426 protein-coding genes, 3 tRNA genes, 3 pseudogenes and 2 riboswitches (2 of these 434 only partly in view) are annotated in these 461373 nt (G+C 62.7%); of the genes and pseudogenes, 253 read left to right on the plus strand and 179 right to left on the minus strand.

What is annotated here, in order from left to right:
• On the plus strand, positions 1–280 hold the end of the coding sequence (locus AB0O87_RS06730; protein ID WP_363513135.1) for a hydroxyacid dehydrogenase. The gene continues 779 nt to the left of window position 1, outside the view; only the last 280 of its 1059 coding nucleotides appear in the window; the start codon falls outside the window, past its left edge; its stop codon occupies positions 278–280.
• 11 nt (positions 281–291) lie between these two features.
• Here AB0O87_RS06730 and AB0O87_RS06735 read toward each other — a convergent pair whose 3' ends face one another.
• The 4 genes from AB0O87_RS06735 to AB0O87_RS06750 form a co-directional block, all read right to left on the minus strand.
• A complete protein-coding gene (locus tag AB0O87_RS06735) occupies positions 292–1314 on the minus strand; it encodes a LacI family DNA-binding transcriptional regulator (protein ID WP_363513138.1) in 1023 nt (340 codons plus the stop codon).
• A 178-nt stretch (positions 1315–1492) separates the two neighbouring features.
• On the minus strand, positions 1493–2095 hold the full coding sequence (locus AB0O87_RS06740; RefSeq protein ID WP_363513141.1) for a GNAT family N-acetyltransferase: 603 nt from the start codon (positions 2093–2095) through the stop codon (positions 1493–1495).
• Between the two features lie 25 nt (positions 2096–2120).
• Entirely contained in the window at positions 2121–2570 is a 450-nt protein-coding gene (locus AB0O87_RS06745) for an ImmA/IrrE family metallo-endopeptidase (protein WP_363513144.1), read from the minus strand.
• Between the two features lie 43 nt (positions 2571–2613).
• Complete coding sequence (locus AB0O87_RS06750; RefSeq protein WP_363513147.1) at positions 2614–2997, minus strand: helix-turn-helix transcriptional regulator; 384 nt, start codon at positions 2995–2997, stop codon at positions 2614–2616.
• A 97-nt stretch (positions 2998–3094) separates the two neighbouring features.
• On the opposite strand from AB0O87_RS06750, the gene AB0O87_RS06755 reads away from it, so the two are divergent.
• Positions 3095–3313: a helix-turn-helix transcriptional regulator gene (locus AB0O87_RS06755; RefSeq protein WP_363513149.1), complete on the plus strand. Its 219-nt coding sequence runs from the start codon at positions 3095–3097 to the stop codon at positions 3311–3313.
• A 44-nt stretch (positions 3314–3357) separates the two neighbouring features.
• Positions 3358–4287 (plus strand): aldo/keto reductase, encoded by a 930-nt coding sequence (locus AB0O87_RS06760; RefSeq protein ID WP_363513152.1) that lies wholly within the window; start codon positions 3358–3360, stop codon positions 4285–4287.
• 17 nt (positions 4288–4304) lie between these two features.
• Here the strand turns inward: AB0O87_RS06760 and AB0O87_RS06765 are convergent, their stop codons facing one another.
• From AB0O87_RS06765 to AB0O87_RS06775, 3 genes are read right to left on the minus strand one after another with little or no spacing between them, the layout of a single operon-like run.
• Positions 4305–5273 carry a DUF1731 domain-containing protein gene (locus AB0O87_RS06765; RefSeq protein WP_363513155.1) on the minus strand — a complete coding sequence of 323 codons (969 nt, stop codon included), beginning with the start codon at positions 5271–5273 and terminating at the stop codon, positions 4305–4307.
• Complete coding sequence (locus AB0O87_RS06770; RefSeq protein ID WP_363513158.1) at positions 5270–5902, minus strand: DUF4166 domain-containing protein; 633 nt, start codon at positions 5900–5902, stop codon at positions 5270–5272. Before AB0O87_RS06770 ends, AB0O87_RS06765 begins: the two co-directional genes overlap by 4 nt.
• A 40-nt stretch (positions 5903–5942) precedes the next feature.
• Complete coding sequence (locus tag AB0O87_RS06775) at positions 5943–6560, minus strand: helix-turn-helix domain-containing protein (RefSeq protein ID WP_363513161.1); 618 nt, start codon at positions 6558–6560, stop codon at positions 5943–5945.
• Between the two features lie 108 nt (positions 6561–6668).
• On the opposite strand from AB0O87_RS06775, the gene AB0O87_RS06780 reads away from it, so the two are divergent.
• Positions 6669–7475: a sugar phosphate isomerase/epimerase gene (locus tag AB0O87_RS06780; protein ID WP_363513164.1), complete on the plus strand. Its 807-nt coding sequence runs from the start codon at positions 6669–6671 to the stop codon at positions 7473–7475.
• Positions 7475–8587 carry a Gfo/Idh/MocA family oxidoreductase gene (locus tag AB0O87_RS06785; RefSeq protein ID WP_363513167.1) on the plus strand — a complete coding sequence of 371 codons (1113 nt, stop codon included), beginning with the start codon at positions 7475–7477 and terminating at the stop codon, positions 8585–8587. The genes AB0O87_RS06780 and AB0O87_RS06785 overlap by 1 nt, the downstream gene beginning before the upstream one ends.
• Positions 8588–8617: 30 nt before the next feature.
• On the opposite strand, the gene AB0O87_RS06790 is transcribed toward AB0O87_RS06785, so the two are convergent.
• The 4 genes from AB0O87_RS06790 to hrpA are packed head-to-tail and all read right to left on the minus strand — an operon-like array spanning position 8618 to position 15764.
• Positions 8618–9577 carry an NYN domain-containing protein gene (locus tag AB0O87_RS06790; protein WP_363513169.1) on the minus strand — a complete coding sequence of 320 codons (960 nt, stop codon included), beginning with the start codon at positions 9575–9577 and terminating at the stop codon, positions 8618–8620.
• The gene (locus AB0O87_RS06795) at positions 9570–10565 is read right to left on the minus strand and encodes a Gfo/Idh/MocA family oxidoreductase (RefSeq protein WP_363513172.1); all 996 of its coding nucleotides are present in this window, start codon (positions 10563–10565) and stop codon (positions 9570–9572) included. Before AB0O87_RS06795 ends, AB0O87_RS06790 begins: the two co-directional genes overlap by 8 nt.
• Positions 10566–10619: 54 nt before the next feature.
• Positions 10620–11564, minus strand: coding sequence for an NADP-dependent oxidoreductase (locus AB0O87_RS06800; protein ID WP_363513174.1), 945 nt, complete (start codon positions 11562–11564; stop codon positions 10620–10622).
• Between the two features lie 39 nt (positions 11565–11603).
• A complete protein-coding gene (hrpA, locus tag AB0O87_RS06805; RefSeq protein ID WP_363513177.1) occupies positions 11604–15764 on the minus strand; it encodes an ATP-dependent RNA helicase HrpA in 4161 nt (1386 codons plus the stop codon).
• A gap of 41 nt (positions 15765–15805) precedes the next feature.
• Between hrpA and AB0O87_RS06810 the strand changes: the two genes are divergently transcribed.
• Both AB0O87_RS06810 and AB0O87_RS06815 read left to right on the plus strand, forming a co-directional pair.
• Positions 15806–16870, plus strand: coding sequence for a heparan-alpha-glucosaminide N-acetyltransferase domain-containing protein (locus AB0O87_RS06810; RefSeq protein ID WP_363513180.1), 1065 nt, complete (start codon positions 15806–15808; stop codon positions 16868–16870).
• Positions 16871–17088: 218 nt separating this feature from the next.
• Positions 17089–19449 (plus strand): LamG-like jellyroll fold domain-containing protein, encoded by a 2361-nt coding sequence (locus AB0O87_RS06815; RefSeq protein WP_363513183.1) that lies wholly within the window; start codon positions 17089–17091, stop codon positions 19447–19449.
• Between the two features lie 24 nt (positions 19450–19473).
• Here AB0O87_RS06815 and AB0O87_RS06820 read toward each other — a convergent pair whose 3' ends face one another.
• On the minus strand, positions 19474–20259 hold the full coding sequence (locus tag AB0O87_RS06820) for an SDR family oxidoreductase (RefSeq protein WP_363513186.1): 786 nt from the start codon (positions 20257–20259) through the stop codon (positions 19474–19476).
• A gap of 116 nt (positions 20260–20375) precedes the next feature.
• Between AB0O87_RS06820 and AB0O87_RS06825 the strand changes: the two genes are divergently transcribed.
• The 5 genes from AB0O87_RS06825 to AB0O87_RS06845 all read left to right on the plus strand — a co-directional run bounded on the left by AB0O87_RS06825 (position 20376) and on the right by AB0O87_RS06845 (position 25906).
• Positions 20376–20963 carry a TetR family transcriptional regulator gene (locus tag AB0O87_RS06825; RefSeq protein ID WP_363513189.1) on the plus strand — a complete coding sequence of 196 codons (588 nt, stop codon included), beginning with the start codon at positions 20376–20378 and terminating at the stop codon, positions 20961–20963.
• Positions 20964–21016: 53 nt separating this feature from the next.
• Complete coding sequence (locus tag AB0O87_RS06830) at positions 21017–21853, plus strand: aldo/keto reductase (RefSeq protein ID WP_363513192.1); 837 nt, start codon at positions 21017–21019, stop codon at positions 21851–21853.
• 78 nt (positions 21854–21931) lie between these two features.
• Complete coding sequence (gene msuE / locus AB0O87_RS06835; protein WP_363513195.1) at positions 21932–22501, plus strand: FMN reductase; 570 nt, start codon at positions 21932–21934, stop codon at positions 22499–22501.
• A gap of 30 nt (positions 22502–22531) precedes the next feature.
• Entirely contained in the window at positions 22532–24334 is a 1803-nt protein-coding gene (locus AB0O87_RS06840; RefSeq protein ID WP_363513198.1) for a DUF255 domain-containing protein, read from the plus strand.
• A gap of 168 nt (positions 24335–24502) precedes the next feature.
• Positions 24503–25906 (plus strand): amino acid permease, encoded by a 1404-nt coding sequence (locus tag AB0O87_RS06845; RefSeq protein WP_363513201.1) that lies wholly within the window; start codon positions 24503–24505, stop codon positions 25904–25906.
• 4 nt (positions 25907–25910) lie between these two features.
• On the opposite strand, the gene AB0O87_RS06850 is transcribed toward AB0O87_RS06845, so the two are convergent.
• Complete coding sequence (locus AB0O87_RS06850) at positions 25911–27464, minus strand: phospholipid carrier-dependent glycosyltransferase (RefSeq protein ID WP_363513204.1); 1554 nt, start codon at positions 27462–27464, stop codon at positions 25911–25913.
• Positions 27465–27526: 62 nt separating this feature from the next.
• Between AB0O87_RS06850 and rsmI the strand changes: the two genes are divergently transcribed.
• The 11 genes from rsmI (at position 27527) to AB0O87_RS06905 (ending at position 40782) form a co-directional block, all read left to right on the plus strand.
• Entirely contained in the window at positions 27527–28354 is an 828-nt protein-coding gene (rsmI, locus tag AB0O87_RS06855; RefSeq protein ID WP_363513207.1) for a 16S rRNA (cytidine(1402)-2'-O)-methyltransferase, read from the plus strand.
• Positions 28351–29913 (plus strand): molybdopterin-dependent oxidoreductase, encoded by a 1563-nt coding sequence (locus AB0O87_RS06860; RefSeq protein ID WP_363513210.1) that lies wholly within the window; start codon positions 28351–28353, stop codon positions 29911–29913. Before rsmI ends, AB0O87_RS06860 begins: the two co-directional genes overlap by 4 nt.
• A gap of 50 nt (positions 29914–29963) precedes the next feature.
• Complete coding sequence (metG, locus tag AB0O87_RS06865; RefSeq protein ID WP_363513213.1) at positions 29964–31541, plus strand: methionine--tRNA ligase; 1578 nt, start codon at positions 29964–29966, stop codon at positions 31539–31541.
• Positions 31542–31544: 3 nt separating this feature from the next.
• Complete coding sequence (locus AB0O87_RS06870) at positions 31545–32516, plus strand: TatD family hydrolase (RefSeq protein ID WP_363513216.1); 972 nt, start codon at positions 31545–31547, stop codon at positions 32514–32516.
• 43 nt (positions 32517–32559) lie between these two features.
• A complete protein-coding gene (gene rsmA, locus AB0O87_RS06875) occupies positions 32560–33408 on the plus strand; it encodes a 16S rRNA (adenine(1518)-N(6)/adenine(1519)-N(6))-dimethyltransferase RsmA (RefSeq protein ID WP_363513219.1) in 849 nt (282 codons plus the stop codon).
• 9 nt (positions 33409–33417) lie between these two features.
• Positions 33418–34485 (plus strand): L-glyceraldehyde 3-phosphate reductase, encoded by a 1068-nt coding sequence (gene mgrA, locus AB0O87_RS06880; protein WP_363513222.1) that lies wholly within the window; start codon positions 33418–33420, stop codon positions 34483–34485.
• 7 nt (positions 34486–34492) lie between these two features.
• A complete protein-coding gene (locus AB0O87_RS06885; protein ID WP_363513225.1) occupies positions 34493–35425 on the plus strand; it encodes a 4-(cytidine 5'-diphospho)-2-C-methyl-D-erythritol kinase in 933 nt (310 codons plus the stop codon).
• Between the two features lie 122 nt (positions 35426–35547).
• Complete coding sequence (locus AB0O87_RS06890) at positions 35548–36561, plus strand: LacI family DNA-binding transcriptional regulator (protein WP_363513228.1); 1014 nt, start codon at positions 35548–35550, stop codon at positions 36559–36561.
• 155 nt (positions 36562–36716) lie between these two features.
• Positions 36717–38237 carry a multiple monosaccharide ABC transporter ATP-binding protein gene (gene mmsA / locus AB0O87_RS06895; RefSeq protein ID WP_363516117.1) on the plus strand — a complete coding sequence of 507 codons (1521 nt, stop codon included), beginning with the start codon at positions 36717–36719 and terminating at the stop codon, positions 38235–38237.
• Positions 38234–39607 (plus strand): multiple monosaccharide ABC transporter permease, encoded by a 1374-nt coding sequence (gene mmsB / locus AB0O87_RS06900; RefSeq protein ID WP_363513231.1) that lies wholly within the window; start codon positions 38234–38236, stop codon positions 39605–39607. The genes mmsA and mmsB overlap by 4 nt, the downstream gene beginning before the upstream one ends.
• Positions 39608–39666: 59 nt before the next feature.
• Positions 39667–40782 carry a sugar-binding protein gene (locus tag AB0O87_RS06905; protein WP_363513234.1) on the plus strand — a complete coding sequence of 372 codons (1116 nt, stop codon included), beginning with the start codon at positions 39667–39669 and terminating at the stop codon, positions 40780–40782.
• A gap of 147 nt (positions 40783–40929) precedes the next feature.
• On the opposite strand, the gene AB0O87_RS06910 is transcribed toward AB0O87_RS06905, so the two are convergent.
• Positions 40930–42291 (minus strand): DUF222 domain-containing protein, encoded by a 1362-nt coding sequence (locus tag AB0O87_RS06910; protein ID WP_363513237.1) that lies wholly within the window; start codon positions 42289–42291, stop codon positions 40930–40932.
• Positions 42292–42441: 150 nt separating this feature from the next.
• Between AB0O87_RS06910 and AB0O87_RS06915 the strand changes: the two genes are divergently transcribed.
• Entirely contained in the window at positions 42442–43110 is a 669-nt protein-coding gene (locus tag AB0O87_RS06915; RefSeq protein WP_363516120.1) for an alpha/beta hydrolase family protein, read from the plus strand.
• Positions 43111–43128: 18 nt separating this feature from the next.
• Here AB0O87_RS06915 and AB0O87_RS06920 read toward each other — a convergent pair whose 3' ends face one another.
• A complete protein-coding gene (locus AB0O87_RS06920; protein WP_363513240.1) occupies positions 43129–44004 on the minus strand; it encodes a MurR/RpiR family transcriptional regulator in 876 nt (291 codons plus the stop codon).
• A 78-nt stretch (positions 44005–44082) separates the two neighbouring features.
• Here AB0O87_RS06920 and AB0O87_RS06925 point away from each other — a divergent pair, with 78 nt between their 5' ends.
• The gene (locus AB0O87_RS06925; protein WP_363513243.1) at positions 44083–44988 is read left to right on the plus strand and encodes a BadF/BadG/BcrA/BcrD ATPase family protein; all 906 of its coding nucleotides are present in this window, start codon (positions 44083–44085) and stop codon (positions 44986–44988) included.
• Complete coding sequence (murQ, locus tag AB0O87_RS06930) at positions 44978–45913, plus strand: N-acetylmuramic acid 6-phosphate etherase (protein ID WP_363513245.1); 936 nt, start codon at positions 44978–44980, stop codon at positions 45911–45913. Before AB0O87_RS06925 ends, murQ begins: the two co-directional genes overlap by 11 nt.
• A gap of 27 nt (positions 45914–45940) precedes the next feature.
• On the opposite strand, the gene AB0O87_RS06935 is transcribed toward murQ, so the two are convergent.
• Together AB0O87_RS06935 and AB0O87_RS06940 are read right to left on the minus strand one after the other, a co-directional pair.
• Positions 45941–46264, minus strand: coding sequence for an SMR family transporter (locus AB0O87_RS06935; RefSeq protein ID WP_363513248.1), 324 nt, complete (start codon positions 46262–46264; stop codon positions 45941–45943).
• Positions 46261–46635 (minus strand): multidrug efflux SMR transporter, encoded by a 375-nt coding sequence (locus tag AB0O87_RS06940; protein ID WP_363513251.1) that lies wholly within the window; start codon positions 46633–46635, stop codon positions 46261–46263. The genes AB0O87_RS06935 and AB0O87_RS06940 overlap by 4 nt, the downstream gene beginning before the upstream one ends.
• A gap of 88 nt (positions 46636–46723) precedes the next feature.
• On the opposite strand from AB0O87_RS06940, the gene AB0O87_RS06945 reads away from it, so the two are divergent.
• On the plus strand, positions 46724–48172 hold the full coding sequence (locus tag AB0O87_RS06945) for a glyceraldehyde-3-phosphate dehydrogenase (protein WP_363513254.1): 1449 nt from the start codon (positions 46724–46726) through the stop codon (positions 48170–48172).
• A 3-nt stretch (positions 48173–48175) separates the two neighbouring features.
• Here the strand turns inward: AB0O87_RS06945 and AB0O87_RS06950 are convergent, their stop codons facing one another.
• Positions 48176–49618, minus strand: coding sequence for a helix-turn-helix domain-containing protein (locus AB0O87_RS06950; RefSeq protein WP_363513257.1), 1443 nt, complete (start codon positions 49616–49618; stop codon positions 48176–48178).
• 110 nt (positions 49619–49728) lie between these two features.
• On the opposite strand from AB0O87_RS06950, the gene AB0O87_RS06955 reads away from it, so the two are divergent.
• A complete protein-coding gene (locus AB0O87_RS06955) occupies positions 49729–51591 on the plus strand; it encodes a phosphoenolpyruvate carboxykinase (GTP) (protein WP_363513259.1) in 1863 nt (620 codons plus the stop codon).
• Positions 51592–51756: 165 nt separating this feature from the next.
• On the opposite strand, the gene AB0O87_RS06960 is transcribed toward AB0O87_RS06955, so the two are convergent.
• Complete coding sequence (locus tag AB0O87_RS06960; RefSeq protein ID WP_363513262.1) at positions 51757–53706, minus strand: ABC transporter ATP-binding protein; 1950 nt, start codon at positions 53704–53706, stop codon at positions 51757–51759.
• 156 nt (positions 53707–53862) lie between these two features.
• Between AB0O87_RS06960 and AB0O87_RS06965 the strand changes: the two genes are divergently transcribed.
• Genes AB0O87_RS06965 through AB0O87_RS06990 form a run of 6 tightly spaced genes read left to right on the plus strand, consistent with a single transcriptional unit; the run spans position 53863 to position 65645 of the window.
• Positions 53863–54279 carry a hypothetical protein gene (locus AB0O87_RS06965; RefSeq protein ID WP_363513265.1) on the plus strand — a complete coding sequence of 139 codons (417 nt, stop codon included), beginning with the start codon at positions 53863–53865 and terminating at the stop codon, positions 54277–54279.
• Positions 54280–54287: 8 nt separating this feature from the next.
• The gene (locus AB0O87_RS06970; RefSeq protein ID WP_363513267.1) at positions 54288–57020 is read left to right on the plus strand and encodes a hypothetical protein; all 2733 of its coding nucleotides are present in this window, start codon (positions 54288–54290) and stop codon (positions 57018–57020) included.
• Between the two features lie 42 nt (positions 57021–57062).
• A complete protein-coding gene (locus AB0O87_RS06975) occupies positions 57063–60476 on the plus strand; it encodes a tubulin-like doman-containing protein (protein ID WP_363513270.1) in 3414 nt (1137 codons plus the stop codon).
• A gap of 2 nt (positions 60477–60478) precedes the next feature.
• Positions 60479–63700, plus strand: a complete 3222-nt coding sequence (locus tag AB0O87_RS06980) for a hypothetical protein (RefSeq protein ID WP_363513273.1) — start codon at positions 60479–60481, stop codon at positions 63698–63700.
• A gap of 39 nt (positions 63701–63739) precedes the next feature.
• Positions 63740–64597: an HNH endonuclease family protein gene (locus tag AB0O87_RS06985; RefSeq protein ID WP_363513276.1), complete on the plus strand. Its 858-nt coding sequence runs from the start codon at positions 63740–63742 to the stop codon at positions 64595–64597.
• Positions 64598–64613: 16 nt separating this feature from the next.
• Positions 64614–65645 (plus strand): LD-carboxypeptidase, encoded by a 1032-nt coding sequence (locus AB0O87_RS06990; RefSeq protein ID WP_363513279.1) that lies wholly within the window; start codon positions 64614–64616, stop codon positions 65643–65645.
• Here AB0O87_RS06990 and AB0O87_RS06995 read toward each other — a convergent pair.
• The 8 genes from AB0O87_RS06995 to AB0O87_RS07030 all read right to left on the minus strand — a co-directional run bounded on the left by AB0O87_RS06995 (position 65629) and on the right by AB0O87_RS07030 (position 72816).
• Complete coding sequence (locus AB0O87_RS06995) at positions 65629–67089, minus strand: MFS transporter (protein ID WP_363513282.1); 1461 nt, start codon at positions 67087–67089, stop codon at positions 65629–65631. The two genes, AB0O87_RS06990 and AB0O87_RS06995, sit on opposite strands and share 17 nt — an antisense overlap.
• A gap of 109 nt (positions 67090–67198) precedes the next feature.
• Positions 67199–67561: a Fe-S protein gene (locus tag AB0O87_RS07000; protein WP_363513285.1), complete on the minus strand. Its 363-nt coding sequence runs from the start codon at positions 67559–67561 to the stop codon at positions 67199–67201.
• A gap of 68 nt (positions 67562–67629) precedes the next feature.
• Entirely contained in the window at positions 67630–68103 is a 474-nt protein-coding gene (gene ribH / locus AB0O87_RS07005) for a 6,7-dimethyl-8-ribityllumazine synthase (protein ID WP_363513287.1), read from the minus strand.
• Complete coding sequence (gene ribA, locus AB0O87_RS07010) at positions 68100–69368, minus strand: GTP cyclohydrolase II (RefSeq protein WP_363513290.1); 1269 nt, start codon at positions 69366–69368, stop codon at positions 68100–68102. Before ribA ends, ribH begins: the two co-directional genes overlap by 4 nt.
• Positions 69365–70048, minus strand: a complete 684-nt coding sequence (locus tag AB0O87_RS07015; RefSeq protein WP_363513293.1) for a riboflavin synthase — start codon at positions 70046–70048, stop codon at positions 69365–69367. Before AB0O87_RS07015 ends, ribA begins: the two co-directional genes overlap by 4 nt.
• A complete protein-coding gene (ribD, locus tag AB0O87_RS07020) occupies positions 70048–71091 on the minus strand; it encodes a bifunctional diaminohydroxyphosphoribosylaminopyrimidine deaminase/5-amino-6-(5-phosphoribosylamino)uracil reductase RibD (RefSeq protein ID WP_363513296.1) in 1044 nt (347 codons plus the stop codon). The genes AB0O87_RS07015 and ribD overlap by 1 nt, the downstream gene beginning before the upstream one ends.
• A 62-nt stretch (positions 71092–71153) precedes the next feature.
• A riboswitch (FMN riboswitch) is annotated at positions 71154–71298 on the minus strand.
• Between the two features lie 76 nt (positions 71299–71374).
• Positions 71375–72238: a DNA-formamidopyrimidine glycosylase family protein gene (locus AB0O87_RS07025; RefSeq protein WP_363513299.1), complete on the minus strand. Its 864-nt coding sequence runs from the start codon at positions 72236–72238 to the stop codon at positions 71375–71377.
• Positions 72239–72252: 14 nt separating this feature from the next.
• The gene (locus AB0O87_RS07030) at positions 72253–72816 is read right to left on the minus strand and encodes a GNAT family protein (protein WP_363513302.1); all 564 of its coding nucleotides are present in this window, start codon (positions 72814–72816) and stop codon (positions 72253–72255) included.
• 79 nt (positions 72817–72895) lie between these two features.
• On the opposite strand from AB0O87_RS07030, the gene mfd reads away from it, so the two are divergent.
• Positions 72896–76474 carry a transcription-repair coupling factor gene (gene mfd, locus AB0O87_RS07035; RefSeq protein ID WP_363513305.1) on the plus strand — a complete coding sequence of 1193 codons (3579 nt, stop codon included), beginning with the start codon at positions 72896–72898 and terminating at the stop codon, positions 76472–76474.
• Between the two features lie 50 nt (positions 76475–76524).
• On the opposite strand, the gene gdhA is transcribed toward mfd, so the two are convergent.
• On the minus strand, positions 76525–77895 hold the full coding sequence (gdhA, locus tag AB0O87_RS07040; protein ID WP_363513308.1) for an NADP-specific glutamate dehydrogenase: 1371 nt from the start codon (positions 77893–77895) through the stop codon (positions 76525–76527).
• Between the two features lie 131 nt (positions 77896–78026).
• Positions 78027–80720, minus strand: a complete 2694-nt coding sequence (locus AB0O87_RS07045; protein WP_363513311.1) for a phosphoenolpyruvate carboxylase — start codon at positions 80718–80720, stop codon at positions 78027–78029.
• 105 nt (positions 80721–80825) lie between these two features.
• Here AB0O87_RS07045 and nhaA (AB0O87_RS07050) point away from each other — a divergent pair, with 105 nt between their 5' ends.
• The 4 genes from nhaA (AB0O87_RS07050) (at position 80826) to AB0O87_RS07065 (ending at position 85002) form a co-directional block, all read left to right on the plus strand.
• Positions 80826–81995, plus strand: coding sequence for a Na+/H+ antiporter NhaA (gene nhaA / locus AB0O87_RS07050; protein ID WP_363513314.1), 1170 nt, complete (start codon positions 80826–80828; stop codon positions 81993–81995).
• Positions 81996–82000: 5 nt separating this feature from the next.
• Complete coding sequence (locus AB0O87_RS07055) at positions 82001–82654, plus strand: MazG family protein (protein WP_363513317.1); 654 nt, start codon at positions 82001–82003, stop codon at positions 82652–82654.
• A gap of 72 nt (positions 82655–82726) precedes the next feature.
• Positions 82727–83977, plus strand: a complete 1251-nt coding sequence (locus AB0O87_RS07060; protein WP_363516123.1) for an ATP phosphoribosyltransferase regulatory subunit — start codon at positions 82727–82729, stop codon at positions 83975–83977.
• Positions 83978–84150: 173 nt separating this feature from the next.
• Positions 84151–85002 (plus strand): SGNH/GDSL hydrolase family protein, encoded by an 852-nt coding sequence (locus tag AB0O87_RS07065; RefSeq protein WP_363513319.1) that lies wholly within the window; start codon positions 84151–84153, stop codon positions 85000–85002.
• Here AB0O87_RS07065 and AB0O87_RS07070 read toward each other — a convergent pair.
• Positions 84928–86157 carry an APC family permease gene (locus AB0O87_RS07070; RefSeq protein WP_363513322.1) on the minus strand — a complete coding sequence of 410 codons (1230 nt, stop codon included), beginning with the start codon at positions 86155–86157 and terminating at the stop codon, positions 84928–84930. The two genes, AB0O87_RS07065 and AB0O87_RS07070, sit on opposite strands and share 75 nt — an antisense overlap.
• 45 nt (positions 86158–86202) lie before the next feature.
• A complete protein-coding gene (locus AB0O87_RS07075; RefSeq protein ID WP_363513325.1) occupies positions 86203–86640 on the minus strand; it encodes a DUF4442 domain-containing protein in 438 nt (145 codons plus the stop codon).
• A gap of 106 nt (positions 86641–86746) precedes the next feature.
• Here AB0O87_RS07075 and AB0O87_RS07080 point away from each other — a divergent pair, with 106 nt between their 5' ends.
• From AB0O87_RS07080 to AB0O87_RS07120, 9 genes are all read left to right on the plus strand, one after another.
• Positions 86747–87796 carry a DUF1648 domain-containing protein gene (locus AB0O87_RS07080; protein WP_363513328.1) on the plus strand — a complete coding sequence of 350 codons (1050 nt, stop codon included), beginning with the start codon at positions 86747–86749 and terminating at the stop codon, positions 87794–87796.
• 4 nt (positions 87797–87800) lie between these two features.
• Complete coding sequence (locus AB0O87_RS07085; protein ID WP_363513331.1) at positions 87801–88757, plus strand: type II CAAX endopeptidase family protein; 957 nt, start codon at positions 87801–87803, stop codon at positions 88755–88757.
• Positions 88758–88788: 31 nt separating this feature from the next.
• Positions 88789–89448: an O-methyltransferase gene (locus tag AB0O87_RS07090; protein ID WP_363513334.1), complete on the plus strand. Its 660-nt coding sequence runs from the start codon at positions 88789–88791 to the stop codon at positions 89446–89448.
• Positions 89449–89548: 100 nt separating this feature from the next.
• On the plus strand, positions 89549–90829 hold the full coding sequence (eno, locus tag AB0O87_RS07095) for a phosphopyruvate hydratase (protein ID WP_363513337.1): 1281 nt from the start codon (positions 89549–89551) through the stop codon (positions 90827–90829).
• Positions 90830–90908: 79 nt separating this feature from the next.
• Positions 90909–91442 (plus strand): septum formation initiator family protein, encoded by a 534-nt coding sequence (locus tag AB0O87_RS07100; RefSeq protein ID WP_363513340.1) that lies wholly within the window; start codon positions 90909–90911, stop codon positions 91440–91442.
• Between the two features lie 46 nt (positions 91443–91488).
• Positions 91489–92025, plus strand: coding sequence for a DUF501 domain-containing protein (locus AB0O87_RS07105; RefSeq protein WP_363513343.1), 537 nt, complete (start codon positions 91489–91491; stop codon positions 92023–92025).
• A gap of 2 nt (positions 92026–92027) precedes the next feature.
• Entirely contained in the window at positions 92028–93335 is a 1308-nt protein-coding gene (locus tag AB0O87_RS07110) for a S8 family serine peptidase (RefSeq protein ID WP_363513346.1), read from the plus strand.
• Positions 93336–93360: 25 nt separating this feature from the next.
• A complete protein-coding gene (locus tag AB0O87_RS07115; protein ID WP_363516126.1) occupies positions 93361–94824 on the plus strand; it encodes an FAD-dependent oxidoreductase in 1464 nt (487 codons plus the stop codon).
• A gap of 194 nt (positions 94825–95018) precedes the next feature.
• Positions 95019–95699, plus strand: a complete 681-nt coding sequence (locus AB0O87_RS07120) for a DedA family protein (protein WP_363513349.1) — start codon at positions 95019–95021, stop codon at positions 95697–95699.
• 5 nt (positions 95700–95704) lie between these two features.
• Here the strand turns inward: AB0O87_RS07120 and AB0O87_RS07125 are convergent.
• A tRNA-Leu gene (locus AB0O87_RS07125) sits at positions 95705–95777 on the minus strand.
• 88 nt (positions 95778–95865) lie between these two features.
• Here AB0O87_RS07125 and AB0O87_RS07130 point away from each other — a divergent pair.
• The 3 genes from AB0O87_RS07130 to AB0O87_RS07140 all read left to right on the plus strand — a co-directional run bounded on the left by AB0O87_RS07130 (position 95866) and on the right by AB0O87_RS07140 (position 99075).
• Entirely contained in the window at positions 95866–97113 is a 1248-nt protein-coding gene (locus AB0O87_RS07130) for an alanine racemase (RefSeq protein ID WP_363513352.1), read from the plus strand.
• On the plus strand, positions 97110–98423 hold the full coding sequence (locus AB0O87_RS07135) for a D-arabinono-1,4-lactone oxidase (RefSeq protein WP_363513355.1): 1314 nt from the start codon (positions 97110–97112) through the stop codon (positions 98421–98423). The genes AB0O87_RS07130 and AB0O87_RS07135 overlap by 4 nt, the downstream gene beginning before the upstream one ends.
• Before the next feature lie 85 nt (positions 98424–98508).
• A complete protein-coding gene (locus tag AB0O87_RS07140; protein ID WP_363513358.1) occupies positions 98509–99075 on the plus strand; it encodes a LemA family protein in 567 nt (188 codons plus the stop codon).
• Positions 99076–99134: 59 nt separating this feature from the next.
• On the opposite strand, the gene AB0O87_RS07145 is transcribed toward AB0O87_RS07140, so the two are convergent.
• Together AB0O87_RS07145 and AB0O87_RS07150 are read right to left on the minus strand one after the other, a co-directional pair.
• A complete protein-coding gene (locus AB0O87_RS07145) occupies positions 99135–100040 on the minus strand; it encodes a hypothetical protein (RefSeq protein WP_363513361.1) in 906 nt (301 codons plus the stop codon).
• On the minus strand, positions 100037–101311 hold the full coding sequence (locus tag AB0O87_RS07150; RefSeq protein WP_363513364.1) for a crosslink repair DNA glycosylase YcaQ family protein: 1275 nt from the start codon (positions 101309–101311) through the stop codon (positions 100037–100039). Before AB0O87_RS07150 ends, AB0O87_RS07145 begins: the two co-directional genes overlap by 4 nt.
• 86 nt (positions 101312–101397) lie before the next feature.
• Between AB0O87_RS07150 and AB0O87_RS07155 the strand changes: the two genes are divergently transcribed.
• Positions 101398–102591, plus strand: coding sequence for an AI-2E family transporter (locus AB0O87_RS07155; RefSeq protein WP_363513367.1), 1194 nt, complete (start codon positions 101398–101400; stop codon positions 102589–102591).
• On the plus strand, positions 102591–103820 hold the full coding sequence (gene ilvA / locus AB0O87_RS07160; protein ID WP_363513370.1) for a threonine ammonia-lyase: 1230 nt from the start codon (positions 102591–102593) through the stop codon (positions 103818–103820). The genes AB0O87_RS07155 and ilvA overlap by 1 nt, the downstream gene beginning before the upstream one ends.
• 71 nt (positions 103821–103891) lie before the next feature.
• Here ilvA and greA read toward each other — a convergent pair whose 3' ends face one another.
• Both greA and AB0O87_RS07170 read right to left on the minus strand, forming a co-directional pair.
• Positions 103892–104380, minus strand: a complete 489-nt coding sequence (greA, locus tag AB0O87_RS07165; protein WP_363513373.1) for a transcription elongation factor GreA — start codon at positions 104378–104380, stop codon at positions 103892–103894.
• 95 nt (positions 104381–104475) lie between these two features.
• Complete coding sequence (locus AB0O87_RS07170; RefSeq protein ID WP_363513376.1) at positions 104476–104862, minus strand: DUF4307 domain-containing protein; 387 nt, start codon at positions 104860–104862, stop codon at positions 104476–104478.
• A gap of 67 nt (positions 104863–104929) precedes the next feature.
• On the opposite strand from AB0O87_RS07170, the gene AB0O87_RS07175 reads away from it, so the two are divergent.
• Positions 104930–105235 carry a hypothetical protein gene (locus AB0O87_RS07175; protein ID WP_363513379.1) on the plus strand — a complete coding sequence of 102 codons (306 nt, stop codon included), beginning with the start codon at positions 104930–104932 and terminating at the stop codon, positions 105233–105235.
• A gap of 22 nt (positions 105236–105257) precedes the next feature.
• Here the strand turns inward: AB0O87_RS07175 and AB0O87_RS07180 are convergent, their stop codons facing one another.
• The gene (locus AB0O87_RS07180) at positions 105258–105989 is read right to left on the minus strand and encodes a hemolysin III family protein (protein ID WP_363513382.1); all 732 of its coding nucleotides are present in this window, start codon (positions 105987–105989) and stop codon (positions 105258–105260) included.
• 97 nt (positions 105990–106086) lie between these two features.
• Between AB0O87_RS07180 and AB0O87_RS07185 the strand changes: the two genes are divergently transcribed.
• The 3 genes from AB0O87_RS07185 (at position 106087) to AB0O87_RS07195 (ending at position 109481) form a co-directional block, all read left to right on the plus strand.
• Positions 106087–106866 (plus strand): isoprenyl transferase, encoded by a 780-nt coding sequence (locus tag AB0O87_RS07185; RefSeq protein ID WP_363516129.1) that lies wholly within the window; start codon positions 106087–106089, stop codon positions 106864–106866.
• Between the two features lie 289 nt (positions 106867–107155).
• On the plus strand, positions 107156–108442 hold the full coding sequence (locus AB0O87_RS07190; RefSeq protein WP_363516132.1) for a PhoH family protein: 1287 nt from the start codon (positions 107156–107158) through the stop codon (positions 108440–108442).
• A gap of 160 nt (positions 108443–108602) precedes the next feature.
• Positions 108603–109481 carry a DUF559 domain-containing protein gene (locus tag AB0O87_RS07195; protein ID WP_363516135.1) on the plus strand — a complete coding sequence of 293 codons (879 nt, stop codon included), beginning with the start codon at positions 108603–108605 and terminating at the stop codon, positions 109479–109481.
• A 177-nt stretch (positions 109482–109658) separates the two neighbouring features.
• Here AB0O87_RS07195 and AB0O87_RS07200 read toward each other — a convergent pair whose 3' ends face one another.
• Genes AB0O87_RS07200 through xseA form a run of 5 tightly spaced genes read right to left on the minus strand, consistent with a single transcriptional unit; the run spans position 109659 to position 113933 of the window.
• On the minus strand, positions 109659–111053 hold the full coding sequence (locus AB0O87_RS07200) for a class II fumarate hydratase (RefSeq protein WP_363513385.1): 1395 nt from the start codon (positions 111051–111053) through the stop codon (positions 109659–109661).
• Entirely contained in the window at positions 111050–111739 is a 690-nt protein-coding gene (locus tag AB0O87_RS07205) for a carbonic anhydrase (RefSeq protein WP_363513388.1), read from the minus strand. The genes AB0O87_RS07200 and AB0O87_RS07205 overlap by 4 nt, the downstream gene beginning before the upstream one ends.
• Positions 111736–112380, minus strand: coding sequence for a DUF4245 family protein (locus AB0O87_RS07210; protein WP_363513391.1), 645 nt, complete (start codon positions 112378–112380; stop codon positions 111736–111738). Before AB0O87_RS07210 ends, AB0O87_RS07205 begins: the two co-directional genes overlap by 4 nt.
• Positions 112377–112619, minus strand: coding sequence for an exodeoxyribonuclease VII small subunit (locus AB0O87_RS07215; RefSeq protein WP_363513394.1), 243 nt, complete (start codon positions 112617–112619; stop codon positions 112377–112379). The genes AB0O87_RS07210 and AB0O87_RS07215 overlap by 4 nt, the downstream gene beginning before the upstream one ends.
• Before the next feature lie 36 nt (positions 112620–112655).
• Positions 112656–113933 carry an exodeoxyribonuclease VII large subunit gene (gene xseA, locus AB0O87_RS07220; RefSeq protein WP_363513397.1) on the minus strand — a complete coding sequence of 426 codons (1278 nt, stop codon included), beginning with the start codon at positions 113931–113933 and terminating at the stop codon, positions 112656–112658.
• A gap of 66 nt (positions 113934–113999) precedes the next feature.
• On the opposite strand from xseA, the gene AB0O87_RS07225 reads away from it, so the two are divergent.
• The 4 genes from AB0O87_RS07225 (at position 114000) to AB0O87_RS07240 (ending at position 117942) form a co-directional block, all read left to right on the plus strand.
• Positions 114000–115079 carry a 4-hydroxy-3-methylbut-2-enyl diphosphate reductase gene (locus AB0O87_RS07225; protein ID WP_363513400.1) on the plus strand — a complete coding sequence of 360 codons (1080 nt, stop codon included), beginning with the start codon at positions 114000–114002 and terminating at the stop codon, positions 115077–115079.
• Between the two features lie 2 nt (positions 115080–115081).
• Positions 115082–115879 (plus strand): IclR family transcriptional regulator, encoded by a 798-nt coding sequence (locus AB0O87_RS07230; RefSeq protein ID WP_363513403.1) that lies wholly within the window; start codon positions 115082–115084, stop codon positions 115877–115879.
• Positions 115880–116124: 245 nt separating this feature from the next.
• Entirely contained in the window at positions 116125–116661 is a 537-nt protein-coding gene (locus tag AB0O87_RS07235) for a DUF6264 family protein (RefSeq protein WP_363513406.1), read from the plus strand.
• Positions 116662–116691: 30 nt separating this feature from the next.
• Positions 116692–117942, plus strand: a complete 1251-nt coding sequence (locus AB0O87_RS07240) for a hypothetical protein (protein WP_363513409.1) — start codon at positions 116692–116694, stop codon at positions 117940–117942.
• Positions 117943–118026: 84 nt separating this feature from the next.
• Here the strand turns inward: AB0O87_RS07240 and fbaA are convergent, their stop codons facing one another.
• Positions 118027–119055, minus strand: coding sequence for a class II fructose-bisphosphate aldolase (fbaA, locus tag AB0O87_RS07245; protein ID WP_363513412.1), 1029 nt, complete (start codon positions 119053–119055; stop codon positions 118027–118029).
• Between the two features lie 185 nt (positions 119056–119240).
• Between fbaA and glpX the strand changes: the two genes are divergently transcribed.
• Together glpX and AB0O87_RS07255 are read left to right on the plus strand one after the other, a co-directional pair.
• A complete protein-coding gene (gene glpX / locus AB0O87_RS07250; RefSeq protein ID WP_363513415.1) occupies positions 119241–120227 on the plus strand; it encodes a class II fructose-bisphosphatase in 987 nt (328 codons plus the stop codon).
• A gap of 179 nt (positions 120228–120406) precedes the next feature.
• On the plus strand, positions 120407–120694 hold the full coding sequence (locus tag AB0O87_RS07255) for a hypothetical protein (protein WP_363513418.1): 288 nt from the start codon (positions 120407–120409) through the stop codon (positions 120692–120694).
• A gap of 10 nt (positions 120695–120704) precedes the next feature.
• Here the strand turns inward: AB0O87_RS07255 and AB0O87_RS07260 are convergent, their stop codons facing one another.
• On the minus strand, positions 120705–121967 hold the full coding sequence (locus AB0O87_RS07260) for a DNA recombination protein RmuC (RefSeq protein WP_363513421.1): 1263 nt from the start codon (positions 121965–121967) through the stop codon (positions 120705–120707).
• Between the two features lie 63 nt (positions 121968–122030).
• On the minus strand, positions 122031–122648 hold the full coding sequence (locus AB0O87_RS07265; protein WP_363513424.1) for a 3'-5' exonuclease: 618 nt from the start codon (positions 122646–122648) through the stop codon (positions 122031–122033).
• A 119-nt stretch (positions 122649–122767) separates the two neighbouring features.
• On the opposite strand from AB0O87_RS07265, the gene ychF reads away from it, so the two are divergent.
• Positions 122768–123841 (plus strand): redox-regulated ATPase YchF, encoded by a 1074-nt coding sequence (gene ychF / locus AB0O87_RS07270; RefSeq protein WP_363513427.1) that lies wholly within the window; start codon positions 122768–122770, stop codon positions 123839–123841.
• Positions 123842–123873: 32 nt separating this feature from the next.
• Here ychF and AB0O87_RS07275 read toward each other — a convergent pair whose 3' ends face one another.
• The gene (locus AB0O87_RS07275; RefSeq protein ID WP_363513430.1) at positions 123874–124830 is read right to left on the minus strand and encodes a class II glutamine amidotransferase; all 957 of its coding nucleotides are present in this window, start codon (positions 124828–124830) and stop codon (positions 123874–123876) included.
• A gap of 285 nt (positions 124831–125115) precedes the next feature.
• Here AB0O87_RS07275 and AB0O87_RS07280 point away from each other — a divergent pair, with 285 nt between their 5' ends.
• Positions 125116–125970: a 3-hydroxyacyl-CoA dehydrogenase gene (locus AB0O87_RS07280; RefSeq protein ID WP_363513433.1), complete on the plus strand. Its 855-nt coding sequence runs from the start codon at positions 125116–125118 to the stop codon at positions 125968–125970.
• A 13-nt stretch (positions 125971–125983) separates the two neighbouring features.
• Here the strand turns inward: AB0O87_RS07280 and AB0O87_RS07285 are convergent, their stop codons facing one another.
• Together AB0O87_RS07285 and AB0O87_RS07290 are read right to left on the minus strand one after the other, a co-directional pair.
• Positions 125984–126418 (minus strand): GNAT family N-acetyltransferase, encoded by a 435-nt coding sequence (locus AB0O87_RS07285; RefSeq protein WP_363513436.1) that lies wholly within the window; start codon positions 126416–126418, stop codon positions 125984–125986.
• A 10-nt stretch (positions 126419–126428) separates the two neighbouring features.
• The gene (locus AB0O87_RS07290) at positions 126429–127220 is read right to left on the minus strand and encodes an alpha/beta hydrolase (RefSeq protein ID WP_363513439.1); all 792 of its coding nucleotides are present in this window, start codon (positions 127218–127220) and stop codon (positions 126429–126431) included.
• Positions 127221–127305: 85 nt separating this feature from the next.
• Between AB0O87_RS07290 and AB0O87_RS07295 the strand changes: the two genes are divergently transcribed.
• Positions 127306–129090: a GNAT family N-acetyltransferase gene (locus AB0O87_RS07295; RefSeq protein ID WP_363513442.1), complete on the plus strand. Its 1785-nt coding sequence runs from the start codon at positions 127306–127308 to the stop codon at positions 129088–129090.
• A 41-nt stretch (positions 129091–129131) separates the two neighbouring features.
• Complete coding sequence (locus AB0O87_RS07300) at positions 129132–129671, plus strand: hypothetical protein (protein WP_363513445.1); 540 nt, start codon at positions 129132–129134, stop codon at positions 129669–129671.
• A gap of 14 nt (positions 129672–129685) precedes the next feature.
• Here AB0O87_RS07300 and AB0O87_RS07305 read toward each other — a convergent pair whose 3' ends face one another.
• On the minus strand, positions 129686–130342 hold the full coding sequence (locus AB0O87_RS07305; RefSeq protein ID WP_363513448.1) for a peroxiredoxin-like family protein: 657 nt from the start codon (positions 130340–130342) through the stop codon (positions 129686–129688).
• A gap of 21 nt (positions 130343–130363) precedes the next feature.
• Complete coding sequence (locus tag AB0O87_RS07310; RefSeq protein ID WP_363513451.1) at positions 130364–130834, minus strand: hypothetical protein; 471 nt, start codon at positions 130832–130834, stop codon at positions 130364–130366.
• Positions 130835–130906: 72 nt separating this feature from the next.
• On the opposite strand from AB0O87_RS07310, the gene AB0O87_RS07315 reads away from it, so the two are divergent.
• Together AB0O87_RS07315 and AB0O87_RS07320 are read left to right on the plus strand one after the other, a co-directional pair.
• Positions 130907–132568 carry an ABC-F family ATP-binding cassette domain-containing protein gene (locus tag AB0O87_RS07315; RefSeq protein ID WP_363513454.1) on the plus strand — a complete coding sequence of 554 codons (1662 nt, stop codon included), beginning with the start codon at positions 130907–130909 and terminating at the stop codon, positions 132566–132568.
• A gap of 77 nt (positions 132569–132645) precedes the next feature.
• Positions 132646–133212, plus strand: coding sequence for an alpha/beta hydrolase (locus tag AB0O87_RS07320; protein ID WP_363513457.1), 567 nt, complete (start codon positions 132646–132648; stop codon positions 133210–133212).
• 4 nt (positions 133213–133216) lie between these two features.
• Here AB0O87_RS07320 and AB0O87_RS07325 read toward each other — a convergent pair whose 3' ends face one another.
• The 3 genes from AB0O87_RS07325 to AB0O87_RS07335 form a co-directional block, all read right to left on the minus strand.
• The gene (locus tag AB0O87_RS07325) at positions 133217–133561 is read right to left on the minus strand and encodes a LysR family transcriptional regulator (protein WP_363513460.1); all 345 of its coding nucleotides are present in this window, start codon (positions 133559–133561) and stop codon (positions 133217–133219) included.
• A 117-nt stretch (positions 133562–133678) separates the two neighbouring features.
• Positions 133679–133978 carry a Fe-S cluster assembly protein HesB gene (locus AB0O87_RS07330; protein ID WP_363513463.1) on the minus strand — a complete coding sequence of 100 codons (300 nt, stop codon included), beginning with the start codon at positions 133976–133978 and terminating at the stop codon, positions 133679–133681.
• A gap of 107 nt (positions 133979–134085) precedes the next feature.
• Positions 134086–134577, minus strand: coding sequence for a GNAT family N-acetyltransferase (locus AB0O87_RS07335; RefSeq protein WP_363513466.1), 492 nt, complete (start codon positions 134575–134577; stop codon positions 134086–134088).
• Between the two features lie 114 nt (positions 134578–134691).
• Here AB0O87_RS07335 and AB0O87_RS07340 point away from each other — a divergent pair, with 114 nt between their 5' ends.
• Positions 134692–135237, plus strand: a complete 546-nt coding sequence (locus AB0O87_RS07340) for a DNA starvation/stationary phase protection protein (protein ID WP_363513469.1) — start codon at positions 134692–134694, stop codon at positions 135235–135237.
• On the opposite strand, the gene AB0O87_RS07345 is transcribed toward AB0O87_RS07340, so the two are convergent.
• Positions 135238–135831: a 1-acyl-sn-glycerol-3-phosphate acyltransferase gene (locus tag AB0O87_RS07345; RefSeq protein WP_363513472.1), complete on the minus strand. Its 594-nt coding sequence runs from the start codon at positions 135829–135831 to the stop codon at positions 135238–135240.
• Positions 135832–135925: 94 nt separating this feature from the next.
• Between AB0O87_RS07345 and AB0O87_RS07350 the strand changes: the two genes are divergently transcribed.
• Positions 135926–136072, plus strand: a complete 147-nt coding sequence (locus AB0O87_RS07350) for a hypothetical protein (protein WP_363513475.1) — start codon at positions 135926–135928, stop codon at positions 136070–136072.
• Here AB0O87_RS07350 and AB0O87_RS07355 read toward each other — a convergent pair.
• Positions 136069–137546, minus strand: a pseudogene (locus AB0O87_RS07355) (MDR family MFS transporter). The gene AB0O87_RS07350 and the pseudogene AB0O87_RS07355 overlap by 4 nt on opposite strands.
• A gap of 161 nt (positions 137547–137707) precedes the next feature.
• Here AB0O87_RS07355 and AB0O87_RS07360 point away from each other — a divergent pair.
• Complete coding sequence (locus AB0O87_RS07360; protein WP_363516138.1) at positions 137708–139648, plus strand: ABC transporter ATP-binding protein; 1941 nt, start codon at positions 137708–137710, stop codon at positions 139646–139648.
• Here the strand turns inward: AB0O87_RS07360 and AB0O87_RS07365 are convergent.
• From AB0O87_RS07365 to AB0O87_RS07395, 7 genes are read right to left on the minus strand one after another with little or no spacing between them, the layout of a single operon-like run.
• A complete protein-coding gene (locus AB0O87_RS07365; RefSeq protein ID WP_363513478.1) occupies positions 139616–140389 on the minus strand; it encodes an SDR family oxidoreductase in 774 nt (257 codons plus the stop codon). The genes AB0O87_RS07360 and AB0O87_RS07365 overlap by 33 nt on opposite strands.
• Positions 140390–140413: 24 nt before the next feature.
• Positions 140414–141361, minus strand: coding sequence for a glycosyltransferase family 2 protein (locus AB0O87_RS07370; RefSeq protein ID WP_363513481.1), 948 nt, complete (start codon positions 141359–141361; stop codon positions 140414–140416).
• A 22-nt stretch (positions 141362–141383) separates the two neighbouring features.
• Entirely contained in the window at positions 141384–142520 is a 1137-nt protein-coding gene (locus tag AB0O87_RS07375; protein ID WP_363513484.1) for a cysteine desulfurase family protein, read from the minus strand.
• A 4-nt stretch (positions 142521–142524) separates the two neighbouring features.
• A complete protein-coding gene (gene nadC / locus AB0O87_RS07380) occupies positions 142525–143376 on the minus strand; it encodes a carboxylating nicotinate-nucleotide diphosphorylase (protein WP_363513487.1) in 852 nt (283 codons plus the stop codon).
• Positions 143376–144905: an L-aspartate oxidase gene (nadB, locus tag AB0O87_RS07385; protein ID WP_363513490.1), complete on the minus strand. Its 1530-nt coding sequence runs from the start codon at positions 144903–144905 to the stop codon at positions 143376–143378. The genes nadC and nadB overlap by 1 nt, the downstream gene beginning before the upstream one ends.
• Positions 144902–146248, minus strand: coding sequence for a quinolinate synthase NadA (nadA, locus tag AB0O87_RS07390; protein WP_363513493.1), 1347 nt, complete (start codon positions 146246–146248; stop codon positions 144902–144904). Before nadA ends, nadB begins: the two co-directional genes overlap by 4 nt.
• The gene (locus AB0O87_RS07395; protein ID WP_363513496.1) at positions 146245–146961 is read right to left on the minus strand and encodes an NUDIX domain-containing protein; all 717 of its coding nucleotides are present in this window, start codon (positions 146959–146961) and stop codon (positions 146245–146247) included. Before AB0O87_RS07395 ends, nadA begins: the two co-directional genes overlap by 4 nt.
• Positions 146962–147186: 225 nt before the next feature.
• Here AB0O87_RS07395 and AB0O87_RS07400 point away from each other — a divergent pair, with 225 nt between their 5' ends.
• The 13 genes from AB0O87_RS07400 to AB0O87_RS07460 all read left to right on the plus strand — a co-directional run bounded on the left by AB0O87_RS07400 (position 147187) and on the right by AB0O87_RS07460 (position 163648).
• Complete coding sequence (locus AB0O87_RS07400) at positions 147187–148878, plus strand: ABC transporter substrate-binding protein (RefSeq protein WP_363513499.1); 1692 nt, start codon at positions 147187–147189, stop codon at positions 148876–148878.
• Positions 148879–148918: 40 nt separating this feature from the next.
• Positions 148919–149914 carry an ABC transporter permease gene (locus tag AB0O87_RS07405; protein WP_363513502.1) on the plus strand — a complete coding sequence of 332 codons (996 nt, stop codon included), beginning with the start codon at positions 148919–148921 and terminating at the stop codon, positions 149912–149914.
• Complete coding sequence (locus AB0O87_RS07410) at positions 149907–150881, plus strand: ABC transporter permease (RefSeq protein WP_363513505.1); 975 nt, start codon at positions 149907–149909, stop codon at positions 150879–150881. The genes AB0O87_RS07405 and AB0O87_RS07410 overlap by 8 nt, the downstream gene beginning before the upstream one ends.
• On the plus strand, positions 150878–151729 hold the full coding sequence (locus tag AB0O87_RS07415) for an ABC transporter ATP-binding protein (RefSeq protein ID WP_363513508.1): 852 nt from the start codon (positions 150878–150880) through the stop codon (positions 151727–151729). Before AB0O87_RS07410 ends, AB0O87_RS07415 begins: the two co-directional genes overlap by 4 nt.
• A complete protein-coding gene (locus AB0O87_RS07420) occupies positions 151726–152601 on the plus strand; it encodes an ATP-binding cassette domain-containing protein (protein WP_363513511.1) in 876 nt (291 codons plus the stop codon). Before AB0O87_RS07415 ends, AB0O87_RS07420 begins: the two co-directional genes overlap by 4 nt.
• 206 nt (positions 152602–152807) lie before the next feature.
• Positions 152808–152902: riboswitch (glycine riboswitch) on the plus strand.
• Positions 152903–153056: 154 nt separating this feature from the next.
• On the plus strand, positions 153057–154241 hold the full coding sequence (locus tag AB0O87_RS07425; RefSeq protein ID WP_363513514.1) for a glycine cleavage system aminomethyltransferase GcvT: 1185 nt from the start codon (positions 153057–153059) through the stop codon (positions 154239–154241).
• Positions 154238–154717, plus strand: coding sequence for a glycine cleavage system protein GcvH (gene gcvH / locus AB0O87_RS07430; RefSeq protein WP_363513517.1), 480 nt, complete (start codon positions 154238–154240; stop codon positions 154715–154717). Before AB0O87_RS07425 ends, gcvH begins: the two co-directional genes overlap by 4 nt.
• Positions 154659–157643 carry an aminomethyl-transferring glycine dehydrogenase gene (gene gcvP / locus AB0O87_RS07435; protein ID WP_363513520.1) on the plus strand — a complete coding sequence of 995 codons (2985 nt, stop codon included), beginning with the start codon at positions 154659–154661 and terminating at the stop codon, positions 157641–157643. The genes gcvH and gcvP overlap by 59 nt, the downstream gene beginning before the upstream one ends.
• Positions 157644–157815: 172 nt before the next feature.
• Positions 157816–159444, plus strand: coding sequence for an ABC transporter substrate-binding protein (locus AB0O87_RS07440; protein WP_363513523.1), 1629 nt, complete (start codon positions 157816–157818; stop codon positions 159442–159444).
• A 98-nt stretch (positions 159445–159542) separates the two neighbouring features.
• Positions 159543–160469 (plus strand): ABC transporter permease, encoded by a 927-nt coding sequence (locus tag AB0O87_RS07445; protein ID WP_363513526.1) that lies wholly within the window; start codon positions 159543–159545, stop codon positions 160467–160469.
• Positions 160462–161406: an ABC transporter permease gene (locus tag AB0O87_RS07450; protein WP_363513529.1), complete on the plus strand. Its 945-nt coding sequence runs from the start codon at positions 160462–160464 to the stop codon at positions 161404–161406. Before AB0O87_RS07445 ends, AB0O87_RS07450 begins: the two co-directional genes overlap by 8 nt.
• Complete coding sequence (locus AB0O87_RS07455) at positions 161403–163076, plus strand: ABC transporter ATP-binding protein (protein WP_363513532.1); 1674 nt, start codon at positions 161403–161405, stop codon at positions 163074–163076. The genes AB0O87_RS07450 and AB0O87_RS07455 overlap by 4 nt, the downstream gene beginning before the upstream one ends.
• Positions 163077–163078: 2 nt before the next feature.
• The gene (locus tag AB0O87_RS07460; protein WP_363513535.1) at positions 163079–163648 is read left to right on the plus strand and encodes a PH domain-containing protein; all 570 of its coding nucleotides are present in this window, start codon (positions 163079–163081) and stop codon (positions 163646–163648) included.
• A gap of 13 nt (positions 163649–163661) precedes the next feature.
• On the opposite strand, the gene AB0O87_RS07465 is transcribed toward AB0O87_RS07460, so the two are convergent.
• Positions 163662–164501: a type II CAAX endopeptidase family protein gene (locus AB0O87_RS07465; RefSeq protein ID WP_363513538.1), complete on the minus strand. Its 840-nt coding sequence runs from the start codon at positions 164499–164501 to the stop codon at positions 163662–163664.
• Positions 164502–164570: 69 nt separating this feature from the next.
• Between AB0O87_RS07465 and typA the strand changes: the two genes are divergently transcribed.
• Both typA and AB0O87_RS07475 read left to right on the plus strand, forming a co-directional pair.
• Complete coding sequence (typA, locus tag AB0O87_RS07470; RefSeq protein ID WP_363513541.1) at positions 164571–166484, plus strand: translational GTPase TypA; 1914 nt, start codon at positions 164571–164573, stop codon at positions 166482–166484.
• Between the two features lie 193 nt (positions 166485–166677).
• Complete coding sequence (locus tag AB0O87_RS07475; RefSeq protein WP_363513544.1) at positions 166678–167577, plus strand: phospholipase; 900 nt, start codon at positions 166678–166680, stop codon at positions 167575–167577.
• 19 nt (positions 167578–167596) lie between these two features.
• Here AB0O87_RS07475 and AB0O87_RS07480 read toward each other — a convergent pair whose 3' ends face one another.
• Complete coding sequence (locus AB0O87_RS07480; RefSeq protein ID WP_363513547.1) at positions 167597–168145, minus strand: XRE family transcriptional regulator; 549 nt, start codon at positions 168143–168145, stop codon at positions 167597–167599.
• 104 nt (positions 168146–168249) lie between these two features.
• On the opposite strand from AB0O87_RS07480, the gene AB0O87_RS07485 reads away from it, so the two are divergent.
• From AB0O87_RS07485 to AB0O87_RS07515, 7 genes are all read left to right on the plus strand, one after another.
• A complete protein-coding gene (locus tag AB0O87_RS07485; protein ID WP_363513550.1) occupies positions 168250–168972 on the plus strand; it encodes an AzlC family ABC transporter permease in 723 nt (240 codons plus the stop codon).
• Entirely contained in the window at positions 168969–169283 is a 315-nt protein-coding gene (locus tag AB0O87_RS07490) for an AzlD domain-containing protein (protein ID WP_363513553.1), read from the plus strand. Before AB0O87_RS07485 ends, AB0O87_RS07490 begins: the two co-directional genes overlap by 4 nt.
• Positions 169284–169328: 45 nt before the next feature.
• The gene (locus tag AB0O87_RS07495; protein ID WP_363513556.1) at positions 169329–169739 is read left to right on the plus strand and encodes a histidinol dehydrogenase; all 411 of its coding nucleotides are present in this window, start codon (positions 169329–169331) and stop codon (positions 169737–169739) included.
• A gap of 9 nt (positions 169740–169748) precedes the next feature.
• Positions 169749–170069 (plus strand): ferredoxin, encoded by a 321-nt coding sequence (fdxA, locus tag AB0O87_RS07500; protein ID WP_363513559.1) that lies wholly within the window; start codon positions 169749–169751, stop codon positions 170067–170069.
• A gap of 8 nt (positions 170070–170077) precedes the next feature.
• On the plus strand, positions 170078–171190 hold the full coding sequence (gene dapC / locus AB0O87_RS07505) for a succinyldiaminopimelate transaminase (RefSeq protein ID WP_363513562.1): 1113 nt from the start codon (positions 170078–170080) through the stop codon (positions 171188–171190).
• Between the two features lie 140 nt (positions 171191–171330).
• Positions 171331–172674, plus strand: a complete 1344-nt coding sequence (locus tag AB0O87_RS07510; protein WP_363513565.1) for a citrate synthase — start codon at positions 171331–171333, stop codon at positions 172672–172674.
• Positions 172675–172763: 89 nt separating this feature from the next.
• On the plus strand, positions 172764–173300 hold the full coding sequence (locus AB0O87_RS07515) for a helix-turn-helix transcriptional regulator (protein ID WP_363513568.1): 537 nt from the start codon (positions 172764–172766) through the stop codon (positions 173298–173300).
• Here the strand turns inward: AB0O87_RS07515 and AB0O87_RS07520 are convergent.
• From AB0O87_RS07520 to dapD, 3 genes are all read right to left on the minus strand, one after another.
• Entirely contained in the window at positions 173259–173639 is a 381-nt protein-coding gene (locus AB0O87_RS07520; protein ID WP_363513571.1) for a nuclear transport factor 2 family protein, read from the minus strand. The two genes, AB0O87_RS07515 and AB0O87_RS07520, sit on opposite strands and share 42 nt — an antisense overlap.
• Positions 173640–173744: 105 nt before the next feature.
• Positions 173745–175133 carry a DEAD/DEAH box helicase gene (locus AB0O87_RS07525; protein ID WP_363513574.1) on the minus strand — a complete coding sequence of 463 codons (1389 nt, stop codon included), beginning with the start codon at positions 175131–175133 and terminating at the stop codon, positions 173745–173747.
• A gap of 274 nt (positions 175134–175407) precedes the next feature.
• Positions 175408–176355, minus strand: coding sequence for a 2,3,4,5-tetrahydropyridine-2,6-dicarboxylate N-succinyltransferase (dapD, locus tag AB0O87_RS07530; RefSeq protein ID WP_363513577.1), 948 nt, complete (start codon positions 176353–176355; stop codon positions 175408–175410).
• 65 nt (positions 176356–176420) lie between these two features.
• Here dapD and dapE point away from each other — a divergent pair, with 65 nt between their 5' ends.
• The 3 genes from dapE (at position 176421) to AB0O87_RS07545 (ending at position 178961) form a co-directional block, all read left to right on the plus strand.
• Positions 176421–177494 (plus strand): succinyl-diaminopimelate desuccinylase, encoded by a 1074-nt coding sequence (gene dapE, locus AB0O87_RS07535; RefSeq protein WP_363513580.1) that lies wholly within the window; start codon positions 176421–176423, stop codon positions 177492–177494.
• On the plus strand, positions 177476–178693 hold the full coding sequence (locus AB0O87_RS07540) for a hypothetical protein (RefSeq protein ID WP_363513583.1): 1218 nt from the start codon (positions 177476–177478) through the stop codon (positions 178691–178693). Before dapE ends, AB0O87_RS07540 begins: the two co-directional genes overlap by 19 nt.
• Before the next feature lie 94 nt (positions 178694–178787).
• Positions 178788–178961 (plus strand): DUF3117 domain-containing protein, encoded by a 174-nt coding sequence (locus tag AB0O87_RS07545; protein ID WP_363513586.1) that lies wholly within the window; start codon positions 178788–178790, stop codon positions 178959–178961.
• An 86-nt stretch (positions 178962–179047) separates the two neighbouring features.
• Here AB0O87_RS07545 and AB0O87_RS07550 read toward each other — a convergent pair whose 3' ends face one another.
• Positions 179048–179686, minus strand: coding sequence for a class I SAM-dependent methyltransferase (locus tag AB0O87_RS07550; RefSeq protein ID WP_363513589.1), 639 nt, complete (start codon positions 179684–179686; stop codon positions 179048–179050).
• An 89-nt stretch (positions 179687–179775) separates the two neighbouring features.
• On the opposite strand from AB0O87_RS07550, the gene AB0O87_RS07555 reads away from it, so the two are divergent.
• Positions 179776–180150 (plus strand): Sec-independent protein translocase TatB, encoded by a 375-nt coding sequence (locus tag AB0O87_RS07555; RefSeq protein ID WP_363513591.1) that lies wholly within the window; start codon positions 179776–179778, stop codon positions 180148–180150.
• Here the strand turns inward: AB0O87_RS07555 and AB0O87_RS07560 are convergent.
• The 4 genes from AB0O87_RS07560 to AB0O87_RS07575 are packed head-to-tail and all read right to left on the minus strand — an operon-like array spanning position 180143 to position 183570.
• Positions 180143–180652 (minus strand): YcxB family protein, encoded by a 510-nt coding sequence (locus AB0O87_RS07560; protein ID WP_363513594.1) that lies wholly within the window; start codon positions 180650–180652, stop codon positions 180143–180145. The genes AB0O87_RS07555 and AB0O87_RS07560 overlap by 8 nt on opposite strands.
• A gap of 22 nt (positions 180653–180674) precedes the next feature.
• Positions 180675–181796, minus strand: a complete 1122-nt coding sequence (locus AB0O87_RS07565) for an Mrp/NBP35 family ATP-binding protein (RefSeq protein ID WP_363513597.1) — start codon at positions 181794–181796, stop codon at positions 180675–180677.
• Positions 181793–182302 carry a DUF1003 domain-containing protein gene (locus tag AB0O87_RS07570; RefSeq protein ID WP_363513600.1) on the minus strand — a complete coding sequence of 170 codons (510 nt, stop codon included), beginning with the start codon at positions 182300–182302 and terminating at the stop codon, positions 181793–181795. The genes AB0O87_RS07565 and AB0O87_RS07570 overlap by 4 nt, the downstream gene beginning before the upstream one ends.
• On the minus strand, positions 182302–183570 hold the full coding sequence (locus AB0O87_RS07575) for a CBS domain-containing protein (RefSeq protein ID WP_363513603.1): 1269 nt from the start codon (positions 183568–183570) through the stop codon (positions 182302–182304). The genes AB0O87_RS07570 and AB0O87_RS07575 overlap by 1 nt, the downstream gene beginning before the upstream one ends.
• A gap of 86 nt (positions 183571–183656) precedes the next feature.
• On the opposite strand from AB0O87_RS07575, the gene AB0O87_RS07580 reads away from it, so the two are divergent.
• From AB0O87_RS07580 to AB0O87_RS07590, 3 genes are read left to right on the plus strand one after another with little or no spacing between them, the layout of a single operon-like run.
• On the plus strand, positions 183657–184334 hold the full coding sequence (locus AB0O87_RS07580) for a general stress protein (protein WP_363513606.1): 678 nt from the start codon (positions 183657–183659) through the stop codon (positions 184332–184334).
• Between the two features lie 24 nt (positions 184335–184358).
• Positions 184359–185030 (plus strand): alpha/beta family hydrolase, encoded by a 672-nt coding sequence (locus AB0O87_RS07585; RefSeq protein ID WP_363513609.1) that lies wholly within the window; start codon positions 184359–184361, stop codon positions 185028–185030.
• Between the two features lie 26 nt (positions 185031–185056).
• Positions 185057–185875 carry an alpha/beta hydrolase gene (locus AB0O87_RS07590; protein ID WP_363513612.1) on the plus strand — a complete coding sequence of 273 codons (819 nt, stop codon included), beginning with the start codon at positions 185057–185059 and terminating at the stop codon, positions 185873–185875.
• Between the two features lie 47 nt (positions 185876–185922).
• Here the strand turns inward: AB0O87_RS07590 and AB0O87_RS07595 are convergent, their stop codons facing one another.
• Together AB0O87_RS07595 and AB0O87_RS07600 are read right to left on the minus strand one after the other, a co-directional pair.
• The gene (locus tag AB0O87_RS07595; protein ID WP_363513615.1) at positions 185923–187344 is read right to left on the minus strand and encodes an aminopeptidase P family protein; all 1422 of its coding nucleotides are present in this window, start codon (positions 187342–187344) and stop codon (positions 185923–185925) included.
• Positions 187345–187381: 37 nt separating this feature from the next.
• Positions 187382–188404, minus strand: a complete 1023-nt coding sequence (locus tag AB0O87_RS07600) for an endonuclease/exonuclease/phosphatase family protein (protein ID WP_363513618.1) — start codon at positions 188402–188404, stop codon at positions 187382–187384.
• A gap of 66 nt (positions 188405–188470) precedes the next feature.
• Between AB0O87_RS07600 and AB0O87_RS07605 the strand changes: the two genes are divergently transcribed.
• Together AB0O87_RS07605 and AB0O87_RS07610 are read left to right on the plus strand one after the other, a co-directional pair.
• Positions 188471–189340 carry a PHP domain-containing protein gene (locus AB0O87_RS07605; protein WP_363513621.1) on the plus strand — a complete coding sequence of 290 codons (870 nt, stop codon included), beginning with the start codon at positions 188471–188473 and terminating at the stop codon, positions 189338–189340.
• Positions 189341–189402: 62 nt separating this feature from the next.
• Positions 189403–190266, plus strand: a complete 864-nt coding sequence (locus AB0O87_RS07610) for a DUF817 domain-containing protein (RefSeq protein ID WP_363513624.1) — start codon at positions 189403–189405, stop codon at positions 190264–190266.
• 58 nt (positions 190267–190324) lie between these two features.
• Here AB0O87_RS07610 and AB0O87_RS07615 read toward each other — a convergent pair whose 3' ends face one another.
• Positions 190325–191845, minus strand: coding sequence for a DEAD/DEAH box helicase (locus AB0O87_RS07615; protein ID WP_363513627.1), 1521 nt, complete (start codon positions 191843–191845; stop codon positions 190325–190327).
• A gap of 196 nt (positions 191846–192041) precedes the next feature.
• On the opposite strand from AB0O87_RS07615, the gene AB0O87_RS07620 reads away from it, so the two are divergent.
• Positions 192042–192755: a ferritin-like fold-containing protein gene (locus tag AB0O87_RS07620; protein WP_363513630.1), complete on the plus strand. Its 714-nt coding sequence runs from the start codon at positions 192042–192044 to the stop codon at positions 192753–192755.
• Between the two features lie 46 nt (positions 192756–192801).
• Here AB0O87_RS07620 and AB0O87_RS07625 read toward each other — a convergent pair whose 3' ends face one another.
• Positions 192802–193089, minus strand: coding sequence for a hypothetical protein (locus AB0O87_RS07625; protein WP_363513633.1), 288 nt, complete (start codon positions 193087–193089; stop codon positions 192802–192804).
• A 7-nt stretch (positions 193090–193096) separates the two neighbouring features.
• Positions 193097–193321 carry a DUF3107 domain-containing protein gene (locus AB0O87_RS07630; protein ID WP_363513636.1) on the minus strand — a complete coding sequence of 75 codons (225 nt, stop codon included), beginning with the start codon at positions 193319–193321 and terminating at the stop codon, positions 193097–193099.
• 148 nt (positions 193322–193469) lie between these two features.
• Between AB0O87_RS07630 and AB0O87_RS07635 the strand changes: the two genes are divergently transcribed.
• Complete coding sequence (locus AB0O87_RS07635) at positions 193470–196691, plus strand: ATP-dependent DNA helicase (RefSeq protein ID WP_363513639.1); 3222 nt, start codon at positions 193470–193472, stop codon at positions 196689–196691.
• A complete protein-coding gene (locus AB0O87_RS07640; RefSeq protein ID WP_363513642.1) occupies positions 196688–200200 on the plus strand; it encodes an ATP-dependent DNA helicase in 3513 nt (1170 codons plus the stop codon). Before AB0O87_RS07635 ends, AB0O87_RS07640 begins: the two co-directional genes overlap by 4 nt.
• Here AB0O87_RS07640 and AB0O87_RS07645 read toward each other — a convergent pair.
• On the minus strand, positions 200146–201441 hold the full coding sequence (locus tag AB0O87_RS07645) for a hypothetical protein (protein WP_363513645.1): 1296 nt from the start codon (positions 201439–201441) through the stop codon (positions 200146–200148). The genes AB0O87_RS07640 and AB0O87_RS07645 overlap by 55 nt on opposite strands.
• Before the next feature lie 63 nt (positions 201442–201504).
• Here AB0O87_RS07645 and nudC point away from each other — a divergent pair, with 63 nt between their 5' ends.
• Positions 201505–202386, plus strand: coding sequence for an NAD(+) diphosphatase (gene nudC, locus AB0O87_RS07650; protein ID WP_363513648.1), 882 nt, complete (start codon positions 201505–201507; stop codon positions 202384–202386).
• On the plus strand, positions 202383–204104 hold the full coding sequence (locus AB0O87_RS07655; protein ID WP_363513650.1) for an ATP-dependent helicase: 1722 nt from the start codon (positions 202383–202385) through the stop codon (positions 204102–204104). Before nudC ends, AB0O87_RS07655 begins: the two co-directional genes overlap by 4 nt.
• An 805-nt stretch (positions 204105–204909) precedes the next feature.
• Here the strand turns inward: AB0O87_RS07655 and AB0O87_RS07660 are convergent.
• Complete coding sequence (locus tag AB0O87_RS07660; RefSeq protein WP_363513653.1) at positions 204910–206325, minus strand: zinc-dependent metalloprotease; 1416 nt, start codon at positions 206323–206325, stop codon at positions 204910–204912.
• 118 nt (positions 206326–206443) lie between these two features.
• On the opposite strand from AB0O87_RS07660, the gene AB0O87_RS07665 reads away from it, so the two are divergent.
• The 3 genes from AB0O87_RS07665 (at position 206444) to AB0O87_RS07675 (ending at position 211909) form a co-directional block, all read left to right on the plus strand.
• Complete coding sequence (locus AB0O87_RS07665; protein WP_363513656.1) at positions 206444–207535, plus strand: S16 family serine protease; 1092 nt, start codon at positions 206444–206446, stop codon at positions 207533–207535.
• A gap of 72 nt (positions 207536–207607) precedes the next feature.
• Positions 207608–210514: a UPF0182 family protein gene (locus AB0O87_RS07670; RefSeq protein ID WP_363513659.1), complete on the plus strand. Its 2907-nt coding sequence runs from the start codon at positions 207608–207610 to the stop codon at positions 210512–210514.
• A gap of 84 nt (positions 210515–210598) precedes the next feature.
• Positions 210599–211909, plus strand: coding sequence for an FAD-dependent oxidoreductase (locus tag AB0O87_RS07675; protein ID WP_363513662.1), 1311 nt, complete (start codon positions 210599–210601; stop codon positions 211907–211909).
• Here AB0O87_RS07675 and AB0O87_RS07680 read toward each other — a convergent pair.
• Positions 211906–212259 carry a MerR family transcriptional regulator gene (locus AB0O87_RS07680; protein ID WP_363516141.1) on the minus strand — a complete coding sequence of 118 codons (354 nt, stop codon included), beginning with the start codon at positions 212257–212259 and terminating at the stop codon, positions 211906–211908. The genes AB0O87_RS07675 and AB0O87_RS07680 overlap by 4 nt on opposite strands.
• 186 nt (positions 212260–212445) lie before the next feature.
• Between AB0O87_RS07680 and AB0O87_RS07685 the strand changes: the two genes are divergently transcribed.
• The gene (locus AB0O87_RS07685; protein WP_363513665.1) at positions 212446–213969 is read left to right on the plus strand and encodes a SulP family inorganic anion transporter; all 1524 of its coding nucleotides are present in this window, start codon (positions 212446–212448) and stop codon (positions 213967–213969) included.
• Positions 213970–214025: 56 nt separating this feature from the next.
• Here AB0O87_RS07685 and nhaA (AB0O87_RS07690) read toward each other — a convergent pair whose 3' ends face one another.
• From nhaA (AB0O87_RS07690) to AB0O87_RS07700, 3 genes are all read right to left on the minus strand, one after another.
• Positions 214026–215303, minus strand: a complete 1278-nt coding sequence (gene nhaA, locus AB0O87_RS07690; RefSeq protein WP_363513668.1) for a Na+/H+ antiporter NhaA — start codon at positions 215301–215303, stop codon at positions 214026–214028.
• 67 nt (positions 215304–215370) lie between these two features.
• Positions 215371–215544 (minus strand): hypothetical protein, encoded by a 174-nt coding sequence (locus AB0O87_RS07695; protein ID WP_363513671.1) that lies wholly within the window; start codon positions 215542–215544, stop codon positions 215371–215373.
• 137 nt (positions 215545–215681) lie between these two features.
• Positions 215682–215755, minus strand: a tRNA-Met gene (locus AB0O87_RS07700).
• 95 nt (positions 215756–215850) lie between these two features.
• Here AB0O87_RS07700 and AB0O87_RS07705 point away from each other — a divergent pair.
• Positions 215851–216663 (plus strand): carbon-nitrogen hydrolase family protein, encoded by an 813-nt coding sequence (locus AB0O87_RS07705; protein WP_363513674.1) that lies wholly within the window; start codon positions 215851–215853, stop codon positions 216661–216663.
• Between the two features lie 3 nt (positions 216664–216666).
• On the opposite strand, the gene AB0O87_RS07710 is transcribed toward AB0O87_RS07705, so the two are convergent.
• Positions 216667–217869 carry an aminotransferase class I/II-fold pyridoxal phosphate-dependent enzyme gene (locus AB0O87_RS07710; RefSeq protein ID WP_363513677.1) on the minus strand — a complete coding sequence of 401 codons (1203 nt, stop codon included), beginning with the start codon at positions 217867–217869 and terminating at the stop codon, positions 216667–216669.
• A gap of 98 nt (positions 217870–217967) precedes the next feature.
• Between AB0O87_RS07710 and AB0O87_RS07715 the strand changes: the two genes are divergently transcribed.
• The 3 genes from AB0O87_RS07715 to AB0O87_RS07725 are packed head-to-tail and all read left to right on the plus strand — an operon-like array spanning position 217968 to position 222155.
• Positions 217968–219431, plus strand: a complete 1464-nt coding sequence (locus tag AB0O87_RS07715) for a trypsin-like peptidase domain-containing protein (protein ID WP_363513680.1) — start codon at positions 217968–217970, stop codon at positions 219429–219431.
• 46 nt (positions 219432–219477) lie between these two features.
• On the plus strand, positions 219478–220722 hold the full coding sequence (locus tag AB0O87_RS07720) for a CDP-glycerol glycerophosphotransferase family protein (RefSeq protein WP_363513683.1): 1245 nt from the start codon (positions 219478–219480) through the stop codon (positions 220720–220722).
• Entirely contained in the window at positions 220719–222155 is a 1437-nt protein-coding gene (locus AB0O87_RS07725) for a CDP-glycerol glycerophosphotransferase family protein (protein ID WP_363513685.1), read from the plus strand. Before AB0O87_RS07720 ends, AB0O87_RS07725 begins: the two co-directional genes overlap by 4 nt.
• Before the next feature lie 16 nt (positions 222156–222171).
• Here AB0O87_RS07725 and AB0O87_RS07730 read toward each other — a convergent pair whose 3' ends face one another.
• Entirely contained in the window at positions 222172–223197 is a 1026-nt protein-coding gene (locus AB0O87_RS07730) for a glycosyltransferase family 2 protein (RefSeq protein ID WP_363516144.1), read from the minus strand.
• A 172-nt stretch (positions 223198–223369) separates the two neighbouring features.
• Between AB0O87_RS07730 and AB0O87_RS07735 the strand changes: the two genes are divergently transcribed.
• The 6 genes from AB0O87_RS07735 (at position 223370) to AB0O87_RS07760 (ending at position 229246) form a co-directional block, all read left to right on the plus strand.
• Positions 223370–224653: a CDP-glycerol glycerophosphotransferase family protein gene (locus tag AB0O87_RS07735; protein ID WP_363513688.1), complete on the plus strand. Its 1284-nt coding sequence runs from the start codon at positions 223370–223372 to the stop codon at positions 224651–224653.
• Positions 224650–225423, plus strand: coding sequence for a biotin--[acetyl-CoA-carboxylase] ligase (locus AB0O87_RS07740; RefSeq protein WP_363513691.1), 774 nt, complete (start codon positions 224650–224652; stop codon positions 225421–225423). The genes AB0O87_RS07735 and AB0O87_RS07740 overlap by 4 nt, the downstream gene beginning before the upstream one ends.
• Before the next feature lie 86 nt (positions 225424–225509).
• Positions 225510–226013 carry a PH domain-containing protein gene (locus tag AB0O87_RS07745; RefSeq protein ID WP_363516147.1) on the plus strand — a complete coding sequence of 168 codons (504 nt, stop codon included), beginning with the start codon at positions 225510–225512 and terminating at the stop codon, positions 226011–226013.
• Between the two features lie 81 nt (positions 226014–226094).
• Positions 226095–227219 (plus strand): 5-(carboxyamino)imidazole ribonucleotide synthase, encoded by a 1125-nt coding sequence (locus AB0O87_RS07750; protein WP_363513694.1) that lies wholly within the window; start codon positions 226095–226097, stop codon positions 227217–227219.
• 114 nt (positions 227220–227333) lie between these two features.
• Entirely contained in the window at positions 227334–227801 is a 468-nt protein-coding gene (gene purE / locus AB0O87_RS07755; protein ID WP_363516150.1) for a 5-(carboxyamino)imidazole ribonucleotide mutase, read from the plus strand.
• Positions 227798–229246 (plus strand): LCP family protein, encoded by a 1449-nt coding sequence (locus tag AB0O87_RS07760; RefSeq protein ID WP_363513697.1) that lies wholly within the window; start codon positions 227798–227800, stop codon positions 229244–229246. Before purE ends, AB0O87_RS07760 begins: the two co-directional genes overlap by 4 nt.
• 108 nt (positions 229247–229354) lie before the next feature.
• Here the strand turns inward: AB0O87_RS07760 and AB0O87_RS07765 are convergent, their stop codons facing one another.
• Together AB0O87_RS07765 and AB0O87_RS07770 are read right to left on the minus strand one after the other, a co-directional pair.
• On the minus strand, positions 229355–229972 hold the full coding sequence (locus AB0O87_RS07765; protein ID WP_363513700.1) for an LPXTG cell wall anchor domain-containing protein: 618 nt from the start codon (positions 229970–229972) through the stop codon (positions 229355–229357).
• A 163-nt stretch (positions 229973–230135) separates the two neighbouring features.
• Positions 230136–231899: a DUF4012 domain-containing protein gene (locus tag AB0O87_RS07770; RefSeq protein ID WP_363513703.1), complete on the minus strand. Its 1764-nt coding sequence runs from the start codon at positions 231897–231899 to the stop codon at positions 230136–230138.
• 121 nt (positions 231900–232020) lie between these two features.
• Between AB0O87_RS07770 and AB0O87_RS07775 the strand changes: the two genes are divergently transcribed.
• The 11 genes from AB0O87_RS07775 (at position 232021) to AB0O87_RS07825 (ending at position 244452) form a co-directional block, all read left to right on the plus strand.
• Positions 232021–233094 (plus strand): glycosyltransferase, encoded by a 1074-nt coding sequence (locus tag AB0O87_RS07775; protein ID WP_363513705.1) that lies wholly within the window; start codon positions 232021–232023, stop codon positions 233092–233094.
• Between the two features lie 101 nt (positions 233095–233195).
• Positions 233196–235673 (plus strand): VCBS repeat-containing protein, encoded by a 2478-nt coding sequence (locus AB0O87_RS07780; RefSeq protein ID WP_363513708.1) that lies wholly within the window; start codon positions 233196–233198, stop codon positions 235671–235673.
• Between the two features lie 89 nt (positions 235674–235762).
• A complete protein-coding gene (locus AB0O87_RS07785) occupies positions 235763–236701 on the plus strand; it encodes an ABC transporter permease (RefSeq protein ID WP_363513711.1) in 939 nt (312 codons plus the stop codon).
• On the plus strand, positions 236698–237435 hold the full coding sequence (locus AB0O87_RS07790) for an ABC transporter ATP-binding protein (protein WP_363513714.1): 738 nt from the start codon (positions 236698–236700) through the stop codon (positions 237433–237435). The genes AB0O87_RS07785 and AB0O87_RS07790 overlap by 4 nt, the downstream gene beginning before the upstream one ends.
• Positions 237432–239372: a DUF6541 family protein gene (locus AB0O87_RS07795; RefSeq protein ID WP_363513717.1), complete on the plus strand. Its 1941-nt coding sequence runs from the start codon at positions 237432–237434 to the stop codon at positions 239370–239372. Before AB0O87_RS07790 ends, AB0O87_RS07795 begins: the two co-directional genes overlap by 4 nt.
• 28 nt (positions 239373–239400) lie before the next feature.
• The gene (locus AB0O87_RS07800) at positions 239401–240147 is read left to right on the plus strand and encodes a glycosyltransferase family 2 protein (protein WP_363513720.1); all 747 of its coding nucleotides are present in this window, start codon (positions 239401–239403) and stop codon (positions 240145–240147) included.
• Positions 240144–240536: a DUF2304 domain-containing protein gene (locus AB0O87_RS07805; RefSeq protein WP_363513723.1), complete on the plus strand. Its 393-nt coding sequence runs from the start codon at positions 240144–240146 to the stop codon at positions 240534–240536. Before AB0O87_RS07800 ends, AB0O87_RS07805 begins: the two co-directional genes overlap by 4 nt.
• Positions 240533–241768 carry a glycosyltransferase family 4 protein gene (locus tag AB0O87_RS07810; protein WP_363513726.1) on the plus strand — a complete coding sequence of 412 codons (1236 nt, stop codon included), beginning with the start codon at positions 240533–240535 and terminating at the stop codon, positions 241766–241768. Before AB0O87_RS07805 ends, AB0O87_RS07810 begins: the two co-directional genes overlap by 4 nt.
• Positions 241761–242372 (plus strand): acyltransferase, encoded by a 612-nt coding sequence (locus tag AB0O87_RS07815; protein ID WP_363513729.1) that lies wholly within the window; start codon positions 241761–241763, stop codon positions 242370–242372. Before AB0O87_RS07810 ends, AB0O87_RS07815 begins: the two co-directional genes overlap by 8 nt.
• On the plus strand, positions 242369–243466 hold the full coding sequence (locus AB0O87_RS07820; RefSeq protein ID WP_363513732.1) for a DegT/DnrJ/EryC1/StrS family aminotransferase: 1098 nt from the start codon (positions 242369–242371) through the stop codon (positions 243464–243466). The genes AB0O87_RS07815 and AB0O87_RS07820 overlap by 4 nt, the downstream gene beginning before the upstream one ends.
• Positions 243463–244452, plus strand: a complete 990-nt coding sequence (locus AB0O87_RS07825; protein WP_363513735.1) for a Gfo/Idh/MocA family oxidoreductase — start codon at positions 243463–243465, stop codon at positions 244450–244452. The genes AB0O87_RS07820 and AB0O87_RS07825 overlap by 4 nt, the downstream gene beginning before the upstream one ends.
• A gap of 40 nt (positions 244453–244492) precedes the next feature.
• Here the strand turns inward: AB0O87_RS07825 and AB0O87_RS07830 are convergent, their stop codons facing one another.
• Both AB0O87_RS07830 and AB0O87_RS07835 read right to left on the minus strand, forming a co-directional pair.
• Entirely contained in the window at positions 244493–245650 is a 1158-nt protein-coding gene (locus AB0O87_RS07830; RefSeq protein ID WP_363513738.1) for a glycosyltransferase, read from the minus strand.
• Positions 245647–247455, minus strand: a complete 1809-nt coding sequence (locus AB0O87_RS07835) for an ABC transporter ATP-binding protein (protein WP_363513741.1) — start codon at positions 247453–247455, stop codon at positions 245647–245649. The genes AB0O87_RS07830 and AB0O87_RS07835 overlap by 4 nt, the downstream gene beginning before the upstream one ends.
• Before the next feature lie 171 nt (positions 247456–247626).
• Here AB0O87_RS07835 and AB0O87_RS07840 point away from each other — a divergent pair, with 171 nt between their 5' ends.
• From AB0O87_RS07840 to AB0O87_RS07875, 8 genes are read left to right on the plus strand one after another with little or no spacing between them, the layout of a single operon-like run.
• Entirely contained in the window at positions 247627–248979 is a 1353-nt protein-coding gene (locus tag AB0O87_RS07840; protein WP_363513744.1) for a glycosyltransferase, read from the plus strand.
• Positions 248976–250139 (plus strand): hypothetical protein, encoded by a 1164-nt coding sequence (locus AB0O87_RS07845; protein ID WP_363513747.1) that lies wholly within the window; start codon positions 248976–248978, stop codon positions 250137–250139. Before AB0O87_RS07840 ends, AB0O87_RS07845 begins: the two co-directional genes overlap by 4 nt.
• Positions 250140–250150: 11 nt before the next feature.
• Positions 250151–251233, plus strand: coding sequence for a UDP-N-acetylglucosamine 2-epimerase (non-hydrolyzing) (gene wecB, locus AB0O87_RS07850; protein WP_363513750.1), 1083 nt, complete (start codon positions 250151–250153; stop codon positions 251231–251233).
• Positions 251230–253296, plus strand: a complete 2067-nt coding sequence (locus AB0O87_RS07855) for an acyltransferase family protein (RefSeq protein ID WP_363513753.1) — start codon at positions 251230–251232, stop codon at positions 253294–253296. The genes wecB and AB0O87_RS07855 overlap by 4 nt, the downstream gene beginning before the upstream one ends.
• Before the next feature lie 10 nt (positions 253297–253306).
• The gene (locus AB0O87_RS07860) at positions 253307–254602 is read left to right on the plus strand and encodes a nucleotide sugar dehydrogenase (protein ID WP_363513756.1); all 1296 of its coding nucleotides are present in this window, start codon (positions 253307–253309) and stop codon (positions 254600–254602) included.
• Complete coding sequence (gene glf / locus AB0O87_RS07865) at positions 254602–255738, plus strand: UDP-galactopyranose mutase (RefSeq protein ID WP_363513759.1); 1137 nt, start codon at positions 254602–254604, stop codon at positions 255736–255738. The genes AB0O87_RS07860 and glf overlap by 1 nt, the downstream gene beginning before the upstream one ends.
• A gap of 10 nt (positions 255739–255748) precedes the next feature.
• Positions 255749–256540 carry an ABC transporter permease gene (locus AB0O87_RS07870; RefSeq protein ID WP_363513762.1) on the plus strand — a complete coding sequence of 264 codons (792 nt, stop codon included), beginning with the start codon at positions 255749–255751 and terminating at the stop codon, positions 256538–256540.
• Positions 256540–257274: an ABC transporter ATP-binding protein gene (locus tag AB0O87_RS07875; RefSeq protein ID WP_363513765.1), complete on the plus strand. Its 735-nt coding sequence runs from the start codon at positions 256540–256542 to the stop codon at positions 257272–257274. Before AB0O87_RS07870 ends, AB0O87_RS07875 begins: the two co-directional genes overlap by 1 nt.
• A gap of 7 nt (positions 257275–257281) precedes the next feature.
• Here the strand turns inward: AB0O87_RS07875 and AB0O87_RS07880 are convergent, their stop codons facing one another.
• Genes AB0O87_RS07880 through AB0O87_RS07890 form a run of 3 tightly spaced genes read right to left on the minus strand, consistent with a single transcriptional unit; the run spans position 257282 to position 260735 of the window.
• Positions 257282–257863, minus strand: a complete 582-nt coding sequence (locus AB0O87_RS07880; RefSeq protein WP_363513768.1) for a hypothetical protein — start codon at positions 257861–257863, stop codon at positions 257282–257284.
• A gap of 2 nt (positions 257864–257865) precedes the next feature.
• Positions 257866–258828 carry a glycosyltransferase gene (locus AB0O87_RS07885; protein WP_363513771.1) on the minus strand — a complete coding sequence of 321 codons (963 nt, stop codon included), beginning with the start codon at positions 258826–258828 and terminating at the stop codon, positions 257866–257868.
• A complete protein-coding gene (locus AB0O87_RS07890; protein ID WP_363513774.1) occupies positions 258825–260735 on the minus strand; it encodes a glycosyltransferase in 1911 nt (636 codons plus the stop codon). The genes AB0O87_RS07885 and AB0O87_RS07890 overlap by 4 nt, the downstream gene beginning before the upstream one ends.
• A gap of 129 nt (positions 260736–260864) precedes the next feature.
• Here AB0O87_RS07890 and galE point away from each other — a divergent pair, with 129 nt between their 5' ends.
• Positions 260865–261872, plus strand: coding sequence for a UDP-glucose 4-epimerase GalE (gene galE, locus AB0O87_RS07895; protein ID WP_363513777.1), 1008 nt, complete (start codon positions 260865–260867; stop codon positions 261870–261872).
• 24 nt (positions 261873–261896) lie between these two features.
• Here the strand turns inward: galE and AB0O87_RS07900 are convergent, their stop codons facing one another.
• Positions 261897–263195, minus strand: coding sequence for an O-antigen ligase family protein (locus tag AB0O87_RS07900; protein ID WP_363513780.1), 1299 nt, complete (start codon positions 263193–263195; stop codon positions 261897–261899).
• Positions 263192–264607: an O-antigen ligase family protein gene (locus AB0O87_RS07905; RefSeq protein ID WP_363513783.1), complete on the minus strand. Its 1416-nt coding sequence runs from the start codon at positions 264605–264607 to the stop codon at positions 263192–263194. Before AB0O87_RS07905 ends, AB0O87_RS07900 begins: the two co-directional genes overlap by 4 nt.
• Positions 264608–264676: 69 nt before the next feature.
• Here AB0O87_RS07905 and manA point away from each other — a divergent pair, with 69 nt between their 5' ends.
• From manA to AB0O87_RS07925, 4 genes are all read left to right on the plus strand, one after another.
• Positions 264677–265807 carry a mannose-6-phosphate isomerase, class I gene (manA, locus tag AB0O87_RS07910; protein WP_363513786.1) on the plus strand — a complete coding sequence of 377 codons (1131 nt, stop codon included), beginning with the start codon at positions 264677–264679 and terminating at the stop codon, positions 265805–265807.
• 156 nt (positions 265808–265963) lie between these two features.
• On the plus strand, positions 265964–266284 hold the full coding sequence (locus AB0O87_RS07915; RefSeq protein ID WP_363513789.1) for a WhiB family transcriptional regulator: 321 nt from the start codon (positions 265964–265966) through the stop codon (positions 266282–266284).
• A gap of 102 nt (positions 266285–266386) precedes the next feature.
• Positions 266387–269428, plus strand: coding sequence for a glycosyltransferase (locus AB0O87_RS07920; RefSeq protein WP_363513792.1), 3042 nt, complete (start codon positions 266387–266389; stop codon positions 269426–269428).
• On the plus strand, positions 269425–270807 hold the full coding sequence (locus tag AB0O87_RS07925) for a DUF5719 family protein (RefSeq protein WP_363513795.1): 1383 nt from the start codon (positions 269425–269427) through the stop codon (positions 270805–270807). The genes AB0O87_RS07920 and AB0O87_RS07925 overlap by 4 nt, the downstream gene beginning before the upstream one ends.
• Positions 270808–270835: 28 nt before the next feature.
• Here the strand turns inward: AB0O87_RS07925 and AB0O87_RS07930 are convergent, their stop codons facing one another.
• Positions 270836–271261 (minus strand): hypothetical protein, encoded by a 426-nt coding sequence (locus tag AB0O87_RS07930; RefSeq protein WP_363513798.1) that lies wholly within the window; start codon positions 271259–271261, stop codon positions 270836–270838.
• Positions 271262–271339: 78 nt separating this feature from the next.
• Here AB0O87_RS07930 and AB0O87_RS07935 point away from each other — a divergent pair, with 78 nt between their 5' ends.
• The 4 genes from AB0O87_RS07935 (at position 271340) to AB0O87_RS07950 (ending at position 274531) form a co-directional block, all read left to right on the plus strand.
• Positions 271340–271546 (plus strand): DUF3499 family protein, encoded by a 207-nt coding sequence (locus AB0O87_RS07935; RefSeq protein ID WP_363513801.1) that lies wholly within the window; start codon positions 271340–271342, stop codon positions 271544–271546.
• Positions 271547–271644: 98 nt separating this feature from the next.
• Complete coding sequence (locus tag AB0O87_RS07940; protein WP_363513804.1) at positions 271645–272571, plus strand: efflux RND transporter periplasmic adaptor subunit; 927 nt, start codon at positions 271645–271647, stop codon at positions 272569–272571.
• Entirely contained in the window at positions 272568–273320 is a 753-nt protein-coding gene (locus AB0O87_RS07945; RefSeq protein WP_363513807.1) for an ABC transporter ATP-binding protein, read from the plus strand. Before AB0O87_RS07940 ends, AB0O87_RS07945 begins: the two co-directional genes overlap by 4 nt.
• Complete coding sequence (locus AB0O87_RS07950; RefSeq protein ID WP_363513810.1) at positions 273317–274531, plus strand: ABC transporter permease; 1215 nt, start codon at positions 273317–273319, stop codon at positions 274529–274531. Before AB0O87_RS07945 ends, AB0O87_RS07950 begins: the two co-directional genes overlap by 4 nt.
• A 3-nt stretch (positions 274532–274534) precedes the next feature.
• On the opposite strand, the gene AB0O87_RS07955 is transcribed toward AB0O87_RS07950, so the two are convergent.
• Positions 274535–275344, minus strand: coding sequence for an RDD family protein (locus AB0O87_RS07955; RefSeq protein ID WP_363513813.1), 810 nt, complete (start codon positions 275342–275344; stop codon positions 274535–274537).
• A 16-nt stretch (positions 275345–275360) separates the two neighbouring features.
• On the opposite strand from AB0O87_RS07955, the gene AB0O87_RS07960 reads away from it, so the two are divergent.
• Positions 275361–276353, plus strand: a complete 993-nt coding sequence (locus AB0O87_RS07960) for a stage II sporulation protein M (RefSeq protein WP_363516153.1) — start codon at positions 275361–275363, stop codon at positions 276351–276353.
• A 21-nt stretch (positions 276354–276374) separates the two neighbouring features.
• On the opposite strand, the gene AB0O87_RS07965 is transcribed toward AB0O87_RS07960, so the two are convergent.
• The 5 genes from AB0O87_RS07965 to AB0O87_RS07985 form a co-directional block, all read right to left on the minus strand.
• Positions 276375–277682 carry a DUF58 domain-containing protein gene (locus AB0O87_RS07965; protein WP_363513816.1) on the minus strand — a complete coding sequence of 436 codons (1308 nt, stop codon included), beginning with the start codon at positions 277680–277682 and terminating at the stop codon, positions 276375–276377.
• A complete protein-coding gene (locus tag AB0O87_RS07970) occupies positions 277683–278606 on the minus strand; it encodes a MoxR family ATPase (protein ID WP_363516156.1) in 924 nt (307 codons plus the stop codon).
• 100 nt (positions 278607–278706) lie between these two features.
• Positions 278707–279864 (minus strand): DUF4350 domain-containing protein, encoded by a 1158-nt coding sequence (locus AB0O87_RS07975; protein WP_363513819.1) that lies wholly within the window; start codon positions 279862–279864, stop codon positions 278707–278709.
• A gap of 14 nt (positions 279865–279878) precedes the next feature.
• Positions 279879–280493 (minus strand): DUF4129 domain-containing protein, encoded by a 615-nt coding sequence (locus AB0O87_RS07980; protein WP_363513822.1) that lies wholly within the window; start codon positions 280491–280493, stop codon positions 279879–279881.
• Between the two features lie 23 nt (positions 280494–280516).
• On the minus strand, positions 280517–281824 hold the full coding sequence (locus AB0O87_RS07985) for a hypothetical protein (RefSeq protein ID WP_363513825.1): 1308 nt from the start codon (positions 281822–281824) through the stop codon (positions 280517–280519).
• 95 nt (positions 281825–281919) lie between these two features.
• Between AB0O87_RS07985 and mtrA the strand changes: the two genes are divergently transcribed.
• The 5 genes from mtrA to raiA all read left to right on the plus strand — a co-directional run bounded on the left by mtrA (position 281920) and on the right by raiA (position 287528).
• Entirely contained in the window at positions 281920–282600 is a 681-nt protein-coding gene (gene mtrA, locus AB0O87_RS07990; protein ID WP_363513828.1) for an MtrAB system response regulator MtrA, read from the plus strand.
• 7 nt (positions 282601–282607) lie between these two features.
• A complete protein-coding gene (gene mtrB / locus AB0O87_RS07995; RefSeq protein ID WP_363513831.1) occupies positions 282608–284287 on the plus strand; it encodes an MtrAB system histidine kinase MtrB in 1680 nt (559 codons plus the stop codon).
• Positions 284284–286002: an LpqB family beta-propeller domain-containing protein gene (locus AB0O87_RS08000; RefSeq protein ID WP_363513834.1), complete on the plus strand. Its 1719-nt coding sequence runs from the start codon at positions 284284–284286 to the stop codon at positions 286000–286002. The genes mtrB and AB0O87_RS08000 overlap by 4 nt, the downstream gene beginning before the upstream one ends.
• Before the next feature lie 447 nt (positions 286003–286449).
• Complete coding sequence (locus AB0O87_RS08005) at positions 286450–286731, plus strand: phosphoribosyltransferase family protein (RefSeq protein WP_363513837.1); 282 nt, start codon at positions 286450–286452, stop codon at positions 286729–286731.
• 140 nt (positions 286732–286871) lie between these two features.
• A complete protein-coding gene (gene raiA, locus AB0O87_RS08010; protein ID WP_363513840.1) occupies positions 286872–287528 on the plus strand; it encodes a ribosome-associated translation inhibitor RaiA in 657 nt (218 codons plus the stop codon).
• Between the two features lie 88 nt (positions 287529–287616).
• On the opposite strand, the gene AB0O87_RS08015 is transcribed toward raiA, so the two are convergent.
• Together AB0O87_RS08015 and AB0O87_RS08020 are read right to left on the minus strand one after the other, a co-directional pair.
• A complete protein-coding gene (locus tag AB0O87_RS08015; protein ID WP_363513842.1) occupies positions 287617–288951 on the minus strand; it encodes a hypothetical protein in 1335 nt (444 codons plus the stop codon).
• 19 nt (positions 288952–288970) lie between these two features.
• Positions 288971–289597 (minus strand): PadR family transcriptional regulator, encoded by a 627-nt coding sequence (locus tag AB0O87_RS08020; protein WP_363513845.1) that lies wholly within the window; start codon positions 289595–289597, stop codon positions 288971–288973.
• Positions 289598–289784: 187 nt separating this feature from the next.
• On the opposite strand from AB0O87_RS08020, the gene secA reads away from it, so the two are divergent.
• A complete protein-coding gene (gene secA, locus AB0O87_RS08025; RefSeq protein WP_363513847.1) occupies positions 289785–292589 on the plus strand; it encodes a preprotein translocase subunit SecA in 2805 nt (934 codons plus the stop codon).
• 66 nt (positions 292590–292655) lie between these two features.
• Complete coding sequence (locus tag AB0O87_RS08030; protein ID WP_363513850.1) at positions 292656–293882, plus strand: pyridoxal phosphate-dependent aminotransferase; 1227 nt, start codon at positions 292656–292658, stop codon at positions 293880–293882.
• Here AB0O87_RS08030 and AB0O87_RS08035 read toward each other — a convergent pair.
• Together AB0O87_RS08035 and AB0O87_RS08040 are read right to left on the minus strand one after the other, a co-directional pair.
• On the minus strand, positions 293773–295050 hold the full coding sequence (locus AB0O87_RS08035; protein WP_363513853.1) for a P-loop NTPase: 1278 nt from the start codon (positions 295048–295050) through the stop codon (positions 293773–293775). The two genes, AB0O87_RS08030 and AB0O87_RS08035, sit on opposite strands and share 110 nt — an antisense overlap.
• Positions 295047–295667 carry an SAF domain-containing protein gene (locus AB0O87_RS08040; RefSeq protein ID WP_363513856.1) on the minus strand — a complete coding sequence of 207 codons (621 nt, stop codon included), beginning with the start codon at positions 295665–295667 and terminating at the stop codon, positions 295047–295049. The genes AB0O87_RS08035 and AB0O87_RS08040 overlap by 4 nt, the downstream gene beginning before the upstream one ends.
• Positions 295668–295764: 97 nt before the next feature.
• Here AB0O87_RS08040 and AB0O87_RS08045 point away from each other — a divergent pair, with 97 nt between their 5' ends.
• Positions 295765–296043 carry a helix-turn-helix domain-containing protein gene (locus tag AB0O87_RS08045; protein WP_363513859.1) on the plus strand — a complete coding sequence of 93 codons (279 nt, stop codon included), beginning with the start codon at positions 295765–295767 and terminating at the stop codon, positions 296041–296043.
• On the opposite strand, the gene AB0O87_RS08050 is transcribed toward AB0O87_RS08045, so the two are convergent.
• Positions 296031–296642 (minus strand): hypothetical protein, encoded by a 612-nt coding sequence (locus AB0O87_RS08050; RefSeq protein ID WP_363513862.1) that lies wholly within the window; start codon positions 296640–296642, stop codon positions 296031–296033. The genes AB0O87_RS08045 and AB0O87_RS08050 overlap by 13 nt on opposite strands.
• A gap of 130 nt (positions 296643–296772) precedes the next feature.
• Between AB0O87_RS08050 and AB0O87_RS08055 the strand changes: the two genes are divergently transcribed.
• Together AB0O87_RS08055 and AB0O87_RS08060 are read left to right on the plus strand one after the other, a co-directional pair.
• Positions 296773–297159, plus strand: a complete 387-nt coding sequence (locus tag AB0O87_RS08055) for an Rv3235 family protein (protein ID WP_363513865.1) — start codon at positions 296773–296775, stop codon at positions 297157–297159.
• Positions 297160–297183: 24 nt separating this feature from the next.
• Positions 297184–298668 (plus strand): histidine kinase N-terminal domain-containing protein, encoded by a 1485-nt coding sequence (locus tag AB0O87_RS08060; RefSeq protein ID WP_363513868.1) that lies wholly within the window; start codon positions 297184–297186, stop codon positions 298666–298668.
• 61 nt (positions 298669–298729) lie between these two features.
• On the opposite strand, the gene AB0O87_RS08065 is transcribed toward AB0O87_RS08060, so the two are convergent.
• Positions 298730–298978 (minus strand): WhiB family transcriptional regulator, encoded by a 249-nt coding sequence (locus AB0O87_RS08065; RefSeq protein ID WP_028503730.1) that lies wholly within the window; start codon positions 298976–298978, stop codon positions 298730–298732.
• Positions 298979–299133: 155 nt separating this feature from the next.
• Here AB0O87_RS08065 and AB0O87_RS08070 point away from each other — a divergent pair, with 155 nt between their 5' ends.
• The gene (locus tag AB0O87_RS08070) at positions 299134–299613 is read left to right on the plus strand and encodes a hypothetical protein (RefSeq protein WP_363513871.1); all 480 of its coding nucleotides are present in this window, start codon (positions 299134–299136) and stop codon (positions 299611–299613) included.
• A gap of 41 nt (positions 299614–299654) precedes the next feature.
• Here AB0O87_RS08070 and bcp read toward each other — a convergent pair whose 3' ends face one another.
• From bcp to aroA, 3 genes are read right to left on the minus strand one after another with little or no spacing between them, the layout of a single operon-like run.
• Positions 299655–300128 carry a thioredoxin-dependent thiol peroxidase gene (bcp, locus tag AB0O87_RS08075; RefSeq protein ID WP_363513874.1) on the minus strand — a complete coding sequence of 158 codons (474 nt, stop codon included), beginning with the start codon at positions 300126–300128 and terminating at the stop codon, positions 299655–299657.
• Positions 300129–300137: 9 nt separating this feature from the next.
• A complete protein-coding gene (gene rsgA / locus AB0O87_RS08080) occupies positions 300138–301205 on the minus strand; it encodes a ribosome small subunit-dependent GTPase A (protein WP_363513877.1) in 1068 nt (355 codons plus the stop codon).
• 5 nt (positions 301206–301210) lie between these two features.
• Entirely contained in the window at positions 301211–302527 is a 1317-nt protein-coding gene (gene aroA / locus AB0O87_RS08085; protein ID WP_363513879.1) for a 3-phosphoshikimate 1-carboxyvinyltransferase, read from the minus strand.
• Between the two features lie 127 nt (positions 302528–302654).
• Here aroA and AB0O87_RS08090 point away from each other — a divergent pair, with 127 nt between their 5' ends.
• Genes AB0O87_RS08090 through AB0O87_RS08100 form a run of 3 tightly spaced genes read left to right on the plus strand, consistent with a single transcriptional unit; the run spans position 302655 to position 304838 of the window.
• On the plus strand, positions 302655–303260 hold the full coding sequence (locus tag AB0O87_RS08090) for a sigma-70 family RNA polymerase sigma factor (protein ID WP_363516159.1): 606 nt from the start codon (positions 302655–302657) through the stop codon (positions 303258–303260).
• Positions 303257–303502: a zf-HC2 domain-containing protein gene (locus AB0O87_RS08095; RefSeq protein WP_363513882.1), complete on the plus strand. Its 246-nt coding sequence runs from the start codon at positions 303257–303259 to the stop codon at positions 303500–303502. The genes AB0O87_RS08090 and AB0O87_RS08095 overlap by 4 nt, the downstream gene beginning before the upstream one ends.
• Before the next feature lie 31 nt (positions 303503–303533).
• Positions 303534–304838, plus strand: coding sequence for a GNAT family N-acetyltransferase (locus AB0O87_RS08100; RefSeq protein WP_363513885.1), 1305 nt, complete (start codon positions 303534–303536; stop codon positions 304836–304838).
• Between the two features lie 87 nt (positions 304839–304925).
• Here the strand turns inward: AB0O87_RS08100 and AB0O87_RS08105 are convergent, their stop codons facing one another.
• Positions 304926–308603, minus strand: coding sequence for a multifunctional oxoglutarate decarboxylase/oxoglutarate dehydrogenase thiamine pyrophosphate-binding subunit/dihydrolipoyllysine-residue succinyltransferase subunit (locus AB0O87_RS08105; RefSeq protein WP_363513888.1), 3678 nt, complete (start codon positions 308601–308603; stop codon positions 304926–304928).
• Between the two features lie 159 nt (positions 308604–308762).
• Here AB0O87_RS08105 and AB0O87_RS08110 point away from each other — a divergent pair, with 159 nt between their 5' ends.
• The 3 genes from AB0O87_RS08110 to AB0O87_RS08120 all read left to right on the plus strand — a co-directional run bounded on the left by AB0O87_RS08110 (position 308763) and on the right by AB0O87_RS08120 (position 312710).
• Complete coding sequence (locus tag AB0O87_RS08110) at positions 308763–310217, plus strand: GuaB1 family IMP dehydrogenase-related protein (protein ID WP_363516162.1); 1455 nt, start codon at positions 308763–308765, stop codon at positions 310215–310217.
• A 112-nt stretch (positions 310218–310329) separates the two neighbouring features.
• Positions 310330–311652: a hemolysin family protein gene (locus AB0O87_RS08115; protein WP_363513891.1), complete on the plus strand. Its 1323-nt coding sequence runs from the start codon at positions 310330–310332 to the stop codon at positions 311650–311652.
• Complete coding sequence (locus AB0O87_RS08120) at positions 311649–312710, plus strand: hemolysin family protein (RefSeq protein ID WP_363513894.1); 1062 nt, start codon at positions 311649–311651, stop codon at positions 312708–312710. The genes AB0O87_RS08115 and AB0O87_RS08120 overlap by 4 nt, the downstream gene beginning before the upstream one ends.
• Positions 312711–312774: 64 nt before the next feature.
• Here the strand turns inward: AB0O87_RS08120 and AB0O87_RS08125 are convergent, their stop codons facing one another.
• Complete coding sequence (locus AB0O87_RS08125; RefSeq protein ID WP_363513897.1) at positions 312775–313842, minus strand: NADH:flavin oxidoreductase/NADH oxidase; 1068 nt, start codon at positions 313840–313842, stop codon at positions 312775–312777.
• A gap of 56 nt (positions 313843–313898) precedes the next feature.
• Between AB0O87_RS08125 and AB0O87_RS08130 the strand changes: the two genes are divergently transcribed.
• The 5 genes from AB0O87_RS08130 (at position 313899) to AB0O87_RS08150 (ending at position 318336) form a co-directional block, all read left to right on the plus strand.
• Positions 313899–314729 carry an NAD(P)H-hydrate dehydratase gene (locus AB0O87_RS08130; protein WP_363513900.1) on the plus strand — a complete coding sequence of 277 codons (831 nt, stop codon included), beginning with the start codon at positions 313899–313901 and terminating at the stop codon, positions 314727–314729.
• Positions 314730–314827: 98 nt separating this feature from the next.
• Positions 314828–315961, plus strand: a complete 1134-nt coding sequence (locus AB0O87_RS08135; protein WP_363513902.1) for a hypothetical protein — start codon at positions 314828–314830, stop codon at positions 315959–315961.
• A gap of 4 nt (positions 315962–315965) precedes the next feature.
• On the plus strand, positions 315966–316298 hold the full coding sequence (locus AB0O87_RS08140; RefSeq protein ID WP_363513905.1) for a thiamine-binding protein: 333 nt from the start codon (positions 315966–315968) through the stop codon (positions 316296–316298).
• A gap of 193 nt (positions 316299–316491) precedes the next feature.
• Positions 316492–317721, plus strand: a complete 1230-nt coding sequence (locus AB0O87_RS08145; RefSeq protein ID WP_363513907.1) for an MFS transporter — start codon at positions 316492–316494, stop codon at positions 317719–317721.
• Positions 317722–317730: 9 nt separating this feature from the next.
• Complete coding sequence (locus AB0O87_RS08150) at positions 317731–318336, plus strand: NUDIX hydrolase (protein ID WP_363513910.1); 606 nt, start codon at positions 317731–317733, stop codon at positions 318334–318336.
• Positions 318337–318340: 4 nt separating this feature from the next.
• Here AB0O87_RS08150 and AB0O87_RS08155 read toward each other — a convergent pair whose 3' ends face one another.
• From AB0O87_RS08155 to AB0O87_RS08165, 3 genes are all read right to left on the minus strand, one after another.
• Positions 318341–319546: a homoserine O-acetyltransferase gene (locus AB0O87_RS08155; protein WP_363513913.1), complete on the minus strand. Its 1206-nt coding sequence runs from the start codon at positions 319544–319546 to the stop codon at positions 318341–318343.
• 97 nt (positions 319547–319643) lie between these two features.
• On the minus strand, positions 319644–320966 hold the full coding sequence (locus tag AB0O87_RS08160; RefSeq protein ID WP_363513916.1) for a bifunctional o-acetylhomoserine/o-acetylserine sulfhydrylase: 1323 nt from the start codon (positions 320964–320966) through the stop codon (positions 319644–319646).
• Positions 320967–321100: 134 nt separating this feature from the next.
• Positions 321101–322009: a LysR substrate-binding domain-containing protein gene (locus AB0O87_RS08165; RefSeq protein WP_363513919.1), complete on the minus strand. Its 909-nt coding sequence runs from the start codon at positions 322007–322009 to the stop codon at positions 321101–321103.
• A 147-nt stretch (positions 322010–322156) separates the two neighbouring features.
• Between AB0O87_RS08165 and AB0O87_RS08170 the strand changes: the two genes are divergently transcribed.
• From AB0O87_RS08170 to AB0O87_RS08185, 4 genes are all read left to right on the plus strand, one after another.
• Complete coding sequence (locus tag AB0O87_RS08170; protein WP_363513922.1) at positions 322157–323326, plus strand: tyramine oxidase subunit B; 1170 nt, start codon at positions 322157–322159, stop codon at positions 323324–323326.
• A gap of 87 nt (positions 323327–323413) precedes the next feature.
• Positions 323414–324673: an ammonium transporter gene (locus tag AB0O87_RS08175; RefSeq protein WP_363513924.1), complete on the plus strand. Its 1260-nt coding sequence runs from the start codon at positions 323414–323416 to the stop codon at positions 324671–324673.
• The gene (locus AB0O87_RS08180) at positions 324670–325788 is read left to right on the plus strand and encodes an FAD-dependent oxidoreductase (RefSeq protein WP_363513927.1); all 1119 of its coding nucleotides are present in this window, start codon (positions 324670–324672) and stop codon (positions 325786–325788) included. Before AB0O87_RS08175 ends, AB0O87_RS08180 begins: the two co-directional genes overlap by 4 nt.
• A gap of 15 nt (positions 325789–325803) precedes the next feature.
• Positions 325804–327051: an allantoate amidohydrolase gene (locus AB0O87_RS08185; protein WP_363513930.1), complete on the plus strand. Its 1248-nt coding sequence runs from the start codon at positions 325804–325806 to the stop codon at positions 327049–327051.
• Between the two features lie 16 nt (positions 327052–327067).
• Here AB0O87_RS08185 and AB0O87_RS08190 read toward each other — a convergent pair whose 3' ends face one another.
• Positions 327068–327496 (minus strand): cytotoxic translational repressor of toxin-antitoxin stability system, encoded by a 429-nt coding sequence (locus AB0O87_RS08190; RefSeq protein WP_363513933.1) that lies wholly within the window; start codon positions 327494–327496, stop codon positions 327068–327070.
• On the minus strand, positions 327489–327914 hold the full coding sequence (locus AB0O87_RS08195) for a hypothetical protein (RefSeq protein ID WP_363513936.1): 426 nt from the start codon (positions 327912–327914) through the stop codon (positions 327489–327491). Before AB0O87_RS08195 ends, AB0O87_RS08190 begins: the two co-directional genes overlap by 8 nt.
• Before the next feature lie 186 nt (positions 327915–328100).
• Between AB0O87_RS08195 and AB0O87_RS08200 the strand changes: the two genes are divergently transcribed.
• Genes AB0O87_RS08200 through AB0O87_RS08210 form a run of 3 tightly spaced genes read left to right on the plus strand, consistent with a single transcriptional unit; the run spans position 328101 to position 330238 of the window.
• Entirely contained in the window at positions 328101–328883 is a 783-nt protein-coding gene (locus AB0O87_RS08200) for an SDR family oxidoreductase (RefSeq protein ID WP_363513939.1), read from the plus strand.
• Between the two features lie 19 nt (positions 328884–328902).
• Entirely contained in the window at positions 328903–329616 is a 714-nt protein-coding gene (locus AB0O87_RS08205; RefSeq protein WP_363513942.1) for a uracil-DNA glycosylase, read from the plus strand.
• A gap of 4 nt (positions 329617–329620) precedes the next feature.
• Positions 329621–330238 carry an N-acetyltransferase family protein gene (locus tag AB0O87_RS08210; protein ID WP_363513945.1) on the plus strand — a complete coding sequence of 206 codons (618 nt, stop codon included), beginning with the start codon at positions 329621–329623 and terminating at the stop codon, positions 330236–330238.
• Between the two features lie 57 nt (positions 330239–330295).
• On the opposite strand, the gene AB0O87_RS08215 is transcribed toward AB0O87_RS08210, so the two are convergent.
• Entirely contained in the window at positions 330296–330832 is a 537-nt protein-coding gene (locus tag AB0O87_RS08215; RefSeq protein ID WP_363513948.1) for an AAA family ATPase, read from the minus strand.
• A 195-nt stretch (positions 330833–331027) separates the two neighbouring features.
• Between AB0O87_RS08215 and AB0O87_RS08220 the strand changes: the two genes are divergently transcribed.
• From AB0O87_RS08220 to AB0O87_RS08245, 6 genes are all read left to right on the plus strand, one after another.
• Positions 331028–331285, plus strand: coding sequence for a hypothetical protein (locus AB0O87_RS08220; RefSeq protein ID WP_363513951.1), 258 nt, complete (start codon positions 331028–331030; stop codon positions 331283–331285).
• A gap of 1 nt (position 331286) precedes the next feature.
• Positions 331287–331961 carry a hypothetical protein gene (locus tag AB0O87_RS08225; RefSeq protein ID WP_363513954.1) on the plus strand — a complete coding sequence of 225 codons (675 nt, stop codon included), beginning with the start codon at positions 331287–331289 and terminating at the stop codon, positions 331959–331961.
• A 56-nt stretch (positions 331962–332017) separates the two neighbouring features.
• Positions 332018–332344 (plus strand): heavy metal-associated domain-containing protein, encoded by a 327-nt coding sequence (locus AB0O87_RS08230; RefSeq protein ID WP_363513956.1) that lies wholly within the window; start codon positions 332018–332020, stop codon positions 332342–332344.
• Positions 332345–332375: 31 nt separating this feature from the next.
• Positions 332376–334421, plus strand: coding sequence for a heavy metal translocating P-type ATPase (locus AB0O87_RS08235; protein ID WP_363513959.1), 2046 nt, complete (start codon positions 332376–332378; stop codon positions 334419–334421).
• Between the two features lie 2 nt (positions 334422–334423).
• Positions 334424–334864: a DUF6153 family protein gene (locus tag AB0O87_RS08240; protein WP_363516165.1), complete on the plus strand. Its 441-nt coding sequence runs from the start codon at positions 334424–334426 to the stop codon at positions 334862–334864.
• Between the two features lie 93 nt (positions 334865–334957).
• Positions 334958–335545, plus strand: a complete 588-nt coding sequence (locus tag AB0O87_RS08245) for a DUF305 domain-containing protein (RefSeq protein ID WP_363513962.1) — start codon at positions 334958–334960, stop codon at positions 335543–335545.
• 40 nt (positions 335546–335585) lie between these two features.
• Here AB0O87_RS08245 and AB0O87_RS08250 read toward each other — a convergent pair whose 3' ends face one another.
• Positions 335586–336482 carry a dihydrodipicolinate synthase family protein gene (locus AB0O87_RS08250; protein WP_363513964.1) on the minus strand — a complete coding sequence of 299 codons (897 nt, stop codon included), beginning with the start codon at positions 336480–336482 and terminating at the stop codon, positions 335586–335588.
• Between the two features lie 103 nt (positions 336483–336585).
• On the opposite strand from AB0O87_RS08250, the gene AB0O87_RS08255 reads away from it, so the two are divergent.
• Entirely contained in the window at positions 336586–337239 is a 654-nt protein-coding gene (locus tag AB0O87_RS08255; protein ID WP_363513967.1) for a uridine kinase, read from the plus strand.
• 6 nt (positions 337240–337245) lie between these two features.
• On the opposite strand, the gene AB0O87_RS08260 is transcribed toward AB0O87_RS08255, so the two are convergent.
• From AB0O87_RS08260 to AB0O87_RS08295, 8 genes are all read right to left on the minus strand, one after another.
• The gene (locus AB0O87_RS08260; RefSeq protein ID WP_363513970.1) at positions 337246–337590 is read right to left on the minus strand and encodes a hypothetical protein; all 345 of its coding nucleotides are present in this window, start codon (positions 337588–337590) and stop codon (positions 337246–337248) included.
• A gap of 3 nt (positions 337591–337593) precedes the next feature.
• Entirely contained in the window at positions 337594–338052 is a 459-nt protein-coding gene (locus AB0O87_RS08265; RefSeq protein ID WP_363513972.1) for a prevent-host-death protein, read from the minus strand.
• 94 nt (positions 338053–338146) lie between these two features.
• Positions 338147–338944 carry an ABC transporter ATP-binding protein gene (locus AB0O87_RS08270; RefSeq protein ID WP_363513975.1) on the minus strand — a complete coding sequence of 266 codons (798 nt, stop codon included), beginning with the start codon at positions 338942–338944 and terminating at the stop codon, positions 338147–338149.
• A complete protein-coding gene (locus tag AB0O87_RS08275) occupies positions 338941–339732 on the minus strand; it encodes an ABC transporter ATP-binding protein (RefSeq protein WP_363513978.1) in 792 nt (263 codons plus the stop codon). Before AB0O87_RS08275 ends, AB0O87_RS08270 begins: the two co-directional genes overlap by 4 nt.
• The gene (locus tag AB0O87_RS08280) at positions 339729–340598 is read right to left on the minus strand and encodes an ABC transporter permease (protein ID WP_363513981.1); all 870 of its coding nucleotides are present in this window, start codon (positions 340596–340598) and stop codon (positions 339729–339731) included. The genes AB0O87_RS08275 and AB0O87_RS08280 overlap by 4 nt, the downstream gene beginning before the upstream one ends.
• Positions 340595–341545 carry an ABC transporter permease gene (locus AB0O87_RS08285; RefSeq protein WP_363513984.1) on the minus strand — a complete coding sequence of 317 codons (951 nt, stop codon included), beginning with the start codon at positions 341543–341545 and terminating at the stop codon, positions 340595–340597. The genes AB0O87_RS08280 and AB0O87_RS08285 overlap by 4 nt, the downstream gene beginning before the upstream one ends.
• 17 nt (positions 341546–341562) lie before the next feature.
• A complete protein-coding gene (locus AB0O87_RS08290) occupies positions 341563–343083 on the minus strand; it encodes an ABC transporter substrate-binding protein (protein ID WP_363513987.1) in 1521 nt (506 codons plus the stop codon).
• Positions 343084–343185: 102 nt separating this feature from the next.
• Positions 343186–344100, minus strand: a complete 915-nt coding sequence (locus AB0O87_RS08295) for an alpha/beta hydrolase (RefSeq protein ID WP_363516168.1) — start codon at positions 344098–344100, stop codon at positions 343186–343188.
• A gap of 171 nt (positions 344101–344271) precedes the next feature.
• On the opposite strand from AB0O87_RS08295, the gene AB0O87_RS08300 reads away from it, so the two are divergent.
• Together AB0O87_RS08300 and AB0O87_RS08305 are read left to right on the plus strand one after the other, a co-directional pair.
• Complete coding sequence (locus tag AB0O87_RS08300; protein WP_363513990.1) at positions 344272–344748, plus strand: carboxymuconolactone decarboxylase family protein; 477 nt, start codon at positions 344272–344274, stop codon at positions 344746–344748.
• Complete coding sequence (locus AB0O87_RS08305; protein WP_363513993.1) at positions 344745–345467, plus strand: tyrosine-protein phosphatase; 723 nt, start codon at positions 344745–344747, stop codon at positions 345465–345467. Before AB0O87_RS08300 ends, AB0O87_RS08305 begins: the two co-directional genes overlap by 4 nt.
• Before the next feature lie 19 nt (positions 345468–345486).
• On the opposite strand, the gene AB0O87_RS08310 is transcribed toward AB0O87_RS08305, so the two are convergent.
• The 3 genes from AB0O87_RS08310 to AB0O87_RS08320 are packed head-to-tail and all read right to left on the minus strand — an operon-like array spanning position 345487 to position 347891.
• On the minus strand, positions 345487–346233 hold the full coding sequence (locus tag AB0O87_RS08310) for an ABC transporter permease (protein WP_363513996.1): 747 nt from the start codon (positions 346231–346233) through the stop codon (positions 345487–345489).
• Positions 346234–346236: 3 nt separating this feature from the next.
• Positions 346237–346989 (minus strand): ABC transporter permease, encoded by a 753-nt coding sequence (locus tag AB0O87_RS08315; RefSeq protein WP_363513998.1) that lies wholly within the window; start codon positions 346987–346989, stop codon positions 346237–346239.
• Positions 346986–347891, minus strand: a complete 906-nt coding sequence (locus AB0O87_RS08320) for an ABC transporter ATP-binding protein (RefSeq protein WP_363514000.1) — start codon at positions 347889–347891, stop codon at positions 346986–346988. Before AB0O87_RS08320 ends, AB0O87_RS08315 begins: the two co-directional genes overlap by 4 nt.
• Before the next feature lie 173 nt (positions 347892–348064).
• On the opposite strand from AB0O87_RS08320, the gene AB0O87_RS08325 reads away from it, so the two are divergent.
• Positions 348065–348535: an SIP domain-containing protein gene (locus AB0O87_RS08325; RefSeq protein ID WP_363514003.1), complete on the plus strand. Its 471-nt coding sequence runs from the start codon at positions 348065–348067 to the stop codon at positions 348533–348535.
• A gap of 4 nt (positions 348536–348539) precedes the next feature.
• Here AB0O87_RS08325 and AB0O87_RS08330 read toward each other — a convergent pair whose 3' ends face one another.
• The 4 genes from AB0O87_RS08330 to AB0O87_RS08345 form a co-directional block, all read right to left on the minus strand.
• On the minus strand, positions 348540–348983 hold the full coding sequence (locus AB0O87_RS08330; protein WP_363514006.1) for a Fe-S oxidoreductase: 444 nt from the start codon (positions 348981–348983) through the stop codon (positions 348540–348542).
• Complete coding sequence (locus AB0O87_RS08335; RefSeq protein WP_363514009.1) at positions 348980–349783, minus strand: arginase family protein; 804 nt, start codon at positions 349781–349783, stop codon at positions 348980–348982. The genes AB0O87_RS08330 and AB0O87_RS08335 overlap by 4 nt, the downstream gene beginning before the upstream one ends.
• Before the next feature lie 62 nt (positions 349784–349845).
• Positions 349846–350589, minus strand: coding sequence for a PspA/IM30 family protein (locus tag AB0O87_RS08340; RefSeq protein ID WP_363514012.1), 744 nt, complete (start codon positions 350587–350589; stop codon positions 349846–349848).
• A gap of 58 nt (positions 350590–350647) precedes the next feature.
• Positions 350648–352681, minus strand: a complete 2034-nt coding sequence (locus AB0O87_RS08345) for a TPM domain-containing protein (protein ID WP_363514015.1) — start codon at positions 352679–352681, stop codon at positions 350648–350650.
• 122 nt (positions 352682–352803) lie between these two features.
• On the opposite strand from AB0O87_RS08345, the gene AB0O87_RS08350 reads away from it, so the two are divergent.
• Genes AB0O87_RS08350 through AB0O87_RS08365 form a run of 4 tightly spaced genes read left to right on the plus strand, consistent with a single transcriptional unit; the run spans position 352804 to position 355729 of the window.
• Positions 352804–353643: a DUF3097 domain-containing protein gene (locus AB0O87_RS08350; protein ID WP_363514018.1), complete on the plus strand. Its 840-nt coding sequence runs from the start codon at positions 352804–352806 to the stop codon at positions 353641–353643.
• A gap of 56 nt (positions 353644–353699) precedes the next feature.
• Positions 353700–354425, plus strand: a complete 726-nt coding sequence (gene trmB, locus AB0O87_RS08355) for a tRNA (guanosine(46)-N7)-methyltransferase TrmB (RefSeq protein WP_363514021.1) — start codon at positions 353700–353702, stop codon at positions 354423–354425.
• Positions 354422–355282 carry a CPBP family intramembrane glutamic endopeptidase gene (locus tag AB0O87_RS08360; protein WP_363514024.1) on the plus strand — a complete coding sequence of 287 codons (861 nt, stop codon included), beginning with the start codon at positions 354422–354424 and terminating at the stop codon, positions 355280–355282. Before trmB ends, AB0O87_RS08360 begins: the two co-directional genes overlap by 4 nt.
• 54 nt (positions 355283–355336) lie before the next feature.
• Positions 355337–355729, plus strand: coding sequence for a DUF1304 domain-containing protein (locus AB0O87_RS08365; protein ID WP_363514027.1), 393 nt, complete (start codon positions 355337–355339; stop codon positions 355727–355729).
• A 63-nt stretch (positions 355730–355792) separates the two neighbouring features.
• Here the strand turns inward: AB0O87_RS08365 and AB0O87_RS08370 are convergent, their stop codons facing one another.
• The 6 genes from AB0O87_RS08370 to AB0O87_RS08395 form a co-directional block, all read right to left on the minus strand.
• Entirely contained in the window at positions 355793–356770 is a 978-nt protein-coding gene (locus tag AB0O87_RS08370) for a zinc-binding dehydrogenase (protein WP_363514030.1), read from the minus strand.
• Positions 356771–356793: 23 nt separating this feature from the next.
• Positions 356794–357231 (minus strand): MarR family transcriptional regulator, encoded by a 438-nt coding sequence (locus tag AB0O87_RS08375; RefSeq protein WP_363514033.1) that lies wholly within the window; start codon positions 357229–357231, stop codon positions 356794–356796.
• Positions 357232–357330: 99 nt separating this feature from the next.
• Entirely contained in the window at positions 357331–357717 is a 387-nt protein-coding gene (locus AB0O87_RS08380) for an SHOCT domain-containing protein (protein WP_363514035.1), read from the minus strand.
• Positions 357718–357820: 103 nt separating this feature from the next.
• Positions 357821–358492, minus strand: coding sequence for a GAP family protein (locus AB0O87_RS08385; protein ID WP_363514038.1), 672 nt, complete (start codon positions 358490–358492; stop codon positions 357821–357823).
• Between the two features lie 20 nt (positions 358493–358512).
• Complete coding sequence (locus tag AB0O87_RS08390; protein ID WP_363514041.1) at positions 358513–360162, minus strand: solute carrier family 23 protein; 1650 nt, start codon at positions 360160–360162, stop codon at positions 358513–358515.
• 42 nt (positions 360163–360204) lie between these two features.
• Entirely contained in the window at positions 360205–361350 is a 1146-nt protein-coding gene (locus tag AB0O87_RS08395; RefSeq protein WP_363514044.1) for an AI-2E family transporter, read from the minus strand.
• A gap of 104 nt (positions 361351–361454) precedes the next feature.
• On the opposite strand from AB0O87_RS08395, the gene AB0O87_RS08400 reads away from it, so the two are divergent.
• From AB0O87_RS08400 to AB0O87_RS08410, 3 genes are read left to right on the plus strand one after another with little or no spacing between them, the layout of a single operon-like run.
• On the plus strand, positions 361455–362084 hold the full coding sequence (locus tag AB0O87_RS08400) for a hypothetical protein (RefSeq protein WP_363514047.1): 630 nt from the start codon (positions 361455–361457) through the stop codon (positions 362082–362084).
• A gap of 53 nt (positions 362085–362137) precedes the next feature.
• Positions 362138–363202 (plus strand): DUF998 domain-containing protein, encoded by a 1065-nt coding sequence (locus tag AB0O87_RS08405; RefSeq protein ID WP_363514049.1) that lies wholly within the window; start codon positions 362138–362140, stop codon positions 363200–363202.
• Positions 363203–363257: 55 nt separating this feature from the next.
• Entirely contained in the window at positions 363258–365801 is a 2544-nt protein-coding gene (locus AB0O87_RS08410) for a LuxR C-terminal-related transcriptional regulator (protein WP_363514051.1), read from the plus strand.
• Here AB0O87_RS08410 and AB0O87_RS08415 read toward each other — a convergent pair.
• Positions 365747–366235, minus strand: a complete 489-nt coding sequence (locus AB0O87_RS08415) for a DUF6325 family protein (protein WP_363514054.1) — start codon at positions 366233–366235, stop codon at positions 365747–365749. The genes AB0O87_RS08410 and AB0O87_RS08415 overlap by 55 nt on opposite strands.
• Before the next feature lie 208 nt (positions 366236–366443).
• Between AB0O87_RS08415 and AB0O87_RS08420 the strand changes: the two genes are divergently transcribed.
• The 3 genes from AB0O87_RS08420 (at position 366444) to AB0O87_RS08430 (ending at position 368713) form a co-directional block, all read left to right on the plus strand.
• Positions 366444–366878, plus strand: a complete 435-nt coding sequence (locus tag AB0O87_RS08420; RefSeq protein ID WP_363514057.1) for a DUF6325 family protein — start codon at positions 366444–366446, stop codon at positions 366876–366878.
• 1 nt (position 366879) lies between these two features.
• Positions 366880–367245 carry an SHOCT domain-containing protein gene (locus AB0O87_RS08425; RefSeq protein WP_363514060.1) on the plus strand — a complete coding sequence of 122 codons (366 nt, stop codon included), beginning with the start codon at positions 366880–366882 and terminating at the stop codon, positions 367243–367245.
• 61 nt (positions 367246–367306) lie between these two features.
• Positions 367307–368713 (plus strand): hypothetical protein, encoded by a 1407-nt coding sequence (locus tag AB0O87_RS08430; protein ID WP_363514063.1) that lies wholly within the window; start codon positions 367307–367309, stop codon positions 368711–368713.
• A gap of 74 nt (positions 368714–368787) precedes the next feature.
• Here the strand turns inward: AB0O87_RS08430 and AB0O87_RS08435 are convergent, their stop codons facing one another.
• Complete coding sequence (locus AB0O87_RS08435) at positions 368788–369738, minus strand: HAD family hydrolase (RefSeq protein WP_363514066.1); 951 nt, start codon at positions 369736–369738, stop codon at positions 368788–368790.
• A gap of 141 nt (positions 369739–369879) precedes the next feature.
• Between AB0O87_RS08435 and AB0O87_RS08440 the strand changes: the two genes are divergently transcribed.
• On the plus strand, positions 369880–372114 hold the full coding sequence (locus AB0O87_RS08440; RefSeq protein ID WP_363514069.1) for a heavy metal translocating P-type ATPase: 2235 nt from the start codon (positions 369880–369882) through the stop codon (positions 372112–372114).
• 10 nt (positions 372115–372124) lie between these two features.
• On the opposite strand, the gene AB0O87_RS08445 is transcribed toward AB0O87_RS08440, so the two are convergent.
• The 9 genes from AB0O87_RS08445 to AB0O87_RS08485 all read right to left on the minus strand — a co-directional run bounded on the left by AB0O87_RS08445 (position 372125) and on the right by AB0O87_RS08485 (position 381998).
• On the minus strand, positions 372125–372823 hold the full coding sequence (locus tag AB0O87_RS08445; protein WP_363514072.1) for a TrkA family potassium uptake protein: 699 nt from the start codon (positions 372821–372823) through the stop codon (positions 372125–372127).
• Entirely contained in the window at positions 372816–374063 is a 1248-nt protein-coding gene (locus AB0O87_RS08450; RefSeq protein WP_363514075.1) for a potassium transporter TrkG, read from the minus strand. The genes AB0O87_RS08445 and AB0O87_RS08450 overlap by 8 nt, the downstream gene beginning before the upstream one ends.
• A 213-nt stretch (positions 374064–374276) precedes the next feature.
• Positions 374277–375074: an ABC transporter permease subunit gene (locus AB0O87_RS08455; protein ID WP_363514078.1), complete on the minus strand. Its 798-nt coding sequence runs from the start codon at positions 375072–375074 to the stop codon at positions 374277–374279.
• A complete protein-coding gene (locus tag AB0O87_RS08460; protein WP_363514081.1) occupies positions 375067–376005 on the minus strand; it encodes an ABC transporter ATP-binding protein in 939 nt (312 codons plus the stop codon). The genes AB0O87_RS08455 and AB0O87_RS08460 overlap by 8 nt, the downstream gene beginning before the upstream one ends.
• Positions 376002–376646 carry a TetR family transcriptional regulator gene (locus AB0O87_RS08465; protein WP_363514084.1) on the minus strand — a complete coding sequence of 215 codons (645 nt, stop codon included), beginning with the start codon at positions 376644–376646 and terminating at the stop codon, positions 376002–376004. Before AB0O87_RS08465 ends, AB0O87_RS08460 begins: the two co-directional genes overlap by 4 nt.
• A gap of 56 nt (positions 376647–376702) precedes the next feature.
• Positions 376703–379036 carry an arylsulfatase gene (locus AB0O87_RS08470; protein ID WP_363514087.1) on the minus strand — a complete coding sequence of 778 codons (2334 nt, stop codon included), beginning with the start codon at positions 379034–379036 and terminating at the stop codon, positions 376703–376705.
• Positions 379037–379042: 6 nt separating this feature from the next.
• The gene (locus tag AB0O87_RS08475) at positions 379043–380035 is read right to left on the minus strand and encodes a DUF389 domain-containing protein (RefSeq protein ID WP_363514090.1); all 993 of its coding nucleotides are present in this window, start codon (positions 380033–380035) and stop codon (positions 379043–379045) included.
• 101 nt (positions 380036–380136) lie between these two features.
• A complete protein-coding gene (locus AB0O87_RS08480) occupies positions 380137–381279 on the minus strand; it encodes a HAMP domain-containing sensor histidine kinase (protein ID WP_363514093.1) in 1143 nt (380 codons plus the stop codon).
• Positions 381279–381998, minus strand: a complete 720-nt coding sequence (locus AB0O87_RS08485) for a response regulator transcription factor (protein ID WP_363514096.1) — start codon at positions 381996–381998, stop codon at positions 381279–381281. Before AB0O87_RS08485 ends, AB0O87_RS08480 begins: the two co-directional genes overlap by 1 nt.
• A gap of 121 nt (positions 381999–382119) precedes the next feature.
• On the opposite strand from AB0O87_RS08485, the gene AB0O87_RS08490 reads away from it, so the two are divergent.
• From AB0O87_RS08490 to AB0O87_RS08500, 3 genes are read left to right on the plus strand one after another with little or no spacing between them, the layout of a single operon-like run.
• Entirely contained in the window at positions 382120–382782 is a 663-nt protein-coding gene (locus AB0O87_RS08490; protein WP_363514099.1) for a glycosyltransferase family 2 protein, read from the plus strand.
• Positions 382779–383450 carry a DUF2064 domain-containing protein gene (locus AB0O87_RS08495; protein WP_363514102.1) on the plus strand — a complete coding sequence of 224 codons (672 nt, stop codon included), beginning with the start codon at positions 382779–382781 and terminating at the stop codon, positions 383448–383450. The genes AB0O87_RS08490 and AB0O87_RS08495 overlap by 4 nt, the downstream gene beginning before the upstream one ends.
• Positions 383447–384115, plus strand: coding sequence for a class I SAM-dependent methyltransferase (locus tag AB0O87_RS08500; RefSeq protein WP_363514105.1), 669 nt, complete (start codon positions 383447–383449; stop codon positions 384113–384115). The genes AB0O87_RS08495 and AB0O87_RS08500 overlap by 4 nt, the downstream gene beginning before the upstream one ends.
• On the opposite strand, the gene AB0O87_RS08505 is transcribed toward AB0O87_RS08500, so the two are convergent.
• A complete protein-coding gene (locus tag AB0O87_RS08505; protein ID WP_363514108.1) occupies positions 384077–384343 on the minus strand; it encodes a hypothetical protein in 267 nt (88 codons plus the stop codon). The genes AB0O87_RS08500 and AB0O87_RS08505 overlap by 39 nt on opposite strands.
• Positions 384343–385566: a molybdopterin-dependent oxidoreductase gene (locus AB0O87_RS08510; RefSeq protein WP_363514111.1), complete on the minus strand. Its 1224-nt coding sequence runs from the start codon at positions 385564–385566 to the stop codon at positions 384343–384345. Before AB0O87_RS08510 ends, AB0O87_RS08505 begins: the two co-directional genes overlap by 1 nt.
• 129 nt (positions 385567–385695) lie before the next feature.
• Between AB0O87_RS08510 and AB0O87_RS08515 the strand changes: the two genes are divergently transcribed.
• The 3 genes from AB0O87_RS08515 to AB0O87_RS08525 are packed head-to-tail and all read left to right on the plus strand — an operon-like array spanning position 385696 to position 389029.
• Positions 385696–386568: an MTAP family purine nucleoside phosphorylase gene (locus AB0O87_RS08515; protein ID WP_363514114.1), complete on the plus strand. Its 873-nt coding sequence runs from the start codon at positions 385696–385698 to the stop codon at positions 386566–386568.
• Positions 386565–387623, plus strand: coding sequence for an SDR family NAD(P)-dependent oxidoreductase (locus AB0O87_RS08520; RefSeq protein ID WP_363514117.1), 1059 nt, complete (start codon positions 386565–386567; stop codon positions 387621–387623). The genes AB0O87_RS08515 and AB0O87_RS08520 overlap by 4 nt, the downstream gene beginning before the upstream one ends.
• Complete coding sequence (locus AB0O87_RS08525) at positions 387623–389029, plus strand: hypothetical protein (RefSeq protein ID WP_363514119.1); 1407 nt, start codon at positions 387623–387625, stop codon at positions 389027–389029. Before AB0O87_RS08520 ends, AB0O87_RS08525 begins: the two co-directional genes overlap by 1 nt.
• Before the next feature lie 9 nt (positions 389030–389038).
• Here AB0O87_RS08525 and moaA read toward each other — a convergent pair whose 3' ends face one another.
• The 5 genes from moaA to AB0O87_RS08550 all read right to left on the minus strand — a co-directional run bounded on the left by moaA (position 389039) and on the right by AB0O87_RS08550 (position 393267).
• Complete coding sequence (moaA, locus tag AB0O87_RS08530) at positions 389039–390124, minus strand: GTP 3',8-cyclase MoaA (protein ID WP_363514122.1); 1086 nt, start codon at positions 390122–390124, stop codon at positions 389039–389041.
• A gap of 99 nt (positions 390125–390223) precedes the next feature.
• Positions 390224–391309, minus strand: a complete 1086-nt coding sequence (locus AB0O87_RS08535; RefSeq protein WP_363514125.1) for an ABC transporter ATP-binding protein — start codon at positions 391307–391309, stop codon at positions 390224–390226.
• On the minus strand, positions 391306–392094 hold the full coding sequence (modB, locus tag AB0O87_RS08540; RefSeq protein ID WP_363514128.1) for a molybdate ABC transporter permease subunit: 789 nt from the start codon (positions 392092–392094) through the stop codon (positions 391306–391308). The genes AB0O87_RS08535 and modB overlap by 4 nt, the downstream gene beginning before the upstream one ends.
• Complete coding sequence (gene modA, locus AB0O87_RS08545; RefSeq protein WP_363514131.1) at positions 392091–392864, minus strand: molybdate ABC transporter substrate-binding protein; 774 nt, start codon at positions 392862–392864, stop codon at positions 392091–392093. The genes modB and modA overlap by 4 nt, the downstream gene beginning before the upstream one ends.
• Positions 392865–392874: 10 nt before the next feature.
• The gene (locus AB0O87_RS08550) at positions 392875–393267 is read right to left on the minus strand and encodes a TOBE domain-containing protein (RefSeq protein ID WP_363514134.1); all 393 of its coding nucleotides are present in this window, start codon (positions 393265–393267) and stop codon (positions 392875–392877) included.
• 85 nt (positions 393268–393352) lie between these two features.
• Between AB0O87_RS08550 and AB0O87_RS08555 the strand changes: the two genes are divergently transcribed.
• From AB0O87_RS08555 to AB0O87_RS08570, 4 genes are read left to right on the plus strand one after another with little or no spacing between them, the layout of a single operon-like run.
• Positions 393353–394126 carry a HesA/MoeB/ThiF family protein gene (locus tag AB0O87_RS08555; RefSeq protein WP_363514137.1) on the plus strand — a complete coding sequence of 258 codons (774 nt, stop codon included), beginning with the start codon at positions 393353–393355 and terminating at the stop codon, positions 394124–394126.
• Positions 394123–395370, plus strand: a complete 1248-nt coding sequence (glp, locus tag AB0O87_RS08560) for a gephyrin-like molybdotransferase Glp (RefSeq protein ID WP_363514140.1) — start codon at positions 394123–394125, stop codon at positions 395368–395370. The genes AB0O87_RS08555 and glp overlap by 4 nt, the downstream gene beginning before the upstream one ends.
• A complete protein-coding gene (gene moaC / locus AB0O87_RS08565) occupies positions 395367–395879 on the plus strand; it encodes a cyclic pyranopterin monophosphate synthase MoaC (RefSeq protein ID WP_363514143.1) in 513 nt (170 codons plus the stop codon). Before glp ends, moaC begins: the two co-directional genes overlap by 4 nt.
• Entirely contained in the window at positions 395876–396109 is a 234-nt protein-coding gene (locus AB0O87_RS08570; RefSeq protein ID WP_363514146.1) for a MoaD/ThiS family protein, read from the plus strand. The genes moaC and AB0O87_RS08570 overlap by 4 nt, the downstream gene beginning before the upstream one ends.
• A 17-nt stretch (positions 396110–396126) precedes the next feature.
• On the opposite strand, the gene AB0O87_RS08575 is transcribed toward AB0O87_RS08570, so the two are convergent.
• The 3 genes from AB0O87_RS08575 to AB0O87_RS08585 are packed head-to-tail and all read right to left on the minus strand — an operon-like array spanning position 396127 to position 398655.
• The gene (locus AB0O87_RS08575; RefSeq protein WP_363514149.1) at positions 396127–396558 is read right to left on the minus strand and encodes a molybdenum cofactor biosynthesis protein MoaE; all 432 of its coding nucleotides are present in this window, start codon (positions 396556–396558) and stop codon (positions 396127–396129) included.
• The gene (locus AB0O87_RS08580) at positions 396555–397043 is read right to left on the minus strand and encodes a MogA/MoaB family molybdenum cofactor biosynthesis protein (protein WP_363514152.1); all 489 of its coding nucleotides are present in this window, start codon (positions 397041–397043) and stop codon (positions 396555–396557) included. Before AB0O87_RS08580 ends, AB0O87_RS08575 begins: the two co-directional genes overlap by 4 nt.
• A gap of 46 nt (positions 397044–397089) precedes the next feature.
• A complete protein-coding gene (locus AB0O87_RS08585) occupies positions 397090–398655 on the minus strand; it encodes a molybdopterin-dependent oxidoreductase (protein WP_363514155.1) in 1566 nt (521 codons plus the stop codon).
• Between the two features lie 342 nt (positions 398656–398997).
• Here AB0O87_RS08585 and AB0O87_RS08590 point away from each other — a divergent pair.
• A pseudogene (locus AB0O87_RS08590) lies at positions 398998–399081 on the plus strand (hypothetical protein); the annotation flags it as partial.
• A 421-nt stretch (positions 399082–399502) separates the two neighbouring features.
• On the opposite strand, the gene AB0O87_RS08595 reads toward AB0O87_RS08590, so the two are convergent.
• Positions 399503–399575 (minus strand) — tRNA-Arg (locus AB0O87_RS08595).
• Positions 399576–399591: 16 nt separating this feature from the next.
• A complete protein-coding gene (locus AB0O87_RS08600; RefSeq protein WP_363514158.1) occupies positions 399592–400407 on the minus strand; it encodes an SGNH/GDSL hydrolase family protein in 816 nt (271 codons plus the stop codon).
• A 92-nt stretch (positions 400408–400499) separates the two neighbouring features.
• On the opposite strand from AB0O87_RS08600, the gene argS reads away from it, so the two are divergent.
• Complete coding sequence (argS, locus tag AB0O87_RS08605) at positions 400500–402164, plus strand: arginine--tRNA ligase (RefSeq protein ID WP_363514161.1); 1665 nt, start codon at positions 400500–400502, stop codon at positions 402162–402164.
• A 40-nt stretch (positions 402165–402204) separates the two neighbouring features.
• Entirely contained in the window at positions 402205–403056 is an 852-nt protein-coding gene (locus AB0O87_RS08610) for a DUF2993 domain-containing protein (RefSeq protein ID WP_363514164.1), read from the plus strand.
• 12 nt (positions 403057–403068) lie between these two features.
• Here AB0O87_RS08610 and AB0O87_RS08615 read toward each other — a convergent pair whose 3' ends face one another.
• Complete coding sequence (locus AB0O87_RS08615; RefSeq protein ID WP_363514166.1) at positions 403069–404112, minus strand: YihY/virulence factor BrkB family protein; 1044 nt, start codon at positions 404110–404112, stop codon at positions 403069–403071.
• Positions 404113–404259: 147 nt separating this feature from the next.
• Between AB0O87_RS08615 and lysA the strand changes: the two genes are divergently transcribed.
• The 5 genes from lysA (at position 404260) to prfA (ending at position 411326) form a co-directional block, all read left to right on the plus strand.
• The gene (gene lysA / locus AB0O87_RS08620) at positions 404260–405678 is read left to right on the plus strand and encodes a diaminopimelate decarboxylase (RefSeq protein ID WP_363514169.1); all 1419 of its coding nucleotides are present in this window, start codon (positions 404260–404262) and stop codon (positions 405676–405678) included.
• Positions 405679–405698: 20 nt separating this feature from the next.
• A complete protein-coding gene (locus AB0O87_RS08625; RefSeq protein ID WP_363514172.1) occupies positions 405699–407003 on the plus strand; it encodes a homoserine dehydrogenase in 1305 nt (434 codons plus the stop codon).
• A gap of 2 nt (positions 407004–407005) precedes the next feature.
• Positions 407006–407968, plus strand: a complete 963-nt coding sequence (thrB, locus tag AB0O87_RS08630; RefSeq protein ID WP_363514175.1) for a homoserine kinase — start codon at positions 407006–407008, stop codon at positions 407966–407968.
• A gap of 165 nt (positions 407969–408133) precedes the next feature.
• The gene (gene rho, locus AB0O87_RS08635; protein ID WP_363514177.1) at positions 408134–410233 is read left to right on the plus strand and encodes a transcription termination factor Rho; all 2100 of its coding nucleotides are present in this window, start codon (positions 408134–408136) and stop codon (positions 410231–410233) included.
• A 13-nt stretch (positions 410234–410246) separates the two neighbouring features.
• Entirely contained in the window at positions 410247–411326 is a 1080-nt protein-coding gene (gene prfA, locus AB0O87_RS08640; RefSeq protein ID WP_363514180.1) for a peptide chain release factor 1, read from the plus strand.
• 285 nt (positions 411327–411611) lie between these two features.
• Here prfA and AB0O87_RS08645 read toward each other — a convergent pair.
• The 5 genes and pseudogenes from AB0O87_RS08645 to AB0O87_RS08665 all read right to left on the minus strand — a co-directional run.
• Positions 411612–411758: pseudogene (locus tag AB0O87_RS08645) on the minus strand (hypothetical protein); the annotation flags it as partial.
• A 2-nt stretch (positions 411759–411760) separates the two neighbouring features.
• A complete protein-coding gene (gene epsC / locus AB0O87_RS08650; RefSeq protein ID WP_363514183.1) occupies positions 411761–412333 on the minus strand; it encodes a serine O-acetyltransferase EpsC in 573 nt (190 codons plus the stop codon).
• A gap of 8 nt (positions 412334–412341) precedes the next feature.
• Positions 412342–413280 carry a cysteine synthase A gene (gene cysK, locus AB0O87_RS08655; protein WP_363514186.1) on the minus strand — a complete coding sequence of 313 codons (939 nt, stop codon included), beginning with the start codon at positions 413278–413280 and terminating at the stop codon, positions 412342–412344.
• 77 nt (positions 413281–413357) lie between these two features.
• Positions 413358–413966, minus strand: coding sequence for a DUF305 domain-containing protein (locus tag AB0O87_RS08660; protein ID WP_363514189.1), 609 nt, complete (start codon positions 413964–413966; stop codon positions 413358–413360).
• Positions 413963–414901, minus strand: coding sequence for a YHYH protein (locus AB0O87_RS08665; RefSeq protein ID WP_363514192.1), 939 nt, complete (start codon positions 414899–414901; stop codon positions 413963–413965). The genes AB0O87_RS08660 and AB0O87_RS08665 overlap by 4 nt, the downstream gene beginning before the upstream one ends.
• 127 nt (positions 414902–415028) lie before the next feature.
• Between AB0O87_RS08665 and prmC the strand changes: the two genes are divergently transcribed.
• From prmC to AB0O87_RS08745, 16 genes are all read left to right on the plus strand, one after another.
• Positions 415029–415889 carry a peptide chain release factor N(5)-glutamine methyltransferase gene (prmC, locus tag AB0O87_RS08670; protein WP_363514195.1) on the plus strand — a complete coding sequence of 287 codons (861 nt, stop codon included), beginning with the start codon at positions 415029–415031 and terminating at the stop codon, positions 415887–415889.
• 52 nt (positions 415890–415941) lie between these two features.
• Positions 415942–416682, plus strand: coding sequence for an L-threonylcarbamoyladenylate synthase (locus AB0O87_RS08675; protein ID WP_363514198.1), 741 nt, complete (start codon positions 415942–415944; stop codon positions 416680–416682).
• Positions 416679–417833 (plus strand): MraY family glycosyltransferase, encoded by a 1155-nt coding sequence (locus AB0O87_RS08680; RefSeq protein ID WP_363514201.1) that lies wholly within the window; start codon positions 416679–416681, stop codon positions 417831–417833. Before AB0O87_RS08675 ends, AB0O87_RS08680 begins: the two co-directional genes overlap by 4 nt.
• Entirely contained in the window at positions 417830–418288 is a 459-nt protein-coding gene (locus AB0O87_RS08685; protein WP_363514204.1) for a hypothetical protein, read from the plus strand. Before AB0O87_RS08680 ends, AB0O87_RS08685 begins: the two co-directional genes overlap by 4 nt.
• 165 nt (positions 418289–418453) lie before the next feature.
• Complete coding sequence (gene atpB, locus AB0O87_RS08690) at positions 418454–419248, plus strand: F0F1 ATP synthase subunit A (RefSeq protein WP_363516171.1); 795 nt, start codon at positions 418454–418456, stop codon at positions 419246–419248.
• Between the two features lie 44 nt (positions 419249–419292).
• Entirely contained in the window at positions 419293–419532 is a 240-nt protein-coding gene (atpE, locus tag AB0O87_RS08695) for a F0F1 ATP synthase subunit C (protein ID WP_363514207.1), read from the plus strand.
• Between the two features lie 36 nt (positions 419533–419568).
• Positions 419569–420117 (plus strand): F0F1 ATP synthase subunit B, encoded by a 549-nt coding sequence (locus tag AB0O87_RS08700; RefSeq protein WP_363514210.1) that lies wholly within the window; start codon positions 419569–419571, stop codon positions 420115–420117.
• Positions 420117–420908, plus strand: a complete 792-nt coding sequence (locus tag AB0O87_RS08705) for a F0F1 ATP synthase subunit delta (RefSeq protein ID WP_363514212.1) — start codon at positions 420117–420119, stop codon at positions 420906–420908. Before AB0O87_RS08700 ends, AB0O87_RS08705 begins: the two co-directional genes overlap by 1 nt.
• 47 nt (positions 420909–420955) lie before the next feature.
• Positions 420956–422590 (plus strand): F0F1 ATP synthase subunit alpha, encoded by a 1635-nt coding sequence (gene atpA, locus AB0O87_RS08710; RefSeq protein ID WP_363514215.1) that lies wholly within the window; start codon positions 420956–420958, stop codon positions 422588–422590.
• 19 nt (positions 422591–422609) lie between these two features.
• Entirely contained in the window at positions 422610–423506 is an 897-nt protein-coding gene (locus AB0O87_RS08715) for a F0F1 ATP synthase subunit gamma (protein WP_363514218.1), read from the plus strand.
• A gap of 21 nt (positions 423507–423527) precedes the next feature.
• Positions 423528–424982 (plus strand): F0F1 ATP synthase subunit beta, encoded by a 1455-nt coding sequence (gene atpD / locus AB0O87_RS08720; RefSeq protein WP_363514221.1) that lies wholly within the window; start codon positions 423528–423530, stop codon positions 424980–424982.
• A gap of 2 nt (positions 424983–424984) precedes the next feature.
• The gene (locus tag AB0O87_RS08725) at positions 424985–425260 is read left to right on the plus strand and encodes a F0F1 ATP synthase subunit epsilon (RefSeq protein WP_363514224.1); all 276 of its coding nucleotides are present in this window, start codon (positions 424985–424987) and stop codon (positions 425258–425260) included.
• 96 nt (positions 425261–425356) lie between these two features.
• The gene (gene yaaA / locus AB0O87_RS08730; RefSeq protein WP_363514227.1) at positions 425357–426103 is read left to right on the plus strand and encodes a peroxide stress protein YaaA; all 747 of its coding nucleotides are present in this window, start codon (positions 425357–425359) and stop codon (positions 426101–426103) included.
• Between the two features lie 65 nt (positions 426104–426168).
• On the plus strand, positions 426169–426960 hold the full coding sequence (locus AB0O87_RS08735; RefSeq protein WP_363514230.1) for a large exoprotein: 792 nt from the start codon (positions 426169–426171) through the stop codon (positions 426958–426960).
• 259 nt (positions 426961–427219) lie between these two features.
• On the plus strand, positions 427220–428017 hold the full coding sequence (locus AB0O87_RS08740; RefSeq protein ID WP_363514233.1) for a protein phosphatase 2C domain-containing protein: 798 nt from the start codon (positions 427220–427222) through the stop codon (positions 428015–428017).
• Between the two features lie 58 nt (positions 428018–428075).
• Complete coding sequence (locus AB0O87_RS08745; protein WP_363514236.1) at positions 428076–430814, plus strand: FtsK/SpoIIIE domain-containing protein; 2739 nt, start codon at positions 428076–428078, stop codon at positions 430812–430814.
• A 28-nt stretch (positions 430815–430842) separates the two neighbouring features.
• On the opposite strand, the gene AB0O87_RS08750 is transcribed toward AB0O87_RS08745, so the two are convergent.
• Complete coding sequence (locus AB0O87_RS08750; protein ID WP_363514239.1) at positions 430843–431838, minus strand: asparaginase; 996 nt, start codon at positions 431836–431838, stop codon at positions 430843–430845.
• A gap of 65 nt (positions 431839–431903) precedes the next feature.
• Between AB0O87_RS08750 and AB0O87_RS08755 the strand changes: the two genes are divergently transcribed.
• Positions 431904–432398, plus strand: a complete 495-nt coding sequence (locus tag AB0O87_RS08755) for an OsmC family protein (RefSeq protein ID WP_363514241.1) — start codon at positions 431904–431906, stop codon at positions 432396–432398.
• An 18-nt stretch (positions 432399–432416) separates the two neighbouring features.
• On the opposite strand, the gene AB0O87_RS08760 is transcribed toward AB0O87_RS08755, so the two are convergent.
• Positions 432417–433196 carry a lysophospholipid acyltransferase family protein gene (locus AB0O87_RS08760; protein WP_363514244.1) on the minus strand — a complete coding sequence of 260 codons (780 nt, stop codon included), beginning with the start codon at positions 433194–433196 and terminating at the stop codon, positions 432417–432419.
• A gap of 123 nt (positions 433197–433319) precedes the next feature.
• On the opposite strand from AB0O87_RS08760, the gene AB0O87_RS08765 reads away from it, so the two are divergent.
• Together AB0O87_RS08765 and dxr are read left to right on the plus strand one after the other, a co-directional pair.
• Positions 433320–434273: an FKBP-type peptidyl-prolyl cis-trans isomerase gene (locus AB0O87_RS08765; RefSeq protein ID WP_363514247.1), complete on the plus strand. Its 954-nt coding sequence runs from the start codon at positions 433320–433322 to the stop codon at positions 434271–434273.
• Positions 434274–434310: 37 nt separating this feature from the next.
• Positions 434311–435393, plus strand: a complete 1083-nt coding sequence (dxr, locus tag AB0O87_RS08770; protein WP_363514250.1) for a 1-deoxy-D-xylulose-5-phosphate reductoisomerase — start codon at positions 434311–434313, stop codon at positions 435391–435393.
• A 7-nt stretch (positions 435394–435400) separates the two neighbouring features.
• Here dxr and AB0O87_RS08775 read toward each other — a convergent pair whose 3' ends face one another.
• The 3 genes from AB0O87_RS08775 to AB0O87_RS08785 all read right to left on the minus strand — a co-directional run bounded on the left by AB0O87_RS08775 (position 435401) and on the right by AB0O87_RS08785 (position 438473).
• Entirely contained in the window at positions 435401–437026 is a 1626-nt protein-coding gene (locus AB0O87_RS08775) for a UDP-N-acetylmuramoyl-L-alanyl-D-glutamate--2,6-diaminopimelate ligase (RefSeq protein WP_363514253.1), read from the minus strand.
• A gap of 89 nt (positions 437027–437115) precedes the next feature.
• The gene (locus tag AB0O87_RS08780; RefSeq protein ID WP_363514255.1) at positions 437116–437769 is read right to left on the minus strand and encodes a YcnI family protein; all 654 of its coding nucleotides are present in this window, start codon (positions 437767–437769) and stop codon (positions 437116–437118) included.
• 89 nt (positions 437770–437858) lie between these two features.
• Entirely contained in the window at positions 437859–438473 is a 615-nt protein-coding gene (locus AB0O87_RS08785) for a hypothetical protein (protein WP_363514258.1), read from the minus strand.
• 66 nt (positions 438474–438539) lie between these two features.
• On the opposite strand from AB0O87_RS08785, the gene AB0O87_RS08790 reads away from it, so the two are divergent.
• From AB0O87_RS08790 to AB0O87_RS08800, 3 genes are all read left to right on the plus strand, one after another.
• Positions 438540–439853, plus strand: coding sequence for a M50 family metallopeptidase (locus tag AB0O87_RS08790; RefSeq protein WP_363514261.1), 1314 nt, complete (start codon positions 438540–438542; stop codon positions 439851–439853).
• Between the two features lie 67 nt (positions 439854–439920).
• Positions 439921–440289, plus strand: a complete 369-nt coding sequence (locus tag AB0O87_RS08795; RefSeq protein ID WP_363514264.1) for a YciI family protein — start codon at positions 439921–439923, stop codon at positions 440287–440289.
• Between the two features lie 14 nt (positions 440290–440303).
• Complete coding sequence (locus AB0O87_RS08800; protein ID WP_363514267.1) at positions 440304–441518, plus strand: DUF6596 domain-containing protein; 1215 nt, start codon at positions 440304–440306, stop codon at positions 441516–441518.
• A gap of 28 nt (positions 441519–441546) precedes the next feature.
• Here AB0O87_RS08800 and AB0O87_RS08805 read toward each other — a convergent pair whose 3' ends face one another.
• Complete coding sequence (locus tag AB0O87_RS08805; RefSeq protein ID WP_363514270.1) at positions 441547–443430, minus strand: chorismate-binding protein; 1884 nt, start codon at positions 443428–443430, stop codon at positions 441547–441549.
• 219 nt (positions 443431–443649) lie between these two features.
• Here AB0O87_RS08805 and ispG point away from each other — a divergent pair, with 219 nt between their 5' ends.
• Genes ispG through AB0O87_RS08820 form a run of 3 tightly spaced genes read left to right on the plus strand, consistent with a single transcriptional unit; the run spans position 443650 to position 446018 of the window.
• Positions 443650–444798 (plus strand): flavodoxin-dependent (E)-4-hydroxy-3-methylbut-2-enyl-diphosphate synthase, encoded by a 1149-nt coding sequence (gene ispG / locus AB0O87_RS08810; RefSeq protein ID WP_363514273.1) that lies wholly within the window; start codon positions 443650–443652, stop codon positions 444796–444798.
• Positions 444799–444808: 10 nt separating this feature from the next.
• The gene (locus AB0O87_RS08815; protein ID WP_363514276.1) at positions 444809–445141 is read left to right on the plus strand and encodes a nuclear transport factor 2 family protein; all 333 of its coding nucleotides are present in this window, start codon (positions 444809–444811) and stop codon (positions 445139–445141) included.
• A 13-nt stretch (positions 445142–445154) separates the two neighbouring features.
• Positions 445155–446018, plus strand: coding sequence for a hypothetical protein (locus tag AB0O87_RS08820; protein WP_363514279.1), 864 nt, complete (start codon positions 445155–445157; stop codon positions 446016–446018).
• A 23-nt stretch (positions 446019–446041) separates the two neighbouring features.
• On the opposite strand, the gene AB0O87_RS08825 is transcribed toward AB0O87_RS08820, so the two are convergent.
• On the minus strand, positions 446042–447460 hold the full coding sequence (locus AB0O87_RS08825; protein ID WP_363514282.1) for an RNB domain-containing ribonuclease: 1419 nt from the start codon (positions 447458–447460) through the stop codon (positions 446042–446044).
• 73 nt (positions 447461–447533) lie between these two features.
• Here AB0O87_RS08825 and AB0O87_RS08830 point away from each other — a divergent pair, with 73 nt between their 5' ends.
• A complete protein-coding gene (locus AB0O87_RS08830; RefSeq protein WP_363514285.1) occupies positions 447534–448304 on the plus strand; it encodes an isocitrate lyase/phosphoenolpyruvate mutase family protein in 771 nt (256 codons plus the stop codon).
• 41 nt (positions 448305–448345) lie between these two features.
• Positions 448346–450106: a proline--tRNA ligase gene (locus AB0O87_RS08835; RefSeq protein ID WP_363514288.1), complete on the plus strand. Its 1761-nt coding sequence runs from the start codon at positions 448346–448348 to the stop codon at positions 450104–450106.
• A gap of 17 nt (positions 450107–450123) precedes the next feature.
• Here the strand turns inward: AB0O87_RS08835 and AB0O87_RS08840 are convergent, their stop codons facing one another.
• Complete coding sequence (locus AB0O87_RS08840; protein ID WP_363514291.1) at positions 450124–450627, minus strand: pyridoxamine 5'-phosphate oxidase family protein; 504 nt, start codon at positions 450625–450627, stop codon at positions 450124–450126.
• A gap of 118 nt (positions 450628–450745) precedes the next feature.
• Between AB0O87_RS08840 and AB0O87_RS08845 the strand changes: the two genes are divergently transcribed.
• Positions 450746–451786 (plus strand): TIGR00730 family Rossman fold protein, encoded by a 1041-nt coding sequence (locus AB0O87_RS08845; protein WP_363514294.1) that lies wholly within the window; start codon positions 450746–450748, stop codon positions 451784–451786.
• Here AB0O87_RS08845 and AB0O87_RS08850 read toward each other — a convergent pair.
• Positions 451755–453110 carry an FAD-dependent oxidoreductase gene (locus tag AB0O87_RS08850; protein WP_363514297.1) on the minus strand — a complete coding sequence of 452 codons (1356 nt, stop codon included), beginning with the start codon at positions 453108–453110 and terminating at the stop codon, positions 451755–451757. The genes AB0O87_RS08845 and AB0O87_RS08850 overlap by 32 nt on opposite strands.
• Positions 453111–453242: 132 nt before the next feature.
• Here AB0O87_RS08850 and nusA point away from each other — a divergent pair, with 132 nt between their 5' ends.
• From nusA to AB0O87_RS08875, 5 genes are all read left to right on the plus strand, one after another.
• Entirely contained in the window at positions 453243–454226 is a 984-nt protein-coding gene (gene nusA, locus AB0O87_RS08855; protein ID WP_363514300.1) for a transcription termination factor NusA, read from the plus strand.
• A gap of 62 nt (positions 454227–454288) precedes the next feature.
• A complete protein-coding gene (locus AB0O87_RS08860) occupies positions 454289–454543 on the plus strand; it encodes a YlxR family protein (protein ID WP_363514303.1) in 255 nt (84 codons plus the stop codon).
• Positions 454544–454637: 94 nt separating this feature from the next.
• Entirely contained in the window at positions 454638–457457 is a 2820-nt protein-coding gene (gene infB, locus AB0O87_RS08865) for a translation initiation factor IF-2 (protein ID WP_363514306.1), read from the plus strand.
• A 93-nt stretch (positions 457458–457550) separates the two neighbouring features.
• Entirely contained in the window at positions 457551–457973 is a 423-nt protein-coding gene (gene rbfA, locus AB0O87_RS08870) for a 30S ribosome-binding factor RbfA (protein ID WP_363514309.1), read from the plus strand.
• Positions 457974–458051: 78 nt separating this feature from the next.
• Positions 458052–460217, plus strand: coding sequence for a LuxR C-terminal-related transcriptional regulator (locus AB0O87_RS08875; protein ID WP_363514312.1), 2166 nt, complete (start codon positions 458052–458054; stop codon positions 460215–460217).
• Positions 460218–460224: 7 nt separating this feature from the next.
• Here AB0O87_RS08875 and AB0O87_RS08880 read toward each other — a convergent pair whose 3' ends face one another.
• Positions 460225–461121 carry an A/G-specific adenine glycosylase gene (locus tag AB0O87_RS08880; protein ID WP_363514315.1) on the minus strand — a complete coding sequence of 299 codons (897 nt, stop codon included), beginning with the start codon at positions 461119–461121 and terminating at the stop codon, positions 460225–460227.
• Positions 461122–461196: 75 nt separating this feature from the next.
• On the opposite strand from AB0O87_RS08880, the gene truB reads away from it, so the two are divergent.
• Positions 461197–461373 carry the start of a tRNA pseudouridine(55) synthase TruB gene (gene truB / locus AB0O87_RS08885; RefSeq protein WP_363514318.1) on the plus strand. 717 nt of this gene lie beyond the right edge of the window, so the window shows 177 of its 894 coding nt (coding positions 1–177); the start codon lies at positions 461197–461199; the stop codon falls past the right edge of the window.

Raw genomic sequence — 461373 nt, forward strand, 5'->3', positions numbered from 1 at the left:
GACGCTGTTGAACACGGCTCGTGGTGGCGTGGTTGATTTCGAAGCGCTGGAGCGGGAACTGGTGTCGGGGCGGATCGATGCGATCTTGGATGTCACGGATCCTTTCGAACCACTCCCGGCCGACTCGCCGCTGTGGGAGTGTGCGAACGTCATCATCACGCCGCATGTGGCAGGGTCGATGGGCACTGAGCTGCGCCGGATGGGCAAGCATGTGGCAGGCGAACTCACGCGGGCATTACACGGCGAGGAATTCTTGACGCCGGTAACAACCAGCATCTAGCGCTCAGGCTTTTAAGTGCGCGGGGGAGTACTTGCCCGCACGACCACGTGTCCGCTGACGACGCTCAACCGCGGTTCGTCTGGGCGTGCGGTCGTGGCGAGGGAGAGCGCTTCAGCGGCCACATCGTCCCACGGCAGGTGCACGGTGGTGAGGCTCGGGGTCACATCGCGGAGTGCTTTGATGTCGTCAAAGCCTGCGACGGCGATCTGTGAGCTCGGGATGCCGGCGTCTCTGAGAAAGGTCAGTGCTCCGAGCGCCATCGCATCGTTCACCGCGAAGATCGCGTCGATCTCGATGCCGCGTCTGACGAGGTCGCCGGTGGCGACGTACGCGGCGGAGCGCGTGAAATCACCCGTGATGATGCGGTCGGCGGGAACAGTGAGGTTGTGCTCGGCGAGGCCATCGAGAAAGCCGCGCGTGCGATCACGCTGGGTCATGCCGTTCGGGTAGCCGCCCAGGATCGCGAACTTCTTGTATCCGAGTTCGACCATCGCCTGCGCAAGTTCGTGCGCCCCCTGCGAGTTCGCGTAGGAGACTGTGTCAAAAGGAAGCCCGGCCTGCGTGATCAGGACGACGCGTCCGCCTTCGGCTTCGTAGCGCTGAAGCGCGCTCACAAGCGCAGGTGTGCCTCGGTCGCCGATTTGCCGTCCACCGATCGTCATGACTATCTCTGCGCGTTGACCGCGTGCCGCGTTTACTTCGCGGACAAGGTCGCTCGAATCCGTGCCAGCAACGATGAGGTTGAGCGGAAGCTGCTCTCGACGGGCTGCTTCTACGACGCCTGCCACCATCGGGTTGGCGTAATCGTCTGGCATCGTCTTCACCAGCAGGGTCACACCGCGCTGGCGGCCCCGAGCGACTGCCTGAGCGGCGACGTTTGCGGAGTATCCAAGTTCGTCAGCTGCGGCCAGCACGCGCGCGCGATTGGCTTCTTTCACCGAGCGGTCGCTTCCGTTCAGGGCGCGCGACGCGGTGGCCACGGACAGGCCTGCTCGGCGCGCGACATCACTAAGACGAGGGGATCGATTGTCCATGTGCTGCGCCTTTCTGCCCATGCGCCGACGAGCGCTGCATCAACACAATCTAATACCCTTTGCTGCAAACGCTTTCCGTTTTGGTGGCTGTCAGCCCATTGCCGTCCGAAAACCTTGTAATCCTGCGGTTACCCGCGGAAACCGCTTCCCTTATGGATCACCACTCGCGTGTGCGTGCTCAGTGGCGGCGAGACAGACGTTCTTCAAGCGTGCTTCGCACCGCTGGCCATTCCGGCTCGATGATCGAGTACTCCACACTGTCTCTCAACGCTCCGTTGCGGTACCGGGTCATCCCACGCAAGATGCCGTCTTGGGTGGCGCCGAGCCGCTCGATTGCGGCTTTCGACTGAGAGTTCACCGATCCGGTCGTAAACCCGACGCGGAAGACCCCGAGGGTCTCGAATGCATGCCGGAGTAGCAACAACTTCGACTCGGCGTTTGTGCCGGTACCGTGTGCGGACGGCCTGTTCCAGGTGTAGCCAATGTGGAGCCGCGGCACGTTGGGCACGAGGTCGTAGTACGAGGTCAGCCCGAGTGTGCGGCCTGCAGCATCGAATGCCGTGAACGGCAACATCGTTCCCGTTTCGATGAGGGCGAGGCGCCGTTCGACTTCGGCGGCAACGGCATCAGGCGCGGGGACCGAGGTGTACCAGGCACTTCTCCAGAGATCGCCTTCTTGCACGGCCTCGATGAGTCCTTCTGTGTGAGAGCGCTCCAGCGGACGCAGTTCGACGAGGTCACCCGTAAGAGTGAGAGGCGAGGGGGTAACGAGGAATGCCATGGTCGTATTCAAGCAGAGCCGCCCGTCATCCGGCCACGAGCAGTGTCTCCCGGAGCAGTCGCTGATAGGCGATGACGAGTTCGATCGTCACGTCCAGCTCGAAAGCCAAGCTCGCAAGGTGGGGGCCTCTCGTCTCTTCTGCGGCAGCGTACGCCGAGGGCGTCAGGAGCCGTGCGGCGGCCCACTCGTCTGCTTGGCGTTCTTGGATACGGCGAATCGCGGGCGTTGATGAGGGATCGTGTCCGAGCGCATCGTGTCCGAGCGCAACGTGTCCGAGTGCATCGTGTCCGAGCGCAACGTGGCCGAGCGTCGCGTGGCCGAGTTCATGAGCGAGGACGCTGCGCGTGGTGCGAGCGCTCATTCCGGGGTTGAGGCGAATCGTGCGCGTCGCCGGGTCGAACCCACCTCGCGTGCGGCCGGTGCGCTCAACGACGCGAAGCTGACACTCATCGGCGAGGCGGAGGAGGTGATGCACTGATCCCCCTCGCAATCTTCGTGCGCGCGCACGCTGTCTTGAGCTACTCGTAGAGGTCGTCGGTGTCGACGTCGTGCCTGACGGCAGATTCGAATGCGACCTCTGCGACAGCTTCGCGCTGGCCGCCGACATCGGGCGCTCGCCGGATGGGGGTGACGCGACCAACCGTTACTCCGTCGGCTTTCAGCCGTTCTTCGGCGCGTGCAACAAGCACTCTGGGTTCTACGTTCAATGCGGCGCACACCGAGTAGACGACCGGCACGGGGATGGCGCGCTTGCCCGTCACGTAGTTGTCCAAAGCGCTTCTTGCCACTCCGATACTCCGTGCCATGGCGGCGATGCTGCTTCGAGACGCAGCAATTTCTGCGCGCATTTGGCGACCGACAGCGTCGTTGAAATCCTCGGCAGGTGTCTTCACCCGGCTCACGATAGCAGCGCCTTGACACCAGAATGCCGCCATTCTGCACCAATTCCACCTCAAGAGTGTCCGTACGTGGCGTTACTGTAGGCGCATGGGGACAGAAATGGGTCAGATGTTAGCACTTGAGGTCGATGGCGCCCGTGTTCATGCGGGGGTGTCTTTCTTGCGACTATCCGAAGCCTCGGGTATCCCGCTCGATTCGTTGGGTGACCTGCTGGACGGGAGGGTCGACTTCACTCTTGTCGACCTCGCGAATGTTGCGACGGTCCTCGGAGTGCCTGTCACCCAACTTCTTCCCGCCGCCGTGGGGGAGGACTCCTGAAGTGTCGGTCGTCGGTGCTCGCTAGGCGGCAGTAGCGTGAAGGCATGAAGTCAGTGCCGTTTGGAAAAACTACTGCCCCCGCCGTGATCGCCGGCATGATGCGCATCGACGACAAGGACGATGCACACATTCGCTCCCTGTACGCGGCAGCGCGAGAGTCCGGCATCGACTTCTTTGACCACGCCGATATTTATGGCGGAAGCATGCACCATTGCGAGGCGCGCTTTGCGGATGCGCTGCGTCTCAGCTCTGCCGAACGCGATGAGATCGTCTTGCAGACGAAATGTGGCATCGTTCCGGCGCAGGGGATGTTCGATTTTTCATACGACCACATCATCGCCCAGGTCAATGGTTCTCTTGCGGCGCTACGGACCGATCGTCTTGACGTGCTTCTTCTTCATAGACCAGACATCCTCGTCGAGCCGGATGAAGTAGCCCGGGCTTTCGATGAGCTTGAGGCCGCTGGCAAGGTGAAGGCATTCGGCGTCTCGAACCACACGCCGCGACAGATTGATCTGCTCCGCTCTGCCGTCAAGCAGCCGCTCGTAGCCAACCAACTGCAGCTCTCGATGACGCATGCGCCGATTTTGGCGCAGCCGGCCGCGGCGAACATGGCTGGCCATGCAGAAAGCGTCGTTCGTGATGGAGGTGGCATCGTCGACTACTGCCGAATCAATGGGATCACGATCCAGGCGTGGTCTCCGTTCCAGGACGGCTACTCGGGGGGAGTTTTTCTCGGTAATCCGCAGTATGCCGACCTCAATTCTGTGATCGACCGTCTCGCGGCCACGCATAACGTCACAGCGACGGCGATCGCCACGGCCTGGATCACACGGCATCCCGCAGGCATGCAGGTGGTCCTTGGTACGACCACTCCTCAGCGCGTTCGCGATGCGGCAGACGGAGCAGGCATCGAACTCACACGGCCGGAGTGGTACGAGTTGTTCCGTGCAGCAGGGCACCTGCTGCCATAGCGAGCGGGCAGGGCCTTCTAAGCGGGAACAAGCCGATCGAAAGACTCCCGCACTGCCTCTTCGAGCATGGGGTGCTGAAAAGTGAAACCAGCGGCTGAGAGCTTCTCCGGGAGCACCCAGCGGCTCTTCAAGATCAGCTCAGTTTCGGTGCGGATGCCGATCGCTCCGAGCTCGAGCATCCAGCGAGGCATGGGGATGCTCATGCGTGCGCCCAGCACGTTTCGGACTGTTGCCATGAATTCTGCGTTGTCGACAGGATGGGGGGAGGCCGCGTTGACCGGCCCATCGATCCCGGGATTCTGTTCAAGAAACTCGATGATGCGCGCCACGTCTTCGATGTGAACCCAACTGAACCGTTGCTTGCCGTGTCGGGCGCCGGGAATGTGGCCGGTGCCCGCCGCTTTGCGGGAAGCGCTGATTGGCCAGCGCCCGTCATGCTGCGCGCCACCGAGGCCGAGCATCGCGAGACGTTTCAATGGTTCGAGAACACCGCCGTGTCCGAGCACGATGGCGCTGCGCAGCGCCACGCGACGGGTGGCGGGAAGATCATCGGCGTACAGCGCTTTCTCCCATGCCTTCGCGACTTCGACCGAGAAACCTTTTCCGATCTCGCCTGTCGCCTCTGTCATGGCGCGGTCTTCCGCGTGACGATAGATGGTCGCGGTGGAGGAGTTCACCCAGAGTGCAGGCGGCGCGGCTGCGCGTGCGATCGCGGTGCTCAATGACGCGGTGGTGTCGAGCCGGGATCGAAAGATCTCGGCTCGGTTTTCTGGTGTGTAGCGGCAGTTAACACTCTTGCCTGCGAGGCCGATCACGAGCGCCGCGCCGTCGACGGCGCGGTCGATTTCTACCTGGTCGCCCCAGCGGATGTCGGCACCGGAGCGCGAGATCGTCACGACCTCGCGTCCTTCCGCACGAAACCGTGCAAGCAGGAAACGCCCCATGAAGCCGGTGGATCCGCCGATGACAACTTTGCCAGCGCTCATTTGGTCTGTTCCTTCGCCTCGTGGTGAATCCGATAGGTGAAATCGCCTCGGTACTCGTATACCCGGCCGATGAGCGGAGCATCGATGGTGAGACTGATCGCCTGCCGGTTTGTGGCATCGTCAAAGCTCTCCGTGAGGCGTACAACAGGGGAGATCACACGGGGGATCCGAAGGCGCAGGCGCCAGAGCCGGATGCCGACCGTGTGGCTGGTAAGACGGAGCGCGCCGTGAGAGGTTGCGACATCAAAACTGGCGGCGATCAGGCTGGGTTCCCCGAGCTCGTCGACCACTCGACCGTGGGTGGTGAGCGCTACTGCATCGCGCATGACCCACTTGCCCCGCTTGAGCATGAAGGTGCGGATGCCCATCGTTCTGGAGCCGACGCTGCGATTCTCCACAGTGAACGGCACATCGTGTTCCCATCCGGCGGCGACGACTCCGCGACGTTCAAGGATGCGGAGGATCGGCCATAGCCATCGCCGCGGAGTTCCGACGCTGTGAAATACGCCATCACCGATGCCTACCGCGCCCTCCGGTACCGCCAAAAAATAAGCGCGTAGTCGCGGATGCAGATCATTAAGGCGCTCGCCGAGCGCCCTGGCGTACGGGGACTGCGATGCGGGCGTCATACCTTGAGCCTAATCCTGTGCCAGCCTGATTCTGCTCGGCTTAGGGGGCGGGGCGAAGCAAGCGGTCAAGCACAGCGAGCGCCTCATGTTGCGGTGCTGTTTCGTCGAGCAGCCATTGAGTTTGCAGTCCATCGGACGCCGCAATAACGAGTGCAGCAACGGCTTGCGGTGCCACGTCGTCTCGGATCTTTCCGCGCTCCTGCTGCTGCTGCACGGTGTCGGCGAGGGCGTCACGCAGGCGAGAGAAGCGATCGGTGGCGAACGCACGTGCGGAGGGGTGGCCTTCTTCCAGTGCCGCGGCAACGAGCGTCGAATACAGCTGCATGAGCCCAGGAATAGTCCGGTTGGTGCGGGCGGACTCGATCATGATCTCTACGGGCGTCGCGTCCGCCGCATGCGTCGTGGCATCGCGCCCTGGAGCATTGCTCTCTTCGTAGACCGCAACGAGCAACTCTTCTAGAGACCCGAAGTAGTGGGTGAGGGCCGCGTGAGTGACGCCCACTTCCCGAGCGATGGCTCGCAGGCTGGTGCGATCAGAGCCTCGTTCAGCGAAGACCTCGATCGCGCGGTCGAGAATCTCTTGGCGTCGAGCAATTCCCTTGGCATAGGCGCCGCGCTGGCGCGATGGTTCGGCATGCGCTGGTGTTTCGGTGGTCATGTTCGGAGTCTACCCAACGAAAACTTCCGGGCGGAGGTATTTGGTGGTAGCGTGCCTGCACGGGAGGTAATTCCCGCTACGTCGCTGATGACCAAAGGAGGACGACCGATGACGATTCGGACTTCCCTGCAGCTGTTCACCCTGAGAGAAGAGCTGGAGGCCGACCTCGAATCTTCCCTAGCAGCAGTCGCTGCGAGAGGATTCAACGCCGTAGAACCCTACGATTTTGTGCGTCGGGCAGAGCCGCTTTCTGCTGCACTTACTGCCGCGGGGCTGGTTGCTCCCTCCGGACACGCGTTCCTTGCGTCGGAGTCATTTGTGAACCCCGATGGCAGCGGCACGACGGTTCCGGTTCCCTCGCCAGCGGAGGTCTTTGCCGCCGCCAAAGTTCTCGGGATGCATACGGTCATCGACCCCTATACCGAGCCTGCTCGTTGGGAGTCCGTCGAGCAGATTAAAGAAACTGCGCGGCTCCTCAATGAGGCGGCAGAGATCGGCGCCACGGTCGGTGTGCGTGTGGGATACCACAACCACGCCCACGAACTGGAGGCGATGTTCGACGGCGTGACTGGTCTTGAGGTGTTGGCCGGGCTGCTCGATGAGCGCGTCGTTCTCGAGGTAGACCTGTACTGGGTTGCCCGTGGTGGTGTTGATCCCGTGGCACTGTTGCAGCGATTGGGAAGTCGAGTAGTTGCCGTGCATGCGAAAGACGGCACCCTCGACCCGGCGCTGGCTGGCGCATATCCTCCTGCCGATCAGGTACCAGCGGGGCAAGGATCAGTGCCGCTGCTGGAAGCGATCGCTGCCGCTCCCGCGTTGGAACTTGCGATCGTCGAGTTCGACCACTACGAAGGCGACCTGCTGGATGCTATTGAGCAGAGTCGCGTCTACCTCGATGAGAAGGTGGCCGGCTGATGGTGGGCGTCGGTCTTATCGGTGCCGGAAACATCAGTGACCAGTACTTGTCGAACCTCACCACCTACCCCGATGTGACGGTGATCGCGGTCGCCGACCTGATCGAAGAACGTGCGAAAAGCCAAGCCGAAAAGTACGGCGTTCCTCGTCATGGTGGCGTCAGCGCTGTGCTCGACGATCCGGATATCGACATTGTCGTGAACTTGACGATCCCGGCAATGCATGTGGAGGTTTCCGAAGCGATCATCGCGGCAGGAAAGCACGTCTGGACGGAGAAGCCCATCGGCGTGAGCCGGGAGGAGTCGCGCCGACTGCTCCAAAAAGCAGACGCGGCAGGGCTGCGGGTCGGCGTCGCACCAGACACTGTGCTCGGACCGGGTGTGCAGACAGCCAAGAGAGCGATCGCGCGCGGGGACATCGGCCGCCCGTTGTTCGCTCAGACCACCTTCCAATGGCAGGGGCCGGAGATCTTCCACCCGAACCCCGCGTTCCTGTATGCCAAGGGGGCGGGGCCGCTACTTGATATGGGGCCGTACTACGTCTCGGCACTGGTGCATGTGTTCGGGCCGGTGGCGTCGGTCGCGGCGCTCGGGCTGCAGGGAACACCCACCAGACGGGTGCAGGTGGGAGAGCTCGCAGGGCAGGAGTTCCCTGTGGAGATTCCTTCAACGCTGAGCGTGTTGATGGACTTCGAGCAGGGTGGTCAGGCGCAGAGCCTATACAGCACCGACTCACCTCTGCTGCGCCAGGGCATTGTCGAGATCACCGGCACTGAGGGCACCATCGTCATTCCGGACCCGAACACTTTCGGTGGACCGATTTCGATCACGCGCCCACTTTCGAGTCAGGCAGAGCCGCGCGTGCAAGAGGTCGTTGACGTCGCCCAGGAGGGCGTGCTCTCCGGCCGGGGGGTGGGGCTGCTAGACATGGCACGCTCGATAGCGGCAGGGCGGCCGCATGTGGCCACAGGCGAATTCGGTTTCCACGTGCTCGACACGCTGCTGTCGATTGAAGAAGCGGCAGAAGCACGCGACTTCGTTCGGGTTGAGAGCAGTCTCGAACAGGTCGGATCCATTGCGGCAGATTTCGACCCGTTCGAGTCCACCCTCTGAGCAACGGCGGACACCCCCCCCACGAGGGGCTTAGGCGGCTGGTTCGCGGAGGCGGACCAGCCGCTCGTGTCCTGTCTCTTCCAGTTCGGCAATCTCGTCGCGCGATTTCAAGAAGTCAGAGAACGAGCGGTAGCCGAGAGCTTTCTCGCTAAACGACGGATCCATCCGGCGCATATGCGTTTTCACCGCGGAGCTATGCAGCCACTCATCGGCATCTGCTTTGTCATGGCCGAGACGCAACGCACGCTGCAAGAGCTGCGTGGCTTCTCCCTGCTCATCGAGCTTGGCGGGAGCGGGCGCTGCGGCCTTCGACTTCGCGCGCCGTGAGGTCTTGGTTTTGGTGGTGTCAGCCGCCGCCTCAGGTGCCGCGTCTACCGTGGTGTCGGCCTTCGGCGCGGAGACCGCAGGAGCCGCCTTTGGCGGACGCACGACGCCGGGGAGTGAGTCGTACGAGTCGAACTCATCGCAGGCAGCAGCCAGCGACTTGGCCGTCGAGCCAGAGACTCCTACGCCGATGACGTACCGGCCCAAACGCTTGCAGCGCTGGGCCAACGGCACGTAGTCGCTGTCGCCGGCGACGATCACAACGTGGGTGAGATCGGGCAGTCGGAACATGTCTTCTACGGCATCTACTGCCAGGCGAATGTCTGCGCCGTTCTTCGCATACGCTGCGGCGGGAAACAACTGCACCAGGTCGATCGCTCGTGCCACGAGTTGCGAGCGGTACTCCGCATTCACCGGCGATGACCAGTCAGCGTATGCCCGCGTCAGCACCAAGGTGCCAAACGAGGCGGCGTAGTCGATAATCGCGCCGACCTCGATCATTGCCCGGCTCAGCCGCTCCGCAACCTCAGGGTCATTGGGGTTCTCGGTGATGCGTTGACGGTCTTTGCCGTAGGAGTTCCTGCCGTGCACACGGTCGTACCAAGAGATAACGATGTTGTCGAAGTCAAGGTAGACGGCGACGCGAACATCGGTGGTCTCAGCCATGCGCAGCAGCCTCGCGCGGGTAGATGACGCCGATCTGCGCGCGAATGTCGTCCAGAGTGCCCATGATGGCGACGCTCTCGGCGACCGGCAAAATGTCGCCCTCGAGAATGCCGTCGCGGACCAGGCGCTCAGCCGCGAGCGCCTGGTACTGCATACCGCGGCCCTCGACCTCCGGCACGTACTCTTCCTGCACGGTGCCGTCTGGCAACACGAGGCGGAACGTGGTCGGCATGTACCAGACACGGTCGATCTCGATGCGCGCAGTCGTACCGATGATGCTGGCGGCATTGGGGCCAGCGGCGCGGGAAGAAGAAAGGCTTGTCGATACCGCGCCGCTCTCGTGAGTCATGACGGTTGCGACTTCGGCGTCTGCCCCGGTCTCGATCAGTCGGCCGACCGCGTGGACGCTCGTGGGGGCGCCGAGGATGTCCCAGATAAACGAAATCGGGTAGATACCGAGGTCAAGCAGTGCACCGCCGCCGAGTTCGAGGGCATTGAGCCGGTGGGCGGGGTCTGCCGGAAGAAGTTGAGTGTGATCAGCGTTCACTGCGCGGATTTCGCCAAGGGCGCCCTCGGCGATGAGCTCGCGAATACGAATCATGTGCGGCAGGTAACGGGTCCACATCGCCTCCATCACCAGCAGACCGCGCTCGGCGGCGAGTGCTTGCAGGTCTTCCGCTTCGGCGCGGTTGAGGGTGAATGCTTTTTCGACGAGCACGTGCTTGCCGGCCTCCAACGCCAGCCGCGCGTTCTCGTGGTGCATCGGGTGCGGTGTCGACACGTAGATGATGTCGACCTCTGGGTCTGCCACCAAAGCCTCGTAAGAGGGGTGTGCGCGAGCGATGTCGAAACGTTTGGCGAATGCGTCAGCCGACTCCTGAGAGCGAGAGCCGACCGCCACGAGGTCAAGCCCTTCGGTGCGCAGATCGGACGCGAAAGCGCCGGCGATGCCGCCGGTCGCGAGAATACCCCAACGAAGACCAGTCATGCTTTCAGCGTAGGGGTTCTGCGGCTTCGGATGGACGAGTTTCCGTCGACTCTTTTAAGGAATCAGGGTGATCTTGCCTGACGCCGAGCTGGACTCCATCAACGTGTGCGCGTGCGCTGCTTCGGTGAGAGGGAGCTGGGGTCCGAGGTCGATCACAAAGTCGCCAGAGTCCAATAAAGCGATCGTCTGAGGCAGCGCCTCTGCCCGCCACGACACTTCTTCATCCGTGAGGGGGGTAGGGGATCCGCCGGAGAAAGCGCGAATGCCGAACGCCGCAGCATCAGGGCCGCGCACGATTGTAGCGATCCTGTCCCTGTCTGCGACAAGGGCAAGTGACGTCTCGATGGCCTCGTCTGTGCCTGCGCAATCCAGCGCTACGGTGATCGCAGATGGCGCGGCCTCGTTAAGGCGCTCGTGCAGCCCATCGCCGTATGCGACAGGGATTGCACCGAGTTCGCGCAGGTGTTCGTGCCGCGCGGGGCTTGCGGTCGCAATGACGGTGGCTCCCCACGCCACGGCGAATTGCACAGCGGCTTGTCCCACAGCGCCGGACCCGGCATGAACGAGCAACACATCACCATCGGTGACATGCAACGAGCGCAGGGCTTGATAGGCGGTGCCAGCGGGAATACCGATGGCGGCGCCTTCAGCCGCGGTCACGGAGTCCGGCAGCTTCGCCAGATTTTCGACCTTGACAACAAGGGCAGAGGCGTAGGTTCCTGGTGTGTCACGGATCGCCACGCGATCTCCCACCATAAAACCGTCGACGCCATCGCCCAGCGCCTCGATCACCCCCGCACCGTCGAAGCCCACGGCGCGTGGCTCGGTGATCGAAGCGGAGGGGCGCTTGCCGCCGCGCAACTTTGCGTCAATCGGGTTCGCGCCCGCCGCATGAATACGCACCACAACCTCACCCGGCGCAGGAACGGGATCGGGAATCTCGATCATGTGCAAGACGTCGGGGGAGCCGAACTCTGTGTAAACGATCGCGCGGGCCATGAGAGCAGGCTACCTGCGTCAGCGCCCATCGGCGCGGTTTCAACGGCCGGACAATACCTTCATGATGCGCTGCGGTGACACGGGCTGGGCGGTACCAAGCCGCTGGGCGAACACGCTGACGCGATACTCCTCCAAGAGCCAACGGGCCTCGACGAGCGCGGGCGCGGCGGCGACATCTAGGGGGATCGTGCCGCCTGCATCTTCATATGCCTTCGACATTCGCTCGAACTCTGTCATCCGAGCCCGGTCTTTGCCTGGTTCGCTGGCGAGAAGCTTCAGCCGGTCCAACATCGCTTCGAGGTAGCGCGGAAAGTGCGTCAGCCGGTCGGCACCGGCAGCCGAGATGAACCCTGAGTGCAAAAGGCCGCTGAGCTGGGTGCGGATGTCGTTGAGCGGGCCGAGCAACGCCAGCGAGTTTTGCGACTTGATGCCGCGCTCGACCTCGCGGGCCTTCGTGAGCGTGCGGGCAACCAGGGATACACATGCGAAGAGTTCGTCGACGAGCACCGCAGACACTGCGTCGCGTACCTTGGCAAACTCCGCTTCGCTGCGCACGATGCCCCGGCCCTCGCCTGCCTGATCGCCCGTCGCCGCATCGATGACGCGGCGTGCGACCGCGGCACGGCAGTCCTCGATCAGCGCAGCAGCTGATTGATACGGCGATGCTGCCAGTGCGAGTTTCTCTTGGCTGGTGAGGTGCTCTTGCACGTAGGACGAGGGTGAAGGGACGCTAAGGAGTACCAACCGCAGAACACCATCACGCGTTGCTGCTGCTGCCGCATCAGGGGTCGACTCGACCCGCACCGACACACTCTTGCCGTTGTCGACGATGGCGGGGTAGCCGCGCACGACGCCGCCGGCGACACGGGTGTCGAGCACGGCTGGCAGGTCTCCGATGGTCCATGTCGTCAGACCGGTCTGCTCGATGGAGGCAGCAGCGACACGTTCGGCGCCGCGAGTACCTTTTTGCGGGCCCGAGGTCGGGGGTGCAGCTATCGAGCGAGCGACGCTGCTGCGTGCCCTGTCAGAAAGCTGTGTTTGCAGTCGGCGCAGGTCACGGCCTGAGCCGACAACTCTGCCGCGTTCGTCTACGGCGCGAAAGTTCATCCGTAGATGAGGAGGAACCCGCTCGTCGTCGAAATCGGCGGCGGAAACAAGCTGATTCGCGAGCGGCTGGATACGCTTAGCGAGGGCTTCTTTCAACGTGCGCGGCGGCAGACCGCCGTGCGATTCTGGACCCTCTTCGCCGAGGTCGGCACCGAACTTGTCTGCCCAGTCTGCGGCGGGAACCACATGTCGACGGATCGCCTTGGGCAGAGCGCGCAGCAACCCAGTGACGAGTTCAGCACGGAGGCCTGGCACCTGCCAGTCGAACCCGCGATCTTCAATCTGTGCGAGCAGAGGCAGCGGCAACACAACGCTGACGCCATCGTCGTCTGCGCCAGGTTCGAACCGATAGGCGAGTCCGAGAACCTGATCGCCCTGCGTCCATCGCGCAGGGAACTCCTGCTGATCGGCGCGCTCTGCGTCATCGATCAGATCGTTCTCCCGCATCACAAGCAGCTTCGGCGTCGCCGACAGCGTCTCTCGCCACCAGCTTTCGAAGGAGCGCACGTCAAAAACATCCGCGGGGATCCGCTCGTCGTAGAAGCGGAATACCGCCTCGTCGCCCGCGAGAATGTCGCGCCGTCGCTCCCGCTCTTCAAGTTTTTCTAGGCGTCGGCGGAGCTCGGCGTTGCTGCGCCAGAACGCGCTGACGCGCTTATCGATGCGCGCGGGATCCCACTCACCTTCGACGAGGGCGTGGCGCACAAACAGCTCGCGCGAGGCGGCGCGGTCAATGCGTGCGAACTGCACCCTTCGGCGGGGAATGATCTCCAGTCCGAACAGCGTCACCTTTTCAAACGCGACGGCGGCGCCCGCATCTTTAGACCAGTGCGGTTCTGTGATCTGACGTTTAGCCAGGTCGCCAGCGAGCGGCTCGGCCCAGGCGGGGTCGATGGCGGCGACGGTGCGCGCGAAAGTGCGGGACGTCTCCACAATCTCGGCGGCGATCACCGCGCGAGGACTCTTCTTGCGGAGCCCAGAGCCGGGGAAAATGGAGAACCGGATTCCGCGCGCTCCGCGATACTCCGCGATACGTCGTTTCGCGTCTTTCGCGGGAGAGTGCGCCTTGCCAGCCGGAGCGCTGCGCTCGTCGAGGAGCCCGATCTGTGACAGCAACCCAGACAGGATCGCGCGGTGGATCGCATCCGGGTCGCTCGCGCCTGTTGCCTCGCCGCCGCGGTCGTTTGTCTTCACCAGGGTGCGCAGCTGGCGGTGCACATCGAACCATTCGCGCACTCGCACATAGTTCAAGTGTTCTGATCGGCAGAGGCGGCGGAACGCGCTCGAACCGAGCTCACGTTGCTGCTCGCGCAGATGGTTCCACAGGTTCAACAGGGTGATGAAGTCGCTGGTCGGATCGACGAAGCGCGCGTGCATGCGGTCGGCTTCTTCGCGGCGCTCCTCCGGCCGCTCCCTGACATCTTGGATCGTCATCCCCGACACGATGGCGAGGACGTCTCGGGTGACGCCGCCCTTCGACAGGTTCAGGGACCCCTTCGACGGGCTCAGGGGCCGATCCGGGCTCAGGGACCCCTTCGACAGGCTCAGGGACCCCTTCGACAGGCTCAGGGACCCCTTCGACAGGCTCAGGGACCCCTTCGACGGGCTCAGGGACCCCTTCGACGGGCTCAGGGACCGGTCCGGGCTCAGGGACGGGTCCGGGCTCAGGGACCGGTGCGGGGACTGGGTCCCTGAGCTTGTCGAAGGGCGCCCCGCCTCGATCAGCATGCGGGCGAAGCGCGGGTCGATCGGCATCCGGGCGATCTCGCGGCCGGTGCGGGTGAGGTGAGGGGAGCCGTCCCGCCGGGACGGTTCCACAGCACCCAGCTCGGTCAGCAGATCGAACGCGGCTTTCACGCCTCGCGAGTCTGGTGGGGTGAGGAAGGGGAACGCGGTGATGTCGCCGAAGCCGAGCGACAACATCTGCAGAATGACGGAGGCAAGCGAAGTGCGCAAAATCTCGGGCTCGGTGTACTCCGGCCGTGAGCTGTAGTCGTCTTCGGAGTACAGGCGGATGGCGATTCCGTCGCTGGTGCGCCCTGCGCGCCCTGAACGCTGGTTCGCTGATGCTTGGGAGATGGCTTCGATCGGCAACCGTTGCACCTTGGAGCGGTTGCTGTAGCGGGAGATACGCGCCGTGCCAGTGTCGACGACGTACTTAATGCCAGGCACCGTGAGACTTGTCTCGGCGACGTTGGTGGCGAGGATGACGCGACGGCGCACTCCGGCAACTTTGCTGCGTTCGAAAACGCGGTGCTGGTCGGCGGCAGAGAGTCGTCCAAACAGCGGTAGCACCTCTGTGGGGGAGCGATCGTTGGCGTAGGCACCGCGCACGGCGTCGGCCGCGTCTCTGATCTCCGCTTCGCCGGGGAGGAAGACGAGCACATCGCCTGGCGCTTCGCGGTCGAGTTCGCGAAGCGCGGCGACAATGGCCGACACTTCATCCTCAGGTTCGCCGGAATCCTTCGACTCCTCTTCGTCAGTATCAGCGACCAGCGGACGGTGACGAATTTCTACCGGATACGTGCGTCCTGAGACCTCGATGATCGGTGCCGGAGCACCTTCCGCGTCGGCGAAGTGTTTGGCGAAGCTCTCCGGATCGATGGTCGCGGAGGTAATAATCACTTTGAGGTCGCGGCGCTCCGGCAAGATGCGGGCCAGGTACCCGAGCAGAAAGTCGACGTTCAGAGAGCGCTCGTGCGCCTCGTCGATGATGATGGTGTCGTAGCGCGTGAGCAGCCGGTCGCGGTGGATCTCGTTGAGCAGAATGCCGTCTGTCATCAGGGCGATGCGCGTCTCTTCTGAGACTTTGTCGGTAAACCGCACCTTGTAGCCGACAAGAGTGCCGAGCTCGACCTGGAGCTCTTCTGCCACTCGCTCCGCAATGGTGCGTGCGGCGAGGCGGCGAGGTTGCGTGTGTGCAATGCGCTCGCGTCCGAGCTCGAGAGCGATCTTCGGTAGCTGCGTTGTCTTTCCTGATCCGGTCGCTCCGGCAACAATCACGACCTGGTGGTGGCGGATGGCTTCGGCGATCTCTTCCCTGGCGGCACTGACCGGCAGCTCAGGAGGGTAGATGATCGCGGGAGAAGACATAGCCCTTTATCGTATGACGGATACGTGCCTACGATCGTCTGGTGAGCAATGCTTTGTCGCCCGTCCGGTGGTTTCATGAGTTCGGTCGGCCGCCGCGCATCCTGGGGCTCGATGTTGCCAGAGCGCTGGCGATCCTCGGCATGGTGGGCGCACACATTGGTGAGACCGGCTCGGTGGTCTGGGGTGACCCCCGCACGTGGGCTGCGCTGGTGAACGGCCGCTCATCGATTCTGTTCGCCCTGCTCGCCGGAATCTCGATCGCTCTGATGACGGGGCGCAGTTCGATTCCTGCACGCGAGAGCATTCCCGACATCCGACTGCGTTTGGTTGGACGCGGTGCGGTGATCTTCGTCATTGGGCTCACGCTGGAGATGCTGAATACTCCCATTGCGGTGATTCTCACGCTGTATGGGCTGCTGTACGTGGCGGTGATCCCGTTCCTCCGCTGGACACCAGGCCGGCTCCTCGCGGGTGCCAGTGTGCTGGCGCTTTTCGGGCCTCCGCTACTCGCTCTTGTGAGCGAGGTCATGCGCGGGCCGACGGGATCCGGGATTGACTTCGTGCTCTACGGCTCCTATCCGATCACCGTCTGGATGGTGTTCATCCTCGCGGGTATGGCCATCGGGCGGATGCAGATACAGGACACTCGTAGCGCCTGGCTGATGCTCGGCGTCGGCGTCGTGGTGTCGATTGTGGGGTACGCGCTCGGAGGACTGGGTGCCCAAAGTGGTATGTCTGACGGCGCGGCCTCCGCCGTGTTCGCTGTCGCGCCGCATAGCGGTGGTACGGCGGAGATTCTCGGTTCGGGAGGGTTCGCTCTTGCGGTGATCGCTGTGTGCCTTCTGCTGAGTCGACCGCTGCGCTGGGCTGCATTGCCCCTTGGTGCACTTGGCTCCATGCCACTGACGGCATACAGTGCTCATGTTCTGTCGATCGTGTTGCTCGTGGGGCCGGGAGGGTTTCTGTCGAGCAACAGTTTTTGGGCGGCAACGACGCTCTTCCTGCTCGTCGCGTCGACCGCCTGGTCGATGTTCTTTGGTCGAGGACCGCTCGAACGCCTCGTAGGCAAGGGAGCCACGGCGATGGCGGCCATTCCGCGCCAGTGAAACTGTCAAGACCATCCTGAGCAAGGCCGTGTGTTAGCGTGAATCAGCAGCGCTGTCTGGCGTGTGCAACCGACTCGGATCTAGGGTCGGAACTGGGGGATTCGAACTGGGAGGGTCGCGCATCCGCGCCGCGGCGATACTGTCGCCGACTCGATCTTTTCGACTGCGCGGTTGAGTAGCGACTCCGCGCTCGGACGAGCATGGCCGGGGGAGTCACTGTGAAGAACACGAATTTTGGACGACGAGCGCGGGGGGCACTCGCATCAGCGCTGACTGCTGGCTTGCTGGTTGCCGGTTTGTCGGGGGCATCGGCCGGCGCAGCAGCGGAGGTTTCCGCATCGCCGCCACCGCTGTTGCAGCGGGATGAGAACGTCGTCACCGCCGATCCGATTCCGACGGTCCAGATCGACGACGGGTATGTGTGGGCGCAGACCACCATCGGAACAACGGTTTACGCCGTCGGGAAGTTCGACAATGCGCGGGAGCCGATGGCGGCGCCGAACACTTCTTTGACGGCGCGATCGAACGTGCTCGCGTACGACATCGTGTCGGGAGATTTGTTGCCATTCGCTCCAGAGGTCAATGGAGTCATCAAGGCTGTCGCCGCCTCGCCCGATGGATCGCGTATCTACATTGGCGGATCGTTCAACAGGGTCAACGGCGAGGACAGGTGGAACTTTGCAGCGCTCGACGCGGCCACTGGTGAGCTGATACCGCAGTTCGCGCCTGCGGTCGGCGGAACCGGAATCTACGCGATCGCCACAGCGGGCTCGACGATCTATTTGGGTGGCTTGTTTACCCAGGCCAACGGTGCCGCTCGAAACAATCTCGCGGCGTTGGACGACGCGCACGGTGCGTTGCAGACCTGGGCACCGCAGGCCAATCGCCAGGTCGATGCTCTGGTGATGGACCCTGCAGGGAGCAAAGTTGTCGTCGGCGGTCGGTTCTCCACCGTTGACGGAAGCGCGCTGCGCGGAGTCGCGGCGGTGAACAAGGCCACAGGTGCGGTGGACACCGACTGGGGCATCTCGAAGGTTGTCCAGAACAGCGGGAACAATAGCAATTCCGGCATCTTTGCGCTCGCAGCGGATGAGAATGCCGTATACGGAACCGGGTGGAGTTGGTCCCGCGGTGGGAATCTCGAGGGAACGTTCGCGGCGGAGCCGGACACGGGCGCGGTCCGGTGGATCGCTGATTGCCATGGCGACCACTACGGCGTCTACTCGACAGGCAAGGTCGTCTACACCACCAGTCACATGCACTCCTGCGACACGATGGGGTTGCAGCCGCAGCAGAACCCGGTCGTGTACAAGTACGCGGAGGCGTACACGGCAGATGCACGCGGCACTCTCGCGGCGAACACGTACTCCGGTTACACCAACTGGGAGGGAAACCCCGCGCCATCGGCGTACCAATGGTCTCCTGATTGGTCAGTCGGTAATCAGACAGGGCTAGGGCAGGCCGGGCTGTCGATCACCGGGGCCGGAGACATGATCTCGATCGGTGGGGAGTTTGCGGCTGTCAACGGCGGGCAATTTGAGGGGCTGGTGCGGTTCTCCACCAACCCGCCGGCTGGCGCGAAGAGCGGGCCGCGTCTTTCCGGGGAAAGCTGGACCCCCACGGTGGGCAACGCTTCGGTTCCGGGGAAGACGACGGTGTCGATCCAGACCAACTGGGATCGCGATGACCTAACGCTCACCTATGAGCTGTATCGCGAGGGAACGGTAGAACCTGTCGCGATCACGACAGCGGATGGCACATGGTGGAACCAGTCCACGATCACTCTCGAAGACACATCGGCGACGCCGGGTGAGTCGCCCAGCTACACGGTGGTGGCGAGAGACGCCGACGGTAACATCGCCACCAGCGCGAGCGTGCGCGCCATCTCCGCAGGAGGCACCGCTTCGGCGTATACGCGCACCGTGCTCGGCGACGGGCCTTCGCTGTACTACCCCTTGGGAGACATCTCCAAAGACTGGGCAGGTTCAAACGACCCAGTGAACGGGTGGGGAGCAACGGCTTCGTCGTCGGGGATCAAGGGGAGCGAAACCGGATCGACTTCCTTGAACGGATTTACGAGTGCCAGGGTGTCCTCGAACAACAGGGTCGCGGTATCGGAGGAATTTTCCACGGAGGTGTGGTTTAAGACGACGGCCTCAACGGGGGGATTGCTCATCGGCTCTGGGAGCGCCAAATCGGGAAGTTCTCCTACTCTCGATCGCGCCCTCTACATGACGAACAGCGGGGTCGTGAACTTCGGCGTGGCTGTTGGTCGCGCACGCCAGACGGTCGGATCAGGCAGGTCGCTGAATGACGGCAACTGGCATCAAGCAGTGGGGTCGCTGAGCGCGGAGGGGATGAAGCTGTACATCGACGGCGAACTCGTCGCCGCGGATGCGGGAGTCACCAAAGCCCAAGCGGGTCTCATGTACTGGCGTCTCGGTGGTGACCGTCTGACCGGCTGGCCGTCTGCTCCGTTTTCGAACTACTTCAGGGGTTCGTTGGATGAGGTGGCGGTGTACCCGTACGCCTTGAGTGAGGACCAGGTGCGGTCGCACTTCCAGGTCGGTGCTGGCTGAGCTTCTCTCCCCTCCTGCGCGTGCTTAGAAGTGAGTGCCCCCGTCGATGCGCACCTCGGTGCCAGTGATAAAGGCGCCGTCTTCGCTGGCAAGCATCGCTACGACTCCTGCGACAGCTTCTGGTCCGGCGAAACCTTGCCCAATTGCGGGCCCGAGCTTCATGAACAGGCTCATGTCGGCATCGGCGGGCAGGCCAGGACCGTTGCTTTGGTTGCTCTGGCCAGAGCCGTCGGTCATTCCGGAAGAGATCGATCCTGGCTGAACAGCCGTGAACCGGATGCCGCTCTTGGCGTACTCAGAAGCGAGTGCGTGGGTCATCGACTGCACGCCACCCTTGCTGGCTGCGTAGGCCGCCATGTAGGGGTGGGCGAAGTTGGCAGAAGTCGAACTGAAGTTCACGACGGCAGCCGAATTGCCTTCACTCAAAGAGGGAATCGCTTCGCGGATAACGAGGAATGTGCCGACGAGGTTGATGCGGATGACCTGCTCGAACTGCTCCAGCGACGTTTCGTGGGTGTGGCCCGAGCGCAGGATGCCTGCGGCGTTGACGACGACATCCAGTCCGCCCAGAGCGGCGACAGCCTCTGCGACCCCGGCGACGACAGACGCCTCGTCTGCAATGTTCATCGTCACGGTGCTCAGCCGCTCCGACAGCGCGCCTGCTTTGGCAACCGTGTCTTCGAGCCCGGCGACGCTGATGTCTGCTGCGACAACGTGGCCGCCTTCACTCAACATGCGTAGAACTGTCGCCTGGCCGATGCCAGAGCCTCCGCCGGTGACAAGTGCGCGGCGTCCTTCGTAGCGATTCATGTTCTTCCCTTCGTGGTGGGTCCAGTGGGTGTTCTAGGCAGACTATGCCTAGATGGCAGATTGTGCCAAGCGGCAAAGCTGAAGCCCAACGATCGTCGCTCCCGTACGCTGTGACGGTGGAAACCTCGACTCTCACCGAGCGCCGGAAGGCCGCGACGGAACGTGATATCGCGGCGGCCGCCGCTGCACTTTTTGCTGAGCAAAGCGTTGCTGGCGTGACGGCCGATCAGATTGCGGCGCGCGCTGGCGTCTCGGTGCGCACCTTCTATCGGTACTTCGCGCGCAAAGAAGATGCGATTACGCCGCTACTCACAATCGGGGCGCAACAGTGGCAGGATGCGTTCGTCGAGGTGGGGGAGCACTCGTTGCGAGAGCAGGTGCCTCGCATCATCGCTGCTCGCCTTGTCGAGAAGGACGACTCCTCGTTTGAGGCGATCCTGGGGGTTCTGCAGGGGCTGGAAGACGACGTTGCGCTACGCGACGTGTGGTTGCGCGTCAATGACGACTCAGAGCGGCGGTTGCGGGAGATTTTGCACGCAAGAGGGATGACGCCGTGGGAGGCGCGGCAGCTCGCCGCCATTGCCACGGATGCGATCAGGGTGGGGCTGGAGCAGTGGGCATCTGAGCCCGCGGGCCCCCGGCCGGCCGCCAGAGCGGTGGACGCGTTTCATGCGATGTCGCAGGGGCTTCGCGGTCTCGACTGACATCTTTCGTCTCGGTTGAGCCAACCTGTCATCACAGGTTCTATGCTGGGGCCATGAGCATTCCTGCACTTGAACTGAACGACGGCTATTCCATTCCTCAGCTCGGCTACGGCGTCTTCAAGGTGCCAGCGGCAGAGACGGAGCGCGCGGTGAGCGACGCTCTGGAGATCGGGTACCGGCACATCGACACCGCGGCGATCTACGGCAATGAAGAGGGCGTGGGGGCGGCGATCTCGGCCTCTGGCATTCCGCGCGACGAGTTGTTCATCACCACGAAGCTGTGGAACGACCGTCATCATGATGAGGAGCCCCGCGCTGCAATCGACGAGAGCCTCCAGAAGCTCGGTCTCGAAAAGGTTGACCTGTATCTCGTGCACTGGCCGACCCCGGCCAAAGACGACTATGTGCACGCATTCGCGAAACTTGTCGAGCTCCGCGAAGCTGGCCTGACGCGCAGCATCGGTGTCTCCAACTTCCTCGTTCCTCATCTCGAACGCGTGGTGACGGAGACCGGTGTCGTGCCGGCCGTCAACCAGATTGAGCTGCACCCCGCTTACCAGCAGCGCGACGTCGTTGCCTGGGGTGATGAGCACGGTGTTCGTACCGAGGCCTGGGGGCCGCTCGGCCAGGGCAAGTACGACCTGTTCGGCACTCCTGCTGTGGCAGATGCCGCCGCCGCTCACGGGGTCACCCCGGCGCAGGCGGTGCTGCGTTGGCACCTGCAGAAGAACATCATCGTGTTCCCGAAGTCGGTGCGAGCAGAGCGACTGCGCGAGAACCTCGATGTGTTCGGGTTTGAGCTGACCGATGCCGAGGTTGCTGCGATCGATGCGCTCGACCCGCTTGACGGCTCAGGCCGGGTGGGCTCCCACCCGAACGACGTCAACTAAGGCTCCGGCTTTTCGCTCAGATGACGCCCCGTGTCGCCGCGTGCGACACGGGGCTTTGTCGTGAGTAGCGTCGGAGGCATGACAGCTCCATTCCGCGTCGTTGCCGTGTCTGGATCCCTGCACGAGCCGAGCAAGACAACCGCGCTTGTGCGTGCGATCACCGCCGCTTTTGCTGAGCGGGCCGAGGTCGATGCGCAGGTCATCGAGTTGACGCGCATTGGCCCTGGCTTGGCGGGGTCCCTCCGTCGCGACCAGCTCTCGCCGGAAATCGAGGCAGATCTGCGCGCCATTGAGACTGCTGATCTTCTTATTGTGGGCAGCCCCGTGTACCGGGCGTCGTTCACAGGGCTGTTCAAGCACCTGTTCGACTTTGTTGGACAGTACGACCTGGTGGGAAAGCCGGTGCTTCTCGCGGCGACCGGCGGTGGTGAGAAGCATGCTCTGATCATCGAGCATCAGTTGCGCCCGCTGTTCTCTTTCTTTCAGGCGCTCACGCTTCCGCTCGGCGTCTACGCGAGCGACGCCGACTTTGCCGGATACGAGGTCGCCTCCGATGTGCTGCACGCGCGGATTGCGCTGGCGGCCGATCGTGCGCTGCCGCTGGTCGGCTACGCGGCATCACGGCCGGTGGAGCTTTTGGTCGGCTAGCACCCCTGTACACAGGCGTAGCGTGAGAGCATGACCAACCGGCTCGCCGACACACTCAGCCCCTACTTGCGCGCGCACGCCGATAACCCCGTCGACTGGTTTCCCTGGGGAGAAGCCGCGTTCGAAGAAGCGCAGCGCCGTGATGTTCCCCTGCTTATCTCGATCGGCTATTCCACCTGCCACTGGTGCCACGTGATGGCGAGAGAGTCGTTTGCTGACCCCGCCACTGCCGCCCTCATCAACGAGGGGTTTGTGGCCGTAAAGGTCGATCGCGAGGAGCACCCGCAGGTCGATGGGGCATACATGGCTGCTGCCTCTGCCTTTACGCAGAATCTTGGCTGGCCGCTCACCGTCTTTGCGACCCCGCGTGGGCGCACTTTCTATGCCGGTACCTATTGGCCTCCGGAGGCGAGAGCACCACTGCCCGCGTTTCGCGATGTACTCGCCGCCGTGAGAGAGGCTTGGAAGCTGCGTCGTGCACAGGCAGAAGAATCGGCAGACGCAGTGACCGCTGCGCTCGCCAGCGCTGCGGCAGCAACCTCCGCCGATGCGCCGGACGCCGCGGGACTAGCCAGGGCAGCACAGACGATCGCTCAGCGCGAGGACACACAGTTCGGCGGCTTCGGTGGAGCGCCAAAGTTCCCCGTCGCGACGACCTTGCAGTTTCTGCAGCACCCGCTCGTACGCGAGGTGGCGCCTGAAGAAGCGGCGGTGGCAGGGCGTGCGCTCGCCGCGATGGCAGGGTCAGACCTGCGCGATGAAGATGGCGGCTTCTTCCGCTACGCGACGCAGCGCGATTGGACGGTGCCGCACTACGAGCGGATGCTCATCGACAGCGCCCAACTGCTCGACGTCGCCCGTGATGCCGGTGACACGTCGACCGTGCGTGGCATCGCGTCTTTTCTGATTGGGGTGCTGCCCCGCGCAGCGGGCGGTTTTGGGGCAGCGCAAGACTCGGAATCAACAATCGAGGGGGAACGTAGCGAAGGCGGCTACTACCAGCGTCCTCTGGCGGAGCGCGCAGATCTTGAGCCTCCTGCCGTTGACGGCAAGGTGATTACGGGCTGGAACGGTCTGGCGATCGGGGCGCTTGCCCGCGCGGGGAGCGCCCTCGGTGAGCGCCGTTGGATAGCTGCCGCAGCGGAGGCAGCGAGCCATGTGCTTAGTACCAATCGAAACTCCGACGGAGCGCTGGTGCGCGCTTCCCTCGATGGCAGGGCCTCTGGTGCGGTGGCAACTGCTGGTGATCTTGCCCTCCTCGCCAACGGACTGTTCGCGTTGTCGCTCGCGACGGGAGAGGTGGAATGGGCGACGGTGGCGCGCGGCGTCCTCGATGATGCGATTGCCGGTAGTGGCGGAGACGACCCGATTCTCGCGGCGCAGGGCATCGCGACTTCCCCAGACCATACCGATGGTGACCTGCCCTCTGATGCGGCTGCCGTCGCTACTGCCGCACTCACTGCCTGGTGGATGGGAGCGGGCGATCGATATCGCGACGTGGCCGTCACGACCGTGCGTGCACTGGCTGAGAGGTCGCTCGCACAACCCTTCGCCCACGGCACGCTGTTGCGGGTGGCCGCAGGGCTCGTGCTGCCGCCCCGCCAGGTTGTCGCGGTGACGGCTTCGCCGGATACCGCACTTGCCAAGGCAGTCCGACATGTAGACGCGGAGGTTGTCGCCGTGGTCACGACCGAGCAGGCTGGCGCTTTCGCTGACGAGGGGTTCGAACTCTTCGAGGGGAAGCACGCACTCACGGAGCAGGTATACGACTGCCGTGGCTTTGTCTGCCAGCTCCCGACGGGAGATCCGGCAGCGGTGCTCACCGCACGCTGAGCGTCCTGCGCACAGACGACGCAGCATATCGCGTCATGACTGCCCGGCGCCTGGCATCCGTTTTAGTGTTGCGCGACCGTAGACGGCGCCGTCACAGCCGTTGCCGAATCACAGCAAGGACTCTCCGATTATGTTTTGCACCACTCGCGCCGGATGGGGGGTTGTCGCATGAGCGATGGCCGCGCAACCGAGCCGCCGGTAACCACGACGACGACTCAGGGACTGCAACCAGGGCTCACCCGCCGCCAGATCTCGATGATGGGGCTGGGCGGCGCGATCGGCGCTGGCCTGTTCGTCGGTTCTGGTCAGGCGATCAGCATCGCTGGACCCGCGGTGTTGGTGTCGTACCTGGTCGCAGGGGGCATCGTGGTGCTGGTGATGGCGATGCTGGCAGAGATGGTCGCCGCACGTCCGAGCTCTGGAGCCTTCAGCTCGTACGCACAGAAGGCGATGGGACGCAGCGCCGGGAGCGCTGTGGGGTGGCTCTATTGGATTCAGCTTGTCGTGGTGATCGCCGCCGAGGCCACAGGCGCTGGCGCGATCGTCGCGAACTGGACCCCGGGCATGCCCGGATGGGTATGGGTGCTGATCTTCGTTGTTGCTCTTACCGCAGTGAACCTGTTTGGGGTCAGTAACTATGGCCGGTTCGAGTTCTGGTTTGCGGCGATCAAGGTCGTCGCCATCATCGCCTTTCTCATCGTGGGGGTGTGTGCGATCCTCGGGCTCATCCCCGGGGTGGCGGCAACAGGTATTTCGAACCTCGTCGACAACGGTGGTTTTGCCCCCAACGGCATTACCGGTATCGCGGGTGCCCTGCTGATTGTGGTGTTCGCCTTCGGAGGTACAGAAGTCGTCGCCATTGCTGCAGCCGAATCTGATGACCCAGCGCGCAACATCCGGCGCATCGTCAAAGAAGTCCTGGTGCGCATTCTGGTCTTCTACGTTGGATCGATCTTTGTCATTGTTACGGTCCTCCCGTGGAACGATCCCGCCATCAAGGACGGCCCATTTTCGGCGGTCCTCGAGACGCTGAATGTGCCGGGTGTCGGTCTCGTGATGGATCTCATCGTGATCATTGCGCTCCTTTCGGCCATGAACGCAAACATCTACGGAGCTTCCCGCATGGCGTACTCACTGGGGGAGCGTGGTCTCGCGCCGCTCGCTGCAACGAGAGCGAGTGCGAAAGGGGTGCCGTTCGTTGCCGTGCTCGCCTCTGTCGCTTTTGGTTTTGTGACGGTGGGACTCAACTGGGCCTTTCCCGATGTGATCCTCCCGGCGTTGCTGAACGTCGTCGGCTCCACCCTGTTGGTGATCTGGACGGCGACGGCGGTCTCGCAGATCATTCTGCGGCGACGGGCAGACCGGGCTCACGAACAGATGCCGATGCGCATGTGGGGATTCCCCTGGCTGTCCTGGCTGTGTGTTGTGCTGCTTGTCGCCGTTTTCGCCCTCGCGATGACCGATCAAACGGCACGCACCCAGCTCTTGCTCACACTGGGGCTCACCGCGGCGCTCGTACTGATTGCACGCGCGACCAGAAGAACGGCGCGCCCAGGCATCGTGCGGGAGTAGCGCCTCAGACCCAGCCAGGCATCCAGTTGTGAATCATCCAGAAGTCGTACGGCACGCTCATGCCCATCCAGAGCGGCAAGAAGAACGCCGACACCAGCACCACGAAGACGAGGAACACCAAGACGGTGCGCTCGCCGGCGAGGCGTCGGGGGAGTGGATCTTGGCGCTTCCCCGCGATGATTCGCAGCGTCATCGCGAGTGCCAGCACGAGGAACGGCATCATCACGACGGTGTAGAACTGGAAGATTGTGCGGTCGGGAAAAAGCAACCACGGGAGGTAGGTGACCGCGAGCCCGACCAGCGGAATGCTCAGCTCAGCACCGATGGACTGCCGTGTGATCCATCCGCGCACCAGCCGGTACAGGAGGTATACGGCGGCAGCGACACCGCCGTACCAAATGAGCGGATTGGGAACGGCGGAGATCACCGCGATGCAGTTGTCGGCACCGCAGGCAGCAGGATCCGAATCGACCCACACTGCCGTCGGACGAAGAAGTAGGGGCCATTCCCACGCCGCGCTTGCGTAGGGGTGACCGCGGCTGAGCCCGACGTGGAAGCCGAGCATAGCTTCGTGATACTTCCACAGTGCGATGAGCGGGTTCGGGTCGCTTTGCCGGTCGTACCCTCCTGCCGTCACTAGCCAGCCGGTCCAGCTGATCAAGTACACCGCGAGCGCGGGGAACACCAACAAGACGAACGAGACGGGTCCCTGCCTGAATGCGGCAGACGAGGGCCACAGCACCACGCCAGCTCGGCGGCGGGCCAGTGCGTCTGTGACGACGACATACAACCCGAAACCAGCAAGAACATAGAGTCCTGACCACTTCACGGCTGAGGCTGCGCCCAGCGCCACCCCTGCGGCGATCAGCCACGGGCGGCGCCAGAGTACCGGTCCCCAGAAGGGGTCAGGTGCCTCGGGATCGCGACGCTCCAGGAGCGGAATCGTTCGTCGTCTGTCGAAGAGTATGAACAGCACCCCCAGCAAGACGAAGAAGGTCAGGATGCCGTCGAGCAGAGCGACTCGGCTCATCACGATGCTGAGACCGTCGATCGCCAGCAGGGTGCCAGCAACGGTGGCCACAACAAGAGAGCCGCTGAGATGCCGTGCGATTAGGTAGACAAGTAGCACCGATCCGGCCCCGAGGAGCGCCGTCGCCAAGCGCCAACCGCCGCTGTTATCCGGACCACCGATCGACATACCAAGGGCGATGAGCCATTTGCCCAGTGGTGGGTGCACAATGAACGACCCGACGTCAGAGAGCGGGAGGTTCTGGCCGGTGACGAAGGCAGCATTGGCATCCTCTCCCCAGGTGCCTTCGTAACCCAGAGTCCACAGTGACCAGGCATCTTTGACGTAATAGGTCTCATCGAAAGCGAGTTCGCGCGGGCGGGCGATATCGATCAGGCGCAACACAGCTGCCAGCGCGGTGACGACAAGCGGGGCGAGCCAACGAAGGGCTGGTCCCCACTCCTGATCACGGAGCACGCGATCGCGCAGGCGCCCGTAGCGCGTCAGGCGCTCCTCTGGTGAGGGAAGAAGGGGCGCTGGTTCGGTCACCGCTCCAGCCTAGACAACGCGTGCTCGGCATCGGTTGCGCCTTGCGCGCCTAAGCTGGGCGGGTGATCATTCTCGCCGCTACTCCGATCGGAAATCTCGGCGACGCATCGCGACGCCTCATCGAAGTGTTGCAAAACGCTGAGGTGGTTGTGGCAGAGGACACCCGCACCACGCAGCGACTCCTGAAGGCGCTGCAGATCGAGAACCGCCCCCGGTTGATCGCCCTGCACGACCACAACGAGAAGCAGAAGGCGGCGGAGCTGGCCGCGCTCGCCGCCGAAACCGACATTGTGGTGATGAGCGATGCGGGCATGCCCACCGTCAGTGACCCCGGCTACGGACTGGTCGCTGAAGCCGTGGCGCAGGGCGTGACGGTCACCGCCATTCCGGGGCCGAGCGCAGTGCTGATGGCGCTGGCCATCTCTGGCCTGCCGACAGATCGGTTCACCTTCGAGGGATTCCTGCCTCGCAAACCGGGTGAGCGGCGGTCCACCCTCCGCGCGCTCGCCGCCGAACCTCGCACGATGGTCTTCTTCGAGTCGCCCGCCCGGCTGACTGGCGCCCTCGCCGATATGGGAGCGGCATTCGGAGAGGATCGCCGTATCGCCGTGTGCCGTGAGCTCACCAAGTTCTATGAAGAGGTGCGGCGCGGCACCGCCGCTGAGCTGGTGGCTTGGGCAGAGGCTGGCGTGAAGGGCGAGATCGTCGTTGTGGTCGAGGGTGCGCCCCGTCGCGATGCTTCACCGGAAGATGCGCTGGCGCAGGTGCAGAAGCTTGTCGCCGACGGTATCCGGCTGAAAGACGCGGCCGGTGAGGTCGCAGGCCTCACCGGACTCTCCTCTCGTGACCTGTACCAGGCGGCACTGGCCGCACGCTCCGGCGGGGCATGACCGTGAGCAAAGCGGCAGTGACCCAGAATGCCAGCGCCACGCGGGGAGACCGCATCCGGTCGGCGGGAGCAGGCTTCGCGGCGACCCTCCTGGGAGCGGGGCTCGGCGAGCTCGTCGCAGCCCTCTTGCAGCCGAGTGCGAGCCCCTTCGCTGTCATCGGCGGTGGTCTGATCGACCTGGCCCCTAGCTGGGCGAAAGATACGGCGATCGCCCTGTTCGGCACTGGTGACAAGGCCGCGCTGCTTGTGGGCATCGCCCTGGTCCTTGCCGTTGTCTCCGGGGTTGCTGGAATGCTGGAGTGGCGGCGGGCGGGGCTCGGATCAGTGGTTCTTGCGGCGCTCGGCGTTGTGGCGGTCGTCGTTGCGATGACCCGCGCGGATGCCGGCACCTACGCCTGGGTTCCTGGCATTGTCGCCGGTGGTTTTGCCGCCGTCGCTGTGCGGGTGCTCGTACGTCTGCTTCGGCCTGTTCCTGACTTTTCTCCCACCGATGATGAGCGCCGTCGATTCTTGCTGTGGACGCTGGGCACAGCAGCCGCTGGAGCCGTGGCACTCGTGGTGAGCAACGTCGCTCGTGGCGCTTCGCAGTCGATCGAGGCCGTGCGAAATGCGTTGCGGCTCCCTGCAGCTGCGACACCCGCTGCTCCTGTCGCTGCCAGCGCCGAGCTAGGGGTACCGGGGCTTGCGCCAGTGGTTACTCCCAACATCGATTTCTACCGCATCGACACCGCGCTGGTCATCCCACGTATCGATCCAGCTGAATGGTCACTGCGCATCCACGGCATGGTTGAACGAGAAGTAGTGATCTCGTGGGATGAGCTGCTGGCACTCCCCATGCAAGAGGCTGATGTGACGCTGGCGTGCGTCTCCAACGAAGTGGGGGGCTCGCTGATCGGTAATGCGCGCTGGCTGGGATACCCGGTGCGTGAGTTGCTGAAGCGCGCGGGCGTCGATGCAGACGCAGACATGGTGCTCTCCACATCGGCAGACGGCTTCACTGCCTCCACTCCACTTGAGGCGCTCACCGACGACAGGGACTCGCTTTTCGCGGTCGGCATGAACGGCGAGCCGCTGCCGCTCGCGCATGGGTTCCCTGTGCGGATGGTTGTTCCAGGGCTGTACGGCTATGTGTCGGCGACAAAGTGGGTCACCGAACTAGAGGTCACGCGCTTCGACAAGGAGGCCGCGTACTGGACCACGCGCGGCTGGTCTGCGCGCGGACCCATCAAGCTGCAATCGCGCATCGATGTGCCACGGCGAGGACAAACGCTCTCGGCTGGTGACACGGTTATCGCCGGGATGGCGTGGCAACAGCAGGTAGGAATTGCGGGGGTGGAGGTGCGCATCGACGACGGTCAGTGGGTGGCTGCCGACCTCGCCACCGCCATCTCCGCCGACACCTGGGTGCAGTGGAGTGTGCCGTGGACAGCGGAACCAGGAACCCACACCATTGAGTGCCGCGCCCTGAGCGCCAACGGCGAGACGCAGACGTCTGAACCTGCGGCAGTAGCTCCAGATGGAGCTCAGGGATGGCACCGTGTTGAACTCTCTGTGACGTGAGCATGACGTGAGCGCGTAACCATCGGACCGACCCCGCTTAGAATTGCTCCATGCCCGCAGGCGACTCTTTCTACATCACCACGCCCATCTACTATCCGTCCGATGTGCCGCACATCGGTCACGGCTACACGACGGTGGCGGTCGACACGCTCGCCCGCTGGCACCGCCAGGCGGGGGACGACACCTGGATGCTCACGGGAACGGATGAGCACGGCCAGAAGATGCTCAGGGCTGCGGCGGCAAACAACGTCACTCCGCAGGAGTGGGTCGACAAGCTTGTCAGCGAGAGCTGGTTCCCGCTGCTGACGACGCTTGACGTCGCCAACGACGATTTCATTCGGACGACTCAGGAGCGCCACGAAACAAACGTGCAGGTGTTCTTCCAGCGGCTGTATGACCGCGGATACATCTATGCAGGCGAGTACGAAGCGCTTTACTGTGTGGGCTGTGAGGAGTTCAAGCCGGAGTCGGAGATCGTCGATGGCACCGGTCCCTTCGAGGGGCTGAAGGTCTGCGCGATCCACTCGAAGCCGCTGGAACTGTTGCAGGAGAAGAACTACTTCTTCAAGCTCAGCGAGTTCCAGGATCGCCTGCTCGAGCTCTACAAAACTCAGCCTGACTTCGTACGCCCGGATTCGGCGCGCAATGAGGTCGTGTCGTTTGTGAGCCAGGGGCTGAAAGACCTCTCGATCTCACGCTCGACGTTCGACTGGGGTATTCCGCTGCCGTGGGACGAATCGCACGTCATCTACGTGTGGGTCGATGCGTTGCTGAACTACGCCACCGCTGTCGGATACGGCTCGGATGAAGAGACGTTCGAGCGTCGCTGGCCCGCCTACCACGTGGTCGGAAAAGACATTCTGCGCTTCCACGCCGTCATTTGGCCTGCACTGCTCATGGCTGCAGGCCTCGAAGTACCCCAGGGCGTCTTCGCTCACGGGTGGCTGTTGGTCGGTGGCGAGAAGATGTCGAAGTCGAAGCTCACCGGTATCGCCCCGACAGAGATCACCGATGTGTTCGGCTCAGACGCATACCGCTTCTACTTTCTGTCCGCGATTGCATTCGGCCAAGACGGATCGTTCTCGTGGGAAGACCTCTCTGCGCGGTACCAGGCCGAGCTCGCAAACGGTTTTGGCAACCTCGCCTCTCGCACCACGGCGATGATCACGAAGTACTTCGATGGCACGGTTCCTCCTGCCGCCGAATACACACACAAAGACCTCGTGATTCAGAAGATCGTCGCTGACGCCGCATCGAAGGCAGATGCTGCCGTCACACAGTTCCGTCTGGATGAAGCAATTGCCGCGATCTGGACGATTGTTGACGCCCTGAACGGCTACATCACCGAGAACGAGCCGTGGGCGCTGGCGCGCGATGAAGACCAGCGCGCGCGTCTCGGTACTGTGCTGTACACGTGCGCTGAAGGTCTGCGCGCCCTCTCCGTGCTGCTCTCGCCGGTGATGCCGCAGTCCACAGAGAAGCTGTGGGTTGCTCTCGGTGCGGACGAAGCGCTCGGAAAACTCCAGGATCAGCCGATTCGTGACGCAGGCACCTGGGGTGTTCTTCCCGCAGGCACCGGTGTCAGCAGTCTTGCGCCGCTGTTCCCGCGGGTTGAATCCACGGCCTGACGCGTGGCAGAAACATACGTGCGGGAGCGCTCAGGCGACGGGCGCAAGGATCTGCGGTACCCGGCAGCGCCAGAGCCGCTGGCCGTGCCTGTCTACGACAACCACGCCCATCTTGAGATTGTTGATGGCCCTTCGACAGGCTCAGGGACCCCTTCGACAGGCTCAGGGGCCGAGGGTGGATCAGGGGCCGAGGGTGGCTCAGGGGCCGAGGGCAGCTCAGGGACCGGCTCGCTGACGCTTGTCGAGCAGCTCGACCGGGCTGAGGCGGTGGGGGTTGTCGGCGTCGTGCAAGCATCGGGCGACATCGAATCGTCGCGGTGGGCTGTCGAGGCGGCAGAGTCCGACCAGCGGGTCCTCGCAGCGGTTGCGATTCATCCCAACGATGCGCCGACCTATGCCGAGCAGGGCATGTTGGACGAAGCCATCGCGGTGATCGATGAACTCGCCGCGCACCCGCGCACCCGTGCGATCGGTGAAACGGGGCTCGACTTCTTTCGCACAGCGCCAGAGCGACAGGGACCGCAGTTCGAGTCTTTCGAGGCGCACATCGCGCTGGCCAAGAAGCATGGCATCGCGATGCAGATTCACGACCGCGAAGCGCACGATGCGGTGTTGGAGACGCTGAACCGGGTGGGAGCGCCTGATCGCACCGTGTTCCACTGTTTTTCTGGTGACGACGCGATGGCACGGCTCTGCGCACAGGAGGGTTTCTATCTGTCGTTCGCCGGCAATGTGACCTTCAAGAACGCGCAGAATCTGCGTGATGCACTGAAGGTAGCCCCTCTGGAGCGAATTTTGGTCGAGACCGATGCTCCCTTCCTCACTCCTGTGCCGCTCAGGGGGCGGCCGAACGCGCCGTACCTCGTGCCGCTCACTGTGCGCTTTATGGCGGCGGAGCTGGGCATCGACGTCGATGAGCTCTGCGGCCAGCTGGCCGAGAACACCCTGCGGGTCTACGGCTCGTTCGCCGACTGACCTCTGGCGGGAGCGAACGCCAGCGGTAGGGGAGAATGGACGAATGACAGTCACCCTGCTCGGCGCCACCGAGATCCGCCGCCTCGCCGCTGAGCTCGATGTCACTCCGACGAAGAAGCTCGGGCAGAACTTTGTCGTCGATGCGAACACCGTCCGTAAGATCGTGCAGGCCGCGAAGGTGCAGCCGCACGAACGCGTTGTGGAGGTCGGGCCAGGTCTCGGATCCCTCACCCTTGCGATTCTGGAAACGGGAGCGGCTGTCACTGCCGTCGAGATTGATCACCGTCTCGCGGCTCGACTGTCCCAGACAGTTACTGAGCACGGCGTCGATCCCGAGCGGCTGACGGTGGTGGATGCCGATGCGCTTCGCATTACCGAGCTACCGGGGGAGCCAACCGTGCTGGTGGCGAACTTGCCGTACAACGTCTCTGTGCCTGTTTTGCTGCATTTTCTCGAGAACTTTTCGTACCTCACGCGCGGCGTCGTGATGGTCCAGGCCGAGGTGGCAGAGCGACTGGCGGCCAAGCCAGGGTCGAAGATTTACGGCTCACCGAGTGTGAAGGCCGCCTGGTACGGGGAATGGAAGCTCTCGGGCAACGTCTCCCGCCAGGTGTTCTGGCCGGTGCCCAATGTCGACAGTCTGCTCGTCGGTTTCGATCGGTCAGAAGGAGAGCGCGGCACGGAGGAGGAGCGACGTCGCACCTTCAAGATTGTCGATGCCGCCTTCAACCAGCGTCGAAAGATGCTTCGTCAAGCTCTGTCTGGCATCTACGGCAGCTCGGCTGCCGCCTCTGAGGTGCTGATCGCTGCGGGGGTCGCGCCGACCGCTCGCGGCGAAGACCTCACCGTCGAGGATTACCAACGCATCGCCGCGCAGGGATCCACCGACTAATCTGGCACAGTGACCGATTCCCCCCGCTTTCGCCCAGATATCCCAGAGCTGCACCGTCCGTACTCCGCGGACGAGAGCCGTTATCAGCAGTTTGCCTACCGCCAGGTAGGGACTTCCGGGCTTTACCTGCCGCCGATTTCGCTGGGGCTGTGGTGGAACTTCGGCGACAACATTCCGCTCGATAACCAGCGCGCACTGTTGCGCCACGCGTTCGATCGCGGCATTACTCACTTCGACCTGGCGAACAATTACGGCCCGCCATACGGCTCGGCCGAGAAGAACTTCGGGCGCATTTTCGCCGAAGACTTCCGTCCGTACCGCGACGAGCTGATCATTTCGTCGAAGGCTGGGTGGGACATGTGGCCGGGGCCATATGGGGACTACGCCAGCCGCAAGTACATCCTTGCCAGCGCTGAGCAGTCGCTCACTCGTATGGGACTGGATTACGTCGACATTTTCTATTCGCACAGGGTCGACCCTGTGACGCCGATCGCCGAGACGATCAGCGCCCTCGACACGCTCGTGCGTCAGGGCAAGGCGCTCTATGTGGGCATTTCTTCCTACAGCGCCGAGCGCACGGCAGAGGCAGTGGCCGTGGCGAAAGAGCTTGGCACGCCGCTCATCATTCATCAGCCGGCCTATTCGATCCTCAATCGCTGGGTTGAAGACGGGCTCACGGAGACGCTTGAGCAGTCCGGTCTCGGCGCGATCGCTTTCACGCCGCTGGCACAGGGACTCCTCACCGACAAGTACCTCGGCGACGGCACAGCACAGCGTGCTCAGACCCGCGGATCTTTGCCAGAGGGGCGCCTCAGTGACGAAGCAGTACAGACTCTTCGCTCGCTGAACGAGGTCGCGCAGGGTCGTGGACAGTCCCTGGCGCAGCTGGCGTTGCAGTGGACCCTTCGAAACCCCGTCGTCGCCTCCGCGTTGATTGGAGCGTCTCGCCCCGAGCAGCTGGACGAGAACATCGCCGCCGTGAACGGCCCCGCTTTCTCAGCGGAAGAGCTCGCACGCATCGACGAGCTCGCTGGCGGGATCGACGTGAACCTGTGGGCAAAGTCTTCGGAGCTGTGACCAGATCATGAGCCAGGCCGCGTTCACTGACTCCGTACACGTGCGCGCCCCGGGGAAGATCAATCTCTTCCTGGGGGTGGGGGAGCGCCACGACGACGGCTACCACGCGCTGGCGACGGTTTTTCAAGCCGTCTCGCTCTACGAAGATGTGATCGCACGCCCCGCTGACGACTTCTCGGTCGAGGTTTTCGGCGTAGACGACATCGGCTCGGTGCCGCTGGATGACCGTAACCTCGCCATGCGGGCGGCCAAGCTACTGGCCGCTGCGGCGGACTACCCCGGCGGTGTTGCGCTGGAGATTCGCAAAAGCGTGCCGGTGGCCGGGGGAATGGGTGGGGGCTCTGCTGATGCTGCTGCCGCCCTCGTCGCGTGCGACGCACTCTGGGGCACCGGCTTTTCGCCGTCTCGTCTGCACGATCTCGCCGCGCGACTAGGGGCTGACGTCCCTTTCGTGCTGCACGGCGGCACGGCTGTCGGAACAGGCCGTGGCGATCAGCTCAGCCCGGCACTGGCCCGTGGTCGGTTCGACTGGGTGCTGGTGCCGAACGACCGGGGGCTCTCGACGCCTGTGGTCTACGGGCGCCTCGACGCTCTGCGTGACGAGGAGGGTGCGCTCGCCGATGAGCCTTCGCTGTCGCTCGACGTGCCGATTCCGGTTCTGCAAGCACTGAGGTCGGGGGATCCCGTACAGCTGGCCGCGGCTTTGGAGAATGATCTGCAGCCGGCGGCCATCTACGAGCGACCTGACCTCGCGGAGACCATCGCGCGAGGAGTCGCGGCCGGCGCGCTGCAGGGCATTGTTTCGGGGTCTGGCCCCACGGTGGCGCTGCTGTGTCCTGACCCTGAGGTCGCGCGAGACGTGCAGTACTCCCTTCGCGAGGTGGGGTACGACCCCTTGCATGTGCATGGTCCTGTGCCAGGCGCGCGCATCATCGGCTGAGTCTCGATCAGCCGCCGTCCGCCCGGCGCGCGTGCTCCGGAATGTGGACAGAGATGCGGGGCCATGCCTCGGCAGACATAATAAAGTGACGATGTGACCGTGCGCATGCGAGGAGGCAAGTGATGTCCAACGCCTCTGATCGCGCGCGGCTTCCGAGTATTCGAGACGTGGCACGGCTGGCCGGAGTCTCGCATCAAACGGTTTCTCGCGTGCTCAACGATCATCCGAGCATCCGCCCAGAGACGAAATCCAAAGTGCTCGATGCGATCTCGGTTCTGGACTACCGGCCCAACCTCGCAGCGCGCGCGCTGGTTACCAGCAGGTCGAACGTGCTCGGGATTCTGTCTGCCACTATCGGGGAGTTCGGGCCAACATCGTCCATCGCTGCGATCGAAGACGCGGCGCGCGAAGAGGGGTACTCGGTCTCGACGCTGAACCTCGGCGACACCACGCCGGAGGCGATCGGCAACGCAGTGCGCCAGCTTTCGCGCGAACAGGTCGATGGGATCGTGGTGCTGGCACCGCAGGTGCGGGTGTTCCATGTCTTGCGCGGCATGTCTGTGGAGATGCCGTTCGTCACCCTCCAAACTGCCTCGGGGTCTGACGGCGTCAGCCTGGCCGCTGACCAGGTCGCTGGCGCCAAGGCGGCGACGGCGCATCTCATCTCCCTCGGACACACCGACATTCTGCACCTCGCTGGGCCGCAAGACTGGATCGAAGCAGAGTCGCGGATGCGCGGATACCTTGATGGGCTTCGCGAAGCCGATCTGCCGACTTTTCCGCCGATTCGAGGGGACTGGTCTGCCGATTTCGGCTACTTTGCCGGCAAAGAACTGTCCCGCCGCCGCGACTTCACTGCGGTGTTCGCGGCAAACGATTTGATGGCCATCGGGTTGCTTCACGGATTCAGGGACTCCGGGCTGCGGGTGCCTCACGACGTCAGCGTCATCGGCTTCGACGACATTCCCGTCGCCGCTCACGTCGCGCCGACGCTCACGACTGTCCATCAAGACTTCCCCGAAATTGGGCGGCGTGCCGTGCGAATTCTGCTCGCACAGATCCGTGGGGAGCAGGTGCCGGAGTTCGGCCAGCTGCAGACGCTGTTGCGCCTGCGGGAATCTGCCGTGTCACGGTAGCGAAACGAAATCGCTCAGCGGACTTGACAGAGGGCCGTTGGACATATTTGATGTAAATCAATGTGAACGGTCACATCGAAGGTGACCGCACGTCTCGAGGAAGATCCGTGAGCACTACAGCAACGTTGCCTACTGTGTCAGGCCCCATTTTGGAGATGCGCAGCATCACCAAAGAATTCCCAGGGGTGAAGGCGCTCGCCGACGTCTCCATCACCGTTCGCAGTGGCGAGATTCACGCCATCTGTGGTGAGAATGGCGCGGGCAAGTCCACCCTCATGAAGGTGCTGTCTGGGGTGTACCCGTATGGCTCCTACGACGGCGACATTCTGCTCTACGGCGAGGAGCAGCGCTTCAAAGACATTGCGGCCAGCGAGCAAGCAGGCGTCGTCATCATCCACCAGGAACTGGCGCTGATCCCTGAGTTGTCGATCACCGAGAACATCTTCCTCGGCAACGAGATCTCCCACCTGGGGCGCATCGACTGGAAAGCGCAGAAGCAGCGCACCACTGAGCTTCTCGCTCGCGTCGGCCTGAATGAAGACCCCGACGCGCAGATCAAGACTCTCGGCGTCGGCAAGCAGCAGCTCATTGAGATCGCGAAGGCGCTCAATAAAGACGTGAAGCTTCTGATCCTCGACGAGCCGACAGCTGCGCTCAACGAGAATGACTCCCAGCACCTGCTTGACCTGATCCGCGGCCTGAAGAGCAAGGGCATCGCGTCGATCATGATCAGCCACAAGCTCAATGAGATCGAGCAGGTGGCCGACGAGATCACGATCATCCGCGATGGCCGCACGGTCGAGACGCTCGACATCTCCCGCGGCGAGATCAACGAGGACCGCATTATTCGCGGCATGGTCGGTCGCTCGCTCGAGAGCCGGTACCCGGACCGCGAGCCGGAGATCGGCGAGGTGTTCTTCGAGGTCAAGGACTGGTGGGTGCAGCACCCGACCGTTCCAGAGCGCATGGTCGTCAAGGGGTCGAACATCAACGTGCGTCGCGGCGAGGTCGTCGGCATCGCGGGGCTGATGGGCGCAGGTCGTACCGAGTTTGCGATGAGCATCTTCGGGCGCTCGTATGGCACGTTCCTCTCCGGCACCATGATCAAAGACGGCCAAGAGGTGAAGCTCTACGATGTGGCTTCCGCCATCAAGCATCGCCTCGCCTATGTGAGCGAGGACCGTAAAGTTCTCGGGCTCAACCTGCTCGACACGATCAAGCGTTCTGTGGTCGCTGCGAAGCTCTCCAAGATCTCCAAGCGAGGCGTGGTCGATTCCCGCGCTGAGTTCGCGGTCGCGGAGGAGTACCGCAAGGTGCTGCGAGTCAAAGCGCCTTCCGTAGAAGAGGGCGTGGGCAAGCTGTCTGGCGGCAACCAGCAAAAAGTGGTGCTGGCGAAGTGGATGTTCACCGACCCCGACCTGTTGATCCTCGATGAGCCGACCCGCGGCATCGATGTCGGAGCGAAATACGAGATCTACGCGATCATCAATCAGCTCGCGGCGCAGGGCAAGGGCGTCATCGTCATCTCCAGTGAGCTGCCAGAGCTTCTCGGAATCTCCGACCGCATCTACACAGTCTTCGAAGGTCGGGTCACCGACTGCATCCCGGCCGATCAGGCGACACCCGAGGCCCTCATGCGCAGCATGACCTCCGCGACTCAGAAAGCATCCGCATGACCACCGACACCACTTCCGCGAAGCGCGGCTTCCACTTCAAGGACATCACCAAGATGTTCGGCGGTGGAGGCACCTCGTCGCTGCGTCAGTTCGGCATTCTCGGCAGCCTGATCGTCATCATCGTGCTGTTCGAGATTCTGACACTGGTGCGCAACGGACCAAACGGCGCCACGTTGACCTCAGGAAACCTGATCAACGTCATCAACCAGTACTCCTTCATCCTGATCCTCGCGATCGGCATGGTGATGGTCATCATCATGGGTCACATTGACCTGTCTGTCGGTTCCGTCGCGGCATTCACAGGCATCATCGTCGCGAAGTCGATGACCGACTGGAACCTCCCTTGGCCGCTGGCGATTCTGCTCGGACTCGCCGTCGGCGCCGCCGTGGGTGCGTGGCAAGGCTTCTGGGTCGCCTACGTCGGGGTGCCGGCGTTTATCGTCACCCTTGCGGGCATGCTGTTCTTCCGAGGCGCGCAGCAGTTCATCGGTTCGGCGCAGACGATCCCGGTTCCCAAGGGGTTCCAGATCATCGGAACGGGCTACCTGCCCGAGGTGGCGCTGCCAGTGCCCTTCAACGTTCCCACCATGCTTCTTGCGCTCGTCGCCGTCGCCTGGCTGATCGTCTGGGAGATCCGTACACGCCGCGTGCAGCACAAGATGGGTTCAGAGACGGCGCCTGTGTGGGTGAGTGTCGTGAAGGTCGTGCTGCTGTCGATTGTTGTTATCGCCGCCGCATGGATGTTCGCCACCGGTCGCCCTGGCACCAGCTTCCCCGTGCCAGGACTCATCCTGCTTGCGCTTGTCATCATCTACTCCTTCATTACGAGCAACACCGTGTTCGGTCGTCACATCTACGCCGTTGGTGGCAACAGGCAGGCCGCTCGTCTGTCTGGTGTGAAGGATCGCTGGGTCGACTTCTTCGTCATGATGAACATGTCGATGCTCGCAGCGCTGGCTGGCATGATCTTCGTCGCTCGGTCGCAGGCCTCTGGACCGAACGATGGCACCGGCTGGGAGCTAGACGCGATCGCTTCGGTGTTCATCGGTGGCGCGGCTGTCTCCGGCGGTATCGGTACCGTGATCGGTTCGATCATCGGTGGTCTCGTGATGGCGTTCCTGAACAACGGTCTTGCGCTGCTTGGTCAGGGTGCCGACGTGGTCGCCATGATCAAGGGTCTCGTGTTGCTGTTCGCCGTCGGCATCGACGTCTGGAACAAGCAGCAGGGCAGGCCGTCGATCATCGCCTTCATGACCCGCCAGTTCGGTAGCAAGAAGGATCCGGCTACCGAAACGTTCGACCCGCAGGCGAACTACCCCACCAGCCAGAAATACGAAGCCCCCGCCGTCGACGAGACGCGCGGAAAGTAGGGGTCGAATCGCGTGCGCACGCGCGAAAAGACCTTCACACAACCAGAGAAAGAGATCACATGAAGAAGATTCTTCTGTCGGCGACAGCGCTTGTCGCCGCAGGTGCCTTCGCACTCACCGGCTGCTCCTCCGAGCGTGGCGGTGACACAGGATCAGGCGAGGAAGCCACAGCAGGTTTCGCCGCCGACGCCACCATCGGTGTCGCCCTCCCGGACAAGACGTCTGAGAACTGGGTGCTCGCCGGAAAGCTGTTCACCGAGGGTCTCGAAGAGGCCGGCTTCAAGGCTGACGTGCAGTATGCGCCGGCCACGAACACGGTTGCCGAGCAGCAGAACCAGATCCAGGCCATGGTCACCAACGGTGCCAAGGTCATCATCATCGGCGCGAAGGACGGCAAGCAGCTGGCCACGCAGGTGCAGGCGGCTCAGGATGCCGGCGCCTACGTGATCGCCTACGACCGTCTGATCGAGAACACCGAAGCTGTGGACTACTACGTCGCCTTCGACAACTTCAAGGTCGGCCAGCTCCAGGGGCAGGCTCTGCTGGATGGTCTTGCCGAGCGCGCAGACCACGACGCTCCGTACAACATCGAGTTGTTCTCCGGTTCGCCGGATGACGCGAACTCCGCTGTGTTCTTCGATGGCGCGATGGACGTGCTCCAGCCGAAGATCGACGACGGAACCCTGAACGTCGTTTCCGGTCAGACGGAGATCAACCAGACGGCGACTGAGGGCTGGTTGGCTGAGAACGCCCAGAACCGTATGGACACGCTGCTCACCGGCTCATACAGCGGTGACACCGTGATCGACGGCGTTCTTTCCCCGAACGACACCCTCGCTCGCGCCATCATCACCTCGGTGCAGCAGGCCGGCAAGCCGGTTCCGGTTGTCACCGGTCAGGACTCTGAGGTTGAGTCGGTGAAGTCGATCATGGAGGGCGTGCAGTACTCCACGATCAACAAGGACACCGCACTTCTCGTTGAGCAGTCCATCAAGATGGTCGGCCAGCTGCAGAAGGGCGAAGACGCTGACGTCAACGACACCGAGCAGTACGACAACGGTGTGAAGGTGGTTCCGGCCTACCTGCTTGACCCGATCATCGTCACGCAGGCGAACGCTGCCGAGTCGTACGCCAACGTCCCGAGCCTGCTCGAGATCGTGAACTCGTACAACTAAGCAGAGATTCTCTCTAAAGAGGTTTTCTCTAACGAGGTTCCCTCTAAGAGGTTCTTTGCAACAGAGCCGCTCAGACCTTCGGGTCTGGGCGGCTCTTTTGCATGTGCGGCTTTGTCGTATGTGCGGGGTTAGTAGGAAGCGGCGTTCTCAGAAGGGCGCGCTCTCGACGAAAACGACGGTGTTCTGTGCGGGTGGACGGTCGATGTAGACGCGACCGGTTGGGCTCGTCCACTCGAGAAGAGCGCCTTGTTGCTGTTCTACGTGCCAGGGGGAGTGATGCTTCAGCATGTGATGACGCCGACAGAACGCCGAGAGGTTTGTGTCTGATGTCGAGCCCCCGTGGGCTGCGGCGTGGTTGTGGTCGAGGTCGCATTTTCTCGACGCGATCCCGCACCCGGGAAACCGACACCGTTGGTCGCGTGCGCGCAGATGCCGCCGCAGATGTTCGCTCGGTCGATATCGGTCCACCGCAAGAAGGTTGCCGGAGATCGGGTGCGTGAGCACGCGATCCCAGCCGATCGCCTGGCCAGCGAGGGATCGAGCCGTCGCTGCATCAATGGGGGCCGTCCCGTCGAGCTCGGCTGGCGGTGCTGCGCTGCGGAGCGCGCGCTCGTGGGCGTTCAGGCGCGAGGGGGTGCCACGAGGGCGAGCAACCTGCGGGAGCACGTCGTCGCCGATGAGCGTCATGACCGGGACCGTAATCTCTACCTTCGCGTGGATCTCACTAAGCAACGCATCGGTGGTGTCGTGACCAACGGGGATGCCGGTGAGCGCGAGGTCGATCAGGAGGTCGGTGCGGAGTTGGTCGATGGTGCGCTCATCTGCACAGGCACCAGTACCAGCATCCCTTGCAGTCTTGACGTTCTCGCCGTGCACCGCATGTGCCATTTGGGAGAGCCGATCAAACATGCCGTGAACAAGGGCAACGGGGCCGTATGCAGACAAAATCGCCATACCGTCGTCGCACTCTTTTACCCAGATGCGACGGGTCTCGCGGGCATCGCGATGGCGTTCATCGATCGTGCGCTCTTGGAAGCGTTCTGCTGCCCGGCGCGCCAGCCGACGTAGCCGATTCGGTGACTCGGTCTCGGCAATCGCGATGATCTGTGCAGCGTATGCCTGGCGGTTGTCTGCATCGTCGAGGTGGGCGCCCGCGTCGACGATTACGCGGGAATGTGCGCTAGAGATGCGGCCATCTCCTTGCGCTTCCCACACCGTCGGAAAGCGTTCCACGAGCCAGGAGGCGTCTGCCATGCGGCGCTCGACAGTGCGATCACTCACATGCTGAGCTGCGCCGATCTCGGCCGCTATCGTGCGGATAGCCATGTCGCCGTGGTCTGGATGGGAGGCGGCCCGCGCGATATCGATCGCCAGGCGGCCTGCCATCGCCAACATGCCGTCGCGTGCTGCTTGCATACTGCTTAACGTTGACTCAGCCACCTCAAGAGACGCGACGAGATTGGCGAGCATCGCCATCTGCGAGTCTGTCGCGTCGAGGAGTGCGGTCATGGCTTCAGTCCACCACGGACCACCGACATTCGAACCTCGATTTGTGCGCCCGCCTGAACTCCGCATGGAACCACTGGGCACAGCCTGATTTACTGTTCGGGTGTTGCTCAATGCGGTCGATCTGGGGGAGGGGCCCGCGTCGCTGTTCTGCTGCATGGACTCATGGGGTCAGCGGAAAGCTGGTGGCGTCTGATGCCGCTCCTCACCCGTCGGGGCTACCGCGTGCTGGCGCTTGATCTTCCCGGCCATGGGCTATCTCCACGTGATCCTCAACTGACAGTTGAGCGCGCGGCGGCTGCGGTCGACGAGACCGTGCGGTTCCTTGCTCCTGGCCAACCGGTTTCTGCCATCGGGCATTCTTACGGAGCGACCGTTCTTGCGGCGGTGGCAGCGCGACTACAACCAGAACTCACCGTGTACGTGGATGCTTCGTTCTCGTTCGCGGGCGGTGATGACCGTAGGACACTTATCGCCGCATACGCACGAGATCGCGCTGCGCGGCTCTCCGCCCATGACCTGCGTCGAAGTCGACCGTTCTACTCGGCAGAAGACGCTGTGGTGGAGGCGCGGGCCGCGGAAAGATTCGACCCGTCGACTTCGGCGGCCCTCTCCTGTGGGCGCGATGAATCGTGGACGGCGGCGCCAGGTTCCATCATGATTCGAGCGGACCCTAGCATCTGGGTCGGCGACGATGATGCCCAACGGTTGGAGCAGAGTGGAGTGACTGTGCGCAGCATCCCTGGTGCGGCGCACACCGTCTGGTACAGCCATTTCTCGGAGTTCGTGACATCTCTTCCTGAAATGTTTGGTGAAGCCTGACCGGTCTTACGCACCCTGTCAGCCGCGCAGCGCGTGCGCAGCCTCTCGCGTGCGCTGCAGCGCGTCTACCGTCTCGGCATAGCGTCGCTTAGCGACACCGATGAAGAGACAGTCGACGAGCGTGAGCTGTGCAATCCTGCTCACCATCGCCCCCGCGCGGAAGGTCGACTCCCGCACCTCTGTGAACAGCGAGTGATCCGCCATGCGTGTGAGGGGGGAGTCCTTGGCCGAGGTGACTGCGATCGTTGCGGCGCCGCCGGCGCGCGCCGCCTCAAGAAAGCGCACCGTCTCCAGCGTTGCTCCTGAGTGCGAGAAGCCGATCGCGACGGTCGGCACAGTGTGCAGCACCGATACCGCGACAGCCTCGTGTGGATCGGTGGGCATATGGGCGTTGCGCCCCACTCGCAAGAGCTTGTGGGTGAGATCTTCGGCCACGAAGCGACTGGCACCCAACCCATAAAGGAGAACCCGGTCAGACCGGTCGATCGCGTCGATCGCTGTTTCCAGAGCATCAAAGTCCAGCTGTGTCACCGTTTCTTCGATGGCGAGAAGTTCGAGCGCGGCGATCTTCGATACGGCTTCGCGCAGAGAGTCTTTCTCAGAAATCTCTGACCCAAAGGCACCGCGCGCGGAGAACTGTGCAGACTCCTTGCCGAGCTCCGCAGCGAGCGCCATGCGAAGTGGGGCGTAGCCGCTGAAGCCGATCGCGCGACAGAACCTCACGACCGAGGCGACGGAGGTATGGCACTCTTCCGCGAGGTCGTTGATTGTCTTTTCGATGACGACGGACGGGTTTTCGCGCACAACGTGGGCGATGCGAGCGAGCGACGGCGGCAAAGTCGAAACGGCGGCCTCGATCGTCGATTGGATACTCATCGTTCCTCCGCCAGTCATATGTAAATCATTTTCATAGATTCTAGTTGGCATGTAGTCTCTTTTCACACCCCTTATTTTGGCTATCGAGGAGAACTGATGAGCGAGCGCCTGACTGTCTCTGTTGACCTCGGTAAGTCGCGGTGCCGGGTGCGTATCACCGGCAACGAGTCCAGTGCTGAGCGTGCGGGCACGGGGGCGCCAGGCCTTGCAGCCTCAGGGGGAGTGCAGGCGGCGGCCTCGGCGATCATGTCGTTGCTCGAAGTCGAAGACCTGCGGTCAGCGGGTGTCGAGGTTGTCAGCGTGGGGGCGGCTGGTGCGTGGCTCGCTCCGCAGGCGGGCCAAGAACTAGCGAATCATCTCGCTGGCGCTCTCGGATCCCGCGCTGTCGTCACCTCTGATGTTGTTACCGCCCACGCCGGAGCGCTCGACGGAGCACCAGGTGCGCTACTTATTGCCGGGACCGGCGCCGCGGCCCTCGGAATCGAGACGGGCGGTGCCCGCCTCATTGATGGGTGGGGGCCCGAGCTTGGCGACTTCGGTAGCGGCTCGTGGCTTGGACGAGAGGCACTGCGAGCCCTGCTGCGCACTGTCGAAAATGGCACGACCACGACGCTCACCGAGGCGCTTGCCGACGCCGTGGGGTCAGCCGCAGATGTGCAGGGCTGGCTCGCACAAGAGGGACCGTTGCCAAGGCGCCTCGCTACCCTCGCCCCGTTCGTGCTGAACGCTGCAGCTCTGGGCGACCGCGTCGCTCGCGACATCGCTCTCGAAGCGGTGCGCCTGCTCACGACCTCTGCCACCGCATCATCGCCGCAGACTCGCGAAGTCGCGCTGCACGGTGGGCTCACAGACCACGTCTGGTTCCGCGGAGAACTGATCTCCGCACTTCACACTGCCGGTCGAGACGTTGTGCCGTCGGCGGGTGATGCCCTCGACGGCGCGCTGCTGATCGCGCACCGTACCGACCTCCCTCACGAAAGGTTCGTGCATCGTGCCGGATGACAACTTGCGCCTCACCGAGATGCTCTCTGTGCTGGATCGCCTCGACACCGAAGCGTCGACGACAGAGCGAGGCGACCTCGATCTTCTGAGCACAGCGGAACTCGTGCGCCAGATGAACGCGCAGGACCACCGCGTGCCTGCGGCGGTCGGCGAGTGTGCAGAAGAGATCGCCGTCGTGGTCGATGGAATCGCCGAGCGCTTCCGGCACGGAGGTCGCCTGATTTACATCGGAGCAGGAACGGCAGGCCGTATCGGGGTGCTGGATGCCAGCGAGTGCCCTCCCACTTTCGGCACTGATCCGTCGATGGTGGTCGGTCTCATCGCGGGGGGAGAGACAGCAATCCGCTCGGCAGTAGAAAATGCCGAGGATGACCATGAAGCGGCGGAGGCTTCGCTGCGCGAGCTCCACCTCACGGCGCGCGACACAGTGGTGGGGATCTCTGCCTCTGGTCGCACGCCCTACGTGGTGGGCGGGTTGACCTACGCGCGCAGCATCGGCGCGTTCACGGCCGCCATCGCCTCAAATGCCCACTCCGAGATTGGCGCCGCGGCCGAGATCGCGATCGAAGTCATTACCGGGCCTGAATTCATCTCTGGATCCACTCGACTGAAATCGGGCACAGCCCAGAAGCTCGTCGTCAATATGCTGACGACCCTGTCGATGATCAAGCTCGGCAAGACGTACCACGGCGTGATGGTCGACCTGTTGGCAACCAACGAGAAGCTTCACGCACGTTCGATTCGCACAGTCTCCCAGCTCGCCGGAGTCGGAGTCGACGAAGCGGCAGAAGCACTGCGGGCGGCTGATGGCTCCGTCAAGCTCGCCCTGCTGATGCTCGCAACGAACGCTTCACCGGAGTCTGCAGCCACAGCACTAGATGCCGCTGACGGCATACTTCGCGTGGCCATCGCGACGCTTTCCTGAATTCGGGCTCATTCCTGAATCCCGGCGCTAGTGCGCCCCTCCGAACTCGATCAGTCCCACCCCGACGACGATGAGGGCCACGCCCACAGCCATGAGTGCGGAGAAGTGATCTTTGAAGATCACGCGACCGAGCACCGCGGTAAGGGCAACACCGGCAGCTGCCCAGATTCCATAGGCGACCCCCACCGGCATGCCCAGTGCGAGGATGGCTCCGAGAAGGGTGAATGCCGCGAGATAACCCACGACGATCATCGGAATCCAGCGGCGTCGGCGGAGCCCATCTGACGCGCGAAGACTCAATGTCGCCGTGACCTCGCTTGCAATCGCCAAGACGAGGAGGAGCCAGGTCATGAGATGACCTTCTTCGGGCGACGAGGGTGGGAGCCAAGTTCAACGAGAAGCACGCCGAGGACGATCACTCCCACGCCGATGATCTGCACCGCTCCCAGAAGCTCATCGAACAAAACGGTACCGAGGATCGCGGTGAGAACCACCCCAAGCGCCGACCAAATTCCGTACGCAACGCCCACTGGCATACCGCGATCCAGGACGACAGAAAGCAACCAGAGGGAGCCGGAGTAGCCGAGCACCACCGGGATCAGCCACAGCGGATGGGTGAATCCCTCGGCAGCGCGTAGCGAGAGCGTTGCTGCCACTTCCAGCCCGATGGCTACCAAAAGCGGTGGCCATGCCGATCGGCTCCCGAATTCGTGTTGTCCCACGACTTGTAGGCTAGACGCATCCCCCGACTTTCACCGGCAACTCGCGCGCCGGCGACCTCGGTGCGCGCTCACACATGCAAGGACGCAGATGAACGATTCCGCGGCACACCGCGATGACTGGACAGCGAGCGAAGAGTTGGCGGAGCGGATGATCCCGCTCATCGGTGCTCTTCGGCGTGAGCGTGACGTGGTCACCTCCCTGCACGGGCACCGACTTCTCGGGCTCTCTGCCACAGGACTTGTCGAAGTGCACGAGCGCGTCGCCCAGCTCGGACACGAGCGCCTCCCGATCGAACAAACCTTGGCTGTGCTGGAAGCAATCCGCGCCCTGGGGCCAGGAGCTTCCTCGCTGGATCTTGCCCGCCTGGTTGCAGAGCACGCCGAAAGCGGTAAGTCGCTCGAGACGTACCTGGCAGATGTGCTCGCGCCGGCCATGGGTGCTGTTGTGGCAGAGCCCACCGATGTCGTCCTCTATGGGTTCGGACGCATTGGTCGCCTGCTCGCTCGCATCCTCATTGCGCACACAGGCGGAGGAAGCGGGCTTCGGCTGCGTGCGATCGTCGTTCGGCGGGGCGCCGAGAACGACCTCGCCAAGCGTGCATCCCTGCTGCTGCGCGACTCGGTGCACGGCCGCTTCACTGGCTCTGTCACGGTTGACGAAGAAGCAGACCAGATCATCGCTAACGGCACCCGCATCCAGGTGATCTACTCTGATGACCCCGCCAGCATCGACTACACCGCGTATGGCATCGACCGCGCCATCGTCGTCGACAACACCGGTCGCTGGCGCGACGAGGAAGGCCTCTCGCAGCACCTGCAGTCCACGGGCGTCGCACGGGTGCTGCTTACGGCGCCGGGCAAGGGGCCGCTGAAGAACATCGTGCACGGCATCAATGATGAGACGATCGACGACGCCGACCGCATCCTGTCAGCGGCGTCGTGCACCACCAACGCCATCACGCCAGTGCTCGCAGCAATCGATGAGGCGTACGGCGTCGTCAAGGGGCACGTCGAGACCGTGCATTCGTTCACCAATGATCAAAACTTGATCGACAACTTCCACAAGGGAGACCGTCGGGGCCGCTCTGCAGTGCTCAACATGGTCATCACAGAGACGGGCGCCGCGAAAGCAGTCGCCAAGGCGCTCCCGCAGTTGGAGGGCAAGCTCACCGGTTCTTCCATCCGCGTTCCCACGCCTGATGTGTCACTCGCCGTCTTGCATCTGACCATCAAGAGGCCCGCAACGAAGGAACAGGTAAACGACTACCTGCGTCGGGTTTCGTTGCACTCCAAGCTCCGCCAGCAGATCGACTATGTGGAGAGCCCGGACGTTGTCTCCACAGATTTTGTCGGATCTCACCGTGCCGGCATCGTGGATGGACTGTCGACGATTGCCGACGAAGACACCCTCATCTTGTACGTCTGGTACGACAACGAGTTCGGGTACTCCTGTCAGGTGATCCGCGTGCTTGAAGTGATGGCTGGTTCACACCCCATCGTTCTTCCCGCTCGTCGAGTGGTGACGCTGCAGGGCTGAGCGTTACTCGTTCGCGTGCCGCCCGAGGAAGCTGTAGACCTCGTTGTCATCGACGCCGGGGAATGCGCCGCGGGGGAGCGGCGAGAACATGTGCGTGTGCACACGCGCGCTCGGCCAGGCGCGTGTGCTCCACCGCTCTGTCATCTCCGCAGATGGGCGACGGCAACACGACTCATCGGGGCAGTGCGACACGGCGCGGTCGTTGGTCTCACGCCCGCGCCACCAACGAGCGTCGTCGAACGGCACACCGACCGTGATCGAGAACTCTCCGTCGGTCGAAAGGCCTGTCTGCGTTGAGCACCAGAAGGTGCCGGATGGGGTGTCGGTGTATTGGTGATGTTCGTTGGTGCGGTTCTGCTGGGTGAAGGCAGCGCGAGCCTGGAACTTGCGGCATACCCGCTGGCCCTCCACCGCTCCGGTGACATCCATCGGTAGGGGCAGATCATCATTCTCGTAGACGCGAGTGATGGCGCCGGTGCCATCGACGCGCAAGAAGTGCAGTGACATACCAAAGTGCTGGGTGAGGAGATTAGTCATCCGCATGCCAGCCCCCTCATGCGTCACCCCGAACGCATCACGGAAATCTTCAACAGCGAGGTTGCGATCTTTCTTCGCCTGCTGCAGAAAAGTGACGGCGGCGGTTTCCGGCATCAGGCAGCAGGCAGCGAAGTAGTTGATCTCTAGGCGCTGTTGCAAAAAGTCGGCGTAATCGGTCGGTGGGGTATGCCCGAGGTAGCGGTGCGCCATGGCTTGCAACGCCATCGACCGCAGTCCGTGCCCTCCCGGGATGGAAGCTGGCGGCAGGTAGATGCGACCGTTCTCAAGATCGGTGACAGAGCGCGTGGAATGCGGCAGGTCATTGACGTAGATGAGATCGAATCCGAGCTTCTCGGCCATGATGCTCACCGTGCGGTGGGTGAGCGCTCCCTGCACGTGACCCGCTGCTTTGAGGTGCTTCTCTGCCACCTTTTCGATTTCGGGGAGGTAATTATGCTGCGCCCGCATGCGCAGCCGCAGCTCGGTGTTCGCGCGCCGGGCCTCTTCTGGCGTTGCAATGGCCTCGCGCTCTCGGCGCTCCAGTTCGCGGTGCAGTCCGAGAACCGACTCGATCGTCTCGTCGCTCATTCCTTTGGTCACTCGAACCGGTGCCACGCCCAGCTGGCGGAAGACAGGGCTCTCTTGCGCTCGTTCGAGTTCGATCTCTAGAGCAGCCCGGCGGTTGGGCGGCTCGCCAGAGATGAGGTCGGTGACCTCAGTGCTCGTGGCATGCGCAATTGCCTGCAAGAGCGACAGCTTGGGTTCGCGCTTGCCGTTTTCGATCAGGCTCAATTGCGACCCAGCGACACCCACGAGCGCGCCCAACTCGTCCAGAGTGAAGCCGCCGGCCAGCCGGTGGTGGCGAATGCGGTGGCCGAGAGTCGTGAGGTGAATTCCAGAGGACGGCATTGTTTGAGTCTAGCGAAAGAATCGCGTTTTTTATCCAACATATCGGCCGAAAGTTCTGCGGGATTCGGATGATGATGGATGTACGGCCCACACTTTTAAAGGAGCACCGCATGGCAATCGCCGAAGTCTTCACCCCTCGCACGTCTCCCGTCTCTGCGACGCGTACGTTCGGCGCGGCTCCCACCTATGAAACTCCCGCCATGTCGGAGTTGACCGCATGGGTTGAGCAGATTCGTGAGCTGACACAGCCGGAGTCCGTGCACTGGGTCGATGGTTCGCGTGCAGAGAATGACTGGCTGCTGCGCGGGCTGGTTGATGAAGGCAAACTCATCAAACTCAACCCCGAGTGGCGACCTGGCTCTTACCTTGCGCGCTCGCACCCCAGCGATGTCGCCCGCACGGAGGGGCGTACGTTCATCGCGTCGGAGCGTGAAGAAGACGCAGGTCCCACCAACAACTGGGCCGCACCGGCGGAGATGCACCAGAAGATGGACGAAATCTTCGAGGGATCTATGCGCGGTCGCACCATGTACGTGGTGCCTTTCTCGATGGGTCGCGTCGGTGGCCCGCTCTCGCACATCGGCGTGCAGATCACCGACAGCGCCTACGCGGTCGCTTCAATCGGCATCATGACCCGGATCGGCGATGCCGTCACACGGCAGATCGCTGAAGGCGCACCGTGGGTAAAGACGGTTCACAGCGTTGGGGCACCGCTCGCGGCGGGGGAGCCAGACGTGGAGTGGCCCTGCAACGACGACAAGTACATCGTGCACTTCCCCGAGACGTTGGAGGTGTACTCCTACGGTTCCGGCTACGGCGGCAACGCCATCCTGGCGAAGAAGTGCTTCGCTCTTCGCATCGCGTCTGTGATCGCGAGGGATGAGGGGTGGCTCGCCGAGCACATGTTGCTCATCCGAGTGATTGATCCTCAGGGCAAGGCGTACCACGTCGCCGCCGCTTTCCCCTCGGCCTGCGGCAAGACGAACCTCGCCATGCTGCGCCCCACTATTCCCGGCTGGAAGGTCGAGACGTTGGGCGACGACATCGCCTGGATTCGTCCAGGCGAAGACGGACGCATGTGGGCGATCAACCCAGAGGCAGGGTTTTTCGGCGTCGCTCCTGGCACGGGGGAGTCGACGAACGTCACGGCAGTCGAGACCCTCTGGGGCAACACCATCTTCACCAACGTGGCGCTTCGTCCCGACGGAGATGTCTGGTGGGAAGGCCTGACAGAAGAGGCACCAGCACACCTGATTGATTGGGAAGGCAACGACTGGACGCCAGATTCTGGTCGACCGGCGGCGCACCCCAACTCCCGTTTCACCGTATCTGCGGCGCAGTGCCCGCAGATCGCAGATGACTGGGAAGAGGCGGTGCCGCTGGATGTGATCCTGTTCGGCGGACGCCGTGCAAGCAACGTGCCGCTCGTGGTCGAAGCCACGGACTGGACCCACGGCGTCTTCCTCGGCTCCAACATCTCTTCTGAGCGCACGGCTGCTGCCGAGGGCACACTGGGTGAGTTGCGTCGCGACCCGTTCGCGATGCTGCCGTTCTGTGGGTACAACATGGCTGACTACTTCGGGCACTGGCTCAAGGTCGGTCGAGGTCTGCGCTTCGACAGGGCACCGCGCATCTTCCAGGTCAACTGGTTCCGCCGCGGCGCAGACGGACGGTTCCTGTGGCCAGGTTTCGGCGACAACTCTCGAGTCATCGACTGGGTCATCCGTCGTGTCGCTGGCGATGTGCCTGCCGTCGACAGCCCGATCGGACGCCTGCCACGAGTGGAAGACCTCAACCTGGATGGACTGAACATTCCAGAAGCCGACCTCGAAGAGCTCTTCTCCGTCGACCCAGAGGCATGGAAGACCGAGGCCGACCTCACCGAGAAGTTCTACGACACCTTCGGCGACAAGGTGCCGGTAGCCCTGCGCGCAGAGCTGTCATCTCTGCGCTACCGCCTCTCGAAGGCGTAGCACCCAGACCGGTGCCGGCTCGGGGGAGCCGGCACCTCCGGGCACCATGCCCCCAAACCCGCGAAGGCGGGACATCAGAGACAAACCCATGGCTGAGTGGTCTCCGACGTCCCGCCTTCGTGCTGCGTGTTTCGTGTTGCGTGTAAGTGGTCGCTGCTCGCCTGGTCAGGTGAGGAGCTGATGCCTCGCGAGATCGCGATACAACGGAGTCGATTCGATCAGTTCGGCGTGCGTGCCCTGGCCGACGACCATGCCATCTTGCATAACCACAATGAGGTCGCTGTCGACCACGGTAGAAAGCCGGTGGGCAATCACGATGAGCGTGCGATCAGTGGAGACGGCGTCAATAGCCTCGCGCATGCGCTGTTCATTGACACCGTCGAGCGACGAGGTGGACTCGTCGAGAAGCAGAATCGGGGCGTCGGTCAGCAGCGCACGGGCGATCGCTAGCCGCTGGCGCTCGCCGCCAGACAGCATCACGCCGTCTTCGCCCACAGGGGCGTGAATTCCGAGGGTGTTGCGCTCCAAGACATCGCCAAGATTCACGGCCCGCAGCACGCGCTCGCAGTCGGCATCGCTGGCATCCGGAGACGCGAGGCGCAGGTTCTCCGCGAGGGTTCCTGCAAGGGTGGGCGCATCCTGTTCCACGTAGCCGAAGTTGGCGCGCAACTCGGCGCGGGGGTAGGTGCGGGCGTCATGTCCGTGCAACCGGATGGAACCGCCTGTTGGGTCGTAGAAGCGCTCAATCAGAGACAGGATGGTGCTCTTTCCTGCACCACTCGGACCGACAAGTGCCACCCTCGCACCGCGCGGCACAGCGAACGATACGCCGCGAAGCACTTCGTGCTCCTGAGTGGCGGTGTGCTCTGGCGCGGTTGCAGGTTCTTCGTTTGTGGACTCCAGATGTGCATCTGCAAGCAGGTTTCGCGCTTCCTTCGCCGCGGCCTTTCGTGCCGCGACGACGTTGGCTGGATAGTGAAAGCGCACATCGCGGAACTCGAGCGCTGGCGCGTCCGTGCTGGAGTCTGCGGCGCTGGAGTCTGCGGTGCTGGACTCTGCGGATTGCGGATGCGTCTCGCGAAGAGTTGCAGCGATGCGCGCGTCGTCTTGCTCTTCCGTAGGGAGGTCAAGCACTTCCTGAATACGCCCGAGGGCACCCAGAGCCTGGTTCACAGAGGTGATCGCCCCGAAGGTGGTGGCGAGAGGCATCACGAGCAGGAAGAGGAACATGATGAACGCGATGAGCGAGGCGATGGTGATGGCGCCTGCGGCCACCCTAAACCCGCCAACACCAAGCACCACCAGCAGGGAGAGCTGCAGGGCGATACCGGAGACCGGAACGACGAGCGAGGAGATTTTGGCGATGCGCACGCCGATGCCGTAGGCCTCTGATGCGAGCTCAGAGACGGCGTTCGTCTCGCGCTCGGTTGCCCCAGAGGCGCGAATAGTGCGGATGGAACCGACGGCGCGCTCGACGCCAGAGGCGAGTTCGCCAACCTTCTCTTGCTGCGCCGTCGATGCGGTGCGAATGCGGCCACTCAGCGAGACCACGACCACCACAGAGACGCCGATCACGACAACAATCAGGAGCAACAAAATCGGGTCGATCACGAGCATCGCGATCAGAGCGCCGACGAAGAGGACGGCGCTCCCCACAGCATCGGCAAGACCCTGGGTGAGTACGGCGTACAACAGCGTGGTGTCAGTGCCCACGCGAGACACGAGGTCTCCGGTGCGCCGAGCATCGAACTCCGACGTCGGAAGGTGCAGGATGCGGGCGATCAGCTGGCGACGGCTGGAATAGACCACGGCCGTTCCTGTGCGCTGCAGCAGGTAGTGCTGGAAGCCGGAGATGATCGACGACAAGATGACGAACCCGACCAACAGCCAGACCAGCACGCCGATTCCTACGTCAGATTGAACGGCCTCGATCACCTGTCCGACCAACAGCGGTTGCACGAGCGAGGTCGCTGCGCCGACCACGCTGAGTACGGCCACCACGATGAGGGTGCGCTTGTGTTCGAACAAAAAGGGGAGGAGCTGGCGGAAAGTAGCGCGCGGGCCTTCTGGCTGCGCACCACGTCCGCGGCGGCGTGTTGTCGCCGTACCGGACATACGTGACCTCGATCTGAAGATGGGTGTAATACGACCGTACTTCGTCGGGGCGCCCGCTGACGCGGCTTGCGCGAGCGTCGGGCAATCACGCTAATGTGTGGATTAATATATCGCAGGGGTGGGGGCTCCCTGTTCGTAAAGGGGCAAGGGGGCGCAATGGCGTCAGCAACACTTCCGCGGCAACGCAACAGAGCCACATCGAGTCGCGCAAGCGCGACGCCGCTCATCGTCGGTCTCGCAGCCGTGGTGATCAGCATCGGGCTGGCTGTCTTCGTTGTCCTCTTCGCAAGCAACCCAGTGAGTGTGTTCTTCGATGTGCCGATGCCGCTCGTGATCGCGGAGTTCTGGTGGCTCAGCATGCTCGGCTACATCCTCACACCTGTCATCGTCGTGGCCTGCTACGGCTGGGACCGCATCGCACAACGCAAAGGGCAGCGCGAAAACTCCAACTTTGTTGATCGTGAGGGATACACGAAGATCCTGCTGGGGGCCGCCGCCTTCGCGATCTTGCTGGCCGTGTGGCACGTGCTCAACCTCAGCGTTCCGTTGACCGAGCTCTGGGGGCTCGCGTGAGACGGGGGATGTTTGCGGCCACTGTTGCCCTGGCGTCGTTGTTGCTCGCGCCTTCCGCAGCGACGGCAGCCGCCATTTCGGTTCCCGCCCATTCGCCGGTCGCCGCCGCGGTCTCCTCGGGCGAAAGCCTGTCGGACACGGGGGAAGCAGCGATCGCCGACCTCCGCGTGTGCTTGGCCTCCAGAGACACCCTCAACGTTTATTATCTGATCGACTCTTCGCGGTCGTTGAAAGTTGCTGACGACGGTGGGGCTGGTTCGGACCCCGACACTCTGCGCGCATCCATTTTGGGAAACAGCCTTGAGCAGCTTGGCGCGCTCCGTGACGGACTCGCCGTGAACTGGGCGGCGGGTTTCTTCTCGAACGACTTCGAGCCGTCTTCCGCGTGGAGCAGCTGGGACAGTGGATCGTCCGGTGCGCTCGCCGCGCAGATTAAGGCACAGCAACCATCCGGCTACACCAACTGGCCAGCGGGCTTGGCAGGCGCCCAAGAGTCGCTCGCAGCGCAACAAGCTGCGGATCCGGGGTGTCCTCTCCTTATCTGGCTGACAGACGGCGAGATGGACATTCGCTCCCCCGATGGCCCAGGGGAGGAAGACGCCGCAGCATTCGCCGACATGTGCAGTGCTGATGGAGTCTTCAACTCGTTCCGACAGTCCGGCGTTGTGGTGCTCGGCGCACTCTTGGCAGTGGGCTCCAGTGCGGTGGGCGCCGTGGGGCCGATGCAATCGCTGGTGGAAGGCGAATCGCCGCAGTCAGATCAGCAGTGCGGTGTGACACCTCAGCCCGAAAGTTACGTGCACGGCGCATTCGCGACCGCGTCTGCACCAGATTCGCTCGCTCGCGTCTTTCTGGAACTCGGCGCGCAGGTGGATGGGGGATACCCTCGGCCTTTCGAAGCGGACGGCTCGTTTTGGATTGATGAAGGAGTTGCGCGCTTCCGCATCGTGCTCGCGGGGGAGTGGACATTGACGCCTCCCGATGGGTCTGGCTTGTCCGCAGCCTCGCACGACACGCCTCAGGAATGGGCTGGCGTCGACGAGGCTAACGGTGCGACAGTTATCGAGGTTCGCGAAAGCGATGCCGTCCCCGGCAAGTGGCGGCTCGACTCGACGGACGCACGATCCTTGTTCCTCTTCAGCGACCTTCGCATCGTCTTCGACGACACGAACACGATCGAGCTGTCAGACGATGGAACGGCGCCCGCTTCCGCGTCGCTGAACGCGACGGTTGTCGACACCGACGGAGCGCCCGTTGACTTGGATGTGTATGGAGAGAGCGTCTTTACCGCGTCCTTCCTTGACGCTGAGGGAGGGCGCACAGAGCTCAGCGGCGCCCGTATTGATCGCCCGACCGGAACCATCACGATTCCTGTCCCGTCCGACCTGACGGCAGCTCAACTTGTGGTGACTGCCTCGATCGACCCCCTGGTGACTCGTGAGCATGGAGCCAAGCTGGCCGCGGTAACGGTGCAAAACACAATCGAGCTCACGCTGCCTGCGGCCTACCCTTCGGTGAAATCTCCGCCTGTCGTCCTCTCCGACCTGGAGGGGGCAGGAGGTCAAGCAAGTGGGGTGATCACGTTTGTCGGGCCCACCGAGGGCGGTGATGGCGTCGTCTGTCTGCCTGGGGACCCGACGGTGATCAGCGACGCAAGCAATCGTACGGATTGGCAGTGGGGAGTTGACTCCTCTCTTGACGCTGCTGGATGCGTGATCGTGCCGGCGAACGGCGAGCAAACCGTCGAGATCACTGCCGAGAACGCCGTGGCGGCAGACAGCCTGGTTCAGGCATCGCTTCCGGTGACTTTTCAATCGGCCGATTCTTCAGGAGAGCCACTGCGCCAAGACATCCCCGTGCAGTTTCGTTCCACGCACCCGGTGAACACCATCGCGGTCGTGCTCGTGACATTGGCGCTGCTGGCACTGGGAATTCTGATCCCGTTGATCATCCTCTGGATCATCAACTGGGTGACTACTCGAATCGACGTGCCTCGCGACGTGCAACGTGCGTCATTCCCTGTGCGGATCACCGCTGCGGGTTCGAAGATCACGGCACCACGCGCGGGAAGTGCGCTCTCGGACGCATTCGTTTTCGGTAAGCCCTCAGATGGTCAGCGTGAAATACGTGTCGGCACTCTGGGCACTCTTCGTGCCCGGGTGCCGTGGTGGCCGCTGCGCGCGCCCTGGTACGAAGTGGAGGCACCGGCAGGCTCATCGATCGTCGCAGCACGCGTGGGGCGCACGGCATCAGGCGTTCGGGATGCGAAGGGCCGAATCCGGTTCGCGAAGCTTCCGCTGGATCGTTTTTGGGCAGTCGTCGTCTCGGACAACGAACTACGCAATACGCCGCGTGGCGCCGACGTCAATGGCACGGTGGTGTTCTATCACCGCGCGAAGGCTGGCGACGAAGGACAGCTCAGCCAGCGCCTCTCCGAGGTCGAGAATGACTCGTTGCTGGGGGAGGCCACCAACAAGGCTCGCGCGGCGCTCGAGCAAACGCAGCGACGTAAATCAGACGGCAACCACACGAAGAAGCCGTCGGACAACGCACCCCAGGACCGATCTCCTGGTGCAGGTAGTCCGCCCCCGCCCATCCCAGGGCGCGAAGCGGGGCGTGCAGCGCCTCCGCCACGAAATGCGCCTCGTGCTCCACAGCCGGGCACACCATCACCTCGTTCCGGGGCAACACCCCCGCCCCCACCGCCGCGGCCGGGCACTCCGCCACCGCCGCGACCTTGACACGACTTTTACTGCACGGATCAACGAAAGACAGAGAACACAATGCTTCGTCCCTTCCTCATCATCGGCGTTGGCGGATCCGGCGGTAAGACGCTGCGCGGCCTGAAGTATCAGCTTGAGCTCAAACTGCAGCAGGCCGGCTGGGCCGGTGGCATCCCCGCCGCCTGGCAGTTTCTCCACTTCGACACACCGACTGTGCAAGACGGGGTGGATTACCCTGCTCCGTTTCTGCCCGCCCAGGAGTACAAGGGGCTGGTGAGCGCCGGGGCCAACTACGACACCGTCTTTAAGACCATCGAAGGCGCGCATGCCGCGAACCAGAAGGTGCACGCAGACGTTGAGCGTCAGCTTCCTGACGCACGTCGAGTTCGCGTCGACGTGACCAAGGGTGCCGGGCAGTTCCGAGCAGTCGGTCGCGCGGTGGCACTTTCAGCGACCCGCGATATTGCCGTCGCTGCGCGTGCGGCGATCGCCCGGCTTGGTGATGCCTCCGCGCTCGCCGAGCTGCAGACGCTGGGACGCGCCCTGCGCGCACGAGAAGAGTCGGCAAACAGTAGTCCCACCGTGATCGTGGTGTCTTCGGTGGCGGGCGGATCTGGTGCAGGCCAGTTCCTCGATGTGATCGAGATCGTGAAGTCGACAGCGAAGCAGTACCCGTGGTCGAACGAGGTCTTCAGCATTCTCTACGCCCCCGATGTGTTTGATCAGCTGGGGGTAACCGCCGGGACGCCTGGTAACGCTCTGGCAGCGATCGCCGAAACCATGAACGGTTTCTGGACAGACACGCCCTCACCGTCGACCATCGAACTGCTGCAGACCCAGGGTGTGGCGCCCTCGTACGGCGGAGCTCGTGATCGTGTGGGCGCGGCATACCCCTTCATCGTCGGTCGGAGTAACTCGAAGGTGACCTTCGCCGACCAGAGCGAGGTATATAGCGCTGTCGCCGCAAGCCTGTCTGCATGGATCACCGATGACCGCGTGCAGGACAGCATCACCGCCTATGCGTCTGGCAACTGGCAAGCGCGGGTGTCTGCCAACGTGCTTCCAGACAACACAGGGCTGACCAACCCGGCACACCACTCACCCGCGTTCTCTTCGATGGGCTTCGGACGAGTGACATTGGGACGAGACAAGTTCTTCGAGTACTCCGCCGAGCGTCTCGCCCGCTCTGTCATCGACAAGATGCTCTACGCACACACAGAAACGGATCCGCTGTTCGCCCAGCGGACCGAGGTTGAATGGATTTCCGTGCGCGCGGATCAGGACTATCAACGCTTTATTCGCGACCTGCGTTTGAACGAAGATACGGAAGAGCACAACGACGTCATCGACCGGTTGCGGGCCACAGAGCAGCTGGAATCGTTGAAGGCCAGGTTGAGCAACGACATTCTCACAAAGCTGGGAGACCCCGCGCAGCTGGATAAGAACGGCGGCTTGGATCTCACCACATGGAGCCAGCGATTGCTTGCACAATGGGGCGAACGAGCGCCGGAGCTTTTGCAGGAAGACCGTGGGCACCGTCAGAACCTCCTTGACGAGTGGATTCGAGTAGTACCCGACGAGCTGTTGTTCGTCATCGCTACCCATGTCGCCACTGCCGGGCTGCCCGTGGTGATGGAGCTTCTCACCCGGTTGGACCGCATGCTCAAAAGCGCCGCCGATGGGTTGGCTGCCGAGGCAAGAACTCACGAAGACTGGGCACAGTCCTTGCCTTCACTCGTCAGCGAAGAGCTGCAGGGCGCGCCAAACCAGCAGTCCATTCGCCCAGATCAGGATGCTGTTCTCGGTGCGGTCGAACGCATGCAGCAGGCGTTGGGATGGGCCTCTGAAGCACCGTTGCGCTACAGCGCGGCGCAACTGTTGAACGAACTCCGTAGCGACTTTCTTGCTCCGCTGCGCACCTACCTCGAGGGTGCGTACGAAGAGCTTTCTCTCCGCGTCAAAGCGCGCAAGACGAGCGACGACCGCGACAACGACTACGACTTCTGGCCGAAATCGGATGACGAGACGGTGCCGCGCAAGTACACGCCAGCTCCGAACGAGCGTCTGCTCGTCGAGCAGGGGGAATATCCGGGAGAGTTCAAGGCGCTGGTGAGGAGCACAGCGTCGACGAACAATGATCGATTCTCCGATGCGATGCGGGAGGTCGTGCAAGAACTGCTCGTCGGCGTCAGCGCACATGCACGGGACGAGGCTGATGCGGCAAGCTGGTCGTTTATCGCGCAGGTTCGTGCCTGGTCACCCGCGGTAACGGCCAGCCGTGAAACGACGCGCTCGCCGCAGAACCCGCGGTTCAGCATGGCGACCACGCCCGATGTCTATGTGGAGCGCGCTCGGCTGTGGATGCGTCGTGAAGGCACCGCATTCAATGCGTATGTCACCGAAGATCTACGGAGCTTCTTCGATGAGGACAGCGTGCTGCCTGACGTGTTCGGACGTCGCCGGGACAAGTTCCGTGAACAGCTTCAAGCCGCTCTCGGTGCGAGTGAGCCGCTCGTCAAGCTCAACCCCACCCTGTTGAGGCTCGTCCATGACAAGGCAACCAACGAGTCCACCAGCCTGGTCTTCAGTTCAATTCCCTTCAAAGCAGGCACCGAAATGTATGCCGTGACCAAGCAGGTGCTTGGTGCGATGGGCTTCTGGAACGACGCGATCTCTGACTCCTGGTTCCAGGACGCGCGGGTAGAGGGGATTGAGGTCTTTGCGATGAGCGGCTTCCCCTACCAGCCCATCGTCATGGACTCCGTGATGGAGCCGATCGCGAGAGACTGGCTGCGTCAGTCCAACACGCAGGAAAGTCGTGAGGCCTTCTGGCGGTTCAAGCGTTCGCGCCTGCTGGGTGAAGCAATTCCTGCCGACCCGACGGTGATCTCGGCGATGCTCCGAGGATGGTACGTCGCCAAAGCGCTCGGACGACTCAAAGTCGAGCAAGACGACGGAGACCGCGGCCCAGGACTCGCCGTATGGGACGCGTCTGCACGCCGATTTGTAGATTTTCCGCGGCCCCTCCTCGATACCCGGCGCACCAAGCCGTATGACTTCCCCGGTGTCGTGATGCAGTCGCTGACGATCGCCCTCGCGCTCTGCAACTCGCAGGAGTCGCTGGCGCCGTTGCGTGCCTACCAAGTGCTTGCGCAGTTGGGGGGAGACGAGTTGGAGATGTCTTCCACGCTCTTGGGCTGGGTGCAGGAAGGAAAGCTCGAGGCAGAGGCCCCAGTGCCGGACGCGGGCAGAGCGGGAGATCCATCCGGGGCTCTGAGCGGTCGGCAACAGTCGTTGCGGGACTACTTCTCGGGCGAGTACGCCAGCTTCCGGTCACAGGTCGCCGAGCACGATTTCTCTGTGTCTGTGTATGACTACCCGGTGAGCTGGGAGATTCGTCACCAGGTCGCTGCCGCATTGCAAAGTCTGTCTTCGGCGGTCATGGCGACCCGGGCTGCGGACAGCGGAGTCTGACCGTGGCGCATTCCTCATGGCCGGAGCACAAGGCCAGCGTCATTCTGTTGCCCAGTGGGGAGCAGGGCGAGGCAGTTCTCGAGGTGGCCAGGGAGTGGACGCGCATGGGGCTCATTGGGCCAGCGCTGTGGGTGCGGCCAGAGCGGGTTCGCCGCCTGGTCAGCGGACCCCCGCGGATCGGGGCGACGATTGTGGCGTTGGACGCCGATCACCAGCTCCGAGAAGTGGAGGTCGACCTCTTCGAATCGCTCGCGCGCGAGCACCTCGCACGCGTGCGGCTGGTGAAGCTCCGCTCCGCCGTCCCGTCTCGCGAAGTGGATGCGGAACAAGACGAGATCGCTGGACACGTGGGCGACTACCTCACCAAAGCGATGCCGATGGCGGTACCGAGAGCGAATATCGTCGATCAGGTCACTGACCTGGTGCGTTTGACGCTGATTTGTGCGCCGACGGAGTTTCAGCTTCAACAGCGCGTGGACTGGGCAGCTTCCGAATACGGCACCGTCGTTATCGCATCGCCGGAAGACCGAGCTTCTCCGTGGTCAGGTGATGCTTTTGTGCGCGACAATCAGCGCTTCGTTGGGTTCGCGATGATGCATCTCGCAAGCGTTGCCGGGCTGTGGAGTGGCATGAATGCCGGCACCTTCGAGCTGATTCCGAGTGAAGCGTCAAATCAACAGAGCGTCTGGGTTTCGCGTGTGTTCCTCAACGCGATCATCACCGAGGCTCTGGGGCGTCGCACCGCGGCTCAAGTGCTCGATCTCGTGGCACAGGCTGACTCTTTGATCATCGACCCGAGTGCGGGCTCGCCACCAGCGGGGACCGCCTTTATCGAAGATGAAATGGTCGCGGCATACATCGAGCAGATGGTCGACGCTTCGATGCGACTCGATCAGGAGTCGTTGAGTTTTCATCCTTCGTCCGCCGAAGAAATGCCCGATCAGGGGCGATGGGGAATCAAAGATCAACTCCGCAGTTTCGGCTCGTTCGGTGTCGACAAGGTCGCCGCGATGCCGAGGTGGACTCGCCGGTGGTTCACTTCGCGCACGGAGAGAGCGCTCACGTCAAAGCTGCAAACGGCCGACGGCACCCATGTGGTGGGCAGCGATTACGACTCTGTTCTTGATGCGCGCGACGCTCTGCTGATCGCCCGTCGGGATGGGATCTTCGAGTCCGAGCGCGCCGCGAGAGCGGCCATGGCCGCGCCGGTGAGTGTGAGCACGCTGCGCACGACGCCTCGACTGTGGGCGCGGCTGCGCGAGCTGGTGTTTGGCTCGCTCGACGGGAGCTCCGATCTGTCCGAACTCGGGTTCGCGCCTATCGAACAGAAGGTTCCCGTTTTTGGTCGTGTATCGGATGTGTTCCCCTCGCCAGATGATGTGTGGAGCGTCGATGACGGGCCAGCAGATCTATCGCTACCCATCGATTGGAACACCCTCGCCAACGGCGACCCACGCGGGCAGCTGATTGAGTGGATGGATAGCGGCAGGCAGCACGCCGCGCGCGCGGTTGACGAGGCTGAGCACGCAGAAGCCGCATATCTGGTCGCCTCGGTAGTGCCCGAGCCCGCGACCGTGACGGAGCCCGAGCCCGAGCCCGAGCCCGAGCCCGAGCCCGAGCCCGAAGACGAGCAAGCCGCGGCGGCAGAACCGGACACGGAGGCAGAGCCAGCGGAAAAGCCAGAGCCAGAGGCAGAGCCGGATGCGGAGCCAGCGCCAGAAACCGAAACCGCAAATGAGGTCGTATACACATCGTTGCCTGGTGTGACCGACGCGCAAGCGGAGGTACAACGTGAACAGATGCGTCAACGCCGTGACCAAGCAAAATCAGCAGCAGAAGCGGCAGAAGCAGAGCGGCAACGACGGGAAGAAGCCGTCCGAAGCTACGATTCCTGGGCAGTAAGCAAGGATCGTTCTTTCGCCTGGCGGCTGTTCAACCGTCTCGCCGCTGATCGGCATGCAGCCCGCGACGCTGTGAACTACTACGCACGTGAGGTCGATCGGCTGCAGATCCCCGCTCCGGGGGAGCTGATTAAACTCCGCAAGGCTTTCCACCGCTCCACGCTCGTCACCTGGGTGATCGTCGCTGCTGTCGCGGCCCTGATCATTCTCCTTCCTCTCTGGTTTTCCGAGTTGCGCCCGCGAGCGGAGCGTGCGGGACTCTGGTACCCAGAAGACTGGATGACAGTGCTGATAGCAGTGGGAGTCGGAGCGATTCTCACCACGGTGTGGCTCGCCGCCTATCACCGCGGATGGTCGTCGTTCCAGCGACAGGTTGACCTCACCCATGCGCACCTCGCGTTTGTCGCCTCTGCATCCAGAAACGCTCGTCGGGAGCTTTCCCGGCTGACATCCCTGCATCAGCAGACCGTGGATTGGTTGGATCTGCTTGCGCGTGCCGTGCACAAACCCTGGCGTATCCGTCCGGAGTGGCAGACCAAGCCGGATTACGATGTGGCGCGCGACTCTCTTCCTTTCGCTATGAGCGTCGGCACGGTTGTCGAAAGTGACTACTCATCCGCGACCCGGTTGCGAAGAATGACAACCGAGCATCTGGTGCGCAGAGGCTGGCGTGCCGAGGCTTTCGAAGACCTTGTGCGTGCAGTGGGGGCAGAACTGGGTCAAGACGCCGCTGCTTTCGGCGTCGGTGCTCTCGACGAAGATCTTCCACACTCCTCGAACAACACGAGACGGATGCTGCGAGACGGGATGAGCCGAGATGCGGTGCTCACACGCGTGGCTGCGCCGCGTCTGCGGTCCCTCATGCAGGAGATTCAACGCAGTGCGCTTCATGGAAGTAAGCCTCCGGTGGAATCGATTCAAGACAACCCGCTCGATGTGCTCGCAGCGATGAGAGACTCGATCGCTCCAGACGAAGGAATTGCCTGGGACGAGTTCTTGGTGGATTCTCTCGCCGGACGTCGCGAACCTGTCACACCGTTGAGTACGAGTTGGATGTCGCAACGTCAGATTCAAGACGGCCACCACGAGCAGGTTACGAGCTATTTGGTGCTGCCTGACCGACTCCGATCTGCCCTTGACTTCAATGAGGATGCGCCGATCACGATGGTTCCTTTTCACGGGGCAGGGCTGGCTGCGATCGATCTCGTGTGGCGATCCGACGTCGTCGGCCCCGTGCCGGTCGGCGCGGTCGGGCTGTGGCATGGCGAGCATTCGCAGGCGACAGAACAGGCTGACCTGCACGATGGCGACTCGGGAGTCTAAGAGGTGACCAATCTTCCTCCACGGCCAGGAAAACGAGCCGTGAACGCTCCGCCGGCACGCGCACAATCGTGGCCATCGACAACAGCGGGATCCGGTGAATCGCCGAAACCTGGCGCAGACACGGCGTCCAGGTGGGGGCGCGCAAAATGGTGGGTCCTCGGCGGCGTGGTTGTGCTGTGCATCGGCGGCGCTTTCGCCGCCGGATACGCGACAGGTCAGGCTTCGCATGCAGTGCCCACCGCTCAGTCGGATTCGGATGCGCCTGCTGTGCCTTCAGAGGCGCCGTCTCAGGAGACAGGGGCGTCTACAAGCACCACGCCTGACGCGAGCCCGGTGCCACCGGTGTCGCCGTGGATCGACAGTCTCGACTCGTTGTCGTCGGCGGCCGGAAACACGCCGCCCGCTTACGATCGCGCGCTCTTCGGGCAGCCTTGGGCAGATGTGGACCGCAACGGCTGTGACACACGCAACGATATCCTCGGGCGCGACCTCGTCGATCCTGAGTTCAAAGTGGGAACCGGCGACTGCAAAGTCATCTACGGCACGCTGACGGATCCGTACGATGCGACCACGGTGGAGTTCGTTTCTGGGACGACGACGTCTGTTCTTGTGCAGATCGATCATGTCGTTGCTTTGGCCGCGGCATGGCGTGGAGGTGCCTATGCCTGGACGGATGAGGAGCGCGAGACGTTCGCCAACGACCCCGTGAACTTGATCGCGTCGTCGCAGAAGACGAACCAAGCAAAGAGCGATCACGGTCCGGCAGAGTGGCTGCCATCAACGGGCGTGCTCCAATGTCGCTACGTCCAACAGTGGGTTGAGGTGTATGACCTGTACGACCTGAGCGTGGACGAAGAAGATCGAGCTGCGGCCAGGGACGTTCTGCAACAGTGCTGAGCGTTACGCTGGCCGGATGCTCTCTGCATCCAAGCTCGTCCCCGGCGACCGCATAGCGATCCTCTCACCAGCCTTCGCCGCTCCCGCCGTCGCGCCAGTGCTGCACGAACAAGCGATGAGGCGCATCGAAGAGCTCACAGGGCTCGTTCCGGTGGAGTATCCGACCACGCGCGAGCTCGACTCCACACCAAAAGCCCGGGCCGCAGATGTGAATGCGGCCTTCGCTGAACCGAGGATCCGGGCAATTCTTGCGACGATCGGGGGCGACGACCAAATGCTCGTGGTGCCGCACCTCGACCCGGCGTTGCCTCTTGCCGATCCGAAGCCGTTCGTCGGGTACAGCGACAATACGAACATCCTCAATTGGCTGTGGGGTCTTGGGGTGCAGGGCTATTACGGTGGCTCTACGGCGGTTCACCTGGGGCCAGGACCCACGGTGGACGACGTGCACTTGCGTTCGCTGCGTGCGCTGCTTCTGGATGGCGGCGAACTCGAAGTCACCGAGCCTGGGGAGTCGGAAGACGTGGGGCGCCGATGGCACGACCCTCGCGCACTTGTCGAATTTGGTGACCGAGTTCCCACAGACCCGTGGGCGTGGGGCGGACCGGCGAAGCGTGTCGAAGGACAGACCTGGGGCGGATGCCTCGAAGTAATAGACGGCCTTTCCTTCGTTGACCGACTGCCGCAGACGGAGACGTTGAATGGCGCGATTCTGCTGTTGGAAACGAGCGAGGAGCGGCCACCAGCGAGCTGGGTGGCACGCTGGTTGCGCGGGTTGGGGGAGCGGGGCATCCTCGCCGCTGCGTCGGCTGTCGTCGTCGCCCGTCCGCCAGTGAGTGACTTCGACTTCCGTCCATCCGCAGCAGAGGCCGATTCGTTGCGAGCCGCGCAACGAGATGTGGTCTTTGATGTGGTCGGGCGGTACAACCCCGAGGCTGTTGTCTGTGTGGGGCCGCCCTTCGGTCACACTCGACCGCAGTGGATCCTGCCATACGGCGGATCAATGGTGGTCGACGGGATGACGCGCACGATCACTGCTGCGTACTGACACCTCGTCCGAGGTCGTCGTCGTAGTCTTGGTCTTTTGTTTCCGGGGTGAAGATCAACGCCACGAACGTCAAAACCCCCATCGCTGACAGGTACAGTCCGACAAGCCCCGGGGCACCGTCTGCCGCAGACCACAACCACAAGGCGATTATCGGAGCCAGAGCAGCGCCGAGAATCGACGACATGTTGTACGCGATCGCCGATCCTGTGTAGCGCACGTTGGTGGGGAAGAGCTCTGGCAGCAGTGCTCCCATCGGCCCGAAAGTTGCTCCCATCAACACAAACCCGAACACCAGGAACGCCTGCACGAGCGCCCCCGTGAACTTCGGATCGACGGCGGGGAGCAAGAACATGTTGAACGAGAAGCCGAACACGATGATGACTCCGGTGACCCAGAGCAGAAGCTTGCGCCTTCCGATCGAGTCGGCGATGGGTCCGGAGAGCAGGGTGAAGATACCGAAGAACACCACGCCGATGATCTGCATCAGCACAAAGTCGGTGTAGCCGAAGCCGAGGCCAGGGTAGAACTGTGCGGCGAACTCAGCGGCGTTGAAGTCCGTGCCCGAGGCCTCAGCGGCTGCTTGCGCTGCGGCGGAGGCAGTCTCGAGCGACGCTGCTTTTGTGCCGTACGCGAGTGTGAAGTTTGTCATCAGGTAAAACAGCACATAGGTCGCCAGCATGATGAACGTGCCGAGGATGAGCTGCTTCCAGTGGTAGCGGAAGGCCGTCGCGATCGGGATCTTGCGGATGGTTCCCTTGGTTTCTGCCTTCTTAAACGTGTCAGATTCCACCAGCTTCAACCGCACCCACAGGCCGACGATTACCATCACAGCCGAGAACAAGAACGGGATGCGCCAGCCCCAGGCAAGGAACGCTTCAGATTTGAGCACCGGGTTTTCGGAGTGGGGGAGCAGCCAGTTGATTCCGAGGAACAAGAAGTTGGCGATGATGAACCCCAGCGGTGCACCCAACTGGGGGAAGGTGCCGTACCAGGCGCGCTTACCTTTCGGAGCATTTTCTGTCGCCACCAGCGCAGCCCCCGACCATTCGCCGCCGAGCGCGAACCCCTGAGCGAGACGCAGAATCAGCAGCAGCAGCGCCGCCCACCAACCGATTTGTTCGTACGTGGGCAGTAGCCCGATGACGAACGTCGCAATGCCCATCGTGAGGAGCGACGCAACGAGTGTGGCTTTGCGTCCGAACTTGTCGCCAAAATGGCCGAAGATGACCGCGCCGATCGGGCGAGCGATCATCGCAGCACCAAAAACGGCGAACGATGACAGGAGTGATGTGGTGTCGTTCCCTGTCGGGAAGAACAGCACAGGAAAGACAAGTACTGCCGCTGTCGCGTAGGCGTAGAAGTCGTAGAACTCGATCGTTGTACCGACCAGGCTCGCGGTGATGACACGCGAACGCGGGTTCGCTGGCACAGTGGCAGTACTCATGAAGCTCCTCCGATCAGCCCCTGGTATACCAGGGGACTCGGGTGAGCTTACGCCTTTCTGAGTGTTTCCTGTATGCGACTAAAGTCAATAAGTCGCTGTGTTTAGCGGCTCAACGCCAGATCGTCGCAATTCCGGCGTTGACCGCGGTAAGGATACCGACGAGCCAGAACACAGCTGGCGGCACTGTGCCGGTCTTGCGCTGCTTGCCGGTGCCGATACCGAGCAGAGCGCCGATCGCCAACAGAATCACAAGCTTCGTGCCGATCTTGGCGTAGTTCATGCTGTCCACGCCCTCTGGCAGACCCCACGGGGCGGCGAGCGCGAGGCCGGCGAGCAACGCGATGCTCATCCCGACGCTCATCAGGCGGGTGAACTCCCGCTTGCCGCCGAACGCCTGAACCGCCCATGATCCGAACAGAACAGCAAATCCGATGAGGTGCACGAATAGAACGATGTGGCGCAAGGTCTCCATGGCTTCACCGTACGAAGCTGAGCGATATTTTGCCACCAAGGGCAGGCTGACCTCAGCCGACTAGTGCCTCAGCCGCGCAGGCCTTTGATCACGAGCGCCGTACGCAGCGCCGCGTCAGCGGCCTCTGCGCCCTTGTCTTCCTTTGACCCTTCCAGGCCTGCACGGTCGAGTCCCTGTTGCTCGTCGTCGAGGGTGAGCACGCCGAAGCCGACAGGCTTGCCCGCGTCTAGCGACACCCGTGTGAGGCCATCTGTGGTCGCGGCAGAGACATACTCAAAGTGCGGGGTGCCGCCGCGGATGATGACCCCGAGTGCGACGACGGCGTCCGCCCCACCGGCAAAGGCGGCCTGCGCGGCGATCGCCAGCTCGAATGACCCGGGAACGCGCACCAGCTGGTGTGCGGCGTTGGCGGCGTCCAAAACTCGTTCAGCCCCCGCGATCAGGGCATTGGAGATCGTCTCGTGCCAGGTGCCAGCAATAATGACCACATTCAGGCCGCGGCCATCGATGTTTCCTGTTTCGGGTGCTCCTGCGCCACTCATTTCTTGTCCTTTCCGCGAGCGAGTGCCTCTGTGAGTGCGGCTTCGCCGATGATGTGACCCATCCGGTCACGCTTTGTCTCTAGATACTGATGGTTGTTGGGGCCCACCCCGACGATCAGTGGCACCTGCTCGACGACATCGAGTCCAAGCTCGCGCAGCTGATCGACCTTGTCGGTGTTGTTGGTCAGCAAGCGCACCTGCGAAACTCCGAGATCAGCGAGGATCCCGGCGGCAGCGGCGTAGTCTCTGGCGTCTGCGGGGAGCCCCAGAGCGAGGTTGGCATCGACGGTGTCGAGGCCCTCTTCTTGCAGGCTGTAGGCGCGAAGTTTGTTGATGAGGCCGATCCCTCGCCCTTCGTGCCCGCGCATGTAGATGACGACGCCGCCCTCGTGCGAGATTGCGTCGAGCGCAGAGTCGAGCTGTGGTCCGCACTCACACTTCAACGATCCAAAAGCCTCACCGGTCAGGCACTCGGAGTGCACGCGCACGAGAGCCGTTTCGCTGAGCTCCCCAGACACCACCGCAATGTGATCGGTGCCGGTGAAGCGATCCTTGTATGCCAGAAAACGGAACGTGCCGTGTGTCGTCGGCACTGTCGCGTCTGCGCGCAGGCTTACGCGGCGCGCGCGCAGTGCGGTCGGCGTTGCACCGTCCGGGTCGATGTCGTTGAGATGCGCGATGAGCTGCTCGATTGTGATCACGGGAACGCCATCGCGGGCTCCCAACGTGATGAGCCCTGGCAGGCGCATCATGCTGCCGTCTTCGTCAACCACTTCTGCGATCGCACCGACGGGCTGGAGCCCCGCAAGCTTCATCAGATCGACGGCGGCTTCGGTGTGTCCGCTGCGTTCGCGCACGCCACCGTCCACCGCGCGCAGCGGCAGGACGTGCCCTGGGCGGATGATGCTGGTGGCCGTCGACTCGGGGTTCGCCAGCACATTCAGCGTGTGTGCGCGATCGTGCGCGCTGATCCCCGTGGTGACGCCCTGCGCGGCATCGACGCTGACGGTATAGGCCGTGGAGCGAGCATCTTCGCTTGCGGCGACCATCGGGGGGAGGTTGAGGTTGTCGGCGAGATCGGTGGGCATCGGAGCGCAGATGAAACCGGACGACCAACGCACTGTCCATGCCACCCATTCAGGCGTAGCGAGCTCGGCTGACAGGATGACGTCGCCCTCGTTCTCACGGTTCTCGTCGTCGGCGACGAGCACGGGACGCCCGGCACGGAGTGCTTCCAGGGCCTCTGGGATTGTGGAAAGGCTCATCGCGAGCCTCCTTCCGATGTGGCGCGGAACGCGAGCAAACGCTCAACGTGACGGGCGAGGATGTCGGTTTCGAGATTGACGCGATCTCCGACGACGCGACTGCCGAGGGTGGTCGCGGTGAGTGTTTCAGGTATCAGCGACACCTCAAACCAGTGCCCCGACCCCTCTGCTCCGGCCCCTGAGCTTGTCGAAGGGCCCCCAGTTTCGGTCCCTGAGCTTGTCGAAGGGCTCACCGCACTCACCGTCAGCGAGGTGCCGTCGACAGAGATTGACCCCTTGTCGACAACAAGCGGGGCAAGGTCGTCTGGCAAGCTGATGCGCAGCACGCTCCACTTTGCGCCCGGCCGCACTTCGAGCACTTCTCCGACGCCGTCGACGTGTCCCTGCACGATGTGTCCACCGAGCCTGGCGCCCACCGGCATCGCCTTTTCGATGTTGACCCGCGTGCCGACGGTGACGGAGCCGATGGCGGCGACGTCGAGCGTCTGTTTCATCACATCAGTGTCGAAGGTGTCTGAGGTGGAACCCACCACGGTGAGGCAGACTCCCGAAACGGCGATGGATTCTCCGTGCACGGCGTCTGCGGCAGCGCGAGGCGCGCGCACTGTCAACCGCCAGCCGTCGCCTGCGGGCGCGATGGCGGTGATCTCACCCAGCTCTTCGATGATTCCGGTGAACATCAGACGGCTCCTTCGTTTTCAGGATCAGGTTGCGCCGCGAGGTGTGCGATCGCGAGCAGGTCGTCGCCGAGGGGAACCCATTCCTCAACAGTGAGACGGCGAGCCTGAGAGATAGTGGGCACCCCGATCTCGGTGAGGGCGAGTCGATTGCCGCCGAGCAGCACAGGGGCGATGTACGCGAGTACGCGGTCGGCAAGTCCTGCCTCTATGAAGGCGCTGGCGAGGGTCGGTCCACCTTCGACAAAGAGGCTTTGGATGCCTCGCGCGTGCAAATCGGCCACCACGGTGCGGAGGTCGTGCGTGTCAAAGAAGAGGGGAGCGTGCGGGTGCGTGCGCACGGCGGCATCGGCGGGGGTCGGGCGTGCGCCGATGACCACCGGGATCGGCTGATGGGGGAGCATCGTGTCGCCAGCCCGTGCGGTGAGCGCAGGGTTGTCGGCCAGCACCGTACCGGTGCCGACAGCGATGGCGTCGGCCTCCGCACGGCGGCGGTGCACATCAGCGCGTGCGGCTGGGCCGGTTATCCACTGACTCGAGCCGTCTTCGGCCGCCGCGCGACCATCGAGGCTCTGCGCCCACTTGATGGTGATGTGTGGGCGGCCGAGAGCCTGCGCGGTGAGCCAGGTGGAGATCAGGGTGTGCGCGGCTTCTGCCTGTTCGCCAGCTTCGACCTCGATGCCGGCGGCGCGTAGCCGCTCGGCTCCTCCGCCAGATTGTGCTCCAGGGTCATCGAGTGCGTAGACCACGCGGGAGATGCCGGCCTCGATCAGCGCGAGAGCGCACGGACCGGTGCGTCCGGTGTGGTTGCAGGGCTCCAACGTGACGACGGCGGTCGCGCCTCGCGCGGCGTTTGGCGCAAGTCCAGACAGAGCATCTACCTCGGCGTGGGCGGTACCGGCTCCGTGATGCCATCCTTCGGCGAGGATTTCGCCCTGGGGGGAGACAATGACGGCCCCGACCTGAGGGTTGGCCCCGCGCGGTCCGCGGGTGGCGAGGTCGAGAGCGCGCTTCATAGCGCTGCGTTCTGCGGCGTTCACTGCCATCCGTGTCCTCCTCTGAGGCTCCGGAAGTGCGAGGGGATGGCGGAACGGACGCACGTATGCGTCTCGTGCTGCCTCCCTTCCGGACTAGCGAGGTTTCCCCCGCATCACCGTCGGTTCCGGAATTTCACCGGATCAGCATTTCGATCACTCGAAACGCTCGCGGACTATCACCGCCGGTTCGGATTCACACCGACCCCGGAGCACGTTGTTGCTTTGAGTGTACTCAACGCGGTGGTGTGAGTTTCATTCCCGTTGCCCAGTAACGGGCGCCGTCGCTGAGGTGTTACTTCAAGAGCCGCGATAGTCGGCGGTCGGCGAGCAGTTTTCCGCCGGTCTGGCACGTGGGGCAGTACTCCAGTGATCGGTCGGCGAAGAACACGCTCTGCACGACGTCTCCACACACCGGACATGTCTCGCCGCGGCGTGCGTGCACGTGCATTCCTCGCCGCTTCGTATCTTTGAGGTCGGCAGGTGGCTTGCCTGATGCTGCAGCCACCGCCTCGGTCAGTGTTGTGCGCAGAGCATCAAACAACCGATCGATCTCGCTCGCGTCGAGCTTCGCGGCGATGGCATACGGCGACATCCGGGCGGCGTGCAAAATTTCATCGGAATAGGCGTTGCCGATGCCGGCGATCACTGCTTGATCGCGCAGGAGTCCCTTGATCTGGGTGCGCCGATCTTCGAGAAGCCCCGCAAACACATCGCGAGTGAAGGCGGGATCAAGGGGATCCGGTCCGAGCCTTGCGATACCAGGCACTTCTTGCGGGTCGCGGACGACGTAGACGGCCAGCGACTTCTTGGTGCCAGCTTCGGTGAGGTCGAAACCGCTGCCGTCATCGAGCGCGATGCGTAGGGCGATCGCCGACTTTCCGGGCTTGATGACGGTCGCCGGCAGAGTTTCATACCAGCGCAACCACCCCGCTTTTGCGAGATGGAAGACCAGGTGAAGGTCGGTGCCAGCGGAGAGCACGACGAACTTTCCGTGCCGAGCGGATCCTGTGATCGTGGCGTTCTGCAACGCCGTGATCGGTGGGTCATAGGTCTTCAGGGCAGAGATAGCGGCGACCGTGGCACGGGTGATCGTGCGGCCCATCGTGCGCTCAGCGAGGAAGACCGCAAGACCGTGAACCTCTGGCATCTCCGGCATACGTTCATCCTGCCCTACAGAACCGGCCAGTGGACGGGGGATCGGTCGTCTTCACGCAGGAGACCAGCCATCCAGCCGTCATCGCGTCCGCGGGGACTTGTCATCGCTTGGCGCAGCAGCCCTTCGTAGCGAAAGCCGAGCGCGCGAGCGGCGCGGGCGGAAGCGATGTTGCCCGCCACGGCTTGCCAGTGGATGCGGGCAAGGCCAAGTTCCGAAAACCCCCAGTCGATCACCGCACGTGCTGCTTCTGTGAGGTAGCCGGTACCGCGGGCGGAGGCAACAACCCAGTACCCGAGATCTGCGCGCCCTCCGGCGAAATGCTCGGCGATCTGGTGCAGACCGATCATGCCGATGAGCTTGCCGTCGGCGTACATGCCCCATATCGTCTCGGATGTGTCAGCCCACGCGTCGGCGACGAAGGTCACGAAGCCCTCGGCATCTGCGCGGCTGTATGGGTTAGGAATCGGCGTCCAACGAGGGATCTCGGGGTCTTGGCACGCGGTCGTGATCGCGTCGATGTCTGCAGCGTTCGGGGCCCGCAAAATAAGTCGCTCGGTGGTGAGGGTGACCGGTTCCATCAGAACAGCGTAGTGAGGATCAGGGGCGCTCAGCGACGTGCCAGCCCGGAGTGTCCCAGGGCGCGGCTAGGCTTATGCGGTGACTGTGCCGGGGATTCTGCGCGCCTTGGAAGAGGCCTCTCTTTACCGTGATGCCCTGAGCTGGGCGCACACCGATGCCGACCTCGGATTGGTCGATGGTCTTGATGCGCCGGCGCTCGCGGGGCTGCTGCGCAAAAGGGAGGCAGCGGGGCACCCACCGGCTCTGCTCGCTGTGGTCCCGACAGGTCGCAGAGCCGAGAGCCTGGCGTTGGCAATGCACGCCTACCTCCCAGAGGCCGACATCCTCACCTTTCCCGCGTGGGAGACGCTTCCGCATGAACGGCTGAGCCCGAGCCCAGACACGGTAGGGCAGCGACTGCAGACGCTGCGTCAGATTGCAGATTGGTCGGGTGAGCGGCCGCTGGTCGTCGTCGCCTCTGTGCGCGCTGCGCTGCAACCGATCGCCGGAAATCTGGGCGAGATTGCGCCGCTGGAGCTCGCTGCTGGCAGTCGCGGTCATGAACTGGATCGCGTGGTCGAGCAACTCATCGAACGCGCATACTCACGCGTCGATATGGTTTCGCGACGCGGTGAGTTTGCGGTGCGCGGAGGCATCCTTGATGTCTTCCCACCCACCTCGGAGCACCCATACCGGGTGGAGTTCTTTGGCGACGAGGTCGATCAGATCCGTGCGTTCTCTGTCGCTGACCAGCGTTCGTTGCCTGGCGAGGTTCCTGGTGTCGATCTCCCGCCCAGCCGTGAACTGCTGCTGACGGCTGATGTCCGTGATCGTGCACGAGCGCTCGTCGGCGGCTTCCCCGCGATCTCGGCAATGCTCGAGAAAATGGCGGAGGGCATCCCAGTAGAGGGAATGGAGTCGCTGCTGCCAGCGGTATCGGGCCCCCTGAAATCGCTCGCCGAGTATCTGCCTGCGGGGAGCGCGACGGCGGTTGTCGATCCTGATCGTTCCTCTGCCCGTGCTATCACGCTCGGCGAAACGAACCGTGAGTTTTTGGATGCCGCGTGGAGCGCGGCCACATCCGGAGCCTCCGCGCCAATTGACCTCGGCGCCGGTGACTTTCTGACCATCGCTGAACTCCGCGAGGTTGTGCGCGATCGTGGCGGTGTGTGGTGGCGGCTGAGTCCGTTCGGCGTCGGGCTGGGCGAGAGCGACGCTGACGCTGCGGCAAACCTCGGCGCATCGGTCATCCCTTCTTTCCACGGCAATGTCGATGGCGCGATTTCGTTCGTTGAGGCGAAGGTGTCTGACGGGTGGCGGGTGGTGGTCATCGCGGCAGGTCACGGTCTCGTCGATCGTGCGCGCGACGTGTTGTCTGATCGCGGCTTGGCTGCTCGCGTCGTCGAGACGCTGAGCGAGGCACCAGAGGCGGGCGTTGCGACGCTGGTGACCGGATCCGTCGAAGCAGGCTTCCAGGTAACAGAGGCGAAGCTCGCCGTTCTTACCGACAACGAGTTCTACGGCCGCACCATCGGCGGCGACCAGAGGGTCATCAAGAAGCTCGCTTCGCGGCGCAAGAACGTCGTAGATCCGCTCCAGCTCAAGCAGGGCGACTTCGTGGTGCACGCCACTCACGGCATCGGACGATTCGTAGAGATGACCCAGCGCGAGGTCTCCACTGGCGGCCGCAACGCCACGAAATCCGTGCGGGACTACCTCGTACTCGAATACGCCCCCTCGAAGCGTGGCTACCCGGGCGACAAGCTTTACGTTCCCACCGATCAGCTCGATGCGCTCTCTAAGTACGTCGGCGGCGAGGCGCCAACGCTGTCGAAGATGGGTGGCAGTGACTGGGCTCAGGCGAAGGGCAAGGCTCGCAAGGCCGTGCGCGACATCGCCGTCGAGCTCGTCAAGCTGTACTCGGCGCGCATGAGCGCGAAGGGATACGCCTTCGGGCCGGATACGCCGTGGCAGCGCGAGCTCGAAGAGGCATTCCCGTTCGCGGAGACCCAGGATCAACTTCAGACAATTGACGAGATCAAGGCCGATATGGAACGGCCGATCCCGATGGATCGTCTGCTTTCGGGTGACGTCGGTTTTGGCAAGACCGAGGTGGCGGTGCGGGCTGCCTTCAAGGCGATCCAAGACGGCAAGCAGGTGGCCATGCTGGTGCCGACGACCCTGCTTGTGAAACAGCACCTCGAAACCTTCACCGAGCGATTCGCCGGATTCCCGGTGAAGGTACGCCCGCTTTCGCGGTTCCAGACCGACAAAGAGGCGCGGCTCACCCTGCAGGGGCTCCTGGAGGGGTCGGTCGACATGGTCATCGGCACCCACCGTGTTCTCACCGACCAGGTCATGTTCAAAGACCTGGGGCTGATGATCATCGATGAAGAGCAGCGCTTCGGTGTGGAGCACAAAGACAAGCTGAAGAAGATGAAGACGAACGTCGACATCCTCGCGATGAGTGCTACCCCCATTCCGCGCACGCTGGAGATGGCGGTCACCGGAATTCGCGAGATGTCCACGTTGGCGACACCGCCAGAAGATCGGCATCCGATCCTGTCGTTTGTCGGACCGCGAAGCGACAAACAGATCGCCGCGGCGATCCGTCGCGAGATTTTGCGCGAGGGCCAGGTGTTCTTCGTGCATAATCGCGTGCAGTCGATCCAACGGGTCGCCGCGCAACTGGCTGAGCTGGTGCCGGAGGCACGGATCGCGGTGGCGCACGGACAGCTGGGCGAACACAACCTTGAGCAGGTGGTGGACGACTTCTGGGAACGCAAATTCGACGTGCTCGTCTCCACGACAATCATCGAGACAGGGCTCGACATCTCCAACGCGAACACGATCATCATCGACCGCGCCGACAAGTACGGACTCAGCCAATTGCATCAGCTTCGTGGTCGCGTCGGTCGAGGCAGGGAACGGGCATACGCCTACTTCCTGTACGACGAAATGAAGCCGCTGTCGGAGACCGCTGCTGATCGGTTGCAGACAATTGCCGTCAACAACGAACTCGGCTCGGGAATGCAGGTCGCGCTGAAAGATCTCGAGCTTCGAGGCGCGGGAAACATGCTCGGTGCCGAGCAGGCAGGGCATATCGCTGGAGTCGGATTTGACCTGTATCTGCGCATGATCGGCGAAGCAGTGGCGACTTTCCGAGGCGATGAGGTCGAAACCGGGCACGAGCTGCGCCTTGAGCTACCGCTCGATGCACGCATTCCCGAGTACTACATCGATAGTGAACGCCTGCGACTTGAGGCATATCAAAAGCTCTCTGCTGCCTCAGCGGTGACCGCCAAAGAAGATGCCATCGACCTGGTGGTGGAAGAGCTCATCGACCGCTACGGCACACCGCCGGAAGAGGTCGAAGGCTTGCTGGCGATCTCGCGTCTGCGGCGCAGGGCCGCGCGCGTCGGTCTTACAGATGTCGTGGTGATGGGATCGAACCTGCGCATCGTTCCCGCGCACCTCGAAGACTCCATCAAGGTGCGGTTGCAGCGGCTGTATCCGAAGGCGAAGCTCGTCGCGGGGGGAGAGGCGCTGATCGTGCCGATGCCGACGGTTCCCGCCGAGGTCGGCGTTGGCCTTGAAGCGCTCCCCGATGCGGAGCTCCTCACCTGGGTTGAACAGCTGCTCACAGCGATCTTCCCCGAGCCAGCGAAACCTGAGTAGCAAAAAGCCGGGCACCGCACAATGCGGTGCCCGGCTTCATGAGGTGTGAATTAGATGACGCCCTGTGCGAGCATGGCGCCCGCCACGCGCTCAAAACCGGCGATGTTCGCGCCAGCGACGTAGTCACCAGCGACATCGTGACGCTCGGCTGCGGTGAACGCAGCATCGTGGATGTCTGCCATGATTTCGCGCAGCTTGTTCTCGCTGTCCCCGAAGGTCCAGCGCTGACGCGAAGCGTTCTGGCTCATCTCCAGCGCTGAGGTGGCGACACCACCGGCGTTCGCTGCCTTGCCAGGTGCAAACAGCACTCCCGCCTTCTGGAAAGCATCTACTGCATCGGGCACGCAGGGCATGTTCGCACCCTCAGATACGGCACGCACACCGTTGGCGATCAATGCCTCCGCGTCTGCAAGGCTCACCTCGTTCTGCGTGGCCGACGGCACAGCGATGTCGACGGGCACCTCCCAGACACTGCCGCCTTCGACGAACCGCGCACTCGGACGACGGTTGGCGTACTCGACGATGCGGGCACGCTCCACCTCCTTCAGCTGACGCAGGAGGTCAAGATCGATGCCCTCGTCGTCGACGACGTATCCGGAGGAGTCAGACGCCGTGACTGCCGTCGCGCCGAGCTGAGTAGCTTTTTGGATCGCGTAAATCGCGACGTTGCCCGAACCAGAGATGCCGACGCGCTTGCCTTCAAGCGAATCGTTGTGCACGGCCAGCATCTCCTGAGCGAAGAAGACAGCACCGTAGCCAGTGGCCTCTGTGCGAACTTCTGCTCCGCCCCAGCCCGTTCCCTTGCCGGTGAACATGCCCGACTCATGGCGGTTGGTGACCTTGCGGTACTGGCCGAAGAGGTATCCGATTTCCCGTCCGCCGACACCGATGTCACCTGCTGGCACATCGGTGTGCTCGCCGAGGTGGCGGTAGAGCTCGTTCATGAACGACTGGCAGAAACGCATGACTTCTGCGTCGGACTTGCCGTGCGGATCAAAGTCCGAGCCGCCCTTGCCGCCGCCGATCCCCTGGCCGGTGAGCGCATTCTTGAAGATCTGCTCGAACCCCAGGAACTTGATGATCGAGAGGTTCACCGACGGGTGAAAACGCAGGCCGCCCTTGTATGGTCCGAGCACCGACGAGAACTGGATGCGGTAACCGCGGTTGACCTGCAACTTGCCAGAGTCATCGACCCACGGCACACGGAACAGGATCTGGCGCTCTGGTTCGACCAGCCGCTCCAGGATGCCACCATCGACGTATTCCGGGTGCCGCTCCAACACGGGTGCGATGGAGTGCAGCACCTCATGTACTGCCTGGTGGAACTCCGGTTCGTGCGGGCTTCGCGCAAGCACCGTATCGAACACGGGCTGCACAGAAGTGGCGAGCGGATGGAACTCAGCGGAAGAGGTAGCGGTCACGCGGGGGAGCTTTCTGATGGGGGATGGTGGTGCAGGCGATTGTGTCGCGTGAGGCTATGCCGGGTCAGGCAGAGATTTCACTCTAGTCGCCGCCGAACGAGAGCTTTTCCGCTCGGCGGCGATGGCGACAATCACCCCGTGTTCTGGAGGCCGGCGGCGACACCGCTGACGGAGAGCAACAGCAACCGCTGCTGCTCGGCATCGGCGCCGGAGCCGCCAGGGTTCTCTTCGGCGGAGCGCAGTGCGCGAAGAGCGCGAAGCTGCAGCAGCGAGAGAGCGTCGACGTACGGGCTTCGCAATTGCACTGCTCGTTGCAGCACAGGCTTGTTTTCCAGCAGGCTTTCGCCGCCGGTGAGGCGAATAACCCAGCGGCGCGTGATCGCGAGTTCGTCGAGCACGAGCTGAGCGAGGTCGTCACGGTCGCCGAGCGCCAGGTACTCGCGCGCAATACGCTCGTCGGTCTTAGCGAGGCTCATGGCGACGTTGTCGATCATGGTGCGAAGCAACGGCCACTCGCGGTACGCCTCGGCGAGCAATCCCTCGTCGCCGACGGCATCCAGGGCGGTCCCGAGACCGAACCAACCAGCGAGGTTGATGCGAGCCTGCGTCCAGGCGAACACCCACGGGATGGCCCGGAGGTCTTCGAGGGACTCCACAGACAGCCCGCGGCGAGCGGGGCGGGACCCCAGCGCCAGCAAGCCGATTTCTTCTAGGGGAGTAACCGTGGCGAACCATGGGGCAAAGCCCTCGGCCTTCACCAGCGAGAAGAAGCGCTCGCGTGAAGCGGCATCCATGATCGATGCGACCTCGGCGTAGCGCGCTGCCGCCTGGCTCGTGCGTGCCTCCTCGGTGGGAGAAGACGCGAGCAGAGTCGCCGCGGCGACCTGATCGATGTGCCGCATGGCGATGGCTGGCTCGCCATAACGCGCGAAGATAACCTCGCCTTGTTCGGTGAGCTTGAACCGACCATCGACCGAGTGCGGTGGCTGCGCGAGGATCGCCGAGTTCGCCGGTCCGCCGCCGCGTCCGAGTGCGCCACCGCGACCATGGAACAGGGTGAGCTCGATCCCAGACTCATATGCCCACCGCGCGATCTTTTCCTGGGCTTCGTACAGCGCCAAGTTCGCGGCAACAGGACCGACATCCTTCGACGAGTCCGAATACCCGAGCATCACTTCGAGTCGGTTGCCGGTAGCGGCCATACGCTGCTGGAACTCGGGGAAGGTCACCGCTTCGGCGAGAATCTCCGGCGCTGCCTGCAGATCAGCGAAAGTCTCGAAAAGAGGCACAACATCGAGCACAGGAGCATCGTCGCCGAGCGCGTATCGCGCAAGGCGGTACACGTTGGAGAGGTCGGAGGCTGCCTGAGTGAACGACACCACGTAGCGTCCGGCGGCGCGCAGGCCGCGGTCGCGCTGGATGTCGGCGATGGCGCGGAACACGTCGAGGACCTCTTCGGTCTGCGCGCTCAGCTCGTCTCCGGCGTCGAGCTCGGCCAAAGCCTTCGCGTGTACCTGAGAATGCTGACGCACCTCGAGTTCCGTCAGGTGGAAGCCATACGTTTCGACCTGCCAAATCAGGTGCTGCACGCCCCCGAATGCATGACGCTTCGCGCCAGCTTCTGCGAGCGACGACTGCACTGTTCGCAGATCAGCCAAAAGTTCTTCTGGGCGGGAGTAGCCCTGGGGGCCGTCGCCGCGACGAATAGCGGCGACGCGCCTGCTCATCACAAGCAGCACGCGACGGTGCGGTTCATCGGGGGAGCGGGTAGCAAGCTCTGCTGCCACTTCTGGCTCCGCGGCAGCGAATCGCTCCCACAGCGCGACAACTTCCGCGCTGGGTGGAGTGTCGTCTGCGGCGAGCGTGAGAGTGCGTCCGATGCGCTCCAGCGCACGCTCCAAGCCGCGCAAAACGTGATCGGCGGCGATCTGGGAAGCCTCACGGGTGACGGATGCCGTGACGAATGGGTTGCCGTCTCGGTCACCGCCCACCCACGAACCAATCCGTACGAAGGCGGGGACGACCGGCGCACTCGCACCGGAGTCTTCGCCGCGCAGTGCGTCGTCGATGCGGCGGTATACGTGCGGAACGGTGGTGAACAGCGTCTCATCGAATACCCCCATCACCGTGCGCACCTCGTCGGTCGGCGACGGCTTCTGCGAGCGCAACGGCCCGGTACGCCAGAGAGTGTCGATCTCTTCGAGCATGCGGCGGCGAGCGCGGTGCTCTTCTGCGCCGCCTTCGCTGGCGGTGTCGTGCTGTGTCAGCAATTCGGAGAGTCGACGGATGCTCGACGATACGGCCCGGCGACGCGCCTCTGTCGGGTGCGCGGTGAAGACGGGCTGGAAGCGCAGGCCTTTCAGGCGGCGGCTGGCCTCTTCATCGCCCACCTCTGTGCGCAGGCGTGCGTAGGCGGTGGCGACGGTGTCGGCCGCATCTTCGCGCCCTGGCTGCCCAGCGCGCTCGCGCAACACGCGCACCCGCTGGTGTTCTTCTGCCAGGTTGACGAGGTGGAAGTAGCACGTGAAGGCACGCGCGACTTCGTCAGCTCTCGCGACGGTGAAAGACTCGGCGATCGCTGCAGCGCGGGTGAAGGCGTCTGAGGTCTCTTCGTCGTAGGCCTGGATCGTCGCGAGACGAAGGCGTTCAACATCTTCGAAGAGTCCATCGCCGCCTGCTTCGCGCAGTACTTGCCCGAGCAGTTGCCCGAGCATTCTGACGTCGGTGCGCATGGCATCTGGGATGCCGCGGCCAGCTTCAAAGCGGCCGATCACGCGGATCGCTTCGGTGTTTGTGGGTTCAGAGAAAGAGTGTGCGGGGGTCACACTTCGAGAGTAACCCGCACAGCGGGGGTGTTTTGCACGCATGACGTCTGCTCTTTACTGCGCGCGAGGAGGCGTGGGCAAGGCGAGCGATCTACGATAGAAGCGATGCGCATCTCACCGAACCCCCTGCGGGGTCAGCAGTTCCCGGCCGTCCTTCTCCTTGTCGCGGCTGGCCTTGGCCTGCTCTTCGCGAACCTGCCTACCCATGATGGGTTGGCGGCGTTCCTCGACTTTCATATCGCGGTGCCTGGCACTGATCTTGATCTGTCGATTTCGCACTGGGTCTCCGACGGCCTGCTCGCGGTGTTCTTCCTTATGGTGGCGATCGAACTCCGCCACGAGTTGACGCACGGCGAGCTCGACTCTCCGCGCAAGGCGCTGCAGCCTGCGATTGCGGCAGCCGGTGGCGTGCTCATTCCGATTGCGGTGTACCTGCTGATTGCCGGCGGTGACAGCTCGACGTCCTCTGGCTGGCCGATTCCTACGGCGACAGACATCGCATTTGCACTCGGTGTGCTTGCCATGTTCGGCCGAGGGCTTCCGTCTACCGTGCGCGTCTTCTTGCTTGCGTTGGCGATTCTCGACGACATCATCGGCATCATCTTCATTGCCGTTGTCTTTACCGACGACGTGCAGTGGTTGCAGCTGGGGCTCGCAATCGTCGGCGTTGCCGTCTTCTGGCTGTTGAGCCGGTTGTTGCACGCCAAGGGGCACACGATAATCGCGGTAGCGATGGTCATCGTCGGCCTTGTCACCTGGGGGCTGATGTATTCCTCCGGCATCCACGCGACAATCGCTGGTGTCCTGCTCGGGCTTGTGATGGCGCCGGTGCCTGCCGGTCGCACCAGGCATGCACTTGAGCCCACAGTAAACGGCGCAATTCTTCCGATCTTCGCTTTTGTCGCGGCGTTCGTCGTGATTCCTGAGCTCTCGATCAGCGAGCTTTCTCCGGCGTTCTGGGCGATTGTGGTTGCTTTGCCCGTCGGCAAGATCATCGGTATCTCGTTGTTCGGCTGGATCGCGATGCGCATTCGCCCGAAGGGCGCAGACCCGGCGTTGCCGTTTGGTGACATTTTGGCTGCCGGTGCGCTCGGCGGTATCGGCTTCACCGTGTCGTTGTTGCTGTCGAATCTCGCGTTCGATGGAGATCCCGGAATTCGGGATCAGGCGATCCTCGGTGTGCTTGTCGGTTCGCTGATCGCCCTCGTGCTTTCGATGATCATTGTCTCGGCGCGGGCCCGTTTCTACCGTCGGACTGCAGCAGTTTCTTCCTGAGTCCGATGTCAGAGCCCCACGCCGATGATGCGCTCCGCGTAGCCGCCGAAACGATGCGGGCAGTGCGTGAACGTTGCGTGTGGTCGCAACGCATCACCCACCGCGATCTTGTGCCGTATCTCATCGAAGAGTCGCACGAGGTTATCGACGCGGTAGAAAGCGGCACGGCAGAAGACCTGCGAGAAGAGCTCGGCGATCTGCTGTGGCAGGTGCTTTTCCATTCGGCTATTGCCGCGGAAGACCCGGATCATCCGTTCGACATCGACGATGTGGCGCAGACGCTCACTGAGAAGATGATGCGCAGGCACCCGCACGTGTTCGCCGATGAGGTCGCCGAGACCCCGGAGCAGGTGCTGGTGCACTGGAACGCCGCCAAGGCGGCAGAAAAGCGCACGAGAAACAGCGTTCTCGACGGTATTCCGCGCAGCATGCCGGCCCTCGCACTCGCTCAGAAATTGACGGGGCGTGCGACGGGGGTGGGCGCTGCTGTCCCGCTGACAGCGGCAGAGAAGGCACCGTCATCTGAGGCTGAGCTCGGTGAAGCGCTGCTCGCACTTGTCGAGACCGCACGGGTCGAGGGCTGGGATGCAGAGCGCGCGCTTCGTGAACGACTGCGCACGCTGGAAGACGACGTGCGTGCGGCAGAAGCAACCTCCTGAGCGCTTGATGCGTATCGGGAGCAACCGACCTGGAAAGATGAATCTGTGGCTACTGTGAACCCGCCGCGCGGTATGCGCGACATCCTCCCCGCCGATAAGACCCGCCGCGAGCGCGTGCTGTCCATCATTCGCGAGCGCTACCTCGCGCATGGCTTCGACGAAATCGAAACGCCGGTCGTCGAGGACTACACCTACCTGCACGCCGGTATTGGAGGAGACAATGAGAAGCTCTCCTACAACGTGCTGCGTCGAGGGCTGGACGCCGACGCGATTCGCGCAGGCGCAGAAGACCCGGCAGCGCTCTCCGACCTCGGGTTGCGCTACGACCTCACGGTGCCGCTCGCACGCTTTTATGCAAGCAACCGTGGACAGCTCCCCGGTGTCTTTCGGTCGATTCAGATCGGTCCGGTCTGGCGTGCTGAACGCCCGCAGAAGGGGCGTTACCGCCAGTTTGTGCAGTGCGACATCGACATCATCGGTGATGACTCTTCGCGGGCAGAAGCCGAGCTGATGGTCGCATCCCTCGACGCCGTCGATGCGTTGGGGCTCGACGGATCGAGTGTGCGCATCAACGATCGCCGAGTGCTGGATTGGATGCTCGACAGTTTCGGTTTCACAGCAGACGAGCGGCCAGGCGTGCTCATCACGATCGACAAGCTCGACAAGGTGGGTCCGGAGGGTGTTGCGAAAGAACTCCGTGAACGCAGTACCTCTGCCGAGGCCGTCGATGCGTTCGAGGCTTTCCTGCGGCGTCCGCAGACGCGGGAGTTCCACCCTTTCGGAGAGCGTCAGATTCGCAAGGCGCTCCCGCAAGATGTGCCGGCAGACCTCATCGAGCACCTGGTGGGAATTGGTGCAGCCGTCGCCGCAGGACGAGGGGAGTCCGACGTGCCTCTGGTGTTCGACCCGTTCCTCGTGCGCGGTATGGGGTACTACACCGGCACCATTTTTGAGCTGGCGCACCCCTCTGTCGGATACTCGCTCGGCGGCGGTGGTCGCTACGACGGCATGATCGGTCGTTTCCTGGGGCAGCAGGTGCCAGCAGTCGGCTTCTCGCTCGGCTTCGAACGACTCGTCGACTTGGTGGCGGACGATGCAGATTCTGTGGTGCGCGCTGTCGTCCTCATCCACGATGCTGATGTGCCGGTTGATGAACTCGTGCGCCATAAAGCCGCGCTGATCGCCGCAGGATCACGCGTGCGCCTCGAACGACGCACCAAGAACCTCAAAGCGTTGCTGGAGCGTTCGGCCGCCGACGGCTACACATCGTTCGCCACCGTCGCACCCGGCACCACCGCCCTAGACCTCAAGCCCCTCTCCTAACCCCCCCCGTCTCGTTCCCCCCCCACTCCCGTCCCACCCGGTTCAGTTGTCGGGAGTTGGTACGGATGTCGGAAGTTGTGGTGTGGTTTCGGGTGCACAGCGTGCGTTCTCCCGACAGGTGGACGGGCAGGGTCGTTCACTCCGCGTTCATGGCGGTCGGCTCGAATCGAGTTGTGAGCCGATTTCGCCTGTGGATGGCCGGAGGATTTACCGCTGCACTCCTGGTCGTCAGCGTCCAGATCACTCTGAAGCGTCAGGCAGCGGTCGCTCGCAGACGCATCGGCAAGCCCCTCGGCGAGGAGTCTTTGGATGCGGATCGGGTGTGGCGTTCGTCTCTCGGAGGTGATCCGATCGAGCTGTTGCTCCTGGGGGATTCGCTGGCGGCCGGACTAGGCGCCGAGCATCGCAAAGAAACACTCGGCGGACGATTGGCGAAGGCGACGGCTCGACGTCTTCGACGGCCAGTGCGGCTTCGCACCGTGGCAATTGTGGGGTCGGAGTCGCCGGATCTGCCAGAGCAACTCGACAAGCTCACACCTGGATATCGCCCACACGTCGCCGTCATCGTGGTCGGCGGCAACGATGTGACGCACCGGTTGCCCCTCGCGCTGTCAGCGCAGCACTTGCATGAGGCGATCGGGCACCTGCGTGCACTTGGGGCCGAAGTCGTTGTCGGCACCTGCCCCGACCTGGGGACCCTGCGCGCAGTGCCGCAACCGCTGCGCCGGATCGTATCGAGCTTGTCGCGGCGGCTCGCGGTGGTGCAAGACGAGACGGCCAGGCACGCCGGCGCTGAGCCCGTCGATCTGCGTCGTTCCGTTGGTCCGATGTTCTTCGATGAGCCCGAGGCCATGTTCAGCCTCGACCGTTTTCATCCGAGTGCCTTGGGGTACCGGCGCACGGCGGAGGCGTTGCTGCCCGCCGTCTGCCGCGCAGCGTCAGCGTCAGCGTCAGCGTCGTGTGAGGTGGAGTCGCAGCATTCGGTATCCGATACCGAGGAGCACCACCACAGTCCCGAGGAGTGAGGCCAAGACGGGGAGCGTGTTCATCAGCACCAAGCATCCGAGCGCGCCCAGCACCTGGAACGCTCTCGGATAGCGGCGGGCAGCTCCTGATTGCCGGAACGCGGCGGCGTTCGCGATGAGGTAATAAAGCAAGACTCCGAAGGAGGAGAACCCGATCGCCCCGCGGAGGTCAGCGGCGGACACAATGGCGATCACGACGATGGCGACAGCGATCTCGGCTCGCTGAGGCACGTGGTACCTCGCATCGACTTTCGCAAGAAACCGCGGCAGATCGCTCTCTCGGGCCATCGCCAGCGTGGTTCGGCCGATCCCTGTCATCAGCGCCAGCAGAGCTCCGAGAGAGGCGGTCGCTGCGGCAACTCGCACGATCGGCGACAGCGCGGCTCCACCCGCGCGGTCGAGGAGGTCGACAAGTGGGGCTGTCGAGCTCGCGGCGTCGGCGCCCAGCACAAGAACGATGGCTGTTCCGACGAGGGCGTAGACGACGACTGCTCCGGCCAACGCCAAGACGATCGCACGGGGAATGGTCCGTGCCGGGTCGACGACTTCTTCGCCCATCGTCGCAATGCGGGCATAGCCGGCGAAGGCGAAGAACAGCAGCCCAGCGCCCTGCAAGACGCCATACGCTGTCGCATCTGGCAGCGGGGTAGGAGCAGCGGTCGACACCGCACCGAGCCCGAATCCGACGGCGACGGCGATGCCGAGCAGGGAGATCACGACGAGCACGCGCGTCAACAGAGCAGTCCTGGTCACGCCAAAGCAGTTCACAACCGCGAGCGCAGCGACGGCGACCACGGCAATCGGTACCTGCCAGCCTGTCGGTGCGGCGTACGCGGCGAAGGTCATTGCCATGGCTGCGCAGCTGGCGATCTTTCCTATTACAAAGCTCCAGCCAGCGATAAAACCCCACCACGGACCGATCTCCGCGCGGGCGTACGCGTATGTTCCTCCGGCGACAGGATGCACGGCGGCGAGTTGCGCGGATGCGGTGGCGTTGAGGTACGCCACGACAGCGGCGATGGCGAGCGCGATGAGAATCCCGCTGCCCGCAACACCGATGGCGGGGGCCCATACAGCGAAGACGCCAGCGCCGATCATCGAACCCAGGCCGATAGCGACGGCATCTGCAAGCGTGAGGCGGCGGGCGAGGGGCACCAGCCCATGCTCCCACGCGGCGGTTAATGGCGGGTGAAGTGAGGGTCAGCCTCGAGACGTTGCTACTCGCTTCTTCTCTCGGATGTAGACCTCGCGGCGCACTTTCGCCACGACGTCGCCTTCACTGTCAGTGATCACCGTCTCAAACCACTCCAACACCTTTGCTCCGCCGCGTGCACGTTCGCGAATCTCTGCTGCCTTCTCTTGCGGCACCTCGAACTCTGCGGTGAGTGTCCCTCGTCCCGGCTTGAGGAATTCGATCTCGCCTTTGGTATCCCACACCACGTAGCTCCGCCCGAGCTGGTGCATTAGCAGCATGAAAAAGTACGGGTCTGTCATGGCGGACATCGACCCACCGAACGCTGTTTTGACGTAGTTTCGGGTGAACACGTTCACGTGCAGCTCTACCGTGGCGTGCGTCCAATTCTCGCTGAAATGACGGATGCGGATGCCGTTGAAGAGGTTAGGTATCCACAGGCTCATGCCGATCGCGAGGCGGCGGGGTGTAATGCGCCTGTCGTCAGTGTGGCGGAGATGCGAGAACGTACAAAGCTGCGTAGAGGGGTGTCACTATTGTGGAGATCAGCGTATGAATAATCCTGTTGGTCGTGCCCGTGCCACCTTCGTATGGGTAGGGGGCGTGATCCCGCTCGCGCTCCTGCTCGCGTCGGCGCTTGTGGTCATCATCTGGCTGCCAGAGCTGCCAGATCCGGTCGCCACTCACTGGTCGGACGACGGTGTCGATGGTTTTGGTCCGAGTTGGACGTACCTGGTGATCCTGGGAGGGATCGCGGCGATGGTGCTCGCCTTCGCGCTCCTTGCGTGGTTCGCGCACCGCTTGCCACAGAATGGTCGTGCGGCGCCTGCCGCTGACGCGGGCAACTCGCAGTGGTCAACCAGTGCAAAGCTTCTCGGCGCAGTAAACCTCGGTCTCGCTGCCATGATGTCGCTCGTCTGCCTCGCATCGGCCGGCTCGCAACGCGGCCTTGCAGATGCAGCCGATGCTCCCGATATCGGTCTCGCCGTGCTGGTCGGATTTGCGTTGCTGATCGCGGGCACAGTGCTGGGGTGGATTTTGCAGCCACGCACACCGCTGCCGGAGTCGCATCGCACGGTAGCCCCAGCGGCGCCGCACACGACATCGACCTCAACATCAGGGCGGATGGTGTGGACAGGCACCGCGACCATCGCGCGGAGCGGTCGATATGTGCTGGGTGGGTGCGTGCTGGTGCTCGTTGCACTGACAATCATCATTCTCATGACGGATGACGGCGGTCTCGCGGCCGTCGTTATTATGTGCGCTTCCTGCGCCATCGTGATCGGGTCATTGGTCGCGGCGTCTACCTTCCGAGTGCGCATCAGCCCTGCCGGGCTCACCGTGCGCTCCCGCGTGGGCTGGCCGAAGGTCGAGATCCCCGCCGACGATGTGGAATCGGTGCGAGTGATCGAGGTCGACCCGTTCGGTGAGTTTGGCGGATGGGGTTTACGCTACGGTCTCGACGGGCGGTACGCCGTGGTGCTGCGTCGTGGAGAGGCACTCGAAGTGACACGCACTGCCGGGCGACGTTTTGTCGTCACGGTCGATGACGCGGAGACGGCAGCGGCGACGCTCGCTCTGGCTATACAGAAAAGCAGGTGAACGCATGAGGTCAACACCCCACGCTCTTCAGGTTTCGAAGGTGCACTGGCCAGCGGTCATTGTCTTCACTGTCATCGTCTGCGCCCTGGCCTGGTTGGTGATTCTGCCGCTCTGGCTCGGGGAAGGTCTTGCAGACCCGATGGCAGGCGTCTTGATATCCGCCATGATGTTCACGCCGGCCGTGGCGACGCTGATCGTCATGTGGGCGATGGGGGTGCCTGCTCGCGGGCAGCGGGCGCGCTTTCTCGGACTGTGGCCGCTGCGCCCAGCCAAACGCGTGGTCTGGCTGATGGTGGCAGGCTGGCTCGTGCCGCCAGTATTGGTAGCGCTCAGTGTCTTGGCGGCTGCGGCATTCGGGTTCGTGCAGCTCGACCTCACGTTCGCCGCTTTCTCTGCCGAGCTTGAGAAGATGCTCCCGGCCGGAACACCGCTACCTCCGGTCGAGGTCGTCGTCATCGCGCAGCTGGCGATGATTCCTTTGGGCGCGTTGATCAACAGCTTCCTCGCGTTCGGTGAAGAGCTTGGTTGGCGAGGGTGGTTGCTTCCCGCGTTGCGCCCCTTGGGCACTTGGCCTGCACTAATCCTCAGCGGCGTGGTCTGGGGTATCTGGCACAGCCCGATCATTCTGCTCGGGTACAACTTTGACCGCACCGACATCACCGGCGTGCTGTTTATGATCGGCGGCTGCGTTGCCTGGGGTGTGCTTTTGGGGTGGCTGCGTCTGCGATCAGCATCTGTCTGGCCCGCCGTGATCGCCCATGGTTCGCTGAACGCCGCTGCGGGTCTTATTTTCTTGGTCGCTGCCACGCCATCCGATCTCGCCCTTGCTGGTCCCCTCGGAGTTGCGGCGTGGGTCGTGCTCGCGCTGGTCGCCGTCGTGCTCAGCATCACCGGCCAGTTCCGGAAGCAGCCGGAACTCTCCGGCGGACCGGGGCGTCTGCTCTCCGAACCGCGCTCTTGACGGGCGGCGACAGTGGAGGTTGGCTAAGCAAATGAACCCCACGCCTGACGCCTGGTTGCAGACTGATGCGTTCCTCGCAGACACCCTCATAGGCGTCGACGATGCGCTCGAAGAGGCTCTTCGTGCACAGCGTGCAAATGGCCTGCCCGCCATCGAGGTCGCCCCCGTTGCCGGCAAGTTCTTGCACTTACTCGCACGCATCTGCGGTGCGCGGCGGGTGTTGGAGATCGGTACCCTCGGCGGTTACTCGACGATCTGGCTCGCGCGCGCCGTCGGCGCGGACGGCCGGGTCGTGACGATCGAGGCAGAATCCGCGAACGCCGCTATTGCTCGCGCCAGTATCGACGCCGCTGGCATCGGGGAGCGCGTTGATATCCGGGTGGGCAGGGGAGCAGACGTATTGCCGACGCTTGTCGGCGGTTTCGATCTGGTGTTTATCGATGCCGATAAGGAATCGAACACGCTGTACCTGGACTGGGCGGCGAAGCTTGGTCATCCAGGCACCGTCGTTGTGCTGGACAACATCGGACGCGCGGGGGAGATCATCCGTGACGACACCACTGACTCCCAAGTGATCGGCACACGAGATGCCCTCAAGATGCTGGGCGACGATCCTCGGTTCGATGCCACCGCACTCCAGACAGTCGGAGCGAAAGGCTGGGATGGCGTCGCGGTCGCGGTCGTCGTCTGAGCACAGCAGGTTCCTTACTCTGTCGGATGCCTGGGGCTAGACTGGGCGCGGATCGACGACGCTCCACACAACGTTTTCCCCCTGAGTAAGGAGCACATCAGTGGCACTGATCGAGGCTGTAGGCGCACGCGAGATTCTTGACTCGCGCGGAAACCCGACCGTAGAGGTAGAAGTTCTCCTCGACGATGGCATCGTCCAGCGGGCGGCCGTCCCCTCTGGTGCATCCACTGGTGCGTTCGAGGCGTACGAGCTTCGCGATGGCGACAAGGACCGCTACGCCGGCAAGGGCGTGCTCAAGGCCGTCGACGCCATCATCGATGAGCTCGGACCGGCACTTGAGGGCATCGAGGCGAGCGAACAGCGCATCGTCGACGAGATCCTGATCGAGGTCGACGGCACCGAGAACAAGAAGCGCGTCGGCGCGAACGCCATCCTCGGCGTGAGCCTTGCAGTTTCGAAGGCCGCCGCAGACTCGGCCGACCTGCCGCTGTTCCGCTACCTGGGTGGCCCGAACGCGCACGTGTTGCCCGTTCCGCTGTTCAACGTGATCAACGGTGGCTCGCACGCCGACAACGGCATCGACATGCAGGAGTTCTTCCTCGCGCCGATCGGCGCCGAGACCTACTCCGAGGCGCTGCGTTGGGGTGTCGAGACCTACCACGTGCTGCGTGCAGAGCTGAAGGCTGCTGGCTACGCCACCGGCCTCGGCGACGAGGGCGGCTTCGCCCCCGACCTGCCCAGCAACCGTGAAGGACTCGACTTCCTGGTGAAGGCGATCGAGAAGGCTGGCTTCACGCCTGGCACCGACATCGCGCTTGGCCTTGACGTCGCTGCGACGGAGTTCTTCAAAGACGGCGTCTACCGCCTCGACAACAAGGACTGGGACGCGGCAGCGCTCACCGAGTACTACGTCGGGCTCGTCAACGACTTCCCGATCGTCACGATCGAAGATGCGCTGGCCGAAGACGACTGGGACAGCTGGAAGCACCTCACGGATGCCCTCGGCTCCAAGGTGCAGCTTGTGGGTGACGACCTGTTCGTCACCAACCCGCAGCGTCTCGCCGACGGTATCAAGCGTGGCGTCGCCAACTCGTTGCTCGTCAAGGTCAACCAGATCGGCACGCTCACCGAGACGCTCGACGCGGTCAGCCTCGCTCAGCGCTCCGGTTACACGGCGATGCTCTCGCACCGCTCAGGTGAGACCGAAGACACCACGATCGCCGACCTGGTCGTCGCCACCAACGCGGGCCAGATCAAGGCAGGCGCCCCTGCTCGCAGCGAGCGCGTTGCGAAGTACAACCAGCTCCTGCGCATCGAAGAAGAGCTCGGTGACGCCGCGGTCTTCGCCGGTCGTTCCGCGTTCCCGCGCTCGCAGGCCTGAGCACAACTGACACAGAGAGAAACGCCTCGACACTCGCGTCTAAAAGTCGCGAGTGTCGAGGTACGACGAAGGAGGAGCCGTGGCACGTCGACCGGCTCCTCCTTCGTCGTCTCCAGCACCGAAGGGCGGCGCAGACGCTCCGGCTCCGCAGCGTGCGAAGCGAACACGCGGCACGACGCCGCGTGTCGATGTGCGTGAGTGGGCATCTGGCATCCGACTTTCGGCTTTCTCCGTCATCATGCTCTCGCTCGTGGTGCTCGGCGCCTGGGTGCTCGTTCCGACGCTCGGGACATATATCGATCAGCGCCAGAAGATCGCCGCGCTTGAAGCTTCGGTGCAGGTGAGTGAAGACGAGATTGCGGCCCTCGTCTCCGAGCGTGAGCGGTGGAGCGACCCGGCCTACATCACCACCAAGGCACGAGAGCGCCTCTACTACGTCAAGCCTGGCGAGGTCGTCTATCTGATCGACAACGACCTCGATGCTTCGGCTCTCCCGCGTGAGCAAGATCCTGTCAGCGAAACGCTCGAAGAGAAGCCGACGGACTGGATGCCGCAACTCTTGCGCACGATCGTCTCTACCGGTCTGAGTTCTACCGCAACGGTCGCTCCGTAGGCGAGGCTCCGAGCGACTTCTCGGGCGGCTCCCCTACGCTGGGGGAGTGACTACGCCGCCTTTCTCTGCCCCCACGCCTGCCGAACTCGCCGTCGTATCGGCCCAGCTCGGTCGCGAAGCTCGCGGCGTGGTCGGTATCGCAGCCCGCTGCGTCTGCGGTAACCCGACGGTGGTTGCAACGACGCCCCGTCTTCCAGACGGAACGCCGTTTCCGACGTTCTACTATCTGACGCACCCGGCAGCGACAGCGGCGATGTCAACGCTTGAGGCAACTCAGGTGATGCCGGAGCTGGCGGCGCTCCTGGCCGAAGATGAAGACGTTGCCGCGGCGTATCTCGCCGCGCACGAGGCGTTCCTCGCCGATCGTGCACAGTTTGGCGATGTGCCTGAGATCGACGGCATTTCGGCTGGAGGCATGCCCACGCGCGTGAAGTGTCTGCATGCTCTGGCCGGACACGCGCTGGCCGCGGGGTCGGGGGTTAACCCCATCGGTGATGCGGCGCTCGCACGGTCTTCCTGGTCCCCATCGAACTGCCGGTGTGAGAACCCTGGCGCTGCGACACACGAAGGCACGACTGACTAACCATGACCACCCGTCGGACGCTACGCTCCGCCGCCGCCATTGTGGTGGTGGCGGTGTCTGTGCTGCTCACCGGTGCCACCGCCACCCCGCAACCTGTTCCTGATGATCCGGCCGATCCGGTGCGCGCGTCAGAGTATTGGCTCGATGGGGCGGGAATCCGCGAGGCATGGCAGACCACGCGTGGTGAAGGCGTCACGATTGCCATCATCGATACCGGCATCGGAAAAGTGCCAGGAGTGTTTGATGAGGCCGTTGTCGGCGGCACCGATGTCTCCGGCGCTGGTACGCCAGATGGTCGCACTCCGTTGGGCGCTGTCGACGGAAACCACGGTTCCTGGGTGGCCTCTCTTGCTGCGGGGCGCGGTGCGGCCGACGGTACGGGAATGATTGGCGTCGCCCCAGAGGCCAATCTGCTGTCGATATCTGTAGGGTTTGGTGCTGCGGCCGCTGTTCCCTTTACCGAGCAGGTGGCAAATGGCATGCGGTGGGCCGTCGACAACGGCGCCGACATCATCAACCTGTCGTTCACCACCAACACCCTCGACTGGGACGAAAGCTGGGACGACGCATTTCTGTATGCCTTCGAGAACGACGTCGTGGTCGTCGTTGCCGCTGGCAATAGGGGCAGCGGAACGAACATCATCGGTGCACCAGCGACAATCCCGGGCGTGCTGACCGTCGGCGGTGTGGATCAGACCGGTACCGCCAGCGTGGAGGCCTCGACCCAAGGAATTACGATCGGCATCTCTGCCCCCAGCGAGGGGTTGATCGGTGTCTCCGCCGACGGAGAGGTTGTCTCTTGGCGGGGGACCAGTGGTGCGGCTCCGATCGTGGCGGGAGTGGCTGCGCTGGTGCGCGCCGCCCACCCCGACATCACAGCGAACGACGTCATCAATCGCATCATCTCGACTGCCATCCCGGTACCGGACGCGGCCAAACCGCAAGATCCGCTTTACGGATACGGTTTGGTAGACGCCGAAGCGGCCGTTACGGCCGACATCGCTCCGGTGAGTGAAAACCCGATGGGTGACCTGGCGGAGTGGATTCGGGTCTTCCGAAAAGCGGAGACGGAACCACTACCTGCGCCCACTGTCACGGCAGTCGAAGTGCCGCCGCTGCCAGCCGCCGATGTGCCAACAGAGGCCAGTTCACCGTTGCTTCCCAGCGCTGATTCATTGCGCTACGGTACCCTGCCGCTCATTGCGGTCACGGTCCCTGGTATCCTGGTAGCGCTTGGCGTCACCGCAGCTGCCCGGCGCATCCGATCGGCGCGCATTCCCGTACGCCAAATCCACGACTCCGAGGAGTAGTTCTTCTGTGCCTCAGAACAGCACTGTGCCCAAGATCCTGATCGTCGGCGGAGGGTACGCAGGTTTCTACACCGCCTGGAAGCTCGAAAAGCACCTGCGCAAGGGTGAGGCGGAGGTGACCATGGTTGACCCGCTGCCGTACATGACGTACCAGCCGTTCCTTCCTGAAGTTGCCGCCGGCGGCATCGAAGCCAGGCACTCTGTGGTTGCGCACCGCCGCCACCTCAAGAGCACCCACGTCGTCACCGCCAAGGTGACCGGCATCAACCACGCGCAAAAGGTCGCCACGATCACGCCGCCAGTTGGTGACCCATACGAGTTCGCGTACGACCAGATCGTCGTCACCGCTGGTGCCGTCTCACGTACGTTCCCGATTCCGGGGATCGCCGACAACGCGATCGGACTGAAGACCATTGAAGAGGCAGTCGCGATTCGTGACCGCGTCATGTCCAACTTCGACAAGGCCGCTTCGTTGCCTGCTGGCCCCGAGCGCGACCGTCTGTTGACTGTCGTCGTTGTCGGCGGTGGCTTCGCTGGCATCGAGGTCTTTGCTGAGCTCCGCTCGCTGGCTTCTTCGCTTGTGGGAAGGTACCCGCAGCTGAGCTTCGAAGACACGCACTTCCACCTCATCGAGGCGATGGGGAGGATCATGCCAGAGGTCTCGCTGCCGACCAGCGAGTGGGTCTTGAAAGACCTCGCAAAGCGCGGCGCGAACGTACACCTCGACACGCAGCTCACGAGCGCGGTTGACGGCAACGTCGAGCTCTCCACCGGCGAGGTCATCCCGACCGACGTCATCGTGTGGACCGCCGGTGTCATGGCAAACCCCACCGTCGTGCGCGGCGGCGACCTGCCGGTAGAGGAGCGTGGTCGCATTCAGACTCGCGCCGATCTGCGCGTCGGAACCCCCGAAGCATTTGTCGAGGGCGCATGGGCTGCGGGCGACGTGTCGGCTGTCCCTGACCTCTCCGGTGGCGGGGTTGGTGGCAACTGCGTCCCGAACGCTCAGCACGCCGTTCGTCAGGCCAAGCTTCTCGCGAAGAACCTTGTGGCTGTGCTCCGCGGAGAAAACCCGCGGGACTACTTCCACAAGAACCTCGGCGCTGTCGCAGGTCTTGGTCTCTACAACGGTGTCTTCCAGTCCGGCAAGATCGCCCTCAAGGGCTTCGTGGCCTGGGTGGCGCACCGCGGTTACCACGGCCTCGCAATGCCCACATGGGAGCGCAAGTTCCGTGTGATCGGTGGCTGGTGGAACAACCTGTGGCTCGGCCGCGACCTCGTGAACCTTGAGACAGTGCAGAACCCGCGCTACGTCTTCGAAGAGTTCGCCGCTCGTCCGCGCCCAGCTGCTCCCGCCGCACCGGCAGAGGAAGCAGCCAAGCCAGCTGCAGCCAAGCCAGCTGCGAAGAAGCCGGCCGTCAAAAAGCCCGCTGCGAAGAAGCCCGCAGTCAAGAAAGACGCAACGCCAGAAGAGACCACTACCAAGTAGCGCTCTCTTCACAAGACGATCGGCCCCGTGTGCTCTGCACCGGGGCCGATCGTCGTTTTCGATGCGTTCGCTGTGAGGCGACGCACAGGTGAAGCCGCTAGTTTGGGCGCTGAAAGGGAGCAATCCCGTCTGCAATGTCGTCGTTACTCTCGTCGGCTCGCATCACAAACAGGACGGGTATACCGATGCTCCCGATGACCGAAGCCGATCCTGGCTTCACTGGACTCACCGGCTTCGCCGCCGACGTCCTCACCGCCCTCGGCGATATCGGCGTGGGTGTGCTTGTTTTTCTCGAGGTCTTGATCCCTCCGATTCCCAGCGAGGTGATCCTGCCGTTTGCGGGGTATCTCAGCCAGAGCGGCTCTCTGAACCTGGGGTGGCTCATTTTGTGGAGCACCGTGGCTTCGTGGCTCGGCGCCCTTCTGCTCTACTGGCTCGGTGCTGCGATCGGCATGGACCGCGCTGTGCGGATGATCGCAGCCACGCGCCTCGTCAGCCGTACAGACCTCGAACGAGGATCCGAGTGGTTTACTCGCAGCGGCGGCTGGACTGTTTTGGTCGGACGCATGTTGCCCGGTGTTCGTAGCCTGATCTCCATCCCCGCCGGGGCATCTCGGATGAACCTCGTCCTTTTCAGTGTCTACACAATCATCGGCAGTGGCCTCTGGAACACCCTGCTCATCGGCATCGGGGCAGCGCTCGGCACCCAGCATGCGCTACTGGAGGGATACCTCCAGTACCTCGACTACTTTGTGTACGGTGCGATTGCGATCGCACTTGCCGTTCTCATCGCACGACGCGTGCGAGAGGCCGCTGTTACGCGCCGCGAGACGAAGGCTCGCGCGGCAGAGAACGTCGAAAAACACAACGAATAATCGAGTACCCCCGGTCGGACTCGAACCGACACTGTAGCGATTTTAAGTCGCCTGCCTCTGCCATTGGGCTACGGGGGCTACACCGCCAGCTTATCGTCGCCCACGGGCAGGCCACGTCGTGACGCTGAGCGTGAGCCGGTAGACATGAACCCCGTAGGGTGGGGGAGTGCTCGATCTCACTGATGAACTGAGCCCTGCCTCTGATGCGTCCACTGTGGCGCCTGAATGGGAGAACCCGGCTCGATACTGGTCGCGCCTCGCAGCAGTGACAGCGCATTTGCCCGCGCCGGTCGCGGTGATTGACCGCGAAGCTCTGCGCTACAACGCGATGGATTTGTTAGCGCGTGCGGGGGGACTTCCTATCCGCGTGGCTTCAAAGTCGGTCCGGGTACGGTCCGTGATGGATGCGGTGCTGAAGCTTCCAGGATTTCGAGGCATTCTCGCGTTCACCCTCGAAGAGGCACTCTGGCTCGCTCAAGACCACGAAGACATCGTGCTCGGCTATCCCACCGTCGATAAGGCGGGGGTCGCCCGGCTCTGCGCAGACGAGGAGGCCGCTAGACGCATCACCTTGATGGTCGACGACCTCGCCCACCTCGACATGATCGACAGCGTGGTCAGTCCTGCGAAGCGTCCAAATATCCGTGTGGCGATCGACGTCGATGCCTCCTGGCGCTCAGCGTTGCTCGGACATATTGGCGTACGCCGGTCGGCGTTGTTTTCGCCAGGTGAGGTGGCAGCGTTTGCGCGCAAGGTCAACGCACGCCAGGGCTTCCAGCTCGTCGGTCTGCAGATGTACGACGCACAGATTGCTGGCCAGGGTGACAGTGCCGGTTCTGATGCCCCGCTGATCCGGATGGTTCAGGCGCGCTCACGCTCTGAACTGCGGGAGCGAAGGGCCGCCATCGCCGAGGCGGTGAGCACCGTCGCACCGTTGGAGTTTCTCAACGGCGGCGGCACGGGGTCTTTAGAGTTCACCGGAAGCGACGAGTCGCTCTCCGAGGCGAGCGCAGGTAGTGGCCTGCTCGGTGGTCATCTGTTCGACGGCTACCGGTCGTTCCGCCCCGCACCTGCCTCGGCATTTGCTTTCGACGTCGTACGGCGCCCCGCGGCGGATATGGTCACGGTGCTCGGCGGCGGGTGGATCGCTTCCGGGCCGCCCACGGCGTCACGACAGCCGCGCCCAGTATGGCCAGCGGGGCTCAAGACCCTCTCGCGCGAAGCGGCAGGCGAGGTGCAAACACCGCTTCAGGGTTCTGCTGCCGCATCAATCGGGGTGGGCGACCGCGTCTGGTTCCGGCACGCAAAAAGCGGCGAACCAGCCGAGCGCATCGAGCGGTACTACTTGGTTTCTGGCGACGACATCATCGACGAATTGCCCACGTATCGTGGCGAGGGAAAGGCCTTCTTGTGACACGAATCGGCGGCGCATGGCAAAACTGGAGTCGCTCAGCGGCGGTGCGTCCCGTGCGGGTCGAACGTCCACGCAGCGCCGAGGGAGTGCAGCGGGCTGTCGTGGCTGCTGTGCGACAGGGCCTCTCGGTGAAGGCAGTGGGGGCAGGGCACAGCTTCACGGGAATTGCTGTGGCACCAGGGGTTCTGCTGGAACTTGCCGACCTCCAAGGTCTCGTTGCAGCCGATGCCGCTACCGGAAGAGTCACTCTTCTTGCTGGCACCCGGCTGCACCGCATCCCCAGGCTGCTTGCACCGCACGGCCTGGCGATGCAGAACCTGGGCGACATCGATCGGCAATCGATCTCCGGCGCCATCTCGACGGGCACGCATGGCACGGGGGCACAGTTCGGCGGACTCGCGACGCAGGTTGTCGGGGTGACGATGGTGACGGCGGCTGGCGAGTTCGTTCGCATCGATGAAGAGCACCAGCCGGAGTTGCTTCCGGCAGTGACACTCGGACTGGGCGCGCTCGGCATCATCGTTGAAGTCACGCTGCAGTGTGTTCCGGCCTTTGTGATGCATGCAATCGATGAGCCGGCACCGCTTGACGATGTGCTTGCCACCCTCGATACACGCGTTGCGGAGTCTGATCACTTCGAGTTCTACTGGTTCCCGCACACCAGAGTGGCGCTGACGAAGCGCCAGAATCGCTTGCCGGAGTCGACCGCTCGCAAGCCCCTCCCCAAAGTAGGGCGGTGGATCGACGAATCCCTGCTCTCCAATGGGGTTTACCGCCTCGCCTGCGCCGCAGGACAGGTTATCCCTGCGGTCACCCCGCACTTCAGCCGGATTGCTGTCAAGCTGACCGGTGATCGTGAGTACACCGACCTCTCGCACCGTGTGCTGACTCAAAGGCGTAGCGTGCGGTTCCACGAGATGGAGTACGCGTTGCCGGCAGAGAATGTCGTCGCGGCATTCGCAGCCGTGCGTGCTCTCGTTGAGCAACGAGGGTGGCGGATTGAGTTCCCGATCGAAGTGCGTTTCGCGGCGGCGGACGACCGCTGGATGTCGACAGCCTACGACCGCGCGAGTGCGTACATCGCGGTTCATCGATACTGGCGCGCAGACCCGACGGAATACTTCGACGCGGTGGAAAGCATCCTGCGCGAGTTCGGTGGACGTCCGCACTGGGGAAAGATGCACACACTGACAGCGAATTCGCTGCGTGAGCAGTACCCGCGATTCGACGACTTTGTCGAGCTACGAAACCAGTGGGACCCGGAGCGCAGTTTCGGCAACCGCTACCTGGAACGGGTGCTGGGAAGCTAGCAAGCTCCCGGCTGGCCATGCATGCCCAGTCCACGTGCAGACTGCGCGTCTAGGATAAAAGAAACATGAGGAAGGTGGGCCTCTGATGGAATGGCTCGTGCCGGTACTGATCGTTGTCGGAGTAATCCTGCTCATCGGCATCTATCTGTGGGCCACGTACAACTCGTTGGTGCAGCTGAAGGTTCGCGTCGATGAGGCGTGGAGCGGCATCACTGTGCAACTGAAGCGACGAGCCGACCTGATCCCCAACCTGATCGAGACGGTCAAGGGCTACGCCTCGCACGAGAAAGCGGTGTTTGAGAACGTCACTCGCGCTCGCGCCGAGACGCTCTCTGCCGGTGGACCAGGAGAAGCGGGCATTGCAGAGGGTCACATCCAGCAGGCTCTGCGTAGTCTCTTCGCCGTGGCCGAGGCCTACCCCCAGCTTCAAGCGAGCACAAACTTCTTGCAGGTGCAGCAGGCACTCGTCGACACCGAAGACAAGATCCAGGCAGCGCGCCGTTTCTACAACGGTGGCGTGCGGGAGCTCAACACCAAGATCAAGGTGTTCCCGAACAATCTGTTCGCCAAGGGGCTGGGATTCACCGAGCGCGAGTTCTTCGAGGTTGCCGACAGCAGCGCAATCTCGGAAGCGCCGCGCGTACAGTTCTGAACTAAATACAGTTTCGAGCTAAATACAGTTTCGAGCTGATGCTCGCCTCTGACCGACGTTTACCAGGGCGATAGGGCGAGACCAGTCTCTGTGAAGGTGACCTCGCCACGAACGCTCCATGTTTCGGTGCGGTAGGTGGCCTCGCGCTGTTTGCCGTCTAGGCCGATGCCAGCGACTGTCGCTGTCAAAACTCCGTCTTCTGCGCTGAACCCGCCGTCGGCTGCCAGCACGATGACAGGCAGCTGCTCGACGCGATAACGAAACTCTGCCGCTGACTGGAACTCCGTACCCCAGGGGATCTGAATCCCGCATCTCTCGGGGGCGGCTGCTGCCGTCTCAGTGCACGCAGAGAGGTGCTCATCCAGTTGCGTCTGGGCGACAGCTGTGGCTTCGGGGCGTATCGCCGCATCGAGCGCCACCTGTTGCTCGTTGCCAGGCAACACAGCGCGCACCTCTTCCGCGTCGAGCAAAGCCGTCGGGGCTGCGGTGAATGTGTAGACGGCTGGCACGAGAGCGATCTCTTCGTCTCCTGGCACGGTGGTGTCGCCCACGGCCACAAAGGAACCGATAGTCGAGGCAAACACGACAGTACCGAGTCCGGAGGAGTCGACGACAAAGCGACCGTCGACGGACGTCAGTGATATCTCGGCAACTGTTTGCTCGCCGTCGAGCGCGAATGAAACCTCGGCGATCGCGGTCTTGCTGTCATCACCAAGAGTGACCACCCCCAGCTGTGCGTCTTCGATGAGCGCGGAGGCACCGGCGAATGCCTCGAGCGAGGCAGGGGAGACGTCGATAGCGGTGGCTTCGATTTGCCGAGAGTCGCCCGACTCCAGCGCGCGCAGGTACTGGAGCGTCACATCTTCGGGGGTCTGCAACCTCGGCATCGCCTGCCACGCCCACACGCCAGCAAGTGCGGCGGCGACCACGACGGCGCCAGCTACCCACCACATGCGCCTTTTCATTCGGCGCTCTCCCTGGTGTGAGCACTCTCCCTGGTATGGGTATGCCGCCGTGCGGTGGGATCAAGAGCGGTCAGGGCGCTGTGGAGCGCCGTGGTGGCGTCACCCCAACCCGACACCGAGACATGTTCAAGTCCTTGCCAGCGCGCAGCCAGACCAAGTTCAGCGGCGATAGGCTCGGCGTCTTCGGGGCGTGCCTGCGGTTCCCACCACGCGGATTGCACCTGCAGGGTGGACTTCGCACGGTCGGCTTTGAGGTCGACGCGGGCCACAATGCGATCGCCCACGAGCACAGGAAGCGAGTAGTAGCCAAACCGACGCTTGTGCGCTGGCACGTAAATCTCGATGCGGTAGTCGAGTTCGAATACCCGAAGCGCGCGCTCTCGAAACCACACCACAGGGTCGAACGGGGTCAGTATCGCCGTCGCATCGATTTTGCGCGGAAGCACCGCATCTCGATGCCGCCAGGCCGGCAGCGGGCGACCGCCGCGTTCCCATCCCCGCACCTCGACAGGCAGGAGGTCACCGGTATCGACGAGTTCCGCGATCGAACGAGCAATGATCGCTCGATCGCGGATGCGGTAGTAGTCGGCCAGATCTGCCTGAGTCGCAACTCCGCTGGAGCGGGCGGCACGGCGCACCAACTCGCGAATAGCGTCTTCACGTGAGACCTCCGTGGAGCGGATGTGGTCGGGAACGACCTGTTCTGCAAGCGCGTATGTGCGCTCGAAACCCTTTCGTCCGCTGACGGCGACATCTCCAGTGCGCCACAGGTGTTCCAGCGCAAGCTTGACGTCGTCCCAGTCCCACCAGGTTCCGCGTTCCCGCGGAGCGTCGTCGCGCAGATCGGCTGGGCGCAGGGGGCCGCGTGTGCGCAACTCGTCTTGCACCCACTGCAGAGTGCGAGCATTGCTGTGCGCCCAGGAGCCCTCATCGGTCCAGCGCCGCCGAAAGTCCTCCATCCGGAACCGCCAAAGGGGCCAATCCTCGATCGGTACGAACGTCGCCTCGTGGGCGAGATACTCCACATAGTGGGTGGTGCGCGAGAGAAAGACCTGGTCAAGCAGCGCCGGCTCATACGCGCCGAGCCGGGAGAAGAGCGGGAGATAGTGCGACCGTGCGAAGACATTGACCGAGTCGATCTGTAAGACACCGAGCCGATCCATGGTGCGATGCACATGACGTGCCCCGACAATCGCTGGCCTGGCTCGTGTGAACCCCTGAGCGGCGAGAGCAATGCGCCGCGCCTGAATCGAGCTGAGGGTGTCCGTCATCTCGCCAGCGTAACTGTGGCTGCGGACATCGTGCTCGACGAAGAAGATGCACGATGCGGCATACAACATAACCGTAGAATTGTGCGATGAGCGAGGAACAGCGACCCCGGCTGCGAGATCTCTTTCTTCCGCGCCCGGTCTCCACTGACCGCACAGTGACAACAGAGGCAGACGAAGCTGTCCCTCTGCCGTTGCGCACGACAGCGAGCTACGCCTGGCGGTTGCTCATTATCGCCGCGGCCATTGGCGTCTTCATTTGGCTCGTGATTCAGCTCAAGCTCCTGGTCATCCCACTGATGGTCGGTATTTTGATCACCGCTCTGCTCTGGCCAGCCTTTTCGTGGATGCTGCGACGGCATCTTCCGCGCTGGCTAGCGATTGCGATCTCGCTGATCGGCGCGGCAGCGATCGTCACAGGGTTGATGTGGCTCGTCGTCTGGCAGGTTCGGGCGGAGCTTCCCTCTGTTCGGCAGCGGACGACAGAAGCACTCGACCAGTTTCAGGTCTGGCTGCACGATGGGCCTTTGAACCTCTCCGACACAGAGATCGCGAACTACCTACAACAGGGCCTCAACCTGCTCAACGAACAGGCGCAGGTGCTGTGGACCGGAGCTCTGGCGATCGGCACGACGGTCGGCCACGTCGCCACCGGTGCCGTGTTGTCGTTGTTCATTCTCATCTGCCTGCTTGCGGATGGCGCGGGCATCTGGCGCTGGACGCTGAAGATGTTCCCCCGTACCGCTCGTCCTGCTGTCGATGGTGCGGCTCGCAACGGCTGGACGACGGTGGTGAACTACGCGCGAACTCAGCTGTTCGTGGCGACCATCGACGCGATCGGTATTGGGCTTGGTGCATTCCTGCTCCAGGTGCCTCTCGCGATTCCGGTCGCCGTGCTGGTGTTCCTTGGTTCGTTCATCCCGATCGTGGGTGCCGTGGTCACCGGCGCCGTCGCCGTGTTCCTCGCGCTCGTCTACAACGGCCCGTGGATTGCCCTCTGGATGCTTGTCGTCGTGCTCGCTGTCCAGCAGATCGAGGGACACATTCTGCAGCCGATCATGATGGGCTCTGCCGTGAAGGTTCACCCTCTCGCCGTGGTTCTCGTGGTGGCGGGTGGAGCGATGATCGCTGGCATCCCAGGGGCGCTGTTCGCCGTGCCTCTCGCAGCGTTCTTTAACGTTGCAGCCGTCACGGTGAGCACCGGCTCGTGGCGGACCGGAGCGGGGCCAAGCGGAGATCTCATTTGGAGCACAGTGCCGCGCGAGCGGAGACGGAGGAATTGATGAGCGTAGTCCCCAGTCTGACCGAGTTCGAACAAGCAGCTCAGAGTCTGGCTGAGGTGATTTCGCACACACCGACTCTGCCGTCACGCGCACTCTCTGACGCGCTAGGCGCCCCCGTGCTGCTGAAGATGGAGAACCTGCAACGTACGGGTTCCTTCAAAATTCGGGGGGCGGCCTACCGGCTATCCAAGCTCAGCGCGGAAGAGCGCTCTCGGGGAGTGGTTGCTGCCTCCGCTGGCAACCACGCACAGGGGGTCGCGCTTGCCGCTCAGGCTCTCGGAATCCCCGCGACCATTTTTATGCCGATCGGCGTGCCAGTGCCAAAGCTGCTCGCCACGCGTGGATACGGTGCCGAGGTGGTGCTGGAGGGCGAGACGGTCGCGACCTCGTTGCGGCTTGCGGCGGAGTTTGCCACACGTACCGGTGCCATGATGATTCACCCGTTCGATCATCGCGACGTCGTCATCGGACAGGGAACCCTCGGGCTCGAGCTCTTAGAAGACGCCCCAGAGGTCGATACTGTCGTTCTAGGTATTGGCGGTGGCGGACTGATCGCCGGCGTTGCAGCGGCTGTGAAAGCGCGCGCTGCTGAACTCGGACGCACAGTTCGCGTGATCGGTGTACAGGCCGAAAATGCAGCGGCCATGCCGCCATCGCTCGCGGCAGGTGAGCCGGTCGACATCGTCACCCGCCCCACGATTGCCGATGGCATTCTGGTGGCGCGCCCAGGCGCAATCCCGTTCGAGATCATCAAAGACCTCGTCGATGAGGTCGTCACGGTGTCTGATGACGACCTCGCCCGCGCTATTTTGGTGCTGCTAGAGCAAGCCAAGGTGATCGTCGAACCAGCGGGCGCGGCCGGAGTCGCTGCAATTCTCGCTGGCAAGGTCACCGCGACCGGCACCACGATGGCTGTGCTCTCTGGCGGCAACATTGATCCGTTGCTGCTGCAGCGTGTGGTTTCGCACGGGCTTGCGGCATCTGGCCGTTACCTGACGATTCGTATTCCGATGCCCGACCGGCCCGGTCAGCTCGCCCGTGTATCTGAGCTGATCGCCGAGGCTGGCGCGAACGTCATCGAGGCGATGCACACCCGGCACGGACATGGATTGCAGATCACCGAGGTGATTCTAGAACTCAGTGTGGAGACCCGTGGTCCTGAGCACTCAGAACATACGCTCGACACACTGCGTCGCGCAGGGTTCGAGCCCATGCTCGTTCCGGATTGATCGGCCTCAGAAACATATGCAAAATGCCCCGGCAACCTCATGGTTGCCGGGGCTTTTGCCGTGCAAAATCTCTAGCCAGCGTAGGTGTCGACCTTGACGATCTCGACGCTGATGGAGCGTCCGTTCGGCGCTTCGTACGAAGACTTCTCGCCGACCTTGAGGCCCAGAATGGCTTGGCCCAACGGGCTCGCCTCACTGTAAACGTCGAGGTCGCTTTCGGCGGCGATCTCGCGGCTGCCCAGCAGGAAGACTTCTTCACCGCCAGCGACGACGGCCGTGACCACAGTGCCGGGTTCAACAATGCCGCGGCTGGCTGGAACCTCGCCGACCTTGGCGGTCTTCAACAGATTTTCCAGCGTACGGATGCGCGCCTCTTGCTTACCCTGCTCATCCTTCGCGGCGTGGTACCCGCCGTTCTCCTTGAGGTCACCCTCTTCGCGAGCCGCTTCGATACGCTTGGCGATCTCATCGCGGCCGAATGTGGAGAGATGCTCCAGCTCGGCAACGAGTCGGTCATACGCTTCCTGCGTGAGGAAGGGCACCTGAGCGTCGGTGGACATGACGAAGCTCCTTCTTTAGGATCCCTCGACATACGGCGGGGGATATGCCAAGACGCCCCGGCACGTTGCCGGGGCGTCGTTTGTCTGGCACGAGTCTAAGCGACCCAGCAGGTGTTCACCAAACCTGTCGTTGCCCTTGCAACGGTGGGGATGCTGACCGTCAGCGCCTGCGACTGGCTCTCTGCTGCATCGATTTCGACGATCTTCCAGCCGACAACGCCGAACTCTTCATCCAGCGCCTCGAGAGCACAGACGACGTCGCGTCCCTGCACGCCGGTGACCTGGAAAGTGAGGCTGACAGAGTGCTCATCCACGAGCTCGAAGCCAAGGTCGTCTGCATCAACAGAACCCATCGACTGAGCGACAGTCATCCAACTAAAGGCACCGACGACCAGCAGGGCGACGGAGCCACCGATGATCCAGGGCAGGCGTCGTCTGGGGGTTCGACCGTAGCGTTCGTCGAGCTCTTGCGCGGTAGTCACAGGGAGGTCTTCCTGTCGTTAGGCTGGAGTTACCAGGTTATGCGACCTGCGTATGAAAGGCCGCCTCATGCTCGTTTTCACCGAGACCCCGATGCCGACACCCGTGATGACTGTCGAGCCGGAGTCAGTGACCCCCGGGTTTATCGGCTTCGCCGCGATTGTCGTCGTCGTGATTGCGGTCATCCTTCTGATCTGGGACATGAACCGTCGTATCCGACGAGTCCGTTACCGCGAAGAGGTGCGCGACGAGCTCGACGCCGAGGAGGCTGCGATCGCCGAAGAAGGCTCCGCAGCCGGACCAGGCGCTGCCACGTCGCCAGAGGCGAGCGCTGCGGACAACCCGCCGGAGAACGAAGATCCAGCCGCCCGCTGATTCGTCTGCTGCAGGAGGCGGGTTACGCCGCGCCGAGTGATGGCGACAACGGCGCGAGAGCGATGAGCAGGCACGCTGTCCAATGGCACAGGAACGCCAGCACGGTGCATACGTGGAAGATCTCGTGGAAGCCGAAGTGGCCTGGCCACGGGTTCGGCTTCTTCATCGCGTAGACGATGGCGCCTCCGGTGTAGAGGAGTCCACCGACGATGACCAACACCATCATCGCGACGTTCGCCTCAAGAAGGTCACCGAGATACATCACTGCCGCCCAACCGAGCACCAGGTAGAGGGCGACATAAAGCCAGCGCGGGGCGTTGATCCAGAAGACGCGGAACAGAATACCGAGGAGCGTTCCGCCCCACACCAGCGAGAGAAGTAGCACGCCTTTTTGCGGAGGTAGTGCGAGTACAGCGAGCGGCGTGTACGTTCCGGCGATCAACAACAGGATGTTTGCGTGATCGATGCGCTTCAGGATCACTTTGGTCTTCGGCTGCCAGTCCAGACGGTGGTACAGCGCGGAATTGCCGAACAGCAGAAGCGACGTGAGCATGAACACCGCTGATGCCCACTTCGCTGCGGCGCCTTCTGCCGCGAAGATGAGCACGATTCCCGCGACCAGCGCCACGGGGAAGGTAGCGGCATGGATCCATCCGCGCCAGCTGGGTTTGATCTCTACGGCCGCATCCACCTCTGCCGCTTCAAGGAGGGGGAGCTGAGGGACATCAGGACCAGAATGTTCGGGAGTGCTCACGCTTTCACTCTAAGCCGATGCGCATACCCGGCAGGGCACATATCCTCAGCGTACGCACACCATGCCACACGGCCTCACGCGGTAGCGTAGGGACGTGATTTCCCGCGAGAGCCCGGTGCGAGGGCCGCTGTACCGGCTCTACACGAACCGTTTGCGTCGGCACCTTGATCCCGCGTCGGTTCCGCACCACGTCGCGATGATGATTGACGGTAACCGTCGGTGGGCGCGCCAGCTTGGCCTGGACACCCCAGCCGATGGACACCGCGCTGGCGCTGCCAAGATGCGCGAGTTCTTGGAATGGTGCGACGAGCTCGGCATCCGGGTGGTGTCGCTGTATCTTCTGTCCAGCGACAACCTCCGAAAGCGTGACTCTGCCGAGCTCTCCGACCTCATCGAGATCATTGCCGAGCTGGCAGAAGCGCTGTCTCAAGAGGGCAACTGGCGCGTCCAGCACGTCGGGCGAGCCGACATTCTGCCGCCCGAACTCGCCAGCGTGCTCGCAGATGCAGAAGAGCGCACCAAGAACCACACCGGCCTGCACGTGAACCTCGCTGTGGGTTATGGCGGGCGCCACGAGATTGTCGACGCGGTGCGCAGCATCATCACAAAGCACGAAGCATCCGGCGGAACGTTGGAAGACCTCGCCGCCCATCTCACGCCGGAAATGATCGGTGAGCACCTCTATACCGGCGGGCAACCCGACCCTGACCTTGTGATTCGCACGAGCGGAGAGCAGCGACTCAGCGACTTTCTCTTGTGGCAGAGCGCTCACAGTGAGTTCTACTTCGTCGAGGCGCTGGGGCCCGACCTCCGTCAGGTTGATTTTCTTCGTGCCATTCGCGACTACGCAGACAGGGATCGGCGGTTCGGACGCTAAGCGCGCGGTCACGCGAAGTTCACCACTTCGTAACGCACCCGTCGCGTGTCGAGGGCGTCTTAAGCGAGTGTCTAGTCGTACGTTCTAGTCATCGGGCAAGGAGCCCGTTCGAGTCGGCCTTGAGGTCTGTGACTCGTGACCCCCTGGTCGACTCGTTCGAATAGCCGGGATTCTCCCGGGTCGGGAGTGGGTCGTGACCACACGTACAGCGCAGCAGTCCAGCAGCACAGCGCATCAGTCCACCCGTAAGACCACGAGGCACGCGTCTGGTGTTGATCCAGATCAGGATCTGCGCACCTACGTCCTCGATACCTCCGTGTTGCTGAGCGACCCACAGGCGTTCTTCCGGTTCGCCGAGCACTCGGTCGTGCTCCCCGTCGTCGTCATCACCGAGCTTGAAGGAAAACGTCACGATCCGGAGATCGGCTACTTCGCCAGGCAGGCACTGCGCCACCTCGACGATCTCCGTATCGAGCACGGTCGCCTCGACTTTCCTGTGGAGGTCGGCGAAGGCGGAACCCTGAGGGTTGAGCTGGCGAATACTGACGCTTCCGTGCTCCCTGCGGGTATTCGTCTCAGTGACAATGACACGCGCATCCTCTCGGTCGCCATGCACCTCTCGCAGGACGGCCAAGACGTCACGATCGTCTCGAAAGACCTCCCTATGCGCGTCAAGGCTGCATCGCTCGGCTTGCGCGCTGAGGAGTACCTTGCAGAACAGGCTGTCGATTCCGGCTGGACCGGCATCTCGACCCTTGACCTCTCTGGCGACGACATCAGCGATCTGTACGAGAGTGAAGTTGGCATCAGCGAGCAGGCGCGGGGGATCCCGGTGAACACCGGGTTGATCATCCACTCCGAGCGGGGATCCGCGCTGGGGCGCGTCACCGGCGACGGCGAGTATCGGCTGGTCCGCGGCGACCGTGACATCTTCGGGATGCATGGGCGCTCGGCAGAGCAACGCATCGCGATCGATCTGCTTCTCGATCCTGACGTAGGCATCGTTTCGCTCGGTGGCAGGGCCGGCACCGGAAAGTCGGCGCTCGCGTTGTGCGCTGGACTCGAGGCCGTGCTGGAGCGGCAGCAGCAGAAGAAGATCATCGTCTTTCGGCCACTGTTTGCGGTCGGCGGACAGGAACTCGGATACCTCCCCGGTGACCAGGGCGAAAAGATGGGTCCGTGGGGGCAAGCCGTCTTCGACACGCTGGGATCGGTGGTCTCCGGAAATGTTGTTGAAGAGGTCATCGCCCGCGGGCTGCTCGAAGTGTTGCCCCTCACACACATCCGCGGACGCTCTTTGCACGATGCGTTTGTGATCGTCGATGAGGCCCAGTCGCTCGAACGGAACGTTCTGCTGACCGTGCTGAGCCGCATGGGACAGAACTCCCGCGTCATCCTCACGCACGACGTCGGACAGCGCGACAACCTGCGCGTGGGGCGGCACGACGGGATCGCCAGCGTGATTGAGACGTTGAAGGGCCATGATCTGTTCGGTCACGTCACTCTGACCCGCTCTGAGCGCTCCGCGATCGCGGCCCTCGTCACCGAACTCCTCGAGGGCGGCGAGCTCAGCTAACCCCCCGCCCCGTCCCCCCGGATGCATGAACAAAACCCACATGGCTGAGGGCCTGTGGCCCAGGCCTCAGCCACGCGCGTAGCGCTCATGCATCCGGAGGGGAGGGTAGGAGGCGTGTGGTTCTGCACCGGAGCGTGATCCGCGCGATTGTCCACCGGTGATGCGGCACCGGCACCCTCAGGTCGTCAGCGGCGGTGATGATGAGTCGGTGATCGATGTTCCCTTCCTCCTCAGCCAGCTCGGGGGAGTCGCCCGCGGAGTCACGCTGCAAGCGCTTGGTTGTTCGCGTTCGCGCCTGGGGTCTGAGGTGAGGGCAGGACGTATTGTGCGGGTACGACCAGGGGTGTTCGCATCGCTGCATGCCCCGGACGAGGTCGTATGCGCGGCGGCGCATGGCGGTGCGCTTTCCTGCGCCAGCTCGCTCGATGCGATGGGCGTGTGGACACTCGAGCCACCAACGCAAGTGCACGTCTGGATGGGGCTCGGAGGTCGCGGTCACCATCCGCAGTCGTGCGGGTGCGTCTCTCACTTCACGCCAGGACACATGCGAATCGGTCTCGCCCCGATCGAGCTCGCGCTCGTGCACGCGTTCGTCTGTTACGGGGCGGAGTTCTTCTTCGCCGCGTTTGAGTCTGCCTGGAACAAGCGGATCCTGAGCGCCGGTGCGCGCGCGAGCGTTCGCGATTCACTACCAGCGACAGCGCGCTGGTTAGTCGATTTTGCGCGCGCGGACGCCGACAGCGGTCTGGAATCGTTGGTGCGACTACGGCTCCATCTCATCGGCATCAGGGTGCGCACGCAGGTCACCATTGAGGGAGTCGGGCGAGTCGACTTCGTGATCGAGGGACGCGTGATTCTGGAAGCAGATGGCCGAGAAAACCACGCCGGATCCGTGCAGCGTCATCGCGATCTCGTCCGGGACGCCGCGGCATCAGATCTCGGCTTCGAAACGCTGCGGTTCGACTACGCGATGATCCTCTATTCCTGGGATGTGGTGGTGGCCGCAGTGCGCGCAGCCATCGCACGATCCCGTTCATGACTCCTCCACCTGCATGATCCGTTGACATATGCATGAGGTTTTACCTGCAATACCTCATGCATGTGGCGAGAGGTCATGCATGTGAGTGGGGAGGGGGAAGAGAGGGGGAGGAAGGGAGGGGGAGACGGCAGATGCCGCGAGGAACAGGTCCTCGCGGCATCCGGATAGCAAAACGACTTAGCCGGGGTGCGTCATCGACAGCAGATCGAGCTTCTCGTCGAGCTGTTCGAGCGTGAGGTCACCGCGCTCGACGTATCCGAGCTCGATGACCGCATCGCGCACCGTGATGCCCTTGGCGACCGAGTGCTTGGCGATCTTCGCCGCAGCCTCGTAGCCGATGAGCTTGTTGAGGGGCGTGACGATCGATGGGCTCATGCCAGCAAACGAGGCCGCGCGCTCGACGTTTGCCTTCAGACCGTCGACTGTCTTGTCGGCGAGTACACGCGAGGCGTTCGAGAGCAGACGGATCGATTCCAGCACTGCCGTGCCCATCACCGGAATGGCGACGTTCAGTTCGAAAGAACCGGATGCTCCGGCCCAGGCGACCGTAGCGTCGTTACCGATCACGCGGGCGCAGACCATCAGCACGGCCTCAGGAACCACAGGGTTGACCTTGCCCGGCATGATCGACGAGCCGGGCTGCAGGTCGGGGATGTGAAGTTCGCCGAGACCTGTGTTCGGACCGGAGCCCATCCACCGGAGGTCGTTGTTGATCTTGGTGAGCGACACAGCGATCGTGCGCAGCGCACCGGAAGCCTCGACGAGTCCATCGCGGTTGGCCTGCGCCTCGAAGTGATCCTTTGCCTCGGTGATCGGCAGCTCGGTCTCGGCGGCAAGCAGCGCGATGACCTTCTGTGGGAACCCGAGAGGCGTGTTGATGCCGGTGCCGGTGGCGGTGCCACCCAGCGGCACCTCAGAGACACGGGGGAGCGCCGACTGCACGCGCTCGATGCCCAGACGGATCTGACGAGCGTAGCCGCCGAACTCCTGTCCGAGGGTCACCGGTGTCGCATCCATCAGGTGAGTGCGACCCGACTTCACGGCGTCTTTCCACAGCTCTGCCTTCGCCTCTAGCGCGACAGCGAGGTGATCGAGCGAGGGGATAAGCGTGTCGATGAGTGCCTGCGTGACAGCAATGTGCACGGAGGTCGGAAACACGTCGTTGGACGACTGCGAAGCGTTCACGTGGTCGTTCGGGTGCACATCGGCGCCGAGGATGCGCGTCGCAAGCGTGGCGAGCACCTCATTCATGTTCATGTTCGACGACGTACCAGAACCGGTCTGGTAGGTGTCGACGGGGAACTCGCTGTCGTGCGCGCCGGAGGCGACCTGATCGGCGGCCTGCGCGATGGCGTCGGCGATGGCGCCGTCGAGCGTCCCCAGATCTTTGTTGGCCAGTGCGGCAGCCTTCTTGATCCGGGCCAACGCGGCGATCTGCGTCGATTCCAGTCCCTTGCCCGAAATCGGGAAGTTCTCTACGGCGCGCTGTGTCTGCGCTCCGTAGAGCGCGTTTACGGGCACCCGCACCTCACCCATGGTGTCGTGCTCGATGCGGTACTCGGTATCAGTCATTCCGAACCCTCCTTGGTTGCGGGGTCAGTTCCCTCGATGTTGACGCCGTCGGCGTCGATTCCGACCGTGATGACGGGCACTGCAGTGCCCTCGGCCAGGCGGTAGTTGGCGCCGACGATGCCCAATCGGCCTGCGGCGACAGCGTTGCTGATCACTTCAGAGGACTGCAGCAGGTCGCTCACCGTGTTGCGTAGATGTTCGGCGCCGACGAGCTCGGAGTCGATATCTTCGACGGTGGTCCCGCCGCTCTCGGCCAGCACCTTGCGCGCTGCTGGCACGATCGGCGCAATCAGTTTCCAGATGTGTGGCGGTAGCGGCGCAGCGTTGATGGCGGTGCCGTCGATTGCCGCGCGCACGGCTCCGCAGGAGTCATGCGCGAGAACGACAATAAGTGGCACCTCAAGCACCGCTACGGCATACTCGAGGCTCGCGACGATCGACTCGCCGATCACCTGTCCCGCGTTGCGCACAACGAAAAGGTCGCCGAGTCCGAGGTCAAAGATGATCTCGGCAGCGAGGCGAGAGTCAGAGCAGCCGAACAGCGTTGCAACGGGATGCTGCGCAAAGGTGAGGTCTTTGCGTCGAGCGACGTCTTGGTTCGGGTGGCGCGGTTCGTCTTTCACAAACCGGCGATTGCCTTCTTGCATCTGTTGCCATGCAGCGGCGGGAGTGAGGGGGTGCGTCATGAGGCCTCCGAGATGGTGCGGATCTGCGGAATGAGTGACTCTGCGAGTTCCGCTGTGGAGTCGGCGGAACGTGAGCCGTACAGCAGGATGTAGTCATCGCCGGCCTGGGTACCGATGGCGTAGCTGACGTTGGCATTCGCGTCTGAGCTGCTCGGTGTGAAGACATCCCACTCGAGTCCGCCGATGTTCACGGTGTCGGTCGGTGCGGTGCCGTTCAGTACCTGGGGAGCCCAGGAAGAATCGGCGTCAAACGCCTGAGCAACTTTGATGAAGCCACGCTCTGTATCGGCCTTGGGGGCGAGGGTGACTTCCCACACCACCGTCGCGCCGCCCTGGAGTTCTGCGGCGTTAGCGCGCCAGAAATCGCCGAGCTCCGGTACCAAAACCGGGCTCTCCATTGTGGACTCGACACCTTCGGCAATGCTGGCGACGTCGAGAGGCGCGGCCTCGACCGGCTCTCCCCGGGGAACAGCAAAAATGATGACCGCGACGATGGCGACCGTCACGAGAAGGGCAGCAATCAGGTTTCGAAAAGTCTGGCTAGAGCGGTACGCCTTGCTGGACGCGGCTTTGCGTGCGGCCGTTTCATCTGGCGTCTCTGGTCGGCCAAGTTCCGCGATGATGGGAGGCGGTTTGCTCACGACTCTCCACCCGGTGCCTCATCGTCGGAAGCGCTAGCCCGCGCGGCTTCGAGTCGCCGCTTTGCGCCAAGCAACCACTCTTCGCAGCGGGCGGCGAGAGCTTCGCCACGTTCCCAGAGGGCAAGGGAATGCTCAAGCGTCGGGGAACCCTGTTCGAGCTCCGCAACGACCTTAACGAGCTCATCGCGGGCTGCCTCGAACGACAGCGTGTCCACAGGGGTGTCGTTTACAGCGCTCACTCCTCCATCCTACGTCGTACGCCCCGTCTGAACGGCTCACGCATCTTCGGGGATCTCGCCCTCGGAGCGCGCTGTTAATGAGCCGCGGTCGAGGGTGAGGGTAAGGGCACTTCCGGCCGGCGCTTCGGCAGCGTCGCGGAGAATCACGCCACCCTCTAGATGCGCGATGGCATAGCCCCTGGCCAACGTTGCGGCAGGGGAGAGCGCACGAACGGAGGCCCGAAGTTCGCCGGTGCGGCGCCCTGCATCGTCAATGTGTCGGCGCACTGTATCCCGTCCGCGACTCTGCAATAGCCAAATTTCTTGCGCGCGGGCATCGATGATCGGTGCGGGGGTGCGCAGTACCGGACGAGAGCGCAGCTGTTCTAGCTGTGCGATGTCGTGCGAAAGACGCTGGGTGATGCGTGTGGTGGCACGAGAACGCAGTTGCGCGATGAGTGCCCGCTGCTCGCCAACGTCTGGCACGACACGCTTCGCAGCATCCGTGGGGGTGGATGCGCGAAGGTCGGCAACGTCGTCGAGCAACGGGTGGTCATTTTCGTGCCCAATTGCGCTCACAATCGGGGTGGATGCGGCGGCCACTGCCCGCACGAGCCGCTCGTCACTGAAACCGAGCAGTGTCTGCGGATCACCGCCGCCGCGGGCAATGATGATCACATCAACGTCGGGGTCCGCCTCAAGCTTGGCGAGGGCGGCGAGAGTGTCTGGCACGCACCGTTCGCCCTGCACTGCGGCATACTCGGTGCGGAAGCGCACTTGAGGCCAGCGCAGCTCGGCGTTGCGGTGCACGTCTTTTTCCGCATCCGATCGTTCACCGGTGATCAGTCCGATCACGTGGGGGAGGAAGGGTAGACGCTTCTTGCGAGCGTCGTCGAACAACCCCTCCTGGCGAAGCTGGATGCGGAGCTTCTCCAGCCTCTCGAGTTGGTCGCCCAGCCCCACATGCTTCATGGCAGAGACCGTGAAGCTGAAATCTCCCGCCTTGATGAAGTAGTCGGCCTTCACCGCGGCAACGACGTGATCGCCGATCCCGATGTCAGAGGGGATTCGGCCGCGCACGCTCGACCACACTCTGATGGATATCTGTGCGTCGGAGCGGGTGTCTTTCAGCCGCGCAAAAACATTGCCAGCGCGGACATTCCACGAGGTAACTTCACCCTCAACCCAGATGGTGTTCCACCGCGCGATGAAATCGCGAATGGTGGTGTTGAGGCGAGTGACGGAGGTCGGTGCGTCGGCGGTGGAGTCGCGGGGTGCGACCGAATCGGCTGGCGGCGTCTCACCCTGCCCTGCTGTTGCTTCGAAGACTGTCATGCGCTCCCCGTTTCTGCCCTTACTGCTCTCCGGCCCCGTTCAGGTCTTCGACGGTAGAATTCAAGGGTGACTTCGACTGCTGTGCATCTCCCCGTCCCTCGCCTTCCTCGCGTGCGCGCGGCGGCAGGGCGGCTTCAGGATAACCCGGTGGTGGGAAACAAGCGTGTTTTGCTCGCCGCTCCCCGTGGTTACTGCGCGGGTGTTGACCGCGCAGTGGTCGCTGTCGAAAAGGCGCTAGAGCGCTACGGCGCCCCCGTCTACGTGCGCAAGCAGATTGTGCACAACATTCACGTCGTCACCGAGCTGGAAGAAAAAGGCGCGATCTTCGTTGAAGAGGTCGATGAGGTCCCAGAAGGCGCTCACGTCGTCTTCAGTGCACACGGAGTTTCTCCCGCTGTCGTCAGCGCGGCATCTGACCGCGGCCTCAACGCCATCGATGCGACTTGCCCCCTAGTTACCAAGGTGCACCGCGAGGCCGTGCGGTTCGCTCGTGATGACTTCGAGATTCTGCTTATCGGCCACGAGTGGCACGAAGAGGTTGAGGGCACAGCGGGCGAGGCACCAGATCATGTCACGATCGTCAACTCTCCTGAAGAGGCAGACACGGTTGTGGTGAAAGACCCGAGCAAGGTCGTCTGGCTTTCGCAGACCACTCTTTCAGTGGACGAAACCATGGAAACGGTCAACCGACTGCGCACGCGTGTTCCTGACCTGCACAACCCGCCGTCTGACGACATTTGCTACGCAACGCAGAACCGTCAGGTGGCCATCAAAAAGGTCGCAGCGGGCTCTGACCTCGTGATCGTGGTGGGGTCGTCGAACTCGTCGAACAGTGTGCGCCTGGTCGAGGTTGCGCTGGAGTACGGCGCCAAGGCTGCATACCGCGTCGACTACGCCGAAGAGATTCAACAAGAGTGGCTCGACGGCGTCGAGACCGTCGGCGTGACCAGCGGCGCCTCCGTGCCGGAGGTCCTGGTGCGCGAGGTACTCGACGCGATCGGCGATGCCGGCTACCGCGACGTTGAAGAGGTGAAGACGGCAGAAGAGGACCTCATGTTCTCGCTTCCGAAAGAGCTTCGCCAAGACGCTTCTGGCCAGCGCGATGATCGTGCGCTCGGCGGCCGCGCCTCTGGAGGAGGCGCCTAATTGTGAACGCCGCAGAGGCGGAGCCCACCCTCATCGGGTCGGTGCAACGTGCTCTCCGGCTGGTAGATATCGTCGCCAACTCTCCTCGTCCACTTCCGACGAAGATGCTTGCGGCGATCACGGGGCTGACTCCCGGCACGACCTACAACCTTGTACGCACTCTCATTCATGAGGGCTACCTCGCCTCTGAACCCGACGGGCTGGTACTCGGCTCGCGGTTTCCCACCTTTCAACAACAGATCGATTCTCGCGGGGTCTTTCTGGCGAGGGTGCGCACGGCACTTCGAGATGTAACAGATGGTGTGGGCGCGACGGCGTACCTTTCCCGGTTCGAAGACGGCGAGATGCACCTGGTCGATATCGTCGACGCCGTTCGAAACCCCCGCATCGAGCTCTGGGTGAGCTTGCAATCCAGCGCGCATGCGACCGCCCTGGGGAAGCAGATTCTTGCGGACCTGCCAGACGCTGACCGTCTTGACTATCTCTCCCGACACCAGCTGGCAGAGCTGACTCCTCGCACGATCAGTGACCGAACGACGCTGCTGACGCAGCTTGAACACTCGCCCGGATGGGCAGTCGATCAAGAGGAATACTCGATCGGTGCCACATGTGTCGCTGTTCCTGTGATCGCCCCCGGGGTGAACGCTTCCCTGGCGATCTCGCTCTCTGCTGACCGAGCAGTGGTTGATCGCCAACTCGTTTCCACGCTGCAGAGCGCCGCTCGCAAGCTCTCGTTGCAGCTCGGTGCAGATTCGCTGGGTGGTGGCGGCGGTTCGACTGGCCCCGAGTTCACTATCTGAAATAACACCCCTGGTGCCTCGGGTTCAGTTTTCCTATCATCGAAGATGTAGCGGTATGCACGAACGCTACCGATCGCCAAAGCGTCCCCAGCGCCGGCGGTCAGTTTGGATGAGAAGCGTCCCCAGCGCTTCACGTCCGCGGCCCCGAGAAGTCCCCACTTCTCCGGGGCCGCTATCGCGTGCGGGCTCTTCTTCGACAGCGCCCGCTGTGAACCGGCCCGAGGCTGTGCAGTTAGCATGGCGGAATGACCGATCAGCGGCCCCAGTATGGCGAACTCGCGACTCCGGAAGAACAGCGGCGAGCTGCCGGTCTGCCTCCGATCGATCAAGTGGTGATCGAATCACCTGCAGGTCAAGGCCCCGCGACCCCGCCAGGAGTGCCGACAGGCACAAAAGCGGCTGCCACGCGCCCGCACCGCGTCGATAGGTTCGCGACGATTGCTCTGCTCGCATACGGCCTCATCAATGTTGTGGTCACCGGGCTGTCGTACCTCGATTTGCCTGGCGTGATGAACCAGACCTTGGAAGTGCTCGGCGTTGACGCAGCGTTCACCAACTTTGAACAGGGGAGGACGTGGGGGACTATCGCCGCGATCCTGCTCGTCGTCGGATGGTCGATCACGGCTGCGCTGTCGATCCGTCGCCTGCGTCGTGGGCGCATCACCTGGTGGGTGCCGATTGCCGGCGCCGCGGCGACCGGCCTCGTCGTCACGGTGTGCATCATGGTGCCGATGATGAACGATCCCGCCTTCATGGAGTACCTGAGCACCGCCGGTCAGTAGCCTCATACTCCGCACAGGTACTGTCGGAGAATGCTTCACAACAGTTTCGGCGTACAGCTCTCCTACGCGTCAGTGGATCGCGGCGACGGGACAGATCCCCGCGCGCAAGCGCACGAGATCCTCTCCCGCTTGCGCGTTCCCGCTGGCATCCAAGATGCGGCAAGCGAGTGGGGTGAGCGAGACGAAGCTGTCGTCGAGGTTCCTGTGACCGACGACGGCCATGTGCTCACGCTCAGTGACGACGACCGCATTGAAACGAATCTGACGACAGTCGATCTCAAAGCCGCTTTCACCGAGCACGGATTGACGCTGTGGCTGAACACCGATTACGACGCTGATAACGATCTCGATGCCGAAACCACCTCGATCGATGACGTGCCCGTCGAGGAGAGCGGGGTGTGCTCGGACGATGACGTGACGCCGATGGACTCAGCATTGTTCGCCGCTTCGACGGTGCACGTCGCTTCGCTTTCGCACCGCGGGCCAGGGACTGCACGGTTCTTGGCAACGATGCGCCGGACAGAGGTCACCTACAGCGAATCGGAAGAGTGGTCGCTGCAGCAGTTCGACACTTCGGAGCCAGCGGGGTTCGGCGGCAATCTGAAAGCAGAGCTACCCGTAGTGGAGCTGAACCGCGCTGATTCGATCGTGTGGTTTGAGGTGACCGCGAGCAAAGACGGAGCAATTCCTTTCTGGCCCGAAGCGGAACGCGGAACTGTCCCCGTGCTCGACCTTGAAGCAATCGCTGTCCCTGAAACAGCGGAGATCTGCCGTCGTCTGCTCACAGAGGGCGATGGGAGCCACGACGAACTCTTGCAGATCGCTCGTGCCGTGCCACTGGACGTTGACGCCGCCCATCGCGCGCTGATGGCCGAATCACTCGGCGGTGTTGTGGGTGCCGAGGCGCGTCAGCGTGCCTTTGTGGCCGCCTTTGGAGTGCCGACCAATCTGGTCGAAGCTGCCGTCGATGGGGTGGCATCTGGCCCGCAGCAATGCTTCCTTCCCGTGGGCTGGGGCACGATGCTGCGCGAATCGGTCATCGCCGGGCTGGGGGAGGGCACGCCGCTCACGCGCCGTCACCGGCCCATCAATCGGCTGGTGGAAGCTTTTCAGAATCGACCGGCGCTCGCCGCCGGACTGTTCGTCGTCGAGCTCACTGCGGGAGCATTCGCGACTTCACGGCTTCGGGGCGTGGGGCGCCTTGTTGGAATCTCGCTCGTCGTCGATGCCATGATCGACGCAGCCATCTTGATCACGCGGATTCGTCGCAGCCGACGGTAGCCTGCCGATCACTCTGAACAAGACGAAGAAGAGGGCCCCGCAGCTGAATGAACAGCTACGGGGCCCTCTTCTCGCTTCGGTGGATCAGCTCTTGGACTGACCGTGCGAGCCGAGCTGGCGGGTCGATGCGACGACGCGTGCAGCCATTGCCGATTCAGCGATCTTGCCCCAGGCGCGCGGGTCGTACTGCTTCTTGTTGCCGACCTCGCCGTCTACCTTGAGCACGCCGTCGTAGTTTTTGAACATGTAGTCGGCGATCGCGCGGGTGTACGCGTACTGCGTGTCCGTGTCGATGTTCATCTTGATGACACCGTTCGCAACCGCGAGCGCGATTTCTTCGTCGGTCGAGCCTGAGCCACCGTGGAAGACCAGGTCGAGCGGCTTGGCGCCGGTGTTGTACTTCGCTGCAACCTCTGCCTGAATGTCGCCGAGGAGCTCCGGGCGCAGCTTCACGCCACCGGGCTTGTAGACACCGTGCACGTTACCGAAGGTGAGAGCGGCGATGTAGCGGCCCTGCTCGCCGAGGCCCAGCGCCTGCACGGCCTGGTCGACGTCAGCGAAGGTTGTGTAGAGGGCATCGTTTGATCCCTCGTGCTGCACACCGTCTTCTTCGCCGCCGACAACACCAATCTCGACCTCAAGGATCGCGTTGATGTTCTTCATGCGGGGGAGAAGGTCTTTCGCGATCTCGATGTTCTCCGCGAGGGGCACTGCCGAGCCATCCCACATGTGCGACTGGAAGATCGGGTTGCGGCCAGCCTTGACCTCTTCCTCAGACGCTGAGATCAGCGGCTCGACGAAGCCGCCGAGGGCATCTTTCGGGCAGTGGTCGGTGTGGAGAGCAACAGTGATCGGGTAGTTCTTGGCGACTTCGGTTGCGAAGCGGGCGAAGGCGAGTGCGCCGGTCGCGCGCGCCTTGACCGTCTGGCCAGCGAAGTAGTCAGCGCCACCAGTGGTGACCTGAATGATGCCGTCAGATCCGGCCTCGGTCAGCCCCTGAAGGACGGAGTTGATCGTCTGTGAGCTAGAGACGTTGAATGCCGGGTACGCGAAGCCGCCGGCCTTCGCGCGGTCGAGCATTTCGGCGTACTGATCCGGTGTGGCGACGGGCATGAGAACTCCTGCGATAGGGAAAGCCTGGACAGCTGCCACTCTATCGGGGGACGTAATCGGATTTTGCAGCGGAGGGTGCGCAAGTGTCCCTCCGCTCCTATTCCAACGTTAAGAATCGCAATTCCTTCGCTATCTCAGTGCCGAAAGACGGGCACTTTGCTCGGACTGATAGCTAAGCTGACCGCATGGTAAGTCTGACAGCGGATCTGAGCCCTCTTCGTCCCGACCGTAACCTTGCGATGGAGTTGGTGCGAGCAACAGAAGCCGCATCGATTCGGGCGGTGCCTTTCATCGGGCGGGGAGCGAAAGAGGCGGCGGACGGTGCAGCGGTCGACGCCATGCGTGCCTTCCTCGGCACTGTCGACTTCCAAGGCCGTGTGGTGATCGGCGAGGGCGAAAAAGACAATGCCCCCATGCTGTTCAACGGAGAGATTGTTGGTACGGGCCGCGGCCCCCTGTGCGACATCGCTGTTGACCCGATCGACGGTACTTCGTTGACCGCTGCCGGCCGGCAGAACGCGCTATCGGTGATTGCGGTTTCTGACCGCGGCACCATGCTCGACGCTTCGACTGTCTTTTACATGGACAAACTTGTCACCGGCCCCGCCGGCGTCGGCGTTGTAGACATCCGCCTTCCCATTGGCGAGAACATTCGCAAACTTGCCGGAGCGTTGGATAAGCCGGTGGATGAGATTGTCGTCTCCGTATTGAACCGACCTCGTCACGATCAACTGATCCAGGAGATCCGCGAAGCGGGAGCGGGAACCCGACTGATGAGCGACGGCGATGTTGCCGGCGGCATTAACGCTGCGCGCCACGATGCTCGCACAGACATGTGTGTCGGTGTCGGTGGTAGCCCGGAGGGTATCGTCACAGCCTGCGCGATCAAGGCTCTCGGCGGCCACATTCAGGGCCGCCTGTTCCCTCGCGATGATGAAGAGCGCCAACGCGGCATCGACGCTGGTCTCGACATGGACAAGGTCTATGAAGCTGATGACCTGGTGCAGGGCAAGAACACGATCTTTGTCGCCACTGGCGTGACAGACGGTCAACTTGTCGCTGGTGTGCGTCGCGAGCGCGGATACGTTTACACCGAGAGTGTGGTGTTGCGCGGAGCATCTGGGACCCTTCGCCGCATCGCTTCAGAGCACCTCGTTTCCAAGTGGCTCTAAGGGTTGCGACGCGTCTGGCTGACGCTTTGCAACGCTGAGACTCGTCTCATCGTTATCGAGCCGGTACCGGCTCGATCGTCTCCTGCCCGCGGTTCGCGGCTGTCCCGTGTGACAATTGTGACTGGGTTTGTCGCCGTCGAAGGAGCCGCCAGGCTCCGCAGGCGCAGGAGGGCGAACAGATGACAACGCAACACACGGGCGGTCCGAAGTCCGCTCAGACGAAGATTGTTACGACGAACACCGGACGCATTCTCCGGGTAAACGCTGACTCCGAATCAGGCGCGGCGATGCCGCCAGTCACAACTCCGCCTGCCACGGTTACCGATCCAGCTCGCCGCGCTGACGTGCTGTTCCGCGTGCGCCGCGACGAGGGGCACGAGCTCAGCGTCTGGTGGATGATTGGCGCTTTCCTCGCAACCAGCGGGCTCGTTATTCTGCTGCTGAGCGGTGTGCCAGGCGCCGCTTGATCTGCCGGCTCTAATCCGCCAATCGGGAGCGCACGTCTCCCACATCGGCATGGGTCGTTGATGGCTCCGCGGGTTCTTCGCGCTCGAGAGTGGCGTCATCGGCCGCGATCAATTCTGGCGCTGTAAAGCGTCTGGCTCCGCTTTCGGTAATGAGTGGAGCGGTTTCTAGCGCAGAAGCATCCACGCCGGGAAACTGGCGTGCGGTCACCAAAACTCGTGTCTCCAGTGAGCCGGCGAACCTGTTGTAGCTGTCGACGGTGCGCTCCAGCGCCTTGCGCAGGTCGTCTGCGTGCCCGGCGAGGGTGCCGAGCCGGTCGTAGAGCTGCGTGCCGAGCGCGAGCAAAGCTCGTGCTTCTGTGGATACTTCCTGCTGTTTCCAGGTGAAGGCCACGGTCTTCAATACAGCCCACAAGTTGACGGGAGAGGCGAGTGCCACTCGACGACCGAATGCGTAGTCGAGGAGCGTCGGGTCTTCGTCGATAGCTGCCGCGAGCAGGGACTCGCTGGGCAAGAAGCAGATCACAAACTCAGGACTCGCCTCGAGCCCAGCCCAGTAAGCCTTCTTTGCCAGTGCGTCAATGTGCGCCCGAACAGCTTTGACGTGCTTCTGCATCAGCGGCCGACGCCGCGCCTCGTGCGCGTCACCGGAAGGAAGAGCCGACGCTTCGATGTATGCGTCCAGAGGCACCTTGGCATCGACAGCGATCGAACTTCCTCCGGCAAGACGAATGACCATGTCTGGTCGTCCTTGTCCGTTGTCGGAGGAGATGGTCGCCTGCAGATCAAAATCGATGTGTCGGGTGAGCCCCGCAGCTTCTACGACTCGGCGTAGCTGGGTCTCGCCCCAGACTCCTCTGGTCGCAGTGGAGCGAAGAGCCCCCGCGAGTGACTCTGTCGTCGCCCGCAGCGCTTCGTCAGACTCTTGAGCGCGGCGCAACTGTTCTTCGAGGGTGCCGAACTGCGCGTGTCGTTCGCGTTCGATCGCCGTAACCTTCGTCTGCATCTGTTGAAGGCTCTCGCGCACAGGTGCAAGGGCGGTGAGTACAGCGTTCTGCTGTTGCACTCGCTGCGCTTCTGCCCGCTGTTCGTTGCGTGCGTGGTCGACGGCGTCTCGATAAAGATCGTATTGACGGTCGCGGTCGTCTTTGGCCGCGACGAGCTCTGCTTGAGCGCGCGCGAGATCAGCGGCGCCCCGCCCTGCGCGAAGGAGCCATCCGACGGCTGCGCCCGCGAGAAGGGCGACCAAGAGGAGAACGACAGACAGTGCATCCATGTGTTCATGATGCGGCAGGCATCCGACATTCCTGCGCGCCCGGCCTTGGCGGGCTATGGCGTGTTACGCGACAGCAGGCTCCAGGGCAGGCTCCAAAACAGGCGCCGGAGCAGGCACCACTGGCGCGGTGACACGCAGGCTCAACGCATCTGCGAGCTCGAAGACGCTGGTCGCGCCCGCTCTGGCAGCGGCGTCGATGACAATCTGAGCGCACGCGCGTGCATCGGCGAGTGCGTCGTGATGGGAGAACTCTTCGAACCCGGCGGCCGCAGCGGCACTCGGAAGTCGGTAGGAGTCAAGCTCATACGTCTTGCGCGCTACCTGCAGACTGCAGAGCGAGCGGTAGGGCGGGCACTCTTGTCCGGTGGCTTCGGTCGCACGGCGGAGCACATTCAGGTCGAAGCCTGCGTTGTGGGCGACGAGGACGTCGGCTCCGGCGAAGTCACACAAGCGGTCGAACTGATCGACCCAGGTGGCCGCTGAAAGCACATCGGTCGGCTGGATTCCGTGGATCCGTACGTTCCACTCTTGGAATTCGTCGTGACCGGGAGGAGGTTGAATCAACCACCCGGTGGTAGCGACAACTTCGCCATCGCGCACGCGCACAAGTCCGACGGAACAGGCAGAGGCGGGGCTGGAGTTTGCGGTTTCGAAGTCGATCGCAGTGAAATCCAGGGGCACGTCTTCACTTTCCCCCGGGTCGAGGACGAGGCGTCGCAGGCACGCCGTGCATTCGTGGTTGGGGCTTGAGAGGAACGCCTACAGGATTGGCCGACGCTAGCCAGGTAGACTCGTTGCCCGTGGCTCTCACTATTGGCATCGTCGGCCTGCCCAACGTCGGCAAGTCCACCCTCTTCAACGCACTCACCAAGAACGACGTGCTCGCGGCGAACTATCCGTTCGCGACGATCGAGCCGAACGTTGGCGTGGTGAACCTGCCAGACCCCCGCTTGGAGAAGTTGGCGGAGATCTTCGGCAGCGAGCGGATTCTGCCCGCTGCGGTGTCGTTCGTCGACATTGCAGGCATCGTGCGCGGCGCGAGTGAGGGAGAGGGGCTTGGCAACAAGTTCCTCGCGAACATCCGTGAGGCTGACGCCATCGCGCAGGTCGTTCGAGGTTTTGCCGATGACGACGTGGTGCACGTCGACGGCGCAGTGAACCCGGCGTCTGACATGGAGACGATCAACGCGGAGCTGATGCTCGCCGATCTCGAAACCGTCGACAAGGCAATCAGTCGCTACGAGAAAGAAGTACGCGGCAAGAAGATCGAGCCCGTGGTGCTCGAAACAGCGAATGAGGCGAAGAGCGCACTTGAGCGCGGAGTTCTGCTGTCGGTCGCTGGCATTGACCTGACACCGATCCGCGAACTGGGGCTGCTCACGGCAAAGCCCGTTATCTTCGTCTTCAACGTTGACGAGGGCGTGCTCACGAACGACGCCCGCAAGGCTGAACTTGCCGCGCTGGTCGCCCCGGCGAAGGCGATTTTCCTCGACGCGAAGATCGAATCAGAACTTATCGACCTCGATCCGGAAGACGCGGCAGAGCTGCTCGCCTCGACCGGACAAGACGAGTCGGGCCTAGATCAGCTCGCCCGCATCGGCTTTGACACGCTCGGCCTCCAGACCTACCTCACGGCGGGTCCGAAAGAAGCTCGTGCCTGGACAATCCCCAAGGGCTCGAAGGCTCCGCAGGCCGCTGGCGTCATCCACACCGACTTCGAAAAAGGCTTCATCAAGGCGGAAATCGTCTCGTTCGAAGACCTCGTCGAGACCGGCTCCGTCATCGAGGCCCGCTCCAAGGGCAAGGCGCGCCTTGAGGGCAAGGACTACGTCATGCAAGACGGCGACGTGGTGGAGTTCCGCTTCAACAACTGATTCGACACATACTGCGGTCCACCGCAGAACACCTAGCGCGCTGAGACCTTCAGTGTGTTGACGGTTCTGGTGATGCGCTCGCCGTCTTTCTCGAGGAAGACGATCTCGCCGAACTCGAGATGCGACCAATCGTCACCCTCGGTCAAGGGCTCGGAGGCGAATACGACACCGGTCGCGTCATCCTCGCCGCACTCCTCAAAGTCGTAGGTTGTTGCGTCGTGGTCGAAGTTGCGCCCCATCAGTAGGTACATCGGTTCGAGGAGCATCGAGAGCGCGAAGTCGTCGCTGTCGGGGGCTGACTTCCGCAGCTCCTTCCAATCGCCGGCGGGGTTGGTCTCACCGTGGTGACCGAGGCCGACGTTGACACCGATGATGCGGCCGTCCGACACGAGGGCCATCTTCAGCTTGGTCAGAGCGCCGAGGTCGAGGGCCTTCATGGCCTGGGCGATCAGCTCGATGAGCCTCTCGATCGCTCGTTGGACATCCTCGTTGCTGTCACCCTCGAGCAGCGAGAGGAGGAGAACGTAGATGAACTCGGTGTCGGTGTTCCCGCGCAACTGCTTGAGGTACCGATCCTCGCAGTACTGCAGCAGCTCGCGTTGTAGGAGCTGCCAGTTGGGCAGGTAGCCATTCTGGGCGACGATCCACGGGGTCTCCTCGAAGGAAAACGGGTGGCAGTTCTCGTCGACCATCACGACCTTCGAGTCATACGCCGCGGCTCGCACATGCGCCAGCATCGTGCTGGCCTGGAGGCTGGGGATTATCCGGCTGGCGTTGTCGTCGTAAAAGGCCGCCATGGGTCGGCGGTAGATGAAGGGTTCTTCGGGCTTCAGTAGGTGCTCGCTCCAGATCCCGAATCCCCATCCGGCCAACTGGAGCTCGGGGTGCCGTTCGGGGTCGAGTGCCTGGTTGATCAGGCTGTTCTCTGGCCTGAGCAGGAGGTTCTCCAGTGGTGTCTCAGGACCGAGGTAAGCGAGCACGCGGCACATGTGTCTCCTTCGTAGGACTCCTGCCACCTTATCCTCGTTGCACGGAGCCGGTGCTGGTCGCGATGGCGAATCCGCGCCGGTATGGCGGGTGTAGCGTTAACGCATAGCAACCCGAAATGCAGTTTCTGCAGTCCATGGTGCTACGCGCAGCCAATCTCGGTGTTCACCGGGTTGATGCGAAGCGGGGGATGAGCATAGCTCTCATCCTCGATGATTCCGATGGCGCACAGCCACCGGCCGTTTTGTCATGCGTTTTTGCGCTGGCATGTCGAAAGGAATACATCAATGAACACACTGACCAACATCACAGTTCTGGGCGGCGGCGTGCTTGGCGCACAGATCGCCTTCCAGGCCGCCTTCCATGGCAAGAACGTCACGATTTACGACATCAATGACGAAGCGTTGGATGCTGCGCGTGAACGTGTCGAGAAACTGGTGCCGGTTTACACCCAAGCGATGACAGACGCTCCAGAAGGCCAAGGGGCGAAGGCGGCTGCATCGATGAAACTCAGTGCTGACCTCGCTGAGGCTGTTTCCGACGCCGATCTCGTCATCGAGGCGATCCCTGAGATTCTCGACCTCAAGAAGCGAGTGTTCGCCGACCTCGCAAGTGTCGCTCCGGAAAAGACGATTTTTGCAACGAACTCGTCCACCATGGTTCCTAGCCAGTTCGCGGCAGAAGCCGGCCGGCCTGACCGTTTCCTGGCTTTGCACTTCGCGAACAACATTTGGGTGCAGAACGTTGCCGAGGTTATGGGTACGGAGCGCACGTCGCAGGAGGCGTACGACGCCGTCGTCGAGTACGCGAAAGAGACCGGCATGGATCCCATCCTCGTGAAGAAGGAGCAGCCGGGATACGTGCTGAACTCCCTTCTCGTGCCGCTGCTCAAAGCATCGAGCGCTTTGTACGTCAACGGCGTCGCCGATGTGGAAACGATCGACCATGCCTGGCGCAAGGGAACAGGCGCACAGTCTGGTCCGTTCCAGATGTACGACGTGATCGGGTTGCGTACGGCCTACAACGTTGCGTCAGCAGGCACGACCCCAGAAGATGCTGCATTCGCCGAGGTTCTCAAGACTGAATTCCTGGACAAAGGAAAGTTCGGCATCGCCAGCGGTGAGGGCTTCTACAAGTACTGATCCGTAGCGGCGATCACGCTTCGCCAATACTGCGGCGCGTCATCCAGACGTCTACGTCATCTTCGGAGTCGACAGTGAATCCGTGCCGCTCGTATAGGCGGCGAGCGGAGCTGCCTTGGAGCACGTTCAGTCGATGGGGGCGGGGATCGCGCTCGGCGAGAACGAGGGCGAGCACGCTCGTCCCGATACCTCTGTTCTGCACTTCCGGTGCGAGATAGAAGTGTTCGATCCATCGAGCATCCAGTTCCTGCCGCACACAGATCGAACCGACCTCCGCATCGTCAACGACGATGATCTGTGTGTGCTCTGGTCGAAATCCGTCTCGCATCCGCTGACGAACACGGACGGGATCGAATCGGCCAAGGCGTTCGAGGTCATCGCGCAGCACCCGCGCGCGCAGTTCGACGATCCAGTCGATGTCGGTAGCCATCGCCGAACGTAGTTTCATGTGCAAAATTCTAAGTGCTGACGTATCCCCGACGATTGACGTCTTGGCTTAGAAAATCGGGCCACGTCTCGACATCTCTCGGGGTTCGGGCGACGTGCAAAGCTGCGTTCGGGAGTATTTCGGTTAGGGATTCCGCGGTTGACAGCGGGTGGCCCGGATCGCCTATCCAGGCCAAGATCGTCGTCGGGACATCGATGCGCGCGACGGTCTCAGGAGCGGGGAGGTCGCTGAGCGCCGCCCCGCGGAACAGCGATGGCAAGAGCGCATCGGTAACGTCGGGCCGTGTTTCTGGAGTGCCGGCGGTGGCCGGCGGCGGCAACGTTCCATCCATGGAAGTGAGGAAAGCTCCCACACCGTCGGATTCGATCTGCGCGGCGGCTGTGCGGTAGTTCTCGGCTTGCGCCGAGCGGGTTTTCCATGCGGTGGGTGGCACCATCAGCGTGAGTCCGGAGAAGCGGTCCGGCTGTATCGTCGCGGCGTGCAATAGCGTCGCGGCACCCATCGAGGGGCCGACGCCGTGGACGCGTTCGTGCGGGAACCAGCGGTCGAGTACTCGAAGAAGATCGTCGGCCAGGTTGGGCCAGCGATAGTCTTCGGGAACTTTTCGCCCGGTGGACGAGCCGTGGCCGCGCGCGTCGTACCGCAGCAACCGAGTTCCGCTGAGGCCTCTGCCGAGGTCGAGATTGAGTACCCGATCACGCGTCCGGCTTGATGTGAGGCCATGCAGCTGGACGACCGGGTGCCCACCTTCATCACTCAAGGCGACAGCCAGTGTGGCTCCGGAGACCTCGAAAGTTGGCATATAGCTCCTCAAGCGATGACAGATCGACCAGCCAGGGCAATCGTGTCGAGCTCTCAGATTAGCGGGGGACGATAGGGTGCTACCCATGCGACTGACCAACGTCACGCACCTCCGCCTTCCGTTCGGACGGCTCTGGGGTTACGACGTCAGCGCGTCTGCGCTCGGACGACGCCTCCCCGTGTCTTTCGATCAGCGACTTCACGTGGGGGCCGGCGACCGGCCGGGATCCTGGATGGCGCTGTCCTTCTCGTTGCCTGCGCGCACGAGCCGTGAATCGATCGCCGATGCGTGGCTCTCCGTCATCGCTCGCCACGGCACACTGCGATCGGCTTTTGCGCGCGGCGTTGATGGCGAGCCAGTGCTGCACGAGATCGAGATCGGCCCGGGGGACTGGATGGAGCATCACGTCGGCCCTGGACAGGCGGTGAACGACGCGCTCCGCGACGTTCTCGACGCGGCGTGTGCGCCGTACCAACCTCCTTCGCACCGACTGTGCGTGTTGGAGACTGCCGCCGGATTCACGGTCGTGATCGCCGCGGATCACGCGCACGTCGACATGTGGTCGATGCTGGTCATCGCGCGCGACCTGCTGCGCGCGCTCGATGCAGGGAGAGCAGACGCAAACCTGCGTCCAACACCGGAACGAACACCGGAACCGGTGCGAGCGTTCGTTGAACATACGCAGGCACTGCTGGATCGGGATGCCGCACCGGAGCCTGTGCGGCAACGGTGGGAAGAAATCATCAAGGACAGCGGAGGCGTGATGCCGCAATTTCCCCTGTCTTTGGGTGCGCCTCGCCCGCATCGCGAACGCGTGGAACTCCGCGATGTTTTCGCCCCCGATGACGCCGCAGCATTTGCTGCGCAAGCCCGCAATGACGGCGTATCGACCCTCGCGCGTGCAGTGGTTGCGATGACGGCGGTTACCCGCGAGGTGGCGGATAGGCCGCTGAGAGCCGTGTTTCCGGTGCACAGCCGCTTCGACGACAACTGGCACGACTCGGTTGGATGGTTCATCACCAACTCTGTTCTTGAGTCGAATGTCGCCGAACCTCATGCGGCAGCGGCGGCGGTAAAAGAGGCAGTGCAACTCGGAGCATGGCCGCTCGCAGACGTCCTCGCCCCATGGGGCGGCATGCCCGTTGCTCCCGGGATGTTCGCGATCTCGTGGCTGGACTTGCGCAGATTGCCCGTACGGATCGACTCCATCGGGCTCGACGCCCAGTATGTGAGCGCAGCGACCGACACCGATGGCGTCATGCTCTGGTTCATCCTGGATGAGATGGGCCTGCACCTGAGGTGCCGCTATCCGGATACTGCTGAGGCTCGCGCCAATGTTGGCGGATGGCTTGACCTGCTTGTCGCCCGACTGCAGGCGGACGCGCGGTCCTCGATTCGCGGGCAGCTGCACGTGGCGGGCCAGACCTTCCGGCTTGAACGTGCGGGCCGAGATGATGTCGAGGCCATCACCGCGTTGCTACGCGATGGTCGATCCGTTTCAGAGCGCGAGAGAGAAGACCTCGACCGCGCTGAAGCGGCCTTCACCGCGGTCACTCGCGACACTTCCAACTATCTGGCAATCGTCCGCGACGATACTGGCTGCATCGTCGCCACGATGCAGCTGACCGTCATCCCTGGTCTTTCCCGAGGAGGCTCAACCCGACTGCTGATTGACGCTTTGCGCGTTGCATCAGAGGCACGGTTACAGGGACTGATCGAGGCGATGATTGAGTGGGCACACGACTTCGGACGTGGGCGAGGGGCGCGACTGGCGCACGTGGTCAGCGACGACCTGCCTGATCGGACTTCCGCCTTCTACGCTCGGCTGGGATATCAACCTGCGCAGGTCGGAATGGAGCGCTACATCTAGCTAGCAGGCATTCTTCAGCGGACGTTCCTTATGCTCACAGAATGGATCGAGCCATGCCGGAAATGCCGCCTTTGCAGCGGCGCCAGACAGCAGTAATTCGTATCTGTCTGATCATCGTCATCATCGGGCTTGTAATCAGCGGTGTAACGGCGTTTCCCCTGAGGGAAGAACTCTTGTTCGGGCGTGATCTGCTGAACGATAGCGGTCTGGGCGCAACATTTCCCGAGCTTGCTTTCTGGGTGCAACGCGTCGCAGAAGGTCTTGATGCGACGGGAAACGCATATCCATTCATCGCTTACGGGACCGATTGGTTAGCGTTCGCTCACCTCGCTATCGCGGTCGCGTTCATCGGTCCGATTGCCAACCCGATCCGCAACGTCTGGGTTACCATCTGGGGACTGATCATGTGCGCAGGCATCATCCCGTTGGCACTGATTGCTGGAGCAATTCGTGGTTTGCCGATCGGTTGGCAGCTGGGCGACATGGCTTTTGGGCTCGTCGCCGCAGTGCCCCTTACCATCGCGCTTGTGCTCACGCGTCGACTCGAGCGTTCGACGCTACCTCCGCTTTCGCGGTCGTAGTGTGTTACTCGCGCTCAGGCACCCGAGGTGAGTGCCGACACAGCGGCGACGATCTCGGTGGGCTCTGCGCGGTGCGTGTAGTCGTGGTCGACGAACGCGTAGGCGACTCTTCCGTCTGTTCCGATGACGTAGGTGGCAGGCGTGGGGAGAACCTGCGTTTCGACCCCACGAGCGTCCGCACGTTCGGCCTCCTCATCGCTGAGTACCGCTCGTGACACGGACTCGATGGTGTAGTTCAATCCGTAGGCGGTGATCGCCGCCGCGCGGGTGTCTGACAGCACAGGGAACTGGAGGTCGGACTTCTCCGCGGTCGAGAGAGAGTCGTCTGGCGCGTCAGGTGATATCGCGACAAGGGTGGCGCCGGCGGCCGTCAGGGCGGGGAGCGCCGCCTGCAATGCCCGAAGCTCGATGTTGCAGTAGGGGCACCAGCCACCTCGGTAGAACGACACGACGACAGGGCCTGTCGTCAACAGCTCTGAGAGGTGAACGGAAGATCCGGCGGCGTCAGGCAGTGAGAAGTCCGGTGCGACATCTCCTACCGCGATGACGGGCCGTGTTTGCGTGAGTGCTGCGAGTTTCTCTCGGGCCTCGCTTCGCTGGGCGACGGTTTCGGCTGAGGCTGCGGCAGTGGAACGCTCCGCATGTGCCTGAAGGTCGTTGGTGAGACTCATGTCATACCCTTTCGTGGGAATCTAGCGCGGCACCGGGATGGTCACTGTCTCGCCGCCGTAACCGTTCGCCTGGTCGCGGCCTTCCACAGTCACCTCGTCAATGCCGTCGGGGATGGAGAACGCACTGCTCGTGCGGGTGAACGGCTGTTCGTTGGCGTGGTCGTGTCCGAGCTGATGCTCTGACAGCACATTGCCATCGGCGGTGAGAACGCGCCATCCGTCGGCGTAACGGTCTGCAGTGTCATACGGCGAAGACATGGTCACCGCGATCGTGAACTCGTCACCGCTGGCACTGAGCACCGCATCGATCACGTCGGGGAACTCTTGATCAGCGCTCTGCGTTGCGTCGTTGGACGAGCTCTCAGAACTGCTCGATGTTGCGGGGGAGGCGGGCTGCTCCGCGCTCTGTTCCGTCGAGGAACCATCGGCGCACGAGGTAAGCAATGCTGTTGCCAGCACGATGGTCGAGGCGAGCAGTATCTGGCGTCTCATGGGCGCCGACACTACCAGCCAGCCCTGTGCGGTTGGGTCAAACGAGCCGGCTTCAGATGACAGGATTGCTAGATGAGCGCAACACTTGTGGCCCAGGGGCTGGCCGGCGGCTACGGGCATCGCACCCTGTTTGACTCCGTTGATCTGACGGTCGCCGCTGGCGACGTCGTCGGGCTAGTGGGCGCGAACGGTGCAGGCAAGTCAACGCTGTTGCGGCTTCTCGCGGGGGTTGATGAGCCTCAAGCTGGCACGGTCGCGCTGGCCCCGGCAGACGGCTTCGTTGGCTGGCTTCCGCAAGAGCATGAACGAGTGGTGGGCGAGAGCGTGGTCGACTATATCGCTCGACGCACGGGGTGCACCGCAGCAACGAAAGACATGGATGCGGCTGCGGCCGCCCTCGGCGACCCGACTCTCGCTGCACCAGGCACCGATCCGGCCGATGTGTATTCCACGGCGTTGGAGCGCTGGCTCGCCAGTGGTGCCGCCGATCTCGATGAACGGCTCCCCGTGGTGCTTGCCGACCTCGGTCTCGCGCTGGGAGAGGATCCGGGCGACACGATGATGACGGCACTTTCAGGTGGACAAGCGGCGCGCGTAGGACTCGCCGCGCTGCTCCTTTCTCGGTTCGATATCGCATTGCTTGACGAGCCCACCAACGACCTTGACCTTGACGGGATTGAACGTCTGGAGACCTTTGTTCGCGGTCTCCGCGGCGGTGCGGTGGTCGTCAGCCATGATCGTGAGTTTCTTGCGCGAAGCGTCACCAGGGTGCTGGAGCTTGACCTCGCTCAGGGAACCAACCGGGTATTCGGCGGCGGTTACGACGCCTACCTCGAAGAGCGCGCCACAGTGCGACGACAGCAACGCGAGAAGTACGACGAGTTCGCTGATAAGAAGGCCGACCTTGTAGCTCGTGCCAGAACTCAACGGGAGTGGTCGAGCCAGGGCGTGCGAAATGCGATGAAGAAAGCCCCGGACAACGACAAGATCAGGCGCAAAGCATCGGTCGAGTCAAGCGAGAAGCAGGCGCAGAAGGTGCGCCAGATGGAAAGCCGCATCGCGCGACTCGATGAGGTCGATGAACCCCGCAAAGAGTGGCAACTCGAGTTCACTATCGGCGCCGCGCCGCGCTCGAGCTCCGTCGTCGCAACGCTCAGCTCCGCGGTCTTCCGTCAGGGAAACTTCCAGCTCGGACCCGTATCTCTTCAGATCAACGCGGGGGAGCGCATCGGCATCACCGGCCCGAACGGTGCGGGTAAGTCGACGCTGCTGCGCGGTCTGCTCGGTACCCAGAGCCCTGATGAGGGTTCGGCGAGTCTCGGTGCGAGCGTCCAGATCGGGGAGATCGATCAGGCTCGCGCACTGCTCGCCGGTTCCCAGGCATTGGCGCTGGCGTTCGAAGCGCTGGTGCCGTCGATGGCGGCCGCAGAAGTCCGTACGCTCCTCGCCAAGTTTGGTCTCAAAGCCGATCATGTGACGCGCCCTGTCGATGAGCTTTCCCCCGGTGAGCGCACGCGAGCAGGACTCGCCCTGCTGCAGGCACGCGGCATCAACCTGCTCGTGCTTGATGAGCCGACAAACCACCTCGACTTGCCTGCAATCGAGCAACTAGAGCAGGCGCTGGAGTCCTACGAAGGCACACTGCTGTTGGTCACCCACGATCGACGCATGCTTGCCACCGTGCAGACGGATCGCCACTGGAAGGTGGAGGCAGGTCAGGTCGTCGAGGTCTGACGGGCGCACTACGCTGGAACACAGCGGTGCGAGCCGCTCGAAAACGTGACACCGACGGCACAGGGAGATTGACGCCGATGACCGACACCCAGATCTTCGAGCCAGATGGCCGCGCGATTCCCTTTGCTGATGAGGGCGATGGACCAGTCAAACTTGTACTGATTCAAGAGCGCGATGTTGCCGCCGATGTCCTCGGCGTTGTCTCTCATTACCTTGCAGAAGAGGCCGGTTTTCACGTCGTCCGGATCGGACACCGTGCTGGCGATGACGTCGATCTCGACGCACGAGTTCACGACGCTCTCGACGTGATTGAGCACGTCGGTTTGGGCGATACGTGGATCGGTGGTCACGGCTTTGGTGGCACTATCGCCCGGGCGTTCGCCGTCGCCCATGCCGACCGCGTGAACGGGCTGGCATTGCTTGGCGTCGAAGAGGATGAAACGCCGCTTGCTCCGGTGATGCCGGTGCTCATCATCCAGGGAACGGACGACACCACAACACCGTTTGCTCATGGTGAGCGGTTGCAGGCGACTGCTCCGGAGCGCGCGAGCGTTAAGAGCGTCGAGGGCGGCGAGCACATGTTCCCCATGACGCACCCGATCGAAACTGCCGTCATCATCGAGGAGTACCTCGACTGGGACTGAGTCGTTAGCGCCCTTGGCGCTTTTTGTACGGCTTCGGCTGACCTTTGACTGCAGGGGTGCGGCCCTTACCCTTTGAGGCCTTTGCTTTGCCTCCGGCTGGCGCTGGCGCGTTCCGCACGGGCGGAGGCGCAGCGGCGACCTCTGCTTTTGCCTCGACCAAGAAGAGCTCACCGACGCTGGTCAGACGCGTCTGACCCTCACGATGCACGAGCAGATGCCCGACCTCGGCTTCCAGCTTGTCGACCGACGTATAGAGCGAGGCCAGCGGGATGCCGAGCTTCTCAGCCGCCCGTGGAAAATGCAGTTCCTCCGCGAGGACGACGAAACGGCGGAGCAGAGAGATTTTCACGGTGGCCTTCCAACTGTGCGCACGCATTTGCGAGCATCTCTAGGCTACGCGGTACGGCGACGGCTTAAGCATCGGATGCCGCGGCCGAATCGGCCGCGGCATCCGTGAAGTCTTCTCTCAGGCGACCTGCGGGAGTACTGCGAATGAAACAGACCCCTCGTCGTCTACTCCTGCGTCGAGAATCTTGTCGTCGAGTGCCGCGGCAGCGGACTCGTCCAGGAAGAGCCGGGTGCCGGATACTTCCAAGAGCTGGTCCTGGGGTTCCGGGGCAGCGGCGACCAGCACCGCAAGGCGCGCGCCTTCGTCAGCGTTCGACGGCTGCGTGGAGTGGATGCGCAGACCCGCATCAGGGGCGTCAGTCTGGCGGCTGACGAGCGTTGTCACAATGGTGGAGGCGTTGTCGGTGAGGGTGAGCACAAGTCTCTCCTTCCGGTTGGGGCATGCCACGGTCGCGACATGTGACGGCAACGATGCCCGACCTTGCCTGTCGTCTCAACCCCCTTGCGCCGACTCGGAGGAGCCTCTTACCCTGTGCCCAGCTTCTTGCGCAGGAACACCTGTTCGGTGCCATCGCCGTGTGAAACTCGCTCGGTCTCTTCGTACCCACACGATTCGTAGAGGCGGATGTTCGCCTCACTCAGACTGCCGGTGAACAGCTCAGAAACTTGCGCCGAAGAAGCCTGCTCAGCGCTCTCCAGCAGCGCCCTGCCCAGTCCCTCGCCCTGCATGTCAGGGGCAATCGCGATGCGTCCGATCAGTAGAAGGTCGTCGTGCTCAACGAAGCGGATGGCTCCGACCAGACGCCCGTCGATGCGGGCTGTGAAGCCGGACTCGGAACGAAGCTCCGCTTCCAGCTCGGCAAGAGTTTGGGTCAGCGGAGGCATATCGACGCTGCCATAAATGGCGGCTTCTGAGACGAACGCTGCTCGCTGGATGGTGAGCACTTCGCCTGCGTCGCGGTCGCTAATGGGGGCGATCGTGATCTGCCCGTTTGTGCGGGGTTGTTCGTCTGACACTGCTCATCCCTTTCGTGTGCTTTGGGAGTTACGTTCGGGTGTTTCGCGAGCGATGTCAACCCCCTCCGTGCCCTTTGCTGATCAGCGTTAGCGTCTTCGCAAGGAGGTCACATAATGGCTGAAAGCAAGAAAACGACGAAGTCTGACGGATCCAACAAGGGAGCCGTCAAGACGACGAAGCTGCAGAACGCGGAGAAGGGTTTCACCGCGTCTCCGGCGCTCGCGGCTAACCTGCAGATCGTGCTCGTCGACCTGCTCGAACTCGCGATTCAGGGCAAGCAAGCGCACTGGAATGTCGTCGGGCGTAACTTCCGCGACACGCACCGCATCCTCGACGAGATCATCGACGATGCCCGCACATTCAGTGACACCATTGCCGAGCGCATGCGTGCGCTTCACGCTGTTCCTGACGGCCGCAGTGTCACGATCGCCAAGACCACGACACTTCCCGAGTTCCCCACAGGTGAAGTGTCGACGACCGAGACAGTTGACTTGATCACTGAGCGTCTCGAAGCCGCGGTCGGCACAGTGCGCGGAGTGCACGACGACGTCGATGAAGAGGACCCCACCTCTGCCGACCTCTTGCACGCCGTAATCGAGCGCCTTGAGCAGTTCGCCTGGATGGTGAGCGCCGAGAACCGCAGTCCGGCAGGACGCTAACTAGTCGCCGTCGGCCGCGGCCGCGGGAGGGTTCTCTTCCCGCAGTCGCGGTTCTGTGCGCTTCTCGGGTCGGTGCCCAGCCTTGTCGGCGTAGAACTCCCGAACTCGCTCCATGTCGGCCGCCACATCACCGGTGAGGTCGATTGTTGGGCCGAGACCGGTCGTCATCGTGGTGCGATCGACGAAACCGAGCGTGACCGGCATCCCGGTCTCTCGCGCGATGCGGTAAAACCCTGACTTCCAGTACTCGTTGCCTCCGCGAGTTCCGTCCGGGGTCACGACGAGGCCGAACACCGCACCTGCGTCAACCTGATCGACCACCTCATTGACAACACGAGCAGGATTAGAGCGGTCGACCGGAATCCCCCCGAGACGGCGCATGATCGGCCCGCGCCAGCCGCGAAAAAGACTCTTCTTTCCGAGCCAGTGCGCGTCGATGTCAAGCTGCCATGTGATGGCGAGCATCAGCACGAAGTCCCAGTTAGATGTGTGCGGTGCGCCAATCAGCACGGTGGGGCGCGTGGGAGCACCTTCGCTCACCAGAGTCCATCTGCTGAGCGCCCAGTACGTCCGGGCGATGAGTCTTTTGAGCATGATTTAACCGTAGGGGAGAACAGCTACTCGTCCGCGCTTGCAGCGTTGTCGTGCGTTCGGAGCCACAAGCGTGTGACGGGCGTAGCATCGAGGGATGAAGAACGTGTCCGAGGAATCTGCGCAGCAGGACGCCCCCACCGGGTTGCAGCCGCTTCTCAAATCTCTCGATCTGCCGGAGGCCGAGCAAGCCGGATACTGCAGCGACGGAGTGTGCAAGCTCCCCGCCGCGAAAGACGACTAAGCGCTGTCGCGTTGCCCTTCGCCTGCGTCATCTGCGGGCTTACGCACGAACGGACTGAGGGCAACAGCCGAGAGCGAGATGATCGCTGCGATCAGGAACGCCGTCCGAGCGCCAGGTGCGCCGGCAGCGGCCTGTGAAAGACCCTCGTTTTCACCTGCGTGCAGGATGCCTGCATACGTGACGGTGAGAAGGGCGACACCTGTCGCTCCACCGACCTGTTGAAGCGTGTTGAGCACCGCGGAACCGTGCGAGTACAGCCACCGGGGGAGTGAGCCAAGTGAGGCAGAAAAGAGCGGGGTGAACGACATCGCCAAGCCCACAGACATCACTGCCTGTGCGATAACCAGTACCCATGCCGGGGTGAATTCGCCCACGGTGGAGTAGAAGAACAACGCGGTCGAGACCATGATCGTGCCAGGAATGAGCAACGGCCGAGTGCCGCGCGCATCGTAGACGCGACCCATGATCGGGCCGAGCAGCCCCATGAGAACCGAACCGGGGAGCAGGACCAGACCCGCCTCCACAGGGCTGAGTCCCACGACGTTTTGCAAGTACTGGGGCAGCAGCGTCAGCGTTCCAAACATCGACAACGCCAGGATGCCCATGATGATCACCGCGAAGGTGAAGTTGCGTGAGCGGAAAACGCGCAGATCGAGCAGCGCCCTGTCGGCCTGTTGCAGGGCGAGCTGACGCCAGATGAACAGCGCGAGAGCCACTGCGCCCACTGCCAGGGCGACGATTCCGGTGATTTCACCGGATCCGCCTTCGCCTCCGAACTGGCTGAGGCCGAAAACGATGCCGCCAAAGCCGACAGCCGCGAGCGGAATTGAAAGCACATCCAGCGGAACGGCACGCGTCTCACCCAAGTTGGTCATCCATTTGGCACCCATGGCGAGGGAGACCAGCGCAATCGGAAGAACGATCGCGAACAGGGCTCGCAGCTGAGCGTTTCGAGCACTGCACCAGCAAGCGTCGGACCAATCGCGGGCGCCAACGAGATCACAAGACCTACGCGGCCCATCATGCGGCCGCGCGACTGCGGAGGCACGACGTTCATGATCGTCGTCATCAGCAACGGCAACATGATGCCAGTGCCTGCCGCCTGAATGACGCGACCGAGCAACAGCATTTCGAAGCTGGGAGCGAACATCGCAACAAAAGTGCCGAACGAGAACGCCGACATGGCAGCGAGGAACACCTGGCGGGTGGTGAAACGCTGCAGGATAAACCCGGTCGTCGGAATCACCACGGCCATCGTCAGCATGAAAGCGCTGGTGAGCCATTGGCCGAGCTCCGGCGGAATACCGAGATCCGTATTCAAGCTGGGAATCGCGATTCCCATGGTGGTTTCGTTGAGAATGGCGACGAAGGCGGCAATGAGGAGCAGCCAGATTACTCGCATGTCTTTGCGAGAGACTTCGCCCCCCGCCGGCGCAGGGCTCGTCGGGACGGAACCGGTTTCGACGGCAGACATGGGCGCCTCCAGGGCGAAGAAAAAGTGAGGATCGCGAGAGTTCGCAAGAAGGATTTAGCGTAGCGCCATCCGCTGACATTTAGCTCGGTTCTCTGCTCTGTCCGCTCACGGCGCAGACGAGCCCTGGTGTCCCTGGGGGTCGGTACGCTGGCGCCATGAGCATGGGTGGCATGGGTGGTGGACACCGGGGTGGTTTTCGCGGTGTCGATGAGAGCGCGCAGCGCAAGCTGAACGCCGAAGCGCCCAGAATCAGCGGTCTCGGCGCGCGTGTGATCTCGCTGTTTCGCGCATACCGGGTACGCATCCTCTTCACGGGAATCCTTGTGGTGTTCGGAGCCGCGATCGCCGTGATTCCACCCCTGATCGTGCAGCGCATTTTTGATGACGCGCTGTTCCCCGTCTCTGGAGGCGGCCCGCAACTCGACCTCCTTGGCTGGCTTGTCGCCGCCATGGTCGGTCTATTTCTTCTCTCCGCTGTGCTGGGCGTCGCCCAAACCTGGCTCACCTCGACCGTCGGCAACCGCGTCACCGGTGACCTGCGTGTGCGATTGTTCGAGCACTTGCAGGCCATGGAGCTGGGGTTCTTCACCCGCACAAAGACTGGGGTGATCCAATCACGACTGCAGAACGACGTCGGCGGTGTCTCTGGAGTGCTGACCAACACGGTCACCAGCATCTTGGGCAACGTCGTTACTGTCGTGGCCTCGCTCGTCGCGATGATTCTGATCGACTGGCGGCTCACCATCATCGCGGTGATCATGATGCCGTTCCTGATTGTCGTGCAACGCAAGGTGGGTCAAGTGCGCGCACGAATCGCAGGGGAGACGCAGGAGTCACTTTCCGAGCTCACCTCGATCACGCAAGAGACGCTGAGCGTTTCAGGCATGCTGCTCTCAAAGGCGTTTAACCGCCAGCGCACGGAGTCGGAGCGCTATCAAGCAGAGAACAGTAACCAGGTCGTCTTGCAGGTGCGCAGGGCGATGAGCGGTCAGGGCTTCTTCGCCGTCGTTCAGGTATTGATGGCCAGCGTGCCCGCGGTGATCTATCTGGTCTCCGGCTATCTCATCGCAGGGGGCACCGGAGCGATCACCGCCGGAACAGTCGTCGCTTTCACAACTGTGCAAGCGCGATTGCTGATGCCTCTGATGGGACTGATGCGGGTCTCCCTCGACCTGCAGACGTCGTCGGCTCTGTTCGCGCGCATTTTTGAGTACATGGACCTCAAGCCGGAGATTGAAGACGCCCCCGCAGCGATCACGGTCGACCAGGCGCCGGGGCCGCGGGGTCGTGTGGAGTTCAGCGACGTTGTTTTCCGGTACCCGGACGCGTCTGTTGACGTGCGGCCGACTCTGGACGGTGTGTCGTTCGTGGCGGAGCCAGGCCAACACGTGGCGTTCGTGGGGCCTTCGGGCGCAGGGAAGACGACGATCCTGTACCTCGCTCCTCGCCTGTATGAGGCCAAGGGCGGAGCCGTGCTGTTTGCGGGCGCCGATGTGCGCACCTTGACGCAGGAGTCGATCATCGACCATGTGGGAATCGTGTCGCAAGAGACCTATCTGTTTCATGCGACTATTCGGGAAAATCTTCGATACGCGAAGCCAGACGCGACAGATGCTGAGTTGGTTGCGGCGTGCACCGCCGCCAATATTCATCACATCATCGCGGGGTTCGAGCAGGGATACGACACGGTCGTAGGCGAGCGAGGGTACCGACTCTCTGGCGGCGAGAAGCAACGGATCGCCATCGCCCGCGTGCTCCTGAAAGACCCGCCGGTCTTGTTGCTTGATGAAGCCACCTCCGCCCTCGACACGGTGTCGGAGCGCGTGGTGCAAGAAGCGCTCGATGAAGCGGCAAAGGGAAGAACAACCCTGTCTGTCGCGCACCGGCTCTCGACGGTGATGGGAGCGGACGTGATCCATGTGCTCGAAGCCGGAAGGATCGTCGAGTCAGGAACACATGCTGAGCTTCTCGCCCTGGGAGGTCTCTACGCCGAGCTCGCCGCCGAGCAGGTAGCGGCTTCACGCGTGCTCGACACCGAGGCCGAGCTCGAGGCTGAGATCCAAGCTATTTCAGTGCACCGACAAGCCGCCATCGACGAATAGCGACTGGCCAGTCACGTAGCTCCTGCCTGAGCCAGCGAGGAAAACGGCAGCGGCGGCGAAGTCGCTCGGCAACCCGTTTCGACCGATCATCGTGCGGGCAGCAAGTTCGGCGACCTTGTCGGGGTCTTCATGCAGACGAGCATTCAGAGGCGTGAGGACAAACCCTGGCACCAGCGAGTTGCTCGTGACTCCTGTGCCTCCCCACGCTTCCGCTTCCGAGCGCATCAGTGACTCCACCGCACCCTTAGAAGCCCCGTAAACCCCACTTCCCACAAATGCGCGATGCGCTTGCTGAGAGCTGATGTGAATGAGCCTGCCAAAGCCACGATCGGCCATGCCCTTCGCATAGCGCTGGCCGAGCAGAAACGGAGCGAGTGCGTTGACCGTCATCGTCGCGTCCCAGTCGTTTTCGGTGATGTGAGCGAACGGTGGGCGAATGTTGACGCCTGCCGAGTTCACAAGGATGTCTGGTTCTCCGAATGGTTCAGCCGCAGCCTCCGCCACGGCATGAATACCTGCGCGCGTGCTGAGGTCACCCACAATTCCGGTGGCCAGGCACCCCGCCGCGCGCAACTCGGTGACCGTGTCATTGATGCGTTCTTCACCGCGAGCAACGACGACGGTTGCTGCTCCGGCGCGGGCGAGCGCCGTGGCGATCCCTCGTCCGATGCCGGAACTGCCACCCGTCACGACCGCGGTGCGGCCAGTGAGCGCGAAGAGAGAGGCGAGGTAGTCGTTCATACGATCATTCCCGTCGTTCAGCGGTTACCACGCGAGTGCGTCGGCGATAGTGGGGTCTGGCTGGGCATCTGCGAACTCGGGAAGTGCCTGCACCTCCGCGATGAATGCACCAACTTCGCCCGCGTAGGCCGGGTCTGTATGAGTCTGGGCGATGTCGAGAAGGGTTACGACGTCCATCGCCAGAATGAGGTTAAGCCGTGCGGTGACGGATTCTCGGGCACCTGCTTCTCGCAGCACCCGGATACCCCCGCGAAGTGCGGAGAGGTAGTCCCGCAGCACCGGTAGCTGGGCTTTGGCCTGTGTGATCGACGTGCCATCAGCGCGGAGCCGCCAGTGCACGAAAACATCCGGGATCACGTCGAACGCGCGTGCTCTGGTGTACATCAGCTGAGCGACCACTTGGTCTTCGTATGCGACACCCTCGGGAAAGCGCAGGTCTTTCCAAAAATCGGTCTGGCTCACCTTTGACCAGGCGACGATGTTCGATGCCGCGTGCGGGTGCGCGGCCAGAGTGGTGCCGAGCCGCTCCGGGGCGGTCGCTGCCGCGACCCACGGCTGCACGCGCCCCGCGACATAGCCGCCGCCCTGCGGCCGCGAACGCACGTAGGCACCGGCAACAAAATCACTGCCGGTGTTGTCGAGTGTGTCGATCAACCGCGCAAGAGCCTCCGGGCGAAGGGTGTCGTCACCATCGAGAAAACCTAAGTAACGAGTGTCGACGTGGGTGAGCCCGACGTTGCGGGCAGCGCCGAGACCGAAAGAGGTTTCGTGATGGATTGTCGTAAACCGCGGGTCATCTGCCGCCGCCGCATCGAAGATCGCTCCGGTGTCGTCGGTAGATCCATCGTCGATCAAGATGGCGCGCCACCGCGAGTCTGTCTGCGCACGCAACGAGTCGAGGGCGGCGGGCGCAAACGCGGCGATGTCCCGGCCGGGGACGATGAGTGTCACGATCGGGCTGGCAGCAGTCACCTGCTGAGTCTATGGCGGCGGATCAGCCCCGCGCCGCGCGCACGGACTCGATGACGATCGCTGCCAGCCGTGCGGGCGCGTCGTCGGGCAACGGTTCTCGTCCGAACGAGAACCGCACCGACGTCTGGGCCATCTCCGCTGGCAACCCGCACGCGAGAAGAACGTGCGATGGCTCATCGCTCCCGGCAGCACACGCCGACCCGCTCGACGAAATGACGCCCCGGCGTTCCAGCTCCAGCAGTACAGCTTCTCCACTGATCCCGACGAAAATGAAGCTTGCTGTGCCGGGGAGGCGCTGCAATGGGTCTCCGGTGAGCGCCGCCTCCGGAACGCCACCGAGTACCAGCGAGATGAACTCTGCCGTGGCAGCGCCGACCCGAGCGCTCGCCGACTCTCGTTCTCGTTCTGTGATTTCTAGGGCAACAGCAAGCGCCACCGCTCCTGCGACATTCTCGGTGCCGGATCGGCGCCCTCGCTCCTGCCCACCGCCGTGCACCAGAGGTTCAAGCGGTACGCGCCCGCGCACAGCAAGGGCGCCGATTCCCTTGGGAGTGCCGAGCTTGTGTCCCGCGATCGATACGGCCTCGGCACCAAGGGCGCCAAGCGGAAGCCATCCAGCGGACTGCACCGCATCGAGATGCAGCGGCACTCCGGCCGCTCTCGTCACGGCGGCCACCGCGTTGGTGTCTTGAATCGTGCCGATCTCGTTGTTCGCCTGACCGATAGAAACAAGCGCGGTGTCTGCCCTGAGCGCTGCGGCGACCGCGTCTGCGGTGATCCGCCCATCGCGGTCGACGGGCACCATCGTCACCTCCACGCTATGAAAGCGTCGCAGATAGTCGGCAGACTCCAAGATCGATTCATGCTCAATGGGCGCGGTTACGAGGTGACGGCGACCCGACGCGAGCGCGGCCAGCACAATGCCCTTCACCGCGAGATTGTTTGCCTCGGTGCCCCCGGCGGTGAACACCACATCGCCTGTGCGCATGCCCAGCACGCGCGCCACGCGCGCACGGGCATCTTCGAGAGCGCTCGCCGCCGCCTCACCCGCCGTGTGGTGACTTGAGGGGTTGCCAAACACACCTGTCAGATACGGACGCATGGCTTCGAGCACCTCAGGGCGCACAGGAGAAGTCGCGGCATGATCGAGGTAGAGCACTGGGTCAGTCGATTCGCAGGTCAAGACCGAGGTCGAGAGCGCGTGCGGAGTGGGTGAGTGCTCCCACGGAAATCACATCGACGCCGGTCCTGGCGATCTCGCCCACGGTCTCAAGTGTCACTCCGCCAGAGGCTTCAACAGTCGCTCTACCGTCGATCATGGCAACGCCTGCCCGCAGATCAGGAAGAGAGAAGTTGTCGAGCAATACCGTGTGCGCGCCGCCATCCAAGACCGCAGCCAGTTGGTCGAGGTTATCGACTTCGACGACCACGTGAGTCGTGTGGGGGAGGCGCGAGAGTGCGTCGCGCAACGCCGTGGCAAGGTCGACTCCCGAGCGTGTGAGCACGGCGAGGTGGTTGTCTTTCGCCATCACTGCATCGGACAGCGAGTACCGGTGGTTTCGACCGCCGCCAGAGTCCACGGCGTGCCGCTCAAAAGCTCGCAGGCCGGGGGTCGTCTTGCGCGTGTCGGCAATGCGCGCACGCGTTCCGTCAATGGCGGCGACGTATGCCGCTGTGAGGGTGGCGATGCCGCTCATTCGTTGGGTGAAATTGAGAGCGACCCGTTCCGCAGTGAGGATGCTGCGCGCAGATCCGGTGACGGAGGCGAGAACGTCCCCCGAGGTGAACTCATCGCCGTCGCCGACATGCAGGTCGACCGCCACGTCCGGATCGGTCAAAGAAAACGCGGCAGAGAACACTTCTCCACCACTGAAAACTCCGGGCTCGCGGGCGACGAGGTCGGCTGTGGCGGTGGCATCCTCCGGCAGCAGCGTCGTACTGGTGAGATCACCCCAGGGGGCATCCTCTTCTAACGCCGCGCTGACAACACGGTTCACAATGGCGCGAGTGAGCATCAGACAGACTCCAAAATCGATGAGCGGGGGCGGAGGGGCGTGGCGTGATGGCAAGAAGTGCCATCGCTTCGGTGGTGTGCCCCGACCGAAACGACGCGGTCGGTTGCCGCCACGGCGGTGGCCTCCGCGAGCAGAAGCAGATTTGCGTCTTCGTATTCGGTGATCGTGCGCGGCGTAGGCATGGATCTCGACCACGTCCGAATGTGCGAGAGTGCTCCGCCCAGACCTTCGTGAGTGCGGAGCAACCCGACGCTGTCCCACATCAGCTGCTGAAGTGCCCTGCGCGTGTAATTCGTGCTCGGTGGGCTGATGTCCGTGGCGTGGTGCGGCCGCGTAGCAGTGGGCGCGTCGGTCGCTATCGGCCAAGGCTCCGTCAGTTTCGCGGCGGCGCGAGCACCAAAAACTGCGCCCTCTAGGAGAGAGTTGGACGCCAGTCGATTCGCGCCGTGCACGCCGGTTCTGGCAACCTCGCCGACGGCAAAGAGCCCAGGTACCGTGCTCCGCCCGTCGAGGTCGGTGACCACCCCGCCCATCAGGTAGTGCGCCGCCGGGGTCACCGGAATGGGCTCGCGCGCCCAGTCGAACCCGTGCGCTCGTGTCACACGATCGATCGTGGGAAAACGCCGCGCGAGTGTCGCAGCACCGAGTGCGCTGGCATCCAAACGCGCGGGGGCACCCTGCACTGCCGCGCACCGCGCAATTGCTCTGGACACCACATCGCGTGGTGCCAGTTCGCCGTCCGGATGGCTATCGAAGGCGAATCTTCTACCGTCGCTGTCGACCAGAATCGCACCCTCTCCTCGCACGGCTTCGGAGATGAGGAAGGCGGCATCGCCAGTGGCCAAGACCGTCGGATGAAACTGTACGAACTCCAGGTCAGCGATCGCGGCCCCTGCACGCAGAGCGGCGGCGATACCGTCGCCGGTGGCCCCTGTCGGATTAGTCGTATGAGCGTAGAGCTGCCCTGCGCCACCGGTGGCAAGAATTACGGCATCGGCGTGCAACTCCGAGCGCACGCCGTTGGTCAAGATCTTGATGCCACCCACACCACCACTAGGCGTCTGGATTAGGTCTGTGAGGAATGCGTTTTCGATGACGGTGATCGCGGTTCGACCCGCAGTCGCGATCAGCGCGCGAGAGATCACAGCGCCCGTCGCATCCCCGCCTGCATGCACGATGCGCGCATAGCGGTGTGCTGCCTCGCGTCCCAACTGCAGAGCGCCATCGGGTGCCGTGTCAAAGGCGACGCCACGCGCGATGAGCTCCGCAATCCGCGCGGCACCGTCTTCGACCAGAACTCCCACCGCATCCGCGTCGGAGAGTCCCGCCCCGGCGGTCATCGTGTCGGCAGCATGAACCGCGGCCGAGTCATCTGGCCCGTAGACCCCAGCAACCCCGCCCTGAGCGAGCGCCGTGCACCCATCGCCGAGCGCGCCTTTGGTCACCAGCGTTACTTCATGACCACCTTCATGAGCATGAAGCGCCGCAGTCAGCCCCGCGATGCCGGATCCGACGACGATGACGTTCATCGCGCTCCGGCAGCCACCGGGGGCTTGGCCGCGAGCATTCTCTCCAACGCGACTCTTGCCGGGTCTGCAACGCTGGCGGCGACCGTGATCTGGTTCTGAATACGGCCAGCCACCAACTCCTCCAGCACCCAGGCGAGGTATCCGGGATGAATGCGATACATCGTCGAGCACGGACACACCACAGGATCGAGGCAGAAAATCTCATGCTGTGGGTACTGAGCGGCAAGCCGGCGCACGAGGTTGATCTCTGTTCCGATCGCGAAAGTCGTGGGCCTCGTCGCCTCATCGATCGCCCGTCGGATGTACTCCGTCGAACCCGCCTCATCTGCGGCGTCAACGACCTCCATCGGACATTCGGGGTGCACGATCACCCGCACATCGGGGTGCTCAACCCGCGCCTGCGCGATCTGATCGACGGTAAAGCGACGGTGCACAGAACAGAAACCGTGCCACAGGATGACGCGTGAGGCGATGAGTTCATCGGCGGACGATCCGCCGAGCGCTCGCCGCGGGTTCCACATCGGCATCTGATCCAGCGGCACGCCCATTGCTTTGGCGGTGTTGCGGCCGAGGTGCTGGTCGGGAAAGAACAGCACGCGCTGTCCGCGTGCGAAGGCCCATTCCAGCACCGTCTGCGCGTTCGATGAGGTGCAAACGATCCCGCCGTGCCGACCGACGAAGCCTTTGATCGCGGCAGAGGAGTTCATGTACGTCACCGGAATCACCGGCACCCTGCCATCCGCATCTGCGGTGTCGAGATCGCCAAGAACGTCTTCAAGCTGCTCCCAGCACTCTTCCACCTGGTCGATGTCGGCCATATCGGCCATTGAGCACCCAGCAGCGAGGTTCGGAAGGATCACTGCCTGCTCTGGTTGGGAGAGCAGATCGGCGGTCTCGGCCATGAAATGCACCCCGCAGAACACAATCGCCTCCGCCTCTACCTTCCCCTTGGCAGCTGTAGCGAGTTGAAACGAGTCGCCGACGTAGTCGGCATGCTGCACGACTTCTTCGCGCTGATAGAAGTGACCGAGGATCACTACGCGGTCACCGAGGGTGGCTTTCGCTGCCCGGATGCGCTGATCGAGGTCTTCTTCGCTCGCCTCTCGATACTCGGAAGGCAGTTCTCCTTGGCGCGGTGCCGCGGTTGGGATCACGTCGCCCATCGAAGAACCTGGACCGTATCCCGGTCGCGCGTCGAAGTCCCAGGGGCCCGCAGCGAGGTCGGTGGTGCAGGTGGCGTCGGTGGATGATCCGTTGACGATCGATTGGATCGCATGATCGACCGACGGGTCTGCGCGCAGCTTCAGTTCGGGCAGAAAGCTCTCGGAGGGACGAAGAGTCATCGGGTACTCGTTTCTTCGGGACTGAGCGGCCCGCGATCAGCCAGCTCAATGTCGGTGTTGTCGCGGTACAGACGTGCAGGGCGGTGGCTTCCGGTGCGGAAACGGTCGGTGGGGACGAGATTTCCTGCCGCCTCAACCTGGCGTCGGAAATTGGCAGGGTCGAGGTGTTTGCCGAGGATCGCTTCGTAGGCCTCGCGCAACTCTGCGAGCGTGAACTCCTCGGGCAAGAAGCCCTGCGCAACGCGGCTGTAGCCGACCTTGTTGCGCAGACGCCAGAGAGCGTATTCGACGATCTTCGAGTGATCGAAGGCGAGTGTCGGGAGCTGCTCTACGTCAAACCACTGCACGTTTTCCGGGGCGAGTCCTGAAGCGCGGTGAGCGTCGCTCTGCGCGGTGACATCGTCTTGACGCAGCAGAGCCCAGTACACGATCGACACGACGCGAGTGGGGGAGCGGTCGACAGCGCCGAAAGCGTAGAGCTGCTCGAGATAGCTGGGAGAAAGGCCCGTCGTTTCGGCAAGTGTGCGCGCCGCCGCGTCAACAGGAGACTCCGTCGGCGTAAGCCATCCGCCCGGGAGCGCCCACTGTTCGGCAAAAGGCTCACGAGTTCGTCGCACGAGCGGAAGCGCCAAGAGCGCTCGCCCGTCGTTGCCGCGACGCAGCGTCAGGATCACGGTTGAACCGGCCACCCGGATGGGCTCACTTTGAGTCATTGGCACCTTAACTTCCGATACCGATCTTAGTGTCATCTGCACCCTTAGTGTGCACGTGTGACGGATTTGGGCGTCGAGGCCGAAACGTTATCGAGGGAGCCCGAAGAGGCTTGTTCGACAAAAAGTAATTTGTTAGGTTACTGTCCTAACAAACCCCATCGTCGGGGTACTGCTCCATCTGGAGCGCTCCCTCCTGCAGTGCAGCACCGAGAGGAAACAACAGAAATGATCCGTAAAGGAAAGCGCCGTATCGCGCTCACCGCGGTCGCAGGCGTCTCCGTCCTTGCCATGGGCCTCACCGCCTGCGGCTCTGGCGGAAGCGACAGTGGCAACGCAGACAGCGACAGGGCACTTCGTGTGTGGGCGGGTAGCCAGACACCCATCACCGCGAACTACAACCCGTTCGCTCCGACCGTGCTCCACGGCGCGCTCGGGCCGATCTATGAGCCGCTGTTCTTCTACAACAAGACAGCGGACTCCGATCCTGTCGGCCTGATCGGTGACTCTTTCGAGTACAACGAAGACGGCACGGTGATCACGATCGCCATCAAGCCCGACCTCAAGTGGAGCGATGGCGAGCCGCTCACAGCCAACGACGTCGCCTTCTCCTTCAGCTACGAGGCCAACAACCCAGAGGGCAACGGTCTGGTTTCCGCTGAAGCCACCGACGACACCACTGTTGTGCTGACGTACTCCTCAGCGCAGTACACGACCGAGTTTCAGCGCCTCGGCTCCACTTACATCTTGCCGGAGCACGTCTGGGCCGATGTGTCTGACTTCGCGAATTTCGCTAACGAAGAGCCGGTCGGCTCTGGCGCGTACGTGGTCGACAAGACCACAAGCGAGTCGTACATGCTCGTCGCCAACGAGAACTTCCGAGACGCCGACAGCCTCGGCGTCAAGAAGGTTCAGTACATCGCGGTCGACAACAACCAGACAGCGCAAGACCTGCTGGCCGCGGGTGAGCTGGACTGGGCCGGCATGTTCATCCCGAACCCAGACGATGTCACCGGCAACGGCAAGATCGACTGGATCAACACTCCTCAGGATCCGACAGTCCTCTACACCTGCTCGAACGCCGAGCTTGGCTGTACAGGACCGCAGACCGACGTTGCCGTGCGCCAGGCGCTCAACGTCGCGATCGACCGGGCGACCATCAAAGACAAGGCATTCGTCGGCCTCACCGGCGACATTTCCCCGACCTTCGCTCTGCTGCCCCGCGACGAGAAGTGGGTCGCCGACGCCGCCAACGAAGTCAGCCCGCAGGAAGCGAATGCTGCTGAAGCAGGCTCGATCTTGGAGGCTGCTGGCTACACCAAGGGATCCAGCGGCGTCTACGAGAAGGATGGCGTTCCGGTGGAACTCAGCCTGATCTCCGTCGATGGATGGACGGACTACAACGATGCAGCCAAGCTGATCGCTGAGCAGGCCGAGGCTGCGGGCATCAAGATCACAGCCTCCACCGTGCAGTGGCAGGAGTTCTCCGACGCGCGTCAGGGCGGGAGCTACCAGCTCATCGTCGGCGGTGTGATCGGCACCTCCGTTGCAGACCCGTTCCAGATTTACCGCGACTGGTTCGGTGGTACGACGGTCGAGTCGACCAGCCCCGTCGGGGAAGAGGTCCCTGCGGGACGTTGGAACTTCAGCCGATACAGCAACCCGACTGTCGACGCTGCCATCCAGGCTGCTGTCAGCACGAACGATGAGGCCGAGAAGCAGGAGCTGTACGGAACGATCCAGACCGAGATCGTGCGTGACCTGCCCTACATCCCGCTCGTCATCAATGCGACGCAAACCTTCTACAACACCCAGGACTTCACCGGATGGCCGACCGAGGAAGAGCTTTACGCCTTCCCGCCGTCTTGGGGTGCGATCGCGGCAGGGCACATCCTGACGCAGCTGCAGCCGGCGAACTAACAAAAGGAGACGGGGAAGAAGGAAGTCAGGAAACAGTGACATGAAGTTTTATGCACGAAGAATCGGGTTCTACGCATTCACGCTCTGGGCCGCGATCTCTATCAACTTCCTTCTTCCCCGGCTCATGCCCGGCAATCCGGCAGACATCATGATTGCCAAGATGCAGCGGGCTGGCGGGGAAGTATCCGAGAACAGCATTCGCAACATCAAGCTGTTGCTCGGTGGCGATGACTCATCGCTCTGGGAGCAGTACCTGGCGTACTGGGGCCGGATGTTCCAGGGCGACCTCGGTATCTCGGTGACCAAGTTCCCGACTCCGGTCACGGAGCTCATCGCTGGTGCGCTGCCGTGGACGCTCATTCTGGTTGGCACGGCGACCGTCATCTCGTTCATTCTCGGCGTTGTGCTTGGGGCGTGGGCCGGATGGAAGCGCGGTACCTGGGTCGATCACCTCATTCCCGCGACGACGGTGTTGCAATCCATTCCGTACTTCTGGATGGCACTCATCCTGGTCGCCGTTTTCGCCGTCGGGCTCGGGTGGTTTCCCATCTTCGGTGGCTACGACGTGTTCGATTTTCCGGATGGGCCTGAACCCACCTGGGCATTCTTCACCGACGCAGTGGCCCATGCCGTTCTCCCCGCCATCACGATCGTGATCAGTTCGGTCGGCGGCTGGATGTTCGGCATGCGCAACATGATGGTCTCCACGCTGGCCGAAGATTACGTTCTCACCGCCGAAGCCAAGGGGCTGCGCCCGCGTCGAGTGATGACTACCTACGCTGCCAGAAATGCCGCCATCCCCTCGATTGCCGGTTTCTCGATCACCCTCGGGTTCGTCGTCGCCGGATCGATTGTGATGGAGCAGGTGTTCACCTATCCCGGCATCGGAAAGCTGATGTTCCAGGCCGTCACCAACAACGACTATGCGCTCATGCAGGGGTTGTTCCTCGTGATCACGATTACGGTGCTCGCGGCCAACTTCTTCATGGACCTGGTTTACGGATTCATCGACCCGAGGGCGCGCCAGAATGTCTGACACGAAAAACCCGCTCACCACTCAAGAACCTCCGATCACGGCTCCGGCCAGCACCATCTCGATGGCCACACAGCAGGGGCGCAAACGGCGGGTGCTCCCCAGTGCGTCTCCGAAGTTCATCGTTGGCGCGATCCTGGTGCTTTCCATCGTGCTGTTTGCGGTGATCGCTCCGATCTTCTCGCAGGACCCTCGAAGTACGGCCAATCCTGCACTGCAACCGCCGTCGCCGGAGCACTGGCTCGGAACCACGAAGCTCGGCAACGACATGTTCGCGCAACTTGCTATCGGTGCGCAGGGATCACTGTTGGTCGGTGTCACCGCGGGCAGCATCGCTATCGTGCTGTCGCTGGTCTTCGGTGTACTCGCCGGCTACCTTGGCGGCTGGCGTGAAGACGGGCTCGCGCTTCTCACCAACGTGATGATCGTGATCCCAGGGCTGCCGCTGGTTATGGTGATTGCCTCGTTCGTGCCGCAGCGCAGCTGGCAACTCGTCGCGTTCGTGCTCGGCATTACATCTTGGGCCGGTGCAGCCTATGTGCTGCGGTTGCAGACACGGTCGCTGCGAACGCGCGACTACGTCTATGCGGCGAAGGTCGCGGGAGAGCGCTCGTTCCGCGTGATTCTCGTCGAGATCATGCCGAACCTGCTGCCTCTTCTTGCCGCACAGTTTCTGTTCGCGATCATCTTCGCGATTCTCGGTGAGGCAGGGCTCTCGTATCTCGGTCTCGGACCGAACTCTTCAATCACCTGGGGTTCGATCCTCAACGATGCCCAGTCAGGACAAGCGCTGGGGCGCGGAGCATGGTGGTGGTTCGTGCCGCCGGGACTGATGATCGCCGTTCTCGGTGCGGGGCTGTCGCTCATCAACTTCGCGATCGATGAGGTCATCAACCCCAAGCTGCGCAATGCGCCGGACGCTGCCCGTCGGGTGCGCAAGGCCGCCAAGACCAAGGGGGTCACCGCATGAGTGAGCCAGTACTCACCGCCAGAAACGTCTCGATCGAGTATGAAGTCGACCCACCGGTTAAAGCTGTGCGAGATGTATCGCTGACGCTGAACCGCGGTGAGATCTTGGGACTTGCGGGCGAATCGGGATGCGGAAAAACGACCCTCGCCTACGGCATGAACCGCCTCCTGAAGGCACCAGCACTGATGACAGCGGGAGAGATTGTCTTCCACGACCGTGACGGCCACGACATCGACATCGTCGGGCTCGACGGCGAGGGACTTCGGGCATTCCGCTGGGACAAGATCTCGATGGTGTTCCAGGGGGCGATGAACTCACTGAACCCTGTGATCTCTGTCAAAGCGCAGATCTTCGATATCTTCGACACACACCGTCCTGGTATGTCGAAGAAGGCGAAGACGGCGCGCGCAGAAGAACTCCTCACCCTGGTCGGAGTCGATCCCGATCGGCTCACGAGCTTCCCCCACGAGCTCTCCGGCGGGATGCGACAGCGCATGATGATCGCGATGGCGTTGGCCCTCGACCCGCAGGTGATGATTATGGACGAGCCGACGACGGCCCTCGATGTGGTCGTGCAGCGGGGAATCATCCGCGAAATCATGCGACTGCGCGAGAAGCTCGGATTCGCGGTCATCTTTATCACCCACGATCTGCCGATGCTCATCGAGATCAGCGACCGCATCGCCATCATGTTGCAGGGCCAGATCGTCGAGCAGGGGACGGCGGCAGAGATCTATCGAGCGCCGCAGCACGAGTACACCAAACGGTTGCTGTCGAGCTTCCCGTCGCTAAAGGGCGACCGAGGAGACTTCGTTCGCACCGGTGTGAGCCAGGAGGGCGTGCGATGAGCGCGAACAATTCAACCGGCGCAGCGTCGGATGCACCGACAGCGCGGCTAGAAGCACGGAACCTGGTGAAGGACTTTCACCTGCGTTCTGGGTTCAAGACGAGCGCCCTTCACGCTGTAAAAGATGTGTCGTTCACCATCGAAGCGGGAAAGACTGTCGCGCTGGTAGGCGAATCCGGGTCGGGCAAATCGACGATCGCGCGGATGCTGATGAAGTTGGAGACTCCCACTTCCGGAGAAATTCTGCTTGACGGCAAACCATCGGGATCCGGTGGTCGCGCGCTGGAGCGGTACCGGGCCGACGTGCAGATGGTGTTCCAAGATCCGTTCGCCTCGCTCAACCCGTTTCACACGATCGTGCATCACCTGGAACGCCCGATCCGGTTGCACCATCCAAAACTCTCGCGTGCAGAGGTGCGAGAGCGTGCGGTGGAGCTGCTGGAGAGAGTGCGCCTGACGCCGGGGGAGAGCTTTGCCGAGCGGCGACCGCACGAGCTCTCCGGCGGACAACGGCAGCGCGTCGCCATCGCACGAGCACTCGCCCCTGGTGCGCGCTTCATTGTCGCCGACGAACCGGTTTCGATGTTGGACGTGTCGATCCGGTTGGGGGTGCTGAACCTCCTCGCCGATCTGCAGCGGGAAGAGAACCTCGGAGTCCTTTACATCACGCACGATCTGGCGACGGCACGGCATTTCTCCGACGAGATCATGGTGCTCTACAAGGGTGATGTCGTTGAGCGAGGTCCGGCAGACGAGGTCATCCTCAACCCCCAGCACGAGTACACCAAGACCCTCCTCGGCGCAGCCCCAGAGCCCGACAACCTCGGCCGCCTCCGCGACGAGGTCCGCGCCGAGCTCAATCTCCCCGCCTGACACCCACCCACCCCACCTCCCATCCCCTCCCCACATCCCCTCCCCACATCCCCACCCCACCCCACCTCCCCCCTCATCTCGCTCCCGTCGCACTTTCTGTCGCTAAACCCCACGTTCAGGCGACAGAAAGTGCGACGGGAGCAGGTGGGCAGGTGGGGGGTGGAGGGGGAGGGGCTAGACTGGCGGGACAACTGAAGACAGGCCGAATGAACCACGCGGGAGAGCCCCGGCGAACGCAGCCGGGCACCGAAGGAGCAAGCCTCCCCGCCAATCTCTCAGGTACGCGTACCGCGCGGTTCCGGCCACTCTGAAAAGCGACTCTGCAGCACGCTGGGTCCGCCGACGGTGAAAGCCCTGCCTGTGCGCGAGGGTGAAGCTCTCAGGCCTATGACAGAGGGGGAGTTCCAAGGAGCGGCGGCGTCGCCGTTCCACCCGACCAGGCCCGGGAGAACTCCATGTCCGACACTCGCTATACCCCGCTACGCGATCGCCACGATGCACTCGGCGCGACGTTCACCGACTTCGGTGGCTGGCAGATGCCGGTGCGCTATACCTCCGACCTGGCCGAGCACCACGCAGTGCGCCAGTCGGCCGGTCTCTTCGACATCTCGCACATGGCTGAGTTCCTGGTCACAGGAGTGCATGCCGCCGACTTCCTCGACTTCGCGCTCGCTGGACGCATTTCCTCGATGCCGGTCGGCAAAGCGAAGTACTCGCTCGTCCTGGCAGACGACGGTGGAATCATCGACGATGTCATCGTCTACCGGCTCGCTGAGGACCGCTACCTGGTGATTGCCAACGCAGGCAACAGAGGCTTTGTCGATGGAGCCTTCGCTTCGAGGGTGCGCGAATTTCCCTCGATCCTTGAGCGCACGCTTCCGGCGAGAACCGAAGGCGAGGAGCGCAGCTTCGCGGGATTCCTCGGCGATCGCGGCGTCGATGTCGAAGACGTATCCGACTCGTACGCGCTCCTTGCAGTGCAGGGACCGACCGCTGCCGCGATTGTCGCCGCAACCGAGGGGATCACCGATCTCAGCGCGCCGTGGGCAGATCAGAAGTACTACGCGTGGGCCGACGCTGCCTTCCTCGGCGAACCACTTCTCATCGCCCGCACCGGATACACAGGTGAAGACGGATTCGAGCTCCTCGTGCGTGCAGAAGACGCATGCGCCCTGTGGGATGCGGTGTCGGCGGCAGGGGAAAGCCACGGCCTCGTCCCCGCTGGCCTCGCCGCGCGCGACACCCTGCGTCTCGAGGCAGGGATGCCCCTCTACGGACACGAGCTCAGCCGCGAGACGAAGCCATCGCAAGCTGGACTCGGCCGCGTCGTGGCCGCAGACAAAGAACTCTTCGTCGGCAAAAATGCCGCACCCGCCTCGACAGACGCTCCGGTGCTGGTCGGCCTCGTTGCCGAAGGCAAGCGCGCTGGTCGAGCAGGCTACGCGGTGGTCGCCGAAGACGGCACAGAACTTGGCGAGATCACCAGCGGCGCATTGAGCCCCACCCTGGGCCATCCGATTGCCATGGCCTACGTGCACCCCTCTTCCGCTGAGGCGGGAACCGCAGTATTCCTTGATGTGCGGGGCACCAAAATCCCCGCAACCGTGACCCCCCTGCCTTTCTACCGGAGGACAAAATGACCGATCTAGCTGCACTCAAGTACACCGAAGAGCACGAGTGGATCGCTGGCGATCCTTCGACAGGCTCAGGAACCGAATCTGCGGGCTCAGGAGCCGAATCTGCGGGCTCAGGAACCGAATCTGCGGGCTCAGGAGCCGAATCTGCAGGCTCAGGAACCGAGACGGTGACGGTGGGCATCACCGACTACGCCGCAGAAAAGCTCGGCGATGTGGTGTTCGTTGAGCTCCCCGCCGTGGGCACCGAGGTAGCCGCTGGTGCCGTCGTCGGCGAGATCGAATCGACCAAGTCGGTCGGTGAACTCTACGCTCCGGTCTCTGGAACAGTCGTCGAGATCAATGACGCAGCCGTGGACGACCCCTCGCTCGTTAACGCCGAACCTTTCGGCCAAGGCTGGCTGCTCAAAATCTCCGTCGCCGATGGTGCTTTGGACGGATTGCTCGACCGCGACGCCTACGTCGCACTCACGGAGGGCTGATCCGCCTGTGGTCACTTTCGCCGATCGTCACATTGGACTCACTGATGCTGCGCATCACACGATGCTGGAAGCTCTAGGCTTCGACACTACGCAACCTGCCGAGGCGCTAACCGCTATCGAGACGCTGATGCGTCAAGCAGTTCCGGCGTCAATCTTCACGGGGCCGTCGGCGAAGTCGGAGGCGCAGCAGGCAAGCGCCGATGCACTTTCGCACATTCCGGCTGCCGCGAGTGAGACCGAAGCGCTTGCCGAACTGCGCGCGCTCGCTGCGCGCAACATCGTCAACCGCCCGATGATCGGCCTGGGCTACTACGGCACCATCACTCCGCAGGTGATTCAGCGCAATGTGCTGGAAAACCCGTCCTGGTACACCGCGTACACGCCGTACCAGCCGGAGATCTCGCAGGGGCGTCTGGAAGCTCTCATCAACTTCCAGACGATGGTGGCTGAGCTCACCGGGTTGACCACCGCCAACGCTTCGATGCTCGATGAGTCCACCGCCGTGGTGGAAGGCATGCTGCTCGCGCGCCGTGCATCGAAGTCGGGATCAAACGTGTTTGCGATCGACGCAGACGCGCTCCCGCAGACCATAGCAATGCTCGCCACGCGGGCCGAAGCACTGGGGATCGCCCTTGTTTCCGTCGACTTCGCTGCGGGAGAAGAACTTCCTGCCGAACTCTTCGGCGCCTTTGTGCAGTATCCAGGCGCGTCAGGCAGGATCTGGGATCCGTCTGCGGTCTTTGATGCTGTGCACACCGCTGGTGGCCTCGCCGTGGCCGCCGCGGATCTGCTCGCCCTGACAATGATCGCGTCGCCTGGTTCTCTGGGGGCAGATGTGGCGGTCGGAACCACGCAGCGATTCGGAGTGCCGATGGGCTTCGGCGGCCCGCACGCCGGTTACATGGCTGTGCGTGCGGGGTTGGAGCGTCAGCTCCCCGGACGGCTCGTCGGGGTGTCAGTGGATGCCGAAGGTAAGCCCGCCTATCGCCTCTCGCTGCAGACGCGCGAGCAGCACATCCGTCGGGAGAAGGCGACGTCGAACATTTGCACTGCGCAGGTTTTGCTTGCCGTGATGGCCTCGATGTATGCGGTCTATCACGGCCCGGATGGGCTGCGCGCAATCGCGTCGGAAGCCGCGTCTAAGGCGACGCTTCTTCGCAACTGGCTCACGGAGGCCGGCGCGGAGGTCGTGCACGACTCCTTCTTTGACACGCTCACTGTGCGGGTCCCTGGCCGCGCTGCCGAGTGCGCCGCCACGGCCCGAGAGACGCACGGCCTTTTACTGCGCGTCGTGGACGGCGACACCATCGGTGTTTCGGTCGATGAGACGACGACAGTGACCGAGCTGCATCAGGTGGCTATGGTCTTCGGTGGCGCAGAGGAGCGTGTCTTCGGTTTCACTGATGGGTTCAACGCTCTGCCGCACGAATTGCTGCGTCAAGACGACTATCTGACGCACCCAGTGTTCCACTCACACAGGTCAGAGACCGCCATGATGCGGTACCTGAAGAGCCTGGCTGACCGCGACTACGCGTTGGACCGTGGCATGATTCCGCTGGGATCCTGCACCATGAAGCTCAATGCGGCCACAGAAATGGCAGCCATCACCTGGCCGGAATTTGCCGGTATCCACCCGTTCGCCCCTGCCTCTGATGTGCAGGGGTACCTCGCCCTGATCGAACAGCTCGAAGGGTGGCTCGCAGAGGTTACCGGTTACGACGCGGTGTCGTTGCAACCGAACGCTGGCTCCCAGGGTGAGTTGGCCGGACTCCTGGCGATCCGCGGGTACCACCACGCCAACGGCGATGCGCATCGCACGGTGTGCCTCATCCCGTCATCTGCTCATGGCACGAACGCAGCATCCGCTGTCCTTGCCGGTATGAAGGTCGTTGTGGTGGCGACAGATGAACTCGGCAACGTCGACCTGGGTGACCTCCGAGCGAAGATTGCGCAGCACGCTGACGATCTTGCTGCGCTGATGATCACCTACCCGTCGACGCACGGTGTGTATGAGGAACAGGTTGTCGAAATCACGGGCGCGGTCCATGACGCTGGCGGCCAGGTGTACGTCGACGGGGCAAACCTTAACGCCCTCCTCGGTTACGCGCGGTTCGGCGACCTGGGCGGCGATGTTTCGCACCTGAACCTGCACAAAACCTTCGCCATTCCGCACGGTGGCGGTGGTCCGGGCGTCGGTCCCGTTGCGGCGAAGGCTCACTTGGCTGAGTTCCTGCCCTCGCACCCCATGGCGCAGAGTGCCGAGCACTTTGGTGGATACACCTTCAAGGGGGGCGTGATCTCTGCTGCACCGTATGGGTCTGCCGGAATCTTGCCGATCTCGTGGGCCTACGTACGCATGATGGGGGCAGATGGATTGCGTCGAGCGACCGCCGCCGCTGTCCTGTCGGCGAACTACATTGCCGAGCGGCTTCGCCCGCACTTCCCCGTGTTGTACACCGGGGAGAATGGCCGCGTGGCACATGAGTGCATCGTCGACCTTCGCCCGCTGAAGGAGGCCACTGGCATCACAGTAGATGACGTCGCCAAGCGCCTCATCGACTACGGCTTCCATGCGCCGACGATGTCTTTCCCCGTCGCTGGCACGCTGATGGTCGAGCCGACAGAGTCGGAGGACCTCGGTGAGATTGATCGCTTCGTCGAAGCAATGGTCATGATCAAGGCCGAGGCAGATGCCGTGGCCGCCGGACGATGGCCTGCGGAAGATAATCCGCTCGTGCGTGCACCGCATACCGCGGCAGCGTTGATCGCGGGGGAGTGGGACCACGCATACTCACGTGAAGAAGCGGCGTACCCGGTACCTGCGCTCATCACGGGAAAGTACTGGCCACCAGTGCGGCGAATCGATCAGGCATACGGCGACCGCAACCTGGTGTGCGCCTGCCCGCCGATTGAGGCTTTCGCCTGAGTCGCGCTGCGACTGCGTCACCGAGTGTTTCACTGTTGTTACGGATGGTCACCACTCAGTAACAGTTCGTTAGCTGAGGTGGGTGGTGACCAGGGGGCGGGTTACGCTCAGATATCCCTGCGCGGTCCATGGCGATCACGCAGAACCCCAATTGTCCACAGGAGGACACATAGTGAAGCGCAACAAAATCGCCCTTGCGGGCACCGCGTTGTTCGCGATTGGCGCTCTGGCGCTCGCGGGCTGCGCGAGCGGCGGCGGCGACAACTCGAGCGGTGGCGGCGACGCTAACGCAGATGCCATCATCACGACCAACGGATCCGAGCCGGAAAACCCGCTCATCCCCACCAACACCAATGAGGTTGGTGGCGGCAAGATCCTCGATGAGATCTTCGCCGGTCTGATCTACTACGACGCCGAGGGCGCGCCGGTCAACGACATGGCCGAAGAGATCACGACAGAGGACCCGCAGAACCTCACCGTGAAGCTCAAGGAAGGCCAGACCTTCACCGATGGCGAAGAGGTCACAGCAGACAACTTCATCAACGCGTGGAACGAGGGCGCCAAGGCCTCGAACGGTCACCTTTCGAGCTACTTCTTCGAAGACATCGAAGGCTTCAGCTACGAGGAAGACTCCGAGCTCACCGGTCTCGAGATGGTGGACGACTACACATTCACCATCGCGCTGAACAAGCCGGCTTCCGACTTCGCTCTGCGTCTCGGCTATTCCGCGTTCTACCCGCTGCCCGACGTGGCGTTCGAAGACATGGATGCCTTCGGCCAGTACCCGATCGGTAACGGTCCGTACATGATCGACGGCGAAGAGGCATGGCAGCACGATGTGCAGATCGACCTCGTGCGCAACGATGACTACGAAGGTGGCCGTCAGGCAGCCAACGGTGGTCTGACGATCAAGTTCTACGCGACGCAGGAATCGGCATACGCTGACCTCCAGTCGAACGAGGTTGACGTTATCGACGCGATCCCGACCAACGCACTCGCTGTTTTCGAAGACGAGTTCGGTGACCGCGCGGTCAACCAGCCGTCTGCCGTCTTCCAGTCGTTCACCATCGGCCAGTACCTCCCGCACTTCAGCGGTGAAGAGGGCCAGCTGCGTCGTCAGGCGCTGTCGATGGCAATCAACCGCGAAGAAATCACCGAGACGATCTTCTCGGGCTCGCGCACCCCTGCAGCAGACTTCACTTCGCCGGTTATCGCCGGTTGGTCTGACTCGGTTCCCGGCAGCGAGGTTCTTGAGTTCAACCCGGAGAAGGCAGTGGAGCTGTGGGCTGAGGCCGACGCTATCTCTCCGTGGGAGGGCGACTTCAAGATCGCTTACAACGCCGATGGTGGCCACAACGCGTGGGTCGATGCAGTCAGCAACAGCATCAAGAACACGCTCGGCATCGAGGCGTCCGGTGACCCGTACCCGACGTTCCAGGACCTTCGTACCAAGGTGAACGACCGTACGATCACCACCGCGTCGCGTTCGGGATGGCAGGCCGACTACCCGGGTCTGTACAACTTCCTCGGACCGCTCTACGCAACTGGCGCAGGATCCAACGATGGTGACTACTCGAACGCAGAGTTTGACGACCTCATCAAGGCCGGCATCAGCAACCCTGACGCCGACGCTCAGATCGAAGACTTCAGCAAGGCTCAGGAGGTTCTGCTTCAGGACCTCCCCGCCATCCCGCTGTGGTACTCGAACGTGACCGGTGGCTTCAGTGAAGACGTCGAGAACGTAACGTTCGGCTGGAACTCCGTTCCGCTGTACTACGAGATCACTAAGGCCGGCGAGTAAGTCTGACGGCACTTCACCCGTAAGGCGGTGACGATTCTTCGTCACCGCCTTACGGGCTGTGTTCGTTACGCTTTCTTTCCTCGACGAAGGGTCAGCGGATGCTCGGTTACATTCTGAGACGTCTTCTGCAGGTGATCCCGGTCTTCTTCGGAGCCACCCTGCTCATTTACTTTCTCGTGTTCGCCATGCCAGGCGATCCGATTCTCGCGCTGTTCGGCGACAAGACGCCGAACCCGGCAGTGCTGGAACAGCTGCGAGAGGAGTACCACCTGAACGATCCGTTCATCGTGCAGTACTGGTACTACATCACCGGTGTTCTTCAAGGAGACCTTGGCGAAACCTACTCGGGCCGAACCGTTTCTTCGGTACTCGCCGCTACTCTCCCGGTGACGGGCAGATTGGCCGTCATGGCCATCGCGATTGAGTTCACATTGGCCATCATCATCGGCACCGTCTCGGCGCTGCGCAAGGGCAAGCTGTTCGACAACATCTCGTTGGTGGTCGCGCTCGTCGCGATTGCCGTGCCGATCTTTGTCTTGGCGTTCCTCGCGCAGTACTTCCTCGCTGTCAAACTTGAGTGGTTCCAGCCCAATGTCGGCTCGAATAATGGATGGAACGGGCTCTGGCTCCCCGCGATCGTGCTGGGCTTTAGCCTGTATGCGGTCAGCATGCGGCTGATGCGCAGCTCTGTCCTTGACACGTTGAATCAGGATTGGGTGCGCACGGCCTACAGCAAGGGCCTCTCGCGTAATCGCGTGATCCCCGTGCACGTGCTACGCAACTCCCTGATCCCCGTGATTACAAACTCGGCCACGAACTTCGGAGTGCTGCTTGTCGGCGCAACTGTCACAGAAGGTATCTTCAACGTGCCAGGTGTCGGTAATACCCTTTTTGAGGCTATTCGTCGGGGTGAAGGACCCACCGTGGTTTCTTTCGTGACGGTGTTCGTGATCTTGTACGTGCTCGTGAACCTTTTCATCGACCTGCTTTACGGTCTGCTCGACCCGAGGATTCGCTATGCCTGATCCCTCTTCTCAGAATCATTTTGTTGCGCCAGTCGACACGCAGTCGATCGCTGTCGACGCCGTGCGCGTGGCAGAGAAACCCAGTAACTTGTGGCGGGATGCATGGCGGGACCTTCGTCGCCGCCCGCTGTTCTGGTTCTCGATCGCGCTGGCACTCGTTTTCCTGGCGATGTCGCTGTGGCCAACGCTTTTCACCTCGACAGCCCCGAACTCTGGGTGCTATCTCTCGAACAGCAACGGTGGACCCACTGAGGGGCATCCCCTCGGTTTCACCTTTCAAGGATGTGACATCTACGCGCGAATCGTTTGGGGGGCTCGGACCTCACTCGCTGTCGGCCTCATCGCTACGGTGATCGCGTCGATTCTCGGGCTCATCATGGGAGCAATCGCTGGTTTCTACGGCGGATGGCTCGACTCGGTGCTTTCCCGCATCGGGGACATCTTCTTCGCCATTCCGTACATTCTTGCTGCGGTGGTCGTGATGACCGTGTTCAAGGACTCGCGCTCGGTGTGGACCCTCGCGTTCGCTATCGGTGGCTTTGCCTGGGCATCAACGGCCAGAGTCGTGCGAGCTGAGGTGCTGCGCGTGCGTCAAGCTGACTTTGTGATGGCCTCGCAGGCTCTTGGTCAGTCCAACTTCAAGATCCTGATGAACCATGTTGTGCCGAACGCGCTCGCGCCGTTGCTGGTGGTTTCTACACTGGGGCTCGCGGCGGCGATTGTGGCGGAAGCGACGCTTTCGTTCCTCGGGGTCGGATTGGGAAGCGACACAATGTCATGGGGTCTCGATATATCCCAGGCGGAGAACTCCTTGCGTGTTGCCCCGATGGCTCTGATCTATCCGTCGATCGCACTCACCCTCGCGGTGCTGGCTTTCGTAACTTTGGGCGAGCTCATCCGAGACGCCCTTGACCCGAAGGCGAGGGCACGTCGATGAACGAGCGTCCCACCGCACAGGAGCCTGTGCTCAGCATCCGCGACCTCACGGTCGCCTTCCGCACGCAGGAGGGCCTTCGTGAGGTCCTGCACGGGATCACTTTCGACATCCTTCCGGGTGAGACCGTGGCAATCGTGGGGGAGTCAGGGTCAGGGAAGTCGACGACCGCGTCGGCGATCGTCAACCTGTTACCAGGCACCGGCGAAATTACTGCGGGATCGATCACTCTCGACGGCAAGGAGCTCACCACTCTGCGCCGCCACGAGATTGAAAAGGTCCGCGGACGCGACATTGGTTTCGTTCCACAAGACCCGATGTCCAGCCTCAACCCGGTGTGGAGTATCGGGTTTCAGGTCAAAGAGGCGGTTCGAGCCAACGGCATCGCCAGTGGTCGCAAAGCTGTCGACGAGCGCGCGGTGGAAGTGCTGCAACAGGCAGGGCTCGCAGATGCGGAACGTCGATTGCATCAGTACCCGCACCAGTTCTCTGGTGGTATGCGTCAACGTGCGCTCATCGGGATCGGCCTCGCGGCCAACCCGAAGTTGCTGATCGCTGACGAGCCCACCTCGGCGCTCGATGTCACTGTGCAGCGAGTGATCCTCGATCACATGGCTTCGCTAACTCGTGACAAGGGCACCTCGATGCTGTTGATCACGCACGACCTTGGCCTTGCGGCCGAGCGCGCAGAGAAGATCATCGTCATGAGCGGCGGAAGCATCGTCGAGGCTGGCCCCAGCAGGCAGATTCTGGAGAATCCGCAACACCCGTATACGAAGCGTCTGGTCGGTGCGGCGCCGAGCGTCGCTTCGCAGCGGTTGCAGGCAGTGGTGGAGGATCGCGGCGCCGAAACGCGTCAAGAAGTCTCCTCAACTCAGCCGGCCGTGCGTGTCACTGACCTCACGAAGGACTACAAGATCCGCCAGGGGAACTTCCGTAGCGAAGCCCTGCGTGCGGTGGATAATGTGTCGTTTGAGATTCCGAAGGGGAAGACACTCGCCCTGGTCGGTGAGTCTGGTTCGGGTAAGTCGACGGTCGCCAAGATGGTGCTGAAGCTCGAAGAGCAGACCAGCGGAACGATCGAGATCGATGGGCAAGACGTCTCTGGGCTTTCGCGAGCGCAGTCGTTCGGCCTTCGTCGTCGTATGCAGCCCGTCTTCCAGGACCCGTACGGTTCGCTCGATCCGTTGCGCAACATCGGCGACACGATCTCGGAGCCCCTGCAAATCCACGGAGTGGGCGACAGAGCTTCCAGGCGCGAGCGCGTGGAGGAGCTTCTCGACCAGGTTGCGCTTCCGCGCACCCTGGCGACGCGCTTCCCGAATGAGCTCTCTGGTGGCCAGCGCCAGCGTGTGGCTATTGCGCGGGCACTGGCACTCAAGCCCGACATTGTTGTGCTTGACGAAGCGGTCTCCGCTCTCGACGTGCTGGTGCAAGATCAGGTGCTGAACCTTCTCGGCGACCTGCAGTCCGAGCTTGGTCTGACGTACTTGTTCATCACGCATGACCTTGCCGTCGTGCGTGTTTCGAGTGATCTCGTGTGCGTGATGGAAGCCGGCAAGATCGTCGAGCAGGGCACTGTCGATAGCATCTTCGCCAACCCTCAGCAGGAGTACACAGAGCGGCTGCTTCAGGCCATTCCGGGTGCATCGATTACTCTGGGCGGCCACTGATTGTGACCGATCGGCACAGTCCCGAGGGGGCGCACACCTATCGCGCACCCTCGGGGCTTGTAATTTTGATTCCCAGCGCACTTCTGGCGATCTTCCTGCTCGCCGACACCGTTGTGCGAGGTAGCTGGGGGCAGATGTTCCTCGTTGCGCCGTGGGTGCTATTCGCACTCTGGCTGGTGTATGAAATCAGCTACGTCTCAACGGTCAGGGTGGATGCCCAGGGCGTGCGCGTGCAGAACATGTTGCGGCGCACGAGCTTCGGCTGGAGTCGTGTGCGCGATATCGATCTGCGCTGGCAACTGCAGTTCGCGCTCGATGACGGACGCGATCTCGTCTGCTACGGCGGTCCTGCCCGCGCGCGACCACCCCGCAAGTTTCGCGGCGAGGAGGTCGAGGTGACCGTGCCTACCGGCGTGCGCGCACTTACGGAGCTTCGCGATCGTTGGCAGTCAGCGCCCGTTGACGATGCGCCCATTCGCCGTGAATGGGACCTCTTGGCCATCATCGTTCTCGGCGTGATCGTCGCGTGGGCACTCGGGGCCATCTACGTGGCCCAGGCTGGCGCTTTCTAAAGCGCGCCCGAGGCTATACGGGAAGACCGAACAGTGCTGGCCAGGTGTCGGCCGCCCAGGGGTAGCCGACAAACGCCGTTGCGTCGATCAAGAAGTGTGCCACCAAGAACGGGAATAGGCGTCCGGTGCGCTGGTAGAGCCAGCCGAAGAGCAGTCCCATCGCGAGGTTGCCGATGAATGCCGGATACCCCTGGTAGAGGTGGTAACTCGCACGCAGGATTGATGTGGCGATGATGATGGTCCACGGGCTCCAGCCGAGCTGTTTGAGTCGAGCGAACAAGTACCCGAGCACGACGAACTCTTCTTGGAGTGACGCTCGTGCTGCCGCGAGCAGCAACACGGGTACGGTCCACCAATAGGCATCGAGACCGGCAGGGTCGATCGCAACGGTCAGTCCGAGAGCGCGCCCCGCGAGGTAGAGGCCGAGGCCGGGGATGCCGATCGCCAAGACAAGAAGCACGCCGCGCCCGACGTCGCGTGTGACACGCGTCCCATCAAGGCCGAGCCGTTCCAGGTGGGGCCGTCTCGTTTGCCACAATAAAAAACACACCAACACCACGGGAACGAGTGAGAACCCGATGGACAGTATTTGGTAGGTGAAGTCGAAGATCTCGCGATCACTGCGCGACGGGTTGAGGGTAGCCACCTGCTCGGAGATCGGCGTTTCGTCGGTGAGGCGATACGCCAGCTGCACGAATGCGTACACCGCAGACTGCCCGAGACCGAGCGCGAGGACGATCGATATCTCCCACCAGAGGCGGGCTCGGGAGGGCAGCTTTGGCGTCTCGGAGAACTCTCCCGCTTGCGGCAAATGTGTCACGATCTCGATGCTACGACCTACATTCAGGAACATGTCCTGAGGTTGCGTTATCCTGAAACGTCGGCTTCCCGGCGCAACCCCACACTTTTTTAGGACTCTTGTATGGCGCACGCCCTCCGTTCTGACCTCCGCAACGTCGCAATTGTCGCTCACGTCGACCACGGCAAGACGACTCTCGTCGACGCCATGCTGCGTCAGACGGGCTCTTTCGGTGAACACGCTCACGTCGATGAGCGTGCGATGGACTCCAACGACCTTGAGCGCGAAAAAGGCATCACGATCCTCGCTAAGAACACGGCGATCACCTACAAGGGTGCCCACGCAAACGGCCAGGAGATCACGATCAACGTGATCGACACCCCTGGTCACGCCGACTTTGGTGGCGAGGTCGAGCGCGGCCTGTCCATGGTCGACGGTGTTGTGCTTCTCGTTGACGCGAGTGAGGGGCCGTTGCCTCAGACTCGTTTCGTGTTGCGTAAGGCACTCGAGTCGAAGCTCCCCGTCATCCTGTTGGTCAACAAGACCGACCGTCCCGACGCTCGTATCGCAGAGGTCGAAGAAGAAGCACACGACCTGCTGCTCGGTTTGGCTTCCGATTTGGTCGATGACGTGCCTGACCTCGACGTCGACGCACTGCTTGACGTGCCGGTGGTCTACGCCTCCGGTCGCGCCGGTGCCGCGTCGCAGAATCGTCCCGCCGACGGCTCGCTGCCAGACAACGACGATCTTGAGCCGCTGTTCGAGGCAATCCTCACGCACGTTCCCGCTCCGGCGTACGACGACGAGGCGCCGCTGCAGGCCTGGGTGACAAACCTCGACTCCAGCCCGTTCCTCGGTCGCCTCGCGTTGCTGCGCGTCTTCAACGGCACGCTGAAGAAGGGCCAGACTGTGGCCTGGGTTCGCGCAGACGGAACTCACCAGAACGCGCGCATCACTGAGCTGCTGAAGACCCGCGCCCTCGAGCGCTACCCCGCCGAGTCCGCAGGCCCCGGCGACATTGTCGCTATCGCCGGCTTCGACAACATCACCATCGGTGAGACGATCGCCGACCCGGATGATGTTCGCCCGCTCCGCGCGATCACGGTTGACGACCCCGCCATCTCGATGACGATCGGCACCAACACCTCGCCTCTCATGGGCAAGGTCAAGGGCCACAAGCTCACCGCTCGCATGGTCAAGGACCGTCTCGACAAAGAGCTGATCGGTAACGTTTCGCTCAAGGTTGTCGACATCGGCCGTCCGGACGCGTGGGAAGTTCAGGGCCGTGGCGAGCTGGCTCTTGCGATCCTCGTGGAGAACATGCGCCGCGAAGGCTTCGAGCTCACTGTCGGCAAGCCACAGGTGGTCACCAAGAAGGTCGACGGCAAGACTTACGAGCCGTTCGAGCACCTGACCATCGATACGCCGGAAGAACACCTCGGCGCCATCACGCAGCTGCTTGCTGGCCGTAAGGGCCGCATGGAGAACATGACTAACCACGGCACCGGTTGGGTGCGCATGGAGTTCATCGTTCCGTCACGTGGCCTGATCGGCTTCCGTAGCGAGTTCCTCACCACCACCCGCGGCACCGGCATCGCCAACGCCATCTCCCACGGCTACGAGCCATGGGCTGGTTCGATCTCTACGCGTCAGAACGGCTCGATCGTCGCTGACCGTACGGGCGTCGTTACTCCGTTCGCGATGATCGCACTGCAGGAGCGCATGTCGTTCTTCGTGCAGCCCACGCAAGAGGTTTACGAGGGCATGGTCATCGGCGAGAACTCGCGCGCTGATGACATGGACGTGAACATCACGAAGGAGAAGAAGCTCACCAACATGCGTGCAGCGAGCTCCGACACCTTCGAGTCGATGACGCCGCCGCGCGTGCTGACGCTTGAGGAGAGCCTGGAGTTCGCCCGCGACGACGAATGTGTCGAGGTCACTCCTGAGGTCGTACGCATCCGCAAGGTCAACCTCGACGCGAACACCCGTGCGCGCGAGACGGCCCGCCTGAAGCGTCAAGACGCGAACGTCTAAGTAGTTCTTCGGATCTGATCCGAGAGAGGGCCTCACACCGCCATTTGGCGTGTGTGAGGCCCTCTTCTCATGAAAATCCCAGGTGAGGGATTGTTTTCGTTCAGGTTCGTCGTTCAGACTCGGTGACTTACGCCTGGGATGGCATCCCGATGAGTCTCCCAAGGAGGCGTACGACGACCCGAAAGTCGAATTTATGCTTCAGAAGACCCGTGCGCTTCGGCGCGCTTCCGCAGTGACCTCCGCTCGTGCAGCCACTCAGCGCCCCATGACTATCCTGGGCGTCTCGGCGGCAGCCCTGGTCGGAATCACCCTCAGTGTCGGGCTTGCCGCCACCCCGGCTGCTGGCGCTGTGGGCGTTGCGGCTGCCTCTGAAGTCTCCGGTGCCGAGCCGCTGGTGCAGATCATGGAAGATGCGGTTTCCACCCAGACCGAGGCGGAGGAGGCTGTCGAGGCGGCTGAAGAACTCAGTGCCGCGATTGTCAATTCTGGACTCGACCTCGAGGCTACAACTTCTGTCGACACGTCTGACCTGGAAGAGAAGATTGACCAGCTCGACGACAGTGAGGTGACTCCGGTTCTTCTTGTCGGGATCCTCGCGGACGACGCCGAGGCGGAGATCGAGAGCGTGGTCTCAGAAACCGAGAGCCTGGAGCAGACCTTCATCGCCGCGCAGGAGAAAAAGGCGGCAGAAGAGGCTGCAGCAGAGGCCGCACGAGTAGCGGCTGAGAAAGCCGCTGCCGAGGCGAAAGCCGCGGAGGAGGCGGCTGCCGCTCTGGCCTCCGCAAACACGGTGGAGGGCGCGAAGGTCGTCGCACAGCAAATGTTGGCGGAGTACGGATGGAGTGCCGATCAGTTCTCGTGCCTGGATTCGCTGTGGTCTAAAGAGTCTGGCTGGAACTACCAGGCCTACAACGCCTCAAGCGGCGCCACGGGCATTCCGCAGGCTCTCCCAGGTAGCAAGATGGCCTCGGCTGGCGCTGACTGGCAGACGAATGCTGCCACACAGATTGCGTGGGGTCTGGAGTACATCTCGTCTGTATACGGAAACCCGTGCGGCGCGTGGGCAAAGTCTCAGGCCGTGAACTGGTACTGATCGCTGCTGCGAGGGGACGCTAGCGAAGCTCCGAGATGAGCACTGCGCTCGTGCCGGGCGCTTTCGCGTCGAAGATGTGAAGGGCGTCGCCGGCGTAGGTGAGGTAGTCGCCAGGGTAGAGGAGTACCGGGTCGTCGACGGGCCCGACTTCTGCTTCGCCTGCCAGCAAGATCACGTGCTCTATCGTGCCGGCATGGTGGGGGGCTGATCGACGTGCCTGGCCTGGCTCGGCGTGCAGGATGTAGACATCGCGACGTGCCCCTGGCGGACTGGCAGACAAAAGCGTGGCGCTGTAGTCGGCTGCTGAAGCAGGAACACCGGTGAGGTCGTCGGCGCGAATGAGAGTCGGCGCATTGGTGTGTTGATCGACAAGCACGGCAAACGGCACTCCAAGCGCAACGCCGAGTGCCCATAGTGTCTCGACGCTCGGGTTGCCTGCTCCGCTCTCGAGCTGAGAGACGGTTGCTTTCGAGATGCCCGCACGTCGAGCGAGCTCTGAAACGGAAAGGGCCGCCGCTTCTCGCTCACGTCGAAGGGTACGGGCGATTCGGGTGCGTAGATCCTCCATTCGTTCATCATGTCAAACGTTCGTTCGCTTGACTATGCTTTAGTCGTCGTTCAAAATGATGGTCATGTGTTCACTGAAGCGAACGAGCACCGCGAGAGGATGTCGTGTCTGCTGAGCGTGAAGTCTGGCGCGAGGCGCTCGGCGTCGTCCTCGCCACGAGTGCATACGGCATCTCGTTCGGCGCTCTCGCAGTGGCCTCAGGGCTCGACGTGTGGCAGACATCCGTCCTGAGTCTGTTGATGTTCACTGGCGGATCCCAGTTCGCCTTCGTCGGTGTCTTTACGGCAGGCGGCCTTGCTGCCTTGCCGTCGGCAGTTGCATCGGCCGCGCTCCTCGGTGTGCGCAACGTCGCCTACGGCATGCGAATGTCACCCATTGTGGGTGGTGGTGCTGCACGTAAAGCAGCGGCGGCGCACTTCACAATCGATGAGTCGACCGCGGTTGCCGTCTCACAGAGAGACCCACGCCTGCGGCAGGTGGGGTTCTGGGTGACCGGCATAGGCATCTTTGTGGGGTGGAACATCACGACGCTCATCGGAGCGCTTCTGGGCGATGTGCTGGGTGACCCACAGTCGTGGGGTCTCGACGCAGCGGCAGCGGCGGCCTTCCTTGCTCTGCTGTGGCCGCGGCTGAAAGAGCGACAGGCTATTGCTGTGGGAGTGGGGGCGGCTGTGCTCGCCGCGGCATTCACTCCCTTGTTGATGCCAGGGCTGCCGGTACTCGTCGCTGCTGGCGTGGCGATAGCTGTCGGCTGGTTCAACTGGCTGAGCGGTACCGCCGTTCCGCCAGCCCAACGAACGGATCGAGATGCGGAGGTGAGCGCATGACTCTGTGGAGTGCGATTCTGCTCGCGGCGCTGATTTGCGTCGCCTTGAAAGCGGCCGGCTACCTCGTTCCGCCAAAGGTGTTAGAAGCGCCTCGCACGGCCCGCATTTCTGATCTGCTCACAGTGGCACTGCTCGCGGCACTTGTGGCGGTGCAGTCGTTGGGGGATGGTCAAGCAATCACGGTCGATGCGCGTGTGCCCGCGATTCTGGTGGCGGCAGGACTCCTCTGGCTTCGGCAGTCGTTTCTCGTCGTCGTGGTGGCTGCGGCCCTTGTCGCTGCTGCTCTTCGCTTTTTTGAGCTCGCTGCCTGACGGGAACTTCAATGGCGGCATAAACCGCGCCAGTAGAATCATCACGTGCGCGTGAGCTGGATGTCGAGAGTGTTGTCGTGGGTCGCTGCGGCCCTGGTGGGCGGTGTCTACGGCGTTGCCGGGACGATCGGTCACAGCGTGATGTGGGGACCCATTCCCGTCGGGCTTATTGTGGCCTCCGTCGCGTGCGCTGCGATCCTCATCGCTGTGCGCGCGCTCACCCACGACCGTGGGGCTGCGGTCGCCGCCGGGCTGGGGATGATCGCCATGGTGGTCGTGATTTCAGGTGCAGGGCCTGGAGGCTCCGTCGTGGTGCCCGATTCGCTCACTGGGCGGATTTGGACGTACGTGGTGGCGGGAATCGTCTTGCTGGTCGTGGCGTGGCCTTCGATTGCGCGCACCCCGGTTCGAGCCGAGGCACCCATAACGGCCGAACCAGAGGTCCGTGAGTCGTAGAATGGTGGGGTGACGTATGTGATCGCCCTCCCGTGCGTCGATGTCAAGGATCGCGCCTGCATCGACGAGTGCCCCGTTGACTGCATTTACGAGGGCGAACGCTCTTTGTATATCCACCCAGACGAATGTGTGGACTGCGGAGCATGTGAACCCGTGTGTCCCGTTGAGGCCATCTACTACGAAGATGACCTTCCAGACGAGTGGCAGGACTACTACAAGGCCAACGTTGAGTTCTTCAACGAGATCGGATCGCCTGGCGGTGCGGCCAAGGTAGGCGTCTACGACTTCGACCATCCGGTTATCGCCGCGCTGCCTCCGCAGGGCGAGTAGGCACCGGAGTGAGCGTTCACGACCTCGCCCACTACCCGTGGGATGCCGTCGTCCCTTTCCGTGAGCGTGCTGCCCAACACGGCGACGGTCTTGTTGATCTTTCTGTCGGCTCGCCGGTTGATCCCACCCCAGAGATCATTCGCCAGGCGCTCACCGAAGCAACCGACGCGCACGGGTATCCGCAAACGGTCGGAACCCCGTCGCTGCGCGAAGCCATTGTCGATTGGTACGCCAGGCGCAGGGGAGTGCCCGATCTGCGAGTAGACAACGTGCTTCCCACGATCGGCTCTAAAGAACTCGTTGCCCTTCTGCCGACGTTGCTCGGTCTGGGCGAAGGCGACATCGTTGTGCACCCTCGGGTCGCCTACCCGACGTATGAGGTCGGCGCGCGAGTGGTCGGTGCGACACCCGTGCCCGCCGACGACCCGGCCGCTTGGCCAGAGGGTACGAAACTCATTTGGATCAACACTCCGGGCAACCCAGACGGTCGCACCTGGACTGTCGACGAACTTGCGGTCGCAGTGCGCCGCGCCCGCGAACTCGGAGCTGTCATCGCTAGCGATGAATGCTACGCCGAGCTGGGCTGGGACGGTGCATGGGCGACGGAACCTGTGCCGTCGATTCTGGACCCGCGGGTAACCGGCGGTAGCCGTGCCAATCTGTTGAGCGTCTATTCGCTGAGCAAGCAGTCGAACCTTGCCGGCTATCGGGCTGCTTTCGTGGCTGGTTGCGCACAGATCGTCGAAGGGCTTCTCACAGCGCGCAAGCACCTGGGCCTGATGCCGCCCGCCCCTGTGCAACATGCCATGGCCGTTGCGCTGGGGGATGACCAGCATGTCGCCGCGCAGAAAGAGCTCTACCGCGCGCGGCGCGAGGCCTTGCGCCCTGCCCTCGAGGCTGCCGGCTTCCGCATCGACGGCTCTGAGGCCGGTCTTTATCTGTGGGCCACTGAAGGTCGCGACGCCTGGGAATCGATGGGTCGCCTCGCTGACCTTGGCATCTTGGCTGGTCCCGGTCCGTTCTACGGCGTGGACTCAGCGCAGCACATTCGGCTTTCACTTACTGCGCCCACTGACCGTGTCTTCGAAGCCGCACAGAGACTCACGGCGAGTCGGTTGTAGATTCCCTCAGGTCAGGCGGCGTCTGTTTGGCAGATGTCACAGTAGGCCTGAGTGCGGGCTAGGCTGTAATAGCGATCCGGTCGTGACCCGACCTGGTGCCTCAGTGCCGAGAGATCGCCAGTTCCGACTTGATCATGATCATGTCCGACACCACTGCGACGAGCGGGGACGGACGCCAGGAGGAGGTCCGCGTGAGTGCAGCGGCAGAGCAAACAGCGAAGCTGACAGTAGGCGATAAAACAGCCGAATTCCCGGTACTGCATGGCACAGCGGGCCACTCCAGTATCGACTTCTCGACCTTGACGAAACAGACGGGATACACCGGACTCGACTACGGGTTCGTGAACACCGCCTCAACCAAGTCTGAGATCACGTTCATCGATGGCGACGAGGGCATCCTGCGCTATCGCGGGTATCCGATCGAGCAGTTGGCTGGATCGACAAGCTATCTCGAGGTCGCTTGGCTTCTGATCTACGGCGATCTGCCCTCGGCATCGGAGCTTGCGGAGTTCGATGAGAAGATTCGTCGACACACGCTGCTGCACGAAGACCTCAAGCGCTTCTTCTCTGCTCTTCCGCACACGGCGCACCCCATGTCGGTGCTGTCGTCGGCGGTCGCGGCGCTCTCTACGTACTACGAGGGCCAGACTGACCCGCACAATCCGGAGCATGTCGAGCTGAACATGATCCGCATGCTCGCCAAGCTGCCGGTGATCGCGGCATACGCACACAAGAAGAGTGTCGGTCAGGCTTTCCTGTACCCAGACAACTCGCTGAGCTTCGTCGACAACTTCCTCAAGCTGAACTTCGGTGTGCACAGCGAGGAGTACGAGGTCAATCCGGTCATGTCGAAGGCTCTTGAGCTTCTCCTCATCCTGCACGAAGACCACGAGCAGAACGCTTCGACGTCGACCGTGCGTTTGGTGGGCTCGACCGGTGCAAACCAGTTCGCCTCGATCTCTGCCGGTATTCAGGCGCTTTCTGGACCGTTGCATGGTGGAGCGAACGAAGCTGTGCTGACGATGCTCGGGCAGATTCGTGACTCCGGTCAGAGCGTTTCGCGTTTCGTTGAACGAGTGAAGAACAAAGAAGAGGGCGTGAAGCTGATGGGCTTCGGGCACCGGGTCTATAAGAACTATGACCCGCGCGCCAAGCTCGTCAAAGAGGCAGCCGACGAGGTGCTCTCGTCGCTCGGCGTTACTGACCCTCTCCTTGATCTTGCGAAAGAGCTCGAAGAGCTGGCGCTCGCAGACGACTACTTCCGCGAGCGTCGCCTGTACCCGAACGTCGACTTCTACACCGGCGTCATCTACAAAGCGATGGGCTTCCCGACGCGCATGTTCACCGTGCTGTTCGCGATTGGCCGCCTGCCAGGCTGGCTTGCTCAGTGGCGCGAGCTCCAGCTCGACCCACAGACGAAGATCGGCCGCCCGCAGCAGCTCTACACAGGATCACCAGAGCGGACCTTCCAAGCACGTCGCTGATCACTGGCGGCTCCCTGGCGGCTCACTGGCGGGCTGATGGCGGCACTGTGGCGTGGTGGAGCTCAGCGAAAGTGGCAAGTATGAGTTCTATGAACAACACACGAATTGTGGAGCTTCGGCAAAGCTTCGGCTGGACTCAAGAGCGACTCGCTGCTGAAAGTGGCGTAGGACTTCGGACTATTCAGCGGTTAGAAGCTGGTAGCGAAGCGGGCTTGGAAACACTCTCGATGGTTGCGGCTGCTCTGCGTGTGTCGGTGTCTGATCTTTTCAGTCGCATTGATGACGCCGATTTTGGCAGCCGAGTAGAGGCACTCCAGTCTCGGGTCGTAGACCAGCAGGCTGCGTACGATCGAGCAATGGCAGCGTGGCGCTGGCTCTACGTAGGCATCGGGGTCGTGCTGAGTTTCAGCAGTTTCCCTTTGGGTCAACTCGGCGTCGTTCTCTTTCTCTCGTACTGGACGGGAGGGCTACTGATTCTCATAGCGCTCCGCAGGATAATTTTTGAACCAAGGCTAGAGCAACGCTATCCGTTGGCTCGCAGAAGGCGGCAGCCCCACGTACGCGACAAAACAACTCCAGTTGTCTTAGCCGCGACCGATGCAGAGGCGGGTACCGGGCGGCGGTGACTGATTCACGTCAGTCCACACTTCAGTGAGATGCAGAATCTGCCCGTCTTTGACGCGGACGAAACTTGCGCACTGGAAGTGCGCTGTTCCCGTGCTTGTTCGACCAGTGACATGTGATCGACACGCAGCTTCCGTTTCCCCACCCACGAACTCTTGGACCACTAGCCGGTCGAAGTCGGGATACTCGGCGTTGAACCTAACCCATTCATCCCGAGAGAAAGTCTCGTTGGTGTGAACGAGCACGCAGGTGAACTGCGGGTGAAGGTACTGCTCGAGGTCATCCCAACGGTGCTCGTCGATGGCGGTCATTAGTCCGAGTAACGCTTCGCCTGCATTCATGTGAGCAGACGCTACACGACCATCCACTCTGTTCTGCAGCAACAAAAATGCGTCCCCTCCGCCGAAGCGGAGGGGACGCACCAATGATGTGAAGCGGGCTGAGAGTCAGCGACCCTGCGAGCTACGGCCGCTGCCCTGACGGGCCTGGCCGCTCTGCGTCGAGTAGTTGCCACCCTGACCGCCCTGGCCACCACCGGGGCGGGGGCGACGACGACGGCGTGCGGGCGGGTTGGTTGCGCCACCGCGCTCGCCGCCTCCTGGACGCTGCTTCGAGGACTGGCGCTGCGGCTGCTGCTGAGCCTGTACGGGTGCTGGCCGCACGTGCGCTGCACGCTCGGGCACCAGCTCGTTGATCGCTGCTGTCGTGGCGTCTTCGAGCGGTGCCGTGATGGCCGCCTTGCGGAGGAGGTCCTTCACGTCGCGGCGCTGCTCAGGGAGCACAACCGTGACGACCGTGCCAGCGGCGCCTGCTCGGGCCGTACGGCCTGAACGGTGCAGGTATGCCTTGTGCTCGACGGGCGGGTCAACGTGCACAACGAGGTCGACGTTGTCGACGTGCACACCGCGGGCGGCGACGTCGGTCGCGACGAGAACGCGTACGCCACCGTCTTCCGGTGCCGCAGAGAACGCGCCGAGGTTACGCTCACGAGCGTTCTGGGAGAGGTTGCCGTGCAGGTCGACGGCAGGGATGCCTGCCGCGGTGAGCTGCTTGGCAAGCTTCTTCGCCTGGTGCTTGGTGCGGGTGAAGAGGATGCGACGGCCTGTACCTGAAGCGAGTTCACGCACGAGGGCAGTCTTGTTGTCGGTGGAGTCGACGACCAGCACGCGGTGGGTCATCTCACCCACTGGCACGCTTTCCTCATCGACCTCGTGGCTTACCGCGTTCGAAAGGAAGCGGCGGGCCAGGGTGTCGATACCGCGGTCGAGCGTCGCGCTGAACAGCAGACGCTGTCCGCCAGCAGGAGTCGCGGTGAGGATGCGAGTGACGCCTGGCAGGAAGCCAAGGTCGGCCATGTGATCGGCCTCATCGAGCACGGTGACCTCGATAGCGCTGAGGCGCACAACCTGCTGCTTCATCAGGTCTTCAAGGCGACCGGGGCATGCCACCACAATGTCGACGCCGCCGCGCAGCGCCTGCTCTTGCGGGCGCTGGCTGACACCACCGAACACGGTCGTAACGCGCAGGCCAGCGGCCTCGGCGAGCGGAGAGATGGTGGCGGCAATCTGCGTCGCGAGCTCACGCGTCGGCGCAAGAACGAGACCGCGAGGAAGACCGGCGCGACGCTGGCCACCGGACGCGGCGAGACGCGCCACAAGCGGCAAGGCAAAAGCGATGGTCTTACCACTACCGGTGCGACCGCGACCGAGAAGGTCGCGCCCCGCGAGGGAGTCGGGAAGAGTGTCGCGCTGAATCGCGAATGCCTCGGTCTTGCCTGATTCGGCGAGAACGGCGGCGAGCTTGGCTGGGACGCCAAGTTCAAGGAAAGTAGACATGCAGAAACTCCGTCAGCGCACGAGTGATCGGCGCGAGATAAGGGGTGAGGTGGGCGACGGCGCAGGAATTGCGCATCGGTTCGCCGTTCGAAAGGCCAGCTCACGCTGGTTGTGGGAGCAGTCATGCTCGCTTTGGTCCTCGGAGACCCCGTGACGACGACGATGTTGTAGGACCGGCGGTCCAAGCAACTATCTGACTCTACCAGTGTGCACGTGACGCCAGCTGTATGCCGGCCTCACGCGCGCGTCGCTGCGCGACGGAGAGCACGTGGTTTCAGGCGTGCAGTGCCTCGTTGAGGGTGACGCCGACACCGGCTCGGCGTACTGCCTCAACAGCTCCGCTCAACGAGTTGCGGCGGAAGAGCAGCCCGGCTTGGCCAGAAAGCTCGCCACCCTTGACCGTCTTTCGTCCACCATCTGCCGTAGCGGCGCCATCGGTCAGTACGACCTTCGTGCCAGCGGTCACGTAGAGCCCCGCCTCCACAACACAGTCGTCACCGAGCGAGATTCCGATTCCTGCGTTCGCGCCGAGGAGAGTGCGCTCGCCAATCGACACGCGGTGAGTGCCGCCGCCCGAAAGTGTGCCCATGATCGAGGATCCGCCACCAATGTCGCTGCCATCGCCGACGACGACGCCCTGCGAAATGCGTCCTTCCACCATTGATGCGCCCAGTGTGCCGGCGTTGAAGTTCACGAATCCTTCGTGCATGACCGTCGTGCCGGGGGAGAGGTAGGCTCCGAGCCGCACGCGTGAGGCATCTGCGATGCGTACTCCTGCCGGCTGCACGTAGTCGGTAAGGCGAGGGAACTTATCCAGTCCTTGCACCTGGATGCCGGCGCGCACGAGATAGGGGCGCAAACGTGCCGCATCCGCAGGCAGCATCGGACCAGCGTTCGTCCACGCGACGTTCGGCAGATGGCCGAAGATGCCGGTGAGGTTCAGTTCGTTCGGCCGCACCACGAGGTGCGACAGTGCGTGCAGGCGGAGGTAGGCGTCGGCGGTTGAGGCGGGAGCCTCATCGAGGTCGATCTGCAACTGCACCACCTCGGTAGTGACATTGCGCCGCTCGTCGCCTCCGACCAGTGGCTGGAGAGCGTCGACGGATGCCGCATCTGTGGCGATCGCGCCAGTCTGAACTTCGGGGTACCACGCATCAAGAACAGTGCCGTCTCCGGCGATAGTGGTCAGTCCGATGCCCCATACCGTGCGTGCGTTGCTCATACCTCCACGCTATCGCGACCGGAGACGGTCAACTGCACGCATGACAGGGTAAGTAGGCTTGACCCATGGTGCTCGATCTGACAGCGTCCTCCGTTGACCTCACCCGTGCGATCTGCGATATCCCGAGCGTCTCTGGCGATGAAAAGACTCTCGCTGACGAGATCGAGGCGGCGATCACTTCGCTTCCGCATCTCGAAGTTTTTCGGCATGGGAACACGATCGTGGCTCGCACCGACAACGGGCGAGCACAACGGGTTGTCATCGCCGGTCACATCGACACGGTTCCCATCAATGACAACCTGCCGACGAAGAACATCGAGATCGACGGCGTTGCCTACCTCTGGGGGCGCGGAACGGTCGACATGAAGGCGGGTACTGCGGTGCAGCTGAAGCTCGCCGCTGAACTCACCGACCCCGCCATCGATATCACCTGGATGTGGTACGACAACGAAGAGGTCGAAGCATCAAAGAATGGTCTCGGACTGCTCGCCGCTGTGCGACCTGACCTCTTTCGTGCAGACTTCGCGATTTTGGGTGAACCCTCTAACGGTGAGGTTGAGGGCGGCTGCAATGGCACGCTCCGCGCGGTCGTGCGCGCCACTGGCGTTCGCGCGCACAGCGCGCGTGCGTGGATTGGTGAGAATGCGATCCACAGTGCAGCCCCCATCCTGACGCGGTTGGCGGAATACCGTGCCAAAGAGGTGCTCGTGGAAGGGCTGCTGTACCGCGAAGGCCTCAGTGCTGTACGAATCGCCGGTGGCGTGGCAGGCAACGTGATCCCCGATGCGTGCGAGGTCGAAGTGAACTATCGGTTCGCCCCCAGTAAGTCAGCGGCAGAGGCCGAAGCACACCTTCGCGGTGTGCTCGCAGGCTTCGACGTCGAGGTCACCGATGCTGCCGAGGGAGCTCGACCCGGTCTTGATGCCGAAATCGCCAAGCAGTTCGTCGCAGCGGTCGGCGCCGAGCCGCGCCCGAAGTACGGCTGGACTGATGTTTCGCGATTCTCTGCGCTGGGAATTCCCGCCGTGAACTATGGCCCTGGCGATCCGCACCTCGCTCACCACGACGAGGAACGCGTGCCTCTCACACAGATCGATGCAGTGGAGCGGGGCCTGCGTACATGGCTCGCCTCGCACTGAGCACTGCCCGTACCTGGGCGCAGGCGCCGCACGCTCTGCGCATCGGAATCATCTATCTCGTCGCGCGAGTAACCACGACGGCATTTCTTCTTCTCGCGGCGTCGCTCTCGACAGCATCCTCACGTTTCGGGGCAGACCCTGGACTGGCCAACTTTATTGTCGGTTGGGACGCGCAGTGGTACTGGCTGGTCGCTGAAAGCGGATACCCCACGGAACTGCCGACGACGGAGTCGGGGGAGGTCGCGGAGAACGCCTGGGCGTTTATGCCGGTGTTCGCCTATGCATCAAAAGCGATCGGGTTTCTGTTCGGATCATGGGGAGTCGGAGCTTTCCTGCTTTCCCTGATCGCGGGGTACTTCGCGTGCTTGGCTCTTCACCGGTCGCTCTGTGGTCGGATCGGCAGCTCTGCGGCAACATGGGCCGTCGTGTTTTTCGCCACGGGCCCGATCGCGGCGATGTTCCAAGTGGGCTACGCAGAGACCCTGTTTCTGCTTCTGCTGTTCCTCGCGCTTGACGCCACATCACGACGCAACTACGTCTTGCTCTACCTCCTCATACCGATAATGGCGTTCACGCGCCCTGGCATTCTGGCGTTTGCGCTCTACCTCGGTCTCCACGGAGTGCTTCGCTGGTGGCATCGCCAAGAGGACCCGCTCAGCGGCCGAGAAGTGACCCACATCATTGTGCTGGGATCCCTCGCCACGGCGACCGGGTTCGCCTGGCAGGTGATCGCGGGTCTTGCGACCGGAGATTCAGGGGCGTACCTGGCCACCGAACTCGCATGGCGACGGCACTGGGTAGCAGGCGGTGTCGAAGGGTTCGTGCCTTTCGAAGGCTGGATCCAAGCGTCACAGTTCTGGTTTGACTTCTGGGGCATGCCGCAGTGGTGGGGCCCCGTGGTGTTGGCGTTGCTGGTCGTGGCAGCCGGTGTGGCCCTGCTTTACTCGCCACAGGTGCGGGCTCTCGGCGCTGATGTGCGGCTGTGGAGCGTCAGCTATCTGCTCTACCTGCTCGCCGTGTTTTTTCCGCAGTCGAGCACCTTTCGTCTGCTTTTGCCGCTCAGTCCGCTCTGGGGAGCGGCAGCCGTGCCGAGAGCGAGGGCCTGGCGGTTCGGAGTGTTGGCGGTGTGCTTGCTAGGGCAGTGGCTCTGGATCTATCACGTATACGCCCTCGGCAACACTTTCTGGCAGGTGCCCTAACTCCATCGATCTGATCAATTGTTGCTCCGTGACATCCAGGGGGCGGCGACACCCGATAAACTCTTCCTATACCACCGGAGGAAAGGAAGCCACGATGGCAGCGATGAAGCCGAGGACCGGAGACGGGCCTATGGAGGCCGTAAAAGAAGGACGACTCATCATCGTGCGCGTTCCGCTCGAAGGCGGCGGCCGCCTGGTCGTCTCCGTGAACGACGCCGAGGCCAAGGAGCTTCACGACGTGCTTAGCGCCGTCGTCGCACCTGCTTGATCGACCTTGGTCCGTTTTGGCGGACCCAAAAGGGGCGGTGGATCTTCGGATCCACCGCCCCTTTTGTTGGTTTGCTTCCGTTTGTATCAGTCGCGTTCGGCGAGGCTCACCAGCTGCAACAGTCCTTCACCTGCGGGCGAAAGGGTGGCTAGCACGGCAGAAGACTCCTGAGTCTCTTGTACGAGTGAGCGATAGGCGGCGGTGACTTCGTCGCGCTGTACCGGGTCGGACACGCGGCCGCCAGCGAGAACGCGTGGCACGAGTACCAATCCGCCCTTGCGTGCCAGTCGCAATCCGTGCTCGACGTACTCGATTACGCGCTCAGGGTCAGCGTCAACGAGGACGATGTCGTAAGAAGCCTCGTTCATGCGAGGGAGCACATCGATAGCGCGTCCGGTGATGAATCGAGCTTTCGTCGGTGCGATCTTTGCCTCGGCGAATGCCTGCCGGGCCGCCGCAAGATGCTCTGGTTCGTTGTCAATCGACGTCAGCACGGCTTGTGGAGCGCCATGCAACAACCAGAGACCAGAAACACCGGCACCTGTGCCGATCTCGACGATGGATCGTGCCCCGGCCGCAGCGGCGAGCACCGCAACCTGAGAGCCCACAACGGGGCTGATGGGGAGTGCGCCCAGCTCGACGGCATGCGCGCGGGCTCGGGTGATTGCGTCTGGTTCCACAATCGACTCGCGAAGGAAACGCGCGTTCGCGTCGTGCTCGCTCATGGCCTTGTTCTCCCTGCCTGCCTGTGTGTACCCCCAGCGTATTGGCTTGCTGCGCACAGGGACCGTAGGCGCGGCGGTAGCCTGGGGAGATGACGTTCGGGCTCACTTTCGAGAAGCTACTGCTGATCGGTCTTATCGCGGTCCTTATCATTGGCCCCGAACGTCTTCCGCGGGCCGCAGAGAGCTTCTCCCAGATGGTGCGCAAGGGCGGAGAGTACCTTCGCGCCACAAAATCCCGCATGCGTGAAGAGCTGGGGCCTGAGATTGACGATGTGGACTGGCGCAAGCTCGACCCCCGTCAATATGATCCGCGGCGAATCATTCGCGATGCGCTGCTGGAAGAGCCGCAGCCCGCGACGCCGGAGGAAGCGAAAGCAACGATCTCGGAGCCGGTCGCTCCACGGACCGGTGTGCAGGAGTTCAGTGCGACAAATCGACCACCGTTTGATCCAGAGGCTACGTAGTTCGCGTTGAGGCGATGCGCGTGCGAAGCACGGAGACGTCGTCGTCCGTTAGTAGCGCGCGGGGGATAGCCGTCGCGACAGAGGCGTCGCGGACTTTCAGTAGCACGGCGTCTTTTCCGACGCGCATGTGCTGGAAGGTGGTGTAGTCGATATCGGAGCGACGGCGACCACTGCCCATCGTCAGCATGGTGTCCTCTAACGCTACCCACACCACCGTGTCCACGGGCATTGCTGCGCGCACGGCACTGCGTGCGCCAGAAACAGACAGCACCACGGCGTAGCCCGCGACGATCACGATGATCCCCGGCATCCATCCTGCCGCGAAAGACACTTCCTGGCCCGGCTCCAGTGGCGTACTCAGCGTCGAAATGCTGAGCAGGAGCGCTCCAGCGAGCGCTATCCACATGACGATCGCAAAGGGTCGCGTGAGCGAGTAGATGGCTGCGTCTCGCGCCATCCGGCGCAGCAGGCTCTCATCGACGGTTAACGAACGAGGGGACACGTGCCTATTTTCCTTCTCGCGTTCAACTGATCGTCATCGGCAATGAGCGTCCGGGGAGGCCTCTGCCTTGAGCGGCGAGTGTGCGGGCGAGGTCGCGGATGGTGGTGGCTGCCGCGTCTGTGGTCTCGTCGGCGACAATCGGGGTGCCGGCGTCGCCGCCTTCGCGCAACGACGGGCTCAGCGGGATCGAGGCGAGCAGAGGAACCGGTTTTGTGGGTTCAGAGAGTGCTTCGGCAACCGCGGCGCCACCGCCGGAACCGAACAGATCGATCACGGTGCCGTCTGCCAGTGTGTAGGCGGCCATATTCTCGATCACTCCGATCACGCGCTGTCCGGTCTGCCGGGCGACAAGTCCGCTGCGGATCGCGACGTCGGAGGCCGCCGTTTGCGGTGTGGTCACAACGAGCACTTCGGCGTGCGGAAGAAGCTGACCGATCGAAATCGCAATATCACCCGTTCCCGGGGGCATATCGATGAGAAGTATGTCGAGATCGCCGAAGAACACGTCTGTGAGGAACTGCGACACCGTGCGGTGAAGCATCGGTCCTCGCCACGCCACCACTGATTCTCCGTCGCGGAGGAACATCCCGATCGAGATTGTCTTTACCCCGTGCGCTACCGGAGGAAGCATCAGGTCGTCGATGCGGGTGGGCTGGGTCCCTGCCGGTATTCCGAGGAGCCCGGGGATCGAGAACCCGTGCACGTCGGCATCGACCAACCCGACCGAAAGCCCTTGGTCAGAAAGCGCTACAGCGAGGTTCGCGGTGACTGTCGATTTGCCGACACCGCCTTTTCCGCTGGAAACGAGAATGACGCGCGTAAGCGAGTCGGGTCCAAAGGGCATGTGGCGAGCAGGACGCCCCGCACGCAGCTTTTCCGTAAGTGCTTTGCGCTCGGCAGGGGTCATCACGCCGACCTCGACGTCGGCAACCGCGATTCCCGCCACAGATTCGGCCGCGTTTCGCACATCGGACTCGATGCGAGCTGCGGCCGGACAACCGACGATAGTCAGCACAATGCTGACGTGTGCTCTTTCACCATCGACGGAGATTTCGCGCACCATGTCGAGATCGCCGATGGGCTGGCGGAGCTCCGGATCGGTCACTGCCGATACCGCTGCTTTGACCTGATCTGCTGACGTCACGATGATGCGCTCTGCTGCGAATCGGGGGTTTCTTCCAGATCGGCGAGGAGCGCTTTCAGCTCCTGCCGCAATACGTCTCGCGTTACCGCTTGCGAGTTGCGCTCTTCGAGTGACATTCGCAACGCCACGATCTCTCGCGCGAGGTACTCGGTGTCGGCGAGATTTCGCTCTGCACGCTGACGGTCTTGTTCGATCTGCACGCGGTCTCGGTCGTCCTGACGGTTCTGTGCCAAGAGGATAAGTGGTGCGGCGTACGACGCCTGCAGCGAAAGCATGAGCGTGAGTGCGGTGAATCCGAGCGCGGCGTCATCGAACCGGAGGCTATCGGGCATCAGTGTGTTCCACACGATCCACACAACGCAGAACATGGTGAGGATGACCAGAAACGCGGGTGTCCCCATCGCTCGCGCGACCCACTCGGTGAACCGCCCGAAGCGGTCGCGAGATGTTGTCTTCGGCCGGGTCGTGCCCCGCCCAGGGGCGTCAAGACGAGGAGACCGCGCCATCAGCGCACTTCCTTCACTGCGGAGGCGATGTCTTCAGCGTCGTGCGAGCGCCAATCATCCGGAAGCAGATAGTCGAGCACGTCGTCGATGCTGATCGCGCCGACAAGGCGGTGTGCGGCGTCGATCACCGGCAGGGAGACGAGGTCGTAGCTGGCCAGCAGGCGCGCCACCTCGGCGGCGGATGCCGTCACATGCACGGGTTCCAGACTGTCGTCAAGGATGGCGCCGAGGCGCTCGTGCGGCGGATAGCGCAGCATCCTCTGGAAGTGCACGAGTCCGAGCAGTCGTCCGGTGGGGGTTTCGAAAGGCGGGAGGGTGACGAAGACAGCCGCGGCCAGCGCAGGGTGCAGTTCGTGGCGACGAATGAGCGCGAGCGCTTCAGCGACGGTGGCATCGGCAGACAACACGATCGGCTCAGGGGTCATCAACCCACCAGCGGTGTCTGGGCCGTAGCGCAGCAACATCCTGACGTCGTCTGCCTCTTCTGGCTCCATCAACTCCAGCAACTGCTCCAACCGCTTCTGGGGGAGTTGCGCGAGAAGGTCGGCTGCGTCGTCCGGCTCCATCTGATCGAGGATGTCGGCGGCACGCTCGTCACCGAGGCGGTCGAGGATGTGTACCTGATCGTCTTCCGGCATCTCTTCGAGGGCGTCGGCGAGGCGATCATCTGACAGCTCTTCTGCGACCTCGATCATGCGCTGCTGAGGAAGGTCGAGGAGGGTGTTGGCGAGGTCGGCCGCGTGCAGTTCCGAGTATGAGGCGACCAACTGCTCCGCTGACTGCGATTCTCCTGGGGTGCGCTGTTCTGTGACCTCGCTCCAGGCCGCGAACGTCGTTGGTCCTTTCGCGAATGGCGATGCGCTGGTTTTCGGTCGGCGGAGGAAGAGCTGAGTGATTGCCCATTCGCCGAGGCGGTTCGGCTCGATCGCCACATCTTCGATCACAGCGGTTCCGCTGGCATCGGCGAAACTCACCCGTCGACCGAGCATCTCGGCGAGTACTCGCACTTCACCCGCTCGGGGGGAGAAGCGGCGGACATTGATCAATCCGGTGGTGATCACCTGTCCTGAACGGATGGAGGTGACGCGCCCGATCGACAAAAACACTTGGCGTCGACCAGGGATCTCGACCACGAGTCCAATGACCCGTGGTGCAGCGGTACTTCGGTACACGACAACGACGTCTCGGACCTTGCCGAGCCGGTCGCCGACGGGATCGAAGACGGCGCACCCCGCAAGGCGCGCGGCGAAAACCCGTTGTGTGCTCACTCTGTCCAGAGTAGTCGCCGGGGTTGGCAGATGGCGGCACCGTCGTACTTCAGTCCCTCCATGGGTGAACATGGGACAATGGCCAGATGAGCATGCTGAACCGCCCCGTGAATAGCGCAGAAACCGGCGAAGTCGTCGCGTCGATGAGCAACTACGAGAAGGCGCAGAAGACGGTCTCCCAACTGATCGCCGCTGAGGTCCCGGCGCGGGACATCGCGATCATCGGTCAGGGCGTGCGCACGGTCGAGCGCGTGACTGGCAAGTTGGGCTACGCAGCTGCCGCCAGGTCTGGAGCCATCAACGGGATCCTGATTGGCCTTTTTCTCTCCGCGATTTTGGTGCTCGGCAACCCAGAGGTGCCGATCCAGCTTTTCGTCGGATTCGTTCTCATCGGCGTTGCTGTCGGCATGCTCTTGAGCCTGGTGACCTATGCCATTGTGCGGCGTCGCCGAGACTTCGCGAGCGTGACGCAGTTCGCCGCCGATCGTTACGAAGTGACCGTGCAGCCGACTTCCCTGTCGAAAGCACGCCAGGCGCTGGGGCCGGTGAAGGTGGCTTCGGTGCGGCCCCCGGTAAACCTCGATGAGCCGCCGCGTTATGGAGAGCGCATCGCACCCGGTGCGACGACGCCTGAGCCAGCGGAGCCCGTTATTCCCCCGCGCCCAGCTGATCCGGTACCTCCGGCGGAATCTGGTGCCCCTGTCGAGCCGGAGACGGCGCCGGAAGCCGCGCCAGGAGCAGAGGGAGCGCAGGGGCGGGCCTAAGCGGCACCTCCTTTCGTAAGACTCATGTCTGACGTAGAGGTGGCCCTGCCGACCGGAAACTTCACGGTCTCGGCCGATTGGTCGCACGGCAATAACGGCATCACAGTAATCGTGGCGCACGGCGCTGGAGCAGGAAAAGACCACCCGTTCCTGGTGGGATTCGCCGATGCGCTCGACGGCCTTGGCTTCTCGACGTTGCGTTTTAACTTTCCGTATGTGGAGCAGGGGCGTCGGATGCCTGGCCCCGCTTCACACGCGATTGCGACGTGGAACGCTGTCGCGGCGCACGCGCGCGAGGTCGACCCCGAGGCCGCTGTTTGGGCCGCTGGTAAGTCATACGGCGGACGAATGGCATCGATGGCTGCCGCCGACGGTCTAACCGTCGACGGGCTTGTCTATCTCGGCTACCCGTTGCATGCGCCCGGAAAGCCAGAGAAGCCAAAGATGGCGCACCTGCCGGTTATTGCCGCCCCGCAACTGTTCGTCGAAGGGGCGAATGATCCATTCATCCAACCGATCTCTCAGTTCGAGCAGGCGGTGGCAACCTGCCAACGCGCCGAGGTCGCATGGATCGACGACGCTAACCACACCTTCGAGGTGAAAGGCCACAAGCGGCCGGCCGACACGATCGGCGCATCACTCGCGCCAATTGTGTCGGACTTCATCCTGCGCATGTCGCCAAGGCGCGCGGCGTGAGTGTCGATTGAGCGGATGCGAGAACTATGACGGCCACCCCAACGCCGCTGCCAGTAGTGCTGATACACGGCTGGCCGGTGACAGAGCGTCACTGGAGGGATCTGCTGCCGCTTCTGGATAAGGCAGGCTTTGAGGCTGTCCCGATCACGCTGCCCGGGCTCGGAGTGGTGTCAGAGCAGTCTCAGAGTCTTCGAAAGGCCGATCTCGCGCGTTGGTTGAGTGACGAGCTTGATCGACGCGGCATCACGCGCTGCGCATTGATCGGTCACGACTGGGGCGCCACCGTTGCAGCGCTTCTCGCCGCCGAGCGGGGGTCGGCGGTGACGGCGCTGATTGTTGAAGAAGAAATCCTCCCTGGGATCAACGTTGAGCTTTTCGCGCCCGGTGTTGACTGCTATCCGACCTGGCACGGTCCTTTTAATCGCGTGCCCGGTCTCGCCGAACAGTTAGTGCCGGGGCGTGAGCCCGCCTACTATGGTGCGTTTCTCGAGCAGAGCGCAGGACCAGCTGGGCTCGAAGCGCACACGATGCGTGCGTACATCGACGCGTATTCCGCGCCAGGAGTCTTAGAGGCCGCTCTCGGCTACTACCGCTCTCGCAGCGAAGACATTCGCGACGCCCGGGCGCTTGCAACAAACCCCGTCTTGACACCCGTGCTCGCGATCGGCGGGCGATTCGCGATGGGCGCCGCGGTCGCCGATGGCATGAGAGGTGTGGCGGCCGATGTGACCCGGTTCATTGCTGAGAAGTCTGGACACTACCCACTCGAACAGGAACCGGAACTCGTCGGTGGCGCCGTTGTGCAGTTTCTGCACCAGCACAACCCGCCAACTGCCGCGCCCTGACGCAGACGAGTCAGGGCGCGGGGTCCCTCTCATGCCGTTATGGGGCCTCAGCTCTGCAGGCGAGCGATCCACGCCTCGACGTCATCTGCTGTACGGGGAATGTGGGCGGAAAGGTTTACCGGCCCGTCTTCGGTCATCAAGATGTCGTCTTCAATGCGCACGCCGATGCCGCGAAGCTCCGCAGGCACGGTGAGATCGTCGATCTGGAAGTAGAGACCTGGCTCGATGGTGAAAACCATGCCTGGCGCGAGGATGCCGTCGTAGTACATTTCGCGACGAGCCTGAGCGCAGTCATGTACGTCGATACCGAGATGGTGCGAGGTGCCGTGCACCATGTAGCGGCGGTGCTGACCGCCCTTATCGGCGTCAAGGGCCTCTTCGGGGGTGACGGGGAGCACGCCCCACTCCGCGGTGCGTTCGGCGATCACCTTCATAGCTGCAGCGTGCACGTCGCGGAAACGAACGCCCACTCGCGCGGCAGCGAAGGCGGCCTCCGCAGCCTCGAGAACCGTGTCGTACACCCGACGCTGCACCTCAGTGAACGTGCCAGAAACCGGCAACGTCCGTGTGATGTCGGCGGTGTACAGGCTGTCGGCCTCAACACCCGCGTCCACCAAAATCAGGTCACCAGGAACAACCGCACCATCGTTGCGAGTCCAGTGCAGGTAGCACGCGTGCGGGCCGGAGGCAGCGATGGTGTCGTAACCCTCGCCATTGCCGTCTTCGCGCGCACGTCGGTGGAAGACGCCTTCCACCACGCGCTCACCGCGTGCGTGTGCTGTCGCCGCCGGAAGCTCTCGAATGATGTCTTCGAAGCCGTCGCCTGTGATCTCGACTGCGCGGCGCATCTCGCCGATCTCGTACTCGTCTTTGACGAGGCGCAGCTCTGAGACGAAGCGAGTGAGGGTCTCATCGTCTTCGAGGATCAGCTCCCCGTCGACGATGTCGAGTTCGTGCAGGGGAGCGGTCGCGATGTCTAGATCAGCGGCGACACCATCAAGCGATGGGCGGGGGCCGATCCAGAACTCGCCAATAGCGGCGTCAGCGAAGAACTCGGTCGTGGTGCGGTCAGCGCGCTCACGAAAGTAGAGGGTGATGTCGTGACCCGCCTCCGTCGGTGCGAAGACGAGCACCGAATCTGGTTGGGAGTCTGCGCCCCACCCGGTGAGATGGGCGAAGGCGGAATGTGCGCGGAACACGTAGTCGGTGTCGTTACTGCGCTGCTTGAGCGATCCAGCCGGGATCACGACGCGCTTGCCCGGGAAAGCGGCAGAAACAGCTGCGCGACGCACAGCAGCGTAGGCAGCCTGCTCGCGCGGAGCCGGAAGGGACTCGGGGCGCTCGGCCCACCCGGTCGAGATCGTGTCAAGAAAGCCCTGCGGGAGGGGCTGCTTGCGATTCGTGTTGCTGTTCTCGACAGGAACTTCGGCGGTGGGCTCAGCGATCGTGTCGCGTTCTGCAGTACTCATCTTCCCAGTCTGTCATCTGCAGAGCAGGGGTGGGAGATCAGCCAGCTGGCTCAAGCTGCACGACGAGTGCGCGGTGGTCGCTTCCGCCTGCGTCTTCCAGCACGAGGGACCCTGTCGGGGTCCAGCTCTCCGACGCAAGGACGTGGTCGATGGGGACGCCAGCGAGCGCGGGCAGTGAGCTCGGCCAGGTGCCACTCATACCGTTGCCGGTGGCGGAGGCGACATCGCGGCAATAGCCCATGTCTCCGCCAGCGAGACCGAGTGATGCCATGTGATCAAGCGTCGCGTTGAAGTCCCCGGCCAGGATGAAGTTGCCCTGCGGGCACTGATCGGCAATCCACTGCAGGTCGCTCTGCCACTGCTGCATCTCTTCCACACGGGGAGCGACGGCGTGCACGGCGACGATGGTGGGCCCTGATCCGTCGATCGGCATCAGGACGGCGCTGGGCACAGAGCCTGTGTTGCTTGAGCCGTCTTTCGACGACTCGATGACCGAGTACTCACCGAGGCCGGGGGCAACGAGCACGGTCGTCTGCCATGACTGCGGGCCATCTTCCACATCGGGACGGAACTGCACGTGGTGCACCCACATGGGTTGGCCCTGCTCGCGCATCATGATGGCGATCTGCTCGCCGACTTCTTCGGTCGTTTCGGGAAGAGCGACGATGTCGGCTTGTTGCTCGAGGATACGTTGGGCGATCTCTTCGGCAGAGACAGCTTCGCCTGCGGTGTTCCAGGTGAGCACCCTGACGCTGCTCTCTGTCTTCTCTGGCAGGGCTGACGTGCCAAAGCCTCTGGTCGCGCCGATGAGCCCCGTTGCGGTTGCCCCTAAGAGCGCAACGATCAGAACGGAGGCTGCAAACCCCCGCAACGGACGGGCGATCATCAGGAGAAGCGCCAGCACTGCGACGACAAGGAGACCACCGAACACAGCACCGCGCGCAGCTACGAGCTGCGCGAACGGATACGTCTGCTCCAGCTGAAAAAACTGCGGCCAGACCATGATGGCTGTCGCGATCGCGAACAGCACGGTGAAGAGGATCCCCAGTAGTCGAAACATCCCTTACAGCGTAGAAGCGCAGCCTGTGAAGTTTCTGCCGTGACATGCGCTCGGTACGCTCGGAGGATGGCCACTTCGTCGCACAGGTTCACGGGTCCGGCTGACCTGCACCTGCACTCCAACCATTCCGATGGAACGGAGTCCCCTGCAGAGGTGGTCGCGCAGGCTCACGCCTATGGTGTGCGCACCCTCGCCCTCACCGATCATGACCGCTCCACTGGGTGGGTCGAGGCCGGAGACGCGGCCGTTGAGCGGGGGATGACCTTCATCCCCGGCATGGAGCTGTCGGCGAAGCACGAGTGGCGTAGCGTTCATGTGCTGGGCTACCTTTTCGACCCCACTAATGAAGCACTCAAAGCCGAGACTGATCGCATCCGAGGGGACAGAATCGGGCGCGCGGAGCGGATCGTGCGCAACATCGGAAAAGACTACGACCTCAACTGGGAAGACGTCCTCGCGCAGACCACGCTGGACGCCACGGTAGGGCGTCCGCATATCGCTGATGCCCTGGTCGCGAGAGGGATCGTGCGGGATCGCACTGCGGCGTTCGACGGCATTTTGCATCCGCGCGAGGGGTACTACGAACCGCACTATGCGCCCGACCCGTTGACGGCGGTGCGCCTTGTGACCGAAGCGGGAGGGGTGGCGATTATCGCCCACCCTGTCACTGGACGAGACCGCATGATGCCGGTGCCCTACATTGAGCAGCTGATCGCTGCTGGTCTCGCCGGCTTCGAGATCGATCACCGCGAGAACACCGAAGACGGCAAGCGAATCTTGCGCCAGATCGTCTCCCAGCACGATCTCATCGTCACGGGGTCGAGCGACTACCACGGCAGTGGCAAGCCCAACCGTCCAGCCGAAAACACCACATCTGAGGCGATGGTAGAGCGGCTACTCGCGCGTGGATCTGGCACCGCACCCCGCCACCCGTAAACTCAGGGTTCTCTCGGGTATCTCCCGGCGGGTTGTCTCACAGCGCAGATACCGTTCGAGGCATGCAGCGAGCGACTTCCCTTGAGAATCGTCTGGATGCGTGGGCACACCGGATTCTTCGCGATGCACCGGAGCGCGGGCCTCGCGCCGTTTTCATAGAGTGCGCGGTATTCGTCGTCAAACAGGCGTGGGCATGCATTTTCGGCGCTTCGCTGCTGGTCGTGATCGTGGCCGCGCGGTTGTGGTACCCCAGCGACGCGGCCGTTGCCCCCAACGACGCTCTCACCATTGCCGCGGTGCTTGTACAGCTTGCGATGCTCGTTTTTCGGCTCGAAAGTGGTCGCGAACTGTGGGTGATCGTTTTGTTCCACATCACAGGGACGGTCATGGAGCTCTTCAAAACTGACGTGGGCTCTTGGGCCTATGCCGCAGATGGCATTCTGCGCATCGGGGGAGTGCCGCTCTTTAGCGGCTTCATGTACGCGGCGGTCGGCTCTTACATGGTGCGCGTCTACCGCCTGTTCGATCTCGGTTTCACCCGTTATCCTCGACGGTGGGTTACCGCGGTGCTCGCCGTGGCGATCTACCTCAACTTTTTCGCACACCACTGGTGGTGGGACGCCCGCTGGGTGCTTCTGGCGGGTGTGGTGCTGGTGTGGCTTCCCACGATCATGCATGCGCGTGTCTGGCGGCGAACGATCCGGTTGCCGCTGCTTGCGGTGTTCGGCGGCGTCGCGGTTTTTATCTACCTCGCTGAGAACATCGCGACATGGGCCGGCGCGTGGGCCTATCCCGATCAGGTCGAGGGATGGCAGCCGGTCTCGCTGAGCAAACTCAGCTCATGGTTCCTCTTGATGATCATCTCGGTCGTGCTGGTCGCTTGGGTATACCCGCCGAGAGCGCCAGCGAGGGTGTTGCAGGGGTGACACGCAAAAGGCGCATGCGCCGAGGAAAACCTCGTTCGCATGCGCCTTCTCGGTGCGCTTAAGCTCCGGCGACCGGTGTAGCGCCGGATCCGGATCCGCCACGACGACGGCGACGACGCCGGGTGGGGGAAGGCTTTCCGTCGTGGTGTTCCTTGCCCGCTCCGTCATGGGTGCCTGCGCCCTCTGCACTGCGATCAGTAGACGGTGCAGACTGCGCATCGGTAGAGGCTGCGGAGTCTGTGCCCTCGGCGAAGGTGGAGCCAACCGGGTTGTTGCTGTTGCGGCGACGGCGACGACGACGCGTGCCGCCCTCTTCCGTGCCCTCGGCAGCAGCGTCTGCTGCGCGCTCCGGACGACGCGAACGCTCGGTTTTCGCAGGCTCCTTCTTCGGAGCAGAGACCAGACGGCCCTTGGTTCCCTGGGGGATGTTCAGGTCTTCGTACAGGTGTGGGCTCGACGAGTAGGTTTCGACGGGCTCTGGCTGGCCGAACTCAAGCGCGCGGTTGATGAGCGCCCACTTGTGCAGGTCTTCCCAGTCGACGAAGGTTACGGCGATGCCGGTCTTGCCTGCGCGGCCTGTGCGGCCAGCGCGGTGCAGGTACGTCTTGTCTTCGTCCGGGATGGTGTGGTTGATCACGTGGGTGACGTCATCCACATCGATACCGCGTGCGGCAACGTCTGTCGCGACGAGTACGTCGCGCTTGCCCGCCTTGAACGCGGCCATCGAACGCTCGCGCTGGTCCTGGCCCATGTCGCCGTGCACGCCGCCGACGTTGAATCCACGGTCGCCCAGTTCGTCGACGAGACGCTGTGCTGCGCGCTTGGTACGTGTGAAGATCACGGTCTTGCCGCGACCCTCAGACTGCAGGATGCGGGCGATTACTTCGTCTTTGTCCATCGAGTGCGCACGGTAAACGAGGTGCTTAATGTTGGCCTGCGTGAGGCCCTCGTCTGGGTCGTTGGCGCGAATGTGAATCGGGTTCGACATGAACCGACGAGCGAGAGCCACGATCGGTCCAGGCATCGTTGCCGAGAACAACTGCGTGTGGCGTACAGCAGGCACGCGCTGGAAGATCTTCTCGATGTCGGCGAGGAACCCCAGGTCGAGCATCTTGTCTGCCTCGTCGAGCACAACCTCAGTGGCGTTCGAAAGGTCGAGCAGTCGCTGGCCCGCGAGGTCGATCAGACGACCGGGCGTGCCCACAACGATCTGTGCTCCCGCCTTGAGCTGGTCGATCTGGCCCTCGTACGCCTTGCCGCCGTAGATGGCGACAACGCTGGTAGAGCGGTTGCTGGTGAGCAGGTCGATGTCTTCGTAGACCTGCACTGCAAGCTCGCGGGTCGGGACCACGATGAGTGCCTTGACGCCGTGCTCAGGGTCTTTGCCGAGGCGCTGTACGACGGGGATTCCGAAACCGAAAGTCTTTCCGGTACCCGTCTTCGCCTGGCCGATGATGTCTTGCCCAGGGAGACCGAGTGGGATCGTTTGTTCTTGAATGGGGAACGCGTCGACAATGCCCTTGGCGGCGAGTGCGTCGACGATGTCCTGATCGATTCCGAGATCAGCGAAAGTTGTCACTTTATTCAGATTGCCTGTCCGGCGACCCTGTGGGATCACCACGTAAACGGATCCACGCCGTCTTATGTGCCACAGGCGCGGGGTCCCGCTCCTACGGCGGGACAGGCTCAGCCTACCCCGAAGGGTGCTATGGGCCCGGAAGTACCTCCGCGCACGGGTAGTCTGATTGACGTGGTGGACTCAGGAGGACGACCTCGTGGTTAAGTGGTTTTGGCAGCGCAAAGACGCGCCGCGACGCACGCTCGCTCTACGCAGCCGCGGCGATCAGGGAGATGCAACGCGCATCGACTTCGCCGAAGTTGCCCCGGAAATCAATCGTTTTCTCGGGCAGGCTGCTTACTTGCAACTGGGCTACTTCGAGACGCTGACGCGTCTTATCCGGGCAACGCGAGCACTGTCAGAGAAAGAGGCGCTCTCGCGTGCGGCTGGCGCGGCGCTGACCAAACATCGCGCAATCGTCGAGCTCATCGCTGAACGGGGAGACGACCCCACACAGCTGATGCTTCCTTTTCGGGAGAACCTCGACGCCTTCCGCCGCAAGACCATCGGTGCGCGCCCTCGCGAGACCCTCCTCGCCGTTTACACGACGGCGGGAATGCTCGACGACTTCTACCTCGCCTTGGCGTCAAGCTACGGCGAGACGGGGCGCCGGGTTGCCCAGATCCTTCGCGAAGACGACGCACGACACGAGATTGTCGCGATCATCCAAGAGACGATTGAGAGCGACGAAGAGTGGCGTTCGCTGTTGTCGATGTGGGCACGCCGCCTGGTGGGCGACACCATTCTTGTCTGCCGCTTTGCTCTTCGTCCAGGGCGCTTGGGTGTAGACGACGAGCGCATCGAGCCTGTGTACACCGAACTCATGGGTGCGCACGCCCGACGCATGGACGCGATGGGACTCGCCTCGTAGCTCGTAGCCAGAGCTGGCAGCCAGAGCTCAAACCGCCAAGCGTGGGTCAGATGCCTAGCGCGGCTCGTTCTTCTGCATCCGAACGCTTTCGCATGCGGGTGATCGCCACTGTCGCGAGCGCGGCGACGGCGGTTGCGCCAATAATGCTCGCGAGCCACAGCCAGATGCTGTCCTGGCCGATGCCAGCCCACTGCAATCCCGTGTAAGTGATTGCCGAAGCGGCCGTCGCGATAGCAGGCGCAAGCACGACGCCGCGCAACTCCCGATCACCGATCAGATAGTGCACGCCGATTCCGAGAGCGCACGCGCCCACCAGCGCGAGAAGGATGTACATCGGCTACTTAGGCAACGAAGCCGACGCGACGCGATTCTTCGGTGCCGAGTTCGATGTAAGCAAGGTTCGCGGTGGGCACGATGTAAGAGTTGCCCTTGACATCGGCGAAGTTCACGTGAGTCGCCTTCTGCTCCAGCGCCGCTGCGACCTGAGCGCGGACCTCGTCTGCGCTTTCGGCGGTGTCGAAGTTCAGTTCGCGGCCGGTGTTGGTGATGCCAATGCGGATTTCCACGCGTGCTCCTTGAAGATCGGGGACTGCGCCCAACTCTACCCCGCGACGACCCTGTCGGACCGGCCACGGGCGGCTGTTTCGCCGTGAGCGCACAGGGTGCGGATCGCGAAGACCGACGATGTCTGCCACTGCGGATAGCGTGGATGCCATGACACCCGATGCCGCGCAACGTGCTGTGATCACTGCGGAGCCCAGCGCCTCTGGCGTCATCATCGGTGCACCGGGCACAGGCAAGACCAGCACGCTTATCGACAGGGTTGTGCATCTTCTGGACGAAAGGGATCTGCGCCCGGAGCAGGTGCTTGTACTGACGCCGAACCGCCAAGCGGCGACCGCGCTGCGAGACCGCATTGGAGTGCGGATCGGTCAAGCGACTCCTGGTCCGTTGGCGAGGTCGCTCGGCTCATTCGCTTTTCAGCTGGTGCGGGGCGCAATGGTGCGAGAAGGCGCAGAACCACCGGCGTTGCTGACGGGTGCAGATCAAGACCGCATCATCGCCGACCTGCTCGCCGGCGATGCAGAAGATGGCGACATTCCATGGCCGGACGCCCTCAGCACAGCCGTGCGCTCCTCGAAAGGATTTCGCTCGGAGCTTCGAGCGTTTATTGCGGAGTGCACAGAGATCGGAGTGCGCACAGACGAACTTCGTGGTTCCGGTAACGAGGTCTGGATCGCCGCAGCAGACTTCCTCATCGAGTACCGCTCCGTGCTTGACGCGCTCCGTTCCGCCCATCGCGATGCGGCAGATCTGCTGAGCGAGGCGAGCACGATCTTGCAGACGGCAGAAACGACCGCACTCGGACCCCTCGCACCGTTGCAGATCGTGCTGATCGACGACGCGCAGGAGCTCACCCGCGGCGGGGTAGCCAGCGTGCGTGCACTTCAAAGCCGAGGGATCGCTGTTCTCGCTTTTGGTGACCCTGACATCTCATCCGGGGCATTTCGAGGAGCAAGCCCGGAGCTTTTTGCTCAGCTCGCTGGCGTGCTGGGTGATGTTCACGTGTTGGACGGTCCGCACCGCCAGCATTCAGAGCTCACCTCGCTGACGCGCACTGTCACCCAGGCGATTGGTGTGTCTGGGCGGGTCGAGCATCGTCGGGCGCCAGAGCAGATTGCACCGGAGCAGACGGCGACCCGGGTGTCGACTTTTCTCGCTTCCTCCCCATACGAAGAGCTTGATCGCATTGCCGGGGTGATGAGGCAGTGGCACCTTTCTGAGGGAGTGCGGTGGGACAGGATGGCCGTCATCGCGCACGACACCCGCCAAGTAACCACGCTCGAGACCGAGCTCGCTGCCCGCGAGATTCCCACTCGCGCAGCAGGAGTACAGCGTCCGCTGGGCAGCGAGGGGATCGTGCGCGACATCGTTGGCATTGTGCGGCTGGCGCTCACTCCACCAGAAGAGCGAACTTCGGAGGCCTTGGAAGAGGCACTACGCACGCCCTTTGGGGGGATGGACGCGATCGGACTGAGAAGACTCAGAGCACGCCTGCGACACATCGAGCTTGAGCACGGCGGCTCGACACCCGCGCGGGAGCTGCTTCGTCAGGCGATGCTGAACCCCGCCCACTTCACTCTTATTGATGCGCCGGAATCGAGGACAGCTGAGCGTTTTGCAGACACGATCCGCACGCTGGAACAGGCGGCCGCTGCGGGGGAAACAATCCATGACCTCCTGTGGCGCGTGTGGGACCAAGCGCGCGCTGTAGACGGAAGACGGTTGCAAATCGCTTGGCGGGAAGTGTCGCAACTACCTACTGGCGCGGAAACTGCGCGCTCTCTCGACGCCCTGGTCTCACTTTTCGATGCAGCCAAACGCTTCGTCGAGCGCACACCGAACGAAAAGCCCGACACGTTTGTGAGAGATGTTCTCGACAGTGAGGTGCCGGAAGATTCACTCTCCACGCCGGACCGCCCAGGGAAGGTGACGCTGCTGACTCCAGCGACGGCGCTTGGAACAGAATTCGATGTCGTTGTCGTCGCGGGAGTGCAAGACGGCGTCTGGCCGAACGTGCGCCTGCGCGGCGGGCTCCTGCAAACCTGGCGGCTCGCTGATGCGATCCATGAGAAGCGCACGGGAGAATCCATCGACCAGCCGGGCGCACTCGATCGCCGCCGAGCGGCCTTGCATGATGAGCTTCGACTGTTCGTTCGCGCGGTCTCGCGTGCGCGCTACCGATTGCTGATTACCGCGGTCGATGATGACAACCTCACACCGAGCCCGTTCTTCGGGTTCTTGCCTGCACCAGAACCGCCAGAGCGTCATGCCTCTGCCGATCATCCGCTGACTTTGCGCGGATTGGTAGCGAAGCACAGGCGCACACTCACCACCGCGTCGGCGCCTGCACCTCGACGAACCGCTGCGGAGCAGCTCGTGGTGCTCGCTCGCGAAGGGGTGCCAGGTGCTGACCCTGCTGAGTGGTACGGAGTGACAGCAGCATCGACGGATGCGCCGTTGCGTGACCTTGCGACCACCGGTGCGCGGGTTTCACCATCGAAGATGGAGGCGTACGAAGAGTGTGGGCTCAACTGGGTGGTGTCAGCACTCGGCGGCGATACCGTGATGCCTCCCACCGCGGGCATCGGCACGATCGTGCACGAGGCAATGGAGCGAGTACCAGACGGTGACCTTGAGCAGATGCGCGCAATCGTTGCAGAGCGCTGGCCAGAACTTGATTTCGAGACCGAATGGATCGGGCGTAAAGAACAACGGCGTGCTGATCTCCTCGTTGGCAGGTTGCACACCTACCTGGGCGACGTGCGCCGAGAAGGCGGACGCGTGATCGGAAGCGAGATGGAGTTCCGGTTTGCCGTCGACGTCGCCGCAGAAGCCGACGATGAAACGACGCCCGCCGTGCATCCTTTGACAGAAGACCGTGCAAATCGCGCGATCATCCACGGCTATATCGATCGTGTCGAGGCCTACCCGCCGGGGGCTGGAGAACATCCGGCTGCGCGTGGCCGCGGTTGGCAGCCCATGTCTGGCGGTGCGGATGGTTCGACGGTGGTGGTCGATTTGAAGACAGGTAAGAACGACCCCGAGTCCGACTCTGGTGTTTTGGAACATGCGCAACTCGCGGCGTATCAGATCGCTGTGCAACAGGGGGCGGTCGTCGGATCGGCTCCGAGTTCGCTCGCAGGAGCGCGGCTGGTGATCGTCTCCAAGACTCTTTCGAAGAGTGAATACCGCATCGCCCATCAGCACACGCTCGATGATGAATCGCGGGCGGTGTTCCTGAGACGGGTATCAGATGCCGCAAGAGGCATGTCGGCTTCGAGTTTTACAGCGCAAGTGGAGTCGCACTGCGCCGACACCCAGCGCCGCGTACACCCCTGCAGGATTCACACGGTGCCGGCGGTGAGCTCGTGAGCGGCTGGAGTAGCGGCGAGAGCATCTCAGCGACCGACATCGCCGCGGCGTTGAGCCAGCCTTCGCCGACGCCTGCGCAACAACAGGTGATCGAGGCGCCGCCAGAGCCCGCCCTTGTGGTGGCGGGGGCGGGAAGCGGCAAGACGGAGACGATGTCGGGGCGTGTCGTGTGGCTCGTTGCCAACGGACACGTTCGTCGCGACGAGATTCTCGGCCTTACTTTCACGCGAAAGGCTGCGGGAGAGCTCTCCGAGAGGATCAATCACCGGCTTGCCGTGGTCGACGAGTATGGCCGCCGCGGGCTCTTGCCTCACCTGACCGAGATTGTGCGCGGCGGTGATCTCCGACGCGTCGACGATGCTGCCCAGGGGCGTCAGCGGGAGCTGGTGCGAACGCACGTATTGGACGAGTTGGCGGCCCGCTACGGCACAGGGTGGGACCCCGCCACTGCGCGCACGGCAGAAGACCTCATGATCCGTCCGCGCGTATCGACGTACAACGCGTTCGCCGACGGCATCGTCCGTGAACACGCTGCGCGCATCGGCCGAGATCCAGATGTCGCGATGCTGAGTCAGGCGGCCTCGTGGATGTTGGCTCGTGAAGTCGTGCTTCGCAGTGACCTTGCGGAGCTCGAAAACATCGAGTTGGCACTCGGCACGATCATCGATGCCGTGCGGCGTCTCGCGGGCGACGCACTTGATCATCGGGTGGACCTCGACCTCGCCGAACGTATTGCTCGCGATCAAGCGCTCGCGTTTGAGCCGTATCGCAGCAACGGTGATGTCGATAAAGCAGCGACGAACCTGCTCACCCTGCCGACGCTGTCTCACCTCGTCCGCGACTACATTGCCGCGAAAGAGCGACGCGGTGTGTTGGATTTTGCCGACCAGGTCAGCGGGGCATACGACATCGTCGAGTCAGCGCCCGATGTGCGAGCGGAGCTTCGCGAACAGCATCGCGTGGTGCTTCTCGACGAGTACCAAGACACCTCCGTCATTCAGACGCAGTTCCTCGCCGAAGTTTTTCGTGACTCCGCCGTGATGGCGGTGGGTGACCCGCATCAGTCCATCTACGGCTGGCGGGGAGCGAGCGCAGACAACCTCTATTCTTTCGCCCGAACGTTTGCCAGCGAAGGCACTGCACAGACGTACAGTCTCATGACCAGTTGGCGCAACGACCGCGCAATTCTCGGCATCGCGAATCGTGTTCTCGAGCCGCTGCAGCGTCCGGGCCTTGACGTGCCTCCGCTGGAACCCCGGCCAGGGGCGGGGGAGGGCACAGTATCGGTGCAGTATCCCTTCACCGTCGACGAAGAAGCATCAACGGTGGCCGAGTGGTTCCAACAGCGAAGGGCGCAGCACGAGTCGGCGCATGCTGGCCGCACGCACAGCGCGACGCCGCATACCGGCGCGATCCTCTTTCGCTCGAAGCGGCACATGCAAACGTTCGCCGCAGCGCTCGCCGCGCGCGGTATTCCACATCGAATATTGGGACTCGGCGGATTGCTCGCTACTCCGGAGGTTGTAGACGTGGTCTCGACGCTTCGCGTCGTGCACGATCCAAACGCCGGCTCGGCGCTGATTCGCCTGCTCACAGGGCCTCGGTTTGGGGTAGGGGTCGCCGATATGGCCGCACTCTACGACCTGGGACGCACCCTCTCCGAACGCGATACGGCGATGGCACCACTGCCAGAGGAAGTGCGCGCACGGTTGCGCTCATCCCGAGGTGCAGACGAGGCGGTATCGATCATCGATGCGGTGGATGTCGTGCGCGCTGTGCGAGACGACTACCGGTTGCTGCAGACGATTACGCCGGATGGCCGCGCACGGATTCGCGCGGCGGGGGAGATGTTGGAGCGGCTTCGGCGCGCGTCCTCCCAGCCCATTCCCGAGCTGATTCGCCTGATCGAGCTGGAGCTGCGGCTCGATATTGAGTTGGCCGCCAATGAGACAAGGGGCCCGGCCAGGATCGCCGCGACGCAGTTGCGCGCCTTCACTGACGAGGTACGGGCGTTTCTCGCTGCCGACGAACGGGGGAGTATCAGCAGTCTGCTTGCCTGGCTCGACAAGGCAGAAAGCACAGATGAGTTGATGCCGCGCCCTGAGCCTCCAGAAGCGGGGGTCGTGCAACTTCTGACCATTCACGGCTCTAAGGGCCTGGAATGGGATGCGGTTGCGGTGGTGCGTCTGGTCGCTGACGAACTGCCCAGTCGTGTGTCAGACACATCGGGCTGGTTCGGCTTTGGCGTCGTGCCGTTCGCGCTCCGTGGTGATCGTGATGCGCTCCCTCGATTCGAGTGGGATCCGTCCGAAGCAGTGGCAGACGAAACAGACCCTGCAAAGCGTCAAAAACTCGCCCAAGCGTCGCTCTCGAGCGGCATCACGAAGGCGAATCCACACGGAGGAGCGCTCAAACGCTTCAAAGACGCATACCGCGCATACCAACAGCAGGAAGAGCGCCGTCTGGCTTACGTGGCGGTGACACGTGCGCGCACCGACCTGCTTCTCAGCGGCGCCCACTGGGCGGGTCAAAAATCGCCGCGCACCCCCAGCCCGTTTCTTTTGGAAGCGATTGAGGTTTTGGGTCTCGATCCCATCGAGTCAGTAGACGCGGACGAGAACCCGTACGACGGTCCTGGGGCCACGCTGAGATGGCCGCTTGATCCGCTGGGAGCACGGCGTGAGCGGGTCGAAAGGTCGGCGGCCGACGTGCACGAGGCGGCCGCTGCGGGGCCAATCGAGCCTTCGATTGAGGTGGTGAGGCTTCTTGCGGAGCGGGCGGCTCGGCAGCGAGGCGCTGATGCGGAGGCGCCGACCCGAGTGCCGGCATCACGATTCAAGGACTACGTCACAGATTTCGCGGGCACGCTGTCATCGATCGTCAGACCGATGCCGGAGCGACCGTACAGACAGACCAGGCTTGGCACCCTGTTTCATGCGTGGGTTGAGCAGCGCTCGGAACTCGTCGGTGTGGGCACGCGCATGGATGAAGCCCTCTGGGAACTCGATGAAGACGAGGCGCCGCTCGACGTTCTGCGCGGCGAAGCTGACCCCGACGCGACAGGTGCCGTATCGGCAGACGCCGCTGATCTGGCGATCTTGCAGCAGACCTTCGAGCGCAGTGAATGGGGACAGCTGAAGCCGATCGCGGTCGAGATAGAGATCGATTTTGCGCTGGGAGCTGGGCTGCACAGTCCCGAAGATCGGGCGGCATCTCACATTGTCATCTGCAAACTTGATGCGGTTTACCGCCGTGCTGACCGCGGAGACCGCATCGAGATCGTTGACTGGAAGACCGGAAAAGCGCCACGCACCCCCCAAGAGCGGGAGGAGCGCATGCTCCAGTTGGCGCTATATCGGCTTGCCTACCACCGTCGATTCGGGGTGCCACTGGAAGAGATCGATGTGGCGCTCTACTACGTTGCCGACGACCTCACCATCCGGGGCGACCGGGTCTACTCCGAAGAAGAGCTCTTCCACCGTTGGAGTGCCGCACGCGCCGCGCGCTGAGCTTCATCGGAATCGGCTTCGTCGTACTCGTTGTGCGTGAATATGCTCGCGACGCCAGACAGATCTTCGGTCTCGACGTTCAGCATCTCCGCACGGTGCGCACGCTCATCGTCGTGCTGATCAGACCCGGAGTCGGAATCATCGGAAGAGACGTCGTCTGAATCTGCGGATGAATCGTCCGCCGCCCACAGCTCTTCCGGGTTGTACGCGTCGGTATGCATCGAGGTGTCGATCCCGGCCACGGCATCTTTCGGTACTCGATCAAGAGCGTCCAACGCAGAGTCAACTCCGGTGCTGCGTGCGTCGATCACGCTCAGATCGTCGGCGCGGATCCCTTCGGCAAGCGCATCAAGGAGGGCGGCGGCATCATCGACGATGTCTGAGCGGTGCATCGCATCGCCGTGCACCAACCAGCGTGCGAACTCCAGCTCAGCGTGGAGGCGAGCACGCGCATCGAGACCATCATCTGGCGTGCGATCACTCGCCTGCGCATACGACCGGTGCACATCAGGGGAGGCATCGGGGGCGGCAGAAAGCCACGACAAATCGACGGCCGGGTCACCGACCGACAATCCGTGCCATCCCACAAGACCGATGACTTCCGGACCACGCTCGTCGTCATCTTCGAACAGGAAAGACGTCGCCTGAACGCCGCCCAGCGTCACGGTCGACTCGAAGCGCCAGAGAGCGTCATCGGCAACGGCGTCGCGCCAACGGACGGTGAGTCGTGCGGGAACTCGGCCAGTGGCAGCGGCGGTATCGACCAGCCGCTCCAATTCGGCTCGGCATTCTTCTGCGCTTCGCATCGTGAGTCCTGCTCCGCGCACCACAGATGTGGGCAGGCTGTGCACCGCTGCGATGGAAGCACCGATCGACTCAGCGGCACCGCGCCCCGCTGGCACCATCGCTGCCTCGATCTGAAACCCAGGAAGGAGCTCGGTCACGAGCGCACGCGCATCACCGATGCGCGTCTCTCCGACGTACGCCGGCGCCCGGAACGGAAGCATGGCGCGTGCGCCGTCAGTGAGGGCTCTCAGCGCGATCGCTTCAGAGGCGAGCTCGCGGCTGGTCTCGTCGTCGTCGGCAACGCGGATCGCGAGTTCGCGACCATCCGCGATCGTCGCGATTGCCGAGTCGAATCTTCCGTCGCCGTTCGCGCTCAGACCGCGGGCACCCGTGACCTCCGCGCCGGGGAGTGCCGCGGTCACTGCCGCGGCTAGAGTGAATGGAGAGCGTCCCATCCCCCCAGGGTAGGTCGGCTCAGGGGCGGTCCCGCCTCCGCCACGCCCGTGAAAGAGGAGTCGATGAACATTCAGCGCCCGACCCTCGACCGTGCAGCCGAGCTTCGCGAGGAACCAGCCCTCACAGATCGCCTCCGAGATGATGCGGCGACGCGCGTCATCGTCGTTCGTGAAGGGCGCGTGCGTGTCGTCGATTCCGAGCTGTTGCGCGTGCCGGTGGCCGCCGTCGTCGAGGCGACGTGGGCTTTGCTTGGTCGAGACGCCGACGGCACTGTGCTTCTGCTGGCCGCTTCTCCGCCGGAGACCGATTCTCTCGACGCCGCACCGGATGAAATCTGGCTGGGCCTCCGCGATCTGGGCGGACGGCTCAGCGAGCAAGAGTCCGAACTTCTCATCAGCGCCATCGCGCTCGCCGGCTGGCTCCGCGACGCTCCTTTTTGCCCTCGCTGCGGCGGCGAAACCGAGCTGCGTCAGGCCGGATGGTCCCGTCGGTGCCTGAATTGCGGGCGTGATCAGTTTCCACGCACGGACCCCGCGGTGATCGTGGCGGTCGAAAGCCACGATGGCGAACATCTTTTGCTCGGCGCCAACGCGAATTGGGGAGGTCGGATGTACTCCTGCTTCGCCGGCTTCACGGAGGCGGGCGAGTCGCTTGAGTCCACAGCGCACCGCGAAATCGCAGAAGAAGCAGGCGTGCAGCTCGCGTCTCTGCGCTATATCTCTTCGCAGGCGTGGCCCTTTCCTCGTTCGCTCATGGTGGGGTTCCGTGCCGTCGTCACCGAAGATTCGGTGGCGCTCGCCGATGGCGAAGAGATCATCGATGTGCGCTGGTTCACGCGTGATGAAATCGGATCCGCCCTCGCGGGGGATGGCCCTGTCGGGCTTCCTGGGCCCGCTTCGATTGCGCGCGCGCTGATCGTCAACTGGTACGAGGGGCGCGAGTGAGCGCACTCGATGCCCTCGATGAGCGGCAGCGGGAGGCGGCGTCTGTTTTGCGGGGGCCCGTCGCTGTGCTTGCGGGGGCCGGAACCGGAAAGACCAGGGTGATTACCCACCGGATCGCTCACGGGGTCGACACCGGTGCGTATTCACCGTCTCGGGTAATGGCGGTGACGTTCACCGCAAAGGCTGCCGGAGAACTTCGTGGACGCCTCCGGGCACTGGGCGTAGAGGGAGTTGCCGCCCGCACGTTCCACGCGACTGCGCTGGCACAGCTAAATTTCTTCTGGCCGACCTTGGCCGGATCTCCCGCACCGTCGATTATCGACAACAAGGTGCGCATGTTGGGGCAGGCGGCTGATGCGATCCGGCTTCGACCGAGCACCGCCACGCTCCGCGACATTGCCTCGGAGATCGAATGGCGCAAGGTCTCCATGGTGTCGATCGAACAGTACGCCGAACTCGGTCGTCCGCTCAGCGGGGTCGACGCAGGGCAGCTCGTTGAGCTGATGCGAGGGTACGAGGCGCTGAAGGATGATCGCCGCCAGCTGGATTTCGAGGATGTTCTGCTCGCCTGCGCCGGCATGCTGGAGGCGGAGCCGCGCGTCGCAGCGTCAGTTCATGAGCAGTATCGGCACTTCACCGTCGACGAGTTCCAGGACGTCTCTCCGTTGCAGAACCGCCTTCTGGAGCTCTGGCTGGGCGACAGGCACGATATCTGCGTCGTGGGTGACGCGAGCCAGACCATCTACTCCTTCGCTGGCGCAGAGCAGCGCTTTTTGCTGGAGTTCGAGCGCAGGCACCCTGAGGCCACCGTTGTGCGCCTCGAGACGAACTACCGTTCACAGCCGCCGATTCTCACGGTCGCGAACGCGCTGATGCACGGGCGTGCCGGTGCGCTAGAGCTCGTTCCTGCGCGTGAACAGTTCAATGCCGAAGCGCCCACCGTTACGGCGTACGACAGCGAGGGTGAGGAAGCAGCGGGGATCGCCTCTGCCGTCGCCGCTCAGATTGAGGCGGGGGCGTCTCCGTCAGAGATCGCGGTGCTCTACCGAGCACACGCGCACTCCGCCGTGTTGCAGCAAGCGCTTGCGGTCAAAGGCATCCCCACCTCTGTGATGGGCGGAACGCGTTTCTTTGCGATGCCGGAAGTACGACAGGCGATTCTCGCCCTGCGCGCCGCGGCCGTCGCGCCCAGCGAGCAGGGCTTCCTCCCCGGTGTCCAACGCGTGCTGCGAGAACTCGGACTCACAGAAGAACCACCAGAGGCTGGCGGCGCTCAACGCAGCGGCTGGGAGGCTCGGCGAGCCATTTTGAGGCTGGCAGAGGAAGCAGGGCCCGACGCCAACCTGCGCAACTTCAGTGACGCACTCATGGCACGAGCAAAAGACCAGCATGAACCCACGATGCGCACTGTGACGCTTTCGACGTTGCACGCCGCGAAAGGTTTGGAATGGCCGCACGTGCACCTGGCCGGATGGGCTGAAGGGTCCTTGCCCATCTCGTATGCGAACACGTTCGAGGCCGTAGACGAAGAACGTCGGCTGGCTTACGTCGGCGTCACCCGTGCTGCGCGAACGCTGTCATTGTCCTGGGCGCGGTCAGCAGGTCGAGGGGAGCGGGCGCCATCGCGGTTCCTCGCTGAGATGGGAACCACGGGCCGCGGCACTGGCATTCTTCGTGAAACAACACCGAACGCCACACGGGCTGGCCGTCAGCGCTGATCCGCACCGTCTGCGCGTGAGCAGGGTCTTGATTCGCCAGCAGCACCGCGACGAGGCGGCCCGCTTCTGCCACTTGAGCAGCACGGATCAGCCCCGGGTCGCGACCGATCAGCTGGGAGTGCAGGAGTGGCCACGCGGGGTCGCTGGCGGTGGCATTGGCGTCGCGGCAGGCAAGACACGGCGATGAGCCTGGAATCACAAGCGGACCGATGGTGACTCGACCCTGTTCGAAAGAAACAGGGAGGTGCGGCACGTCTTCTCGCAGGTAACTGGCGAACTGCAGAGCGGCTGCGGCACCTCGCACGAGCACTACAGCGACTGCAGGAGGCTGACGGGTTTCACTGATCGTGACACCCTCATCGATAAGGGATTCGCGCATGCGGTATTCGCTGCGCCCGTCCGTCGCGCCGGCGCTCTCTACCCATGCAGGGCGAGGAGTGGCTGGATCTTCACGAAGCTCCGGTTCGAGGCGCGCGAGCAGAGCACGCGCCGCGTCGCGTGGCGCACCAGCGGCATGCGCGATGACGTCAAACGCTCCGCGACGGAATCCGGAACGTAGACGACTCAGAAGCGGCTCTACCCACTCGGCGTCGGCCTCGATACGCAGGCCTTCGTCGTCACCGATCTGGAGCGTTCGTTCGTCCCGCCAGAGCAATGGCGCACTCGGGTTCAGGCGAGTAAGGGTTGGCGGAGTCAGCGGCACACTTCGATTGTGGAATGAATGGCCCCGACGCGGGGACACATCAACGCATCGGTGGACAACTTCGCACCGTTTTGCCGTGGGGCAGGGGGAGTCGCGCCACGGTCACACGGGACGGTCGCCCTCTGGTGCGCCTCCACTGTCATCGCCGTTTTCGTCGGGCTTTGCGTCATCCTCAGCCGATTTCTCTTCGGCGAAGTCATCGCCGTCGAGCAGGCGTGCCAGAGCTTCGTCAAACTCGTCCGCTACCGGCTGCTCGCCGCGTTCCACAGCCTGCAAACGGGCGATCAGGGCACTTGGATCATCGATGTCTTCGGCAGCGGGCATGAGGTCGGGGTAGTCCCAGAGAGTGTCGCGTGCGCGAATGCCCACAGCACCTGTCACCGCCTGCCACATCGCTGATGCCTCTCGCATGCGGCGAGGGCGCAGTTTGAGCCCCACGAGGGCTCCCAGAGCGTCTTCTGCCGGGCCACCGACGGCACGTCGACGACGCGCAGCTTCAGCGATCCGCGCACCATCCGGAAGACGTGATGTCGCCTCGGCCGTCACCACGTCGACCCAGCCATCGATGGTGGCAATGAGGTTTTCGAGGCGGGTCAACGCCGCGCGCTGACTTTCGCTCTGTACGGGCAGGAGGGCGCCGCCTTCGATTGCCGCACGCAGCTCCTCAGGGTTAGACGGATCAAGGCGGCTGGCAACATCTTCCAGCGCATCCGCGTCTACGGTTACGCCGCGTGCGAAGTCCGTAATCTGCGCCATGACGTGCAGGTGGAGCCATTTTGCGTGACGGTAGAGACGTGCGTGAGCGAGTTCGCGAGTGGCGAGATAGATCGCGATCTGATCCTCAGGGATCTCCAACCCCTCGCCAAACGCGGTGAGGTTCTGCGGGATGATCGCTGCGGTACCGGCTGGCAGTACCGGAATCCCGACGTCGCCTCCAGAGACCACTTCAAGTGAGAGGTTTCCCAGTACCTGGCCGAACTGGGCGGCGAACACGGAACCGCCGAGCCCTCGCATCAGCTTGCCTGCGCCCTGAACGACATCGTGCATGTCTTCGGGAACCTGGGTGTCCAGGGCAGAGGTGAGGGCGTCAGCGATGCTTGTCGACACCGGGTCAGCGATCTCTTTCCACACGGGCAGCGTCTTGTCGACCCATTCGCCCCGCGTCATCACCGTCGGCACCTCAGAGAGCTCTGCGATTGTCGTTGCCTCGCCGAGCCAGAGGTTTGCGAGTGCAAAAGATTCGGAGAGCGAGGTTTTGGACCCGTCCGTGACGCCTTGCCCATCGCGGTTCGCGATATGCAAGGCCTGGCGGAGCGCGTTCTCCCACGGGTCGCCCCCAAAGACGCCCTGCAGTTGCGACATGATCGTCTGCATCATCGCGGGGTCGAAAGTGAAGCCCTCCATCCCCTCGAACGCGCCACGAAGCGCCTCGGGGTCGATATCCCCACCGCCCTGATTGGCGAGCATCTTGCGAAGGAACTCCTGAAAGTCCTCGGGTGTCGGATCGTTGTCTGCCATTTGAGTTGCCCTCTCAGCACGTCTGAAGCCGTGGCATCTACGCTAGTCACAGGTTTCTGCGCGCGAACCCGATGCGGGCAGATCGGTGTACGCCGCTCGCGAACGACGGAGGAATGCAGTGGATCGAACGCGGTCTGGAAAGCTCGGACTCGGAGTCTGGGCGCTGATCGTTGCGCTCATCGCCCTCGTGGTGTTGACGTTTCTCCCGTCGCCTTACGTGATTCAGCGGCCAGGCCCGGTATACGACACGCTCGGCACTGCCGAGGGAGCAGATGGCGAGCAGGTGCCGCTGATCAGTGTCGAGGGTGCCGAGACCTTCGAAACAACAGGGACGCTCGATCTCACCACCGTCCAGGTTGTCGGCAACCGGGAGCGCACGCCCAGCTGGTTTGAGCTGGCACTCGCGTGGGTGGACTCTTCGAAAGCAGTCGTCCCGCTCGACTCAGTGTTTCCTGCCGGGGTCACCAGCGAAGAGCGAGATGAACAAAACGCCACGCTGATGGTCGATTCGCAGCACGAGGCAACCGCTGCGGCCCTGAACGAACTGGGCTATGACACCGGCGCAGAGGTGGTGGTTGTCGAGGCCGTCCCCGATTCACCAGCGGAAGGCGTGCTGGAGGCAGACGACGTGATCACCGCGATCGATGGCGCAGAGGTAACTTCTGCGACGCTTCTGCGGCAAGCAATTCAAGAGGCGGAAGGTGCGCCTGTCGCGCTGACCGTGTTACGGGACGGCAGTGAGCAGATTGTCGAGCTCACACCGGAGGAGTACACCCAGGGTGGCGCGACAACCTGGCTCATCGGTATCACGTTGCGCACCGACTATGAGTTCGAGATCGATGTGACAATCCAGCTCGACAACGTCGGAGGCCCGAGCGCTGGGATGATGTTCGCCCTGGGAATCATCGACACATTGACCGAAGAAGAGCTCAACGGTGGCGAAGACATCGCTGGCACCGGAACGATCGACGCGGCAGGAACCGTTGGCCCCATCGGTGGCATCCGGCAAAAGCTTTACGGTGCACGTGATGCAGGTGCCGACTACTTCCTCGCCCCTGAATCGAACTGCGACGAGGTCGTCGGGCACATCCCGAACGGCCTTCAGGTTATTCCGACCGCGACCCTCGACGACTCGTTGGACGCACTCTCGGTCATCGCGGACGGCGGCGACACCTCTTCGCTGCCAACCTGCGAATCAGTGCTGAACTAAACGTCGTCACCGTGACCTCCCCGTGACCGGTATGACAGCGACCGTACAGTGAGGCGTGCCTAAGATGGGAGAGTGACCTCCGCATCTGCTCCAAACACGGCCACTCCTCGAACATCCCGACGCATTCTGGGTATTTCATTGGCGATTATCGCCGCCCTGATCGTCGCGTTCTTTGTGTTCGCCTCCCTGTATACCGAGTTCCTCTGGTTCGACCAGGCGGGGTTCACTGGCGTCTTGACGACACAGTGGATCGCCACGGCGGTGATGTTCGTGGTGGGCTTCTTGGGCATGGCGGTGCCGTTGTTTGTCGTCATCCAGCTCGCCTACCGCTTGCGCCCGGTGTACGTGCGTCTGAGCTCGCAGCTGGACCGATACCAGGAGGTCATCGAGCCGCTTCGCCGACTGGCGATGTGGGGCATGCCGATCTTCTTCGGTGTCTTTGCGGGCTTCGCTGCTGCGGGGCAGTGGGAAGTTGTGTGGCTCTGGGCTAACGGTGTCGCTACCTCGGTAGTTGACCCGCAGTTCGGTATCGACACCGGCTTCTACATGTTCGCGATGCCGTTCTACTCGATCCTGCTGGCGTTCATCTCGGCAGTGTTGCTGCTTTCGCTGATCGTCACCGCACTTGTTTCGTACCTCTATGGCTCTGTGCGTGTGGGTCAGGGCGAGCTGCGTATCTCGAAGCCAGCACGTATCCAGCTCGCGGTAATCGCCGGCCTTTACCTTCTCGTGCAGGCCGCAAGCCTGTGGCTTGACCAGTACAAGACTCTGGTGCAGCCAGATGACCGCATCACGGGTGCTGCGTACACCGGTGTGAACGCCACGATTCCTGGTCTTGCGATCCTCTCGATCATCGCGGCAGTGGTCGCGATTCTCTTCTTCGTCACGGCGATCATCGGCCGCTGGCGCTTCCCGCTGGCAGCGACCGGTCTGCTGATCGTCGCCTCGCTCGTGGTGGGTGTGGGTTACCCGTGGGTGGTCACCACCTTCCAGGTCAAGCCGAACCAGAACGCCTACCAGGCGGAGTACTACCAGCGAAACATCGATGGCACAAAAGAGGCATACGGGGTCGCGGACCTTGAGACCACACCTTTCGCCGCCAAGACAGACGCGGAGGCAGGCCAGCTTCGCGCAGACGCCGAAACCACAGCGTCGACTCGCATCATGGACCCGAAGGTGATTCCCCCGACTGTTCGTCAGCTCGAGCAGTACCGCGGTTACTACCAGTTCCAGACGATCATGGACGTCGACCGGTACGAGATTGACGGCGAGATGCAAGACACCGTGGTGTCTGTGCGAGACCTCGACATGTCGGGCCTCGGCGACGGCGACAACTGGAACAACCGTGTGGCGGTCTACACCCACGGTTACGGCCTGGTCGCCGCAGCAGGTAACCAGCGCACCTCAGACGGTGAGCCAGTGTTCTTGGAGCGCGGTATTCCTTCCTCCGGCTTCTTGACGGACGAGGGAAACTTCGAACCGCGGGTCTACTTCGGTGAGAACTCGCCCGAGTACTCGATCGTCGGTGCACCGGAGGGTGCTGAACCGGCGGAGATCGACTACCCGCGCGGTCAGGACGGCGCCACCGAGACGAAGACAACCTTCGCTGGCGAAGGTGGACCGAAGGTCAGCGATACCTTCACCAAGCTTCTCTACGCGCTCAAGTTCCAGTCGGAGCAGATTCTGTTCTCCGATCTCGTGAACGAAGAATCTCAGATTCTTTACGACCGCGACCCGAAGACGCGCGTGCAGAAAACGGCGCCGTACCTCGAGCTCGACAGCGACCCGTACCCGAGTGTTGTCGACGGACGCATCGTCTGGATCGTCGACGGCTACACAACAAGCTCGACGTACCCGTACTCGACGAGCGTGAGCTTGTCCGATGCGATCGCTGATTCCAACATCACGTCGCCGACGCTCGCGATCGACGACATCAACTACATCCGCAACTCGGTGAAGGCCACCGTCGATGCATACGACGGTTCGGTGACGCTGTACGCGTGGGATGACGAAGACCCGGTGCTGCAGACCTGGCAGAACGTCTACCCGTCGACGCTGAAGCCGATCAGCGAGATGTCCGGCGAACTGATGAGCCACGTGCGCTACCCGACAGACCTGTTCAAGGTGCAGCGCGATGTGCTCGGTGTTTACCACGTTGACGGCGCCAGCTCCTTCGCTCAGCAGGACAACCGTTGGCAGACGCCGAACGACCCTCGCAGTGACGCTTCGCTGCAGCCGCCGTACTACCTGACGATGCAGATGCCTGGTCAGGATTCTCCGCGGTTCTCGATGTTCTCGACGTTCATCCCGAACTCGCAGGGCTCAGGTGGCAGCCGAGACGTACTGATGGGGTACCTCGCAGTGGACTCTGACGCCGGCTCTGAAGCCGGGGTAAAGTCCGAGGGCTACGGCCAACTCCGCATGTTGGAGATCGATACCGACACCACGGTTCCAGGTCCGGGACAGGTGCAGAACACCTACAACTCGGACACGTCTGTGGTGCCGCAGCTCAACCTGCTGCAACAGGGTGAGTCTGAAGTTATCTACGGCAACCTGCTGACGCTCCCCGTCGGTGGCGGTCTGCTTTACGTGCAGCCGGTCTACGTGCAGTCCTCTGAGGGCACTCAGCTGCCGCGTTTGCAGAAGGTGCTTGTGGCCTTCGGTGACAGGGTCGCCTTCGAAGACACTCTTACCGAGGCATTGGATGCTCTCTTCGGTGGTGATGCGGGAGCGACCGGTGGCGACGACACCGTCGAGCCTGCGGAGCCGGATCCAGAGAATCCAGACAGCGGCGAGGTTCCAGCGGAGCCGGCCGAGCCTACTGATGCTCAGGCAGACGCGCTCGCTGAGGCTCAGCAGGCACTGCTTGACCGCGATGCGGCACTGAAGTCGGGAGACCTCACCGCATTCGCTGAGGCAGATGACCGCCTCACCGCAGCGGTAGAGAAGTTGCTCGCGCTGGACACAACAAGCGAGTAATCGCGTGAACGAAAATGGGCGCCCCGATGGGGCGCCCATTTTTGTATGCGAGTATATTGAAGAACTTCAATTCAAGGAGATGTGATGTCTGAGCTTCCTGTCGTTGTCATCGGAGCAGGCCCACAGGGTCTCGCTGCTGCCGCGCACCTTGTGGAACGCGGAGCTGATGTGATCGTCATGGAACGTGGCGATGGACCAGCGGCAGCGGTGACGGAGTGGGGTCACGTGCGCCTGTTCTCCAGCTGGCCGGAACTCACCGACGCCGCAGCGCGACGCCTCCTTGAGCCCACGGGGTGGACGGCCCCTGAATCTGGTTATCCCACTGGAGGCGAGTGGGTGGACGCGTACCTGGCGCCGCTCGCAGAGGCACTGGGGGAGAAGGTCCGCTACTCCACCACCGTGACCGGTGTTGCGCGCAAAGGGCGCGACTTGACGGTCGATGGCGGTCGCAAGGCGCAGCCCTACGTTGTCCACACCGTCGATGATGAAGGCAACGATGCTCGTTTTCTTGCGCGTGCTGTCATCGACGCGAGCGGCACGTGGACGCTTCCCAACCCCGCCGGAGCTGATGGTCTTTCTGCGGTAGGTGAGAAGCGGGCGTCGGAGCAAATTTCTTACCGCATCCCTGCCGATGTTGAGGCAAGCGGGGGAGAGCACTTTGTCGTGATCGGGTCTGGTCACTCTGCAACCCACACGGCTCTGCGGTTGAGCGAGGTGGCCCGCCGTACGCCTGGGGTGCGCATCACGTGGCTGATGCGTCGGGGCACCGTGAAGCAGCGGTTCGGCGTCGTCGCCGATGAGCTGCCTGAGCGCGCAGCGCTGGGTGGCCGTGCACGCAAGATCATCGAGTCAGGCCTCGTCGACGTCATCACCGATTTCCGTGTGGCGGAGTTTCAGCAGGAGGGCGAGACCCTCACGATCACGGCAGAAAACGGTAAGCAGGTAGCGGACGTTTCACAGGTGTTCGTGTTGACGGGTTTCCGGCCAGACACCAGCATCCTGTCTGAACTGCGGGTGAACCTCGATACTTCATTGCAGGCTGTTGCGGGGATCGCCGAAGAGATTGATCCGAACCTCCACTCCTGCGGTTCCATCGGCGCGACGGGAGCTCGCGAGCTCGCCCAACCCGAAGAGGGATTCTTCATCGTGGGCGCCAAGAGCTACGGTCGCGCTCCGACTTTCCTCGCTCTCACGGGGTTCGAGCAGGTGCGAAGCGTTGTCGCCCACCTTTCCGGCGATGTCGCCGGAGCGCAGAGCAATCAGCTCGTGCTGCCAGACACGGGTGTGTGCGGTGGGTCGGGCGATCTCGACGAGAAAGATAACGGGGCTAGCGGCGTTTGCTGCGGTGCTCCCACGCTTCTTCAGCCGCAGATGCGCCCTGTTGCGGTGAACTAGATACGGGCAAGCTGAGCGAGAAACTCGTCTGCCATGTCTACCTGGGCGGCGAGTTTCTCGCGGCGCACAGCCGCTTCGGCGCGCAGTGCTGCGAGGCGTTCGAGGAGAGCATCACTCTGCGGTGATTGTGCGAGCGCCTCGACGACTTCGAGTGCTGCCCGCATCTCGTCGAGTGTGTACCCCAGGGGTTTCATGCGTCGCACGATCATGAGCCGCGTCACGTCTTGCTCTGTGTAGAGGCGAAAGCCGCCTTCGGTGCGGCCAGACGGAGTCACCAGGCCCACGTCTTCGTAGTGACGCAGTGTGCGAAAAGACAGCGATGTCTGTTCGGCAACCTCGCCGATACGCATTGTTCTTTCGTGATCCACCAGACCGCCTTCGTCGATTCGCCCGCAAACCTAACGTTGCGTTAGAGTCTACCTGCGTGCGCTTTCTGCGCACACGCATCCCCATTCTTTCGCGTCGACCTGATCGGCGCCTGCGCACCATCGCGCAATTCACTGTTGCTCGTTCGCGAGCCCGACTCAGGAGAGCGTATGACCGCTGTTTCTTCGCCGCGCGACCGCGCGTCGCGTTACCGAATCGAACCAACCGTTATGCAGGCGCTGCGCAGTCCGCGTCTGCTCACACGTGAGGTGCTCGCTGGGCTCGTCGTGGCCCTCGCGCTGATCCCCGAAGCGATTGCCTTCTCGATCATTGCCGGAGTGGATCCGCGTGTCGGACTCTTCTCGTCGTTCGTGATGGCCGTTGCTATTTCTTTCCTCGGCGGTCGTCCGGCAATGATCACCGCGGCTACCGGTGCCATCGCGCTGGTCATTGCCCCGGTCGCACGAGAGTACGGAATGGACTACTTCATCGCCACGGTGATGCTCGGTGGTCTTATTCAGATCGTGCTGGCGCTGCTCGGCGTAGCCAAACTCATGAGATTCATCCCGCGCTCGGTGATGGTGGGGTTCGTTAACGCGCTCGCCATCCTCATCTTCACGGCACAGCTGCCGCAGCTTTTCGATGTGCCGTGGCTTGTCTACCCGCTTGTGGCTGCGGGACTCGCCATCCTGTTCTTGATGCCGCGCATCACCAAGGTGATCCCCGCACCACTGGTCACGATCGTGCTGATCACCGCGGTCGTCGTCGTCTTCGGCTGGAGCGTGCCGAACGTGGGTGATCAGGGCGAGCTGCCCGAAAGCCTGCCTGAGCTCTTCATTCCCAATGTTCCCTTCACGCTTGAGACGCTCGGCATCATCGCTCCCTTCGCGCTGGCGATGGCGGCGGTGGGACTGCTGGAATCGTTGATGACGGCAAAACTTGTCGACGACATCACGGACACGCACTCGCGCAAGACCCGCGAGGCTTGGGGTCAGGGCGTCGCCAACGTGCTCTCCGGAGTGTTTGGTGGCATGGGCGGTTGCGCGATGATTGGTCAGACGATGATCAACGTCAAGGCATCGGGGGCGCGCACGCGCATCTCGACCTTCCTTGCGGGCGTCTTCCTGCTGATCCTCGTTCTCGCCCTCGGTGACGTCGTAGCCATCATCCCGATGGCCGCGCTTGTCGCCGTCATGATTCTCGTCTCGGTTGCCACGTTCGACTGGCACAGCATTCGACTGTCGACGCTGCGCCGGATGCCGAAGAGCGAGACCGCTGTCATGCTCATCACCGTCATCGCGACGGTGTGGACGCACAACCTCGCCATCGGTGTGGTGCTCGGAGTGATCGCGGCGATGGTGATGTTCGCCCGCCGGGTCGCTCACTTCGCAACGGTCACTCGCACCATGAAAGAGGAGAGCGGCGAGCCCACCGCGCACTACGAAGTGGTCGGAGAGCTTTTCTTCGCATCGAGCAACGACTTGACCACCCAGTTCGAGTACGTAGATGACCCCGCCCGTGTCGTGATCGACATGACGCGTTCACACATCTGGGATGCCTCGACGGTGGCGGCTTTGGATGCCGTTGTCACGAAGTACGAACGCCACGACAAGACGGTGACCATCTTGGGTCTCAACGACACGGCTGCCGCACTCCACCAGCGGCTTACCGGAAACCTCGGCGCAGACCACTAAGCACCCGAGTGCCGAAACCGAGGGCGCGGAAGTCTTTCCGCGCCCTCGGTTTTTCGTTATGTTTCGAGCTGTGCTCGCCGCGCACGCGCGTTGCTCCGTGCAAGCACGAGCCCACCAGCGACAGCTGCGATCAGGGACCCGAGCAGCACACCGATCTTCACGTGTTCGTCGGCGACGGACGTCGATCCGTATGCCAGCTCTCCGACCAGCAGAGAGACGGTGAAGCCGATACCGCCGAGGAACGCCATCCCGGCCAGATCCGGCCAACGGAGCGACTTGTCGAGGCGTAGCGCGGGGATGCGGCTGAGCAGGAACGTGGTCGCGAGAATACCGATGGGCTTTCCGGCGACGAGTCCGACGATGATCCCGATCGTGATCGGATCCACGAGCGCCGAACGGAGTCCTTCGATGCCGCCGATGGTGACCCCGGCAGCGAAAAATGCGAAGACGGGAACGGCGAACAGTGTTGCGACAACGCCCCAGCGGTCAGCGAAGTGCGGTGCCAGTCCCTCATAGATCGGAGTGCCGGTGGAGTCTTCGCCTTTGTACACTCGCGCTCGCTTGGTCGGGAGCACAGGCACCAGGAATCCGAGGAGCACACCGGCGACTGTCGCGTGCACACCGGAGGCGTGGATGCATACCCACACGGCGATCGCGAGCGGCAGCAGGATCCACCAGGCGCGCACGCCCTTCTGCACGAGCAACGCGAATCCGGCGAGCGGAAGCAGTGCCAGTGCCAACCACGGGAAGCTGATCGACTCGGTATAGAAGGTCGCGATGATCGTGATGGCGATCAGGTCGTCGATGATCGCCAGGGTGAGCAGGAACACGCGAAGCGCTGGCGGGAGGAACTTTCCGACAACGGCAATCACGGCCACCGCGAACGCGATATCTGTTGCGGTCGGGATAGCCCAGCCGCGGAGGGCATCGGCACCATTGTTCGCGTTGATGAGCACAAAGATCAGGGCGGGAACGATGGCACCACCCACGGCGGCGGCGATAGGTAGCGCCGCCTGACGCGGATCACGCAGGCGTCCGGTGACGAACTCTTCTTTCAGTTCGAGACCGACGACAAAGAAGAAGATGGCGAGCAGCCCGTCTGACGCCCAGGAACCGACGCTGAGTTCGAGATGCAATTCGGGGATGCCGAAGGTGAACTCGCGCACAGCTTCGTACCAAGGAGCGGCAGGGCTGTTGGCCAGGATGAGCGCCGCCGCGGTCGCCAGCAGAAGCAGAGAGCCGCCAAGCACGTCACTGCGGGCATTGGTGCGAATGCCGCGCCACAACTCATGCGGTGCGGTGCGAAAGAAAGATCGAAAAGGGGATGAGGACACGAAAGACACCCTTAGATGGGAGAACGAGAAATGGCGAAGGAGACCACCGCCTCAATCGAGGCTTGGCCTAGCTGCGTGGCGGCGGGCAACCGGCGATCTCGCCGTGCGAGAGGTTGCCCCACACGCTGGTCCATCCGTTCGTGCCAGGGTGCAGTGATACACGAATCCACTCCCGCATGCGGGTCGCTGAACGCAGCTTATGAGGAGCGCGCGTCGAGCCGGCGATGGAGAGGTTGGGCACGCGTTCAGCCTAGTCGTGCCGTGGCGCCTCGAACTGTGAGGGAATCCAGTTCTTGACGACGGTCGTCTGGGCAAAGCAAAAGGCCCTCTGGCTTGGATTTCTCCGAGTCAGAGGGCCTTGCTTGTGTCGCATTCTCGTTGCGGGGACAGGATTTGAACCTGCGACCTCCGGGTTATGAGCCCGGCGAGCTACCGAACTGCTCCACCCCGCGGCACAAGAAGAAACTTATCACGGATCCTGAGGGTCGGCCAATCGAGGCCGCTTCTCGACGTGCACTCGGGCGTGTCGATGCGCGAAGATGAAGACATGCCTGACACCTCAGCCGTCCCTGTCGCCGTGTGCCAGTTCGCGCCTACGGCTTCTCGTGCAGAGAACCGCGAACGCATCGCAGAGTTGACCGCGGATGCGGCAGGCAGGGGAGCGAAGCTCATCGTGTTCCCTGAGTACTCCAGCTACTTCGTGAATCCAATGGATGAGACTCTCGCCGCGAATGCAGAAGAGCTCGACGGAGAGTTCGTAGAGACTCTCACATCGTTGGCGGCCGAGTACGCCGTCGTCATCGTGGCAGGGCTTGTCGAGCGGGCGTCTGATGACCACCGCGTGCGCAACACCGTCGTTGCTGTGCGGGGCGACGGCATCCTCGCCGTCTACCGCAAGCAGCACCTCTATGACGCTTTCGGGCAGACGGAGTCGGAGTGGATCGAGGCGGGTGATGTGGGACAGCCATCGACGTTTGACCTCGGCGGTCTGCGCTTCGGACTCATGACGTGCTACGACCTCCGCTTCCCGGAACTTGCCAGGACGCTCGTCGACGCCGAGGCCGACGCCCTCGTTGTGCCGGCCGAATGGGTGAAAGGTCCGTTGAAAGAACACCACTGGACGACGTTGCTCGCGGCGCGGGCAATTGAGAACACTGTCTACGTGGTCGCTGCCGACCACCCCACGCCGGTCGGGGTTGGCCACTCGCAGATTATTGATCCGCAGGGCGTCGTGCTTGCAGGCGTCGGCACCGCTCCTGGAATCGCGGTCGCTGTCGTTGAGCGCGCGGCCATTGAGCGAGTACGCGCGGCGAATCCGGCGTTGCGCATGCGGCGCTATGCGGTCGTTGCTCGCTCCTAAACCTCAGCGGGAGAACTGCGCAAGGCGCGCTGCGGCTTCTTGCAGCACTTCGATGCGTTTGCAGGCGGCGAATCGCACCAGCCCTGCGTACTCGTGTCGATGCGCGTGCGAGACGAAAGCGGTCAAAGGGATCGCCACGACACCGGCGCGTTCTGGGAGGCTGCGGCAGAAGGCGGCAGCATCGCTCCCGCCGAGCGCCGTCGCGTCTGCCACCGTGAAGTAGCCGCCCTGCGGGGTGTGCACGGTGAATCCAGCTGCACGCAGCCCGTCGCCGAGAATGGTGTGCTTCTCGGCGAGAGCGGCGGCGGCACCGGTGAAGTAGGAGTCGTCTAGACGGAGTCCTACAGCGATGGCGGGCTGGAAGGCCGATCCGTTGACGTAGGTGAGGTACTGCTTCACCGTGAGGACAGCGGTGATGAGGTCAGCAGGACCGTGCACCCAGCCGATTTTCCACCCGGTTGTCGAGAATGTCTTGCCCGCAGAAGAGATGGTCAGCGTGCGGTGGGCGGCACCAGGCAGGGCCGCGATCGGCGTGTGAGGCGAGTTGAACGCCAAATGTTCGTAGACCTCATCTGTCACGATTACGGCGTCGTGGCGCTCTGCAAGTCGAACGACCTCTTCGAGCACTTCGCGGCCAAATACCGCACCAGTGGGGTTATGCGGATCGTTGACAAGAATGATGCGCGTGCGATCAGTCACACTCGCCGCCAGCTGGTCGAGATCAGGTTGGAAGTGTGGAGCGCGTAGTGGCACGGTGCGAAGCGTGGCTCCTGCCAAAGCGACAGCCGCGGCATAGGAGTCGTAATACGGCTCGAACACCACCACCTCATCGTCTGGCCCATCGATCAGGGCCAGCAAAGTCGCGGTGAGTGCTTCTGTGGCACCCGCTGTCACGATCAGTTCGGTAGCGGGGTCGACCTCTAGCCCGTAGAAGCGGTGTTGGTGCGCGCTAATGGCATCGAGGAGGTCAGGAACACCGCGTCCTGGCGGATACTGATTCGCGCCGTGTGCGATTGCGCTGCGTGCGGCTTCCAACACCTCCGCCGGACCATCCTCATCGGGGAATCCCTGGCCGAGGTTAATCGCCCCGGTCCTCGCTGCTGCCGCAGACATCTCTGCGAAAATTGTGGGGGCGACGGTTCCGTCTGAAGCGAGCAGACCTGCACCAGCTGCTGTGCGCCGCCAGGCGCCGGGGATGACACTCATGAAGAACAGGCTAAGGCCATAGCTGAAACTCACCTTTGACATAAGAAACACACAGCTACAGGCCTCATTCTGAATATGTCGCCAAAGGAGCACACACCATGAACGAAGAGAACACCCAGAACCAGCCGGCACCGACGTCGAACGACGCACTGCCGCCCGCTGAGGGGCACGCTATTCCCACAAACTTTGCGTCGCAGGCGCCCGCCTCGCCGATGATCGCACCGGTGCCCTACGGCTACGCTGCTCCTGCCGCTGGAGCGGCGTCTGGAGCTGCCTTCGGCATTCCCACCGGCACGTCATACACGCAGCCGACCCAGCCCCTCGGCGACGCCGCGCTGGCTGGCGACGGCACAAAGACGAAAGAGCAGAAGCCGAGAAGCGGAACCAAGTTCGCCGCGTTCATCGTCGCGGCGGCTCTGGTGGGAGGCGTCGCAGGCTTCGGCGGCGGTGCACTCCTCAGCGGACTGCAGAATAATCCTTCCTCCGGCACCGCCGTGGGCCCGCAGACCGTCACCGTGAATAACCCCGGCTCGGTCAATGAGACCACTGCTGTTGCGACTGCCGCGTTGCCGTCTGTCGTTACCATCCAGGTCGCTGGCTCGACCGAGGGTGGTAGCGGCTCCGGCGTCATCATCAGCGAAGACGGATACGTGCTCACCAACACGCACGTCGTCACGCTGGGCGGCGCTGTCGCTGATCCCACAATTCGGGTCACGACCTCTGACGGACAGCTTTACGATGCCACCATCGTCGGCACCGACCCCATCTACGACCTCGCCGTGATCAAACTGACAGACGCGAGCGGACTCACACCAATGGAGTTCGCTGACTCATCGCAGCTGAACGTCGGCGACACGGCTGTGGCGCTCGGTGCCCCGCTGGGACTGGCGAACTCGGTGACCACCGGAATCGTCAGCGCACTGAACCGCAGTATTCAGATCGCGTCTTCCGCTCTGCCTGAGTCGTCATCAGATGACGCCCCAGAACAGCAGTCACCAGAAGATGGCCAGGGCCCGTACCAGTTCGACATCCCAGGCAACACCAACCAGCAGACCTCCGAGTCGATCTCCATCGCCGTCATTCAGACCGACGCCGCGATCAACCAGGGCAACTCCGGCGGCGCACTTGTGAACAGCAAGGGCGAACTGATCGGTATCAACGTGGCGATTGCCAGCTCGGGAAGCTCTGAAGAGTCTGGCTCGATCGGCATCGGCTTCTCGATCCCGTCGAACATCGCCCAGCGCGTATCGGAAGAGATCATCGCCGACGGCGCGGCCACCCACGGGCTCCTCGGCGCATCGGTGCAAGATGCCTCGAACGTCGAAGGCGCAACTGTCGCCGGCGCCTACATCGCTGATGTGAGCGCAGGTGGGGCCGCAGAGACAGGCGGCATCGAGAAGGGCGACGTCGTGACAGGGTTCAACGGCTTCCCGATCACGAGTGCCAGCGACCTCACCGCACAGGTGCGTGCCGCTGCGGCAGATAGCGACGCAGAAGTGACCTACGTCCGCGATGGCAAGACCTACGACATTGAAGTGACGCTCGGCGAACTCGCCAGCTAGCTCCCTCCGCACAAAGAAGGACGCCACCCCGCGATAGGCTCGCGGGGTGGCGTCCTTTTCTTTCGGCACCGGCAACGCGGCAAAGCTGCTCCGGATCCCGATGTATGCCGTCGGACGCATCGGTACATTCGTCATTCCGCGAAAACAGCGCTGGGTGTTCGGGTGCGGCGCGGGGATCGGCGATGGCGCTCTTGCCTTGCAGCGCTACGCGGCCGCACAGGGCCATGAAACTCTCTGGCTCACGAGCTCCGATCGCGAAGACCGCGAAGCGCGCGAGCACGGACTCCGCTTCGTCCGTAAGGGCGGTCTCCGCGGCTGGTGGGCGACGGCCCGCGCTGGCGTTCTGGTGGTGACCCACGGCCTCGGAGACGTGAACCGCTACGCCATCGGGGGAGCCTTCGTGGTCCAGCTCTGGCACGGTATCCCTTTGAAACGCATCGGCCTGGATTCTTCGGCGACGACGCAAGTGCCGCCCGTACCAGGGGCGGCGATACTCCGTCGTGTCGTGGGCATTTTGTATCGGGCCACAGCCCAACGCATCCAGGTGCTGCCCGCAGCATCTCATCGAGCGCGGGGTCGTCTGGAATCTGCCTTCGGCCTGGGCGACGGCCGTGTCGTCGTTACGGGAGAGCCGCGCGTCGATGTTCTCTCTGCGGAAACGGCGCGTTCTGACGCATCTGCGGTTCTGCAGAGCGTTGTCGGGGAGATCCCCGACGGGGCCAGAACGATTCTGTACGCCCCCACCTGGCGTGATGGTGCGGCAGACCCCGCCGTTCCTACCGCGATCCAGTGGGTGAATATCATTCGAGTTCTCGAAGAGAACAATGCGATTCTGTTCGTGCGCTCCCACCCTCTCGGCGAGGGCGGATATGCGCCACCTCTGCCAACCAAGCGAGTGCGTGCACTGGGATCACGAGTGCTCGCCGACGTGACACCAGCGCTCGCCGCGGTCGATGTGCTCGTCACCGACTATTCCTCGCTCGCCTACGACGTAGGTTTGCGGCGGATGCCCGTGCTTTTTCTCGCGCCGGATGCGGAGGAATATGCAGGCACTCGCGGGTTCTACGGTCGCTATGAAGACGTCGCACAAGACGAAGCGGCGACGGACTGGACGGTGTTACTCGAGCAGTTGAGTGCTCTGCTCTCCGACGATTCTGTGTGGGATCAAGCGTCGGCGCGTTCCGCTACGCTCAGCGCGGGAGTGCATCAGTTCAGAGACGGGCGCAACACGGAGCGCGTCTACCGGGTCATCCGAGCGCGGGGAATCTCCGCGCCGAAGGGAGCAGCATGACAACGGCTCGCATCGATGATGCAGCGCAGACGCTGGTCATTGCAGGCAACGGCCCACGGCCCCAATTCGCTGAGCTGGTGGGACCACGCGCACGCGTCGATGCGCGCATCACGGGTGGTGGAAAAACGTGGAAGGCTACCTTCCCGCTGGAGGCATCGCGGTGGGGCGGGCCCTCTCTTCCGCTGCCGGCGGGGGAGTACGCGCTGCACATCTCCGACATCGACCTCGGGGTGCTTCAGATTGATCCAGTGGTGTTGCGGGGAGTGCGAATCGCGGTTGATGGTGACGCCGTACGCATTGCCCCACCCATTGACCCGGTGTACGACACATCCGAGGGGCGTTCCACACTGGAGGAACGCTATGTGGCGCAGGCTGGTGGCACCGAAAACGCGGTCTTCTTCGAGAGCTTCTACGGACGAAGCGTGGGGTGCAATCCTCGGGCAATCGATCGCGAGCTCGCCGCCCGTGCTCCCGGCGTGCGGCGGTACTGGAGCGTCGCCGACCTCTCTGTCGAGGTGCCGGAGGGCGCCATCGCCGTGGTTGAGGGAAGCCCGCAGTGGTGGCATGCACGAGGAGCCGCCCGCCTTTTGGTGGTGAACGACTGGCTCCGCAGAAGGTTTGCCCGCAAACCAGGACAAAAGGTACTGCAGACCTGGCACGGCACACCGTTGAAAAGGCTGGCGCTTCATCGCCCGGGATTTGACCCTCGCCGGATGGCTGCGGTGGTGAAAGAGTCGCGTCGCTGGGATGTTTTGTTGGCACAGAACATGTATGCCGAACGCATTCTGCGCAAGGCATACGCATTTTTGGGGCGACCGATCTGGGTAGAGGGCTACCCCAGAAACGACGCGCTCACGAGTGGTGATTCCGCGGCGATCCGCGCAGACCTCGGAATCGCTCAGGGTGAGCGAGTGCTTCTTTACGCTCCGACCTGGCGCGACGACCTGGCCGAGATGGTCGACTTCATCGACGCCGAAAAACTCGCCCTCCAGGCCAATGCTGTGGTGCTAGTGCGTGGCCATTCCAGAACGCTGGAGCAGGGGCGTGATCGCGCAGGCGCGCGAGTCATTGATGTCACCGGATACCCGGAAACAGCCAAGTTGTTGCTCGCCGCCGATGCTCTGATCACCGACTACTCCTCGGTGATGTTCGACTTCAGCGTCACAGGCAAACCGATGTACTTCATGGTGCCCGACCTCGATCACTACCGCGGCCAGCTCAGAGGGTTCTATTTTGACCTCGCCGAGCGAGCGCCCGGACCACTGGTGCGCACCCAAGACGAACTCGTCGCGGCTCTGGATGATGCTGATCAGCGCGAGAAATACGCCGAACGCTATTCCGCATGGCGCAAACAGTTCAACTCACGCGACGATGGCCGCGCGGCAGAACGCGTCGTCGATCGCATCCTGGATCAAGGGTTCGTCACTCCATAGTGCAGACGAGGGCGCTTTAGGGGAGTGGCGTGTTGCGAGTGCCGAGTCGCGAAGCATCCACCGTGCCCCTCGCGCCGCGAAGCACGCCGCCGAGAAACCCGAGTCCCCAGGACAAGTGCATGGTGGGGAGCACAATCAGCGTCCACAACCGTTGCCGCACGCCACCGCCACCAGGGGCGAAGGCGACAGCAAAAACGAGCAGCAGGTAGAGCGCGAGCGGTGCATAAATCACGATCGATGCGACGAGCGAGAAAACCCCGCTGAGCACACCAGACAGTTGCAGGCCAGCCACGATCACTGCCATGGCGACAAGCAGCACGAGTGCGGGGGGCGCGAAGTAGCGAACGCCGTTGCTTCGTCCGAATCGGCGCACCAGCTCTCCACGCCATGCACCGGTGGCGCGGAACTGTCTGGCTAGTCTCAGCCAACTTTCTCTCGGCCAATAGGTCACCGAGAGGTCGGGATCGAACCAGACCCGGTGCCCCGCCTGACGGATGCGGAGGTTGAGTTCCCAGTCTTCACCGCGCCGGATGGTCTCATCGAACATGCCGACTTCTTCGACTACCTCGCGGCGCATCACACCGAGGTACGCGGACTCAGCCTCGCCTTCGTCAGTGCTGCCGTGGTAGGCCCCGCCGCCAAGACCAACAGGAGAGTTGTAAAGCCGAGCGACTGCCTTCTGGAAAGGAGCGCGCCCTTCGGCGCGCATCACGCCACCGACGTTTGCTGCGCCTGTGCGCTCCAGAGTCTGAAGCGCACGCTGTGCATATCCGGGGGAGAGCTCGGAATGAGCATCGACCCGCACGATCGTGGCGTACTGGCTTGCGCCGATAGCGGCGTTCAGACCAACCGGGATGTGGGCGGCTGGGTTGTCGACCAGCCGGATCCGGTCGTCGGTCGCGGCGAGCCGCTGTGCGAGTTCCGTCGTGCCGTCGGATGAGGGGCCTAAGGCGAGCACGAGCTCGGTGGGGACACCCACATCTTGGGCAAGCACCGACGCGACCGCGTGTTCGAGGTAGGTGCGTTCGTTCAGTACCGGCATCACGAAGGAGACCCCGGACAGGGGAGTGGAGAATTCGTCTGCTGGCACATGACGATCATGGCACGGTGTTATCGGACGTTGCCTGACCGAAAGACTGAAATCGCGCCGCGCGACATCTTGTGCGCCGTCGGTGGGCCCGAAGAGTTTGGCTCCGACGAACTATCCTGGAGGGATGGGTGCTGTGTCTGACGCGAAGAAGGCGTACCGTCTGTTGAAGCGGGCGCTTGCATCCCGCTCCGCCGTGCAGCGGGTACGGAGAAGGCTCGCCGAGCAGGAGCCGTACCCTGCTGATCACTTCAAAGTAGCGGTGTACTTCGCCGATGGTGCGGTGAACATGTACCAAATGCGTCAGTGGTACCGGCCACTTGCAGAACTCGCGAAGCGTTGGCCGGTTGTCGTGCTCTCCCGCCAGGCCACAGGAGCCGAGAAGCTCCTGGAAGAGGATGCACCGCCGGTGGTCTTTGTGCCGAAGATTCGCGACCTGGAACACTTCATCGCCACGCAAGACATCCGCATCGTGCTGTATGTGAATCAGAACACCCGAAACTTCCAGATGTTTCGTTATGGGCGCCGCTGGCATGTATTCATCAACCATGGCGAGTCCGACAAGATGTACATGACGACCAATCAGTACAAGGCATACGACTATGCGTTTGTCGCCGGTCAAGCAGCCAGGGACCGACTCTCTCGCACGCTCTGGGACTATGACGTCGACAACCGCACGATCGAGATTGGGCGGCCACAGGCCGACCACTACGCGGGAACGCTGCCGTACACACCAGACGAACGCACCGTTGTGCTCTATGCGCCGACCTGGGAAGGCGACAGGCCCAGTGCACACTACGGATCGATCGCCACGCACGGTGAGGCCCTCGTGACCCAGCTCCTCGCTTCCGGTACGCACCGCGTGATCTATCGGCCACACCCGCGAAGCGGAGTGGTAGACGACGCATACGGTGCGGCTCACCGCCGCATCATCAGCGCCATAAACACGGCGAATGCTGCCGATGCGAGCGCGCAGCATGTGTACGACAGTGCCCCAGAACTCGGCTGGCAGCTCACGGCGGCTGACGTTGCCATCGTCGACATTTCGGCGATGGTCTACGACCGCCTTGCAGCGGGCAAGCCGTTGATGATCACAAAGCCTGCAGACGAGCGTGCCTCGATCGATACGCAGGGCTACCTCGCCGATTGTGAATGGCTGACAGCACAAAACGCCAGCAACATCGTGGCGGAGGTTGAGCGAGTTCGCGCCGATGAAGCCGCGATTGCACGCTTGCGGATGTGGGTGCAGCACTATTTTGGCGACACCACAGCAGGCGTAGCCACGGAGAAGTTCCATGCGGCGGTTGACGGACTGATGCAGGAATGGGAGCAATGGCATGCCCACGAAATGGGGGCCATCCGTGAAGACGAAGACGACGACGACGAAGAAACCGACGACGAAGAAGTATGAACGCGGAGTTTCCACGCGCGAGCACTGCAACCCCGCGTCTTACTTTCATTGAGAGCACCGGTTCGACCAACGCTGACCTGCGAGCACACGCGGCAGACGAGGGGTGGCCGCACTTTGCTGCTCTGTTCACACGCGATCAAACTGCTGGGCGCGGACGCCTTGACCGTACGTGGGCAGCGCCGCGCGACTCTGCGCTCGCCATCTCTGTGCTGTTGCGGGAACTTCCATCGACGCCAACGGCGCGAGGGTGGATTCCTCTCGCCGCTGGGGCAGCCATGAGCGAGGCGATCGCTGCCCAACTGCCAGCGCATGACGTCGCAGTGAAGTGGCCCAATGACGTGTTGGTCGATGGGGGCAAGATCTGCGGGATCCTCGCTGAGGCGGCATCGGATGCAGTGATCGTGGGCTCCGGGGTCAACACAGCGATGACCGCTGAGCAACTTCCGATACCGACGGCGACCTCGTTCGCCGTGCTGGGGGTTCGCGTCGATGAAGACAGGCTCATCAGCGACTACCTCCACCTGCTGAATGGTCACCTTGCGGCGCTCATCGCCGTGGGAGACGCCAGAGACAGTGGCCTGCACAGCACTGTCACCGAGCGGTGCGCCACGCTGGGAAAGACGGTCACGGTATCGATGCCTGGCGGAGCAACCTTGCAAGGTGTGGCGTCATCGATCGACAGCGACGGTCGCCTCATCGTGCGGTCGGCGGGGCAAGAGCACGCAATTTCTGCCGGCGACGTCGTGCACGTGCGCCCTGCCGCAAGCTGACACGCCGAAGCGCAGACGGATTTGTCGTCAATCACGGGCACAATGGTGATGTGACCCAGCCTGTGACGCTCGGCGGACGGCCCATGATGCCGCCGCCAGGCACGCCCTCGGAGGAGTTGCTGATCGCGCGCTTTCGCAGTCACGCGCGTCGGCTGTTTTGGTCGGCCGTTGTGCTGATCGCTACCTTCGGGGCGACGGCCTACTTCTACGGCAACCTGCCGGCAGGTCTCGAGGACTGGATGCTTCTTGCGGCCGCTGGTGGGCTTGTGCTGGTGGCCGTCGTGATTCCATTTGTTATTTGGTTTTCACGAAGCACGACGGTCACGACGAGGCGAGTGATTTCGCGCCACGGCATCGGGGCGCAAAACCGTCGCGAGATGTCGCACGCTCGTGGATACACAATCGCCGTGCGACGCGGACCGCTGCAGCGCATCTGGGGTTCGGGCACGATCACGCTTTCGAACGGCGTCGACGGCCCACTGAGGCTACGAAACGTGCCGAACGTCACGCTTGTGCACGAGACGCTCGCGGATCAGATCGAGGTGGGCCAGATACTCGCTCACCGCGACGCTCAGGCAAGCGGCGACTAACCGCGACCTCGCTGTGGCCGATGCGGTCGTGGGCGTCCGCGTCCGTGCGGGAGAATGATTGCAGACGAATGGAGACGGCGAATGACGTTGCGTGTGGGCGTAATCGGTGGAGGACAGCTGGCTCGAATGATGATCGCCCCGGCGGTCGAACTCGGGCTTGACCTTCGCGTACTGGCAGAAGCGGAAGGTATGTCGGCGGCGCTCGCGGCGACCGCGACCGGCGACTACCGCGATCTGGAAACGGTGCGTGCGTTTGTTGCCGACGTCGATGTTGTCACCTTTGACCATGAGCATGTTCCGCAGGAGGTTCTGCGCGCGCTCGTCGCCGATGGTGTGTCTGTGCACCCCGGCCCTGATGCGCTGCAGTTCGCCCAAGACAAGATTGTGATGCGCAAACGCCTGACGGAGCTGGGTGTGCCGCAGCCGGAATGGGCGGCAGTGAGCACGCTCGCAGAATTGCAAGAGTTTCTCGATGCTCACACAGGCGCCGGCGTCGTGAAAACTCCGCGAGGCGGATACGACGGCAAGGGGGTGCGCGTCGTACGTTCTGCGGAAGAAGCACGGGATTGGCTCGACGCCCTCACCGATGGCGATGCTCTCTTGGTGGAAGAGTTGGTGCCATTTGTGCGGGAGCTTGCTCAGCAGGTCGCACGTCGTCCCAGCGGCGAAGTCGTCGCTTATCCAGTTGTCGAAACGGTGCAGCGCGATGGCGTTTGCGCTGAGGTCATTGCCCCCGCGCCCGGCGCTTCGGCGCGGCTCGTCGAAGTTGCGGAAGACATCGGTCGCACCATTGCTGAGGGACTCGGTGTGACGGGGATGCTTGCCGTTGAGCTGTTTGAAACCGACGACGAGCGCATTCTCGTGAACGAGCTCGCTATGCGCCCACACAACAGCGGGCACTGGAGCCAGGACGGCGCGGTGACCGGCCAGTTCGAACAACACCTGCGGGCGGTCGCTGACCTGCCGCTGGGAAGCACAGCGCCGCGCGCTCCGTGGTCTGTGATGGTGAACATTTTGGGGGGACCGGTCGATGGAACGCTGGAGTCGCGTTTCGGATCGGCGTTGGCTGCGCACCCGCAGGCAAAGGTCCACACCTACGGAAAGTCACCGCGCCCCGGACGCAAGGTGGGCCATGTCAACGTCGCATCTGACGATCTCGATGACGCCGTTTACGTCGCGCGCGCTGCTGCGGCACATTTCCTCTGACTCGGCGGAGGCGAACTTGGCGTGCCGTTCGAGGTTTCTCACAGCGGTAGACCGTAGCCTGATCTGGTGACTGAGCCACTGCACTCTTCTGCCGAGCCCCTGGTCGGCGTCGTAATGGGATCCGACTCCGACTGGCGTGTGATGAGCGACGCCTCTCAGGCGCTCTCCGATTTCGGTATTCCGCATGAGGTGGAAGTGGTCTCGGCGCACCGCACACCCGACAAGTTGATGTCGTACGCACGCGACGCGCGTTCTCGCGGTATCCGCGTCATCATTGCCGGTGCCGGGGGAGCAGCACACCTTCCTGGCATGTTGGCCTCGATGACGCCCCTGCCAGTGGTGGGGGTGCCGGTGCCTCTGGCTTACCTGGATGGCATGGATTCTCTGCTGTCGATTGTGCAGATGCCTGCCGGGATTCCTGTCGCCACTGTCTCCATTGGCGGAGCACGCAACGCTGGGCTCCTCGCCGCTCGTATTCTTGGCACGGCTGACGCTGCGCTTGCTGACCGGGTCGAGGCATACGCCAGCGAACTCGAGGCACAGGTCGAGGAGAAGAACGAACGGTTGAAGGCGTCGCTGTGACCCTTGCGCCTCCGCGCGCAACACAGCGCCCGCTCATAGAGACCCGGCCGCTACGGCACCCGAACTCCGCCGACGCTTCGACGATGGCGCGTCGCGGCTGGTGGCTCGTGGTGCTGAACCTGCTGGTGCCAGGATCGGCGCAGGTGCTCGCCGGCAACCGCAAACTCGGGCGCTTCGGACTCGGCGCTACTCTGCTCTCTTGGTTCCTCGCCGCCGTGGCGTTGGGGCTCGCGCTCTTCGCGCGTCCGGTGTTGCTGTGGATCACCATCGGCGGAGGCCTTTTTTCTGCGGCGATTCTGACTCTCGTGCAGATCCTGTTGGTCGGCTACGTCGTCTTGTGGGCCGTGCTTACTTTTGACGCTCTGCGGCTCGTTCGGCTCGTCAAAGTACGTGGGGCTTCACGGATCGCTATCCCGCTGGTGGCGCTGCTGCTGTTGGGGCTCGTCGGCGGCGGCGCAGGGTACGCCGCGACCGCTGTTGGCTCAGTGCGAAACACGTTGGGGTCGATTTTCGGCCAGAGTGGGCCAAGCGTCGAGCCGAGCGATGGGTACTACAACATCTTGCTGCTGGGCGCAGACAGTGGCGACGGTCGAGACTCGATGAGGTTCGACAGCATCTCCGTCGTTTCCGTGAACGCTGACACCGGGGCAATGACGATCACGGGTATTCCTCGTGAGCTTCCCAACGCGCCGTTCAGCGACGGAAGCCCGATGCAAGCGCTCTATCCAAACGGCTTTGAGGGGTACAGCTCTTCATCGTGTGGCTGGAACGGCTGGATGAATCACGTGCGAAACGCCGCCGAGGTGTGTCGGGAAGATCAAGGTTCGGCGCTCTACCCCGATGCCGCGAACAATGGTTCTGAACCCGGGATCGAGGCGACCAAAGAAGCGGCGGAAGGCGTCTTAGGGATCGAGATTCCGTACTACGTCTTCGTTGATATGCACGGTTTCGCTGAGCTGGTCGATGCGCTCGGCGGTGTAGAGATTAACGTCACAGAGCGACTCCCGAAGGGCGGTCCACCAGAGGGGTGGACCGGCACCGACGTAAATGAGTGGGCAATCGGCTGGATCGAGCCTGGCCTGCAGCGCATGGATGGCGACACGGCGCAGTGGTACGCCCGTTCGCGGTACACCACAAGCGACTGGGACCGGATGAAGCGGCAGCGTGAGCTGCAAGCGGCGATCCTTGCCCAGTTCACGCCGCAAACCGTGCTCACGCGCTTCAACGAAGTGGCCGCGGCCGGTACAGCGCTCATCAGCACCGATCTGCCCTCCAACAAGCTGCCGGAGTTCTTCGACCTAATGCTCAAGGCCAAGGAGCAGCCGGTGACATCGATCGAGCTGACGCCGGAGTTCGGGGTAGACGAGTACCAGCCGGACTACGACCACATCCACCAGATGATGCAGGAGTCGCTTCACCCGCCGACGGAGACGCCCGCTCCGTAGCCGGCGTTGCCCGTGAGGGTCCGATCAGCGGATACACCAAACGACGGTGATCGGAGGGGGAGAGATCACCGTCGTTCGGCCGGTCACCGCGCGGGCGGCAACCAGTTCTTAGGTGCGCTTGCGGCGCGATGCCCCGGCGGCGACCAATGCTCCACCCGCCATCAGTGCTCCAGCGCCACCAGCAAGCAGCCACGGCGAAACGTCTCCGCCAGTGAGTGCGAGCTCAAATCCCCCGTCGGTCGACGTGCCACCGTCAGTCAGCGGCATTTCTGAACCGGACGTCGCAACGCCAGGGTCGACCTCGCAGCTAGTGCCGCCTTCGCGGCCGTTGGAGACCGTGATCAGAGCGGTGTATGAGCGAGAGCCGTTGAATGCAATCGAGTACGTGCCGTCGCCATCAGACGGCGGTCGGAAGGTCAATGTCATGCTGCCGTCAGCAGCAGCGACATTGCCCGAGATCGCAGATCGTCCGGCGTTGTACCCAGATACGGAGACGTTGACGTCTTCGGAGGACAGGAAGTATCCCTTTCCGAAGACAACCGTCGAGACCGCGCAGATGTCGATAATCGGGTCGCCAACCTTGACGCCAGGAGGCGTCGCGTATGAGTCAGTCGCATACAAGTTGGACGACGTGGTCGGCACCAATGGTGCCGCGGTAGCGACCGCAGGTGCGGCGAACACAAGTGCGCCAGCGGTCAGGCCGATAGCGGCCAATTTTTTCAGCATGATTCATCCCCAGAATGTCACGCGGAATCGCCTCCAGACACACCCCTGCGTCTGACTGCGTGAAGCCTCTTGCCCCCACGGCAAGTTGCAGACTTCAGATATTCCCCAGTGATTTGACTCTAACCCATCTGGGGTCGAAAGGGTCTTTATTTAATGACGAAAGTCACGAAGTGCATTGCAGCGGCTCTTGTGTGATCTCCGGCGCGGCCACCAGCGGTGTGTGCAGGACTTCGGTGAGGCGATTGCCGGCTTCGCCGCCCTCAAAGTTGATCGTGATCGTCGTTGACTCGCCAGGCGCGAGCGATACTTCGTGCTGCACGACGACGCGATCGCCGAGCAACGTGGTTTGCACGCCCTCTTCCGCGCCGTCCCTGTCGATGGAGGCAGGTGTCGCGCCCTCAGGGCCGTAGATTCCGATGAGGGTGCGCACGGTCCCCGCTGGCACGCCGTACACACCGTCGCCCGTCACATACGCGGGGAGTGAAGTAGCTGCGTCCGCAGGTGCCGTGTTCGTCCACGTCACCTGCACATGTGTCGTCGGTGAGCCACTACAGTTCCCCATGGCAGTCGTGATCGATGCTCTGGTGTAGTAGTCCATCTTTCCGCCGGTGGTGTCATTCATCAGCACCCCTACATAGGTGGCGTCGTCGCTGTCTGCGGGGATCGCTCCGCCCAGGGCCGATGAAGCCAGCAACTCCTGCTCATCCTCGTGGGCGCTCCAGATGCGCACCCTGCCCTCTGCCGCCGACTTAGCCAGTGCTCCCACCATCGCCTGCGGGTCAGCCCCCGACATTGCGGCAGAGAAAAGGACGCTGGCGGCCTTCGCGAAGATCTGATCTTGTACGGCAGGATCCGGCACGGCCGCATAGATCTCTGACAAGAGGATGTCGGTGACGTTGTCTGCTGACGCCGTGAAAGGACCGAAGGCCAGATCCCCGGTCGCAGCCATCAAGTTCTCCGCGACAACCGCATCCACGGCGATCACGCCGTCAACCGTGCCGCCGAAGCGCCCTTCCCATCGAGCGGCGATCGTCGCGCCGGCCTCGGTGAAGTCCGGGATGCTGGTGATGTTCTGCAGGTATCGCCCTGGGCGGTCATCGAAGAGCGCGATCGTGGAGTCACTGAGTGGCAGCGCGGTATCTAGCGGAGGGAAGTCCCTTGTGGAGGCTTGAGTTTGCAGACTGATTTTGCCGTTGTCAGCGCGGAGTAGAGCGATAGAACCGATGATGCCGCCGGACGAGCGCAGCTCTGCGTTGTTTTGCATGGCAAGCACATAGGTGCGGGGCCCCTCGCCGCCGAGCATCGTGGGCAGCAGCACGGCGGCACCGTGGAGCGAACCCACAACGGTGGCAGCCTCCGTTACCGCAGAGCGCATCTGACCGATCGCTTCCGCCAGCGGGGGGAGGGTTGCGTCCGCATCGATCTGACGCACTTCGCTCTGGGCGGTGCTGAGCGCGGTGTTGGCAACGCCAAGGGGCTCTGCGATCTCGGCAAAAGGGGCGAGGTCAATAGCGCCACCCGAAAAACCCAGGCTGGCGAGGTCGAAGTCTGCCGCGACTTCAAGCAGAGGAGTGAGGGCATCTGTCGAGACGTTGTCGGCTATTTCGGCGATCTCCCCGACAGCACGAAAGTTGGGGCCGAGCCACGGGATGGCGCCGAAGGCCTGCCAGATAGGGTCTGACGTCAGGTCGTGGGCGGATGCAGCATTCGCGGCTATGCGTGCGGCAATAGGCGTCGCGCTTTCGAGGTCTCCCGCACTGATTGTCGTCTTGAGTTGCGTCGCGCCGTCGGCCACTTTTTGGAGCTCGTTGACCGCCCCAATTCCGCGCACAGACACCCAGCCGAGTGCCAAGAGAAGAATGGACAGCAAGATGCCGACGGCCCAGCCGATCCATCGGCGCCGAACGGGAAGTCGACCATCGCTCACTCGTGCATTCAAGCATGAACGTCCCGTTTCGTGCTGGCCTCGTCGGCACGAGAGGCGACAATCGAGAGCCTGAACGGCGCGCTCAGCAGGCAAGATGCCGCTGTCGGGTTAGCCTGATCGCATGAGTGCTCGACTGCGTATTGTGCTGGATCAGGTCGCGCATACTGTCGACGCCGATCAGTCCGCAGCGTCGATGAGTCTTGCCGCTGGACTTGTCGCCACGGCGCCCTCCGGCTGCGCTGTTGATGCGATTGTGCCTGCGGGTGGGTCTGTGACGCTTGCCGGAATTAAAGATGTTCGTGTTCTCGGACTCGCGCGCCGCGAGCTCGCGACTTCTTGGCAGCTCGGCGTTACCGCAGGTGTCGGGAAGGGCATGATTCATGCGCCCACACTCATGGCGCCGCTTGTGCGCCACGACCGAGTGCATGAAAACCACCAGATCACCGCGACGGTATGGGATTTGCGGGCGTGGGAAGCGCCTGAGCTGCTGCCAAAGAATGTCGTGGCATGGCAGCGTGCAATGCTCAAACGCGCCGCAAAGCACGCCGATGCTGTGGTGGTTCCCTCGCATGCTGTTGCACGAAGCTTGGCCGAGGTGGCGCGGATCGGAGATCGCGTTCGGGTCATTGCGGGCGCAGCGCCTCAGGGGTTCACTATTCCTCCCCATGCCGCGGAGCTCCGCGCAGCGTTGTCACTCCCCGAAGAGTACGTGGTGCTCACCGGGCCCCTCGAGAGCCTGACAGAAGGATTCCGCGGCGTGGTCGCTGCCGGTCTTGATGCGGTGGTGCTCGATGCTCCTGAAGGCTCCGAACCTCGTCATGCCGAGGTGGCCTCTGCCGCTGGGCTCCCGGAGCGACGGGTCCATGTGCGGGGTTATTTGACAGAAGAAGAGCGCGCAGCAGTGCTTGCCGGCTCCTCTGCCTTTGTCGCGACCAGCGCGATAGCCGGATGGCCGTGGCGAGCCGTCGAAGCGATGGCGCTGGGTATTCCGGTAGTCGCGCTCAATACGGGATCCCATCAAGATGTGATCGCCGATGGCGGTTTGCTTGTGGCGAGCGAGTCGATAGCTGAAGCGATCGTCGATGCGGTCGGCGGAGCAGCAGATCGGCTGGGAGTGTTGGCTGCTGACCGCTCGAGGGCCTTCTCCTGGGCCAGTTCCGCCGAGCGGGTGTGGGCCCTGCACGCAGATCTTTGACTCTCTGAGAGCCACCTGCGCATAACGGCGACACGCCGGAATCTTGTGGCGTAATTTTCGTAACAGTGGCATCATCGCGCAACTTCCGTCACACTAGTCACATGTCTCGACGTGCCCCACGCTCGCGAAACATCTTGAGGACCTCCCGACTCCTCACATGTTTCCTCGCTGCCTCCGCTCTGGTGATCGGCACGGTGGTCCCCGCCACCGCTGCTCAAGCATCCATTGCTTCGACCGTTTCCAGTGCTGCGAGCGCGTCCAGCGCTGTCGCTGACCCAGCTTCGACAGACATCGCGAAGAGCACGCTCGTCGGCTTCAATGCCGGGAACATCATCAGCGATGCCGTGTTCACCAACGAGAACACGATGACCGAGGCTCAGATTCAGAGCTTCTTCAACAGCAAGGTCTCCAACTGCCTTGGCGGTCGAGACGAGAACAATGAGCCGATCGTCTGCATCAAGGACTTCAAGATGACGACGGTCACGCGGCCAGCAGACGCCTACTGCAAGGGGTACACCGGCGCAGCGAACGAGTCGGCGGCGCGCATCATCTACCGTGTCGCGCAGGCATGCGACATCAACCCGCAGGTGCTGATCGTTATGCTCCAGAAGGAGCAGGGCTTGGTTACGCACACGTGGCCAAGCGCGTGGCGCTACCGGATCGCGCTGGGTCAGGGGTGCCCTGATACTGCTCCGTGCGACCCGAACTACATCGGCTTCTTCCACCAGATCTATGGCGCAGCGCGTCAGATGCAGATCTACATGGAGGGCAAGTGGTTCCAGTGGTACGCGCCTGGTAATACCTGGAACATTCTCTACAACCCGAACTCTGCGTGTGGAACGTCGCGGGTCTACATCGCCAACAAGGCGACCGCCGCGCTGTACTACTACACGCCTTACCAGCCGAACGCAGCAGCGCTCCGTGCAGGGTACGGGTTGGGTGATGGATGCTCCGCGTACGGCAACCGCAACTTCTATAACTACTTCACGGACTGGTTTGGCTCGACTCAGAGCTCGCAACCTGCGGTAGCTCCACCGACGTTGAAATCCGTCGACACCGTCAACTACATTGTCGCGGCTGACAAGGCAGGGACAGTCTGGGGATACCCCTACTCGAAGAAGGTGTGGGGGACGAAAGTTGAACTCGCGTCTGGCGTCGATGGTGTCACCGACACGATTGATCTCGGAGATTTTGACGGCGATGGCGATCGGGACTTTATGGTCCTTGATGCAAATAGAAACGTTCAGGTCCTGCGGAGCGATGGTGGCACGAAGTTGGACGCGCCTGAGCCAGCTCCTGGTGACTGGAGCGGCGTGACTGATGTCTTCGCTGCGGGAGATTTCGACGGCGATGGCGTCGTTGATGTCTTCACAACAAGTGCAGACGGCACACTCTTCCTGCGGGCTGGAACAGGGTTCGGGGGTTTCCGAGCTCCGGTGCGTGTCGGCAGCGGATGGCACAAGATGAGCCAGGTTAGCGGTGGCCTGGATATGAATGGCGACAGCAAGCCTGATCTCGTCGCGCGGAACGCTGCTGGCTACCTCTATCTCTACACCAGTGACGGTCGTGGCGGATGGGGATCGAAGATCCTGATGGGACATGGCTGGGAAGGAATGACGGGCATCTTCGGTGCTGGTGACTTTGACGGCGATGGAAAGAGTGACCTCTTCGCGCACCGCGCCGACGGCAAGCTCCTGCTTTACCGCGGTATCGGTGGCGGCAAGGTAACTGGTGCCGGCACGGTAGGAAGCGGCTGGGCGACAATGGCTAGCAAGACCGCCGTCGGTACGGCAGTCGCTGCACCCCGCACCTTCCCCGGCGGGTTCGGCAACGTGGACGCCATCGCGGGAAATGATGTGGTCGCGACCACAAAGTCTGGAGAGGCTTACATCTATGGCGGGAACGGCGCCGGAAAGTGGGGTACGCGATCGACAATCGGCTCGAATTGGGGTGCGGACGACCTGGTCACTCCGTTGGGCGATTTCAACCGCGATGGATATTCAGATTTCGGTCGGATCGACGCGCAGGGATTCTTCCAGTTCTACGCGGGCAAGCCCGGTGGTGGCTTTGCGGATCCAATCAAGATCGGTCATGGGTGGGAGATCTTCGACCGAGCTATTGGCGGGCTTGACTTTGACGGTGACCGCATAACCGACCTGCTAGTGACCACCTCAGACGGAACCATGCATCTCTATCGGGGCAACGGCCAAGGCGGTTGGATCACCGGGGGAGGCGCGCAGATCAGCCACGGTTGGACGATCGCGGACGACGTCTTCTACGCGGGTGACTTTGACGGCGATGGGAGAGGCGATCTACTCGCCCGTCTTACCGACGGAACTCTCCGCTCGTATCCTCTGACGGGCAACAGCTCTTTCGCTACAGCGTCTCAGTTGGGGCATGGTTGGGATATTTTCGACTCGGTGCTGAGCCCCGGAGATTTCGACGGCGACGGTAAGAGTGACCTTCTCGCTATCGCTCCGGATGGATTGATGTACCTGTACGCCGGACTGGGCAACGGCAAGATGCAATCTCGAGTGAAGATCGGCAGCGGTTGGAACATCATGGCGTCAGTCGGCTAACGTTTGACCTCTGCTCGCGTGGAGGGTCCGTCGAATAGACTGGGCCTTTCCTCGGCGAGTAGCATCGCCGATCATGAGTGAGTGGGCCTGTGACTGATACCCGAGATCTTTTCGCCGCCGTCCCGCGTTCCGACTTCGAGACCCCTGGAAAAAGCCGGGGACTAATCGATGTTGTGCGCTGGCGCTACCTGTTGAACCTTCTGGTGCGCACGGGCGTCACGACGCGCTACCGCAACTCGATACTGGGCTGGACCTGGTCTTACGTTCGACCGGCAGCCCAGTTCCTTGTGTTCTGGATAGTCCTTGGTATCTTCATGGACCTCGACAGGGGGTTGCCGAATTACGCGGTCTACCTGTTCTCCGGAATCGTGATGATCAACCTCTTCTCAGAGGGCTTCAAGAACGCAACGACATCGATTGTCGGAAATGCTCCGCTCGTGCGCAAGGTGTTTCTGCCGCGCCAGCTGTTTGCTGTTTCCGCCGTCGTCGTGGCGTTCGTGCACTTTCTCCCGCAGGTCGGGCTGTTGCTGATCGTCTGTTTGCTGATGGGCTGGATCACACACATATCGGTCCTCTCCATCCTCGCGATCCTTGCCGGGATGATCATCGTGATGATTTTCAGTCTCGGGCTGGGGCTCTTCTTCGGCGCTGTGAACGTGCGCTTCCGGGACGCAGAGAACATCGTCGAGCTGATGCTGCTCCTGGCAACGTGGGCTTCACCTGTGCTTTACGGCTGGACACAGGTGCAAGACGCCGTAGTGGACCGCCTCGGTTGGCCGCAATGGATCGTCGACCTCTACATGCTCAACCCGATTACCCAGAGTGTCGAACTCTTTCACTTCGCTTTCTGGCGGCCTGCGACCGAAGGCATGGTCTCTGCGTCGAACTACGTCGGTCAAACGATGATCGACGTGCCTCCGGACTTGGCATGGAACACCCTGTGGACCTTCCTGATCGCCGTTGTCACGCTTCTGTTCGGACAGTTCGTTTTCCGCCGTCTTGAGGGAAGGTTCGCGCAAGACCTATGAGCGAGCAAACAGTAGTCAAGCCCAGCATCATCATCGACGGCGTGAAAAAGCGGTTCACGCTCAATCATGCTTTCTCTCTGAAAGACACCGTCGTCGCGTGGATCAAGCGACGCAAACTTACGAGCGAGTTTGAAGCGCTCAAAGGCATTGACGTGTCTATCGGTGAGGGCGAGTCTGTTGCCATTCTTGGTTTCAACGGCTCTGGCAAATCGACATTGCTCAAGCTCATCTCTGGCGTCATGGAGCCAGACGACGGCCAAGTTCTTACCCGGGGGAGGGTCGCTGGGCTGATCGAAGTGGGAGCCGGGTTCCATCCTGAGCTCTCCGGACGCGAGAACGTCTTCCTCAACGCGGCGATCTTGGGTATGAAGAAGCACGAAATCGAGGCACGCTACGACGAGATCGTCGCCTTCAGCGAGATCGAGCAGTTCATCGACCAGGAGGTCAAGCACTACTCCTCCGGAATGTTCATGCGGTTGGCCTTCTCTGTGGCGATCCATGTGGAGCTCGACGTACTGCTCGTCGACGAGATCCTTTCCGTTGGTGACGCGCCTTTCCGTGAAAAATGCCGCCTGAAGTTCGAAGAGCTCATCGCCGAGGGGAAGACCCTCGTCGTCGTGAGTCACGACATGGAGATGGTGCGTGAACTCTGCGTTCGGGGCATCGTGATCAACAAGGGCGAGGTTGTTTACGACGGTGAGGTCGAAGGAGCGATCGCCCTGGTGGACGCATGACTCTCGAGTGGGTGGCCGCACTGCCGGCACTTCTCGTTGCTGTTCTTCTCGTTTTTCTTCCGGGGATGGCGGCGCTGTTCGGCGTCGGGTTGAGGGGACTATCGCTGGCCGCGTTCGCGCCGGCGATGAGCGTCGCTATGATCACCGTCTCGGGTCTGCTGCTCGGTGCACTGCACGTGCCTTGGACAGCAATGTCCCTGACACTTGTTCTTGTCGCCCTCGCAGGTCTGGCATGGCTCGTCGGCTGGCTCGTGATGCGGGTAGCCTCGACTACCGATACAGCCGAGACGCTGCGTTGGCTCCTTCCGGTCACCATAGTCGTGGGTGTTGCCTTCGGAGTGTGGCGTCTCGCGACGTATATTCACGACCCTGCCGGAATCTCCCAGACGAATGACGCCGTCTTCCATTTGAACGCTGTGCGGTACATCCTGGAGACTCAGGATGCGTCCGTCCTTCATGTCAGCGGCGTCATCGGTGCATCTAGTTTTTATCCGGCAGCTTGGCATGCGATTGTGTCGGCTGTCGTCTTGCTTAGCGGTGTAGAGATCGCTGTAGCGGCAAACGTGTTGACACTCGTTATCGGCGCTGGGGTTTGGACGCTGGGTATTGCCTGGCTCGCCCGAGTGGCCACAGGGTCGTCTACGATCGCCGGATACGCGGCACTTTTCGCAGCGTCGTTGCAGACATTCCCGCTCTTGATGTTCCAGTGGGGGGTTCTTTACCCGAATGCGCTTTCGACGGCGCTTATTCCGGCCGGCGTTGCTGTCGTGATGTCGCTACCTCGGTGGCTATCTCGCAGCCGACCAGTTCGAAGCGCCATCCTTGGCACCTTACTTGTCGGAGTCGCCTTGGGGGCGCTCCTTCTCGCACAGCCCGCCGCAGCCCTTCCTTGGGGGCTCCTGAGCGCCGTGTGGTTTGCGTTTTGGATCGTCAGGCGGGGCCGGCCGCGACCGTTGGCGGCTCGTCTGGGGCTCGCCGCCCTACCGCTCCTGGTGCTTATCCCGATGTGGACCTACTTCTCGGGCGGGACCAGCGGTTCGCATTGGCCACCGTTTCGCAACAAGGCCGAAGTGTGGTTAGACATTCTGTTCAACGGACAGATGGGGATTCCTGCGGCGATTGGCGTGAGCGTTTTCATGCTGGTCGGTCTCGTCATTGCCGCGCGCAATCGCGATCAGCAGTGGATCGTTGGCGGTTGGCTAGGTCTTTCCGCACTTTACGTGCTGGTCGCTGCTGTCGGCGCGCCGATCGTCCGAGACGGACTACTTGCTGCCTGGTACGCCGACCCCTACCGACTCGCTTCGCTCGCGCCGATCGCGGTAGTGCCGCTCGCAGCGATTGGCTTCAACGCCGTTGTGCAAGCGGTCGCACAGAAAGCTTCGCGTGAGGTAGGTACTGCGCATCGGGACCGAGTACGCCTCGTCGGGAGCGCCGTTGCTGCGGTGGGCATGATTGTTTTGATCATGCTTCGTCCTGTGGCGATGCCGCTCTTCCTCGACGGTACATTTGACCCTCAGTCGCGATACATCGCTGACTCAGACAGTTATCTCGACCCTGATGAGCGTCTCTTGCTGGAGTCGCTCACCGATTACGTTCCCGAGGGGGAACGAGTTATCGCCAATCCCTCGACGGGTTCCGGGTTCGGATACATGCTCAGCGGTTACGACGTATACCCGCGCACTTGGTCTCCACCGAACTCTGATGAGTGGGACATCCTTGCTCAAAACCTCAGGGATGCTGCGAGCGACCCTGAGGTGTGCGCGGCGCTGGGAGCATTCGAAGACCCGGAATACGTGCTCGACTTCGGACCGGGAGAAGACCGCCCTGGTCGTTGGCTTATGCCGGGAATGACTGACTTCGAAGGGCAGCCGGGGTTCGAGCTTGTCACGAGCGTCGGCGACGCGTCCTTGTGGCGGATCACGGCATGCGCTTTCTGAGCGTGATGGGTCGGTAGGATCTATAGCGATGCGTCCGGTCGATCCCTCCGTTCTCGTCGTCATACCGGCGCTGAACGAACAAGATTCCGTCGCGGACGTTGTCCGCGACGTGCGTTCTGCCGCACCCAGCGCGCTGTGCCTTGTGATCGACGATGGATCGTCTGACGACACCAGGCACGTGGCAGCTGCTGCGGGGGCGTCCGTACTTGTCCTGCCTTTCAACCTGGGCGTCGGTGGCGCTATGCGGGCCGGGTTTCGTTACGCGCGCACACACGGCTATGACGTGGTGGTGCAGGTTGATGCCGATGGTCAGCACGACCCGCAGGCCATCAACTCATTGGTATCGCGCCTGTCTGAGCACGACGCAGATATCGTGATCGGAGCGCGCTTTGCCGGTGTGGGCGACTACGGCGCACGTGGTCCTCGGCGTTGGGCTATGCGGGTCCTTGCCGCGGTGATCAGTAAGGTCGCACGTACTCCATTGACTGACGTGACGAGTGGCTTCAAAGCGGCGGGGCCGCGCGCAGTCGCGCTCTTCGCCCGCGCGTATCCGGCCGAATACCTCGGAGACACGATTGAGGCGCTTGTCATTGCTGCGCGTGCGGGCTTGACCGTGCGTCAAATGCCCGTCGCCATGCGCCCGCGTCAGGGCGGAGAGCCGTCACATCGTCCGATCAAAGCGGCTGTCTACCTCACCAGGGCAGTAGCGGCGTTCTTGTTAGCTATGGTGCGGCCACGCCAGGCGATCGAGAAGATTCGGGAGGAGAGCTTGTGAGCGGCATCACTTATGCGTTCGGCATCGTCGCAGCGCTATTGGCGCTCTTCGCGATTGTTGAGCTGATGCGCCGAGGAACTTTGAGAGAACGCCACGCGGTGTGGTGGTTTGTCGGTGGTGTTCTTGCGCTCGTGCTCGCACTTTTTCCTCAGTTGCTCACGTCGATCGCCAGGTTGGTGGGCATTTCAGTGCCCACCAACCTGGTCTTCTTCGTCGCGATTGGTCTTCTGTTCCTCGTGAGCCTGCAATATGGCGCTGAGCTCACGCGAATCGAAGAAAAGATTCGCACTCTCGCAGAGCAGGCGGCCTTTCATGAGCAACGAATCGCCGACCTCGAACAGAGAAGTAGCGGAGTGAATCCACAAACCGGCGATGAGGTTGAGCAATGACAGCGACACGAGTCTTGATCGCCTCTCGGTTGTTTCCGCCGGAGGTGAGCGCAGGATCATTCCGTCTCGGCGCGCTTGCGCGCGGACTGCGTCGCGCTGGAGCAGCTGTCCGGGTGCTGACAACGTCTCCGCCGCCGCATGCGCCCGCGATCAGTGACGCCACTGGTGTGGATGTGCGTCGCTGGCCAGTCCTGCGCGATGCCGGGGGAAACGTGCGCGGCTATGTGCAATACATGAGCTTTGACGTGCCGTTGTTGCTTCGCCTTTTACTCACGCGCTATGACGTAGCGGTCGCTGAGTCGCCACCGACCACGGGTCTTGTCGTGGCATGGGCGAGCGTGCTTCGCCGTCGCCCCTACGTCTATTACGCGGCTGATGTGTGGACCGATGGCGTGATTTCAATGGGCGCGCACCCGATGGTCGTTCGCATTATGCGCACGATGGAGAAGGCTGTGCTTCGTAAAGCCAGCGTGATTCTCTCTGTTTCTGACGAGGTCACTGAACGACTGCTGGCGCTCGACGCTGACTCCTCGCGAATAGCAACCGTGGGAAACGGCATCGACACAGACCTGTTCACACCCGATGCCCACGTGATGGATGGTGCAGGACGCTACTTCGTCTACACCGGGACGATGTCGGAGTGGCAACAGCCAGAAGTGTTCATCCACGCCTTCTCGCAGGTCGCTGAAGACTACCCAGATGTGCGGTTGAAGTTCTTCGGACAGGGAGTAGTGGAGTCGGAGCTGAAGCGCATTGCCGAGCAGGTTGCGCCGGGGCGGGTCGACTTCGGCGGTGTGGTGAGTCCGCAAGAATCTGCACGATGGATTCGGGGAGCTGCGGCGTCTCTGGTGAGCATCGTTCCTGGAATCGGCTACGACTTCGCCCGCCCGACGAAGACTTATGCTGCTGCTGCCGTGGGAACTCCCGTGATTTTTGCCGGTCCTGACGCGGGTGCGCGTCTGGTGCGCGATGGTGCGTTGGGTCGAGCTGTGACATTCGACGCTGCAGCGATCGCTGCCGCGATGCTCGAGATGCTTGCGGAAGAGGCAGACGGCACGCGAGAACTGCTGCGGCCGACGCGCGCAGGCTGGGCTCGCGAGACCGTATCTTTGCGTGCGGTAGCCGACCGAGCAGTCGCGGCAATCGCACAGGCAACAGGAGGCTGGGCGACTAGGCTGGACGGCGGTTCCTCAGACTCGTTGGCGGAACCAGAAAGTCGGAGCAGTGACTGAGAGCAACCGAGTTCGGATCGTAGATTCTGCCGATGTCGCAGCTGATGCTGTGATCGGTGATGGTTCGTCCATCTGGCACCTGGCCCAAGTGCGCGAGGGCGCCCATCTGGGCGAAAACTGCATCGTAGGCCGAGGGGCATACGTCGGTACCGGCGTGCAAATGGGTGACAACTGCAAAGTCCAGAACTATGCCCTCGTCTATGAGCCTGCGAAGCTGGGCGATGGCGTATTCATCGGACCTGCTGTTGTACTGACCAATGACACTTATCCACGAGCGATCACTCCTGAAGGCACCATCAAGAGCGCGCACGATTGGGAACCAGTGGGCGTCACGATTGAACGCGGCGCCTCTATCGGGGCGCGCGCGACGTGCGTCGCTCCTGTCACGATCGGGGCCTGGGCGACTGTCGCCGCTGGCGCTGTGGTGGTGAAAGATGTTCCCGCATATGCGCTCGTCGTCGGAGTTCCCGCTCGTCGTATTGGCTGGGTCGGCGAAGCAGGCGTCCCACTCACACTGAATGACGCAGAGAATGTGTGGATCTGCCCGACCACGGGCGATCGTTTTGTTGAATCCGAAGGCACCCTGAGCAAGGAGACCGCGTGAGCGAGTTCATTCCACCCGCGAAGCCCATCATCGGCGACGAGGAGCGTGAGGCGGTAGACCGTGTCTTGCGCACCGGTATGGTCGCCCAGGGGCCGGAAGTAGCGGCATTTGAGAAAGAGTTCTCCGAGCACTTCGTGCAAGGACGCCCAGCCGTCGCTGTCAACTCGGGTACAGCCGGCCTACACCTTGGTCTCCTCGCCGCCGGTGTTGGGCAGGGCGACGAAGTCATCGTTCCGTCGTTCACCTTCGCGGCGACAGGGAACTCGGTAGCGCTCACTGGCGCCACACCCGTTTTTGTTGACATCGAGCCGGACACGTTCTCTCTCGACCCCGAGGCTGTCGCCGCGGCGATCACCCCCAACACGAAGGGGATTTTGCCTGTGCACCTGTACGGGCACCCCGCCCGGCTTCGTGAGCTAGAAGCCCTCGCCGCTGCGCGCGGCGTAGCGCTCTACGAAGACGCGGCCCAAGCACACGGTGCTGCGCTTGACGGACGCCCGGTGGGCACATGGGGCGACTTCGCGATGTTCAGCCTGTACCCGACAAAGAACATGACCAGTGGTGAAGGCGGCATGGTCTCGACGGCGAATGACGAGATCGCGCGCCAGATCAAGCTACTTCGCAACCAGGGCATGGAGAAGCAGTACGAAAACGAGGTTGTTGGTTTCAACGCTCGCATGACCGACATCCACGCTGCGATTGGTCGAGTGCAGCTGACCAAGGTTGATGCCTGGACGAAGACGCGTCAGGCAAACGCTGCGTACCTTGATGCCCACCTGCGTGGCGTCGTTATTCCGCCAGTGGTCGATGGAGCCGTGCACGTGTACCACCAGTACACCGTGCGCGTTCCGGAAGATCGAGACGGTTTTGTTGCCGCTCTCAAGAGCGAGCACAGCGTCGGCGCCGGGGTCTACTACCCGATCCCGAACCATCGCCTGCCTTCTCTCGCGCATTATGCGCCAAGCCTCGATCTCCCCGAGACCGAGCGGGCCGCGCGGGAGGTCGTGTCGCTACCGGTGCACCCCTCGCTCTCTCAGAACGATCTGGAACGCATCGTCACCGCGGTCAACCTTGTTGCCAAGGCAGGTGCATGATGGCATTGCGCGCCGGGCTGCTCGGAGTCGGCATGATGGGGCGTCACCACGCGCGGGTTCTGCGTGAGCTCGATGGTGTCGATCTGGTTGCCATCGCTGACCCCGGAGGAGACCCGCACGGCGTTGCCGGGGACCTCAAGGTTCTGCCCGACATCGATGCGCTCATCGAAGCTGGCATCGATCTAGCCGTGGTTGCCGTCCCTACGCGCTTCCATGAAGATGCGGCGCTCAAGCTCGCCGCCGCCGGAGTACACACGCTGGTAGAGAAGCCCATCGCACACAGCCTCGAGGCTGGCCAGCGCATGGTCGATGCCTTCGCGAGCGCCGGCCTTGTCGGCGCTGTGGGCCATGTAGAACGCTTCAACCCGGCGCTTCAGCAACTTCGTATGCGGCTTGAGGCTGGCGACATCGGAGAGGTCTATCAGATCGCTACCCGCCGCCAGAGTAACTTTCCTGCGCGCATCGCAGATGTTGGGGTTGCAAAGGACCTCGCTTCGCACGATATCGACCTCACGGCGTGGGTAGCGCGAAGCGATTACTCACAGGTATTCGCCCAGACCATGTTTAAGAGCGGCCGCGAGTACGAAGACATGATCGCGATTACCGGACGGCTGGAGACAGGCGTCATCGTGAACCACATCGTGAACTGGTTGAGCCCGATGAAGGAGAGGCTGACCGTCGTCTCCGGGGAAAAGGGCGCGTACGTCGCCGACACGTCCACCGGAGATCTAACGTTTTACGCGAACGGGACCATCCCTCATGAGTGGGAGTCAGTCTCCAGCTTCCGAGGTGTCTCGGAAGGCGACGTCACACGTTTCTCTTTCGCAAAGCGCGAGCCGCTCCGAGTGGAACACGAAGCCTTCCGCGACGCCGTTCTTGGCAAGCCCACGCACCTTGTCACCATGCAGCAGGGGCAACAAACGCTTCGCGTCGTCGAGGCGGCTCTCGAGTCTGCGAGGAACAGCGAGAGCATTCGCCTGGTCTGATGCGAACTGATCGCGGGAGCGTCTCCTCTGCCTACGTTGCTCAATGGTGCTGAAAGGCAGCGACTACCGCGAGGAAGACCTCTCGCTCGTGTGCCGCATTCAAAGTCCGCGCTGCGCTGTCTGACCCTTGTTTGAGGCGGCGAACGTCTGCTGCCTCAAGAGCAGAGAGACCGTTAGCGAGGTCGGTGGCAGACCACCCTTCGATTACCAGGCCATTCTGGTGTTCACGAGCAAGCTGAGCCATCATCGGGCTTTCTCCGACAACTATTCCTAGCCTCGCCTGAACCGCTTCGAAGAGCTTGTTGGGTAGCGCAAAGCGTAGGTTGGCGGTCGCTGGGGGATAGAACATAACTTCGAGGTCATACTCATTGATGCGCGTTGCGATCTCCGGCACCGTGACGGGCGGAAAGATTCTCACTCGGCTGCCAAGCTCAGCGGTTGCTTTCGTAACATCGGCAAGGCGCTGTTCGGAACCGACGAGTATCAAATTGAGACGGAAGCGTTCTGGTAGCAACTCCATCGCTTCGATGACGATGCGTAGGCCACGCTCCCAGGCAGCTGCCCCGTGGTAGACGAGTTCGATGCGTTCATCGTCGACCGCCGAGGGGGTGAGTTGCTCGAAAGGCGGGGCGTTTCGGATCAGTACTGGCTGTTCAATCTCGAACTCGTCCCGGTACATTTCTGCAATTCCGCTTGCGACAGTGCTCCGTGATCTGACTCGCGGGTCACCAATAAATGCGCGCGACCAGCGATGCACAGGGTTCGCGAGTCGAGCGCCACGCAGAGAAAGGTTCATATCCGGGGCGTGGTACTCATGCAGGTCGATATGTACGGATTGCGATGTCTCAGGCAAGTCCTGGATCACCGGAAGCAGGGCTATGTCGTTCACAAGTACAAGGTCATAGCTATCAGCCTTGAGTGCGCGAGAAAGCTCTCGCGGAAGCCGTGAGGCCGTGAGAACTCGGAAACGTGCTGCAGGAGGCAATAAAAGATGCAGCGCGGCCTTCGTCGGCAATGGTCGTGTCCACTGGCTTTGGGGAGCGAAGGGGAAATGCGTGCGTACCTCTGGAAGGTTCTCGCTACCGAGTCCGACGGTGTCGACAACCCACCCCTCGGCAGAAAGCCACTCAACTTCACGCCTTACTCTCGGATCCCTCTGGATCAGAGTATGAGTGACAACGAGTGCAGTGGCGCTCACGCCTTCTCCTTAGGTGTCGCTGTGCCGTCGACAAGACCGGCTAGATGTGCTTGGTGAGCGAAGTCCGGAACGGTCGCGACGAGCTGATCGAATGTTCCCTGTGCGATCAGTTCTCCGTCTCGCATAAAGAAGATGCGGTCCGCGTGGCGGATAGTGGCAAGCCTGTGGGCAACGAGCACCACGGTTGTCTTGCCGTGGAGATTGCGGATCGCCGACGTGACGGCCGCCTCGGTCGCTGTGTCGAGCGCACTGGTCGCTTCATCCATGACCAGCACCAACGGGTCGGAGTAGAGGGCTCGCGCGATACCTAGACGTTGCCGTTGGCCGCCGGACAGCGCCAGCCCGCGTTCTCCTACCGTGGCGTCGATGCCGCCGTCGCGTGCTTCGACGGTGGAGAGTACCTGAGCATCAGCGAGGGCACTGCGGACGCGGTCCCGATCGAAATCGTCTCCCCATGAGATTGCCACGTTTTGCGCAACGCTGGCATCGAAAAGTGCGACATCTTGCGGGACGTACGCCACGCGGTCCCGCCAAGATCGGGTCACATCTGTAAGAGGCACTCCATCGATGTCAATCGTGCCGGACGTCGGCTCGATGAGACCGAGCACGAGGTCGACCATGGTCGATTTACCAGAGCCTGAGGCGCCGACGAACGCAACCGTCGATCCGAAAGGAATCTCAAGGGAAACATCTCGGATTGCCTCCGCTGCCTCGGGGGAGTAGCGGAAGCTAATGCTCTCTACCTGCAATGCCGCAGGTGATTCCGGGAGCGCGAGCGTGGGGCGCACGCCGAAGTGCGATGCGGATGCCTCAGAATCCTTAGTCTGATCAAGCACGGCCTTCGCGTGAGGCATGTTGGCGGTCATAGCGGCAACAACAGATTGCATGCGCACAACCGAAGGTGCGAGCCTGAACCCCGCCACCGCAAACAACGCGATCCCGGTCAGGGCGGTGGTCTCGTCTCCAGTCAGGAATCCGACGACGCCGACAAGCAAGATGCCGCCGACGATTGCGGATTCGAGAACGAAGCGCGGGACCTGCCCTAAGAACTGCACGTTGGCGCGTGCTTTGGTGGTGTGTCGACGGTTCGCGGTGACGACATCGGCGGCCTCATCCACTTTGTTTCGAAGCGTGAGCTCTTTCAGGGCACCGATGATCTCGGTCATCAGGCGGACGGTCACCATGGTGTATCGAAGGTTTACGCGCCCTGCCTGGCGTGCTCGTTGAGACACCCAAAGAAACAGGACAGCGCCGATCGCGCCCAGATACAGGATTGTCGTGAGAGCGATCACAGGCTGCGCGATCGCAAGCACGCCAATCACAACCACGAGGCTAGTGATCTCACCGAAAAGCGTCGAGCCAGGCAGGAGGAAGCCAGCGATAGTGACGCCGACACTCCCGTCGGTCATTCGAACTACCTCAGTGGAGTTCTTCTTGAGTCGCTCGACCCACGGTGCGCGGAAGTATGCACGAAGCAGACGCTCGCCGATGGCAAGTTCGTAGCTGGCGAATCGGCGAGTTGCGAACCACATCAGAGTGACAGTTGCGACGCCTTTCACAACGATGAGAAGGCAGACCAGCGCCAGCACGATAAAGATTGAAGGTCCGGCGATCTCTCCGATAAGGGGGAGTTCGACCGTTGAACCGGTAGCCAACGGGCCGATGACAACGGCGACGAGCATGAGAGCGGCGGCATCAAGAATGGACAGCGCTCCCAGGCTCCATGAGTAGAGGCTAAGAAAGCGACGCGCGCGTCCTGGAAGTGTCGCAGCCAGCTCGCGGTAGAGCGCCCAAAGTGCCTTCACGCGGACTCCTATTCATGCAAGACGCGCTGGTGCCGTGCCTCGAAGGGGTACGGTCGCCAGGGCGCGTCCAGCTTGAGAGTCTAGTGCGCGACCCCTGCGAGATCGGTGTGCTGGCGGGTGGCGGATACAATTACCCGCGTGGCCGTGCAGGCCCGTCACGAGAGGAAGTGCATGGCTGAGGTTCGGCGCATCGCGTATGTCGTTTACAACGACGTTTACCGGGACTCCCGGGTGCTCAAAGCGGCAGATAGTGCCGCAGCCGCTGGTTACATGGCGCGCATCTACGCATTCGGTGGTGAGTTGAGTCACTACCCGGTCGGAGTAGAGCGACGCGCGAGCGGGGCTGAAATTCACCGCCTTCCGGTGTTTCCTGACCGGTACGCACTTGTCGCAACCGCGATCCGCCGGCGCCGAGCCGCCGCGGTTCCCATACCTGTCGTTTCTAGTCCCGGATCTGCTCAGGAACATGAACGCGTTGCCGATCGCGGGATCCTAAAGGGAAAGATCACGCGAGCACGAACTGCTTTTCTTCGGCTGAGGCTGCGACTCGCCGGTGCGATCAGAGAACACGGTTTCCGTCGTACCTCCCGAAGCGCGATCATCGATTGGCGCCCTCACCTGGTGCATGCGCATGACGCAAACACGCTAGAAATCGCGATGGATGTTAGAAGAAGTACCGGCGTGCCGTTCGTATATGATGCTCACGAACTGTGGGAAGAGCGCAACGCGCGACGGGGGCGCGCGGCCCGTCGCCGCGAACGACGATTGCTCGATCGAGCCTCGAAAGTCATGGCGGGAAGCATCACGGTATCGCCGAGTATTCAACGTTGGATGACGGACCGTTACGATCTTGCGGCACCGCCCATTCTGGTTCGAAACATTCCCCACGCAACTACCAAGATCCCGGCACAAGAACTCGGTCGTTTGCGTTCCCTCACCGGGCTCTCTGCCGACCAACTAGTAATCGCCTACGTAGGTGGAATCACCTCGGGTAGGGGAATCGAAGAAGCTATCTCGGCTGTGGCGCTCTTGCCTTCCAACAATCATTTCGTTCTGCTTGGCCACGGTGCGGCCCAGGCGCGTGCCGAGTTTGAGGCGCTCGCGCGCACCTTAGGAGTAGCGGATCGTGTGCACTTTGCCGGATCGGTGGAGTCGGGCGAAGTGTCTGCAGCTGCGGCCGATGCAGATGTGTCGCTGGTTTATACCCAACCCAAAAACTTGAGTTACCGTTTCAGCTTGCCCAACAAGCTCTTCGAATCTATTCACGCAGGTGTTCCGATCGTCGCCAGCGACCTGCCTGACGTCGCAGAGCTCGTGCGACGCTATGACCTGGGAGAGCTCTCATCGCCCACGGATGTCGAGGCTCTGGCCGCGGCTATTCGCTCGGTTCTTGCTGAGCCAGAGAGATTTCGAGCTGGCGCGGCAGCAGCTGCGGCTGAACTGAGCTGGGAAGGGGAGATGGAGCGGCTACTAGCGCTGTACGAAGAGATTCTAGAATCGCCAGCAGCGGGGGCTGGGTCGTGAAAGGTCCTCGGATTCTCTGCATCTCTTTTTCTGACATTCGCTCCGATTCCCGCGTTCTTCGTCAGCTAGATCAGCTGACGAAATTTGGTCGCGTCACGACGCTGTCATACGGAGAAGCGCCTCCGCAGGCGGACGATCACATCCAGATCGACTCGGGGTTGCCTTCTTTGCCGCAAACGGTTTCTGGAGTCCTCAACCTCGCTCTTCGTAGATACAAGACGGTTCAGCTCGAAGCGCCAGCGGTTCAAGTAGCCAGAGCAGCGCTGGGATCGCGCGAGTTTGATCTGGTTGTCGCGAACGAGGCGCGAGCGCTTCCCCTCGCTTCGGTCGTCGCTGGCCAACCAAAAATCCTTTGCGACCTGCATGAGTGGGCCCCAGCCGAGCGGACGCACGTCTTGTCGTGGCGATTGCTCGTTGCGCCTTTTATGCACTGGGTCTGTGCGACCTATCTCCCTCGCGTGGCTGCCAGCACAACCGTCAACTCATCCATCGCCGAGATGTATCAGCGAGAGTTCGGCGTGCGCCCAGAAGTAGTGCGCAACGCAATCGCATACCGTCCCGACCTCGCGCCGACCACTCTCGATCCTGAGAGAATTCGTCTAGTGCACAGCGGCGGCGCTGTCGCGGGGCGCAATATCGAGGCGCTCGTCGAGGCAGTAGACGTGCTGGGCGATGGGTACTCGCTCGATCTCTATCTGATTCCGGGGCGGCAGCGCGATGCGTACTGGGCAGAATTGCAGAAGCGTATCGCGCAGAGCCCCGGGACCACCTTGCATCCGCCAGTTCTTCCGGCCGACCTTCCCGACGTGCTCAACGCCTACGATCTCGGTGTGTTCTCGCTCCCTCCGCTCACCCCCAACCACAAGCTGATGTTGCCGAACAAATTCTTCGACTTTGTGCAAGCGCGATTGGGGATCGTCTTCTCGACTGCAGAAGAAACCGACCGACTCATCCGCGAGTACAAGCTCGGTGCGGTTGCTGAAGGTTTCGGCGCCGACGAGTTGGTTCGTGCTATCGGTGCGATGTCTAGAGCCGACGTTGCCGCGGCAAAGTCGGCCGCAGATGATGCTGCTGAAAAGCTCTCTTCGGCGACCGATCTCGCAACGCAAGACAGGATCCTGAGCGAGCTCCTCCTGGGCGGGGCCTCAAAGCACACGTAGAATCTCCTTCTGTGAAGATCATCAGCGTCGTGGGAGCTCGCCCTCAGTTCGTAAAACTCGCTCCCATCCACAAAGCCGCGCTCGCGGCCGGCGTGGAGCACGTCATTGTCCACACTGGTCAGCACTACGACCCGATGCTGTCTGATGTGTTTTTCGAAGATCTCGGGATCGGCGCACCTGACGTGCACCTCGGAGTCGGTAGCGGGTCGCATGGAGTTCAAACCGGAGCGATGCTCGCAGCGCTAGATGCTGTGTTCGACGAGCACCGCCCTGACTGGGTTCTCGTGTACGGAGACACGAACTCCACCGTCGCCGCAGCGCTCAGCGCAGTAAAGATGCACATTCCTGTCGCGCACCTTGAGGCGGGGCTACGCAGCTTCAACCGGCGGATGCCGGAAGAACACAATCGCGTGATGACAGACCACGCGGCAGATCTGCTCCTTGCGCCTACTCAGGTTGCGGTTGACCACCTCGGCGATGAGGGGCTCGCGGAGCGCACCGTGTTGGTGGGCGATGTCATGACGGACGTGCTTTTCAAGGTCCGTGACGAGGTCGGGGCTCGCCCATCTCCCCTTCTGGCCGAGCTGGGCCTGGAACCTGGCGGATACTATGTCGCCACAATTCATCGCGCTGAAAACACTGACAACCCTGCGCGGCTCGAAGAAGTCGTCAGCGCATTGAGCGGTCTAGATAAGCCAGTCGTGCTGCTCGCACACCCTCGCGTTGTTGCAAAAGCCGCAGCGCACGGGATCTCGCTCACCCAAGGATCTCTCGCCGCTCATCAGTCGCTCGCCTACGCAGATCTCATCGCGGCGGCTCTGTCGAGCGCTGGCGTCGTGACCGACTCAGGAGGCCTTCAGAAAGAGGCGTTTCTGCTCCGGGTGCCATGTACAACCGTGCGGACAGAGACCGAATGGGTCGAAACAGTTCAGCTCGGATGGAATGTTCTGGCCAACACCGCCGAAGAGATCTCTGCAAGCGTGACGCGGCCTCGCCCGACGGAAACTGTGGAGGCACCCTACGGTGACGGACAGGCGGCGACGCGGGTGATCCGGGAGCTGATCCGAGTAGCTTCGGATAGAAACCTCGCGTGAGCTCGACGGATTTAATCTCCCGCCCTCGCCGGAGTTTCCGCACCGACGTACAGGGGCTACGCGCGGTTGCTGTCGGTCTAGTTCTCCTGTACCACGCGGGCGTCCCCTATATAACCGGGGGCTACGTCGGAGTTGATATCTTCTTTGTGATTTCTGGGTTTCTCATCTCGAGTCACCTGCTGGAGTCTCTAGAAAAAAATGGGCGCATTCGGTTCGCTGATTTTTACGCTCGCCGCATCCGACGGATCCTTCCTGCCTCCGTCGTTGTCGCATCGCTGACAGCGGTCGCAGCCATCATTTTTTACCCGCCGCTCGCGCTTGAACGGATTCTGCGAGATGCTCTCGCGACGATCCTCTATGTGCCGAACATTTGGTTCGCGGCGCAAAACACGGATTACCTGGCCGACAGTGCGCCTTCTCCATATCAGCATTACTGGTCACTTGGTGTCGAAGAACAGTTCTATCTGGTGTGGCCATTAGTGCTTTTTCTCCTCGTGCTTTTGCTGCGACGACGCAGAAAACTCGTCGTCGGCGCAATCGCGATCCTCGCAACGATGAGTCTCCTGAGCGGAGTTCTGCTGACACCCATCGACCAGCCGTCTGCGTTCTTCCTGCTTCCGACGCGCGCCTGGGAGCTCCTAATCGGTGGGCTCGTTGGTGCTGTTCTGTTGAATGGTGCGCTTCAGGTTCCTCGCTGGGTCGAGGCCCTCGGCGGGTGGCTTGGCCTTGCGATGATTTTGGGTGCTGCACTGCTTTACAACGAGCAGACCGCGTTTCCAGGAACCGCGGCTATGCTCCCGGTGTTTGGCACCGCTCTAGTCATACTCTTCGGGGCTCGGGGATCATCAGCCGGGCCCACCGGCCTACTTTCGCTGAAACCGATGCAGTTCGTCGGCCTTATCTCGTACTCGCTCTATCTCGTGCATTGGCCGCTACTAATCGTGACGCAGGCGGCGGTCGGTGAGCAGAGTCCGCTCCGTCTCGCGGTGAAAGTTCTCGCGGGGATCGTTATTGCATTCCCTCTCGCTTGGCTTCTTTTTCGCTTTGTTGAGACCCCGATGCGCGCACCAAGCTGGCTCACAGGCCGGCGACCGCGGTGGACTTTGTGGGGAACGCTTGCGTTGACCGGAGTGCTGGCGCTCGGAGCGCTCACTGCCGTGCAGTGGGCTGCGGTGCGTGACGTAGGCACCGGTGAACCCGTCTCGGCGTCACCGACTTTTCCGGCTTCTCCGCCCAACGCGACATCTTTTGTCCCGCGAAACATGATTCCGACACTCGAAGGCGTCGCGGACGACGTTGCCCCCATGTACGACGACGGCTGTCACTATGACGTCAAGCGTGAGGACGTGCAGAATTGTAGCTACGGGGACGTCGATGGAGCGCGTACGGTTGCGATCTTTGGTGACTCGCATTCTGCTCAGTGGTTCCCCGCAATAGAGGGCCTTGCGGAAAGCGAGGGGGGCGTCCGCATCAATTCCTACACGAAGTCGTCCTGTCCTGCGGTCGACGTAAAAGTACTGGACAAGGACGTGCCCTACGTGTCTTGCGATCGATGGCGCGGGCAAGTTCTTGAAGCTCTGGTCGAATCTCCTCCGGATCTCGTCGTGATATCTAGCTACGCCTGGTATCCACTCGTCGATGCCGCTGACGATGTCGCTCGCGCCACAGTGTGGGCGGACGGGGTCGATCGAACCGTCCGCCAGCTTCGCGAGGCGGGGAGTGAAGTCCTCGTGATCGCCGACAGCCCGAGGTTCTCAGCATCGCCAGCAACTTGCGCCTCAGCGAATGTTATGGACGTGACAGTGTGCGATGCGGAGCGTGGGACGGCGTTGGACCTCGATTTTATGGCGGAAGAACGGACAGCAGCAGAGGTTGCGGGGGCAAGCTACATAGATCTCACCGAGTTCATTTGCGACACAGATACTTGCCCTGTCATCGTTGATGACATGTTCGTGTACCGCGACGTGAACCATATGACAACCACGTTCGTCTCGTACCTCGCGCCAGCGTTGGAACCGACGCTAACCTCGCTCTTAGGCATCGACTCAGCTGTCACACCGTAAGCTAGGCGTTATGCGTATCGCCGTCGTAGCCCTAGGAAAAATCGGGCTCCCGCTTGCCGTCCAGTTCGCCTCTTCCGGTCACGACGTGATCGGCGTCGATGTCAACCAAAAGGCTGTCGACACCATCAATGCGGCAAAAGAGCCGTTCCCCGGAGAGGCAGAGCTGCAAGAGCGCCTCGCCGAGCTGGTCCCCTCCGGCAAGCTGAAGGCGACCACGATCTACGCAGAAGCCATTCCCGGTGCAGATGCCGTGGTGCTGGTTGCTCCGGTCTTCGTCAACGACGAGACGTGGGAACCAGATTTCAAGTACATGGACTCGGCTACCAAGTCCCTCGCTGAGCATCTGACCCCAGGCACGCTGGTCTCGTACGAGACGACACTCCCGGTTGGCACCACTCGTGACCGCTGGAAGCCAATGCTCGAAGAAGGCTCTGGTCTTGTCGAGGGCAAGGACTTCTTCCTCGCATACTCGCCCGAGCGCGTGCTCACCGGTCGTGTCTTCGCCGACCTTCGCAAGTACCCGAAGCTCATCGGTGCTCTCTCCGACGAGGGCAACCGGCGTGCTCGCGAGTTCTACGAGGCTGTGCTGCAGTTCGACGAGCGCCCAGACCTCCCTCGCCCCAACGGCGTGTGGGACCTCGGCACCACGGAGGCTTCCGAGATGGCGAAGCTGGCGGAGACAACCTACCGCGACGTCAACATCGGCCTTGCAAACCAGTTCGGCCTGTTCGCCGCGTCCCACGGCATCGATGTCTACAAGGTGATCGAGGCGTGCAACTCGCAGCCTTATAGCCACATTCACCGTCCGGGAATCGCTGTCGGCGGCCACTGCATCCCCGTCTACCCCCGGCTCTACCTCTCGACAGATCCAGATGCCGACATCGTGCGCGTCGCACGTCAGCTCAACGCATCGATGCCGGAGCGTCTCGTGGCACAGGCCGAAGGCATCCTCGGAGATCTCACCGGGCTCCGCGCCGTCGTCCTCGGTGCCGCCTACCGCGGGGGAGTGAAGGAGACCGCGTTCTCTGGTGTCTTCCCCACCGTCAAAGCACTCAAGGACCGCGGAGCCGAGGTGGTCGTGCACGACCCGCTGTACACAGACGAAGAGCTGCGCAGCCTCGGCTTCGAACCTTACGCAATGGGCGGCGATGTCGATCTCGCGATTCTGCAGACCGACCACGCTGACTACAAGGAGATTGCGCCTGCGCACTTGCCTGGCATCAAGCTGATCGTAGACGGCCGCGCGGCAACCGATCCTGCTCTGTGGTCTGGAACGCCTCGCATCGTCGTCGGAACGGCCGCCTGATGGATCTTCTCGTCGTCGGGTCTGGCTTCTTCGGCCTCACCATCGCAGAGCGCGCCGCTGAAGCGGGCCGCAAAGTCACCGTTATCGATCGCCGCCACCACATCGGGGGTAACGCGTACAGCGAGGCAGAGTCCGAAACCGGCATCGAAGTTCACCGCTACGGAGCTCACCTCTTCCACACGTCTAACGCGACCGTGTGGGAGTACGTCAACCGCTTCACGAGCTTCACCAACTATGTGCACCGCGTTTACACGACGCATAAGGGCACGGTGTTCCCGATGCCGGTGAACCTCGGCACGATCAACCAGTTCTTCCAGTCGGCATACACGCCAGAACAGGCGCGAGCGTTGGTCAAAGAACAGGCCGGCGAGTTCGATGCGAAGACCGCATCCAACTTCGAAGAGAAGGGCATCGCCCTTGTCGGGCGCCCGCTGTTCGAAGCGTTCTTCCGGGACTACACCGCCAAGCAGTGGCAGACCGACCCGCACAAGCTCTCTGGCGACATCATCAGCCGCCTCCCTGTGCGCTACACATACGACAACCGCTACTTCAACGACACGTGGGAAGGTTTGCCGACAGACGGGTACACCGCGTGGATCGAGCGGATGGCTGATCACCCCAACATTGAGGTGAAGCTGAACGTCGACTACTTCGACGAGGCACAGCCACTCAACAAGAAGGCCACTGTCGGTCAGGTCCCCGTGATTTACACAGGTCCGGTCGACCGGTACTTCGACTATGCAGAAGGCGCGCTCAGCTGGCGCACGCTCGACTTCGAGCAGGAAGTGCTCAACATCGGCGACTTCCAGGGCACGAGCGTCATGAACTATCCCGACATGGATGTTCCTTACACTCGGATTCACGAGTTCAAGCACTTCCACCCTGAGCGCAAAGAGGTGTACGAGTCGAACAAGACCGTCATCATGCGCGAGTTCTCCCGTTTTGCAACCAAGGACGACGAGCCGTACTACCCGGTGAACACACCGAGTGATCGCGAAGGCCTGCTGGCCTACCGCGAGCTTGCGAAGGGGGAAGAGGGAGTGCACTTCGGTGGGCGCCTCGGCACCTACCAGTATCTCGACATGCACATGGCCATTGGCTCGGCGCTGTCGCTCTGGAACAACACTCTCTCTTAGACTCGACACTGTGAGTCACGCTGCTACCGGGGCACCCGGGACGCCCCGGCGATACCTGCATTCGTTGTGGCTTCTTTCGGCGCGCGACCTGAAGGTCCGCTACGCGACAAGCTTCCTCGGGTACCTGTGGTCGATCCTCGACCCGCTGGTTATGAGCGCGATTTATTGGTTCGTGTTCACGCAGGTGTTCCGGCGAAGCGTGGGCGAAGATCCCTACATCGTGTTCCTGATCGTTGCGCTGCTTCCCTGGGTCTGGTTCAACACTTCGGTGTCTGACTTCACGAGGGCTTTCAAAAAGGACGCTCGACTGGTCAGATCAACCGCGATTCCGCGATCTATCTGGGTGAACCGAATTGTGCTGAGCAAGGGCATCGAGTTCTTGTTCTCGATGCCGGTGCTCGTGCTCTTCGCCGTCTTCAGTGGCGCACAGGTCAACTGGATGCTGCTGTGGTTCCCGGTTGCTGTTCTGCTGCAGATCATGCTGCTGGTAGGGCTCGGGCTGCTGGTCGCGCCATTGTGCGTGCTCTACGCCGACCTGGAGCGCACAACCGCCCTGATCCTGCGCGCATTGTTCTATGCCTCGCCGGTTATCTACAGTTTCAACGACCTACCAGCGCCGTTCGACACACTGGGGGCCTTCAACCCTCTGGCTGGCATCTTTACGCTCTACCGGGTCGGCTTCTTTCCCGATCTTTGGCAGACCACTCCCATAGTCATCAGTGCCGTCATGTGCGCGGGCATATTTGCTCTGGGTGTGTGGACATTCGGGCGCCTCGAGCGTCCAGTGCTGAAGGAGCTGTGATGTCGGCTGCAATTGAAGTGCAGGGGCTTGGCGTTCGCTTTCGTCGGAACAGGCGCGGCAGCCGTAGTTTCAAAGACCTCTTTGCTGGCTCGTCGCGCCGATCTCGGCCGGGGGAGTTCTGGGCGCTGAGAGATGTTTCTTTTAGCGTGCAGCCTGGCGAGTCGATCGGCGTTGTCGGCCGCAATGGTCAGGGAAAATCGACCTTGCTTCGGCTTGTCGCAAAAGTTCTACTCGCCGATGAGGGGATCGTTTCTGTCAACGGGGGAGTAGCGCCGCTCATCGAGATCACCGGCGGTTTCGTCGGTGACCTCACCGTGCGCGAGAACGTGCGGCTGACCGCGGGGCTGCATGGGATGTCCCGTGAAGAGGTGGCTCGTCGCTACGACGGAATCATCGAGTTCGCAGAACTCGCAGGTTTCGAAGACACCCCGTACAAGCACCTCTCCAACGGCATGAAGGTGCGTCTTGCGTTCTCGGTTGTCTCCCAACTCGATGAGCCGATCTTGCTGGTCGACGAGGTTCTCGCGGTGGGCGACAAAGCCTTCCGCAAGAAGTGCTACAAGCGCATCGACGAGTTGCTCGCAGAGGGCCGCACGCTGTTCTTCGTGAGCCACAACGAGCATGACCTGCGACGGTTCTGTACGCGGGGGTTGTACCTCGACAAGGGCGTTCTGGCGCTCGATGGACCCATTGGCGAGGTCCTCGACCGCTACAACGCCGATTCAGCCGCCTAGAGACGGCTCAGAGCCCGACCAAGGTCCGCAGACTCTCGACTGAGGTCCTGGCGGCATTGAGAGGCGCCGAGACGCCGGAGCCATCGGTGATCGCCATCCGAAGCTGAGCAAGGTCCTCCGCGTACGCCACCACTCCGTCACGCCACTCCTGATCGATGGATGAGGGTGGTTGAGCATCAGAGAGCCGCTGCGCATCTAGCTGCAGGGACTCCACGACGGGCAGTGCATCTTGACCGCTCGCGCTTGCGACAATGTCGAGTCCGCGAGGAGCAGTATTGAGCCATCCGCTAACCTGCCCTCGAAATTCTTCGACGGTGGGGTCTGCCACCGGCGGAGCAGTGGTGATTGGGGTTACAGACGGTTCGGGCGTGGGCGTCGCTGACGGTGAAGCGCTGGGTGTAGCGCTCGTTGTTGGTGAAACGGTCGGTGATGGTGTGGCGGTGTCGTCGCGAGGAAGCAAGAAGAAAAGCAGGACTCCTACAATGGCGAGGGCGGCGACTGAAAGCGCAATGATCAGCCAGACCTTTCCGGTCTTCTTGGGTTTCGGTGGGAGCGGTGCCCAACGGAGTTCTGGCTGCTGTTCTTCCACGTTTACGCCTCCAATGGGGCCATCGGCTGCCAGCTACGGTCGCGTGCGACCTTGCCGCCGTCGCGGATCCCGCGGAACAGGTTGCTGGTGCCACGCACTGTGCGTTCGACGAAGACGAGCCGGATGAGCTCTTTGAAGAAAGTCGCCGCCGTCCCCAGACCGAACAGCACCGGGTTGTAGACGCCGTGAACGCGGTAGTACTGCTTGATGAAACCCCGGTTGCGCATGATGTAGTAGCGGTAGGCGTTGCTAGAGGCATTCATATGGCGAATGCCCATGTCCCACTGCTTAATCTCGCGGGTGCGGCGCAGCACGAACTCATCGACGATGACCGCGGTAGTGCGGCGAGAAGCCAGCCACCCGTACATCTGGTCGTCCCAGTAGATGAAGAACCGTGGGTCTGGCAGCCCGATCTGCTGCACAATCGAGCGGTGAATGAACATGCCCTCGAAGCAGCCGCTGTTCATCTCTTTGTATCCGGTCTCATCGAAGCCAGACGGTGCGAACGGAATCGGAATGCCCATGCGCTCAGCAATGCGGTACTGCCAGTAGAACTCACTGCCGTCGTAGTCGAAACGGCGTCCCTGGATGCTCTTGAAGCGCGAGCCCCACGCGCCCATCTTCGCCAGGCCCTCCGTGAGGACCTCGACGTCGTCGTCCATCATCCAGATCCACTCGGAGCCGAGTGCATACGCCGTGCGCATGCCCTCGCTGAAGCCCCCTGAACCGCCAGTGTTCTTTTCGAGCCGTCGGTACACAATCTCCGTACCGATGCCGTCGCGGAAAGATTCGACAACGTCGGTGGTGTCATCCGCCGACGCGTTATCAATGATGACCACGTGCCCGGGCTTCGGGTCCATCGCAGTGATGCTGGTGAGAAGCCCGGAGAGCAAATGCGAGCGATTGAAGGTGACGATAACGATCGTCGCCGACTGGGGGTCAAATGCAGCGGGGGCCGCGGTCATCGCTTCTCCTCGAAAATCTGCTCCCAAGACTCGGGCGATACGAGATCGGGTAGCGCCGCGCGGTACTGCTTCTGCAACTCAGGCCAGCGGCGGCGAAGCTCGGCATGCAACTGCACCGTCTCACGCAACATCCGGCGGTACTTCGCGCGATCACGTGTGTAAATGTTCTTTCCGGACCCATCGGCAGCGCTCACAAGGGCGCTGTCGAAAGCGGGAACGCGCCACCAGTGTGCATCGCCCTTGCCAAGCTCGATTTCGGGCTGCGCGACGTTGGCCGGATGCGGGCGGTGCAGATAGTGCGCAATCAGCGTGGAGAGAGTGAACCAGCGCAGTCGAACGCCCTTCGGGCTGTCGAACTTGTTCTTCGGGAGTTGCTTATAGACCTGACGTCCACGGCGCGAGTGCAGCACTGTCGCGGGATCGCGGTGGATCACTGTCTCAGGGAACTGTTTGGCGAGTGCGCGTGCGGCGGGCATTGCCGTCGCCAGGTTCTCGCGCATGTGATCGGGTCCGGAGAGAATGTCCCGCAGAGCTTTCGCTCGCAGAGCGACGGGGTAGTACTGCATCATCATGAGGTGCTTGAGGTCAACGCGGCGGCTGTGCTTCAAAAGTCGGCCGCCACTGGGCACATTCGAGTGCAGTAGTCCTGCAACGATGCGGTTGCGAGCGTGGAAGTACGCTTGCCAGTCGATGGAGTCGTCTTTGTTGACCCAGGAGACATGCCAGAGGGCGACACCTGGCATCGACACAGTGGGGAACCCTGCTTCTCCTGCGCGGAGGCAGAACTCCGCGTCGTCCCACTTGATAAAGGCGGGGAGCGACAGCCCTACCTTGCGGATCGCGTCAAGCGGAATCAGGCACATCCACCAGCCGTTGTAGTCCGCATCCATGCGCATATGCAGAAGCCTCGATTGACGCAGGTTGGCGACGCCGAAGTCGTGGGGCATCTTCTCTTGGTAGAGGTTGCGCCACATAAACGGACCCTCATCGACGACCTCCGCCCACCCGTGCAACTTGGGGCGGTCGAGCAGGTCGAACATGTGCCCGCCCACCAGGATCGGGCTCGTCGCGAACTGACCGAAGATGATGGAACGGCGTAGCGACTCTGGTTCGATCCGTACGTCGTCATCGAGCAACTGCACAAAGTCGCTCTCTGGACGCTGCAGGGTCTCGTGCATCGCGCGGGCGAACCCACCAGACCCGCCAAGGTTGTCCTGTCGGATTACCTGAAGTGTTTCGCCCAGGCTCTCGGAGACCTCGGTGTACCCGTCCTGGTCTGCGACCAACTGAGTGCCCTGATCGATCAAGAAAATGCGGTCCACCAATTCGAGAGCGTCTGGTGACGCGGCTAGTGCTCGCAGGGTCTCGACGCAGTAGTCGGGCTTGTTGTATGTCGTGATGCCGAGCGAGGCTTTGCCGGCTCTGGCCGGCTCTTGCTCTGTGGTCCACTCCGCACCTTCGAGCACCGCGGGCTTCTCATCGGCGACAATGTCGAACCAGATCCAACCACCGTCGCTGTACTGGGTCAGCTCGAGGTCGAAAGAGGTCGACGACTCGCCTGTGACCTCGCGCGTGGCAACGCGCTGGCGCACGCCAGCGCCGTTGGACCGATAGACCAGAATGGTCGCCGGCCCCGTCGTGCGCACGGTGAGACGCACCTCCCGAACACTGGTCCAGTGCTGCCAGTAGGACGCAGGGAACGCGTTGAAGTACGTGCCCATCGACACTCGGCGCCCGGCGACGATGCGTGCACGGTTTCGACCGAGAATGTTTCCGAGGTGGGCGCGATTCGAGACGCGCACCGGTTCTTCTTCGATCACAGACCATGTCTCGGGGTCCGCATAGAGCGGGAGCAGATCGGGGTCGCGATCGAGTGGGAAGACGACGTTCTGAAGGACGTGGGCCACTGGGGAGTTCTCCGATGTTGGTACCGCGGTCCGTAGCGACGGTCATCGCGGGATTCGACGAGCAGTGAGTATCCTATCGCCCACCGCCTACGGATCTGCGGAGAGTCGGCCAGCGAGCAATCGAGCGCGATGACTAGACTGACCGCGATGAAGGTACTGATTACCGGCGGCGCCGGCTACATTGGCTCAACCGTTGCGACGGCGTGCATTGAGGCGGGGATCGAGGTCGTCATCATTGACAACCTCTCCAGCGGACTCGGCGCTTTCGCGGAGGGTCGGTCCCTTTACGTCGGCGATATCGCCGACGAGGCGGTGCTGGACGAGTTGTTGGCTGATCACCCAGACATCGACGCGGTGATCCACTGCGCGGCGCGCATCGTGGTGCCGGAATCGGTTGCCGATCCGCTCGGATATTACGAGGCCAACGTCGGTAAGACCATCACCCTCCTGCGGCGTATGCGAGCGGCGGGGATCATGCGCGTCGTCTTCAGCTCGTCTGCGGCAGTGTATGCGGGGGAGACGGGCGATGGGGTCGACGAGGATGGCGTGGTCGCCCCGGGGAGTCCATATGCCGCGACGAAATCAATGGTCGAGCAGATCTTGAAAGACGCCGCGACAGCTGGCGATGTGAGGACCATAGCCCTGCGCTACTTCAACCCGATCGGTGCGGATCCGCAGCTTCGGACGGGGCTGCAGAACCCGACACCTTCACATGCCTTGGGAAAGATCATGCAGGCACGTGCGAACGGCGAGCCTTTTTCGATCACAGGGACTGACTGGTCGACGCGCGACGGTTCAGGCCTGCGTGACTACATTCACGTCTGGGACTTGGCGCTCGCGCATGTTGCGGCCGTGCAGAAGTTTGACGAGGTCGCCACACCGGATGAGCCGTATCAGGTGATCAACATTGGTACCGGAGACGGTGTGACCGTGCGTGAGCTCGTCGCGGCGTTCGAGCGGGTCACCGGAACGCCGCTCCCTGTGGTCGAAACCGGCAGACGTCCGGGAGATCAGGCAGGCGCGTTTGCGATCGTCGACCGTGCCGCCGAGGTTTTGGACTGGCGCGCTGAGCGCTCTGTAGATGACGGAGTGCGCGACGCGCTCGCGTGGGCTGAGAAGCTCCCGTCAGTGCGCTGAGCGCCAAAGCTCAAGCCCCGCCGACTACTTCTGTGGGCCGAGTGTAGGAATCGCGCCCGTGTGGGCAGCATCAATGCTCTCGCGCCACGAGCGCGATTGTCCGGCTCGAAGTGCACACAGCACGAGCATGAACCAGCCGGTATCAACGAGCGTGAAGCTCTCGAACATCGAGTCGACCGCCAGCGTGACCAGCACGATGGGGGTCCAGGCGTAGATGACAGATCGGCGAGCGCTCGCGACGAGCCAAGACCGCACCAGGGCGATACCGCCCAGAAGAAGGAACAACACCAAACCGGCGGCCCCGAGCTGAAGAAGCACGTCGAAGAACGCGTTCAGTGCGCTCTGATGTCGATCGTTGAGCTGGTAGTTGATGAACGTGAATGGGTACTCGCCGCGCGCCCACTCGCCGAACCACCCCCAGCCTTCAATCGGCTTCACGGCGACGAAGTCGAGAATTGTGTTCCACAGTGATGCCCGGATAGAGAAGTCCGACCCCGCATCCAGCAGCGCAATGATCTGATGACGCAGCGCAAATGCGCCGGCGAGAGTAAGCGCGACGAGGATGCCTAGCGCCCACTGCACGAGGTCTCGCCGTTGGGGCGAGGTATGCCGCACGATCGTGAGGGCGATGGTGACCAGCCCGACAGCGACCGCGAGGACGACGACGGTGGGGGAGGCGGAAAGAAACGCGAGTGATGTTCCCAGTGCGATAGACAGCACAGCGAGCGGGGCATCAACCGATTGTGTGCGCCATTCGATGACGAAGGTGATGAGTGCGATAACTGCGATAAACCCGAGCATGTTTCGGCTACCGAACACGCCTTGAATCGGGCCGCCCTCCGCCAGATTTCCCTGCACCGCGAGGAATGTAAACGGGACGTCGAACAGAATCCCCGACAAGATCTCGACGCCGAGCGAGACGCTCAGAAGCACACGAAGAGTGTCACCGATCGCCCGCACTGTCTGCAGCGTGTCGCGGAGATGACCGATGGTGATCGCGAGAAAGGCGTAGCCGAAAAGCGACATCCAACCCAGCAACGTGTCGGATCGGTCTGTCGTCCAAGCGAGGCTCACGAGCGCCCAGGCGAGAAAAGCCAAGAGCGACGATGGCGCGATTCGCAGCAACGACAGCTCTTCCCTGCGCACCCAAAGGATTGCAGCGCCGAGGAGGCAGAGCAGTGCGATCACGGTCGCCAAGGTGACCGAAGACGTCATCCGTTCGATCGCGTACGAGCCGAATACTGCGGTGAGTGCAGCCAGCGTGAAAGCGCGCGCAAGCTCGACCGAGCCGAGCAGCCGCACCAGCGGACGACTGGGGGTCACGGCACCCGCCGTTGCCGCATGCCTCGTTCAAAAACGAGGTCGCGTTCACCGACACCCACCAGCGGCACCGACTTGAGTTTGAACGAGAACAGGATGAGGAGCATCCAGCCCCAGAGCATGATCGGTGTCGATTCGGAGAACCCTTGCACAAGCAGGACCACCGTGAACAGGCTCGGCAACAGCGTCAAAGGAGAGAATCTGCGCGTGGCATCGAGATCCCACCGCGGCCGATCGATGGCGAAGAACCATGCTCGCCACAGCAGCGACACGTACGCGAGACCCATCAAGACCACGCCCAAGATGCCGAGTTGTAAAAAGACATCGAGCCACATGTTGTGCGCGTGAAAGACCGTGATGCCATGGTCAACGATCCAGCCTTCGAAGGCGGGGTCTGTAGGGATCCACGGGCTGGAGAAGCCGTTGCCGAACACGGGGTGGGTGCTCGCCCGCTCGAAGACCTTCGCCCAGATGAGGTCGGAGCGTCCGGTGAGGTCTGAACTGCGGCCGAGCAGCGCCAACAACGGTGCTTGAAACAGCCACACCGCCGCGGTAACCACGGTGGTGCCACCGATCGCCACCACATAGATTCGAGTCCGCTCGCTGGGAGTGCTCGTGCGCCGCATCAACATCGCCACGGTGAGAACTATCGCCACCGCGACGGCACAGGCGAGCACGGTTGCCGAAGAGGTGCGGAACAAGAAGTATCCCGCGAGAAGGATCCACAGCGCGAGCGTGGTGCGCCAGCGCTCGCGGGCGGCAAACAACACGCCAAACGTGATGATGGCGAAGAGGGAAATGATCGCGAGAATGTTCGCATTCCCCACGATGCCCTGAATCCTGCCGCCGTCGAAAAGGTTGTCGCGCACCCAGTACCACTGCGGGTCGAGGTCTCCCTCAGGGGCGACGAAGAAGTTCGGGAGGAGTGGACCGTGCACGACCAGCGAAACCCAGAGTTCGAGGGCCAGCGAGAGCCCGAGAATCCACTTGAAGGCCGACGACAGAGCGCGCACGATCTCGTGCCAGGTGAGAACGTGCGCGACGAAGAGCCCGTTGACGGTGACAGCAGCCAGCAACACCCAGGTAATGAGCGTCGGTGCGCGCCACTCTGACCAGGCAACCGAGATGAGAGCGAGAGCGGTGTACCCGAGTGCCGTCCACGGCAGACGTCGCCAGCGGAACGGCTGCGGGCGGTTCTGAGCGAGCATCGGTACGCCGATGCCCACAGTGGCAAGCGTAAAGATGACAAGCGTGACCGCCGCCCCATTTTGCCCGAGCAGGTTGTACACCGCTGAGTGGGCGAACGTGATGATAAAAGTCACAATCACGTATGCGCGCAACAGAAGGTGCCCCGTGGCCTCGCGTTCCGGCGCGGTGGGCGGGGCAGTCACTGGATGCTTCGTGTACTGAGCCATCGCGTTCAGGTTACCGCCCCGACGCTCGGAGCGTCCTCGGGATGTCTCGCACGCCTCTACGCTGGTGGCATGCTGTTGAGCCTTTCGAACACGCCCCGCGACTACGCCTGGGGATCAGCCTCGCTCCTTGCCGACCTCGAAGGACGCACCCCCACGGGGGCTCCGGAAGCCGAAGTGTGGTTTGGGGATCACCCAGGTGACCCCGCAGATGTCGCTGGTGGCGGCACGCTTGACCAGGTCACCGGGGGCACGCTTCCTTATCTCCTTAAGCTGCTCGCGGCGGCCCGTCCGCTGTCTATTCAGGTGCACCCCACGCTCGACCAGGCGCGTGCCGGATGGGAGCGCGAAGGCGCGCTCGCCGCAGACGATCCACAACGCAACTATCGCGACGGAAACCACAAGCCAGAGCTTCTCGTCGCTCTCAGTGACCGTTTCGAGTCGTTGAGCGGGCTACGCCCTGTCTCCGACACGCTCGTTTTGCTTGAGCTGCTGGATGACAACGCCGGCGTCGCGCAGCTGCGTGCGCGTCTCGAAGCAGATGGCGATGCGCTGCGTGACGTTATTGCGTGGTTGCTCGGTGGAGACGCCCAACAAGAGGTCAACGAAATTATCGCTGCGGTTATCGTCGCCGCCGAGCGAGAAGACGCAGGGGAGTGGCAAACGACCCTCCGCGCGATCGCCCGCGTGGCCGCCACCTACGAGGGAGATCCCGGCGTTGTCGTCGCGCTGTTGATGAACCATCTGGTGCTGCGCCGCGGCGAAGGTGTGTTCCTTCGGGCTGGGCTGCTGCACGCTTACCTCTCAGGCCTTGGTGTTGAGATCATGGCTGCAAGCGACAACGTTCTTCGCGGAGGACTCACGCCCAAGCGCATCGACGTGCCGGAGCTCCTCTCGATTCTCGACACGACTCCCGGTGAAGTGCCGGTGCTGCGTGGCGTCGGCGACAGCGGACTCACCCACTACCCGGTGCCGGTAGCTGACTTCTCGCTCAATCGGATTGTTGTGCAGGGTGATCCAGTGGCCATCGAAGTTTCAGGTCCCACGATGGTGCTCTCCACCGCTGGCACAGTTTCGGTTTCAACGTCTTCTGGAGAGTCGGTCGACCTCGCAGTGGGATCTGCGGCATTTGTTGATGAAGGCGAGCGCGTCGCGACAGTCACGGGTGTGGGGGAAGTCTTTATTGCTGGTCCAGGAAGCTGAGGCCGGATTCCGAGCCGCGACACGCCGGTAAAACGCTAGAGACTTTAACTACCGGCTTGAGGGTTTAGTATCCGCGACTTGACCCGAGCGAATGACACGGGTGTAATTAGTCAAGTGCACGGCCCGCGGGGGGCGGAGACAGGGTTGGAGATCGAGATGACGGGTTACCGTTCAGACGTACCAGAGAACTGGTTTGTCGATCCGATCAACCTCGGCGTACCAGGGGTACGACGCCCGGATGCCGCCGACGACGACAGTGCCCTTTCGTGGCAGGCCGAAGCGCTTTGTTCGCAGACCGACCCCGAAGCCTTCTTCCCGGAGAAGGGCGGATCGACCAGAGACGCGAAGCGCATCTGCACTTCATGCGATGTGCGGGGCGAGTGCCTTGAGTACGCGCTCAACAACGATGAGCGCTTCGGTATCTGGGGTGGCCTCTCCGAGCGCGAGCGTCGCAAGCTCAAGCGCCGCGCCAGCTGATCTTTCGTCCCCGAGAGACGCCCATAGGGGGCGCATATCTTCGCGGGCGCGCCGCGTCCGGTGCTCTGGGGCTGACCTTTGCCCGCATAGGCTGACGACGTCATGCCAGCCCGAGTTCACGCCATCATCGTCGCGCGCAATGGATCATCCTCCCGCGCGCAACTTCTCCGCACTCTTGAAGCCCTGCGGTCCCAGAGCGCACCTCCGGCGGCCGTCACGCTGGTGATATGCGGCGACGCGACTTCGGCACGCGAAAGCGAGTCCGTCGCCACCACCGTCGAAGGCATTATTGAAACCAAATCGTCGACCTCGTTCGCCGAGGCCGTCGAACTTGCTCGGCCACGCGTACAGCAAGGCAGTGCGATCTGGTTGCTCGCGCAAGACACAGCCCCGCATCCTCTGGCATTGGAACGTCTTCGTGGCACTCTAGAGCGCTCGCCTTCTGCGGCAATCGTCGCCCCAAAACTCATCTCGTCCGACAACGAACGCGAGATCGTTTCGCTCGGTGTCACCATGACGACCCTCGGACGCTCCGTTGAACTCGCAGCGGGAGAGTTGGATCAAGGTCAGCACGACCGCTCAGACGATGCGCTCGGGTCCGACATCCGCGGCATTCTCATCCGGGGCGAGGTGCGCGATGCCTTGCGACCAGACCCGGCGCTCGCAGGAGCAGATGAAGGACTCGACCTCGGCGTGCGTGCTCGCCTGGGCGGCGGACGGGTTGTCTTGGCGCCGAACGCGCGCGTAACTGTAGCCCCTGATGGGCCGGCCGCTCTGCCGCACGGGCGCACCAGGCGTGCCTTCGTGACGCGCCTGGCTCAGCTGCACCGCCGGTTGGCTTACGCCCCAGCGCCCGCTGTCGCACTTCACTGGCTGAGCCTGCTTCCGCTTGCGCTCTGGCGTTCCATCACCGACCTCATCGCGAAGCGGCCTGAGGCCGTTCTCCCGGAGTGGGGTGCCGCGATCACTGCGATGTTCCGCGTGGGGGCGGTGGCCAGATCACGATCCAGAATTCGCGCTTTCCGCTCGTCCACGTGGGCAAGTATCACGCCCCTGCGGATTACATCGACTGAACTCCGCCGACGTCTCGACGACGGTCATGGCAGCGAAGGAGGCGCGGTCAGCGAACTACGCTTCTTCTCCGGTGGCGGTGCCTGGGCAGTGCTCGCAGCGCTTGTCGTGAGTGTGGCGTCGTTTACATCTCTTCTGGCGTGGACAGCACTGGGCGGTGGCGGCCTGTTGCCGCTGCGTCAGACCGTCGCGGCGCTGTGGAGCGATGCGGCGTGGGGCATGCGCGGAGTCGCCGTCGATCTGGTCGGTCCCGCCGACCCATTTGCCGCCGTCGTTGCGGTACTGGGGACGCTATGGCCAGCAGGGCCATCGTTCTCGCTGGTGTTGCTGTGGTTGCTTGCCCTTCCGCTCGCCGTACTTGGCGGCTGGTTTGCTGCCACCAGGGTCACGGATCGCGAAGGTCTACGAATTTTTGCGGGTGTCGCGTGGGCGCTCGCTCCGACATTCCTGATTGCCCTTGTTGATGGGCGTCCAGCCGCCGTGCTGGTGCACCTCTTGCTTCCGTGGCTGTTTCATACTGCGGTCGTTGCGCACCGTTCATGGGGTGCAGCAGGGAGTGCCTCTCTGGTGCTCGCCGCCGTCATCGCGTGTGCGCCGTCGCTTGCCCCAGCGCTCGTGCTGCTCTGGGTCGTTGCACTGGGTATTGTGCTGGCGGCCGGGCGATTCCGCGGAGCAGGCCGCGTGCTGTGGCTACTCATTCCGACGGCTGCGCTCTTTGCTCCGCTGATCTTCTGGCAAGTTTCGCAGGGAACACCCTTGGCGCTGCTGGGGGATCCTGGCCTGATCTGGGCAGGACCGCAGGCCGCGGCAGATACCGCGGGAAGATTCGCGCTCGCCACAGGTTTCCCCACTGAGGGATTCGCTGGCTGGACAACGTTCCTCCCAGAATCGTTCGTGCCGTGGGTTCCGGTGCTTTGTGCACCGCTTGCTCTCCTGGCGCTCGGTGCTGCCGTCGCTCCGCGTTGGCGCGCAGGAATCGTGCTGCTTCTGGTCGCGCTCGTCGGCCTTGCGACGGCGTTTGCGGCCGTGGGCGTGACCGTCAGCTTCGCTCAGGGAACTCCGGTCGCTATCTGGCCAGGGGCTGGTCTCAGCTTGGCTTGGCTCGGCGTGGTTGGCGCGGCGCTCGTGACGCTCGACACGGCCATCACCCTGCCACGTCTGAGGGTTGTCGCCGCCGTCGCGGCGGCGGCCACGCTGGTCGTGTGCGCCGTGCCCGCGCTCACGGCCATGCACGCGGGACGCTCCGTACTCACGAACGGCCCGGAATCCACCTTGCCCGCGTACGTCGCGGCGCAGGCTGCGGGGGATCTATCGATCGCCACTTTGATTCTCACCCCTCAAAACGACGGCGCACTCGCTGTCGACGTTGCCCGAGGTGCCAGCGAGACGCTTGGCTCGCGTTCCACCATGGTGTCTACCGCTGTGGAGCCTCAGGGGTCAGATATCTCCACCCTGGCCGTAGATCTCCTCTCGGCGCGCGAGTTCGATGCGCCGGGTGAGCTGGCCGCCAACGGTATTAGTTACGTCTTGATCGCTGAGGTGCCTGACGAAGAAGATAAAGCACGAGCGCTTCGCACCACGGCGGTCGCTTCGATTGACCAGCGTGCTGGTCTTGTTCACGCGGGCACGACCGATCGTGGCGTGCTGTGGCGGCTGGACACCGAGGTCGAGGCACCTCTTTCGCTCACCGCCGCGGAACAGAGCACCGCTCGCCTGGTGATGACGGTGCAGCTTTTGGCCGTCTTTGCGGCTCTATTGCTGTCGATTCCAACCCGTGCGTCACGCCGCGCTGCCAGGGCGCAGTCGCGCATCGTGGGGCGGGTTCCGGAAGAGCCTCTCGTCCTCCCTCGGCACGCAGAGGACCGGGAAGATGCCGAGGATCAGCCGGTCGGTGCGTTGGAGGAGCCTCAGGACGCTCCGGCTCTGAATGACGAAGCGCTCGCGCCGATCGCTGAACCGTCTGTTGATCCAGACGCGGAGAGTGCGCCTGCGGAAGATGTCGTCGCGATGGATGACGCCGATTCGGTCGAAGACGACTCGCGGTCAGAGCCCGAAGCGGAGGAGGAACGATGAGCCGGAAGCGTGCTTTCCGCGTTGCCGCAACAAGCGCACGGGTCGTTGCAGGCGTCGCCTTCGCCGCCGCGTGTGTGATCGGTGTCACTGCTGCGGTGTACGCGCCTTGGCCGACCGTCGCGCATGAGCCTGCTCAGGTCGACGTAACTCCGCTGCCCGGCGATAGCGTCGTCGTGTGCAACGGAGATTTCCTTGCACTCGGACGCAATGCAGAAGATCCGCTGGCTATGCTCTCGGCCGCCTCACCGACGCTTACGTTTGGCGGTACCGCGGGAGATCCGACGACGCAAGGAATCACGCCTCAAGACCTCACGGATGCGGGGGAGGCGCAACTGCTGACCGGAGCGGTGGTTGACCGTGCAGCACCGCTGATCGCCGGAGCGGAGTCGATGACGCTCGCGACCGAAGACCTCGCAGGGTACGCCGCGTTGCCGTGCGGCACACCGCGGCTGGACTCCTGGCTCGTCGGTGGAAGCACCGATACGGGAACAGAAGACGTCGTGGTGCTCACGAACGCCGCAGAGGTTCCTTCGACCGTTACGCTCTCGGTCTACGGAAATGTGCGCAGCACGAGCACCGCAATTGTTCCGGCCAAGTCGCAGGTGGCGCTTCCTCTGGCCTCGATCGCGAGTGGCGATGACGCTCCGATCGTGAAAGTGAATGCGGTAGGCGCTCCCGTTCGTGCCGTGCTGCAGTCGTCGCTTGTTCGGGTGCTGGATCCCGCTGGCATTGATTTGCAAGATGCGGTCGCTGGCGCTCAGCAGAAACTTGTTTTCACCGGGGTGCAATCCTTCGTATCAGCCGGCGACGACTCAGAGATGGCCGTCATGCGCCTGCTCGCACCTGGTGCGGATGCGCGTGCTGAAGTGCGCGTGCAACGAGAGGGCACAACAACGTCTGTCGAAGAGTTCACGGTGCCCCTGGATGCCGACCTGCCGTCGCAGGTCTCGCTCAGTGGCTTGGAACCGGGCATGTACACGGTCGAGGTAGAAGCAGACGCACCTCTGGTCGCGGCGATCCGCGAGCAAGACGGGTTTGGTCTCGATTCTGACTTCGCCTGGGTGATGCCTTCACCTACGATCGACTCAGACGTGGCTTTTGAGGTCCCGGATGGGCCCTCGCCTCGCTTACAGCTGTCGAATCCTGCAGACGAAGATGTAACTGTCACCCTGGAGTCCCTTGAGGGGGGTCAGCCGGTCGAGGTCGTCGTCGCCGCCGGCACATCTACCGGTGTGGAGGTCGCCGCGAGTACGACCTACCTCTTGCAGACGAACTCACCAGTGCACGCCGCCGTCACCCTCACCGCTACCGGAGCGCTCGCTGTTTTGCCGGTGCAACCCAGCGGGGGAGTAGAGAACTCGATCACGGTCTACCCCTGACGCTGATCTCTCCGTCGAGGCTTGGGCCTCAGTGGTCGTGCCCGATATCCCAGGGTTCGCGCCCTACGTACTCTGCGGCTGCTCTGAAGACTGCGCTTTCGATCGCCATCCGGCGGTGCGCTGCATCATCGTGACCAGGCGGTAGCATCCGTTCGATCGGAAGACGGAACAGCACTATGCGCTGATTCTTGCGATCGACGTACCAGCGAGGAACTGAATCCGCCGCGTCGAAGCCGGGAATAGCGCCGATCTCGAACCTGACTTCTTGCAACTCTGGCCATGTGCCTCGCAAGAACTCGACCGCTGTGCCGACGGTGAGATCGAAGCGGTCCAAGCGGCCGTCGAGGGGAGCGAGAGGCGGTCGCACCACTTCGCTACGTCCGAGGCGGCCGTGTCTGCCATGCCGCGCACCACGCCGAGGGGCAGGGGCAGGAGCGGTACGACGACGAGGCATGTCGAAAGTCTAGGCGGTGCCTGGTGTCTGCGGCGCGGCCTCCGGTGGTGCAGCGGGTGCCGATCTACGCTGACGAAGATGAACGAACGACAGTGCTCGAAGGTCGGCTGCACGCGAGAAGCCGTTGCCACGCTGACCTACGACTATGGCGACCAGATGGCAGCGCTTGGCCCTCTCGGTGCAGCAAACGATCCGCAGGCGCAAGACCTGTGTTTGCCCCATGCGGAGCGTCTATCTGTTCCTGCTGGCTGGCTGGTGCTGCGCCACGAAGCGCTTCGTGCCTGAGCGTGTGCTCGGAAAGCTGATTTCACTCCACGCTGCAGAATGAAGTCTGTGTACGCTAACCGCAGGCGTACCAGGGCGGTGTTGCCGGAAAGGCATTCGTGATCATCTGGCGCCGCTGGATCTTCCCCTTGCTCATGGTCGTGATCCTCGGCGTATGCGCCGTTGCGCTGGCAAAAATTGCGTTCTTTCCTGACGAGGTCGTAGGCACTGTCAGCCCAGAAGCGGCCCTCACCGAACCGGTGGTTGTGGTGGAGCGGGGTTCGGTCGTCAATGCGCTCAGTCTGAATGGCAACGTTGCCCGCGATGATGCGTTTGCCGTGCGAAACGAGATCGACGGCACCGTCACAGCTGTGCACGTGGGAGAAGGAGCGACGGTCAAGGCCGGCCAGAAAATTTTTACCGTCCGCCAAGATGAGCCGCGAAAAGACATCGACGTCCTCGCGCCAGAGGCGGGCGATGTGTCAGATCTCGCGCTTGTAAAGGGACAGTCGACGGCGGCGGGGGCAGAGTCTTACCGGCTCACGCCAGCTCGCTATCACGTGCTCGCGACTGTCGATCCTGTCCAGCTATACCGCCTCGTCGACGCCCCCACAGAGGCGACAGTGACGATCACTGGCGGTCCTGCTCCCTTCGCCTGCACCGGTGTGAAGGTGCAGGTGACTGCCGAAGGCGTCGCCAACGTGCGCTGCGCGATTCCCACTGATCAGACCGTCTTCGCCGGTCTCCCTGCGTCGATGGATCTCGCTCTCGGTCAAGTCGACGACGCACTCATCATCCCCGTCACAGCGGTACAGGGTGGTGCGGAGACCGGCAATGTCTGGGTCGACGCCGATGATGGCGCCGAGCCGGAGGAACGAGCAGTCACTGTGGGCATTAACGACGGGGTGATGGTCGAGGTGCTCGAAGGGCTGGAAGAGGGGGACAGCATTCGCGAGTTCGTTCCCGGTTTTGTGGCGCCGGTTGAGGAGTATTGCTACGAGGTAGCACCCGGCGTGGAAGAGTGCGAGAGCGGAACGAACTGGTGAGTCTTGTCGCACTGCAAGACGTCTCAAAAAGCGTCCTGCTCGCTGACGATTCGCGCCTCGAAATTCTTCGCAGCGTCACGCTCGAAGTGGGAGCGGGGGATCATGTCTCGATCGTGGGGCGTTCTGGATCCGGAAAGTCGACGCTACTCAACATCCTGGGAATGCTGGACGCCCCGAGCGCTGGTTCCGTCTCGTTCGAGGGCCGCGAAGTCGGCAAGATGCGTTCAGGACGCCTCGACCGGCTACGGGGCGACAATGTTGGTTTCGTTTTTCAGCAGTTCAATCTGCTCCCTGGCCGCTCGGCCATCGACAACGTGATGATGCCCCTGGGGCACGCTAAAGGGCGAATGTTCTGGGATCGGCGGCAGATCGCTACCGACATGTTGGAGCGGGTCGGGCTGGGGCATCGCATCGATCAGGTCGCTGACCGCCTCTCCGGCGGTGAGCAGCAACGAGTGGCGATCGCCAGGGCGCTTGTACGTAAACCCGTCCTGATTCTTGCGGACGAACCGACAGGCGCCCTCGATATCGACACGGGTGCTTCGGTGATGTCGCTTCTCGATGAGGTCGCGACAGAGACATCTGCGGCGCTTGTCACAATTACCCACGACCTGCACGTCGCTGCGCGTGCGCGGCGACACTACCGTCTGGATGCCGGTCAGCTCGAAACCGTTGACCTCACCCGGGCTTTCGAAGCATCGACGCTCTCGGCGTCCGTACCGTCGACTTCAGTGGGGAGCCTCGAATGACAGGCTTTCTCGGTGCGCTCTCCGATGCCTGGGCAGAGATCCGCGTTCACAAACTTCGGGTCTTACTCAGCCTGATCGGCATTGCCGCATCGGTCGGAGCGCTTACGGCGGTCGTGGCGATCTCCGAATATCAGCAACAGTTCCAGACAGAGCAGTCCGACCGTTCTGGCGGACGAGCGGCCACTGTCGTGGTCTCTCTCAACTCCAGCGATGGATCACCCGTCGACACCGCTGATTTCGATGAGCGCTTCAGCAAGGTGGTCGATCGCTTCAGTTTCAGTCACGCGGCACGCATTGCGCAGCAGATTTTCCTGGGGGCGCAGCTGCCAGGGGGAATTACTCAGGTAGCAGTGCGCGCCATGGACCCGGCCTACGCGCAGATTCATCGTGAAACGCTTTTGGAGGGCCGCCACCTCGTCGAATCCGATATCGAGGCGCTGGCACCAGCGGTCGTCGTGAGCGAGGCTCTGTGGGACCGCTTAGGCCGAGTTCCGCTAACGCAGCACCCGACGGTGACGCTGGACGGCGCTCCAGGCGGAACTTTCCAGATTGTGGGCGTCACTCCGCGGGAAGGGTTTGGCGACGAGCAACTTCGTATCGATCTGCTGTACGACGCCTACTTGGCACGCGTTGACGCCTTGCCGCTGGATTCGTGGATGCAGTACGAGGTTTGGATAGGACAGGACGAGGTCGACGAGGTCGCCCCGGTGATGGCCATGGATCTTCGTGCTGGCCTGCCCGCCAGCCAGATAGTGACGGTCACCCGCTCGGACTGGGCCGCACAACCCGGAGCGTTGGACTCTCAGGCCACCTTCGAACTGGTTACCGGCGGGATAGCTGTGGTGATTCTGGCTCTCGGGGCGTTGAGCCTGATCAACATCCAGCTGGTGGCGATGCGCCAACGTGTGCGGGAGATTGGAGTGCGGCGAGCCTTCGGCGCCAGCTCAAACCGCGTGTTCTTCGCCGTGTTCCTGGAGAGTCTTGTCGCAACGACCGTCGCCGGGATCGTCGGCATCGCGATTGTCGTGGCGATTCTGCGCTCGGACTGGGTGGTGACTTCGATGTTCTATGGAATCCAAGACATCCCCCCATTCCCGATGCGAGCGGCGGTCGTCGGGCTGGTCGCCTCGGTCGTCGTCGGCGCGGTCGCGGGATTTATCCCCGCGGTCGTTGCACTGCGCGTGAAAGTTATCGACGCGATTCGGTTCTGATCTTCAGATACCGACACGCCGCCCGGTGAGTCGTTCGGCGCGATGGTCTGCGTTGGTGAGCGCTCGACGTTCGCGCTCCCTGCGGATGACGGTGATGCCCACGAGGATCTGCTCGGGGGCAACCTGGGGCATCGGAGAAACAAATGGAGCGGCTTCGCTCAGCAGGTCGGAGGCGACGCGTGCTCGTGCCGCCGGAACCATGCGAGGGGCGCTCTGCAGAAACTGCGAGATGCGTCTCGCGAGTCGGTCAGGCATCCGCGCCACATCGGCGATCTGTGCCCAGCCGGCAAGCTCTGGGGGAAGAACCGGTGCGTGGGTGACGAGAGCGGGGGTGCGCACCCGCTGACTGTACGTTCCGGCGACGAGATCGCCCAGCCGCTGTGACCGCGCGTTGAAGGCGCCGGTGAGGACAGCAAGGCCACCGAAGGTCATATAAATCTCAAGCACCCCGAGCAGCCCCCGGATGAACGCGTGTCGGAACCCGGCAGCACCACCATCAACGCGCACAATCCGACCACCGATCGCCAGCTTTCCGAGACTGCGACCTTTGAGCGCAACCTCGATGGTGATCGGCAAGACGACGAAGCTCACCACGATGGCGGAGACAGTGGCGATGCGGTCGGTGGCCTCATTGAGCACACCGGCGTCCAGCAGCCAGATGCGCAAGAAGATCCAGAGAAGAAAGACTGCAAAACCGAGCGCCATATCGATGAGGGCACCGAGCGCGCGAAGAATGAAACCGACCGGTTGCGCATCGATGGCCACGGCTTCGCCGGAGAGAACCTCATCGGATGCGTCGAGTTGGGCGGACATGAGTACAGTAAATCAGGTGGACGCCGATGCTCTGACTGATGCACGCCGGACCGAATGGGAACGGCTGGACGAACTCAGCCGCGCCCGGCTCGATGGGGCGGGGGTAGACGAGCTTGTCGTGCGCTACCGCGCGGCATCCGCCGACCTCGCTGAGTTGAAGACCTCGGTCGGTGACTCCCCGCAGGGCGCCTACCTGTCGACAATCCTGGTGCGAGCAAGGCTCCGCCTCACCGGCGCCTCAGACAGCATCCTCACGCAGATGGCACGCTTCTTCCGCTTGCAGCTTCCTGCCGCTCTTTACCAGCTGCGTTGGACGACGCTGGTGATCGCCGTGTCGTTCTTGGCTGTGGTCGTCGGCACTGCGGCATGGATCGCAAGTGATCCTGCACTTGTCGCCACGCTCGGGCCACCTGATGCCCTGGAGCAGTACGCAGAAGAGAGCTTTACCGGGTACTACACCGAAAATCCCGCCGCGACCTTCATGGGGATGGTCTGGACCAACAACGCGTGGATCACGATGCAGTGTGTGCTCTTCGGTATCACCGGAATCTGGCCGATCTATGTGCTCGTGCAGAACGCGATCTCGACCGGTATTACTGGTGCGATCATGGCGTCGTACGACAAGGCCGACCTCATGGTGCTTTATATTCTTCCGCACGGCATGCTCGAGCTCACCTGCATTTTTGTGGCGGCCGCTGCCGGCCTGCATATGTTCTGGGCGTGGGTTGCTCCTGGACACCGTTCGCGTGGAGAAGCGCTCGCTGAGCAGGGAAGAGGGCTCGCGACCGTGGCAATTGGTCTCGTCTTCGCTCTCCTGCTCGCGGGCCTTGTGGAGGGATTCGTCACTGGCTGGTCACTTCCATGGCCAGTGAAGATCGGTATTGGCGCCGCGGCTCTGGCCGTCTTTTTGATCTACATGCTCGTGATCGGCGGGCGCGCCTACAGGCAGGGGGAGACCGGAGACCTGCTCGAATACGAGTCAGGTACCGCGCGTCTCGTCACCGGCTGACCATCGCCCGCCGCTGGAGGGTCAGAGTCGGCCAGCCGCCTTCAGCTCGAGGTAGCGGTCGGCGATACGTGGGGGGAGCTCCTCAGGATCGGCGGCGATGGCTTCGCCTCCGGCTCTGCGAATCGCGTCCGCCACATTCTCGGCATCGCGTAACGTGCGCTCGGCTGCGGCGGCGAGATAGACCTCTTCTCGTGAGCCACGCTGACGTGCGAGCGTGTGGATGCCGTCGTCTGTGACGGAGCCGACCAGCACGGTCGTTGCGCGCGACGCGTCAGGGAAAGCCCCGAGAAAACCTCGAGCCGATTCGGCGGCATCTTGCGCGGTGAGAACGACGATCAGCGACGGCCGCGTGGTGAAGGTGCGCACAGCCGCGAACGCACCGTGCCAGTCGGTGTCGACCAGTCTGGCGTGCACTGGCGCCATGGCATCGCTCATGGCGGGGAGGAGCGCGGTACCGTCGACGCCGGTGACTCTGCCTCTGACAGTGCGGTCATACATCAGCAGGTGCACGTGATCGCCTGCGCGTGAGGCAAGGGCCGCCAGCAGAAGTGCCGCTTCGAGGGACGCATCCACGCGGGTGCCATCACCGACGCGCGCTGCCGCCGTGCGGCCGGTGTCGATGATGATCACGACGTGTCGATCCCGCTCGGGACGCCAGGTGCGCAGCATCGTGGTGCCTGCGCGCGCGGTGGCACGCCAGTCGATAGAGCGCACATCGTCTCCGCGCACGTACTCGCGCAGAGAGTCGAACTCGGTGCCCTGGCCGCGCACCTGAATGCTCGTATTGCCATCCAGCTCCCGCAGCCGCGCCAGGCGAGACGGCAGGTGCTTGCGAGAGGAGAAAGCGGGCAACACACGAATCGCGCCGCGCACGCTGTGCTTCGTTTGCCGGCCAGCGAGCCCCAGAGGGCCTCGCGAACGGATCATCACAAATTCACTGAGGAGTTCCCCTCGGCGACGAGGAACCAAGGTCAACGACACTCTTCCGCGCTCGCCACCGGGCACTTCTAGCCGCTGTCGTTGGGTTGGTGCCCCAGCGGTCGGTTGCCAGGCATCGCGGATGAGCGCATGAAGCGTCTTGCTGCCGTGGTTCTGCACGGCAACGCTCACATCGACGGAGTCGCCCATCCGCGCGCGCTGGGGAAGCCGACGGCTCACTGTCACCGTTTTCGCGCTGGCGGCGAGCGCGACGTCAGCCGCCGTCAGCAGCAGGCACAAGCCGATCCACGCTCCCAGTACGGCGTACGCCGGATATCCCGCTAACCCGGTGAGGATAAGCGGGATGAGGCCCACAGCCAGTGCGATGGCAAGACGGCCAGTGACAAACACCTAGATCGGCACCCTGGTCTGCTGCACCACTGAGGTGAGCACGGCATCGGCTGACACGCCCTCCATCTGAGCGTCGGGGCGCAATTGCATCCGGTGGCGCCATACCGGCACCAGCATCGTCTGCACATGATCGGGCGTCACAGCCGACGATGCGTTGAGCCACGCCCACGCTTTAGCAGCTGCCAGCAGTCCCGTCGATGCGCGGGGGCTCGCGCCCAACTCGACAGAGGGCGACTGTCGTGTTGCGCGGGCGAGGTCGACAACGTAGCCGAGCACATCGTCGGTCACTTCGACGGCGGCTGCGGCTTGCTGTGCGGCGCGAATCTCCTCCGCGGTGACTACCGCCTCGATCCCGGTGAGTTCGCGCGGCGAGAAGCCTTCGGCATGGCGACGGAGCACCGAAACCTCGGCGTCACGCTCTGGCATGCCGACAACGAGCTTCATCAAGAAGCGATCGAGCTGCGCCTCAGGCAGCGAGTATGTGCCTTCGTGTTCGATGGGGTTCTGGGTGGCTGCGACGAGGAACGGGTCAGGAAGCGCGCGGCTAACGCCGTCCGCAGAGACCTGACGCTCTTCCATCGCCTCTAGCAGGGCTGCCTGTGTCTTCGGAGGGGTGCGGTTGATCTCATCCGCCAACAGAATGTTGGTGAAGACCGGACCAGCGCGGAAATCGAACTCGCCGGTACGGGCGTCGTACACGAGTGATCCCGTCACATCGCCAGGCATCAGGTCGGGGGTGAACTGCACGCGCTTCGTGTCGAGACCCAGCGCGCGGGCAAACGAGCGCACCACAAGAGTTTTGGCCACGCCAGGCACGCCCTCCAGAAGCACATGGCCCCGCGCGAGTAACGAGACCAGCAGGCCTGTGACAGTGCCGGCCTGGCCAATGACGGCCTTGTCAACCTCTGTGCGCACTCGGTGCATTGCTTCCCGGAGCGCTACATCGTCGGTGGGGTGGTTCTCAGCGGTCACGTTGTTCCCTCGGCTTTTCTGAGATGAATGGACGGTTCTCGTCGATTGGTCATTAGTCTTCTCGCTGACTGTGTGTGCTCGCGTTTACGGCGTCTTCTAGCTCGTCTAGTTGTCGGGCGAGCGTCACCAACTCCGCGTCATCGGAAGGCAGCGGCCCTGCGAGCAGAGTCTGCAGGGTGCCGCGGGGAATCCGGAGCCGGTCAGCCGCGGCGTCTGCCACCTCATCTGCGTCGGCGTGCGCCGCGAGGCCCAGCTTGCGAGCGAGGCGACGCTGTGTGCCATCGCGCAGGGCCTGTGCGGCGTGGGAAGCGTCGCCCGCCTTGGCCGTGAGTCGCGCGCGTCCGTGCATCGTTTCTGAGGCACGGACGGTTACGGGCAGTGTCTCGGCGACCAATGGGCCAAACCGCTGCCCACGCCACAGTGCCGCGGCCACGCCAGCGACCATCAGCAGCAGAATCGCGGGAGTGATCCATGGCGGAGTCAAAGTGCCGAGCGTGTCTACTGTCTCGCCTTCGATATCGGAGTCGTCGAGGCTCGGGACGTACCAAACGACGCGATCGGTCTGTGCCAGTAGAGCGAGTCCGAGCGCGGCGTTACCGTTCTCAGCGAGATAAGCGTTGCTCAGGAGTCGGGATCCCTCCACCACGGCGCGGCGGGGTGAGGCGCCTTCGTCCAGAAGAACAGCAGAGCCTGCAGGGGTTCCAAAGCACGCTTGCACACCATCTGCCGGCAAGAAGAGTCGATCCGCGCGGATGCTTCCTACCTGTGCGAACTCGGCAACATCACAGTTCGCGGTGGCGTCGAAAAGGGTTCCAGGAGCGTTCTCTCCGATCTTGAGAGCGCTCAGCAGGTGCGTGCTCGTGGTGAGAAAAACAACTCGTTCCGCTGGCTCGATCAACGTGGCGAGAGCATCGTCGGTGAGTGTGTAGGGATTGGTCATCACCAGGGTCGTATCCGCGTCGAGTTCCGCGCGTGCTTCCGCGCGAGAACGGGAGATAGAAACCTCCACCCCCTGATCTCGCAAGATCTCGGCAAGGGCGAGCGCACCGGTATCGCTGCGGCTCTCTGGATCAAGCACCCCGCGTTCGTTCGGCGAACTCGCGCTGACGCGGATAGCAACAAACGCCACGAGCAAGACAAGGATCACCACGAGCACCCACCCGGCAATCGACTTCGCCTTGCTTTGGCGAACCTCGGCTGTATTTGTCACACTGCCTGTGCCTGTCACGCCGCCACTGCCTCTGGACGAAGTGCGCGGAGGCGATCATCGGTCTCTGCAAGATCGCGGTAGCTGTCCTGGGTGGCGGCGTGACCGAGATAGCGCACGTCGTCGAAGGCACTGGCTGCGCGGTGCATTGCGGCGGCCTCGGCAGTGAATACAGTGCTGGCGTCGCGTGCGATTGCTTGTGCTGTGGCACCGGGGGCGGGGTCGATCAGGTCGCGTTCGAGCAGGCTGCGAGCGATCGCGCGATATCGAAGAACCGTCGCAGTGTCCCAATCACCGTCTCGTGCGCGGCGTTCCGCTTCAGACCGCAGCTGCGCAGCAGTGCGGTCATCCTGCGCGCCCAGCAGATCGGACCGTGAGCGCTTGACCGCACGCGATCGACGCGGCTTGCCCCAGATGATGAGTGCAGTGATCAAAGCCGCGACGATGATCAGAGTCACGATAATCAGCGCCGACGGGCCAATGGTCGCCCCGTTGTCTGAGCTGAAGAGGTCGGCAAAGAAACGACCGACATCTTGTGCCACGCGGTCGAACCATGTGGGCTGCGCATCGGCGTAGCGCGGGTTGGCGAGTTCGTCCTCTGCCCAACGCCGCGCCTCGTCACCGTCTGGCACGAAGGGACTGTCGGCTCTCCCGCTCATACCGCGTTGTCGCCCGGCGCGGTCCAGCCCCGCTCCGCGCCACCGGCCTTGGGGGCGGGTGCGGATGCGGGAGGAGGCGGGGGCGGGAACGCCGCCGGTGCCTGTGGTGGTGCCTGCGGTGCAGGAGCTGAGGGGAACGGTGTCCCCGCCATCGGGGCGGGTGCACCGTAGGGGGGATAGCCGTATCCCTGTGTCATCGTCACGTGGTCAGGGACCTGTGCAGGGGGCGGCGTGTTGCTGACAGCACGTGCGGGGTCTACCCGGAACGGGTCGCCCTGTTGCTCGTCTGTCCACCCCAGATCGCGGCGTTCCACATAGGCAAGGAGGGTCTGATCCAGGCCCTCGTATCGCATTCTGCAGTCGAGGTACACCAGCGCGGCGCCGGTGCTCTGCACGACAAGTGTGATCGCCTGAAGGACGAGCAGCAAGACTTGCGGGGCGACCAAAACGAAGACGTAGCCGATGATCGCACTGGGCTCCGAGCTACCCGTCGGGGCTACGACCGTGCCAAGCAGCGAGCCGAATATCGAGACAGGAAAGCTGACAACCTGCATCGCGAGACCCATGATCAGGCTGATCAGGAAAGTCACCCCGAAAGCGACCCAGAACCGTCCGCGGGTGAGACGCCAGGATCGAACGAAAGCGGCGCGGAAGCGTGCCTGCTCGAGAACAAGGATCGACGGGACCAGCAACAGCTTCGTGGACAGCCATACGGTCAGCGGGATAGCCGCGAGAACGAGGAGAACCACGACGAGCACGATGACGCCGATGAACTCGACGCTTCCGCCCAATCCGCCAGCCACGGAGGCGGCGACGATCATGGCAACGATCGCGAACATGCCAAAAACGGCGAGCACAGAGATTGAGGCAAAACCCGCGAGACGCCAGAAGGCGGGTCGCATTCTGCGCCACAGCATGCGGAGTGTCGCTTTAACGCCCACCGCGGCGTAGCCGATCTCGGCGGCCACGACACCCTGCATCGTCGCAGTGAAGGCGATGGACGCAAGACCAACGGCGAGCCCTACGAGCAGGTTGATGGCGATGGTGCCTGCAAGTACTGCTTCAAAGTCGGGCGAGGATGGAGAAACAGTCTCTAAGCGCGAGAACGTCGTGAACAGGACAAGCCCCATGATCCCGGCTGTCACAATCACGACGACGAACTGCACGGCGACGGCGAATCCGAAGAGCACCTTCGGATTGTGTCTGAGCGCAGCGAAGGCTTTTCCCAGCAACATCCCAAATGTCATTGGATGCAAAGGAATAACGCCCTTTTTGGGGGCAGGTGTCCACGTTTGGCCGCTCAAAGCATTCCCTCCGTCGTGCGCTCCCATCGTGCCATATCCCATCAACGGCGCGCGGACCTGCGGGAGGCGGGACTCAGTGCCATAGGGTAACTGTTATGACCTCACGTATTCTCGTGGTCGACGACGACACCGCGCTCGCCGAGATGATCGGAATTGTGCTGCGCACAGAAGGTTTCGAGCCTGTCTTCTGCGCAGACGGTTCGCGCGCCGTAGATGAGTGGCGCGCCCAACGGCCCGACCTGGTGCTCCTTGACCTCATGCTCCCAGGCATGGACGGAATTGAGATCTGCACGCGCATTCGCGCAGAGGCAGGCGTGCCGATCATCATGCTCACCGCTCGCACCGATACCGCAGACGTAGTGCGCGGGCTGGAGGTCGGCGCTGACGACTACATGGTTAAGCCTTTCAACCCGAAAGAGTTGGTGGCCCGAATTCGCACGAGGTTGCGGCCGGCGCCGCAGACCAGCAGCGAACAACTACGTGTCGGTGACCTCACCGTTGACGTCGATGCGCACGAAGTGCGCCGTGGCACCGAGCCGATTGCGCTGACCCCGCTGGAATTCCAGCTGTTGGTCGCCCTCGCCTCCAAGCCTCAACAGGTTTTCACTCGCGAGATGCTCCTCGAGCAGGTGTGGGGTTACCACTACAAGGCAGACACACGACTGGTGAACGTGCACGTTCAGCGTTTGCGCGCGAAGGTCGAACTCGATCCAGACAACCCCAAGATCGTGATGACGGTGCGCGGTGTGGGCTACCGCGCCGGGAGTGTGAGCTAGGCGCACGATGGCCGCAACAACAGCGACCACGACGACGGTCGCTGTTCTGCGCGACTGGCGCGGATGGCCGACGATGCTCGGTCTTCTGTGGCGGCGATCGCTGCGATTCCGTACTCTCTCCATCACGCTGATCGCTACGTCCCTCGCGATTTTCGTGACATGCGTGACGATGGCGCTCGTCATCCAGAACGACCTCTTCGTTTCGCGCAAGAATGTGGCGCTCGAAGACGCCAGACGAGCTGTCGATCAAGCGCAACGCATTCTCGATGTTGCAGAGGTAGGAGATGACCCTGCCGCACTCGCATCACTGTGGGGGAGTATTCCTGGTGTGCTCGCGCGCACATCGAGTACCGACCAGCTCGCCGGCTACAAGATCGATGACTCAGATGGCGTCAGCCTGAACGGTTTTGAATCTCAGTTCGATGAGAGCCTTTTGACACCGGAGCTCCAAGCGCGTGTGGTCGAGTTCGACGACCGACAAGCATGGCAGTCAGTGGCGCTTTCGGAAGAAGACGGCGGTGTGACACCAGGCGTCGTCGTCGGCCAACAACTCCTTGTGCCGGAAGCGGGGCCGTTCGAGATCTATTTCGCGTACGACCTCGGTGATGCGGATCAAACGCTCGTCTTCGTGCAGCGGACGCTGTGGATTGCGGGCATTGGCCTTGTGGCGATCGTGGCTGCGATCTCGTGGTTCGTGTTGCGCGCGGTGTCGATTCCGATCATTCAAGCATCCCAGACGAGCGCCAGATTGGCCGCTGGCGACCTTGGCGTGCGGCTACAAGTGCACGGGGAAGACGAGCTGGCTACCCTGGGGCGTTCATTCAACGCGATGGCCGACAGCATCGAAGGACAAATTAAAGAGCTCGGTGAACTCTCGTTGGTGCAGCAGCGGTTCGTCTCTGACGTCTCCCATGAGCTGCGCACGCCGCTGACCACGATCCGCCTGGCGGCGGAAATGCTCAACGACCAGCGTGAAGAATTCGATCCCACCACAGCGCGGGCGGCCGAATTGCTGCACACTCAGGTGCAACGCTTCGAGACGCTGTTGTCTGACCTGCTGGAGATCAGCCGCTATGACGCCGGTTCCGTACAGCTCGAAAGAGAAGCAACGAGTCTCGCGCATCTGGCAGAAGACATCATCGATCAAATGCGCCCCCTCGCAGACGATCGGGGGAGCGAGCTTCGTTTGGTGGCACCGGGGGGATACTCGCCTGTAGACATGGATCCGCGTCGCGTGCGTCGGGTGTTGCGCAACTTGGTAGGTAACGCGATTGAGCACGGTGAGGGACGCCCTGTTGTCATCACTGTTGACAGCAACCAGCATGCCGTTGCGGCAGGCGTGCGCGACTTCGGGTTGGGGATGAAACCCGAAGACGCGGAGCGCGTTTTCGACCGATTCTGGCGCGCCGATCCCTCCCGTCAGCGCACGATCGGTGGCACGGGACTCGGGCTGTCTATCGCGCTCGGTGACGCGACGCTGCATGGTGGCTCGCTCGCCGTCTGGTCCGAGCTGGGCGTCGGCACGAATTTCGTGCTGACAATCCCACGACACGACGGCGTGCTGGAGGGACCTAGCCCTATCGCGATCGAACCGCAGGAGCCACTGGCTCACCTCGTCGATGCCACCCAACCGATTTCTCTCTCGGATGCCCCTGAAGGGTTCTTTGATGAGGAGGATCCACAGTGACTGCCCGACGAACGACACGTCTGATGCGCGCTGGCGCGCTGGCGCTCGCCGCGCTCGTCCTCACCGCCTGTGCTGGTCTGCCGACGGGGGGAGACGTCGCCGCCGGACTGAAACTCGGTGAGTCTTCGCAGGAAGTCGACTTTCTCCCTGTTGCCGCAGGGCCCATCACGGGGGCGGGACCAGAAGAAATCGTCGATGGTTTCTTAGAAGCGGGCATCACGACCTCAGACGGGTGGGCCACGGCCCGAGAGTTTCTTTCCCCATCAATGCAGCGCACCTGGCGGCCAGCGGCTGGTGTATCGATCGATGTCGGGACAGACGAGAGAACCATCAGCTCTTCGATCCCCGATGAGGAGGTCGAAGTCGCAGAGACCGCCGAGGTGCAGGTGCTGCTGGATCTGGTGGCAAGCGTCGACGAATCCGGTGCGTACTCTGAAGCTCTTGGACCGTCGAATGTGGCCTTCACATTGCAACGGCGAGACGACGGCGAGTGGCGCATCACCCAAGCTCCGGACGGCGTCGTCATCGACGAAACGCGATTCACGAACGTCTTCGAAGGGTACCCGCTGCAGTACTTCGATCTGGAGTGGTCGCGGTTGGTACCGGACATGCGCTGGTTCCCGCGCAGGCAAAGCCCAGCGACGACCGTGACCCAGGCGCTTATCGACGGCGCTCCCAGTGACTGGTTAGATCCGGCGGTGCAGACGGCCTTCCCCGCCGACGTGCAGCTGGCGCAAGACGCCGTCCCCGTCGTTGGCCAGGTGGCGGAGGTCGCGCTGAACAGCGCAGCTTCCGGGGTCGATGACGTGACGCTTGCCCGCATGCGCACCCAGCTACAGGCGACGCTCAGGGCGGCAGGGGTCTCCGTCGCGCAAGTGCAGTTCGAGGTAAACGGGCGCGTGCTGAACGCGGGTGTCGTAACGGTCGATGAGCCAACAGCTGAGCTCGGCACCCTCGTGCTGCGCGATGGCAGGTTCGGTCGGATCGTCGGAGACGAAATTCTCCCGATCGGGGGCATCAGCTCAGAGATCGAGGCAATCTCCGAGCCCATCACAGCTATCGATGTGGCCGATGACGATGCCCACGCAGCTGTTCAGCTCGAGGACGGAAGCGTGTACCTGGTCGGCGAGGGAGTGCGTGACGAGCTCGATGCCAGGGCGGGACTGATTAAACCGTCGCTCGACCCGTTCGGCTACACCTGGACGGTGCCGAGGAAGAATCCGGCGGCTCTCCAGGCGTGGGGTGGGGACGTCACAGCGCATCCGGTGGACAACGCATGGCCGAGTGCTACGACGGTGTCCGCGCTGCGAATTTCGGCAGACGGAGCAAGAGCGGCTGCGGTCTTGACGGTGGGCGGACAGAAGTGGGTTGTCGTCGCTGCGATTGTGCGAGACGAGTCTGGTGTTCCTATCGCCCTCGGCGAAGCCAAACAACTCATTCAGATCGATGAGCCCGCGCTCAGCCTTGTGTGGTTGGGGGCAGACCGTCTCGGCGTGTTGATCGACCCCAGCGGTCCGACTCTCATCACGCAGATGGTCGGAGGCCCCGGTACGACGGAGGCGGCTCCGTCTAACGTCGTGTCGGCCGCTGGCGCCCGCAGCGCTGCCGCTGTTCGCCTCCTCGGCGCAGATGGCGAACTGTTTGCGCATGCAGGTTCGGCTTGGCGAGAAGTCACCTCTGGGGTCTCTGTGCTCGGCACCCGCGCGGGGGAGTGAGGCTCCTGCACAATCTGCGGCGTCAGCGTCTTTTCTTCGGGCGCCGGTGCACCGCATTCCGAGCAATCGAGATGAGCGCAGACTCAGCGGGTGCTGACGTCTACTGACTTACGCCGGATAGGCGCCGAGATTTCTGCGTTCCTCCTCGCTTCGACATGTGTGGGGTGCGCGGAGCCGGGGGTATTGCTGTGTGGGTCGTGCCGGAGGGCGCTTGCGGCCGATCCGCGCGAGGCAAGCACCCCTCACGGTCGAAGTATCTACGCTGCCCTTCCGTTCGACGAGGTGGTGGCCAGGTGCATCCGCAGACTCAAAGGCGAAGGAGACACGCTTCTCGCTCGCCCCCTCGGGGCCGCGCTTGCGACAGTCCTCACGCCACACCTGAAGCCCACGACGTGGGTGGTCCCGGTGCCCACATCGAGACGCGCCTTTCGCAGCAGAGGCTACCGCGTGCCCGAACTCCTCATCCGTCGAGCGCATTCATCTCCGCACAGCGTTCTTTCGCTGGTCAAGCGCACCGTCGATCAGAGAGAGCTGGGTGTCCACGCGCGTGAAACGAACGTGCGCGGGGCGATGCAGGCACGGCGACTGGGGCACGGCGCCGAGGCGGTCGTTGTCGATGACGTCGTGACAACAGGCGCGACTCTCGACGAAGCATGTCGCGCGCTTGAGGCTGCGGGCTTCACAGTCGTGGCCGCCGTTGCGCTCGCCGCCACGCCGCGTCGCGGATGATTTAGACGAAGTTCATCGAGAACACATTGACGACACGGAGAGATGACTCGTGACATCCGTCGGCTAGCGGACTACGGTTAGGTGTCACAAGGCGACCACGGTCCGCCCTTGGCCGGGAGGACCGGGACAAGGAGGCAGCAATGGAAACAAGCATCGTTGGCGTCGGAGTGGGTATCACTGATCGCTTCCGAACCGTTGTCGAAGAGAAGCTCGCCAGGGTCCAGGTGTTCGCAGCGCGAGCGCAACGTCTGGATGTGAAGGTCACTCATCGCGCATATCGCAACGGACATGTCCCCGATGAAACCGTCGAGCTGACACTCGTAGGAAAAGGACCCGTCGTTCGCGCTGAAGCGACAGACGGCGACAAGTTCGTAGCTCTCGATCTCGCTATCGACAAGATGTCGGAACAGCTGCGGCGCGCGAAAGAGAAGCGTGTCGATGGTCGGCACCACCCGCGCGGTGCGCACTACGAAAAGGGCAGTGGAGCTCTGGAAGGCATCGACGTCCAGCCCGCATCAGCAGAGGTGCTGCACGCTGTCGCGACGGGCAATCTGCCAGTGCAGGACGCAGAGGAAGAGGCATACTCGCCCGTTGTTATCCGCACCAAGAGCTTCGACGCGGAGTGGATGACCGTCGAAGAGGCAGTGGACCGAATGGAATTGGTCGGGCACGACTTCTTCCTCTTCATCGACGTTCGCACCGATCACCCGAGTGTCGTTTATCGGCGCAAGGGGTGGGATTACGGCGTGATTGGGTTGAGCACCCAGGCGCCGCCGTCTGAGGCTCTCGCATCCTGAACCTGGACACGTGAACCTGTAGACAAAGAAGTGGCCCGGTCCAGATGGACCGGGCCACTTCTTTGTCTGAACCTATAGCCAGTGGATCTCAGTCGAAGATGCCGTCGAGAAGGCTACCGATCACGAGACCGCCGAGGATGCCGGAAGCGAGATCGCCGCCGCCGCCGTGGCGACGCCCGCCGTGATGACCACGTCCGCCGCCGCCGCCTCCGCCCCAGTCCTGATCCTGCGGCCTGGAGGAGTCGATGTCACGCTGAGCGAGTTGCAGTGCCTCCGATGCGAGGTAGGCGACGCGACGCGCTTGCAGCAGTGCCGTCTCTCGCGTTTCCTCTGCGCGGAGGAGCTCGTTGAGGTCGATGCGAAGCCGTTCAGCCTCAGCGAGGCGAGTGCGGGCATCCGCGCCGATCCACCCTCGATGCCCGGCGATCAGACCACGGGCTACGCCCAGCTGCCGGTCCGCGTCGTCGATGGAGTGCTGTACCTGAGCGATGCTTGGCGGTGGGTTCTCCACCCGGTGGCGCGCTTTCGCAATCGCCTCATCGAGTGCCGAGTTGGCATCTCGCAGCTGGGAGAGCTCCGCGAAGGGGTCATTCGGCTGACCGGAAGGTGTCAGCGCTGCCAGCGCGGCTTGGAGCGCTGCAACGGCCTCTGCTACTGCGGGCACCGCAGGGGCGTTCCGCGCGGCGATCAGATCACCGCGGGAATCAGCGACAACCTCTGCCAGCGTGGATTCGGCGCGCAAAGCCTCAATCTCGAAGTCTTCGACGGCATCCAACAGCGCAGACGCTCGTCTCGTTGCCTCGGTCGCGGTCTCGAGGGCGATGTTCGCTTCTTCGTTTTGTTTCGCCGCTCGTCGCCGCTCAGAAACGGCAGCGCTGTGCGTGGCAAAACTAATGAGTTGCTCTGCCTCTGCGGCGCTTGCGGTGATCTGATGCATCGCCGACTCGGCGTAGCGGGCCGAAAGTCGCTCTACGGCATCGTTCGTGGCGGGGATGCGGGCGCTGAGAGCCGCGGCGTCTGCGCGTACCTGGGCGATAATCTCCGGCGCTCGGCGCACCTTGGCGACAGACTCAGCCAGCACGGCGGTCTTTTCGTCGAGAAGCCCCTGTGCCCACTCGCACAGCTGGAGAATGCGTGCGTTGCGTGTGCGCAGCTCCTCATCCGTGTCGGGAATCTCGTCGTGGTTGAGCTGGTGAAGCTGGAAGGCCTCGCGCAGATGTGTGCGCACGGCCTCAAGTGCTTTGCGCAGATCTGCGGTGAGCGACTGACCGAGTTCCGCCTCAGCGAAGGCGAGCTCATCAGAGGTCGTGCGGATTCGCTCGTCTGCTCCGACGAGCGCTTGTTCTGCGCGGCGTGCTAGATCTGCGTCTTGCGCGGCGAGTTCTTCTTGTTCGCGTTTGCGTTTGCCCCAAAATCCAGCCATGGACTGATACTAGTTTCCTTCACGCTTGTGCGAGCTGAACATCCGCTCCCGGCGAACGTGGCTGTCGCGATGGGCGCCCTCGTTTCGGACGTTCTGTAGCGAGCTCAAGCGCCATGGAGTGCTGAGGATGCAGCGCCAGCCGCGCTTCGATGTGTTCTAGCCATCGCACCTCGGCTTCGGCTGCAAAAATCAGGGAGTCGGCCACCATCGACCAAGCCAAAGCCTCGGGGCCTTCCGTGCTGTCCCGTTCTTCTCGCTCACTCTGCAGCACGGCGAGCTGCTGTGATGAGACGGCGTGCTGTGCGCGCACTGTCGCTATCGCATCCGCGCCGGGGAGGGTAGCTGCGACCGCAAGCTTCATCGCCAGCTCATCGCGCGTGCTGTGCGAGCGCGCCACGGACGAATTGAGCCATTGGCTGACGCTCGCTCGTCCCTCGTCCGTGATCTGCCAGTACACGTGGCCTTGTTCGTCTACATCACCTCGTCGTACGAGGCCATCACGCTCTAGTCGCTCCAGAGTGTTGTAAATCTGTCCGACGTTGAGTGGCCAGACGGAGCCGGTCCGCCTGGCGAACTCGTGACGAAGCTGGTAGCCGTAACAGGGGCCTTGTGCGAGGATCGCGAGCAGGCTGTGGCGCACCGACATGTGTAGCTCCTGTCTCGACGAGTAAGTCGATACTGAGCATATAGATACCAAGCAACCCTTCTGATTTGACGCGCGGTGGCAGCGTGCAGACGATCTGCAGGTCACAGGCCGGTAACATGGAAAAGTATGCCCGCCATCGAGATCATCGATGGCTGGCGAATTACCCACTGACAGGGAGATGACATTCGTGGCCAATCCTCTTGAGAAGCTGCTACGCGCTGGCGAGGGGCGGGTCATCCGCCGCCTGAATCAGATCGTCAAGGCCGTGGGGGCGTTGGAAGAGGACATCTCCAAGCTCACTGACGACGAACTGCGCAACGAGACCAACGAGTTGCGTGCGCGCTTCGAAAAGGGCGAAACGCTCGATCAGCTGATGCCGGAGGCGTTCGCCGCCGTTCGTGAAGCCGCCAAGCGCACGCTGGGAATGCGCGCGTACGACGTGCAAATCATGGGTGGTGCAGCCCTGCACCTCGGAAACATCGCGGAGATGAAGACCGGTGAGGGTAAAACCCTCGTCGCCACGTTGCCCGCGTATCTCAACGCGATCGCCGGCAAAGGCGTGCACGTCATCACGGTGAACGACTTCCTCGCCAGCTACCAGTCCGAACTCATGGGTCGAGTGTTCCGTGCGCTCGGTATGACCACAGGCATCATCGTGTCTGGTCAGACTCCTGCTGTTCGTCGCGAGCAGTACGCCGCAGACATCACCTATGGAACGAACAATGAGTTCGGCTTCGACTACCTGCGCGACAACATGGCGTGGCGTAAGGAAGACCTCGTTCAGCGCGACCACTTCTTCGCTGTTGTTGACGAGGTCGACTCGATTCTGATTGACGAGTCGCGCACCCCGCTCATCATCTCGGGCCCCTCGTCCGGTGAGGCGAACCGCTGGTTCGCTGAGTTTGCGAAGATCGCCCGCACCCTCGTGGCAGGTGAGGACTACGAGGTCGATGAGAAGAAGCGCACGGTCGGTGTCCTCGAGCCCGGTATCGAGAAGGTCGAAGACTACCTCGGCATCGACAACCTTTACGAGTCAGCGAACACGCCGCTCATCTCGTTCCTCAACAACTCGATCAAGGCGCTGGCCCTGTTCAAAAAAGACTCTGACTACGTCGTGATGAACGACGAAGTCATGATCGTCGACGAGCACACTGGTCGCATCTTGGTCGGGCGTCGCTACAACGAAGGTATTCACCAGGCGATCGAGGCTAAAGAGGGAGTGCCGGTCAAGGCCGAGAACCAGACTCTCGCTACGGTCACGCTGCAGAACTACTTCCGGCTCTACGACAAGCTTGCTGGTATGACCGGTACCGCCGAGACGGAGGCGGCAGAGTTCATGTCGACCTACAAGCTCGGTGTCATCGCGATTCCGACGAACCGGCCGATGGTCCGCAAAGACCAGTCCGACCTGGTCTACAAGAACGAGACAGCGAAGTTCGCACAGGTCGTCGAAGATATCGCGGAGCGCCACGCCAACGGGCAGCCAGTGCTGGTGGGTACGGTCAGCGTCGAGAAGAGCGAATACCTTTCCCGGTTGCTTGCCAAGAAGGGCATCAAGCACGAGGTGCTCAACGCGAAGAACCACGCGCGAGAGGCCGAGATCGTCGCACGAGCAGGTCGCCTCGGGGCTGTCACAGTCGCCACAAACATGGCAGGACGAGGTACCGACATCATGCTCGGTGGAAACGCCGAGTTCCTCGCAGTGCAAGAGCTCAAGGGCAAGGGACTCGACCCCGTCGAGACGCCGGAAGAGTACGAGACCGCGTGGGACGAGACCTACCAGGCGATGAAGAGTGTCGTCTCAGAAGAGGCCGAGAAGGTCATCGAAGCGGGTGGGCTTTACGTTCTTGGTACGGAGCGCCACGAGTCCCGGCGTATCGACAACCAGCTCCGCGGCCGATCAGGACGTCAGGGAGACCCCGGCGAGAGCCGTTTCTACCTGAGCCTCACTGATGATCTGATGCGTCTGTTCCAGTCTGGCGCTGCAGAGGCGATCCTCGCTCGTACCAACTTCCCCGATGACGTGCCGATTGAGTCTGGTCTGGTGTCTCGTGCGATTCGCAGCGCTCAGTCGCAGGTCGAGTCACGCAACGCCGAAATGCGCAAGAACGTCTTGAAGTACGACGATGTTCTAAACCGCCAGCGTGAGGCGATCTACGCGGATCGCCGCCACATCCTGCAGGGTGACGACATTGCCGACCGTGTGCAGCACTTCATCGAAGACGCCATCGGCGGAGTCGTGAACGACCACACCGGAGAAGGCCACAACGAGAGTTGGGACTTTGACGCGCTGTGGACCGAGCTGAAAACGCTGTACCCCGTGAGCGTCACCATCGACGAGGTTGTCTCTGAGGCCGCAGACCGCAAGGGCGGAATTACAACCGAGGGCCTCACGCGTGAGCTACTTTCGGATGCGAAGATCGCCTACGAAGAGCGCGAGAAGTCGCTCGGAGAAGCTGCGACGCGTGAGCTCGAGCGCCGCGTGGTGCTGCAGGTGCTCGATCGTCGCTGGCGCGACCACCTCTACGAGATGGACTACCTCAAGGACGGCATTGGCCTTCGTGCGATGGCCCAGCGTGATCCGCTGATTGAGTATCAGCGCGAGGGCTACGCGATGTTCCAGTCCATGATGGGTCAGATCAAGGAAGAGTCGGTCGGCTACCTCTACAACCTTGAGGTTGAGGTTCGTAAAGCGGGCGATTCCCAGACAGCTGAGGTAGAAGCCAAGGGTCTCGCCACCAGCGGGGGAGAGCAGCGACTCGAATACTCCGCCCCGAACGATGCGGGCGAGGTCGAGGTCAGAAACGACCGCGGCCAGGTTCAGCAAGCGGCGACCGACCGTGTTCGTCAGGCAGCGGCACGAACGCAGGCGCCTGAGACCGAAGCGGAAGACGCTCCTCGCGGTTCCTTCGGGCAGCGCACCGATGCGGGGGAGGCGCCCGTTGCCGGCAACCGGGAACAGCGCCGCGCTCAGGAAAAGAAGAAGAAGTAGTCTCTTGCGAAAAGGAGGGCCAATCCACGCGGATTGGCCCTCCTTTCGTCGCTGTAGGCTTGGGCAATGACACCAATGCGCCACTTCGATCAGTCGTCGAAGCTCAAGAACGTCCTGTACGAGATTCGCGGAAACGCCCTCGTCGAGGCGGCGCGATTGGAAGCCGAGGGTCATAAGATTCTCAAGCTGAACACCGGAAACCCTTCGATCTTCGGGTTCGAGGCCCCCCATCAGATCGTGCGAGACATGCTTGCAGCGCTCCCCACAGCGCACGGCTACAGCGACAGCAAGGGCATCATTTCGGCTCGTAGGGCCGTCGTCAGCCGCTACGAGCAGATCGACGGTTTTCCCCGCTTCGACCCGGACGACGTGTATCTCGGTAACGGCGTTTCTGAGCTGATCACGATGACCATGCAGGCACTCCTGGACGAAGGCGACGAGGTGCTCATCCCCGCGCCGGACTATCCGCTGTGGACAGCAATGACAAGCCTTGCTGGCGGCACGCCTGTGCACTACCTCTGCGATGAAGACGATCAGTGGCAGCCGGATCTCGAAGACATCCGTTCCAAGATCACGCCGCAGACGAAGGCTCTGGTCATCATCAACCCCAACAACCCCACCGGCGTGGTGTACTCGCGTCAGATTCTCGAAGGACTGATTCAGATCGCCAGGGAGCATCAGCTCCTGCTGCTCTCCGACGAGATTTACGACCGCATCCTGTTCGACGGCGCAGAGCACATCCCTACGGCGACGATCGCGCCAGATCTGTTGTGCTTGACCTTTAACGGGCTGTCGAAGACCTATCGGGTCGCCGGATATCGATCCGGTTGGATGGTCGTCACCGGCCCGCAGGACCACGCCAAAGGATTCATCGAAGGAATCACGCTGCTCGCCTCCACCCGGCTCTGCCCGAACGTGCCAGCACAGCACGCCGTCCAGGCCGCGCTTTCAGGGGTGCAGTCCATCGACACGCTGATTGCTCCGACCGGACGCCTGCACGAACAGCGGGACATCGCGTGGGAAGGGCTGGAGTCGATTCCTGGAGTGTCGTGCGTAAAACCAGAGGGTGCACTGTACGCATTCCCTCGACTCGACCCGAACGTTCACGAGATCAGGGACGATGCGCAGCTCGTGTACGACCTTCTGGTTTCAGAGCACATTCTTTTGGTTCAGGGGACGGGTTTTAACTGGCCGAGCCCAGATCATTTGAGGCTGGTGACGCTGCCCGAGCCGCGAGTGCTGAGCGAAGCCGTCGAACGGTTGGGAAACTTCCTTTCGAGCTACCGGCAGTAGCTTTCACGGGGGTAGTGGGGCCCAGTCGCGCGGCGAGCAACCTGATACCGGCGACCAGTGACGAGCGTGGAGCCACATCGGTCATCGGTCGAGCATGCAGAAGAGCGGCGTCTGCTGAGCGCTGATCGAACGGTAAGAACACGACGTCCGTGATCCCAGCGAACCGCTCCAGCGTGCGGCGCACCTGACCACGCGCATCGATGCCCAATGGGCCTGGCCGAATCTGATTGACCACCACAATGACAGGGGTCGGGGATGTGAGTCTCCGCAATTCTGCATGGTCGCGGACGAACCTGCTTATCCCGAGCGGATCGGCGGAAGCGACAGCGACGATTACATCGGCTTCGCTCAAAGTGGTCGACGTCGCGGCGTGACGACGAGGACCTGCGATGTCGTGGGTGGCCTCGTCGTCTGCATCAAAGGCGCCTCCGACATCGACGACGGTTTCTTCGATCCATTCGCGGCAGGCGTTCAAGGTGGCGCGCAGCCTGGCCGCGCCCAGCTCTGGCCAGCGGCTGGGCCGGTTGATGCCAGGCAAAACCTCGATATCGCCCCCGCTGGTGGTGATCGTCGAGGCGAGTCTGGTCAGCTCGGTGGAATCGAGGGCGCCGCGTTCAGCGCGCCGACATGCGGCAGCTATGCCTGGAGCGTCGTCACTCAGGCCCAAGAGCAGCGATAGTGCGGGAGCGACCGTATCGGCGTCGACCAGTCCGACGCTGCGGCCAGCGCGTGCGAACTCGACCGCAAGCTGGATCGCCACCGTGGAGCGTCCTGGGGCACCATGCGAGCCCCATACGGCGATGACGCGATGAGGATCCCGCGATGGCGGTACGAGCACGGCTGGAGCTTCTGCAGCAAGCGCAGCGGCGACTTCCCATCCGGCCGCGTCTGGCCTCAACGATGCGGCGAGTCCGAGGCGCCCCAACAGGCGGCTGTCTGCGCCGCCCAGGGCAATGATGCGCACACCTGCTCGATCGCACGCGGAAACCAGTTCGGGCGTCAATGCCTCTCGTACCGCATGCACCACGATCGCCTCGGCGTGGGGAGGCACCGCGGTGATGACTTCACTCGGAGTTGTTATCGCCAGAACATTGATGCCTTCCAACTCCAGTTCTGCTGCGAGTTCAGTCGCGCGCGGTTGCGGAATCGCGACAACGACCGAGGTCATGAACCGTTCCCGACAGGAACCACCGAAAGCACTGACCCGCCGGTGATCGCGGAGAGAACATCAGCGACGTCAGGTCTGTTGATCACAACCTCTAGCTGCGTGCCGGAGTCGGCGAGCATTCCCTCTGGCTCGCGCACATCGCGGACAATCACCTCCGCCACCAGGATGCGGGGAGTTTCGTATGAGCGGCCCTCATCCACAGGAGGCGCATGCCAGACCTCGACGATCGTGCCAGCCTGCACGCCTTCGGGAACACCGGTACTGCTCTGGATCACGAGTGTCGTGGTGCGACTGTCTTCTGCGTCCATTGAGGCAGACGACGGGACGAGCTCCCCCTCCGCCAGCGTGCGCGCAGCCACCTGTCCCGATGTCAGGTCTTCGGGGCCAAGGTACTCATCAGTAAGAGACCCGAGGCTCACCTCGACCACTTGAAAATCTTCGGATGCGAGCGCCTCTCCTTGCGTGATGGTGCGGTTGGCTTGCAAGACGGGGGCCGCATCATCGGCCGACGCCACGATGAGCCAGACGCCGCCGATGGACAGTGCCACGAGAACGATGCCCACAAGAAAACGGATGTCGCCCATGACCGCGCGTCGCGGTCGAGGAAGGGATGCCATGGGCACATCGTCACAGAAAATGGATGCCGACCCCGGTACTTATCCACAGGGCGGGAACAGGCTGACCTTGGGTACATGTCTAGGGGAGAATAAGCACATGCCCCTTCCACCCGCGCACGCATCGCGGTTCCTCGCTCCTGCACAGGTCGCTGAGCTGTTGGATATCGAGGTCGATGAGGTAATCGCCCTCGTGCACGAGGGGCGACTCCGCGGGGCACAGCTCGGAGTTCCACCGCGCTGGCGTGTGGAGGAATCTAGCTTGGAAGGCTACGTCGCTGAAGAGTCAGAGACGTCGCGGCGGATGGCGCTGTGGAGACAATCACAGGCGGCGAGCTTCCCCGAGGTGTGGGGAGCTTCTTCCGCTCACGGCAGTTGAGAACCAGGAGTTCTCACTTCCACCAAAGAAGCGAACGGCACGATGCGGTGCCCCCGTACGGCTGCAGCGAGGCGGGCTTCGCCTGGATCGTGCATCGCGAGATCGAGGTGATCGGCGGCCGCCCGATCGATAGTCCCGTAGATGTCTTCTCCGCTGTGGGTGCTGAGCCTGACCGGGATGCGGCGGCGGGCGAGGTCGCGCAGAACGAATCCCAGTGTCATCCGTTCGCGGAGGGCGCGGCCAGTGTCAGCTGGTTCTTCCAGGCTCGCCAAGATCATGCCGTGGTCGGTGGTGAGTCCCGCTATCGCGTGCAGCGGGATGAACAACGCGGACGCGGCGACTTGTGCGCCGGTCGCGCTGCGTGAGGAGACCGCGATCCAGTCTGCGCCGAGCCGATGCATCGACACAGGTAGCCGTCGGCCGTCTGTGAGGTCAATCGTCGCCGTTGCTTCGGCGGTGCAAAGCGCGCGGAGGCGGCTACGCAGGTCTAGTCGTGCAATACGCAGACGTTCTGACTCGGCATCCAGCACTGCACGCTCGGCCTCCCACTCAGAAGACAGTTGGCCTTCGAGGTCTTCGAACAGACGGTCCCAGTGCATTCGACAGAGCGTATGCGACGTGGGCAGACGGCGTACGAGTTATCCACATTCTTCGGTCGTCGGCGCTCCAGAGCCAATGACTCGGTGCTCTACTTACTGACTTGCAGACCTCCCCGATCGAGAGTTCGATATGACGCCGCATGAGTATTTCGCACCCCAGCCGACATCGACCACCGAGCTCCCAGACCCGACTCCTTTGCTTCGCAGTCTCACTCATGGAGTCCTTGAGGTGCTCGCAGGTGTGCGGGAGATCGATCAGCTTGCCCGATGGTTGAGCGAAGACGCCTTTCGAAGCTTGGTCACAAGAGCGAACCTGTCGACGCGTGCGCGCAGCGCGCGCGGAGTCGCTCCTGCACGTCCGACGTTCGAGATCCGTGCGCTACATGTAGCTCGACCGCTCGATGGAGTGATCGAGGCCGTCGTTGTCGTGGCGGGCCCTGGCCGCACGCGTGCTGTTGCCGTTCGGCTTGAGGGGATCGATCGTCGTTGGCGCGCGACATCGCTGGCTATTCTTTGAGCGTTCTGACCGTAGGCTTGTCGGGTGTCAACCCTCAGCGATATCGCCCATGCCCAGGGACGTCTCAACGACAGCGAAGTCGAGTGGCTCCATCGGTTAGCCGGCGACGGCCAGCTTCTTGCCGACCTCGCGTCCGCAGACATCGTGATCTGGATTCAGACCGAAGATGACTCCTTCATCGCCGTTGCGCACGCGCGTCCCAGCGGTGCGGCGACGCTCTTCTATCGCGACATCGTGGGAGAGCGAGTACGTCCGCAGTGGCGCACCCAGGTGCACGGAGCTTTCGAGTCAGCGGAGATCGTCGATTCTTCGTCGCCCGACTGGTTCGAAGAGACTCCGACGCGGGTACGTGCCGTGCCGATAGTGCGCGAGCGTGGTGGGGCCGAATCTGCGGCCACTGTCATCGGCGTTGTCACTCGGCACACCAACCTGGGGGAGGTGCGCACACCTTCGAGGCAGCAGATCACCTTCGATGAGTGTGCAAGCGACCTGTTCCGGATGATCGCTGACGGCAGCTTTCCCGATCTCGCCGCTCCGACCTCGCCGCGACGCGGTGCACCACGTGCGTCCGACGGGCTCATTCGCATCGATGTCGATGGCATCAGCACTTTCGCGAGCCCCAATGCGTTGTCGGCCTTCAACCGGATGGGCTTCGCAGACGAGCTTGAGGGGGAGTCTCTCGCTGAGGTGACAAGCCGGCTTGTGCCCCCGTCTAGGCAGGTAGATGAGTCGTTGCCTGTCGTTGTCACGGGGCGCGCACCATGGCGCACTGACATCGAGGCGCGGGGTGTGACGGTATCCCTGCGCGCGATTCCGCTCAAAGATCATGGAACCCGCATTGGCGCTATCGTGCTCTGCCGCGACGTTTCCGAGCTCCGCCACCAGGAGCAGGAGCTGATCACCAAAGATGCGACGATCCGCGAGATTCACCATCGTGTGAAGAACAACTTGCAGACGGTGGCTTCGCTACTGAGGATCCAGGCACGGCGCACGCACTCAGATGAAGCTCGCGACGCGCTGACGCAGGCGATGCGTCGTGTGGATGCAATCGCGGTCGTGCACGACACTTTGGCTCAGGGGCTGGCGCAAAAGGTCGACTTCGACGAGGTGTTCCACCGGGTTCTCAAACTGGTGGCCGAGGTTGCCTCGGCGCCAAACACTCGAGCGCAGACGCAGTCTTCTGGACGCTTCGGAGTGCTTCCCAGCGAGTACGCGACGCCACTTGCGCTTGCCCTGACGGAGGTTGTGACGAACGCCGTGGAGCACGGGCTCGCTGGACGGGAAGGCGTTGTCACGATCGACGCGGCCAGAACAGAAGAGAATCTTCGCGTGACTGTGCGCGACACCGGCTCCGGTCTCCCAGAAGGCCGAATCGGTCAGGGCCTCGGCACGCAGATCATCAGGACGCTGATCCAGGGCGAGCTCGGCGGAACCATCGAGTGGCATGGCACCGATGGTGAAGGCACCGAGGTCGTTATCGACATCCCGCTTCGCTGGCTAGAGCGCTAAGCGACAAGATCCGCACAGACGAAAGCGGCCTGAGACCGAGTCTCAGGCCGCTTTCGGAAGTTCAGGAAGCGCGGCGTGCGCGCGCAGCGCGACGCTTGAGCGCACGACGCTCGTCTTCGGAGAGACCACCCCAGACGCCGGAGTCCTGGCTGGACTCCAATGCGTACTGCAAGCAGATTTCCGTGACAGTGCAGGTCGCGCAGACGGTTTTCGCCTTTTCGATCTGATCGACTGCCGGGCCAGTGTTCCCTACGGGGAAGAACAGCTCAGGGTCGACAGTCAGGCAGGCGGCTTTGTCGCGCCAGTCCATGGGGGCTCCTCGGTGTGGATTTTCATGAGATGTCGCAGCGCGACCTCTCTAATTCGGGTGACGGTTCGGGTTCCGGTACCCTATTGAGATGCGGACGGATGACCGCGAATTGTGATGCGAGCGAAACTGCCCGCCCCACGCCGCTGTGGGAGCACATGACTTCATCTATTCTGTTACACGAAAACCGCGAAATCAAGGGTTTTCTCTCTCATCGATCTTCGGGAGACTCCGTGCGTGCACCTCGACTGGCCACAGCAGCGTCGGCGGTGCTCGCTTTTGAAGGCGTCGCGCTGCTGGTCTTCGCCGTTATTGAGCTGGTGGGGCTCGGGGCAGGCGATGCCGCATCCCTCCCCACAGCGCTCGCCCTCATCGTGCTGACGTTGATCGGCGCGGCGGCGCTGATCGCTTTTGCCTTCGGTGTGCGGGCGGGGCATTCCTGGGCGCGGTCGGGGGCAGTGGTGGTGCAGGTATTGGCGCTTGCGCTTGCCCTCGCGTCGCTGACCGTGCAGCCGGTGCTGTGGGAGTTTACGCTGGGCGTTGGTATTCCAAGCGCCCTGGGGTTCTTCCTGTTGATCCTGAGCGCGCGCCGCGAAGGTGGGCGTATCGACGCCGAGTCGTCACCGGAAGAGCGCTGAGCCGGAAGAGCGCTGAGCCGGAAGAGCGCTGAGCCGCCGGATTAGCTGTCGATGCCGAGCTGCTTGCGCAGTCGCGCGACGTGACCTGTGGCTTTGACGTTGTAGAGCGCGTGAGTCACGGAGCCGTTTTCATCGATAACGAACGTTGAGCGGATGACGCCCTCAACCACTTTGCCGTAGTTCATCTTTTCGCCCCATGCGCCGTACGCCGCGTGAACCGCATGGTCGGGGTCGCTGAGGAGCGGGAAAGTGATTCCATCGCGTTCGCGAAACTTCGAGAGCTTTGCAGGCTCATCACGCGAGACGCCGATGACCTGGTAGCCGGCGCCCTGGAGTGAAGCGATGCTGTCGCGGAAGTCGCAGGCCTGAGTTGTGCAACCAGGCGTCATCGCTGCCGGATAGAAATAGAGCACAGTCTTCTTGCCCCGAAGATCGGCAAGGCCGACAGTGTTGCCGTCCTGGTCGAGAAGAGAGAATTCGGGGGCTGCGGATCCGGGTTCCAGGCGCTGAGTCACGCCCTCAGCTTATCGGCCGGGCGGCTGTTCCGCTTTGTCGGCAAACGTCTGTAGGAGCCGCTGGAGTGAGTCCAGCCGAGCTTCGCCCGTTTCCCCCAGCTCGCCACGGTTCGCGGCCTCGATAAGCGCGCAATCCGGGGCGTCCGTGAGGTGGGTGCAGCCGCGGGGGCAGTTTTCTGCAACCTGCGCGAGCTCGGTGAAGGCGGAGAGAATGTTGTCGGGATTGATGTGTCCGAGGCCGAACGATCTCACCCCCGGGGTGTCGATCACCCAGCCGGTGCCTGTGGCGCCTTCGTATCGCAACGAGACCGTCGATGACGAGGTGTGGCGGCCGCGGCCGGTCACCTGGTTCACATGGCCCGTCGCGCGTCCGGCGCTAGGAACGAGGGCGTTCACCAGGGTCGATTTTCCGACGCCAGAGTGGCCAACGAACACCGTGGAGTGGCCGACCAATGCCGCACCAATAGCTTCAATGGGCATCTCTGCTTGCGCGCTCGTGAACACCGTCAAATCGAGGCCATCAAAGTGCGTGAGGAATTCGGTGGGATCGGCAATATCGGTCTTGGTGACCACCAGGAGCGGTCTGATACCCGCATCGAGTGCGGCGACCAGATAGCGGTCTACCAGGCGCGCTCTGGGCTCTGGGTCGGCGGCTGCGACAACGACCAGCATCTGATCGGCATTCGCGACGATGACCCGTTCTACCTGGTCGGTATCGTCGGCGCTGCGTCGCAACAGCGAGGTGCGGTCGACCATGCCGATGATGCGCGCGAGTGTTCCTTCGTCTCCCGAGGTGTCACCCACCACGCGGGCCTGATCGCCGGTGACGATGGGCATGCGCCGCAGCTCACGCGCCCTCGTCGTCGTAATCATGCGCTCATCCGGGGTGCCCTCATCGATGAGGACCGAGTAACGGCCTCGGTCGACGCCGAGCACGCGACCGACCTGCGCGTCTTCGTGCGCAGGGCGTCGTTTGGTGCGGGGGCGGTTCGCCTTCGGATTCGGTCGAGATTTGATGCTGCTTTCGTCGAAGTCCGCGAACGCGTCGTCGTCGTCGTCATCAGTAAGCCAGCTCATCGCGGTCAGCCCTGCAACATCCGCTCCCAGAGCATGGTGAACTCTGGGAGAGTTTTGGCGGTGGTGCCGATGTCGTCGACTTCGACACCAGGAACTCGCAGACCAATGAGCGCGCCCGTCGTAGCCATGCGGTGGTCGTGATGCGCTGCCCAGCCGCCGCCATGCAACGTACGGGGGATGATGCGGAGACCGTCTGGAAGCTCTTCTGCTTCGCCGCCGAGCGCGCGAAGGTTACCGATCAGCGCGGCGATCCGGTCGGTTTCGTGGAGGCGGATGTGTCCGATTCCACGGATCGTGGTGGGGGAGTCGGCGAAAGCTGCAAGCCCGACCAGGGTCGGGGTGAGCTCGCTCGCGGCAGAGAGGTCAAGGTCCAGGCCGCGGATGTGCGCACCGGCACGCACGGTGAGTGCTCCGCCGTGGCGACTGACGTGCGCGCCCATGGCATGCAAGATGTCGGGGAGCAATGCGCCGGGTTGAGTGGAGTGTGCGGGCCAACCGGTCACCGAAACTGCGCCACCCGTGATGAGGGCGGCAGCGAGGAAAGGCGCTGCGTTGGAGAGGTCGGGTTCGATTGCGATCTCTTTCGCGCGAGGCACTCCTGCCTCCACAAGCCACTCGCCGACCGCTGGACGCTCGATCCGGATGCCACGGCGGCTCAACGCTTCGATCGTCATGTCGATGTGCGGCAGGCTTGGCAGATGCTCGCCCGTGTGCACGAGGTGCAAACCCACATCGAATCGAGGCGCAGCGAGCAGGAGACCGGAGACGAACTGGCTCGATGCGGAGGCATCGATCTCGACGCGTCCGCCGCGGATATGCCCGTGGCCGCGAATCGTAAAAGGAAGCGACCAGGTGCCCTCGTCATCGATATCGACGCCCAAATCCCGAAGCGCACTAATCAGCCCGCCCATCGGACGGTGCAGAGCAGTCTCATGCGCCGTGAGGTGCACGTCGTGCTCGGCGAGTCCCGCGAGTGGCGCGATGAACCGCATGACGGTGCCTGCTTGGCCACAATCAATCGTGGTGCCGCCCTGGAGCTTCGCGGGAGTGACGACGAGGTCTGGACCGAACTCGTGACCCGCCTCCACCTCTTCGATGCCGACTCCGAGCGCACGCAGCGCATCGACCATGCGAGCCGAGTCATCGGAGTGCAATGGCGCAATAAGGCGCCCTGGTCCGTCGGCAATAGCGGCGATCATCAGCTCGCGATTGGTCAAGGATTTTGAGCCGGGGATCGTGAGCTCCGCATGTACGGGCTCGTCGGTCGACGGCGCAGGGTAGGCGCCCTGCACACGGGAAGGGGAATACCTGTTGGCGCTCATCGGTTCTCACCTTAGTAAATGCGGGGAGCTTCGTTGTGAATGACAGGGCTTCCAACCCGAAGGAGACCAAATGACGGCCACGTTGGAACGTGAGGTCATTGACATCAGCGGCCTAGACTGGCCGGTGATGGATGACACCGTAGCTGCAGACACCGTGAGCGACCCTCGGCGCGAGTTCGAGGAGCAGGCGATCCCTTTTATGGATCAGCTCTATGCCGCCGCAATGCGCATGACGCGCAACCCCGCCGACGCCGCAGATCTCGTGCAAGAGACGTTTGTGAAGGCGTATGGGTCGTGGGCGACATTCTCGCAGGGGACCAACCTCAAGGCGTGGCTGTACCGGATCCTCACCAACACCTACATCAACATCTATCGCAAGCGACAGCGAGAGCCGTTCCAAGGAACGATCGACGAGCTGGAGGACTGGCAGCTGGGTGGGGCGGAATCTACGACCGCGTCACACGGACGCTCGGCAGAGGCCGAAGCGATCGACCACATGCCGGCCTCTGCCGTTAAAGATGCGTTGCAGGCGGTGCCCGAAGACTTCAGGCTCGCTGTGTACTTCGCCGACGTCGAGGGCTTCGCGTACCAAGAAATCGCAGACATTATGAAGACGCCTATTGGCACCGTTATGAGTCGTCTGCACCGTGGCAGGCGAATGCTGCGGGAGCTGTTGGCAGACTATGCCGCCGAACGGGGTATCGAAGCGGCTGAAACAAGGAGCAAGAAATGAGCGATTGCGGCTGCGACAAAGCCCGTCGGGATCTAGAAGAGTACCTCCGCAACGAGGTATGCAAAACGGAGCACACGGATATCCGTGCGCACCTCGAAAACTGCCCCTCGTGCCGTGATGAGGCGTTGGTTGCGACCACCCTCACCGATGTGATCGCACGCGCGTGTAAAGAAACCGCGCCGGAAGAACTCCGCGATCAGGTACTTGCGCGTTTGCGCGCTGTGCAGGCGACACAACACTAAGGTCGTCACTGGTCCTCGCTAGTGTGGAGGGATGACCTTCATCGATGCGCGCGACGTTCCCGCCGACAACAATTCGACTGAACGACTGGCTACCACAGGTCTCGACTACCGTGTCGTTGATCTCAGCGATGATACGAGTGCGTTCTCGTTCCACCGAGCTGTGGACAGAGGTTTCCTCGATCCAGAGCCGAGCGACGCGATGCTCGCCCATATGCGCAGACGGTTCGAAGAACGCCGCAACATCGGAGTTTTCGAGCAGGATGCGTCGAAGGGCGCATTGCCCATGGCCACCATCAACAGCTGGGTAGCTCGCCTGACGGTTCCCGGCGGTAGCGAGATGGCGATGTGGGCTATCAGTGCGGTCACCGTCGCTGCGACCCACCGTCGCCGAGGCATCGCGAGAGCGTTGCTCGAAGGGGAATTGCGCGCCGCGGCTTCTGCGGGTGTGCCTATCGCTGGTTTGACGGCCACAGAAGCGACAATCTACGGCCGCTATGGCTTCGGTCCCGCTATTCCGGTGGCGCGTTTCACGGTAGACACTCGGCGTGCGGGGTGGGGCGGCCCTACCGTCCCCGGACGCCTCGAGCTCGTTGACCGTGAGGAGCTCGCTGTCGATCTCGGCGCAGTGCACGACCGCGCACGCAGAGATGTTTCCGGCCGCATTCCCGGGTGGGAAGGCCGGTGGGATGAGTTCGCAGGTCTTGCACCGACCCCGGATCGCGATCAGGTCAGGGGAGTGCGCTATCGCGATGACGAGGGCGTGCTCCGCGGTGCGATGGCTTACACCGTGGCAGAGGTCGACGGGAGCCTGCGCTTCCGGATGACCATCCGACTGCTGGTTGCCGAGACAGCTGAGGCACGCGCCGCGCTTTTGCGCTTCGCGCTGAAGCACGATCTCGTTGACGAAGTGGTGTCTGACCTCCGACCGCTGGACGACCCGCTGCCGTGGCTGGTGCGCGATACGCGCGGTGTGAAGCAGGAAGCGCATGATCATGGCTGGCTGCGTATTCTCGATCTTCCTGCCGCGTTGGAAGCGCGGAGCTACTCCGCAGCCCTCGACACCGTAATCCGGGTGGAGGACTCGCTGGGCTTTGCGGCTGGGGACTGGCACGTGCTGATCGATGACGCGGGTGTAGCGAAAGTGCAGCGGGCAGCGGAAGGCATCGACGTCGACATCACACTCGATGTCGCCACGCTTTCTGCCCTGTACGCCGGGGGTGTCAGAGCACAGTCGCTGCACGGAGCGGGACGCATCGCGGCTGAGGACTCGGCAGTCGAGGCGCTGGACCGAGCGCTCGTCGCCTTCCCGCTCCCATCACTCGACATCTTCTTCTGACCTGTTCTGATCTGATCTGGTCTGCTTCAGCTGCAGATAGAGAAAGGGCGCCGCGACTCAGTCGCGGCGCCCTTTCTCGTATCAGAACTAGTCGAGAGTGACGGCGGCGTGGATCAACGCAGCCTGCTCGGCTGCGTGCACCTTCGAAGACCCGGTTGCCGGCGACGCAGATGCCGTGCGGGCAACGGGACGGAAGGACCGATCGCCGGGAACATCGGCGAAGTCGAGCGCCAGGAACGGCCAAGCGCCCTGGTTCTCTGGCTCTTCCTGTACCCACACCAACTCCGCGTTCGGGTAGGAGTCGGTGACGGCCTTGAGGTCATCGATCGGCGTCGGGTACAGCTGTTCCAGACGCACGAGGGCGACCTCGGGGTTCGGGTTCTTCTCGAGCTCAGTGCGCAGATCCCAGTGCACCTTGCCGGAGTGCACGAGTACGCGCTTTACGGCAGAGCGGTCAAGATCGCGGTGATCGTCGATCACCTGTTCGAAGCGGCCCTGTGTGAAGGCCTCGACAGGGCTCGTGGCGCCCCGCAACCGCAGCATTGCCTTCGGAGTGAAGACGATCAGCGGCTTGCGCGGACGTGCATACGCCTGGCGACGCAGCAGGTGGAAGTACGACGCAGGCGTCGACGGTCGCGCCACAATCATGTTGTCCTGCGCGCAGAGCTGCAGGAATCGTTCGATCCGCGCGGAAGAGTGATCCGGCCCCTGGCCTTCGTAGCCGTGGGGGAGAAGGAGGGTCACGCTGGACTGCTGCCCCCACTTCTGCTCTGCCGCAGAGATGTACTCATCGATGACTGACTGAGCGCCGTTGACGAAATCGCCGAACTGCGCTTCCCAGAGGACCAGTGCTTCTGGCGCCTCGACCGAGTAGCCGTACTCGAAGCCGAGCGCTGCGTACTCGCTGAGGAGCGAGTCGTACACAAAGAAGCGTCCCTGGGCGTCAGACAGGTTCGACAGCGGCAGCCATTCTTGACCGTTGGCGCGGTCGTGCAGAGTTGCATGGCGCTGCACGAACGTGCCGCGGCGTGCGTCCTGACCTGCCAGGCGCACTGCCGTGCCTTCTACGAGCAGCGAGCCGAATGCGAGCAATTCACCGAAGCCCCAGTCGATGCTTCCGTTGCGGCTCATGTCGAGTCGCTTCTCCAGAAGCTGCTGGATCTTCGGGTGCACTGTGAAGCCCTCAGGCTTGTTCACGAACGCATCGCCGATCAGCTGAATGACCTCGTTCGGCACACCAGTGACTTCGGGGGCACCCACCTGGTCTTCGACGGGAGCAGGCTCTGTCGTGATGGGCGTCGCACCCGTCTCGGCCGCATGGGTCTCGGCGAAAGCGATCTCCAGGCGGTTCTGGAAGTCGGCCTTAGCCTCGTTGTACTCCTGCTCGGTGATGTCACCACGACCCACCAACGACTCGGTGTACAGGCGACGCACCGAGCGCTTGGCCTGGATGAGGTCGGTCATCAGCGGCTGCGTCATCGAGGGGTCATCGCCCTCGTTGTGTCCGCGTCGGCGGTAGCAGACGAGGTCGATCACCACGTCGCGGTGGAAGCGCTCACGGTATTCGAAAGCGAGCTGTGCGACGTGGATGACGGCCTCTGGGTCGTCTCCATTCACGTGCAGCACTGGCGCCTGGATGGTCTTAGCGACGTCCGTGGCGTAAATCGAGGTGCGAGCATCGTTCGGAGTGGTCGTGAACCCAACCTGGTTGTTGACGACCACGTGAATCGTGCCGCCGGTGCGGTAGCCGCGAAGCTGCGACATCTGCAACGTCTCGACAACAACGCCCTGACCAGCGAAAGCAGCGTCGCCGTGGACAAGAATCGGCAACCAGGCGAAGGTTCCGATCGGCTTGCGGTCCTGCTTGGCGCGAACGATGCCTTCCAGCACTCCGTCGACCGTCTCGAGGTGGGAGGGGTTCGCGGCGAGGTGCACAGGGAGTTCTGACTTATCGTCGGCGACGAAGGTGCCCTCTGTTCCCAGGTGGTACTTCACATCGCCGGAGCCGCGCTGGTTGCCGGGCATCTGCGTGCCCTCGAACTCGCGGAAGACCTGACCGTAGGTCTTTCCAGCGATGTTGGTGAGCACGTTCAGGCGACCGCGGTGGGCCATACCGATAGCGGCACCCTCGAGGCCAGCCGTAGCAGCACCCTGCAGAATCTCGTCAAGCAGCGGAATCAGAGATTCGCCGCCCTCCAGGGAGAAACGCTTCTGGCCGACGAACTTCGTCTGCAGGAACGTCTCGAAAGCCTCTGCCTCGTTCAGCTTGCGCAGCACGCGCAACTGCTCGTCGTGGCCGGGCTTTTGGTACTTGACTTCAACCTTCTCCTGGAACCAGCGGCGCTGTTCCGGATCTTGGATGTGCATGTACTCGATGCCGAGCGTGCGGCAGTAGGAGTCGCGGAGGACGCCCAGGATGTCGCGGAGCTTGGCGACACGTCGCCCGCCGAACCCGCCGGTAACAAATTCACGATCCAGGTCCCAGAAGGTGAGGCCGTGGCTCTCGATCTCAAGGTCGGGGTGCGAACGCTGCACATACTCGAGCGGGTCAATGTCAGCCATCAGGTGGCCGCGGACACGGAACGAGTTGATTAGCTCCTGCACACGGGACTGCTTGTCGACGCGCTCTGCGAGGTCGACGGCGATGTCAGGGTTCCAACGAATCGGTGCGTACGGGATGCGCAGCGCAGCGAAGATGTCGTCGTAGAAGCCGCGCTGGCCAATCAGCAGCTCGTGCACCTTCTTGAGGAACTCGCCAGAGCCTGCGCCCTGAATGACGCGGTGATCGTACGTGCTGGTGAGCGTGATCGTCTTGCCGATCGCGAGCTCGTTGAGCGTCCGACCGCTCGCACCTTGGAACTCCGCCGGGTACTCCAGAGCGCCGGCGCCGATGATGCAGCCCTGCCCCTTCATCAGACGCGGTACGGAGTGCACCGTGCCGATGCCGCCAGGGTTGGTGAGCGACACAGTCGTTCCCTGGAAGTCAGCGGCGGTCAACTTGTTGCCGCGAGCGCGGGTCACCAGGTCTTCGTAGGCGCTGAGGTACTCGGTGAAAGTCATCGTGTCGGCGCGCTTGATGCTGGGCACCATAAGAGCGCGTGTGCCGTCTGGCTTGGGAAGATCGATCGCGATGCCCAGGTTTACGTGCGCTGGTGCGACGACAGAAGGCTTTCCCTCAACCTCGGCGTAGAACACGTTCTGGCTGCGGAACTCGTCGAGTGTGCGGATGAGCGCCCAGCCGATGAGGTGCGTGAAGCTGATTTTGCCGCCACGGGTACGTGCCATGTGGTTGTTGATGACGATGCGGTTATCGATCATCAGCTTCGCCGGCACCGTGCGCACGCTGGTCGCGGTCGGGACGGTGAGGGACTCGTCCATGTTGGCCGCGAGAGTCTTGGGCAGGCCCCGCAATGGCGTGACCTTGTCTTCTTGCTCTGGCTCGGATGCTTCCTTCGGCTCGGCCTTGGGAGCCGGCTTCGGGGCCTGCGCCGGAATAGGCGCCGAAGCGGCAGGCTTCGCGGTGGTGCGCGCTACCGGCTGCGATCCGATCACGGGGATCGGGGCAGTCACGGGGTGCGCCGACTGGTCTACCGCCGGAGCGGGAGCCATCGATCCGCCCTCCGAGTGGTACTTCTCCAGGATTGGCCACCATTCCTTATCGACGGAATCGCGGTCTACCTTGAACTGCTGGTAGAGCTCTTCGACGAGCCAAGAATTGGCTCCGAACCCTCCGTCGTCACCGACGCCGGTCACCTGGTTCGTCACGCTCGATCGCCCTCTTTCATCGCTGAAGCTCTCTGGTACGGACTCGACGCAGGATGCGTTTTGGCCCGCACACTCTCGACCATCAAGCCTAACGGGTTTCGCTATGGAATCGTCGAAGTTGAGGACCCCGCGCCGTCTGGATCTGAGTACCGTGGAGACATGAAGTTCTCCGGAGCGCAGCCGACCGTTGATTTGACCTACTCGGATGTCTTCCTGGTGCCTCGTCGATCCGGGATCACCAGCCGCTTGCAAGTCGACCTCGCTCCGCACGACGGCACGCCTGCCACGTTGCCTCTCGTCGCTGCGAACATGAATTCTGTGACCGGGCCTCGCATCGCGGCAGTGCTCGCGAGGCGCGGTGCACTCGGTGTTCTGCCCCAAGACTTGCCCCTCCAAGGCCTCGATGCTGCGATTCGCGAGGTCAAAGCGCAACCCGTCTTGTGGGATACCCCGCTTGTTCTTCCGCCTGAAGCCACTGTCGCCGACGCGCTTCGCCTGCTGCCGCCCACCGCGGGGCACGGGATTGTTGTCGCCAAGGGTGGCGCACCGATTGATGTGAGCAACATCTTGGGTGTTCTCGCTGCTCCGGTACTCGCGACCGCGTTGCCCGATGCGCAGCTCGGCGATCTGATCCACCGCAGCACCCCTTCTATCGATGCAGAAGACATTGGTTCAGGGCGGCACGCCTTCGATGTGATTACCGACGCAGAGGTGGAGATGGTGACGGTCTCCCACCACGGACACCTCGTGGGAACGCTCAGTGCTCGCAGCGCCCTGCGGTCGACCCTCTACCCACCGGCAGTTGACGGAAATGGCCGCTTGGCGGTGGCGGCGGCGATCGGAATCAACGGCGATGTGGCCGCAAAGGCGAAAGCACTCGCGGCAGCGGGCGTCGACGTCTTGGTCGTCGACACCGCGCATGGTCATCAGGAGAGCATGTTGGATGCGCTGCGCGCTGTTGCCGAGTTGAACCTCGGGCTACCGATCGTCGCGGGCAACATCGTCACCCCCGATGGGGTGGCTGACTTGGTTGATGCGGGAGCGTCGATCCTCAAAGTCGGCGTCGGCCCAGGAGCAATGTGCACCACCAGGATGATGACTGCGGTCGGACGGCCGCAGTTTTCTGCCGTGCTGGAAACCGCGCAGGCCGCGCGCGAGCTGGGCGCCCACGTGTGGGCAGACGGCGGAGTGCGCTACCCGAGGGATGTCGCGCTCGCGCTCGCTGCAGGGGCAGCAAGCGTGATGGTCGGGTCGTGGTTCGCCGGAACCATCGAGGCGCCAGGGGAACTGCAGCGAGACGCGGACGGTCGACTTTTCAAAGAGTCGTGGGGGATGGCCTCCACGAAGGCTGTGCAGGCTCGTTTCGGTCGGTTGGATGCGTACGAGCGTGCTCGCAAAGAGCTTTTTGCCGAGGGAATCTCCTCGTCAAAGATCTATCTTGATCCGCTTCGCCCCGGGGTGGAAGACCTCTTAGACATGATCACCTCTGGTGTGCGTTCGTCGTTCACCTATGCTGGCGCGGCCTCTGTCGCGGAGTTCCACGACCGCGCGCTGGTGGGTCTGCAGTCGGCTGCCGGGTATGAGGAAGGAAAAGCTCTTCCCGTGAGCTGGTGACAGGGAGCGAGCACCCAGCCGTTTTCGATACAATCGACGGCATAATGGACGACCCTCCCAGTTGCAGAATATTGCCCCACTACCCGGCCCTCTCATCGGCGAGGAACTGCTGATGGACTACATCATGTTGGGCGTGGGGCTTCTGCTCATCGTCGGCACCGGTCTTTTTGTCGCTAGTGAGTTCGCGCTTGTCAATCTCGACCGTGCTGACCTCGAAGCCAGGCAAGAACGTGGCGAGTCCCGGCTTTCACTCACCATCAGTGCGCTGAGACACACTTCGACGCACCTTTCTTCCGCACAGCTCGGCATCACGCTGACCACGCTGCTTACCGGATACACGATGGAGCCGGCGATCTCGAATCTCCTGCGGCCGACTTTTGTCGCCTGGGGGCTGCCTGAGCCGACCGTCGCCCCGATTGCGACAATCATCGCGATGCTGACAGCCACTGTTCTCTCGATGATTATCGGGGAGCTCGTCCCGAAAAACTTCGCGCTCGCGCTTCCGCTGGCGACAGCGAAACTCGTCGTCCCCTTCCAGATCGCGTTCACTACGGTGTTCAAGCCCGTCGTGGTGCTGCTGAACGGCACCGCCAACCGTGTGCTTCGCGGCATCGGTATCGAACCGAAAGAAGAGCTCTCCGGCGCGCGTAGTGCAGAGGAGCTTTCGTCGCTCGTGCGTCGTTCTGCAAGCGCGGGCATGCTGGAAGCCGACACCGCCACTCTGTTGGATCGCACCCTGATGTTCTCCCGGCTCACAGCAGATGATGTGATGACGGCACGCCCGAGTATGCACGCGATCGCGGCAGGTGATTCTGCTGACGAGGTGATCCAGCTCGCTCGACGCACCGGGCATAGTCGGTTCCCTGTCTACGGCGATGACCTGGACGACATCATCGGTGTGGTCCATTTGAAGGCAGCAATATCGGTGCCGCGCGATCGCCGCACGGAGGTCCCGGCTGCCGCTTTGGCGACGGAGCCGTTGCGCGTGCCAGAGACAGTGCACGTGGATGGGCTGATCGCTGAGCTGCGCGCTCGGGGGTATCAACTTGCCGTGGTGGTCGACGAATACGGCGGTACGGCGGGGCTTGTAACCCTAGAAGACCTGATCGAAGAGCTCGTTGGAGAGGTTGCAGACGAGCACGATCGCACCAGAGCAGGCGTGATCCGCAACCGTGAAGGGATCACCTTCCCCGGAGAGCTTCGCCCGGATGAGGTACGCCGCCGAGCAGGCGTTGAGGTGCCAGAGGGTGATGTGTACGACACGGTGGGCGGATTCGTGATGAGTGTGCTGGAGCGGGTCCCATCGGTGGGCGACGAGGTAGCGCTAGACGGTGGCGCACTCCAAGTTGTCCGGATGGATGGACGACGGGTGGATCGGGTGCGCTATGTACCTAGTCCGCTCGAAGACGAGCACGAAGTGGAGGCCACCCGATGAGCGATTGGGGAGGACTCGCCTGGCTTGTTGTGCTGTTGATAGCAAACGCGTTCTTCGTCGGCGCGGAGTTTGCGGTCATTTCCGCCAGAAGATCGCAGATAGAGCCGCGCGCCGACCAGGGATCCAGGGCAGCGAAGACCGCGCTCTACGCGATGGAGCACGCCACATTGATGCTGGCGACATCTCAGCTCGGCATCACAATTTGTTCGCTGCTCATTCTGAATGTGTCCGAGCCAGCGATTCACCATCTGCTCGCCGTGCCGATGCACGCACTCGGCTGGTCAGACGGCGCGGTCGACGTGGTCGCATTCACTGTCGCGCTGCTGATCGTGACGTTCTTGCACGTGGTATTTGGCGAGATGGTGCCGAAGAACCTCGCGTTCTCTGTGCCTGATCGTGCCGTGCTGATCTTGGCGCCACCGCTTGTGTGGGTGTCGAAGATCTTCATGCCGGTGATTTGGGTGCTCAACGCGGCGGCCAATGGCGTGTTGCGGCTGTTCAGAGTCGAGCCGAAGAACGAAGCAGCCTCTACCTTCACGCTCGATGAAGTTGCAACGATCGTGAACCAGTCCCGTCGTGAAGGCTTGCTCATGGACACCGCAGGGACGGTTGCTGCTGCCGTGGAGTTCACGGACAAGAAAGCACGCGACGTTGCCGTTCCGTTGAGTGATCTGGTGACCTTGCCGCAGTCAACGACTCCGGATGACATCGAGAAGGCCGTCGCGCGGTATGGGTTCTCCCGCTACGTGATTGTCGACGACAGTGCGGTACCGATCGGTTATGTGCATCTGAAAGACATTCTCCGTGCATCGGAAGGTGCGGATGCGGAGGTCAAGATGATTCAACCGATTCCGGCCAAACGCATCCATCACATGGTGCCGGTGCAGGAAGATACCGACTTGGAAGATGCGCTCGCCGTGATGCGCCGCGCGGGTCGTCACCTGGCGAAGGTGCGCGATCTGCAGGGCAACACCACAGCCGTGCTGTTCTTGGAAGACATTCTGGAAGAGCTGGTCGGAGAGGTGCAAGACGCCACTCGCCGCTTCCGCGGACGCTGAGTTCTGCTACAGAAAAAGGCCGCCGACCCGTAATGGGGTCGGCGGCCTTTTCTCTAGGCGGCGGTTAGCGCCAGCGAGCACGTTCATACTGCGGAGGCCACGCGATCTCGGCATTTAGCTCATGGGCGGCGCGGAGTGCGAAGTGCGGATCGCGCAACCACTCCCGTCCGGCGAAGATCGCGTCGGCCGAACCATCCACGAGCACCTGCTCTGCCTGAGCGGCTGCGGTGATGAGTCCGACAGCAGATACCGGGATGCGACCGCTCTGGCGCACTGTTTCGGCGAGCGCGACCTGGTAACCGGGGAACACATCAATTTGCTGATGTGCGACCAGCCCGCCGCTGGAGACATCGACCAGATCTGCACCGTGCTCGGTTGCCCATGCGCCCACGATGGCAGCTTCTTCCGGTGTGAAGCCGCCTTCGGCATGGTCGGTGGCCGAGATGCGGACAAAGAGCGGCACGTCGGGGCCCGCAGCCGAGCGCACCGCGTCGATGACGCGGAGCAACAGCCGTGCGCGGTTCTCCAATGATCCGCCGTACTCGTCGTCGCGTTCGTTGGAGAGCGGGGAGAGGAACTCGTGCAACAGGTAGCCGTGGGCTCCGTGAACCTCGATCACATCGAAGCCAGCTTCGATTGCACGCCGTGTCGCCGCGGCGAACGCCTCAACGAGATGGTCGATACCCTCGGTATCCAGAGCGACAGGTGCGTCAAAACCGTCGAAAGCGATGGCGGAGGGGGCGGCCGTCGTCCACCCACCTTCGGTGGCGGGCACAGAGCCTCGCTTCTCTGCCCATGGCCACCAGGTCGACGCCTTTCGCCCGGCATGGGCGAGTTGGATCCCCGCGTGCGCTCCTCGCTCGTGGATCGCCCTGACGATGGGTGTCAGCGCATCGCGCTGCGCATCGTTCCACAGCCCGACATCCCGCGGGGAGATTCGCCCCTCAGGCACGACAGCAGTGGCCTCGGCGATGATGAGCCCCGCCCCGCCAGAAGCGAACTGCGTCAGGTGGGTGTGATGCCACTCCTGCACGACACCATCGATAGCGCTGTAGGTGCACATGGGGGAGACCCAGAGGCGATTGCGGAAAGTAGTGGAACGGATACTGAGGGGAGAGAAAAGAAGACTCACAGTTCGACGCTACCTCCGCAGCAGTGCATCGCGGGTCATCGCACTAACGTGGAGTCATGGTCGAGGTGCGCGAGTGGTCACAGGCTGATGCTGCACGGTTGTTCCGTGCACCGTCATCCCACGACGATAAATACACTCGTGGCGTGGTCGCGATGCGCACGGGCTCTGCCGCGTATCCGGGCGCTGCGGTGCTCGGGGTCGAGGCGGCGTGGCGCGCTGGTGCGGGATTCGTGCGCTATGTCGGTGCCGAGCGCGCGGGGGATGCCGTGCTGGCACGCCGTCCTGAGACGGTCGTAGGAGCAGATGTCGGTCGCACGAGGGCGGATGCCTGGGTGATCGGTTCGGGGACAGATCCTGCAGATCGTAGCGATGACGAGAGGCGCGCGCTGCGAGAAGTTCTTTCTGGTGCCGCGCCCGTTGTCGTCGATGCAGGGGCCATCGATCTTGCGAGTGACGCAAGTGCACCCGTGATCATCACCCCGCACGAACGCGAATTCGCTCGACTCCACGAGCACCTTCAGCTAGAGCCTCGCGACGAGAGAGTCGACGCAGCGCGACAGGTCGCGCAACAGATCAACGGGACCGTCTTGCTCAAAGGAGCGCGGACTTTGATCGCGGCACCAGACGGCACTGTCATTGCGGTCGATGCGGGCACCGGATGGCTGTCTACCGCAGGGACGGGCGATGTGCTCGCCGGGGCGATTGGTGCGGTGCTGGCTGCAAACCCTGAGGCTCCGATCGCCGAGGCAACGGCCGCTGGCGTCTGGCTGCACGGGCATGCGGCGCGTATCGCTGCGGGAGTGCAGCACGGCGGTCACGGACATCCGATTGTGGCGATGGATGTGGCGGTCGCGCTTCCGGCTGCAATCGCGGATCTTCTGTCGTGAGAGGCGCTTCCCGGCGCAGGCTTATCCTGCTGTGGGGCGTCTTTCTGGGTGTCCATCTTCTGACTGCCTGGCTGGGGTGGGTTTACCCGAGCCAGCCCATGGGCGATGTCGTGCTTGTCTATGAGCCCTGGGCATCGGAGGCGCTCGGTGGGGGAGCGATCGTCGGAGTTACCGAGACCTGGGTGTATCCGCAGCTCGCCCTGATGCCGATGCTCTTTGCCAGCGCGCTCGCCGCCCCCCTAGCGCCCATTTTGGGGGTATCGGGCGCCTACCTTGTGGGCTGGGCGCTGTTGGTCACCCTCTTCGACGCGATTGCCTTTGGTGTGCTCGTCGGTCGCTCACCATCGCGTGCACGACGCACTGCCGCATGGTTCTGGTCTGTAGCGCTGCTGCTTCTGGGGCCGATCGCGCTCTACCGCATCGATGCGATCACCGTGCCACTGGCGGTGATCGGTGGCCTCTGGCTTGTCTCCCGCCCTGCTATCGCCTCCGCTCTGCTGACGATGGGCGCCTGGATCAAGATCTGGCCGGGAGCGCTGGTACTCGCCGCGCTCATCGCGGCGCGCGCTCGTATTCGTGTGCTGATCGCTGCGGGGCTTGTCAGCGCTGGCGTGATTGCGGCACTGGTGCTTCTGGGAGGCGATGCAGAGATCTTCGGCTTCCTCACCGAACAGACAGGGCGCGGCCTGCAGATTGAAGCAGTGGCTGCGACTCCATTCCTCTGGCTTGCCGCCGCCGGGGCCGCTGGTATCGAATACAGCTACGAGATTTTGACCTTCCAGATCGTGGCACCCGGGGTGGAGGCGATCGCCGTGGTGCTCACCCCGATCATGGTGGTCGCGGTGCTCGGTGTCGCGGCGCTCGGTGCTGTGAAATCGATGAGGGGTGCGGCTTTTGCGCGGCTTTTCCCTCCGCTCGCGTTGTCGCTCGTGACGTTGCTCATCGTGACGAACAAGGTCGGCTCACCACAGTTCCAGACGTGGTTGATTGCCCCGCTCGTGCTGTGGATCGTGCTTGATCGCACGAGGGCACGCGTTCCCGCAGTGCTCGTGCTCCTGCTCTGCGTGCTCACCTTCCTTGTGTACCCGCTCGGTTACGACGCTCTTCTGCGTGCGGAAGTTCTCCCGATTGCGGTTCTCACCGTGCGCAATATCCTGCTTATCGTCTTGCTCGTCCTCGGCATTCGAGCTGTTGTTCGTGTGCCCACCCGTCGTCCCTCAACCCAGGAGTGAACCCATGCTGATTGCCTTCTCTGTCGCCCCCAGCGGAACCCCCGCCGAGGGAGTGAACCGTTCCGATGACTCTGTGCACGATGCGGTGGCCGCAGCCGTGCGCGTCGTGCGCGAATCAGGGTTGTCGCACCGCACGACAAGCATGTTCACCGAGATCGAAGGCCCGGATTGGGACACGGTCATGGATGTGGTCAAGCGGGCGACCGAGGCGGTCATGCCCTTCGGGTCCCGGGTTTCCCTGGTACTGAAGGCAGACATTCGTCCTGGATACTCCGGCGAGCTCGATGCGAAGATCGAACGACTCGAAGCGGCGATCGAAGACTCCGCCGACCGCTAATCCGGCCTCTGCACACCGTCGGTCGCCGCTGCTCTACCGCCGAGGCCGCGCATAGCTCAGGAAAACTGTGCTGCGGCGGCCCCCGGCGGCCGCCCGGCTGCAGAATTTTTTGTACACCGGCCCAAAATTCCTGAGTTGTGAACGGGGCATCGGGAGGGCGAAGGAGCGAGCCAGCGCCCGGTAGGCTGGTCTAGTGAATCCCTCGACTGAATCGAGGGGTGCGGCGAAGTGGGCGCTCCTCTCTCTCGCCATTGGTAGCTTCGGAATCGGCATGACCGAGTTCGTGGTGATGGGGCTGTTGCCGAACATCGCTGCAGACCTGTTGCCTTCGCTCTGGGCTACCAGCCAAGAAGAAGCGCTCGGCAAGGCCGGTTGGCTCATTTCGATGTACGCACTCGGCGTGGTGGTCGGTGCGCCGACGATCGCCGGCTTCGTGGCGCGCTTCCCGCGTCATCGCGTAATGATCGGGCTCGCCATCGCCTTGACGGTGTTCAACGCGCTCACCGTGTTCCTGCCGACTTTCGAGCTCATCGCCGCCTCGCGGTTCCTTGCGGGGCTTCCCCACGGTGCCTACTTCGGGATTGGGGCACTTGTCGCCGCCGACGTGATGGGCCCCGGCAACCGCGCCAAGGGCGTGGCCTTCATCCTCACCGGGCTGACGATTGCCAACGTCGTGGGGGTGCCGCTGGGTACGTTCCTCGGCCAGCAGTGGGGCTGGCGGGCAGCGTTTGCCGTCGTTGCTCTGGTGTTTGCACTCGCCACCGTCTTCATCGCGATTTTCGTCCCAGAGCACCCGGGGGATCCTGGCCGCACCATGCGGGCTGAGCTTCGTGTGTTCCGCATCTCTCAGGTGTGGTTCACGCTCGGGGTGGGGGCCATCGGATTCGGCGGATTCTTCGCTGTCTATAGCTACGTCGCGCCTCTCGTGACCGAGGTTGCCGGCTCACCAGAGTGGGCAGTGCCGCTGGTGCTCGTGCTGATGGGACTCGGCATGACGGTGGGAAACCTGGTTGGCGGTCACCTCGCCGACATCGATCTCCGCCGCACACTGCTCTTCGGGCTGGGGGCGATGGCCCTGTCGTTCGTGCTGCTCGCCCTTTTCTCGTTCTGGATCGTTACTCTGAGCGTGCTGATTTTCGTCGTCGGCTTCGTCTCGGCGGTGCTCAGCCCATCGATCCAGACGCGCCTGATGGATGTCGCCGGCGATAACCAATCGATTGCCGCGGCACTCAACCACTCGGCGCTCAACGTCGGAAATGCGCTCGGCGCCTTCCTCGGAGGCATGGTCATCGCCTTCGGGTGGGGATTCACCGCCCCGGCATGGGCGGCAGCGGGACTAGCAATCTCCGGTCTGCTGATCGCGCTACTGGCGTATCGTGTGGACGCAGGCAGGAGCGCAGCGCGGGAGCTCGTCTCGTCATAGAGTGGCGGAATGAGTACGCCGCCGTTGCCTGTCGCTGGCACCGCCGTGCTTCTCCGCCCCGCGACCCCCGGCTTCGAGGTGTTGCTGATGCGTCGTCCCGACCGGGGGTCTTTCGCCAGCGCCTGGGTTTTTCCCGGAGGCAAAGTCGAACCGGCTGATCGTCGCGAAGGTGGTGGTGACCTCGAAGATGCGCGACGTGCTGCGGTCAGGGAGACTTTCGAAGAAGTCGGCCTCGTGATCGATGATCTCGTAGCCCTGTCTGAGTGGCAGCCGCCTCCAGAGGCACCCACACGTATCCGTACCTGGTTCTTTCTCGCCACAGCACCCGCAGACGACCTCGCGCTCGCCGCAGATGAGGTTTCGGAGGTTGCATGGGTAAGCCCGGCTGAGGCATTGGCGCGGCATGCCGCAGGGGAGTGGACGCTGTATCCACCGACCTGGCTGACCCTGCATCAGCTTGCTGGCTTCACCGACGTGGCCTCTGCGCTGGCGTCGAGCGGTACAGCGGAGTTGTTTCACACGAGGATCGACGAGGCAGAGACAGGGCGAGCTTTCGTCTGGGAGCAGGGCCGCCTTGAAGCAGAGTCATTGCCGTGGCGGTTCATCGCCACCTGACTGCTCAGCTTTGCAGTAGGCGGCGCAGATTCGAGCCGACGGCTTCGGTTTCGATGAGGAAACCGTCGTGTCCGAAGTCGCTGTTGACGACGACCGCCTCGCCACCGATTACCTGAGGAATGCTGCGTGCAATGCGCTGCTGTCCGTCGACGGGGAACAGTCGGTCGCTGTCGATCCCGAGCACGAGCGTAGTTGCGGTCACGCGTTGCAGTGCCTCTTCGACTCCGCCGCGTCCGCGCCCCACGTCGTGGGAGTTCATTGCTTCTACCAGCGTGATGTAGCTGTTGGCGTCGAAGCGGCGGGTGAACTTGTTGCCGTGGAAGTCGAGATACGACTCGACAGCGAAGCGTCCACCGTGACCGAGGGGCGACACGTTTGACTGCCAGGAGCGCTGGAAGCGTTTGTTGAGTTCAATCGGGCTGCGGTAGTTCAGTAGCGCCATTCGCCGTGCCAGCGCGAGGCCACGGTGGGGGCCATCTCCATCGCCGAGGTCGTAATACTCACCGCCCTGGAAACGCGGGTCCATCCTGATCGTTTCGAGCTGCACCGTGTTCAGTGCGATCTGATCTGCGGTGGTCACCGGAGGGGACGACAACACAGCGAGCCGTTGCACGCGCTCTGGGTGCGTGACAGCCCATTCCAGGGCGTGCATGCCGCCCATCGATCCGCCGATAACCGCGGCCCAACGGTCGATACCCAGTGCATCGGCCAGTTGTACCTGCGCGGCCACCTGGTCGCGAATTGTGAGGTACGGGAAGCGCGATGCCCACTCATAGCCGTTCGGGGCAACGCTTGCCGGCCCCGTGGAGCCCTGGCAACCGCCCAGCATGTTGGGAGCGATGACGAACCACTCGTCGGTGTCCAGCGGAGCACCTGGTCCGGTGATCTGCTCCCACCACCCGGCCGTTGCGTGGCCAGCACCCGCAGCGCCCCGAATGTGGCTGTCGCCCGTGAGTGCGTGTAGGACGAGAACGGCGTTGTCGCGGGCGGCGTTCAGCTCTCCCCACGACTCGTAGGCCAGCCGAATGCCGGGGAGCTGCGCTCCGCTCTCGGTGGTGAAAGCGCCAAACGCGGCGAAGTGGCGACCTCCAACCGGGTCCCCGTCTCGCCAGGCGCCGGTTACGGGCGGTCGCGCACGGAGTAGCCGAACATCGGCCTCCGTCACGGGGGCCGATGGCACCGTGTCTTCGGAGGTCGTCTGCCAGTCCATAACTCCATTGTCGCTTGCTCGGGGGCATGCCAGCGGCAGGTTACGACATGAAGATGCCCCGACCGATTGGCCGGGGCATCTTCATGTCTTCCGCGGTTCAGGCGCGGGCGGCCTCTGACACAGCGCGAGCGGCAGCAAGCGCCTGGTCGAGGTCTGCCTTGAGATCTTCTACGTTCTCGATTCCGACCGACAGCCGCACCAGTCCGGGTGTGACGCCAGCGGTGAGCTGCTGCTCTGGCGAGAGCTGCGCGTGGGTGGTCGATGCGGGGTGGATGACCAGCGAGCGCACGTCACCGATATTGGCAAGGTGGCTGAACAGCGAGAGGCTGTTGACGAACTCGCGGCCAGCTTCGACGCCGCCCTTGAGCTCGAACGACAACACGGCGCCGACACCCTTGGGTGCATATTCGTTCGCCTTGGCGTACCAGGGGGAAGAGGGGAGGCCGGAGTAGTTGACCGTGGCGACGTCGTCGCGGCTGTCGAGCCACTCCGCGATCTCCTGAGCGTTTTGTACGTGGCGTTCGATGCGCAGCGACAGAGTTTCGATGCCCTGGATGAGGTTCCAGGCACTCTGCGGTGCGATTGCAGAACCGAGGTCGCGCAGCAGCTGCACGCGGGCCTTGATGATGTACGCGAGAGGATCCCCCACGGCTGCGGTGTAGCTGGCGCCGTGGTACGACGGGTCTGGCTCGGTGAGGCCAGGGAACTTGTCGACGTTCTTCGACCATTCAAACGTGCCGCCGTCGACGATGGCGCCGCCGATGGTGGTGCCGTGGCCGCCGAGGAACTTCGTCACGGAGTGCACGACGATGTCGGCACCGTGCTCGAACGGACGGATCAGGTACGGAGTCGCGATGGTGTTATCGACGATGAGCGGCACGCCGCTGTCGTGTGCGATGTCGGCAATGACCCGAATATCAAGAACGTTGATCTGCGGGTTTCCGATTGTCTCCGCGAAGAACAGCTTCGTGTTGGGGCGCACGGCGCGGCGCCACTCTTCGGCGTCGTCCTGGTTCTCGACAAAAGTGACATCGATGCCGAGCTTCGCGAGCGTGTACTTGAAGAGGTTGTAGGTGCCGCCGTAGATCGAGCTGGAGGCGACGAAGTGGTCACCGGCCTGCGCGATGTTCAGGATTGCGAACGTCGAGGCAGCCTGGCCGCTAGCGAGAACGAGTGCACCGGTGCCACCTTCGAGAGCAGCGAGACGCTGTTCCAGAACATCCTGCGTGGGGTTCTGAATGCGGGTGTAGATGTTGCCGAATTCCGCGAGCGCGAAGAGGTTGGCAGCGTGGTCTGCGCTGTCAAACACATATGAGGTGGTCTGGTAGATCGGGGTGGCACGGGCCTTCGTCACCGGATCGGGCGCAGCGCCGGAGTGGATCTGCTTGGTTTCGAAGTGCCAGGACTCGGGTGCGGACATGTTGTTCCCCCTGGAACGGTCGATGTTCGGGTGGCGGATGCCGTACCAGCGACAGTACGGAATATCGGTAGTTGTCAACAACACGAGGGAAATGTGACGTAATACAGTGGCGCTTCGCCTGAGATCGCGGGGCGCTATCGCCCTTCGAGTCCGCGAGCTGCCTCGTGCAGATACCGGATAAATGTCTCGGTGAGTGGGCGCTTTGGCTGTGCAGGGTGCACCGCAAGCAGCTGAGTGGTGGGAGCGTTCGACAGCGGGACGGCAGTGATCGATGGGGGAAGGAGCTGTCGGACTGACTCGGGCAGGATGGTTGTCCCGAGACCAGCGGCCACGAAACCCAATGCCGTTTCTTGGTGCACAACCTCTTTAACAACCTGGATGGTGTCAGGGGCTGCACCGAGCACTTCTGTCACACGATCGACGTATCCGGGCATGAGCGATCGGGGGTAGCCGATCATGGGTACCTCGACGATTTCGCTTGTTGATACCTCGCTGTACCGAGCGAGCGGATGATCCACAGGAAGACACGCCACGAGGCGTTCCTCAAACACAACCTCAAAAACAAGAGCCACGTCTGAACTGGCTTTCCGGGGTATCTCATCGCGCACGATTCCGATATCGAGCGTTCCGGCGCCGAGCCTCTCGAGCTGTTCGCCGGAGGTGAGGGGGAGAAGCTCTAGCTCGATCTGGGGGCGATGGTTGCGGAACAGCTGGACGACGCCAGGGAGCACCGTATAGTTCGCCGAGCTCACGAACCCCGCGGCGAGCTTTCCGGACATACCGTCCGCGTACTGGCGCATCTCTTCGCGAACCGACTCGAGTTCTCTCAAGATCGCTTGTGCTCTCGTTTGCAAATGCTGACCAGCCGGCGTGAGCGTGACTCGCCGAGTGCTTCGCACGAACAGCGGCGTTCCGATCTCCTGCTCCAGTCGACTCACCTGCACGCTCAGCGGAGGCTGAGACATGTGCAAACGATCCGCCGCACGACCGAAATGAAGTTCTTCGGCGACAGCAAGGAAATACCGCAACTGTCGAACTTCCATACACGGACGATAGTGAGCAAATATTTCCAGAATGTTTCACGCATATTGCGAGTAATTCGCTATCAATAATCTGCTTAAAGAGTATTTGACCAGCGCGGACTATTTATGAATGCTTGCCCTAACACATACCGGCCTGGAGGACTATCCGTGAATGAATCCCCTGCACCCAAAGAAACCGCGTCCAGCACTCGGATCGACATGCTCTATCTGAGCGAACCAGACGTCATCGCTGCTGGGGTGAAAGACATGGACCGGTGCATCGCGGTGATGGAGGAGGTGCTTGTCCTCGTCGCTAAGGGTGACTACCGGATGGCTGGCAATTCAGCGAACTCGCACGGTGCGCAGATTAGCTTCCCCGCGTCTTCGCCGTTCCCGTCGATGCCTCTGGATGCCGCCGACCGCCGCTTCATGGCGATGCCAGCGTATCTCGGCGGTCGCTTCGACACTGCAGGCGTCAAGTGGTATGGCTCGAACATTGATAATCGCGATCATGGCCTTCCCCGATCCATCCACCTCATCGTGCTTAACGATAAAGTCACTGGCGCGCCGTTCGCGATTATGTCGGGCAACCTCGAAAGCGCCTACAGGACGGCCGCCGTCCCTGGTGCCGCCGCGAAGAAACTCGCCCCGGTCAATGCAAAATCTCTCGGAATCATCGGCCCCGGTGCGATGAACAAGAGCGCACTGCACGCGATGACGACGGCGCGTCCGACGCTCGATACCATCAAGATAAATGGCCGCCGTCGCTCCACAGCGGAGAGTTTTGCTACCTATGTGGCGAAGAACTACCCGCAGTTCACGACGATCGAGATCGCCGATACAATCGAGGCCGCTGTGCGCGACTCCGACATTGTTTCGGAGGCAGTGACAGGGCTCGTTGGTTCGGAAAACTACCCCTACATTGACGGTGAATGGATCAAGCCCGGCGCTTTTCTGAGCCTGCCTGCGAACTTGAAGATGGACAAGGATTACACGCTCTCGGGCAAAGCCCGACTTATCGCAGATGCGAAACCGATCTATCAGGCGTGGGCTGAGGAGTACCCGGCGCCGTCACATGAGACCGCCTTCGGGATGATTGGGCTGTACTGGCAAGACCTGATCGAGGCGGGCGATCTCGACGAGTCGCGAGTGGTCAACATCGGCGATGTCTTCGACGGTAGCGCCGCAGGACGAGAGTTCGATGATCAGCCTGTGCTCTTCAGTGTCGGCGGTATGGGCGTTGAAGACGTGGCGTGGGCGAAGACGGTCTACGACAGGGCAATCGAGCTGGGGATCGGTACGGCACTCAATCTGTGGGATGCGCCGAACCTGTCTTGAAGACGAAGGCGTAGATGAATCGCGTCACTCGAAGGTCTCTACAGCTGTGCCACATTTCGTGGCGCGCCCCAACGCATTGGAATGAAAATGGACACTGGAAACGTTGCCTGGGTTTTAACGAGTTCGGCGCTTGTCGCCCTAATGATCCCGGCTCTTGCTCTCTTCTACGGCGGGATGGTCTCCTCGCGGCGCATCCTCAACATGATGATGATGTGTTTCGGCGGTGCGGCACTGGTCGCTCTCCTCTGGGTCGCCTTCGGCTACTCCGCCGTATTCGGGGATTCGATTGGCGGCCTGAGACTACTGGGAGACCCCTTCGCCTTTGCTGGCCTCGATGCCACCCTCGCCGACGATCCTGACGCAGGAATCCCGCTTGCGTTGTTCGCGACGTTCCAGTTGCTCTTTGCCTGCGTCACCACCGCACTCGTCGCCGGCGCGGCGGCTGGTCGGATGAAGTACGGAGCGTGGTTGCTCTTTGCTGGGCTGTGGGCCACGTTCGTCTATTTCCCGATTGCACACTGGGTCTTCGCTTTCGACAGTGACACCGCGGTAGGCGGATGGATTGCGAGCAGTCTTGGTGCCATTGACTTTGCAGGTGGCACAGCCGTGCATATGAACGCAGGCATCGCTGCACTTGCCCTCGCGATCGTGCTCGGTAAGAGCAAGGACTGGGGTGGGCCCTTGCGACCACACAACCGCCCGCTCGTGCTTGTTGGTGCTGGATTGCTCTGGGTCGGTTGGTACGGATTCAACGCTGGTTCTGCGCTTGCGGCAGGCAACGCCGCGAGCGTTGTCTTCCTCAACACCACCGTCGCCGCGTGCGCGGGGCTGCTGGGCTGGGCGCTCGTGGACCGGCTACGCAACGGAGCTGTTACCAGCCTGGGTAGTGCCTCTGGCCTCATCGCCGCACTCGTGGCTATCACCCCCGCGTGTGGCGCAGTGTCACCGCTGGGCGCTATCGCGATCGGTGCGATCGCCGGAGTGGTCTGTTGCCTCGCTATCGAATGGAAGTTCCGTCTCGGATTCGACGACTCCCTTGATGTAGTCGGCGTGCACCTTGTCGGTGGGGTCATCGGTACGTTGCTCATCGGGTTCTTTGCGACCGAAGCCGCCCCCAATGGGCGCTCGGGGCTCTTCTATGGAGGCGGATTCGAGTTGCTCGGAGTGCAGAGCATCGCGACAGTCGCCGTGCTTGCATACTCCTTCGTGGTCACGTGGCTGATCGCCAAGTTGCTTCAGAAAACTATCGGGCTGCGGATTTCTGAGGAGCATGAGATCACCGGTATCGATGAGCACCACCATTCGGAGCGCGCTTACGAAGATGACGTCATCAAGGATTCGCTGTGACGCGCATCGTTGTGGTGGGTGCAGGACTCGCCGGAGCAGCGGCCGCCTGGCGGCTTGCGCAACGCGGACACGATGTCACGGTGCTCGAACGTACCGTTCCCGCGAACGAGCACGGCAGCTCGCACGGATCCGCTCGTATCTTCCGTTACGCGTACCAAGACCGTTTCTACGTTGACCTCGTCGTCGATGCGGCTCGCGGGTGGACGGAGCTGATGCAGGCACATGGATCAGAACTCATCACTCCGACCGGCGCTGTCGATTATGGCGACATCCGTAACCCGGAAGGTCTTGCCACAGTGCTTGCGGAAGCGGGCGTGGAGCATGAACTACTCACTGCGGGTGAGGCGAGGCGCCGCTGGGACTTCGCGTTCGATACTGATGTGCTCTGGCAACCCGGCGCCGGCGTCATCGACGCGGAGCAAAGTGTGCGTGCCATGCTCGCGCAAGCACGGCACCACGGGGCCACAGTGTGGGAGAACCGTCTCGTGACTCAGGTGGCTAAAGCAGCGAGTGGCTACCGGGTCTTGACCGCATCTGGAGAGGTTTTCGACGCTGAGCAGGTTGTGGTCGCTGCTGGTGGCTGGCTGCCGGACTTGCTCAGCGATCTCGCACTTCCGAGCGCATTCACCAACGCATTTCCTGCGCTCGAGGTAAGCCAGGAATACGCGTATCACTTCCCTTACCGCGAGCCGATGCTCGCATGGCCGACATTCATTCATAAGACGAAGGAGATCCAGGTTTATGGATTGCCGGGGGGACGCGACGCGGAGAATCGTGGACAGAAGGTCGCCGAGTACAACGGAGGCAAGCGCATCTCCTCGGCTGCGCAGCACGAGCAGATCGTCGATCCCGCAAACCGGAAGCGTGTAATCGAATACGTAAAGCGCTACCACCCCGCCCTCGTGCCTGAGCCGTACGCGGAGACAACGTGCTTATTCACCAATACCCCGAATGAAGACTTCATCGTGGACCGCATTGAAGGAATCGTCTTGCTGTCGCCATGCTCGGGTCACGGGGCGAAGTTCGCGCCGTTGATCGGCGAATTCGCGGCCGAGCTCGTCGGCGGGGGAAACGTGCCGAGCCGGTTTCGTGCCAGCGCCCGCGCCAACCGTTGAGAGGTCGAGAAGGTTATGCACAGTCCGACGAACCCCACGCACTCCGTCGCAGGGCTCCTTGCCGAGATCGCCGAGATTGGCACAGAATCTTTGCGCGGTGGCTATTACCGGCCCGTCTTTTCGACAGCTGAGCTCGACTTGCGCGAGTGGTTCATCGCGCACGCGAACGCCCGCGGACTCGACGTTGAGATAGACGCCATCGGCACCATCCGTGCGTGGTGGCATCTGCCGTCGCGCGTGACCACAGGTGCTGTTCTTACCGGGAGCCATCTCGATTCCGTTCCCGGCGGTGGCGCGTTTGACGGACCTTTGGGCATCGCTTCCGCGCTGGTCGCCGTCGACATACTCCGCGCCCGCGGGTTCGTACCCGAGAAGCCTCTCGCAATCGCTGCATTCCCAGAGGAGGAAGGGTCGCGTTTCGGTGTTGCGTGTCTGGGATCGCGCATTCTGACGGGTGCGATCACACCAGCGCGGGCTCTCGCACTGCGCGATCCGGACGGAAATACATTCGCTGAGGTGCTCGCTCGCAACGGCTTCGACCCGGGGGCCGTCGACGCAGATCTCAACGGAATCCGCAGATTCGATTCCTTCGTAGAGTTACATGTCGAACAAGGTCGTGCGCTGATTGACCTCGACGCCCCACTCGCGATCGGATCCAGCATTCTTGGTCACGGACGTTGGCGGGCGAGCGTCCGCGGTGAGGGTAATCATGCGGGGACAACGCTGATGACCGACCGACGCGACCCGATGGTTGCTGCGGCCCGTGCGATTCATGTCATCCGTGATCTCGCGCGCGCGATCGACGGCGCGCGCGCGACTGTGGGTCGGCTGCAGCCTGTGCCAGGTGGAACTAATGTGATCGCCTCCCGCGTTGATTTCTGGATTGATGTGCGCCACCCCGACGATGCCGTCACCAAAGCCCTCGTCGAGGAGATCCGAAGCACGTTGGGTGTGGTCGCAGCAGAGGAAGGGTGTCACTCGCAGCTCATCGAGGAGTCTTTCAGTTCGACTGCTCACTTCGACCCCGTGTTGCGCACGCGCCTGGAAAGCATGCTCGAAGGCGCACCTGTTTTGCCCACTGGCGCGGGCCACGATGCGGGCATTCTCGCCTCCGTAATTCCTTCCGCGATGCTCTTCGTACGCAACCCAAGTGGGATCTCACACTCGCCAGAGGAGTACGCGACGGATCTAGACGCTCAGATCGGGGCGGAACGCCTCGCCGATGTCCTGCAGGGGCTACTTGCCGGTGATCATCCCGGCTAGGTTGCGGCGTCCGCGCTCAACGAGAGAGGAGGTCAGCGTAGAGTTGCGCGGCGCTGGCGGCATCGAGAGCGAGGATCTCATCTTCGGGAACCCCTAATCGGCTGAGCAAACGCACCAGGTGCAATGGCACGGTCTTTCGAGGTGCAACAACTTTCGGGGCTCCACGATCGGGGAGCACGCCGTCGCCGGCGCAGCTCCAGAACTCGCTGGACGAGACCTCGAGCTGTTCGCGCAGGATATGCGACCACATGCGCGCTGAGTAATCTGTACCGTTTACCGGCCGCGAGATCCTGGTCCTGAGGATTCGCGAGTCCCACAGCGTCAACTCGTAGGTCTTGTGGGGTGTAACCGGCTTGCCTGTGGAGCCGCGAACGAGTTCCCACTTCTCGTTCGCGCAGAATTCGTCGTGGTTTTGCCGCGTCGGTGTCGGATGCTTCTCACTCACCGCCGCGTTCGAACCACTCCAGAAGCTCCTCGTCGGAGGAGAGCTTGACGAGCTGAATGAGCGCCCAGTTGTCCTGATGGTTCGGGGCATGCTGCAGGCGCGCTTCCCAGTCCTCTGCATACTCGCGCAGTGACTCGAGGAGGTCGGCGAGAGCGTCGTCGACGGTCGCGCCTTCCGAGACGAAGGGTCTACCAGACATCAGGGCGATGACGCGGCCATCTTCGGATGCGAGTTCAACGCGCGGGGAGACCGTGCGGAAAAAGAACTTCCGAAGATGCTCGGCCTGCATAACGACGGATACCTGGCCGTCACGGGAGACGGTGACTGATCGACCGCTCTCGGAGGCGTCGAGGACGGCCTTAAAGTGAGCCCTGGCGCTCGAGTACGAGGGGTAGTCGACGGTTGCTGACTGGCTCATGGCTACTTTTCTGGTGGCTTCACCGGCTTCTGGATGGCTGTGTTGCGGCCACTGGGAACGCGGCAGTACGGCGCGTACGTGACGTACTTGCCACTCTACCGCGACCAGCCGTTTCCCGTGCTCGTGCGTCGCTGACACTGCCGTGCGGGAATCGGGAAACGACGCAGAAAGCCCTACGGTGGAGGCATGGCGAACAGACGTGCAGTGGTAACAGGTGCGAGCTCGGGAATTGGGGCGGCAACGGTGCGTGCGCTTCGTGCGCGCGGTTGGGATGTTGTGGGTGTCGCCAGGCGCGAAGACCGACTCTCTGCGTTGGTCGCAGAGACCGGTGCATCGGCGATCGCCTGCGACCTGACAGACGCGAATGCTGTCGAAGCTCTCATCGAGGAAATCGACAAGTCGGGGCCGGTGCATGCGCTCGTGCAGGTCGCCGGCGGTGCCCGCGGCACCGATCGCGTCGAGGATGCCTCGATCGACGACTGGCAGTGGATGTTTGATGCGAACGTTTTGGCGAGTCAGCGCCTCGTCGCCGGCTTGCTACCCCTGCTACGCCGCGCGGCCGCGGCTGATGGGCACGCGGATGCGCTCTTCGTGACATCGACGGCTGCGACGACGCCGTACCCCGGCGGTGCCGGTTACAACGCGGCGAAGGCTGCGGAGGGAATGCTGGTGAAGGTGCTTCGCCAAGAACTCAACGGTGAGCCGATCCGGGTGGTCGAAGTCGCGCCTGGCATGGTGCACACCGAAGAGTTCACGCTCAACCGCCTCGGCGGAGATTCCGTGGCGGCAGAGGCTGTGTATTCCGGTGTTGATGCGCCGCTGGTCGCCGATGATGTTGCCGATGTCATCGCGTACGCACTGGACTCGCCCGGTCACGTCAACCTCGACCTGATCACGATGCGCCCGGTGGCTCAATCCGCACAGCATCTCCTCGCGCGCGGACCGCTGCGTGTGCGTTCCATCGACTAACGCGTTCCATCGACTAACAATGGGGCAGACGCTCGCTGAACTGGCTGAGGCAGGTCAGATCGACGCAGGGTGGGCGGAAGCGCTCGCGCCAGCGCAAGCCACCATCACAGCGCTGGGGGAGCGGCTCCGCGCTGAGCACGCCGCAGGGCAGGAGTATTTACCCGCCGGTGAGCATGTGTTGCGTGCGTTCCAGCGGCCGCTTTCTGAGGTGCGCGTGCTCATTACCGGCCAGGATCCGTACCCGACTCCTGGGCATCCGATAGGTCTTTCCTTTGCTGTCGATCGGGATGTGCGGCCCCTGCCGCGGAGCCTCTCGAACATTTACAAAGAGCGCGAGAGTGATCTCGGCATCCCTCCAGCTCCGCACGGTGACCTCACCGCCTGGAGCGATCAGGGTGTTCTTCTCCTCAATCGTGTGCTTACCGTGCGGCCAGGAGCGGCAGCATCGCACCGAGGGTGGGGCTGGGAGCAGGTCACCGAGCTGGCGATCAAGGCACTGGTCGCCAGAGACCAGCCACTCGTCGCCGTGCTGTGGGGCAAGGATGCCGAGAAGTTGCAGCCGATGCTGGCGGAGACGCCCGTTGTCGTCTCTGCGCACCCTTCACCGTTGTCGGCGCGGCGTGGATTCTTCGGCTCGCGCCCTTTCTCGAGGGTGAACGCGTTGCTAGAGGAGCAGGGTGCGCAGCCGGTGGACTGGCGAGTGGAGGGCGAAGCCGCTCAGTCTCTAAGCTGAACGCATGCAGTTTGAGCCAGGGGACCGTCGCCGCGTCCTTCCGCGCCACCTGCGCCCAGTGATCGCCGCCGATGCGTTCTCGTTCAGCATCCGCCAGGCGTGCTCGGCCGATCTGCCGCACATCCGCGAGATCTATAACCACTTCGTGAGCAACTCCGCCGTCACGCTCGATGAGCGGCTCAGCAGCATTCCTTATTGGAGCGACAAGTTCGCTTTGCTCGAGCGATTGAAGCTTCCTTTCCTGGTGGCCGTATCGCCGGCAGGCGACGTGCTGGGGTACGCGCTCGCGCAACCCTGGGCAGGGAAGAACGCGTACAAATACACAGTCGAAGATTCGATCTACCTCGGGCCAGGAGCAGGGGGCAAGGGCCTCGGCGCCGCACTTTTGCAAGCTCTCATCGATGCGAGCGAGCAGATCGGACTACGCGAAATGGTTGCTGTCATCAGCGACAGCGGAGCCGAAGCCTCGATCCGATTGCATGCCAAGCTCGGCTTCGAAGAGGCAGGCCGCATGGGGCGAGTCGGGCACAAATTCGGACGCGACCTCGGAACGGTCTACATGCGACGCGCGCTGAAACCGACAGGTCGGCGGCGGGGGAGCCTCTTCGGCTCGAAGCGCTGAAGCGCCAGGGGTGGAGGCGTTACTTACGAACCGTCATCCGGCTGGTATGTGCGGGCACTAGGGGGCTATCTGTTTCAAGTCAGCGACAATACGCGCGACGAGGTGATCAAGCGATTCCTCGGGACCGACCCGTCCCTCTTCCACAAACTCAAGCGGTTGCCATCCGTCGTACCACTCGCGCATTTGATCCGCCGAGAAAGCGTGGCGAAGCGAGCGCATTCGATGGCGTCGAACCGTCTCGTCGAACCCGACATCGAATTGGTAGATACGTGTAGCGCCCACGTGGTCGTGCCATAGCTGTTCCAGAAGCTCTCTGTAGTCACGAAGATTGAATACGCCGTCGAGAATCACGTCGTAGCCGAGATCCAAAGACCGACGTGCCGTGGCTTCGATAAGTACAGCAGCGTCGGCGGAGCGAGAAGCCTTCTCTGCGCCAGCCAAAAGCTCGCGTCGGAAGTAATCCTGATGGATCACTGCAGTTTTGGTGCCTAGCAGTGGACGCAGAGCCTTCGCGGTCGTCGTCTTTCCTGATCCGGAGTCACCGCGCAAAACCACGAGACGAGTGTCCGCTGATCCGACCGCTGCTTTGAGCATGAGGCCAGCCTGACACATGGTGTCGGCCTGGTTGCCTGGTGGCATTACGCAGGGGGTATAGAGCCTGGCACGCACAGCGGTCGGTCTAGATCCGGAGCGTGATCTCGACATGGCGCGTGTGCCTTCTTAGGTCACGGGAATGAAGCTCTCGGCGAGCGACGATTTCTGGTGGGCCGCTGTGGTTAGGCTGACTCGATGGCTAACGAGATGAAAGCCCGCATGTTGTGGAAGGACCTCCCGCAAGAGCTGGTGTCTCAGGTGGAAGGCGTCCTTGGTGGCGCCGTCGTGAAAGCCCAGAGCCAGAGCGAGGGGTTCTCACCCGGGAGTGCAGATCGGATCGAGGCCGCGAACGGGCGTCGCGTCTTCGTGAAAGCGGTGCCCCGGAGCCGAAACGAGGGCGCCTATGACCTGCATCGGCGAGAAATTGAAGTGATGCAGCTTTCTTCCTTCTGAGGTGCGTGCTCCTGCGCTTTTGGGATCTTTCGTCACCAACGAGTGGGCGGCGCTGATTCTTGAAGATGTGGAGGCCCGCCACCCGGGGGACGCGTTGGATGGGGCAGACATTTCTGCTGTCTTGGGCGCTTTCGCCACATTTCCACGGCTCGTTGGCACGGCATCGGACTTGTTGCCGACCGCGACGACGGAGTTCGTCGCCGAGCGGGATAGTTGGGGAGTCCTGGAACGAGACGGTGTGCCGTTGCCTCCTTGGGTGCAGGCGCATGCCTCGCGACTCCGTGTCGCCGCAGAACGGGTGTGTGATGTGGTCCACGGCAATCACCTGTTGCACTTAGATGGGCGTGCCGACAACCTGCTGATTGATAAAGCGGGCACAGTATGGATCATTGATTGGCCATGGGCGGGAGTCGGCGTCCGCTGGCTTGATGGGTTGCTCTATCTTCTGGACGCCCGTTTTCGAGGAGAAGAAGTCGATACCGCGCGGCTGCTCGATGCCCACCCGCTGTTTGAGGGCGTCAGCGCGGAAGACATAGACAGCGTTCTTGCGGCGGTCACAGGCCGCTACTTCGACAAAGCTCGCCTCCCTTCGCCACCGAACATGCCGACGCTGCGAGAGTTCCAGTACCGGGAAGCGCTCGCCGGGATGGAGTGGCTGCGAGAGCGCTGGTCTTAAAGGTTGCGTGCAAAACGCCGACCCAGAGGGATACCCCCAGGGGGTACTATGTGTACATGACGAATAATCGCACTGATCTCGGACTGAAAGACGCTGACGCAGGGTGCGCATGCTGCGCGACTTCGTCGGCTAACGAATCACCCGCCGCCGAGTCTTCGTCGCGCGTGGAAGACGTGCTGGTGGTGGGAATGACCTGCGCGCACTGCGTTTCGAGCGTCACAGAAGAACTGACCGCTATCGACAGTGTGGACAGCGTTACTGTCGATCTCAAGGCGGACGGGGTCTCTCGCGTCACGATTCGCAGCACGACGCAGGTCGACCCTGTCGCGGTGCAGGCCGCAATCGAAGAGGCAGGCTACGCACTCGCCGGCGGTTCTGCGTAAACGAACGCCCGCATTCGCGAGGGAGATCCGAATGGCTCAGCACGACCACAACAACATGGCGCCCACGACCGACAGCACACAAGAGCACGCTGGTCACTCTGGCCATGGCGATCATGTCGCCCAGTTCCGCCGCCTGTTCTGGACAATGCTGATTCTTGCGGTGCCCGTTGTCGCTTTCTCGACGATGTTCTCGACGCTGCTCGGCTACTCGCTGCCGGATGCGCCATGGGTGGGATGGATCTCGCCTGCGCTGGGAACCGTGATGTATGCATGGGGCGGTGCTCCGTTCCTCACAGGTGCCGTCAGCGAGCTGCGTGCGCGTAAGCCCGGCATGATGCTGCTCATCGCTCTGGCAATCACCGTTGCGTTCCTCGCCTCGTGGGGCGCAAGCCTCGGGCTGTTGAGCCATGAACTCGACTTCTGGTGGGAGCTGGCGCTGCTGATTGTCATCATGCTGCTGGGGCACTGGATCGAGATGCGCTCTCTGGCCCAAACGACGTCTGCGCTGGACTCCCTCGCCGCACTGCTCCCAGACGAGGCGGAGCGAGTCGAAGGTGACACCACTACCATCGTGGCTCCCGCTGATTTGCTCGTCGGAGACATCGTGGTCGTGCGCCCCGGTGGGCGCGTGCCCGCCGACGGTCGTATCGTGCAGGGGTCAGCCAGCATGGATGAGTCGATGATCACGGGGGAGTCCCGCCCGGTGCGTCGCGGCGACGGCGATCAGGTGGTCGCTGGCACAGTGGCGACCGACTCAGGGGTGCGCATAGAGATCACCGCGGTAGGGCAGGACACCGCGCTGGCTGGTATTCAAAAACTCGTGACCGAGGCGCAATCTTCCTCGTCACGCGCGCAACGGCTGGCAGATCGCGCTGCAGGGTGGCTGTTCTGGTTCGCCCTCGGCTCCGCGACGATTACCGCCATCATCTGGACTCTTTTCGGTCTCCCCGATCTTGCGGTGATTCGCACGATCACCGTGCTGGTCATTGCGTGCCCGCATGCCCTCGGGCTCGCTATTCCGCTCGTCGTGTCGATCGCCACCGAACGCGCTGCGCGCAGCGGCGTTCTGGTGAAAGACCGACTTGCGCTGGAGAGCATGCGCACCGTAGATGCGGTTTTGTTTGACAAGACAGGCACTCTCACAAAGGGCACTCCCGCTGTGACAGGCGTAAGCCCCGCGACTGGATTCGAGTCCGATGAGTTGCTTGCGTGGGCCGCGGCCGCCGAGACAGACTCCGAGCACCCTCTCGCGCGCGCGATCGTGAAAGCCGCGAAAGAGAAGTCCCTCACGGTCCCCGCAGCAACTGACTTCGAGTCCGCACCAGCGGTCGGCGTTCGTGCACGCGTTGAGGGGCGCACCGTGCAGGTCGGCGGGCCGTACCTCATCGAGCAAGAGGGCGGTACCGAGCTCTCTGTGGCGGAGGAGTGGCGCACCCAGGGCGCGATCATCCTTCACGTGCTCGTGGATGGTCGTGTGGCCGGTGCGTTACGGCTCGCGGACGAAGTGCGTTCCGAATCTCGCGACGCAGTGAATGCCTTGCAAGAGCGTGGCGTGCAGGTGGTCATGATCACTGGCGACGCCGAGGCTGTCGCTGCCTCTGTCGCATCAGAACTCGGCATCGACCGCTACTTCGCTGGCGTTCGTCCGGAAGACAAAGCATCCAAAGTGAAAGAGCTCCAGGGCGAAGGCCGCAAGGTCGCGATGGTCGGCGATGGTGTGAACGACGCGCCCGCCCTGGCTCAAGCCGACGTCGGGATTGCGATCGGCGCGGGTACTGACGTGGCGATTGCGTCTGCGGGAGTAATTCTCGCGAGCGATGACCCCCGATCGGTGATCTCAGTAATCGAACTCTCGCGGGCCAGCTACCGCAAAATGAAGCAGAATCTCTGGTGGGCTGCCGGGTACAACCTCATCTCCGTGCCTCTCGCCGCTGGAGTGCTTGCCCCCATCGGTTTCGTGTTGCCCATGTCGGTGGGGGCGATTCTGATGTCGTTGTCGACCATCGTCGTCGCCCTGAACGCACAGCTCTTGCGCCGGCTGGACCTTCGCCCGGAGGCCGTGAGAACGGAGACGTGAGCATGTACTTCGCGCACTCGGCGACACGTCAGCGTCTATCGTTGCGCTCGCTTCTTTTGCTCGCCGGCGCGGTGTTCGTGATCATCGTGGGGCTGCTGGGGATGCATGTCTTGAGCGCTGGCAGCATGGGGCACCACACCGTGAGTGCGGAGCACTCGGCCACTACCGTTTCTTCCCTTAAACCGGTGACGACGCCGATCTCGGACGCTCACACTTCACCCTGTGACGAAACTTGCGTCATAGGTTCAGAGGGTGCGCACCTGGGGATGGTCACGGGATGCGTGCTCGCCCTCTTGGTTGGTCTGCTTTTGCTCTTGCGACCACTTTTGCTGCTTCGATTCCGAGCAGCGCCGCGAGGCTTTGTCTTCTCGTTACGGGCGACGGTAGACCGCGCCTTCACCCAAGCACCATCTCTCATCTTTCTTTCGATTAGTCGCACCTGAGCTGCCGATCCCGGCATCGCGCCGGCACCAAGCGTCGACCACTATGGCGCTGTTTGCATCGACCCCTCAAATGACAGAAACGAAGGAAAACTAATGAAGAAGTTCCCGCTTGCTTTCGGAACCGGTGTGCTTGGTCTCACTCTCGTGCTTACCGGTTGTGCTGACGCTTCGCCGCCAGCGACAGAAGCAACCTCATCCGAGGCAGTCGCCTCGACGGCGAACGAAGCAGACGAGATGTTCGTGATGATGATGATCCCGCATCACGAGCAAGCTATCGAGATGTCAGAGATCGTTCTGGCTAAAGACGGCCTGGACCCACAGATCTCCGAGCTCGCGCAGCGGATCAAAGACGCTCAAGGCCCAGAGATCGAACAGATGATGGAGTGGCTCGAAGCCTGGGGCGTCGAATATGACCCCGATGGCATGAGCGGGATGGATCACGGCTCGATGGACGGCATGATGTCTGACGACGACATGGCAGCGCTGGAAGATGCCGACGCATCTTCCGCCAGTCGTCTGTTCCTGGAGCAGATGGTGATGCATCACGAAGGTGCCGTAGATATGGCCAAGGTTGAACTAGACCAGGGTCAGAACCAAGAGGTACTCGACCTCGCCCAGCAGGTGATCGACGATCAGACCGCTGAGATCTCCGAGATGAAGGATCTTCTCAACGAGCTTTGACGTCACGGGCGGGTCGGTTTCACGCCGGCCCGCCTGGATGTCACTCGAGCAAGTCGATGGCCCTCAGCGCCGTCGCCACCTCTTCGCGCTCGCTTCCGGACAGCGGTCGCACGGGGGCATAGACAGCATCGGTAGGGAGTGAGCCGCTCAACGTTGCCAACGCCGCGGTGACGCGGAAGCTGCCGTACTTTGCGAACAACGCCCAGATCGGATCGAGTCGCGCCGACATCTCCCGAGCGCCCACGTCGTCGCCGCTGAGCGCCGCGGCCGTCAGCTGTTGGCAGATGCCGGGGAACGTGCCGCCCAACACGCTGTACCAAACGTCGCATCCTGCCAGTAGACCGCGGGCAGAGGCTCCGTCTCCGCTGATTCCGATAGATACCCCTTCGGGGACGAGCCCGCGCAGCATCTCCACGTACTCAGAGGCAGCATCGTGTCCATCGGGGATCGTGTTCAGTTTGATCGAGACCACGCTAGGCAAGTGAGCGACGCTAACCCGTAGGTCATCGGAGAAAGTGAAGCCGGTGGTCGCCGGGTTGTCGTAGAGCACGACAGGCATCTCGGGGAAGCGAGAAGTTACGTCTTCGAACAACCCGTACACCTCTGCATCTCTGAGGGGCTGATACGAGATTGCGGGGAGCAGTACCCCGGCGGCTCCTGCCATCGCCGCATCCTCGACATGCTCGAGAACGGAGCTCGTGCTGAACGCTCCTACACCCACGATGACCGGTACAGGCCCTGCGGCCGTGACTGCCGCGCGCGCAACTGCGGCGCGTTCGTCGCGGTTGAGATAGGCGTAGCTGCCCGTCGATCCGAGAGCTCCGATGGAGTCTGCACCCGCCAACGCGGCCACCGAGACGGTGCGCCGGTATGCCGCGAAATCGACAGCCCCATCGTGCGTCGGGGTGAGGGGAAAGGCACTCAAGCCACTAAACATCGACCAAGCCTCCTGACATCGACGACCGATTCGACCGCCAACGGTAATCATGTCATTGAGGATAGAAGCGTGGACGACCCTGATCCAGCGTTAGGGTGGGGCGGTGCAACCAGACTCGCGTTCGGCTGTATTGAGCCGACTCTTGAACGAGATCGAGAGCCTTCGGCCTGAGGGGCGAATCTTGGTCGCAATCGATGGTGTCGATGGTGCGGGGAAAACACATCTCGCACGCGAACTTGCAGACTTAGCCCAGTCGCGAGCGAGCAGACCGATCGTCTGCGTGAGTATCGACGGCTTCCATCGCCCGAAAGTCGAGCGGGTTGAAGCAGGGACGGGGCCGGAGGGGTTTTACTTCGGTTCGTACAGATACGACGTTTTTCGTGCCTGTGTCGTCGATGCGCTTCGCGCCGGTCGCTCGATCACGCCGGCTGTCTGGGATGTCGTTCGTGACGAACCGGTAAATGCACCGAAGATCACTGTTCCTCCGACGGGAATCGTGCTCGTTGACGGGATCTTTCTGCAACGCCCAGAGCTCAGAGCGGTGTGGGACGCGACGGTCTGGGTGCACACGCCGTTCGAGGTCAGTGTTCCGCGCGGCAATGCCCGGCTTCCAGGGGTGCACGACCCAGACCCCGAGGGTCTGTCGAACCGGCGATACGTTGGGGGACAGCGCCTTTACCTCGCTGAAACACAGCCTCAGGAACGAGCAACGTGGGTCTGGGATAACACCGTGCTCGAACGGCCAACTCTGCGGTGAAATCAGTCACTTCGTTTGATTCGGATGCCTGGTGTGCACCTGTTCGAGAAAAACAGTTTGGCCGTCGACATAGAACCAGATGCGCGCATCGCCCTGAGCGGTCGGCTTGTGCTGCCAACGTAGATAGGTCTTGCCCCCGCGGGTAACTGTGCCGAGTTGTTCCCCTTTCAAGGGGTAGTTCGTTGGCGTGCGTTCCGTCGGGGTTCGAGTGAGAAAATCCCAGGAATCCGCCAACGGCCCGCGAATCGTAGCGGCAAGGTCCTGCCATCTCTTTTGTGCGCTAACTGACGAAAAGCAGATCGTGAACTCGGACTTCTTCGTTGGTCGAAGCACCGGGAGATTTTTAGACATGCGTCAAGGACGCTCAACCGGTATCGGAGATTCGAGCCACTCTACGGGTGTTGCCGTGAGGCCAGCCGCGATCGCCGTGGCAGTCTCCCGCCAGGACGTGAGCTCTGCAACAGCGAGGTGAGCCTGACCGGTGGAGAAGGACGCTCGCCCGGCATCCACGAGATCCTGCGCGCAACGGGCCTGATCCGCGTCCGAAAGGGCGAGCATCCACTCGAATTTTCGAGTCATGCGCGATGCCAGCGTGCCTTCATCATCGAGCGCGACCGTAATGAGATCCGCTGCAAACTGAAGAAGCAGAGCGCGCGCATCCATCTCGCGCTGAGACATCAGCACCAGTGGCTCACCATCGCGCCGGGTGACCTGGACTGGGTGTGTCTCTGCCTCGGCGAACACATCTGCCGAGTGCTTGCTTAGGTCGGATGAGCGACGAGTCGTGGTGCGGGCGTCGTGGAGGAGAGACATGACCGAAGTGTATTCGGAATATGTTCGGAAGTCTAGGTGTCGAGATAGTCGGCGACATTCCGGGAGCTCAGCCGCAATCAGCCGTACTGAGCCCTCAGCGTTCAGGGGAGGCGGGGATAACCGGGACCGCTGCCAGCAGCGTCTTGGTGTACTCGTGCGTCGGATGCAGCAATACGTCGGTTGTCGAACCACGCTCGACGACGCTCCCGTCTTTCATCACGACCACCGTGTCACAGAGGTTCTGCACAACGCCAATGTCGTGCGAGACGAGCAGGAACGTGAGGTCTGTGGTGCGTCGCAACTCAATCAGCAACTCGAGAATCTGTGCACGAACGGTCACATCGAGCGCGGAGAGCGGTTCGTCTCCGATAAGGATGCGGGGCCGGTGCACGATCGCGCGCGCGAGGGCGACGCGCTGCCGCTGACCGCCGGATAGCTCGTGGGGATAGCGATCGCCCATGTCGGGTTCGAGTCCGACCTGGGCGAGTACTTCGCGCACCCTGGTGCGGTGGTCACCCGCAATATCTAGTGCCCACAGCGGTTCCCGAACGATCTGGCCGGCTGTCATCCGCGGGTCGAGTGAGGCATATGGGTCTTGAAACACCAGCCCGGTCTCGCGACGCAACCACCGCAGCGACTTGGCTGAGGCGGTGGCATCGACAGTGCGACCGTCGATGGTCACCGTGCCAGATGTCGGGCGGTCGAGGCCGAGGAGGAGACGCACGAGTGTGGACTTGCCTGATCCAGATTCCCCGATGATGCCGACGGAAGACCCCTCCACCACATCGAGATCTGTCGGTGCGAGTGCGGTGTGCGTGCGTGTGCGTTCGAGGGTCGCGCGTTTCGGGACAGCGAACTCGCGGCCGAGCCCCCGTGCTTCGATCAGACTCATACGGCATCTCCATCTGGGCGCCAGAGCGTCGCCGTGGCGTCGCGCAGCAGCCCCTGGGTGATGGGGGAGGTGGGGGCAGAAAGCAGGGTCGAGACGGGAGCCGCCTCCACCACCGTGCCGTTTTCGAGTACGACGCCCTCTGTCGCAACCTGCGCGAGCACGGCGAGGTCGTGCGTGATGAACATCAGCGACATGCCCTCGTCGGCGACGAGGGAGAGCAAGAGCGCGAGAATCTCGGCCTGAATGGTCACGTCGAGAGCCGTTGTGGGCTCATCGGCGATGAGGAGTTTCGGACGGCAGGCGAGGGCCATCGCGATAGCGACGCGCTGCCGCTGCCCACCGGACAGCTGGTGTGGGTACCTGTCAACGATGGATTCAGGGTCAGGTAGTCGCACGCGCGCGGCCTCGGCAATCGCGCGAGCTCGTGCATCGCGACGGCTGAGCCCCTCGTGAATACGGATCGACTCCGCAATCTGTCGTCCGACGGTGCGGATGGGGTTCAGCGCAGTACGCGGCTCTTGGAACACAATGCCGATGTCGTCACCGCGCAGCTTCGCGAGCTCACGATCTGGCATCCCGACCAGCTCCGTGCCATTCCAGCGGATGCTCCCGCTCGCGGTAGCACCGTCGGGGAGTAGTCCCATCACGGCAAGGGCCGTGAGCGACTTGCCAGAGCCAGATTCACCGATCAATCCCAGCTTCGCGCCGTCTGGCACCTCGAACGAGATTCCATCGACGACGCGGCGGCCATCGATCTCGATCACGAGATCGTTGACAGAGAGGCTCATGCCACCACCCCCGGTGTGTGCACTTCGGCCGAACGATGACGCAGAGTCGGATCGGTTGCCTCACGCAGGCCATCACCGAGAAGATTTAAAGCAAGCACGGTGACCGTAATCGCCAGCCCGGGCCAGATCACCGACAGCGGATGCACGCCGATGTAACGCTGGAGGTCGGCAAGCAGCAGACCCCAGCTGGGCTCGACCACCGAAGCGCCGAAGCCGAGGTAAGACAACCCCGCCTCGGCGAGAACGGCAACGGCCATCGACCACGAAAGCTGCACGATGAACACCGGCGCGACGTTCGGCAGCAAGTGCCGCACGAGACTCTGTGACGGTGTGAGCCCAGAGGCGCGCGCGGCGAGAACGAAGTCGCTCTCTTGCACACGACGAAGCTCCGGTCGCGTCACACGAGCAATGTTCACGCCGAAGCCGATACCCACGGCCCAGATGACGACCCAGAGTGAGCCGCCCCAGACCGACGAGATCATCATCGCGATCAAGAGCACCGGAAACGCGATGAGGATATCGACCAACACGGCAACGGTTTCACGCACAACGCGGGCCGTGAGGGCTCCGAGAGCAGCGAGCGCGATGCCCACGAGCGTGGCCACGAGCCCTGCGCCCACGCTCACGAACACGGTCGTGCGTGCACCAGCCATGATCAGGCTCAAGATGTCGCGACCGGTGTCGTCTGTGCCGAGAAGGTGTGGCCAGCTGGGCGTGAGCCAACGGTCGCCGATGTTCGAGGACTGAGGGTCAAACGGCGTCCAGAACAGCGACACCAGCGCGGTGAGGGCGACAATGGCGACGACAATGATCGCAAACCGCCCGATGGCGGTGCTCCACAGTCTCGACAACCAGCGCGGGGTCATGCGGCCTCCCGCTGCCTGGGGTCGATGGCTCTGTGGGCAAGGTCGACGACGAAACCGACAACCAACACAAATCCGGTGAGCACCAGAAGCTCGCTCTGTACCTTGACGAGGTCACGAGTACCGACGTCTGTGACCAGCATCCGACCGATGCCGGGAAGCGTGAACAGTTGCTCGATCACGACGGAGCCGACGATGATGCCGGCCACCTGAAGCCCGAGCACCGTGATGATGGAGAGGCCCACAGCGGGGATGCCGTGCTGGATGAGTGCGCGCGTGCGAGTGAGGCCTTTCGCTGCTGCGGTGCGCACGAAGTCTTGACTCGCGGCCTGAAGGGTCGCGCTGCGCACGAACCGCATGAGCATGGCCCCCTCGACGATGCCGATCGTCAGCGCAGGAAGAAGCAGCGACTCGATTGCTTTGCCAGGCGTCGACCACCCGGCACGAGGAAATCCTTGCGGCGGCAGCCACCCGAGCCACACCGAGAACACGACGATAAGCATCATGCCGGCCCACACCACTGGTACGGCTGCCAGGGTTTGTGCGCCGACGCTGAGAGCAGTTCCGCCTCGGCGGCCGCGCAAAAGCGCAGAGAGAATGCCGAACGGACCAGCGATCAACACCGCGATCAGTAGCGCCATGATGCCGAGTGGCACGGTCACCTGGGCCTTGAGTAGCAGCTCTTCCCCCACCGATGCGCCGGAGAGCATCGAAGTGCCGAGATCACCGCGGAAGATTCCCCCGATCCAGTCGGCGTACTGCGCAAAAAGAGGACGGTTCAGCCCCAAAGATTCCCGCAGAGCATCGACCTCTCCTGGGGATGCCTGCGTTCCGGCGATCAGCTGAGCAACGTCACCGGGAAACACCCGCAGAGTCAGAAAGATCAACACGCTCGATACGAAGAGCCCTGCAATGAGCAGGGCCCCCCGAACGAGCGCGTAGCGAATCACAGCGAGGTGACCGCTCGTTAGTTCTCAGTCGAAACAGTGACGGCAGCGAGGTTGATGCGCGAGTTGATCGAATCCTCGGGGAATCCAACGACCATAGGGCTGACAGCCGTGATGGTTTCGCCGTTGTACAGCCAGTCGGCCGCGTGGTCTTCCGACACGATGCGCGCTGCTTCGGCGAGGAGCTCGGCGGACTTCTCTGCATCCACTTCACTCAAGGCCTGGGTGTATAGATCCTGCACCTCGGGGTTGTCGTAACCGAAGTAGTAGTCGGGGTTGGCGTAGTTGCCGAAGTCCCGTGGCTCGACGTGCAATACAAAGCTGAGGTCAAAGTCTTTGTTGGTGTAGACGTCTTCCAGCCAGGTGGGGAACTCGACGTTGTTTACCTTCAGCGTCACGCCGACCTCTTTGAAGTCGGAAATGAGCACCTTAGGTACGGTCGTTCCATAGAACGCAGGAATGGTGAGAGTGAGTTCCAAATCTTCCTGGCCAGCCTCGGCAAGCAACGCCTTCGCCTTCGCCGGGTCGTAGGAGATTACGTCAGAAAGATCTTCATAGCCAGGGTCAAGCTCAGGAATCGGTCCGTACTGCGCGGTGCCAGCGCCAACAGCCTCGATAAGGGCATCGTGATCGATGGCAAGGCGCAGGGCCTCGCGCACGCGGACGTCGTCGAGCGGTGCCTTCTGATTGTTGAACGCCAGAGTCGCCTTGTCGGTGGTGCGACCAGTGGTCAGCGCGAACTCCCCAGATTCTTCCAGCTGGGGAGCGAGGTTCGGATCGACGGCGGTGAGCACATCGACGTCGCCAGCCAACGCGGCGTTCACTCCGGCGGTGAAGTCAGGAATGTACTGGAACTCCACCTCGGCAACTCCGGCCGGCTCGCCCCAATACTCGTCGTATCTTGCGAGAGTGATGGTCGCGCCCTTGTTCCAGCGGGTGAGCGTGAAGGGGCCGGTGCCGTTTTCGGCTGTCTTCAGATCCGTGGCGTCGTCGGTCTTGAAGACCAGTCCGGCAGGGCCGGTCAGGGTGAAGAGGAAGTTCTGGTTCGGCTCGGAGAGCACGATCTCCACCGTGCTTGCATCCGGGGCCGTGATCGAGGTGACCGCAGCGAATTCTGCATTTCCCTGCACAGTCTCGTCAGTGCGCACTGTTTCGTACGACGACACGACATCCGCCGAGGTGAGAGCGGAGCCATCGTGGAAGACAATGCCCTCGTTAAGGGTGAAGGTATAGGTGAGCCCATCAGATGAGACTTCGTAGTCAGACGCGAGGCGCCCTTCGATCTCGTTGTCCTGAGTGCGGCTGACGAGACCTTCGTAGATGTTGTCAATCAAGATCTGCTCAAGCGCAGCGCCACTTGTGCGACGAATATCGAGGTTGCTCGGCTCCAGCACCAGACCGACGCTGAGGGTGGCATCTGGGTCGGGTGGGCCTGGCTTGCTGAGCGGCTCTTCTTCGGTAGCGCCGGAGCAGGCGCTCAGGACCACAGCGGTAGCGGCGAGCGCGGATATCAGCGCGAGACGTCGGGTGCGTCGAAACATGGGTGTTTCCTCTCAATACGGCGAGTGCTGTCAGCCGTTGGATCGAGCCTAGAGATGTGCGGAGGGGTAAGGGTGGTGTGGAACGGAAGGTTACGTTCCGGGTCAGAGAATTGTGGAGCCAATGAGTGCGGCGAGCGCGACGGGGGCTGTCTCCTGTGCGTTGTGCGTCGCATCCAAGACCTCCACACGTGCAGTCGGTACTCGCCGTTGCAGTTCGGTAGCATCCTTCTCGCTGACGAAACCGCGAGCGGCGCGCACCAGCGTGATCGGGTCGCTGACGCAGGCGAGGTCGTCCCACCCTGTCTGATGCAACGTCGAGGGTGCCGTCGCTGTTCCAGGGTCGTGGGCAGCAAGCGCCTGAGCCGCAAGATGCGCGAAATGATGCTTCCACTCCACGCGGCCATCCGCGCGCACGCGCGTGTTGAGGAAGACACCGCGCTCGGTCTCTGGTCTCGAACCACCGAAGCCGAGCGCCATGGCCTTTTCGACGAGTTCGTCTCGTGAAGCAAAATCAGTGGGCCCAGCGTAGAACTCGCGCAGTGCTGCGGGGCCAGCCGTGACGTCGATGCCGGGGGTGATGTCGACCACCATCAGAGCCGAAACGAGATCTGGTCGAGTGGCGGCGACGGCTGCCCCAGTCAGGCCGCCGAGGGATTGCCCTACGACAGTTTGTGGCTGGGTCGTCCAGGCGTCGAGAGCGGCGGCGATATCGAGCGCGAGGGTGCGAGGGGTGTAGTCGACGTCGGAGCGCCAGGATGAGTCCCCGTGCCCAGCAAGATCGATCGCCAGTAATGGTTGTTGAAGAGCGAGGGCCGTGTTGTCCCAGGTGTGCGCATTGAGTCCCGCGCCATGCAACAGGGTGACGCGCGGGGCTTCGGTGCCGAACTGCAGCGCACTCACCACACGACCATCGGGGAGGGGAAGAGTGATCCGCTCCACTTCGGGGAGGGGTACGCCAAGCGCTTCGGCCTGCGCGGGAAGATAGCTGAACTCGCTGATGTCGGTCGCCACGTGAATATTCTGTGCCCTGACAGCCACCGCAATGAAATGCGAGATCAAGTTGCCAATAGAAATTCAGCAGGCGCTTGTCAGAATGTGAGAGAACGTAGCGTTTCGCTTGCGTAATTGCATTCGACGCCAAATCTGTCTACCGCATCCTCGATGCACTGCCGCGAATATCATGGACTCATGAGCGAGACGCGAGTACACCTGTCGAAGACCGAGCCGGCAGCCTACGAGGCTCTTGACGCATTCTCGAAGACGGTGGGCGCGATCTGCGCGGCCAACGGCATCGACGACCGTCTCAAAGAGATCGTGATGATCCACTGCTCACAGCTGAATGGTTGCAGCTACTGCGCGCGCATTCACGTCGACAGGGCCATCGCTGTGGGCCTTGACGCAGATACGCTTACGCAGATTCCGACATGGCGCGAGAGTGGCGTCTTCAGCGAACGGGAGCGTGCAGCGCTCGAACTCGCCGAAGCCTTCACGCACATCTCCGATGGCGGGGTTTCCGACGAGGTGTATGACCGTGTCGGCGGCGTCTTCACCGAGAAGGAGTACGCCGCGTTGAGCTGGGCGTGTGTCTCGATCAACGCTTTCAACCGCATCGTGATCGCTGGACGATACCCGGTGCCTGCGCGCGCTCCGAAGGTGCAGGGATGACCATCCTCGACATCGAAGGTGTCGCGAATGTCCGCGATGTCGGGGGAATGCCAGCGGCAGGAGGACGCATCCGCCCCGGTGTGCTGTTGAGGTCTGGGCAACTCTCGGGAGCAACTGCTGCCGGCGCAGCGGCGGTGCGTGCGAGCGTTCGACACATCGTAGATCTTCGTGACGGGGAAGAAGTCGCGGCAGAGCCCACCGAGATCGAGGGTCCAGACACCACCCATCTGCCGCTGTTTCTCGGCTCGGTGCGCTCCTTCTTCGAGACCGACACGAGTCTCGACGAGATGTACCTCCACCTGCTTGAAGAGAGTGGAGAGCGTCTGGTCGAGGCGATCCGCATCATCGCGGCGGGAGAACAGACACTCGTGCACTGCACTGTCGGCAAAGACCGCACCGGGGTGACCGTCGCTCTCGCGCTCGCCGCAGCCGGGGCCGATCGGGAGGCAGTGATCGCGGATTACGCCATCACCGAATCACAGCTGCCGGAGGAACGATCTCGACGCATCACGGAGTACCTACGCACGCACCATCCGGAGGCCAAAAACGCGATCGCGCTCGCCACGAAGTCTCCCGCACCGGTGATGCGAGATTTCCTAGCGCAGGTTGACGAGCGCTGGGGTTCGGCCGATGGCTATTTGCGTTCGCAAGGAATGACCGCTGAGGAACTTGACGTTCTGCGATCTGCACTCGTAGAGGCCCCAGCCGAGCGTCCCTGACCTACATAATGCGGCCAGATCAGCGGAGCTTCACGACGCGAAGGGCCAAGACAGTGAGGGCGAGGATGCTCGCGCCGATCCCGACACTTGTCAGTATGAGCGGGACAGTGTCAGACACCGTGAGTCCTGCCGATCCCGCGATCGCTGTTGACCCGAGGTTTATGGAGCGCGTGATCAGTGCTTGGGGGAGCACCAGGCTCATCGGACGAAGAGCAAGCGATGTCACGGTAGCGACCCCGACGACGCAACCGATGAGGCACAGCGCCACCGGAGCAGCGAAGGAACGTATCAGCATCGAGAGCAGCGACTGCGCGGCCACAAGGGGGAGCGCAGCAACGATCGAGACGATCCCGACCACTACGAATTCCCACGGCATCTGACCTTCCAAGCGCAAGATCAGCGTTCCGGAGATCGCGGTGCCGACAACGAGCACAAATTGCATCAATGTGACGGGCAGCAAGATCACGCCGATCTTGGCGAGAGCGAGTCGGACAGGGCGCGACGTCGAGGTGAGCAGAAGACTCCAGTTTGCGCCCTGATGTTCCACCCTCCACGCCGTAGCGGCGAGCAGACTGACGCCCATGGAGAAGAAGAGTAGTCCGTAGAAGAGCACGACTTGAGACGTGAACGATGCCCAGCCCGCATCAAGTGCTTCAGGGTTGCTTGCGAGGTTGATGGTGCCTGTAACGATGGCGAGTACCGGCAGCAATACGGCGATGATCCAGGTGCTGGATCGCCTCATTTTGATCAGTTCAGAGTGGAACACGACTTACCTGCCCATGCGGTTGAGTTGCCGAGTACCCGAAGCGAAGGCGAGAGCCACGAGGAAGAGAAACATTGCTATCCATAGGTAGGGCGGGTCGATGAAAGCAACTCCTTGATCGGACTGACCGACCTGAGAAATCACGGCGTAGTAACCCCAGGGGATGACCCTGCTCACGGCCTCGGGCATCAGTAGCGAGAACACGGCCAGGAAAGCGCCAAGGATCCCGACGCCCATACTGATGAGCTGGTTCTCCACACGTGCGGCGAGCCAGATGTGCATGGCGCAAAACGCAACGTTCAACGCAAACAGCGACAGGGTGTAGATCGTCCATGGCAACGCGTCAAACGGCACGCCTATACCCGCGAGGTTCCCAAGTCCGATCACCAACAACGATTGGACGACCGTAGCGGGAAAGAGCAGTGCAGTGAGTGCGACGAGCTTCGCGCGGCACATCCCGCCTGCAGTACGCCCTGCTGTCGCTGCGAGGGTCCATCCGAGCGCTGGGTGCTCGATGTCGGTCTGACGGCTCGCGAGCACAGCGGTCAGGATCGGCGACGTCATCGCTGCCATCATCGTGTAGCTGAGCAGAAGCGCGGCCCAGGGGGCGGCAGCTGGATCGTTGAAAGTATCCCGGGTTCCGTTTGAAAAAAGAGATGCACTACTGAGCGCGGCCACCGCCACGACGAGGCTGATCACAACGAATACAGAGTGGAGACGGTGCATCTTGCGAAACTCCAGCCGGACCGAGTTCTTCATAGAAGCCCATCGCGACCGGTGAGGTTGATGAAGATGTCTTCGAGGCTCTGCTGAACGCGTCGCACCGCGTGCACAGGGATCTTCGCTTCAACGAGTCGCTGCACCAGCTCAGCCGTCTCTTGCTTGCTGTAGTCGGCTAATCGAATGCCTTCAGCCGTCGGCAGTGACCCCGCGACGAGCTGAGCAGCCTCAAGGGACAGGGGGGTCTCGATGACGAGGTCGGGGAGCGCATGCTCGAAAAGCTGCTCGCGGGTGCCCTGGAAAATCATCTTTCCTGACGACAAGATGCCAAAAACGCTCGCCATCTTGTCTATCTCGTGCAGCTGGTGGCTTGACACCATCACAGTGATCCCTTGTGTGGCGAGGCCAACGAGCAAGGTGCGGATCTCTTCGATCCCCGCGGGATCGAGACCATTGGTTGGCTCGTCTAAGACGAGAAGAGTGGGTGTACGAGCGAGCGCCATCGCGATGCCGAGTCGCTGCTTCATGCCGAGTGAGTAGTGGCGTACCAGTTTGTGCTTGTGTTCTGTCAGTCGCACAGTGTCGAAGGCATGCTCGATCTGAGGGTCGACCAGATCGAGCATGTCTCGCACAATCTGCATGTTCTCCCACCCCGTGAGATGCCCGTACCCGGGAGGTGCCTCGATCATCGAGCCGATGGAAGGCAAAAGTTGGCGTCGGGATGTCTCGGATAGTCGCTGCCCGAACAGCTCAACGACACCGTCGGAAGGTTGCGTGAGCCCGAGAAGCATCTTCATCGTGGTCGATTTGCCCGAGCCATTCGGGCCAAGAAAGCCGTACACCACGCCCTGCGGAACGACGAGATCGAGGTCGTCAACTGCGGTGTGCTTCTTGTAACGCTTGGTCAACCCATGCGTCGCGATGACGGTGCTCATATCCATGCCGCTTTTGTCTTGCTCATGTTGCTCATTCTCGAACGGCGGGCTCGTTGCCAGCATCGCCCGCAAGCATGAAGTTTGCGACGGACGCATACGGCTCGCTATGCAGAAGGCGTAGTCCCACACAGGCTTAGCAAGGTTAGGCAACCCTTCACCTGGTGTACGATGAAGACATCATGAACACCACGATCCAGACTCGCAGCACGCGCGCCGCACGTCGCGCCGCACGTCAGCGTGCGCACCACCTGGTGACGGCTGACGAACGCTCTCTCATGGAGCTCGAGTTGTTCCTCGCAACGTTGCCGCTGTGCGCTTCTGGTCGTATCTTCATCGAAGTTCCGACAGTTGCCGACATCGGCGTCATCGATGCACCTGGTCGCATGACCGTGACATGGCTTGCTCGTGAGCAGCGTTCAGGCACTCCGGGGAGCGGGCGGGCGTGCGCGCCTGGTCAGGCTGTTGCACGCGCTACCTGCGCGTGGGCAGACGAGATGATGTGTGACGACGAAATCGAGACGCGTGTCACTCTGTTCGGCGGCTACCTGGGTAGCGCCGACATCGTCGAACACCTGACACGCTCATTGCAGGTGCCCGCTGCCCTCATTCAGGTGCCGGAGCGCTTTGGGCTACTTCCCGCGCACCAGTAGCGGCTTATCGCGCGCGACGGACGTAGTTTCCGTCTTCTAGGCCAGCTTCGATCTCAAAGCGGTTGCGCAAGGGGTCCCTGCCCGCCATGAAGTAGAGCAGCGGCATCAAGAAGCCGTAGCGAAGCCACTGAGCTTTGTGCACTGCCTCATGGCGGAGCACTGCATCAGATGGGCGGGTGGCTCCGGTGAGAAAGCAACCGCCAACGCACACGCCTCCGCGGTTGAACGTCCAGTCCGGCATGCCCTGGAAGACCCATAGTCCTGCGCGTCGCTCGACTCGTCCAGTACTCCAGAGCGAACCCCACAACCACCCGACAGTCGTCCCCCAGGCATAGCCGAGGCGACTGATCGGCGAACGCAGCAAGAATGCGGGGATTCGTCGGTCGAGGCGTCGTCCGCGCGCGACAGCGGCGTCTGCCGCAGGGCGCCAATCGGTGTGTGCGCTCATGCCACTGCTCCTACGAGCCGGAGCAGCGCGCCTAAATCATCGACTGCATCCGCAGGCGATCGAGGCGCGAAACCAGCGATTGTCGCTCCGGCCAAAGGGAGCTCCGCACGGAGCGTGCGGATGGCGGATGCGAGAGCGGCGGGCGAGAGTCCGAAAGGAAGCGACGAAGAGACTCCGGAGAACTCAGCAGGGTCAAGCACATCAACATCGATGTGTACCCACACCCGAGATGCGCCGGTTGCCTGCACTGCCGACAGGAGGGAGTCTGGGGCGTCAAGATCGGCAGGCGAGAGATTGGTCACAGAAGCGAACGAGTCGATTTCCTGCTCGTCGATGTTGCGCACTCCGACCGTGACCACACGCTCAGCCGGGATGGCGGGCGAAAGCGCCAGCTGCGGCTCTCCCTCACCGAGGAGAGCGCGCAGAGCCATGCCGGAGAATGCTCCAGACGGCGAGGTTTCGGGTGTGTGCATGTCGGCGTGGGCATCACACCACACCACCGCGAGGTCATCGGTGCCACCGGGTAACGCGTTGAGCGCGGCGACGGTGACGCTGCAGTCACCGCCGATAACGACTGTGTCGGAGGTGATCTGTTCTTGAACGAGTTCTCGGGTACGAAGCAGCGCACTCAGGCGACGGACGCCTGTTCCCAAAGACTCACCAGCCTCGACGGGCGCCTCCAGCACCGTGGTGGTTGCACGAGGGAGGTCACCAGCAATGGCTGATGCCCCGTCGACGAGGAGCATCGCGCGAGCGGCGGGGGAGCCCTGCCACTGCGGAACGACGAGAAAACGCACCATGGTGCCTCCGAAAGAAGAATGCGGGTGCTCCCGGCATTTGCCGGGAGCACCCGCGTGTGGTGTTAGGAGCCTTCGATGGACTGGCGCGGAGCGGTGCTGCCTGCCTTGAGCTCGGCGAGACGTGCCTCGACCTCGGTCAGCTCTCCGAGGTCTTCCAAGCTCTCGAACTGTGCGTCGAGGCTGGAGGCAGCGAGCTCCATCTTGCCGGCGGCGAGAGCCTCCTGGCGGCGAACCTTGTCTTCGAAACGGCCCAGCTCGCTGGTGGGGTCGAGCACGTTGATCGAGCCGACAGCGTCTTGCACCTTGGTCTGCGCCTCGGCGACCTTGGCGCGGGCGAGGAGCTCGCTCCGCTTGTTCTTCAGCTCGACCAGCTTGTCCTTCATACCGTTCAAGCCGCTCTTGAGCTTGTCGACAATCTCGGTCTGCGAGGCAATCTGCGGCTCCGCGCTGGTGGCTTCGCGCTCAGCAGTAATCTGGCGCTGGAGCGCGATCTTGGCGAGGTTGTCGAACTTGTCTGCGCCAGCCGTGTCGCCACTGGTGCGCATCTCGTCGGCCTTGCGGCTCGCTGCGAGGGCCTTGTTGCCCCACTCGGTGGAAGCCTGCACGTCTTCTTCATGGTCACGTTCAAGCAGACGCAGGTTGCCGATGGTCTCTGCAATCGCGGACTCCGCATCAGCGATGCTGTTCGAGTAATCGCGCACCAGCTGATCGATCATCTTCTGCGGGTCTTCCGCAGAGTCGAGCAGGGAGTTGATGTTCGCGCGAACGAGGGTGGAAATACGTCCGAAGATGGACTGCTTGGTCATGCGTGGTTCCTTTCAGAGGGCGTCTTCGTGAGCTTTGCGTATGTGCCTGTGTGCCAGATCAGAAGCGTCTACCTCCCGATCGACCGCTGCGACCGCCGCCGCGGGACCTGCCGCCACCGCCACCGCCAAAGCCGGAGCTGCGGAAGCCACCACCGGAGGAGCGCCGACCGCCGCGCGAGGAGCTCATGCCGCCAGCGAGCAGCCCGCCAATGATGCCGCCGAGGATGTCGCCGCCGATTCCCGCACCGCCTGCCGTCGAGCCGGAGCGGCCGAATGGCTCTCCCCATCCGGATTGGCCGGAACTGCTGGAGCTGTACGCACGCAGATCTGATTGCGCGGCCGAGGTGGCCTGGCCCGCGAGGCTCAAGGCACGCGTGGCCTCAGCCAGCGCCGCATCCGGATCGCCCGCTTGCAGGGTCAGTGCCTGGGCGAGGCTTGCTTCTGCGCTGGCTAGTCGTGTGCGTGCCGTGGACCCGACGGTGCCACGACGAGTTTCGATGAAGTCTCGGGCAGAGCGGATTTCGGAGGTCGCTTGGGTCAGTGTCTGGGTGAGCAGCTGCGCTGCACGACGTGAACGCGCGAGAGTCTCCCGTCCCTGCGCCACTGCCGCGTCGATCTGCGCGTTCGCTGCGGTGAGTGCTTCCAAGACTCGGTGCGGATTCCGGGAAGAACTCGCCAGGTCAGCTTGAGCGATCTGGAGCTGCTGCGCGGTGGTAGATGCTGCGGCGGCGATCCGGCCATCAGTATCGGGAAGCTGCTGCGCGGCCGCGAGATCTCCCTGCAACTCGGTGACGAGGGCTCGGGATTGAGCCTCCAGTGTCGGCAACTCGACCCGGAGATTCTCGATTGCATGCGCCAGCTGAGAAGCCTGCGCCACTGCCTGCTCTGCGGTGCGGATGGCGAATGCTGCTTCGCCCGTCTGACCTGCGGCGACGTCGGCAGACGCAGCGGTGATGGACCGGTCTGCCAGGGCGGCCCGCTCCTTCGCCTGGGTCGGGTTGTCTGTCACGGTGCCCAGCGCCGCCGAATCGTACTGTGTCGCCAACTCGGCCAACGTCTTCTCCGCCGTCGCCAGGACAGCGTCTAGTGTCGCTCGTTCGCCGCGTACACGTTCAAGTTCTTGCGGAGCGTTTTGCTCGAGCGTGCGAAGGTCGTCGAACGCGGCGGCGTTGTCGTCGAGCAGGTCGTCGATCTCGTCCGATATCTGGATGATGCGAATGTGCCACGCTCGTCGGTCATGGATCGTGTCTTCGATCTCGTCGTCAAGCTTCTGCCGCAAATCAAACGCTTCGGAGATCTTCGTCTTCGCCGCATCGATGGCCCCGCTGAACTCTGCAGTGGCACCCTCGCCAAACTGGGCAACAGCGAAGCTGAGCTCTTCCTTGCTTGAGGTGATGGCGTCGTCGGCCTGCACCAGCGCGAGGCTCGCCTGTGTCTCGACCTGTTCGTCGGTGAGTGTCGAAAACGGGTCGCTCGGATCAGGCTGCGCAGGCATAGCGCCTCGCCTTTGGGCTTCAGCTTTGCGGCGTGCGCGGCGAATGAGGGCGATGATCAGCCACAGCAGCACGGCGACGACGACGACACCAGCGATGATCAACACGACGCGGAGCGCTCCAGCCCCACCGTCTCCTTGCATCTCGTCTGCCGCAAGAGTGATGGCTCCAACCCAATCGCCATCCGCGGCATACGGCACCATCTGGTCTTCGATATCGGTGATCTTGTCGAAACTGAGGGGGCCGTCTGCGGCCGCCGAGATGTAAAAGTTGCGGCCATCCACCGCGATAGCGAGGAGATACTGATCGGGACCGAGGTTGTTTGCCTCTGCGACGGTGTCTGCCCACTCGGCGTTGTTGCTGGGGTTGGTGAAGTCATCGACGAGCACGACAAACAGGTCAGCGTTGGAGTTCTCGGTGAGCTCTTCAAGCCGGGTCTCTACCGTTGCCTCTTGATCTGCACTCAACACTTGCGCCTGGTCGGTCAGGTAGCCGGCGTCGAGTGTGAGCGGGTCTGTTGCAGACGCCACTGATGCGCCGAACGTCCCCATAACCGTGGCCAACATCAGAGATGCCACCACCAGCCACCGCTTCGTCATTGTTGTCCCTCCGACTGGCAGCCGAGCCCCATGCTTTGAGTCTATGCACAGACCCCGACACGCGACAGCTATTTGGGCCGCCCAGGCGTTCGCCGTCAGCGGAGACACATACGCTGGAAGGCATGGACGACATGTACGGGGCGGACGTGCTGGCGAATGGCTGGCGCGAACGTGGCGCAAAGAAGGTGCCGCAGGTCGCGGCAGAAGTCGACCTTGTGGTGGAGGTGGCCGACGACGGTTTCTGCGGTGCAGTAACTCGCGTACAAGGTGGCAACGTCGAGCTCGAGGATCGACGAGGACGCAGACGACTTTTCCCGCTCGGTGGGGGCTTTCTCATCGATGGAGGCCCCGTGCGTCTCGTCGTGCCTGCGGCGAAAGAGCAGGGCCAGCGACGAACGGCATCCGGATCGTTCGTCGTGGCAGACCAGCGTGCTCGCGTCGCGTTGCCGAGCCGCATCTTGGTCGAGGGAAAGCACGATGCAGAACTCGTTGAGAAGGTGTGGGGCGCTGACCTCCGTGTCGAGGGCGTCGTGGTCGAGTTTCTGCAGGGCGTCGATTTGCTTGACGACCTCTTGGCGGCCGAGCCACCGAGCGCGAAACGAAAGTACGGCGTGCTCGTTGACCACCTTGTGCCTGGATCGAAAGAGTCTCGGGTCGCCGACGCCGTCGCGCGAGGCCCGCACGGTCGCCATCTGCGGATCGTCGGGCATCCATTCGTCGATGTGTGGCAGTGCGTCACCCCTCGTGCGTTGGGCATTGCGAAGTGGCCAGAAATTCCGCGCGGCATCGAGTGGAAGGTCGGAATTTGCCGGGCATTCGGATGGCCGCATGAAACGCAGGCAGACACGGCGCGCGCGTGGCAGTACATCCTCTCCAAAGTCACGACATATCGAGATCTGGAGCCTGCGCTGCTTGGCCGAGTTGAGGAACTCATCGACTTCGTCACAGCGCCAACAGACTGAGGTTCAGACGGCACCGGACGCCGGTGGGAGACCCGGTGGACGGTTACCCTGGACTCATGCCAGAACCCCGTACTTTCCGAGACGAGCCGGTGTCGTTCGTCCGCCGCAGCGGTCGGATGTCCGAAGCGCAAGAGCGCGCCTTCGCTGAGCTCGGACCCCACTACCTGCTGGAGGTACCGCGAGACGTAGCGTGGACGTCAGTGCACCCTGATGCGCGACTGGACCCTCATGTCGAGTACGGCCGTGCGGCCGACCTCTACGTCGAGATTGGATCCGGACAGGGGCACGCCATCGTGGCTGCTGCTTCTTCCCGGCCCAGCGACGACTTTCTGGCTGTTGAAGTCTTTCGAGCGGGTCTTGCTCGCACCATGCTCGACGCGGATCGCGAAGGCGCTCGCAACGTGCGCGTCATCGAAGCGAATGCACCAGAGGTGTTGTCGTCGTACCTTCCAGAGGCGGCGGCGCGTGAGGTGTGGATTTTCTTCCCCGACCCCTGGCACAAAAAGAAGCACACGAAGCGACGTCTAGTCAGGCCGGGATTCGCTGATACAGCGGCACGCGCTTTACGTGACGGCGGCCTGCTGCGACTCGCGACTGACTGGGAGGACTACGCGCTGCAGATGCGTGAAGTCCTCGACGAAGAGCCACTGTTCGAGCGTGCTTTTGAGGGGGAGTGGGCCGACCGTTTCGATGGTCGTGTCATGACTGCTTTCGAAAGAAAGGGCATCGCGAAGGGGCGCGACATTCGAGACCTGGTCTACCGACGCAAGGTGCGCACATGACCGACGTGTCGCACGACACCGCTTCGAGGTTGCGCATTCTTCCTGCTCTGCTGGTGTGCGCAGCGGCTCCCGCCTTCTTCGTGCTGGAAATCCCGTGGCTGGGATGGGTATTGCTCGCACTGGGCCTCGGCGCCGCCTGGCTTCGAGAGCGAGGACGCCTCGCTCTCGAACTGCCGGTGAGTAACGGTGCACACCGGCCTCCGTCGCTCACGAGAGACCTGTCGCTGATCGCGGTGGGCATGCTGATTGTCAGTGTCATCCCGCTCGCGGCCGAACTCGACAACGCCGCGATGTTGAGATTTACGCTGGCGCTTGGTGGAGCAGTCGTGGTGCCGTATGTGATTTCGCGCTTCATCTACCGCGACTACGCGATCCGATTCCCGTGGCGCACGCACCAGCCGTGGGGCCGGTTGCAGTGGGGATGGCTTGTCGCGGTGCTGGTTCTCGGGTGGCTGATCCTGCCGTTTTACTTCATAACCAGCGGGGTGTACGAGAACTGGCCAGTGGTGGATACGCCAGATCTCATCGCGCGACTGTTCGTTGGGGTCGGCGCTGTCGGAATCTGGGACGAACTGTTCTTCATCTGCACAGTGTTCGCGTTGTTGCGACGCCATTTCCCTGACCTCGTAGCCAACCTGTTGCAGATGATCGTCTTTGTGTCGTTTTTGTGGGAGCTCGGCTACCGCGAGTGGGGTCCGCTTCTCACCATCCCCTTTGCGCTGCTGCAAGGGTTCATCTTCCTTCGCACGCATTCGTTGAGCTATGTCGTGACAGTGCACCTGCTGTTCGATGCCGTCGTGTTCGCTGTGCTCGTTCACGCGCACAACCCAGGGATGCTGTCGATCTTTCTGGTTTGACGCGCCCGAAGGTGCCAGTTTGCCCCGCGCATCGATGGGCGGGAGAATCAGCCCATGTTAATTGTCGGTCTTATCTTCGCCGCAGTCGCCGCTGCGTTCCATGTTTTCATCTTCGCGCTTGAGTCGATGAGGTGGACCGAGCCAGCGACAAGGAAGATCTTCGGCATCGCCAATGAGGCAGATGCCAACACCACAAAACAGCTCGCTTTCAACCAGGGGTTCTACAACCTGTTCCTCGCCTTGACGACGCTGCTCGGCATCGGCCTGGTGATCGTGGGCGCTGGGACGGTCGGGCTCACGCTTATTCTCGCTGGCACCGGGATGATGGCTGCAGCGGCGCTTGTGCTGATCCTTTCGGACTCATCAAAGGCGCGTCCCGCCATTCTGCAGGGATCATTTCCGCTGATTGCGGTGGTCGTTCTGGCGATTGGTCTCGCCACTCACTAAGCCACAAATCAATGAGTGTGGGGCGGCACCCGAATGGGTGCCGCCCCACACTCATTTCTTGCGTTAGAAGCGCAGAAGAACCTTTCCCACACGCCCGGCGGAGTTGGTAGCTTGCACAGCCTCGCTAATGTCGGCCGCATCGAAGGTCGCAGCGACGGGCAGAGTGAGCGTCCCATCGGTCACCCGCTGAACGAGCTCACCGAAGAGCTCGCCGCGAAGAGCAGGATCGAGCTGAGGGATAACCTTGCTGCCCCAGAATCCCTTGACAGTGGTGTGCTTGAAGATCACGTCGGATGAGGCGATTTCAATCGTCGGTGAGTTCATGGCACCGAAGATGACGAGCGTTCCGTCTTCGGCGATGAGGGAGAGAACGTCACCAGCCGACGAACCACCCACAGAGTCAACGCCAGCGACGATCGGCGCGCCGCCGGTGATACGCGCGACCTGTTCTTTCCAGTCGTCCTGATCGGTAGCAACGACGCGTTCAATGCCCTGTTCGCGGAGCTCGTCTACACCTGCCGTGCGACGCACCAGGCCGACGACGTTCACACCGCGTGCGGCACCGAGCTGCGCGAGCATGCGGCCGACAGCGCCGTTGGCTGCATTCTGAACGATCCAGTCTCCGGGCTTCACGTCGAGGAAGTGCAACAGCGTGACCGTGCTGAACGGCATCGAGACAAGCTGTGCAGCCGACTCGTCTGGCAACGAGTCAGGAACGGGGATGAGGCCAGCCGCGTTAACGGTGAGGTACTCAGACCACGCACCAAAGGTGCCGCCGGTGGCGACGCGCTGGCCGACAGACAGGTTCTCGACCCCCGCGCCGAGCGCGTCAACGACTCCGAGCGCTTCGGTGCCAGAGGCAGCGGGGAGCTCTGGCTTGAAGCCGTACTGACCGCGCACCGTCCACAGGTCGTGATTGTGGATAGGGGAGAGGACGATGCGGAGACGAACCTCGCCCTCGCCGGGCTCTGGGAGCGGGCGGTCTTCAATCTGAAGAACTTCTTCTGGGCTGCCGAAGGTCTGGTGGATAAGTGCGCGCATGGCGACTCCGTTCTGTTGAGGTTCTAGCGACCAGCGCTGGCGTGCTGGAGGCGGTCGGTGATGTCGTGAAGTTCTGCCACGAGCTCGCGACGATGGTCGTCGTCTTGTAGCCCGGCGATAGAACTGATGGTTGTGTGGATGGGGGCTACCTCTGAGTGCAGGCTTTGCCCCTTTTCGGTGAGCTGTACAGTGACGACTCTCTCGTCTGACTGACTCCGCGATTTGGTGACAAGTCCGGCTTGCTCCAACCGACGCACGAGCGGGGAGAGGGTCCCCGAATCCAGCCGCATGATCTCGCCGAGGGATCCAACCGTCTGCTCGCCGTCAAGCCACAACGCGGTGAGCACGAGATACTGCGGGTACGTCAGACCCCACGGAGCGAGGAGCGCCTTGTATGCCTGCGTGGTTGCGCGGGCGGCGGAGTAGAGGGAGAAGCACAACATTTCATCGGTCACGGCCACAGGTATAGCATTGCACGCAATTAGGTTGTGCACAACCTATATGGCGGCAAAAAGGGGCATGTCCGAAACAAATCGGCCATGCCCCTCCACAAGAAACGCTTAGCTCAGCGCCTTGGTCTTGATGGTGTTGTACTCGTCAGCCGAGATGGTGCCGGCGTCCAGGAGTGCCTTCGCCTTGGCGATTTCTTCGCTGGGGCTCGAGCCTGCGACCTGCTGAATGTAGGCCTCGCTGGCGCTGCGGGCGCTCTCTGCGGCCGCGGCGTTGCGCTTAGCCATGCCGGTTCCCCGAGCGATCAGGTAAACGAGCACCGTGAGGAAGGGCACGAAGATGAGGAAGATCATCCACACTGCCTTCCACCAGCCGTTGAGCTTGTGGTCACGGAACAGGTCTGAGACGACCGCAAACAGTGCAAACAGGTAGGAGATGAAGATGAACGCGAACAGGAACCACCAAATGATGTCCCAGAACGACTCCCAAAAACCCATGAATACTCCCTCAAAAGATTATGCGCCCCAAACGGGCGACTATCGGAGAATACTCGGCACAGGCGGGTGACTCCAAAAGCGGACACCCTCGACGGGTGAGGTTCTAGAAACTCCCGATGCCTTTTCCGATCGCGGAAGTGCCGAGTACGACGAGTAGTACAGCCATGATGACAGTGTTTTGGGCGGCGAGCCAGCCTCGCAGCGAATCCAGCGGCGCGCGGAAGGCGTCCGCTGCAATGAGGTACCCCAGCACGGGAACAAGCACCGTCGATGCAGCCAAGATGACGTAAATGGCAATGACGACCACAGTAGAGCCGACGGTAAGTTCGGCGCCTCCGATATCGGTGCCTGCTCCGGCGCTCATAACAAAGTTCTTCGGGTTCAATGCCGACAAGAGGAAACCGAGTCCGAATGCAGCGGGGAAGCTGATGGTGTCAATTGCCTTCATCCATTTCGGCAGCTGGGGCTCTTCGCCCGCCTTCGGGCGCTTACGCCATTGTCCGAATGCGAGCACAAAGAGGATCACTCCCAAGAGAAGCTGAATCGCTCCACGGATGGGGCGCGAGGCATCTGGATCCTCCGCTGGCAGCGCCGACGACAGCAGCGTGAAAGCGGTGACCGCCGCTGTGATGCCGATGACCCAACCAAGTAAGAATCCGACGCTGGTGACGCGTGCCTTCGGGGAAAGCAACATCAAGATCGCCGCAATGATGGGAATGGGGCTAATGGCCACGCCGAGTGCGAGGGGAAGGATGTCGCCGATGACGGGGAGCATGGGGCGGCCTTTCTCAGAGGCTAGGGGGTTGGGGGAGTGAGATGAGCGATTGCCTCGCGATTGGTTGCATAGACCGCTTCCGTGGTGAGGAGCCCGAGCTCTGTGAGCCTGGCCATCGTGTTCGACCTCACCCGACTGAACGACAGCGAGACGGACTGCTCTTCGAGCCAGTGCTGAAGAGCGGCCAGCGCCTCCGCGCCAGTCACATCGACGTCAGTGACGGCCTCCATGTCGATCACGAGGTGGTGCACCGACTGTGCGCCAGCCGATCGCACAGCGTCTTTGGCTGCGGTAGTGAAGACGGCACCATTCGCGAAGAACAGTGGGGCAGCCAGGCGAATGACAATCACTCCTGGTGCTGTGACGGTTCCTGCCGGAGCATCCTCCAACAACGATTCGCCTGGGTCACCGCTTGACTCGAGCACGTCGATGGCGGGCCTGGACGCCCTCTTGGCAAGATTGATGAGAGCGAGCATGAACGCGACGGCGATTCCGGCAATCGAGCCGACAAAGAGCGTGACCAAGAAGCACGTCGCCCCGATCAGGAACTCGAACCGGTCTTTGCGCCACAGGTCAGCGAACTCTCGAATCCCTAGCAGCGGGATGATGGCGACTCCCACGATGGCCCCGATTGCAGGGGAGGGAATGTCCGCCAGAAGAGCCGTGCCGAAGAGAAGGAGAAGCAGCGTGCCAGCGGCGAGAACAAGTGCAGGAAACTGCGTCCGAGATCCTGACTGATCCATCGCCGCTGTGCGCGAGGTGGATGACCCTACGGCGAAGCTGCCCTGTGCGCCGGCAGCGATGTTTGCCGCACCGAACGCGAACAGATCGCGGTTGGCGCGGAATGGGTACTCACGCTTTTCGGAGTACGAGCGCGAGATGAGGAGACCCTCCGCCGTAGTCACCAGCGTGAGCGCGACGGCCGAGGGGACGAGTGCGAGCCAGAGCGTCCAATCGATCATCGGCCAGGTAAGAACAGGGGGTCCTGCTGGCACCTCGCCGAGGACGTCGACTCCTCGCTGGTCCAGCCCAGTGAGAACGACAGTCAGTGTCGCCCCGATCAAGACGATGAGTGCCCAGGGGACAGAGCGAAGAAAAGTGCGCCCGAGCAAAAGCACAGCAACGGAGCAGGCGGAGATGAGCACTGCCCATCCATTGATTGTCGAAAGACCGCTGATCAGGCCTTCGATTTTTCCGACGAACTCTTCGCTGGAGTCGATCGAGACGCCGAGCATCTTCGCCACCTGGCTGACCATGATGTCGAGTGCCAGGCCTCCGACGAAACCGACGAGGATCGGCTTTGAGAGAAAGTTCGCGAGAAACCCCAGTTTGAACACGGCAAGAAGCACGAACATCACGCCGCAGATGATCGCCTGTGCGAGGGCGAGCGTGGCGTAGTTGGCGCTGCCTGCGGCTGCGAGACCGCCGATAGAGGAGGCAACGAGAGCGGCGGCCGCAGCGTCGGGCGACGCGACGACCTGTCGTGAGGAGACGACGAGGGCGTAGATGATCGTCGGCACCACAAGCGCATAGAGTCCAGCGGTCGGAGGAAGCCCCGCGATCTGGGCGTACCCGATGTTCAGCGGAATCGCGATCGCGAGAAGAGTCACTCCCGCCGTGAGCTCAGTGACGAAGTTGTGTTTCGTCAGCCCTGCGAGTGGACGTTGCATGTCGTTTCCCTTCGCCAGCGCTCAGCCTGAGCGTTGTGTTCGTTACGCACGGCCGGACGTTCGAAGAAGCCGTCGACGTATCCGGCTGGCAGGCTCTAGTACCGGCTCCGGAGCCGGGGGAACAGCTGTGCGGTCACCGGATATCCAACGCAACCATGTGGCATGGGGGTCGCCTTCGAGTACCAGCGCTCGCACGAGCAATGTGAGAGGGATCGAGAGGATCGCGCCGAGAGGTCCGATGATGAACGTCCAGAAGATCACCGAGAAGAAGCTCAACGTCAGGCTCAAGTCGACGGCGTCGCTGACGAATTTCGGTTGCACGAGAACCTGCAGAACGACGTTCACGACGCAATACACCGCGATCACCCCGAGGAACAGAGGCCATCCGCCGACAACGAACGCGAGGATGGCCGGCGGGACCAGACCGAGGATGAAGCCAATGTTCGGGATGAAGTTGGTCACAAAGGCGAGAATCGCCCACACGATCGGCGCTGGCACCCCCATCCACCACAAAGCGAGGCCATCGATGATCGCGACGATTGCGCCGAATGTGGCATTGACGATGTAGTAGCGACGCACCCCGGTGTTCAGGCGTGAGATGCGGGCGATCACGGCACTCTTCGTTGCTCCGAAGGTTGCGGAGGCCTGCCCATAGCGCGCGGCATCGGCTGCCATGAAAATGATGTAGGCGCACACGAAGAACAGAGCCGTCGCGACGCTCAGTACAGTGCTTCCCAAACTCTGCGCGATGCCGAGCAGTGTGGAGGGATCGAGTATGGCTGCCGCAGAGTCGGCAGCAGCTTCGTCTAGGCCGAGGGCCTGGAGGGAGAGCACGATTTCGTCGGCGGCGGACGTGAGTCGCCGCTCCGAGATGAGGTCGGCGATCAGACTGGCAAACTGCGTTCCCGCGAGCCAGAGCAGAGCCCCCATGATCAGGAGAATCAAATAGGCGACGATGATGACCGCCGTTGTGCTTGCCCAGTGCGGCCACCCACGGCGGTTCAGGGGGCGGCGAAGCGGATCGCAGATCACGACGATCACAATCGCGAGCGCGATTGGCCCGAAGAGGTCTCTGACGAAGTACACACCGGCGAGGGCCACGGAGGCCGCCGCGAGGGTGAGCAAGATTCGCAGACTGGGGGAGAGTATCTGATCGGGAGCGCTCTCGGGTAGCGAGGAGGTGGTCACGCGGCCAGCGTAGCCGACCGTGGCGCGTTGCCTCTGGCGCCACAGTCACCCCGGGCGGGTGAGCGAAATATATTGGTTGCGCTGAAGGCCGTCATTATTACGGAATGACCGAAAAGCCCGCGCCCGCACACGATCGCAAGTACGGCGTGATCGAGATCATCACTGTGCTTTTGCTTTCCATTACCGCGGTGCTGACGGCATGGTGCGGATTCGAGGCATCGAAGTGGGGCGGTGAGATGTCGATCGCCTTTAGCACCGCTTCTAGCGCGCGTGTGCAAGCGGCCTCCGCGGAGTCCACCGCACAGGCCGCGCGTCAGTACGACCTGACGATCTACTCGCAGTGGGTGCTGGCAGAGGCAGACGATCGCGCTCAGCTCGCGGAATTCGTCGAGAATCGCTTCACCGATGAGTTCGCTGTCGCGTTCGATGCCTGGAATGCCGAAGGAAGGGTGTCGGACGGCCCACTTTCCATGGCTGAGTACGTACCGCCGGGCGAGGTCGAGGCTGCGGAGCTCAGTGCGCGAGCGGATCAGAAGTTCGAAGAAGCCCTGGAGAATAATCAGCGGGGCGACAACTACTCGCTGTTGACAGTGCTGTTCGCTCTTGTGTTGTTCTTCGCCGCACTGTCGCAGAACCAGCGCGCACGGTGGCGACGCACTGTGTTTCTTTCCCTCAGTGGTCTGCTGGTCATCGTCGGCATCGGAATACTCTCGACGTACCCGATCAAAATCTGACGCCACAGGCCGCTCGCCGCCTGCCTAGCGCTGTAGGAACGAAAGCCGAAAATATGCCGCAGCCCCGCACCCCCGATCTCCTCACGGCCGCCCGCGGAAACGGCGCCACGCGGGAGCGTGCCAGAGAAGCCATCGGGCTGCAGATCTCGATCTTTGCGTTCGTGCTCGCGGCATTGGTCGCACTGATGGTGTTCCGCCTCACGGCTGCTCCTATCTCTGGGGCAGACTCACTCGGACAGTTCGCCGCTCTGATGTCGGCCGTGACCGCCGTCGTCGTATTCGTGCTGGGGAGAATCGTCGCAGCCGATCCCGAACGGGAAAAGCCGTTGGGCATCCTCGACATGATCGATATCGCTGCGTTCGCGTTCGCGCACGCGGTAATCGCGCTGCTGGGATGGACGCTCGCCGCGACGATTCTGGAGCAGGGGTTCATCGGGGCAGTGGTCTACCCCCTTCCTGTCTTGATGCTCGCTGGCGCAGCGGCCGCCCTCACGGCATATGTGACGTACTACTCCGCCACGCACCTCGACATGCAGCTGCTAGCCACCGTGCTCGCGGTATTTCTCGTGCTGGGGGTTTTGGCGAGCACGCTCACGGCCAGCGACCCGCAGTGGTGGAAAGAGAACCTGAGTGCCCTCGGTATGACCGACGACTTGTCGGCACGCGCCTTCAACCTGACGCTGATTGTGGCGGGGATCTTGGTGACAACGCTCGCGCGTTACGCGACGAAGGAGATTCCCGCGACATCGGGGCGCGGCGTCGTCATGGTGCGCAGGTGCCTTGTCATCGTTGGCATCTTCCTCGGTCTTGTCGGAGTGTTTCCGGTAGACGAGCACTTCGCGCTGCACACAGGCGTGGCCTCGGGAATGGTGATCGCCTACGGAGTTCTCGTGGTGCGGCTGGGTCGATGGGTGCCTGGCGTCTCTCGCACGCTCATCGTGCTTGGCTACGTCTTTCTCTTGCTGATCGTGTGGCTCTCTGTACTTTTCGCTGTGGGGTACTACACCTTGACAGGCGTTGAACTGGTGGCGGGGACCGTCGTGTTCACCTGGATCATCCTGTTCATCAGGACGGCAGACGCGCTCAAACGCGACGCCGAGATGACAGCTGCGGATTGAGGATCGTTACGGTCGCACTTGTCCCTGAAACGATGCCGCCACTAGCGTTGACGTCATGCCGCCGTCCTTACAATCCAAAGGGCCGGCGCCGACAGTACGTTTTCGTCCGCCGGCGGCCCAACCGGGCGCCATTAGTCGCGACCGGGTAAGCGCAGCGATCGCCAGGGCTGTGGCTCTCGATTCGCTGACCGTGGTCAGTGCGCCCAGTGGATTCGGGAAGACGACAGCCGTCGCCGATTGGGCATCAGGTTTAGAGCAAATCGCCTGGCTCGCACTTAATTCTTTCGACTCAGACCCTTCACGGTTGACCAGAGGCGTGATCGACGCATTTCTTGTGGGGGCGGCCAGGGCGGGAGCACCGCTCACCCTCGGACGTGACCTTGAAGACCCTGAACAGGCATACCAAGAGATCTGCAGCGCCTTGGAAGAGGTCGAGTCTCAGGTGTACTTAATTGTCGACGATGCTCAGCGCGCGGGGGAGCACTGGCAGACGGGGCTTCTCGGAATGCTCGCTGAGCAGCCGCCAGATAACCTCCGTGTGGTGCTGGTGGGGACAACGCTGATCGAGTTGACGCTCTCACGTCATCGGATTACGCATCCTGACTCGTTCGTTGGCGCAGAGACACTGAGTTTTACCTCCGCCGAGGTCCGGCTGCTCCAGGAATCGGGGGTGGGGGGCCTCACTCCCGAAACCATTTTCGAGGAGACCCAGGGGTGGCCGATCGCGGTGCGGCTGATGATGATCGGCGGCGCTCGCCCCGATCCTCGCGCGCAGAGCGCATCCAGTTTCTTGAGAAGTTATGTGCGCGAACATGTGCTCGGAGCATTGCCGCCTGAGGTCGCTGACTTTGTTGTGGAGGCGAGCGTATGCGCAGAACTCACACCGGAGTTGGCGAGAATCGTCACCCAACGCCCTGACGCCGGCGAACTCTTAGAGACGTGTGTGCGACTCGGTCTGTTCCTTGACCGGTTCGAAGGCCCGCACGGTGTTGTGTACCGCTGGCATGCGTCGTTTGCGAAGCAGTGCAAGGAGATTCTGTCGCTGGAGGCTGACCGCGCAGCCGGTTGTCATCGTCGCGCGGCAGATGCGCTCGAACCGACCGACCCCACGGCTGCCATCGCGCACGCGCTGCGAGCGGGTGACAGCGAGCTTGCTCGACAAACACTGTTGCGCCGCTGGTTGGGATTGGTCGTCGGAACAAGCGCAGCCGAGGTAGAACGGACGACGCTGGAGATGCTCCGTCGAACTCCGGATGATACTCAGCTCCTTCTAATTCGGGCATGCGCGAGTGACGTGCTGGGAAACCATCGCGTTGCTCGTGAGCTGTTTTCCCGCGCGGAATCGAAGCTCTCGCGAGCTCACGGTAGCGATTGGTTAGTGTTCCAGCTCGCCAGAATGTTCATCGCAGACGACCGTGCGGAGGTCGCGAACGCCAGCGCCAGTGTGCGTGAGATGTTGCTCGTTGACGATTCGACCGCGCTCAACGATCGCGCCGCATTGAACTATCTTTTGGGGTGGGCGGAGATTCGGCACCGGGGCGATCCGACGCTCCCGATTGAGTATTTTGCTGCGGCGGCTCGCGAGGCGCGGTACTCCGATGACCAGGAGCTCGCGAAGCGTTCACTCGGGCACCTGGCATTCGGGCAAACATGGGCTGGCCTTTTCACGGAAGCACGGGCGTCTCTGGACGCTGTCGACGGCGAAGAAGATGCGAGCTTGCCCTGGAGCACCTACGCAGGGGGGAGCGCCGTCGCAGCAGCCGGGTACGTGTCGTACTGGTCTGGGGACTTTCCTGCGGCAATTCGTGAGTTCGCTGCGTTGGCCGCTGGTGGAAGCTCCGACCGCTCGTTCACCAGCGTGGCGCGCATGATGATCGCCTATGCGACGGCAGAGACGGGTGACGTCGCCGCATGCCGAAGAGCCGCCATCGGGGTGCAAGGCATGCCACTCGACGTCGTCCATGGGGTGTCATGGCCAGCACTGCGAGAGTCGTCTGTGGCGTTGCTTGAAGAGGCCGTAGGACGACAGGACCGAGCGGTGAAAATCGCCCAGAAGTACATCCACATCCCCGACCTGCCGATCGTCAACGTTGCCCTCGCAGGCGTGCTTCGCCGCGCTGGAGACTACGCTGGCGCGTTAGAGATGCTGCGATCTTTGCGTGCCTTCAGCGAGGTTTCTTATGTGAGGTCGGCGACGCTGATTACCGCCGCTGTGCTGCGACGCAAAGGCGGGCACCACAGCGAAGCGCACGCGTTGTGCGAGTCCGCGGTTTCGGTAGCGGCAGGCGAAGGCATCCGCCTGCCTTTCGGCCCCAGAGAGTCTGCGGTGCGGAAGCTGCTCAACGAACACATTCACTTCGGCACCCAGTTTGAGGACTTCATCGGCCGGTGCCTCGCAAACGACTCAGCCGGATCGTTGGTTGACACGCTCTCCGAGCGTGAACGCGACGTGTTTCAGCAACTGCAGACCGCGCGCACCCTGCAAGAGATCGCCGTCGAGCTGTCTGTGTCCATCAACACGGTGAAGACGCACCAGCGGGCGATTTATCGCAAGCTCGGGGTGTCCTCGCGGCGCGAAGCGGTGCGCACGACGGTGTGACCCAGCGCGTCGGCCAGCACCGCGTTTGCGACTGCAGCCGGAACAGGGTGCTTTGCGAGGACGCGCTCGCCGCGGTGGCGAACATCGCGCGAGAACTGTTTTCCCCATGCGGGCTCGACCAAGACGAGCGCAGCGAGCGAGTTGGGTGGCAGCGTCGCGGCGAAGTGCCTCGCGTCTTCGTCGCTGACGAGACCAGGGGTCAGGAGATCGAGGCCAGCGAGTGCGAAATCTTCGGAGTCGATCTCGGTGAAGCGGTGCGTTCCGTCGGGGAGTCGCTCGATAAGCATGAAGTCCAGCAGACGGATGGCGCCGTGTTCGACCTGCTTCAGCAACGCCAACAGCACACCGCTATCGAGGCGGTCGTTCTCCAGCTGCACGACGACGAATTCCACGTCGCCGAGCTCAGATGCTGATCTCTTTTCGCTCGTGATCACGATGTCAGCGCAATGCCCTTTCTCGTACTGTCACGTACACCAGGGCACCCTTTTCATGACGGATGCCTACCGTGATGCTGGCACCAGAGAGCGCAATGTGGGAAGGACGCTCACCCGAGCAGGGTGACCGGGCGAGGGTCAGCGGTGAAAACGGTGGGAACATTGCGGGTAGTCGCGGTCTCTGCGCCCCGCGAGAAAGGGACAATCTATGAATGACTTCCGCTTCGGCCCCGCTGAGTTTTATCTCGTGGGGTTTGAAGGTACTCGTCCTGATCCGAACACGTTTCGTGCTCTGAGCGACCTCATCGAGAGTGGGGTCGTGCGACTGCTGGACTTTGTCGTTCTCGCCAAAGCTGAATCGGGTGAGGTAGAGGTTCTCGAACTGGAAGCAGACGGCGAGGCGCTCGGTCTTGGTCACTTTGAGCCGATCGCTGCTGGCCTTGCTGGCGACGAAGATCTCGATGTTCTCGCGAGTGAGGTTGCCCCTGGCCAGTCCGCGGCGATCGTCGTGCTGGAGCTCACGTATGCTCGTGCGCTCGCCCAGAATCTCGCCGCCGCTGGCGGTCAAGTCCTGCGAAGTGAGCGGGTGCCGGCTCCGGTCGTCAACGCCATGATGGACATCCTCGATCAGGAAGGTGCTTGAAATGCCCATGAGAAGATTTGGTCGTCCAGGCCTGATCGGCCTTGCCGCACGGACCGCCGTCGTCGCGGGAACAGCGTCAGCTGTCAGCGGCGCATCGTCGCGGAATCAGCAACAGCGGGCGCAGAGCCAGTACGAACAGCAGCAGTACCAGGCGGCGCAGCAGCAGGCTCAGATTGATGCTGCCGCACAGACGGCGGCAGCCCAATACGCTGCCCCCGCCGCAGCTGCCGCCCCCCAGATGGCTCCGCCAGCACCAGCCGCCGCCGACGATATGATCGCAAAGCTGCAGCAGCTCGCTTCGTTGAAAGACGCGGGAGTGCTCTCCGAGACAGAGTTCGCGGCGGCGAAGCAAAAGCTTTTGAGCTAAAGAAACGGATGCTCCACCCGTAAAACGTCGGGTGGTATTTGCGTGTCGAGAAGGAGAACGAATGACTGAGCTGGATGATCTGCGCGCACGCGTTCTCCTTCTCGAAAAAGAGAACGAGACGCTGAAGACTCCGCGTCGACGGCCAATGGCGAGAAGTATCATCGCCGGAATTGTGTTGGCGGTGGCGATCCTGATGGCTCCGATCGCCGCGATGGGAACGTGGGCGCGGGTGCAACTCGTCGACGCAGACCAGTTCGTCGCCACTTTCGCGCCGTTGGCGGACGACCCGGCTGTGCAGGAATTTGTGGCAGACCAGGTCAGCACGGCGATCAAGGAGCAGGTTGACCTCGACGCCGTTGTGGGAGAGGTGTTCGATGGGCTCCGCGAGCTCGACCTTCCGCCTCGTGCCGATTCTGCGCTGACGTTGCTGGAAACACCGGCGGCTAACGGGCTCTCTTCGCTCGTCGATGGAGTCATCAGCGATGTAGTCGCTTCTGACCAATTCTCCGATATTTGGGCGCAGTCGTTGCGCTTCAGCCATGAGCGCGCGGTCGCCATCATGCAGAACAGCCCGGACGCAGCGCTGCAGTTGGCCGACGACGGCATGCTGTCGATCGACCTTGGCATTGTCGTTGAGCGGGTCAAGGCGGAGCTAGCCGACCGCGGTGTGGGATTCGCCGACCTGATCCCCGAGATCGACAGGTCGATTCCTCTCGCTCAGGCCGACGCCCTTGTCTTGGTGCGGACTGTGTATCAGGTCGCTGTGGCCGCCGGGTTCTGGTTGCCGTGGGTCGTGCTCGGCCTCGTCGTGGCCGGGATCGGCCTCGCCCGAAACCGTCTACGCGCACTCTTCTGGACCAGCGCCGCTTTCGCCGGTGCATTCTTGCTGCTCGCTGGCGGAATGGGCATTGGTCGCACGTTCTTCATCGGTGCGGTGAGTCCGTCTGTGATGAAGGCGCCAGCCGCCGAGGCACTCTTCGACGGCGTGACGGAACTGCTGAGTTCGACAATCCTGGCTCTTGCTCTCCTCGGAGTTCTGGTGGCTGTGTGGGCCTGGTTTGCCGGAACGACGAAAAGTGCGGTGGCGATTCGTGGGGCTCTCGGCAGCGGGTTCGCTGCTTTGCGCAACACGTGGGAACGACGGGGTATCTCAACAGGGCGCTTCGGGCTCGGAGTAGACCGCTTCCACGGGCCGATCCTGCTCGGTGGGATGCTGATCGCTCTGCTTATCCTCATCTCGACTCGACCCGTCTCTTTCGGCACTGTGGTCGGAGTGACAATCGGGTTGCTGGTGTTCGTGATCGTGGTCGAGGTGCTGCGTCGTCCGCAGCCAGTGATCGTGGACGCTGAGGCAGAGCAAGTCGTCATCGTCGAGACCGACACGGAAGATGTCGTCATCGAAATCGAAGATGAAGACGTAATCGAAGACGAAGAAGCAGAGCACTCCGTTTCTCCGACGAAGAAGTAGCCACCCGCGCCTATCGATAGGCGCAAGACAAAACGCCCGGCGAGAGAATCCCGCCGGGCGTTTTGTCGTTGGTATCAGACTGTTTCTGCGGCCTCCGATGCGGCGAAAATGGTGTCCCAGTCATCGCGCACGCTGACCACGGTGTACCCGCTGTCTTCGGCCGACGCCAGTGCCGCCTCGGCGCCTGCATCGTAGGGAGTATCTCCGCGGGTCGGGTCGTCGTGGTGCACCAGCAACGCGAAGCCCTGCCTACTGCCACGGCGCGCGAAGTCCAACATTGCGGTGTCGCCGTTGGAGTTGCCGCCAGCAAACAGCGGTCGCCGCCCGATGCGGCTCCAGATACGCAGCGGCTTTTCTGGGCCGTCGTCGAAGAAGGCGAGTGCGGGGGAGTACCGCACGGTGGCGTCGTCTGCGTCCCAGGTGAGCCCGTAAGCAGAACCGACGACGCGTTCCGGGGGGATGCCGTAGTTGGACTGAGTCATAGGGCGCATGAAATCTCGCTCGCCGCCCGACACGATGTAGCACGTGAAGCCGTGGTGTTCGAGGTACCGGAGCAACTCGACCATCGGCTGGTACACGGCGTTGGCGTACGGGCGCTCCAAGATCGGGTGCTTCGCCGTGCGGTAGAACTCTTCGACCGAACGCGCATAGTCTTCGACGCTCACGCCGTCGGTGAGCCCCACAAGCGCTTGCAGAATGACATGGAGGTCGCTGTCGTCGCCGTCATAGTGCTTGTCTATTGCGGTGCTCAGCCAACCGAAGTCGTTCGTGACGGCGGCGAGGTAGGGCTGGCGCTCGGCGAGTTCGGGGTTCTTCTCCGCTGCGACGCGCCACTGCTCCACGACATAGTGCAGTTGGGTGGGCATCGGCTTCTCGGACCACAGAGTTCCGTCGTTATCGAAGACGGCGATGCGCTCCGCGATCGGCACGGCGTCTGGGCCATCGACGACAGACGCGACAAAAGCTTCGATCGCCTTTCGCGTTTCGGTGTCGCGCCAGGAGGGGAGGTCGACGGCGGTGGTCATGTGGGTGCCTCGGATTCTTGGTCGATGGATGAAAGGGTAGTTCCATGGTGGCAGAACAAGTCTCGGGAATACTTGTTCTGCAGGTACGGTTGGGACATATGTATACCCCCTGGGGGTATCCCAATCAGGGAGAGAGTCAGCATGAGCACAGCAGTCGAGCTGGAAATTGCAGGCATGACCTGCGCATCGTGCGCGGCGCGCATTGAGAAAAAGCTCAACAAAATGGACGGTGTCACGGCAAGCGTGAACTTCGCCACAGAGAAGGCAAAGGTGATGGCACCTGCCGGGTTTGACCCCGCGCTACTTGTCGCCGAAGTGGAGAAGACCGGTTACAGCGCAAAGATCCCTGCTCCCGCTGCTGCCCCCAAGAACGATGCGGATGAGGCACCAGATGTGGAGCTGGTGAGTTTGAAGAACCGCCTGATCGCGTCGATCGTGCTGACGGTTCCTGTGATCGCGATGGCGATGATCCCTGCCCTGCAGTTCACCTACTGGCAGTGGTTGTCACTCGCGCTGGCATGGCCCGTAATTATCTGGGGTGCCTGGCCCTTCCACAAGGCGGCATGGGTGAACCTTCGCCACGGCGCTGCAACGATGGACACGCTCATCTCGATGGGCACTCTCTCGGCCCTCCTCTGGTCGCTGTATGCGCTCTTCTTCGGAACCGCAGGCATGCCTGGCATGACACACGCTTTCGAGTTCACAGTGGCGCGCAGCGATGGAGCCAGCAACATCTACCTCGAAGTCGGAGCGGGAGTCACGACCTTCATCCTGGCTGGTCGATACTTCGAGAACCGGGCGAAGCGGCAAGCAGGGGCAGCCCTTCGCGCTCTGCTGCAACTGGGCGCGAAAGACGTCGCGGTGCTGCGGGGCGGTGTGGAGACGAGGATCCCCACCACCGAGCTGAAGGTCGGTGACGACTTCGTTGTGCGCCCTGGCGAGAAGATTGCGACAGACGGAACCGTGATCTCCGGTACCTCCGCGGTTGACGCATCGATGCTCACGGGCGAATCAGTCCCCGTTGAGGTCGGTGAGGGAGACGCCGTCACCGGTGCCACTATGAACGCAGGTGGGCGGCTCATTGTCAGAGCCACCCGCATCGGATCTGACACCCAGCTCGCCCAGATGGCCCACCTCGTCGAGGAAGCTCAGACCGGAAAGGCCGAGGTCCAGCGCCTGGCCGACCGGGTGTCGGCAATCTTCGTCCCCATCGTCATCGTCATTGCTCTGGGCACGCTCGCCGCCTGGCTGCTCGCAGGGTTCCCCGCATCTGCTGCGTTCACCGCCGCTGTCGCGGTGCTCATCATCGCCTGCCCGTGCGCGCTGGGCCTCGCCACACCGACGGCGTTGCTCGTCGGCACCGGACGTGGCGCCCAAATGGGAATCCTCATTAAAGGACCCGAAATTCTGGAGTCCACCCGCAAGGTCGACACCGTCGTTATGGACAAGACGGGCACTGTGACATCGGGGAAAATGACGCTCACCGACGTGCACCTCGCAGCCGGGGTGGAACGTCACGAGCTTCTGCGGCTCGCCGGGGCCGTCGAAGACGCCTCAGAGCACCCCATCGCTCAAGCCATTGCGAAGGCAGCGACGCAAGAGACGGGCGCGCTCGCGACACCAGAAGACTTCGTCAACATTGAGGGCGAAGGTGTGCAGGGCGTCGTCGAAGGACACGCTGTCCTCGTCGGAAAGCAATCGCTCCTTGCCACCTGGTCGCAACATCTTCCCGAGGCACTCGCCGTAGCCAAGGCAGAGGCTGAGCATCAGGGCAAGACAGCGGTCGCTGTGGGTTGGGATGGTGAGGCGCGCGGCGTGCTCGTGGTCGCTGACACGGTGAAGCCGACCAGCGCGGAGGCCGTCACGCAGCTGAGAAAGATGGGCCTCACGCCCATCCTCCTCACCGGAGACAACAGGGCGGTGGCGGAGCAGATCGCGGCCGAAGTCGGCATCACCGACGTTGTGGCCGAGGTGCTGCCGAAAGGCAAAGTCGACGTGATCGCTCAGCTCCAGCGCGAAGGCAAGGTCGTGGCCATGGTGGGAGACGGTGTCAACGACGCCGCAGCTCTTGCGAAGGCCGACCTCGGGCTCGCCATGGGCACAGGAACAGACGTCGCCATCGAGGCCAGCGACATCACCCTCGTCCGCGCTGATCTTCAGGGCGTCGTCGATGCCATCCGGCTCTCACGAAAGACCCTGGGGACCATCAAGGGCAATCTGTTTTGGGCTTTCGCATACAACGTCGCCGCGATCCCGCTCGCGGCACTCGGTCTGCTCAACCCGATGCTCGCCGGCGCAGCGATGGCGTTCTCGAGCGTCTTCGTTGTCGGCAACAGCCTGCGTCTGCGCTCGTTCCGTAGCCAGCGTCCGAGGTGATCTCGTCGGCTCAGTTGAGCTGACTGAAGGCCTCGGCCTTGCGTGTGGGGCCCGCCACGAGGATCGTGTCATCGGCGTTTAATACGGTGTCTGCGGTCGCGTAGGTCCAGCCGCCGCCGGCGGGTTTCACAGCAGTGACGGTGACATGGTGTTTGGCGCGGATACCGGTCTGCCCCAGAGCAAGCCCGACGATTGCGGGATGAGGGGTGGTCTTGACCAGGGCGAAGTCGTCGCCGATCTCGATGTAGTCCTGCATACTGCCTCTTACCAGGTGCGCGACGCGCGCACCCATATCTTTCTCGGGGTAGACCACGTGCGCGACGCCGAGCTGTTTGAGAATCGTGCCGTGCGGTTCGCTCACCGCCTTCGCCCACACTTGGGGTATCTCGAAGCGCAACAGCAGCGAGGCGGTCAGAATGCTTGCCTGGATATCGCTGCCGATCGCGACCACGACCCGATCGAAGTCGGGAACCGAAAGCTGACGCAAGACGTCTTCTTTCGTGGTGTCGGCTGTCACGACGTGTGTGAGTTGTCCATTGAGCGATTGCACGACATCGGCGCGCGAATCGACCCCGAGTACTTCTGTGCCGCCGCGCATGAGCTCGAGTGCCAGGGACTGGCCAAAACGCCCAAGGCCCAACACTGCGACCGTGTGGGCCTCGGCGACGCGGGAAGGATCGGTGCCACCGAAGAGTTTGAGGCTAGCCAATGATCGGCCTTTCTTTAGGAAGTTCGTAGAGCAACGACCGTTCGCGCAGCGCAAGCGCCGTCGCAAAAGTGATGGGTCCGAGCCGACCCAAAAACATGAGTGTCACGAGCACGAGCTGTGCATTGACGGGCAGTGCCGCGGTGATGCCGGTCGACATGCCGACCGTACCGAAGGCAGAGATCACCTCGAACAGCACGTTGTCGAGTGCGAAGTCGGTCATCAGCATGATCAGTACGGTGCTCACCCCGACCAGCGCCACAGACACCAACGCGACAGCGATGGCTTGACGGTGCACGGCACGCGAAAGTCGTTTGCCGAAGACGTTCACAACGCCGTCACCGCGTATCTCGGCGATCACGATGAACAGCAATACCGCAAAGGTCGTGACCTTGATGCCACCGGCTGTGCCCGCAGAGCCTCCACCAATGAACATCAGGGCATCCATCCCCAACCACGTCGCTGAGTCCATCTGGCTGATATCGACGCTATTGAATCCTGCTGTTCGAGTCTGCACCGACTGGAAGAAGCCCGCCAGCAGTCGCCCTGGCCAGTCGAGCGCGCCGAGCGTTGCAGGGTTGTTCCACTCGAGGATCGTGATGTATGCCGTACCGCCCAGCAGCAGCACGATGGTCGCCGCCACCACGATTCGAGTGTTCATCGACCAGAGGCGAGGGATGCGAGCGTGCTTGCGCAATTGCATGATCACAGGAAAGCCAAGACCGCCGAGAATGATCGCCGCGCAGATCGGCAGCGAGATGATCGGATCGCTTGCGAACCGCATCATGCTGTCGCTGAAGAGCGCGAATCCCGCGTTGTTGAACGATGACACTGCGTGGAAAACTCCCAACCACAGTGCGTTCCAAAACGGCTCACGGTAGGTCACCGCGAACTGCGCGGTGAGAATGACAGCCACGACCGCCTCAACGCCGAAAGAGATCTTCACGATTCCGAAGACGAGCGAGCGGATGTCGGCGAGCCCGGCGTTCTTCGCTTCTGCCGCCGTGGTGATCTTGTTGCGGAGCGATAGTCGACGAATCACCGCCAGTCCGAAGATCGATGCAAACGTCATGACACCGAGCCCACCAAGTTGGATCAAGACCAAAATGACGGCCTTGCCGAACCCGCTCCAGTACGTGGGCGTGTCAACAATGATCAGCCCGGTGACGCTCAGCGCCGAGACGGCGGTGAACAGCGCGTCTATCAGCGAAGCACCGCCGGGCCCCGCTTTGGAGATCGGCAACAGGAGTAATCCTGTGCCGATGAGAACCGCCGCTGCGATACCGAGAAGGATCGAACGCGCTGGCCGGAGACGGCGAGTACGCGGCTGTCGCAGAGTGTGGGATTGCGCGGGCGATCTGCCTGCACGAGTGAGGGGCACTCGCAGAGAATACGCCTGTTTGTGTCGTACCTGGAAGGGATCGCGACGTGTTTCTCGCAACCCCGTTATGTCACGTCACGTTACGTCACGACGCGCGAGTGCCCACGCGCTCGTGGCCATGAGGGTGAGGCTCAGCAGCCACAGTGCGAGGGCTCCTGCGATGTTCATGCCTTCGTCGAGCGGGGGTTGGTGAAAGGCCCAAGAGTAGGGCGAGAAAAACCGCAGCCACGCGGCGTCATCCGTTTGGTTGGCGATGGCGTTGAAGGCATAGCCCGCCACTGCTATGCCTGCACCGGCGGCGACGCCCCATGAGCGTCGCCCAGAGACTGCCCCGACAAACAGGGCAAGGGTTCCTGAGAGCAGTGTGAGTCCGACAAAGACCACGGTGGCACCGATGATGCGCAGGGGATCAAGGCCGAGTTCTGACGGCTCATTGAGCACGGCGATGATGGCACCAGCGAAGACCCCCAGCCACACCAACCGCACGAGGATCGCGGCGGCGTGAGCCAGTGCGTAGCCGACGCGACTCACGCCGTGCGCGAGATCGAGCTCGAGGCGCCCTGATTCTTCGGCACCAGCGATGGCACCAGCTCCCCATGAGGTGGCGGCGATGGTGAGCAAAAGAAACCCAATGAGCCCATAGAACGTGCCCTGGGTGTAGCCAGCGCCGGTGCCAATCTGGTCGTATCCGAGAGCGCTGACGAGTTCAGGAGGCAGGCCGTCAATGATCTCCTGCATTTGGCCGGTGCCGCCGATGCTCGGATACAACGGAAGATACATCAAAAGTGCGGCGGCGATGCCAGCGGTCCAACCAGCGGTTGCGCGCCAGCTCTCGCGAAGAGTGCGGCGAAAGACGGGGCTTACTCTACTCATTAGCGCTCTCCTCCCGTCGTGTCGTCGGTTCGCCGTAGAGGCGCAGTACCGACTCCTCCAGATCGGGCTCTTCGACCGCGAGATCTCGCACCTGGTGCTGAGCAAGCAGCTTCACCACCGCGTCGATCTCACCGTCAACCGTGGCGGTGATCCGCACAGCACCGGTGTCCTCGTGGACTTCTAGCTCCGATATCTGCGGCAACGCGTGCAGGCGCTCTCTGACGACGACCTCGTGAGTGTCGCCGAGTGTTGCGCGCACCCGCCGGATCGCGCCGAGTCGCAGCGAGGCGACGTTTCCTTCGGCGACGATCCTGCCGTGGCTCAGCACCGCCACCGCATCCGCACTCTGCTGAATCTCGCTGAGCACATGCGAGCTCAACAACACCGTCTGGCCACGGTCGCGCGCATCGGTGACCAGTCCAAGAAACTCCCTTTGGATCAAAGGGTCAAGGCCGCTTGTCGGCTCATCCAGCACGAGGAGGGGCGGTTCGTGCATAAAAGCCTGCACGATGCCGAGTTTCTGCTTATTGCCTTTAGAAAGGGTGCGCACCTGTCGGTTCAGATCAAGGTTGAGCCGTTCAGCAAGGAGATCGATAGCTCCTGGTTTTACCGGACCAGAGACTTCGGCATAGAAGTTGAGCATTCGTCTGCCCGTGGTTCTTGCGTCCACGCGAAGCTCGCCTGGAATGAATCCGATGCGGCGACGGAGCGCGGATCCGCCGTGGGCTGGATCTTCGCCGAGTACCCGGATGCTTCCGCTTGTCGGGCGAATGATGTCGAGAATCATCCGCAGGGTCGTCGTCTTGCCTGCGCCGTTGGGGCCGATCAGCCCACAGACACTCCCTGCCTCCACGCGCAGGTCAAGCGAGTCGACGGCAGTGCGGTGGCCGAACTGCTTCCGCAGCTGGGTGAGTTCGACAGTGGGGTTCATTTGGCTTCTCGATTCGAGGGGGAGAGAGCCTCTTTGGCGGCCGTCAGCAACCGTTCGTCGGCGTAGAGGCCATGGGTGAAGAGCTCAAGAACGGGAATTGTCGATCGTTCGACCAACGATGTGGTCAGCGTGGACTCGCCAAACGCACGTGCGAGGTGACGGCGCAAGATCACAGGGCCGAGGCCGTAGAGCGTGAGGTACACCGCGGTCGCCTCGACATCTGTCTGCTCCCGCATGATGCCAGCGGCTATTTGCTCGCGCAGCATCGTCCGAGTGCCAGCCAGAAACGCGTCGAAGAGGTTGTCTGATGCGGGGGAGTCGTCGACGAGCATGCGGGAGAGGTAGTCCAAGGCTGCGCCCCGGTCTTCTACCGAGTTGAGGGCATCGCGCATCAAACGAGAGGCATCTGCGCCCGTCATCTGCTCATTCTCAGAGAGAAAAGTGCGCACGACATGCGCATCGCAAGCTTCTCGCAGGCCCTCTTTGCTTTGGAAGTGGTGCAGGATGAGCGCCGCGCTCACACCTGCATCTTCGGCAATCTGACGCAGGCTCGTGCCCGCAAAACCCTGTTGCCCGAACCGGGCGACCGCGGCATCACGTATTCGCGCACGAGTGGTGAGATCATCTGAAGCTGAACGCATACTCAGCAGACTAAACGCTTGTTTAGCGTCGCGCAAGGTGGGGCGCAACAGCCGCGCTAATGCGAGAAGCGCGCAGCTCGGTGCTGGCCTTCCGCCACATCGACACCCATCGCTGAACCAGCCTGCTCCGGGAGCTCGATGAGGACGTGATCTATCTTTCCGGTGAACGCGAAATCTGATGGATAGTTCCCCACGGCAGAGCCGGTATCGGTGCCGACGTCGAGAGTCTCACCACTCATTGAGAAGATGAATGGGACCGTACGTTCGACGCGTCCGGTTGCGATTTCGACCCCATCGAGCCGGAGAGAAACGCGGCCACCTTTGCCGAGGCCACCGCCGTCGTAGTCGAATCTGACGCCGATCCTATGGTCTCCCGCGCGCAGAGCGCCGACGTGCGCGGAGATCTCAGTCAAGACATGGCCATAGAGGTTATAGGCATAAACCACCGATCCCTCAGCGACGTACAAAGACCATCCCGCGAGTGCCCCGCCTTGGGAGATGATGACCCCCTCGCAGCTCTCGGCGGGCACCATGATGTGCGCCTCAAGAGAGAAAGACGTGTTCTTGATGTTCACACTGGCGAGTTCCGGCATGCGAACATTCTCGGGATACAACGTGAAGCGGGAGACGCCATCGACGTGACTCGGACGGTTCTCGGGCAGTGCGCGTCGGGTCGTTTCGTCGCTCAGCGGAAAAACGCCGTAGCGCGCGCCCTCTTCATCGAACAGAGCCTGCAGGTGGGCAAGCTTGTCGGGAAAGCTGTCAGCGAGGTCGATCGCTTGGCTGAAGTCATCGCCGACGTTATAGAGCTCCCATCGCTCGTGTTCGTCGTCGAAAGGTACGGCCTGACTTCTCATCCACGGGACCCGTCCGTGAAAGCACGAAGCGATCCACCCATCATGGTAGATCGCCCGGTTGCCGAGGATCTCAAAGTACTGAGTAGTACGTCTACTGGTGGCCGCACTGTCATCGAAGGTGTAGCGCATGCTGACGCCCTCCGTGGGCTTTTGCTCGACACCGTTGACAAGATTTGGTGCCTCGATGCCCGCCGCGTCAAGGATAGTAGGGACGATGTCGATGATGTGATGAAACTGGGTTCGCTGCTCACCTCGGGATTCAAACCCGGCAGGCCAGGAGATGGCGAGCCCATTGCGGGTGCCACCGAAGTGCGATGCCACCTGCTTCGTCCACTGGAATGGGCTGTCGAGGGCCCACGCCCAGCCCGCGTTGTAGTGGTTTTCGCATCTCACGGACCCGAAGTCATCGATGTGTTGCAGGAGCCACTCGGGATCTTCTGGTTCTCCGTTCTGGAACGATGGGGAACTCCAGACGCCGTGGATGCCGCCCTCTGCGGAGGCACCATTGTCGCCGGTGACGTAGAAGAACAGCGTGTTGTCCCACTCCCCGAGCTCCTCGATCGCATCAATGAGCCGACCGACTTGCGCGTCTGTGTGAGCGAGGAACCCTGCGTAGACCTCCATGAGGCGTGACGCGACCGGCTTGTAGCGGTCAGGGTAGTCCTCCCAGGACGGCAGATCGGCGGGCCGAGAAGTCAGACTGGTTCCTTCAGGGATGATGCCCGCTTTGATCTGACGGTCGTAGATCTCGCTCTGAAGCGCGTCCCACCCCTCGTCGAAGTTACCGTGAAACATATCGCTCCACTCCGGCCAGACATGATGAGGATTGTGTGTCGCGCCGGGGGAGAAGTAAAGAAAGAACGGTTTGTGTGGAGCTGAGGTCTTCTGCAATCGCATCCACTCGATAGACCTGTCAGCCAGGTCTTCCGTCAGGTGATAGTCCTCTCGCCCGGAGTACGGTGCAATTGGTTGAGTCTGATCGTAAAGAGCTGGTTCCCACTGCGAGGTTTCGCCGCCGAGGAATCCGTAGAACCGCTCGAACCCTAACCCCGTGGGCCAGCGGTCATACGGACCAGCAGGGCTGGTCTCCCACATAGGAGTGACGTGTGCTTTTCCGAACATTCCGGTGCTGTAACCGTTCTGGCGGAGAATCTCGGCGACCGTCGCTGTCGTGCGGGGGATGACGCCGTCGTAGCCGGGGAAGCCATATGCAATCTCAGAGATCGCTCCCATATGCGCACTGTGATGGTTGCGTCCGGTGAGGAGTGCCGCTCGAGAGGGCGAACAAAGGGCAGTGGTGTGGAATTGGTTGTACCGCACTCCTGCTTTTGCGATTTTGTCCAGCGCTGGCGTCGGGATGGGGCCACCAAAGGTGCCCGGCGCTCCGAACCCGACATCGTCCAGCATCACGATCACGACGTTGGGAGCCGAGTCGTGCGGCCGCAGAATCGTCGGCTTTGCTGGCGTCGAATCCAACGCGAGCCGTGCGATGCTCCCGGTAAAATCTTCGTTGTGTTGCGGAAAGCGTGCCATCGTCTGTCACTCCAGTTGAACTTTGTACGAAGGGACGAAGTCGACCTCAACAGTCTCAGGGTCGATACCGTTCTCGGTGAGGATCTCAGCGAAGCGCTCTGCTTCTGGCAGGGGCATGGCTCCCGTCACACGCACGATGACGCCGGTGAGGTTGCTGCTGATGCTCAAGAGATCCCAATCGACCTCGGAGGTCCACTGTTCGGCGGCTGTTTGAATGGTGCTTTCCTGCACGGTGGAACGCGTGTTGTTGATGCTCGACAGCGTCAACGGCACCCCCACGATGACGACCATCGCCGTGACTGTCAGGATGGCGCTTCTGCGCTTCTTTGACCGAGCTTCTGCGGTGGCGTTGGGGTCGTGCGGCTGATGAATGCGGTAGACCGCCATGACGACGATGCCGGTCGCGAGAATCGCGGCGACGTTGGTGACGAACAGCAGCATCGCGCCAAAAAACTCCGTATATGCCCCGGACTCCAGCGTGAGCCCAGCGACAGCGAGCGGCGGCACGAGGGAGATCGCGATGGCGACGCCAGGGAGCGTGTCGCTAATATCTCGCCGCACGAGCGCGATCGACCCGACCACCCCTGTCCCCAGAGCGGCCAGGAGGTCGATGAGTTTGGGGTTCACGCGGCCAGCGACCTGCGAGTTGGTCGCGGCAACGATGTCGTTGGTCACCAGCAGACCGACGAGGAAACCGATGCCGACAGCCGCAGCAGCCCCGAACACCACGAGCGAGATGGACCGGGTGAGATTCAGCCGGTCCGCCAACACCGTTGAGAGCATCACACCCTGGATGGGCAACATCATCGGAGCGACAATCATCGCGCCGATCACGGTCGCCGTGGAGTCTGCGACGACTCCGGCAGCGGCAATCACCGAGGAGAGGGTGAGCAAAATCCAAAAACGACTGAGGCGTCGACTTCGGTCAGGGCCGTCGAAAAGAACCGCATCGCGCATATGCGCATGGTCGTTGCGGTTCGACTTTGTTATATCGCTCACGCCGTTCTCATCTCTGAAGGCGAGCACCACTTTGCGAAGAGTGCTTCGAGTTGACAATAGCGCTCAGATGAGGACTTTGTCGGGCAGAGACGTGCGAGTGTTTATGCGGACGCTACCGCCGGAAGACGCACGTCGAAACGTGATCCGATATCTGCTTGGTGAGCGCTGATGACCCCATCGTGCGCTTCGACGATTCCGCGCGCGATGGCGAGACCGAGTCCCGCGCCGCTGGTGCCCAGAATTCCGCCGCCGGGAGTTCTGGCGTCGGTGCCGCGCCACCCTGGGGCGAACACTCTGGAGAGGTCGGCTTCCGCAATCCCGGTGCCGGAATCTTCTACAGAGAGCAGCATCACTTGTTGCTCTCGCGCCGTGCTGATGCGGATTGTCCCGCCGGTCGGTGTGTGCTCAATAGCGTTGGTGAGCAGGTTCATCATCACGCGCGACAGCTCTCTGGCATCGCCGACGATGGTGTGATCTGGGCTGGTGAGCTCGACGAGAGAGATGTTCCGTGCCTGCGCGATCGGTGCCAGCTCAGCCACGGCATCGCTCACCAGGTCGTGCAGCGACATCGGTTCCAGTTGCAGGGAGAGTGTTCCTGAGGTGATCTTGGAGAGTTGAAAGAGGCTGTCCACCAGATCGGTCATGTGATCGACCTGGCGTCGCATCTGACGGTGGAAGCGGGCTGGGTCATCGGCCATGCCATCGTCGAGCGCTTCGGTCATCGCTCGCAGGCCAGCGAGCGGGCTGCGAAGATCATGCGAGATCCACGCGATCAGCTCGCGTCGTGACTTGTCGAGAAGCTGGACTTCGTCTCTGGCTGCGGCGAGACGTTCGCTGGTTGCGACGAGCTCTTCCGCCACGCGGGCGAAGTCGGCATTCACCGCCAGCGTTCCCGTGGCGGCGAGACGTTCACCGTCGCCGACCGAGTGCGTCAGTCGTTCCAGCGAGCGCACACCGCGGATCAGTTGCATCGCCAGCAGCACCGCGACCGCGAGGGCGACTACCGCACTGATGGCGCTCACCACGACAACGACCAACAAGTCGTGCGGAGAGATATACATGGCCTCAGCGACGGCGAGGACGCCCGCAGCGAAGGCGAGCACAGCGGCGACGATGACAACGCACAACTGCAACATGAGAGAGCCGCGCCGCAGCAGCCACAACGCGATGATCCCCAGCACTCCGACCAGAAGCGCGCTAACCAGAGCAATTCCTGCAATGGCCAGAACATCAGCAATGGGCATCAGAGAGCTCCCAACTCGAGGCGATATCCGACGCCCCATACGGTTACGAGCACTTCGGGATTACCCGGGTCTTTCTCGATCTTCTCGCGCAGCCGCCTGGTGGTGACTGTCACGGTGGAGAGATCACCGATCTCCCACCCCCAGACACTGCGCAACAGGGTCGGCCGGTCGAAGGTTTGCCTGGGGTGTTTAAGCAGAAATGCGAACAGATCAAACTCCCGCACCGACAACTCCAGCGGGACGCCATCTTTCTTGGCGATGCGTGCAGAAGGATCAAGGTGAAAAGGCCCCAACAGGAACGGTGCCTCACGCGCAAACTCTGGCAGGCTCCTGCGCAACACAGAATTGACGCGAAGTACGAGCTCTCGTGGCGAGAACGGTTTGACGACGTAGTCGTCGGCGCCCGCTTCGAGGCCGTCAATGCGATCGTCTTCTGATCCGAGAGCGGTGAGCATGATGATCGGCACAGACGAGTCTGCTCGAATGCGGCGGCAGACTTCGGTGCCGTCGATACCAGGCAGCATTCGATCAAGCACCACGAGATCTGGCGTGCTGGCTGCGACAGCGGCGAGGCCGGAGAAGCTGTCGGTGGCGATGTCGACGATGTATCCACCGGCCTGCAGGTAGGTGCGCACGATTTCGGCGACTGTCGCGTCGTCCTCGATGACCAGGACGCGACGATCTACGAGTTCCGCAGGCTCCGAGGGGGTTTGCACCATCGTCCCATCGTAGGTTCGTGCGGTGGTTTCGTGGCGCGGACTGATGCGTGCGTACGCATCCTTCCTCGGTTCGTAAGGAGTTCGGATGGGCATCGAGGCCGCCGCTCTCTAGCGTCAGGGTATGAGAATTCGCACCGATGTCGTCTTGCCGTGTCTGAACGAGGCGGCCGCGTTACCCGGTGTGCTTGACGCCCTCCCCGAAGGGACCAGGGCAATCGTCGTCGACAACGGCTCGACCGACGGTTCTGCGGAGGTTGCAAGGGCACGAGGCGCGTTGGTGGTGGAAGCGCCAGTGCGCGGTTACGGTGCTGCGGTGCACGCGGGGCTGTGCGCGGCGACGGCTCCTGTGGTGGCATTTTGCGACGCCGATGGGTCGTTTGATCTCCGTCAGCTCGATCGGGTAGCGGAGCCAGTGCACAGGGGAGAAGCTGATCTCGTGTTCGGTCGGCGCCGTGTGACCAGTGCGAGTTCGTGGCCCGTTCATGCACGCTTCGCCAATTCGGTGTTGTTGTCGTCGGTGCGACGGCGCACAGGGTTGACGCTGCGCGACCTCGGACCGTTCAGAGCAGGAAACCGGGAACAGCTCCTCGCGCTGGGCATGGAAGATCGCCGGAGCGGATACCCCTTGGAGCTGCTGCTGCGTGCGTGGAGAAAAGGTCTTCGGATCGAGGAGGTTGATGTGGATTATCTACCAAGAACAGGCCGCTCGAAGGTGACCGGCACCGTCAAAGGAACAGCGACAGCGATCATCGATATGCGTCGCACGTTGCAGAGGCTCGCATGAACGCCGGTACGACGGTCGTCGTGATGGCGAAAGAGTGCATCCCCGGTCGAGTGAAGACCAGAATGCACCCTCCGCTGAGCCTGGAAGATGCCGCGCGGGTTGCCGCCGCAAGCCTTGCAGACACGCTGGACGCGATCCAGGCTGCCGGGCTCCCGATCCTCGTTTGCGCTCAGGGAGACATTCCTCTGCCCCATGGGGTGACGTCGATCCCACAGGTGGAAGGCGGGCTGGACGAACGCATCGGTGCCGTTTTGGATGCCTGCCCAGGCCGGGTTCTCTTGATCGGCATGGATACCCCGCAACTTCGCCCTGCGCTGCTGCGCCGTCTCGCCGACGAATGGCCGGAAGACGTTGATGCCTGGTTCGGCCCTGCGTCAGATGGTGGCTTCTGGCTCCTCGGTATCGACGACCTCCCCGAGGGGAGACTTGGTGGCAAGACCCGGGGCGATCTCGTCCGGGGAGTACCGATGTCGGTTGCCGAGACCGGGCAACGCCAACGAGAGCGTTTGGTTGAGGCGTGGCTCCGAGTGTCTGACGTTCCCGCACTGACGGACATCGACGACATCGCTTCGTTGCAGGAGGTGGCACCGTTGTTGCCGCACGATGGTCGGCTGGCCCGTCTGCTGTCAGAAATTGGTGTCGTTCGTAGCGCGGAGGCTCTCGCATGAGCGTGACAGCGACGGCTCATTTCGGCGCAGGGGGTGATTCGCCGTACGACTTTGCACTGCGCAACGGCGGTGGCACGCTGCGTCTTGTTGAGGCAGCGGCGGGTGGGGAACGACGCGTAGAAATCGCACGTTTTCTGGCCGCGGCAGACGCCGCAGACGAGTCGGTGATTGAGAGGATCACCGGCCCCGTCCTAGACATCGGGTGCGGTCCTGGACGCATTCTTCACGCCGCCATTCATTCGGGGCTCTTGAGCCTTGGGGTTGATGTCTCTTCCACCGCTGTGGAGCATGCGAGCGAGCGGGGCCTCCCTGCGCTGCAACTTTCCGTCTTCGACGCCCTCCCACAGGAGGGTGCATGGGAAACGCTTCTGCTCATCGATGGGAACATCGGCATTGGCGGCTCACCTACCGTGCTGATGAAGCGATGCGCGGAGATTATCTCGCCAGAGGGCAGTGTCGTTGTCGAAGTCGATCCCGATCCTGATCTCGATCGCGGCTATATGGCTACGGTGGTCGACGATGATGGGCGATCCAGCTCGCCGTTTCCTTGGTACGACATCGGAGCCGAGGCGCTCAGAAGCCGACTCTCCGGCACAGCACTGCAGGTTGTAGAAACGTGGAGCGTCTCAGGACGAGCTTTCGTCCGCCTCCGCCGCGCGGGGTGAGAGCTCCGCGCGGGGTGAGAGCTCCGCGCGGGGTGAGAGCGCCGCTCGGCGCCGGTGTCGCACCGCGCTGACAAGCGTGAGAACTCCATCGTGGAGCACCACGACCGCGACGAGCCAGATCAGCACGCTCAGCAGCTGATCGACATCTTGTCGCGAGAAGAGTAGCCACCCTCCCCAGACCAAAAGCGCTCCGCCGAGCAGGATCAGTGCGGATCTCAGCGCGCGCATCATGCCACCTCGATGGCGGAGAGCCATTTGGTTTGCAGCACTCCTGGTCGTCCTGGCGCAATGATGCGCGCAGGGTATCCGTGGTCGAGGTTCAGGGTTTCGCCATTCAGTCTCAGTGCCACAAGTGTCCGCGGATCGCGAGCATAGGCGGCCGGCATCGTCGTCTCTCGAAACGCTCCGCGCTGTTGCATACTGCGCAGGCGAATCGTCTCGTCGTGGGGGAGGCCTGCGAGGTCGAGCAGATCACTCAGCCGCACACCGGTCCAGGTAGCGGTGATGGTCCACCCCTCTACGCAAGAAATCGGCAGCACCTCGGTGTATTGCGGCAGAGCTTCGAGATCGTCTCGGGTCAGGGCGATACCGGCCTCTTCTGCCCCCAGCCGCAACGTCCAGGCAGGGTCGAGCGCGAGAGCGGTGACATCGGCTTGTCGAGCGCTGCGGTTGACCGTCAATCCCTGGGCACTGTTGATGCGGGCGCGGGGAGCTTTCAGGCTGAAGGGGCCGATCGGAGAAGCCGCATGCGCGAGAGCCACGGCACCGAACAGGGCAGAAGACCCGCCGACCACGGTAAAGAACCGTCGCCGGGAGACCGTATCGCCTTCTGCAGAAGTCGCGTCTGGTTCACGAGCTGCGGGGGGATCGTCAGACGGTGTCGATTCCGAAGAGCGCCATGCGCGGATGATCGCGGGCAGATGGACCGCGATATGCACCACCATCGCGCCAATCAGAATCCAGGCGAGCGCTAGGTGCGTCTTACGAAACGAGAAGTCCCATGGGTACCACTGCAGCGTGTTGAGGATGCCCGTGATCGGTTCCATCAGCGCCGTCGCGACTAAGACCGCAAGGCTGATCCGCTCCAGAAGATGAGGGAAGCTGCGCACAGGTGGCCAGGTGAAGAGCTTCGGGAACACGACCCACAACTTCGCCAGCAGCAGCGGTATGAGTAGCGAGCCCACCACGACATGTGTGCCCTGAGTCCAGCCGTACAGGTACGCAGGTCCTGGGGGAAGAGTGAGCCACGGCAGCGGAGTTTGCAACAGGTTGCTGTAGATGCCTGTCGCAAAGCAGATGACGAAGGCAATTCCCAAAAGGCGACCGACGACAACAGTCATTCGTGTGGTGCGAAGGGGAGACCCCAGAGCGCGGCGTGCCCGCTCTGATCGCTCTTGCAGCGCAACCGACAGTCGCTCGGTGACGGAGCCTGCCGTGGTCTGGTCGCCCATATCCCCAGTATGCAAAAGTGCGTGCGCCGGTGGTCGCTGATCCCCTTACAGAGCGGTGACGACTCAAATGTCACCGCGATGTAAGAACAATGATCCCTATTGCGCCCGCGACTAGCCCAGTCTGGGAGCATGACCGATGTAGAGCGTGACCGTGCAGCAGAGACTATCGAATTCGCGGTGATCGGAGGGTCGGGTTTCGAAACCCTTGAGCTCGCAGACAGAGCGGTGCAGCCCGCCGGTGAATCGCCCTGGGGCCCGATCCCCGAAATTCTCACCGGAACTCTGCACGGACGTCGAATCGCGTTCGCGCCGCGCCACGGAGCAGGCCACCGGGTACCACCGCATCGCGTCGATCCGCGTGCGTTGTTGTGGGGGCTGCGCACACAGGGTGCGCGAATTTTGGTCTCGACGAACGCGGTGGGGGGTCTTAGCCGTGACCTTCAGCCGGGGGACTTCGTGCTCACCGATCAGCTCATCGACCGCACCAGTGGCAGGGCCGACACCTACTTCGACGGACCCTCAAGCCCGGCAGGAGTACAGCACCTCCCTTTCGCGGAGCCGTACGATGCACGCCTCCGTAAAATCGCGCTGTCCGCGTTGCAGGGGCTAGGGGAACGAGTGCATGCGCATGGCACCAGCGTCGTGATTCAGGGGCCACGATTCTCGACGGCCGCCGAAGCTCGCTGGCACAGGGCCATGGGCGCCACCCTCGTCAACATGACTCAGCTTCCTGAAGCTGCGCTCGCCGCCGAGGTGGGCTTCGCGCACATCAACCTCGCGATCATCACCGATACCGACACTGATCACGGAGAGTCGGAATCTGACACGTCTGCGACAGCCGAGCGCGTGTTCGCCGTGATGGCGGCGGCCCAGCCCCGGCTGAGCGCCGCCGTCGCAGCGATCATTGACGCGATTCCGGTGGGTTTCGTGCCAGAAGAACGACTCACTGCTGAGGTCGTCGATGCTCTATTGCAGGTCGACACCAAGGGAGTGCGCGCATGAGCGGTCTGCTGCTGGTCACCGGTGGGGCCGGATTCATCGGCTCATCCATCGTCTCCGAAGCGCTAGAGGCCGGATGGCGGGTGCGCGTCCTCGACTCGATGCGTTCCGACGTTCACGCCTCCGCGCAGCCTCTCACTTCCGAGGCAGATTTTGTGCACGCCGACATGCGCGATGAAGACGCGGTGGCGCGCGCGCTCGTCGGTGTCGACGCTGTCTGCCACCAGGCGGCGAAGGTCGGCCTCGGGGTCAGCATTCACGATGCGCCAGACTACGTGTCGTCCAACTCTCTTGGCACCGCAATTCTGCTGTCGGCAATGACGCGAGCAAAGGTTCAACGGCTGGTACTCGCCTCATCGATGGTGGTTTACGGCGAAGGCCTGTATCTCGATGGCGACCGCCCGGTGCAGCCGCCCGCACGTCGTCGCGCCGATTTGGAAGCCGGACAGTTCGAACCGCTCTCGCCGCATACCGGCGCCCCGCTTCGTCCCCTTTCGATTCGGGAGGAGCAACCATGCGATCCGCGCAACGTGTACGCGGCCACGAAGCTCGAACAAGAACTCCTCGCGCGCTCGTGGGTGCAGGGCGGGGGACAGGCAGCCCTCTTGCGGTATCACAACGTCTATGGCCCGCAGATGCCGCAGGGCACTCCGTATGCCGGCGTGGCATCGCTCTTCCGCTCAGCGCTGGAGCGAGGGGAGACCCCACGCGTCTTTGAAGACGGCGGTCAGCGTCGTGACTTCATCCACGTGCGCGACGTCGCCAGCGCCAATGTCGCAGCGCTGCAATGGACGGCAGATGCCGAATCAGAGACCGCGAGGGCTTTCAACGTCGCGACCGGCACCCCGCACACGATCGGCGAGTTCGCTGACGAACTCGCCGCGGCGTTCGGCGCGGAGCGACCGGAGCGCACCGGAGAGTTCCGGATCGGCGATGTACGCCACATCACCGCATCGGCAGACCGCATCAAGGCAGAACTCGGCTGGAACGCCGAAGTAGAGTTCGCCGATGGCGTGCGAGAATTCGCGCACGCACCGTTGAGAAATGCGGTCGCCTGATGGACGAAGCTACGCGCGTGCGCCCCGGGCGAAAACTCGCAGTATGGGGCGTCATCGCCACACTGGTGCTGATCGCAGCGGCAATCGCGATTCCGGCACTTACCGGCTGGAATGTGCGGGTCAATTCGTTCCCACCATTGCACGCTGAGTGGCTGCCACGGCTCGGACCCGGCACCCCGCTAGCCATCCTGCTTGGGCTCGCCGGAGTCATCTGGGGTCCTCGACTGGCGTCTTCGCTGCGCTGGGGACCACTGCTCCTCGTGGCATTCGGGGCATCAGCGCTGTGGCTGTTCGCGCTCGCCACCGTCGACGGACTCGACGGCATCGGCACGATCCTTGACCATCGCTACGAGTACCTCAACACCGCGCGAGAAGTAGACGATTTCGGCGCAACCCTCCGCGAATACGTAGAGCGCATCCCCTACGCCCATCCCGACAATTGGCCAGTACATATCGCAGGGCACCCGCCAGGAGCTCTGCTGTTCTTCGTGGTCTTGGTGCGACTGGGCCTCGGTAGCGCGCTCGCCGCAGGGATGGTTGTGTTGCTTGTGGGGGCAACGACCGTGATGGCCGTGCTGATCACTTTGCGGGCGCTAGGTGCCGAGAAGCTCGCACGCGGTGCCGCACCTTTCTTGGTCTTCACACCCGCGGCAATCTGGGTCGCAGTATCCGGAGACGGCATGTTTATGGCCGTTGCTGCCTGGGGAATGTGTGCTCTGGCTCTGGCGACTGTCAAGCGAGGCATCCCTCGAGTGGTGTGGTCGGTGGTTGCCGGGGTATTGCTGGGCTACTGCGTGATGTTGTCGTACGGCCTTCCGCTTCTGGGTCTGCTGGCTGTGGCTATCTTGATCGCTGGTAAGTCATGGGTGCCGCTGCCGATCGCTGCGGTGTCTGCTTTGGGCGTTGTGGGGCTCTTTGCGATCAACGGGTTTGCGTGGTGGGAAGCCTTCCCTGTGCTTCAGCAGCGCTACTGGGACGGCGTGGCGTCCAGGCGTCCTCCGACGTATTGGATGTGGGGCAACCTGGCCGCGTTCGGCGCGAGTGCTGGTCCTGCGATCGGTGCGTCTCTCGCTGCGGTTGTGGCAGGAGCGATTGCGGTGATCCGTAAGCGCACCCCGGCACAGAGCACGAGCGAGAGCGAGAGCGAGAGCGAGAGCAAGCGCACGGCGGGTGGATGGAATCCGCTGGTGGTCGTGCTGCTGCTTGCCGGCGCGGGGTGGCTGATGGTGTTCGCTGCCGACTTCTCGAACATGAGTAGGGCAGAGGTGGAGCGCATCTGGCTCCCGTTCGTGCCGTGGGCCACGCTCGGCCTAGCGCTGTTCCGACAGTCGACCAGGCAATGGTTGCTGGGCGTGCAGATCGTCTTCGCGATCGTCGTGCAGTCGCTGCTTGATACGGGCTGGTGACGCGGGCGGTCAGCCGCCGATCGCGTTCATTCCGCGTGCCGGTTGCAGGAACGACGGGTCGTCAATCGCGTGACCAGGCAGCTTCCCGCGTACGCAGGAGTGCAGCAGGTCGGCGATCGCCGCTGTACGGTCCGCCGGAGCGGCCCCCTTCGCATCCTCGCTGCGCAGCAGACCGGTCAGGTCGTACTCGGTGAGGGAAAAGAGGCAGTTGCGCAGTTGACCGTCTGCGGTGAGTCGTAGCCGGTCGCATGCGCCGCAGAAAGGAGCGGTGACCGAGGCGATGACGCCCACCTCGTGGGGACCTCCGTCAATGGTCCACTTTTCTGCAGGAGCGCCCCCGCGTCCTGGTACGGGGGTGAGCTGCCACCGCTCGCTGAGCGCCGCGAGGATCTCTTCGCGTGTCACCATCGTGTTGCGGTCCCAGGTGTGGCCTGCATCCAGCGGCATCTGCTCGATGAAGCGCAACTGAGCGCCGGAGTCCATGGCGAACGCGAGGAGGTCGACAAGCTCGTCGTCGTTCACTCCGCGCATCGCCACAGCATTGAGTTTGAGAGGGCGCAGCGGAGACGCTGCCGCGGCAGCGATGCCCTCGAAGACGTCGTCGAGGCGGTCGCGGCGGGTGAGGTCGGCAAATCGTTGGCGTTGAATCGTGTCGATACTGATGTTCAGGCGGGTGAGACCGGCATCGATCAGCTCCGGCAGCTTCGCAGCGAGGGTGATGCCGTTGGTCGTCATCGCGACTTCAACGGGACGCTCTGCGCTTCCGAGTGCGGCGATCCGACGCACAATGTCGGCGATGTCGGTGCGCAGCAGCGGTTCCCCTCCGGTGAGGCGGAAGGTGCGGATGCCAAGTGAAACGGCCACCTCAGCGAGTTCGATGATCTCGTCTGTCGAGAGGATGCTGGTGCGTGCGAGCCATTCGTTGCCCTGCTCTGGCATGCAGTAGGTGCATCGCAATGAGCACCGGTCAGTGAGAGAGATGCGTAGGTCGCGATGCACACGTCCGTGCGTGTCGACCAGCTGGTCTGCGACCGGCGATGACTGGGGTCCGGTGCTCGCGATCCTCGAACCGATAACTACCGGTACAGCGGCCATCGCGCGTCCTCTTTCCCCATCACCTTTCGAGCGTAGCCCGCGAGGGGGTGCGGAGGGCCGAATGCGTCACTGGCCCCGGCGGATTACCAGGGTGCGAGCTCAGAGCGTGGGCGCGAAGCGCAGGGCAGCAGGGTTGATTTGTAGGCCTACGGTCATGCCAGGCACAAGCATTGCTGCGTCTGCCAGGGGCACATCGACCTTGCACTCCGCCGTGTACACACGCATGCCAGAGAGAGTGGGTTCGAGGCTGCGCACGACAGTGCGCCATGAGTGTGCAGTTGCCGCTTCGTCGCCGACGATGCTCACGTCTTCTGGGCGGAACAGGGCGGCCAGAGTCGTGCCGTCTGGGGTGGCGATCGCGGAGCCTCCCACAGAAGTGTGCGGCAACGTCATGCGATCGCCATGCCATGCTCCGTCGCGAACGACGCCGACGATTCGGTTGAGCCCGGCAATGGCTGCGACAAAACCTGACGCCGGTGTCGTCAGCACTTCTCGCGCTGGCCCCACCTGGGTCACCCTTCCGGATTCGATGACAACGAGTCGTTCGGCGAGCGCGATGGCATCGGTCGCATCGTGGGTGACCGCCACGGTGGTGGTGCCTGCGAGCTGCTCTCGCAGCATGTTGCGGATCTCGCCCGCTGTTTCCGTATCGAGCGCAACAAGCGGCTCATCCAGCAGCACGGCACGCGGTGAGGCGGCGAGCGCACGTGCCACAGCGACACGTTGGCGTTCGCCCCCGGAGAGTTCGCGGGGCATGCGGTCGCCTGCCCCCGGAAGACCGACGCGGGTGAGCCATTCGTCGGCGCTCGCTTGTGCTGACCGTCGTGCGATGCCGCCGGCGCGGGGCCCGAACGCGACGTTTTCTCGGGCGGAAAGGTGGGGAAAGAGGCGGGCGTCTTGCCCGAGCAGGACTACCCCGCGGTCCATCGGGGCGGTGTGTACCTGCGGGGCTGCGATTCTGTCAACAACACGGCCGCCGATACTGATCTCTCCCGCCGTGAGCGGCAGAAGGCCGGCGAGGGCTTGCAGGAGCGTCGACTTTCCGGCGCCGCTGGGTCCCATGATGGCGATGCTTTCGCCAGCGGCCACGTCGACATCGACATCGACGGTGAAGTGCTCGCGCGCGACCACAACGTGGGCCCGCAGGGCATGGGCGTCAGCTGTGCTCCGGCCTGGACTGTTCATCTGGTCGCTCCAGGGCGCCAGCCGCGTACGAGCAGCAGCACCACGATCGCCGTGGCGAGCAGGAGCAGAGCGAGCGCGACCGCTGTGCCTTGCGATACTCCTGCGCCGTTGAACGCCGTATAGATCGCCAGTGGCATGGTTTGGGTGACGCCTGGTCGGTTGCCGGCGAAGAGGGCAGTCGCGCCGAACTCACCGATAGCGCGTGCGAAACACAGCACAGTGCCCGCAACAATTCCTGGGGCAGCGAGCGGAAGAGTGATGCGGCGCAAGATGGTCCAGCGTCCTGCCCCGAGGGCGGCCGCTGTGCGTTCGTAGTCCACGCCGGTAGCACGTACGGCACCTTCGACAGCGAGCACCAGAAAAGGCAGAGCTACGAAAGTCTGCGCGAGCACCACAGCGGTGGTGCTGAACGACAAGCCGAGCCCACCAAACCACCCAGCGCGTCCGAAGAGATAGAGCAACGCGACGCCGCCCACCATGGGGGGCAGGACGAGGGGCACTGTCACCGCCGCACGCAGAATGGCGGCAACACGGGGGCCTGACCGTGCAATGAGCAACGCCAGCGGAACCCCCACGACGATGCAGAGGGCCGTTGCGACAAGCCCTGTACCCATCGACAGTCCCAGGGCCGAAAGCGCGGCGGGGGAGGTCACATCGGTGAGAAAGGTTGACCATTCGACTCGTGCGACCAGCGCGCTCAGCGGGAGCACGAGAAATGCGAGTCCGATGACCGCAGGGATCATCAGTGTGCGAGGGGCGTATCCCGTGGCGCTCGACGTGCTCATGGTGCGCCGAACCCGAAGTCTGTAAGCACCTGTTGGCCAGCATCCGACTCCACGAATGCCACAAAGGCGCGGGCGGCTGCCGGGTTTGCGGCATCGGCGAGCGCTGCGATCGGATAGTGATTCACGACCTGTGCTGCCTCGTCGGGGACGATCACATCGATGTCGTCGCGGCGGAGAGCGTCGGTGGCGTAGATCAGCCCGGCGTCAGCCTCATCCGCGGCGACTTTGGTGAGCACCGCTGTCACGTTCTGCTCGATGCTGGCCGGATCGACCGCGACTCCGGAGATGGAGAGCAACTCCTCTGACGCCGCCCCGCACGGTACTTCTGGGGCGCACAGCACGGTGGTCACCTCTGCTAAGTCGCCCAGTGATTCCACTCCAGCTGGATTACCCGCAGGAACGGCGATCACGAGCGTATTCGAGGCGAACAGTGTGGGGCTGACCATCAAATCTGCTGCCTTCGCCATGCTCGCTTCGTCGGCGGTCGCGAACACATCGGCTGGCGCCCCTTCGAGGATCTGCGTGACAAGAGTCGCAGAGCCGTCGTAGACCGCGCTGAGTCGCACCTCGGGGTGTTCTGCCGTGAAGGCCTCGCCGATGGCGTCGAAAGACTCGGCAAGCGATGCCGCAGCGTAAATGGTGAGCTCTCCTTGAAGGGTGTCGTTTGAGGAGGATGCGGGGGGCTCAGCCCCACCCGCACATCCGGCAAGCGCTCCGGCTATGACAGCTACGGCGGCACACTGCACGATCCTCATCATCTGGCTCATCATGCGGTTCCACTCAGCCGCGCGGAACTTCGACGACAACCTGAGTGGCTTTGACAGAGGCGGTGGCCAACGAGCCGACTTCCAGCTGCAATGCGTGGGCGGCCTCGGCAGAGAGCAGCGAGACCACACGGTGTGGGCCGCACTGAATATCTACCTGCGCCATGAGTCCGTCGATCTGCACGCGCGTCACAATCCCGACGAAGCGGTTGCGCGCACTCGAAAGTGCATCGTCGGAGTCCGCCGTCTCCGCCGCGAGGGCGACAGCTCTGGCCGCCAGAGCATCGCCAGGAATCTCGGTGGGGACCGCGGACGTCGCAGGCAACAGCCCCTGATCGATCCACCGACGGATCGTGTCGTCACTGACGCCCAGCATCTCGGCGGCCCGCGCAACTCGATACATTTGCATCCCCCCACGCTACCGCTACAGCGGATGAAAGGAGCCCGATTCCTCCGCATCTGCGGTTGAGAGTGTGGCGCACTAGCCTGAAACCATGCGCCCTCTCGTTGCTCCGGTTCCCGCGCTGGAACCCACCGAGCTCATCCGTACCGCCAGACATGCGGTGCTCTCCGGTATCGGCGAAGAAGGCCAGCGACGCCTCGCCGCGGCCCACGTTGCCGTTGTCGGGGCAGGCGGACTCGGCTCCCCGGTTTTGCTCGCGCTCGCCGCGGCAGGCGTAGGGGCGATCACCGTGATCGACGATGATGTGGTGGAGCTGACGAATCTGCAACGGCAACTCGCGCACCGGGTGCACGACATCGGAACCCTGAAGACACGTTCAGCTGCTCGCGCCATTACTGATCTGGCACCGGACTGCGTCGTCACCCAGGTCGCAGAGCGTCTCAGTTCCGCGAACGCGCACGAGTTGTTACACAAAGCCGACATCGTGGTCGACACCAGTGATGCCTTCGCCACCCGGCGCGATGTGGCGGCCGCCACAGAATCTCTGGCAGTGCCGCTGGTCTGGGGCGCAGTACAGGAGTGGCACGCACAGGCAACGGTCTTCTGGTCAAACCCACCAGAGCGAGAACCAGTGGTGCTCGCCGACCTGTTTCCGCGTGGCACGGAAGGCGAGCCGCCCAGCTGCGCGCAAGTCGGTGTGCTCGGTGCGCTCTGCGTGCAGGTGGGCGGGGTGCTTGCAGGAGAAGTGATCAAGCTGATCACCGGTGCAGGCGAGCCACTCCTGGGTAGGCTGGCGATGATTGACGCGCTCGCTGCGCGGCAGTACGAGATTGAGATTCGTCCGTCGCAAGGGAGACACGCATGAGTCGTCGTGCACGCGCGCTGAGAACCGTCGAAGACCAACGTGCTCGCGTACTCGATGCGGTGCGACAGCTCCCCGCCGAGACCCGCCCTGTGCACGCCGCCATCGGGTGCACGCTGGCGGCACCCGCCCTGGCCGCTCACGACATTCCGTTGTTCGACAACTCTGCGATGGATGGTTTCGCCGTGCGTGCCGCAGACGTCGCGGTGGCCTCAGAAGACGCGCCAGTGGCGTTGCATGTTGTCGCCGATCTTCCGGCTGGCACGAGCGACGACCCTGCGCTGGCATCGGGGGAGGCCGCCCGCATCATGACCGGATCACCGGTGCCCACCGACGCAGATGCCATCGTGCCGTTCGAAGACACCGCAGGCGGTCTCGCCGACTCGCTCACGGAGATTCACGTCGTACAGGCCCCGGCGGGCGTTGGCGCATACATCCGCCGCAGAGGCGCCGACCTCCGCGCAGGCGATGAAGTGATCCCTGCAGGGGAGCGCCTGGGGGCGTTTCAGCGCGCGGCCGCCGTCGCCGCAGGGATAGCGGAGGTCACGGTCACCCGTCAGCCGCGGGTAGCTGTCGTCTCCACAGGGAGCGAGCTCCTCGCCCCAGACCAGCCGATCACGCGGGGACGAATTCCCGATTCCAACGGACCGCTGCTTGAGCAACTGGTGGCTGACGCTGATGCCGATGTGGTGCTGACCGCGCGCGTGCAAGATGACGCCGCCGCAGTGCACGAGATCACCGCAGCAGCCGTTGCGCGCGGTGCTGACCTCATCATCTTCACCGGGGGAGTCAGCGCCGGTGCCTACGAACCGGTACGGGGCGCATTCGACGGTGGCGGCGAAGTCGAATTCACCGGCGTCGCCATGCAACCAGGAAAGCCGCAGGCATTTGGAGTGTTGCCCTCCGGATGCCTGGTGTTCGGGCTGCCGGGAAACCCTGTGAGCGTCGCCGTGTCTTTCGAAGTCTTTGTCCGTCCAGCGCTCCTGGCGCTCCAGGGCCGCTCTCTGATCCACCGCCCTCGCCTGCAACTGCAGGCGGAGACCGCATGGACCACGCCGCCAGGACGCCGACAGTACCTCCCCGCCGTCATCGACCTTGCCGCCCGCACCGTGCGTCCGGCGACAGCCGGAGGATCGGGCTCGCATCTGGCAGGCGGCCTCGCCCGTGCTAGAGCTTTCGCTGTTGTGCCGGCTGAGGTCGATAACGTCGCCGTAGGCGACACGATCGATGTCATGCTGGTCGAATGAGCTTCCCGCATCTCGATTCCGCCGGCCGTGCGCACATGGTCGATGTGACCGCAAAACAGCCCACCGTCCGGTCGGCAACCGCACGCGGCTTCGTGCGGTGCAGCGCCGAAGTCATCGCCGCATTGCGCGACGGCACCGCCCCGAAAGGCGACGTTCTCGCTGTCGCCCGCATCGCCGGCATCCAGGCTGCAAAGTCCACCCCCACCCTCCTTCCCCTCGCCCACGTGATCGGCGTGCACCGCGCGAGCGTCGAACTTGAAATTGGTGACGACGGCGTCTTCATCGAAGCAACAATCGGGACAGCCGACCGCACAGGAGTCGAGATGGAGGCGCTCACCGCCGTCTCTGTCACCGCGCTCGCCGTGGTCGACATGATCAAAGGCTTGGACCGATCGGTCGTGATCGAGGGCGTGCGCATTGTCGCAAAATCCGGTGGGCGCTCCGGAGACTGGGTCCGCGAAGGCGAGACCATCGAGCGCGACGACGCCCCAGCGGAGGAGCGGTCATGACGCGTGTGCGGTACTTCGCAGCGGCGGCGGAAGCCGCAGGCGTTGACGCCGAAGAGCGCGGTGAAGCAACGCTCGTCGAACTTCGGGCAGCGGTCGTGGCCGAGCACCCCACCCTGGCTGGCATCTTGCCGCAGTGTGCTGTGCTCGTTGACGGAGTGCGCTCCGACGATGATCGCTCGTTGGACAACGCCACACTGATCGACGTGCTTCCGCCGTTCGCTGGCGGATGAACCTCGCGTGTGACAGCTCAGCCGCCGATGCCTTTCCAGGCCGTCGATCCGTCTGATTCGATCTGACGCTTCCAGATCGGGAGGTCGCGTTTGATCGCCTCGATCACTTCGCGGCACACGTCGAACGCTTCGGCGCGGTGCCCAGATGCCACGGCAATGATGACGGCGGCGTCACCGACATCGAGCCGTCCGATGCGGTGACTCACCGCGACCACCGCTGAGGTGGAACCGTCTCCTGCTTCTTGGGCGATGCGGCGCAGGGCCGTCTCTGCATCGGGGTGGGCGCTGTATTCCAGGCCAACCACTGCAGTGTGTGCGTCATGGTCGTTGTCACGCACACGGCCGATGAAAGTCGTCACTGCGCCGTGCGCTGGGTCTTCGACTGCGCGTAGGTGCGCATCGACATCGAGCGGATTCTCGCTGATGGCCGCGAGTCGTACATCGTTCATGAGTGGTCTCCGCCTTCGAGCTGATCGATGATGTGCGCGGCAACGCTCAGCACGACCGGCACCCCGGCGGTGACAGCACGCAGTGATCCTGGCAGGTTCACGACCAGTGCTCCTGCCGGGTCGACAATGCCGGCGAGCCCTCGAGAAATGATCGACAGTGGAGTGTCGGCGAGGCCGCTGCGACGCAACTCTTCGGCGATGCCAGGGAGTTCGCGCGTGATGACCAGGCGAGTGCCCTCTGGCGTTTCGTCCCGTGGTCCGATTCCGGTGCCTCCGGTGGTCAGGATCAGGCGGGCTCCCTGTTCGACGGCTCGCCGCACCCCATCGGCAACAGAGGTGGCACCATCTGCCACCACTTCGGCGTCGGGACACTCCCACCCGGCCTCACGCAGCAGGCCGACCGCGAGTGGGCCTCCTCTGTCTTCGCGTTCACCAGTGAACGACCTGTCTGACACGGTGATTACGCGGGCAAGGAGGGAGGTCATTCGTCCACCATAGGCGCTGAGATGCGGCACAAAGGTCGGTCGGGGATCAGGTGATGCGGATCAGCGAGCGCTGCCAACCAGAAGAACCGTCAGGCGCGATCGGAGCACGTTCTTCGACCTGTAGTTCGCCATTCTTGTTCACCGCTCGCACGGCAACATAGTGGGTGCCGGGGGTGGCATCCCACTCCATGAACCACTGCACCCAGGTGTCGTCGTTGATCGGGGTCGACATGGTCGCTGGTGTCCACTCGCCGTCATCGATGCGTACCTCGACCCGCTCGATGCCCACCGATTGTGCCCACGCGACGCCGGCAATCGGGATGCGTCCGGCCGGAACCGCCTCACCGATGCTGGGCGTGTCCAGGCGCGAAGAGAACTTGATGGGTGCCTCGGCGCTGTAGCCACGAGGGGTCCAATAGGCCTTGTCGTCAGCGAATGTCGTGACCTTGAGTTCGGTGAGCCACTTGGTCGCAGAAACGTAGCCGTAAAGACCAGGCACCACCATGCGCACCGGAAAGCCGTGCTCAAGCGGAAGCGGTTCGCCGTTCATGCCGACGGCGAGAATCGCGTCGAGGTTGTCGTCGACCAGGGCAGACAGGGGAGTGCTGGCGGTGTAGCCATCGACGCTGCGGGAAAGCACCATGTCGGCGCCGGACTTTGGTCCTGCTTTGCGGAGCACTTCGCGCAGCGGCACACCGAGCCACATCGCGTTTCCGACAAGCTCGCCTCCGACCTCGTTCGAGACGCAGGTGAGGGTAATGGCGTACTCATCGAGCCCCATGTCGAGCAGGTCTTGGAAGCTCAGCTCGATCCGCTCATCGACCATCCCGTCGATCACGAGGCGCCACGTATCAGGATCAATCGTCGGTACGGTCAGCGCCGTGTCTACGCGATAAAAGTCGTCGTTCGGGGTGAACAGCGGACTGATGCCTTTCACGTCAAGTTCTGCCCCGGAAGGAACCTGCACCTTTGTGCGGGCGGCGGGGAGTTTGAGGGCACTTCGCACGGCTTCGACCGACGAGACGGCCATGCTCACGGTGCGTGCCGTGATCCCGACGACCAGTGCTGAGGCTCCGGCGACCGCGGCCAGCACGAAGAATTTGCGGCGGTCGATGCCGGTTGATGCCGTCTCTGCAGTGGGGGAGTCAGCCTCGCGCCACCGTCGCAGGCGCCGTGAGAGGAAAACCAAGATTGCGGAGCCCGCCACAGTTCCGAGCACAGGAGGCAAGAATGCGAGGGGCAAGACCCCGGCGCGCGTCACGATCGCAGCGGTGGAGAGTATTCCGGCGATAACGAGGGCGATGACTCCGAGCGGTGGACGCACGAACTCCAAGACCCCCGCGATTGCTGACGCGATAACCACCGCGAGCCCGAGTCCTGCCAACAGTGCGATCTTGTCGTACTCGCCGAAGGTAGCGATCGCGAACTCTTTAAACGGTTGCGGCACGATATCGATCACGAATCCACCGATGGCGAGAATCGGGCTGGCTGCTCGTGCGAACAACAGCGCGAACACCTCTGCGATGGCGAGGAAGACGGCGCCAGCCACCAAACCCGATAGGGCAGCCCAGGCGATGAAACGCTTCCCGGTGCCACTTCTTTGCTGAACCACGGCTACTCCTCTATCGGTGACAACGGTCAGCAAGTTGTTCGGAGAGCACGCCCAATTGGATGGAAGTGCCCACACAGGTCGGCAGCTACCGAGACGCGACTCAGCCTCTCCGTAGTCGCATTTCATAGCCTTAGATGCGACTGTTAGTCGACAAAATCGCATATAACTTTCCGCGGTGGTACTAAAGACGACCGCATGATGCGCAGCGTCGACGCCACCATCCCTCCCTTCATCGCCGAGCTCGCCTATGCGCCCTCGCTCGATGAAGTGCTCGCCTCCGAGAGCGCGCTTCTCGCTGTCCCGCAGACCGACACCGATGCCGAGGGGCACTCGGCCGTGCTCATGGACGACCTACTCGCCCACCTCAACCGCGATGACGTGCCCGCGCTCGTCCAGGCCGCGATCGGTCACGCCCAGTTCGAGTCCATCCATGCTTTCACCGACGGCAACGGCCGCATCGGCCGCGCGCTTGTCTCCGCCGTGCTCCGACGTCGCGGCATCATCAAAAACGCGGTCGTCCCTCTTGCCAGCGGACTGCTCGCGCGGCGCGACGACTACTTCTTCGCCCTCGGCTCCTACCGGCTCGGAGACCCAGCGCCGCTCATCCTTCTGTTCGCGCAGTCGGCCCGCGTCGCCGCCACTGCCTCCAGGGATACCCCGAAAACTTCGAGAACACCCATCGGAGATTCCCGATCCTCGCTCACGGAGCGCGCAATGTGCAGCTTCGGCTGCGCGGCCGCATCCGCACGGCGCACGAAACAAGAAAAGCCGCCTGAAATCAGACGGCTTTTCTTGTTCACGCGGGTTCCACGTACGAGTTCACACCCGTTCCGCGTACAACCTTGTGTGCCCTCGACAGGAGTCGAACCTGCGACCTACGGTACCGGAAACCGGCGCTCTATCCACTGAGCTACGAAGGCGTACTGATCGACAATATCACTCGCTGGGGGTGGTTTCTGACCCGCCTGCCTCGGTGACGGGTGCGGTGCGAATCTCTTCGAGGGCGGCGCTGAGCTTCTCGGCAAGGTAGCGGTGGCCGTCGGTCGAGGGGTGCTTGCGTCCTTCTTCTACGTCGATCACGTCGAGGTAATTCTGCTCGGTGATCCAGTTCTGAGCGATGGGGGAGATGTACCACCACCCCCTCGCCGCGGCGAGTTCAGAAAGATCCACATCGATCCGTGCGGTTTCTGTGCCCACTGGCAATTCATGGGGGGCCGGCCCGAGCACCACGATCGCCGCTTCAGGGTAGATAGCTGTCAATGCGTCCCACGCCGCGATCACCGCTTCGCGATAGCCAGCAGCGCCCTGCGCTCTGTCGTTGATGGAGCCCTGGATGATGACCAGGTCAGGCAGAAGCGCGGCGTCGAGCGCGGCGATGCGTTCGCCGAACCCGGGTCCATCGATGCCTGGTTTGAGGTAGCCGCTGCCGCGGACGCCATCGACGACCGTCGCGCCGCCGATGAGATCGGCGAGCACGTACGCGTATCCGAGTGTCGGCACGTTCGCCGCAGACCCGTAGGTCCACGAGTCGCCGAAGACCAGGGTGGTCGGGTTCTCCGGCAAAACCAAAGGCGCAGGGGCAATGGCAGTAGATGCGCCACCGTCCCCCTCTGCAGATGCGCCCAGAGGGGAGCCGGAGTCCAAGGGGGCCCACGGGCGCCACATGCCAAGAACCACTGCGGCGATGGCGACAACCACGGCGAGAATCATGCCGGTGGTGCTCAATCGACGGCGGTGGGTGGTGGCGCTCATGGCACGAGGGTAAAACACTCGACGCCGATTACGAATTCCGCAGGCGACATTCCGTCAGGCTGGGCTTCGTGTCACCGTAAACTGGGAAGGCTATGAACCCCGAAACTCTCGCCGAAGCCCTTCTCGCCGTCATCGCTCCCATTGCGGAAGAGCGGCGCCCTGGCGAGCCGTTGCAGCTCGCGGCCTCCGACATCGTGCTGGAACGCCCCCGCAACCGCGACCACGGCGATTGGTCCTCCAACATCGCGATGCGGCTCGCGAAGCCGTTCAGCACCAACCCGCGCGAGCTTGCGCAGCAGGTTGCCGATGGGCTGGCTGAGGTCGATGGCATCGCGAGCACCGAAGTGGCTGGCCCTGGGTTCATCAACATTCGCCTTGACGCCGCTGCGGCTGGCGCGCTGGCCAAGGTCATTGTCGACGCTGGCACTGCCTACGGCACGAACACCTCGCAGAAGGGTGTGAGCGTCAACGTCGAGTTCGTCTCAGCCAACCCGACCGGCCCGCTCCACATCGCGCACACTCGCTGGGCGGCCCTGGGCGACTCGATTGTGCGATTGCTTCTTGCGAGCGGTGCACATGCGGTCCGCGAGTACTACATCAACGACGCCGGCGCACAGATGGACCGCTTTGCCGCTTCTGTTCTTGCCGCTGCCAAGGGGGAGCCCACACCAGAGGGCGGCTACCCGGGCGCCTACATTGCAACGCTCGCTGAGCGCGCGCTCGAGGCACGTCCCGATCTGCTGCAGCTCGCCGAAGAGGATCAGCTGGTCGTTGCGCTGGACCTCGCGTACGAATTCCAGCTCGCCGAGATCAAGAATTCGTTGGAGCGCTTCAACGTGCCTTTCGACGTCTGGTACTCCGAGCGCACACTGCATGCCAAAGACGCCTCGGGCACGAGCTTGATCGACCAGGCCGTTGATCGACTGCGCGAGCAGGGCCACGTCTTTGACGACGGCGGTGCCGTCTGGGTGCGCACCACTGACTTCGGCGACGACAAAGACCGCGTCATCCGTCGCTCCAACGGTGAGTACACCTACTTCGCTGCCGACGCCGCGTACTACCTGAACAAGGGCGACCGGGGATTCCAGAACAAGATCTACCTTCTCGGGGCAGACCATCACGGCTACGTGCACCGCCTCAAGGCAGTCGCGGGGGCAGCGGGTGAAGACCCGGAAAAGAACGTCGAGGTGCTGATCGGCCAGATGGTGTCGATCAACGGCGCTCGCCTCAGCAAGCGCGCGGGCAACATCATCGAGATGGATGATCTGCTCGACTGGTTGGGAACGGATGCACTGCGCTACTCGCTTGAGCGTTCGCCTGCGGATTCGCCCCTTGACCTTGACCCTGAACTGCTGCAGAAGCGCACCAACGACAACCCAGTGCACTACGTGCAGTACGCGCACGCCCGCACACACAATGTGGCCAGGAACGCGGCAGATTCCGGCGTCGATCGCTCTGAGTTCGCCCCGGAGACACTGACCCACGAGTCAGAAGCCGCTCTGCTCGGTGCGCTGCAGGAGTTCCCTCGCCTGGTGGCTTACGCGGCTGAGGTGCGCGAACCGCACCGTGTCGCGCGTTACCTCGAAGAGCTCGCGGGCCTGTATCACCGTTGGTACGACAACTGCCGCGTGATTCCGCAGGGCGACGACCCGATCGAAACGGTGCACCGCACCCGGTTGTGGCTCAACGACGCAGCGGGTCAGGTCTTCCGCAACGGCCTCGACCTGTTGGGTGTCAGCGCGCCGGAACGCAAGTAGTTCGTCGTCGCGTTCATCTCGATACGGCAGGATGTCATCTATGAGTGACGACAATCACACCCTGCCGTATCCGGACGCCAACGGCGAGCACCCGACGCTCGTTGTTCCCGGTGCTGCTGCCACCCAGGAAGCGACGGAAGAGCCGAAACGCGCACGCAAGCGCTGGCCGTGGATTCTGTTGGCCGTGGTTGTCGTGCTCGCAGCTCTCGTTGTCGTCGGTGAGCTTGTTGCCCGCGCTGTCGTGCCAGGGATGGTGCGCGCAACGGTGATCGAAGAGCTTGGTCTCTCTAGTGACCAGCAACTCGATGTTGACGTCGAAGGCATCCTCCTCCCGCAGTTGGTTGGCGGCACGCTCGACACCGTTCACCTCGCAAGCGACTCTGTGTCGTTGGAAGGTGTGACGGGCGCCGTCGATGTCACCGCTACGGGGGTGCCTGTGGGCGGCGGTGACCTGGCCGGCGCGTCTGGCACCATCCGCATCGACGAAGCCGAATTCACCTCGCTCATCGCGGAGACCGAGCTACCCGTCGACTCGGTGGCGTTTGAGGCTCCCAACGCCACCCTGAGCGGGTCGTTCAGCGTTTTCGGTGCCGACGTTCCCCTGTCGCTGACCTTCACACCGGGGGCCGTCGAGGGCGAGCTTGAACTCACCCCTGTCGCCGTGACGGTGGGCGGGATCGATATTGACCTGGATGATGCCGGATCCGTCTTCGGGTCGCTGGGAGAAGGCCTCACTCAGCCGCAACAGGTGTGCATCGCTGATCAGCTCCCCGCGGGCGTTACCCTCGCAGGGCTCGAGATTGTCGACGGCTCGGCCGTCATCGATATCGATGTCGATGGCGCGATTGCCACAGACCCCACGCTTCAGGCGAAAGGCGTGTGCTCGCGCTGATCTGAGGTCGTATTAGCCGCGTTCCTCTGCTACCGCTTTCTGAGCGGTACGGAGCTCCTCTGTGGCAATCTGCACGTCGACCTCTGCACGTTGCAGACGTCGCTCTGTGAAGGTGGTTGCAGCGAACCGCACATGCACGCGGTCGTGGCTTTCTTCTTCGGCTGTCACGATGTAGGCGCACGCGTACAGCATCACTTGAGACGAGAAGTTCAGCCAGATCAGCAGTGCCAGCAGCGATGCGAATGAGGCCAGAAGCGGGTTGTTGGTTGCGCCGCCAATAAACAGACCAGACAGCTCTTGCAACGCGAGTAAGCCGAGCGCTCCGATCGCGGCGCCAGACCACACCGAACGTCGTGCGGCAGGCAAGCCGGAAAGCAACCGGAAGACGCCGACGATCAGGGCCAGGTCGAGGCTGAACACGATGAGAATCGACAGTATGCGCACTGACCAGCTGACTGCTGCTGATCCTGGTGGCAGGCCGAGTAGATCGGTGATCCACTCCACACCGAGCTGGCCGACGAAGGTGAGAAAAGCGGCGATGACGAAGGCGAGCCCGATACCGACGGCGAGTGCGAGGTTCCGCAGAATCACCCAGATAAAGAGGATGTCGTCGTGAAGTGTCCCCGCGAGCACACGCACCGCTGTGCGCAGTGATCCGATGGCACCGAGTGCGGAACCCACGAGGGCGAAAATAGAGATGATGCCAGCGATCGACAGAGATGCGGGTTCTTGCAGGGCCTCTGTTTCGATCACGCCTCCTTCGCCGATCAGACCAGGCACGGCGGCTTGCACGGCATCGACGATCGCTTGCCACGCGGCGGGGTTGCCGGCCAACCACAGCGTCGCAAGAGAGAACCCCAAGAGCACGCCAGCAAAGACGCTGAACAGCGCGCGATACGTCACGCTGTCTGCGAGCATCGGGCCGCGGCGCTCGACGTACAGTAACGCCGCACGCACTGGCCGGCGGGCGAGGGCCCACGCGATCACCGGTCCGGTGATGCGCGCTACAAGCCCCGGATCTGCGGAGGAGTCTGGTTCTGTCTCAGTCTTTGCCACATGACTACCCTATGAGGCCGAGATTGACGCCTGCAGGGGGTTGACGTCGCGCGTCACGAACACCAGGGTGAGCGGGGCGGTGCCATAGAATCGGGTCAACCTCGGTGTGCGAGCCCCTCCCGAGATCCCTCTCACGATTGGTGTTTAGTGCTTCCCGCTGTCGACTCGCTTGTCCCGGAATGGCTCGTCGTCCCCGACGACCCCAACGACCTCGCCGACGGCGTATGGCCAAGTTCTGCGCGACGTAACGCCGACGGTGTGCTGGATGTCGCCGGCGTCAGCGCTACCGCGCTTGCACAGACGTATGGAACACCGCTTCTCGTGCTGGATGAAGATGAGGCGCGCGGCCGTGCCCGCCGTTTCCGCACAGCATTCGAGCGAGCTGCGGCAGAGCACAACACCACGGCGCAGGTCTACTACGCCGGCAAGGCTTTCCTGTGCACAACGGTGGCGCGCTGGGTCGTAGACGAGGGACTCAGGGTCGATGTGTGCACAGGGGGAGAGCTTGCGGTTGCCCTCGCCGCTGGCGTCGCGCCAGGGACCATCGGTTTTCACGGCAACAACAAGTCGGTCGTTGAACTGGAACGTGCGGTCGAGGTCGGCGTCGGCACGATCATTGTCGACAGCGCGATTGAAATCGAGCGACTCGCGGCCATCACTGCGCGGCTCGACGTGCGTCAGCGGGTGCTGGTCCGGGTGATCAGCGGTGTTCACGCCGAGACTCACGACTTTCTGGCCACAGCGCATGAGGACCAAAAATTTGGGTTCCCGTTCGCGGAAGCCGAGACGGCGGTCGCGCGTATTCGTGAGCTTCCTGGCCTCGAATTCGCGGGCTTGCACTGTCACATTGGCTCTCAAATCTTCGGAGTTGCGGGTTTTAGGGAGTCGGCGTCGCGCGTGCTCGATCTCCACACCACACTTCTCGAAGGCGGAGCAGTTCCGCAGCTCAACCTCGGTGGCGGTTTCGGGATCGCCTACACGCGTGTCGACGATCCGACGCCAATTGATGAGCTTGCGGCGGGGATCGTCGCGGCGGTTGCAGAGGGCTGCGCAGCGCGAGGCATCTCGGTGCCAGCGCTTTCGTTCGAACCAGGCAGGGCGATCATTGGCACCGCCGGCGTGACGATTTACGAAGTGGGTACCACCAAAGACGTCACTGTGGAGTCCGGCCAGGACCGACGTTACGTCAGCGTAGACGGGGGAATGAGCGACAACGCGCGCCCAGCCCTCTATGGCGCTCAGTACTCGGCCAGGCTCGCATCGCGGGCGGGAACCGGTGCCCCCCAGCTGAGCAGAGTGGTCGGCAAACACTGCGAGTCAGGCGACATCGTCGTTGACCACGAGTACCTGCCTAACGACCTCGCCCCTGGCGACTTGCTCGCAGTGCCAGCTACTGGCGCGTACTGTGTGTCGCTGGCCAGCAACTACAACCATGTGCCTCGACCCCCCGTGGTCGCGGTGCGCAAGGGGAATTCGACGGTCATCGTCCACGGCGAGACGATCGACGACTTGTTAGCTCGCGACGCGGGCATCGACGGAGCGAGCGGCTCCGCGCGACACCAATGACCACCTCCGAAGGAGTAACCATGACTGACTACCGACGACTTCGTGTGGCCCTGCTAGGTGCCGGATCCGTGGGCTCGCAAGTGGCGGCTCTTCTGCTGCGCCACGGCGACGAGCTGGCTGACCGCGCGGGCGCCGAGCTGGAGCTTGCGGGAATTGCTGTGCGCGACGTAGACGCAGAGCGCGATGTTGAGCTTCCCAAAGAACTTTTCACAACCGACGCTGAGTCGCTGATTCTGGGCGCCGATATCGTCATCGAACTCATCGGCGGCATCGAGCCCGCACGCACAAGCATCCTGCAAGCGATCGGTTCGGGCGCAGACGTCGTCACCGCCAACAAGGCGCTGTTGGCTACGCACGGGCCGGAACTGTTCGAAGCAGCAGACCGGGTAGGCGCTTCCGTCTACTACGAAGCGGCAGCAGCAGGCGCCATCCCGATCATTCGTCCACTGCGCGACTCGTTGGCAGGTGACCGCGTCGTGCGCATCATGGGCATCGTGAACGGCACCACAAACTACATTCTTGACCGGATGGACACGGAGGGCGCAGACTTCGCCGATGTGCTCGCAGACGCGCAGCGTCTGGGGTACGCCGAAGCAGACCCGACGGCAGACGTTGAAGGCTACGACGCTGCGCAAAAGGCCGCGATTCTCGCGAGCCTCGCGTTCCACACCGCCGTGCCGCTCGATGCCGTGTACCGCGAGGGCATCACCTCCATCACCGCAGCCATGATTGAAGAGGCTCGCGCTGCAAACTTCGTCATCAAGCTGCTCGCGGTGTGCGAGCGTATCGAGGCCAATGGGGCCGAGTCGATTTCGGTCAGGGTCTACCCGGCGCTTGTCCCGAACTCGCACCCTCTCGCCGCCGTTCACGGTGCCAACAACGCGGTGTTCGTGGAGGCAGAAGCTGCCGGATCACTGATGTTCTATGGTGCAGGCGCCGGTGGCGTACAGACGGCATCTGCCGTGCTCGGCGATGTCGTCTCTGCTGCTCGTCGTCATATCGCCGGCGGCGTTGGCGTGGGGGAGTCCACCAGGGCGAACCTGCCTGTCGTGCCGATTGGCCACGTCACCACGCGCTACCAGGTCACGCTCGAAGTAGCCGACGCCCCCGGCGTGCTTGCGACGGTCGCAGGGATCCTCAGCGAAGGCGGCGTATCGGTCGCCACGGTCGTACAGACCGTCGAGGGGGAAGACGAGCCAACGGCGCGACTGATCATCGGCACCCACCGCGCCACCGAGCAGTCACTCAGCGCCACGGTCGATGAGCTTGCCGACAGCTCCGTCGTTGAGCGGGTTGTCTCGGTGCTTCGGGTGGAAGGCGAGTGACAATGGCGGCAGCTGTCGTCCCCATCGGGGGCGCATCGCGCGACGGTCGTACCGTCGAGGTGCGCGTTCCGGCTACCAGCGCAAACCTGGGTCCTGGGTTTGACACTCTGGGGCTCGCGCTCAGCATCTATGACACCCTCCAGGTCACGGCGCTCCCAGCGGGCGAGCTCGAAATCGAAGTTCATGGCTCCGGAGCGAGCGAGATTCCTCGCGATGAGTCGAACCTGATCGTTCGCACGATTGCGTATGTCTTCGCTGACGCCGGGCGTCCAGCGCCTGGGCTGCGAATCTTTGCCGAGAATGGTGTGCCACACGGACGCGGTCTCGGCTCGTCTGGTGCAGCCGTTGCCGCCGGAGTTCTCGCGGCCAAGGGACTGCTCGAAGGCGATGTAGAACTCAGCGACACAGATCTTCTTCGGCTTGCCACCGAACTCGAAGGCCACCCTGACAACGTGGCGCCCGCACTGTTTGGTGGTCTGACGATCGCGTGGATGTCGGAGCGCGGCCCCCAGCACAAGAAGCTCTTGGTGCATCGCGGTGTCTCGCCGCTGGTTCTGGTCCCCGCCTACACGATGTCGACATCTCAAGCTCGCTCTCTGCAACCGCCGCAGGTATCGACGGCCGATGCGGTGTTCAACGTTTCTCGTTCTGCTTTGCTGATCGCCGCGCTGATGCAGAGCCCAGAGCTTCTGTTGGATGCGACTGCCGACAGGCTCCACCAGGACTACCGTGCTGGCGCGATGCCAGAGACCCAGCGACTTGTGCAGACGCTGCGTGCGGCAGGTTTTGCAGCTGTCGTTTCGGGCGCAGGCCCCAGCGTGTTGGTGCTCGCAGACGGACCAGGCAGCAGACAAGAGGCTGTGGAATTGGCAGACCGCGTCACCGACACCCCGTGGGAAGCGCTCCTGCTCGCGGTCGACGTGCGTGGTGGTACAGTGGGGACTCGAGCGGAGGGCTCCACGTAACTACGTGAATCTGGCCCCATTGCAACTCTTGCAAGACCCGCACGCAAAACCCCTGAGGCACAAGTGCCAAGGCTGGCTGGCGCCGAGCGTCGGCCCGTGCGATCGCGCGCAGCACCCGTTGTGTGCGTTCAACGCTCATTCCCCATGACATATAAGGGAGTACTCGTGGAGAACCTCTCCGAGACCCAGAACGATCAGTCTGCTCCGGCCAACGAAGCGCCTGCGGCTACCACAGACGCCAAGACAGAGACAGCACCGCCGCGCAAGCGCGCACCGCGTCGTGCCAGCACCGCCACCGCAGCAGCGAAGGCGGAGAAGGCCGAGGCCGCTCAGGCACAGAAGTCCGACTCTGCGGCGTCCGCTTCAGCACCCACAGAGGCTGCACCCGCCGAGGCAGCACCGGCGAAGTCTGCACCGGCGAAGTCGACGGCAAAGTCTTCGGCACGTTCATCCGCCGCCAAGTCTGCAGCGGCCAAGCGCGAAGCGGCCAAGGCTGAGACAGCCCAGTCGGCACCTGCCGAGGCGTCAGCCGGAGCAGAACAGAACACTGGCGACAAGAACGCCAGCAAAAACGACGCCAGCAACAACGCCGGTAGCAACAACGACGCCGGTGAGAAGTCCGAATCAGCTCCCAAGGCTAAGGCGCCTCGTCGCAGCCGCGCGAAGAAGGCAGATGCCGAGGCCCCGGCTGCGGAGTCCGGCGCGTCCGAAGCGCCTGCTGCCGACACTGCAGCAGAGGCTCCTGCCGAGCAGGCTCCGAAATCGACCGGCCGTGGCCGTCGCAACGCTCAGAAGCCTGCCGCCGACGCGCAGTCTTCCGCATCAGAGTCCTCCTCGGACAATGCTCCGGCGGAGAACGCACAGAACAACGACGGCGACTCCTCTGAGGGTGGCAACGAAGAGCAGGGCGGCCGAGGCCGCAACCGCAACCGCAGCCGCAACCGTGGCCGCGGTCAGAACAACGGGTCCCAGGATCAGCAGTCGCAGCCCGCAGCGGATGACGAGCAGTCAGGCGGCAACAACCGCAACCGTCAGCGCAACAAGCGCCGCAACGGTGCGCCGACAGATGAGTTCGATACCGAGATCGGTGAAGACGACGTTCTCATCCCCATCGCGGGCATCCTTGATGTTCTCGACAACTACGCCTTCGTTCGTACGACTGGCTACCTCGCGGGTCCGAGCGATGTGTATGTCTCCCTCGGTCAGGTCAAGAAGTACAACCTCCGCAAGGGCGACGCCGTTGTGGGTTCGATCAAGCAGCCCCGCGAGGGCGAGCAGCAGGGCCGCCAGAAGTACAACGCTCTGGTCAAGGTCGACTCGGTCAACGGTCTCTCCGTCGATGACGCAGCGACTCGCGTCGAGTTCGGTGCGCTCACCCCGCTTTACCCGCAGGAGCGCCTGCGCATGGAGACCGCTCCCGAGAAGCTGACTCAGCGCATCATCGACCTGGTCGCTCCGATCGGCAAGGGCCAGCGCGGACTCATCGTCGCACCGCCCAAGGCCGGAAAGACAATCGTTCTGCAGCAGATTGCGAACGCAATCGCGCAGAACAACCCAGAAGCGCACCTGATGGTGGTGCTCGTTGACGAGCGGCCAGAAGAGGTCACCGACATGGAGCGCACCGTCAAGGGCGAGGTTATTGCCTCGACCTTTGACCGCCCGGCAGAAGACCACACCACTGTTGCAGAGCTGGCGATCGAGCGCGCGAAGCGTCTTGTCGAGCTCGGACGCGACGTGGTGGTTTTGCTTGACTCCATCACGCGTCTCGGCCGTGCATACAACTTGGCTGCACCGGCGTCGGGCCGCGTACTCAGCGGTGGCGTTGATGCTTCGGCGCTGTACCCGCCGAAGCGTTTCTTCGGCGCAGCGCGCAACATCGAAAACGGTGGATCGCTCACGATCCTGGCCACGGCTTTGGTCGAGACCGGATCGAAGATGGACGAGGTCATCTTCGAAGAGTTCAAGGGCACCGGAAACAGCGAACTGCGCCTCTCGCGGGCCCTCGCTGACAAGCGCATCTTCCCGGCCGTCGACGTGAATGCGTCCAGCACGCGCCGCGAAGAGATGCTGCTCTCGGCCGACGAGGTCAAGATCACCTGGAAGCTCCGCCGCGCTCTCGCTGGTCTCGACCAGCAGCAGGCTCTCGAGGTCGTTCTCGGAAAGCTCAAGGAGACCAACTCCAACGTTGAGTTCCTCGTCCAGATGCAGAAGTCGATTCCGACGCTCCCCTCGGGTGCGCACGGACACGACAACAACATTCGCTGAGCGGCACTGACCCGTGTTTGAGTCCGTCCAGACTCTGATCGACGAGCATCGCCGGGTGCAGGAGGAACTCTCCGACCCGGCGGTGCACGCCGATGCTGCCCGCGCTAAGCGCGTGAACCGACGTTATGCCGAGCTGTCGCGGATTGTCGCTGCGTACGATGCATGGGTCGCTGCGACAGACGATCTAGAGACCGCTCGCGAGTTTGCTCGTGAAGACGAGTCCATCGCTGCCGAGATCCCGGCAATGGAAGAAGAGGTCGAGACGACGCAGGAACGACTGCGGCGCCTGTTGATTCCTCGCGATCCTGACGATGCCCGCGACGTGATCATGGAGATCAAGGCGGGGGAGGGCGGCGCAGAATCGGCGTTGTTCGCTGCCGACCTGTTGCGCATGTACATCCAGTACGCAGCGTCAAAGGGATGGAAGACGGAGCTCCTCGAGCGCAATGAGTCCGATCTTGGCGGCTACAAAGACGTCCAGGTGGCGATCAAAGGATCCTCGACCGATCCTGCACAGGGCGTCTGGGCGCATCTGAAATATGAGGGCGGCGTGCACCGCGTGCAGCGCGTTCCGGCGACGGAGTCGCAAGGCCGCATTCACACGTCGACCACTGGTGTGCTTGTCTTTCCCGAGGTCGATGAGCCGGAAGAGATTCAGATCGACCAAAACGACCTGAAGATTGATGTTTTCCGTTCTTCTGGTCCTGGTGGACAGTCCGTGAACACCACGGACTCTGCCGTGCGAATCACGCACGTGCCGACCGGCATCGTCGTCTCTATGCAGAACGAGAAGTCTCAGCTGCAAAACCGCGAAGCGGGTATGCGAGTTTTGCGCGCTCGACTGCTGGCCAGGCAACAGGAAGAGCTCGATGCGGCGGCATCAGACGCCCGAAAGTCGCAGATTCGCGGCATGGACCGTTCTGAGCGCATCCGTACCTATAACTTCCCGGAGAACCGCATCGCAGATCACCGCACCGGCTTCAAGGCATACAACCTTGACCAGGTGATGGATGGTGCTCTCGATGCTCTCATCGAGAGTGCTGTCAGTACCGATGAAGAGGCGCGGCTCGCCGCCGTCGGCTCGGATTCCTGAGCACGGCACAACGGACGTTAGGCTCAGCCCGTGATCTCTTTCCTTTTTCGCGGCCTGATGTACGTCATCTCCGCCGGTCTCGGTCTCATTGCTGCTGACCTTCTGCTCGACGGTTTTCAGATTCAGTGGAGCGAGTGGTGGGGCTTCCTCATCTGCACCTTGATCTTCGCGATCATCCAGAGTGTGCTGTCGCCGTGGGTGGCGAAGATGGCCACCCGGTATGTGCCAGTGCTGATGGGAGGGATCGGGATCGTCTCGACGCTGATCTCGCTCATCATCGTCGTCTTACTGCCGATCGGTGGCCTGCGCATTACCGACCTGACAGCGTGGCTGCTCGGTTCGGTCATCGTCTGGCTGATTGCCGCTCTCGGGAGCGTGCTTCTTCCGATGCTCTTCGTGCGCAAGAAAGTCACAGCGGCGAAGGCTGCACGTAGCTAAATGACGTAGTTGTCCGGAGCGGTCAGAACCGCTCTGGAGTCTTCACCTTCTGTGCGCTGACGCGGTTTCGCTGGCACGCCTACCAGAATGCTGTCGGCAGGAGCATCTCGGGTGACGACGGCATTTGCCCCGATCACGGAACCTGCACCGACGGATATCGGGCCGAGCACCTTCGCCCCCGCGCCCACAGCCACACCGTCGCCAAGAGTTGGATGGCGCTTACCTGCGGTTCGCGTGCGGCCACCGAGGGTGACGCCGTGATAAAGCATCACATCGTCACCAATCTCGGTGGTCTCGCCGATGACCACACCCATGCCGTGGTCGATGAAGAAGCGTCGCCCGATCGTCGCGCCAGGATGGATTTCAATCCCGGTCAGCCACCGTGCGATCTGCGAACCTGCCCGTGCGGGAAGGCGTAGACGACGGCGCCACAAAACGTGCGAAACGCGATGCACCCAAATGGCGTGCAGGCCGGGGTAAAGCAGGGCGACCTCGATCGCGCTCCGAGCTGCCGGATCCCGCAGGCGTGCGGCCGCTATGTCTTCGCGCATTCGTTCGATCATGCCCATTGGCTCACTCAGTCTTCGCGCAGATCCTCGAACAGCGCGGTGGAGAGATAGCGCTCACCGGTGTCGGGAATCACGACGACAATCGTCTTGCCGGCATTCTCTGGGCGCGCGGCGACTTTCAACGCCTGGGCAACAGCAGCGCCGGCAGACATGCCGACCAACAGGCCCTCTTTCGCCGCGAGGTCGCGAGCCATACGCAGAGACTCATCGAACTCGGCGGTAAGCACCTCGTCGAGAACTTCGCGGTCGAGCACGCCTGGAACAAAGTTCGGCCCGATGCCCTGGATCTTATGCGGGCCGGGGTGGCCTTCGGTGAGGACGGGGGAGTCCTTCGGCTCTACCGCGATCACCTGCACGCTGGGCTTCGCCGCCTTGAGTGCTTGACCTGTGCCTGTGACGGTGCCGCCGGTACCTACCCCGGCGATAAAGATGTCGACCGCACCGTCGGTGTCACGAAGGATCTCCTTCGCTGTCGTTTCCCGGTGAATCTGCGGGTTTGCCGCGTTCTCAAACTGACGAATCCAGACCGCTCCCGGTGTCTCATCGACGATGCGCTTTGTCTCATCGATTGCACCGCTCATGCCCTTGGTGGGGTCGGTCAGGACGATCTCCGCACCGAACGCCTTCAACAGAATCCGGCGCTCCTTAGACATGGAGGCTGGCATGGTGAGAATCACTCGGTAGCCGCGCGCGGCGCCCACCATTGCGAGTGCGATGCCAGTGTTTCCACTGGTGGACTCCACGATCGTGCCGCCAGGTTCAAGGGCTCCTGCTTCTTCAGCCGCATTGATCATGGCGATTCCGATGCGGTCTTTCACGCTGGAAGCGGGGTTGTAGTACTCGAGCTTCGCGAGGACGGTGGCGTCGAGCCCCTCGGTCACACGGTTGAGGCGGACGAGCGGAGTGTTTCCGAACGCGGTGGTGATGTCGGAGTGAATACCAGGCATGGGGGCCTTCCTGTGCGGGGGCTACGGCATATCAAGCCTACGGGCGCTGGGAGCACGTCGGCCCTTTGTGACGGGTGTCAGGCATAGGTGGTGGCGAGCATCGTGTCGTACATCTCGATCTCGTACGTCTGCTGTGCCGACATCTGTCGGGCAAGCGATGCGACCTTGGCAACGCTCGCATCCCCCGCAGCAGACTCCGCCATATGGATGCCGCCGACGTGGTGGGTGCGCATGAGCTCGAGGAACTCTCGACCCTTGTCGATGCCTGTCAGCTCTGCCAGACGCAGCATCTGCTGATCGGTGGCAAGCCCCGGCATAGAGGCGGCAGGCATCGACATACCCATCCATCCCATGACTTCTTCCGGGGGAGCGGTGCTTTCCCCCCATCCAGCCAGCCACGCGTGCATGAGCCCACGCTCGTATGACTGGTTTTGCAGAAGCTCGGCCGCCGCATTCTGTACGGGGCCGCCCGTGTCAGTGCCGAGCACCCGCTGGCACATCGCCAGCGCCTGCTCGTGGTGGAAGGCCATATCGGTGCAGAAGCCGATATCGACCTCGTTGGGGACGCCGGAAGCGCTGGTCGAGTCCGTCGCGGTGCAGGCGGTCAGCCCGACGCTGGCGATGGCGACAGCTGAGCCGAGGAGAAAGCGTCGCCGACTTGCTGTGCGCGGGGCGTTCCCGCTCATGCTCCCGGTCCTCCTCCGCCGAGGCTGGGCAGGGCGTCGTCCGAGACCTCGCCAGCGAAGCAACCGACGAAGTAGGGGAACGTTGTCGTCGTGTAGTAACGGTATTGACCGTCGGCATCGACTCGTCCGTTGCATTCGTCGAGGTCGCCTGATCCTTCTACGTACGAGTGTGCTGCCCATGTGTCGGTGGCAAAGAGGCTCTCGTCGGTCAGCTGCCAACTGCTGGTGAGCTGGGTCATCTCGGCGCAGTCGCCATCAGCGCACACCAGCCCAGACATGATCGGGTAACCGTCGGCGGCCCATCCCACAAGGACCGGGTCGCCTGAGGCGACTTCTTCCGCCGAGTAGAGACAGTCCACGCCCTCGGCGGATCCGAAGATATGCATGTGGAAGGCCAGCTGGCTGGCGTGGCTGCCACACTCCGACAGTGCGCCTTGCAGGGAGAGCACGTCACCGCCGGTGCCTTCGGTGGGACCGTAGAGCGGAAGACCGTTTACCGCGACGCCGATTGGTCCGAGCCGGGGGACGTCATCCGGGGAGGGGTCTTCTGCCGGGGTGGGGGTTGCAGGAAGCGTATATGTCTGCTCGATCACGTTCGGCGAGCCGGGAGTAGTGGCAATGTACACATAGTCCGGAATCGAGTTGCTTGTCACGACGATGGAGTCGTCGACGCACGTGGCCGAGAGCGTGGGATCTGCAAGATCGGGGTTCGCGGAGGTCACTTCCCGAAACGAGGCGGCTGTTGCTTCGCAATCACCTGTCGTGTTGCCGAGCTCGGCGGCGGTTTCCACTTCGGCCTCCGCTGTTGCTGTCTCCGTTGGAGTCGCTGAAGGTTCGGCGGTTGTGGAGGCTGTGCACCCGGCCAATACCAGCAGAAGGGCGCTGAAGGCACCGAGGTACGCCATCCGTCGAGGGATGGAGGTTGTGGCAGTCACGTGGAGTCCTTTCCGAGCGGTCAGTAGAACGGTATTGCGCGTTTCTATCAAGAATCGATGAGCGTGATGAGGCACAGCTGGAAGCGCAACGGCGGGGTAGTGCCGTGTGCCGCTCTACGCTGGATTCATGCTTGCTAATTCCCTCGCCTCCGCGATCCGTGCTGCATCGCAACGTCTGGCTGCGGCCGGTGTTCCGGACCCCGTCGTTGACGCCGAGCTCCTGGCAGGGCATGTGCTTGGTACCAGTAGGGGCGAGGTGCAGGCGGCGGTTATTCGAGGAGACGAGATCGCGGAGCACGACGCCAGCGTTTTGGCGGACGCCGTAGCGCGCCGAGAGACGCGGGAACCGTTGCAGCACATCACGGGCACTGCGCCTTTTCGCCATCTGGAGCTTGCTGTCGGGCCCGGTGTTTTTGTGCCGCGTCCCGAGACAGAAACGGTCGTGCAGTACGCGATCGATGCGCTGTTGAATTCGGCGGAGCCTGCACCGATCGGCGTTGATTTGGGTACCGGCAGCGGAGCCATTGCGCTCGCGATGGCTACCGAAGTGCCACATTCGCGCGTTTTCGCCGCTGAGCTGTCTGAAGACGCCTTCGCCTGGGCGAGCCGCAACGTCGAGGGCGTCGACAACCTCACTCTCGTGCAGTCAGACCTACGAGACGCCTTTCCTGAGTTGGACGGTGCGGCATCCGTGGTGATCTCCAATCCGCCATACGTTCCGAACGCCGCCATTCCGCGCGACCCGGAGGTACGCCTGTTCGATCCAGCGCTCGCACTGTACGGCGGAGAAGATGGCCTCGATATCGTGCGCGTGCTCAGCTCACGCGCTCTGCGCTTGTTGCATCCCGGTGGTCTGCTCGTCATTGAACACGGCGAGCTCCAGGGCGAATCGATCAGAGACATTCTCACGCAGGATGGGTGGCGAGCGACCGCAACGCATCGGGATCTCACTCTTCGCGACAGAGCGACGACTGCTCTTCGCCCCTGATCAGCTCCCTCTGAGCATGCACAGGGTGCGTGTTGCGTAGAATCAAACCGTCATGTCAACCATCTTCGACTGCAGCGACGAGTCGCAGCTCCTCGCCGGCATGCGCCATGCGCGCCAGGCCATTGGACGCGGCGAACTCATCGTCATGCCCACAGATACCGTGTACGGCGTTGCCGCCGATGCATTTTCGCCTGCTGCCGTGCAGCGGCTCCTTGAGGCGAAGGGGCGCGGGCGTGACCAGCCGCCGCCTGTGCTCATCGGTACGAAAGAGACGCTCGCTGCCCTCGCGGAATCAGTTCCAGAGCCCGTGCAGCACCTCATCGATGCCTTTTGGCCTGGCGGGCTGACGATTGTGCTCCCGGCGCAACCATCGCTGGTGTGGGACCTGGGGGAGACCCTTGGCACGGTAGCCGTGCGAATGCCGGAAGGCCGCGTTGCGCTCGAACTCCTGGCAGAGACCGGTCCGCTGGCGGTATCCAGCGCGAATCTCACCGGACGCGCAGCGGCGATCGCCGCTCCAGATGCCGAGAAAATGCTCGGCGACAGCGTTGCTGTCTACCTCGATGGTGGTCTGAGTAAAGACGGCGTCGCCTCCACGATCATCGATGCGACATCCCTCGTCAGACACAGTGACGACACGGTGCCAGCGAAAGTGCGTGTGCTCCGCGACGGTGCAGTGTCTCGCGATCAGCTCAGAGAGGTGCTTGGCGACCTGCTCGCTACCGAAGAAGAGCACGAGCACGACCACTCGCACGAGCATGGTCACACTCATGAGCAGGACGGGGATTCGTGAAGCAGTATCTCTTCACGATCGTTCTCACTGCCGCGATCACGTTCGTACTGACCTGGGCGGTGTGGCGACTGAGCCTCCGGTTCAAGTTGTACCCCGGGATTCGCGAACGTGATGTGCACACCACTCCCACGCCACGGCTCGGCGGAATCGCGATCTTCCTGGGCATCACTGCGGCTTTCGCCTACTCGTCTGTCAACCCGTTTTTTCAGAGCATCTGGATTCCGCCGCAGACCATGTGGTCGATTCTGGGCGCCGCACTGCTGATCGCGATCATCGGAGTCGTCGACGACCTGTGGGATATCGACTGGATGATCAAGCTGGGAGCGCAGTTCCTCGCGGCAGGACTCATCACCGTTGGTGGCGGACTTCAGATCCTCTCGCTGCCGTTCGGTGACCTCATCGTCGTGTCGAGCTGGTTGAGTATCACGATCACCATGTTCGCCATTGTGATCGTGATGAACGCGGTGAACTTCATTGATGGGCTCGATGGACTTGTGGCCGGCGTCTGCCTCATTTCCAACGGCGTCTTCTTCGCCTACTCGTATATCTTCACGCGAGACTCCGGAGCGTCCAGCTACTTCAACCTCTCTACGTTTATTGCTGCGGTCTTGATCGGTGCGTGCTTGGGATTCCTGCCGTTGAACTGGAGCCCAGCGAAACTCTTCATGGGCGACTCCGGCGCCCTGGTGATTGGGCTGTTGATGGCGACCTCAGCGATCGCGATCACCGGCCAGATGGACCCCTCTGCACTAGACCCTGAGCGCCTAGGCCGCTCGCAGTTGGTCGGCGCATTCCTCCCGATCCTGCTTCCGCTTCTGGTCGTGCTGTTGCCGTTACTTGACTTCGGACTCGCGGTGCTGCGCCGGATGAGCGCTGGCCGCTCGCCGTTTTCGCCTGATCGTAAGCACCTGCATCATCGGATGCTCGACCTCGGCCACCGCGACCGCGATGCCGTCCTCATTTTCTACGCATGGACGGCTGTTGTCTCCCTGGCCGTGCTCTTGATGTACGTCGGCGCACGGGAGGACTGGCCAGGCCAGTACCTGCCCGGCGTTGGCTTCGGCGTTGTGGGCGTTATCGCCTGCCTCGTCATCACGCTCAGCCCCACCAGCCGCAGCTCCACCCCAGAGGTCTCGGAGAAGACAGCATGAAGACCACCCATCTTTCTAGTAACCCGATACTTCGAACGACGCTCGTGTGGGGAGGGATCGTCGGAACGGCAGTCATCATCGTGGCCGCCGTCGTTGGCGGACTGGTTGCCGGATCGGCTGGCGCATGGAGTGGCGTACTGGGTGCGCTCGTCGGAATCCTTTTCCCGGCCTTCACGGCAATCAGCATCCTGATCGCGAACAGATGGTACGGCTCGCCTTCTTACCTGCAGATCTTCTTTGGGGTGGTGATGGGGGCCTGGCTGGTCAAGTTCATCGTGGTGATCGTGCTGCTCCTGGTACTCATGCAGATCGAGTGGATCGTGCCGATCGTCTTCTACATCTCGCTCGTGGTCTCGGCGGTGCTCGCCCTCACGATCGACCTCTTGGTGATTGCACGCGCACGCATCCCCGCAGTGTCCGATACAGAGCTGCCAACGGTTGTTGCCGATGACTGAGGCGGCAAGAGTGTCAAGGACTGCCACATTCTTTGATAGGCTGTTCTCGCCCCTCTACGGCAGGTGTGCAGCGGTTACGCTGAGGCCCCGTGAGGAACATATTCTCACCTCTGACCGCGCTGTAGCTCTCTGGCGCGAGAAGCTGGAGCCACTCCGTTGACTCAAGTGGGCCTTGCCGTGCTGGCCGCCGACGATAATCAGTTTCATCCGCCATCCGTGGGTGATTTCTTCCCCCCGGCACTCTTTTTCGAAGGAACGATCTTCGAGTTCACGCGCATTAACCTTGCGCAGGTAATCGCGACTGTCGTTCTGATCCTCTTCCTGGTGCTGGGTACACGCCGACTGCGTGTAGTCCCCGGTCGCTTCCAGAGCGTGGTCGAGCTGCTGTTCGGCTTCGTGCGTGAGCAGGTCGTTTACCAGATCCTTGGTGAGCGCGATGGGAAGCGTTTCCTTCCCATCCTGACGACGATGTTCTTCGGCATCCTCTTCATGAACCTCACCGGCGTCATCCCGGGCATCAACATCCCGGGAACTTCCGTCGCTGGCGTTCCGCTGCTGCTCGCTCTCACGGCGTACGTGCTGTTTATCTATGCAGGTATCCGCAAGCACGGTGGGCTGAGGTTCCTCAAGAACTCGCTCGTCCCGAGCGGCGTTCCTGTTTACCTGATGCCAGTGATCGCGGTCGTCGAACTGATCTCGACCTTCATCGCACGCCCCGTGTCTCTGTTCCTGCGACTCCTGCTGAACATGATGGTCGGGCACATGATGCTCGTCCTGTTCTTCGCAGCAACGCAGTTCTTCCTCTTGAACATGGACTGGTTCACGCCGCTTGCTGCGGGAACCTTTGCGCTGGGCTTCGCATTCACCCTGTTTGAAATTTTCGTATACATCCTCCAGGCCTACGTATTCACCATCCTCACCGCGGTTTACATTCAGCTCGCGGTTGCAGAAGAGCACTGACGATCTGCTGAATAGCAGCTCGCCCTAAGAAAGGAAACACACCAGTGGACGCAACGACGGTACTCGCTGAGATCTCCGGAAACATCGCAACCGTTGGCTACGGCCTCGCGGCAATCGGCCCGGCAATCGGTCTTGGCATCATGATCGGCAAGACCATCGAGTCGACGGCTCGCCAGCCTGAGCTCGCCGGCCGCCTTCAGACCACCATGTTCATCGGTGTCGCCTTCATCGAGATCCTCGCGCTCATCGGCATCGCGACGCCGTTCATCTTCGCGGCCGTCTGATCGCGCCCGGACTCGAGATAGGAAGGGGGCAAGACAGTGAATGATCTTGTCATTCTCGCCGCTGAAGGAGAGACGGGTAACCCGCTTCTGCCCGCGCCCTACGACATCATCTGGTCGGCAGTCTGCTTCGTCATCATCGGCATCGTTGTCTGGCGAGTAGCACTGCCGCGTATCGGAGCTGTTCTCGATGCGCGTGCAGAAGCCATCGAAGGCAACATTGCCAAGGCTGATGAGGCGCAGAAGCAGGCCGAAGCAGCACTCGAGGAGTACACGCGTCAGCTTGCTGAGGCGCGTAACGAGGCTGGCGTAATCCGTGAAGCCGCTCGCGAAGACGGCAAGAAGATTGTCGCCGAAGCGAAGGACACGGCAGCTTCCGAGGCTGCTCGTATCACCGCTACCGCGCACACGCAGATCGAGGCAGAGCGACAGACCGCTCTGGTTTCCCTGCGTAGCGAGGTCGGAACGCTTGCTATCGATCTCGCCGGTGGCGTTGTAGGAGAGACCCTCTCCGACGACGCACGCGCGGCAGCTGTTGTCGACCGCTTCCTCGCTGATCTCGAAGCATCCGAGAAGGCGGCTAAGTAATGGGCAGCGCGACCGCTCAGGCACTCGCGGCATCCATCCAGACGCTTGCCGGAGCGAAGGACGTCTCTCTCGACACCGCGCAGGAGCTTCTCTCTGCCGCGCGTGCCGTCAGTGAGTCGTCCCAGCTGAGCGGCGCGCTCGCTGATCCTTCCGCTTCGGCGGTTGCTCGGCAGAACGTGGTCGTTGCGGTGTTTGGTGCTTTTTCCGCGAACGCTCAGGCTGTGCTGAAGACAGCTGTGGCGGAACGCTGGTCGAATGCGGATGAACTCGTCGACGGCATCGAAGAACTCGCCATTCGGGCTGCGGCTATCGCAGAACCTGGCACTGACATCGAGGGCGAGCTGTTCAGCTTCTCTCGTGTGATCGCTGCGAATCCAGAGCTCGAACTCGCTCTGGGTAGCCGTGTCGGGGGAGGGGAAGCCAAGAACGCGCTCGTCGAGCGACTCCTGGCTGAAAGCTCCGCGGGGCCTGCAACGACGCTGATCATCACGTCGCTCGTGCGCCAGCCGCGCGGGCGCCGGGTTCGGCGGTTGTTGAGCCGGGCGATGAGTGTCGTTTCCAGTCAGGGTGGTCGCGTCCTCGCTACCGTCCACACGGCTTCTGACCTCAGTGACGCGCAGCGTGCGCGTCTCAGCGATTCGCTTTCGCGCCGTTACAACACTCCGGTATCCCTCAACGTCGTCATCGACCCTGAGGTTGTTGGAGGTCTGCGCGTGCAGATCGCCGATGACGTCATCGACGGCAGCATCTCCGCACGACTCGCAGACCTTCGCCAGAAGCTCGCGGGCTAACACGACTTCGCGCGGGGAACCGCGCACCCAGATACAAAGGGAAGACAATGGCAGAACTATCGATCAGCCCCGACGTCATCCGTGACGCGCTGAAGGACTTCGCCGCAGCATACGAGCCCTCAGGGGCCGGGGCGACCGAGGTCGGCACCGTCGTCGACGCCGCAGACGGCATCGCGCACGTCGAGGGCCTCCCCGGCGTCATGGCCAACGAGCTCGTCATCTTCGCTGATGGCACCAAGGGCCTCGCGCAGAGCCTCAATGAGCACGAGATCGGTGTCGTCGTCCTGGGCGAGTTCACCGGCATTCAGGCAGGTCAGGAAGTTACCCGCACCGGTGAGGTTCTCTCGGTTCCGGTGGGCGACGGCTACCTTGGCCGCGTCGTTGACCCGCTGGGTGTTCCGATCGACGGCCTCGGCCCGGTCGCCACCGAGAGCGTTCGCGCGCTTGAGCTGCAGGCGCCTGGCGTCATGCAGCGTAAGTCGGTGCATGAGCCGATGCAGACAGGCATCAAGGCTATCGACGCGATGATCCCTGTCGGTCGTGGTCAGCGTCAGCTCATCATTGGCGACCGCCAGACCGGTAAGACGGCCATCGCGATCGACACGATCATCAACCAGAAGGCCAACTGGGAGTCGGGCGACGTCAACAAGCAGGTCCGCTGCATCTACGTCGCTATCGGCCAGAAGGGCTCCACCATCGCTTCGGTGAAGGGTGCGCTCGAAGAGGCCGGCGCCCTGGAGTACACCACGATCGTGGCTGCACCGGCGTCTGACCCCGCAGGTTTCAAGTACCTCGCCCCTTACACGGGCTCGGCCATTGGTCAGCACTGGATGTACGGCGGCAAGCACGTCCTCATCATCTTCGATGACCTGTCGAAGCAGGCTGAGGCCTACCGTGCGGTTTCGCTGCTCCTGCGTCGTCCGCCGGGCCGTGAGGCATACCCCGGTGACGTCTTCTACTTGCACTCGCGCCTTCTGGAGCGTTGCGCCAAGTTGTCTGACGAGCTCGGCGCCGGATCGATGACGGGTCTCCCGATCATCGAGACCAAGGCGAACGATGTCTCGGCGTACATCCCGACCAACGTGATTTCGATCACCGATGGCCAGATCTTCCTGCAGTCCGACCTCTTCAACGCCAACCAGCGCCCCGCAGTCGATGTGGGTATCTCGGTTTCGCGAGTGGGTGGCGATGCACAGGTCAAGTCGATCAAGAAGGTCTCCGGAACATTGAAGCTGGAGCTTGCGCAGTACCGCTCCCTCGAGGCCTTCGCGATGTTCGCATCTGACCTTGACGCGACTTCGCGTCGTCAGCTTTCTCGCGGTGCTCGCTTGACTGAGCTGCTCAAGCAGCCTCAGTACTCGCCGTACCCCGTTGAGGAGCAGGTTGTTTCGATCTGGGCTGGCACCAAGGGCAAGCTCGACACCATCGAGGTCGAAGACGTACTCCGCTTCGAGCGCGAGCTTCTGGATCACCTGCGTCGCAACTCCACGGTTCTTGACACGCTGCGCGAGACCAACCTCCTCAGCGATGACACGGTTGCCGAGCTCGAGAAGCAGACGGATGCATTCCTTTTGGAATTCCAGAGTGGCAACGGTCACGCCATTGGCGGGGCTGGTCACGAGGAGTCGGCTGCGGCGGAGGACGTCAACCAGGAGAAGATCGTCAAGGGTCGTCGCGCGTAACCGCGTGGGGTACTGACATATGGGCGCTCAACTCCGGGTCTACAAGCAGAAGATTTCTTCTGCTCAGACGACCAAGAAAATTACGAAGGCGATGGAACTCATCGCGGCTTCGCGTATTCAGAAGGCCATGGCACGCGTCAAAGCGTCCACGCCCTTCGCGCGTGCCGTGACGAGGGCTGTCGCAGCCGTCGCGACGCACTCGAACGTGGACCACCCGCTCACCCGCGAGCCAGAGAACATCAGCCGCTCAGCGGTTGTTATTTTCTCCTCGGACCGCGGGCTTGCCGGAGCCTTCAACTCGCAGATCCTCCGTGAGGGTCTCGAGGTGGCAGAGCTCCTGCGCAGTCAGGGCAAGGAGCCGGTTTTCTATCTTGTCGGTCGCAAGGCCGTCGGATACTTCCAGTTCCGTCGCCTCGCAGCTGCTGCGGAGTGGACTGGTGACACCGACACTCCGTCGTTCCACACTGCCGAAGAGATTTCGGCAGCGCTGTTGGAAGCTTTCTCCCTCGGGGGAGAGGGTGGCGGGGTTGACGAGATCCACCTCGTATACAACCGTTTCGTCAGCATGATGACGCAGTCGCCCGAATCCGTGCGTCTGCTCCCGCTGGAGATCACGGAAGCCGATGAGTCGGACGCGGGAAGCACTGTCTACCCGCTGTACGAATTCGAGCCGGACGCCGAGACTGTTCTCGACGCGATCCTGCCGGTGTACATCCAGAGCCGCGTCTTCAACGCACTCCTGCAGTCCTCTGCCGCAAAGCAGGCGGCGACGCAGAAGGCGATGAAGTCGGCCAGCGACAACGCCGACAAGCTCATCACCGACTACACCCGTCTGCGCAACAACGCGCGTCAGGCGGAGATCACGCAGCAGATCGCTGAGATCGTCGGCGGCGCCGACGCTCTCTCGAGCAAATAGACCATCAGGAAAGAGACGAAAATGACCCTCACCGCTCCGGCTGACCAGCCGGCGACCGCGGTCGTCGGGCGCGTCGCACGCGTCAACGGTCCGGTTGTCGACATCGAGTTCCCTCACGACTCGATCCCAGACATCTACAACGCGCTGAAGACGACGATCGCGATGGGCGAAGAGTCCACCGAGATCACGCTTGAGGTTGCACAGCACCTCGGCGACGACCTCGTGCGCGCCATTGCTCTGAACCCGACCGACGGCGTCGTCCGTGGTCAGGAAGTGCGCGACACCGGCGAGGCCATTTCGGTCCCCGTCGGCGACGTCACCAAGGGCAAGGTTTTCAACGTCATCGGCGAGGTCCTGAACCTCGAGCCCGGTGAGCAGATCGAGGTAACCGAGCGGTGGCCCATCCACCGCAAGGCACCGAACTTCGATCAGCTCGAGTCCAAGACTCAGATGTTCGAAACCGGAATCAAGTCGATTGACCTCCTCACCCCTTACGTCCTGGGTGGAAAGATTGGTCTCTTCGGTGGTGCCGGTGTCGGTAAGACCGTCCTCATCCAGGAGATGATCCAGCGAGTCGCACAGGACCACGGTGGTGTGTCGGTCTTCGCCGGTGTCGGTGAGCGTACCCGTGAGGGTAACGACCTCATCCACGAGATGGAAGAAGCAGGCGTCTTCGACAAGACCGCCCTTGTCTTCGGCCAGATGGATGAGCCGCCGGGAACGCGTCTTCGCGTCGCGCTGTCGGCGCTGACGATGGCGGAGTACTTCCGTGACGTGCAGAAGCAGGACGTTCTGCTCTTCATCGACAACATCTTCCGCTTCACGCAGGCTGGTTCTGAGGTTTCAACGCTTCTGGGCCGTATGCCTTCTGCTGTGGGTTACCAGCCGAACCTTGCGGACGAGATGGGTGTGCTCCAGGAGCGCATCACCTCGACGCGTGGTCACTCGATCACCTCGCTGCAGGCGATCTACGTGCCGGCCGATGACTACACCGACCCGGCTCCTGCGACCACCTTCGCCCACCTCGACGCGACGACCGAGCTCTCTCGTGAGATCGCATCGAAGGGTCTCTACCCGGCCATCGACCCGCTGACCTCGACGTCACGGATCATGGACCCCCGTTACTTAGGTGACGACCACTACCGTGTCGCGACAACGGTCAAGCAGATCCTCCAGAAGAACAAGGAACTGCAGGAGATCATCGCGATTCTCGGTGTCGACGAGCTCTCCGAAGAAGACAAGATTGTCGTCTCGCGTGCACGTCGTGTCCAGCAGTTCCTCTCCCAGAACACCTACATGGCGAAGAAGTTCACCGGTGTCGAGGGTTCGACTGTTCCGCTCAAGGAGACCATCGAGTCGTTCGATGCCATCACCCGGGGTGACTTTGACCACGTGGCCGAGCAGGCCTTCTTCAACGTCGGTGGAATCTCCGACGTCGAAGAGCAGTGGGCGAAGATCCAGAAGGAGAACGGCTAACCATGGCGAACGGTGCCCAGTCACTCCAAGTCAGTCTTGTCTCCGCCGACGCGGAGGTTTGGACAGGCGAGGCGAGCCTTGTGGTCGCCAAGACCGTCGAGGGCGAGATGGGCTTCATGACCGGCCACGAGCCGGTGCTGGCCATCCTTGCCGAGGGCCAGGTGCGCATCACTCAGACTGATGGCACCAAGGTGCTGGCGAACGCTCAGGATGGGTTTGTCTCGATGGAGGCAAACACTCTGACGATCGTGGCCGGCAACGCGGCTCTCATCGCCTAACAGTTCGTTTATCGGGTCCGCCTCGGACCTTCACCCCACTCTTCGCGGAGCAGGGTGGAGGACCGGGGCGGACTCGTCTTTCTCCACTGAGGCTCCATGAAGATCCTGCTCCCTCCTTCTGAGACGAAGCGCGAGGGAGGAAGCGGTGCTCCGCTTGATGCTGCATCGCTCTCTCTGCCAGCGCTGACGAGTCGGCGGTTAGCTGTGCTCGACGCGCTCACCGCACTCGCCGAAGACGAAGAGGCTGCGCAACGTGTGCTCAAGCTCAGCCCACGTCAGCGGGGCGACATCGCGCACAACCGCAACCTGCGAGCGGCGCCGACGATGCCTGCGGTCGACCGGTACACGGGTGTGCTTTACGACGCGCTCGATGCGGAGTCGCTCTCGGCAGCGTCCCGGCGTTGGTTGGGAAGCCACGTCTGGATCCACAGCGCTCCGTTGGGGCCAATCGGCGCGTTGGACAGTCTCCCGATGTATCGCCTTGCCGCCGGAACATCGCTGCCCGGGGTAGCGCCACTTCGTCGGCACTGGGACGCTGCGACGACAGCGGCGATTGATGAAGAAGCTCCGTCGTTTGTGCTCGATCTGCGAAGCGAGGCGTACGTCGCGCTCGGGAGCATACCGGCCACCGTGCCTTCGGCGTACGTGAAGGTCGTGACAGAGCATGGTCGCGCCCTCAATCACTTCAACAAGAAGTCCAAGGGCTTGCTTGTTCGTGCCCTCGCTGACGATCGTCCGCGCATCGATTCGCTGAGGCAGTTTCGTGGGTGGGCGCAACGCCACAATCTGCTGTTTCGAGAGGGTGACACGCAAGGCGTTCTGGAGTTCGTGGTCGAGGGCTGAAGAACGCACCGGGAGCGTGACGCCTCGGGCGCCGTTGCCGCGAGAGTCTGCGCCCCGCTAGGGTTGTGTCGCGGCGTGCACTGCGTCGTTTTCTCAACCTGGAGGGGATCATGGATCCTTACTACGACACGGGATACCTGGCCGTAGTTCTCGGCATCGTCATCATCTCGATCATTTTCAGCCTCATCGGCTACGTCATTACATCGTTCTTCCTGATGAAGATCTTTGAAAAAGCTGGCGTCGAAGGCAAATGGCGTGCATGGGTGCCCGTTTACAACACGATGATCTTCTTCAAGCTGGGCGACCTGAGCCCGTGGCTGGTGCTGTACGGCCTTGCGGGAACACTTCTTCTTGGCTGGGTTGGCGTCGGCTATGCCTTCTCGATCGCGCTTGCAGTGTTCGCGGCGATTGCTGCCTGGCGCGTAGGACTGAAGCTCCAGAAGGATGCTGTCTGGGTTATCTTGTACGTCTTCCTGGCGATCGTCTGGCTGGGTATCAACGCTTTCGACAAGTCGCGGTGGAACCCGAACATCCAGCCGGCATCGTGGGCCGGAAACGCCTTCTTGGGTGACCGCACAAGCTGGAACGGTGTCCCCAGCCAGCCCGTCGCGGCTTCGCAGCCACCGCAGGGTGCTCCCCAGGGATACGCTCCTCCCGCTCCGCAGGGATACGCTCCTCCCGCGCAGCCCGGTTACACGGCACCGCCGGCTAGCCCTGTTGCTCCGCCCGCAGGCGCACCGGCTGCCCCTGGCACGCCGCCCGCACCTCCTGCTCCCTCCACGCCGCCTGCTGCTGCTCCGCCAGCACCACCGGCGCCTCCTGCTGCTCCGAACGAGCCGACGCAGCCTCCGGCCTAATGCTGTGACACAGAACCCTCGACTTCGGTCGGGGGTTCTGTGCTTTTCGGCGTAAGCCGGTCTTCGCCTGAGGCGCTAGCCTGGAACGCGTGGTTGTTCCTGTGCTGGTTCGCGCTTTCGGCGCCAAAAATGTCAACGCTCGACACCATCCGGAAGATCCGTACCCTGGCGTGTGCGGTCTGAGTGGCCGGGAGTTCTACTACGATGTGTGAGTATCCTGCGGTCGTCCGACCAGTCGCAGGTCCATCGGAGGCAGCACGTGGCTGAGACCAAAACGCAACGCGTCACGGTTGCCCAGCGACCGTTGGAACTGTCCTGGTCAGGGGTGACCGATCAAGGTCGGCGTCGCGATAACAACCAAGATGCTTTCCTCGCGGAGTACCCGCTTTTCATCGTTGCAGACGGTATGGGCGGACACGCAGGGGGCGAAATCGCAAGCCAGAGCACGGTTGAGCGGCTTCGGGCGATGGTCTCCGCTGGCGACGTCAGTGCATCGGCAATTGAAGATGCTCTGCAGCTCGTCGTGGGTGATATCGCAGACCATCCGGAAACCACCGACGAGGGCACGGGAACAACGCTCACCGGGGTATACCTCAGTGGGGTCGATGAAGATTCGCATTGGGTTGCGCTGAACATCGGTGATTCGCGTGTCTACCTTCTCCGCGACGACCGGCTGGTGCAGATCACCACAGACCACTCAGTGGTGCAAGAGCTGATTGCGGCAGGCAAGCTCAGCCCAGAAGAGGCGGAAGGGCACCCGTATAGCAACGTGATCACGAGAGCCGTTGGCGCGAGTGAGCTCACAGCTCCCGACTATGTCTCTATCGACGTGCGCTCAGGGGACCGGTTCGTGATCTGCTCAGATGGACTCACCAAAGAGCTCACTGATTACGGCATCCAGCACTTCCTCCGTGAGCATGCAGACCCTGGTGCTGCTGTGGACGCGATGCTCGCCGCCGCACTCGAAAATGGTGGACGCGATAACGTCACGCTCATCATCGTGCAGGTAGCGGACGACGCTGACTCGTCCTCCCCAAACGACGACTCAGCGGAGTAGCTGATTCGCGCTGTGGACAGCGCTGATCTTAGGCCTCGGGTGCAGTTCACTGGGCCTCATGGAAAATCTTCCGATCGTCCTTCCCACGGCTCCCGCACCTGCGCGCCGAGCGCCACTTCCCTTCATGGCAGCCGTGGTACCCATCGCTGCCGGTGTCGGGCTCTGGCTCATCACCGGATCGATTTTCGCTCTCGCGTTCGCGCTATTGGGGCCTTTGATGATCGCGGCTTCGCTCGTGGATGCGGCTCGAAATCGGCGCCGCGACCGTCGCCAAGGGGCAGTGCAGGCAGAGAAAGAGTGGGCTGACGCCGAACAAGAGCTCTTGCGACGTCATCAAGAAGAACGCGATGCTCTGTGGCTTCGGGATCCCGATGCCGGATCGGGATTCTTGCAACCACCGCTTCGTGGTATCGAGCCACCCGATACGACAACGTCGATTGTTGTCGGGGCAGGCGGCGTCACGAGCGAGGTACGGTGCACGGGCGGAGAGGAGTCCCGCGGTCGCAGCTTTCGTGAGCGGAGCAGCGTGGTGCTCGATGCACCAGTGCTTGTCTCCATCGGCGGCGGGATCTGTGTGAGAGGAGCGCCTTCGCTGACAGACGCCGTTGTGCGCGCCCTGGTCTTGCAGCTTTGTCTGCGCTTCGGCGCCTCGCAGCTCGCTCTCGTGGGTGCTGACCTCTCCCGCTACGGGCTGGAGTCACTGCCGCATGCCGTCACGACGCGAAAGCGCGGATTCACGTTGGGGATCGGCGTCAGCGACTCAGACAGCGGAGCCATAGACGCGCTGATCTGGCAGACCGGCGCTGAGGCAGATGTGCCGGAGGGGATCACCACGGTGATTGACGTTGTCGAGCCTGCCAGAGCGAAGGTCCGCACTCCTCGCGGAATCACCACCGTCGCCGTCGAGTGTTTGTCGTTCGAGCAAGCGCGAGAGGTCGTGAAAGAGCTGGCACATCTTCGAGATGATGCAGACGCGCTCCCTGACGCGGTGGCGATGCACGAGCTCGCGCAGCCAACAGGAGGGGATGGTCTGGCGGCGACGATCGGTAGAGGGGAGCGTGGTGACATCACCGTCGATATCGTCCACGACGGTCCTCATGCCATTGTCACGGGGATGACGGGCACCGGAAAGAGCGAGCTTCTCGTCTCATGGGTGACGGCGATCGCCGAATTGCATGGACCGGACCGGGTGGTCTTTGTGTTGGCTGATTTCAAAGGCGGTACGGCGTTCGAACCTCTCCGTGCACTGCGGCAGGTTGCCGCAGTGATCACTGATCTTGATGAGGCAGGCGCACGACGCGGAGTGTCGAGCCTTACGGCGGAGCTCCGACGCCGTGAAGCAGCGCTGGCGTCGGCAGGTGTGCGCGACGTGCGCGACTCTTCGATGCCGCGGCTGGTGGTGGTGATCGATGAGTTTGCCGCGTTGTTGGCTGAGCACCCCGACCTTGGTGCTGTTTTTATCGATGTCGCCGCACGAGGGAGGGCGCTGGGCATGCACCTCATCCTCGGTACTCAGCGTGCATCAGGTGTTGTGCGGGATGCGCTGGCGGCAAACTGTCCGTTGCGCATCAGCTTGCGAGTGGGAGATGCAGCCGACAGCGTTCTGATGCTGGGGACCGATGCGGCAGCGGCGCTCCCCGGCGGAGCCGCGTCGCGGGGGATCGGATTGGTGCGTCGGCCGACCGACCAGGAACCTGTGCCGATACGGGTGGCCCTGACGGGCGTCGCGGATTTGCGTGAAGTTGGCATGCGATGGGGCGCGGAGGACGCACCGCGTAGCCCCTGGCTTCCGGCGCTTCCCGCACGCATACCCCTCGAGGAGCTTCCTGCATCCGATGGCAATGTTCCCGAAACGATCGTGTGGGGGATCGGCGATGACCCCGCACGGCAGTCTCAGCCGCAGGAGATGCTGCGCTGCGGTCAAGACCGGGGGACGGTTGTTCTGGGTTCCCCGGGATCGGGCCGCACTTCGGCCTTGCGGGCGGTGGCAGCGCAACGGCCCGATGCTTTCTGGGTGTCGGACGATCCTGAGGCGGCGTGGGACATGCTTGCCAACTGGGCGGTCGGTAGTGCTCGTCCGCCCGAGGTCGTACTCTGCGACGACCTCGATGCCCTGGTAGCCACCTTCCCGCCGGAGTATGGCCAGCTGTTTGTCCAGCGGTGGGAACAGGTGATTCGGGCGGGGGCTGGCACAACATTCATGCTCTCCGCCACCAGGGCGGCAGGGGCCATCGGCCGAGTGTTTGACCTCTTGCCCCGGAGAGCAATACTGCGGATGCCGACGCGCATCGAGCACCTGTCGGCGGGGGGAGAGCCATCGGGCTTCGTGCGCGACCGCATAGCGGGACGCGCCAGGATCGGGGAGCGCGAGGTGCAGATCGTCTGGGCTGCTCCCGATGCCGTTGACGCTTCTGCTCCGGATGCTGTGTCCTGGTGGGCTCCTTCATGTGCGGCGACGGCGGTCGTCAGTGCCGGTGCACCATCGCTCGTTTCTCGTCTGCGCGAAGCTCACCCGGAGTACGAAGTTTTGCTCGCCGGCGTCGAGCCCTCCAATCCGCAACACCCTTGCATCGTGGTCGCAGACGCAGAAACGTGGCAACGGAACTGGTCCTTGTTTCAGCGCATTCGCGCAGAGGGGGAGGTACTTATTCGGGCCGAACAGCAAGCCGACCTTCGTCAACTCGGCGGTGTGCGCGAACTACCGCCCTACGCTCTTTTGCACAGAGGTCGCGCATGGTCGATAACGGGGTCCTCAGCACCTCGACGCGTTGTGCTCGCCGAGCTTTCGTCGCTCTGAGTGGAGCGCATGCGCGGGATTTGGCGAATCAGATTCCCGCGCCAGGGCGAATAGCGCCGACGTCAATCCCGCCGCCCTGCACGCTCAGGGGAAGCGCATTGGTGAGCGATGTGACATCGGCGTCACTCAGGCCGCCGGCATGAGCGAGCAACGTTGCCGCGACAACCGTAGAGGCGCGAGTGGCACCGTCCAGCGTCTTGAGAGCCACCGTGGTTCCGTTGGGAGCGACCATCACCATCACACCTTCGGCTCCGTACTTGGTGAACACACCGAGCTTCTCGGTCGCGATGGTGTCTGGGCGCCCCGGCCCTTCGATCGTCCACGGGTTCTCCCGCACCGCTCGCACAAGTGAGCCGGCGACACGGTGCAGGGCAAACGGTGAGCGGTCGGAAGCCGTACCGATGCGGTGCATTGAGCGGGCGAGGCCCGTCAGCGTCATCACGTGGACAGGAGCACCGCATCCGTCGATCGCGGTGTGGGCGATCTTCTCGCCGGTGAGCCGTTCGACGACTTCGCGGATGTGCTGCTGTAGCGGATGGTCGACATCGAGGTATCCGGCGGTTGGCCAGCCGGTTGCCACGCACGCTCGCAGCATGGCGGCGTGCTTGCCTGAGCAGTTCATGCGCACGCGCTCTGGCTGTCCGTGCTCGCGCACGAGCTCATCACGTGTTGCCGAATCGCTTGGCCATGCGGCAGGGCAACCAAGATGATCTTCGGTGAGGCCGCCCTCGGTAAGCATGTCTCTGACAACCGCAGCATGCCTATCTGTGCCGATGTGGCTGGCGGTGGAGATCGCAAGCTGCTCACCCTCCAGTACCGCACCTGCGGTGAGGCACGCGACGGCCTGAAGCGGCTTCATGCTTGAGCGCGGCAAGACGAGGGCATCGACGTTGCCATGACGAGCGACGATCTCACCGTCGGGCGAGAGCACGACCGCTGCGCCAGCATGGCGAGATTCGACGAAACCACTCCGTTCGACGACAGCAAGTTCTACGGAATCCTGAACAGTGAGAGTCTCCAGCACCCGACAACTCTAGTCGGGGGCTGGACCTCTCGCGCGGTGTCGCACACTCATGCGAGAGTGTTGCCATGGCACAGACGACTCCCCGCACCCTCGGTGAACATCACTACGCGCTCACCTCAACCTGGACGGGGAACACCGGGTCAGGCACCACCGGCTACCGCGAGTACCGGCGCGACGTGACAATCGAGATCGACGGCAAGCCCAACCTGTTGGCATCGGCTGATCGGCCATTCCGCGGTGACTCGACTCGTTGGAACCCGGAAGATCTTTTGCTCGCGTCACTCTCTGAGTGCCATCTGCTGTCTTATTTGCACGCCTGCGTCACCGCGGGAGTTGTCGTGGTGTCATACCGTGATCAGGCGCGGGGAACGATGCACGAAGACGGGAGGGGGAGCGGCGCGTTCGTCGATGTGCTGTTGCGTCCAGAGGTCGTCGTGGCGGAACCGTCGATGATCGAAGCCGCAGAGCACGCTCACACTCAGGCGCATGAGTGGTGCTTCATCGCAAACTCGATGAACTTCCCCGTCCGTCACCAGGCAACGGTGACCGCACTCGAATAGCCCCGGCGCACGCGCGCTTTAGCGTCGCTCGTGGGGGAGGGCTTGCTTGATCTTTTCGATGGTCCCGTGCGCGGGAGCCTCGTTGTAGGTTCCTGCGAGTTCTTGACCAGATAGTCCATGAATCGCGGCCATGATTTCGTCCGTGGCAAGCCGACGTGCGCGTCCGCTGGTCGCCGGGCCGTGGGGAGACAAATCGAGCGGCTCGCCAAACCGCACCGTGATGCGCTCTTTGAGCGTGGGCACCTTCGCACCGACAGGGAGCACTTTGTCGGTACCGCTCAGGCCGACAGGAACAACGCGTGCCCCTGTTTGCAGAGCGAGAAACGCCACACCAGTGCGCCCCTTGTAGAGCCGTCCGTCTGTGGAGCGAGTGCCCTCAGGGTAGAGCGCGACGGCGAGGCCCTCATCCAGCAGTTGACGCTGTAGCTCAAGCGCGTCGAGCGCTGCTTGCCCCGCGCCCCTCTGCACGGGGATCGCACCGATGGACTGAAAAAACGTCTTACTCAGCCAACCCCGAAAACCGGTGCCTTCGAAGTATGCCGACTTCGCCAAAAAATGGACGGGGCGAGGAGCAGCGACCGGAATCGCGATCGAGTCGATAAACGAGAGGTGGTTGCTCGCGAAGATCACGGGGCCGTCCGACGGCACATGTTCGCGCCCCTCGATGCGCGGTCGATAGATCAGCCGCGCGAGCGGAGTGATAAGGCCACGACCGAGAGCATAGGCAAATCCTGCGTGATGCGGCTTCCCCGCCTCATCTGACGAGGACTCGGGCTCGACGGACTGCTCAGAGGTCATCAGAGCAGGCTACCGCCGCTTTCATTCCATTGTGGGAATGAAGATTCGATGCGCGTTTCTCAGCGTGAGCAAAGGGGCGTAGGGGAAGATGGAGTGTCCCACCCGCGATCTTGAGGTTTTACTGTGCGCAAGCGTCCGCTTATCGTCCTGTCCACTGTCGCCGCCGCGACCCTTTTGTTGGCAGGTTGTGCTGGCAGCGCGGAGCCGGAGAGCTCCGGTACACCAGACGCCGCAGCGAGTGAGTGCATGCTGGATGCTCAGCCGGGTGAGACTTCCGATTCTGTGGTCGTCGAAGGTGAAGGAGTCGACGCGAAGGTGACGATTCCCGCTGACGCCGCCTTCGCGGGCGTCGAGCGCACGGTCATCTCCGAGGGCGAAGGCGACCAGGTTCTCGTGAATGACCTGGTGTCGGTGGAGTACCAGATCGTCGACGCGACCAGCAACGAGGTACTCGACTCCTCTGCACGTGGCGACGACGGCTTGCTGCCGGTTCTTCTCGACACAAATCAGTCTTCGCTCTTTGTCGCTGCGCTCGAGTGTGAGCCGGTTGGCTCCCGCGTAGCGCTGGCGCTCCCCGCTGACGTCCTGGGTGAAGGGGCAAGCAACGTTGTCGTCTACGCCGAAGCAGTGGAGCAGCTTCCTCTTGTCGCTTCCGGTGACGCTGTCGAACCGACTCCTGGCATGCCGACGGTTGAACTCGCGGATGACGGAGCACCAACGATCACGATCCCAGATGGTGATGCACCGACGGAGACTGAAGTTGCTGTGCTGAAGCAGGGCGACGGCGCGACCGTCGCCTCAGGCGACCTGGTTGTGGTGCAGTACATGGGTGTTAAGTGGTCTGACGGAGAAGAATTCGACTCCAGCTGGAGCCGTGAGGCAGTGCCGTCGCAATTCCAGACCACCGGCGTTGTTGCAGGCTTCCAGAAGGCGCTCGAGGGACAACAGGTTGGTTCGCAGGTCATCGTCGTTATGCCGCCAGCGGAAGGCTACGGCGCCAGCGAAGGTCACGAGCTTCAGAACGAAAGCCTCGTGTTCGTCGTCGACATTCTGGCGACGACTCCTGTTCAGCAGTAGCCACTGCGGGGGCACGTTCGTGTCTTAGGCTGGCGTTATGCGTCGCATTATCGTCCTCGGGTCCACTGGTTCTATCGGCATTCAGGCACTAGATGTAATCCGCGCCAACCCACGTCGATTTGAGCTCGTCGGTCTTGCAGCCGGTTCGAATTCGGAGCTACTTGCCCAGCAAGCAGAGCAGTTCCACGTCGATCACACAGCGCTCGGAGCCGCTGCAGCTGAGCAGCTTGTGCGGGACGTTGAGGCCGACGTGGTGCTCAACGCCATCACCGGCTCTGTAGGGCTGGGATCGACGCTTGCGGCGTTGCAATCGGGGCGTACCTTGGCGCTCGCGAACAAAGAGTCGTTGATCGTCGGCGGAGACCTGGTACTCGCGGCCGCCGCTCCCGGTCAGATCGTGCCGGTGGACTCTGAGCACTCCGCCATTGCCCAGGCCCTGATGGCAGGCACTCACGCCGAGGTACGACGGCTTGTCGTCACCGCCTCTGGCGGGCCCTTCCGCGGGCGCACACGGGAGGATCTGAGTGAGGTCACACCGGCCGAGGCGCTGGCGCATCCCACCTGGGACATGGGGCGGATGGTCACGACCAACTCCGCGACGTTGGTGAACAAGGGGCTGGAAGTGATCGAGGCGCATCTGCTCTTCGATGTGCCGTACGACGACATCCAGGTGGTGGTGCACCCGCAATCGATCGTGCACTCGATGGTCGAGTTTCTGGATGGGTCGACTATCGCGCAGGCGTCGCCTCCAGACATGCGTCTGCCGATCTCACTGGGCCTCGACTGGCCGCATCGCGTGGGAGGAGTGGGGCGCCCGCTTGACTGGTCAACCGCGACCTCCTGGACGTTCGAGCCTCTCGATGACGAAGCCTTTCCCGCCGTCACGCTCGCTAAAACGGTGGGGCGTGCCGGTGGCACATTCCCCGCCGTCTACAACGCAGCCAACGAGCAGGCGGTCCATGCGTTCCACGAGGGACGGCTTCCGTTCCTCGGGATCGTCGACACCATCGCACGCGTGGTCGACGCGCATGACGCACCGGACGAACTCACCGTCGAATCTCTCTCCGAAGTTGAGACGTGGGCGCGCGCCACAGCAGATCGCATGATCGCGAAGGGCTGATGAAGGCCTAAATGCTCTCGTCGGGGTACGGCACTGGCCACCGGGAATCCGGAACAGACCATCCGGCAGCACGAAGAGCCCTGCGGGCGAGTTCCCTGGCAGAGTAGGGGGTGCGCATGCCACGGATATCGCGATAGTCCTGGTGGCCGGGGCCGGCCCAGAGAATGGCATCGCCTTCGCCCACGAGTCCTACCGCGGTGATGATGGCGTTCTCCGGAGGGGAGGACTCATGGATTTCAGCATCTGGCCGAGCGATGCGCGCGCTTTCGATAAGCGTTGCGCGGATGGATGCGGGGTCTTCGAACCGAGGGTGGTGGTCGGTGACCACCAGAATGTCGCTGCCGTTCACGGCGGTTCTTGCCATGTCGAAGCGCTTGCTGGCATCGCGGTCGCCATCGGCACCGAACAGCATCAGCACTTTGCCCGGCGTCACGCGGCGGACAGCGGCGAGTGTCTTCTCGAACGCATCCGGTGAGTGTCCGAAGTCGACGAAGACTGCCGGGCCGTCTTCACCGGAGACAAGCTGCGTGCGGCCGGGCAGGTAGGCACGGATTCCTTCGTCGCGAGCAACGGCGTCGACGATGCGTTCCCAGGTGTAGCCGCCTTCGAGCAGCATCACGATCGCCAGAGCGGCATTCGCGGCCATATGCGGACCGATCACTGGCACGGTCGTCGTCAACGAACCGGCGGGTCCCGTCATCGTAAACGTCGTGCCAGAGGCGCGCTCATCATCGATGACGACCACCCAGTCAGCGGCGGCTGCCGTCTCGGGGTCAGCCGCGATGGAGGGTGTGCCCACTGTGACCACAGGGATTTCAGAGCGCTCGACCACGATTGCCCCCGAGGCAGAGTCGAGGCAGATGACGCCCCTCTTCGCTCGATCTGGGCGGAAGAGCGGAAGCTTCGCCTCGAAGTACTCCTCCATGTCGACGTAGTCGTCGAGGTGGTCGTGGCTCAAGTTGGTGAAGCCTGCAACATCGAACTGAATGCCGTCGACGCGGTGACGAGACAGCGCCTGCGCGCTTACCTCTACCGCAACAGCTTCGACAGCACGTTCGCGCATCAGCGCGAGGAGCGCGTGCATCTCCGAGGCTTCGGGGGTAGTGAGACGGGAGACGATAACCTCGCCAGCGATGTGGCGTTCGGCAGTCGATGAGAGACCAGTGACGACGTCGAGCTGGTCAAGGATTCCCTCCAGCAGGTGAGAAACGCTCGTCTTGCCATTGGTGCCAGTCGTTGCAAAGAGAAGGGGAAGCGGATCACCGGCGCCGGTGCCATAGACCCAGGCGCTCAGGTCTCCGAGCACGGCACGAGGATTATCGACGATGATGACAGGAAGACCAGCCGGTGTGGCGATCTCTGCACCCGCCTCATCGGTGATCACCGCCACAGCACCCTTCTCCGCGGCGGTAGCGGCGAAATCGGCGCCGTGCCTGTTCACCCCTCGTATGGCGACGAAGGCTTCACCTGGGCGCAGGTCCGCGGTAGCAAGCGTGATGCCGGAGAGGGTGACTCCCTCGACATCACCGCGCACTGAGCGGGCGAAGCGGTCGGCAAGTTCGGACAGCTCACGCCGGGGCGGGTTCGCGGGGCGGAGCACGGGAGGCAGGCTCGGTTGTTGTTCAATCGACATGTCGCATCCATGATCTCATGACGACGGCGCGAACCCACGCTGCGGCACGACTCCTCGCGCGTGGTCGCGCGAGGAGTCGTGCCTCACTGTCAGGCTTTGCGCCGGTATGCCAGAACCGCCACGATCAGAGCGGCGACTCCTGCGACCAGTCCGCCAGCACCGAGGGCAACAGCCAACGGGTCAGACTCCGGCGAAGCGTCGGTGGTGCCGTGGTCTGCATGACCATCTGTCGCGGCTGCCCCGATTGACAAGACAGGAGCAGGGGACTCAAGCTCGTGCGGGTCTTCGCCTTCTTCTGCGAGCTGTGTCCATTCCGTTGTCCCGTCCACGCATTCCTGTACGACCGGGAATGCGAGCGAATCGGTGGCGCTCTCATCAAGACCGACCGACATGCTCACCGCGCCGCGGAGGCCGTTGGGGACGGGGGTGACAGCGGTGTACGTCACGGCGCTGACCAGACCATCGTCGCCACGCTCGACATCGATGTTCCAGTCGCTGTCGACGGTCGGGGCAACAGAGGTGAGTCCTTCGGGCATCGTGATCTGCAAAGCAGTCGTTGGTGACTCGTCACAACCGTGAGAGAACGAGAACGTCAGCACACCGTAGTCTCCGGCGGCGAGTTCGTCTGGACTGACACCGACGTGAGCGCTTGCCATCGAAGGAAGGGCGAGCGCGAGTGCGGCGCCGCCGAGGACTCCGGCAGTGGCGAGAATAGTGCGGCGGGTGCGGGTGTTGCGGGACACAAGCAATCTCCTGGTACTCAAAAAGTGCGGGCGCGTGAATGTCACGCGATCTCCGCGAAAGAGGGTGCCGCCGAAGTGGCGACGGATACCTATGCGGCAGAGATGCCGCTGGAGAGACGAGGGGGTCCGCGCTGTGGCTCCGTGCGCGAGGAAGCCGCGTCGAGCGCGACGAAGACAGCAGAGCGCAGCCGGGGTGGTTTGCGGTGTGCGGCCGGCGTCGCGGGGGAGGCGCGGCGGATGTGCGCGTCAACCCAACGCGCCACGGCGCGCATGATCGCCTCACCGTGCCACACCAGCACGGTGGTGAGTATCGCGGCGACGAAGTGAGCAAACAGCATCATCGCGCTCGGCGTTGCTGCGGCAGATCCTGACCCCAAACTGGCGAGGTCGATCTGGTGGGTGTGAACACCGTTCGCTACGCCGCTGCCTTCGCCGAGCACGTCTGCCGCTGTGGGAGAACCAAGCACCTGAAAAAGAACGTGAAAAACGACCTGCGAGAGCACGACGCCAGACGCGACCCGTGCGCGCGATTGCCGCACGCCGATCAACAGTGCGCACAGCGGCATCAGCAGAGTCGCGATGGCGACAATCAGCAGGGGGTGCGGGGCAGATCCGCCACCGAAAGTGTGAGAAATTGCGGCGATGAGCGTGGCCACAGAAGATACGAGAGCAGCGCGTACCAGTCGCAGCTGCCGAGCATTCACCCCCACAGCCTAGCTGCGCCGAAAGTGCAAGGCAGATTCCAAGCTCCGGGGCACTACCGTTGAACCGTGGAAATACTGCTCTATCTGGGCGGCATCCTGTTCATGCTGATCGGCCTCGGGCTTTCGATTGGCCTGCATGAGGTCGGCCATCTCGTCCCTGCGAAGCTGTTTGGCGTGCGCGTAGGGCAGTACATGATCGGCTTCGGACCGCGGTTGTGGTCAAAACGAATCGGTGAAACTGAGTACGGCTTCAAAATGCTCCCGGTCGGCGGCTTCATCTCGATGTCGGGCATGTATCCGGCATCGAAGAACACAGGTCCCGCCTCTGGTGTCTTCCGTTCGTTGATTCAAGACGCGCGCTCCGCCAACGACGAAACCATTGCCGAGGGCGCAGAAGATCGCGTCTTCTACCGCTTGCCGGTGTGGAAGCGCGTCATCGTGATGCTCGGTGGGCCGGTGATGAACCTCGTCCTCGCTGTCGTGATCTTCACTGTGCTGGTCTCCGGCATCGGAGTGCAGCAGGGAACCACCACGATCGCCTCGGTGAGCGAATGTGTGGTTCCTGCGGGATCGACGGCCACCGAGTGCTCGGCTGACTACCCGGCATCGCCTGCGGCTGAGGCTGGTCTCGAGCCTGGTGACGTGATCGTCTCTATCGATGGCACAGCGGTTTCGAATTTTGCGGAGGCCACAGCCATTGTGCAGGCCTCCCCAGGGGAGACCCTCGATGCGGTGGTTCTTCGCGACGGTGTGGAGCAAGACCTACGAATCACTCCCATTGCGGCGGAGCGCACAATCACCGATGCGAGTGGTCGCCCGATCCTCGATGATTCCGGTGAACCCGTTGTCAAAGAAGTGGGCTATGTGGGCATGGGCGCTCAGATGGGGTACGTGCAACAGCCATTGACCGCGGGGCCTGAGATGGCTGCCGAGACGACAGCACGGGTCGGTTCGCTGATCGCCACATTGCCTGTGCGGTTGTGGGATGTCGGAGTTTCTCTGGTGACTGGCGGTGAACGCGATCCGAATGGCCCGTTGAGCGTGGTCGGAGTCGGACGCATCGCTGGCGAAGTCGCCGCAACAGATGCGCCAGTTCTCAATCGGTTCGCTGTCCTGCTTGGCCTACTCGGCTCGCTGAACATCGCCCTCTTCGTGTTCAACCTGATCCCACTGCTACCGCTCGATGGGGGTCACATCGTGGTCGCCCTGTGGGATGGCATCAAACGTGTGTGGGCGAAGCTCTTCCGCCGGCCTCCTCCCGCGCCTGTCGATGCCACGAAACTGGTGCCGCTCACCGTGGTTGTTGCCGTACTCCTCATCGGGATGGGGGCGTTGTTGCTGGTTGCCGACCTGTTCAACCCCATAAATATTCTGGGTTGATGTCGAAATCGTTCTTGTCCGTTCGCTGTAAGGGTGAAACGGTTCTCAAGACGAAAGGACGAACCCCATGAAGTACGTCATTATGTTCACCTCCACGCCCGCACACGACGCCGCGGTCGACCCTGAGGTCGCGCAAGATGTGTACGGACGCGTGTTTCAGTGGTTTCAAGACAATGACCAGTGGATCGAAGACAGCGGTGCCGAGTTGCAGCCCGTCGAGACGGCGACAACTGTGCGCCGTGGCGCTGCCGGCGCTGTGGTCGTCGATGGTCCCTTCACCGAGGCGCGGGAGGCAGTCGGCGGGTTCTGCCTCATCGATGTTCCTGACCTCGATGCCGCCATCGCGCTTGCCAAAAGCTGGCCGATGCTAGAACTCGAGGGAACATCCGTCGAGGTGCGCCCGATTGTGACGGACTACAGCCAGTTTGAGCAGTGAACGAGACGGATGCCGTGTCGCCGCCCGACGCGGCATCCGATCGCGCCCTCGAACGGGTAGTGCGCGCCGAGACCGGGCACATCGTGGCCTCGCTCACCGCATCACTCGGCAACTTCGACCTCGCCGAAGAAGCCGTAGCCGAGGCCGTCATCGAGGCACTCGTGCACTGGCGCGAGGCCGGAATCCCGCCGAATCCTGGCGGCTGGTTGACGACGGCTGCGCGTCGCAATGCGCTGGATCGACTCAGACGTGACAAGCGATACCGACAAAAGCTTGAGATTCTGGCTGATACGAGTCGCCGATCGGCGAAAGAGGTCGATGAGCGGTTACCGCTCCTGTTTGGCTGTTGCCACCCCGCGCTCACGGAGACAGCGCAGCTCGCGCTCACGTTGCGCGCCGTGTGTGGTCTTACGACGGAGCAGATCGCCAGGGCGACGCTGAGCACCCCCACGGCAACCGGCCAGCGGATTGTCCGCGCGAAGCGCAAGATCGGGGCGGCCGGAATCCCGCTGAGAGTGCCTGTCGGGGAAGAGCGAGCCTCGCGTCTTGATCTTGTGCTGACAGTGATATCGGTGATGTACAACGAAGCTCACCTCGTCGCTGGAGGAGATGCGGGCGCTGATCGCGACCTCGCCGACGACGCGGTCTGGCTTGCCGATGTGGTCGCGCACGCGCTTCCCGGTGAGCCGGAGGCTCTGGGGCTCGTCGCGCTTGTCAAGTTTCATCGGAGTCGGGAGGGTGCGCGGTCAGTCGGGGGCGACATCGTGCTGTTAGCCGACCAGGACCGGTCCCGCTGGGATGTCGGGTTGCAAACGCAGGCGCATGCCGCGCTCCGCGCCGCGGCTGCGCAGAACAGGCCAGGACGATGGCAACTGCACGCCGCTATCGCCGCCTGTCATGCCGATGCGCCCGATTTCGCCAGCACGGACTGGGATCAGATCGTCACCCTGTACGACATGTTGCTGGTCTACGACCAGTCGCCGGTTGTCATGCTGAATCGCGCTGTCGCACTTGCTGAGACCGGCCATGCATCGAGGGCTCTCGTCGAGGTCGAGGGGTTGCGAGGCGATCTGGAGCGTTTTCATCTCTGGCACGCGGTGCGCGGGAACCTTTTGGCGCGCCTTGGCTGCGACGACGAGGCAGTCGAGGCGCTCAACGAAGCGCGAAAACGGACCCAGAACGATGCGGAGCAGCGGCTGCTGCGCGCCCGTGGTGGTACCTCCGTCTGATCGGCCCGCTGTGGCCGCGTCTGTGAGTTCAGGCGAAGGCGTGTCCGACCAAGCGCTCAAGCGTGTGGATCCCATCGCGCGACAAAATCGACTCAAGATGACCTTGCACCGAGGCGAAGTGCGCCCCGCGCAGGGCATAAACATCGCCCGTTTCGCTATCTGCCGAGACCTCGGCAGCGCCCTGCTGAGTAGTCCCAGAGGTGACCCGCGCTGTGAAGGTGTTGTAGAAGCCGATTGAGGCTTCCTCTCCAAAGATCGGCACCAACTTCTGAAGACCCTGGTGAGGCGCGTCAAGGGGCATCAACGGGATGCCGAGACGATCCGAAAGAATCTGATGACTCAGGCACACCGCCAGCAGGGGAGCTTCGGCGTCGAGGCGTCGAGCGACAATCTTGCGCATCCGTGCAATGCGCTTATCTGATGCATCGCGTGGGTCGCCGGGACCAGGTCCCGCAACAACGATGTCGGCAGAGTCGAGATCGTCGTCAGTCACCTCGCTCCATGGCGCGATTGTCACCTCGAGCCCGAGGTGACGCAGCTGGTGCGCCAACATGGTGGTGAACCTGTCTTCCGCGTCAACGACCACCGCGCTGCGCCCTGCGAAAGGACCAGTGAAGTCTTCGCCCTGGGGGTTGAGCCAGAAATCAGCAAGCCGGGAGTTCCGTGATGCCAAGAGTTCGGCGACGTCTGGATCATCGGCGAGAGCTCGTTCTTCGGCAGGTGCATCAGCATCTGCGCGCGCGTTTGGAGTGCTATCGCGCTCGATGGCACCGATTGCCCCCAACACACCTGCCGCCTTGCCGTGCGTCTCTGACACTTCGCCCAGCGGACTTGAGTGCCGCACCAGCGTTGCTCCGACGGGAACGCGGAGCGTGCCGTCTTCGAGATAAACGGTACGAATAAGGATCGGTGCATCCAGGTCGTGCCCACCGTGTGCGTTGGGGGTAAACAACGCAGCGACACCGGAGTAATAGCCGCGAGGCTTCTTCTCGTGACGGCGAATCACCGCACATGCGTTCTGCATGGGTGATCCGGTGACGGTGGGGGCGAACATCGTTTCGCGCAAAATGTCGCGCGGATCAAGCGTGCTGCGCCCACGGAGCATGTACTCGGTGTGGGTGAGTCTAGACATCTCTTTCAGATGTGGACCGGTGATGCGTCCGCCATCTGAGCAGACAGCGCTCATCATCTTGAGTTCTTCGTCAACCACCATGAACAGCTCTTCTGTCTCTTTGGTGGAGGCGAGGAAGTCAATCAGCGTTTCTTTGGTGGCACCGCCAGTGGGGTGGCGGAAGGTTCCGGAGATCGGATTCATCGTGACGATGCCGTCGCGCGCCACGACGTGCGCTTCGGGGCTCGCTCCGACGGCGATATGCCCGGGGGTGAAGACCGCGAACGTCCAGTAAGCGCCGCGCTCGTGCGCCAGCAGAGCTCGAAACCAGGTGAGCGCGGCCGCGCGGTCGTCTGTGTCAATGTCTGCAGTGAAGTCGCGCCTGATGACGAAATTTGCGCCCTCGCCCTGGCCGATTTCTTCTGCGATGACCTTCTCGACGATCGCTGCGTACTTCGAGTCTGGGATATCGAACCCCTCGTTCTGCAGCGCCACTGGTGTGCGAGAGAGGTTGGCCAGAACATCGGATGTGGGCATCTCAAGATGCTCGTCGACAACGATGCACCGCAGCGGTGCGCCATCATCTTGGGCGACGAAACCGCGCTCACGGACCTGGCGATAGGGAACCATCGAGAAAATCTCGCGCGGCGTTCCGTCGATGGTGAGCGGGATGTCTGCGAGGAGCTCGACATCCACAACCTCACCACTGAGAAGCTCTACGGTGTCTCGGCCATCGCGGGCGATCAGCACGAATGATGCTGTCGGGTCGCCGCTGAGCTCAGCGAGTCGTGAGAGGGTCATCGATGTCTCCTGTGCAGGGCTCCGGCTCGGCGCAACGAAAAAACCGCCCCGGAGGCGGTCTGAATTCGTGGGAACGCGAACACACCGCCTAGAAGGCGGGCCACCAGGTGAAGTTCGCGAGCATGGGCCGAAACTACCACACTGGCGCTCTCTCTTTTGAGCGCGTGTCATGGTGCGCCCTTTCACCCCACACGCATCCTGGCGGCGTAGGCTTGATATGTGCCAGCAGTGAATCTCGGAATGCCGAAGGTCCCCGAAGTCCTTTCCCCGCGCCGCAAGACTCGCCAGATCAAGGTCGGCAAAGTTCTCGTCGGTGGCAACGCTCCCGTCAGCGTGCAGTCGATGACCACCACGAAGACGACGGATATCAACGGAACTCTGCAGCAGATCGCCGAGCTTACGGCCTCTGGTTGTGAGATCGTGCGTGTTGCCGTCCCGCATCAGGACGACGCGGATGCGCTGAAGATCATCGCGATGAAGAGCCAGATTCCAGTGATCGCCGACATTCACTTCCAACCGCGATACATCTACACCGCGATCGATGCGGGGTGTGGTGCCGTGCGAGTGAACCCCGGCAACATCCGCGAGTTCGATGGAAACGTCGGGAAGATCGCCGAGGCAGCGAAAGCCGCGGGTGTCTCACTGCGCATCGGCGTGAACGCAGGCTCGCTTGACCGCCGCATCCTTGAAAAGCATGGCAAGGCAACAGCGGAAGCGCTCGTGGAGAGCGCGGTGTGGGAAGCATCGCTGTTCGAAGAACACGACTTTCACGATTTCAAGATTTCGGTCAAGCACAACGACCCGATCGTGATGGTGAAGGCCTACCGTCAGCTCGCGGAACGTGGCGACTGGCCGTTGCACCTTGGCGTCACAGAGGCAGGGCCAGCGTTTCAGGGCACGATAAAGAGCGCGACCGCATTCGGCATCCTGCTCAGCGAGGGCATTGGCGACACGATCCGGGTGTCGCTCTCAGCGCCTCCTGCAGAAGAGGTCAAGGTCGGCCACCAGATTTTGCAGTCTCTCAACCTGCGCGAGCGCAAGCTCGAAATTGTGTCGTGCCCATCCTGCGGACGTGCTCAGGTCGACGTTTACACGCTCGCCGAAGACGTGACCGAAGGCTTGAAGGACATGACCGTACCTTTGCGGGTAGCGGTGATGGGATGCGTCGTGAATGGTCCCGGCGAGGCCAGAGAAGCTGATCTGGGTGTGGCATCTGGCAACGGCAAGGGGCAGATCTTCGTCAAGGGCGAGGTCATCAAGACCGTGCCAGAGGCAGACATCGTCGCGACTCTGATCGAAGAGGCCAACCGGATCGCCGCCGAGATGGGGCCAGACGCTCCACTGGGTACTGCTCAAGTCCTCGTCTAAAGTTCTCCATATGTCTGACTTCGCTCTGCCTCTTCCTGTTCGTACGATGATCGATGCGATCAACTCCGCCGATACGGAAGGTTTCGTCAGTGCGTTCACGTCGACGGGGTTTGTCAACGACTGGGGCACGATTAAAGAGGGTGCTGCTGGTGTGCGCGCATGGGCAGAAAGTGACGCAATCGGCGCCGGCGCGCAGATGACCGTGCTGTCGGCTGTGACCGAAGGTGAAACGACGCGGATCCACTTCGCGTGGTCGAGCCGAGTGTTCAACGGCGAGTCCGATGGCATTTTCGTGGTCGATGGCGACAAGCTCGCCAGCTTCACCATTCCTCCCTCGCACTGACTCAAAGAGAGCTATGTACACTCCGACAATCGTCAGTTTTGCTCAGGGTGCTCTCGTCGGCGAAGCCGTCGTGACCCGCATCGAGCGTGGCCAGGATACGACCGTAGTGGTTGTTGACCAGACGCCGTTTCACCCCGTGGACCACACCTGGCCGGACCAGCCGGGCGACCGAGGCGCGATTGCTGTCGGTAGTGAGATGGTGCGCGTTTCTCAAGCAGTCATGGCTGCGGCATCTGACGACGGCGCGTTCGCCGTCGGGAGTGATATCCCGGTCAAGCGCGGCGCCGATCGGTGGACGTGGCTCGTCGGCCACGAGCTTGACGGTGAAGCTCCGGACTGGCTGGTCGAAGGTGCATCGGTGCGCCTCTCGGTCGACCAGGAGCGCCGCCACGGACTCAGCCGCGGCCACACAGCGTGTCACCTCGCATCGCTCGCGCTGGATGCCGCGCTGGCGGATCTGTGGCGCAAAGACGCGGGGGAGGACGCGCTGGGAAACCCCAACTTTGAGGCACGTGCCAACCAATCCAGCCGAATTCATGAAGACGGGGCGGTTGACGAGTACCGGTTAGGAAAGAGCCTGCGCAAAGCAGGGTTCGACACCGAAACGTTCGCCGCGACGCGTGCCGTGCGCGAGCAGCAGATGAACGAGAGGCTGGCACAGTGGGTTTCCGCGGCTTCTGCAAGCCGCATCGAGACGGATGGCCCCGCTATTTCGGACCGTCGCCGCTGGCACTGCGATCTGCCGGAACGAGAAGCGGTGATTCTGTGCGGAGGCACCCATGTGGATTCGCTCGCAGAGTTCGCATCGATCACTGTCTCGCTCGACCTGAGCGATCCACAGCTCCTCGTGATGACGACAACCGCAACGCCCCTCTGATTACAAGCCTTCGGGGCAGCACGTCAAGAGAGCGCGAATTCGACCTCACCTTTACCGATGTCTGTGCGAACGATTCGCAGACGCACCACGTCCCCCGGCTTCGCGCCAGCAGAGAGTGGCGCGGTGGCGGTTACCGCTGGGGCTGCGATTTGCACGGAGGCTCGCTCACCGCGAACCTCAATCACTGTGGCTGCTATTACCGTGTCGACAAGTGGCGTGAGCAGTGCTGCTTCAACGCAGTTAATTGTCGCCGAGTTTAACCGGGATGCCCGTTGACCAGACTCCTGCATCAGCGCGGGCAGTTCTGCGAGTGAGCTGCGCGCCCACTCCGGAACAGGTTCCCCCTGCGAGACCGCGAGACAGATAGCAAGTGTCCAGCGATCGACAAGACGCCGAAGAGGAGCAGTCGCATGCGCGTACGGAGCGCCGATCGCTGCCTGCACTGCGTCGGTGGGGGCCTGCCCATCGAACACGAGATACCCCGCGCCCCGGAACAGTGAAGCCGCAGCTTCAAGCACAGGAAGCGTCAGCGCGTCTGTGCGATCAAGCCCGCGCAAGAATTCGCCGTACGTGCCTGTCGTCCATGGCCGCCCGAGGGCTTCGGTTTGGTGGCGAAAGGTTGCGAAGGCAGCGGCGTCTGGCTCTGGCATCGTCCGGAGGATTCCGACCTTTGCATCAAGCATCAGAGATGCGGCGGCCATGCCTGTCATCAAAGAGAGCTGTGCATTCCACTCCTCGATCGGAAGAGGGCTCCGTCGCTCGATCGCATAGTCGCCGCTTTCCTCGCGCACGACCACCTCATCAGGAAGATTGAGGCTTGCCCCGCCACGAAGACGCTCCTGCTCGATACGCAAAGCACCGATCTCGGGGAGTAGTGCTGCCGGTCCATCTTCACCGCGGTCTACCGCCTGCTGTGTCGTCACATACTCCAGTTGCGCACGAGAGCGAATCAGTGCGCGCCTCAGCTCAAAGCTCGTCACCACTCCCGCAGAATCGAGCGAAAAAGTCCACACCAACGCTGGCCGGTCCGCACCCGCAAGCAGGGAAGCGCGGTCCTCGCTCAGCACACGCGGATGCAGAGGGATCGAACCATCAGCGGCATAGAGCGTTTGTCCTCGGCGGCGAGCCTCGACGTCGACCGCACCGGCTGGTGAAACAAACCCGGGCACATCGGCGATCGCGTACCGCACTGTGTAGCCGGATCCTGCGCGTTCCAGGTGAAAGGCCTGGTCGAGATCGCGAGAGCCTTCAGGATCCAGCGTGGCAAAAGGAATGTGTCTGAGGTCGAGTTCCGGCACACTCGTCGCTGTTGCCTCTGCCTCCGCGAGCACCGCAGGCGGAAACTCGAGTGGTGTGCCTGCTGCTTCACGCAGCGCGACCAGCGCTGCCGCGAGTTCGGTCTGAGCAGCGGAAGGGGCGACGTACGATCGGCGCTGGGGCATGGCTCCACACTAAGGCGATCGACAAGTCGATCAACCAGGCCCATAACGAGACATCTGGCGTTAGCGTGGAGATATGACCACTGCAGCCAAGGCCCAGACCCTTGTCAATCTCTATGACGCACCGGAAATTCTCCGCGTTGTCAACGTGTGGGATGTCGTTTCCGCGCGCGCAGTCGCCGCTCTTCCGGAAACGAAGGCACTCGCCACCGCAGGACACGGCATCGCGGCCTCCTTCGGTTACGAAGACGGATCGACTCCTCGCGACATCATGATCGACATGATCGGTCGCATCGCTTCCGCCGTGCAGGTACCGGTATCTGCTGACCTCGACGACGGGTACGGCGACGCGGGAGAGACCACCCGCCTCGCCATCGGCGCCGGTGTCGTCGGGGCGAACGTCGAAGATCGCTTGAAGCCATTCGACGAATCCGTCGCGACAGTTTCGGCGATTGTTAAGGCGGCGGAGGCCGAGGGTGTGCCTTTTGCTTTGAACGCCAGGACGGACGCTTTTGTTCGATCTGGAGGCCGGTCTGTGCAAGAAAACATCGCCGACGCTATTCAGCGAGGGCGAGCATTCCTCGATGCGGGTGCCACCTCCGTGTTCGTCCCGGGAATTCTCGACATGAACGTCACCCGTCAGCTCGTCGAGGGCATTGGCGAACGCAAAGTCAGCGTCATCGGTATTCCCGGTGCGCTTGCAGCATCTGAATACGAAAAGCTCGGCGTCGCGCGAATCTCCTACGGTCCGCTTCCGCAGCGAGCCGCACTGACGGCGCTGCAAGAACTGGCATCCGACCTCTATGCGGGCGGTGTCGTTCCCGCAAACCTTCCTGCACTGAACTGAGGCCGCAAAGATGAGTGACCTCGGCTCAGTAGACTTGACTCGTGGTCACTCGTCTTTCGAACTTCTTCCTCCGCACACTCCGTGAAGACCCTGCAGGTGCAGAGGTCGCCAGCCATCGGCTGTTGATTCGTGCCGGGTACATTCGCCCGCAGGCAGCAGGCATCTTCGCCTGGCTGCCCCTGGGGCTCCGCGTGAAGGCGAAGATCGAGACTGTCGTCCGCGAAGAAATGGCGGCTGCGGGAGCGCAGGAAGTACATTTTCCTGCGTTGATGCCGCGAGAGGCGTACGAGGCTACTGGTCGGTGGGATGAATACGGCGATCTACTCTTCCGTCTCCAAGACCGAAAGGGTGGCGACTACCTCCTCGCTCCGACGCACGAAGAAGCTTTCACGCTGCTGGTGAAAGACCTTTACTCGTCGTACAAAGACCTCCCGCTCACGCTTTACCAGATCCAGGACAAGTACCGCGACGAGGCTCGGCCGCGCGCCGGACTGCTCCGTGGGCGCGAATTCACCATGAAGGACGCGTACTCCTTCGACTCCTCCGATGAGGGGCTGGACGTCAGCTATCAGGCTCAGCGCGACGCGTACGAGCGCATCTTCCAGCGTCTTGGACTGGAGTACGTCATCGTCCAGGCGGATGCGGGTGCCATGGGCGGTTCACGCAGCGAAGAGTTCCTGCACCCGACACCAGTGGGCGAAGACTCGTTCGTGCGCAGCGCCGGTGGCTACGCGGCCAATGTCGAGGCCTTCACAACTGCGGTGCCAGACGCCGTTGCCTTTGACGCAGACGCCGCACCGGTCGTCTTTGACTCACCGAATACTCCGACCATCGAGACGCTGGTGGCCCACAGCAACAGCGTGCTTGAGGGGGACTACACCGCCGCAGACACCCTCAAGAATGTTGTTCTCGCTCTCACACACCTCGATGGAACGCGCGAGCTCGTTGTTGTCGGTATTCCTGGCGACCGTGAAGTCGATGCCAAGCGGGCCGAAGTCGCCTTCGCCCCCGCCGAGGTCGAGACGGCGACCGCGGAAGATTTCGAGCGCAATCCGCTCCTCGTCAAGGGATACATCGGGCCGTGGTCCGCGGCCGGAGCAGTGCTGGGCGAAGAATCAGCCACGGGTATCCGGTACCTTGTGGACCCGCGTGTCAGCGAGGGCACCAGCTGGATCACCGGCGCAAACATTGACCAGAAGCACGCGCACTCCGTGGTCGCTGGACGCGATTTCGCTGCCGATGGCATCGTCGAGATCGCGAACGTCCGTGCAGGGGACCCGGCGCCGGATGGCTCAGGACCCGTCGAGATCGCGCGCGGTATGGAGATCGGTCACGTCTTCCAGCTAGGGCGCAAGTACGCCGAGTCGTTGGGGCTGAAGGTGCTCAACGAGAACGGCAAACTCGTCACGGTCACGATGGGCTCTTACGGCATCGGCGTGACGCGCATCCTCGCCATCATTGCTGAGCTCAACAACGACGAGAAGGGCCTGATCTGGCCAGCGTCGGTCTCGCCATTCGATGTGCAGGTCGTGGCCGCTGGGCGCGATCAGGTCGCGTTCGAAGTGGCAGAAGCTCTCGCCGCCCAGTTGGAGACCGCGGGCATGGACGTGTTGTACGACGATCGTCCCAAGGTCTCGCCCGGCGTGAAGTTCGGCGACGCAGAGCTCGTCGGCGTGCCGAAGATCGTGATCGTCGGGCGTGGGGCCGCCGACGGACAGGTAGAGCTGTGGGATCGCGCGACCGGAGAGCGCGACGCCGTCGCGGTCGACGAGGTCCTAGGACGACTCACCGCGGCTGGTTGACCAGCCCCACGGCTGCGTTAGCTCGTGACGTAGCCGTGGTTCATCGTGTCGTCATCTGGCACGTCGCGCGTCACGAGTGACTTGAGTGCGCCGGCTGCCAGGGCGAGCTTTCCCTTCGCTGGCTCCCAGAACTCCGTCACTTTTGGTGTGACCTTCAAAAGCGCGATGCCCGGAGTGTCGAGGCCATCGGCGAACCAGATTTCCAAAGATGCCGAGTACAGCTCTTCCATCTTCGTCCTGTCGTGCACGATCTCTGCTGTGCCGGCGACAGAGACGTACCGCATCCCGTTGGCATCGCAGTAGGCGAGGCCAACGTCGCGGTGCCGTTGCGCCTCTTCGACCTTCGCCGTGTCGTCTGCCGTGAAAAACCAGATGTTTCCCGCTTCGTCTACCTGACGCGTAGACATGGGCCGGCTCACGAGGTTTCGGTCTTCGTCGATCGTTGTCAGCATCGCAATGTCGATGTCCTCCACGAGGTGAGCGATGCGGGCGAGTGCTTCAGATCCTGTGATTTCTGTCATGAGTCCACCGTGCAGGTCGCGGCGGACAAGCGCAGGGCCGTTGACAATATGGTGCTCCGTCACTACATCCGACGGCGTTTCAGACCCCACTCGCCTTTCGACATGTCACGCTGGTGTCATGATCGACGAACCACTGCCTGAAGCTCTCAATTCTGAGATCAATGCCGCTCTGGATGCCTCGGGTGTGCGCGCTGATCGGCGGCTGGTGCTGCGGATGCTGCGCACCGCCATTGGCCTGGGAGAAGACGGTGCCGACCGCTTAAACCTGAAGATCGCGTCAGCGGCGCTGGCAGAGATGCGGGAGGCCTTTCAGCTGTTTGCCCCTTTCAGCGGCGTACCGAAGGTAACCGTCTTCGGATCGGCTCGCACCAAGCACGATGATCCGCTCTATCTCACCGCGCGCGATGTTGCGGCAGCGCTGGCCGATGACGGGTGGATGGTGGTCACAGGTGCGGGGCCAGGCATCATGCAGGCGGCTTCTGAGGGCGCAGGCCCTGCGCTCTCGCTGGGGGTTTCGATCAGGCTTCCGTTTGAAGAAAAAGCCAATGGGCTCGTCTCGGAGCAGGACCATGTCGTGGCGATGAAGTACTTCTTCACTCGCAAGCTCATGCTGATCAAAGAGTCGCTTGGTTTTATTTGCCTGCCAGGTGGTTTTGGGACTCTCGATGAGATGTTCGAGCTGCTTACGTTGCAACAGACGGGGAAAGCCGAGCCGACCCCCATCGTCCTTCTCGATCAGCCGGGTGGCACATTCTGGCAGGGGCTTCGGAGCTTCATCGACGATCACCTTGCCCCGACCGGCGTGATCTCCGTCGGTGATTTTGACAGGGTAGTTATCACGGATTCTGTCGAGACCGCTCGCGCGCAAATCACCGGCTTCTGGCGCAACTACGATTCGTTGCGTTGGGTGGGGGACACCTTGGTATTGCGGCTTCGCGCGACCCCAACGGACGACGAGATCGCAGAACTCAACGAGAGATTCGCGACGATGTTGGCATCAGGAAAGATCGAGCGTACGGCGGCGCTCCAGCCAGAGGTCGCAGACGATGATCTTGTGGATCTGCCTCGCCTGATGCTTGACCTCGATCAGCACCAGGTAGGAAATCTGTTCCGGCTGATTGGGGCGATCAACGCCCTTCCTTCAGCTCCCGTGCCGTAATACCCGCTGCAAACTCGCCAAGGTCGACGGGTGTTCCGAGAATGCGCTCGGCCGCACGGTGCCCGGAATAGAGTGCAGCACCCACCGTCGCAGGCTCGTCGCCCCATGTGGCCTCGCCTGCGAAGTGCAGAACGTCATTCACAGGGCCAGCGAGGGCGTCGTGGTCGTGATGCGTCGACCCGACTGCGAGATGGGAATATGAGCCGTTCGAGAACTCATCTGCTCCCCACCGTGTGACCCAGTGTGCGCGTGGGGTGCCCACAGCATCGCCATACAGGAGGCGCAGAGCCCCAAGTGCGTTATCAACGACCTCTTCATCAGAGAGGCTCTGCATCTGGCGACCAAACGGGCCAGCGGCAAACGTCAACAGTGTGGGGACACCGCTCACCACAGACACGTCGTACCAGGAGTGCCAGTGTTCTCCTGCCTCGCCCAGAGCCCGCAGCACGTAGCTGTCTTCACTCCAGAAACGTTCGGAAAACTGCACGAAGATTTTGTTGAAGACGCCCATACCGAGCCGGGAGATAGGCCCGGCGACAGCGTCAGGCAAGGCGGGGGAGAACTCGATCGCACCAGACTGAAGAACACCCAGTGGCACCGTGACAACAACGCGGTCGGCTGCGTACGTTTCCCCTCCTGCATGGACGACGACACCTTCGGACCCGCGGTTCACTCGGGTCACCGCCGTGTTGAGCCGAATGTCGAGACCAGCGCCGATGCGCCGGGGGATCTCGTCGTACCCGCGAAGGAAGATCACCTCGTCTCCATCGATCGCGTCTTCGTCTAGACCGTGGGCATCAAGGTCGCCGATCCAGGCTCCGCACTGCTCTTCGACCCGGTGCCGGAAAAATTCGCGGATATCGTCAATGCGCTCCGGGGTCATTCCTGAGCGATCCAGAGCCCGCTCCGTGACGTCGAGGTAGGTGTCGCCGGGGTGCGAGTGAGCAATCTCTTCCTGCAGCAGACGGTCGGCCTCTTCGACATCGCTGATCCATTGCTGTGTCGCCGCCAGCGTCATGGGGCGTCCCTCGCCGTCGAAGTTCTCGATCGGCCGGCCGCCCACCTGGAAGCTGCCAACGGTGTACTCGCTGGTAGGGATATCCAGTGCCTGCACCAAATCCCAGAGCGCTGATCCGCTGATGCCGTGCACCCAAGATGCACCGAGGTCGACGGGGAAGCCGGCACTTCGGTCTGTGTGCATGCGACCGCCCACGCGATCACGTCCCTCAAGAACGACCACACGCTGTCCGGCATCAGAGAGCATCCGGGCACTGGTGAGCCCAGACATGCCTGCGCCAATGACAATCGTGTCGAAATTGCTCACGCGTTCCTCCTCGAAAGAGTTGTTTGTGCACGAAGCGCCGCCGTCGTGGCAGGGCCCGGTTGGCACAGGGTATCGTGGTACGGATGTCGCGCGTGCAATCGGGCGCGACGAGAGCTGAATAGAGAGGCCGTCATGGATATCGAACTGAGTCTGCTGCGAGGGATCGAGAAAGAGAAGGCGATTCCCTTCGATGAACTCGTCGCGATCATCGAACAAGCAATCCTGACCGCGTACTCCAAGCATGTTTCCCCGGATGGTGATACCCCGGAGGGCGTTCGCGTGCATCTCGACCGCAAGTCCGGTCATGTCGCCGTGCTCCAGGTCGTCAGGGACGAAGAGGGCGCGATCATCGGCGAGGAAGAAGCGACGCCCGATGACTTCGGTCGGATCGCGGCTTTCGCCGCCAAGCAGGTCATCAGCCAGCGTCTGCGCGACATTGCCGATGACGTCGTACTCGGCGACTTCAAAGACAAAGAAGGCGACATCGTTGCCGGCATGATCCAGCAGGGACCGAATCCCCGCATGATCCACGTCGACTTGGGTGCTGTCGAAGCTATCCTCCCTCCGGAAGAACAGGTTCCAGGAGAGGAATACAAGCACGGTGCGCGTCTCCGTGTGTATGTCACGAGCGTCGCTAAGGGCCTAAAGGGACCGCAGATCACCGTCTCTCGCACCCACCCGGGACTCGTCCGCAAGCTCTTCGCGCTTGAGGTGCCGGAAATTGCGGCCGGACTCGTCGAGATCGTGGCACTCGCTCGCGAGGCAGGTCACCGCACGAAGATCGCCGTCAAGGCGAACGATCCGGCAATCAACGCCAAGGGTGCGTGCATTGGCGAACTTGGACGCCGCGTGCGCGCTGTCACCGAGGAGCTGGCCGGTGAAAAGATCGACATCGTCGACTATGACACCGACCTGCCGAATTTCGTTGCTCACGCGCTCTCGCCCGCGAAGGTGACGAGCTCTTTCGTGCTCGACGCCAATACGAAGGCCGTCCGTGCTTTGGTCCCCGATTACCAGCTGTCGCTGGCGATCGGCAAGGAGGGGCAGAACGCTCGCCTTGCTGCCAAACTCACCGGCGCAAAGATCGACATTCAGCCAGACAGCGTCCTCGACTAACCGGCTCCCGACTCCCGCCACGCCCGGCTTTCGGGCGAGGCGGGACGAAACCCAGGTGTAAGATGGAACCCGTACGAACGTGCGTTGGATGTCGCACGCGTGCTTCCCGCTCCGCTCTGCTCAGAGTGGTGTGCCAAGACAACGTTCTCGTTATTGACGAAAATGCTGTCCTGCCGGGACGTGGCGCGTGGGTGCATCCGACAAGTAAATGCATAGATGCCGCACTGCGGCGTCGTGCTTTCGGACGTGCACTGCGTATATCCGCTCCTATGGATACGCAGATTATCGATCACTACCCACCCAGAAACAAAGGCTGAACGGCTATGGAAACAAAGTGAACGGCTCGAAATGAGACCCGTCCGCGACTAGTGGTCTGTCCTGTTTGGGCAGACCGACCCAGACAGGAGAATTGTGGCTGGTAAACCACGCGTACATGAGATCGCCGCCGAACTTGGCGTCGACAGCAAGGTCGCTCTTGCAAAGCTCAAAGAACTCGGAGAGTTCGTAAAGAGTCCGTCTTCGACAATCGAACCGCCGGTAGCGCGCAAGCTGCGCGCGGCGATCGAGGCCGATGACTCGCTCAAGGGCGCAGCGCCTGCTGCAAAGCCCGCGGCAGGTTCTGCCGCAAAGCCGGGCGCCAAGCCCGCTGCGAAGCCAAGCGCCGCCGGTGCGAAGCCCGACGCTGCGGCTGGTCCCAAGCCTGGTGCAAAGTCGTCTCCGACCCCCGGTCCGAAGCCTGGCCCCAAGCCTGCTCCGGAGATTCCGGCAGCACCCGCTCCGGCGGCACCCGCTCCAGCTGAGCCGACTCCTGCCCCTGCGGCAGAGGCTCCTGCGGCTGAAGCTCCTGCCGCTGCGACTCCGGAGGCGCCCGCTGAGGGCGGAGCTCCGACCCCCGGTGCCCCGCGCCCCGGAAACAACCCTTTCTCGTCTGCACAGGGCATGGGCCAGCGTCCCGCTGGTCCGCGTCCAGGTAACAACCCCTTCGCTTCGGCGCAGGGGATGGGCAAGCGCCCGACTCCAGGCAACATTCCGCGTCCGCAGGCGCCTCGCCCCGGCGCTCCGCGTCCGGGTGCACCTCGTCCGGGTTCGCCCCGACCTGGCGGCGCTCGTGGTGGCCAGGGTGGTCGTCCCGGCGGCGCTCCGTTCCAGCAGCGTCCCGGCGGCCCCGGTCGCCCCGGTGGTGCTGGTGGACCCGGTGCCGGTGGACCCGGTGCTCGTCCAGGCGGCGGTTTCGCTGGCCGTCCAGGTGGCGGTGGCGGTCGTGGTCGTGGACCAGGCGGTGGTACCGCTGGTGCCTTCGGTAAGGGCGGCGGCAAGAGCAAGCAGCGCAAGTCGCGGCGGGCGAAGCGGCAAGAGTTTGAAATGCGGAGCGCTCCGGTCGTCGGTGGCATCAACGTCACCCGCGGTAACGGCGAGATCATCCGCATGCGTCGCGGTGCATCCATTGCAGACTTCGCTGACAAGATCGAGACGCTGACCGGTTACACGGTTCAGCCAGGAACGCTCGTGACGATTCTCTTCAACCTCGGTGAGATGGCTACGGCTACCGAATCGCTGGATGAGGCCACGTTCGAGGTTCTCGGTGAAGAGCTCGGCTACAAGATTCAGATGGTTTCTCCTGAGGATGAAGATAAGGAGCTCCTCGAGGGCTTCGGTCTCAACCTCGAGCAGGAACTAGAGGCTGAGAGCGACGAAGACCTCGAGATTCGTCCTCCGGTAGTCACCGTCATGGGTCACGTTGACCACGGTAAGACGCGTCTTTTGGATGCTGTCCGCCAGACCAACGTGATCGACGGCGAAGCCGGCGGAATCACGCAGCACATCGGTGCGTACCAGGTCTGGACGGAGCACGAGGGTATCGAGCGCGCCATCACCTTCATTGACACCCCTGGTCACGAGGCGTTCACCGCCATGCGTGCCCGCGGTGCGCAGGTGACGGACCTCGCGATCCTTGTGGTTGCGGCCGACGACGGCATCATGCCGCAGACGGTCGAGGCACTGAACCACGCTCAGGCAGCGAATGTCCCGATCGTGGTCGCGGTGAACAAGGTCGACAAGCCAGACGCCAACCCGTCGAAGGTTCGTCAGCAGCTGACCGAATATGGTCTGGTTGCCGAGGAGTTCGGTGGCGACGTGATGTTCGTCGATGTCTCGGCCCGTGCAAACACTGGTATCCAGGAACTCCTGGACGCTGTGTTGCTCACCGCTGACGCAGGTCTGGACCTCACAGCCAACCCGAACAAGGCTGCTCGTGGTGTCGCCATCGAGGCGAAGCTCGACAAGGGTCGCGGTTCGGTTGCGACAGTGCTCATTCAGTCCGGAACGTTGCGGGTCGGTGACCCGATCGTCGCAGGCACCGCCTATGGACGCGTGCGTGCGATGGCAGACGAGAACGGCGAGCAGGTCCTTGAGGCTTACCCGTCGCGTCCGGTTCAGGTGCAGGGACTCAACTCGGTGCCGAAGGCTGGCGATGTCTTCATCGTGACTGAGGAAGACCGGATGGCCCGTCAGATCGCTGAGAAGCGTGAAGCGGTTGAGCGTAACGCTCAGCTGGCGAAGGCTCGCAAGCGCATCTCGCTCGAAGACTTCACCCGTGCTCTCCAGGAGGGCAAGGTCGAGTCGCTCAACCTCATCATCAAGGGTGACGTCTCCGGTGCTGTTGAAGCACTCGAAGAGTCGCTCCTCAAGATTGAGGTCGATGATTCGGTGCAGCTGCGCATCATCCACCGCGGTGTCGGTGCGATTACCGAGTCCGACGTGAACCTGGCGACGATCGATAACGCGATCATCGTGGGCTTCAACGTCCGCCCAGACACGAAGGCACGTGAGCGTGCTTCTCGTGAGGGTGTGGACATCCGTTTCTACTCCGTCATCTACAACGCCATCGACGAGATCGAGAACTCGCTCAAGGGCATGCTGAAGCCGGAGTACGAAGAAGTCCAGTCGGGTGTGGCCGAGATCCGCGAGGTGTTCCGCTCCTCGAAGTTCGGAAACATCGCCGGTGTCATCGTGCGCTCGGGAACGATCACGCGAAACGCCAAGGCTCGCGTCATCCGCGACGGCGTCGTCATCGCCGATGGTCTTGCCATCGAGTCGTTGCGTCGCTTCAAGGACGACGTCACCGAGGTGCGCACGGACTACGAGGCCGGTATTGGCCTTGGTAAGTTCAACGACATTCAGATCGGTGACGAGATCGAGACGACTGAGCTCGTCGAGAAGCCTCGCGGCTGATTAATTCGAAATACCCGTGGGCGTCCTTCGCTCCGCCCCCTCTGGGGTGCGGAGCGAAGGACGCCCTGAGGGTTCCTGGATAGGGAGAAAACAATGGCAGGCGAACGACAGGCTCGTCTCGCGGACCGCATCCGCGTGATCCTCGCTGAGCGGCTGGAGAAGGGGTTGCGTGACCCGCGGCTCGGCTTTGTCACGCTCACAGACGTGCGCGTGAGCGGTGACCTCCAGCACGCTTCTGTGTTTTACACGGTGCTCGGCACCGAAGAGGAGCGCGTGTCTAGCGGTGAAGCACTCGCCTCCGCGACAGGCATGTTGCGCAGTGAAGTAGGGCGTCAGCTGAGCACACGCTTGGTGCCGACGCTTGAGTTCATTCCCGATGCGCTTCCAGAAAACGCCGATCACATCGGAGCGCTGCTGCGTGAAGCTCAGCAACGCGATGCCGATGTGGCGAAGCTCGCTTCATCCGCATCACATGCAGGCGAAGCGGACCCCTATCGCGCCGAAGAGGACTCGTAAGGATCCCCGTTTGATACGCTCAGCTTCGCGGGATTTTGTTCCGTGAAGCTGAGGGGGGTCAGCATCGTAGGTACGAGTGTGTCTGGGTCGCGATTCGTCGCACCTGGAGTAGTAGGAGCAGTTCTCGACGAGCTGCTTGAAGCAGGAATGGGTTGCGCACCGCATGTGCTTGCCAGGCTTGCGGGTGATCTTAACGCGGATGCTGTGACGATCCGTGAAGTTGTAGAAAGACTGAGTCCAGACCAACGACACGGTTTGTGTCCGCTGCCGACTCCGCTGCCCATGGTTCCGTCGATCGAGCAGCGGTTCACGGGGGCGAGTCTCGATGACCGGGATTGCGACTTGCTTCTGGCGCTTTCGGTATGTCTTGACGACGCTCTCGATCCGCTCCTGGAGTTCGATGGACGTTCTGCGATTGAGATCGCGGCTGCTCCGGTAGGCGAGCGCATCAGTCTGCACGCAGGGCGTGCCTGTTTCGTGGACGCCAGACTATCGATCTGGGTGAGACAAACAGGCTCGGTTCGCACGGCGATGGTTCACGAACGACTGGCCGCGATATTCCGTTGCAGAGGCGATAGAGTCAGCGCCGATTGGCATCGTGCGCGTGCATCTCTTGAAGGTGAACCTGAGACGGCCCCTGAGCTCACGTTCATTGCTCGCCAGCTCACGGAGGCCGGGCACCCCGAGCGGGCGCTGCTGCTTGCTCGTGAGGCATCCGACCATGCCACGGGGAGCGACAGAGACGACGCACGCGTTGTCGCCGGAGCGTCTGCTGTCGGCGCAGGGTTTGCCGCCGAAGCCGCCGCCTGGTTGGGAAGCCTTTATCCGAACGGCAGTGAGGCCGCTCGTCTCAGCGGGCTGGGAGCTTTGTTCGTCGCGCAGGCTTTCTTGCACGGGGCAGTTCCGGAGGTGCCTCCGGATAGCCTGCGACCGACCACAGATGATCCAGAGGGGTGGCAACACTGGACGACGGCCGCCGCGCTTGCTGCTGTGATGTGTGCGGAGCGTGGCGACCGACCAGGCATGCGAACCTGGCTCGATGCGCTCCGCGACGGTGCGCATCGCCTCGGGGCAGAGCGTGAGCTCAGAGACCCCATCGTGGCGCTGAGCTGGCTCATCGCCGGGCAAACCGACGTCGACGACGTGGCGAGCTCCGGGCCGGTCAGTGGAGGGATGCTTCGTACTTTGCGAGCAGCCATGAATGGTGACATTGAGCAGGGCTTGCGGTTACTTGCGCGTGACGACGCCGTGATGTCAGACGCTTCAGACCCGTTTGTTCCAGGGTACGAGCGCAGTCCTGTGATCCAGGCCTATCGCGCTGTCCTCGAGACGCTGCTCTTGGTGTGGCGAGGAGACATCGGGCTGGCTCGCCAAAAGTTGATCGAAGCCGCACTCGTCTACCCCGTAGGAGTCCCGTTTGCCGGGCTTGGTGTGGTGCTCGCACGTCGCCTCGACCTCGCGGTGCTCGGTGAGCTCGGCCCCTTCTCTCGCTCACTCACGAGCGCACTTCCGGCCGGGACCAAGATCGATTTCTTGGTCGACCGCGGCATCCAATCTTTCCTGGCCGGATCCTTCGATGATGCGGTCGCGACCATTCGCCTCTGGTCTGATCTCGGATCGCCACAAACGGTGATGGCTGTTCCTGGGTTGGACGAACTCGTGCTCTTTTCCGCCGACCATTCGCCGACGATTTTTCTTGAGCCACCAGAGGTCGCTCTCGCGCAGCAACTGAGACTGCGCATCATTGCCGCCGGTGGGAGACGATGGAGCGAAGAACACGACGAGGTGCGTGAAGCAGCCAGGTCGCTGAGCTCGCCCTTTGCGAGGGCGCGGGTGGAGACAATGCTCGGTACCCAGCACGCGATCCGCGATGACCAGCTTTCTGCTCGAGCGCACTTCCAGCAGGCAGAGCGCCTGTTTGAGGTGGCAGGGGCAACGGCATGGGCACAGGCAATCCGCAACCGCCTTGGCAGGCTCGATGCCACCGATCGTGATGGCGGGATAGCTGCCACCGTCGATCCGCTGTCTGCGTGCCGGTCTGCCTGGTCGGTCTCACTGACCCCGCGTGAGCTAGAAGTCGCGATGCATGCGGTGAGCGGTGCGGCGAACCGCGACATCGCAGAAAGCCTTTCGGTGTCCGTTCGCACCGTCGAGGTGCATCTGGGACGCATCTTCGCGAAACTGGACGTTCGGAGTCGCGTCGAGCTCACCGTGCTTGCGCACCGCACGAATCAACATCTCTGAGTGCTTGTCAGTGGGGGAGGGAAAGGACGCCGCCGTGTGCTTCGGCGAGTCCATCGGCGATGAGTGAGTCGATCGCCCGATCCCGCTGTCTCGCATCTGGCCACGCGGGCAGCACGGCGTCGAGTTGGATGCCCTTCGCTGAGGACTCCCGCAGGAGCCGAAGAACAGCGCCGCGCGCTTGACGGTCGGAACCCTCGTACGCGGCCTGGCGGCGACGTCCATCACCCGTGTCTGGTCGCCCTGCCAGCAACCAGGCGCAGGTGGATGCCAGCGGGCATACTTCGCAATGCGGTGCGCGAGAGGTGCACACAGTGGCGCCCAGCTCCATCGCTGCGGCATTGAAAACAGCGGCTTCTGACACATCGGCAGGAAGCAGGGAATCCATTAGATCGAGGTCTTTGCGCGACGGAGATCCGGGCTGAGCGCGTCCTTCAATTGCTCGCGCCAGCACGCGGCGAGTATTGGTGTCAACGACTGGGTGCCGGTCTCCGTAGGCAAAGACAGCGACGGCGCGTGCGGTGTAGTCGCCGATACCGGAGAGGGCGAGCAGCTCGTCAACGTCGCGAGGGACGACCCCGCCGTGGCGATCGGTGACTTCAATAGCGGAACGATGCAACCACAGCGCTCTTCTGGGGTAGCCGAGGTTGGCCCATTGCTGCACCACATCGGCAGTGGATGCGGTAGCCATCGTGGCAGGCGATGGCCAGCGCTCCAGCCATGCCTCGAGGTGAGGGATCACGCGACTCACCGGAGTCTGCTGCAACATGAACTCACTGACGAGAACTCCCCAGCCGCCGTATTTTTGGTGAAAATCTGAGCGTCGCCACGGGAGATCTCTGGCGTTCGCGCGGTACCACTCTGACAAGCGCGAAGTCAGACCATCCGAGGTCTGCGAAAGTGGCATCTGTCCAGCCTAAGCGAGGGACTGCGGCACACAGAGACGCACGGATGGGCAGTGTCTCCTGGGTAGGCTGGGGGGATGGTTTCGCCTGGCATCCTCCTTGTTGACAAGCCCGCAGGACTGACCAGCCACGACGTCGTCGCGCGCACGCGCCGCGCCTTCGGTACGCGCAAGGTCGGCCATGCGGGCACACTGGACCCGATGGCGACTGGACTGCTCGTGCTGGGTATCGAAGGCGCGACCAGACTCCTCACC

It is taken from the genome of Microbacterium sp. NPDC076768 (assembly GCF_040687205.1).
Classification (GTDB): domain Bacteria; phylum Actinomycetota; class Actinomycetes; order Actinomycetales; family Microbacteriaceae; genus Microbacterium.

Bases quoted from the DNA above. Each gene is read 5' to 3' on its own strand.
- AB0O87_RS06735 (WP_363513138.1), bottom strand. From the start codon at position 1,314: ATGGACAATCGATCCCCTCGTCTTAGTGATGTCGCGCGCCGAGCAGGC.
- AB0O87_RS06740 (WP_363513141.1), bottom strand. From the start codon at position 2,095: ATGGCATTCCTCGTTACCCCCTCGCCTCTCACTCTTACGGGTGACCTC.
- AB0O87_RS06755 (WP_363513149.1), top strand. From the start codon at position 3,095: ATGGGTCAGATGTTAGCACTTGAGGTCGATGGCGCCCGTGTTCATGCG.
- AB0O87_RS06760 (WP_363513152.1), top strand. From the start codon at position 3,358: ATGAAGTCAGTGCCGTTTGGAAAAACTACTGCCCCCGCCGTGATCGCC.
- AB0O87_RS06765 (WP_363513155.1), bottom strand. From the start codon at position 5,273: ATGAGCGCTGGCAAAGTTGTCATCGGCGGATCCACCGGCTTCATGGGG.
- AB0O87_RS06770 (WP_363513158.1), bottom strand. From the start codon at position 5,902: ATGACGCCCGCATCGCAGTCCCCGTACGCCAGGGCGCTCGGCGAGCGC.
- AB0O87_RS06775 (WP_363513161.1), bottom strand. From the start codon at position 6,560: ATGACCACCGAAACACCAGCGCATGCCGAACCATCGCGCCAGCGCGGC.
- AB0O87_RS06780 (WP_363513164.1), top strand. From the start codon at position 6,669: ATGACGATTCGGACTTCCCTGCAGCTGTTCACCCTGAGAGAAGAGCTG.
- AB0O87_RS06785 (WP_363513167.1), top strand. From the start codon at position 7,475: ATGGTGGGCGTCGGTCTTATCGGTGCCGGAAACATCAGTGACCAGTAC.
- AB0O87_RS06790 (WP_363513169.1), bottom strand. From the start codon at position 9,577: ATGGCTGAGACCACCGATGTTCGCGTCGCCGTCTACCTTGACTTCGAC.
- AB0O87_RS06795 (WP_363513172.1), bottom strand. From the start codon at position 10,565: ATGACTGGTCTTCGTTGGGGTATTCTCGCGACCGGCGGCATCGCCGGC.
- AB0O87_RS06800 (WP_363513174.1), bottom strand. From the start codon at position 11,564: ATGGCCCGCGCGATCGTTTACACAGAGTTCGGCTCCCCCGACGTCTTG.
- hrpA (WP_363513177.1), bottom strand. From the start codon at position 15,764: ATGTCTTCTCCCGCGATCATCTACCCTCCTGAGCTGCCGGTCAGTGCC.
- AB0O87_RS06820 (WP_363513186.1), bottom strand. From the start codon at position 20,259: ATGAATCGCTACGAAGGACGCCGCGCACTTGTCACCGGCGGAGGCTCT.
- AB0O87_RS06830 (WP_363513192.1), top strand. From the start codon at position 21,017: ATGAGCATTCCTGCACTTGAACTGAACGACGGCTATTCCATTCCTCAG.
- msuE (WP_363513195.1), top strand. From the start codon at position 21,932: ATGACAGCTCCATTCCGCGTCGTTGCCGTGTCTGGATCCCTGCACGAG.
- AB0O87_RS06840 (WP_363513198.1), top strand. From the start codon at position 22,532: ATGACCAACCGGCTCGCCGACACACTCAGCCCCTACTTGCGCGCGCAC.
- AB0O87_RS06845 (WP_363513201.1), top strand. From the start codon at position 24,503: ATGAGCGATGGCCGCGCAACCGAGCCGCCGGTAACCACGACGACGACT.
- AB0O87_RS06860 (WP_363513210.1), top strand. From the start codon at position 28,351: ATGACCGTGAGCAAAGCGGCAGTGACCCAGAATGCCAGCGCCACGCGG.
- metG (WP_363513213.1), top strand. From the start codon at position 29,964: ATGCCCGCAGGCGACTCTTTCTACATCACCACGCCCATCTACTATCCG.
- rsmA (WP_363513219.1), top strand. From the start codon at position 32,560: ATGACAGTCACCCTGCTCGGCGCCACCGAGATCCGCCGCCTCGCCGCT.
- AB0O87_RS06885 (WP_363513225.1), top strand. From the start codon at position 34,493: ATGAGCCAGGCCGCGTTCACTGACTCCGTACACGTGCGCGCCCCGGGG.
- AB0O87_RS06890 (WP_363513228.1), top strand. From the start codon at position 35,548: ATGTCCAACGCCTCTGATCGCGCGCGGCTTCCGAGTATTCGAGACGTG.
- mmsA (WP_363516117.1), top strand. From the start codon at position 36,717: ATGCGCAGCATCACCAAAGAATTCCCAGGGGTGAAGGCGCTCGCCGAC.
- mmsB (WP_363513231.1), top strand. From the start codon at position 38,234: ATGACCACCGACACCACTTCCGCGAAGCGCGGCTTCCACTTCAAGGAC.
- AB0O87_RS06905 (WP_363513234.1), top strand. From the start codon at position 39,667: ATGAAGAAGATTCTTCTGTCGGCGACAGCGCTTGTCGCCGCAGGTGCC.
- AB0O87_RS06910 (WP_363513237.1), bottom strand. From the start codon at position 42,291: ATGACCGCACTCCTCGACGCGACAGACTCGCAGATGGCGATGCTCGCC.
- AB0O87_RS06920 (WP_363513240.1), bottom strand. From the start codon at position 44,004: ATGACTGGCGGAGGAACGATGAGTATCCAATCGACGATCGAGGCCGCC.
- AB0O87_RS06925 (WP_363513243.1), top strand. From the start codon at position 44,083: ATGAGCGAGCGCCTGACTGTCTCTGTTGACCTCGGTAAGTCGCGGTGC.
- AB0O87_RS06935 (WP_363513248.1), bottom strand. From the start codon at position 46,264: ATGACCTGGCTCCTCCTCGTCTTGGCGATTGCAAGCGAGGTCACGGCG.
- AB0O87_RS06945 (WP_363513254.1), top strand. From the start codon at position 46,724: ATGAACGATTCCGCGGCACACCGCGATGACTGGACAGCGAGCGAAGAG.
- AB0O87_RS06950 (WP_363513257.1), bottom strand. From the start codon at position 49,618: ATGCCGTCCTCTGGAATTCACCTCACGACTCTCGGCCACCGCATTCGC.
- AB0O87_RS06955 (WP_363513259.1), top strand. From the start codon at position 49,729: ATGGCAATCGCCGAAGTCTTCACCCCTCGCACGTCTCCCGTCTCTGCG.
- AB0O87_RS06960 (WP_363513262.1), bottom strand. From the start codon at position 53,706: ATGTCCGGTACGGCGACAACACGCCGCCGCGGACGTGGTGCGCAGCCA.
- AB0O87_RS06965 (WP_363513265.1), top strand. From the start codon at position 53,863: ATGGCGTCAGCAACACTTCCGCGGCAACGCAACAGAGCCACATCGAGT.
- AB0O87_RS06970 (WP_363513267.1), top strand. From the start codon at position 54,288: ATGTTTGCGGCCACTGTTGCCCTGGCGTCGTTGTTGCTCGCGCCTTCC.
- AB0O87_RS06975 (WP_363513270.1), top strand. From the start codon at position 57,063: ATGCTTCGTCCCTTCCTCATCATCGGCGTTGGCGGATCCGGCGGTAAG.
- AB0O87_RS06990 (WP_363513279.1), top strand. From the start codon at position 64,614: ATGCTCTCTGCATCCAAGCTCGTCCCCGGCGACCGCATAGCGATCCTC.
- AB0O87_RS06995 (WP_363513282.1), bottom strand. From the start codon at position 67,089: ATGAGTACTGCCACTGTGCCAGCGAACCCGCGTTCGCGTGTCATCACC.
- AB0O87_RS07000 (WP_363513285.1), bottom strand. From the start codon at position 67,561: ATGGAGACCTTGCGCCACATCGTTCTATTCGTGCACCTCATCGGATTT.
- ribH (WP_363513287.1), bottom strand. From the start codon at position 68,103: ATGAGTGGCGCAGGAGCACCCGAAACAGGAAACATCGATGGCCGCGGC.
- ribA (WP_363513290.1), bottom strand. From the start codon at position 69,368: ATGAGCCTTTCCACAATCCCAGAGGCCCTGGAAGCACTCCGTGCCGGG.
- AB0O87_RS07015 (WP_363513293.1), bottom strand. From the start codon at position 70,048: ATGTTCACCGGAATCATCGAAGAGCTGGGTGAGATCACCGCCATCGCG.
- ribD (WP_363513296.1), bottom strand. From the start codon at position 71,091: ATGGCAGTGAACGCCGCAGAACGCAGCGCTATGAAGCGCGCTCTCGAC.
- AB0O87_RS07025 (WP_363513299.1), bottom strand. From the start codon at position 72,238: ATGCCGGAGATGCCAGAGGTTCACGGTCTTGCGGTCTTCCTCGCTGAG.
- AB0O87_RS07030 (WP_363513302.1), bottom strand. From the start codon at position 72,816: ATGGAACCGGTCACCCTCACCACCGAGCGACTTATTTTGCGGGCCCCG.
- nhaA (WP_363513314.1), top strand. From the start codon at position 80,826: ATGCGCATCTCACCGAACCCCCTGCGGGGTCAGCAGTTCCCGGCCGTC.
- AB0O87_RS07055 (WP_363513317.1), top strand. From the start codon at position 82,001: ATGTCAGAGCCCCACGCCGATGATGCGCTCCGCGTAGCCGCCGAAACG.
- AB0O87_RS07060 (WP_363516123.1), top strand. From the start codon at position 82,727: ATGCGCGACATCCTCCCCGCCGATAAGACCCGCCGCGAGCGCGTGCTG.
- AB0O87_RS07075 (WP_363513325.1), bottom strand. From the start codon at position 86,640: ATGAGCCTGTGGATACCTAACCTCTTCAACGGCATCCGCATCCGTCAT.
- AB0O87_RS07080 (WP_363513328.1), top strand. From the start codon at position 86,747: ATGAATAATCCTGTTGGTCGTGCCCGTGCCACCTTCGTATGGGTAGGG.
- AB0O87_RS07085 (WP_363513331.1), top strand. From the start codon at position 87,801: ATGAGGTCAACACCCCACGCTCTTCAGGTTTCGAAGGTGCACTGGCCA.
- AB0O87_RS07090 (WP_363513334.1), top strand. From the start codon at position 88,789: ATGAACCCCACGCCTGACGCCTGGTTGCAGACTGATGCGTTCCTCGCA.
- AB0O87_RS07110 (WP_363513346.1), top strand. From the start codon at position 92,028: ATGACCACCCGTCGGACGCTACGCTCCGCCGCCGCCATTGTGGTGGTG.
- AB0O87_RS07120 (WP_363513349.1), top strand. From the start codon at position 95,019: ATGACCGAAGCCGATCCTGGCTTCACTGGACTCACCGGCTTCGCCGCC.
- AB0O87_RS07140 (WP_363513358.1), top strand. From the start codon at position 98,509: ATGGAATGGCTCGTGCCGGTACTGATCGTTGTCGGAGTAATCCTGCTC.
- AB0O87_RS07145 (WP_363513361.1), bottom strand. From the start codon at position 100,040: ATGAAAAGGCGCATGTGGTGGGTAGCTGGCGCCGTCGTGGTCGCCGCC.
- AB0O87_RS07150 (WP_363513364.1), bottom strand. From the start codon at position 101,311: ATGACGGACACCCTCAGCTCGATTCAGGCGCGGCGCATTGCTCTCGCC.
- AB0O87_RS07155 (WP_363513367.1), top strand. From the start codon at position 101,398: ATGAGCGAGGAACAGCGACCCCGGCTGCGAGATCTCTTTCTTCCGCGC.
- ilvA (WP_363513370.1), top strand. From the start codon at position 102,591: ATGAGCGTAGTCCCCAGTCTGACCGAGTTCGAACAAGCAGCTCAGAGT.
- greA (WP_363513373.1), bottom strand. From the start codon at position 104,380: ATGTCCACCGACGCTCAGGTGCCCTTCCTCACGCAGGAAGCGTATGAC.
- AB0O87_RS07175 (WP_363513379.1), top strand. From the start codon at position 104,930: ATGCTCGTTTTCACCGAGACCCCGATGCCGACACCCGTGATGACTGTC.
- AB0O87_RS07195 (WP_363516135.1), top strand. From the start codon at position 108,603: ATGCGGCACCGGCACCCTCAGGTCGTCAGCGGCGGTGATGATGAGTCG.
- AB0O87_RS07200 (WP_363513385.1), bottom strand. From the start codon at position 111,053: ATGACTGATACCGAGTACCGCATCGAGCACGACACCATGGGTGAGGTG.
- AB0O87_RS07205 (WP_363513388.1), bottom strand. From the start codon at position 111,739: ATGACGCACCCCCTCACTCCCGCCGCTGCATGGCAACAGATGCAAGAA.
- xseA (WP_363513397.1), bottom strand. From the start codon at position 113,933: ATGACAGTCTTCGAAGCAACAGCAGGGCAGGGTGAGACGCCGCCAGCC.
- AB0O87_RS07235 (WP_363513406.1), top strand. From the start codon at position 116,125: ATGACCGATCAGCGGCCCCAGTATGGCGAACTCGCGACTCCGGAAGAA.
- AB0O87_RS07240 (WP_363513409.1), top strand. From the start codon at position 116,692: ATGCTTCACAACAGTTTCGGCGTACAGCTCTCCTACGCGTCAGTGGAT.
- fbaA (WP_363513412.1), bottom strand. From the start codon at position 119,055: ATGCCCGTCGCCACACCGGATCAGTACGCCGAAATGCTCGACCGCGCG.
- glpX (WP_363513415.1), top strand. From the start codon at position 119,241: ATGGTAAGTCTGACAGCGGATCTGAGCCCTCTTCGTCCCGACCGTAAC.
- AB0O87_RS07255 (WP_363513418.1), top strand. From the start codon at position 120,407: ATGACAACGCAACACACGGGCGGTCCGAAGTCCGCTCAGACGAAGATT.
- AB0O87_RS07260 (WP_363513421.1), bottom strand. From the start codon at position 121,967: ATGGATGCACTGTCTGTCGTTCTCCTCTTGGTCGCCCTTCTCGCGGGC.
- AB0O87_RS07275 (WP_363513430.1), bottom strand. From the start codon at position 124,830: ATGTGCCGCGTGCTCGCTTACCTCGGTCCTGAGACACCACTGGAGAAC.
- AB0O87_RS07280 (WP_363513433.1), top strand. From the start codon at position 125,116: ATGAACACACTGACCAACATCACAGTTCTGGGCGGCGGCGTGCTTGGC.
- AB0O87_RS07285 (WP_363513436.1), bottom strand. From the start codon at position 126,418: ATGAAACTACGTTCGGCGATGGCTACCGACATCGACTGGATCGTCGAA.
- AB0O87_RS07290 (WP_363513439.1), bottom strand. From the start codon at position 127,220: ATGCCAACTTTCGAGGTCTCCGGAGCCACACTGGCTGTCGCCTTGAGT.
- AB0O87_RS07295 (WP_363513442.1), top strand. From the start codon at position 127,306: ATGCGACTGACCAACGTCACGCACCTCCGCCTTCCGTTCGGACGGCTC.
- AB0O87_RS07300 (WP_363513445.1), top strand. From the start codon at position 129,132: ATGGATCGAGCCATGCCGGAAATGCCGCCTTTGCAGCGGCGCCAGACA.
- AB0O87_RS07305 (WP_363513448.1), bottom strand. From the start codon at position 130,342: ATGAGTCTCACCAACGACCTTCAGGCACATGCGGAGCGTTCCACTGCC.
- AB0O87_RS07310 (WP_363513451.1), bottom strand. From the start codon at position 130,834: ATGAGACGCCAGATACTGCTCGCCTCGACCATCGTGCTGGCAACAGCA.
- AB0O87_RS07315 (WP_363513454.1), top strand. From the start codon at position 130,907: ATGAGCGCAACACTTGTGGCCCAGGGGCTGGCCGGCGGCTACGGGCAT.
- AB0O87_RS07320 (WP_363513457.1), top strand. From the start codon at position 132,646: ATGACCGACACCCAGATCTTCGAGCCAGATGGCCGCGCGATTCCCTTT.
- AB0O87_RS07340 (WP_363513469.1), top strand. From the start codon at position 134,692: ATGGCTGAAAGCAAGAAAACGACGAAGTCTGACGGATCCAACAAGGGA.
- AB0O87_RS07345 (WP_363513472.1), bottom strand. From the start codon at position 135,831: ATGCTCAAAAGACTCATCGCCCGGACGTACTGGGCGCTCAGCAGATGG.
- AB0O87_RS07350 (WP_363513475.1), top strand. From the start codon at position 135,926: ATGAAGAACGTGTCCGAGGAATCTGCGCAGCAGGACGCCCCCACCGGG.
- AB0O87_RS07360 (WP_363516138.1), top strand. From the start codon at position 137,708: ATGGGTGGCATGGGTGGTGGACACCGGGGTGGTTTTCGCGGTGTCGAT.
- AB0O87_RS07365 (WP_363513478.1), bottom strand. From the start codon at position 140,389: ATGAACGACTACCTCGCCTCTCTCTTCGCGCTCACTGGCCGCACCGCG.
- nadC (WP_363513487.1), bottom strand. From the start codon at position 143,376: ATGCTCACTCGCGCCATTGTGAACCGTGTTGTCAGCGCGGCGTTAGAA.
- nadB (WP_363513490.1), bottom strand. From the start codon at position 144,905: ATGAACGTCATCGTCGTCGGATCCGGCATCGCGGGGCTGACTGCGGCG.
- nadA (WP_363513493.1), bottom strand. From the start codon at position 146,248: ATGACTCTTCGTCCCTCCGAGAGCTTTCTGCCCGAACTGAAGCTGCGC.
- AB0O87_RS07395 (WP_363513496.1), bottom strand. From the start codon at position 146,961: ATGACTCAAAGTGAGCCCATCCGGGTGGCCGGTTCAACCGTGATCCTG.
- AB0O87_RS07400 (WP_363513499.1), top strand. From the start codon at position 147,187: ATGATCCGTAAAGGAAAGCGCCGTATCGCGCTCACCGCGGTCGCAGGC.
- AB0O87_RS07405 (WP_363513502.1), top strand. From the start codon at position 148,919: ATGAAGTTTTATGCACGAAGAATCGGGTTCTACGCATTCACGCTCTGG.
- AB0O87_RS07410 (WP_363513505.1), top strand. From the start codon at position 149,907: ATGTCTGACACGAAAAACCCGCTCACCACTCAAGAACCTCCGATCACG.
- AB0O87_RS07415 (WP_363513508.1), top strand. From the start codon at position 150,878: ATGAGTGAGCCAGTACTCACCGCCAGAAACGTCTCGATCGAGTATGAA.
- AB0O87_RS07420 (WP_363513511.1), top strand. From the start codon at position 151,726: ATGAGCGCGAACAATTCAACCGGCGCAGCGTCGGATGCACCGACAGCG.
- AB0O87_RS07425 (WP_363513514.1), top strand. From the start codon at position 153,057: ATGTCCGACACTCGCTATACCCCGCTACGCGATCGCCACGATGCACTC.
- gcvH (WP_363513517.1), top strand. From the start codon at position 154,238: ATGACCGATCTAGCTGCACTCAAGTACACCGAAGAGCACGAGTGGATC.
- gcvP (WP_363513520.1), top strand. From the start codon at position 154,659: ATGGTGCTTTGGACGGATTGCTCGACCGCGACGCCTACGTCGCACTCA.
- AB0O87_RS07445 (WP_363513526.1), top strand. From the start codon at position 159,543: ATGCTCGGTTACATTCTGAGACGTCTTCTGCAGGTGATCCCGGTCTTC.
- AB0O87_RS07450 (WP_363513529.1), top strand. From the start codon at position 160,462: ATGCCTGATCCCTCTTCTCAGAATCATTTTGTTGCGCCAGTCGACACG.
- AB0O87_RS07455 (WP_363513532.1), top strand. From the start codon at position 161,403: ATGAACGAGCGTCCCACCGCACAGGAGCCTGTGCTCAGCATCCGCGAC.
- AB0O87_RS07465 (WP_363513538.1), bottom strand. From the start codon at position 164,501: ATGTTCCTGAATGTAGGTCGTAGCATCGAGATCGTGACACATTTGCCG.
- typA (WP_363513541.1), top strand. From the start codon at position 164,571: ATGGCGCACGCCCTCCGTTCTGACCTCCGCAACGTCGCAATTGTCGCT.
- AB0O87_RS07475 (WP_363513544.1), top strand. From the start codon at position 166,678: ATGCTTCAGAAGACCCGTGCGCTTCGGCGCGCTTCCGCAGTGACCTCC.
- AB0O87_RS07480 (WP_363513547.1), bottom strand. From the start codon at position 168,145: ATGGAGGATCTACGCACCCGAATCGCCCGTACCCTTCGACGTGAGCGA.
- AB0O87_RS07490 (WP_363513553.1), top strand. From the start codon at position 168,969: ATGACTCTGTGGAGTGCGATTCTGCTCGCGGCGCTGATTTGCGTCGCC.
- AB0O87_RS07510 (WP_363513565.1), top strand. From the start codon at position 171,331: ATGTCCGACACCACTGCGACGAGCGGGGACGGACGCCAGGAGGAGGTC.
- AB0O87_RS07515 (WP_363513568.1), top strand. From the start codon at position 172,764: ATGAACAACACACGAATTGTGGAGCTTCGGCAAAGCTTCGGCTGGACT.
- AB0O87_RS07520 (WP_363513571.1), bottom strand. From the start codon at position 173,639: ATGAATGCAGGCGAAGCGTTACTCGGACTAATGACCGCCATCGACGAG.
- AB0O87_RS07525 (WP_363513574.1), bottom strand. From the start codon at position 175,133: ATGTCTACTTTCCTTGAACTTGGCGTCCCAGCCAAGCTCGCCGCCGTT.
- dapD (WP_363513577.1), bottom strand. From the start codon at position 176,355: ATGAGCAACGCACGCACGGTATGGGGCATCGGACTGACCACTATCGCC.
- dapE (WP_363513580.1), top strand. From the start codon at position 176,421: ATGGTGCTCGATCTGACAGCGTCCTCCGTTGACCTCACCCGTGCGATC.
- AB0O87_RS07540 (WP_363513583.1), top strand. From the start codon at position 177,476: ATGGCTCGCCTCGCACTGAGCACTGCCCGTACCTGGGCGCAGGCGCCG.
- AB0O87_RS07545 (WP_363513586.1), top strand. From the start codon at position 178,788: ATGGCAGCGATGAAGCCGAGGACCGGAGACGGGCCTATGGAGGCCGTA.
- AB0O87_RS07550 (WP_363513589.1), bottom strand. From the start codon at position 179,686: ATGAGCGAGCACGACGCGAACGCGCGTTTCCTTCGCGAGTCGATTGTG.
- AB0O87_RS07555 (WP_363513591.1), top strand. From the start codon at position 179,776: ATGACGTTCGGGCTCACTTTCGAGAAGCTACTGCTGATCGGTCTTATC.
- AB0O87_RS07570 (WP_363513600.1), bottom strand. From the start codon at position 182,302: ATGGCGCGGTCTCCTCGTCTTGACGCCCCTGGGCGGGGCACGACCCGG.
- AB0O87_RS07580 (WP_363513606.1), top strand. From the start codon at position 183,657: ATGAGCATGCTGAACCGCCCCGTGAATAGCGCAGAAACCGGCGAAGTC.
- AB0O87_RS07585 (WP_363513609.1), top strand. From the start codon at position 184,359: ATGTCTGACGTAGAGGTGGCCCTGCCGACCGGAAACTTCACGGTCTCG.
- AB0O87_RS07590 (WP_363513612.1), top strand. From the start codon at position 185,057: ATGACGGCCACCCCAACGCCGCTGCCAGTAGTGCTGATACACGGCTGG.
- AB0O87_RS07595 (WP_363513615.1), bottom strand. From the start codon at position 187,344: ATGAGTACTGCAGAACGCGACACGATCGCTGAGCCCACCGCCGAAGTT.
- AB0O87_RS07600 (WP_363513618.1), bottom strand. From the start codon at position 188,404: ATGTTTCGACTACTGGGGATCCTCTTCACCGTGCTGTTCGCGATCGCG.
- AB0O87_RS07605 (WP_363513621.1), top strand. From the start codon at position 188,471: ATGGCCACTTCGTCGCACAGGTTCACGGGTCCGGCTGACCTGCACCTG.
- AB0O87_RS07610 (WP_363513624.1), top strand. From the start codon at position 189,403: ATGCAGCGAGCGACTTCCCTTGAGAATCGTCTGGATGCGTGGGCACAC.
- AB0O87_RS07625 (WP_363513633.1), bottom strand. From the start codon at position 193,089: ATGTACATCCTTCTCGCGCTGGTGGGCGCGTGCGCTCTCGGAATCGGC.
- AB0O87_RS07635 (WP_363513639.1), top strand. From the start codon at position 193,470: ATGACACCCGATGCCGCGCAACGTGCTGTGATCACTGCGGAGCCCAGC.
- AB0O87_RS07645 (WP_363513645.1), bottom strand. From the start codon at position 201,441: ATGGGACGCTCTCCATTCACTCTAGCCGCGGCAGTGACCGCGGCACTC.
- nudC (WP_363513648.1), top strand. From the start codon at position 201,505: ATGAACATTCAGCGCCCGACCCTCGACCGTGCAGCCGAGCTTCGCGAG.
- AB0O87_RS07660 (WP_363513653.1), bottom strand. From the start codon at position 206,325: ATGGCAGACAACGATCCGACACCCGAGGACTTTCAGGAGTTCCTTCGC.
- AB0O87_RS07675 (WP_363513662.1), top strand. From the start codon at position 210,599: ATGTCTGAGCTTCCTGTCGTTGTCATCGGAGCAGGCCCACAGGGTCTC.
- AB0O87_RS07680 (WP_363516141.1), bottom strand. From the start codon at position 212,259: ATGCGTATCGGCGAGGTTGCCGAACAGACATCGCTGTCTTTTCGCACA.
- AB0O87_RS07685 (WP_363513665.1), top strand. From the start codon at position 212,446: ATGACCGCTGTTTCTTCGCCGCGCGACCGCGCGTCGCGTTACCGAATC.
- AB0O87_RS07705 (WP_363513674.1), top strand. From the start codon at position 215,851: ATGCCTGACACCTCAGCCGTCCCTGTCGCCGTGTGCCAGTTCGCGCCT.
- AB0O87_RS07710 (WP_363513677.1), bottom strand. From the start codon at position 217,869: ATGAGTGTCATCCCCGGCGCCTGGCGGCGCACAGCAGCTGGTGCAGGT.
- AB0O87_RS07715 (WP_363513680.1), top strand. From the start codon at position 217,968: ATGAACGAAGAGAACACCCAGAACCAGCCGGCACCGACGTCGAACGAC.
- AB0O87_RS07725 (WP_363513685.1), top strand. From the start codon at position 220,719: ATGACAACGGCTCGCATCGATGATGCAGCGCAGACGCTGGTCATTGCA.
- AB0O87_RS07730 (WP_363516144.1), bottom strand. From the start codon at position 223,197: ATGCCGGTACTGAACGAACGCACCTACCTCGAACACGCGGTCGCGTCG.
- AB0O87_RS07735 (WP_363513688.1), top strand. From the start codon at position 223,370: ATGGGTGCTGTGTCTGACGCGAAGAAGGCGTACCGTCTGTTGAAGCGG.
- AB0O87_RS07740 (WP_363513691.1), top strand. From the start codon at position 224,650: ATGAACGCGGAGTTTCCACGCGCGAGCACTGCAACCCCGCGTCTTACT.
- AB0O87_RS07745 (WP_363516147.1), top strand. From the start codon at position 225,510: ATGCCGCCGCCAGGCACGCCCTCGGAGGAGTTGCTGATCGCGCGCTTT.
- AB0O87_RS07750 (WP_363513694.1), top strand. From the start codon at position 226,095: ATGACGTTGCGTGTGGGCGTAATCGGTGGAGGACAGCTGGCTCGAATG.
- purE (WP_363516150.1), top strand. From the start codon at position 227,334: ATGGGATCCGACTCCGACTGGCGTGTGATGAGCGACGCCTCTCAGGCG.
- AB0O87_RS07765 (WP_363513700.1), bottom strand. From the start codon at position 229,972: ATGCTGAAAAAATTGGCCGCTATCGGCCTGACCGCTGGCGCACTTGTG.
- AB0O87_RS07775 (WP_363513705.1), top strand. From the start codon at position 232,021: ATGAGTGCTCGACTGCGTATTGTGCTGGATCAGGTCGCGCATACTGTC.
- AB0O87_RS07780 (WP_363513708.1), top strand. From the start codon at position 233,196: ATGTCTCGACGTGCCCCACGCTCGCGAAACATCTTGAGGACCTCCCGA.
- AB0O87_RS07790 (WP_363513714.1), top strand. From the start codon at position 236,698: ATGAGCGAGCAAACAGTAGTCAAGCCCAGCATCATCATCGACGGCGTG.
- AB0O87_RS07795 (WP_363513717.1), top strand. From the start codon at position 237,432: ATGACTCTCGAGTGGGTGGCCGCACTGCCGGCACTTCTCGTTGCTGTT.
- AB0O87_RS07800 (WP_363513720.1), top strand. From the start codon at position 239,401: ATGCGTCCGGTCGATCCCTCCGTTCTCGTCGTCATACCGGCGCTGAAC.
- AB0O87_RS07810 (WP_363513726.1), top strand. From the start codon at position 240,533: ATGACAGCGACACGAGTCTTGATCGCCTCTCGGTTGTTTCCGCCGGAG.
- AB0O87_RS07825 (WP_363513735.1), top strand. From the start codon at position 243,463: ATGATGGCATTGCGCGCCGGGCTGCTCGGAGTCGGCATGATGGGGCGT.
- AB0O87_RS07840 (WP_363513744.1), top strand. From the start codon at position 247,627: ATGGCTGAGGTTCGGCGCATCGCGTATGTCGTTTACAACGACGTTTAC.
- AB0O87_RS07860 (WP_363513756.1), top strand. From the start codon at position 253,307: ATGCGTATCGCCGTCGTAGCCCTAGGAAAAATCGGGCTCCCGCTTGCC.
- glf (WP_363513759.1), top strand. From the start codon at position 254,602: ATGGATCTTCTCGTCGTCGGGTCTGGCTTCTTCGGCCTCACCATCGCA.
- AB0O87_RS07875 (WP_363513765.1), top strand. From the start codon at position 256,540: ATGTCGGCTGCAATTGAAGTGCAGGGGCTTGGCGTTCGCTTTCGTCGG.
- AB0O87_RS07885 (WP_363513771.1), bottom strand. From the start codon at position 258,828: ATGACCGCGGCCCCCGCTGCATTTGACCCCCAGTCGGCGACGATCGTT.
- galE (WP_363513777.1), top strand. From the start codon at position 260,865: ATGACTAGACTGACCGCGATGAAGGTACTGATTACCGGCGGCGCCGGC.
- AB0O87_RS07905 (WP_363513783.1), bottom strand. From the start codon at position 264,607: ATGGCTCAGTACACGAAGCATCCAGTGACTGCCCCGCCCACCGCGCCG.
- manA (WP_363513786.1), top strand. From the start codon at position 264,677: ATGCTGTTGAGCCTTTCGAACACGCCCCGCGACTACGCCTGGGGATCA.
- AB0O87_RS07915 (WP_363513789.1), top strand. From the start codon at position 265,964: ATGACGGGTTACCGTTCAGACGTACCAGAGAACTGGTTTGTCGATCCG.
- AB0O87_RS07920 (WP_363513792.1), top strand. From the start codon at position 266,387: ATGCCAGCCCGAGTTCACGCCATCATCGTCGCGCGCAATGGATCATCC.
- AB0O87_RS07925 (WP_363513795.1), top strand. From the start codon at position 269,425: ATGAGCCGGAAGCGTGCTTTCCGCGTTGCCGCAACAAGCGCACGGGTC.
- AB0O87_RS07930 (WP_363513798.1), bottom strand. From the start codon at position 271,261: ATGCCTCGTCGTCGTACCGCTCCTGCCCCTGCCCCTCGGCGTGGTGCG.
- AB0O87_RS07935 (WP_363513801.1), top strand. From the start codon at position 271,340: ATGAACGAACGACAGTGCTCGAAGGTCGGCTGCACGCGAGAAGCCGTT.
- AB0O87_RS07950 (WP_363513810.1), top strand. From the start codon at position 273,317: ATGACAGGCTTTCTCGGTGCGCTCTCCGATGCCTGGGCAGAGATCCGC.
- AB0O87_RS07955 (WP_363513813.1), bottom strand. From the start codon at position 275,344: ATGTCCGCCCAACTCGACGCATCCGATGAGGTTCTCTCCGGCGAAGCC.
- AB0O87_RS07970 (WP_363516156.1), bottom strand. From the start codon at position 278,606: ATGCACCGAGTGCGCACAGAGGTTGACAAGGCCGTCATTGGCCAGGCC.
- mtrA (WP_363513828.1), top strand. From the start codon at position 281,920: ATGACCTCACGTATTCTCGTGGTCGACGACGACACCGCGCTCGCCGAG.
- mtrB (WP_363513831.1), top strand. From the start codon at position 282,608: ATGGCCGCAACAACAGCGACCACGACGACGGTCGCTGTTCTGCGCGAC.
- raiA (WP_363513840.1), top strand. From the start codon at position 286,872: ATGGAAACAAGCATCGTTGGCGTCGGAGTGGGTATCACTGATCGCTTC.
- AB0O87_RS08015 (WP_363513842.1), bottom strand. From the start codon at position 288,951: ATGGCTGGATTTTGGGGCAAACGCAAACGCGAACAAGAAGAACTCGCC.
- AB0O87_RS08020 (WP_363513845.1), bottom strand. From the start codon at position 289,597: ATGTCGGTGCGCCACAGCCTGCTCGCGATCCTCGCACAAGGCCCCTGT.
- AB0O87_RS08030 (WP_363513850.1), top strand. From the start codon at position 292,656: ATGACACCAATGCGCCACTTCGATCAGTCGTCGAAGCTCAAGAACGTC.
- AB0O87_RS08035 (WP_363513853.1), bottom strand. From the start codon at position 295,050: ATGACCTCGGTCGTTGTCGCGATTCCGCAACCGCGCGCGACTGAACTC.
- AB0O87_RS08040 (WP_363513856.1), bottom strand. From the start codon at position 295,667: ATGGCATCCCTTCCTCGACCGCGACGCGCGGTCATGGGCGACATCCGT.
- AB0O87_RS08045 (WP_363513859.1), top strand. From the start codon at position 295,765: ATGCCCCTTCCACCCGCGCACGCATCGCGGTTCCTCGCTCCTGCACAG.
- AB0O87_RS08050 (WP_363513862.1), bottom strand. From the start codon at position 296,642: ATGCACTGGGACCGTCTGTTCGAAGACCTCGAAGGCCAACTGTCTTCT.
- AB0O87_RS08055 (WP_363513865.1), top strand. From the start codon at position 296,773: ATGACGCCGCATGAGTATTTCGCACCCCAGCCGACATCGACCACCGAG.
- AB0O87_RS08065 (WP_028503730.1), bottom strand. From the start codon at position 298,978: ATGGACTGGCGCGACAAAGCCGCCTGCCTGACTGTCGACCCTGAGCTG.
- AB0O87_RS08070 (WP_363513871.1), top strand. From the start codon at position 299,134: ATGACTTCATCTATTCTGTTACACGAAAACCGCGAAATCAAGGGTTTT.
- rsgA (WP_363513877.1), bottom strand. From the start codon at position 301,205: ATGAGCTGGCTTACTGATGACGACGACGACGACGCGTTCGCGGACTTC.
- aroA (WP_363513879.1), bottom strand. From the start codon at position 302,527: ATGAGCGCCAACAGGTATTCCCCTTCCCGTGTGCAGGGCGCCTACCCT.
- AB0O87_RS08090 (WP_363516159.1), top strand. From the start codon at position 302,655: ATGGATGACACCGTAGCTGCAGACACCGTGAGCGACCCTCGGCGCGAG.
- AB0O87_RS08095 (WP_363513882.1), top strand. From the start codon at position 303,257: ATGAGCGATTGCGGCTGCGACAAAGCCCGTCGGGATCTAGAAGAGTAC.
- AB0O87_RS08100 (WP_363513885.1), top strand. From the start codon at position 303,534: ATGACCTTCATCGATGCGCGCGACGTTCCCGCCGACAACAATTCGACT.
- AB0O87_RS08110 (WP_363516162.1), top strand. From the start codon at position 308,763: ATGAAGTTCTCCGGAGCGCAGCCGACCGTTGATTTGACCTACTCGGAT.
- AB0O87_RS08115 (WP_363513891.1), top strand. From the start codon at position 310,330: ATGGACTACATCATGTTGGGCGTGGGGCTTCTGCTCATCGTCGGCACC.
- AB0O87_RS08120 (WP_363513894.1), top strand. From the start codon at position 311,649: ATGAGCGATTGGGGAGGACTCGCCTGGCTTGTTGTGCTGTTGATAGCA.
- AB0O87_RS08130 (WP_363513900.1), top strand. From the start codon at position 313,899: ATGGTCGAGGTGCGCGAGTGGTCACAGGCTGATGCTGCACGGTTGTTC.
- AB0O87_RS08135 (WP_363513902.1), top strand. From the start codon at position 314,828: ATGGGCGATGTCGTGCTTGTCTATGAGCCCTGGGCATCGGAGGCGCTC.
- AB0O87_RS08140 (WP_363513905.1), top strand. From the start codon at position 315,966: ATGCTGATTGCCTTCTCTGTCGCCCCCAGCGGAACCCCCGCCGAGGGA.
- AB0O87_RS08150 (WP_363513910.1), top strand. From the start codon at position 317,731: ATGAGTACGCCGCCGTTGCCTGTCGCTGGCACCGCCGTGCTTCTCCGC.
- AB0O87_RS08155 (WP_363513913.1), bottom strand. From the start codon at position 319,546: ATGGACTGGCAGACGACCTCCGAAGACACGGTGCCATCGGCCCCCGTG.
- AB0O87_RS08160 (WP_363513916.1), bottom strand. From the start codon at position 320,966: ATGTCCGCACCCGAGTCCTGGCACTTCGAAACCAAGCAGATCCACTCC.
- AB0O87_RS08165 (WP_363513919.1), bottom strand. From the start codon at position 322,009: ATGGAAGTTCGACAGTTGCGGTATTTCCTTGCTGTCGCCGAAGAACTT.
- AB0O87_RS08175 (WP_363513924.1), top strand. From the start codon at position 323,414: ATGGACACTGGAAACGTTGCCTGGGTTTTAACGAGTTCGGCGCTTGTC.
- AB0O87_RS08185 (WP_363513930.1), top strand. From the start codon at position 325,804: ATGCACAGTCCGACGAACCCCACGCACTCCGTCGCAGGGCTCCTTGCC.
- AB0O87_RS08195 (WP_363513936.1), bottom strand. From the start codon at position 327,914: ATGAGCCAGTCAGCAACCGTCGACTACCCCTCGTACTCGAGCGCCAGG.
- AB0O87_RS08200 (WP_363513939.1), top strand. From the start codon at position 328,101: ATGGCGAACAGACGTGCAGTGGTAACAGGTGCGAGCTCGGGAATTGGG.
- AB0O87_RS08205 (WP_363513942.1), top strand. From the start codon at position 328,903: ATGGGGCAGACGCTCGCTGAACTGGCTGAGGCAGGTCAGATCGACGCA.
- AB0O87_RS08210 (WP_363513945.1), top strand. From the start codon at position 329,621: ATGCAGTTTGAGCCAGGGGACCGTCGCCGCGTCCTTCCGCGCCACCTG.
- AB0O87_RS08215 (WP_363513948.1), bottom strand. From the start codon at position 330,832: ATGCTCAAAGCAGCGGTCGGATCAGCGGACACTCGTCTCGTGGTTTTG.
- AB0O87_RS08220 (WP_363513951.1), top strand. From the start codon at position 331,028: ATGGCTAACGAGATGAAAGCCCGCATGTTGTGGAAGGACCTCCCGCAA.
- AB0O87_RS08230 (WP_363513956.1), top strand. From the start codon at position 332,018: ATGACGAATAATCGCACTGATCTCGGACTGAAAGACGCTGACGCAGGG.
- AB0O87_RS08235 (WP_363513959.1), top strand. From the start codon at position 332,376: ATGGCTCAGCACGACCACAACAACATGGCGCCCACGACCGACAGCACA.
- AB0O87_RS08240 (WP_363516165.1), top strand. From the start codon at position 334,424: ATGTACTTCGCGCACTCGGCGACACGTCAGCGTCTATCGTTGCGCTCG.
- AB0O87_RS08245 (WP_363513962.1), top strand. From the start codon at position 334,958: ATGAAGAAGTTCCCGCTTGCTTTCGGAACCGGTGTGCTTGGTCTCACT.
- AB0O87_RS08250 (WP_363513964.1), bottom strand. From the start codon at position 336,482: ATGTTTAGTGGCTTGAGTGCCTTTCCCCTCACCCCGACGCACGATGGG.
- AB0O87_RS08260 (WP_363513970.1), bottom strand. From the start codon at position 337,590: ATGTCTAAAAATCTCCCGGTGCTTCGACCAACGAAGAAGTCCGAGTTC.
- AB0O87_RS08265 (WP_363513972.1), bottom strand. From the start codon at position 338,052: ATGTCTCTCCTCCACGACGCCCGCACCACGACTCGTCGCTCATCCGAC.
- AB0O87_RS08270 (WP_363513975.1), bottom strand. From the start codon at position 338,944: ATGAGTCTGATCGAAGCACGGGGGCTCGGCCGCGAGTTCGCTGTCCCG.
- AB0O87_RS08275 (WP_363513978.1), bottom strand. From the start codon at position 339,732: ATGAGCCTCTCTGTCAACGATCTCGTGATCGAGATCGATGGCCGCCGC.
- AB0O87_RS08280 (WP_363513981.1), bottom strand. From the start codon at position 340,598: ATGACCCCGCGCTGGTTGTCGAGACTGTGGAGCACCGCCATCGGGCGG.
- AB0O87_RS08290 (WP_363513987.1), bottom strand. From the start codon at position 343,083: ATGTTTCGACGCACCCGACGTCTCGCGCTGATATCCGCGCTCGCCGCT.
- AB0O87_RS08300 (WP_363513990.1), top strand. From the start codon at position 344,272: ATGAGCGAGACGCGAGTACACCTGTCGAAGACCGAGCCGGCAGCCTAC.
- AB0O87_RS08305 (WP_363513993.1), top strand. From the start codon at position 344,745: ATGACCATCCTCGACATCGAAGGTGTCGCGAATGTCCGCGATGTCGGG.
- AB0O87_RS08315 (WP_363513998.1), bottom strand. From the start codon at position 346,989: ATGAAGAACTCGGTCCGGCTGGAGTTTCGCAAGATGCACCGTCTCCAC.
- AB0O87_RS08320 (WP_363514000.1), bottom strand. From the start codon at position 347,891: ATGGATATGAGCACCGTCATCGCGACGCATGGGTTGACCAAGCGTTAC.
- AB0O87_RS08325 (WP_363514003.1), top strand. From the start codon at position 348,065: ATGAACACCACGATCCAGACTCGCAGCACGCGCGCCGCACGTCGCGCC.
- AB0O87_RS08330 (WP_363514006.1), bottom strand. From the start codon at position 348,983: ATGAGCGCACACACCGATTGGCGCCCTGCGGCAGACGCCGCTGTCGCG.
- AB0O87_RS08335 (WP_363514009.1), bottom strand. From the start codon at position 349,783: ATGGTGCGTTTTCTCGTCGTTCCGCAGTGGCAGGGCTCCCCCGCCGCT.
- AB0O87_RS08340 (WP_363514012.1), bottom strand. From the start codon at position 350,589: ATGACCAAGCAGTCCATCTTCGGACGTATTTCCACCCTCGTTCGCGCG.
- AB0O87_RS08345 (WP_363514015.1), bottom strand. From the start codon at position 352,681: ATGACGAAGCGGTGGCTGGTGGTGGCATCTCTGATGTTGGCCACGGTT.
- AB0O87_RS08350 (WP_363514018.1), top strand. From the start codon at position 352,804: ATGGACGACATGTACGGGGCGGACGTGCTGGCGAATGGCTGGCGCGAA.
- trmB (WP_363514021.1), top strand. From the start codon at position 353,700: ATGCCAGAACCCCGTACTTTCCGAGACGAGCCGGTGTCGTTCGTCCGC.
- AB0O87_RS08360 (WP_363514024.1), top strand. From the start codon at position 354,422: ATGACCGACGTGTCGCACGACACCGCTTCGAGGTTGCGCATTCTTCCT.
- AB0O87_RS08365 (WP_363514027.1), top strand. From the start codon at position 355,337: ATGTTAATTGTCGGTCTTATCTTCGCCGCAGTCGCCGCTGCGTTCCAT.
- AB0O87_RS08370 (WP_363514030.1), bottom strand. From the start codon at position 356,770: ATGCGCGCACTTATCCACCAGACCTTCGGCAGCCCAGAAGAAGTTCTT.
- AB0O87_RS08380 (WP_363514035.1), bottom strand. From the start codon at position 357,717: ATGGGTTTTTGGGAGTCGTTCTGGGACATCATTTGGTGGTTCCTGTTC.
- AB0O87_RS08385 (WP_363514038.1), bottom strand. From the start codon at position 358,492: ATGCTCCCCGTCATCGGCGACATCCTTCCCCTCGCACTCGGCGTGGCC.
- AB0O87_RS08390 (WP_363514041.1), bottom strand. From the start codon at position 360,162: ATGCAACGTCCACTCGCAGGGCTGACGAAACACAACTTCGTCACTGAG.
- AB0O87_RS08400 (WP_363514047.1), top strand. From the start codon at position 361,455: ATGACCGAAAAGCCCGCGCCCGCACACGATCGCAAGTACGGCGTGATC.
- AB0O87_RS08405 (WP_363514049.1), top strand. From the start codon at position 362,138: ATGCCGCAGCCCCGCACCCCCGATCTCCTCACGGCCGCCCGCGGAAAC.
- AB0O87_RS08410 (WP_363514051.1), top strand. From the start codon at position 363,258: ATGCCGCCGTCCTTACAATCCAAAGGGCCGGCGCCGACAGTACGTTTT.
- AB0O87_RS08420 (WP_363514057.1), top strand. From the start codon at position 366,444: ATGAATGACTTCCGCTTCGGCCCCGCTGAGTTTTATCTCGTGGGGTTT.
- AB0O87_RS08425 (WP_363514060.1), top strand. From the start codon at position 366,880: ATGCCCATGAGAAGATTTGGTCGTCCAGGCCTGATCGGCCTTGCCGCA.
- AB0O87_RS08430 (WP_363514063.1), top strand. From the start codon at position 367,307: ATGACTGAGCTGGATGATCTGCGCGCACGCGTTCTCCTTCTCGAAAAA.
- AB0O87_RS08435 (WP_363514066.1), bottom strand. From the start codon at position 369,738: ATGACCACCGCCGTCGACCTCCCCTCCTGGCGCGACACCGAAACGCGA.
- AB0O87_RS08440 (WP_363514069.1), top strand. From the start codon at position 369,880: ATGAGCACAGCAGTCGAGCTGGAAATTGCAGGCATGACCTGCGCATCG.
- AB0O87_RS08455 (WP_363514078.1), bottom strand. From the start codon at position 375,074: ATGAGTAGAGTAAGCCCCGTCTTTCGCCGCACTCTTCGCGAGAGCTGG.
- AB0O87_RS08460 (WP_363514081.1), bottom strand. From the start codon at position 376,005: ATGAACCCCACTGTCGAACTCACCCAGCTGCGGAAGCAGTTCGGCCAC.
- AB0O87_RS08465 (WP_363514084.1), bottom strand. From the start codon at position 376,646: ATGCGTTCAGCTTCAGATGATCTCACCACTCGTGCGCGAATACGTGAT.
- AB0O87_RS08470 (WP_363514087.1), bottom strand. From the start codon at position 379,036: ATGGCACGCTTTCCGCAACACAACGAAGATTTTACCGGGAGCATCGCA.
- AB0O87_RS08480 (WP_363514093.1), bottom strand. From the start codon at position 381,279: ATGCCCATTGCTGATGTTCTGGCCATTGCAGGAATTGCTCTGGTTAGC.
- AB0O87_RS08485 (WP_363514096.1), bottom strand. From the start codon at position 381,998: ATGGTGCAAACCCCCTCGGAGCCTGCGGAACTCGTAGATCGTCGCGTC.
- AB0O87_RS08490 (WP_363514099.1), top strand. From the start codon at position 382,120: ATGAGAATTCGCACCGATGTCGTCTTGCCGTGTCTGAACGAGGCGGCC.
- AB0O87_RS08495 (WP_363514102.1), top strand. From the start codon at position 382,779: ATGAACGCCGGTACGACGGTCGTCGTGATGGCGAAAGAGTGCATCCCC.
- AB0O87_RS08500 (WP_363514105.1), top strand. From the start codon at position 383,447: ATGAGCGTGACAGCGACGGCTCATTTCGGCGCAGGGGGTGATTCGCCG.
- AB0O87_RS08505 (WP_363514108.1), bottom strand. From the start codon at position 384,343: ATGCGCGCGCTGAGATCCGCACTGATCCTGCTCGGCGGAGCGCTTTTG.
- AB0O87_RS08510 (WP_363514111.1), bottom strand. From the start codon at position 385,566: ATGGGCGACCAGACCACGGCAGGCTCCGTCACCGAGCGACTGTCGGTT.
- AB0O87_RS08515 (WP_363514114.1), top strand. From the start codon at position 385,696: ATGACCGATGTAGAGCGTGACCGTGCAGCAGAGACTATCGAATTCGCG.
- AB0O87_RS08520 (WP_363514117.1), top strand. From the start codon at position 386,565: ATGAGCGGTCTGCTGCTGGTCACCGGTGGGGCCGGATTCATCGGCTCA.
- AB0O87_RS08525 (WP_363514119.1), top strand. From the start codon at position 387,623: ATGGACGAAGCTACGCGCGTGCGCCCCGGGCGAAAACTCGCAGTATGG.
- moaA (WP_363514122.1), bottom strand. From the start codon at position 390,124: ATGGCCGCTGTACCGGTAGTTATCGGTTCGAGGATCGCGAGCACCGGA.
- AB0O87_RS08535 (WP_363514125.1), bottom strand. From the start codon at position 391,309: ATGAACAGTCCAGGCCGGAGCACAGCTGACGCCCATGCCCTGCGGGCC.
- modB (WP_363514128.1), bottom strand. From the start codon at position 392,094: ATGAGCACGTCGAGCGCCACGGGATACGCCCCTCGCACACTGATGATC.
- modA (WP_363514131.1), bottom strand. From the start codon at position 392,864: ATGATGAGCCAGATGATGAGGATCGTGCAGTGTGCCGCCGTAGCTGTC.
- AB0O87_RS08550 (WP_363514134.1), bottom strand. From the start codon at position 393,267: ATGCAAATGTATCGAGTTGCGCGGGCCGCCGAGATGCTGGGCGTCAGT.
- AB0O87_RS08555 (WP_363514137.1), top strand. From the start codon at position 393,353: ATGCGCCCTCTCGTTGCTCCGGTTCCCGCGCTGGAACCCACCGAGCTC.
- glp (WP_363514140.1), top strand. From the start codon at position 394,123: ATGAGTCGTCGTGCACGCGCGCTGAGAACCGTCGAAGACCAACGTGCT.
- moaC (WP_363514143.1), top strand. From the start codon at position 395,367: ATGAGCTTCCCGCATCTCGATTCCGCCGGCCGTGCGCACATGGTCGAT.
- AB0O87_RS08570 (WP_363514146.1), top strand. From the start codon at position 395,876: ATGACGCGTGTGCGGTACTTCGCAGCGGCGGCGGAAGCCGCAGGCGTT.
- AB0O87_RS08575 (WP_363514149.1), bottom strand. From the start codon at position 396,558: ATGAACGATGTACGACTCGCGGCCATCAGCGAGAATCCGCTCGATGTC.
- AB0O87_RS08580 (WP_363514152.1), bottom strand. From the start codon at position 397,043: ATGACCTCCCTCCTTGCCCGCGTAATCACCGTGTCAGACAGGTCGTTC.
- AB0O87_RS08600 (WP_363514158.1), bottom strand. From the start codon at position 400,407: ATGAGCGCCACCACCCACCGCCGTCGATTGAGCACCACCGGCATGATT.
- argS (WP_363514161.1), top strand. From the start codon at position 400,500: ATGAACCCCGAAACTCTCGCCGAAGCCCTTCTCGCCGTCATCGCTCCC.
- AB0O87_RS08610 (WP_363514164.1), top strand. From the start codon at position 402,205: ATGAGTGACGACAATCACACCCTGCCGTATCCGGACGCCAACGGCGAG.
- AB0O87_RS08625 (WP_363514172.1), top strand. From the start codon at position 405,699: ATGACTGACTACCGACGACTTCGTGTGGCCCTGCTAGGTGCCGGATCC.
- thrB (WP_363514175.1), top strand. From the start codon at position 407,006: ATGGCGGCAGCTGTCGTCCCCATCGGGGGCGCATCGCGCGACGGTCGT.
- epsC (WP_363514183.1), bottom strand. From the start codon at position 412,333: ATGGGCATGATCGAACGAATGCGCGAAGACATAGCGGCCGCACGCCTG.
- cysK (WP_363514186.1), bottom strand. From the start codon at position 413,280: ATGCCTGGTATTCACTCCGACATCACCACCGCGTTCGGAAACACTCCG.
- AB0O87_RS08660 (WP_363514189.1), bottom strand. From the start codon at position 413,966: ATGAGCGGGAACGCCCCGCGCACAGCAAGTCGGCGACGCTTTCTCCTC.
- prmC (WP_363514195.1), top strand. From the start codon at position 415,029: ATGCTTGCTAATTCCCTCGCCTCCGCGATCCGTGCTGCATCGCAACGT.
- AB0O87_RS08675 (WP_363514198.1), top strand. From the start codon at position 415,942: ATGTCAACCATCTTCGACTGCAGCGACGAGTCGCAGCTCCTCGCCGGC.
- AB0O87_RS08685 (WP_363514204.1), top strand. From the start codon at position 417,830: ATGAAGACCACCCATCTTTCTAGTAACCCGATACTTCGAACGACGCTC.
- AB0O87_RS08705 (WP_363514212.1), top strand. From the start codon at position 420,117: ATGGGCAGCGCGACCGCTCAGGCACTCGCGGCATCCATCCAGACGCTT.
- atpA (WP_363514215.1), top strand. From the start codon at position 420,956: ATGGCAGAACTATCGATCAGCCCCGACGTCATCCGTGACGCGCTGAAG.
- AB0O87_RS08715 (WP_363514218.1), top strand. From the start codon at position 422,610: ATGGGCGCTCAACTCCGGGTCTACAAGCAGAAGATTTCTTCTGCTCAG.
- atpD (WP_363514221.1), top strand. From the start codon at position 423,528: ATGACCCTCACCGCTCCGGCTGACCAGCCGGCGACCGCGGTCGTCGGG.
- AB0O87_RS08725 (WP_363514224.1), top strand. From the start codon at position 424,985: ATGGCGAACGGTGCCCAGTCACTCCAAGTCAGTCTTGTCTCCGCCGAC.
- yaaA (WP_363514227.1), top strand. From the start codon at position 425,357: ATGAAGATCCTGCTCCCTCCTTCTGAGACGAAGCGCGAGGGAGGAAGC.
- AB0O87_RS08745 (WP_363514236.1), top strand. From the start codon at position 428,076: ATGGAAAATCTTCCGATCGTCCTTCCCACGGCTCCCGCACCTGCGCGC.
- AB0O87_RS08755 (WP_363514241.1), top strand. From the start codon at position 431,904: ATGGCACAGACGACTCCCCGCACCCTCGGTGAACATCACTACGCGCTC.
- AB0O87_RS08760 (WP_363514244.1), bottom strand. From the start codon at position 433,196: ATGACCTCTGAGCAGTCCGTCGAGCCCGAGTCCTCGTCAGATGAGGCG.
- dxr (WP_363514250.1), top strand. From the start codon at position 434,311: ATGCGTCGCATTATCGTCCTCGGGTCCACTGGTTCTATCGGCATTCAG.
- AB0O87_RS08775 (WP_363514253.1), bottom strand. From the start codon at position 437,026: ATGTCGATTGAACAACAACCGAGCCTGCCTCCCGTGCTCCGCCCCGCG.
- AB0O87_RS08795 (WP_363514264.1), top strand. From the start codon at position 439,921: ATGAAGTACGTCATTATGTTCACCTCCACGCCCGCACACGACGCCGCG.
- AB0O87_RS08805 (WP_363514270.1), bottom strand. From the start codon at position 443,430: ATGACCCTCTCACGACTCGCTGAGCTCAGCGGCGACCCGACAGCATCA.
- AB0O87_RS08815 (WP_363514276.1), top strand. From the start codon at position 444,809: ATGTCTGACTTCGCTCTGCCTCTTCCTGTTCGTACGATGATCGATGCG.
- AB0O87_RS08820 (WP_363514279.1), top strand. From the start codon at position 445,155: ATGTACACTCCGACAATCGTCAGTTTTGCTCAGGGTGCTCTCGTCGGC.
- AB0O87_RS08825 (WP_363514282.1), bottom strand. From the start codon at position 447,460: ATGCCCCAGCGCCGATCGTACGTCGCCCCTTCCGCTGCTCAGACCGAA.
- AB0O87_RS08830 (WP_363514285.1), top strand. From the start codon at position 447,534: ATGACCACTGCAGCCAAGGCCCAGACCCTTGTCAATCTCTATGACGCA.
- AB0O87_RS08840 (WP_363514291.1), bottom strand. From the start codon at position 450,627: ATGACAGAAATCACAGGATCTGAAGCACTCGCCCGCATCGCTCACCTC.
- AB0O87_RS08845 (WP_363514294.1), top strand. From the start codon at position 450,746: ATGATCGACGAACCACTGCCTGAAGCTCTCAATTCTGAGATCAATGCC.
- nusA (WP_363514300.1), top strand. From the start codon at position 453,243: ATGGATATCGAACTGAGTCTGCTGCGAGGGATCGAGAAAGAGAAGGCG.
- AB0O87_RS08860 (WP_363514303.1), top strand. From the start codon at position 454,289: ATGGAACCCGTACGAACGTGCGTTGGATGTCGCACGCGTGCTTCCCGC.
- rbfA (WP_363514309.1), top strand. From the start codon at position 457,551: ATGGCAGGCGAACGACAGGCTCGTCTCGCGGACCGCATCCGCGTGATC.
- AB0O87_RS08880 (WP_363514315.1), bottom strand. From the start codon at position 461,121: ATGCCACTTTCGCAGACCTCGGATGGTCTGACTTCGCGCTTGTCAGAG.